At 34.8% G+C, this 461,373-nt stretch carries 448 protein-coding genes, 1 tRNA gene, 2 other RNA genes, 4 pseudogenes, 8 riboswitches and 2 other annotated features (1 of these 465 running past the window's edge); of the genes and pseudogenes, 262 read left to right on the top strand and 193 right to left on the bottom strand.

From position 1 onward, the window contains the following. The 8 genes from RBQ61_RS12440 to RBQ61_RS12405 all read left to right on the top strand — a co-directional run. Positions 1-622, top strand: partial view of an ATP-binding protein gene (locus RBQ61_RS12440; protein WP_308137632.1) — the 3' portion only. 206 nt of this gene lie to the left of the window's left edge; 622 of the gene's 828 nt are visible here — the last part of the coding sequence; the start codon falls outside the window, past its left edge; it ends in the stop codon at positions 620-622. Between the two features lie 205 nt (positions 623-827). Then, positions 828-2,531, top strand: coding sequence for a sigma 54-interacting transcriptional regulator (locus tag RBQ61_RS12435; RefSeq protein ID WP_308137631.1), 1,704 nt, complete (start codon positions 828-830; stop codon positions 2,529-2,531). Between the two features lie 279 nt (positions 2,532-2,810). Then, a complete protein-coding gene (locus RBQ61_RS12430) occupies positions 2,811-3,989 on the top strand; it encodes an acetyl-CoA C-acetyltransferase (protein ID WP_308137630.1) in 1,179 nt (392 codons plus the stop codon). An 11-nt stretch (positions 3,990-4,000) separates the two neighbouring features. Then, the gene (gene atoD / locus RBQ61_RS12425; RefSeq protein WP_308137629.1) at positions 4,001-4,663 is read left to right on the top strand and encodes an acetate CoA-transferase subunit alpha; all 663 of its coding nucleotides are present in this window, start codon (positions 4,001-4,003) and stop codon (positions 4,661-4,663) included. Then, the gene (locus tag RBQ61_RS12420; protein ID WP_308137628.1) at positions 4,663-5,313 is read left to right on the top strand and encodes a CoA transferase subunit B; all 651 of its coding nucleotides are present in this window, start codon (positions 4,663-4,665) and stop codon (positions 5,311-5,313) included. Before atoD ends, RBQ61_RS12420 begins: the two co-directional genes overlap by 1 nt. Before the next feature lie 25 nt (positions 5,314-5,338). Continuing rightward, a complete protein-coding gene (locus RBQ61_RS12415) occupies positions 5,339-6,100 on the top strand; it encodes a 3-hydroxybutyrate dehydrogenase (RefSeq protein ID WP_308137627.1) in 762 nt (253 codons plus the stop codon). Between the two features lie 71 nt (positions 6,101-6,171). Further along, a complete protein-coding gene (locus RBQ61_RS12410) occupies positions 6,172-7,458 on the top strand; it encodes a GntP family permease (protein WP_308137626.1) in 1,287 nt (428 codons plus the stop codon). 81 nt (positions 7,459-7,539) lie between these two features. Beyond that, a complete protein-coding gene (locus tag RBQ61_RS12405; RefSeq protein ID WP_308137625.1) occupies positions 7,540-8,484 on the top strand; it encodes a 3-hydroxyacyl-CoA dehydrogenase family protein in 945 nt (314 codons plus the stop codon). A 35-nt stretch (positions 8,485-8,519) separates the two neighbouring features. On the opposite strand, the gene RBQ61_RS12400 is transcribed toward RBQ61_RS12405, so the two are convergent. Then, entirely contained in the window at positions 8,520-9,011 is a 492-nt protein-coding gene (locus tag RBQ61_RS12400; RefSeq protein WP_308137624.1) for a staygreen family protein, read from the bottom strand. 210 nt (positions 9,012-9,221) lie between these two features. After that, positions 9,222-9,476 (top strand) — a binding site (T-box leader). 96 nt (positions 9,477-9,572) lie between these two features. Here RBQ61_RS12400 and RBQ61_RS12395 point away from each other — a divergent pair. Together RBQ61_RS12395 and RBQ61_RS12390 are read left to right on the top strand one after the other, a co-directional pair. After that, positions 9,573-10,772: a hypothetical protein gene (locus tag RBQ61_RS12395; protein WP_308137623.1), complete on the top strand. Its 1,200-nt coding sequence runs from the start codon at positions 9,573-9,575 to the stop codon at positions 10,770-10,772. A 34-nt stretch (positions 10,773-10,806) separates the two neighbouring features. After that, positions 10,807-11,883 carry an iron-containing alcohol dehydrogenase family protein gene (locus RBQ61_RS12390; protein WP_308137622.1) on the top strand — a complete coding sequence of 359 codons (1,077 nt, stop codon included), beginning with the start codon at positions 10,807-10,809 and terminating at the stop codon, positions 11,881-11,883. A 60-nt stretch (positions 11,884-11,943) separates the two neighbouring features. Here RBQ61_RS12390 and RBQ61_RS12385 read toward each other — a convergent pair whose 3' ends face one another. Next, positions 11,944-12,609, bottom strand: a complete 666-nt coding sequence (locus RBQ61_RS12385; RefSeq protein WP_308137621.1) for a hypothetical protein — start codon at positions 12,607-12,609, stop codon at positions 11,944-11,946. Positions 12,610-12,682: 73 nt separating this feature from the next. Next, a complete protein-coding gene (gene ychF, locus RBQ61_RS12380; protein WP_308140118.1) occupies positions 12,683-13,774 on the bottom strand; it encodes a redox-regulated ATPase YchF in 1,092 nt (363 codons plus the stop codon). Positions 13,775-13,989: 215 nt separating this feature from the next. Between ychF and RBQ61_RS12375 the strand changes: the two genes are divergently transcribed. The 11 genes from RBQ61_RS12375 (at position 13,990) to rocF (ending at position 23,023) form a co-directional block, all read left to right on the top strand. Then, the gene (locus RBQ61_RS12375) at positions 13,990-14,685 is read left to right on the top strand and encodes a single-stranded DNA-binding protein (RefSeq protein WP_308137620.1); all 696 of its coding nucleotides are present in this window, start codon (positions 13,990-13,992) and stop codon (positions 14,683-14,685) included. A gap of 161 nt (positions 14,686-14,846) precedes the next feature. Then, positions 14,847-17,021, top strand: coding sequence for a DNA topoisomerase III (locus RBQ61_RS12370; RefSeq protein WP_308137619.1), 2,175 nt, complete (start codon positions 14,847-14,849; stop codon positions 17,019-17,021). Positions 17,022-17,050: 29 nt separating this feature from the next. Beyond that, the gene (locus tag RBQ61_RS12365) at positions 17,051-17,689 is read left to right on the top strand and encodes a hypothetical protein (protein WP_308137618.1); all 639 of its coding nucleotides are present in this window, start codon (positions 17,051-17,053) and stop codon (positions 17,687-17,689) included. Positions 17,690-17,701: 12 nt separating this feature from the next. After that, positions 17,702-18,340 (top strand): hypothetical protein, encoded by a 639-nt coding sequence (locus tag RBQ61_RS12360; RefSeq protein ID WP_308137617.1) that lies wholly within the window; start codon positions 17,702-17,704, stop codon positions 18,338-18,340. A gap of 11 nt (positions 18,341-18,351) precedes the next feature. Further along, complete coding sequence (locus RBQ61_RS12355; RefSeq protein ID WP_308137616.1) at positions 18,352-19,221, top strand: DNA-3-methyladenine glycosylase; 870 nt, start codon at positions 18,352-18,354, stop codon at positions 19,219-19,221. 210 nt (positions 19,222-19,431) lie between these two features. Beyond that, a tRNA-Pro gene (locus RBQ61_RS12350) sits at positions 19,432-19,505 on the top strand. A gap of 71 nt (positions 19,506-19,576) precedes the next feature. Next, positions 19,577-20,095, top strand: coding sequence for a transcription repressor NadR (locus RBQ61_RS12345; RefSeq protein WP_308137615.1), 519 nt, complete (start codon positions 19,577-19,579; stop codon positions 20,093-20,095). Between the two features lie 90 nt (positions 20,096-20,185). Next, on the top strand, positions 20,186-20,749 hold the full coding sequence (locus RBQ61_RS12340; RefSeq protein ID WP_308137614.1) for a hypothetical protein: 564 nt from the start codon (positions 20,186-20,188) through the stop codon (positions 20,747-20,749). Between the two features lie 159 nt (positions 20,750-20,908). Further along, positions 20,909-21,166: a putative signal transducing protein gene (locus RBQ61_RS12335; RefSeq protein ID WP_308137613.1), complete on the top strand. Its 258-nt coding sequence runs from the start codon at positions 20,909-20,911 to the stop codon at positions 21,164-21,166. A 9-nt stretch (positions 21,167-21,175) separates the two neighbouring features. Continuing rightward, positions 21,176-22,015, top strand: coding sequence for a metallophosphoesterase (locus tag RBQ61_RS12330; RefSeq protein WP_308137612.1), 840 nt, complete (start codon positions 21,176-21,178; stop codon positions 22,013-22,015). 96 nt (positions 22,016-22,111) lie between these two features. Further along, complete coding sequence (gene rocF, locus RBQ61_RS12325; protein WP_308137611.1) at positions 22,112-23,023, top strand: arginase; 912 nt, start codon at positions 22,112-22,114, stop codon at positions 23,021-23,023. A gap of 59 nt (positions 23,024-23,082) precedes the next feature. Here rocF and RBQ61_RS12320 read toward each other — a convergent pair whose 3' ends face one another. Continuing rightward, positions 23,083-23,532, bottom strand: a complete 450-nt coding sequence (locus tag RBQ61_RS12320; protein WP_308137610.1) for a hypothetical protein — start codon at positions 23,530-23,532, stop codon at positions 23,083-23,085. Positions 23,533-23,632: 100 nt separating this feature from the next. After that, entirely contained in the window at positions 23,633-23,854 is a 222-nt protein-coding gene (locus RBQ61_RS12315; RefSeq protein ID WP_308137609.1) for a hypothetical protein, read from the bottom strand. A gap of 157 nt (positions 23,855-24,011) precedes the next feature. On the opposite strand from RBQ61_RS12315, the gene RBQ61_RS12310 reads away from it, so the two are divergent. From RBQ61_RS12310 to grdD, 30 genes are all read left to right on the top strand, one after another. After that, complete coding sequence (locus RBQ61_RS12310) at positions 24,012-24,236, top strand: hypothetical protein (RefSeq protein WP_213926438.1); 225 nt, start codon at positions 24,012-24,014, stop codon at positions 24,234-24,236. Between the two features lie 159 nt (positions 24,237-24,395). Further along, positions 24,396-24,941 (top strand): XRE family transcriptional regulator, encoded by a 546-nt coding sequence (locus tag RBQ61_RS12305; RefSeq protein WP_308137608.1) that lies wholly within the window; start codon positions 24,396-24,398, stop codon positions 24,939-24,941. Positions 24,942-24,969: 28 nt separating this feature from the next. Continuing rightward, entirely contained in the window at positions 24,970-25,143 is a 174-nt protein-coding gene (locus RBQ61_RS12300; RefSeq protein WP_213926436.1) for a hypothetical protein, read from the top strand. 49 nt (positions 25,144-25,192) lie between these two features. Then, positions 25,193-26,092 (top strand): restriction endonuclease, encoded by a 900-nt coding sequence (locus tag RBQ61_RS12295; protein ID WP_308137607.1) that lies wholly within the window; start codon positions 25,193-25,195, stop codon positions 26,090-26,092. Positions 26,093-26,180: 88 nt separating this feature from the next. Then, positions 26,181-26,759 carry a phosphate propanoyltransferase gene (gene pduL / locus RBQ61_RS12290; RefSeq protein ID WP_308137606.1) on the top strand — a complete coding sequence of 193 codons (579 nt, stop codon included), beginning with the start codon at positions 26,181-26,183 and terminating at the stop codon, positions 26,757-26,759. Between the two features lie 137 nt (positions 26,760-26,896). Further along, positions 26,897-28,693: a YgiQ family radical SAM protein gene (locus tag RBQ61_RS12285; RefSeq protein WP_308137605.1), complete on the top strand. Its 1,797-nt coding sequence runs from the start codon at positions 26,897-26,899 to the stop codon at positions 28,691-28,693. A 94-nt stretch (positions 28,694-28,787) separates the two neighbouring features. Further along, entirely contained in the window at positions 28,788-30,071 is a 1,284-nt protein-coding gene (locus tag RBQ61_RS12280) for a CapA family protein (protein ID WP_308137604.1), read from the top strand. A gap of 27 nt (positions 30,072-30,098) precedes the next feature. Beyond that, positions 30,099-30,926: a diadenylate cyclase CdaA gene (gene cdaA, locus RBQ61_RS12275; RefSeq protein ID WP_308137603.1), complete on the top strand. Its 828-nt coding sequence runs from the start codon at positions 30,099-30,101 to the stop codon at positions 30,924-30,926. Continuing rightward, the gene (locus RBQ61_RS12270) at positions 30,907-32,145 is read left to right on the top strand and encodes a YbbR-like domain-containing protein (protein WP_308137602.1); all 1,239 of its coding nucleotides are present in this window, start codon (positions 30,907-30,909) and stop codon (positions 32,143-32,145) included. Before cdaA ends, RBQ61_RS12270 begins: the two co-directional genes overlap by 20 nt. 11 nt (positions 32,146-32,156) lie before the next feature. Continuing rightward, on the top strand, positions 32,157-33,548 hold the full coding sequence (locus RBQ61_RS12265; RefSeq protein ID WP_308137601.1) for a sigma-54-dependent Fis family transcriptional regulator: 1,392 nt from the start codon (positions 32,157-32,159) through the stop codon (positions 33,546-33,548). Between the two features lie 195 nt (positions 33,549-33,743). Then, entirely contained in the window at positions 33,744-34,664 is a 921-nt protein-coding gene (locus RBQ61_RS12260) for a phosphate butyryltransferase (protein WP_308137600.1), read from the top strand. Position 34,665: 1 nt separating this feature from the next. Beyond that, positions 34,666-35,733: a butyrate kinase gene (gene buk / locus RBQ61_RS12255; RefSeq protein WP_308137599.1), complete on the top strand. Its 1,068-nt coding sequence runs from the start codon at positions 34,666-34,668 to the stop codon at positions 35,731-35,733. A gap of 24 nt (positions 35,734-35,757) precedes the next feature. After that, complete coding sequence (locus RBQ61_RS12250) at positions 35,758-36,432, top strand: ATP-binding protein (RefSeq protein WP_308137598.1); 675 nt, start codon at positions 35,758-35,760, stop codon at positions 36,430-36,432. A gap of 16 nt (positions 36,433-36,448) precedes the next feature. Further along, the gene (locus RBQ61_RS12245; protein ID WP_308137597.1) at positions 36,449-36,664 is read left to right on the top strand and encodes a 4Fe-4S binding protein; all 216 of its coding nucleotides are present in this window, start codon (positions 36,449-36,451) and stop codon (positions 36,662-36,664) included. A gap of 15 nt (positions 36,665-36,679) precedes the next feature. Continuing rightward, positions 36,680-37,741, top strand: a complete 1,062-nt coding sequence (locus RBQ61_RS12240) for a 3-methyl-2-oxobutanoate dehydrogenase subunit VorB (RefSeq protein ID WP_308137596.1) — start codon at positions 36,680-36,682, stop codon at positions 37,739-37,741. Continuing rightward, the gene (locus RBQ61_RS12235; RefSeq protein ID WP_308137595.1) at positions 37,741-38,487 is read left to right on the top strand and encodes a thiamine pyrophosphate-dependent enzyme; all 747 of its coding nucleotides are present in this window, start codon (positions 37,741-37,743) and stop codon (positions 38,485-38,487) included. Before RBQ61_RS12240 ends, RBQ61_RS12235 begins: the two co-directional genes overlap by 1 nt. A 1-nt stretch (position 38,488) precedes the next feature. Further along, a complete protein-coding gene (locus RBQ61_RS12230; protein WP_308137594.1) occupies positions 38,489-39,034 on the top strand; it encodes a 2-oxoacid:acceptor oxidoreductase family protein in 546 nt (181 codons plus the stop codon). A gap of 216 nt (positions 39,035-39,250) precedes the next feature. After that, entirely contained in the window at positions 39,251-40,858 is a 1,608-nt protein-coding gene (locus tag RBQ61_RS12225) for a Na/Pi cotransporter family protein (RefSeq protein ID WP_308137593.1), read from the top strand. A 122-nt stretch (positions 40,859-40,980) separates the two neighbouring features. Beyond that, positions 40,981-42,072 carry a tRNA epoxyqueuosine(34) reductase QueG gene (queG, locus tag RBQ61_RS12220; RefSeq protein ID WP_308137592.1) on the top strand — a complete coding sequence of 364 codons (1,092 nt, stop codon included), beginning with the start codon at positions 40,981-40,983 and terminating at the stop codon, positions 42,070-42,072. Continuing rightward, positions 42,069-42,350, top strand: coding sequence for a DUF503 domain-containing protein (locus tag RBQ61_RS12215; protein WP_308137591.1), 282 nt, complete (start codon positions 42,069-42,071; stop codon positions 42,348-42,350). Before queG ends, RBQ61_RS12215 begins: the two co-directional genes overlap by 4 nt. Next, positions 42,350-42,994, top strand: coding sequence for an endonuclease III (gene nth, locus RBQ61_RS12210; RefSeq protein WP_308137590.1), 645 nt, complete (start codon positions 42,350-42,352; stop codon positions 42,992-42,994). The genes RBQ61_RS12215 and nth overlap by 1 nt, the downstream gene beginning before the upstream one ends. 27 nt (positions 42,995-43,021) lie before the next feature. Continuing rightward, positions 43,022-43,492, top strand: a complete 471-nt coding sequence (trmL, locus tag RBQ61_RS12205; RefSeq protein ID WP_308137589.1) for a tRNA (uridine(34)/cytosine(34)/5-carboxymethylaminomethyluridine(34)-2'-O)-methyltransferase TrmL — start codon at positions 43,022-43,024, stop codon at positions 43,490-43,492. Positions 43,493-43,690: 198 nt separating this feature from the next. Continuing rightward, a riboswitch (glycine riboswitch) is annotated at positions 43,691-43,797 on the top strand. 183 nt (positions 43,798-43,980) lie between these two features. Beyond that, complete coding sequence (locus RBQ61_RS12200; protein WP_308137588.1) at positions 43,981-44,340, top strand: GrdX family protein; 360 nt, start codon at positions 43,981-43,983, stop codon at positions 44,338-44,340. A gap of 27 nt (positions 44,341-44,367) precedes the next feature. Then, the gene (locus RBQ61_RS12195; protein ID WP_308137587.1) at positions 44,368-45,648 is read left to right on the top strand and encodes a glycine/sarcosine/betaine reductase component B subunit; all 1,281 of its coding nucleotides are present in this window, start codon (positions 44,368-44,370) and stop codon (positions 45,646-45,648) included. Positions 45,649-45,664: 16 nt separating this feature from the next. Next, the gene (gene grdB / locus RBQ61_RS12190; RefSeq protein WP_308137586.1) at positions 45,665-46,969 is read left to right on the top strand and encodes a glycine reductase complex selenoprotein B; all 1,305 of its coding nucleotides are present in this window, start codon (positions 45,665-45,667) and stop codon (positions 46,967-46,969) included. 387 nt (positions 46,970-47,356) lie between these two features. After that, complete coding sequence (gene trxB, locus RBQ61_RS12185; RefSeq protein ID WP_308137585.1) at positions 47,357-48,292, top strand: thioredoxin-disulfide reductase; 936 nt, start codon at positions 47,357-47,359, stop codon at positions 48,290-48,292. Between the two features lie 10 nt (positions 48,293-48,302). After that, positions 48,303-48,620 carry a co-chaperone YbbN gene (locus RBQ61_RS12180; protein ID WP_308137584.1) on the top strand — a complete coding sequence of 106 codons (318 nt, stop codon included), beginning with the start codon at positions 48,303-48,305 and terminating at the stop codon, positions 48,618-48,620. Between the two features lie 27 nt (positions 48,621-48,647). Beyond that, positions 48,648-49,121 carry a glycine/sarcosine/betaine reductase complex selenoprotein A gene (gene grdA / locus RBQ61_RS12175; RefSeq protein WP_308137583.1) on the top strand — a complete coding sequence of 158 codons (474 nt, stop codon included), beginning with the start codon at positions 48,648-48,650 and terminating at the stop codon, positions 49,119-49,121. Between the two features lie 79 nt (positions 49,122-49,200). Then, the gene (gene grdC, locus RBQ61_RS12170) at positions 49,201-50,733 is read left to right on the top strand and encodes a glycine/sarcosine/betaine reductase complex component C subunit beta (RefSeq protein ID WP_308137582.1); all 1,533 of its coding nucleotides are present in this window, start codon (positions 49,201-49,203) and stop codon (positions 50,731-50,733) included. A gap of 12 nt (positions 50,734-50,745) precedes the next feature. Next, positions 50,746-51,915, top strand: coding sequence for a glycine/sarcosine/betaine reductase complex component C subunit alpha (grdD, locus tag RBQ61_RS12165; RefSeq protein ID WP_308137581.1), 1,170 nt, complete (start codon positions 50,746-50,748; stop codon positions 51,913-51,915). A 132-nt stretch (positions 51,916-52,047) separates the two neighbouring features. On the opposite strand, the gene RBQ61_RS12160 is transcribed toward grdD, so the two are convergent. Beyond that, positions 52,048-53,406 (bottom strand): PFL family protein, encoded by a 1,359-nt coding sequence (locus RBQ61_RS12160; protein WP_308137580.1) that lies wholly within the window; start codon positions 53,404-53,406, stop codon positions 52,048-52,050. A 9-nt stretch (positions 53,407-53,415) separates the two neighbouring features. Next, entirely contained in the window at positions 53,416-53,685 is a 270-nt protein-coding gene (locus tag RBQ61_RS12155; protein ID WP_308137579.1) for an ACT domain-containing protein, read from the bottom strand. A 142-nt stretch (positions 53,686-53,827) separates the two neighbouring features. Then, a riboswitch (glycine riboswitch) is annotated at positions 53,828-53,918 on the bottom strand. A 275-nt stretch (positions 53,919-54,193) separates the two neighbouring features. Between RBQ61_RS12155 and rpoN the strand changes: the two genes are divergently transcribed. From rpoN to RBQ61_RS12060, 19 genes are all read left to right on the top strand, one after another. Next, positions 54,194-55,609, top strand: coding sequence for an RNA polymerase factor sigma-54 (gene rpoN / locus RBQ61_RS12150; RefSeq protein WP_308137578.1), 1,416 nt, complete (start codon positions 54,194-54,196; stop codon positions 55,607-55,609). A gap of 269 nt (positions 55,610-55,878) precedes the next feature. Next, on the top strand, positions 55,879-56,904 hold the full coding sequence (locus RBQ61_RS12145) for a sugar-binding transcriptional regulator (protein ID WP_308137577.1): 1,026 nt from the start codon (positions 55,879-55,881) through the stop codon (positions 56,902-56,904). A 43-nt stretch (positions 56,905-56,947) separates the two neighbouring features. Further along, positions 56,948-57,955, top strand: a complete 1,008-nt coding sequence (gene gap / locus RBQ61_RS12140; RefSeq protein ID WP_308137575.1) for a type I glyceraldehyde-3-phosphate dehydrogenase — start codon at positions 56,948-56,950, stop codon at positions 57,953-57,955. Positions 57,956-58,043: 88 nt separating this feature from the next. Then, entirely contained in the window at positions 58,044-59,237 is a 1,194-nt protein-coding gene (pgk, locus tag RBQ61_RS12135) for a phosphoglycerate kinase (RefSeq protein ID WP_308137574.1), read from the top strand. A gap of 10 nt (positions 59,238-59,247) precedes the next feature. Further along, positions 59,248-60,006, top strand: coding sequence for a triose-phosphate isomerase (gene tpiA / locus RBQ61_RS12130; protein ID WP_308137573.1), 759 nt, complete (start codon positions 59,248-59,250; stop codon positions 60,004-60,006). A gap of 12 nt (positions 60,007-60,018) precedes the next feature. After that, complete coding sequence (gpmI, locus tag RBQ61_RS12125; protein WP_308137572.1) at positions 60,019-61,557, top strand: 2,3-bisphosphoglycerate-independent phosphoglycerate mutase; 1,539 nt, start codon at positions 60,019-60,021, stop codon at positions 61,555-61,557. An 18-nt stretch (positions 61,558-61,575) separates the two neighbouring features. Next, complete coding sequence (eno, locus tag RBQ61_RS12120; RefSeq protein ID WP_308137571.1) at positions 61,576-62,865, top strand: phosphopyruvate hydratase; 1,290 nt, start codon at positions 61,576-61,578, stop codon at positions 62,863-62,865. Positions 62,866-63,023: 158 nt separating this feature from the next. After that, positions 63,024-63,254, top strand: coding sequence for a preprotein translocase subunit SecG (gene secG / locus RBQ61_RS12115; protein WP_213924319.1), 231 nt, complete (start codon positions 63,024-63,026; stop codon positions 63,252-63,254). 138 nt (positions 63,255-63,392) lie between these two features. Then, on the top strand, positions 63,393-65,417 hold the full coding sequence (locus RBQ61_RS12110; protein ID WP_308137570.1) for a sodium-translocating pyrophosphatase: 2,025 nt from the start codon (positions 63,393-63,395) through the stop codon (positions 65,415-65,417). A 149-nt stretch (positions 65,418-65,566) separates the two neighbouring features. After that, entirely contained in the window at positions 65,567-66,358 is a 792-nt protein-coding gene (locus tag RBQ61_RS12105) for an alpha/beta fold hydrolase (RefSeq protein ID WP_308137569.1), read from the top strand. Positions 66,359-66,371: 13 nt separating this feature from the next. Beyond that, positions 66,372-68,015 carry a UDP-N-acetylmuramoyl-tripeptide--D-alanyl-D-alanine ligase gene (gene murF, locus RBQ61_RS12100; protein WP_308137568.1) on the top strand — a complete coding sequence of 548 codons (1,644 nt, stop codon included), beginning with the start codon at positions 66,372-66,374 and terminating at the stop codon, positions 68,013-68,015. Between the two features lie 15 nt (positions 68,016-68,030). After that, a complete protein-coding gene (locus RBQ61_RS12095) occupies positions 68,031-69,188 on the top strand; it encodes a D-alanine--D-alanine ligase family protein (RefSeq protein ID WP_308137567.1) in 1,158 nt (385 codons plus the stop codon). A 50-nt stretch (positions 69,189-69,238) separates the two neighbouring features. Continuing rightward, entirely contained in the window at positions 69,239-71,416 is a 2,178-nt protein-coding gene (gene rnr / locus RBQ61_RS12090; RefSeq protein WP_308137566.1) for a ribonuclease R, read from the top strand. 184 nt (positions 71,417-71,600) lie between these two features. Further along, positions 71,601-72,053, top strand: a complete 453-nt coding sequence (gene smpB / locus RBQ61_RS12085; protein ID WP_308137565.1) for an SsrA-binding protein SmpB — start codon at positions 71,601-71,603, stop codon at positions 72,051-72,053. A 6-nt stretch (positions 72,054-72,059) separates the two neighbouring features. Continuing rightward, positions 72,060-72,415: a transfer-messenger RNA gene (ssrA, locus tag RBQ61_RS12080) on the top strand. 184 nt (positions 72,416-72,599) lie between these two features. Next, entirely contained in the window at positions 72,600-74,249 is a 1,650-nt protein-coding gene (locus tag RBQ61_RS12075; protein WP_308137564.1) for an SIR2 family protein, read from the top strand. 376 nt (positions 74,250-74,625) lie between these two features. Beyond that, on the top strand, positions 74,626-76,035 hold the full coding sequence (locus RBQ61_RS12070) for an ISLre2 family transposase (protein ID WP_308137563.1): 1,410 nt from the start codon (positions 74,626-74,628) through the stop codon (positions 76,033-76,035). Positions 76,036-76,916: 881 nt separating this feature from the next. Next, positions 76,917-78,284, top strand: coding sequence for a dGTP triphosphohydrolase (gene dgt, locus RBQ61_RS12065; RefSeq protein WP_308137562.1), 1,368 nt, complete (start codon positions 76,917-76,919; stop codon positions 78,282-78,284). Between the two features lie 29 nt (positions 78,285-78,313). Further along, positions 78,314-79,708 carry a hypothetical protein gene (locus RBQ61_RS12060; RefSeq protein ID WP_308137561.1) on the top strand — a complete coding sequence of 465 codons (1,395 nt, stop codon included), beginning with the start codon at positions 78,314-78,316 and terminating at the stop codon, positions 79,706-79,708. Between the two features lie 335 nt (positions 79,709-80,043). On the opposite strand, the pseudogene RBQ61_RS12055 reads toward RBQ61_RS12060, so the two are convergent. After that, positions 80,044-80,293 (bottom strand): annotated as a pseudogene (locus RBQ61_RS12055) (transposase); the annotation flags it as partial. Between the two features lie 185 nt (positions 80,294-80,478). Between RBQ61_RS12055 and RBQ61_RS12050 the strand changes: the two are divergent. Continuing rightward, positions 80,479-81,150 (top strand): DUF6143 family protein, encoded by a 672-nt coding sequence (locus RBQ61_RS12050; protein WP_308137560.1) that lies wholly within the window; start codon positions 80,479-80,481, stop codon positions 81,148-81,150. 594 nt (positions 81,151-81,744) lie between these two features. On the opposite strand, the gene RBQ61_RS12045 is transcribed toward RBQ61_RS12050, so the two are convergent. Both RBQ61_RS12045 and RBQ61_RS12040 read right to left on the bottom strand, forming a co-directional pair. Continuing rightward, complete coding sequence (locus tag RBQ61_RS12045) at positions 81,745-82,389, bottom strand: DUF4397 domain-containing protein (protein WP_308137559.1); 645 nt, start codon at positions 82,387-82,389, stop codon at positions 81,745-81,747. A 468-nt stretch (positions 82,390-82,857) separates the two neighbouring features. Beyond that, a complete protein-coding gene (locus RBQ61_RS12040; protein ID WP_308137558.1) occupies positions 82,858-82,980 on the bottom strand; it encodes a hypothetical protein in 123 nt (40 codons plus the stop codon). 468 nt (positions 82,981-83,448) lie between these two features. Between RBQ61_RS12040 and RBQ61_RS12035 the strand changes: the two genes are divergently transcribed. The 4 genes from RBQ61_RS12035 to RBQ61_RS12020 all read left to right on the top strand — a co-directional run bounded on the left by RBQ61_RS12035 (position 83,449) and on the right by RBQ61_RS12020 (position 88,385). Beyond that, positions 83,449-84,462, top strand: coding sequence for a dipeptidase (locus tag RBQ61_RS12035; RefSeq protein ID WP_308137557.1), 1,014 nt, complete (start codon positions 83,449-83,451; stop codon positions 84,460-84,462). Positions 84,463-84,890: 428 nt separating this feature from the next. Next, positions 84,891-86,708 (top strand): ATP-dependent zinc metalloprotease FtsH, encoded by a 1,818-nt coding sequence (gene ftsH / locus RBQ61_RS12030; protein ID WP_308137556.1) that lies wholly within the window; start codon positions 84,891-84,893, stop codon positions 86,706-86,708. A 203-nt stretch (positions 86,709-86,911) separates the two neighbouring features. Further along, positions 86,912-87,094, top strand: a complete 183-nt coding sequence (locus RBQ61_RS12025; RefSeq protein ID WP_308137555.1) for a hypothetical protein — start codon at positions 86,912-86,914, stop codon at positions 87,092-87,094. 238 nt (positions 87,095-87,332) lie between these two features. Next, positions 87,333-88,385 carry a homoserine dehydrogenase gene (locus RBQ61_RS12020; RefSeq protein ID WP_308137554.1) on the top strand — a complete coding sequence of 351 codons (1,053 nt, stop codon included), beginning with the start codon at positions 87,333-87,335 and terminating at the stop codon, positions 88,383-88,385. A gap of 128 nt (positions 88,386-88,513) precedes the next feature. On the opposite strand, the gene RBQ61_RS12015 is transcribed toward RBQ61_RS12020, so the two are convergent. Together RBQ61_RS12015 and RBQ61_RS12010 are read right to left on the bottom strand one after the other, a co-directional pair. Continuing rightward, positions 88,514-88,948: a GNAT family N-acetyltransferase gene (locus RBQ61_RS12015; protein ID WP_308137553.1), complete on the bottom strand. Its 435-nt coding sequence runs from the start codon at positions 88,946-88,948 to the stop codon at positions 88,514-88,516. Positions 88,949-89,351: 403 nt separating this feature from the next. After that, positions 89,352-89,975, bottom strand: coding sequence for a TetR/AcrR family transcriptional regulator (locus tag RBQ61_RS12010; RefSeq protein ID WP_308137552.1), 624 nt, complete (start codon positions 89,973-89,975; stop codon positions 89,352-89,354). Positions 89,976-90,169: 194 nt separating this feature from the next. Between RBQ61_RS12010 and RBQ61_RS12005 the strand changes: the two genes are divergently transcribed. The 15 genes from RBQ61_RS12005 (at position 90,170) to RBQ61_RS11935 (ending at position 105,878) form a co-directional block, all read left to right on the top strand. Continuing rightward, entirely contained in the window at positions 90,170-90,667 is a 498-nt protein-coding gene (locus tag RBQ61_RS12005; RefSeq protein WP_308137551.1) for a flavodoxin family protein, read from the top strand. Beyond that, the gene (locus tag RBQ61_RS12000; protein WP_308137550.1) at positions 90,668-91,300 is read left to right on the top strand and encodes a hypothetical protein; all 633 of its coding nucleotides are present in this window, start codon (positions 90,668-90,670) and stop codon (positions 91,298-91,300) included. Between the two features lie 152 nt (positions 91,301-91,452). Beyond that, positions 91,453-92,907, top strand: a complete 1,455-nt coding sequence (locus tag RBQ61_RS11995) for an FAD-dependent oxidoreductase (RefSeq protein ID WP_308137549.1) — start codon at positions 91,453-91,455, stop codon at positions 92,905-92,907. After that, a complete protein-coding gene (locus RBQ61_RS11990; RefSeq protein WP_308137547.1) occupies positions 92,900-93,784 on the top strand; it encodes a tocopherol cyclase family protein in 885 nt (294 codons plus the stop codon). Before RBQ61_RS11995 ends, RBQ61_RS11990 begins: the two co-directional genes overlap by 8 nt. Positions 93,785-93,952: 168 nt before the next feature. Then, positions 93,953-95,047 (top strand): PfkB family carbohydrate kinase, encoded by a 1,095-nt coding sequence (locus tag RBQ61_RS11985; RefSeq protein WP_308137545.1) that lies wholly within the window; start codon positions 93,953-93,955, stop codon positions 95,045-95,047. After that, positions 95,041-95,958, top strand: coding sequence for a pseudouridine-5'-phosphate glycosidase (locus RBQ61_RS11980; RefSeq protein WP_308137544.1), 918 nt, complete (start codon positions 95,041-95,043; stop codon positions 95,956-95,958). The genes RBQ61_RS11985 and RBQ61_RS11980 overlap by 7 nt, the downstream gene beginning before the upstream one ends. 333 nt (positions 95,959-96,291) lie before the next feature. Next, entirely contained in the window at positions 96,292-96,855 is a 564-nt protein-coding gene (locus RBQ61_RS11975) for an RNA polymerase sigma factor (protein ID WP_308137543.1), read from the top strand. Continuing rightward, on the top strand, positions 96,842-97,330 hold the full coding sequence (locus tag RBQ61_RS11970; RefSeq protein ID WP_308137542.1) for a hypothetical protein: 489 nt from the start codon (positions 96,842-96,844) through the stop codon (positions 97,328-97,330). The genes RBQ61_RS11975 and RBQ61_RS11970 overlap by 14 nt, the downstream gene beginning before the upstream one ends. Next, positions 97,323-98,102, top strand: a complete 780-nt coding sequence (locus RBQ61_RS11965) for a hypothetical protein (protein ID WP_308137541.1) — start codon at positions 97,323-97,325, stop codon at positions 98,100-98,102. Before RBQ61_RS11970 ends, RBQ61_RS11965 begins: the two co-directional genes overlap by 8 nt. Then, the gene (locus RBQ61_RS11960; RefSeq protein ID WP_308137540.1) at positions 98,095-98,973 is read left to right on the top strand and encodes a LiaI-LiaF-like domain-containing protein; all 879 of its coding nucleotides are present in this window, start codon (positions 98,095-98,097) and stop codon (positions 98,971-98,973) included. The genes RBQ61_RS11965 and RBQ61_RS11960 overlap by 8 nt, the downstream gene beginning before the upstream one ends. A gap of 103 nt (positions 98,974-99,076) precedes the next feature. Then, on the top strand, positions 99,077-99,706 hold the full coding sequence (locus tag RBQ61_RS11955) for a DNA-3-methyladenine glycosylase (RefSeq protein WP_308137539.1): 630 nt from the start codon (positions 99,077-99,079) through the stop codon (positions 99,704-99,706). 63 nt (positions 99,707-99,769) lie between these two features. Then, positions 99,770-100,225 (top strand): methylated-DNA--[protein]-cysteine S-methyltransferase, encoded by a 456-nt coding sequence (locus RBQ61_RS11950; RefSeq protein WP_308137538.1) that lies wholly within the window; start codon positions 99,770-99,772, stop codon positions 100,223-100,225. 320 nt (positions 100,226-100,545) lie between these two features. Next, positions 100,546-100,740: a hypothetical protein gene (locus tag RBQ61_RS11945; RefSeq protein ID WP_308137537.1), complete on the top strand. Its 195-nt coding sequence runs from the start codon at positions 100,546-100,548 to the stop codon at positions 100,738-100,740. Between the two features lie 129 nt (positions 100,741-100,869). Further along, on the top strand, positions 100,870-105,222 hold the full coding sequence (gene polC, locus RBQ61_RS11940) for a DNA polymerase III subunit alpha (protein ID WP_308137536.1): 4,353 nt from the start codon (positions 100,870-100,872) through the stop codon (positions 105,220-105,222). Between the two features lie 149 nt (positions 105,223-105,371). Beyond that, positions 105,372-105,878: a hypothetical protein gene (locus RBQ61_RS11935; RefSeq protein ID WP_308137535.1), complete on the top strand. Its 507-nt coding sequence runs from the start codon at positions 105,372-105,374 to the stop codon at positions 105,876-105,878. Positions 105,879-106,017: 139 nt separating this feature from the next. On the opposite strand, the gene RBQ61_RS11930 is transcribed toward RBQ61_RS11935, so the two are convergent. Together RBQ61_RS11930 and RBQ61_RS11925 are read right to left on the bottom strand one after the other, a co-directional pair. Further along, on the bottom strand, positions 106,018-106,797 hold the full coding sequence (locus RBQ61_RS11930; RefSeq protein ID WP_308137534.1) for a LysM peptidoglycan-binding domain-containing protein: 780 nt from the start codon (positions 106,795-106,797) through the stop codon (positions 106,018-106,020). Next, positions 106,798-106,922: riboswitch (cyclic di-AMP (ydaO/yuaA leader) on the bottom strand. Between the two features lie 187 nt (positions 106,923-107,109). After that, the gene (locus RBQ61_RS11925; RefSeq protein WP_308137533.1) at positions 107,110-107,772 is read right to left on the bottom strand and encodes a DUF6143 family protein; all 663 of its coding nucleotides are present in this window, start codon (positions 107,770-107,772) and stop codon (positions 107,110-107,112) included. Positions 107,773-107,945: 173 nt separating this feature from the next. Here RBQ61_RS11925 and RBQ61_RS11920 point away from each other — a divergent pair, with 173 nt between their 5' ends. Further along, positions 107,946-108,569: an FMN-binding protein gene (locus tag RBQ61_RS11920; RefSeq protein WP_308137532.1), complete on the top strand. Its 624-nt coding sequence runs from the start codon at positions 107,946-107,948 to the stop codon at positions 108,567-108,569. A gap of 86 nt (positions 108,570-108,655) precedes the next feature. Here the strand turns inward: RBQ61_RS11920 and RBQ61_RS11915 are convergent, their stop codons facing one another. Continuing rightward, positions 108,656-110,320 carry an NAD(P)/FAD-dependent oxidoreductase gene (locus tag RBQ61_RS11915; protein ID WP_308137531.1) on the bottom strand — a complete coding sequence of 555 codons (1,665 nt, stop codon included), beginning with the start codon at positions 110,318-110,320 and terminating at the stop codon, positions 108,656-108,658. Positions 110,321-110,476: 156 nt separating this feature from the next. Between RBQ61_RS11915 and RBQ61_RS11910 the strand changes: the two genes are divergently transcribed. The 3 genes from RBQ61_RS11910 (at position 110,477) to RBQ61_RS11900 (ending at position 114,527) form a co-directional block, all read left to right on the top strand. Beyond that, entirely contained in the window at positions 110,477-111,058 is a 582-nt protein-coding gene (locus RBQ61_RS11910; RefSeq protein ID WP_308137530.1) for a DUF3841 domain-containing protein, read from the top strand. A gap of 199 nt (positions 111,059-111,257) precedes the next feature. After that, positions 111,258-112,616, top strand: coding sequence for a uracil-xanthine permease family protein (locus tag RBQ61_RS11905; protein ID WP_308137529.1), 1,359 nt, complete (start codon positions 111,258-111,260; stop codon positions 112,614-112,616). Between the two features lie 429 nt (positions 112,617-113,045). After that, positions 113,046-114,527, top strand: coding sequence for a sodium-dependent transporter (locus tag RBQ61_RS11900; RefSeq protein ID WP_308137528.1), 1,482 nt, complete (start codon positions 113,046-113,048; stop codon positions 114,525-114,527). Between the two features lie 98 nt (positions 114,528-114,625). On the opposite strand, the gene clpB is transcribed toward RBQ61_RS11900, so the two are convergent. Both clpB and RBQ61_RS11890 read right to left on the bottom strand, forming a co-directional pair. Continuing rightward, the gene (gene clpB / locus RBQ61_RS11895) at positions 114,626-117,226 is read right to left on the bottom strand and encodes an ATP-dependent chaperone ClpB (RefSeq protein ID WP_308137527.1); all 2,601 of its coding nucleotides are present in this window, start codon (positions 117,224-117,226) and stop codon (positions 114,626-114,628) included. Positions 117,227-117,270: 44 nt separating this feature from the next. After that, entirely contained in the window at positions 117,271-118,119 is an 849-nt protein-coding gene (locus tag RBQ61_RS11890) for a YitT family protein (protein ID WP_308137526.1), read from the bottom strand. 276 nt (positions 118,120-118,395) lie between these two features. Here RBQ61_RS11890 and RBQ61_RS11885 point away from each other — a divergent pair, with 276 nt between their 5' ends. The 10 genes from RBQ61_RS11885 to RBQ61_RS11840 all read left to right on the top strand — a co-directional run bounded on the left by RBQ61_RS11885 (position 118,396) and on the right by RBQ61_RS11840 (position 128,120). Further along, positions 118,396-118,713 (top strand): hypothetical protein, encoded by a 318-nt coding sequence (locus RBQ61_RS11885; RefSeq protein WP_308137525.1) that lies wholly within the window; start codon positions 118,396-118,398, stop codon positions 118,711-118,713. Position 118,714: 1 nt separating this feature from the next. Then, the gene (locus RBQ61_RS11880) at positions 118,715-119,743 is read left to right on the top strand and encodes a V-type ATPase subunit (protein ID WP_308137524.1); all 1,029 of its coding nucleotides are present in this window, start codon (positions 118,715-118,717) and stop codon (positions 119,741-119,743) included. 14 nt (positions 119,744-119,757) lie between these two features. Then, positions 119,758-120,825 (top strand): hypothetical protein, encoded by a 1,068-nt coding sequence (locus RBQ61_RS11875; RefSeq protein WP_308137523.1) that lies wholly within the window; start codon positions 119,758-119,760, stop codon positions 120,823-120,825. Between the two features lie 80 nt (positions 120,826-120,905). Next, positions 120,906-122,894: a V-type ATP synthase subunit I gene (locus tag RBQ61_RS11870; RefSeq protein ID WP_308137522.1), complete on the top strand. Its 1,989-nt coding sequence runs from the start codon at positions 120,906-120,908 to the stop codon at positions 122,892-122,894. A gap of 32 nt (positions 122,895-122,926) precedes the next feature. Beyond that, positions 122,927-123,364 carry an ATP synthase subunit C gene (locus RBQ61_RS11865; protein ID WP_308137521.1) on the top strand — a complete coding sequence of 146 codons (438 nt, stop codon included), beginning with the start codon at positions 122,927-122,929 and terminating at the stop codon, positions 123,362-123,364. Positions 123,365-123,390: 26 nt separating this feature from the next. Continuing rightward, on the top strand, positions 123,391-123,699 hold the full coding sequence (locus RBQ61_RS11860; RefSeq protein ID WP_308137520.1) for a V-type ATP synthase subunit F: 309 nt from the start codon (positions 123,391-123,393) through the stop codon (positions 123,697-123,699). 9 nt (positions 123,700-123,708) lie between these two features. Next, positions 123,709-124,344 carry a V-type ATP synthase subunit E gene (locus RBQ61_RS11855; RefSeq protein ID WP_308137519.1) on the top strand — a complete coding sequence of 212 codons (636 nt, stop codon included), beginning with the start codon at positions 123,709-123,711 and terminating at the stop codon, positions 124,342-124,344. Continuing rightward, the gene (locus tag RBQ61_RS11850) at positions 124,337-126,106 is read left to right on the top strand and encodes a V-type ATP synthase subunit A (RefSeq protein WP_308137518.1); all 1,770 of its coding nucleotides are present in this window, start codon (positions 124,337-124,339) and stop codon (positions 126,104-126,106) included. Before RBQ61_RS11855 ends, RBQ61_RS11850 begins: the two co-directional genes overlap by 8 nt. A gap of 11 nt (positions 126,107-126,117) precedes the next feature. Next, positions 126,118-127,503: a V-type ATP synthase subunit B gene (locus RBQ61_RS11845; protein ID WP_308137517.1), complete on the top strand. Its 1,386-nt coding sequence runs from the start codon at positions 126,118-126,120 to the stop codon at positions 127,501-127,503. Positions 127,504-127,505: 2 nt separating this feature from the next. Next, positions 127,506-128,120, top strand: a complete 615-nt coding sequence (locus tag RBQ61_RS11840; protein WP_308137516.1) for a V-type ATP synthase subunit D — start codon at positions 127,506-127,508, stop codon at positions 128,118-128,120. Positions 128,121-128,173: 53 nt separating this feature from the next. Here the strand turns inward: RBQ61_RS11840 and RBQ61_RS11835 are convergent, their stop codons facing one another. Both RBQ61_RS11835 and RBQ61_RS11830 read right to left on the bottom strand, forming a co-directional pair. Then, positions 128,174-129,082: a ribonuclease Z gene (locus tag RBQ61_RS11835; protein WP_308137515.1), complete on the bottom strand. Its 909-nt coding sequence runs from the start codon at positions 129,080-129,082 to the stop codon at positions 128,174-128,176. A 55-nt stretch (positions 129,083-129,137) separates the two neighbouring features. Further along, on the bottom strand, positions 129,138-130,091 hold the full coding sequence (locus RBQ61_RS11830; RefSeq protein ID WP_308137514.1) for a hypothetical protein: 954 nt from the start codon (positions 130,089-130,091) through the stop codon (positions 129,138-129,140). A 330-nt stretch (positions 130,092-130,421) separates the two neighbouring features. Here RBQ61_RS11830 and RBQ61_RS11825 point away from each other — a divergent pair, with 330 nt between their 5' ends. The 3 genes from RBQ61_RS11825 to iadA all read left to right on the top strand — a co-directional run bounded on the left by RBQ61_RS11825 (position 130,422) and on the right by iadA (position 135,196). Then, positions 130,422-132,434: a sigma 54-interacting transcriptional regulator gene (locus RBQ61_RS11825; RefSeq protein WP_308137513.1), complete on the top strand. Its 2,013-nt coding sequence runs from the start codon at positions 130,422-130,424 to the stop codon at positions 132,432-132,434. 179 nt (positions 132,435-132,613) lie between these two features. Then, positions 132,614-134,050: a Na+/H+ antiporter NhaC gene (nhaC, locus tag RBQ61_RS11820; RefSeq protein WP_308137512.1), complete on the top strand. Its 1,437-nt coding sequence runs from the start codon at positions 132,614-132,616 to the stop codon at positions 134,048-134,050. 3 nt (positions 134,051-134,053) lie between these two features. Continuing rightward, positions 134,054-135,196: a beta-aspartyl-peptidase gene (iadA, locus tag RBQ61_RS11815; RefSeq protein WP_308137511.1), complete on the top strand. Its 1,143-nt coding sequence runs from the start codon at positions 134,054-134,056 to the stop codon at positions 135,194-135,196. Between the two features lie 56 nt (positions 135,197-135,252). Here iadA and RBQ61_RS11810 read toward each other — a convergent pair whose 3' ends face one another. Further along, the gene (locus RBQ61_RS11810; RefSeq protein WP_308137510.1) at positions 135,253-136,461 is read right to left on the bottom strand and encodes a nucleotidyltransferase; all 1,209 of its coding nucleotides are present in this window, start codon (positions 136,459-136,461) and stop codon (positions 135,253-135,255) included. Positions 136,462-136,838: 377 nt separating this feature from the next. On the opposite strand from RBQ61_RS11810, the gene RBQ61_RS11805 reads away from it, so the two are divergent. The 41 genes from RBQ61_RS11805 to RBQ61_RS11605 all read left to right on the top strand — a co-directional run bounded on the left by RBQ61_RS11805 (position 136,839) and on the right by RBQ61_RS11605 (position 172,419). After that, a complete protein-coding gene (locus RBQ61_RS11805) occupies positions 136,839-137,633 on the top strand; it encodes a bifunctional 2-polyprenyl-6-hydroxyphenol methylase/3-demethylubiquinol 3-O-methyltransferase UbiG (protein ID WP_308137509.1) in 795 nt (264 codons plus the stop codon). A gap of 204 nt (positions 137,634-137,837) precedes the next feature. After that, on the top strand, positions 137,838-138,431 hold the full coding sequence (gene cobU / locus RBQ61_RS11800) for a bifunctional adenosylcobinamide kinase/adenosylcobinamide-phosphate guanylyltransferase (RefSeq protein ID WP_308137508.1): 594 nt from the start codon (positions 137,838-137,840) through the stop codon (positions 138,429-138,431). Beyond that, entirely contained in the window at positions 138,413-139,147 is a 735-nt protein-coding gene (gene cobS / locus RBQ61_RS11795) for an adenosylcobinamide-GDP ribazoletransferase (protein WP_308137507.1), read from the top strand. The genes cobU and cobS overlap by 19 nt, the downstream gene beginning before the upstream one ends. Positions 139,148-139,149: 2 nt before the next feature. Next, positions 139,150-139,722, top strand: a complete 573-nt coding sequence (locus tag RBQ61_RS11790; protein ID WP_308137506.1) for a histidine phosphatase family protein — start codon at positions 139,150-139,152, stop codon at positions 139,720-139,722. Positions 139,723-139,812: 90 nt separating this feature from the next. After that, on the top strand, positions 139,813-141,009 hold the full coding sequence (locus RBQ61_RS11785; protein ID WP_308137505.1) for an acetate/propionate family kinase: 1,197 nt from the start codon (positions 139,813-139,815) through the stop codon (positions 141,007-141,009). Positions 141,010-141,083: 74 nt separating this feature from the next. Continuing rightward, the gene (locus RBQ61_RS11780) at positions 141,084-141,590 is read left to right on the top strand and encodes a DUF177 domain-containing protein (protein WP_308137504.1); all 507 of its coding nucleotides are present in this window, start codon (positions 141,084-141,086) and stop codon (positions 141,588-141,590) included. Positions 141,591-141,603: 13 nt separating this feature from the next. Beyond that, positions 141,604-141,783 (top strand): 50S ribosomal protein L32, encoded by a 180-nt coding sequence (gene rpmF / locus RBQ61_RS11775; RefSeq protein WP_308137503.1) that lies wholly within the window; start codon positions 141,604-141,606, stop codon positions 141,781-141,783. A 189-nt stretch (positions 141,784-141,972) separates the two neighbouring features. Then, on the top strand, positions 141,973-142,971 hold the full coding sequence (gene plsX / locus RBQ61_RS11770) for a phosphate acyltransferase PlsX (protein WP_308137502.1): 999 nt from the start codon (positions 141,973-141,975) through the stop codon (positions 142,969-142,971). 5 nt (positions 142,972-142,976) lie between these two features. Continuing rightward, entirely contained in the window at positions 142,977-143,216 is a 240-nt protein-coding gene (gene acpP, locus RBQ61_RS11765; protein WP_308137501.1) for an acyl carrier protein, read from the top strand. 121 nt (positions 143,217-143,337) lie between these two features. Next, positions 143,338-144,051, top strand: coding sequence for a ribonuclease III (gene rnc, locus RBQ61_RS11760; RefSeq protein WP_308137500.1), 714 nt, complete (start codon positions 143,338-143,340; stop codon positions 144,049-144,051). Next, on the top strand, positions 144,044-145,123 hold the full coding sequence (locus RBQ61_RS11755) for an elongator complex protein 3 (RefSeq protein ID WP_308137499.1): 1,080 nt from the start codon (positions 144,044-144,046) through the stop codon (positions 145,121-145,123). Before rnc ends, RBQ61_RS11755 begins: the two co-directional genes overlap by 8 nt. A gap of 2 nt (positions 145,124-145,125) precedes the next feature. Next, a complete protein-coding gene (gene smc, locus RBQ61_RS11750) occupies positions 145,126-148,692 on the top strand; it encodes a chromosome segregation protein SMC (RefSeq protein WP_308137498.1) in 3,567 nt (1,188 codons plus the stop codon). Between the two features lie 53 nt (positions 148,693-148,745). After that, positions 148,746-149,903, top strand: a complete 1,158-nt coding sequence (gene ftsY / locus RBQ61_RS11745; protein WP_308137497.1) for a signal recognition particle-docking protein FtsY — start codon at positions 148,746-148,748, stop codon at positions 149,901-149,903. Positions 149,904-150,251: 348 nt separating this feature from the next. Beyond that, on the top strand, positions 150,252-150,599 hold the full coding sequence (ylxM, locus tag RBQ61_RS11740; protein ID WP_308137496.1) for a YlxM family DNA-binding protein: 348 nt from the start codon (positions 150,252-150,254) through the stop codon (positions 150,597-150,599). Between the two features lie 5 nt (positions 150,600-150,604). After that, positions 150,605-151,960, top strand: coding sequence for a signal recognition particle protein (gene ffh / locus RBQ61_RS11735; protein WP_308137495.1), 1,356 nt, complete (start codon positions 150,605-150,607; stop codon positions 151,958-151,960). A 55-nt stretch (positions 151,961-152,015) separates the two neighbouring features. Further along, on the top strand, positions 152,016-152,279 hold the full coding sequence (rpsP, locus tag RBQ61_RS11730; protein ID WP_213924391.1) for a 30S ribosomal protein S16: 264 nt from the start codon (positions 152,016-152,018) through the stop codon (positions 152,277-152,279). A gap of 11 nt (positions 152,280-152,290) precedes the next feature. Further along, positions 152,291-152,521 (top strand): KH domain-containing protein, encoded by a 231-nt coding sequence (locus RBQ61_RS11725; RefSeq protein WP_213924392.1) that lies wholly within the window; start codon positions 152,291-152,293, stop codon positions 152,519-152,521. A 24-nt stretch (positions 152,522-152,545) separates the two neighbouring features. Next, the gene (gene rimM, locus RBQ61_RS11720; RefSeq protein WP_308137494.1) at positions 152,546-153,046 is read left to right on the top strand and encodes a ribosome maturation factor RimM; all 501 of its coding nucleotides are present in this window, start codon (positions 152,546-152,548) and stop codon (positions 153,044-153,046) included. After that, complete coding sequence (gene trmD, locus RBQ61_RS11715; protein ID WP_213924394.1) at positions 153,043-153,759, top strand: tRNA (guanosine(37)-N1)-methyltransferase TrmD; 717 nt, start codon at positions 153,043-153,045, stop codon at positions 153,757-153,759. Before rimM ends, trmD begins: the two co-directional genes overlap by 4 nt. A 59-nt stretch (positions 153,760-153,818) precedes the next feature. Next, on the top strand, positions 153,819-154,166 hold the full coding sequence (gene rplS, locus RBQ61_RS11710; protein WP_308137493.1) for a 50S ribosomal protein L19: 348 nt from the start codon (positions 153,819-153,821) through the stop codon (positions 154,164-154,166). 51 nt (positions 154,167-154,217) lie between these two features. Next, positions 154,218-155,069 (top strand): ribosome biogenesis GTPase YlqF, encoded by an 852-nt coding sequence (ylqF, locus tag RBQ61_RS11705; RefSeq protein ID WP_308137492.1) that lies wholly within the window; start codon positions 154,218-154,220, stop codon positions 155,067-155,069. Between the two features lie 22 nt (positions 155,070-155,091). Continuing rightward, positions 155,092-155,748 carry a ribonuclease HII gene (locus RBQ61_RS11700; RefSeq protein WP_308137491.1) on the top strand — a complete coding sequence of 219 codons (657 nt, stop codon included), beginning with the start codon at positions 155,092-155,094 and terminating at the stop codon, positions 155,746-155,748. Positions 155,749-155,965: 217 nt separating this feature from the next. Further along, positions 155,966-156,631 (top strand): deoxyribose-phosphate aldolase, encoded by a 666-nt coding sequence (gene deoC, locus RBQ61_RS11695; protein WP_308137490.1) that lies wholly within the window; start codon positions 155,966-155,968, stop codon positions 156,629-156,631. Positions 156,632-156,670: 39 nt separating this feature from the next. Next, positions 156,671-157,861, top strand: a complete 1,191-nt coding sequence (locus RBQ61_RS11690) for a BMP family protein (protein ID WP_308137489.1) — start codon at positions 156,671-156,673, stop codon at positions 157,859-157,861. Between the two features lie 90 nt (positions 157,862-157,951). After that, positions 157,952-159,490 carry an ABC transporter ATP-binding protein gene (locus RBQ61_RS11685; protein WP_308137488.1) on the top strand — a complete coding sequence of 513 codons (1,539 nt, stop codon included), beginning with the start codon at positions 157,952-157,954 and terminating at the stop codon, positions 159,488-159,490. Further along, positions 159,474-160,667, top strand: a complete 1,194-nt coding sequence (locus tag RBQ61_RS11680; protein ID WP_308137487.1) for an ABC transporter permease — start codon at positions 159,474-159,476, stop codon at positions 160,665-160,667. Before RBQ61_RS11685 ends, RBQ61_RS11680 begins: the two co-directional genes overlap by 17 nt. Next, positions 160,667-161,620: an ABC transporter permease gene (locus tag RBQ61_RS11675; RefSeq protein ID WP_308137486.1), complete on the top strand. Its 954-nt coding sequence runs from the start codon at positions 160,667-160,669 to the stop codon at positions 161,618-161,620. Before RBQ61_RS11680 ends, RBQ61_RS11675 begins: the two co-directional genes overlap by 1 nt. A 142-nt stretch (positions 161,621-161,762) precedes the next feature. Then, positions 161,763-162,113: a YraN family protein gene (locus RBQ61_RS11670; RefSeq protein WP_308137485.1), complete on the top strand. Its 351-nt coding sequence runs from the start codon at positions 161,763-161,765 to the stop codon at positions 162,111-162,113. Positions 162,114-162,180: 67 nt separating this feature from the next. After that, on the top strand, positions 162,181-163,503 hold the full coding sequence (mtaB, locus tag RBQ61_RS11665; RefSeq protein WP_308137484.1) for a tRNA (N(6)-L-threonylcarbamoyladenosine(37)-C(2))-methylthiotransferase MtaB: 1,323 nt from the start codon (positions 162,181-162,183) through the stop codon (positions 163,501-163,503). 38 nt (positions 163,504-163,541) lie between these two features. Then, positions 163,542-163,883: a histidine triad nucleotide-binding protein gene (locus RBQ61_RS11660; protein ID WP_308137483.1), complete on the top strand. Its 342-nt coding sequence runs from the start codon at positions 163,542-163,544 to the stop codon at positions 163,881-163,883. A 105-nt stretch (positions 163,884-163,988) separates the two neighbouring features. Then, positions 163,989-164,174 (top strand): 30S ribosomal protein S21, encoded by a 186-nt coding sequence (gene rpsU, locus RBQ61_RS11655; RefSeq protein WP_019227108.1) that lies wholly within the window; start codon positions 163,989-163,991, stop codon positions 164,172-164,174. Between the two features lie 11 nt (positions 164,175-164,185). After that, on the top strand, positions 164,186-164,629 hold the full coding sequence (locus tag RBQ61_RS11650; RefSeq protein WP_308137482.1) for a GatB/YqeY domain-containing protein: 444 nt from the start codon (positions 164,186-164,188) through the stop codon (positions 164,627-164,629). Between the two features lie 153 nt (positions 164,630-164,782). Further along, complete coding sequence (modA, locus tag RBQ61_RS11645; RefSeq protein WP_308137481.1) at positions 164,783-165,598, top strand: molybdate ABC transporter substrate-binding protein; 816 nt, start codon at positions 164,783-164,785, stop codon at positions 165,596-165,598. A 73-nt stretch (positions 165,599-165,671) separates the two neighbouring features. After that, positions 165,672-166,397: an ABC transporter permease gene (locus tag RBQ61_RS11640; protein WP_308137480.1), complete on the top strand. Its 726-nt coding sequence runs from the start codon at positions 165,672-165,674 to the stop codon at positions 166,395-166,397. Between the two features lie 12 nt (positions 166,398-166,409). Continuing rightward, entirely contained in the window at positions 166,410-167,159 is a 750-nt protein-coding gene (locus RBQ61_RS11635) for an ABC transporter ATP-binding protein (protein ID WP_308137479.1), read from the top strand. Continuing rightward, positions 167,131-167,859, top strand: coding sequence for a Rossmann-like domain-containing protein (locus RBQ61_RS11630; protein WP_308137478.1), 729 nt, complete (start codon positions 167,131-167,133; stop codon positions 167,857-167,859). Before RBQ61_RS11635 ends, RBQ61_RS11630 begins: the two co-directional genes overlap by 29 nt. A 352-nt stretch (positions 167,860-168,211) precedes the next feature. Further along, on the top strand, positions 168,212-169,201 hold the full coding sequence (locus RBQ61_RS11625; protein WP_308137477.1) for a helix-turn-helix domain-containing protein: 990 nt from the start codon (positions 168,212-168,214) through the stop codon (positions 169,199-169,201). A 227-nt stretch (positions 169,202-169,428) separates the two neighbouring features. Beyond that, positions 169,429-170,094, top strand: a complete 666-nt coding sequence (locus RBQ61_RS11620) for a rhomboid family intramembrane serine protease (protein WP_308137476.1) — start codon at positions 169,429-169,431, stop codon at positions 170,092-170,094. A 173-nt stretch (positions 170,095-170,267) separates the two neighbouring features. Beyond that, the gene (dpsA, locus tag RBQ61_RS11615) at positions 170,268-171,146 is read left to right on the top strand and encodes a dipicolinate synthase subunit DpsA (RefSeq protein ID WP_308137475.1); all 879 of its coding nucleotides are present in this window, start codon (positions 170,268-170,270) and stop codon (positions 171,144-171,146) included. 1 nt (position 171,147) lies between these two features. Beyond that, complete coding sequence (locus RBQ61_RS11610; protein WP_308140117.1) at positions 171,148-171,735, top strand: dipicolinate synthase subunit B; 588 nt, start codon at positions 171,148-171,150, stop codon at positions 171,733-171,735. A gap of 312 nt (positions 171,736-172,047) precedes the next feature. Continuing rightward, positions 172,048-172,419 carry a hypothetical protein gene (locus tag RBQ61_RS11605; protein ID WP_308137474.1) on the top strand — a complete coding sequence of 124 codons (372 nt, stop codon included), beginning with the start codon at positions 172,048-172,050 and terminating at the stop codon, positions 172,417-172,419. Between the two features lie 92 nt (positions 172,420-172,511). Here the strand turns inward: RBQ61_RS11605 and thiC are convergent, their stop codons facing one another. Beyond that, on the bottom strand, positions 172,512-173,816 hold the full coding sequence (gene thiC, locus RBQ61_RS11600; protein ID WP_308137473.1) for a phosphomethylpyrimidine synthase ThiC: 1,305 nt from the start codon (positions 173,814-173,816) through the stop codon (positions 172,512-172,514). Positions 173,817-173,919: 103 nt separating this feature from the next. Beyond that, positions 173,920-174,018, bottom strand: a riboswitch (TPP riboswitch). A 218-nt stretch (positions 174,019-174,236) separates the two neighbouring features. Here thiC and RBQ61_RS11595 point away from each other — a divergent pair. The 19 genes from RBQ61_RS11595 (at position 174,237) to rnpB (ending at position 192,000) form a co-directional block, all read left to right on the top strand. Beyond that, complete coding sequence (locus tag RBQ61_RS11595; RefSeq protein ID WP_308137472.1) at positions 174,237-174,518, top strand: YabP/YqfC family sporulation protein; 282 nt, start codon at positions 174,237-174,239, stop codon at positions 174,516-174,518. A gap of 2 nt (positions 174,519-174,520) precedes the next feature. Beyond that, entirely contained in the window at positions 174,521-175,729 is a 1,209-nt protein-coding gene (locus tag RBQ61_RS11590) for a sporulation protein YqfD (RefSeq protein WP_308137471.1), read from the top strand. Between the two features lie 18 nt (positions 175,730-175,747). Beyond that, entirely contained in the window at positions 175,748-176,713 is a 966-nt protein-coding gene (locus RBQ61_RS11585; RefSeq protein ID WP_308137470.1) for a PhoH family protein, read from the top strand. Further along, positions 176,706-177,155 (top strand): rRNA maturation RNase YbeY, encoded by a 450-nt coding sequence (ybeY, locus tag RBQ61_RS11580; protein WP_308137469.1) that lies wholly within the window; start codon positions 176,706-176,708, stop codon positions 177,153-177,155. Before RBQ61_RS11585 ends, ybeY begins: the two co-directional genes overlap by 8 nt. 10 nt (positions 177,156-177,165) lie before the next feature. After that, complete coding sequence (locus RBQ61_RS11575; protein WP_308137468.1) at positions 177,166-178,230, top strand: DUF3048 domain-containing protein; 1,065 nt, start codon at positions 177,166-177,168, stop codon at positions 178,228-178,230. A 17-nt stretch (positions 178,231-178,247) separates the two neighbouring features. Beyond that, positions 178,248-178,640, top strand: coding sequence for a cytidine deaminase (gene cdd, locus RBQ61_RS11570; protein ID WP_308137467.1), 393 nt, complete (start codon positions 178,248-178,250; stop codon positions 178,638-178,640). Positions 178,641-178,658: 18 nt separating this feature from the next. After that, positions 178,659-179,549: a GTPase Era gene (gene era / locus RBQ61_RS11565; protein ID WP_308137466.1), complete on the top strand. Its 891-nt coding sequence runs from the start codon at positions 178,659-178,661 to the stop codon at positions 179,547-179,549. After that, positions 179,546-180,259, top strand: coding sequence for a DNA repair protein RecO (gene recO, locus RBQ61_RS11560; protein ID WP_308137465.1), 714 nt, complete (start codon positions 179,546-179,548; stop codon positions 180,257-180,259). The genes era and recO overlap by 4 nt, the downstream gene beginning before the upstream one ends. 16 nt (positions 180,260-180,275) lie before the next feature. Beyond that, positions 180,276-180,824, top strand: coding sequence for a DUF4342 domain-containing protein (locus tag RBQ61_RS11555; protein ID WP_308137464.1), 549 nt, complete (start codon positions 180,276-180,278; stop codon positions 180,822-180,824). 45 nt (positions 180,825-180,869) lie between these two features. Continuing rightward, positions 180,870-181,045 (top strand) — a binding site (T-box leader). A 102-nt stretch (positions 181,046-181,147) separates the two neighbouring features. Then, on the top strand, positions 181,148-182,542 hold the full coding sequence (locus RBQ61_RS11550) for a glycine--tRNA ligase (protein WP_308137463.1): 1,395 nt from the start codon (positions 181,148-181,150) through the stop codon (positions 182,540-182,542). 80 nt (positions 182,543-182,622) lie between these two features. Next, positions 182,623-183,246, top strand: coding sequence for a helix-turn-helix transcriptional regulator (locus tag RBQ61_RS11545; protein WP_308140116.1), 624 nt, complete (start codon positions 182,623-182,625; stop codon positions 183,244-183,246). A 9-nt stretch (positions 183,247-183,255) separates the two neighbouring features. Beyond that, positions 183,256-184,065 carry a pyruvate, water dikinase regulatory protein gene (locus RBQ61_RS11540; protein ID WP_308137462.1) on the top strand — a complete coding sequence of 270 codons (810 nt, stop codon included), beginning with the start codon at positions 183,256-183,258 and terminating at the stop codon, positions 184,063-184,065. A gap of 14 nt (positions 184,066-184,079) precedes the next feature. Next, positions 184,080-185,093: a deoxyguanosinetriphosphate triphosphohydrolase gene (locus RBQ61_RS11535; RefSeq protein WP_308137461.1), complete on the top strand. Its 1,014-nt coding sequence runs from the start codon at positions 184,080-184,082 to the stop codon at positions 185,091-185,093. 68 nt (positions 185,094-185,161) lie between these two features. Further along, positions 185,162-186,928, top strand: a complete 1,767-nt coding sequence (dnaG, locus tag RBQ61_RS11530; RefSeq protein ID WP_308137460.1) for a DNA primase — start codon at positions 185,162-185,164, stop codon at positions 186,926-186,928. A gap of 3 nt (positions 186,929-186,931) precedes the next feature. Continuing rightward, the gene (rpoD, locus tag RBQ61_RS11525; protein WP_308137459.1) at positions 186,932-188,098 is read left to right on the top strand and encodes an RNA polymerase sigma factor RpoD; all 1,167 of its coding nucleotides are present in this window, start codon (positions 186,932-186,934) and stop codon (positions 188,096-188,098) included. A 108-nt stretch (positions 188,099-188,206) separates the two neighbouring features. Beyond that, a complete protein-coding gene (locus RBQ61_RS11520) occupies positions 188,207-188,884 on the top strand; it encodes a class I SAM-dependent methyltransferase (RefSeq protein WP_308137458.1) in 678 nt (225 codons plus the stop codon). Beyond that, positions 188,880-189,659, top strand: a complete 780-nt coding sequence (locus RBQ61_RS11515) for a Nif3-like dinuclear metal center hexameric protein (RefSeq protein WP_308140115.1) — start codon at positions 188,880-188,882, stop codon at positions 189,657-189,659. Before RBQ61_RS11520 ends, RBQ61_RS11515 begins: the two co-directional genes overlap by 5 nt. Before the next feature lie 10 nt (positions 189,660-189,669). After that, positions 189,670-191,601 carry an NAD(+) synthase gene (locus RBQ61_RS11510; RefSeq protein WP_308137457.1) on the top strand — a complete coding sequence of 644 codons (1,932 nt, stop codon included), beginning with the start codon at positions 189,670-189,672 and terminating at the stop codon, positions 191,599-191,601. A gap of 64 nt (positions 191,602-191,665) precedes the next feature. Beyond that, positions 191,666-192,000: RNase P RNA component class A (gene rnpB, locus RBQ61_RS11505), an RNA gene on the top strand. Between the two features lie 78 nt (positions 192,001-192,078). Here rnpB and RBQ61_RS11500 read toward each other — a convergent pair. The 3 genes from RBQ61_RS11500 to RBQ61_RS11490 all read right to left on the bottom strand — a co-directional run bounded on the left by RBQ61_RS11500 (position 192,079) and on the right by RBQ61_RS11490 (position 194,625). Beyond that, on the bottom strand, positions 192,079-192,318 hold the full coding sequence (locus RBQ61_RS11500; protein WP_308137456.1) for a hypothetical protein: 240 nt from the start codon (positions 192,316-192,318) through the stop codon (positions 192,079-192,081). Positions 192,319-192,592: 274 nt separating this feature from the next. Next, a complete protein-coding gene (locus RBQ61_RS11495; RefSeq protein WP_308137455.1) occupies positions 192,593-193,819 on the bottom strand; it encodes an MFS transporter in 1,227 nt (408 codons plus the stop codon). A 194-nt stretch (positions 193,820-194,013) separates the two neighbouring features. Continuing rightward, entirely contained in the window at positions 194,014-194,625 is a 612-nt protein-coding gene (locus RBQ61_RS11490) for an ECF transporter S component (RefSeq protein WP_308137454.1), read from the bottom strand. Positions 194,626-194,851: 226 nt separating this feature from the next. Then, positions 194,852-194,965: riboswitch (FMN riboswitch) on the bottom strand. Between the two features lie 292 nt (positions 194,966-195,257). Here RBQ61_RS11490 and spoIIIAA point away from each other — a divergent pair. From spoIIIAA to RBQ61_RS11215, 55 genes are all read left to right on the top strand, one after another. Beyond that, positions 195,258-196,190 carry a stage III sporulation protein AA gene (spoIIIAA, locus tag RBQ61_RS11485; protein ID WP_308137453.1) on the top strand — a complete coding sequence of 311 codons (933 nt, stop codon included), beginning with the start codon at positions 195,258-195,260 and terminating at the stop codon, positions 196,188-196,190. Then, positions 196,177-196,680: a hypothetical protein gene (locus RBQ61_RS11480; protein WP_308137452.1), complete on the top strand. Its 504-nt coding sequence runs from the start codon at positions 196,177-196,179 to the stop codon at positions 196,678-196,680. The genes spoIIIAA and RBQ61_RS11480 overlap by 14 nt, the downstream gene beginning before the upstream one ends. 9 nt (positions 196,681-196,689) lie before the next feature. After that, positions 196,690-196,887 (top strand): stage III sporulation protein AC, encoded by a 198-nt coding sequence (gene spoIIIAC / locus RBQ61_RS11475; protein ID WP_308137451.1) that lies wholly within the window; start codon positions 196,690-196,692, stop codon positions 196,885-196,887. Positions 196,888-196,900: 13 nt separating this feature from the next. Then, positions 196,901-197,290: a SpoIIIAC/SpoIIIAD family protein gene (locus tag RBQ61_RS11470; RefSeq protein WP_308137450.1), complete on the top strand. Its 390-nt coding sequence runs from the start codon at positions 196,901-196,903 to the stop codon at positions 197,288-197,290. Positions 197,291-197,294: 4 nt separating this feature from the next. Next, positions 197,295-198,425, top strand: coding sequence for a hypothetical protein (locus RBQ61_RS11465; protein WP_308137449.1), 1,131 nt, complete (start codon positions 197,295-197,297; stop codon positions 198,423-198,425). A 120-nt stretch (positions 198,426-198,545) separates the two neighbouring features. Further along, complete coding sequence (locus RBQ61_RS11460) at positions 198,546-198,866, top strand: hypothetical protein (RefSeq protein ID WP_308137448.1); 321 nt, start codon at positions 198,546-198,548, stop codon at positions 198,864-198,866. Between the two features lie 75 nt (positions 198,867-198,941). Then, complete coding sequence (locus RBQ61_RS11455; RefSeq protein WP_308137447.1) at positions 198,942-199,505, top strand: hypothetical protein; 564 nt, start codon at positions 198,942-198,944, stop codon at positions 199,503-199,505. Positions 199,506-199,572: 67 nt separating this feature from the next. Beyond that, positions 199,573-200,352, top strand: a complete 780-nt coding sequence (locus RBQ61_RS11450; protein WP_308137446.1) for a SpoIIIAH-like family protein — start codon at positions 199,573-199,575, stop codon at positions 200,350-200,352. Positions 200,353-200,394: 42 nt separating this feature from the next. After that, complete coding sequence (locus tag RBQ61_RS11445; protein WP_308137445.1) at positions 200,395-200,784, top strand: Asp23/Gls24 family envelope stress response protein; 390 nt, start codon at positions 200,395-200,397, stop codon at positions 200,782-200,784. 119 nt (positions 200,785-200,903) lie between these two features. Further along, positions 200,904-201,308 (top strand): transcription antitermination factor NusB, encoded by a 405-nt coding sequence (gene nusB / locus RBQ61_RS11440; protein ID WP_213924453.1) that lies wholly within the window; start codon positions 200,904-200,906, stop codon positions 201,306-201,308. After that, on the top strand, positions 201,305-202,273 hold the full coding sequence (locus tag RBQ61_RS11435; RefSeq protein WP_308137444.1) for a hypothetical protein: 969 nt from the start codon (positions 201,305-201,307) through the stop codon (positions 202,271-202,273). The genes nusB and RBQ61_RS11435 overlap by 4 nt, the downstream gene beginning before the upstream one ends. Beyond that, complete coding sequence (gene xseA, locus RBQ61_RS11430) at positions 202,254-203,438, top strand: exodeoxyribonuclease VII large subunit (protein ID WP_308137443.1); 1,185 nt, start codon at positions 202,254-202,256, stop codon at positions 203,436-203,438. Before RBQ61_RS11435 ends, xseA begins: the two co-directional genes overlap by 20 nt. Further along, positions 203,438-203,632 carry an exodeoxyribonuclease VII small subunit gene (xseB, locus tag RBQ61_RS11425; RefSeq protein ID WP_308137442.1) on the top strand — a complete coding sequence of 65 codons (195 nt, stop codon included), beginning with the start codon at positions 203,438-203,440 and terminating at the stop codon, positions 203,630-203,632. Before xseA ends, xseB begins: the two co-directional genes overlap by 1 nt. A gap of 179 nt (positions 203,633-203,811) precedes the next feature. Continuing rightward, complete coding sequence (locus tag RBQ61_RS11420) at positions 203,812-204,636, top strand: TlyA family RNA methyltransferase (RefSeq protein ID WP_308137441.1); 825 nt, start codon at positions 203,812-203,814, stop codon at positions 204,634-204,636. A 17-nt stretch (positions 204,637-204,653) separates the two neighbouring features. Next, positions 204,654-205,106 (top strand): arginine repressor, encoded by a 453-nt coding sequence (locus RBQ61_RS11415; protein ID WP_213924458.1) that lies wholly within the window; start codon positions 204,654-204,656, stop codon positions 205,104-205,106. A 10-nt stretch (positions 205,107-205,116) separates the two neighbouring features. Continuing rightward, positions 205,117-206,784, top strand: coding sequence for a DNA repair protein RecN (recN, locus tag RBQ61_RS11410; RefSeq protein ID WP_308137440.1), 1,668 nt, complete (start codon positions 205,117-205,119; stop codon positions 206,782-206,784). Between the two features lie 121 nt (positions 206,785-206,905). Then, positions 206,906-207,997, top strand: a complete 1,092-nt coding sequence (spoIVB, locus tag RBQ61_RS11405) for a SpoIVB peptidase (protein ID WP_308137439.1) — start codon at positions 206,906-206,908, stop codon at positions 207,995-207,997. Positions 207,998-208,207: 210 nt separating this feature from the next. Beyond that, positions 208,208-209,002, top strand: coding sequence for a sporulation transcription factor Spo0A (spo0A, locus tag RBQ61_RS11400; protein WP_308137438.1), 795 nt, complete (start codon positions 208,208-208,210; stop codon positions 209,000-209,002). Between the two features lie 162 nt (positions 209,003-209,164). Next, positions 209,165-209,689, top strand: a complete 525-nt coding sequence (locus RBQ61_RS11395) for an NUDIX hydrolase (RefSeq protein ID WP_308137437.1) — start codon at positions 209,165-209,167, stop codon at positions 209,687-209,689. 75 nt (positions 209,690-209,764) lie between these two features. Then, positions 209,765-210,346 carry a hypothetical protein gene (locus RBQ61_RS11390; RefSeq protein WP_213924462.1) on the top strand — a complete coding sequence of 194 codons (582 nt, stop codon included), beginning with the start codon at positions 209,765-209,767 and terminating at the stop codon, positions 210,344-210,346. Next, a complete protein-coding gene (locus RBQ61_RS11385) occupies positions 210,346-211,221 on the top strand; it encodes a tyrosine-type recombinase/integrase (RefSeq protein ID WP_308137436.1) in 876 nt (291 codons plus the stop codon). Before RBQ61_RS11390 ends, RBQ61_RS11385 begins: the two co-directional genes overlap by 1 nt. A gap of 65 nt (positions 211,222-211,286) precedes the next feature. Beyond that, positions 211,287-212,456 carry a phosphopentomutase gene (locus tag RBQ61_RS11380; protein ID WP_308140114.1) on the top strand — a complete coding sequence of 390 codons (1,170 nt, stop codon included), beginning with the start codon at positions 211,287-211,289 and terminating at the stop codon, positions 212,454-212,456. 264 nt (positions 212,457-212,720) lie between these two features. Then, entirely contained in the window at positions 212,721-213,878 is a 1,158-nt protein-coding gene (locus RBQ61_RS11375) for a D-alanyl-D-alanine carboxypeptidase family protein (RefSeq protein ID WP_308137435.1), read from the top strand. An 11-nt stretch (positions 213,879-213,889) separates the two neighbouring features. After that, positions 213,890-214,609 carry a ScpA family protein gene (locus RBQ61_RS11370; protein WP_308137434.1) on the top strand — a complete coding sequence of 240 codons (720 nt, stop codon included), beginning with the start codon at positions 213,890-213,892 and terminating at the stop codon, positions 214,607-214,609. Positions 214,610-214,617: 8 nt separating this feature from the next. After that, positions 214,618-215,148, top strand: a complete 531-nt coding sequence (gene scpB, locus RBQ61_RS11365; protein WP_308137433.1) for an SMC-Scp complex subunit ScpB — start codon at positions 214,618-214,620, stop codon at positions 215,146-215,148. 27 nt (positions 215,149-215,175) lie between these two features. Continuing rightward, complete coding sequence (locus tag RBQ61_RS11360) at positions 215,176-215,547, top strand: hypothetical protein (RefSeq protein ID WP_308137432.1); 372 nt, start codon at positions 215,176-215,178, stop codon at positions 215,545-215,547. Between the two features lie 66 nt (positions 215,548-215,613). Further along, on the top strand, positions 215,614-215,994 hold the full coding sequence (locus tag RBQ61_RS11355) for a hypothetical protein (RefSeq protein ID WP_213924468.1): 381 nt from the start codon (positions 215,614-215,616) through the stop codon (positions 215,992-215,994). Continuing rightward, positions 215,984-217,030, top strand: a complete 1,047-nt coding sequence (locus RBQ61_RS11350) for a D-alanyl-D-alanine carboxypeptidase family protein (protein ID WP_308137431.1) — start codon at positions 215,984-215,986, stop codon at positions 217,028-217,030. Before RBQ61_RS11355 ends, RBQ61_RS11350 begins: the two co-directional genes overlap by 11 nt. 124 nt (positions 217,031-217,154) lie before the next feature. Further along, the gene (locus RBQ61_RS11345) at positions 217,155-217,877 is read left to right on the top strand and encodes a pseudouridine synthase (RefSeq protein WP_308137430.1); all 723 of its coding nucleotides are present in this window, start codon (positions 217,155-217,157) and stop codon (positions 217,875-217,877) included. Further along, positions 217,878-218,453: a class I SAM-dependent methyltransferase gene (locus RBQ61_RS11340; RefSeq protein WP_308137429.1), complete on the top strand. Its 576-nt coding sequence runs from the start codon at positions 217,878-217,880 to the stop codon at positions 218,451-218,453. 292 nt (positions 218,454-218,745) lie between these two features. Next, on the top strand, positions 218,746-218,952 hold the full coding sequence (locus RBQ61_RS11335) for a ferredoxin family protein (RefSeq protein WP_213924471.1): 207 nt from the start codon (positions 218,746-218,748) through the stop codon (positions 218,950-218,952). Then, positions 218,945-220,087, top strand: coding sequence for a 2-oxoacid:acceptor oxidoreductase subunit alpha (locus tag RBQ61_RS11330; protein WP_308137428.1), 1,143 nt, complete (start codon positions 218,945-218,947; stop codon positions 220,085-220,087). Before RBQ61_RS11335 ends, RBQ61_RS11330 begins: the two co-directional genes overlap by 8 nt. Continuing rightward, positions 220,087-220,923, top strand: coding sequence for a 2-oxoacid:ferredoxin oxidoreductase subunit beta (locus RBQ61_RS11325; protein ID WP_308137427.1), 837 nt, complete (start codon positions 220,087-220,089; stop codon positions 220,921-220,923). Before RBQ61_RS11330 ends, RBQ61_RS11325 begins: the two co-directional genes overlap by 1 nt. Further along, on the top strand, positions 220,924-221,463 hold the full coding sequence (locus RBQ61_RS11320) for a 2-oxoacid:acceptor oxidoreductase family protein (RefSeq protein WP_308137426.1): 540 nt from the start codon (positions 220,924-220,926) through the stop codon (positions 221,461-221,463). A 2-nt stretch (positions 221,464-221,465) separates the two neighbouring features. After that, entirely contained in the window at positions 221,466-222,332 is an 867-nt protein-coding gene (locus tag RBQ61_RS11315) for a MurR/RpiR family transcriptional regulator (RefSeq protein WP_308137425.1), read from the top strand. Positions 222,333-222,502: 170 nt separating this feature from the next. Then, the gene (gene cmk / locus RBQ61_RS11310; RefSeq protein WP_308137424.1) at positions 222,503-223,162 is read left to right on the top strand and encodes a (d)CMP kinase; all 660 of its coding nucleotides are present in this window, start codon (positions 222,503-222,505) and stop codon (positions 223,160-223,162) included. Next, positions 223,152-223,751 (top strand): 1-acyl-sn-glycerol-3-phosphate acyltransferase, encoded by a 600-nt coding sequence (locus RBQ61_RS11305; protein ID WP_308137423.1) that lies wholly within the window; start codon positions 223,152-223,154, stop codon positions 223,749-223,751. Before cmk ends, RBQ61_RS11305 begins: the two co-directional genes overlap by 11 nt. Continuing rightward, the gene (locus tag RBQ61_RS11300; RefSeq protein WP_308137422.1) at positions 223,741-226,050 is read left to right on the top strand and encodes a bifunctional 4-hydroxy-3-methylbut-2-enyl diphosphate reductase/30S ribosomal protein S1; all 2,310 of its coding nucleotides are present in this window, start codon (positions 223,741-223,743) and stop codon (positions 226,048-226,050) included. Before RBQ61_RS11305 ends, RBQ61_RS11300 begins: the two co-directional genes overlap by 11 nt. Before the next feature lie 143 nt (positions 226,051-226,193). Further along, positions 226,194-227,234, top strand: coding sequence for a M42 family metallopeptidase (locus RBQ61_RS11295; protein ID WP_308137421.1), 1,041 nt, complete (start codon positions 226,194-226,196; stop codon positions 227,232-227,234). Beyond that, a complete protein-coding gene (locus tag RBQ61_RS11290; protein ID WP_308137420.1) occupies positions 227,225-228,238 on the top strand; it encodes a M42 family metallopeptidase in 1,014 nt (337 codons plus the stop codon). The genes RBQ61_RS11295 and RBQ61_RS11290 overlap by 10 nt, the downstream gene beginning before the upstream one ends. A 1-nt stretch (position 228,239) precedes the next feature. Further along, positions 228,240-229,226 carry a M42 family metallopeptidase gene (locus tag RBQ61_RS11285; RefSeq protein ID WP_308137419.1) on the top strand — a complete coding sequence of 329 codons (987 nt, stop codon included), beginning with the start codon at positions 228,240-228,242 and terminating at the stop codon, positions 229,224-229,226. 176 nt (positions 229,227-229,402) lie between these two features. Then, entirely contained in the window at positions 229,403-229,822 is a 420-nt protein-coding gene (locus RBQ61_RS11280) for a GNAT family N-acetyltransferase (RefSeq protein ID WP_308137418.1), read from the top strand. Between the two features lie 50 nt (positions 229,823-229,872). Beyond that, entirely contained in the window at positions 229,873-230,727 is an 855-nt protein-coding gene (locus RBQ61_RS11275; protein ID WP_308137417.1) for a GNAT family N-acetyltransferase, read from the top strand. A gap of 18 nt (positions 230,728-230,745) precedes the next feature. Then, positions 230,746-231,498 carry a nucleoside phosphorylase gene (locus tag RBQ61_RS11270; RefSeq protein WP_308137416.1) on the top strand — a complete coding sequence of 251 codons (753 nt, stop codon included), beginning with the start codon at positions 230,746-230,748 and terminating at the stop codon, positions 231,496-231,498. Positions 231,499-231,548: 50 nt separating this feature from the next. Next, on the top strand, positions 231,549-232,088 hold the full coding sequence (locus RBQ61_RS11265; RefSeq protein ID WP_308140113.1) for a GNAT family N-acetyltransferase: 540 nt from the start codon (positions 231,549-231,551) through the stop codon (positions 232,086-232,088). A gap of 40 nt (positions 232,089-232,128) precedes the next feature. Further along, a complete protein-coding gene (locus RBQ61_RS11260; protein ID WP_308137415.1) occupies positions 232,129-232,662 on the top strand; it encodes a GNAT family N-acetyltransferase in 534 nt (177 codons plus the stop codon). A gap of 18 nt (positions 232,663-232,680) precedes the next feature. Further along, the gene (locus tag RBQ61_RS11255) at positions 232,681-233,187 is read left to right on the top strand and encodes a GNAT family N-acetyltransferase (RefSeq protein WP_308137414.1); all 507 of its coding nucleotides are present in this window, start codon (positions 232,681-232,683) and stop codon (positions 233,185-233,187) included. Positions 233,188-233,214: 27 nt separating this feature from the next. Then, positions 233,215-234,360 (top strand): MFS transporter, encoded by a 1,146-nt coding sequence (locus RBQ61_RS11250; RefSeq protein ID WP_308137413.1) that lies wholly within the window; start codon positions 233,215-233,217, stop codon positions 234,358-234,360. 24 nt (positions 234,361-234,384) lie between these two features. Next, positions 234,385-234,849: a pyridoxamine 5'-phosphate oxidase family protein gene (locus RBQ61_RS11245; protein WP_308137412.1), complete on the top strand. Its 465-nt coding sequence runs from the start codon at positions 234,385-234,387 to the stop codon at positions 234,847-234,849. A 109-nt stretch (positions 234,850-234,958) separates the two neighbouring features. Then, positions 234,959-236,941, top strand: a complete 1,983-nt coding sequence (locus tag RBQ61_RS11240) for a transporter substrate-binding domain-containing protein (RefSeq protein WP_308137411.1) — start codon at positions 234,959-234,961, stop codon at positions 236,939-236,941. A gap of 1 nt (position 236,942) precedes the next feature. After that, a complete protein-coding gene (locus RBQ61_RS11235) occupies positions 236,943-238,283 on the top strand; it encodes a sigma-54 dependent transcriptional regulator (RefSeq protein WP_308137410.1) in 1,341 nt (446 codons plus the stop codon). 212 nt (positions 238,284-238,495) lie between these two features. Further along, the gene (gene nhaC / locus RBQ61_RS11230; protein WP_308137409.1) at positions 238,496-239,923 is read left to right on the top strand and encodes a Na+/H+ antiporter NhaC; all 1,428 of its coding nucleotides are present in this window, start codon (positions 238,496-238,498) and stop codon (positions 239,921-239,923) included. 75 nt (positions 239,924-239,998) lie between these two features. After that, positions 239,999-240,919 (top strand): acyl-CoA dehydratase activase-related protein, encoded by a 921-nt coding sequence (locus RBQ61_RS11225; protein ID WP_308137408.1) that lies wholly within the window; start codon positions 239,999-240,001, stop codon positions 240,917-240,919. Then, the gene (locus RBQ61_RS11220) at positions 240,891-241,988 is read left to right on the top strand and encodes an acyl-CoA dehydratase activase-related protein (RefSeq protein WP_308137407.1); all 1,098 of its coding nucleotides are present in this window, start codon (positions 240,891-240,893) and stop codon (positions 241,986-241,988) included. Before RBQ61_RS11225 ends, RBQ61_RS11220 begins: the two co-directional genes overlap by 29 nt. After that, positions 241,969-242,946: an acyl-CoA dehydratase activase gene (locus tag RBQ61_RS11215; RefSeq protein ID WP_308137406.1), complete on the top strand. Its 978-nt coding sequence runs from the start codon at positions 241,969-241,971 to the stop codon at positions 242,944-242,946. Before RBQ61_RS11220 ends, RBQ61_RS11215 begins: the two co-directional genes overlap by 20 nt. 77 nt (positions 242,947-243,023) lie before the next feature. Here RBQ61_RS11215 and RBQ61_RS11210 read toward each other — a convergent pair whose 3' ends face one another. Together RBQ61_RS11210 and RBQ61_RS11205 are read right to left on the bottom strand one after the other, a co-directional pair. After that, positions 243,024-244,610: a peptide chain release factor 3 gene (locus RBQ61_RS11210; protein ID WP_308137405.1), complete on the bottom strand. Its 1,587-nt coding sequence runs from the start codon at positions 244,608-244,610 to the stop codon at positions 243,024-243,026. Between the two features lie 106 nt (positions 244,611-244,716). After that, positions 244,717-245,064 (bottom strand): YmaF family protein, encoded by a 348-nt coding sequence (locus tag RBQ61_RS11205; protein ID WP_308137404.1) that lies wholly within the window; start codon positions 245,062-245,064, stop codon positions 244,717-244,719. Positions 245,065-245,292: 228 nt separating this feature from the next. Between RBQ61_RS11205 and RBQ61_RS11200 the strand changes: the two genes are divergently transcribed. The 9 genes from RBQ61_RS11200 (at position 245,293) to RBQ61_RS11160 (ending at position 256,802) form a co-directional block, all read left to right on the top strand. After that, complete coding sequence (locus tag RBQ61_RS11200; protein WP_308137403.1) at positions 245,293-245,505, top strand: FeoA family protein; 213 nt, start codon at positions 245,293-245,295, stop codon at positions 245,503-245,505. Between the two features lie 10 nt (positions 245,506-245,515). Then, positions 245,516-245,737 carry a FeoA family protein gene (locus RBQ61_RS11195; protein ID WP_308137402.1) on the top strand — a complete coding sequence of 74 codons (222 nt, stop codon included), beginning with the start codon at positions 245,516-245,518 and terminating at the stop codon, positions 245,735-245,737. Between the two features lie 48 nt (positions 245,738-245,785). Then, entirely contained in the window at positions 245,786-248,017 is a 2,232-nt protein-coding gene (gene feoB / locus RBQ61_RS11190) for a ferrous iron transport protein B (protein WP_308137401.1), read from the top strand. Positions 248,018-248,229: 212 nt separating this feature from the next. Further along, a complete protein-coding gene (gene miaB, locus RBQ61_RS11185) occupies positions 248,230-249,660 on the top strand; it encodes a tRNA (N6-isopentenyl adenosine(37)-C2)-methylthiotransferase MiaB (protein WP_308137400.1) in 1,431 nt (476 codons plus the stop codon). Between the two features lie 55 nt (positions 249,661-249,715). Beyond that, the gene (gene mutS, locus RBQ61_RS11180) at positions 249,716-252,340 is read left to right on the top strand and encodes a DNA mismatch repair protein MutS (RefSeq protein WP_308137399.1); all 2,625 of its coding nucleotides are present in this window, start codon (positions 249,716-249,718) and stop codon (positions 252,338-252,340) included. A gap of 11 nt (positions 252,341-252,351) precedes the next feature. Beyond that, positions 252,352-254,295: a DNA mismatch repair endonuclease MutL gene (gene mutL / locus RBQ61_RS11175; RefSeq protein ID WP_308137398.1), complete on the top strand. Its 1,944-nt coding sequence runs from the start codon at positions 252,352-252,354 to the stop codon at positions 254,293-254,295. Positions 254,296-254,313: 18 nt separating this feature from the next. Then, entirely contained in the window at positions 254,314-255,258 is a 945-nt protein-coding gene (gene miaA, locus RBQ61_RS11170) for a tRNA (adenosine(37)-N6)-dimethylallyltransferase MiaA (RefSeq protein ID WP_308137397.1), read from the top strand. 1 nt (position 255,259) lies between these two features. Next, complete coding sequence (gene hfq, locus RBQ61_RS11165; protein WP_213924504.1) at positions 255,260-255,496, top strand: RNA chaperone Hfq; 237 nt, start codon at positions 255,260-255,262, stop codon at positions 255,494-255,496. Position 255,497: 1 nt separating this feature from the next. Then, the gene (locus RBQ61_RS11160) at positions 255,498-256,802 is read left to right on the top strand and encodes a methionine gamma-lyase family protein (RefSeq protein WP_308137396.1); all 1,305 of its coding nucleotides are present in this window, start codon (positions 255,498-255,500) and stop codon (positions 256,800-256,802) included. Positions 256,803-257,054: 252 nt separating this feature from the next. Here RBQ61_RS11160 and lexA read toward each other — a convergent pair whose 3' ends face one another. Continuing rightward, on the bottom strand, positions 257,055-257,678 hold the full coding sequence (lexA, locus tag RBQ61_RS11155) for a transcriptional repressor LexA (RefSeq protein ID WP_308137395.1): 624 nt from the start codon (positions 257,676-257,678) through the stop codon (positions 257,055-257,057). A 140-nt stretch (positions 257,679-257,818) separates the two neighbouring features. On the opposite strand from lexA, the gene RBQ61_RS11150 reads away from it, so the two are divergent. Beyond that, positions 257,819-258,124 (top strand): LysM peptidoglycan-binding domain-containing protein, encoded by a 306-nt coding sequence (locus RBQ61_RS11150; RefSeq protein WP_308137394.1) that lies wholly within the window; start codon positions 257,819-257,821, stop codon positions 258,122-258,124. A gap of 95 nt (positions 258,125-258,219) precedes the next feature. On the opposite strand, the gene RBQ61_RS11145 is transcribed toward RBQ61_RS11150, so the two are convergent. The 4 genes from RBQ61_RS11145 to RBQ61_RS11130 form a co-directional block, all read right to left on the bottom strand. Then, positions 258,220-259,188, bottom strand: a complete 969-nt coding sequence (locus tag RBQ61_RS11145) for a tyrosine recombinase XerC (RefSeq protein WP_308137393.1) — start codon at positions 259,186-259,188, stop codon at positions 258,220-258,222. Positions 259,189-259,245: 57 nt separating this feature from the next. Beyond that, a complete protein-coding gene (locus RBQ61_RS11140; RefSeq protein WP_308137392.1) occupies positions 259,246-260,799 on the bottom strand; it encodes an ASKHA domain-containing protein in 1,554 nt (517 codons plus the stop codon). A 1,154-nt stretch (positions 260,800-261,953) separates the two neighbouring features. Next, positions 261,954-262,373, bottom strand: coding sequence for an ankyrin repeat domain-containing protein (locus tag RBQ61_RS11135; protein ID WP_308137391.1), 420 nt, complete (start codon positions 262,371-262,373; stop codon positions 261,954-261,956). A gap of 358 nt (positions 262,374-262,731) precedes the next feature. Continuing rightward, positions 262,732-262,863 (bottom strand): hypothetical protein, encoded by a 132-nt coding sequence (locus RBQ61_RS11130; RefSeq protein WP_308137390.1) that lies wholly within the window; start codon positions 262,861-262,863, stop codon positions 262,732-262,734. A 237-nt stretch (positions 262,864-263,100) separates the two neighbouring features. Here RBQ61_RS11130 and RBQ61_RS11125 point away from each other — a divergent pair, with 237 nt between their 5' ends. Next, positions 263,101-264,519, top strand: coding sequence for a methyl-accepting chemotaxis protein (locus RBQ61_RS11125; RefSeq protein ID WP_308137389.1), 1,419 nt, complete (start codon positions 263,101-263,103; stop codon positions 264,517-264,519). A 115-nt stretch (positions 264,520-264,634) separates the two neighbouring features. Here RBQ61_RS11125 and RBQ61_RS11120 read toward each other — a convergent pair whose 3' ends face one another. From RBQ61_RS11120 to rimP, 37 genes are all read right to left on the bottom strand, one after another. After that, positions 264,635-265,117, bottom strand: a complete 483-nt coding sequence (locus RBQ61_RS11120) for a hypothetical protein (protein ID WP_308137388.1) — start codon at positions 265,115-265,117, stop codon at positions 264,635-264,637. A 265-nt stretch (positions 265,118-265,382) separates the two neighbouring features. Beyond that, positions 265,383-265,649 carry a DUF3343 domain-containing protein gene (locus RBQ61_RS11115; protein WP_213924515.1) on the bottom strand — a complete coding sequence of 89 codons (267 nt, stop codon included), beginning with the start codon at positions 265,647-265,649 and terminating at the stop codon, positions 265,383-265,385. Between the two features lie 11 nt (positions 265,650-265,660). After that, entirely contained in the window at positions 265,661-266,947 is a 1,287-nt protein-coding gene (locus RBQ61_RS11110) for a double-cubane-cluster-containing anaerobic reductase (protein ID WP_308137387.1), read from the bottom strand. 155 nt (positions 266,948-267,102) lie between these two features. Beyond that, positions 267,103-268,179, bottom strand: a complete 1,077-nt coding sequence (locus RBQ61_RS11105) for a 2-hydroxyacyl-CoA dehydratase family protein (protein WP_308137386.1) — start codon at positions 268,177-268,179, stop codon at positions 267,103-267,105. An 11-nt stretch (positions 268,180-268,190) separates the two neighbouring features. After that, on the bottom strand, positions 268,191-268,946 hold the full coding sequence (locus RBQ61_RS11100; RefSeq protein WP_308137385.1) for an acyl-CoA dehydratase activase: 756 nt from the start codon (positions 268,944-268,946) through the stop codon (positions 268,191-268,193). A gap of 157 nt (positions 268,947-269,103) precedes the next feature. Beyond that, positions 269,104-270,351 carry a DHHW family protein gene (locus RBQ61_RS11095; RefSeq protein ID WP_308137384.1) on the bottom strand — a complete coding sequence of 416 codons (1,248 nt, stop codon included), beginning with the start codon at positions 270,349-270,351 and terminating at the stop codon, positions 269,104-269,106. Between the two features lie 12 nt (positions 270,352-270,363). Further along, positions 270,364-271,614 carry an MBOAT family protein gene (locus tag RBQ61_RS11090; protein ID WP_308137383.1) on the bottom strand — a complete coding sequence of 417 codons (1,251 nt, stop codon included), beginning with the start codon at positions 271,612-271,614 and terminating at the stop codon, positions 270,364-270,366. A 298-nt stretch (positions 271,615-271,912) separates the two neighbouring features. After that, on the bottom strand, positions 271,913-272,851 hold the full coding sequence (locus tag RBQ61_RS11085; RefSeq protein WP_308137382.1) for a hypothetical protein: 939 nt from the start codon (positions 272,849-272,851) through the stop codon (positions 271,913-271,915). A gap of 304 nt (positions 272,852-273,155) precedes the next feature. After that, positions 273,156-274,025 (bottom strand): SDR family oxidoreductase, encoded by an 870-nt coding sequence (locus tag RBQ61_RS11080; RefSeq protein ID WP_308137381.1) that lies wholly within the window; start codon positions 274,023-274,025, stop codon positions 273,156-273,158. Positions 274,026-274,097: 72 nt separating this feature from the next. Next, entirely contained in the window at positions 274,098-275,702 is a 1,605-nt protein-coding gene (locus RBQ61_RS11075; protein WP_308137380.1) for a gamma-glutamyltransferase family protein, read from the bottom strand. 71 nt (positions 275,703-275,773) lie between these two features. After that, positions 275,774-276,475: a flavodoxin family protein gene (locus tag RBQ61_RS11070; RefSeq protein WP_308137379.1), complete on the bottom strand. Its 702-nt coding sequence runs from the start codon at positions 276,473-276,475 to the stop codon at positions 275,774-275,776. A gap of 48 nt (positions 276,476-276,523) precedes the next feature. Next, the gene (gene purB / locus RBQ61_RS11065; protein ID WP_308137378.1) at positions 276,524-277,957 is read right to left on the bottom strand and encodes an adenylosuccinate lyase; all 1,434 of its coding nucleotides are present in this window, start codon (positions 277,955-277,957) and stop codon (positions 276,524-276,526) included. A gap of 159 nt (positions 277,958-278,116) precedes the next feature. Further along, complete coding sequence (gene rny / locus RBQ61_RS11060) at positions 278,117-279,691, bottom strand: ribonuclease Y (protein WP_374049915.1); 1,575 nt, start codon at positions 279,689-279,691, stop codon at positions 278,117-278,119. A gap of 359 nt (positions 279,692-280,050) precedes the next feature. Further along, positions 280,051-281,103, bottom strand: a complete 1,053-nt coding sequence (gene recA / locus RBQ61_RS11055) for a recombinase RecA (RefSeq protein ID WP_308137376.1) — start codon at positions 281,101-281,103, stop codon at positions 280,051-280,053. 68 nt (positions 281,104-281,171) lie between these two features. Beyond that, positions 281,172-282,767: a PucR family transcriptional regulator gene (locus RBQ61_RS11050; protein ID WP_308137375.1), complete on the bottom strand. Its 1,596-nt coding sequence runs from the start codon at positions 282,765-282,767 to the stop codon at positions 281,172-281,174. Positions 282,768-282,916: 149 nt separating this feature from the next. Beyond that, on the bottom strand, positions 282,917-284,287 hold the full coding sequence (locus RBQ61_RS11045; protein ID WP_308137374.1) for an amidohydrolase: 1,371 nt from the start codon (positions 284,285-284,287) through the stop codon (positions 282,917-282,919). A 10-nt stretch (positions 284,288-284,297) separates the two neighbouring features. Next, positions 284,298-284,999 (bottom strand): hypothetical protein, encoded by a 702-nt coding sequence (locus RBQ61_RS11040; RefSeq protein WP_308137373.1) that lies wholly within the window; start codon positions 284,997-284,999, stop codon positions 284,298-284,300. A gap of 12 nt (positions 285,000-285,011) precedes the next feature. Then, positions 285,012-285,707: a DUF5058 family protein gene (locus RBQ61_RS11035; RefSeq protein ID WP_308137372.1), complete on the bottom strand. Its 696-nt coding sequence runs from the start codon at positions 285,705-285,707 to the stop codon at positions 285,012-285,014. A 216-nt stretch (positions 285,708-285,923) separates the two neighbouring features. Next, the gene (gene pgsA, locus RBQ61_RS11030) at positions 285,924-286,475 is read right to left on the bottom strand and encodes a CDP-diacylglycerol--glycerol-3-phosphate 3-phosphatidyltransferase (protein ID WP_308137371.1); all 552 of its coding nucleotides are present in this window, start codon (positions 286,473-286,475) and stop codon (positions 285,924-285,926) included. Further along, positions 286,462-287,799, bottom strand: coding sequence for a 30S ribosomal protein S12 methylthiotransferase RimO (gene rimO / locus RBQ61_RS11025; RefSeq protein ID WP_308137370.1), 1,338 nt, complete (start codon positions 287,797-287,799; stop codon positions 286,462-286,464). Before rimO ends, pgsA begins: the two co-directional genes overlap by 14 nt. After that, positions 287,799-290,183: a DNA translocase FtsK gene (locus tag RBQ61_RS11020; protein WP_308137369.1), complete on the bottom strand. Its 2,385-nt coding sequence runs from the start codon at positions 290,181-290,183 to the stop codon at positions 287,799-287,801. The genes rimO and RBQ61_RS11020 overlap by 1 nt, the downstream gene beginning before the upstream one ends. 77 nt (positions 290,184-290,260) lie before the next feature. Continuing rightward, complete coding sequence (locus RBQ61_RS11015; RefSeq protein ID WP_374049914.1) at positions 290,261-291,034, bottom strand: ClpP family protease; 774 nt, start codon at positions 291,032-291,034, stop codon at positions 290,261-290,263. Positions 291,035-291,225: 191 nt separating this feature from the next. Then, positions 291,226-291,462, bottom strand: a complete 237-nt coding sequence (locus RBQ61_RS11010) for a YlmC/YmxH family sporulation protein (protein WP_308137367.1) — start codon at positions 291,460-291,462, stop codon at positions 291,226-291,228. Between the two features lie 19 nt (positions 291,463-291,481). After that, entirely contained in the window at positions 291,482-291,913 is a 432-nt protein-coding gene (dut, locus tag RBQ61_RS11005) for a dUTP diphosphatase (protein WP_308137366.1), read from the bottom strand. Continuing rightward, positions 291,903-293,183 (bottom strand): pitrilysin family protein, encoded by a 1,281-nt coding sequence (locus RBQ61_RS11000; protein ID WP_308137365.1) that lies wholly within the window; start codon positions 293,181-293,183, stop codon positions 291,903-291,905. The genes dut and RBQ61_RS11000 overlap by 11 nt, the downstream gene beginning before the upstream one ends. Before the next feature lie 318 nt (positions 293,184-293,501). Then, complete coding sequence (locus RBQ61_RS10995) at positions 293,502-294,356, bottom strand: polysaccharide deacetylase family protein (protein ID WP_308137364.1); 855 nt, start codon at positions 294,354-294,356, stop codon at positions 293,502-293,504. Between the two features lie 276 nt (positions 294,357-294,632). Then, positions 294,633-296,726, bottom strand: a complete 2,094-nt coding sequence (locus RBQ61_RS10990) for a polyribonucleotide nucleotidyltransferase (protein WP_308137363.1) — start codon at positions 296,724-296,726, stop codon at positions 294,633-294,635. Positions 296,727-296,796: 70 nt separating this feature from the next. Then, positions 296,797-297,060, bottom strand: a complete 264-nt coding sequence (gene rpsO / locus RBQ61_RS10985) for a 30S ribosomal protein S15 (RefSeq protein WP_213924540.1) — start codon at positions 297,058-297,060, stop codon at positions 296,797-296,799. Positions 297,061-297,206: 146 nt separating this feature from the next. Then, a complete protein-coding gene (locus RBQ61_RS10980; protein ID WP_308137362.1) occupies positions 297,207-297,965 on the bottom strand; it encodes an FAD synthetase family protein in 759 nt (252 codons plus the stop codon). Positions 297,966-297,981: 16 nt separating this feature from the next. Beyond that, complete coding sequence (gene truB / locus RBQ61_RS10975; protein WP_308137361.1) at positions 297,982-298,854, bottom strand: tRNA pseudouridine(55) synthase TruB; 873 nt, start codon at positions 298,852-298,854, stop codon at positions 297,982-297,984. Continuing rightward, positions 298,851-299,855 (bottom strand): bifunctional oligoribonuclease/PAP phosphatase NrnA, encoded by a 1,005-nt coding sequence (locus RBQ61_RS10970; protein WP_308137360.1) that lies wholly within the window; start codon positions 299,853-299,855, stop codon positions 298,851-298,853. The genes truB and RBQ61_RS10970 overlap by 4 nt, the downstream gene beginning before the upstream one ends. After that, positions 299,812-300,189 (bottom strand): 30S ribosome-binding factor RbfA, encoded by a 378-nt coding sequence (gene rbfA, locus RBQ61_RS10965; protein WP_213924544.1) that lies wholly within the window; start codon positions 300,187-300,189, stop codon positions 299,812-299,814. The genes RBQ61_RS10970 and rbfA overlap by 44 nt, the downstream gene beginning before the upstream one ends. A gap of 21 nt (positions 300,190-300,210) precedes the next feature. Beyond that, positions 300,211-302,439, bottom strand: coding sequence for a translation initiation factor IF-2 (gene infB, locus RBQ61_RS10960; RefSeq protein WP_308137359.1), 2,229 nt, complete (start codon positions 302,437-302,439; stop codon positions 300,211-300,213). Between the two features lie 14 nt (positions 302,440-302,453). Then, the gene (locus tag RBQ61_RS10955; protein ID WP_308137358.1) at positions 302,454-302,747 is read right to left on the bottom strand and encodes a ribosomal L7Ae/L30e/S12e/Gadd45 family protein; all 294 of its coding nucleotides are present in this window, start codon (positions 302,745-302,747) and stop codon (positions 302,454-302,456) included. Further along, positions 302,740-303,009: an RNase P modulator RnpM gene (gene rnpM, locus RBQ61_RS10950; protein WP_308137357.1), complete on the bottom strand. Its 270-nt coding sequence runs from the start codon at positions 303,007-303,009 to the stop codon at positions 302,740-302,742. Before rnpM ends, RBQ61_RS10955 begins: the two co-directional genes overlap by 8 nt. Continuing rightward, positions 303,006-304,070 (bottom strand): transcription termination factor NusA, encoded by a 1,065-nt coding sequence (gene nusA / locus RBQ61_RS10945; protein WP_308137356.1) that lies wholly within the window; start codon positions 304,068-304,070, stop codon positions 303,006-303,008. Before nusA ends, rnpM begins: the two co-directional genes overlap by 4 nt. Before the next feature lie 8 nt (positions 304,071-304,078). Then, entirely contained in the window at positions 304,079-304,543 is a 465-nt protein-coding gene (gene rimP / locus RBQ61_RS10940) for a ribosome maturation factor RimP (RefSeq protein ID WP_308137355.1), read from the bottom strand. 583 nt (positions 304,544-305,126) lie between these two features. Here rimP and RBQ61_RS10935 point away from each other — a divergent pair. Beyond that, positions 305,127-306,233, top strand: a complete 1,107-nt coding sequence (locus tag RBQ61_RS10935) for a KamA family radical SAM protein (RefSeq protein WP_308137354.1) — start codon at positions 305,127-305,129, stop codon at positions 306,231-306,233. A 117-nt stretch (positions 306,234-306,350) separates the two neighbouring features. Further along, positions 306,351-307,028, top strand: coding sequence for an MgtC/SapB family protein (locus tag RBQ61_RS10930; RefSeq protein WP_308137353.1), 678 nt, complete (start codon positions 306,351-306,353; stop codon positions 307,026-307,028). A 67-nt stretch (positions 307,029-307,095) separates the two neighbouring features. Here RBQ61_RS10930 and RBQ61_RS10925 read toward each other — a convergent pair whose 3' ends face one another. The 11 genes from RBQ61_RS10925 to topA form a co-directional block, all read right to left on the bottom strand. Continuing rightward, positions 307,096-307,707 carry a 50S ribosomal protein L25 gene (locus tag RBQ61_RS10925; RefSeq protein ID WP_308137352.1) on the bottom strand — a complete coding sequence of 204 codons (612 nt, stop codon included), beginning with the start codon at positions 307,705-307,707 and terminating at the stop codon, positions 307,096-307,098. Between the two features lie 144 nt (positions 307,708-307,851). Continuing rightward, positions 307,852-308,913 carry a flavodoxin-dependent (E)-4-hydroxy-3-methylbut-2-enyl-diphosphate synthase gene (ispG, locus tag RBQ61_RS10920; RefSeq protein WP_308137351.1) on the bottom strand — a complete coding sequence of 354 codons (1,062 nt, stop codon included), beginning with the start codon at positions 308,911-308,913 and terminating at the stop codon, positions 307,852-307,854. A gap of 87 nt (positions 308,914-309,000) precedes the next feature. Then, positions 309,001-310,248: an RIP metalloprotease RseP gene (gene rseP / locus RBQ61_RS10915; RefSeq protein WP_308137350.1), complete on the bottom strand. Its 1,248-nt coding sequence runs from the start codon at positions 310,246-310,248 to the stop codon at positions 309,001-309,003. A 14-nt stretch (positions 310,249-310,262) separates the two neighbouring features. Then, positions 310,263-311,030, bottom strand: coding sequence for a phosphatidate cytidylyltransferase (locus tag RBQ61_RS10910; protein ID WP_308137349.1), 768 nt, complete (start codon positions 311,028-311,030; stop codon positions 310,263-310,265). Positions 311,031-311,042: 12 nt separating this feature from the next. After that, the gene (locus RBQ61_RS10905; protein WP_308137348.1) at positions 311,043-311,765 is read right to left on the bottom strand and encodes an isoprenyl transferase; all 723 of its coding nucleotides are present in this window, start codon (positions 311,763-311,765) and stop codon (positions 311,043-311,045) included. A 106-nt stretch (positions 311,766-311,871) separates the two neighbouring features. After that, entirely contained in the window at positions 311,872-312,057 is a 186-nt protein-coding gene (locus RBQ61_RS10900) for a hypothetical protein (RefSeq protein WP_213924557.1), read from the bottom strand. A gap of 1 nt (position 312,058) precedes the next feature. After that, on the bottom strand, positions 312,059-312,580 hold the full coding sequence (frr, locus tag RBQ61_RS10895) for a ribosome recycling factor (RefSeq protein ID WP_213924713.1): 522 nt from the start codon (positions 312,578-312,580) through the stop codon (positions 312,059-312,061). 37 nt (positions 312,581-312,617) lie between these two features. Next, positions 312,618-313,331 (bottom strand): UMP kinase, encoded by a 714-nt coding sequence (gene pyrH, locus RBQ61_RS10890; protein WP_308137347.1) that lies wholly within the window; start codon positions 313,329-313,331, stop codon positions 312,618-312,620. Between the two features lie 85 nt (positions 313,332-313,416). Beyond that, positions 313,417-314,331 (bottom strand): translation elongation factor Ts, encoded by a 915-nt coding sequence (gene tsf, locus RBQ61_RS10885; protein ID WP_308137346.1) that lies wholly within the window; start codon positions 314,329-314,331, stop codon positions 313,417-313,419. Between the two features lie 76 nt (positions 314,332-314,407). After that, on the bottom strand, positions 314,408-315,169 hold the full coding sequence (gene rpsB / locus RBQ61_RS10880) for a 30S ribosomal protein S2 (RefSeq protein WP_213924560.1): 762 nt from the start codon (positions 315,167-315,169) through the stop codon (positions 314,408-314,410). Between the two features lie 164 nt (positions 315,170-315,333). Further along, positions 315,334-317,517: a type I DNA topoisomerase gene (topA, locus tag RBQ61_RS10875; RefSeq protein WP_308137345.1), complete on the bottom strand. Its 2,184-nt coding sequence runs from the start codon at positions 317,515-317,517 to the stop codon at positions 315,334-315,336. 210 nt (positions 317,518-317,727) lie between these two features. Between topA and RBQ61_RS10870 the strand changes: the two genes are divergently transcribed. Then, positions 317,728-318,072 (top strand): carboxymuconolactone decarboxylase family protein, encoded by a 345-nt coding sequence (locus tag RBQ61_RS10870; RefSeq protein ID WP_308137344.1) that lies wholly within the window; start codon positions 317,728-317,730, stop codon positions 318,070-318,072. 175 nt (positions 318,073-318,247) lie between these two features. Continuing rightward, entirely contained in the window at positions 318,248-318,730 is a 483-nt protein-coding gene (locus RBQ61_RS10865) for a metal-dependent transcriptional regulator (protein WP_308137343.1), read from the top strand. A 32-nt stretch (positions 318,731-318,762) separates the two neighbouring features. Here the strand turns inward: RBQ61_RS10865 and dprA are convergent, their stop codons facing one another. The 8 genes from dprA to RBQ61_RS10825 form a co-directional block, all read right to left on the bottom strand. Further along, positions 318,763-319,866: a DNA-processing protein DprA gene (gene dprA / locus RBQ61_RS10860; protein WP_308137342.1), complete on the bottom strand. Its 1,104-nt coding sequence runs from the start codon at positions 319,864-319,866 to the stop codon at positions 318,763-318,765. Between the two features lies 1 nt (position 319,867). Next, positions 319,868-321,394 carry a YifB family Mg chelatase-like AAA ATPase gene (locus tag RBQ61_RS10855; RefSeq protein WP_308137341.1) on the bottom strand — a complete coding sequence of 509 codons (1,527 nt, stop codon included), beginning with the start codon at positions 321,392-321,394 and terminating at the stop codon, positions 319,868-319,870. A 146-nt stretch (positions 321,395-321,540) separates the two neighbouring features. Continuing rightward, positions 321,541-322,323, bottom strand: a complete 783-nt coding sequence (gene thiD, locus RBQ61_RS10850; protein ID WP_308137340.1) for a bifunctional hydroxymethylpyrimidine kinase/phosphomethylpyrimidine kinase — start codon at positions 322,321-322,323, stop codon at positions 321,541-321,543. 13 nt (positions 322,324-322,336) lie between these two features. Further along, the gene (gene thiE / locus RBQ61_RS10845; RefSeq protein ID WP_308137339.1) at positions 322,337-322,972 is read right to left on the bottom strand and encodes a thiamine phosphate synthase; all 636 of its coding nucleotides are present in this window, start codon (positions 322,970-322,972) and stop codon (positions 322,337-322,339) included. Then, complete coding sequence (gene thiM / locus RBQ61_RS10840; RefSeq protein ID WP_308137338.1) at positions 322,956-323,786, bottom strand: hydroxyethylthiazole kinase; 831 nt, start codon at positions 323,784-323,786, stop codon at positions 322,956-322,958. Before thiM (RBQ61_RS10840) ends, thiE (RBQ61_RS10845) begins: the two co-directional genes overlap by 17 nt. A 53-nt stretch (positions 323,787-323,839) precedes the next feature. Further along, a complete protein-coding gene (locus RBQ61_RS10835; RefSeq protein WP_308137337.1) occupies positions 323,840-324,481 on the bottom strand; it encodes an HAD family phosphatase in 642 nt (213 codons plus the stop codon). A 14-nt stretch (positions 324,482-324,495) separates the two neighbouring features. Beyond that, a complete protein-coding gene (cytX, locus tag RBQ61_RS10830; RefSeq protein ID WP_308137336.1) occupies positions 324,496-325,674 on the bottom strand; it encodes a putative hydroxymethylpyrimidine transporter CytX in 1,179 nt (392 codons plus the stop codon). A 53-nt stretch (positions 325,675-325,727) separates the two neighbouring features. Further along, positions 325,728-325,830, bottom strand: a riboswitch (TPP riboswitch). A gap of 52 nt (positions 325,831-325,882) precedes the next feature. Further along, on the bottom strand, positions 325,883-327,202 hold the full coding sequence (locus RBQ61_RS10825) for a M18 family aminopeptidase (RefSeq protein WP_308137335.1): 1,320 nt from the start codon (positions 327,200-327,202) through the stop codon (positions 325,883-325,885). Between the two features lie 186 nt (positions 327,203-327,388). On the opposite strand from RBQ61_RS10825, the gene RBQ61_RS10820 reads away from it, so the two are divergent. Next, positions 327,389-327,886, top strand: a complete 498-nt coding sequence (locus RBQ61_RS10820) for a ferritin family protein (protein WP_308137334.1) — start codon at positions 327,389-327,391, stop codon at positions 327,884-327,886. 41 nt (positions 327,887-327,927) lie between these two features. On the opposite strand, the gene RBQ61_RS10815 is transcribed toward RBQ61_RS10820, so the two are convergent. The 6 genes from RBQ61_RS10815 to RBQ61_RS10790 form a co-directional block, all read right to left on the bottom strand. Further along, entirely contained in the window at positions 327,928-329,361 is a 1,434-nt protein-coding gene (locus RBQ61_RS10815; protein ID WP_308137333.1) for a Na+/H+ antiporter NhaC family protein, read from the bottom strand. A gap of 157 nt (positions 329,362-329,518) precedes the next feature. Beyond that, positions 329,519-330,892, bottom strand: coding sequence for a sigma-54 dependent transcriptional regulator (locus RBQ61_RS10810; RefSeq protein ID WP_308137332.1), 1,374 nt, complete (start codon positions 330,890-330,892; stop codon positions 329,519-329,521). Next, on the bottom strand, positions 330,876-332,852 hold the full coding sequence (locus RBQ61_RS10805) for a transporter substrate-binding domain-containing protein (RefSeq protein ID WP_308137331.1): 1,977 nt from the start codon (positions 332,850-332,852) through the stop codon (positions 330,876-330,878). Before RBQ61_RS10805 ends, RBQ61_RS10810 begins: the two co-directional genes overlap by 17 nt. A 10-nt stretch (positions 332,853-332,862) precedes the next feature. Continuing rightward, positions 332,863-333,564 carry an NAD-dependent protein deacylase gene (locus RBQ61_RS10800; RefSeq protein WP_308137330.1) on the bottom strand — a complete coding sequence of 234 codons (702 nt, stop codon included), beginning with the start codon at positions 333,562-333,564 and terminating at the stop codon, positions 332,863-332,865. A gap of 42 nt (positions 333,565-333,606) precedes the next feature. Beyond that, positions 333,607-334,476: a GNAT family N-acetyltransferase gene (locus tag RBQ61_RS10795; RefSeq protein ID WP_308137329.1), complete on the bottom strand. Its 870-nt coding sequence runs from the start codon at positions 334,474-334,476 to the stop codon at positions 333,607-333,609. A gap of 136 nt (positions 334,477-334,612) precedes the next feature. After that, positions 334,613-335,710 carry a polysaccharide deacetylase family protein gene (locus RBQ61_RS10790; RefSeq protein WP_308137328.1) on the bottom strand — a complete coding sequence of 366 codons (1,098 nt, stop codon included), beginning with the start codon at positions 335,708-335,710 and terminating at the stop codon, positions 334,613-334,615. Positions 335,711-335,847: 137 nt separating this feature from the next. On the opposite strand from RBQ61_RS10790, the gene RBQ61_RS10785 reads away from it, so the two are divergent. Next, positions 335,848-336,375, top strand: a complete 528-nt coding sequence (locus RBQ61_RS10785) for a DUF4364 family protein (RefSeq protein WP_308137327.1) — start codon at positions 335,848-335,850, stop codon at positions 336,373-336,375. Here RBQ61_RS10785 and RBQ61_RS10780 read toward each other — a convergent pair. Next, positions 336,368-337,273, bottom strand: coding sequence for a YncE family protein (locus tag RBQ61_RS10780; protein WP_308137326.1), 906 nt, complete (start codon positions 337,271-337,273; stop codon positions 336,368-336,370). The two genes, RBQ61_RS10785 and RBQ61_RS10780, sit on opposite strands and share 8 nt — an antisense overlap. Positions 337,274-337,394: 121 nt before the next feature. Between RBQ61_RS10780 and RBQ61_RS10775 the strand changes: the two genes are divergently transcribed. Next, a complete protein-coding gene (locus RBQ61_RS10775; RefSeq protein WP_308137325.1) occupies positions 337,395-337,910 on the top strand; it encodes a ferritin in 516 nt (171 codons plus the stop codon). A 335-nt stretch (positions 337,911-338,245) separates the two neighbouring features. On the opposite strand, the gene RBQ61_RS10770 is transcribed toward RBQ61_RS10775, so the two are convergent. The 16 genes from RBQ61_RS10770 to RBQ61_RS10695 all read right to left on the bottom strand — a co-directional run bounded on the left by RBQ61_RS10770 (position 338,246) and on the right by RBQ61_RS10695 (position 354,720). Next, on the bottom strand, positions 338,246-338,434 hold the full coding sequence (locus tag RBQ61_RS10770; protein WP_308137324.1) for a patatin-like phospholipase family protein: 189 nt from the start codon (positions 338,432-338,434) through the stop codon (positions 338,246-338,248). A gap of 19 nt (positions 338,435-338,453) precedes the next feature. Next, the gene (locus tag RBQ61_RS10765) at positions 338,454-339,179 is read right to left on the bottom strand and encodes a LysM peptidoglycan-binding domain-containing protein (RefSeq protein ID WP_308137323.1); all 726 of its coding nucleotides are present in this window, start codon (positions 339,177-339,179) and stop codon (positions 338,454-338,456) included. Between the two features lie 77 nt (positions 339,180-339,256). After that, positions 339,257-339,700 carry a ribonuclease HI gene (gene rnhA / locus RBQ61_RS10760; protein ID WP_308137322.1) on the bottom strand — a complete coding sequence of 148 codons (444 nt, stop codon included), beginning with the start codon at positions 339,698-339,700 and terminating at the stop codon, positions 339,257-339,259. Further along, positions 339,700-340,878, bottom strand: a complete 1,179-nt coding sequence (locus RBQ61_RS10755) for a 3-phosphoglycerate dehydrogenase family protein (RefSeq protein ID WP_308137321.1) — start codon at positions 340,876-340,878, stop codon at positions 339,700-339,702. The genes rnhA and RBQ61_RS10755 overlap by 1 nt, the downstream gene beginning before the upstream one ends. Before the next feature lie 141 nt (positions 340,879-341,019). Beyond that, positions 341,020-341,169: a hypothetical protein gene (locus RBQ61_RS10750; RefSeq protein WP_308137320.1), complete on the bottom strand. Its 150-nt coding sequence runs from the start codon at positions 341,167-341,169 to the stop codon at positions 341,020-341,022. A gap of 83 nt (positions 341,170-341,252) precedes the next feature. Next, positions 341,253-342,413, bottom strand: coding sequence for a tRNA uracil 4-sulfurtransferase ThiI (thiI, locus tag RBQ61_RS10745; RefSeq protein ID WP_308137319.1), 1,161 nt, complete (start codon positions 342,411-342,413; stop codon positions 341,253-341,255). A gap of 12 nt (positions 342,414-342,425) precedes the next feature. After that, on the bottom strand, positions 342,426-343,574 hold the full coding sequence (locus RBQ61_RS10740) for a cysteine desulfurase family protein (RefSeq protein WP_308137318.1): 1,149 nt from the start codon (positions 343,572-343,574) through the stop codon (positions 342,426-342,428). 210 nt (positions 343,575-343,784) lie between these two features. Beyond that, positions 343,785-344,597, bottom strand: coding sequence for an aminotransferase class IV (locus tag RBQ61_RS10735; RefSeq protein ID WP_308137317.1), 813 nt, complete (start codon positions 344,595-344,597; stop codon positions 343,785-343,787). Then, positions 344,581-346,926, bottom strand: coding sequence for an ATP-dependent DNA helicase (locus RBQ61_RS10730; protein ID WP_308137316.1), 2,346 nt, complete (start codon positions 346,924-346,926; stop codon positions 344,581-344,583). Before RBQ61_RS10730 ends, RBQ61_RS10735 begins: the two co-directional genes overlap by 17 nt. 81 nt (positions 346,927-347,007) lie before the next feature. Beyond that, the gene (locus RBQ61_RS10725) at positions 347,008-347,397 is read right to left on the bottom strand and encodes an ATP-binding protein (RefSeq protein ID WP_308137315.1); all 390 of its coding nucleotides are present in this window, start codon (positions 347,395-347,397) and stop codon (positions 347,008-347,010) included. Between the two features lie 94 nt (positions 347,398-347,491). After that, positions 347,492-348,088 carry a ribosome biogenesis GTP-binding protein YihA/YsxC gene (yihA, locus tag RBQ61_RS10720; protein ID WP_308137314.1) on the bottom strand — a complete coding sequence of 199 codons (597 nt, stop codon included), beginning with the start codon at positions 348,086-348,088 and terminating at the stop codon, positions 347,492-347,494. Positions 348,089-348,172: 84 nt separating this feature from the next. After that, positions 348,173-350,506 (bottom strand): endopeptidase La, encoded by a 2,334-nt coding sequence (gene lon / locus RBQ61_RS10715; RefSeq protein WP_308137313.1) that lies wholly within the window; start codon positions 350,504-350,506, stop codon positions 348,173-348,175. 213 nt (positions 350,507-350,719) lie between these two features. Beyond that, a complete protein-coding gene (gene clpX / locus RBQ61_RS10710) occupies positions 350,720-351,979 on the bottom strand; it encodes an ATP-dependent Clp protease ATP-binding subunit ClpX (RefSeq protein WP_308137312.1) in 1,260 nt (419 codons plus the stop codon). 11 nt (positions 351,980-351,990) lie between these two features. Continuing rightward, positions 351,991-352,575, bottom strand: a complete 585-nt coding sequence (gene clpP / locus RBQ61_RS10705) for an ATP-dependent Clp endopeptidase proteolytic subunit ClpP (protein ID WP_213924596.1) — start codon at positions 352,573-352,575, stop codon at positions 351,991-351,993. Between the two features lie 70 nt (positions 352,576-352,645). After that, positions 352,646-354,010, bottom strand: a complete 1,365-nt coding sequence (gene tig / locus RBQ61_RS10700) for a trigger factor (RefSeq protein WP_308137311.1) — start codon at positions 354,008-354,010, stop codon at positions 352,646-352,648. Between the two features lie 137 nt (positions 354,011-354,147). Further along, on the bottom strand, positions 354,148-354,720 hold the full coding sequence (locus RBQ61_RS10695; protein ID WP_308137310.1) for a GNAT family N-acetyltransferase: 573 nt from the start codon (positions 354,718-354,720) through the stop codon (positions 354,148-354,150). A 198-nt stretch (positions 354,721-354,918) separates the two neighbouring features. On the opposite strand from RBQ61_RS10695, the gene RBQ61_RS10690 reads away from it, so the two are divergent. After that, a complete protein-coding gene (locus RBQ61_RS10690; RefSeq protein WP_308137309.1) occupies positions 354,919-355,659 on the top strand; it encodes a hydrolase in 741 nt (246 codons plus the stop codon). Between the two features lie 102 nt (positions 355,660-355,761). Here the strand turns inward: RBQ61_RS10690 and RBQ61_RS10685 are convergent, their stop codons facing one another. The 6 genes and pseudogenes from RBQ61_RS10685 to RBQ61_RS10660 all read right to left on the bottom strand — a co-directional run bounded on the left by RBQ61_RS10685 (position 355,762) and on the right by RBQ61_RS10660 (position 361,453). After that, on the bottom strand, positions 355,762-356,205 hold the full coding sequence (locus RBQ61_RS10685) for an ATPase (RefSeq protein WP_213924599.1): 444 nt from the start codon (positions 356,203-356,205) through the stop codon (positions 355,762-355,764). Between the two features lies 1 nt (position 356,206). Next, entirely contained in the window at positions 356,207-356,686 is a 480-nt protein-coding gene (coaD, locus tag RBQ61_RS10680; RefSeq protein WP_308137308.1) for a pantetheine-phosphate adenylyltransferase, read from the bottom strand. Continuing rightward, positions 356,686-357,252 (bottom strand): annotated as a pseudogene (rsmD, locus tag RBQ61_RS10675) (16S rRNA (guanine(966)-N(2))-methyltransferase RsmD); the annotation flags it as partial. The pseudogene rsmD and the gene coaD, both read right to left, overlap by 1 nt. Before the next feature lie 65 nt (positions 357,253-357,317). Continuing rightward, positions 357,318-359,372: an ATP-dependent DNA helicase RecG gene (gene recG, locus RBQ61_RS10670; RefSeq protein ID WP_308137307.1), complete on the bottom strand. Its 2,055-nt coding sequence runs from the start codon at positions 359,370-359,372 to the stop codon at positions 357,318-357,320. Positions 359,373-359,464: 92 nt separating this feature from the next. Next, the gene (locus tag RBQ61_RS10665; protein WP_308137306.1) at positions 359,465-361,084 is read right to left on the bottom strand and encodes a DAK2 domain-containing protein; all 1,620 of its coding nucleotides are present in this window, start codon (positions 361,082-361,084) and stop codon (positions 359,465-359,467) included. Between the two features lie 12 nt (positions 361,085-361,096). Next, positions 361,097-361,453: an Asp23/Gls24 family envelope stress response protein gene (locus tag RBQ61_RS10660; RefSeq protein ID WP_308137305.1), complete on the bottom strand. Its 357-nt coding sequence runs from the start codon at positions 361,451-361,453 to the stop codon at positions 361,097-361,099. Between the two features lie 253 nt (positions 361,454-361,706). Between RBQ61_RS10660 and rpmB the strand changes: the two genes are divergently transcribed. Beyond that, positions 361,707-361,898 (top strand): 50S ribosomal protein L28, encoded by a 192-nt coding sequence (rpmB, locus tag RBQ61_RS10655; RefSeq protein ID WP_308137304.1) that lies wholly within the window; start codon positions 361,707-361,709, stop codon positions 361,896-361,898. A gap of 82 nt (positions 361,899-361,980) precedes the next feature. Here rpmB and RBQ61_RS10650 read toward each other — a convergent pair whose 3' ends face one another. From RBQ61_RS10650 to RBQ61_RS10565, 18 genes are all read right to left on the bottom strand, one after another. Next, on the bottom strand, positions 361,981-362,172 hold the full coding sequence (locus RBQ61_RS10650; protein ID WP_213924605.1) for a hypothetical protein: 192 nt from the start codon (positions 362,170-362,172) through the stop codon (positions 361,981-361,983). A gap of 161 nt (positions 362,173-362,333) precedes the next feature. Then, a complete protein-coding gene (gene asnS, locus RBQ61_RS10645; protein ID WP_308137303.1) occupies positions 362,334-363,722 on the bottom strand; it encodes an asparagine--tRNA ligase in 1,389 nt (462 codons plus the stop codon). A gap of 16 nt (positions 363,723-363,738) precedes the next feature. Beyond that, positions 363,739-364,374: a thiamine diphosphokinase gene (locus RBQ61_RS10640; protein WP_308137302.1), complete on the bottom strand. Its 636-nt coding sequence runs from the start codon at positions 364,372-364,374 to the stop codon at positions 363,739-363,741. Continuing rightward, entirely contained in the window at positions 364,375-365,031 is a 657-nt protein-coding gene (gene rpe / locus RBQ61_RS10635; protein ID WP_308137301.1) for a ribulose-phosphate 3-epimerase, read from the bottom strand. A gap of 12 nt (positions 365,032-365,043) precedes the next feature. Beyond that, on the bottom strand, positions 365,044-365,922 hold the full coding sequence (gene rsgA, locus RBQ61_RS10630) for a ribosome small subunit-dependent GTPase A (RefSeq protein ID WP_308137300.1): 879 nt from the start codon (positions 365,920-365,922) through the stop codon (positions 365,044-365,046). A 12-nt stretch (positions 365,923-365,934) separates the two neighbouring features. Continuing rightward, positions 365,935-367,986 (bottom strand): Stk1 family PASTA domain-containing Ser/Thr kinase, encoded by a 2,052-nt coding sequence (gene pknB / locus RBQ61_RS10625; RefSeq protein WP_308137299.1) that lies wholly within the window; start codon positions 367,984-367,986, stop codon positions 365,935-365,937. Then, the gene (locus tag RBQ61_RS10620) at positions 367,976-368,728 is read right to left on the bottom strand and encodes a Stp1/IreP family PP2C-type Ser/Thr phosphatase (RefSeq protein WP_308137298.1); all 753 of its coding nucleotides are present in this window, start codon (positions 368,726-368,728) and stop codon (positions 367,976-367,978) included. The genes pknB and RBQ61_RS10620 overlap by 11 nt, the downstream gene beginning before the upstream one ends. Before the next feature lie 8 nt (positions 368,729-368,736). Continuing rightward, entirely contained in the window at positions 368,737-369,765 is a 1,029-nt protein-coding gene (gene rlmN, locus RBQ61_RS10615; RefSeq protein ID WP_308137297.1) for a 23S rRNA (adenine(2503)-C(2))-methyltransferase RlmN, read from the bottom strand. A 121-nt stretch (positions 369,766-369,886) separates the two neighbouring features. Further along, a complete protein-coding gene (gene rsmB / locus RBQ61_RS10610) occupies positions 369,887-371,221 on the bottom strand; it encodes a 16S rRNA (cytosine(967)-C(5))-methyltransferase RsmB (RefSeq protein ID WP_308137296.1) in 1,335 nt (444 codons plus the stop codon). A 323-nt stretch (positions 371,222-371,544) separates the two neighbouring features. Next, positions 371,545-371,814 (bottom strand): hypothetical protein, encoded by a 270-nt coding sequence (locus tag RBQ61_RS10605; RefSeq protein ID WP_308137295.1) that lies wholly within the window; start codon positions 371,812-371,814, stop codon positions 371,545-371,547. Between the two features lie 76 nt (positions 371,815-371,890). Then, positions 371,891-372,538, bottom strand: a complete 648-nt coding sequence (locus RBQ61_RS10600) for an MBL fold metallo-hydrolase (protein WP_308137294.1) — start codon at positions 372,536-372,538, stop codon at positions 371,891-371,893. A gap of 148 nt (positions 372,539-372,686) precedes the next feature. Continuing rightward, positions 372,687-373,091 carry a GFA family protein gene (locus RBQ61_RS10595; RefSeq protein WP_308137293.1) on the bottom strand — a complete coding sequence of 135 codons (405 nt, stop codon included), beginning with the start codon at positions 373,089-373,091 and terminating at the stop codon, positions 372,687-372,689. A 172-nt stretch (positions 373,092-373,263) separates the two neighbouring features. Further along, positions 373,264-375,708, bottom strand: coding sequence for a DNA ligase D (ligD, locus tag RBQ61_RS10590; RefSeq protein ID WP_308137292.1), 2,445 nt, complete (start codon positions 375,706-375,708; stop codon positions 373,264-373,266). 3 nt (positions 375,709-375,711) lie between these two features. After that, positions 375,712-376,485, bottom strand: a complete 774-nt coding sequence (locus tag RBQ61_RS10585) for a Ku protein (RefSeq protein WP_308137291.1) — start codon at positions 376,483-376,485, stop codon at positions 375,712-375,714. Positions 376,486-376,644: 159 nt separating this feature from the next. Further along, the gene (locus tag RBQ61_RS10580) at positions 376,645-377,289 is read right to left on the bottom strand and encodes a TrkA family potassium uptake protein (RefSeq protein ID WP_308137290.1); all 645 of its coding nucleotides are present in this window, start codon (positions 377,287-377,289) and stop codon (positions 376,645-376,647) included. Positions 377,290-377,298: 9 nt separating this feature from the next. After that, positions 377,299-378,687, bottom strand: coding sequence for a TrkH family potassium uptake protein (locus tag RBQ61_RS10575; RefSeq protein WP_308137289.1), 1,389 nt, complete (start codon positions 378,685-378,687; stop codon positions 377,299-377,301). A gap of 164 nt (positions 378,688-378,851) precedes the next feature. Beyond that, positions 378,852-379,433 (bottom strand): hypothetical protein, encoded by a 582-nt coding sequence (locus RBQ61_RS10570; protein WP_308137288.1) that lies wholly within the window; start codon positions 379,431-379,433, stop codon positions 378,852-378,854. Then, positions 379,384-379,788 carry a sigma-70 family RNA polymerase sigma factor gene (locus RBQ61_RS10565; RefSeq protein ID WP_308140112.1) on the bottom strand — a complete coding sequence of 135 codons (405 nt, stop codon included), beginning with the start codon at positions 379,786-379,788 and terminating at the stop codon, positions 379,384-379,386. Before RBQ61_RS10565 ends, RBQ61_RS10570 begins: the two co-directional genes overlap by 50 nt. 63 nt (positions 379,789-379,851) lie before the next feature. On the opposite strand from RBQ61_RS10565, the gene RBQ61_RS17665 reads away from it, so the two are divergent. Both RBQ61_RS17665 and RBQ61_RS10560 read left to right on the top strand, forming a co-directional pair. Then, positions 379,852-380,082 (top strand): RNA polymerase sigma factor, encoded by a 231-nt coding sequence (locus RBQ61_RS17665; RefSeq protein WP_374049913.1) that lies wholly within the window; start codon positions 379,852-379,854, stop codon positions 380,080-380,082. Between the two features lie 331 nt (positions 380,083-380,413). Further along, entirely contained in the window at positions 380,414-380,872 is a 459-nt protein-coding gene (locus RBQ61_RS10560; protein WP_308137287.1) for a hypothetical protein, read from the top strand. Positions 380,873-381,176: 304 nt separating this feature from the next. Here RBQ61_RS10560 and RBQ61_RS10555 read toward each other — a convergent pair whose 3' ends face one another. The 10 genes from RBQ61_RS10555 to RBQ61_RS10510 all read right to left on the bottom strand — a co-directional run bounded on the left by RBQ61_RS10555 (position 381,177) and on the right by RBQ61_RS10510 (position 392,441). Then, a complete protein-coding gene (locus tag RBQ61_RS10555; RefSeq protein WP_308137286.1) occupies positions 381,177-381,671 on the bottom strand; it encodes an S-layer homology domain-containing protein in 495 nt (164 codons plus the stop codon). A 38-nt stretch (positions 381,672-381,709) separates the two neighbouring features. Next, positions 381,710-382,963, bottom strand: a complete 1,254-nt coding sequence (locus RBQ61_RS10550) for a hypothetical protein (protein WP_308137285.1) — start codon at positions 382,961-382,963, stop codon at positions 381,710-381,712. Next, positions 382,960-383,430 carry an RNA polymerase sigma factor gene (locus RBQ61_RS10545; RefSeq protein ID WP_308140111.1) on the bottom strand — a complete coding sequence of 157 codons (471 nt, stop codon included), beginning with the start codon at positions 383,428-383,430 and terminating at the stop codon, positions 382,960-382,962. The genes RBQ61_RS10550 and RBQ61_RS10545 overlap by 4 nt, the downstream gene beginning before the upstream one ends. 235 nt (positions 383,431-383,665) lie before the next feature. Continuing rightward, complete coding sequence (locus RBQ61_RS10540) at positions 383,666-388,474, bottom strand: RecQ family ATP-dependent DNA helicase (protein ID WP_308137284.1); 4,809 nt, start codon at positions 388,472-388,474, stop codon at positions 383,666-383,668. Positions 388,475-388,742: 268 nt separating this feature from the next. Beyond that, the gene (locus RBQ61_RS10535) at positions 388,743-389,153 is read right to left on the bottom strand and encodes a molybdenum cofactor biosynthesis protein MoaE (protein ID WP_308137283.1); all 411 of its coding nucleotides are present in this window, start codon (positions 389,151-389,153) and stop codon (positions 388,743-388,745) included. A gap of 275 nt (positions 389,154-389,428) precedes the next feature. Continuing rightward, entirely contained in the window at positions 389,429-389,908 is a 480-nt protein-coding gene (locus RBQ61_RS10530) for an OsmC family protein (RefSeq protein ID WP_308137282.1), read from the bottom strand. A gap of 173 nt (positions 389,909-390,081) precedes the next feature. Then, a complete protein-coding gene (locus RBQ61_RS10525) occupies positions 390,082-390,426 on the bottom strand; it encodes a hypothetical protein (protein ID WP_308137281.1) in 345 nt (114 codons plus the stop codon). Between the two features lie 197 nt (positions 390,427-390,623). Further along, on the bottom strand, positions 390,624-391,157 hold the full coding sequence (locus RBQ61_RS10520) for a GNAT family N-acetyltransferase (protein WP_308137280.1): 534 nt from the start codon (positions 391,155-391,157) through the stop codon (positions 390,624-390,626). A 92-nt stretch (positions 391,158-391,249) separates the two neighbouring features. Further along, positions 391,250-391,726: an NUDIX domain-containing protein gene (locus RBQ61_RS10515; RefSeq protein WP_308137279.1), complete on the bottom strand. Its 477-nt coding sequence runs from the start codon at positions 391,724-391,726 to the stop codon at positions 391,250-391,252. 28 nt (positions 391,727-391,754) lie between these two features. Then, positions 391,755-392,441 carry a hypothetical protein gene (locus tag RBQ61_RS10510; protein WP_308137278.1) on the bottom strand — a complete coding sequence of 229 codons (687 nt, stop codon included), beginning with the start codon at positions 392,439-392,441 and terminating at the stop codon, positions 391,755-391,757. 252 nt (positions 392,442-392,693) lie between these two features. Here RBQ61_RS10510 and RBQ61_RS10505 point away from each other — a divergent pair, with 252 nt between their 5' ends. From RBQ61_RS10505 to RBQ61_RS10495, 3 genes are all read left to right on the top strand, one after another. After that, a complete protein-coding gene (locus RBQ61_RS10505) occupies positions 392,694-394,124 on the top strand; it encodes a sigma-54-dependent Fis family transcriptional regulator (protein WP_308137277.1) in 1,431 nt (476 codons plus the stop codon). A 184-nt stretch (positions 394,125-394,308) separates the two neighbouring features. Next, positions 394,309-395,478: an alanine dehydrogenase gene (locus tag RBQ61_RS10500; RefSeq protein ID WP_308137276.1), complete on the top strand. Its 1,170-nt coding sequence runs from the start codon at positions 394,309-394,311 to the stop codon at positions 395,476-395,478. Between the two features lie 7 nt (positions 395,479-395,485). After that, a complete protein-coding gene (locus RBQ61_RS10495; RefSeq protein ID WP_308137275.1) occupies positions 395,486-396,895 on the top strand; it encodes a Na+/H+ antiporter NhaC family protein in 1,410 nt (469 codons plus the stop codon). Between the two features lie 79 nt (positions 396,896-396,974). Here RBQ61_RS10495 and RBQ61_RS10490 read toward each other — a convergent pair whose 3' ends face one another. The 13 genes and pseudogenes from RBQ61_RS10490 to RBQ61_RS10430 form a co-directional block, all read right to left on the bottom strand. Beyond that, the gene (locus RBQ61_RS10490) at positions 396,975-397,919 is read right to left on the bottom strand and encodes a radical SAM protein (protein ID WP_308137274.1); all 945 of its coding nucleotides are present in this window, start codon (positions 397,917-397,919) and stop codon (positions 396,975-396,977) included. Between the two features lie 256 nt (positions 397,920-398,175). Next, a pseudogene (gene msrB / locus RBQ61_RS10485) lies at positions 398,176-398,622 on the bottom strand (peptide-methionine (R)-S-oxide reductase MsrB); the annotation flags it as partial. A gap of 45 nt (positions 398,623-398,667) precedes the next feature. Further along, positions 398,668-399,381 carry a DUF434 domain-containing protein gene (locus tag RBQ61_RS10480; RefSeq protein ID WP_308137273.1) on the bottom strand — a complete coding sequence of 238 codons (714 nt, stop codon included), beginning with the start codon at positions 399,379-399,381 and terminating at the stop codon, positions 398,668-398,670. Between the two features lie 87 nt (positions 399,382-399,468). After that, a complete protein-coding gene (locus RBQ61_RS10475) occupies positions 399,469-399,993 on the bottom strand; it encodes a DNA topology modulation protein (protein ID WP_308137272.1) in 525 nt (174 codons plus the stop codon). A gap of 148 nt (positions 399,994-400,141) precedes the next feature. Beyond that, positions 400,142-401,068, bottom strand: coding sequence for a methionyl-tRNA formyltransferase (gene fmt / locus RBQ61_RS10470; protein ID WP_308137271.1), 927 nt, complete (start codon positions 401,066-401,068; stop codon positions 400,142-400,144). Between the two features lie 12 nt (positions 401,069-401,080). Further along, positions 401,081-401,524, bottom strand: coding sequence for a peptide deformylase (gene def / locus RBQ61_RS10465; RefSeq protein ID WP_308137270.1), 444 nt, complete (start codon positions 401,522-401,524; stop codon positions 401,081-401,083). 15 nt (positions 401,525-401,539) lie between these two features. After that, positions 401,540-403,957, bottom strand: a complete 2,418-nt coding sequence (gene priA / locus RBQ61_RS10460) for a primosomal protein N' (protein ID WP_308137269.1) — start codon at positions 403,955-403,957, stop codon at positions 401,540-401,542. Between the two features lie 132 nt (positions 403,958-404,089). Then, positions 404,090-404,974, bottom strand: coding sequence for an AmmeMemoRadiSam system protein B (gene amrB, locus RBQ61_RS10455; RefSeq protein WP_308137268.1), 885 nt, complete (start codon positions 404,972-404,974; stop codon positions 404,090-404,092). A gap of 14 nt (positions 404,975-404,988) precedes the next feature. Then, positions 404,989-409,815 (bottom strand): Ig-like domain-containing alpha-2-macroglobulin family protein, encoded by a 4,827-nt coding sequence (locus RBQ61_RS10450; RefSeq protein ID WP_308137267.1) that lies wholly within the window; start codon positions 409,813-409,815, stop codon positions 404,989-404,991. 134 nt (positions 409,816-409,949) lie between these two features. Continuing rightward, a complete protein-coding gene (gene rpoZ / locus RBQ61_RS17660) occupies positions 409,950-410,282 on the bottom strand; it encodes a DNA-directed RNA polymerase subunit omega (RefSeq protein WP_374049881.1) in 333 nt (110 codons plus the stop codon). Position 410,283: 1 nt separating this feature from the next. Continuing rightward, on the bottom strand, positions 410,284-410,889 hold the full coding sequence (gene gmk / locus RBQ61_RS10440; protein ID WP_308137266.1) for a guanylate kinase: 606 nt from the start codon (positions 410,887-410,889) through the stop codon (positions 410,284-410,286). 12 nt (positions 410,890-410,901) lie between these two features. Continuing rightward, on the bottom strand, positions 410,902-411,159 hold the full coding sequence (locus tag RBQ61_RS10435) for a DUF370 domain-containing protein (protein WP_213924649.1): 258 nt from the start codon (positions 411,157-411,159) through the stop codon (positions 410,902-410,904). Positions 411,160-411,169: 10 nt separating this feature from the next. Beyond that, positions 411,170-412,057 carry a YicC/YloC family endoribonuclease gene (locus tag RBQ61_RS10430; protein WP_308137265.1) on the bottom strand — a complete coding sequence of 296 codons (888 nt, stop codon included), beginning with the start codon at positions 412,055-412,057 and terminating at the stop codon, positions 411,170-411,172. 238 nt (positions 412,058-412,295) lie between these two features. Here RBQ61_RS10430 and RBQ61_RS10425 point away from each other — a divergent pair, with 238 nt between their 5' ends. Then, on the top strand, positions 412,296-414,053 hold the full coding sequence (locus RBQ61_RS10425) for an NFACT family protein (RefSeq protein ID WP_308137264.1): 1,758 nt from the start codon (positions 412,296-412,298) through the stop codon (positions 414,051-414,053). A 158-nt stretch (positions 414,054-414,211) separates the two neighbouring features. On the opposite strand, the gene RBQ61_RS10420 is transcribed toward RBQ61_RS10425, so the two are convergent. The 3 genes from RBQ61_RS10420 to RBQ61_RS10410 are packed head-to-tail and all read right to left on the bottom strand — an operon-like array spanning position 414,212 to position 418,266. Further along, on the bottom strand, positions 414,212-415,909 hold the full coding sequence (locus RBQ61_RS10420) for a [FeFe] hydrogenase, group A (RefSeq protein WP_308137263.1): 1,698 nt from the start codon (positions 415,907-415,909) through the stop codon (positions 414,212-414,214). Positions 415,910-415,911: 2 nt separating this feature from the next. Then, positions 415,912-417,789, bottom strand: coding sequence for an NADH-quinone oxidoreductase subunit NuoF (locus tag RBQ61_RS10415; protein WP_308137262.1), 1,878 nt, complete (start codon positions 417,787-417,789; stop codon positions 415,912-415,914). Further along, on the bottom strand, positions 417,790-418,266 hold the full coding sequence (locus RBQ61_RS10410) for an NAD(P)H-dependent oxidoreductase subunit E (protein WP_308137261.1): 477 nt from the start codon (positions 418,264-418,266) through the stop codon (positions 417,790-417,792). Between the two features lie 236 nt (positions 418,267-418,502). Here RBQ61_RS10410 and RBQ61_RS10405 point away from each other — a divergent pair, with 236 nt between their 5' ends. Beyond that, positions 418,503-418,835 carry a PadR family transcriptional regulator gene (locus RBQ61_RS10405; RefSeq protein ID WP_308137260.1) on the top strand — a complete coding sequence of 111 codons (333 nt, stop codon included), beginning with the start codon at positions 418,503-418,505 and terminating at the stop codon, positions 418,833-418,835. A 53-nt stretch (positions 418,836-418,888) separates the two neighbouring features. On the opposite strand, the gene RBQ61_RS10400 is transcribed toward RBQ61_RS10405, so the two are convergent. The 5 genes from RBQ61_RS10400 to RBQ61_RS10380 all read right to left on the bottom strand — a co-directional run bounded on the left by RBQ61_RS10400 (position 418,889) and on the right by RBQ61_RS10380 (position 422,542). Then, positions 418,889-419,443 (bottom strand): phosphoribosyltransferase family protein, encoded by a 555-nt coding sequence (locus RBQ61_RS10400; RefSeq protein ID WP_374049880.1) that lies wholly within the window; start codon positions 419,441-419,443, stop codon positions 418,889-418,891. A gap of 187 nt (positions 419,444-419,630) precedes the next feature. Beyond that, positions 419,631-420,365 carry an amino acid ABC transporter ATP-binding protein gene (locus RBQ61_RS10395; protein ID WP_308137259.1) on the bottom strand — a complete coding sequence of 245 codons (735 nt, stop codon included), beginning with the start codon at positions 420,363-420,365 and terminating at the stop codon, positions 419,631-419,633. Beyond that, a complete protein-coding gene (locus RBQ61_RS10390; protein WP_308137258.1) occupies positions 420,350-421,018 on the bottom strand; it encodes an amino acid ABC transporter permease in 669 nt (222 codons plus the stop codon). The genes RBQ61_RS10395 and RBQ61_RS10390 overlap by 16 nt, the downstream gene beginning before the upstream one ends. A gap of 63 nt (positions 421,019-421,081) precedes the next feature. Further along, positions 421,082-421,900: an ABC transporter substrate-binding protein gene (locus tag RBQ61_RS10385; RefSeq protein WP_308137257.1), complete on the bottom strand. Its 819-nt coding sequence runs from the start codon at positions 421,898-421,900 to the stop codon at positions 421,082-421,084. 87 nt (positions 421,901-421,987) lie between these two features. Next, positions 421,988-422,542, bottom strand: coding sequence for a CD3072 family TudS-related putative desulfidase (locus RBQ61_RS10380; protein WP_308137256.1), 555 nt, complete (start codon positions 422,540-422,542; stop codon positions 421,988-421,990). Between the two features lie 254 nt (positions 422,543-422,796). Further along, a riboswitch (Fluoride riboswitch) is annotated at positions 422,797-422,869 on the top strand. 90 nt (positions 422,870-422,959) lie between these two features. On the opposite strand from RBQ61_RS10380, the gene RBQ61_RS10375 reads away from it, so the two are divergent. The 5 genes from RBQ61_RS10375 (at position 422,960) to RBQ61_RS10355 (ending at position 428,286) form a co-directional block, all read left to right on the top strand. Further along, complete coding sequence (locus RBQ61_RS10375) at positions 422,960-424,168, top strand: chloride channel protein (RefSeq protein ID WP_308140109.1); 1,209 nt, start codon at positions 422,960-422,962, stop codon at positions 424,166-424,168. A gap of 454 nt (positions 424,169-424,622) precedes the next feature. Beyond that, on the top strand, positions 424,623-425,135 hold the full coding sequence (locus RBQ61_RS10370) for a GNAT family N-acetyltransferase (RefSeq protein WP_308137255.1): 513 nt from the start codon (positions 424,623-424,625) through the stop codon (positions 425,133-425,135). Positions 425,136-425,342: 207 nt separating this feature from the next. Continuing rightward, the gene (gene amrA / locus RBQ61_RS10365; RefSeq protein WP_308137254.1) at positions 425,343-426,728 is read left to right on the top strand and encodes an AmmeMemoRadiSam system protein A; all 1,386 of its coding nucleotides are present in this window, start codon (positions 425,343-425,345) and stop codon (positions 426,726-426,728) included. Beyond that, a complete protein-coding gene (amrS, locus tag RBQ61_RS10360) occupies positions 426,725-427,555 on the top strand; it encodes an AmmeMemoRadiSam system radical SAM enzyme (protein WP_308137253.1) in 831 nt (276 codons plus the stop codon). Before amrA ends, amrS begins: the two co-directional genes overlap by 4 nt. 23 nt (positions 427,556-427,578) lie before the next feature. After that, a complete protein-coding gene (locus RBQ61_RS10355; RefSeq protein ID WP_308137252.1) occupies positions 427,579-428,286 on the top strand; it encodes a DUF1287 domain-containing protein in 708 nt (235 codons plus the stop codon). Between the two features lie 45 nt (positions 428,287-428,331). On the opposite strand, the gene thiE (RBQ61_RS10350) is transcribed toward RBQ61_RS10355, so the two are convergent. The 10 genes from thiE (RBQ61_RS10350) to RBQ61_RS10305 form a co-directional block, all read right to left on the bottom strand. Further along, positions 428,332-428,964, bottom strand: coding sequence for a thiamine phosphate synthase (gene thiE, locus RBQ61_RS10350; RefSeq protein WP_308137251.1), 633 nt, complete (start codon positions 428,962-428,964; stop codon positions 428,332-428,334). Continuing rightward, positions 428,961-429,779, bottom strand: a complete 819-nt coding sequence (gene thiM, locus RBQ61_RS10345; protein WP_308137250.1) for a hydroxyethylthiazole kinase — start codon at positions 429,777-429,779, stop codon at positions 428,961-428,963. Before thiM (RBQ61_RS10345) ends, thiE (RBQ61_RS10350) begins: the two co-directional genes overlap by 4 nt. Then, positions 429,742-430,293, bottom strand: coding sequence for an energy coupling factor transporter S component ThiW (thiW, locus tag RBQ61_RS10340; protein WP_308137249.1), 552 nt, complete (start codon positions 430,291-430,293; stop codon positions 429,742-429,744). The genes thiM (RBQ61_RS10345) and thiW overlap by 38 nt, the downstream gene beginning before the upstream one ends. Positions 430,294-430,579: 286 nt before the next feature. Further along, a riboswitch (TPP riboswitch) is annotated at positions 430,580-430,685 on the bottom strand. A gap of 68 nt (positions 430,686-430,753) precedes the next feature. After that, positions 430,754-431,791: an ABC transporter ATP-binding protein gene (locus RBQ61_RS10335; RefSeq protein WP_308137248.1), complete on the bottom strand. Its 1,038-nt coding sequence runs from the start codon at positions 431,789-431,791 to the stop codon at positions 430,754-430,756. Next, positions 431,781-433,385, bottom strand: a complete 1,605-nt coding sequence (locus RBQ61_RS10330) for an iron ABC transporter permease (RefSeq protein WP_308137247.1) — start codon at positions 433,383-433,385, stop codon at positions 431,781-431,783. The genes RBQ61_RS10335 and RBQ61_RS10330 overlap by 11 nt, the downstream gene beginning before the upstream one ends. 158 nt (positions 433,386-433,543) lie before the next feature. Continuing rightward, the gene (locus tag RBQ61_RS10325) at positions 433,544-434,641 is read right to left on the bottom strand and encodes an ABC transporter substrate-binding protein (protein WP_308137246.1); all 1,098 of its coding nucleotides are present in this window, start codon (positions 434,639-434,641) and stop codon (positions 433,544-433,546) included. A 57-nt stretch (positions 434,642-434,698) separates the two neighbouring features. Further along, a complete protein-coding gene (locus RBQ61_RS10320) occupies positions 434,699-435,325 on the bottom strand; it encodes a PHP domain-containing protein (protein ID WP_308137245.1) in 627 nt (208 codons plus the stop codon). Positions 435,326-435,506: 181 nt separating this feature from the next. Then, a complete protein-coding gene (locus tag RBQ61_RS10315) occupies positions 435,507-437,552 on the bottom strand; it encodes a thioredoxin domain-containing protein (RefSeq protein WP_308137244.1) in 2,046 nt (681 codons plus the stop codon). A gap of 406 nt (positions 437,553-437,958) precedes the next feature. Further along, positions 437,959-438,684, bottom strand: coding sequence for a hypothetical protein (locus tag RBQ61_RS10310; RefSeq protein ID WP_308137243.1), 726 nt, complete (start codon positions 438,682-438,684; stop codon positions 437,959-437,961). Further along, a complete protein-coding gene (locus tag RBQ61_RS10305; RefSeq protein WP_308137242.1) occupies positions 438,674-439,519 on the bottom strand; it encodes a 4Fe-4S binding protein in 846 nt (281 codons plus the stop codon). Before RBQ61_RS10305 ends, RBQ61_RS10310 begins: the two co-directional genes overlap by 11 nt. A 331-nt stretch (positions 439,520-439,850) precedes the next feature. Here RBQ61_RS10305 and RBQ61_RS10300 point away from each other — a divergent pair, with 331 nt between their 5' ends. Beyond that, on the top strand, positions 439,851-440,132 hold the full coding sequence (locus RBQ61_RS10300) for a MetQ/NlpA family ABC transporter substrate-binding protein (RefSeq protein WP_308140108.1): 282 nt from the start codon (positions 439,851-439,853) through the stop codon (positions 440,130-440,132). Between the two features lie 70 nt (positions 440,133-440,202). Here RBQ61_RS10300 and RBQ61_RS10295 read toward each other — a convergent pair whose 3' ends face one another. From RBQ61_RS10295 to RBQ61_RS10270, 6 genes and pseudogenes are all read right to left on the bottom strand, one after another. After that, a complete protein-coding gene (locus RBQ61_RS10295; protein ID WP_308137241.1) occupies positions 440,203-440,883 on the bottom strand; it encodes a hypothetical protein in 681 nt (226 codons plus the stop codon). 290 nt (positions 440,884-441,173) lie between these two features. Further along, positions 441,174-441,344 (bottom strand): annotated as a pseudogene (locus RBQ61_RS10290) (nitroreductase family protein); the annotation flags it as partial. Between the two features lie 201 nt (positions 441,345-441,545). After that, a complete protein-coding gene (locus RBQ61_RS10285) occupies positions 441,546-442,424 on the bottom strand; it encodes a hypothetical protein (protein ID WP_308137240.1) in 879 nt (292 codons plus the stop codon). 67 nt (positions 442,425-442,491) lie between these two features. Then, entirely contained in the window at positions 442,492-443,094 is a 603-nt protein-coding gene (locus tag RBQ61_RS10280; RefSeq protein ID WP_308137239.1) for a hypothetical protein, read from the bottom strand. 122 nt (positions 443,095-443,216) lie between these two features. Continuing rightward, entirely contained in the window at positions 443,217-443,951 is a 735-nt protein-coding gene (locus tag RBQ61_RS10275; RefSeq protein WP_308137238.1) for a hypothetical protein, read from the bottom strand. Positions 443,952-443,977: 26 nt separating this feature from the next. Then, positions 443,978-444,547 (bottom strand): hypothetical protein, encoded by a 570-nt coding sequence (locus RBQ61_RS10270; protein ID WP_308137237.1) that lies wholly within the window; start codon positions 444,545-444,547, stop codon positions 443,978-443,980. A 553-nt stretch (positions 444,548-445,100) separates the two neighbouring features. Between RBQ61_RS10270 and RBQ61_RS10265 the strand changes: the two genes are divergently transcribed. The 4 genes from RBQ61_RS10265 (at position 445,101) to RBQ61_RS17655 (ending at position 446,574) form a co-directional block, all read left to right on the top strand. Next, positions 445,101-445,565, top strand: a complete 465-nt coding sequence (locus RBQ61_RS10265; RefSeq protein ID WP_308137236.1) for a class I tRNA ligase family protein — start codon at positions 445,101-445,103, stop codon at positions 445,563-445,565. Between the two features lie 132 nt (positions 445,566-445,697). Beyond that, positions 445,698-445,922: a small, acid-soluble spore protein, alpha/beta type gene (locus tag RBQ61_RS10260; RefSeq protein ID WP_308137235.1), complete on the top strand. Its 225-nt coding sequence runs from the start codon at positions 445,698-445,700 to the stop codon at positions 445,920-445,922. An 82-nt stretch (positions 445,923-446,004) separates the two neighbouring features. Further along, the gene (locus RBQ61_RS10255) at positions 446,005-446,391 is read left to right on the top strand and encodes a hypothetical protein (protein ID WP_308137234.1); all 387 of its coding nucleotides are present in this window, start codon (positions 446,005-446,007) and stop codon (positions 446,389-446,391) included. A gap of 18 nt (positions 446,392-446,409) precedes the next feature. After that, positions 446,410-446,574: a BBE domain-containing protein gene (locus RBQ61_RS17655; protein ID WP_374049879.1), complete on the top strand. Its 165-nt coding sequence runs from the start codon at positions 446,410-446,412 to the stop codon at positions 446,572-446,574. On the opposite strand, the gene RBQ61_RS10250 is transcribed toward RBQ61_RS17655, so the two are convergent. After that, complete coding sequence (locus RBQ61_RS10250) at positions 446,534-446,767, bottom strand: hypothetical protein (protein WP_308137233.1); 234 nt, start codon at positions 446,765-446,767, stop codon at positions 446,534-446,536. The genes RBQ61_RS17655 and RBQ61_RS10250 overlap by 41 nt on opposite strands. A gap of 392 nt (positions 446,768-447,159) precedes the next feature. On the opposite strand from RBQ61_RS10250, the gene RBQ61_RS10245 reads away from it, so the two are divergent. Next, positions 447,160-447,996, top strand: coding sequence for a hypothetical protein (locus RBQ61_RS10245; RefSeq protein ID WP_308137232.1), 837 nt, complete (start codon positions 447,160-447,162; stop codon positions 447,994-447,996). Between the two features lie 715 nt (positions 447,997-448,711). Here the strand turns inward: RBQ61_RS10245 and RBQ61_RS10240 are convergent. The 5 genes from RBQ61_RS10240 to RBQ61_RS10220 all read right to left on the bottom strand — a co-directional run bounded on the left by RBQ61_RS10240 (position 448,712) and on the right by RBQ61_RS10220 (position 453,312). Further along, positions 448,712-449,809, bottom strand: coding sequence for a hypothetical protein (locus RBQ61_RS10240; protein WP_308137231.1), 1,098 nt, complete (start codon positions 449,807-449,809; stop codon positions 448,712-448,714). 226 nt (positions 449,810-450,035) lie between these two features. After that, complete coding sequence (locus RBQ61_RS10235; protein WP_308137230.1) at positions 450,036-450,608, bottom strand: hypothetical protein; 573 nt, start codon at positions 450,606-450,608, stop codon at positions 450,036-450,038. After that, positions 450,596-451,123 (bottom strand): hypothetical protein, encoded by a 528-nt coding sequence (locus RBQ61_RS10230; RefSeq protein WP_308137229.1) that lies wholly within the window; start codon positions 451,121-451,123, stop codon positions 450,596-450,598. The genes RBQ61_RS10235 and RBQ61_RS10230 overlap by 13 nt, the downstream gene beginning before the upstream one ends. A 932-nt stretch (positions 451,124-452,055) precedes the next feature. Further along, positions 452,056-452,364, bottom strand: a complete 309-nt coding sequence (locus RBQ61_RS10225) for a hypothetical protein (protein WP_308137228.1) — start codon at positions 452,362-452,364, stop codon at positions 452,056-452,058. Between the two features lie 411 nt (positions 452,365-452,775). Further along, positions 452,776-453,312, bottom strand: coding sequence for a hypothetical protein (locus RBQ61_RS10220; RefSeq protein WP_308137227.1), 537 nt, complete (start codon positions 453,310-453,312; stop codon positions 452,776-452,778). Positions 453,313-453,806: 494 nt separating this feature from the next. Between RBQ61_RS10220 and RBQ61_RS10215 the strand changes: the two genes are divergently transcribed. Beyond that, a complete protein-coding gene (locus RBQ61_RS10215) occupies positions 453,807-454,001 on the top strand; it encodes a hypothetical protein (protein ID WP_308137226.1) in 195 nt (64 codons plus the stop codon). Positions 454,002-454,022: 21 nt separating this feature from the next. Here RBQ61_RS10215 and RBQ61_RS10210 read toward each other — a convergent pair whose 3' ends face one another. The 4 genes from RBQ61_RS10210 to RBQ61_RS10195 form a co-directional block, all read right to left on the bottom strand. Next, positions 454,023-454,307, bottom strand: a complete 285-nt coding sequence (locus RBQ61_RS10210; RefSeq protein ID WP_308137225.1) for a hypothetical protein — start codon at positions 454,305-454,307, stop codon at positions 454,023-454,025. A gap of 475 nt (positions 454,308-454,782) precedes the next feature. Next, a complete protein-coding gene (locus RBQ61_RS10205; protein ID WP_308137224.1) occupies positions 454,783-455,280 on the bottom strand; it encodes a DUF5626 family protein in 498 nt (165 codons plus the stop codon). Between the two features lie 589 nt (positions 455,281-455,869). Continuing rightward, positions 455,870-457,162, bottom strand: coding sequence for an IS110 family transposase (locus RBQ61_RS10200; protein ID WP_308137223.1), 1,293 nt, complete (start codon positions 457,160-457,162; stop codon positions 455,870-455,872). Positions 457,163-457,362: 200 nt separating this feature from the next. Next, positions 457,363-457,773: a helix-turn-helix domain-containing protein gene (locus RBQ61_RS10195; protein ID WP_308137222.1), complete on the bottom strand. Its 411-nt coding sequence runs from the start codon at positions 457,771-457,773 to the stop codon at positions 457,363-457,365. A 592-nt stretch (positions 457,774-458,365) separates the two neighbouring features. Between RBQ61_RS10195 and RBQ61_RS10190 the strand changes: the two genes are divergently transcribed. Next, positions 458,366-458,956: an accessory gene regulator B family protein gene (locus tag RBQ61_RS10190; RefSeq protein ID WP_308137221.1), complete on the top strand. Its 591-nt coding sequence runs from the start codon at positions 458,366-458,368 to the stop codon at positions 458,954-458,956. A gap of 171 nt (positions 458,957-459,127) precedes the next feature. Here the strand turns inward: RBQ61_RS10190 and RBQ61_RS10185 are convergent, their stop codons facing one another. After that, complete coding sequence (locus RBQ61_RS10185; protein ID WP_308137220.1) at positions 459,128-460,444, bottom strand: sensor histidine kinase; 1,317 nt, start codon at positions 460,442-460,444, stop codon at positions 459,128-459,130. Next, positions 460,432-461,172, bottom strand: a complete 741-nt coding sequence (locus RBQ61_RS10180) for a LytTR family DNA-binding domain-containing protein (protein WP_308137219.1) — start codon at positions 461,170-461,172, stop codon at positions 460,432-460,434. Before RBQ61_RS10180 ends, RBQ61_RS10185 begins: the two co-directional genes overlap by 13 nt. Between the last annotated feature and the right edge of the window lie 201 nt (positions 461,173-461,373).

Here is a 461,373-nt window from a genome sequence, read left to right as displayed (position 1 = left end):
TGAATATATTGTTATGAATCCAGGCTACAATGAAATAAACAGACAGATTATAGAAGATAATGCCAGACTGTTAAACGTGCCTATTAAAGTGTTTAATACGCAAATATATGATATAGTTGCAAATATCGAAGAAACGCCTTGCTATTTGTGTGCAAGAATGAGAAGAGGGTATTTGTACAGATATGCAAGAGAACTGGGCTGCAATAAAATTTCTTTGGGACATCATTTTGACGATGTTATTGAAACTGTATTAATGAGCACTCTTTATGCTGCTGAATTCAAAACTATGATGCCTAAGCTCAAAAGTACAAATCATGAAGGAATGGAACTGATTAGACCTATGTACAAAATTAAGGAGGACGATATCATAGCATGGAAAAGATATAATGATCTACAATTTATACGATGCGCCTGCAGATTAACTGAATCCTGCGCCGCAGGAGATGAAGGCATGGGGTCTAAGCGCCAGGAAATAAAGGAACTTATAAGAAAGCTCAGAAAGACAAATCATCATATAGACGCAAATATTTTCAGAAGTATTCATAATGTTAACTTGGAAACCATAATAGGTTATAAAAAAGGCAATAAACGACACAGCTTCTTAGATGATTATGATAAATAAGAGAACGTGTTTATGAACTATTGGATGAATGAATATGTGCTTTGGCTAGTAATGAAGACAGAATAATTTATAGCCCTAAATAAAATGTTAGTTTTTGTAAAAAGCTTCTTTTTGTTATATAAAATTTTTTCGTTTTTTTTTACATAATATAGAATAAATTTATATAACATGGGTATATATTTAGTAACCTGAAGGGGGGGGTGTTATGAAGAATTTTGATGAATTCAGGAGTTTTATTGACAATCTTAGCGACGGAATATTGTTAATTGACGAAAAGAAAAATATCATAATTAACAAGAGTTTCAAGATTTTATTTAATATTAAGTATGGAGAACACTTTAAAGTAACGGAAATCTTGAATCAGTTCGGTATTACAAACATATTGACCGGTAATGAAATAACAGAAAAAGAAATAAGTATGAATCAAAAGAAAATTATTGTGGAGTCATATAATTTTAGTACATTTGATGAAAACGATTACAAAGGCTTGATATTTAAAGAAATAATAGACATTGAGGAGACTAAATCGGAAATTGAGGAACTTAAGTTAGGCTTAAGCAGTATGAAGGATATTTTGGACAATGCTTACCAAGGTATTGTGTTGATAAATGATGAAGGAAAAATAATTAAGTGGAATTATGAAAAGCTTTTTGGAATAAAGGAAGAGGATGTATTGGGAAAACCTGTCGAAGATGTAATAGAAAACACGAGACTGCATATAGTTCTTAAAACGGGCAATAAGGAGTTGTATGATATCCAAAGAATTCAGGGACATGACATGATAGCCAGCAGGACACCCATAATTAAGGACGGCAAAGTAATCGGAGCTGTGGGAACAGTATTGTTCAAGGATGTCAAGGAGGTTAAGGATCTGGCAACAAGGCTTAAAATTCTTGAAAACACAGTAAGCATTTATAAAAATGAAATAGGAAAAATGTATTGTGCAAACTATACTTTTGATGACATTATTACTAAAAATAAAAAAATGATTGCTATTAAAAGCATAGCCTTAAAAGCTGCAAGTTCATCTTCAACCATATTGATAGAGGGCGAGAGCGGTACTGGTAAGGAATTTTTTGCTCATGCGATTCATGATGCAAGCAGCAGGAGAAAAAGTCCGTTTGTAAGAATCAATTGTGCCGCAATTCCTCATGAACTTTTAGAGTCAGAACTGTTTGGATATGAATCAGGCGCATTTACAGGTGCAAAGAAGGAAGGCAAAATGGGAAAGCTTGAATTGGCAAACGGTGGTACAGTTTTATTGGATGAGATAAGCTCTTTGCCTTTCAGTATGCAGGCAAAACTTTTAAGAGTTTTAGAAGAAAGGGAATTTGAGAGGATCGGCGGAAATGAAGGAATCAAGATCGACATAAGAGTTATAGCGTGCACAAATGAAGGATTGGAGAAATTAGTTGAAAAGGGTCTTTTCAGACAGGATTTGTTCTACAGGCTTAATGTTGTTGAAATTAAGATACCACCATTAAGAGAACGCATAGACGACCTTGAGACCTTATGTGAGGATATACTGACTAAACAGCTGGAGGCAGGATTAAATCATAAGAAGGTGACGGATAAGGCCATACTTGCCATGAGGTTGTATGATTGGCCTGGCAATGTCAGAGAATTAAGAAATGTACTAGAAAGAGCATCAAATATATCCATGGGAAATTATGTTTCAATGCAGCATCTTCCGGATTTTATAAGTGACAAACTTGTTATGGAATCAAAAAAATCAGCAAATAAGCAATTAAAGGATAAAATAGCAGAAGCAGAAATAAATGCAATAATATCAGCATTAAGAGCTTCAAAAGGAAGCAGGACAGAAGCAGCTAAAAAGCTTGGGATACACAGGACGGCCCTATATAAAAAGCTTTCGGGATATGGTATAGACATCAAAAACATTGTGTAGAATAATATCTACAAATTAAAAAAGCGTAGAAATATATCTACAGTTCTAATTAATCTCATGATTATATATATAATTAAATAGTTTATTAATTAACAAAAATACAGTGTAGACAAACATCTACACTGTATTTTTATGTATATAATTTATTTTGATCTATATTCCTTTAAAAACATTGAAATTTTAGCATTATTAATTAATCTAAAAATATTTTAATCAATTGGCACAGTACTTGCTTTATATATTAACATACACACTAACTAAAAAATTTAAGGAGGAATCATGAGAGAAGTTATAATAGCAAGTGCGGTAAGAACACCAATAGGCAGTTTTGGTGGGTGTTTTAAAGATGTATCTGCAGTTAAGCTGGGTGCCGCTGCCGCAGATGCTGCTCTTAAAAAGGCAAACGTTAGTCCGGAAGCGGTAGATGAGGTTATATTTGGAAATGTTCTTCAGGCCGGTATTGGACAAAACCTGGCCAGACAAGTATCAGTAGCTATAGGCGTTCCTATTGAGGTGCCTTCGATGACAATAAACAAAGTTTGTGGTTCGGGGCTAAAGACAGTACAGCTGGCTGCTCAAGCAATAGCTCTTGGTGAAGCCGATGTTGTTCTGGCAGGAGGATCAGAAAACATGAGTATGGCTCCATATATTATTCCAAAGGGAAGATGGGGCTTCAGAATGGGTGATGCAGCTATTATAGATTCAATGGTTGCAGATGGCTTAACAGATATATTTAATAACTATCATATGGGCATCACGGCAGAAAATATTGCAGAACAATGGAATATAACCAGAAATGAGCAGGATGAATTTGCGGTAAGAAGTCAGAATAGGGCAGAAAAGGCAATAAAAGAAGGAAAATTCAAAGATGAAATTGTTCCTGTATCTATTCCTCAAAGGAAAGGTGATCCGATAGTTGTTGATACGGATGAATTTCCCAGATTCGGAGCAACCTTGGAAGGTTTGTCAAAGCTGAGACCAGCATTTAAAAAAGACGGAACTGTTACAGCTGGATCATCGTCAGGTATCAATGACGGAGCAGCAGCAGTATTGTTAATGTCAAAGGAAAAAGCCGAGGAACTGGGCGTTGAACCTTTGGCTGTTATAGTATCATATGCCTCTGCGGGCGTTGATCCTAAAATAATGGGCTACGGCCCCGTTCCTGCAACAAAAAAAGCATTATCAAAAGCGGGAATGACTATTGAAGACATTGATTTAGTAGAAGCAAATGAAGCTTTTGCAGCACAATCTATTGCAGTTGTCAGAGATTTGAACTTAGATGCTGAAAAAACAAATGTTAATGGCGGTGCTATTGCATTAGGGCATCCGGTTGGATGTTCCGGTACCAGAATTCTTGTAACTTTAATCCATGAAATGGTTAAAAGAGATGCAAAAACAGGCTTGGCAACATTATGTATAGGCGGCGGTCAGGGTACTGCATTAATCGTTAAGAGATAGGGGGATTCACTTTGAAAGATAAATTGATAACAGTTGAAGAAGCAGTGGAAATGATTCATGACGGAATGACAATAATGGTTGGAGGATTTTTAGGTTGCAAAAACCCTTATGTTATTGTTGATGCATTGGTAGAAAAAGGTGTAAAGGACTTAACTCTTATAGCCAATGACACATCTTTCCCGGAAATAGGCATAGGAAAATTAATAGTTAATAAGCAGGTAAAGAAATTAATAGCATCGCATGTTGGAACAAACAAAGAAACAGGAAGACAAATGAATTCAGGAGAAATGGATGTTGAACTTGTTCCGCAAGGGACACTTGCAGAGAGGATAAGGGCAGCTGGTGCAGGTCTGGGAGGCGTATTAACACCTACAGGAATTGGTACGATAGTTGCTGAAGGAAAAGACATCTTAACAATAGATGGAAAAGAATATCTTCTGGAGAAGCCTTTGAAAGCTGATATAGCACTAATAGTAGGTGCAAAGGTTGATAAAAAAGGCAACGTAAGGTATGCGAAAGCCACAAGGAACTTTAATACTATTATGGCAACTGCAGCTGATGTGGTAGTTGTTGAAGCTGATCAAGTTGTTGAAGTGGGAGAAATTGATCCTGACGATGTTATGACACCAGGAATATTCGTAGATTATATTGTTGATGTTGGAGGTGAAGCGTAATGAATGATAAAGAATATATTGCCAGAAGAGTCGCCAAGGAATTAAATGACGGAGATGTTGTTAATCTTGGAATAGGACTTCCTACAATGGTTGCAAATTTTCTTCCTGAAGGAATAGAAATTACATTGCAGTCAGAAAACGGATTTCTTGGAATTGGTCCTGTGCCTGAAGAGGGTAAGGAAGATCCGTATCTTGTAAATGCAGGAGGGATACCTGTTACGATAAATCCGGGAGGCTCATTTTTTGACAGTGCCGATTCATTCGCTATTATCAGAGGTGGTCATGTAGATGCTACGGTTCTCGGAGCATTGGAGGTTGATGAAAAAGGAAATCTTGCAAACTGGATGGTACCAGGAAAAATGGTTCCCGGAATGGGTGGAGCAATGGATTTGGTAACAGGAGCAAAAAGGGTTATCGTTGCCATGAGCCATACAGCAAAAGGAAACCACAAAATATTGAAGCAATGCAAGCTTCCGTTGACAGCCGTTAATGCCGTAGACTTAATAGTTACGGAAATGGGAGTTATGGAAGTTACAAATAAAGGAATTGTACTGAAAGAAATCAACCCGGAATATTCTGTTGAGGATGTTCAGGCTGCTACAGAAGCAACACTGATTGTTGATGAAAATCTTAAGCATATAGAAATATAGTAAATTAATTAAACAGGAGGATTTCATGTTAGAAAATAGAGTTTGCATAGTTACCGGAGCTGCCAGCGGAATAGGTCTGGCTATAGCAGAAGCGTTTTCAAATGAAGGTGCTAAAGTAGTAATGGCTGATATTAATGAAGATAAATTAAAAGAAGAAGCAGACAGATTGGGTGCTTCGTATATAAAGACAGATTTGAGTAAACAGGAAGACTGCAAGAGCTTAGTCGATTTTGCTCTTGAGAAACATACTAAGGTTGATGTGCTTGTCAATGTTGCAGGAATACAGACAGTATGCCCGATTGAAGATTTTCCTGAGGATAAATGGAAATTTATGATGGATTTAATGTTGACAGCGCCGTTCCTATTAACAAAATATGTCTGGCCGTCCATGAAAGCTCAAGGATGGGGAAGAATCATAAACATGGGGTCAATCCACGGATTAATTGCTTCAGAATATAAGGTTGCGTATATATCCGCTAAACATGGTCTCGGAGGATTAACAAAAACTTCCGCAGTCGAAGGCGGGAAATACGGTATTACCTGCAATATGATTTGTCCTTCATATGTAAGAACTCCATTGGTTGATAAGCAAATTGCGGATCAAGCAAAGAGTCACGGAATTCCAGAAGATAAGGTTGTTTCTGACATAATGCTTACAAAGGCATTCGTTAAAAAGTTATTGGAGCCTAAAGATGTTGCTGAAGTTACAAAATTTTTGTGCTCGGAAACAGGAGACTGCATAACAGGCAGCATGTTTACAATTGACTGCGGATGGACTGCATCTTAGCATTTTAATTGCAGCTTCGGCAATGCTGAGGCTGCACACAAATTTTAATAAAAAAGACAGGAGGAAAATATATGTTAGGTATTATTATAGGATTAGTTCTTTTAATGTTTTTAGCCTATAGAGGGTATTCAATTTTATGGGTTGCGCCTGTTTGTGCATTGGTAGTTGGTTTGTCAGGAGGTCTTAATGCTCTTGATCTGTACAGAGAAACATATATGACCGGGCTTGCAGGATATGTTAAATCGTGGTTCCCTGTATTTATGCTTGGTGCAATATTTGGCCATTTAATGGATTATACAGGCTCTGCAAAATCAATAGCTCATTGGCTGACTAAGACACTGGGAGCAAAAAGGGCAATTATCGGAGTAGTTGTAGGGTGTGGAGTTTTAACGTATGGTGGAATCTCACTGTTTGTTGTTGTTTTTGCAATGTATCCTTTGGCACTTGAATTGTTTAGAGAAGCTAACATTACAAGAAAGTTGATACCAGGAGCTATCGCACTAGGATCGTTTACATTTACCATGACTGCAATACCAGGTACACCTCAAATCCAAAATATTATTCCGACAAATTATTACGGCACTTCACCTACGGCTGCTCCTATAATGGGAACATTAGCAGCGGTGCTGATGTTTGTACTTGGAGTTTTGTGGCTTCAGAGAAGGGAAAAGAAATTTACTGCAGCCGGAGATGTTTTTACTGAACCTAAAAACAAAGAGGCAGCAGTTATTGATTACAGCAAACTTCCGAACCCGTTTCTATCATTCCTCCCGCTGGTTACTGTAATAGTTACCATGAACATTTTTGACTGGGATATTGTTATTGCATTACTATGCGGCATTATCTTAGCAATGATTTTAAATTTCAATAAATATCAAGGGTTTACAAAATCAATCAGTAACGGTGCAGTCGGTTCCATTACTGCTATACTAAATACTGCGGCTGCTGTTGGATTTGGAACGGTAGTTAAATCAGTTCCCGGCTTTGCAACTTTAACCGGAATATTGCTCAATGTTCCAGGAACTCCACTTATTTCTGAAGCAATTGCAGTTAACTTGCTGGCAGGCGCTACAGGTTCTGCATCAGGCGGCATGAGTATAGCTCTTGAGGCATTGGGTGAAAAATATCTGGCAATAGCAATGGAGACAGGAATAAGTCCTGAGGCATTCCACAGAGTGGCATCTCTGGCATCAGGAGGCCTTGATACACTTCCGCACAATGGTGCAGTATTAACGCTTTTGGCAGTTACGGGAATGACTCACAAGGATTCCTATATAGATATTTGTATGACTTCACTTGTACTACCGTTAGTTGCATCAATACCTGCAATTCTTATAGGAAGTTTAGGAATTTACTAGAAAATAGTTTAATGAAGATGCAGAAAACCGCATCTTCATTATTGTATGAATTTTGTTGATGTTTACATAAGGAGGAATGAAATGAAAGCAGAAGACATTAAAAAAATAGGAGTTGCCGGAGGAGGCACAATGGGCTCAGGTATAGCCCAAATTTTTGCACAGAACGGATATGATGTAGTTGTTGTGGATTTAGCTGAAAAGTTTTTAGAAAACACAAAAAGAATTATAAATTTAAATCAAAAAACATTAATAAATGAAGGTTTGCTAACTGAAAAAGAGGCTCAGGATGCATTAAAACACATTTCGTTTTCTACTGAAAAAAAAGCTTTCGAGGATGCAGATCTGATTATAGAAGCAATAATAGAAAAAATGGGTATTAAGCAGGATTATTGGGCTGAGGTTGAATCAATTGCTAAAAATGACTGCATATTTGCCACAAACACGTCAGGCTTGAGTATAAATGGAATATGCGAAAAAGTAATAAATAAAAAAAGATTTATAGGAATGCATTGGTGGAATCCGCCGCACATCATACCGTTAATTGAACTAATAAAATCAGACGAAACATCTGAAGAAACAGTTGAAACATTACAGCAGATAGTTGATAGAATAGGTAAAGAGTCTGTTGTTGTATTGAAGGACGTCAACGGTTTTATAGGAAACAGAATACAATTTGCAGTATATAGAGAAGCGTTAAAAATTGTAGAAGAAGGTATAGCAACTGTTGAAGATGTTGATAAAGCTATGAAGTACGGGCCTGGGTTCAGATATCCTGTGCTTGGTCCTTTCGAGACGGCAGATTTAGGCGGACTTGACACCTTCTACTATATATCATCATACTTGTTTAATGAACTTAGCGATGAAAAAAATCCAACAAAACTTCAGCAAGAGCTGATGGATAGCAGTGTGTTTGGAGTTAAATCCGGAAAGGGATGGTATGATTATTCAGACGGTAAGGGTGATGAGGCTATGGCCAGAAGAGATGAAAACTTCTACAAAATGCTGAAGCATATTCATAACAGCTGATGTAAATTTTAGAAAGATATAATAAAAATGCCCGATTATTTCGGGCTTTTTTTATTATATCGATATCTTTGGGCAAAAGTCATATTGTAATCAGAAAATGTGCCCCAATTTTCTGTTTTGTTAAAATTAGGATCAGTGGATAGAAAATATACTATTATTGGAATGTTGTCAAGCTCGGGGTGAGCGGCAAATAATTTCCTATCGCCGTATCTTATGGCTTCTAGAGCTGTAGGGAGGTTATTTCTGAATATGGCTTCGCGTACTGCCTTGACTTCTGGAGTAGTGAACCTGCCGTTTACATATAAATAAACGTAGTAGAGATAACTTTCTCCATTCTGTATCCATTCTCCCATAACTTCATCTCTTTTAGGGTTAATTCTATTATAAGCAAACTCCAAACCAATTGTTAAAAACAATTCTCCTGTTAAATCAGAATGAGTTAAAGTGTAACGTCTGGGTATGATGGGTTCTGTGGCATTAACATCTACAAATTCAATATATAGATCATCTGGATTTAAATTTACCATTTCATAATTCCTTTCCGATAATTTTGATAAAAATAAATATCATATACTATAATATTAAGCTGCAGATTTTTTGTTCAATAAATGAATCTAATTATGTAATAAAAGAATGTTAAAGGTGATTATAAAAAAAATAGCATATTTATAAATTTATATTGACAAAGAATTTGTACAGGTGTATAATCCTAAAAAATACATAAATTAATGAGCAACATAAACGCTGTGATAAGGAGTATTAAGCATTTTTAGTGAATTCAGAGAGTTGTTGGCCGGTGAAAAACAATATTCTACGAGATGCTGAACTAGCCTTGGAGCGGATCTTCCGAAAATTTAAGTAGGTAGGTACGAATAAGCCAATCGTTAAAAATGGCAGGATATCGATTAGAAATAACCCGTATCTGGAGAGTGCATTTCATATGAAATGAATAAGAGTGGTACCGCGAAAGATATATGTCTTCCGTCTCTTAGGGATTAGTATACCCTGAGAGATGGAGTTTTTTTTGCCTTTCTCATGGATAACTGACAACCAGTGTATTTAAACTAAAATCATGAGAGGTATTAAAAATGGAAAAACAAAGACAAGTAACAAGAAACATGAGTATGGCAGGAGTAATTTCAGTTGCATGTGTCCTGTTTAGTTCGCATGCCGGAGGAGGCTTTGCTACAGGAAATCAGGCAACACAGTATTATGTGCAGTATGGGTGGTTTGCACCTTTTATGGCAGTGATTGCTATGGCAATACTGACCTTGACTATTCGAGAATGCATTATTATGTACAATACCAGGGGGCTTACCAGCTCTAAGGAGCTGTTTCAGACTCTGTACCATCCGTTTGATAAAATTTCTATATTGTTTGATATTTACTTTTATACGATGGTTTTGTGTGCGGTGGGTGCTGTTATTGCAGGAGCGGCATCGTTACTTAACAAAACATATGGTATTCAATATGTGTATGCTGTTTTGACAGTAGGAGGAATTCTGCTTTTATTGACTATTTTTGGAGCAACGCTGGTTGCTAAAGCATCAACTGTAATGTCAATAGGAATATTAACTTCGTGCGCTGTAATATTCATACTGGGAATCAATGCAAGAATGCCTGAAGTATCAAATATATTTGCTGTTAAATCCGGGACTGCGAACATTGGAACAGGAATCCTAAAAGCATTTACTTATGCTGGCTTTCAATCGGTGGTTATACCTACGATGATATCTTGCGGCAGGGCATTAAAAAGTCCTAAGGCGGTATCTCGTTCCATGATGATTTCATTTATAATTAATTCAATTGCGCTGGTGTTGTCGGTAATAATGCTGTTAGGGTGGTATGCGGAGTTTACTCAGGCCGGAGAAATGACTCTGCCGGCTCTGTATATAGCTAAGCAGCTGGGTAAATCATATGTATTTTGGGCATACAATATATGCTTGTTCCTTTGCTTTATTTCCACAGGCGTGACAACAATTTATGGCTTTGTTGATAAATTTGACAAGTCTAAAATGCTTGAAGGCATAAAGAATGTTATAGGAAGAAGAATTATAGTATCAGGGTTTATTATGCTTTTATCTATGGGGATTTCAATGGTAGGATTAGATAAGATTATAAAATATGGCTACGGCTATATGGGATATCTGGGTATTGCAATTATAATAGTTCCGTTCTTGACAATAGGTGTTTACAAGAATAGAAAATTCATAAAGGAACAAAGCTGTGATAAAGCTGACATATTAACTGAACCATACAACGGATTCGCCGAAAAAACAGAATGTTAGTAAGTTTAGCAATTATAATAAAGGAGACAAAATTATGAATACACAATTATTTCCAGGTTACACAATAGGACCTGATGCTTATAAGGAAGTAGTAAAAATATGCAGCCCATTCGGAAAAAAGGCGGTTGTTATAGGGGGAGAAAGAGCTATAAATGCCGCTAAAAATAAAATTCAGGAGTCTGTAAAAGGAAGTGAGCTTGAAATCACAGGCTTTTTCCCATACGGAGGAGAAGCTTCGGTGGAAAACATCGAAAGATTGAATTCCATACCCGAAGTGATTGAGGCAAACATGATTTTCGCTGTTGGGGGAGGCAAAGCAATGGATACATGTAAGGTGCTGGCTCAAAGGACTAACAGGAAATTCTTTACGTTTCCTACTATAGCATCTACATGTGCTGCATGTACTAGCCTTGGTATATTATATCATCCAGACGGATCATTGAGAGAATATTCATTTTCAACTATTCCGGCAACTCACATATTTATCGACAGCGAAATAATAGCGCAGGCGTCTGATAAATATCTTTGGGCAGGAATAGGCGATTCCATGGCGAAATATTATGAAAGTTCTGTATCCAGCAGAGGAGATGAACTGAAACATTCACAGGCGATGGGTGTGTACGTGGCAAATATGTGCAGTAAACCCTTTGTAAAATATGGAATTAAAGCCTTGGATGATTGTAAAAATAATAGGGTATCTAGTGAATTGGAAGAAATAATACTTGGTGTTATTATATCAACAGGTTTTGTTTCAAATCTTGTTAGCATAGATATAACAACAGGCCTTGCACATGCAATATACAACGGGTTTACAATAATACCGCAAATTGAGAAATATGGACATTTGCATGGTGAAATAGTTTCATATGGTATTTTAATTTTGCTCATAGTTGATAAACAAGAAAAGGAATTTGAACGAATTTTTAATTTCAACAAAACTATAGGTTTGCCCACAAAGCTTGAAGATATACATTGCTCAATGGACGATGTGGATAGTGTAATAGAAAAGGCATTGAAAGGTATAGACGTGCGTCATTATCCGTACAAAGTTACACCGGAAATGATAAAGAATGCTTTTGAATATCTGGAGTCATATAACAAAAATATTTAGGAATTACGGAAAACCGCTTTAAGCTTAGTTAAAGCGGTTTTAGCCTATATGATATTGTTTTTATGATTTTATATTCGTATGAATGTTTAAAATATTATCGACTGCATCTTTTGTTTCGCATTTAATTTTTAATTTTACTTTTGTGTTTAAATTAAAAAAAGTCGGCAAATCAATTATAAGTTTACAATATTCATTTTTATCAAGTACTTTACTTTTGTACGGGTCACTCCATATATAATTCTTAATACCAGGCCATTTAATTATTTTACAGTTATGCATGATGCCGCTTTCGTAAATTCTATTTTTCTGAAAACCCTTATAAAGGAATAGAATTGACATACATAAGGAAAAGCTGGACCAAAATAAATAATTTGGAAAATCTTTTATAAATATCACCGTTTGATAAAAGTGCGCTACCATATTATTTTCATAGAAATATTCCTTTGCAGATCTCAAGGCTTCAAAATCAAGTAATTGAAAAATATTACGAATATAATTTCCCGCTATTAGAAAATTAACGTTTCGTATTTTATTGTTCAGCAATACAAGCCAAGATATTAGTATTATAATATAGATAAAAGCATATATAAAATTGCTAATATTATAATTTAATATGATTATTTCTTCAATTAATCTTTTCTTAATTCTTGAACTGATATTGAAAATCTCAAAAAAAGTAAAACCAAAAGTTAAAATAATCAATACTGCATATATTTTATAACCCAAAACTTCAACCCCCTAAGTTTATAAAAAAGAGTTTGGGCTAAACTGAACTCAAACTCTTTTTATAATTTTTTGTCTATACATTAAACCTAAATAGGATGATGTCTCCGTCTTGTACAGTATATTCCTTTCCTTCCAGGCGCATCAGACCTTTTTCTTTAACAACCTGCATGGTTCCATATTTTTCGGCATCCTCATATGAGGTTACTTCTGCACGGATAAATCCTCTTTCTATATCGGAATGAATTTTTCCGGCTGCCTGTGGAGCTTTGGTTCCGTCTATAATTGTCCAAGCTTTGGACTCCATGGGACCTGTTGTAAAAAAGCTAATCAATCCTAGAAGCTTATAACTTGCTCTTATTAGTTTATCGAGTCCTGATTCTTCAAGCCCCAGCTCTTGGAGAAACTCAATTTTTTCATCATCTTCCAGAACTGAAATTTCTTCTTCTATTTTTCCGCAAACAGTAATAACTTCTGAGTTATCTTGGGCAGCGTGTTTTTTTACATCTTCAACATATTTGTTTTCTGAAGGGTCTGAAAGGTAGTCTTCATCAACATTTGCAGCATAAAGTACAGGCTTAGCAGTAATCAGATTAAAGGTTTTAAGCAGTTTCAGCTCTTCATCTGTATAATCTAAGAATCTTGCTTGCTTTTCATTTTCCAGCGCACTTACTATTTTCTTTACAAGCTCAAGCTCAGGTAGAAGCGATTTGTCATTTTTAACCAGCTTGCTTAGCCTTTCAAGTCTTTTTGCCATCACTTCCAGATCTGCCAGCACAAGCTCAAGCTCAATTATTTCTATATCTCTTATTGGGTTTACTGAACTTTCCACATGTATTACATTTTCATCATCAAAGCATCTTACAACATGGACTATAGCCTCAACTTCTCTGATATGTGAAAGAAATTTGTTTCCAAGCCCCTCGCCTTTGCTGGCTCCTTTCACAAGCCCGGCTATATCAAAAAATTCTATAACTGCAGGAACCGTTTTTCCTGAATTGCTCATTTTAGTTAAAAAGTTCAATCTTTTATCTGGAACTTCCACTACACCAACATTGGGCTCAATTGTACAAAATGGATAATTTGCAGATTCAGCTCCTGCTGAAGTTATTGCATTAAACAATGTACTTTTGCCTACGTTTGGAAGCCCTACTATTCCTAATTTCATAAAACGTATTACCGTCCTTTCGTTTCTTACAAATCCAAATTTACTCAAATTATTATATAACATAAAAAACTAAACTTCAATACATTTTCTTAAACCGTATTAATGTGGTGCAAAGTAATTGTCAACAGCAATTTTTTTTATTATATAAAGCATATATTAAATTGCAATGAATAGTATGGTATATATAAGACAAATTATAGGGGGAAAAAGTAAATATGAACGATAAACAGATGCAGTCAAACTATATAAGGATTGTCGGAAAAATAAACAGTAATTTGGAATTCAGCCACGAAGTATTCGGAGAAAAGTTCTACGAATTTTCTATGGAAGTACCTAGATTAAGCGACACCAAGGATTTGCTGCCTGTTATAATATCTGAAAGGCTGATAAATGATATTGACATGAGTCCCGGAAATTTCATTGTTATTGACGGTCAATTCAGATCCTATAACAGATATGAAGAAACAAGCAATAAACTTCTTCTTAGAGTATTTGTAAGAGATATACTGCTACCCGGTGACGAATTTGAAGAACTAATAAGGCACCCAAATGAAGTTTTTCTTAATGGATATCTCTGCAAAGAAACAAAATTCAGAACTACGCCTTTCGGCAGAGAAATTACAGATATGCTGATTGCTGTTAACAGGTCATATAACAAATCAGACTATATACCATGCATAGCGTGGGGGAGAAATGCTAGGTACTGTGAAAAGTTAGAGGTTGGAGACCATATAAAAATATGGGGAAGAATTCAGAGCAGGAAATATCAGAAAAAATGTGAAAACGATACCTATGAAACGAAGACAGCATATGAAGTATCTGTTACAAAATTAGAACATATAAAGACAGAAAACAACAGAAAAAGAGATGTTGAAGATAATGAAGATAATGAAGATGATTTTGAGGAATAATATAAGATATAAAAATAAGATATAAAAGTTTTGTTGCAAAATTTGAGAAACCGTAAAAGGTTTCTTTTTGATTTTTTGTGATGAGTTATTTTTAAATATATATTTTTAAATTTACAATAATGTGTTACAATAATATTTATCAAAAACAAAGGAAAAGTAAGATGATTTTAGTATTGGCAGAAAAACCTTCTGTTGGGAAGGATATAGGAAAAGTTTTAAAATGTAACAAAAGTTCAAACGGTTATGTTGAAGGCAAGGAATACATCGTAACATGGGCACTGGGGCATCTTGTAACGCTGGCTGATCCTGAAAGCTATGATTCAAAATATGCTCGATGGGAGCTAGAGCATCTTCCTATCATTCCGCGAAGAATGCGAACAGAAGTGATTAAAAAAACCAGGAAACAGTTTGGTGTAGTAAAAAGTCTTATGCTGAGAAAAGATATAACACAAATTGTAATTGCAACTGATGCAGGAAGAGAAGGAGAACTTGTTGCAAGATGGATTATTGAAAAAGCCGAAGTGAGAAAACCTATTAAGAGGCTTTGGATTTCTTCAGTAACTGACAAAGCAATAAAGGACGGTTTCAGCGGATTAAGAGATGCTGCACAGTACGATAATTTATATAAATCAGCAGAAGCGCGTGCAGAAGCTGACTGGATTGTTGGAATTAATGCTACAAGAGCATTGACGTCGAAATATAATGCTCAGCTATCCTGTGGAAGAGTGCAAACCCCGACAATTGCCATGATCGCAGCTATGGAAGATGAAATACGAGAATTTAAACCCTCGAAATTTTACGGTATAGAACTGTCGGCTGGAGGATTTAAATTTAAATGGCACGATAAAAACAATGATACAAAAACGTTTAACGCTGAAAAATGCGATAAAATAATTAGCAAAATTTCAAATAAAAAAATTGAAATTACTGATATATCCCGAAAAAAATCTTTTAAGCAGGCTCCATTGCTGTATGACTTAACTGAGCTTCAAAGAGATGCCAACAACATGTATAATTTTTCGGCAAAGGAAACGTTAAACACAATGCAGTTACTATATGAGAGACATAAAGTGCTTACGTATCCAAGAACCGATTCGAGGTATCTAACTGAAGATGTAGTTGAAACTTTAAAAGACAGGGTGAGGGCTTGCAGCGTAGGACCTTATTCAAAAATAGGATTTAAAATAGCTTCTAACGCAATTAAAGGGAATAAAAATTTTGTAAATAACGGAAAAGTTTCTGATCACCATGCAATTATACCTACTGAGCAGCCTGTATTTTTGGCGAATTTTTCAGATAGAGAAAGAAAGATATATGATCTGGTCGTTAAAAGATTTTTTGCTGTGCTTTCGAAACCATTTGAATATGAAAAAATCTCAATAAAAGGGAAAATTGAAAATGAGGTTTTTACCTCCGAAGGCAGAATAACATTGTCAGCAGGGTGGAAGGAAGTCTATGGTAATTATGAAGATGATGAAATTCTTGAGGATTACACTCTTGAAAAATTAAACAGCCTTAAAAATGGAGTGCAGATAAGAGCTGCATCTCTGAAGAAAACAACTGGTGAAACTAAGCCTCCTGCAATGTTTACAGAAGCAACTCTGTTGTCTGCTATGGAAAATCCAATAAAATTCATGAAAAATGCTGACAGGGATCTGAAAAAAACCATTGGAATGACAGGAGGTCTCGGAACAGTTGCAACAAGAGCAGACATAATTGATAAGCTGTTCAACAGTTTTGTAATAGAAAAGAAGGATAAATATATCCATACAACTTCTAAGGGGAGGCAGCTCCTTGACCTTGCTCCGCAGGAGCTGAAATCTCCGGTTCTTACAGCTGAATGGGAGCAAAAATTGACGGATATTTCTAAAGGTCACACTGACAAAAATGATTTTATCAGAGAAATGATCGATTATACAAATAAGATAATCAAAGATATTAAAACAAGCAGCAAAACATTTGTACACGATAATGAAACAAGAGAAAAGTGTCCCGAGTGCGGAAGTTATCTGCTTGAGGTGAACGGGAAAAAAGGAACGATGCTCGTGTGCCAAAACAGAGAGTGTGGATATAGAAAAGGAATCTCTCAAATAACAAACGCAAGATGCCCAAACTGCCACAAAAAACTTGAGCTTAAGGGAGAAGGAGAAGGTAAGATTTTTGTGTGCAAGTGCGGTTACAGAGAAAAGTTGACTGCATTTAATAAAAGAAAAGAAAAAGAGAAAACATCAATTTCTAAAAAAGATGCAGCAAAATATATGTCAAAGCAAAACAAAAAACAAGACGAAGTATTGAATACCGCTCTGGCAGATGCTTTGTCTAAATTAAAACTTTGATAGATAAATATATTTAAAGGAGAAAATCCATGCAATATGCAATGGTCGTAACAGTGCTGTTGTTAGTATTTGTTTTTGTAAAAATTAAAAAGCAAATAAAAGAGGTTAACTATTTAAACGATATTTTGTATGCAAGAAAGGAACCTGAAAAATACATCGAAGAAATGAACAATATTCTTTTAAAAAAACAGACAGAAAAGAATATCGTTATAAATACAATTCAAAAAACAACAGGCCTTTTATACGCCGGAAGGTTCGATGAAGTAATCAATGAGCTGGAAAAATTCAATAATGCTCCAAAAAATTGGTTACCAATATATTATCAGAACATGGTGCTGGCGTATTACTTCAAAAAAGATAAGAATAAAGCAAACGAAAAGTTCAAGGAGGCAAAGCCTATATTTGAAGAATTCAGGAAAAATGAATATTACAAAGAATTTATAGATATAGTATATTCGGTATCTGAATTTTACAATGGGAAAGCTTCTAAAAAGTATTTTACTCACTTGGCTGAAACGGGAGCCAATGACTACAGAAAATCTTTTGGGTATTATTTTTTGGGCATGATCGAAAAAAAGGAAAAGAATTTAGAAGATTCTGATGAAAATTTTAAAAAAGCAATGGAGTACGGGAAGGGAAGTTTTATAGAAAAATTTTCCGTACAATAATGAGGAGAAGATATGTATTTAATACTGGTAGTCCTGGCAATTGTTTTTGCTTATACGATCAGGAGAAAAAGTGTTTTGGAAAAACAGGTAAATTTATTCAAGAGACTTTTATACATCGAAAAAAATCCTGAAAAATACATCGCCGAAGTTGATAAACTGCTTATGAGAATGCTGAGCGAAAAGGAAAAGAACATTAATCTTATTCAGAAAACAACCGGACTTTTTTATGCCGGAGAATTTAGCGAAGCTATAGACATTTTGACCGAGCAAGTAACTAAAATACCTCCAAACTGGCAGGTAATATATTATCATAACATGCTTTTAAGTATGTATTTTAACGGCAGTATTGAAAAGGCAAATGAAGTGCTGGATGATGTAAGAGCTACCATTGACAAATATTACAGCAGGGATTATAACAAGATAACTATTGAATTGATTTATGCGGTTTCTGACTTCTACAATGGAAATATATCCAAGTGCAGAGAATTTTTCAACAATTTGATAGAAGCAGCGGGAAATGATTATAGAATTTCAATTGGATATTATTTTAAAAGCAGAATACTTGAGATGCAAGATAAGCTGGAAGATGCGGAAGATAGCATGGAAGAAGCAAGAAATTACGGACACGGTAGCTTTATTGAAAAGCTTTAGAGGGGACCAAGATGAATATAGATTACAAAAAAAACAAATTAATACTCAGTGATGTGAGAGATTTTAATATTAAACATATTTTTGAGTGCGGACAATGCTTCAGGTGGAACAGAGAAGAGGATGGAACATATACGGGAGTGATTCAAAACAAGGTTATAAATGTTGAACAGAATGATTCGGATGTTATTATTAACAATGTTACTGAAAGCGATATTGACCTTATTGAAGAATATTTTGATCTAAAAACCGATTATGCAGAAATAAAAAAACGTGTAGACACAGATGAAATTATGTCCGAAGCGATAAAATTCGGATACGGTATAAGAATTTTGAATCAGGACGAATGGGAAACCATGGTTTCATTTATGATTTCAGCAAATAATAGAATTCCGATGATTAAAAAGGTTATAGAGAATTTGAGCGCGGCTTTTGGAAATTATATTGGAAACTACAGAGGAAGGGATTACTTCAGCTTTCCCGATGCAGAGCAGTTGTCAAAAGCTGAAGTAGAAAAAATACAGGAATGCAAGGCGGGCTTCAGATCACCGAGGATTAAGGAGGCTGCAGAAAGATTTTTGAATGAAAGAGATATTGTTTACAATATAAAAAATACATCATATGATGAGGGGCTGGCTTACCTTAAAACCTATGCAGGAATAGGGGACAAGGTTGCAAATTGTGTACTTTTATTTTCAATGAGACAATTTGATACATTTCCTGTTGATGTTTGGGTTAGAAGGGTGATGCAAACTTTGTATGTAGACAAAACTACAAAAGATGTCGATATAAGAAAATTTGCTGAAAACAAATTTGGGGAATTCTCAGGCTACGCTCAGCAGTATCTTTTTTTCTATGCCCGAGAGAACGGAATAGGAAAATAATTATATTAGTTTCAATTCATAAATTTTATATGATAAGGAAAGGTGTAATACAAAACATCATATATTTTCCGCCTTTATTACTTATATAAATGATGTTTTGCAGAGTATGCTGTATTAGCAAGAGTAAAAATTAGCTTCTAATTAATAGCCTTAAAAACAATAAAAATAAATTGACAAACAACCTTGCTTGATATATAATAGTAATGTTTTCGGGGTGTAGCGAAGCTTGGTATCGCGCATGGTTCGGGACCATGAGGCCGAAGGTTCAAATCCTTTCACTCCGATTTTTAAAATAAGAACGAAATCCTGTAAGAGTAATTTCTGACGGGATTTTATTATATATGGTGGTGAGTATATGACATCTGAAGAAAGAAGAAAAAAAATACAGGATGTGTTAAGCAAAAATTCTTCTCCGATAACAGCTACTGCTCTTGCAAAAAAATATTCGGTCAGCAGGCAGGTTATTGTGGGAGATATAGCTCTTATGCGAGCATCAGGATTAGAAATATCTGCAACCCCCAGAGGATACGTACTTGATTGTGCAAAGGAAGAAAAGGATTTTATATTTACCGTTGCATGCTGTCACAATGAGGGAAATATGCGCGATGAATTGTATGCTGTCGTAGACAATGGAGGTACAATCCTCGATGTAACAGTAGAGCACGCCGTATACGGTGAAATTTCCGGAGAGCTTAGAATTTCCACAAGATATGAAGCAGACGAATTTCTGAAAAAGATATTATGCAATGATACTCAGCCGCTCATGAGACTTACGAAAGGTGTACATCTTCACAGAATCAAGTGCAAAGACAAAGAAGCAAGGGACAGAATAATAGAATCATTAAAGAAAGACGGCATTATTTTTGAAGAATAATTTCATATTGACATTTCCAATGCAGAAGGCTATAATAATATCAATTAGTGTCAAGACACATGACAAGACAGACAACGAAAGGAAATGTATATGAACAGAAATAATAGTCTTAATTCAACTGTAACAGCAGCACTTTTATGTGCAATTGGAATATTAATACCTATAATCTCTCCAATTAAAATAACTATGGAACCGGCATCGTTTACTCTTGCCAGTCATGTTGCAATTTTTATTGCAATGTTTATTTCTCCGATAACAGCTGCGGCTGTTGCAATAGGTACTTCAGTAGGTTTTTTGCTCGCGGGTTTTCCAATAGTGGTAGTATTTCGTGCAGCGTCTCATATTGTTTTTGCATTGGCGGGGGCATTATATTTGAAAAGATTTCCGAATACCTTAAATTCTTTTAAGAATTCTCTGGTTTATTCATTTGTAATAGCAGTGATCCATGGATTCAGCGAAATTGTTGCAGTAATTCCATTTTATTTCGGCAACGGTATGAGCGCAGGATATTATGCTAAGGGTTTTGTAATGTCTGTTATCATTCTGGTAGGTGTCGGAACGGTGGTTCACAGCATGGTTGACTTTTACCTTGCACAAGCTGTTTGGAAGTCTGTTTCAAAAGCTGTTAAAATTCCTAGACAGGCAAATAATTAAAATTAGGAGGCTTGAGCTTTTAATTTTTGATAAAATTAATGTAGCTCGGCCTTTTTTTATTTGTAATAAAAGGCAGTATGCAAAGGATTTTTATGGTAATATTATATTTTATCTGATATAATTAAGTAAAGTAGTAAAGTAATTAATTAGGAGAATGCCATGATTAATGATAATGTTGATGATAATAAAGAAGAATTACTTGCTTCAAACCTCAATACGATTGAGGCAGAAATAATTGCTTCAAAACTTACGTCGTATGGTATACCTGTCCTGAAGAAATCAAAGGGTAGCGGGGAGATAATGGAGATATATACGGGAGTGAATTTATACGGTATAGACATATATGTGCCTACACATATGTCAGAATTAGCCAGAGAGCTTTTAAAACCAGTTAGGGAAGAAGATTCTTCGGAGTAAAATAGGCGTATGAAAGCATATCAAATAATTGCTGCAATAGCGGCATCTGTTTTCTTTTTTGTATGGCAGAATAATGCTTTGGAAGTAACTAGACACAGTATCATTAAAAAAAATCTGCCGAAAGAATTTGATGGATTTAAGATTCTTCATATTTCCGACCTGCACAACAAAAACTTTAGAGGAAGGCTAGACGATGCCATATTTAAAATAAAACCGGATATAATAGTAATAACCGGAGATCTGATAGACAGAAGAAGAACAGATGTTGGGGCAGGAGCAGTTTTTTTAAGGGAGATTGTGAAAACTGCTCCTGTGTACTATGTAACGGGAAATCATGAGCAGATGTCGGAACATTACAATAAATTGCAGCAAACATTAAGTGATTTGAATGTAAAAATTATGGATGGTTCATATGTCGCTATAAACAGACAAAAATCAGCAATTGGTATTATGGGGACGGCTGATCCTGCAATTAATTTTTATATGAAGGGTTATGGAGCTGAGATTAATGTGTCATATATGGAGGATAGCGTAAATAAATTATTGCAACAGTCATTGACGGATTTTAATATTCTTCTTTCCCACAGGCCAGAATATTTCAGTTTATACAAAAGGGCAGGAATAGATTTTGTATTTGCAGGTCATGCACACGGCGGACAGATAAGGTTGCCGTTTTTAGGAGGAATACTATCTCCAAACCAGGGCTTTTTTCCTAAATATTCAGAGGGAATAATTACAGATGGAATAACATCGATGTCAGTGAGCAGAGGACTTGGAAACAGCATTTTCCCGCTTCGCATATTTAATCGCCCGGAACTTGTAGTTGTAACACTGCGCGCATTTTCATAATTTTAATTTTGAATATAGTATAAAAATATTCGATTAAAATCTTTTTATAGGAACAGACTAATATGCATAGTGTAATAGATTATAAAAGGAGGAAGTATGAAATCATCAATAAATTCTAAAATTTCAATAATTGGAGTATCAATTGATTTAGGTGCGGGAACTCCGGGAGTAAGTCTCGGGCCGGCAGCAATACGTTATGCAGGAGTTACAGAAAGACTGACTGCCATAGGCTATGACGTTAAAGATGAAGGAGATATACTTGCTAATAAGCCGGTAAGTCCGTTATCTGACGGTATTAAGCTCAGATACTTGGAAGAAGTTGCAAGAGTAAACACAGAACTTTGTAACAAAGTGTCTGAGGTAATGGTCGAAGGCAGATTTCCGCTTGTGCTCGGAGGAGACCACAGCATTGCCATAGGTACTATTGCTGGAGTGCTGCAGAATAAGAAAAATCTTGGTGTGATTTGGTTTGATGCCCATGGAGACATAAATACCGAGGAAACATCTCCAACAGGAAATATACATGGTATGCCGGTTGCTGTGAGCCTTGGAATCGGGCATGAATCATTGACGTCAATAGGAGGAAATGATTCTAAACTTATGGCGGATAAGATTGTTTTTATCGGGTGCAGGGATCTGGATCAGGGAGAAAGAAAAATATTAAAAAAACTTGGTATTACAGTATTTACCATGCATGAAATTGATCGTTACGGAATGGCGGATATTATAGAAAGAGCTATTAAAATTGCAGGTAACGGTACGGACGGAATACATGTTAGTTTTGATATGGATAGTATAGACCCTACCTATGTGCATGGTACAGGAACAAGAGTTCCTGGAGGACTTACTTTAAGAGAAAGCCACTTAGCTCTTGAAATGATTGCCTTGTCGGAACAGCTCGTAAGTGCAGAATTTGTTGAAGTAAATCCTATAATTGATACTAAAAATCAAACTGCCAAGACAGCGGTTACTCTTATGGGATCGCTGCTTGGTGAATGGCTGATCTAGTTATTATGTGGCTGCATACATCGTAAATTCATCTAAATATTCTTTGATTAATCTACATTCTACATTGTTTGAGATTTCCTAGGCTGCATAATAAACTCAAAAAAGTCCTCATTATTGTACATAAATTTAAGTGACACATCGTATTTTGTTGCTACGTCCGGGAATATTTCAACATTAAAAATATAAGCGCTGTGGTGTGTTGGATGATGAATCGCTATAGAATAAAAGCTATAATTATCATCCATAAGTTCATTGACTGCAGATAACTTGACCGGAGGGATTTTTCCTGAGCTGTCTGTTATTGCCTGATGAACCAGCCGTCCTTCACCAACTTCGCCGTATTGGCCAGAAACAGATATTTTATACACTTTTACCAATGCATTAGACAATGGTTCTACTAAATCTTTGTGATAAACAGTAATGTCTAATGTACCTGTTTCGTCTGGAATGGCGTTTGATTTATTGCAGAGCCTGTTCCTGACTCGATATGGATTGCTTGAGTGTGCCATCTCTACCCCCTGATATTAATTTAATACTATTAATATTATATGTGTTTTAAATTAAAAATAACTAATAAAAAGTGAAAAGCCGGAAATTTCCGGCTTTTATTTATTTAATTTTATTTTTAAATTCTTTTATATCCTTGTTTGAGGGATTTGTATATTTGAAGTTTCCAGCTTTGTTATCAAGCGAATTTGGTTTCCTCGGGTACGAATTAAGATCATTCAATCGGTCTTCAATGCTTGACGAAACACCATTGCTTGTTCCTTTAAAATTATCAAATCCATTGCCCATTCCTTTTTTTGTATTTCTGCCGTTACCCTTGCTCATTATTTCACCTCCTTGTATTTTTTTAAAACTCATTTATATGTTTTCCTTAAGTTAGAGTATTATTCCAACACAAGGTATATGTTAAAAAGGTGAATATTAAATAATAATTAGGAAAATACTTTATAAGAGAATAAAAAATGTATTGAGGAGGCATGTAATGGAATATACAATGAATAATTTGTATTTTAAATATGATGAAAATTTGCATCGCATCAACGCATATGATTTACTTACAAATAACTTGGTATCATATATCCACATAAAAGGCAATGAAAAGGTAGATGAAAGTAATTTTAAAGATGCGTGCAGCCGATGGGCATCTTTGTCAATGTACAATAATGATGCAACTTTTCAGGGAATAGATTATAACAGCTGGTATTGATTTTTGGAGACATGCAATGAAGTTTGCCGTTAAAGTGCTTTAATAAAATCAATGATGTTGAAAAACAGATATAATTATGTTTTATCCGTTTAAAATTTTATTGACTATTTTTGCAAATTGGAGTAATATCTTCATACAAATTTTATTCGGAGTATGTAAATGGACGGTAATAAAGTAAGGAAATTAAGAAAATTTAATAGAATGACAATTGAAGAACTATCAGTAAAATCAGGTTTTACAGCAAGTTATATATCACAAGTAGAAAGAAATTTAATTGAACCATCATTAACAGCGCTGAAGAAGATTTGCGAAGTACTGAATGTTTCTCCGTACTATTTCCTTGACGACAGCAACAGCGTTGTTGTTACAAGGAAAGAAGACAGGCAAAAATTAAAAATTCCTGCAAATGACAGCGAACTTGAATATATTGTTCCTATTACAGAAGAATATAAAAGCAAGATAAAGATGAATATTTACAGATATTCTTTAAGACCCGGCATGTGGGATAATGATAATTTTTCCATAATAGATTCTGATAAATGTGTAATAATAATAAAAGGAAAATTGATTGTTAATTTCATTGATTACAATGAAATAGTTGAGGAAGGTGACAGTATTTATATTTGTTCAAATGTGCCTCATAAATTATTTAATCCGTCAGAAGAAGAAACAGAATTGCTTTGTATTATTTCACCTGCGGCTTAAAATACCATAAATGATGAAAAGGAGAAACATGGAGAAAAAATTTGAAGAACTTAAACAAGAATTTATAAATGCAAGTTTAGATGAAAAAATAAAATTATACACTCATGCACAAGGGCTTACTGTTGAACAGTTTAAAGAACTGCTTGCATATTTCCCAATTAAACACCTTGATAAGCTTGAGGAAGCAGTAAACGGAATATAGTGGTATAAAATCACCTTTTTTGGAAATAATTTCTAAGAGGTGATTTTTTATGGAAGAGAAAAATAAAATAAAAAAAGGGTACATAAGTGAAGCTATAGGAACAAGAAACTATTTCAGTTACAGGGCTGATTTGGTATTGTACAAAGTATTGCTCAGCATGATTGTTCTTTTAGTAATTTTTTTTATAACTTCAGATTTGAAGTTTTCAATTTTAATAGCAGCAGAAGTTTTTTTGATTTTTACTCTTGTCAATAAGCTGAATATAACAAGAAAGAGGCGCGAAGGTGAGGAAAAGTTAATTTATAGGCTGAAAACTGAACATTTCAGGAAAAAAATTGAGGAAATAAACAATGATGATTTTGGGATGCTTATAGGTTTTTTATTTGAAAAAAAAGGCTGCAGAAATTTTATTAAAAAAGGGAGGCATATGTTTCTTGCGGAAAAAGACGGTCTGATAAATTGCATAAAAATTTATAAACTTTACCAAGGAACAGAACTTGAGAAAACAGATGTAAGAAGTATGATTTCTTTTATGTGCAGCAGCAGCATTAAAATTGGATATCTTGTGACGACCGTTGAAATCAATGAGGAAGCCAAAAAATTATTAGAAAAATTCGAAGATAAACTTCACATAGAAATAATAGATTCGAACGCTTTGTTCAATATGATGGATGAGGCGGGTATACTTCCCGGAAAAGAATACTTTTCTAAAAAAATATATGAAGAAAAATCATTTGTAAAGAAAAAAAGCAAACTTAAAAATAATGTTTTTGATAATAAAAAGATAATTGTTTATGTATTTGCGGCGGTTTTTTTCTATATAACATCAGCAGCTATGCCTAACAATACCATCTCTATATATATTTCATACTATTTTATTTTGTTGACGGTAGTAAGCGGGCTCTATATGATATGGGTCAAGTATATTTCTAAGGAAACCGGGAATTAAGATGTGCAAAAAATAAAATTTAACCATTGATAAAACCTTCAAAATATAATATAATTTTTATTGGAAATATAAATTATGGAGGATAATAATGAATTTTAAAGTTACAGTAGGGTTGTCAAACAAACATGTTCATCTTACAAAGGAGCATATAGATATATTATTCGGAGCGGATCATGAATTAACACCTATAAAAGATTTAAGCCAGCCTGGACAATTTGCATGCGATGAGAAAGTTGATTTAGTGGGACCGAAAAGGACAATAAGCGGAGTTAGAATTCTCGGACCTGCAAGAAAAGAATCTCAGGTAGAGCTGTCTCTTTCAGATGGTTTCACTCTTGGTTTAAAAAATCTTCCTGTAAGAGATTCAGGTAAAACTGAAGGTACTCCAGGAATCAAACTAGTAGGACCAAAAGGTGAAGTTGTATTGGAAAGAGGAGTAATTGCTGCTGCAAGACATATTCATATGCATACTACAGATGCAGAAAAGTATGGCTTAAAAGATAAAGATATTGTTAAGGTAAAGGCTGGAGGTCCCAGAGGTGTAACATTTGATAATGTATTAATCAGAGTTAGTGATACATATGCACTTGATATGCACCTTGATGTTGAAGAGGGAAATGCTGCCGGACTTTCTAATGGAGATACTGTAGAAGTTATTGCTGAATAAGTTGTGCAATATAATGGATAAACAGGAGTGCTCTCCTGTTTATTTTTATGCGGAGAGTTACTGTATTTGTACTTTGTAAAAAATATATATAATGGTATAATGAGGTTAACAAACATAATAAAAGATACGGAGGGAAAATGGATTTTTTACCAATAAGCATAGAAGATATGAATAAAAGAGGGTGGGCTCAGTGCGATTTTGTCTTTGTGACAGGTGATGCATATGTAGATCATTCTTCTTTCGCTACAGGAATTATATCCAGATTATTGGAGAGATACAGCTATAAGGTAGGAATAATTGCTCAGCCTGACTGGAAAGATATTAATTCTTTTAAAAAGCTTGGCGAACCTAGACTGGGTTTTTTGGTTAATTCCGGTAACATTGATTCAATGGTGAATCATTACACCTCCTTTAAGAAAAAAAGAAGTACTGATGCATATTCGCCGGGAGGTAAGTCCGGGCTGAGACCGGATAGGGCAGTAACAGTATATTCGAATCGCATTAGAGAGGCATATAAGCATGTACCTATAATTATAGGCGGCATTGAGGCAAGTTTAAGAAGATTAAGCCATTATGACTATTGGAGCGACAGTATGAAGAGGTCTGTACTGATGGATTCTGGTGCTGATTTGCTTGTTTACGGTATGGGAGAAAAATCAATACTGCAAATTGCCGAGGCGTTAGAAGCCGGAATACCGGTAAATGAAATAACATTTATTAACGGAACGGTATATAAAACCAAGGACAAAGATAGACCATTTGATCCAATTTTCTTACCTTCTTATGAAGAGACAGCTTCTTCTAAGCAAAAATTTGGAAAAAGCTTTAAGATTCAATATGAAAATACAGATTCTAAGACAGGCAGAACGTTGGTTGAACAATATGATACAGTGTATGTTGTGCAGAATCCACCTATGGATCCGTTGACAATGCAGGAATTGGATGATATTTATGACCTGAATTATATGATGGACTGCCACCCTATTTATAAAAAATCAGGCGGAGTGCCGGCATTAAAAGAAATAAAATTCAGCATAACCAGTGTGAGAGGCTGTTTCGGTGGCTGCAGTTTTTGTGCTCTGAATTTCCATCAGGGAAGAGTTGTGCAGGGCAGAAGTCACGATTCAATATTGAAAGAAGTTGATAAGATATTGAATGATAAAGAGTTCAAAGGGTATATACATGATGTAGGCGGACCAACGGCAAATTTTAGAATCAGAGCATGTAAGAAACAGAGTAAGTACGGGGTGTGTAAAGACAGAGAGTGCCTTAGTCCTGAAAAATGCAAAAACCTTCGGGTTGATCACAGTGATTATCTAGAGCTTCTCAGAAAAATAAGAAATGTAAAAGGAATTAAAAAAGTTTTTATTCGTTCTGGTATAAGATATGATTATGCGATATATGATAATAATGACGAATTTATAAAAGAACTATGCAAATATCATGTAAGTGGTCAGCTGAGAACGGCACCTGAGCACGTTTCAGAATCTGTACTTAAACTTATGGGAAAACCATCGATAAATATTTATAATAAATTTGTAAGAAAATTTTATGCGGAGAGCAAAAAAATTAATAAAGAACAATATATCGTTCCATATTTTATATCATCACATCCGGGTTCACATCTTAAAGATGCCATTGAACTTGCGGAATATATACGAGATATGGGGTATATACCAGAACAGGTTCAGGATTTTTATCCGACACCGGGAACTCTTTCAACTTGTATGTATTATACGGGTTTTAATCCTCTCACAGGTGAAAGTATATATGTTCCTAAAGAAAGAGAAGACAAAAGAATGCAGCGTGCTCTTATGCAATACAGTAAAAGAGAGAATTACAACTTAGTTTTAAAAGCTTTGCAAAAGGAAAACAGGCATGATCTAATCGGATATGGTCCCAAGTGTCTTATAAAGCCTAGGAAGCCTGTGTAATTTAATTTTAAGTGTTTTTTAATAATTAATTTATTGCAAAATCTTTCATGGTAAGTTAATATTAAATATGGAATATAAATAAAGAGGTAATTAAATGAGCAGAAAATATAGACGTAGAAAAAAAAGAATTCGGCTGCTGTCACTGGGGCTGTTTGTAATTGTAAGTATTTTGGCAGCATCATTTGTTGTAAATGGCATGGGCAAGGACAGCAAAGGAAAAAATGATATTGGAGAAGCAGATTTCGAAGATGTTACAAATGTTTCTCAACCGGAGATACCGATTGAACCGGTAGCAAAGCCAAATGTTACAATTAACCTTAAAGCAACCGGCGATATTATGTTTCACCCATCTCAGTTGGATGGTGCATATGATTCAAAAACAGGCAAATATGATTTTAAAAATAGTTTTAAAGCCGTTAAGGGATTATTTCAGTCAGCTGATTTGGCAATTGCAAATTTTGAAGGAACAACAGCAGGAGATTCTGTGTATGCATACCAAGGGTACCCTATTTTCAATGCGCCGGATGAGGTGCTGGATGCAATAAAAGATGCAGGATTTGATGTTTTATCAACGGCTAATAATCACAGCCTTGATACAAGAAAAGCTGGTGTAATAAGAACCGTTAATGAGATAAGTGCAAGGGGTATGGATCCTATCGGGACATATACAGAAAAGCCTGAAACAAGAGTATTGATTAAAGAGATTAAGGGTATAAAACTTGCGTTTCTTTCTTACACGGAAATGGTAAACGGTCTGGAATCTGTTATGTCTTCAGCAGATCTGGATGCAATGATAAATATAATAGATGAAACAAAGATTTCAGAAGACATTGTTTATGCAAAAAGCCAAAATGCAGATGTCATAATTGCATGTATGCATTGGGGAGACGAATATTCAAGATTTCAGGCAGAAAGACAGGAAGTGCTTGCCGATAAAATGTTTGAAGAAGGCGTAGATATAATTCTTGGAAGTCATCCCCACGTAATACAGCCTGCACAAAAGCTTGAATACGGCGGAAAAACTAAATTTGTAGCATATTCAATGGGAAATTTTCTGTCAAATCAAAGAGTTGAAACGTTATTGCCATATGGTTTATCAGAAGAGGTTTCAAAATATACCGAGGATGGAGTAATTGTAGACATAAACATTGAAAAAAATGGTGAAACCGGTGAAGTAAATATTAAAGAAATTACATACATACCTCTATGGGTATATAAAGGAACTACTGATGGCGGCGGAACAGAGCATGTTGTTTATCCAATAATGGAATATATTGAAAGCTCAGAGCTTAACGAAAACACAAAAATTAGAATGAAAAGATCATTGAGTGATACTTCCAAACAGATGCAGCTGTTGGAAAGCAATACGGTGGAATAACATAAATTATATTGGGGATGTGGTGTCATGGAGTATATTAAATTAATATTTTCTAATATCGGATTTAACAGTATAGTGGATATAGGACTCGTTTACTATGTATTGTATCATGGATATATGTTGATACGTGATATGAGAGCAAAACAGCTGGTTAAGGGAATTGTACTTTTAGTTGCTCTGATTCCTATATCGGAACTATTCGATCTTTACATGGTCAAGTATATATTGGAGCATACATTTCAGGTTGGAGTAATAGCACTGGTCGTTGTGTTCCAGCCGGAGATTAGAAAGGCGTTGGAATATATAGGGAGAACATCATTTACACTTTCGGCTTTAGAAAAAAATGCTCAGACGTCAGAACAGGTTATAAAAGAAATAGTATCTGCCACATCTTCACTGGCCAGACAAAAAATAGGGGCTCTCATAATTTTTGAACAGAAGATAGGGCTTAACGACATAGTAGAAAGCGGAACAAGGCTTAATGCAACTATATCAAGCGGATTGTTAATTAATATATTTATACCTAATACTCCTCTTCATGACGGTGCTGTAATTATAAAGGATTATACTATACGAGCCGCAGGATGTTTTTTGCCGCTTACAGAAAATAATCTTCTTTCAAAAGATATAGGAACCAGGCACAGAGCTGCTATAGGAATGACGGAAAAATCTGACTCCATAGCCTTGATAGTGTCTGAGGAAACAGGTTATATTTCCTACGCTGTGGAAGGAAGACTGTATAGAAATATTCAAATTGAAGAATTAGAATACCTTTTATCAGGCATTTATGTGGACAATGATAAAGTAAATATTATTGATAAATGGAGAAACAGAAATGAAAATAAAAAACGATAAGATATTAATTCAAATAACATGTTTAGTAGTTTCTGTAATATTGTGGATGTTCATAATGGTTGAAACAAATCCTCCTTTTGAACAGTATTATAACAGTATTCCCGTTACCATCAAAAACTTAAGCGCACTTGAAAATTCAAACCTTGTTTTGATGAATTCGGACAAGGATCATTTTATGGTGAATGTAAAAGTGAAAGGTACAAGCGATCAGTTTACCAATATTGCTAACAGCGACTTTTCGGCATATATAGATTTGCTTGGATTTTCAGAAGGTATAACAAATGCAAAAATAGAAGTTTCAGGACCAAGCGGGCTTGAAATTACGAATTTTTATCCTTCGCAAATTGCGTGCAACATAGAAAGCATTATTTCAAAAGTTATGGATGTGGATGTTCAGTATGAAGGCAGTCAGGCAGATGATTACTACAGGCTGTTTCCTATATCAAAACCGTCATCAGTCAAGATTACAGGGCCGAGAAGTGTTGTAAATTCAGCTACTATGGCTGTGGCGACAGTAAATATAGAAGGAGCTGCCGACAATGTTACTAAGACTGTTCCGGTCAGAGTCTACGACGGAACGGATACGGAAATATTTATGTCTGCGCCAATAGACAATGTTGAGGTAACAGTTCCAATTTATCCTACCAAGTATGTGAAACTTGTACCAAATATAACAGGAACTCCCGAAGAAGGTTATCAGCTTACAGACGTTACTGTTAAGCCTGATAAAATAAAAATTGCGGCAAGAAAAGATATATTAGATACGATAAACGAACTTGAAGTTTCTGAGCTTGATATAACGGGAGAGTTTAACAATATTTTATCTTCAAGGGAAATACTTGATACTGAGAGCTTGATTATACTGGATTTGAATACAAATCCTGTTGTTAGCGCGGTTATTGAAAAGACTGTTGAGAAAGACTTTGTATTTGAAGCATCTGAAATTCAGTTTAATAATTTAGCTGAAGGTATTAATGTAGATATACCAGATTCTGAACATGAAATAACAGTTAATGTAGTCGGACCTGTAAGTGTCGTAAACCAATTAAAGAAAAATGATTTGACACTTGCAGCGGATTTAAGTACTGTTGTACCTGGCACGAACAATGTAAATTTGGAATGTACTACGGGAAAAACAGTTAACACTATATCTGTTTCCCAGGGGCAAATCAGTATTGAAGTTACAGAATCTCCGGCTTCAACTACAGCTGAAGAATAGCGGGAGTGAGTATGAATAATATTAACATAGAAATTAACAACATGGATTATCAAGGAATGCTTGAAGCGGTACTTCTTGCGACACAAGATGCAATAAGTGTTGTAAATGAAGAGGGGGAACACATACTTGTGAACCCTGCTTATACCAAAATTACCGGACTTGATAAAGAAGACATTATAGGTAAAGATGCATTATATGATATAGAAAAGGGAGAAAGCCTTCATATGAAGGTTCTTACCACAAAAAAGCCTGTGGAAAACACAAAGCTTAAAATTAGACCTAGCGGCAAGACTGTTGTAGCTCAGGCGGCACCGATTATAGTAAACGGTGCAATGAAAGGCAGCGTTGCAGTGCTTCATGATATTTCTGGAATTAAGGACTTGACAGACAAACTAAACAAAGCTGAAAAAAAATTAAGAGAGCTTTCAAACAAATATAAGCCTGAAGATATAATCGGTGAATCTGCGGCAATGCTTGAAGTCAAAAAAATGATAGAAAGAGCAGCAAAGGTGCCTGCAACAGTATTGCTTAGAGGCGAAAGCGGAACAGGAAAAGAACTTTTTGCAAATTCAATACATGCTCAAAGTAAAAGGTCAGAAAATAACTTTGTAAGAGTAAATTGTGCTGCGCTTTCAGACACTTTACTTGAAAGTGAGCTCTTCGGATATGAGGAAGGTTCATTTACAGGAGCTTTAAAAGGAGGTAAAAAGGGCCTTTTTGAAGAAGCCGATAAAGGAACAATATTTTTGGATGAAATATCTGAAATAAGCATGAATACTCAGGCTAAGCTCCTTAGAGTGTTGCAGGAAAAAGAAATTATGAAAGTCGGAAGCAACCATCCGATTTCGGTGGATGTCAGAATTATTGCTGCAACAAATGCTGATCTTATTAAAGCTGTAAAAGAAGGAAAATTCAGAGAAGATTTATTTTATAGATTAAATATACTTCCAATTGTGATACCCCCTTTGAGAGACCGCAAAGAAGATATACCATTACTTATTAAAAATTTTATTGTAAAATTCAACGATGAGTATGGAAGGCACATACAAGATATTGCAGATGATGCATTATATATTCTCATTCATTATAACTGGCCTGGAAATGTAAGAGAGCTTGAAAACATTGTCGGACGTTCTATAATCAATATGAATATTAACGAAAGAATTATTCAGGTTGAACATCTTCCGCATCTGCTGTACAGTAAGAAGCAAAGCTCTCAGCAGTGTGTTGTGGAAAAAGAAGCGAAGCTGACCAGATTGAGTAATGTAATTGAAAAAGCGGAATCAGATTATATACAAAGCGTATATTTCAGACTAAATAAAAATAAGACAGAAACTGCGAAGGTGCTGGGTATTTCACTCAGGTCCCTTTACTACAAAATGGAAAAGCACGGGATTTCATAATGATTGCAAAAAAATGCAAAAAAAACATAAGTTGCAAGGAATTGCACGCAAATTAATGCAAAGTTATTTTTAATGTAATTTTAGTAAAATTATTCACATAAGCCAATCATTGAAATTTCAGTGATTGGCATTTTTATTTATCAGATTATCAAAGTTGGCATGAAAATTGCTCAATATTTAATGCGAGGTGAGAAAGTGAAGAAATTTGTAGAAATAATAAGACATGCCCAAGAATATGCTGAAGCACATGGACCTTCAAAAATAGCAGTAGCTTTTGCTCAGGATGAAGATGTTTTAAAAGCGATTAAGACAGCTGTAGATGAAAAAATCTGCGAGCCTATTTTAATAGGTGATAAAGAAAAAATAATTGATATATCAAAAGAAATAAAATTTGATCTAAAAAATATTGAAATAATAGATGAAAAAGATGGACCTGAGGCTTGCAAAAAAGCAGTTGCATTGGTAAGCAGCAAAAAAGCCGACGTGGTTATGAAAGGATTAATAGACACATCAATTATTTTGAAGGCTGTTTTAAACAAAGAAATAGGACTAAGAACAGGAAATATACTTAGCCATGCCGCAGTTTTCTCAACTGATACTTATCACAAATTTTTCATTATTACTGATGCGGCTATGAGCATAGCTCCCAATGCCGACGATAAAAGACAGATAATAGAAAATTCGATAAAACTAAGTCGTGCTCTTGGAGCAGAAGTGCCTAAGGTTGCAGTAATATGTGCAAAAGAAAAGGTAAATCCTAAAATGCAGGCGACTTTGGACGCACATGAACTTGTTGAAATGCAGAAAGAAGGAAAAATTTCAGGGTGTATAGTTGAAGGCCCCTATGCATTAGATAATGCAATTTCTAAAGAGTCTGCAGAATTAAAGGGCATTAAGGGTGATGTAGTAGGAGACGCCGATATACTTCTTATGCCGAATATTGAAGCAGGAAATGTATTTTATAAGGCTTTGACATATCTGGCTAATGCCGAAAACGCAGGAATAATATTAGGAGCAAGAGCTCCTATAGTGTTAACGTCGAGAGCTGATTCAGATAAAGCGAAATTAAATTCAATCGCACTTTCTGTATTAGTTTCATCTTTTAAAGGAGAATAGTATGAAACAATTAATAATAAACCCAGGAAGCACGTCAACAAAGATTGCGGTTTATGATGATGAAAACTCTGTATTTGAGACTACGCTCAGGCATTCAAATGAGGAACTGGGCAAATACTCTAAAGTTGCTGAACAATTTGAATTCAGGAAAAATTTAATTGTTGATGCGCTTAAAAATAATAATATATTACTTAAATCACTGGATGCAGTTGTTGGAAGAGGCGGTTTGTTAAAACCAATAGAGGGAGGAACTTACGCCGTAAATGATAAACTGGTTGAAGATTTGACTTCAAACGCAATTGGAGAGCATGCATCAAATCTTGGAGGCTTGATAGCTCGTTCTATTGCAGACGAAGTAGGAATACCGTCATTCATAGTAGATCCTGTAGTTGTGGATGAACTTAATGAAACTGCAAGAATCAGCGGTCATCCTGATTTTGAAAGAATCAGCATATGGCATGCGCTTAATCAAAAAGCAGTTGCCAGAAGAGCAGCATCTGAAAGGTTTAATAAAAAATATGAAGATATGAACTTTGTTGTGGCTCACTTGGGAGGAGGAATTTCCATAGGGGCACACAAAAAAGGAAAGGTAATTGATGTTAATAACGCTTTAAATGGAGAAGGCCCATTTTCACCGGAAAGATCAGGTTCCCTTCCGGCTGAACAGCTAATTAACGCGTGCTTCAGCGGGAAATATACACAGAAAGAAATAAAAAAGATGCTTGTTGGAAAAGGCGGTCTCAGCGCATATCTTGGCACTAACAGTGCAAAGGATGTAAGTGATAAAGCACAGGCAGGAGATAAGAAGGCAGAGCTGGTATATGGATCAATGGCATACCAGGTTGCAAAGGCCATAGGAGAATATGCAGTAGTTCTTGATGGTGAGGTTGATGCAATTCTGATTACAGGAGGAATAGCCTACGATAAATACTTTGTAGATATGATTGAGAAAAAAGTTAAATTCATATCAGAAGTAATTGCTTATCCCGGTGAGGACGAGCTTTTAGCTTTAGCTCAGGGAGGGCTCAGAGTATTGAACCACGAAGAATCTGCTAAGGAATACAAATAGTGTATGACCGAAGGGAGGGATAATATGCTGGATAAGAGACTAGTTATTATAATAGGTCACTATGGAAGCGGTAAGTCTGAATTTTCTGTTAACTATGCAGTAAAAATGAAAGAGCAATATGAAAATGTGAGCATCGCCGATTTGGACATAGTAAACCCTTACTTCAGATCTAGAGAAAAAAGAGATTTTTTCGAAAAAATCGGAGTTAAGGTATTTGATTCAAGCATAAAAAATACTGCAATTGATATACCTGCGTTACCAGCAGAATTAACAGGTGTAATATTGAATCCAAATGAAAAGTCTATACTTGACGTTGGGGGGGATCCTGTAGGTGCGAGAGTTCTTGCAAGGTACTCAGATCAAATTAAGAGCACTGATTATGATATGTTTTTCGTAATAAATGGAAACAGGCCCGAGACGAGCACTGTTGAAGGTGCATTGAAATATTTACGCTTAATAGAAGCAACGTCAAAATTGAAAGTGACTGGATTAATTAACAATACGCATATGCTGAAGGAAACAACGGCAGAAGATGTTGAGTTTGGTCATGAATTAACAGAGAAAGTATCATGGGAAACAGATATTCCCATTAGATATGAAGTTGTTATCAACAAGGCAGCAGCTGATATAAAAAACAAAGAAATATTAGAAAAATTGTTCCCCATAAATCTTTATATGAGGGAAGAATGGATGAGTTGAGAATGGAGGTATTATAATGGCAAAAGGAAAAGTTACATTTAATGAGGATGCATGCAAGGGTTGCGAATTGTGTGTAACGGTATGTCCGGTAAAAATTATCGAATTGAACAAAGATAAAATTAATGGAAAAGGATATTGCCCTGCTCATGTAGTTGACCAAGAGAAATGTATTGCTTGCGGCAGCTGTGCAATTATGTGTCCTGATTCAGTAATAACAGTAGAAAGATTATAATAGTGGAGGTAGATTATGTCTAAAGTATTAATGAAAGGTAATGAGGCTGTTGGAGCTGCAGCTATAAAAGCAGGCTGCAAATATTTTTTTGGATATCCAATTACTCCTTCAAGTGAAATCCCAGAATATATGTCAAAAGCATTGCCGGAGGCCGGAGGAGTATTTTTACAGGCAGAAAGTGAAATTGCTGCTATAAATATGGTTTATGGAGCAGGAGGAGCAGGTGCGAGATGTATGACAGCTTCTTCAAGCCCGGGAATATCATTGAAGCAAGAAGGAATTACGTATGCGGCTGGTGCTGAAATACCATGCGTTATTGTAAACATGATGAGAGGCGGCCCTGGTCTTGGAAGTATTCAACCAGGTCAGGCAGACTACTTCCAGTCAACAAGAGGCGGTGGAAACGGCGATTATCGTACACTTTGCTATGCACCTGCCAGCATCCAGGAGATAGTTGATTTAATTATAATGGGTTTTGATAAAGCGGATTATTACAGAAATCCAGTTCTTATATGCGCAGACGGTATGATAGGTCAGATAATGGAGGCTGTTGAATTTAAAGAACCTAAAAAAGTTGATCTTCCTCCTAAGGAATGGGCAACTACAGGTACTAAAGAAGAAAGAAAGCCAAACATTATTAACTCACTTTACTTACAGGCAGAAGCTCTTCAAATCCACAATTCTAACCTTGAGAAAAAATATAAATTAATGGAAGAAAATGAAGTAATGTATGAAGCATACGGATTAGAAGAAGCCGAAGTTGTGCTGGTTGCATACGGAACTACTTCAAGAATAGTTAAAACAGCTATGAAGCAGGCTGAACAAAAAGGGATAAAAGTAGGAATTATAAGACCGATAACTTTGTGGCCATTCCCGTATGATGTATTCAATACTATAGGAAATAATGCTAAGGGTATATTGACAGTGGAAATGAGTGCCGGCCAGATGGTTGACGATGTTAAAATCGGTATCGCTGGAAAATTACCTGTTTATTTCAATGGAACACAGGGCGGTATGGTTCCTACACCGGCTAGTATTCTGGCGGATATTGAAAAAATAGCAGGAGGTACAAAATAATGACAATTGTATATGAAAAATCAAAAGGCTTGACAGATGTTCCGTTTCATTACTGTCCAGGTTGCACCCACGGTGTTATTCATAAATTAGTTGCGGAAACATTAGTAGAATTGGGAGTGCTGGGTGAAGCCATAGGCGTTGCTCCTGTTGGATGCTCAGTTCTTGCTTATAATTATTTTAACTGTGATATGCAGGAAGCTGCACACGGAAGAGCTCCTGCAGTAGCTACAGGAATTAAAAGAGCTCTTCCAGACAAGGTTGTATTTACGTACCAAGGAGATGGCGACCTTGCATCAATAGGGTCAGCAGAAATAGTACATGCGGCTCACAGAGCAGAAAAAATAACTACAATATTTGTAAATAACGCTATTTACGGCATGACAGGCGGCCAGATGGCACCTACGACTTTGGTAGGTCAGAAAACTACTACATCTCCTCTTGGAAGAGATGAAGATCTTTGCGGAAGACCTATAAGAATTGCAGAGATGCTGGCAACAATAAACGGAGCTAAATTTGTTGAAAGAGTTTCAGTTGATACACCTGCTAACGTAAGAAAAGCTAAAAAAGCAATAAAAAGAGCATTTGAATGTCAGATAAAAGGTGAAGGCTTTGCAATAGTTGAAGTATTGTCATCATGTCCTACTAACTGGGGACTGACTCCTGTAAAAGCGTTGGATTGGCTTAGAGATAATATGATTCCATATTATCCGTTAGGAAATTTCAGAGATTTTGAGGAGGGAAAATAATATGGAACAAAAAGTAATAATGGCTGGATTTGGCGGTCAGGGTGTTATGGCTATAGGAAAACTTTTGGCTTATGCAGGAATGATTGAAGGAAGAAATGTTACATGGATGCCTTCCTACGGACCGGAAATGAGAGGCGGTACTGCAAACTGCGCAGTTGTTGTATCAGATGATGAAGTAGGATCTCCGCTTATATCTAAAGATGGTACGGCAGCAATAGTTATGAACCTGCCTTCACTTGTTAAATTTGAACAGGAACTGGTTCCTGGCGGGAAATTAGTTATAAACAAATCATTGATAGATGTAAAACCAACAAGAACTGACATTGAAGCATACTATGTAAATGCAAATGAGTTGGCGTTGGAATTGGGAAACAGCAAGGTAGCAAATATGGTAATGCTTGGTGCATATTTGGAATTAGCAAAAACAGTTGAGTTCGATTCTGTTCTTAAGGCTTTTGTAAAAGTATTCGGTGAAAACAAAAGTCACTTAGTCCCTCTGAATAAAGATGCTTTGACAAAAGGTGCGGAATCAGTAAAATCAGTATAAAATTAAAAGAAGCCCTTCGGGGCTTTTTTTAATTTTACAAATTTATAAATTGTATTTATTTATAGATTTATGTCAATTTTAATTGTAAATAAATTGTAAGAAATAAAAAAAGTTTTGTCTTTATTATATCGACAAATAATGATATAATTGCTTGGGTTTGATTACTGGATATTTACAAATAAATTGCAAACTCTTTACAAATAGTTAGGAGGAACTATGGATATTGCCATTAATTTGATTGGAGGGCTCGGGCTGTTCCTTTTTGGAATGAGCTATATGGGGGACGGTCTTCAAAAAACTGCCGGAAGCAAAATGAAAGATATTTTAGCGGCTCTCACAAAGAACAAGTTTATGGGTGTATTAGTGGGAGCGTTAGTTACAGGGGTAATACAAAGCAGTAGCGCAACTACAGTAATGGTGGTTGGATTTGTTAATGCAGGACTTATGAATTTGAATCAGGCTGTTGGTATTATAATGGGGGCCAATATAGGTACAACCGTAACTGCTTTCTTAGTATCTTTGAACATTACAAAAGTTGCAACACTTATGGTTGGAATAGGTGTTTTTATGCTTTTAGCATCTAAGAAGAAAAAAGTAAAAAGCATAGCAGAGGTAATAATTGGGTTCAGTATTCTCTTCATAGGAATGAAAATGATGGGAAATGCCATGAAGCCTCTAGAGGAAAATCCTCAATTTACCGGACTTATAACAAAATTTAATAATCCGATTCTCGGAATAATGGTAGGAATTATAATGACTGCGATTCTCCAGAGTAGCAGTGCTACCACAGGTTTATTGATAGCAGTTGCCACAACAGGTGTTATGACTTTTGAGCAGGCATATCCGGTTATTTTCGGCCAAAATATCGGAACATGTATAACTGCTATGCTGTCCAGTATCGGAGCTAGTAAGACGGCCAAAAGAGCCGCAGTTATACATTTATTGTTTAATTTAAGCGGTACGTTATTATTTATGCTCTTATTGAAAAATCCTGTCGAATGGTTGATCCTGGATGTTGTGCCTTCCTATGTTCCGCGGCAAATAGCAGCAGGTCATATTTTGTTCAACGTTTTAAATGTAATATTAATATTTCCATTTTCAGGCTTACTTGTAAAAGCATCGGAACTTATTGTCAGAAAAGATGACAGTGAATCCGAGCATGTAACAAAATATATAGATGAAAGACTTCTTATAACGCCGTCAATAGCACTGACACAAACCGCAAAGGAAGTTCTGCACTTGGGTAATCTAGCATACGAAGAATTTTTTACTGCAGTAAATGCTTTTTTTGAAAACAATGAGGAATTGGCATATAAGGTCTTTGAACTTGAAAAAAAGGTTAACGAGCTTTGCAGAGCCACACTGGAATACTTAGTCAAGCTTGATAAGGTATCGATGACAAATTATGAAAAAGACAAAGTGGTTGTACTTATAAATGCTTTAAATGATATTGAAAGAGTTGGGGATCATGCTGACAACATTGGCGAACTTGTACTTTACAAACTAGAAAATAATGTTAATTTTTCGGACGAAGCCAGTGACGAAGTTAGAGAAATGTTTGATACTGCAATGTTTGTCTATAAGTCAACGCTGGACGCGATACAAACTATAGATAAAGAAGACTGTAACAAGGTTATTGTAAATGATAAAAAAATTGATGTAATGTATAAAAATTTAAGAAAAAATCATATAGAAAGATTAAATACTTATGTATGCGAACCAAATGCCGGAGTCATATTCCTTGATATCATAGGGAATTTAGAGAGAATAGGAGATCATGCATCAAATATAGCGGAATCAATACTTGAAGCAATTGCAAAATAAATGAGTTAAAAAGCCCTGAGGGGCTTTTTTTACATAAAAAATATGTTATAATCAATATGTAATATGTAAAATAAAACAGTTAATTTGAACAAAAGGGAAGCCGGCAGAAAAGGGATAATTATATGAAGCAAAGAATTATAGAAATTGCAAATTCTTTAGGAATAGAAGAAATAGGATTTACGTCTGTTTTAAATTACAGCTACTTATCAGATCTTTTATCGGATAGGCTTAATAAAGGATATAGTTGTGAATTTGAAGAACAAAATATAAATAAAAGAATTGACGTCAGAAATATTATGCCCAATTGCAAAAGTATAGTTGCTATTGCTGTGCCTTACGCTGAGGGCTATAAGAAGCCTGTTGTAAAAGACAAGGGCCTTTTGAGTGTTGTTTCGTATGGCGAAGATTACCATAAAAAATTAAGCAGCATATTGAAGAGTATAGCTGAAGAAATAAAAAAGGACATAAGTTTTGAGTATAAAATTTGTGTTGATACATCTCCGCTGATAGACAGAGAAATATGCAAAAATGCCGGAATTGGCAACTATGGCAAAAACATGCTTCTTATCAATGATAAACTGGGATCGTTTATAAACATAGGATACTTGTTGACAGATTTAGAGATACTGAGTGGCGGAGTAGCAGAAAATATTAATATTTGTGGTGCATGTAACATATGCATTGAAAGCTGTCCAAATAAAGCTTTGCAAAAAAATGGAGGTATTAACTCAAAAAAATGCGTTTCATATCTTACGCAGACAAAGGATTACATTCCTCTGGAATACAGAAAAAATATGAGAAATCAAATATACGGCTGTGACATGTGCCAGCTTGTATGTCCTAAAAATAGGAAGAATTCAGAAAAATCAGCAGACAATGATTATAGAAGTCTAGTAATTGACTTAGAAGAATTAATGAAAATGTCTAATAAAGAATTTTTGTCAAGGTATAAAAATATGTCAGGAAGCTGGAGAGGAAAAAACATCTGGAAGAGAAATGCATTGATAGCAATAGGCAATTTGAAACTTAAATCTATGTTTGAACTTGTCAGAGATGAGTTGAACAATGAATCTGACATGATAAAAATATATGCTGCATGGACTTTGACTGAATTAGACAGATCTAAATCAATGGATATACTGCATAATTTTATTAAATATGAAAATGATAAAGTTAGAGAGGAGTTTATTAAATTAGCTGGAGGCGGGGTATGATAGTAGGTACATGTGAAATAGAATTGATAATTTACGAAGCTAACTCTCTTAAGGAAAAAAGACATGTTATCAAGAGCATTATTGAAAGAATTAAATCAAGATTTAACGCATCCGCTGCAGAAATTGATTATAATGATTTATGGAACAGATCAGTAATCGGCGTTGCGGTCGTTTCTAATAAAAAGGCTTTATGTGAGTCCATGCTTTTAAAAATAATTGATTTTATAGATAACGATAATAGAGTAGAGATTATAAACCGTTATATGGAGGTTAACTGATGACAAAAGCAGATAAGGTTTATGAATTGTTAAAAGAAGACTACCCTTTTGCAAGCTGTGGATTGAACTATAAAACGCCGTTTCAGCTGCTTGTATCTACAATGCTTAGCGCGCAGGCAACTGACAAAAGCGTTAATGCATTGACTGAAAATTTATACAAGGAATATCCGGATTTAGATTCTTTTCTTAAGCTTAGTCAAGAAGAAATAGCCGAAAAAATAAAGAAAATCGGCCTGTACAAAAATAAATCAAAAAGTATCTATAACATGTGCCGTGAACTGAGGGACAAGCATAATAGTCAGGTGCCTCAAAATATGGAAGATTTGATGTCTTTGCCGGGTGTTGGAAGAAAGACGGCGTCGGTGGTGCTTGTTGAAGCGTTCAATATACCTGCTTTTCCAGTTGACACTCATGTATTCAGACTTACAAGGCGAATAGGACTGGCATCAGGTTCTACACCTGACAAAGTATCTGATGAGATGATGAAAAAGCTTCCAAAGTATAAGTGGCATTTAATGCACCACCTGCTAATTACCCACGGAAGGAACTTATGCATTGCTCAAAATCCGAAATGTGAGAGTTGCAGCTTGAAAGGCTTATGCAATTTTTATAAAGAAACAAAAAAACTAAATAGCAAGACGTGATAAAAATATATGTAACAGGAGAAAAAAATGGCATTAAACATTGTATTGTTTGAACCGGAAATACCACAGAACACAGGAAATATTGCAAGGACATGTGCAGCTACCGGCTCTAACCTTCATTTAATAAAACCTCTTGGTTTTTCAGTAAGCGATAAATATTTAAAGAGGGCGGGTCTTGATTATTGGGATCTTGTAAATATTACTTATTATGATAATTTTGAAGAGTTTAAAGAATCAATAGGCAATAAACCTGTTTTTATTTCAACTACAAAGGAAAGCAGATTTTATACAGACGTTGTGTACGAGGATGAATGCTACATTATGTTTGGAAAAGAAACAAAAGGCCTTCCGGATTATATACACGAGGAATATATTAATACAAGAATAAAAATACCGATGATAGATAATGTACATGCAAGATCGTTGAATTTGTCAAATTCTGTAAATATTGTAATGTACGAAGCCTTAAGGCAATTGGGATTTTATGATATGATTTGATATAAAAAATACATAGTGTTATTCTTTAGACAATGTTAAAAATTTAATAAGCTTTATGCGTTTTTCTTGTTTACTAATTTAAGTCAAACGCCTAATTTCAGAAGAATTAAAGGTTTTCATATTCTAATAAAAAAATTTATAAATAGTACTTGATTTATTAAAAATTATTATATATAATTAAAACAAATAAATATTTGAATGACGTTTGCGGGAGAGACTGTTATGTTATTAACAGCGCCGAAGGAATAAATAAAATATTAGCCATATTTTATGATGATCTCAGGCAAAAGGACCGCAAACTGACAAAACTCTGAAAAGCGTAAGCACCGAAGGAGCAACTCTTATATAGAGAAGAGGAATCTCTCAGGTTTGTAACAGAGCAGAAGGCAGAATGAATTTATTATGCTTTCTGCTTTTTTATTCGGCTTTTACAACATAATAATGACATAATTTTCAAGAATAAAAATCTTCATTTTAAGGATGAAACTATGATAATTACGAATAATGATTGGGTATACAATAAGCACAAGGATACATACAGTGTAATTTATATAGTCGGAAGCTATAGAGATGTATTGGTCAAAACAAGGGACAAGATACATGAAGGGTACGAGCTTTTAACACATCCTTTGTCGAGCAGTTTAAAACCAAATGAAACGCCTTATAAATCTGTGATAATTGCAGATAATAAGTCTGAGTTGAATTACGATTCTGTTTACATTATAGAAAATTCAATAGTGACATATGACAGATTTAATAAGAACAAGCTCATCAATCTAACTGAAAAGATTGAAAATGATTTTAAATTAATTGATTTAACAGTGCTTGAAAGCGCGTTAAATATATAACCATGAATAATTATGGAGGTGAGTGTTTTGAAATTAGAATTAGGCTATGTTTTTATTAAGGATATTCAGTTCGCTGAACATTCTAAGGTTGAAAACGGAACATTGTATGTGAACAAAGATGAAGTAAAAGCATTAATTCTAGAAGAACAAAATTTTAAGTCAGCGGAAATTGAATTGGCTAGACCTGGCGAAAGTATTAGAATTATGCCCGTTAAAGATGTTATTGAACCGAGGGTAAAAGTTGAAGGTGCCGGAGGAATTTTTCCTGGAATGCTCAATAAGGTTGAGACTGTAGGCTCAGGCAAGACAAATGTTTTAAAGGGAGCTGCTGTTGTTACTACAGGAAAAATTGTTGGATTCCAGGAAGGTATCATAGATATGGATGGATCTGGCGCTGAGTATACTCCTTTTTCTAAACTAAACAATTTAGTGGCGGTATGCGAACCTATTGATGGATTAAAACAGCATGAACATGAAAAAGCTCTTAGATTTGCAGGATACAAAGTAGCAGCATATTTAGGAGAACTTGCTAGAACTTTAACACCAGATGAAGTACATACTTTTGAGACTCCTAATTTAGTTGAAGGAATAAAACTTTATCCTGAACTTCCTAGAGTAGCTTATGTATTAATGCTTCAGAGTCAAGGATTGATGCACGATACATATGTTTACGGAGTAGATGCTAAACAATCATTGACAACAATGATTTACCCTACAGAAATTTTTGACGGTGCAATTGTGAGTGGAAACTGTGTTTCTGCATGTGATAAAAACACCACATATCATCATTTAAATAATCCTGTAATTCACGATTTGTTTGAAGAACATGGGAAAACATTGAATTTTGTTGGAGTAATAATAACAAATGAAAATGTATACCTTGCTGACAAGGAAAGATCATCAAACTGGAGTGCAAAACTTGCTGAACTTTTAGGAGTTGACGGCGTTGTAATATCTCAGGAAGGCTTCGGTAATCCGGATACAGACTTGATAATGAACTGTAAAAAGATAGAAGCTAAAGGCATTAAGACTGTAATAATTACGGATGAATATGCTGGTAGAGACGGTTCATCACAATCTCTTGCCGATGCAGATGCAAGTGCTGATGCTGTGGTAACAGGAGGTAATGCAAACGAAGTAATAGAACTCCCGGCTATGGATAAAGTAATCGGCTATGCTGATGTAGCTGATATTATTGCAGGAGGTTTTGACGGAAGTTTACATAAAGATGGAAGCATTACTGCGGAGCTTCAGGTAATAACAGGAGCTACAAATGAAATGGGCTTCAACAAATTGAGTGCGAGATAGGAAGGAGGAGAAAATAATGCTAAAAGTTGTTCATTATATAAATCAATTCTTTGCAAATATAGGCGGAGAAGAAATGGCTCACATTCCTGCTGAATTAAGAGAAGGCATCGTAGGACCTGGATTAGCTTTCCAGCAAGCATTCAAAGATGAAGCAGAAATAGTTGCAACTGTTGTATGCGGAGACTCATACTTCAATGAAAACCTTGAAGAAGCAAAGAACAATATTATTGAAATGGTAAAAAAATACAAACCAGACTTGTTTATAGCAGGGCCGGCTTTCAATGCAGGAAGATATGGAGTTGCATGCGGAACTATTGCTCAGGCTGTAAAGGATGAACTGGGAATCCCTGTACTAACGGGTATGTATATAGAAAATCCAGGTGCAGATATGTTTAAAAACAGTCTGTATATTGTTTCAACAAAGAATTCTGCTGCAGGTATGAGAGATGCTGTCAAGAAAATGGCACCATTGGCACTGAAACTTGCTAAGAAAGAAAAAATAGGTGCATCTATTGAAGAAGGTTACATGCCAAACGGTATAAGAGTTAACTTTTTCGATAAAGAAAGAGGATCCAAGAGAGCAGTTAAAATGCTTCTTAATAAGCTTAGCGGCAAGGAATATGTTACAGAGTTCCCTATGCCCGACTTTGACAGAGTAGAACCGAATCCGGCTGTTAAAGATATAACAAAATGCAAAGTTGCACTTGTTACATCAGGCGGTATTGTTCCAAAAGGAAATCCTGACCATATTGAGTCATCAAGTGCTTCAAAATTCGGTAAGTATGATATTGAGGGTGTTATGGACTTAACCGAAGAAACATTTGCTACAGCACACGGTGGATATGACCCGGTTTATGCTAATCAAGATCCAGACAGAGTGTTGCCAGTTGATATATTAAGAGAATTTGAAAAAGAAGGTAAGATAGGCAGCCTTCACAGATATTTCTATACAACAGTTGGTAACGGTACGGCAGTTAAAAACGCAAAAGCATTTGCAGCTGAGTACGCTCAAGAACTAAAAGCTGACGGAGTTGATGCAGTTATATTAACATCAACCTGAGGCACCTGTACACGTTGCGGCGCAACGATGGTAAAAGAAATAGAAAGAGCGGGAATTCCTGTAGTACATATGTGTACCGTAGTTCCTATATCACTAACAGTAGGAGCTAACAGAATAGTACCTACTATAGCAATACCTCATCCTCTTGGAAATCCGGCACTTACTCTTGAAGAAGAAAGAGCTATAAGAAGAGATTTGGTTGCAAGAGCATTGAAAGCTTTGGAAACTGAGGTTACAGAACAAACCGTATTTGAAAAATAAGAGTTGATAATCGATAAATTTTTTGAGATTATTTGCCATTGCACAAGTACTGGCAGGTTTTAATCTGCCAGATACTTATGTTGTGGCGTTTCCATAAAATTTTATTCTATAATAAATATCATTAATATTGATATTAACTTAGGATATAATAAAAATGAAAGTATTTTGAAAATTTACAATAAATATTGTTTTGTATTGCATTGCTATTTCGTGTGTGGTATAAAGTTGCTATACTAGGAAAATACTGCTTTGCATGGAACGATAAAAATTATTTGCAAAAATAGATAATATTTTAACATAATCATGATTGAAATATAATCATGATTATGTTAAAATGAGGTCATAGTATAAAAAAGTTTTATAACAACGCTAGAAAAGAGGTGTGAAATGAGCAAAGTATATGACGTTTTAATAGTCGGAGCAGGACCGGCGGGATTATCAGCAGGGCTGTATGCCGGAAGAGCAAGACTGAGCACTTTGATAATCGAAAAAGAAAAAGACGGAGGGCAAATAGCGCTCACATCAGAAGTAGAAAACTATCCAGGCTGCCTGGAAGGAGAATCAGGACCTACATTGATTGACAGGATGGCAGAACAGGCAAAACATTTTGGAGCCGAAAAAGTATACGATGAAATAGTAGAAGTAAAACTCGAAGGCAAAGAAAAAGTACTAGTAGGAAAAAAAGGCGAATACGTAGGAAAAACAGTAATAATCGCCGGAGGAGCAACATCCAAACCAATAGGATGCCCCGGAGAGAAAGTATTTACAGGAAAAGGCGTTTCATACTGTGCGACTTGCGACGGAGCATTCTTCGAAGACTTTGAAGTATTCGTTGTAGGAGGCGGAGACACAGCAGTAGAAGAAGCAATGTATCTGACAAAATTCGCAAGAAAAGTATCCATAATACACAGAAGAGACGAATTAAGAGCCGCAAAATCAATACAAGAAAAAGCCAAAGCAAATCCAAAAATTAACTTTATATGGGATTCAGTAGTAAAAGAAATAAAAGGCGACGGCATAGTAGATACAATGGTTTTAGAAAATGTAAAAACCAAAGAAACAACAGAAATAAAAGCCGACGAAGAAGACGGTACATTCGGTATATTCGTATTCATAGGATACGAGCCAAAGACCAAACTGTACGAAGGAATACTTAAATTAGAAAGAGGCTATGTAGAAACCGACGAAAACATGAAAACAAACATAGAAGGCGTATACGCAGCCGGAGATATTAGAGTAAAAAGCCTGAGACAAGTAGTTACGGCAGCCGGAGACGGAGCCATAGCAGCAGTACAGGCAGAAAAATATATAGAATCATTATAGGAGGGAAAGAATGTTAGTACTCGATAAAACCACATTTGAACCAGAAGTATTAAAAGGCGAAGGATACATATTAGTAGACTTTTTCGGAGACGGATGCGCACCATGCGAAGCATTAATGCCCCACGTAGAAGCACTGTCAGAAAAATACGACGGCAAAATAAAATTCACAAAACTAAACACAACAAAAGCAAGAAGAGTAGCAATAGGACAGAAAGTACTTGGCTTACCAGTTATTGCAATCTATAAAGACGGAGAAAAAGTAGAAGAACTCATAAAAGAAGACGCTACACCCGACAATGTAGAAGCAATGATAAAAAAATATATATAACAAAAAAACCAAATAAGGAGGAAAAAAATGAGCTTATTAAAAGGTAAAAAAGTAATAATAATAGGCGACAGAGATGGAATACCAGGACCAGCCATAGAAGAATGCGTAAAAACCGCAGGCGGCGAAACAGTATTTTCATCAACAGAATGCTTCGTCTGAACAAGCGCAGGAGCAATGGATTTGGAAAATCAAAAAAGGGTTAAAGAATTTGCAGAAAAGTACGGTGCAGAGAACCTAGTAGTAGTACTTGGAGCAGCAGAAGGAGAAGCAGCAGGATTAGCTGCAGAAACCGTAACAAACGGAGACCCAACATTTGCAGGTCCATTGACAGGAGTTCAGTTAGGACTCTCAGTATTCCACGTGTGCGAACCAGAAATAAAAGAAGAAGTAGACGAAGCCGTTTACGACGAGCAAATCAGTATGATGGAAATGGTATTGGATGTTGACGATATAATAAGCGAAATGACACCAATAAGAGAAGACTATTGTAAATATCTTTAATATTTAGTACTTTATATAGACAATCGAATTTATTTGCTTCGCAGAAATGCGAAGCAAATTTTGAATAACGGAGGTTATTATGAACAGTGTAATAAAAGGAGCCAGCTATATATTGGCATTTACTCCTGATATGGTTATCCATAACGGAACAACCCAAACAACTGAAAGAACCGTAAATCCAAACTCAGAATACCTAAAACAAATAAAAGACCACCTGAGAACCTTTGAAGAAGTAGTGAACTATCTTCCAAACCAGACATATATAGGAAACATAACACCAGAAGAACTTGCAGGATACGCACAGCCATGGAACGACAAAAAGCTCGAAAAAGCAGAAAGATGGGGAAAATTCGGAGAAATAATGCCGCAGGACGAATTTATAGTTCTGATGCAGATGTGTGACGTATTCGACCTTGTAAAAATAGAAAACAACTTCTTAGCCGAAACAAAAGCAAAGCTTGAAAAACATCCATTATTTGATGAAGCATTGCTAAGCAGAATCAAGCAGGGAGAAGAAGCAGAAACAATAAAAAAATACGTTGATGAAGAACATTCAGAACCATTATACAACGACGGCAAACTAGTAGGCTGCGTAAAAAGAGCACACGACATAGACGTTAACCTAAGCGCCCATGTAATGATGGAAAACTTAGTATCAAAAGCATCAAACGTACTTGCATTATTAAACCTCACATACAAAAACGACATAAACAAAGAAGAAATAGACTATGTAATAGACTGCTGCGAAGAAGCATGCGGAGATATGAACCAAAGAGGCGGAGGAAACTTTGCAAAAGCCTGCGCAGAAGTAGCAGGATTTGTAAATGCAACAGGATCAGACACAAGAGGATTCTGTGCAGGACCGACCCATGCGCTGATAGAAGCAGCAGCATTAGTAAAAGCAGGAGTATTCAACAACGTTGTAGTATCCGCCGGTGGATGCACAGCAAAACTTGGAATGAACGGAAAAGACCACATAAAAAAAGGACTTCCGATTTTAGAAGACGTATTAGGCGGCTTTGCCATACTCATAAGCAAAAATGACGGAGTAAGCCCCGAAATAAACCTAGACCTGGTAGGAAAACACACAGTAGGAACAGGATCATCACCACAGGCAGTTATATCATCATTAGTTTCATCCTTAGAAAAAGCAGGCATGAAAATAACAGATGTAGATAAATACTCAGTAGAAATGCAAAACCCAGACATAACAAAACCAGCAGGAGCAGGAGATGTGCCATTGGCAAACTACAAGATGATAGGAGCCCTGGCAGTAAAAATGGGTCACATGGAGAGAAAAGAATTAGCAGAGTTCACAGCTAAACATGGTATGGTTGGCTGGGCACCTACACAAGGACATATACCTTCAGGAGTTCCTTACATAGGATTCTGCAGACAAGATATCATGGACGGAAAAATAAAAAATACTATGATAGTAGGAAAAGGAAGTCTCTTCCTAGGAAGAATGACAAACCTGTTTGACGGCGTATCCTTTATTATTGAAGCAAATAAAGGAGAACAAGAACCGCAGTCAACAATTTCAGAGGAAAAAGTAAAAGGACTTATTGCAGAAGCTCTGAAGAACTTCGCTTCAAATCTATTGGCAGAATAGGAGGGCATTTATATGTCTGAAAAACAAGTAAAACAAATAATAGGCAAAGTGTTCGATCAGCTGGCAGACACACTGATTAGCGGAGAATACGGACAGAAGCCGAAGGTAGCCGTTACTGCCATGGGAAGCGAACACGGTGAAGATAATATTTATTCAGCAGCAGTAAAAGCAGCAAAAAGCGGAATAGATACTACCGTAATCGGATCAAAAGAAGCAGAAGGTGTAAAAACAGCATTTGTAAATACAGAAGACGAAGCACATACAACCATGGAATCACTACTTAATTCCAAAGAAGTAGATGCAGCGGTAACGATGCATTATCCATTCCCCATAGGAGTTTCAACAGTAGGAAGAGTAGTAACTCCCGGAAAAGGAAAAGAGATGTTCATAGCAACAACAACAGGAACATCCTCAACCGATAAAGTGGAAGGTATGGTTAAAAATGCTATTTACGGCATAATAACAGCCAAAGCATGCGGGATAAAAAATCCTACAGTAGGTATATTAAATGTTGACGGAGCAAGACAAACAGAAATAGCACTTAAGAAACTTAAAGACCAAGGTTACGACATAAACTTCGCAGCATCACAAAGAGCAGACGGCGGTGCTGTTATGAGAGGAAATGACCTTCTAACAGGTTCTGCAGACGTCATGGTAATGGATTCGCTGACAGGAAATTTAATGATAAAAATCTTTTCTTCCTATACAACAGGCGGAAGCTACGAATCATTAGGATATGGCTACGGCCCCGGAATAGGAGAAAACTTTGATAAACTGATTCTTATTATTTCAAGAGCTTCAGGTTCGCCGCTGGTTGAAGGAGCAATCAAATTTGCTGCTGAGCTGGTTAAGGGAGGATGCCTTGAAATAGCTAAAAAGGAATTTGAAAAGGCTCACAAGGCCGGCCTGACAGAAATATTAAGCGGGCTTAAATCTTCTAAAAAGCCTGCCGAAGAAGAAATAAAGGCTCCGGAAAAACAAGTGGTAACTTCTCAGATTTCAGGTGTTGAAATAATGGACTTGGAAGATGCCGTTAAGCTTTTATGGAAAAACGGAATTTACGCTGAAAGCGGAATGGGATGTACCGGACCTATAATTTTAGTAAATGATGCAAATATTGATAAGGCAATTGAAATTCTTGCCGAAAATGAGTATATTGCTAAAGAAAAATCTGATTGTTGATACCTGTGGAAGGTTGTTGAAAAAGTTCGTCCTGCGCAAGGCATCGTAATGCAGACGGACTTTTTTAACATTATGGGCAGTGCTTCTTGCACCTGCCCATATTATTTGAAGAAAAGCACTGCATAGATAATTCTAATTTTTAAAGCTGTGTATCGGAGCAGGTATTTTACCTCCTCTTTCTATGAATTTATCGCTTGAAAATTTACTTACAGGCATTATTGGTGCTCTGCCCAGCAGACCTCCAAATTCTGCCGTATCGCCTAGGCTTTTTCCGTATACCGGAATTAATCTTACGGCTGTTGTTTTCTGATTAATAACACCTATGGCACATTCATCAGCCATTATTGCAGAAATTGTGCTTGCTTTTGTATCTCCCGGTATAGCAATCATATCTAATCCCACTGAACAAACACAAGTCATTGCTTCAAGTTTTTCAATGACCAAAGAACCTCTGTTAACTGCATTTATCATTCCTTCGTCCTCACTTACAGGTATAAAAGCGCCGCTCAAGCCTCCCACGTTTGAAGAAGCCATAATTCCTCCCTTTTTAACGGCATCATTTAGCAGTGCCAGGGCTGCAGTTGTACCGTGAGCTCCGCAGCTTTCAAGCCCTATTTCTTCCAGAATTCTTGCAACACTATCACCTATATCTGCAGTAGGAGCAAGAGATAAATCCATTATGCCAAATGGTATGTCCAATATTTGTGAAATTTCCTTTGCAACAACTTCTCCGGCTCTTGTAAGCTTAAAAGCTGTTTTCTTTATTGTCTCGCATACTGATGTGAAGTCCTGACCCCTTATTTGTTCAAGTGCGTTTTTAACGACTCCGGGGCCGCTTACGCCTACATTTATTGAAGCTTCAGGTTGTCCGGGCCCATGAAATGCTCCTGCCATAAAGGGATTGTCCTCAACAGCATTTGCGAATATAACCAATTTTGCACAACCAATGCTGTTGTTATCTCTTGTAAGATAAGCGGTATCTTTAACAATTTTGCCCATTAACTTTATTGCATCCATATTTATACCTGCTTTAGTTGAAGCTACGTTAATTGAAGAACAAACTTTTTCTGTTGAAGCCAAAGCTTCAGGAATTGAATTTATTAAGATTAAATCTCCCTTAGTAAACCCTTTTTGAACTAGAGCAGAGTATCCTCCTATGAAGTCAACTCCGGCTGTATCTGCAGCTTTGTCTAGAGTCTGTGCAAATTTTACATAGTCGGTGTCATTGCATGAACCTGCAATTAATGAAACGGGAGTTACGGAAATTCTTTTGTTTATAATGGGGATACCAAATTCTTTTTCGGTTTTTTCAGCTGTTTCAACAAAATGTTCAGATAATCGCGTTATTTTATCATATATTTTATTCCTGGATTTTTGACCATCTGTATCTGCACAGTCTAAAAGTGAAATTCCCATTGTAATAGTTCTAATGTCAAATTTTAATTTATCAACCATATTAATGGTTTCAAGTATATTTTTATAATTAATCATTTTGTCTCCTTATATTTCATACATTTTGTCAAAAATATCTTCTCGTTGTATTCTAATATTCATACATAATTCATCACCTTTTTTGTTAAGGTGCTGCTGCAGGTCAGCGAATCCTATGTTCATTTTATCTAAATCAACCAACATTATCATTGTAAAGTACTCTCTCATTACTGTCTGGTTAATGTCAAGAATATTTATGCTGCAATTTGATAAAAGAGTTGAAATGCCGGCAATTATGCCAGTTTTGTCTTTCCCTATTATTGTTATTATACCTTTCATTATGTCCTCCAAATATTTAGTTGTGGATGAAAGTCAGGGCATAACCGCTTCACACAAAATATTGGCTTCCTTTCTGCCGAAAATACAAAAAAGAGACTTGGAAGTCTCTTTCTTTTAACAACAAAAATAAAAATACCTAGTATTTTATATCTCTGTTCTTTTACCTGAGAGTTTCATTACATTACGTAACTTTCCCCTTCGGTGCTCAAGTGAGTCTCTCCAGAGTTATGTCCATTGACGGTTAATTTATAATCTTCCGCCAACTTCATCCAACATGTTTTATTAGACGTCAGTATACACTCATTATTTATAAAAATCAAGTAATATTTTAAATTTAATATAAATTAGTTTAGCATAATTAATAAATTTTTGGTATAATGATATACTGGAAGCAATAATAGGAATTCAAATTATAATGATGTACAATAATTATAATTGCTTAATGATATAATAAATATTGAAATTTTAATAAAACTTGGTATAATAGATATCAACAAGGAGTGATATTATGAAAATGGGTTTTGAACTAAACTTATCACAAACTCAAAAGCTTATAATGACGCCTGAATTGAGACAAGCTATTCAAATTCTGCAATTCAACAATGTTGAGTTAATGGAGTTTATATACAAGCAATTGGAGGTAAATCCTTTTCTTGAATCAGCTGACAGCAAAAATCAGGAATCTGGTTCAACAGAAAATACGGGTGATGAATCTAATTATGATAAAAACGATAGCAAAGATGAAATCGATTGGAAGGAAGTCACAGAGAGGTATGACGATTTAAGTTATAAGGCATATGAGAGAAATACCGATTCAGATGAAAGGCAATCATTTGAAAGCTACACTTCAAAAAAAATGTCTTTAAAAGATCATCTTATGGTGCAGCTTGGGGTTTCTGTAAAGACAAGCAAGGAAAAGAGAATAGGTGAATTTATAATAGAGTCTCTTGACAATAAAGGGTACTTGGGATGCTCCCTTCAGGATATAAGCTTGCTGCTGAATGAAGACGTCATAGAAATAGAAAGAATTTTAAGGTTGATACAAACTTTTGATCCGGTTGGAGTAGCGGCAAGAAACTTGAGCGAATGCCTTATGATACAGCTCAGAGAAAAAGGAATACAGGATAAGAATGCATATATTATAGCTGAAAATTATCTGGAGGAAATTGCATTAAACAAGGTGCAAAAGATTGCGAAGGATTTAAAAATAAGTGTTACGAGAGTTCAAGGCCTGTGTGACATAATCAAAATGCTTGAACCAAAGCCGTCCAGAGGATTCATTGTAGATTCGGATAATATAAGGTATATAGTTCCTGATGTTACTATAGAAAAAATAAATGATGAATATGTAATAATCGTAAATGACAATAATCTTCCTACGATCACTATAAGCAGCTACTATAAAAGCATGATTAACAATTTGGCCGACAAGGAAGCAAATAAATTTGTAAATGATAAGCTTAATTCATCAATGTGGCTTATTAAGAGCATTGAACAAAGAAGAATGACATTGTACAAGGTTACTGAATCAATACTAAAATTTCAGAGAAGATTTTTTGAAGAAGGCAAGACGGCATTGAAGCCTTTGGTGTTGAAAGACGTGGCTGACGATATTGGTGTGCATGAATCTACAGTAAGCAGAGCAACAAACGGAAAATATGTTCAGACGCCAAGAGGACTGTTTGAATTAAAATATTTCTTTGCAAGCAGTATTAGTGAAACCGGAGGCGATGGAATTTCATCAACAAGTGTTAAGACTCAAATACAAAATTTGATTAACGGAGAAAATTCTCAAAAACCCATGAGTGACCAAAAGATTGCAGAAATGTTAAGTGCCGAAGGTATAAAAATTTCAAGAAGAACTGTAGCGAAATACAGAGATGAGATGAGAATACCTTCATCTTCAATGAGAAGAAGGTTTTGATAAAGCATAAATCAGAACGTACAATTACGTACGCTCTTTTTTATTTTTTGCTGTACATAAATTATTTAGTGTGATATAATTTTAACTGTAGAACATATTTGAGCATACAAATCGTAATAGTATAACACATTTCTTTTTAACATTTCTTTTTTTATCAAATTAAAAATTCAAAAAATTTTAAATTAGTATTGCAATATAAGAGAAATATGGTAAAATGATGCTAGGGACACAAAGTGCATATATGGGACATATTATATCCCGGAGGGTGTATGGATATAAACAAAATACTTGAAATACAAAATAGAATAGTTCCTGAAACTTTTGATTTATTAATGAAGAGATATGAAATTCTTAAAATTATAAGCACTTTTCAGCCGATTGGCAGAAGAAACTTATCAGCAAAACTTGGAATTTCTGAAAGGATTATGCGTGCAGAAATTGATAAATTAAAGGAAATGGATTTGCTTGATATTCAGGCTGCCGGAGTAAGCTTGACCGGAATGGGCTTAAGCTTGCTTTCAGATATACATAATACATTTTATTATATTAAAAATTTGTCTGAAATAGAATTAAAACTTATGGAAAAGCTAAGACTTAAAAGAGTAGCGGTGGTTTCCGGAGATGCGGATAAGGACAGCTTTACATTTATTGACCTTGGTAAAAAAGCTGCTGAAATTGTAAAGGATCTAATAAGAAATGATACAGTTTTAGGAATATCAGGCGGAACCACAATGGCGTGCGTAGTCAATCAGATGAAGAGAAAAAAAGGAATTAGAAATCTTTTAGTTCTTCCTGCCAGAGGCGGATTAAGCGAGGAACTTGAGATACAGGCAAATACCATTGCTGCTAATTTAGCCGAAAAACTGGATGCTTCATACAAGCTTTTGCACATTCCGGATAATCTGGATGAAACAGAATTAGGCATATTAAAAAATAATAAGCTTATAAACGATGTTCTTGAAGACATTCAGCGAATAGACTTGTTGGTTTTCGGACTTGGTAATGCCAGAGATATGGCAATAAGAAGAAAATCAGACAAACGTGTTTTTAATATAATTGAGTCGGAGAGATTAACTGCAGAGGCTTTTGGATATTTTTTCGACAAAGACGGCAATGTAAAAATGCACACTAACTCTGTGGGAATAACCATGGATAACTTCAGGTCAATAAAAAACGCAGTAGGTGTTGCCGGCGGAAGCTCTAAGGCGGAAGCTATTTATTCAATTTCTAAATTTAATAATAATTTTATCCTTATTACAGATGAAGCAGCTGCAAAAAGGATATTAGAATTATAGATAAGAATAACTAAATTAATTATATTTATAATTGGAGGATAATATGGTAAAAGTAGCAATTAACGGATTTGGAAGAATCGGAAGGCTTGCATTAAGGCTAATGACACAGGATAGCAATTTTAAGGTAATGGCAATAAATACAAATTCAAGTGCCGAGACATTGGCTTATCTGCTGAAATATGATACAGCTCACGGAAACTTTATGACGGACAAAATTACATACAATGAAAATGCATTGATAGTAGATGGAAATGAAATTATTACATCGAGCAATAAGGATCCTGAAAACTGCAATTGGAAAGAACTTGATATTGATCTTGTAATAGACTGCACAGGTAAATTTAATGATGCTGAAAAAGCACAGGCTCATATCAGAGCTGGAGCTAAAAAAGTATTGTTGTCAGCTCCTGGAAAAGGAGATTTGAAAACAATCGTATACAATGTTAACCATGAAATACTTGACGGAACTGAAACTGTAATATCAGCAGCTTCCTGCACAACAAACTGTCTGGCTCCTCTGGCAAAAGTATTAAATGATTCATTTGGAATTGAAAAAGGTTTAATGACAACTGTTCATGCATACACAAATGACCAGAACATCCATGATAACTCACATAAGAAGGGAATTATGGCAAGAAGAGGTCGTGCAGCAGCAGCGAACATCGTTCCTACAGCAACTGGTGCGGCAAAGACTGTTGGAAAAGTTCTGCCTGAATTAGAAGGAAAATTAGACGGCATAGCTCTTAGAGTTCCTACAGTTACAGGCTCTGTTGTAGACTTAACTGTTGAATTAAAAAGAAACACTACAGTTGAAGAAATAAATAAAGCTGTTAAGGAAGCATCTAATGAAACATTGGCTTACACAGAAGATCCAATAGTTTCAAGTGATGTTATAGGCAGCCATTATGCAAGTATATTTGATGCGTTATCAACTCAAATACTTGAACGTGACGGAAAACAAATGATTAAGCTTATAACATGGTATGACAATGAAATGTCGTTTACTGCCCAATTAGTAAGACTTGCTAAGTACTGGGGATCAATGAAATAATTAAACTATAGCTGAACGAGAGTGAATAACAGCGAAATTAATATTGCTGATGTTCTTCTGAGGTTCAGCTATTGTTATGGAGGATTGTATGAACAAAAAAACTTTAAGAGATATTGATGTTAAGAACAAGAGAGTTTTAGTAAGATGTGATTTCAATGTTCCCTTGGATGAAAACAGAAATATAACTGATGACATAAGAATAAAAAGCTCACTTCCTACTTTGAACTACCTTTTGGATAAAGGTGCTTCGCTGATTATCATGTCTCATTTGGGAAGGCCTAAAGGAGAAGCAAATCAGAAGTATTCGTTGTTGCCTGTGGCTGAGAGACTGAGAATACTGTTGGACAGAAAAGTAATATTTGAAAACTGTGATGCGGTAGTTGATGATAATGTAAAAAAAAGAGCTTCTCTGCTAAAAGCAGGTGAGGTTATACTTCTTCAAAACACTCGATACAGGAAAGAAGAAGAGAAGAATGGTGAAGAATTTTCAAAAGACTTAGCTTCAATGGCTGATTTATTTGTTAACGATGCATTTGGAACTGCTCATAGAGCACATGCATCAAATGCGGGAGTATGCAAATATCTTCCTTCTGCTGTGGGCTTTCTTGTAGAAAAGGAAATAGAGGTTATGGGAAATGCACTTGAAAATCCTAAAAAACCTCTTACAGCTATACTGGGTGGAGCTAAGGTATCAGATAAAATTGCTGTAATAGAAAACCTGCTGAATATTGCCGATAATATTTTGATAGGTGGAGGAATGGCATATACATTTTTGAAAGCAAATGGACATTCAATCGGAAATTCTTTGCTCGAAGAAGAAAAAGTAAGCCTTGCTAAGGAATTAACGGAAAAAGCAAGAAGTAAAAATGTCAAGCTGTTGTTGCCTGTGGATACAGTAGCCGCTAAGGAATTTAAAAATGACGCAGATTTTGTGACAGTTGATTCGGATAAAATACCTGATGATTATATGGGATTGGATATCGGAGAAAAAACCGTCGCAGCATTCAGTGATGTTATACGTGCGTCAGGAACTGTTATATGGAACGGTCCGCTTGGAGTGTTTGAAATGGAAAATTTTGCAAAAGGAACAAACTCAATTGCTAAATGTATTGCCGAAAACAAAGAGGTAATTTCCATTATAGGAGGAGGAGATAGTGCTGCAGCTGTTGAAAAAGCAGGCCTCGCCGATAAAATAACTCATATATCTACCGGAGGAGGAGCATCTCTGGAATTTTTAGAAGGAAAAGTGCTTCCCGGAATAGACGCGGTTGACAATAAATAGGAGGATTAGTATGAGAAAAACATTGATAGCCGGAAATTGGAAAATGAACAATGACATTGAGCAAAGTTTGATGCTTGCAGAAAATTTAAAATCATTGTCAGGAGAATTTGATAATAATGTGGATGTACTCATATGTCCGACTTTTACATCTTTATATTCAGTTAAGGAAGTTTTAAAAAACTCAAATATCAAAATAGGCGCACAAAATATGCATTTTGAGGATAAAGGAGCATATACAGGCGAAATATCACCGTTGATGTTAAAAGAAATGGGAATTGAATATGTTATTATAGGTCATTCTGAAAGAAGACAATATTTTAATGAAACAGATGAAACTGTCAATAAGAAATTGAAGTCTGCATTGGAGTATGGTATAATTCCTATACTATGTGTAGGTGAAACTCTTGAGCAAAGAGACAGCGGCATTGAAAAGGAAACAGTCAGAAATCAGATTACAAAGGCCTTTAATAATATAGAAGCTTCTGATGCGGAGAAAATAACTGTAGCGTATGAGCCTATATGGGCAATCGGGACAGGAAGAACTGCATCAAGCAAGCAGGCAAATGACATGGCTTCTTTTATAAGAAAATGCATTTCAGAGATATATAGTAAAGAGTCAGCCGACAATGTAATAATACAGTACGGTGGAAGTGTAAAGGGCAGCAACGCTAAAGAAATATTAAGCGAATCTGATATTGACGGTGCATTAGTAGGTGGAGCAAGCTTAAAAGCAGATGAGTTTCTAAAAATAATTAATTATGCTAAGTAAGGTAGGTTATATATGAACAAAGTAACAGCATTGATTATCCTTGACGGCTGGGGACTGGGAAAAGACTATGAAGGAAATGCGATTAAAAGAGCAAAAACACCTAATTTTGATGTGCTCATGCGAAAATACCCAAATACATCTTTGTCTGCAAGTGGATATGATGTAGGTCTTCCTAAGGGACAAATGGGAAATTCAGAGGTAGGACATTTAAATATTGGAGCTGGTAGAATTGTTTATCAGGATTTTACAAGAATAACAAAATCTATTGAAGAAGGCGGAATCAATTCCAATGAGGCTATTATTTCTGCTTTTGAACATGTGAAGAAGAACAATTCAACTCTTCATTTTATAGGACTGCTGTCAGATGGCGGCGTTCACAGCCATACATCTCATTTATTCAGTCTTATGGAGCTGGCAAAGAAAAACAATGTCGATGATATTGCAGTGCATTGCATAACTGATGGAAGAGATGTAAGCCCGACGAGCAGCCCTAATTACATAAAAGAACTCGAGAAAAAAATTAAGAATATAAAGGCAGGACGTATTGCTTCAATTATGGGAAGATACTATGCTATGGACAGAAATAGGCAGTGGGACAGGGTTGAATTGGCATACAACGCCCTAGTTAATGGAGAAGGAGAAAAGTTCGATGATCCGTTAGATGCAATAAGGATGTCTTACATAAACGGTGTTACGGATGAGTTTATCAAGCCTCTGATAATTAGAAATCAAAATGGTGAAACCACTGTAATAAAGGATAATGATGCCGTAATTTTTTACAATTTCAGGCCCGATAGGGCAAGACAGATTACGAGAGCATTTGTTGATAAAGATTTTGATAATTTTGACAGAAAAAAAGTTAATGTAAAATTTGTTTGCATGACTTTGTATGATAAAACTATTGAAAATGTTGATATTGCATTTAAACCTCATTTTGTAAAAAATACTCTTGGAGAATATTTAAGTACAAAAGGATACAAACAGCTTAGGGCTGCAGAAACTGAAAAATATGCCCATGTTACTTACTTCTTTAACGGAGAAATTGAAGAACCGTTTAAACATGAAGTAAGGATGTTGATTCCTTCACCTGATGTTCCAACATATGATTTAAAGCCTGAAATGAGCGCGTTTGAATTAAAAAATGTGATCATGGAAGAATTGGAAAAGGATATGTACCAAGTTATGATTATAAATTTTGCTAATCCTGATATGGTTGGACATACTGGTGATGTTGAAGCAGCAATAAAAGCTGTTGAGGCAGTTGATAAATGCCTCGGCGAAATAGTCAACTTTATAATTAGGTCAGACGGTACGGCAATAATTGCTGCTGATCACGGAAACTGCGAAGAAATGCTTGATCCGGCAAATTTATCCAAAATAACGGCTCATTCCACAAACAGGGTTCCGTTTATTGTAGTGAGAAATCGAAAATGCTTCACACTTAAAGAAGGTATACTGGCTGATATAGCTCCTACAATGCTTGAGCTTATGGGAGTAGAAAAACCGGTAGAAATGACGGGTCAGAGTTTAATAGTACATAAAACAAAATAAATGGAGGTCAACGATAAAATGACAATTATTTCAGATGTTTACGCAAGAGAGATATTGGATTCAAGAGGAAACCCTACAATCGAAGTCGAAGTTTGGACTGAGAGCGGCGGATATGGTAAGGCAGGAGTACCTTCAGGTGCATCAACGGGAGCATTTGAGGCTGTTGAGCTTCGTGACGGAGATAAAAAAAGATACTTGGGCAAGGGAGTTCAAAACGCTGTAGATAATGTAAACAATATAATAGCTCCGGAGCTAATAGGAAGAGATGCTGCAGAGCAGGTAGTTATAGATAAACTTTTAATAAGCCTTGACGGAACAGCAAACAAGGAAAAATTGGGAGCAAATGCAATACTGGGCGTTTCTGTTGCAGCAGCTAAAGCAGCAGCTGATACACTGGGATTGCCGCTATATCAATATTTGGGCGGAGTAAATGCTAAAGTTCTTCCGGTTCCTATGATGAATATTCTAAATGGCGGTCAGCATGCTGATAATAATGTTGATATTCAGGAATTTATGGTTATGCCTGTTGGAGCTTGCTGTTTTAAAGAAGCTCTTAGAATGGGAGCAGAGGTGTTCCACAGCCTGAAGAGTGTACTTAAATCAAAGGGATTAAGCACATCAGTAGGTGATGAAGGAGGATTTGCACCAAATCTTTCATCAAATGAAGAAGCTTTGGCAACAATTGTTGAAGCTATTGAAAAGGCAGGATACGTTCCCGGAAAAGATGTAATGCTTGCACTCGACGTGGCTGCTACAGAGCTATTTGATCCTGAAACAAAAATATACACATTAGAGGGTGAAGGAAGAAAATTCACGCAGTCAGAGCTTGTGGATTTCTATTCGGATCTTGTAAACAAATATCCTATTATATCTATTGAAGACGGCATGAATGAAGAGGACTGGGAAGGCTGGAAGATGCTTACGGAAAAACTGGGCTCAAAGATTCAGTTAATAGGAGACGATTTATTTGTAACAAACACTGAAAGGCTCAAAAAGGGAATTGAACTAAAAGTAACAAATTCAATTCTAATAAAATTAAATCAAATAGGAACAATAACTGAAACACTAGATGCAATAGAAATGGCTAAAAGGGCAGGTTACACTGCAGTAGTTTCTCACCGTTCGGGAGAAACAGATGACACTACAATTTCTGATTTGGTAATTGCGGTGAATGCTGGTCAAATAAAAACCGGAGCTCCATCAAGAATAGACCGTGTTGCAAAATACAATCAATTGCTCAGACTAGAAGATATTTTAGGTGAAGCTGCTCAGTACAGCGGTATGGATGCATTTTATAGCATTAAATAAATTAATCTAAAAATTTATGCAGGAATTTGGGTTTTGCCCTAGTTCCTGCTATAAAACGAACTATTTTGTAATTCTTAACTAAAAAATGTTGATTAAATAATTTATTAATGTTATAATTCAAATGTTATTCTAGAGATACAGTAACAGGAGGTGTTAGAATGGAAACAGTTGTAAGAATATTTTTGATAATTGCAAGTTTATTTCTTATTGGAAGCATTTTGCTTCAATCTGGTAAGCAGGCCGGTATGTCAGGAGAGATAGCAGGCGGTGCAGAATCAATCTGGGGAAGAAATAAAGGAAGAAGTTACGAGGGAAAACTTGAAAAAGCAACTGCAGTATCAGCGATTATTTTCTTGATTGCTTCACTATTATTGGTAGCTATTCAGTAATAATTTGTTATTATTTGGCAATAATAGTTTTGTATTATATTCTAATGTTATGTTAGGATATATTTTCATGTGGTTAAGCGTTTGGTCAAACCTTTCGCTTAATAATTAAATCTATTTAACAACGGAGGAAAGAATTAAATGGGCACTATAATAATAGCTCCTATAGTAGGAGTTTTGGCTTTGCTGTTCGCTTTTTATAAAGCATCCAGCATAAGCAAGGTAAATCCAGGCAATGAAAGAATGAAAGAAATATCTTCATATATTCATGAAGGTGCTATGGCGTTCCTTGCAAGGGAATATAAGTCAGTTGGAATTTTTGCAATTATACTTTTCATTGTATTGGGTCTGGCAATCAACTGGGGAACTGCAATAGCATATGCTATCGGTTCTGGATTTTCTGTTCTGGCAGGATACTTTGGTATGACTGTTGCTACTAAGGCAAACGTAAGAACAGCAAACGCAGCTAAGGAATCAGGAATGAATAAAGCATTAGACGTTGCTTTTTCAGGTGGTTCTGTAATGGGTATGGTTGTAGTAGGCTTGGGTCTGTTTGGATTAGGTGGATTTTGGCTTATATTTAAAGACGCAAGTGTTATAACAGGATTCAGTCTTGGAGCTTCATCAGTTGCTTTATTTGCACGTGTTGGCGGAGGTATATATACTAAAGCTGCCGATGTTGGAGCAGACCTTGTTGGTAAGGTTGAATCAGGAATCCCTGAGGACGATCCAAGGAACCCTGCAGTTATAGCAGATAACGTTGGTGATAATGTTGGTGACGTTGCTGGTATGGGTGCTGACTTATTTGAATCATATGTAGGATCTATAGTATCTGCAATTACATTGGGAGTTATCGCGTATGAAGGCGGAGAAGGAGTGTTTTTCGCATTAATGATCGCTTCTGTAGGTATTGTTGCTTCAATAATCGGTACAATGTTTGTAAAAGCAAAAGAAGGTTCAAACCCACAAAAAGCTTTAAACATGGGTACATATGTAAGTTCATTAATAGTTATGGTATCTGCATTTTTCCTTAGTCAATCTATACTAGGAAGCAGACTTCCATTCTGGGCAATAGTATTTGGCTCAGCTGTAGGATTAATCATAGCTAAGATTACTGAAATGTATACTTCAGATGAATATAAATATGTTAAAGAAATTGCTGAGCAGTCTGAAACTGGTGCTGCTACTACAATTATAAGCGGTTTATCTGTTGGTATGAGATCAACTGCATACCCTATAATAGTATTGGCAGTTGGTATCATCGGTGCTTATTTAATAGCAGGTTATACATCAAACGGTATTGATGCTGTTAAAGGTTTGTACGGTATAGCACTTGCTGCTGTAGGTATGCTTTCAACAGCAGGTATGACAGTAGCAGTAGATGCTTACGGTCCTATTTCAGACAATGCAGGTGGTATTGCTGAAATGTGTGAATTGCCTCACTCTGTAAGAGAAATTACAGATAAATTGGACTCAGTAGGAAATACAACAGCTGCTATCGGTAAAGGATTTGCTATAGGATCAGCTGCGCTTACTGCTTTGGCATTGTTTGCATCATATACACAAGCAGTTGGAATTACATCTATAAGCTTAACAGAACCTACAGTTATTGCTGGATTATTTATAGGTGGGATGCTTCCATTCCTGTTCTCTGCAATCACAATGAGTGCAGTTGGTAAAGCAGCATTCTCTATGATAGAAGAAGTAAGAAGACAGTTCAAAGAATTACCTGGAATAATGGAAGGTAAAGATAAGCCTGATTACAGAAGATGTGTTGATATTTCAACTGCAGCAGCTTTAAGAGAAATGATTATACCTGGCCTGTTAGCAGTAGTAGTTCCATTGCTTGTTGGCTTATTATTAGGTACTGAAGCTCTTGGAGGTTTACAGGCAGGTGCTTTGGTAACAGGTGTTCTGATGGCTATATTTATGTCAAACTCAGGTGGAGCATGGGATAATGCTAAGAAATACATCGAAGGTGGCACACACGGAGGAAAAGGAAGCGATGCTCATAAGGCAGCAGTTGTAGGAGATACTGTAGGTGACCCGTTCAAGGATACTTCAGGACCTTCAATCAATATTTTAATCAAGCTTATGACAGTTGTTTCTCTCGTATTTGGACCTATGCTGGCTCAGTACGGCGGAGTGCTTTTAAAATTCTTTTAAGTAAACTTATTAAGAGACTTCTCTTTGTGAGAAGTCTTTTTTTGTTGCAGATTTCTATAAACTGACATATAATAGTAGTAATAATTTTAAATAATGTAATGAAAATAATTAGGTTAAGTAGGTATCAGTATTGTGCGCTACAAAGACTTATGGGAAGGATTGATTATCGGATAATGCATGTTGATATTGACGGCATAAAAATTAACTATATAGACGAAGGAAGCGGAAAAACTGTATTGCTTCTTCACGGATGGGGCGGGAGCATTCAGACGATGAATCCTATTGCAAATTTTTTAAAGGATAAATGCAGAGTAATTGCGTTGGATCTGCCAGGCTTTGGGGAAAGTGGTATTCCTGATACTCCATGGAATTCCTACAATTATGCAGAATGTATAAAAAAATTTATTGATAAGCTTCAGCTAAGTGAAATTATTTTATTCGGACATTCTCACGGAGGAAGAATATCAATAATTCTAGCTGGAAAATATGATTTAGTTAAGAAGTTAATACTCATTGACAGCGCAGGCATAATACCGAAAAGGAAGCTAAACTATTATGTAAAAGTTTATTCATTCAAATTATTAAAGAAGTTATATATGATATTTTCTGCTGGTGATTCAAAAGAGCAAAGAGCTGAAAAGTTTTATAAAAGATTTGGATCCGAGGATTATAAATCAGCCCATGGTATTATGAGGCAGACCATGGTTAAGGTTATTAATGACAACCTTATTAATGTACTTCCTTCAATAAATGCTCCTACATTGCTTATATGGGGGGAAAATGATGAAGACACACCGATTTATATGGGAAAATTGATGGAAGACAGGATTGCTGACAGTGGATTAGTAGTTTTGGAGGGCGCAGGACATTATTCATATATTGATTGTTATGACCGTTTTAAGGCAGTAATTAACGTTTTTTTAAAAGACGAATTCAAATAATGGGAGTGAAAAAATGCAGACATTAATTTTTTTGTTTTCGGCATGCTGGCTGATGCTTTGTTTTATTAAATTGAAGTTTAATTTGCACATGCTTCAGATTGAAGGATATAAGAACCAGAAGTACATAGATTGGATGTCAGCACATAAGGATAAAATATTTACGAAAAACGATAGAATTTATTCAATAATAATGATTATTAATACGTTGTTTTTTATGCTGGCCGCAACAGGAGCAGAAGAAAGAAACCTGTCCCCTTATGCAATGGCAGCTTCACTGATTACTTCAGTATTCTTGATAATAAATACAAAGAAGAAGGATGAAGCAAAAAAACCTCTTGTCATGACAAACAGGGCAAAAAGGCTCATTTTGATTGCTGTATCCCTCACGGTGGTTGATTTTTTAATTTTAATCGGAATTATATATTTTATTTCCGGTAATATTGTGAGATATTTTCCACTTTGGTCGGGAATTTTGGCAATAGTATACTTGTTCAGCGCATATTATGTATTGGGGGCTAACTATATAGCCGTACCAATAGAGAAAAATATAAATAAAAAATTCTATAATCAAGCCTCTGATAAAATCAAAGAAATGAAAAACATTACATCCATAGGTATTACCGGGAGTTATGGAAAAACAAGCACAAAGTTTGCTGCGGCATCGATACTTAAAGAAAAGTATTCAGTTTTAAATACTCCTGAAAGCTACAATACCCCCATGGGGATAAGCAAAATAATAAACAGCAAGTTAACTGATGAATACGAGATTTTTATTGCAGAGCTAGGAGCAACGAAAATAGGTGATATTGATGAAGTTGCTGCTTTAACCAATCCTAAGATAGGAATTTTAACCTCAATAGGGCCGTGCCATCTTGAGACATTTAAATCAATAGACAACATTATGAGGACTAAGTATGAGCTCATTGAAAGGCTCCCTGATGACGGAATTGCAATATTTAACTATGATAATGATTATGTGAAAAAGCTTGCTGATAAGACATTTAAAGAAAAAATATGCTACGGAATTAAAAATATCGAAGATACAGATTTGTTTGCAACCGACATTAAGGTAGGAAGCACCGGTTCAAAATTTACTCTGTGTATAAAGGATATGGGAACAGTAGAGTGTGAAACAAAGTTGCTGGGAGAGCATAATATTTTGAATATTCTTGCGGGTGCTTCTGTTGCTAAAGTTTTAGGGCTCACTCTTGATGAAATAGCAAGAGGGATAAGCAAGATTGAAAGCGTTGAGCACAGGCTTCAGCTAATTGATCCGGGAACCGGCGCAATTGTTATTGATGATGCATTCAACTCAAATCCTGACGGAGCTAAAGCTGCATTAGAAGTTTTAGATTCATTTGCAGAAAGAAGAAAAATCATTGTTACACCAGGAATGGTTGAACTGGGAGAGGTAGAAGAACAGGAAAATGAGAAATTTGGAGAAAATATTGCAATAACCTGTGACGCCGTTATTTTAATAGGTAAAAAAAGAACGGAAGCCATACAGAGAGGGCTGAAGAAAAAAGCGTTCAATGAAGATGATTTGTATGTGGTTAATTCGTTGAGCGAAGCTACTGAAGTGCTGAAAACATTAACTAGGGCAGGCGACGTTGTTTTATTTGAAAATGATTTGCCGGACACATACAATGAGCATTAAGCAATGGAGGTATATATGAAAAAATCAGTAGGTATTATTATTGGAGGAAGGACAGTAGAACACGAGGTTTCAATAATTACAGGATTACAGGTTTTAGATAACATAGACAAAACACTTTATGAACCAAGGATAATATACATTCAAAAGGATGGAAGCTGGTATGTTGGAAACAGTCTCCATAATATAAACAATTATAAAGTAAAAAAATTTGATGATGCTTATGAAATATTGCCGGGATTTAAGAACAATAAATTAGTTCTTTATCCTCATCCTGACATAAGGCAGGGGCTTTTCGGGAAAAAATATAGTACATATGAAATTGATATTGTGTTTCCTGCTGTTCATGGAACAAATGTTGAGGACGGAGCTCTTCACGGATTATTTCAGATGAATGATGTTCCGTGTGCATTCGGTTCGGTGTTAAGTTCTGCTGTGGGAATGGATAAAGTTATTATGAAAAAAGTATTTGAAAGCAACAACCTTCCTGTAGTGGATTATACATGGTTTTACAGAAGCAGTTTTGAGGAAGATAAAGAAAATATTTTGACTGAATGCGAGAAGATTGGATATCCCATGATAGTAAAACCGGCCAACTTAGGTTCAAGCGTTGGCATAAGCAAAGCTAAGAACTATGATGAGCTGCTTTTTTCAATTCAGGTAGCCATGTCATACGACAGAAAGGTAATAGTGGAAAAATGTGTCGAAAACGTGAGAGAAATAAACTGTGCTGTCATGGGATTTGAGAATGATCTTACAGCTTCCTTGTGTGAGGAGCCTGTAGGATGGGAAGAATTCCTTACATATGAAGATAAGTATGTTAATAAAAAGAAGGATGCATCGGAGTCAAAAAGAAGGATTCCCGCAGATATTGAAAAGGAAGTTGAGGAGGATATTAAAAAATATGCTAAAGAAGCTTTCAGATCCATTGATTGCTGCGGAGATGCAAGAATAGATTTTTTATATGACGGTAACAATATATATGTGAATGAAATTAATACTATACCCGGCTCAATTGCATTTTATCTGTGGGAAGGAATAGGAATCTCATTTACAGAACTGGTTTCAAGAATACTTAAATTTGCTGAAATCCAGCATGAACAAAGAAAATCAAATATTATTTCTTACGATATTGATTTGTTGAATAAGATGGGAAGCAGCGGTAAACATAAATAGAAAAGCATAGTATGGGCGGGGTTACCCGCCCGTTTTAAGGAGAGCAGTAGATGAACTTTAAAGAAAAAATTTTGGAATTTATGAGAGAGGAAGCTTACAAGCCTTTAACATTAAGCGAGCTCATGCGTGTGTTTAAAATTGAGAGCAGCATGAAAAAAGAAGTGTTAAAGACACTTAACGAATTAGAAAGTGAAGGCAGAGTAATTTTTACCAGATCTAACAGATATGGTTTGCCGGAAAAAATGAACTTGATTATAGGAACGTTGGATGGAAATCAAAAAGGATTTGCATTCCTAAGACCTGATGACGACAAAATAAACGACATATTTATTTCCCCTGCTGACATGAACGGTGCCATGCACGGGGACAGAGTCATAGTAAGGCCTATGAAAACAACTGAAGAGGTAAAAAGTCCAGAAGGAAAAGTTATACGAATCATACAAAGGGCTAACAGCTATGTTATAGGAACGTTTCAAAAAAGCAGACACTTTGGTTTTGTGGTTGCAGATGATAAGCGAATTGCATATGATATTTTCATACCTAGAGAAGAGTTTAACGGAGCAAATACCAACGACAAGGTAAATGTAATAATAACTGAATGGCCTCACGAAAGAAAAAATCCTGAAGGTAAAATTGTTGATATAATTGGAAATATAGGGGATACGGATACACATATAGAAGCTGTACTTTTAAACAAAAAAGTAAGACAGACATTTCCAGAAGATGTTATAAAGGAAGCTGTAAGAGTATCCGCAGAAGGAATTCACCAGCAGGAATACAAAAGAAGAGCCGATTTAAGAACGCTTAACATTATTACAATTGACGGTGAAGATGCAAAAGACTTGGATGATGGTGTTTACGCAGTTAAAATTAGCGATGATGAATACAAACTTGGGGTACACATAGCGGATGTAACTCACTACGTTAAGGAAGACCGAAAGATGGATAAAGAAGCCTTAAAAAGAGGAACGAGCATTTATCTTGTAAATAGAGTTATTCCAATGCTTCCAAAAGAATTATCAAATGGAGTGTGCAGCCTTAATCCCAATGAAGATAAGCTTGCTCTTTCTGTAGATATGACTATTAACGGCAAGGGCAACGTAGTTGATTATAAAATATATGAAAGCATAATAAAAAATCATTATCGCATGACGTATACTGACGTATCGGAAATTCTGGAAAACAATGATGAAAAACTTAGCCTTAAGTATAAGGAAATAGTACCTATGCTGAAAACAATGGAAGAATTAAGCCTTATACTGAGAAAGAAAAGAGAAACAAGAGGAGCAATAGACTTTGAATTTCCGGAAACAAAAATTGTTACAGATGAAAAAGGAAAGGCTGTTGATGTAACGAAGTATGAAAGGCGTGTATCTAATAAAGTAATCGAAGAATTTATGCTGGTATGCAATGAAACTGTTGCAGAGCATTATTACTGGATGAATATGCCGTTTGTGTATAGGATACATGAGGAACCGGATGAGGTCAAAATGTTTGAATTCAACACACTTATTCATAATCTTGGCTATACTCTGAAGGGAGTGAACAACGAAATTCATCCGAAAGAGTTGCAGCAGCTTCTCGCAAAAATTAAAGGAAAAAAAGAAGAAAATCTAATAAATAATATGATGCTTAGGTCATTAAAGAAGGCTATATATTCATCGAAAAGCTCACAGCACTTTGGGTTGGCAGCACAATACTACTGCCATTTTACTTCTCCTATCAGAAGATACCCTGATTTACAGATACACCGTATTATAAAAGGGCAACTAAATGGCAAATTTACAGAACAGGATTATCAGAGACTTACTGATAGAACAGCAGCTGTTGCAGAGCAGTCATCTACCATGGAAAGAATTGCTGATGAAGTAGAAAGAGATGTAGATAAAATTAAAATAGCGGAGTATATGTCTGACAAAATAGGAAATGAGTATGAAGGAACTGTATCCGGAGTAACAAGCTTTGGATTATTTGTAGAACTTGAAAATTCAGTTGAAGGTCTTGTACATATATCAAATATGACAGATGACTTCTATATTTTTAATGACGAAAGAAGAGAATTATTCGGTCAAGCAAGCAGAAAAACATATAAAATTGGCGACGATGTAAAAATAAGAGTTGAAAATGTAAGCATTCCGAGAGCAGAAATTGACTTTGCGTTTATTGATGAATTTAGCGAAGATGATTTTGAATATGATGAAAATGAGCTTACGGGAATAGGAAACTGAATTTAATAATAATTTAAGGATTGTGAGATATAATAATAAGGGATGGTCGGAAGGCTATCCCGGCACACCTTTTACTAAAAGATGCATAAAAACATAATATATGCATAATTAATAAAAAATCTGACATTTGACAGATTAAAAATTTAATGCTATAATCATCCTACACTCTACGGTAGGTGATTAAATGGCTGTAAATACAAAAAAAATTGCAAGCAACAAAAAAGCATATCATGAATATTTTGTAGAAGATAAGTATGAAGCTGGAATTGTTCTTGTGGGAACAGAAGTTAAATCAATAAGACAGGGTAAAGTTAACTTAAAGGATAGTTATGTAAACATAAAAGATGGTGAAGCCTATGTTTATAACATGCATATAAGTCCCTATGAAAAAGGTAACATTTACAATGTGAATCCCCTTAGACCCAGAAAGCTGCTTTTAAACAAAAGAGAAATAAGAAAGCTTATAGGGCTGATAACATTGAAGGGATATTCACTTATACCGTTGAGTTTGTATCTTAAAAACGGCCTTGTTAAAATGGAAATGGCAGTTGCAAAAGGTAAGAAAAACTATGATAAACGTCAGGACATAGCCAAAAAAGATGCCGAACGCCGCATGCAAAGGCGCGACGATTATTAATATTTCGGGGGCGTAAATGGTTTCGACGGGGGTATAGAAGGAAGATAAGCGAGTCGTTGTCGCCAAACAACGCAAAAAGTGGCAACAAAATATAAACGCAAAAGAAAATAATAATTTAGCATTCGCAGCGTAAGCTGCTTGCTTGTCCCACTTAGACGACCTGCAGTCTGAGTTGGGGCATCATCTGAAGCAGGGAACTGCATCAGGGGTTCTTCGACCTGGTGTTGAACAATCGAAGATAGCCGATGTTATGGCCTGACGATAGGCAATAGCTGAGGCGAAATAAAAAGTATCGTCTGCACTCGGAGAAAGTCTTGTGGAAATATTTTCGGACGTGGGTTCGACTCCCACCGCCTCCATTTTTAAAACCACGACAAAGGACCACAATATAAATGTTGTGGTTCTTTATTGTATATGAAAATAAAAAACCACAACAAAAGGGAAATATGATATAATTAATTAAAATCGAATGTTAATAACTTAATAAGAAAAAAATTAAAGCTAAAAATATGTGTGTTATTTAAAGTGATGTAGGGGTGTGTATGTATGTTTAAAGAAATGCAAAGTAAGTTGAAAACAGTAGGAATTGCACCAATATTTTTTATAGGTTCAGGTATTTCGAGAAGATATATAAATAGTCCTAATTGGATTGGTTTATTAAAAGAAGTTGTAGAGGATAGAGATATTAATTTTACAAAACTAGTTCAAAAATATACAGACAGTAGCAATGTTGTCAATAATGAACAGTTAGCTCAAGAACTAGAGGATATATATTTTGATAAGCTTAACGATGATGAAATTGAAGATGGTGGTAATAAGCCATACTATTTTAGAAAAAAAATCTCTAATATTATTGAAAAATATTTAATTGAGAATATTGATAAATTAGACAATAATACTGAAATAATTGAATTTAAGAATACTAGGCCAGCAGCTATAATTACTACTAATTATGATAGATTATTAGAGAATATTTATGGCAATGAATATTCAGTGCTAATTGGACAAGATTCTTTACTCGGAAGTGTTTTGGACGGAGTAGGTGAGATTTATAAAATACATGGATGTGCAAGTAGTCCGAACAGTATTGTTATAACTGAAAAGGATTACAACAATTTCTTTTATAAGAATAAGTACTTAAATGCCAAGTTATTAACTCTATTTCTTGAGTACCCAATAATCTTTATGGGATATAGTATAAGTGACAGGAATATAATAAGTATATTATCAACGATTTTCGAAATGTTGTCACCTGAAAAAGTAGAAGAACTAAAAAGTAGAATTTGGTTCATTCAGCAAGGCGATCAGAATAAAAAAACTACAGTTAGAATAAATCTTAATGAAGGCCATTATATGGATATAAATTCATTTGTTTTATCTGATTATAGCAAACTTTATAGTGCTATTAGCGATATTAGCATAAAAAAATTACCAATAAAATTTTTAAAATTTTTAAAGTCAAATTTATATGAACTAATTGCTAGTCAAGAATATAACCCTAAACTTTTAGATGTAAATGTAAGAGATTTAGAGAATATAAATGATTTTGACGAAGTAAGTGAGTTTGTTGGCTTAACATTTTCAACAGAGAAACGTATTGCCTTCTGTAATAATGAAAATTTGTGTAAAGCATTTTTACAATCAGATAAATTACCCTATTATATTGAAAAGGATTTATTAAATTATAGGAGAAATAATATAGTACCTTTTTATAAGTTCTTAGCTAATTTAACTTTTGAAGAATTAATGAGTTATGTTAAGAATGATGAATCAAGATTTTATAAAAATCTCTTAGATGATAAATTTGATTATAAAATTTTTATCGGGAAAGAGCTAAAAGTTAACTTCAACAGTAAATTAACAAAAAGAAGACTAAATGAATACGCTAATAATTTTGTTGAAGAGAATGGATTACAGAGTAACCAAATGAGTTCTGTAATTAGATATGTAATATTGCAATTGTTGAATTCTAATATAGCCAATGTTATTGAACCGCATTTTTTTATAAAAGATTACAGTAAAGAAATTGTAAAAGTTATGACTCACCTTTCAGATGACTTTATTAGAAAAAATGAATTCGCAATATTTAAAATTTTGAATTCTTTAATTATTAAAGATAAGTCTGAGCATAACTTTAGATATTTACTATGTCATATAGATAGAGCAATATATAGAAATAAAATAATAAATAATTAAATAAATGTATTAGAAATCTAATATAATTATTAAAGCAAATATTTGAATTAATTATGATGTTTTTAGTGGATTTGCACTTTGCGGTACGCCTCCATTTTAAAAATCACGACAGAAATGTCGTGATTTTTTGCGTTCCAACATGGTTGGCAGCTTAGCGGTGTATGGGGCTTGGTTGTAGATACCATTAAATATGGCCAAGGGTGTACGTCATGTGGTTTAAAGTGAAGGAAGTTGTAGGCAAAGGAAAAGTTTCATTAAGAAAAGCTATTTTAGAAATTCTTAGTGTAAAATTACTGTAGGAAAAAACAAGAAAAGAATAGCCCTTTATGTTAAGATTAAGTATCACGCAAAATCTAACAGAAGGAAGGACTATTCTATGGAAACCATTATACACTATATTGCAAAAAAAATCACTGAAGAAACAATAAAAAATTTAGAAAATGTATTAACCGGAACTGATAAGATACCAGAATACATTGAAAATACAAAGCGCACACTAAATGATGTAGGAGTAAAATTAATAAAAGTTTTGTTTGATGCATGCGAAGAAAGCATACGACAAACGGGGAAGCAAAAAAGAGAGTGGTATGTTGAAAAAAGGAACATGGAAAAAACATATAGCACAATATTTGGAGATGTAAAATATAAGAGGACCTATTACAAGAATAAAAAAACAGGAGAATACAAATATCTTTCAGATGATTTCTTAGGAATAGAAGTACATGAAAGAATGGATATGATGCTTCAATCCCAGCTTATTGAAAGCGCAATAGATGTTTCATACAGTAAAAGTGGAAGGAATAGCGTTCCAGATCAAGAGTTTAGCAATCAAACCGTTATGAACAACATAAGAAAACTAGATGAAATAGAAAATAGTGCTGTAGAAAAGACGGTTTATAAAAAGAAGACAAATAAAAAATTGGAAGCGAAACTTCTGTATGTAGAAGCGGATGAAGATCATGTAGCAATGCAAGATGGAACTAACAAACAGATGAAATTGATTTATGTACATGAAGGGTTAAAAAACGAAGGTAAAAATAGAAATGCTCTAATAAATCCAAGATATTTTACAGGATTATATAACAATAATAATGAACAGCTTTGGTTAGAAGTAGCTGACTACATATACAAATATTATGATACAGATAAAATAGAAAGGGTGTATTTATCAGGAGATGGCGCTAATTGGATAAAAGAGGGCTTAAATTGGATAGACAAAAGTATCTATGTGTTAGATAGATTCCATTTATCAAAATATATAAAACAAGCTACAGCACATATACCCTATACAACACCTGTAATGTGGGGATACGTAAATAAAGGAAAGAAAGAATGGGTAAGTGATTTATTTGAAGAAATATTAGATTGTACAGAAAACGTAACGAAAAGAAATTCAGTACTTGAATCACGCAGATATATTATGAATAACTGGGAAGGAATAAGAAATCAATACAACCTAGATTATGTTGGCTGCAGTGCAGAAGGGCATGTGAGTCATATTCTATCGAATAGACTTAGTTCTAGGCCTATGGGTTGGAGTGGAGTTGGAGCTGACCAAATGGCTAGATTACGGGTTTACAAGAAGAATGGTGGCAAGGTTTATGACTTAATGAAACTTAAGAAACAATCAGAGTTTAAAGAAAGAAAAATCAAAGAGCTTGATAAGCGTGTAGTGAAAAAGAAATTAAATGTTTCAATAAATGAAACACTTGATAATTTAGAAATTATTAATATAGGCAAAAGAACGCAAATGAGTGAATTTCTTAAGTCTATTCGTGGTGCTTAATTTTACTAAGGGAATTTATTGTTTTTATTTTCCGAAAGCAACTTGACACTATCTTAGAAATTACAAGATTTGACAAATTATTCAAATAATGATATTGTTAAGTAAAGTTTCTGTATGATGGTATAGTATTATTCAAAAATACTATTGCTGAATTAACTAATGTTTATGCAACAGAGACTTATATACAAATCTATCAGAAGTATCTTTATAGGTCAATGTTTATCTTTAGGACCACATGAATGTTTTTTTAAAGGTAAAGAACTTAATTCCTATTTATCACATTAACGGAGTGATAACGATTCCTGACAATGTTGTAATAATCAGTGAAGATTATGTATCTTTATTTCGTCCAAACGATTAAAGGCAATCAAGATTACCTTTTTTGATTTATCTTCAAAATGTATTCGAAAAATTAAGTAATCGTGCACTTCCAAGAGGAGCGTTTAAAGCGCATGATATTAAATTACAAGTTCTAATAGACATTTTAGAAATTATAAACTTAAAAAAATGCCACCTTCATTTTCTTTACTATAGCCGAATCTTTAGGAAATGTAGCATACTATGTTGGCGATGAATTAGAATCTTGGTATGCTTACATAACATGGAAATTAGAAAAGACATAAATACCAAATGATATTAAAGAAGAATTAATTAAATATGCTAAGGCAAATAGAGCATGTTTTCGGTTAATAAAATTACTGAAAGATTTGTAATAGTTTAACCTATTACTTGTATTGAAACATAGGAGTTGATATAATTAGAAAAGTTATCTTCTCTAAAAACTGATTGTTTAAAGCTGTTTTTTACCATTTAACGATACATGAAAATATCAATTTTAATAGTAAAAGTACTTATAAAATATATTGTTTGAGGTGTAGAATATGACTAAAAATATTAATCATATTGTAAAAAGTGTAGAGCTAGAAGATAGAGAAAATAATTATATATCAGAGTGGGGTATAAAACATGAGTTAAATTTGCCAGTTGATGAAACAAATAGAACAGAATTTAGGAGGCAAAGAGATAGAATATTATATACTGGTGGATTTAGGAGACTTCAAGATAAAACTCAGGTGATAGCAGCTACTAAAAATGGTGACCATAGAACTAGATTAACACATACATTAGAAGTTGAACAAATTTCTATTAGTATAGCAGATGCATTAAGCTTAAATAGAGACTTGGTGTCTGCAATTGCATTAGGACATGACATAGGACATACTCCTTTTGGACATGCTGCCGAAAGATTTTTAAATGATAAATTATTTAAAAATGGTGGCTTTTCACATGCAGTACAGAGTGTAAGATATTTAAGTAGCAAAAAAATAGAGTTGTCACCATTAGTATGTGAAGGAATTTTGAAACATGATACAGATGTATATGCTGGTAATTATAATATAGAACAATACGATTGTAGCCGTTATAATCCAGAAAATCCTGGAAGCTTAGAATCTCAAGTAGTTTATTGGGCAGATAAGCTTGCATATTTAACACATGATTTTGAAGATTTCTATCATACAAACATTTATGAAAACGCCAAAAAAAGATATTCTAGTTTAGAATATGATTTGAAAAGTGTATTATCAAGTCTTATAACAGAAGGTAAAAAAAGTGAACAAATTAAGGAAAATATTAGTAATTTTAAAACAAGAGATTTAATTAGAAATGTATTATATAATTTAGTAAAAGCAAGTATTAATAACATTAATAATTTGGAAATGTGTGATTATGAATCTAATCAAGATACAATAATTAAAGAGACTAAGAAAAGAATTAAAAAGAAAGAAAATGAACTAGGTATAACTTCTGTTGAAAATAAGATTGCAGAAATTGAAAAGAAGATAAAAAATTCAATAGATGAAAAAGATATAAAGGTCTTAAACAACTTGATTAATGAAAGAAAAAAAGAAATAAAAAGAATTAAAAAAAATGCTTTTCAATTTGGACTTATTATTAATTTTGAGGAAGAATATAATAACTTTTATTCAAAGCTAAGAGATATATTAAATCAATACTATATAGGTAGCCCAGAAGTTGAAAGATCAGATGCTAAAGCAATAAAAATAGTTAAGTCATTATATGAGGAGTTTACACGTAATCCTAAAATACTTCCTTTGAATATACAAGAAAAAATAAATGACAAAAATATAAAACGAATAGTTGCAGATTATATTGCTAGCATGACTGATAGGTATGCGGAAGAAATATTTTTAAATTTGAATTCAATAGGTAGTTATTACCAATACTAGTTTATAAAATAAATTTCACAGGTGATTATATGAATAATAGAGTAATAATGAAAGATGAAAAGCTAAGTTACATTATAGAAAATAATTATGGTAACATAGCTCAATTCATTAGTTTTGGTTGTAATGAGGAAGGTATGCCAAGATTTGTATACATAAATAATTATACTTATAATAATTGTACTAATAAGGAACTTATAGAAAAATTAATTAATTCTTCAAAATCTAATTCTGTGAATATAAGAAGTTATAGCCCACATGTCATGAAGGGAAATAAATTAATTAGTAATAAAAAAATTGAGAATATAGAAGAAATATTAGATATTCTTAAAAATAATAGATTAGAAGGTAAGTGCTCTATAATAAATGAAAATATAGATATAAATGATGGCGGCATATCAGGAGTAGTTTTAGGTAATACTATTGAATTTTCACCAAAAGACACACCAAAATGTGTAGACAAAGAAGGAGTTTGTAGATTACCAAGGGAAATTGGCTACGAAATTTTAGAAAAAGTTTACGGATTTAAACCTGATGTTAATTTTGACCCAAATTATAGAATAGAATTTAGCGTTCATCCTAATAGACAAGGTGTAAATAAAGAACATACGATTATATGGGAATATGAATACTATAATGAAATAAGTAATGATAGTATAATTACCTGGCCTAACAATTTTTCTCGATTTATTGGAGATAAGGTTTTTGGACTACTCATTGCAGATATATTGGGATTACGAGTACCAAGAACAACTGTTATTTCTCGAAATATTGCTCCATTTATATTTGGAAAAGAAACCGGGTTATATGAAAAATGGATAAGAACTTGTCCTATAATTAAGGAACCAGGTAAGTATTATACAGGTGATAGTTGGATTGACCCTTTTAAACTTATGAATCTTGAAGAAGTAAAAGGCGATAATGATGTGAATATTGCTTCTATTCTTTCTCAAGAAGCAGTAAAACCTATTTTCTCAGGAGGCTCAATTATTAAGAAAAATAGAATTGATGATATAATTGAAGGGGTCATGGGCAAAGGGGACTCATTTATGGTTGGAAGTGAGAGTACTCAAAAATTACCTAAAGAAGTTATCAACGAAGTAAAAAAATTAAATAATAAAATTAGAAGCTATCATAATTATTTAGGTGAAGTTTCGATAGAATGGGTTTATGATGGAAAAGATGTATGGGTAGTACAATTAAATCAACTAAGGGTTAGTGGAAATAATCATACAATTGTCAAAGGAAATCCAGAATACTATCAAGAGTTTTATGTAAAAAACGGATTGGATGCTTTAAGAAAGGTAATAGTAAATTTAGGTGATAAAAATATTGGCATTGAATTAATTGGAGATGTGGGAATAACAAGTCACTTTGGTGATTTATTGAGACAATCCAACATTCCATCAAAAGTACGATATATGTAATTTTTTTAATCATTATGAAAAATATTAGTAATTGTTTATAATATATATAATTTAAATTATATTATTTATTAGTGAATAACTTGATAATCTAATTTAAATGGAGTAGGATTCGTGGATTTTCACTTTGCGGTCCGCCTCCATTTTTAAAACCACGACAGAATATGTCGTGGTTTTTTTGTAAAAAGCTATAACAAATAGAAATATACATGTTTCCTGGAACAATACATGTTCTGTGTGTTGTGTTGATAGAGAAGAAATAGGTAGAAATCAAAGGGTTTCACGATTTTATAATTAAATATTGCTGTGTTTTATATTCCCTTTAGGTCGGCTTTTTAAAATACAATAGGATAAATGTTATCTAATGGTCTTGATTGCCACTCCATCACTGCCGGTAGTATCTTATCTGTAATACGACTAATCAGACTTGCAGATGCTTCTACACCGTAGATATCCTTCAAATGATCTTCAATATCTCTATTGCTCATTCCTTTTGCATACATTGCAATGATCCGATTTTCTATGTCATCTGTTTTAGTTTTGTATTTACCTATTGCCTTAGGGTGAAAATTTTCCATTTCTGTCACGAATTAATTACCTCCTACTCGATTAACAGGCTAATAGTACACATATTACTGTTAGGATATTTTTTTACGAAACACCGTCTTATGCACTTATCATTATTAAAATTTAACAATTAACATACTATTTACATATAATTAGCACACTATTTACATATAATTAATAAAAAACTATTAAAAGGCAGGGTAATTATGAATAATCCTATGTATAATCAAATACCATGGCAACCAGCTAATTTTTACACATATCCCAATGAAATTAATAATCCTTTATATACTTCTTCGAATAATAGCTATGTTCCATCAACAGCATCAGTTCAGCCGCCTGTTAATGATGAAGATACATTTAAATACTTCGTTGACATACCATTAGCTACAGCCAAATCGATGGAAGGTAAGTATTTCGTCGGCACTGCCATTGATATTAAGTTTGGAGAGGCTGCAAATGGATGGGCAAGGTTATACAATCCTGATAATTCCGGGGTTAATTTATATGTTAATACGTGGAGAGTCAGCGATGTAGTTCCAACCCCATATAGAGTACAGATTTGGTTTAACAGTACGCCGCCAGGCATAATTCAAGAATCTAATTTCATTACACCTGTAAATACAGCCATTAATCCTCTGCCTCAGGCAAAAGCCAAAATGCAGTTTGGAGTATCTGCAAAAGGGTTTCCTTCTGGTGGTTTTTTTGTGTTCGGCAATTATCGTTTAGCCGGCATTACTATTGAAGAGGAAGTATATGGAAGATATATATTACCACCGGGTGGCTCTCTTACAGCATTTTTATCCAACCCAGAAAAACCGACTATTCTTGCTTCAGGCAGAGTAGTATTTGGATGGTGGGAGGAATCAATTCTATAGCCACTATGGTAAAAAATACATCCTAATGTATTGCCCTTTGTCAAGTAGACAGGTGAGGGAAATCAACTAAAATTGGAAAGAACCTGTTTGACGCTTACAAAACACCTTTTAGATATATATTATTTCTTTGAATCATATTAAAAGGGTAAATGCGTTATTAGATTATTTAGAGTTTGATACAATTTCGTAAATTTCCTTTTTACATTTGAGGTTGATATTGTTCATTAAATTTTCTACAAGTATGTTGACTAATGGATTAAACAATTTAATTAAACCTCCATTAAAATGATATAGAAACTTTGCAATATTGTTAAATTTTTCAAAGTAGATCATTAAATATCAATAAAAAAGAAATATATATTTCGTGGATTTGCACCTCGAGGCCCGCCTCCATAGAAAATTATGGAAAATATTAAAAACTCTTCAAATTTAAAGAGTTTTTTGATTGTGGGCGAATTTTTAATTTGCTTCTAATCAACTGACCCAATGTATAATACAGTTGAAAATTGGGGTAATTTTTCAGACTGTAAGATTGATTAATTACTATAAATAAAAAAAGTTGCTCGAATCTTTTTGAGCAACTTTTTTAGAAATTTATCTTGGTTCAGTAACCAATAATGCATCTAATTCTGGAGTTTCTCCTACTAATCCAACTGCATAAATAGTATAGAAAGTATTTGGGTTTAATATAACATTAGGAACAGTTAAAACAACATCATTTGTTCCAGTTGGGGTTACTCTAAACGTATATGTTCCTGATGGAACACAAGTATAATTAGCTATGCCCTTGTATGGTACATTGCTAAAAACAATCGTATTATTAGGCAATTTTATATCCACAGCAGGCGCATTTGGAGATAGATGGATAAATCTTACACATGACAAGCCAAATTTATTGGCGGACGTTGGTTCTTGTACCGGATATAAGCTAATATTAGGCAGTTCACCAATAGCAGCTATGGTATAAAAAGACTTTTCAGGTACATAGACGCTTTCATCAATTACAGGACTTGTTGTACTTCCTGTAGGATAAACTTTAATATTATAATTACCGGGTGGAACAGATATATATGATGATAATTCTTTATAAGGAAGGTTTTTTATAATAATATTATCATCAACATAAACATCTACTGCAGGTGCATTTGGAACTGCATGGAGCACTCTAATATTTGAATTCATTTGTTGCTGTAACATATAGCATTCAGCTAACATGTTGGCATATGGATTATAATACATTACTTTATCTCCTTTATACATAGTATTTATATTAATATATGAGGTTAGTATTAAAAGGTGATATATGCAGTCTTATATATTAGTTTATTTGTATCAAAATTAATTATAATTCAACGAAATAATTTTTAAGAGATATTTTATAAAAAAATTCTAAAAGTAAGTAATACATGATGGCAGAGAGTACGAAATTTAATAATCTATAAAAACTCGGAATTTCTAAACAAAAAGCATGGGAATTTGCTAATACAAGAAAAGGGTATTGGAAAATTTCCAATAGCCCTATCTTAGCAACTTCGATGACGAATACCAGACTTGAAAAAGCTGGGTTAGTGTCTTTGCTTAAAATATACACATACAAATGTTAATTCTACGCCGTATACCTAACGGTACGTACGGTGGTGTGAGAGGACGGTAATTAAATTAATTACCTCCTACTCGATTTTCTTTAAGCATCAAATTTATTAATTATTAATCTAAGTCAAATCCGCCACAACATGTGCAATAAAGTATTACCAATAACAAGAAGAAAAACAATAGACTTGAATCAATTCCACCTATTCCACCTACTCTATCTTTATTACAGAATCCCATATTTAACCTCCTAAAATAATATTTTAACTTATTATATGAATAAAAGCGTAGACTGCTACACAATATCAAATACATCAAAAATCTCCTTATATTTTAAAATGAATTATTTATCAGCTTATACTTTGCATATTAATAAAATAATATGAATCTTGAAAATTCTATATTTAATAAATTATTTACCATTTACGAAAATAATATTAATACAATGTCCTCAAGCGTGAGGACATTAATTATGTTAAAAGAATTGTTATCTTTTCATTGCTTTATGAAGAAATATTAGATATAATTTAGAAAAGCAATTAAGTGGTAAATTTTACTAGAATTAAAAAGCAAAAGGCAAGACCACGTTGCACTTTTATGGCAGAACAAGCTTTAAAATTATACATATTTTATGCTAATTTGTTTATGGTCAACATTTTGAGAGCTTAATGTTATTCAAATTTATACATAAATTAGGAGGGATTTTATATGTGTGAAAGTTGGAACATCTCAAAAGACGCTGAATTATTACATGAACAGGCTTATGTTGTAGATACTACGCTGCCAATAATGCCAGGTAGTAAATTTTCTAACTTGTTTGATGCACTTAACAGAATGAAAGCAAATGGGTTCAATTACGCTTCGATTACAGTGGCATCAGATCTACACAAAACTATGGAAACTGTAAAAAATGTTACTTTGATTAAAGCACTAGTGTTAAGCAGGTCAAAAGATATAATTTTTGTAAAAAAAGTTGATGACATTAAACGTGCTAAAAAAGAAAACAAGCTGGCGGTAGGTTTCCATTTTCAAGGAACAGTTCCAATCGGAACTAATTTATCAATGGTTAAATTTTTCTATGATAGAGGAATAAGACATATGCTTATGGCTTACAATGCGAAAAACAGGGTGGGCTATGGTTGCCATGAAGAAGACGACAAAGGATTAAGTGAATTTGGATACAAATTAATAAAAGAGATGAATAAGGTAGGAATGATTGTAGATGTAGCTCATACAGGATATCGTACTGCCATGGAAACAATTGAAGCATCTGAAGCACCGGTAGTTGTAAGCCACGGCAATGTTGCAGCGGTAACTAATCATCAAAGATGCTATAAGGATGATCAAATAAAAGCTATAGCTCGAAATGGAGGGGTATTTGGAGTAACCGGTTTTGGATTATTTTTAGGCAATGATAAAAATTTGGTTGAGCAATATGTTAAAAACATTGATCACATAGTACAGCTTGTAGGACCTAAACATGCGGGAATAGGACTTGACTATGTATATGATATGGATGCATTTGTGAGATTGGCAGATACAAACCGTGAAAAATATCCTGAAGATGGAGGATATATTAGTAACACATTACATCAGGTTGAAGTAAATCAAATTCCCCAAATTACAGAATCTCTCTTAAAACTAGGATATTCTGACGAAAATGTACGTGATATATTAGGAGACAATTGGCTGCGTATATTCTCACAAGTTTGGAAGAATTAGTTTTGATAGAAGGATTAATTACGTAGGAATGTATAATGTTACATTTTAAAAACCACAGCAGGAATGTTGTGGTTTTTTGCTATGATAGCAAATTTACCGCAATTTTATAATATTTGCTTGGTCTTATCACTAATAATGTTTTGCTTTTTATGATTTTATACTTTTCATTCCTTAAATTTTAAAAGTTTGTTGAAAAGCAAAAAATGTTAATTAAATAACTTGACAAATAATTGATGGCTGTATACAATCATCAAATGATAGTAATTTTATTAATTTAAAAAAGGAATTAAACAGCTTAAACATGCAGAAATTTTATTTCTGTATTCATAATATACATAAAGATTTCATCGAAGGAAGGGTCCTAATGTATTTTTAAGGTCCTTTTTATTTTATACAAAAAGTTAATTTAGTTGTAACAGGAGCTAATTATGAGTGAAAACAACAAGAGTAATAAATCAGAATTTATTATTTTTTATTACATTGCATCAATTTTTATTATTATGTACATAAATTGGATGCTTCTTCCGGTTTTAGCAAAGCCGGTTATTAATTTGTCCACACAGGAAGAGTTTGAAGGTTATATTGATGCTGATGAAGTAATCGTGGTGGAAATATTGAAAGATGACATTTTGTATACTGTAAAAGATTCAAATGGTAATACAAAGCATTACAAAACACAATACAGTGATGTAACTGAGCTTATAAATCGTTTAAGGGGAAAAGGCATTGATATAGGTGTGGTAGAATTGAATAAATCTGACTATTTTGTTGTTTTACTACTCATTCTTGTGGTTCCTATTATTTTGGTTACATATTATGGAATAAAACTTAATGACAAGTTAAAAGGGAATGACAAGCTTGCCGATGAAGAAAAAGATAACAATAAAACAAAAGATAAAGAAACTAGAAATAAAAAAACTTTTTGTGATGTAGCTGGACAGGAGGAAGCTAAGGAATCATTGATTGAAATCGTTGATTATCTTTCTCATCCGGAGAAATACAATGAAATCGGGGCCGTGTGCCCTAAGGGAATACTTTTGGTTGGGCCTCCTGGAACGGGAAAGACGCTGCTTGCTAAAGCAGTTGCAGGGGAGGCTAATGTTCCGTTTATCCCTGTTTCAGGTTCTGAATTTGTTGAAATGTATGTGGGCAGAGGAGCATCAAGAGTGCGAGATTTATTTAATAAGGCGTCAAAGAAGGCACCTTGCATCGTATTTATAGATGAAATTGATACTGTGGGCAAGGCTCGTGGAATCGGTGCCGGAAATAATGAAGAGCGTGAACAAACATTAAACCAGCTGCTTACGGAAATGGACGGCTTTGAAGAAAATAAAGGAGTTGTAGTTTTAGCAGCAACCAACAGACCGGAAATCCTGGATCCTGCACTTCTAAGGCCTGGACGTTTTGACAGGCATGTTCGTGTAGAACTGCCTGACATGCAGGGGCGTGTTGCAATACTAAAAGTTCATGCTAAAAAATGCAAAATGGAGCCGGATATTGATTATAATCTAATTGCTAGAGCAACAGCCGGTGCTTCAGGAGCTCAACTTGCCAATATTGTTAATGAAGGCGCACTTCGGGCAGTGAGAATGGGAAGAAATTTTGTCAGCCATTTGGACCTTGAAGAGTCTGTTGAAGTTGTATTAGCTGGAGAGCAGAAGAAAAATCAAATTTTAAGTTCCGAGGAAAAAAAGATTGTATCATATCATGAAATCGGACATGCATTGCTTGCAGCAGTACAAGCTAACAGTGCTCCTGTGCACAAGATTACTATAATACCGCGCACGTCAGGTGCTCTTGGGTATACCATGCAGATTGAAACAAGAGACAAAACTTTGATTAACAGATCAGAGACAATAAATAAAATTGCAATGTTTTGTGCTGGCAGAGCTGCAGAGGAACTTGTTTTCGGAGAATGCACCACAGGAGCTTCCAACGATATTGAACAAGCCACTAAAATAGCACGCGCAATGGTTACAAGGTATGGCATGACAGATGAATTTGATATGATGGCTATGGAAACTGGAAGAGGTAATTATTTGGGCGGCAATTCACAAGTTATATGTTCACCGGAAACAGCCAAGGAAGTAGACAGAGCGGTGCTGTTAATCATTAAGGAGGCTCATCTAAAAGCTATGAAAGTTCTTAAAGAAAATGAACAAAAGCTTCATGAACTGGCAGAATTTTTATATCAGGAAGAAACAATTACAGGTGAGCAGTTTATGAATATCTTAAATAGGAAATAATGAGTTAGTTTTTTATGTAAATTTGTAAGGCTATTGAGATTAAGTTAATTCTTCCAGGGTATATATAAAGTAAATTTCTTTAAAGGAGCTGTGCTTCGGATATGTTGATTATCGAGGATAAGGCTAGGGATTATATTCTGGAAAAAGGCGGTACTGCTACAATTGAAAAAATCAAGAGGTGCTGCACATGAGCATCTGTAGCTTTGCCAAGCGTACGGTTAGGTGAACCGAAAGAAAAAATAGGGTATGAATTATATAAAATAGATTCTATTAATGTGTATATATCTAAAAGTCTTAAACCAAACAGAGAAAATGTTCATATAAAGCTCAGCAGTCTGTTCGGTGTTTTAAAGTCTTTGAATGTATTTGGCTTTGAAATTTTGTAATATTATTTAAATCTATACTAAATAAAAAACAGAAAGTTTTTCTGTTTTTTTGTTTGTTAATAACACATGCAATTTGAGTTTATAAGCAGACGGTTTTTCAGAAATTTAAAGGGTGTGTCAGAAGCGTTGCAATACATGTAAGATATATAAGAATATTATATATTGAACAGTGTTAGTATAGATGGTAAAATAGTATGAAAACGTAACTATGCATTATATTTATAATAAGGAGATAAAAATGGGAAAATGTTATATTAGTCTGGCGATCCTTGGCTTTGGTAACGTAGGTCAGGCATTTGCAAGACTGCTTTTAGAAAAACATGAAGAAATATTCGAAAGATATGGATTTAATATAAAAGTTGCAGCCATATCTACAGGAAGCAGAGGTTCATTGCTAAATAGCAACGGTATTAATTTAAAAAGAGCTTTAAAGGATATGAGTGAACTTGGCAGATTCAATAAAGAGAATACAGATTACTCAGTAATGAATTCTATGGAAATAGCGAAAAACGCAGATTATGACGTTCTTATGGAACTTACTCCTCTTAAAATTTTTTCTGGACAACCTGCGATAGAACACATTGCATCAGCTATAGAAAGAAAAAAGCATGCAATAAGCGCAAATAAGGGACCTATTGCATGGGCATATAAAAACCTCAAAGAAAAGGCTTTAGAACATGGAGTAAAGTTTTATTATGAAACGGCAGTAATGGACGGAACACCTGTTTTCAATCTTGTGGATGAAACACTTAAACTTTGCAAGGTAACAGAGGTTAGAGGAATTTTAAATTCCACAACGAATTTTGTTTTAGAAGAATTATCTAAGGGCAAAAATTATGATGATGTTATAATGGAAGGGAAAAAGCGTGGCTTTGTAGAGGCTGATCCTTCCATGGATATTGAAGGGTGGGACGCTGCAGCAAAAACAGCAGCATTATTAAATGTTTTAATGGATGCAAATATTACCCCTTTGGATGTTGAGCGAGAAGGCATTGAAACAATTACCCTTGAAAAAATAAAAGAGGCAGAAGAAAGAGGCAATGTAATAAAGCTTGTTTGCTCAGGAAAAAGTACAGGCGGGAAAATTGCAGCTATTGTTGCTCCTCAGGAAGTGCCCAAAGGTACGTTATACGCAAGCATAAACGGTACCACGTCTGTTGTGAGCATTACAACAGATTTAATGGGAACCATATCTGTTGTTGAGCATGATCCTGAAATTGAACAGACGGCGTACGGTGTTTTCAGCGATCTCATAAGAGTTGTTTCAAACTGCCACACAGTTAGTCGGTAGTGTCAGCAATAAAATAACAATTATAAGTAATATAATTTAAAACGCCTTGCTTTGAAACTTACAGCAAGGCGTAATATACATTATTTTCTTTATCATTCTATGAATTAATAAATCATGCAACTATAATTTTAAAGTTTAGTTTTAAGCAAGAGGTTCAAGCTTACTTCTTTTGTGCTTTCCTCTATGGAAGTATCCTTAATTACAAAACCTGTTTTCTCATAAAATTTTCGTCCCTGCATGTTTTTTTCAAATACTTCAACTTCCAAGGCATCAAATTTATCTAGGAATACATTTACTAAAGCGGTTCCTATCCCTTTTCTCTGATGAGCGGGATCGATGAATAAACCTCCAATTGAATTATCAACCATTGATATGAAGCCTACTATTTTGCCATTTATTTCTGCTACTCGCGTATCAGAAACAGGTAAAAATACATTTCGTATTTCTTTTTCTTCACTTATAAAATGTTCTTCAGGTAAAAAGGAATGAGCAATTTTGCTTGATTTTTTCCAAACATCCATCATGTTGTCAACATCATTGGAAACATATTTTCTAATTATCATAACATTATCCTTTCTTTCATAAAAGATAATATTATAATATATTTTATTCAGAACAAACGCAACTATAACTTTATAGAAAATTAAAATGTAAAATTTTTGATGCTACAAAAATAAATTGTAGTGTAGATATTCGTAAAATTTGTTTATTATATAATTAATTTTATTAAAATAAATATTAAAAATTAAATGTTTCTTTTACTATTATTAAAAGATATGGCAACAATCCTCAGGGAAAGGCAACAAGAGCAGAAACTGCTGTATTTGTGGAAAGAATATATAATCTGATGCAGCAGGACTAAACAAATGATCGGCCGGATTCCCGGCCTTTTTTTACCGTAAATTCAACACTATAAAGTGTCAATTTAAATTTAATTATGCGGTTAATTAAATGATATGCAGGTTGCTATTTAAGAAATTTTTCATTAAAGATGATTTTTTCCGCTAAATCTAAAAAGTTGGCATTAAACGGGGAGTTTTCTTTATTGGCGGATAATACGGAAATTCCGTGTACCAATCCCCAACAGTACAATATAAGCTCATCCTGTCCCATATAGTTATTTGCAGAGGCGGCATAATTTTCAACAGCTCTATAAAAAACAGCAAAAGGATCTCTGTTTTTGTAATGTTCATTGCTACAATTATCCGAGCTTTCACTTTTGTCGCAAGTAAATTTAATTTTGCTAAATATGTTGCTTGAAAAAAGCAGATGCAAATATTCCGGATTCTCCGAAAAGAAACGTATGTAGGCAATTCCCATTTCTTTAAGCTGTTTGGAGTGATCATCCGGATACTTTAATGCAGCTTCATTAAGACTGTCATAGAATGAACGCATGGCTTCTTCCATAATAGCTGCAATTAATTCATCCTTATTTTTAAAATGCCGATAGGGGGCGGTCTGACTGACATTGCAGGATTTAGCCACCTTACGCAGAGAAAAGTTTTCGTATCCTTCTTTATCAAGAATCAGCAATCCCTTTCGTATAAGTTCTGACTTAAGATTTTCATGATGGTAGTTTTGATTTGCCACTATTTAGTTCATCCTTTCATAAAAGAAAATTTTACATAAATAGTGTAACACATAATGTTGACAAAGTAAACATTGCGTACTATAATATTGTTGACACTGTAAACATTGTGAAATTAAAGAGGGTTGATCTTCATATTAATTTCTCATTGAAGTAAATTATTAATTTTTGATGATTATGTAGAAAGGAAAAGAAAATGAGACTAATTATTCACGATTTGTCCCCTGAGCAAGTACAGAAAATTTTGCCTCATGGGGAGGATGTACGTATCATATCAAAGGGCGGATCTATTCATCCGTGTATAGGATGCTTTGGATGCTGGATTAAAACCCCTGCCCAATGTATTATTCGCGATCAATACGGGAATATGGGTGAATTTTTATCAAAATGTGATGAGCTGATCCTGATAAGCCGGTGCGTTTACGGAGGTTTTAGTCCTTTTATAAAAAATGTATTGGATAGAAGCATATCTTACATACATCCGTACTTTATAACCAAAAATGGAGAGATTCATCATAGAGCTAGGTATAATCACAATTTCAATCTTAGTGTTTATTTTTACGGAAATGCAATCAGCGAACGAGAAAAATGTGTTGCTCGTGATTTGGTAAAGGCTAACTCTATCAATTTGCACTGTAATATAAAGAATATATGTTTTGAGACAGAGGCTGAAGCATTGGGAGGTAGAATTTAAATGAATATTTTATTTATTAACGGCAGCCCAAAAGTAAATAAAAGTGCATCAGGCATGTTGCTGGATGAGCTGCGGGATTACATGCAGGAACATGCAATTGTTCAGTATTCACTAAATGTAAACAAAAAACCGGATTCTGTCTTGCTTCAGTCTTTGTCCGAACAAGATATCATTGTTCTGTCATTTCCTCTGTATGTAGACAGTATTCCATCTCATTTTCTGCATTATCTGACTGAGATGGAAAATTATTTGAAATATAATTCATCCAAAGCGGTTGTATATGCAATTGTAAACTGTGGATTTTATGAAGGGCATCAGAATCGCCACGCGCTTGAAATGTTGAAAATCTGGTGTACAAAAGCAAATCTTAAATGGGGCCAAGGTCTTGGCATAGGTGCAGGTGGCATGCTTGCAGGGCTTGGTAATGTTCCTAAGGGAAAGGGTCCACGCAAAAATGCATCTGCCGCATTGTTGGAGCTTGCAAGTAATGCAGCAGAAAAACGAAGCGGAAAAGATATTTATGCTTCGCCGAACTTTCCTCGTTTTCTTTATAAGGTTATGGGAAACATTGGCTGGCGGACCCAGGCTAAGCGGAATGGACTTAAAACAAAGGATATTTTTTTGCAGAGATAATCATATGTATAATGGGATATTGTAATAATATCAGCTGCTTGAGCTGTAAATAGAATAACTGTTAAATAAAACTCTCTTATTAAAAATTAAATAAACTAAGGCTTCGTTTATAATTTCTATTTTTGCATAACCTATTTGAGAGGTGAAATAAAATGGAATCAATTTGGATTAAAACGTCCAGTCAGCCGGATTGCGGTACATTGCATGGAGATTATTCAACTGAAGCAGCGGTAATAGGTGGAGGCTTGGCTGGAATATTAACAGGATATTTTTTGCAGCAGAATAACGTGAAGACTATTATAATAGAAGCCGATGAAATCGGGCATGGTCAGACGAAAAATACTACTGCAAAGATAACATCGCAGCATAACTTAATTTACAATAAGCTATTGGAGAACTTCGGAAAAAAGAAAGCAGAACAATATGCAATGGCAAACCAGCAGGCTATTGACCAGTATCGTTATATAGTTTCAAAAGAAGCCGGAGACTGCTTTTTTGAAGAGCTGCCTGCTTACTTGTATTCAACAAATCGTCAAGATATTCCAGTGCTTGAGAAGGAAGTACGGGCGGCAGAAAGGCTTGGCATCCTTTCGATGTTTACTGAAAATACCACCCTACCGTTTGAAGTAGCAGGTGCAGTGAAATTTTCTAATCAGGCGCAGTTCCATCCTTTAAGGTTTTTGGAGGCTATTTCTAAAAATCTTACGGTTTTTGAACACACAATGGCAGAGAAGGTAGAAGGCAATCGTATTTTAACTGACAAAGGAATCATTACGGCAAAACATATTATTTTTGCTACTCATTTTCCTTTTATTAATGCACCTGGTTATTATTTTGCAAGAATGCATCAGGGGCGCAGTTACGTGCTTGCTGTTGAGGGAGTCCCCAAAATTGATGGAATGTATCTTGGTGTAGAAGACACAGGATTATCCTTCAGAAGTTTTAATAACGTGCTTCTTCTAGGCGGAGGCAGTCACCGTACAGGAGAAAATTCCGCCGGAGGGAAATATAAAACTCTACGAGAAAAAGCATCAGAATTTTATCCCAAAGGCATAGAAATAGGTCATTGGTCTGCACAGGATTGCATGACTTTAGATGGCATACCATATATAGGACAGTTTTCTCATTCAACTCCCAATTGGTATGTTGCTACTGGGTTCGGTAAATGGGGTATGACTGGCAGCATGGTTTCTGCCATGATAATTTCTGATTTAATTAAGGGAAGAGAAAATTCATATAGTGAGCTGTTTTCACCTTTGCGTTTCACGCCCTCATCTTCTGTAAAAAATTTAACTTCAAATCTAGGTCAGGCTGTAAAAGGAATATCAAGGCAGGCGCTTTTTATTTCAGCTACAGATTTAGATGATTTGCCTGTCGGGCATGGAGGGATAATTAAAAAGGAAGGAGAAAACATAGGGGTGTATAAGGATGAAAATGGAAGAATCTATGCTGTTTCAACAAGATGCCCACACCTTGGATGCCAATTGGAATGGAATCCAGATGAAAAAAGCTGGGACTGTCCATGCCACGGCTCTAGATTTGATTATAAAGGCAATATTTTAGATAATCCAGCACAAATAAATTTAGAGACATCTAAATATGAATAACTCTTTAAATAAAAGGCAAAAAGGTTATTTCGAAGGATGGTATTTTAAGCAGCAGGATATGGATCATACAGTTGCATTTATTCCTGCTTTTCATACAGACAATAAAGGTTATCCTGCGGCATCACTGCAGATAATTACTGATAATTTTACATATAATTTTAATTTTCCTGCTCAGATGCTACACGTAAACAGAAAAAAATTTATTATTGAGCTTGGAGAAAATATTTTTTCTAAATATGGATGTAAAATTAATTTGGAGTCAAAAGAATGTTCGGCACATGGAAACATATGTTTCGGACCATTGTTACCACCTGCCTATGATATAATGGGCCCGTTTTGCTTTGTACCTTTTATGGAGTGTCGTCACAGCGTATTCAGCGTTTACCATAGGGTGGACGGTGAAGTTTTAATAAATGGCAGGAATTATTATTTTGAAAATGCAGCGGGGTATATTGAAGGAGACAGAGGACACTCTTTTCCAAAAGGTTATATCTGGACGCAATGCTCTTGGAACGAAAACAGTATAATGATTTCTGTAGCTGAAATTCCATTTGGTCTCTTTAAGTTTGTGGGGTCCATAGGAATTATACTTTTTAACGGAAAAGAGTATCGCATAGCTACATACTGTGGAGCTAAGGTTATAAAAATCAGCAACAACTTCATTAGTTTGAGACAGGGATCTCTTATATTGGAAATAAAGCTTTTGTATGGCAAGAGTTTTTTGCTTAATGCACCTCAGTCAGGAATTATGACAAGAAAGGTAAGAGAAAGTGCAGCATGCCGCGTAAGATATACGTGCTATTCGGACAATGAAGTACTTTTTGATTTTGTAAGCGATAGAGCAAGTTTTGAAAATAATTGGCAGGGTGCACGGTAATGGCAATAAGCTTCATGGAGACTATATGGCTCTTTTGGAGCTTTTTTATTAATTAAAAAAGAGATATATGCTAACTTCTAAAAAGTTAATTGAAAAAAATATTTATATGCGTTAATATAATGTAAGCAATAGCTTATAAATTAAGCAAATATGAGTTCGGAGGAATTAATGACTAACAGAGAACAGGAAATATTTGATTTAATAAAAAAAAATCCAATGATTTCTCAAAATGAAATAGGAGAATTACTTGGAATAACCAGATCATCTGTTGCGGTGCACATAACGAATCTTATTAAAAAGGGAAAAATACTTGGAAAGGGATACGTTGTAAAGGAAAATCCATATGTCACAGTAATCGGCGGTGTCAATATTGATATACATGGCATCCCTAAAAACAGGTTGATTCCTGCGGACTCAAATATAGGGATTGTTAAAATGTCACTTGGTGGAGTTGGCAGAAATATAGGTGAAAATCTTGTAAGACTAGGTATAGATACAAAGCTTATAAGTGTGCTGGGAGATGATATCTACGGAAGCAAAATACTTGAAGAATCAGCTGATATGGGGTTGGACATGAAAGACTGTCTCATCCTGAAGGGCGAAAGCACGTCTACCTATCTTGCAGTTCTTGATGAAACTCATGATATGTCTGTAGCCATATCCAGTATGGACATATATGAAAGAATGACAGTTGAATTTATTAAAGAAAAAAAACATGTCATTGATAATTCTGAACTTTGTGTTTTGGATACTAATGTTCCTCTGAATGTTATTGAATATCTTTTAAGCAACCATAGAAATACAGATTTTTTTCTAGATACAGTGTCTACTGCGAAGGCTAAAAAAGTTAAGAATTTATTGGGGAGTATTCATACTCTAAAGACAAACAGAATCGAAGCCGAAGCTGTGACGGGAATTGAAATTAACTGTGAAGACGGATTGAAAAGAAATTTCGAATACCTTTTAAGCAAAGGGATTAAAAGGGTTTTTATTACGTTTGGGAAAAAGGGCGTATTCTACAGTGACGGATCTGAGATGAAGCGTGTGGCTGCAAATCACATAAATCCTGTTAATACCACAGGAGCAGGTGATGCTTTTATGGCGGCATTAGTTTATTCTCATATTAATAATAAAAATATAAATGAAAGTGCAGCAATAGCTACAGCTGCATCAGTAATCGCACTTTCTCACGAGAACACCATAAACCCGAACATGTCTGTAGAAAGTATAAATTCAAAAGTGAAGGAGCTTAAATTATGTTAGAAAAATATTTGGAAATTAACCCTGAAGTGAAGGAAGCAATAGAAAAAGGAAAGCCTGTAGTAGCACTTGAATCAACGATTATATCCCATGGTATGCCTTATCCCAGAAATGTGGAAACAGCTTTGAATGTTGAAAAGATAATAAGGGACAAAAACGCAGTACCTGCAACTATTGCAATTTTAAACGGGAAACTAAAAGCAGGGCTTACAAAGGATGAAATTGAATATCTGGGTAAAGCAGAGAGTGTTATTAAAACGTCAAGGAGAGATATACCGTTTATTGTTTCAAAGAAGTTAGACGGTGCCACAACAGTTGCTTCTACTATGATTATTGCTGAGCTTGCAGGAATAAGGGTGTTTGCAACCGGAGGAATAGGTGGAGTTCACAGAGGCGCATCTGAAACATTTGACATTTCTGCAGATTTGGAAGAACTTGCTCGTACAAATGTTGCTGTTGTTTGTGCAGGTGCTAAGTCTATTCTTGATATTGGTTTGACATTGGAATACCTTGAGACACGCGGAGTGCCTGTTGCAGGGTACAGAACAACGGAAATGCCGGCTTTTTATACAAGTAAAAGCGGATTCAGTGTAGATTACAGAGTAGAAACCGCAGAGGAAATAGCACGTGCTTTAAAAGCTAAGTGGAAATTAGGCCTCAAAGGTGGAATGGTTATTGCAAATCCTATCGAAGAAGAATATCAAATGAATTATGATATAATTACCGATGCCATTGAAAATGCTCTTAAAGATGCTGAGAAGAGGGGCATAAGAGGTAAGGAATCTACACCGTTTCTCTTGGCGAAAGTAAAGGAAATAACCGGAGGAGAAAGTCTGGAGTCAAACATAAAACTAGTATACAACAATGCACGCCTGGGAGCAGATATTGCAGTTGAGCTTTCTAGGCTGTCTTAAAATAAAAAAATTTTTAAGTAAAATTCAAAGTCGCTGTGATGTGGAATAATAACAAATTTATATTTTCCTGTGATAGTAAGTCAGTACCGCAGTCAATCAAAAGCAAACATAAGAAAAGATAAATATGCTATATACAGAATTTGTTGAAGATGTTTACAGACATAAAGAGCAAGGGCGTTCCGAAATTCGGAGGCTTTGCTCTTTCTTATTTATAATCTGAAATTATTAGTTACTATTTTTTAATGTGATGTAGTTTTTATAATTTTTTTAAAAAATATGCAGTAGTTTATATTTGCATTACGTTATAATGAGTGTAGAGAAAGGAGGGGAGGTATGGAAAGTGAAAAACTGCTGATAAAAGAATCTATTCAAGGCAGCGATCAGGCTTTTGCAGAAATAGTCCATAATTACAAAAATTATGTTTTTGCTATTGTACTTAATTTTATAAAAGACTACGGAGAAGCAGAGAATGTTGCCCAGGAAGTGTTCCTGCAAATCTATACCGCTCTTCCTTCATATAGCAGCGAAAATTTTAAAGGATGGATTGGAAAAATAGCGGCAAACAAGTCAATTGACTGGATACGTAAAAAGAAATCAAAGTTTAATGAAAAGGTGATTGAGGATGCAGGAAATATAATTGACATGAAAGATATTCAATCAAAAGATAATCCGGAATCGTTTATAATTGACAATGAAAGAAAAGAACTGCTGATTAAAGCTTTGAGCAGTATACCGGAAATTTACAGAACTGCAGTGGAAAAATTTTATTTTGAGGAAAAGTCTTATGAAGAAATTGCTCTAGAAGAAAATGCACCTGTTAAAACCATAGCTTCGAGGCTGTATAGGGCAAAATTATTATTAAAAGAAAAATGGAGGGAAGAAAATGAAGCATTATGACTATATTGAATGGCTTTTGTACAAAAATAATATGCTGCCTGAAGGAAAAGCTAAAGAAATGGAACAGCATTTATACAGATGTGATACATGCATGGAAATTTTTCTGTCCCTTATTGATGAAAATGAAGAAAAACATGCTGCTGAGCTTATTCCTGATAATTTTGAAGCAGAGGTAATGAAAAGCCTGAAGAAGCCTGAGAATTTAAAACCAAAAATTAAAAATATAAAAAACCAATTTAATTATCAGTTTGTTTATTACGCTGCAGTGGCATCGGTAACGATAATATTAACTTTTACAGGTTTTTATACGAGACTTGTGGATGCAGTGCCAAAGCTTTCGGCTTCAGTGCAGACCGCAGGCGGTAAAAGCAACATTGTTGCTCAACTTTCTGACAGCATAGTCAGTACAACATCCGGCCTTATAGCCGGAATCGAAAATAATCACAGAAATAATGGAGGGATAAATAATGAATGATAAAAGCAAGCTAATAGCGTTTATATTATCGGTTATACCGGGACTGGCACATTTGTATATAGGGTTGAAGGAACGGGCAATAATATTTTTTACTTTGTTTGTTGTCGGAGTTACAGGAGGTATAGGGCTTTCAATATTGACATATGCGAATTTTTTTCTGCTGCTGACGGTTATAGGATATCTCGTTTTGTGGCTTATCTCTTTGATTGACATGTTCTCCGCATGGAAAAGTATCGAAATGAGGAAATTGTACAATGTTTCTAATAATTCTGCCGAGAGTCAATTTATTCCTAATAAAAAGCTTAATAAGAAAAGCATATCTCTTGCATTGGCTGTAATACCAGGAGCAGGCCACATGTACCTTGGGTATCAAAAAAAAGGTTTGATAATAATGGGAGCATTCTTCTTTTCCATATATTTTATGGGATGGCTGGGAATTTCTTTGTTGTTGTTTTTGCTTCCTCTCATATGGTTTTACAGTTTATTTGACACAATGCATATAGTTGATGATTCAATTGAGGAATCAGAGGATAAATTTTTGCATTTCCCTGATATAAGGCCTGAATGGAAAGGGATTACTCTCATAGCGATTGGGTTGATTATTATAGTTGAAAAAATACTTTACCCTTTAATGGATTATTATATTATCAGATATATACAGACCACAGTAGTATCTTTGATATTTATCATAGCCGGTATTTGCATGCTGGCTAAAGGCAGGAAAAATAACAGTAAAGAAGAGAACTCAAATGGGGAGAATGAAAATGATTAGAATTAAAAGAGTTGGGAATATTTCTATGGGATTGGTTCTGATAGCTTTTGGCGCGGCTTTGTTTATGTCGCAGTTCAGCAATTTTTCTGCTTTGAAGGCTGCCAGGCTAATGTGGCCTGCTATACTTATATTGCTGGGAGCGGAAATATTGTGGTGCAGGTATGCTTCCAAGGAAGAAGAATCCGTGATAAAGTATGATTTGTTCAGCATATTTATTGTTCTGATTATTTTGTTTGCAAATATGGCTTTGTATGCTGCTGAAGAAACGGGAGTGATGGACAGGATGCAACGCATGTTCCTAAGTGAATATTACAGCATGGATGTGATGCTTAACGAATATGTCACAGACGATAGTATAAACAAAATAATTATTGATGATACAAATAACATTGTTGTAAGAGCTTCCGATGATAACAAGATAAGCGGCATTTCAGATATTAGCATATATGCAGCAAGCAAGAAAGAAGCGGAAGAGCTGTCATCATCTGAGCACGTCAGTTATAGAAGAAATGGAGATACTTTATATATTTATCCTGTAAGCTGTACAGATAGCAGATATAATTATTCAAGTCATAATAATATTGAGATATTTATTCCTAAAAATATAGATGTGGAAGTTGTGAACTGTGGAAATTTGGATTTGATATATGAAAATTTCGGCAATGAATGGACGTTGGATTCAGTTAGAAATGTAAATATAAGGCTTGATAAGCCTTCAAATGTAAAGGTTAACGCGTTTGTTGAATCTACAGATGAACTACGAGGAAACGCAAGCTGGCTTCTTAAAGAATCCGGAAAATATGTAAATGGTGAAGGTTCAAATGCAATTAATATTCTGAACAGTGGAAATATAACGGTAAATGAAGTATAGTTGATATGGTTAATTTTAAATTAATATCCAAAAATTGAATATACAGAATTGAGAAGAAAATCATCTCGCATTATGATATAATTGTTGTGCTGGAGGTGATTTTTTGTATTTTGAATACGGAATCGCAGAAATAGAGCACCTGAAAAATCGTGACAAGCTTCTGGGAGAGGCAATTGATAAAATAGGACATATTGAGCGTTCGGTAGACACAGATATTTTTTCTTCGGTTGTATATCATATAATCGGGCAGCAGATTTCCACAAAGGCTCATGCCACAGTATGGCAGAGATTTGTTGACAGGATCGGTAATGTGAATGAAAATACTATGCATAGTATTGATATAAACGAGTTGCAAAAACTTGGGACAACTTTTAAAAAAGCCGGATATATAAAAGATTTTGCGGAAAAGGTAAGGAATAATGAATTTGATATAGACAAGCTGAAGGAGCTTTCGGATTCAGAGGTAATTAATAAATTGTCCAGCTTGAAGGGAATAGGGGTATGGACTGCAGAAATGATAATGATATTTAGCATGAGGCGGCCTGATATAGTGAGCTTCGGGGACCTTGCAATCCACAGGGGAATGAGAATGCTGTATCATCAGGAAAGCATAGACAGAAAAAAATTTGAGAAATATGCAAAGAGATACTCTCCGTTCGGTACTGTGGCAAGCCTTTATCTATGGGCAATAGCAGGTGGGGCCGTGCCTGAAATGAGAGATTATGCACCTTAAAATAACATGGCATTATAAGAAAAAGACAGGTGTCGCCTGCAGAATACAGAAGGGAGCAACAAAATGATAAAATATGCTTACTACGATTTTGAATTTGGTACACTTAAAATCGGTTACACAGATAATAAAATTGTTTATTTAAAAAGATGCAAACAAATTGACGGGAAAAATGAGAAATCGGCTCTTTCAGATGCGGTTTTTGAGCAGGTAATACAATATTTAGAAGGCAAACGTACAAGCTTTGATTTTGATTACGAGCTTTACGGAACAGAATTTCAAAAAAAGGTATGGGAGTCTCTTTGCAGAATACCGTATGGCGAAACACGTACATATAAACAGGTAGCTGAGGATGTAGGAAGTCCAAAAGCATGCCGTGCAGTAGGATTGGCAAATAACAGAAATCCTGTTACAATTGTTGTTCCGTGCCACAGGGTAATAGGTTCAGACGGAAGTTTGACTGGATATGCAGGTGGCATAGAAATGAAGCAAGCCTTGTTAGAAATTGAACAAAAAGTTTAAATACATAGCTTATGCTGCCAACATGACCCGCAGCTGCCTCAGGATTCTGTAATTATTAATAAATGCGCAGGCTGCGATAAAAGCTTCCGTTCTTTATATGACGGGATTAAAATCGTCTCTCTTTGGGAAGTGCTGGATGTATATAATTAAATATTAAATCGGTATATTGACTGCCATTAATGTTTTTGGAGCAGACGGTATTTTCGGTTACATATAAATGCTGTCTTGACTTTACAATATTAATTATTGATTTTGAAACCTACATAATGTAAAATAAAATTATATTAGAATTAAATGTCAACATTTATGAGGAAGGTTTTATGTACGGTAAAGTGACACTTATGCAGGCAATCAGAAGAAAATGTCTGGAATGCAGTAACGGGCAGTATAATGAAATCCGAGGTTGCTTAATTAAATCCTGTCCGCTGTATTCATTCAGAACAGGGGAAAGAAATTCAAAAAAAGAGGAAGTTACAGAGGAACAAATAACAATGGACTCGTTCATAGAAAAATAATCAAGGCCAGTTCTCGTCCGAGGACTTTTTTGATTATATCTGACGTTTTAATAGGATATGATATTTTTAAAATTATCGTATCAAATGAAAAAAGGTTAATAAGGTTTAAATTTTCAGAGAAGGATTGATATGAAAAAAATAAAGGAAGTTTTCAATGATTATAAAGCAGGTGACAATATTATTGATGCAGAAATTGAAGCTGTCATACTGAGTAAAAAAACAAAGTCATTGGAACTTAAAATAAAATCAGATAAACGCATAGATGCAAAAGAAATAAACCAACTGAATGAATTTATAAAAAGTAGATTTTGCTTGGATGATTCTTCAATAAATATAAATTATGCATGCAATATTGGCGGTAAATCCATACACGAAGAGTTGGGCAGTATAGTTAACATGCTTTCCAATGCTTATCCTGCATTGAAATCCTCACTCAAATGCTGTGATTACAAAATAGATGGTAATATCATAAGCTTTGAGTTCAATCTTGCCGTATCGGATATTCTTATTTCAAAAGGATACGACAAAACAGTAAGTGAATATATAAGAAAACACTTCGGTGAAGCATATCAAGTGAATTTTTCAGATAAGAAAAACTGTGAGGATTTCAGCAGGCAAAATGAGGATGCTCTTGCAAAAGAAATTCAGCTTATTCAGGATAAAATTCCGGAAGTACAAAAAAAGAAAATTGCTCCCGCGGGAATTTACAAGGAAGCAGCGGTCAGTAAAAAAGTTTTTTCGGAAGGTGAAAGCAAAAAAGCTAAGGATAAGTCCCTGATTCTTGGAAGAAATGCCAATATAAAAGATACTATTATTAAGATTACAGATATAACGCCCAATGAAGGTCGTGTATGCATACAGGGAGAAATTTCTAATATAGAGTCAAAAGAACTGAGAAGTGGAAAGTTTTTGATTTCTTTTGACCTCTATGACGGTACAAGCTCAATGACATGCAAATGCTTTTGTAAGCCTGGCGAAGATAAAGATGTTTTATCAAGACTTAAAGATGCAAAAGGCGTAAGGATAGCAGGAAATTCTGGATACAGTACATTTTCTGGGGAAGTTGAGCTGGTAGCAAATACAATTATCGAGACAGAAGGTACAAAGAGAGAAGAAAGAATGGACAACTCAAAATCTAAAAGAGTTGAGCTTCACATGCATACTCAGATGAGCCAGATGGATGCCATGACCGGTGCTACTGATTTAATTAAAAGGGCAATGAGTTGGGGAATGAAGTCTATTGCCATAACTGACCACGGAGTTGTTCAGTCATTTCCGGAAGCACATAAGCTTTTGGGAAGAGATAACAAGGATATGAAAGTGATATATGGTGTAGAGGCATATCTCGCACCTGATAAAAAGCCGTCGGTTACAGCTTCAAAAGGGCAGAGCATTGATTGCACATACTGCGTGCTTGATTTGGAAACGACTGGTTTTTCACCATTAACGGAAAAGATTACGGAAATAGGAATTGCTAAAATACAAGGTGGAAAGCTAATAGATGAATTTAGTTGCTTTGTAAATCCATGCAAGCCGATTCCTGCCAGGGTTACGGAAATTACCAATATAACAGATGATATGGTGAGAGATGCGGAAACAATTGATCTGGTATTTCCTAAGGTTTTGGATTTTATAGATGGATGTGTACTGGTTGCTCATAATGCAGAGTTTGATATTAATTTTTTGCGCCACAATGCTCAAGAACTGGGTCATGAATTTAATTTTACTTATATTGATACTTTATCGCTTGCAAAGGAGCTTTTTCCCAACTATAAGACATATAAGCTTGGGAGAATTGCCAAAAATCTAGGCATAAAGGTTGAAGTGGCTCACAGGGCACTTGATGATGTTTACACAACGGTCAAAATTTTTAATGTCATGGTAGATATGTTGAAACAACGTAATGTTGAAAAACTGGATGACATTGAAATATACGCTTCCGATGAGACGGCAATGAAGGAATCTTATAAGAAGCTTAACACATACCACGCCATAATACTGGCAAAGAATTATACCGGACTTAAAAATCTCTACAAACTAGTGTCCTATTCTCATTTGGATTATTTTTATAAAAAGCCAAGGATATTAAAAAGTATGTATAAAAAATATTCCGAAGGCTTGATTTTGGGCAGTGCCTGCAGCGAAGGAGAGTTGTATAAGGCAATTCTGCTTGGCAGGCCTGATTATGAAATTGAAAAAATTGCAGTAGAATATGATTATCTTGAGATACAGCCTCTTGGAAACAATGATTACCTTATCAGGCAGGAGCAGGTTCCAGATAAGGAATACCTGATGAACATAAACAGAAAAATAGTTCATCTTGGAGAAAAACTGAACAAGCCTGTTGTTGCCACCGGCGATGTTCATTTTCTTGATCCGGAGGACGAGATATACAGGCGAATCCTTGAAGCTGGACAGGGTTTCAAGGATGCTGACAGCCAGGCTCCGCTATACCTAAAAACAACGGAGGAAATGCTAAGGGAATTTAGTTATCTGGGAGAAGAAAAGGCATACGAGGTTGTAGTGACCAATACAAATAAAATTGCCAATATGTGTGATCAGATAAGCCCTATCTCTTCAGAAAAGGCTACACCGCATATTGACGGCTGTGAGCAGACTATTAAGGATATAGCATATGGTAGGGCTCATGAGTTATACGGTGATCCGCTGCCGGAAATCATTCAGAGCAGATTGGACAGAGAGCTGGAATCAATTATAAGCAACGGGTTTTCAGTAATGTATATCATTGCACAAAAGCTTGTGTGGAAATCCAACGAGGACGGTTACCTTGTAGGTTCAAGGGGATCGGTAGGTTCATCACTTGTTGCGTACATGACGGGTATTACGGAGGTTAACGCCCTTCCGCCACACTACAGATGCCCAAGCTGCAAGCATTCGGATTTTAATGATTATGGATGCCTCAACGGCTTTGACCTTCCTGACAAAGATTGCCCAGTGTGCGGAACAAAGCTAGAAAAGGATGGCATGGATATACCGTTTGAAACATTCTTGGGATTTAACGGAGATAAGGAACCTGATATAGACCTTAATTTTTCTGGTGAATATCAAGCGAAAGCACACAAGTATACCGAGGTTATTTTTGGAAAAGGTACAACCTTCAAAGCAGGTACCATAGGTACAATTGCTGAAAAAACAGCTTTCGGTTATGTTAAGAAATATTTTGAGGAAAAAGATGTTCATGTTAACAAGGCTGAAATAGCAAGAATTTCAAAAGGATGCACAGGCATAAAAAGAACCACCGGCCAGCATCCGGGAGGAATAATAGTTGTTCCTAAAGGAAGAGAAATTTTTGAGTTCTGCCCCGTTCAGCACCCTGCCGATGATTCAGATTCTGATATTATAACGACACACTTTGATTATCACTCCATAGATCAGAACCTGTTAAAGCTCGACATACTTGGCCATGATGATCCTACCGTAATAAGGATGCTTCAGGACATAACTGGAATAGATCCGAGAAAAATTCCAATGGATGACAAGGAAACCATGTCGCTGTTTTCCTCCACTGAGGCTTTGGGAGTGACTCCAAAGCAGATAAGATCGGAGGTTGGTACTTTCGGAGTTCCGGAATTCGGTACAAGGTTTGTAAGAGGAATGCTCTTAGATACAAAACCTAAAGCTTTTTATGATTTGCTTTGTATATCAGGTTTGTCCCATGGAACTGACGTTTGGGTTGGAAATGCTAAGGATTTGATAGATCAGGGAACCGTTAAGTCTATAGGCGAAGCTGTTTGTACAAGGGATGATATTATGGTATATCTTATAAAGAAGGGGCTTCCTCCAAATATATCTTTTAAAATAATGGAAACTGTCCGAAAGGGAAAATCTTTAAAAGATCCAAAATGGAATGAATATGAGGAGCTTATGCGAGAGCACGAAGTGCCTGAATGGTATATTGAATCATGCAAAAAGATAAAATACATGTTTCCTAAGGCTCATGCCGCTGCATATGTAATGATGGCATTTAGAATTGCATGGTTTAAAGTTCATATACCTGAGGCATACTATGCAGCTTATTTTACGATAAGGGCTAAGGCTTTTGACGCGGAATTCATGATTAACGGCAAAGAAATGCTAAAGGAAAAAATGAAAAGCATTGAAGAGCAGGGGAACGAAGCGGCCAACAGAGATAAAGATATGTATGATGATATGGAGCTGGTTCTTGAAATGTATGAGAGAGGATTGAGGTTTCTTCCAATAGATTTATACAAATCGCATTCAACTAAATTTTTGGTTGAAGAGGAAGGAATACGACCGCCGTTCAACAGCATATCAGGAATGGGCACTGTTGCTGCGGAAGGTATATACGGTGCTGTGCACAATGATGAACCGTTAAAATCAATAGATGATTTAAGAAAACGTGCAAAAATAGGAAAATCTGCCATTGATTTGTTAAGGAAATTTAATTGTCTCACAGGACTGCCTGAAAGCGATCAGCTTAGTTTTTTTGATTTAATATAATATGATTAGGAGCCGCCGGTATAACAACCGGCGGTTTTTTAAAACTATGACTATCAAATAAATAATTGTCACTATATGCAGTTCCTCAAACCGTGAAATATGCATAATATATACTATAATATTTTCTGCGAGGTAAAGGAGCGGATATAGTGAGGAACTACAATAACAAGAACTATATGTTTTATAAATATAAAAAGCCGATATTTAGCTATAGCTATCCATGTGTGGAATATAATATACAGAATGTAAATGAAGTATTTGTCAACACAGAAATCGGGTTTCTTGAATTAAGTATTTTCACGAATAATTGGAACACACCGGTTAAAAATGCGCAAATTACTTTCTATGTAAAGAATGGGGAAGCAGCAGTTCCAATTAAATCCATTATATATGAGTCAGAGCCGATTTTAGTGGAACTTCCGGTTGCTCATATATCGGGAGAATTGATACAAGGCCCGGAATATTTTTTTACACCATATGACATGATGATAGAAAAAGAAGATTATAATAGTATAAATGTATTAAATATACGTATTTTTCCAGGTATAAGAACTCAATTCAATTATAATCTCAACCCTGTTAAGCCAGAAGAACCGTATAAACAGGAAACAATCGCAATTCCTCCTCATCCGAGGGATTTAATTTTGGATAGATAATATCATAAATTATAAAAAGCAGATTTTGCGAGAGACTGAATGATACTGCATCTTTGATTGTGCGGATACATTGAAAGCGCACAGCAATAGGAAAAAATAAAAATGTTCACACTTCAGCAGTGCGAACATTTTATTAAAATTAGTATGCAAAAACCATGTCACCGTAGGTTACTGAAACAGGTTTTGATAAAATCCATTGGTTTGTTGTTGAAGTATCGTAATAAAACAGCGCACCATTGGTGTTGTCAACTCCGCTTAAAGCTTCTTTTGCTGCCTTAAAGCACTCTTCATTTGCAGCTCTGCTGATCCATCCGTTTGCAACCGGAGAAAACTGGTAGTAACCGTTTATTTTTTGATTAATAACTTCACTTATGGTGGGAGCAAATAACCCGCTGTTAATTCTGTTCATTACAACTGCACCGACTGCAACTTTCGCTTCATAGGGCTGACTTTCAGTTTCAGCCATTATCAATCTTGCAAGCAAGTCCAATTCTTCGGCAGTGTAAGAATCTTCATTTTCTGAAGCAGTTTCGTACTGTGTCTGTTCAGCCTGTTGTAATGGTATCTCTAATACTTGTCCCGAATATATGTAATTTGAGTAAATGTTATTTGCTTTTCGTAAGTCAATTAACGAGATATCATATTTTTGAGATATGCTGTAAAGAGTATCTCCTTTTTGTACTGTATGTTTTGCATTTAAAATATCAAGATGCTGGCCTATGTAGAGTTCATATCCTGCAAGATTGTTTGAAACCATTAAATTTGCAACCGTGGTTCCAAATAATTTACTTATTTTGTACAATGAGTCTCCGCTTGCAACGCTGTATGTTTCAGCATGAGCTTCCGCGGGCATACTTACTGACAGACTGATTGCAATACCGGTTGTTAATAGAAATGTTCGAATACTTTTTTTATTCATTTTTATCCTCCTTATGTCTTCCGGGTTAGTTGACGGATTAGGGCTGAGGTACCCTGCCCTGTAAGAGCTTCACCCCGATAAGTAGTCCCCGGTACTCTTCTTTAGAGATTCGACTATGTAAAGTGTAATGAATATTTAACAAAGAATCAATGGAAAGTCCTTGAAGTGTAGGGGATATCAAACAACCAAAGAAATTACTTCATAAAAATATTAAATTAAAAAAGATGAAAAGCATTCAAATAAAAGCACCGGCGTGGTGTTTCACTTCTGACCGGTGTTTTTTAATAAGTATTAATTTTTTCTTAACAGCATTTAGTTTGAAATGGGCTCTTCCCACCATCCGAATGCAACTTTTCCGATTGCAGGAATTGTAGGAGTTGCTGGGTTGGAAAGAAACACCAAAAATGATCCGCCCGGAGGAAAAATAAATTTGCCTTCTTCTTCTGAATTTATGGTTGTTCCTGCTTCTGCCACTCTTCCGTAAGCCCGTATCCCTCCTGAAGGAAAGCCTCTCACACCAACCGCATATTCAACTTTAACGTGTGGTTCCGGCGGCGGCTGTATGGTCATATTCGTAGGAGTTACAGAAGATGATTCTTGAATTATTCCCGGAGGATCGCTGTTGAAATAAATCTGAACCCTGTATCGTGATGACGTTATATCACTTGCCGTCCATACATTTACAAATAAATTTACGCCGGAGTTCGGAGGATTATACAGCCTTGCCCACGCGTTTGTTGCATTACCGAATTCCAAATCTTCTGTCATGCCTGTAAAATACTTTCCTTCAATAGACTTTGCAAGACTGACGGGTATAGAAATGGAATAGTTTAGAGGCAAAGTAATTGCAGATGACTGGAATTCACTTGATGATACCGTGCCACCGGCATTGATCTCAGAAAGATTCGGGAAGGTACTATTATCATAGAAATATGCAGGGCGCCAAGGTTTTTGCATATTAAAAATATTATCCATACTATTTTACCTACCTTTATTGTTTTTATATTATATGTAGCTTATTAATGTATTGTTAATTTGTACGCTTTGAGCCACCCTCATTTCTTTACAATGGGAAAGATTAGATTGTTTACATTTTTTTAAAAAACTGATATAATGAAATTTGTTTGATAATGAATTAGGAGGAAGAAATGAAAAAAGGGTTAATTTTTGCAGTAGTGCTAGTATTATTGTCATGCGCAATATTATTTGTTGGAAATGGAATGACAGGGAACACAGAGACTGCTGCCGGAGGTGAAGCTATACTGACAGGAACAGCAGAGGGATTTGGCGGTGAAGTCAGCGTAACTTTAACAATGAACGGAGATAAAATTGTGGATGTGGCGATAGCAGGAGACAGCGAAACTCAGGGTATAGGTTCAAACGCAATTGAACAGCTTCCGGAAAAAATAGTTGAAGCAAACTCAGCGGAAGTTGAAGCAGTTTCTGGAGCTACGGTTACAAGCAATGCAATAATAGAGGCTGTAAACAATGCTTTAGCAAGTAACACTTCAGCTGGTGGAGCAACATTGACAGGAACAGCAGAAGGATTTGGCGGTGAAGTCAGCGTAACTTTAACAATGGATGGAGATAAAATTGTGGATGTTGCGATAACAGGAGACAGCGAAACTCAGGGTATAGGTTCAAACGCAATTGAACAGCTTCCGGAAAAAATAGTTGAAGCAAACTCAGCAGAAGTTGAAGCTGTTTCAGGAGCCACAGTTACAAGCAATGCAATAATAGAAGCAGTAAACAATGCTTTAGCGTCTAAATAATATAATAAATATTTAGAATAAACTATAATAATTATAATAATAAAAAATGAGAACAACTTAAAATAAGCTGTTCTTTTTTATTATTATTATTTTGCATGCATAGCTACCTGGTTTGCAGCCCATTTACCTGTTTGAAGCGCGCCTTGCATCCAGCCTGACTTTGTTGAGATTTGATCACCTGCGAAAAACAGTTTTCCGTTATATTCCGGAAGCAGCATGTTGTAGGCGAAATTAACCTTTTGACCGGGATATCCGGCTGCAAATGCGCCTCTGAACCACTGTTCATTATTCCAATGAACAGTCTTGCTGCTGTCTATCAGTGTATTGATGTACCCTGGCGGTGTGCCGTGCACCTTTTCTACATCTCCTACAATTAATTCAAAGCGCCTGTGAGGATTTTGATTACTAAGTCTGGTAGAATCAAGTTCAATGTTGTAGGAAGCAGTTAAAACACCGGGATCATGAATGCTGCAGTGTATATTTGTGCAGTCCACGTGATCTGTGGGATACACTATGGATTGAATTACTAAATCTGTAGAGGAAATACCTCCGTTAACCCTGCCATAAGGCGTGTCTTCTTCCCAGAAGCGTTTGTTAAAAAGGCAAATGGTTTTTTGTGCATCAATGTAATTAAGTTCTCGTATTGCCTGCATCTTTTGATTACTGAAATAAGGATTTAATTCCAGTTCCCTCAATATTGGATAGGGGAGAGTGCATATAACAAAGTCAAAAGATTTTGATAATTGTCTACCCATAGGGTCTATGTAGTGAATATTTACGTAATCGTCGGAGGATTGAGAAATACCTTCTACAATATATCCCGGTTTAATGGTAACATTGCCGAGCATGTCGGGATTTAAATCCGCTTCTTTTGGATTAACACTTAAAAGAGATTTTATAAATGATAGAGGCAGATTAACCATGCCGTCACTTATTCTGTAAACGTTGATAAAATCCTGTGAATATGTACCGCTCATGCTCTTGTTGTGACTTATGTTGAGAGTAGCACCTTCGAATGGGTTCACTGCTGTCAAAAGATTTACGAATCCTTCACTGAGTTTAAGCCTTTTAAAAACCTGCCTGTTGCTTAATTTGGTTATTTCAGCATATTTTTCGGAGTAAGAAGGCTGAATTTTTAATATTTCTGATCTTTCATGTGGTGTAAGGCTGTAAAGCATTGTATCTGTTGCATAGCTGTGTAATTCGTTCCATGGAGTGCATCTTTCTTCAGGGTTAAGATCGTATTTGTGATATAAAAACTCCTCTATATTTCTGCCGCTTCTGTCACGTCTCATTCGAATATGATCTGCATAAATAAAATTGTTTGGCAGCAGAGATGTAAGTGATTGGGTATTTAAATTGAATAAGTTTATATAGTGCCAGGTTGTTGCGTGAGAAACAGGGATTCTCATAGGGCCGAGTTCTCCGTAATAATGCTTTGAGTTGTCGAAATAATATGTGTAAACTCTGCCTCCTATTCTTGAAGCTTCAGCATCAAATATGGTAATGCCCGCACCAAGTTTTCTTAGTTCATATGCTGCTGACAGTCCGGACAGGCCTCCTCCTATAATACCTATGCTTATATTGTTCATAGATTTTGGCTCGGCAAATTCAAGTATATCCGGAGGAGGACTGAGTAATTCGACTATATTTTTAAAATCGTCAGTTCTTCCATATCTTTCAAGCGATTTATAAAGTATTTCATTGCGCTGTTCATCAGTAGGATTGTTAAGTATATTATTTACAGACATAAAGATCCCCCTTAATGAATGAAATATACATTCATATATTTACAATACTAAATATATTAAGTTAGCTGAAACTTTATGACATGCTTTACTATAAGTTTCATTTTGATTTATCAAAAAATTACAGTATAATATTTATAGAACATATTAGGAGGGGTTATGGAAAACAATTCTGATAAGGTTACGCTATGGAGCAGACAGCATATTAAAAGTTTGAAAGAATTAGAAAACAATGGAGTAATAAGAATTACGCACAGCCATCTGGAGGAGAAATTCGATGAAATTGCGGGTTATATTATTAATTTGTATAAATGGTTTGTGAGTGCTGCGGAGGAAAGGGTTACCAAACCAGATGACGTTGAGTTTCCAATATGGTGCTCGATAAGCGAGGAAAACATGCTTCGTCCCGTAAAGGACCAGATTGTTTATGTGCTTGAGGTCGACAGGTCTGATATAATATATTTTGACGGACTTAAATGGGACTATGTTTTGAATCACCATTACATACCAAAGGACCAAAAAGATGCCGAGGAATATGCTAAAGAAATGGAACTTAAAGGTTTTGAAAATTCATATTCATTTATAAATGATAGAACGGCGCACTTTTATCCGGCGGAAAAGAAAAGGGTAATGGACAGCTGGTACAGGATTTTTGAAATAGAGAATTGGGACATATTCAGGGTTCAGGCAAACATATGGGAAATAAGGCCTGAAATGATAAAGGAAATTCTGTATAAATAAACAATTATGTGATATTGTTGACTGAAACTGTAAAATTATGTCATTGACTTTTAAGGTATGTCTATGCTATATTATAAAAAAATAATCTTTAACTCGGTACCGTGATGCCGTCAAGATGTAAATATCCCTGTTTTTAATGTGTATAATATAATCCTGGCGGTCGGTGCAGGATTTTTTTATTAAATTTATGGAGGTATTTATGTCTACAAAAAATGAAGTTTTTGGTTACTTGCCGGACGAGCGTCCACCGATTATAGGACTTATATTCTTTGCATTGCAGCAGATAGTTGTAATGTTCCCTGCGACAGTACTGGTTGCACTTATTACAGGATTTCATGTATCAACCACAATATTTGCCAGCGGATTGGCAACATTGGGATTCATATTAGTAACGGGAAAGCAGATTCCGCTTTATTACGGTTCAAGTTTTTCATACATTGCTGCCATTGCTTCAATAATGAGCGCCGAAGCATTCACAGGGTATTCTCTCAATGATAAAATTTCAATAGCTCAATTCGGTATAATAATGTCAGGCTTTGTTTCGATAATAGCTGGATTTATCATAAAACGTTCAGGGAAGGAAACCATAGATAAGGTTCTTCCTGCTACAGTAACAGGAAGTATAGCGATTATAATAGGATTATCTCTCGCAGCTAATGCAATGACTAATGCAGCAGCAATTCCTGCAGGTACTGCAGAGACTCAAATGCTGACGGCAGGCGGACTATCTTGGATTATTGCAATAATAACATTAATGTCTACAATTTTGTTCTCGGTATACTTAAAAGGCAGTTTGAGCCAGCTTCCAATCCTTTTCGGATTACTTACGGGATACATTGCTGCCTTGATAATCGGAGGAGTTACAGGAATTCCTTTTGTATCATTCAATACTATAGAATCTGCAAGCATACTTAACTTGCCGATTTTTACATTTCCAAAGCCTTCTTTGACGGCAGTTGTGGCAATAATGCCAATAGCGATCGCAACAATTCCCGAATCAACGGCTCACGTGTATCAGCTGGATATCTATGTAAATGATCTGGCGAGAAAAAAAGGTGTAAATAAAAAATATGACATAGAAAATAAACTGGGGCTTAATTTGATAGGTGATGGACTTGGAGATATTATATCCGGATTTATAGGAGGTCCTGCCGGAACAAATTACGGTGAAAACATAAGTGCAATGGCGATTTCAAAGAATTTTTCGGTTTATGTTCTCATGCTTGCATCGGTATTTACCATGATAATTTCGTGTTTTACACCTCTTATTAATATTATCTACTCAATACCAACCTGCGTTATAGGAGGACTATCGATTTATCTGTTCGGTGTTATAGCAGCACAGGGAATTACAATTATGATGGATAAGAAGGTTGACATGTTCAGTGCCAGAAATCTTGCTGTAATAGCGGTAATACTGATTGTTGGGCTTGGTGGCAGCTTTGGATTCAACGGAGGAATGATTCCGATGTTTTCAATTGAAATTCCGGCTATTGCAACAGCGGCAATTGTGGGTATACTGCTGAATCTTGTTCTCTCTATAGGTAAGAATGAATAAAATTGTTCTGCAAATCATTGGAAACCAGAGACCTTAATTAGAAAGGTCTCTTTTTTTATTGAAACAAACTCATAAAAAGGACTTATAAATAATATTCTATAATAAAACAAGGAGGGCATATATTTTAATATATTATAACGCATATGTTTCGCTACAATACATAAATTATTTAAAAATTTTATGACACGAAACTAAATTTTTCTAGACAACTGTTTAGTTTTGATATATAATTTATGAGTGTAACGTTTTCCATATTTTGTGTGCGAAGGCGATACAACAAATGAATCAGGCTATAATATTTATAATCAGAGCAAGACCAAAATCAAGAGAGGAGGTGTTTCCAAAAATATTATTATAATTTACAGCTAGATTGGTTATTGGAATTTTGGAGTTGTAGAGGAATCAAGAAAGGGAAAGGAAGGTATAATTATGGAAAAACAAACAAACAACAGAGGCCAGTGGGCAAGTAATATAGGATTTTTAATGGCAGCTGTCGGTTCAGCAGTAGGCCTGGGGAACATATGGGGATTCCCGTACAAAATGGGAGCAAATGGAGGTTTTGCTTTCTTAATTGTTTATATGGTGCTTGTAGCATTTGCTGGTGTTGCAATTATGCTTGGTGAGCTTGCATTAGGTAGAAAAACTGGCTTAGGTGTTATCGGAGCATATCAGGCTCTGTATAAAAAGTTTGCGTGGGTAGGTTGGCTTGGATTTTTATCAGGATTTTTAATTTTATCATTTTACAGTGTTCTAGGCGGCTACACACTTCGTTACGCATTTGGATTTATTATGGAAATTTTCAGCGAAGGTGCAGGCTTTGGCGGCATGGGAAGCGGTGAATTTTTTGGAGCTTTTACTTCTAGCGGTGGGATCAGCATGCTGTTCCACGGTATTTTCATGGCCATTACCGTATCAATAGTTATGGGTGGAATTGAAAGTGGAATTGAAAAATTTACTAAGATAGCAATGCCGGCTTTGCTTGTTATGCTTGTAATAGTAATAATAAGAAGCCTTACACTTGAAGGTGCTTCCACAGGCGTTGCATTTATGTTCGCACCGAACTGGTCAGCTTTTTCTGAGATAGGTTTCATGAGGGTTCTTAAAACAGCGGCTGGTCAGATGTTCTTCTCGTTATCGCTTGGTATGGGTTGTATGATTACTTACGGATCTTATCTAAGCAAGCAGGAAAACCTGGAGAAAAACGCCATTATCGTTCCTGTTGCAGATTCAATCTTCGCTTTGATGGCAGGTCTTGCGGTTATGCCTGCTGTTGGTGCATTTATGTCACAAGGTGTTGAAGGTATCTCATTCGGAGCAGGCCCTGGACTTCTGTTCGTTACTCTTCATCAGGTATTTAGCGTAGGAATGGGAGGATTAATAGGAAATCTGTTTGGATTTGTATTCTATTTCCTTGTATTTATTGCAGCTGTTACGTCAGCTATTTCACTTCTGGAAGTTTGTACTGCGTATTTTGTTGACAAACAAGTTTCTCAGGGAAAAGGCTCAGGACGTAAAAAATTAACAGTAATAGTTGGCGCTATGATATTTGTTGTTGGTATCCCTGTATGTCTTGACGGTCTTGGTGCAGGTGTAGCAGGAGGAGCAATGATTGACATCCCTGCTGTTATGTTTGGTATGGATGAGGTTCGAATGGCATTTGACTGCTGGCTTGACTTCTATGATATGATTGCAGAAGGCGTATTCATGCCTCTTGGAGCTATTATGATGTCTGTAATGATAGGATGGGTACTGGGTACAGATGTTATTAAGGAAGAAGTTGAAGCAACTCCTAATCTTCTTATGAAATCTTATAAATTCTGGGATATTTGCTTTAAGTTCATCGTTCCTATAGCAATTACATTCGTATTAATAGGACAAATAGATGACTTCTTTGGAATTGGAATTTTCTAATTAAAATGTGAAACTACAATGGCGGTTAAGCTTAAAAGCTTAGCCGCCATTTTTATTTGCATCCAGTGTTTTGAAAGTGCAGAATGCTGTTTAACATTTTAATTTGCGATTTTAAATCCAGTATTGTCGTAATCAATTTTTACTGTGCTGTCATACTCTGCTTTGCCTGCAATAATCATCCTTGCAATTAATGTTTCAATATTTTTCTGAATAAAACGCTTTAATGGACGAGCTCCGTAAATCGGGTTATAACCTTGATCTACTATTGCTAATTTTGCCTGTTCGGTTAAAACCACTGTTATGTGCTTATCTTTTAATCGGCTTTGAAGATCTTTAATCATCAAATCAACGATGGAAGAAATCTCATCTTTTTTAAGAGGCTTATAAAATACAATTTCATCAAGCCTATTTAAAAATTCTGGCCTAAAGTGGTGTTTAAGGAGATCATGTACTTTTTTCTTTGCCTCTTCAGATATTTCTCCTACATCGGTAAATCCGTCCAAAATATATTCAGAACCAAGGTTGGAAGTCATTATTATGATTGTGTTTTTAAAGTCAACGGTTCTTCCTTGTGAATCTGTAATGCGCCCGTCGTCAAGTACTTGAAGTAAAATATTGAATACATCGGAGTGCGCTTTTTCAACTTCATCAAACAATATTACCGAATATGGCTTTCTTCTTACAGCTTCTGTTAACTGTCCACCTTCTTCATATCCAACATATCCTGGAGGAGCTCCTATTAATCTGGATACTGAGAATTTTTCCATATATTCGCTCATATCAATTCTGATTATATTGTGTTCGTCATCAAATAAAGCTTCTGCCAGCGCTTTTGCAAGTTCAGTTTTCCCAACTCCCGTTGGTCCAAGGAACATAAATGAGCCTATTGGTCTGTCAGGGTCCTGTATTCCGGCTCTGGATCTTAAAATTGCTTCAGACACTTTTTCTACGGCCTCATTTTGACCGATTACTCTCTCGTGAAGTATATCCTCAAGCTTCAAAAGCTTTTCTCTTTCACCTTCCATTAACTTAGAAACAGGTATACCTGTCCATCTGGCAACTATTCTTGCTATTTCTTCTTCGGTGACCTTAACTCTGAGCAGCGTGTTAGGTCCCTGACTTTTCTCTGCAATATGCTCTTCTTTTTCCAAGGCTTTTTTAAGTTCGGGAAGTTTTCCGTATTTTAATTCTGCTGCTTTATTTAAGTCATAGTTCCTTTCAGCTCTTTCAATTTCAGCATTAAGGCTTTCCAGCTGTTCTCTAAGTGATTGTACTTTAGAAATGGAGCTTTTTTCATTTTCCCATTTGGCTTTCATTTCCTTAAATTCGGACCTCATGTCGGCCAGTTCCTTCTGGATTTCTTTAAGATGTTCTGAGGATAACTGATCATCTTCCTTTTTAAGAGCAGCTTCTTCAATTTCATGCTGCATTATTTTTCGGGATATTTCATCCAGCTCAGTAGGCATAGAATCTATTTCCGTACGTATTAATGCGCAGGCTTCATCGATTAAATCAATTGCCTTATCGGGGAGGAATCTATCAGATATATAACGGTTGGAAAGAACAGCAGACGCTATAAGTGCCTGATCCTGTATTTTAACACCGTGGAAAACCTCATATCTCTCTTTTAAACCTCTTAAAATTGATATGGTATCCTCAACTGTAGGTTCATCTACCATAACTGGTTGGAATCTTCTTTCAAGGGCAGCATCTTTTTCTATATATTGACGGTATTCGTTTAATGTGGTAGCTCCTATGCAGTGTAGTTCCCCTCTGGCAAGCATTGGTTTTAGCATATTTCCTGCATCCATTGCACCATCTGTCTTTCCGGCTCCTACAATTGTATGAAGCTCATCAATAAACAGTATGATTTTTCCTTCGCTTTTCTTAACCTCTTCGAGAACAGCCTTAAGCCTTTCTTCAAATTCACCTCTAAATTTAGCACCTGCAACAAGAGAACTCATATCGAGAGAGAATATTTTTCGCTCTTTTAAATTATTAGGTACATCACCGCGAACTATACGTATAGCAAGACCTTCTGCAATAGCCGTCTTTCCGACGCCAGGTTCACCTATGAGAACAGGGTTGTTCTTTGTTTTTCTGGAAAGTATTCTTATAACATTTCTTATTTCTGAATCTCTTCCTATAACCGGATCCAGTTTATTATTTTTTGCCAGTTCAACCAAGTCTGAGCCATACTTAGTCAGAACGTCATAGGTTGACTCAGGGCTATCACTTGTAACTCGAGTGTTGCCTCTTATTGTTGACAGTGCGTTAAGAAACTTATCGGCAGTTATGCCGAATTCGTCGTAAACTCTTTTTAAACTTGCTTTTGGAAAATTAAGAAGTGAAAGCATTATATGCTCAACAGAAACATATTCATCTTTCATACGTTCTGCCTGCTTTTCTGATTCTACAAGTATTCTGTCCACGTCCTGTGAAACGTAGATTTTATCGCTTTCGCGTCCGGGGCCTGAAACTCCCGGCATGTTTTCAATCAGTGTTTTAATTTTTGATTTTATAGAAGCGGGGTCAACATTCATTCTAGTCAATAGCTGAACTATTAAGCCTCCCTCTTGATCAATAAGAGCAAACAATAAATGCTCCTGTTCAATTTGCACGTTCATGTGCTCAATAGCGATATTCTGGGAAACTTGAATTGCTTCCAGTGATTTTTGAGTAAATCTTTGTGCATTCATTGAAATACCTCCTTTGTTGTGTAAAATATATTTAAATGCGGATATCAGAATTTAGAAAATCCAAACCCGTATACCTCCTGAACGGCTCTGACGGTTACAAATGATTCGGGATCAATTTTTTTCAGCTCATTTTTCAGTGTGAAGTATTCTTTCCTTTCCAATATAGTAACTATTATATCCCTTTCTTCATTTGTATACCCGCCTTCTGCCTTGTAAACAGTCACACCTCTGTCAAGCTTTTGGAAGATATAGTCCTTTACAACTTTGGTGTGTTTTGTAATTATGACCACCTCGTTTTTGACAGTGAATCCATCAATAAAGTAGTTAACGATAATTCCGTTCAGGAACCACCCAAATGCACCGACAATTCCGGTTTGTATGCCGTATGTAAAAAAAGAAAGAATAACTACTACAATGTCTGCTGCCATTAATCCTTTACCCATATCTAAATGAAAATACTTATTAAACACTTTTGCCAATATGTCTGTTCCGCCTGTTGATGCGTTTTGGTTGAAAACAATCGACAGTCCCATTGCGGAAATAATTATGCCGCAAATTAAATTTAAAAGTACTTCATCAGTTACAGGCTTTGAAGCAGGATGAAAAAATTCCATTAGTGACATAAAAAACGAAAGAAAAACAACGGAGAGAATAGTTCTTCCTCCAAAATCTTTTCCGATAAAGATAAAGCCTACAATTAAAAGAAGAATATTCAATACAAAGTTTGTTAATGATATGGGTATGGGCAAATAATTATTCAAAACTATTGCGAGCCCCGATATTCCGCCTGTAGCCAGGTTTTCAGGAACCAAAAAGTAATATACACCCATTGCTACTATAAAGGAACCGACGGCAATAAGTAATACCTGCTTAACTAAGTTTTTATCAATCATATAGGCCTCCTAGTTTTGTTTATTTAATTTTATCTCAAAAATATTTACTAATCAATACCATTAGATAACTTTTATAAAAATAATTTTTAAATATATATTTATAAGTAAACTAGAGAAAACTAGAGTAAAAAAAAGTAATTATGTATAAAAATCGTTATCTTGCTTGTTTACATAAAAATATTATTTAAATAAGAGATATAATGATTTGAATTGCTCTATAAAGAATGCTATAATGTGGAGTAATGTAAAAAAAAAGACAAAGGAGTGAGTTGCTATTTGAAAGAGATAATTGATCAAATCATAGAAATTGATGCTCTGGCTTATAATAATAAGACTAAAAATGAGCAGATATTATCTAATAAAAAGCAAGAGTATGAGAGCATGATATCAGCTTATCGGGAAGAAAAAATCTCTGCCGCAAAAGTTAAGGCCAAAGAAATTTCTGAACAAACCGATGCTTATATTATGGAGATTGAAAAATCTCAAAAAGAACAAATTAAAAAAAATTCTGCTGAAATTGATGATATTTATTTAAAAGCAGAAAAAAATTTAACCCAAAAAATATTTAACAAGTTATTTGTACTGGAGGGGTAATATGAACCCTAACATGGCATATTATGCTTTGGAAACAAAAATTGCAACAAAAAAAGGGCGTATTTTACAGAAAGCTGAATGGAATAAGTTTTTAGACTGTTCTGATGTTGGACAGTTTGCCGAACTGCTAAAAAACAATGTAGAATTCGCTAAGGCATTTGACGGAATGCTTTATGAAAAGCTCAAAAGGGAAGATTTAGAAACAGCATTGCTAAAATTTAAAACACTTCAGATAGAGAACCTTCTGCATTATCTTTCCGGACCATATAAGGAATTTATAAAAACAATCTTGATGGAGTCAGATATTCGAGATTTAAATCTTATACTGCGAAAAATCACAAAAAATGAAAGCCTGGATGGAATAGAAGAAAGGTTTGTTCATTCTAAAAATTACACAAATTTAGCTTATGGCGACTTGCTGTCAGCAGGCAGTGTGGAACAGTTAATAGAAAAATTAAAGGGTACTCCTTATTATAACGGTCTTAGCAATCTTTCGAAGGAAGATGCAATGAAGCGTGAATTTCATATTGAAATGAAAATGTATGTGGCATTATATAAGAGTATTTTTGAAAAGGCCGAAAAACTAAGCAAGGAAGATCAAAAGGCTGTTAAAGAATTAGTAGGCTTTAGGATTGACCTTTTAAATATTCAATGGATATACAGAGCTAAAAAGTATTATGAAATATCACCTGAAGAAATGTTTATTTATAGCCTTGAAGGAGGTTTGTCTATGGGATATAACAGGATTAAAAAGCTTTGCTATGCAACCATGGACGAATTTATTAATCTTTCAAAACAATACTTGAAAAATGATTTTTTCAAAGACGCAAATAATACAGATATTAACATCGTAATTGATTCCTATATGTTAAATTACATGAAAAAAAATACTTTCAATAATATTGGAACCGTAGTGTCATTTATTTATTTTTTAGATATCATTATCGATGATTTAATGTCTATAACAGAAGGAATCGAATATAAGGTTCCTAGGGAAAAAATACAAGAGTATTTAGTACAGAAGATATAGAAGGGAGGCTCTATATGACTAAAGAAAAAATAGTGCTTTTAAAAATAGTCGGATCTTTGGAAAATATGCATGATATTATAAGGGAACTGATATTATGTAGAATTGACAACATAAACATTGAAAAAGATAGCATGTATTATAGTAATTTAATGATTCATAAATTTGAATCTGAAGTAGTTGGGATGCAGACAAAGTTTCCGAGCCATGACAACATTTATAACAGATGCGTTAAGTATTTAAGCATTGTTGAAGAGCTGTCCCGCGACCTTAATGTTAACTTGAATGCTGATGCGGAATTTACATTTGAAAATGGTTATGATTTCGAAAATGCTTGCTTGGATTTAGAAAAAATAAAGGAATTATTGAGCAGTAGAATAAGTGAAATAGACAGCACGAAAAAGCAGCTCGAAAAAATTACGGAGTTAGGCGCTAAAATTGAGAGCATTACTGATAAAAGCATTAAGTTTAGTGAGTTAGCAGATCTAAATTATTTTGACTATGAAATCGGAACTTTTACAAATGATAACAAATTAAAAGCTAAAAGAAGCTATGGAAGCTTAAGTGCAATAATGCTTAAGATAGGAATCGTAAAATCATCTGGGGAAGAAATATACATGATTATTTATCCTAAGCAGTTTAAAGATGAAACCGACAGAATGTTGAAGTCTTTAAATTGGGCTGAGATGATTATTCCTGATCAATATTGCGGTTCAGTTGCTGATATGATTAAGCAAATCAATGCTGAAATAATCCATATGCAAAACAAAGTAAAAGAATTGTCTGAGTCATTCAAATCGGAAAAAGATGATATAAAAAATCAAATTGTGAGAATTTATGACGTATTCAGATTAGAAAATAAAATTACTGAATCCGCTTTAAGAGCAGATATTATCAGTAATTCATTTGCATTAAGCATCAGGTTAAATGAAATATATAAAGAAGCTGTTGAACAAGCAGTGAGGTCTGTAACGGAGCATTATCTTATAAATGAAAAATCGGCTGACGAATCGGATGCTCATTCAAGCCGCTTCGTAAAGCTACTAAAAAACAATCTGTTTTCAAAACCGCTTGGACTAATTTAAATATACGATGTAATTAGGATTTATAACGGATTGTGGAAGAAAAGTTAAAATATATGATTAATGAAGGGAGGAGGCTTTAGATGGCTATAGAAAAAATGGTTCTTTTGAAAATTGTCGGTTCTTTGGAAAACATGCATGACATGCTTAGAGAACTGGTATTTTGCGAAAATGCCCATTTAAACTTAAATGTTGAAAACAGTAGCGCATATAACAACTATTTAGTTATACATCAATATGAATCTGAGATATTTGGACAACCGATTTACCATGGGGTTGATCCTGGGAACATTCATAACAGCTGCAGTGATTGCTTAAGTACTGTTGAAACCTTGGCTCACGGACTGGATGTTGAACTGGTTATAGATAAAAAATTTCTGTTGGAGAAAAATTATAGCTTTGAGGACGCTCGTTCGGATTTAGGAAAAATTAATTCTTTATGGGGCAGTAAAATAAGTGAAATCAACAAAAAGAAAAAGCAGATCGAAAAGCTTGCGGAATTAAGAACAAAAATTGACAGTGTTACGGATAAAAGTATTCAGCTTAATGAGGTTGCTGATTTAAATTATTTTGATTATGAAATCGGAACCTTTTCGGCAGAAAACAAATCCAGATTAAAAAGAAATTATGAGAATCTAAGTGCGATAGTTCTAAGAATAGGGGTTATTAAATCTTCTGCGGAGGATTTATATATGATAATTTATCCTAAGCAATTTAAGGATGAAACTTATAATCTTCTTAAATCATTGAATTGGAATAAGCTTGTTATTCCTAAAAGATATTGCTGCACAATTGCTGATATGATTAAGCAGATTGATGCCGAAATAGTTCAGATGCAAAATGAAATAAAGGATATGTCTGCATCTATCGAACGAGAATGGGATGACATTAAAAACCAGGTTTTAAAAATTTACAATGTATTTAAATTAGAGGATAAGCTGGCTGAGCTGGAAGCAAGAGCAGATTTCAGCAATAATTCCTTTGTTTTAGACATATGGGTAAATGAAAGAGATAAGTCAGAGGTTGAAAAAGCAATTGCTTCAGTATCAGAAAAATATTTAATAGATGAAAAATCAGCTAAGGATTTTGGAAATCAGGTGGTACCTCCAACAAAGCTGAAAAACAACTGGTTCTCGTGGCCGTTTGAAATGATTGTTAAAATGTACGGCCTGCCTGCTTATCACGAAATTGACCCTACACCTTTCTTGGCTATAACTTATTGCCTGGCATGGGGTATAATGTTCGGTGATATAGGTCAGGGTCTTGTGTATTTACTTGCAGGAGTGTTTTTAATGAAAAAAATGCCCGCACCTGGACACATATTAATGAGGCTTGGTGGTTTTTCTATTGTGTTTGGATTTGTATATGGGAGCTTTTTCGGTTTAGAGAAAAAAGAGCTGCCATGGCTTCCAGGTTTGCTTGAAGGAGGGCCGTTAGACCCTAAAAATATTCCGTCTATACTTGCTGTAGGAGTTTTGTTCGGTGTAATAGTTCTTACGGTGTCATTTGTAATAGGAATTATAAATGCTTTGAAGAAACATGATATAGAAGAAGGAATATTCGGGAAAAATGGCGTTGCAGGATATTTGTTTTTTATAAGTCTTGTATTTACTTTAGTGTCACTAACAGGAATAATCAATATTTCAACTGCTTTATGTATAGCAGTTCTGTTGATAAGCTTGGTAGTAATGATATTGAAAGAGCCTATTACTAACCTGGTGTTAAAAAAATCACCGTTAATTCACGGCGAGGCAGGGTCATATTTTACTGAAGCTATATTTGAAGGCATTGAAACAATATTGAATGCATTAAGTAATGCAATATCATTTGTCCGTGTTGGAGCATTCGCTTTAAACCACGCAGGATTGTTCTTGGCCTTTTTGGTAATGTCAGAGGTAGTGACTAATCCGATAGCAAAAATATTTATCCTGTTTTTAGGAAATGTATTGATCCTTACACTTGAAGGATTGATAGTATTTATTCAGGGACTTCGTCTACAATACTACGAAATGTTCAGTAAGTATTTTGAAGGTGGCGGAATAGAGTTTAAGCCTATAAAATTAAATAATTAAAATTGAATAATAAAACATAAGGAGTTAAAAAAATGCAAATGATATCTATTTTATTAGCAGCTGTTATATCCGTTGGAACAATCGGATATGGCTATAAAACAATGAAAAGCGGTAAAAAAGGAAATATAAAGAAAGCAATATTAACAACAGTTTCAGCATTTTCACTTGTAATGATAGGTGCTGTTATAGCAACTATAACAGGCGGAAATGTATTTGCGGAGACAGTAAATGAAGTTGCTCAGGCAACAGGAATATCAATGGGTGAAGGATTTAAATATTTAGCTGCAGCATTGTCAACAGGACTTGCAACTATAGGTACAGGTGTGGCTGTTGGATCAGTTGGTTCATCAGCAGTAGGTGCCGTTTCAGAGGATTCTTCAATTCTTGGTAAAACATTGATTTTCGTTGGTATGGCTGAAGGTATTGCTATTTATGGTATGATTATTTCTATATTGATTCTGTTCGTTTAATAGAATAAAATGAAAAGAGAGTAAATATGAAATCTTTTTTAATTAGTGATAACAGAGATACTTGGGTAGGCATGAGACTCGTCGGTATTGATGGAGTCATTGTCGATACAAAAGAAAATGCGTTGAAAGAATTAAAAACAGCTGTTAAGAATCAAGATCTGGGCATCTTGATTCTTACTGAAAAAGTAGTTGATATGGTTAGAGATGAATACATGGAATATAAAATAAAGTCCAAGACTCCTTTAATCATTGAAATTCCTGATAGACACGGTACTATCAGAGAATACAATGCCATAAAGAATTATATAAGAGATTCTGTCGGCATTCATATATAGAGGTGATTTATGGTTACGATAGAAGAAAAAATCAAACTTTTTTATAAGCTCCTTAATCAGTCTATGGATCAGTCCTTTACCGATGAGTTAAAGGATTTAAAGGAAAAATATGAATCCAAAAATCAAAGAGCTAAGAACGAAATAGACAAGGAAGCGAAGGAGATAGAAGAAAGAGCGGCGAAAAGAGCAGATACAAAGCGTGCTGAAAGTGTAAGTAAATCAAAGGTAATCATAAAAAAAGATATTATGGTATTGAAAGAAAAATATTATTATATTTTTATGAAAAGATTTAATAAAAAATTAGATGAGTTTATAAAATCAGATGAATATAAATTATATTTATCAAAAATAATATCCAATTTGGTTGCTGAAATTAAAGATTACGGAAAATGTAATGTAACAATTTATTTAACAAAAAATGACCAAGGTAAATACAGTGATTTCATTAAAGATGAAATTACGAAAAAGCTTGACTGCAATGTAAGCTTTAGCATAGAGCATGATATAAAGGGCGGATTTATATGCATAATAGAAGATAGAGGCATGAAAATTGATTTATCAATTGATTCTGTTCTTGACGAAAACAAAGACTATATCATGCAGACAATATTTGAGACTTTAGAGGCAGGTGATTATAATGGCTAATATCCAAGGTGTTGTCAGCTCAATAAATGGTCCTGTTGTTAAGGGTCTCCATATGGGTTCGTTTAAGGTACACGAAATGGTTACCGTAGGAAAGCAGAAGCTTATAGGCGAGGTAGTATCCATTGAAGGTGATGTTGCAACAGTACAGGTTTATGAAGAGACAGAGGGATTAAAAGCCGGCGAGAGCATTTATTCAACAGGAATGCCATTATCTGTTACTTTAGGCCCCGGAATTATAGGAAATATTTTTGACGGTATTCAAAGACCGTTGGAAAGAATTCAAGATATGAATAAAGACTTTATACCTGAAGGTATCGGTCTTTTGACGATTGATACAGAAAAAAAATGGGATGTTACAGTAACAGCTAAAGCAGGAGATACCTTAAAACCAGGCGATGTTTACGCTACAGTTCAGGAAACATACAGAATTCTTCATAAAATAATGGTTCCTTACAATGTTAAAGGTACTGTTAAATCAGTGAAACCAAGCGGAAAATACTCCTTAAATGATACTATAGTGGTATTGGAAAAAGATAACACAGAAACTGTTAATTTAACACTTTGCACAAAATGGCCGGTAAGAAATCCTCGACCTATTAAAGAAAGGATTCCTATTTATAAACCGTTTATTACAGGACAAAGGGTTATAGATACATTTTATCCTATAGCTAAGGGAGGTACTATAGGGCTTCCCGGAGGATTTGGAACCGGAAAAACAGTTACACAGCATCAGCTGGCAAAATGGGGTGATGCTGATATTATTGTGTACATCGGCTGCGGAGAACGTGGAAATGAAATGACAGATGTTTTGGAAGAATTTCCGAAGCTTATTGACCCAAGAATTAACAGACCGTTGATGGAAAGAACCGTTCTTATTGCAAATACTTCAAACATGCCTGTTGCTGCACGTGAGGCAAGTATTTACACAGGTATTACCATGGCTGAGTATTACAGAGATATGGGATATGATGTTGCCATAATGGCTGATTCCACGTCCAGATGGGCTGAGGCATTAAGAGAAATTTCAGGACGTTTGGAAGAAATGCCTGCAGAAGAAGGCTATCCTGCATATCTTCCGTCGAGACTGGCTGAATTCTATGAAAGAGCCGGATGTGTTAATACTCTGAACGGACAGAAAGCGTCAATAACAATAATCGGTGCAGTTTCACCTCCTGGAGGAGATTTCTCTGAGCCAGTAACTGAAACAACAAAAAGGTTCGTTTCAGGATTTTTGGCTCTGGACAAAAAGCTTGCTTATGCAAGGCATTATCCGGCAATTAACTATTTAACAAGTTATTCCGGATATGTTGAAATGCTTTCCGATTGGTATGAAGATAATGTTGCTGGCGACATGTTTGATTTAAGGAAAAAAATGATTGTTCTTTTACAGGAAGATGAAAAATTAAATGAGATTGTACAGCTTGTTGGAGAGGATGTTTTACCTAATGATCAGGCTCTTATTCTTGAAACCGCAAGAATAATAAAGAAAGGATTCCTGCAGCAGAATGCTTTACACGCGGAAGATGCTTATGTTACTTTGGAAAAACAATATAAGATGCTGAAAGCAATAGATACATTCTATGAAGAAGCTTTAAAATGTACAAAAATAGGCATTCCTATATCTGTAATAAGAAAAGAATCTATTATACAGGATATTTTGAAGATAAAATATGACATTCCGAATGATAAAATAGAGTTGTTGGATGTTTTAAAAGATAAAATTGTTGAAACATTTGCTGACTTGAGACAAAAGTATGAGTAGGGAGTGTTGAGATGAAAAAAGAATATTTAAAATTAGAAAAAATTGAAGGACCTTTGATAGTTCTTTCCGGTATTGAGGATGCTGCTTATGGTGAGGTTATAAACATCAAAGTAGGCAGTGAAAACACCAGGACAGGAAAGATAATAAAAATTGAAGGCGATAAAGTTATAGCTCAGGTTTTTGAAGGAACTGCAGGCATATCTACAGTTAATTCCTCCGTTAAATTTACCGGAGAACCATTGACAATACCACTTTCAAAGGATATTCTTGGAAGAACCTTTAACGGAGTAGGTGAGCCTATTGATGGTGCTTACCAGATTATATCAGCAGAAAAAGAAAATATAAACGGTAGACCTATCAATCCCGTAGCAAGAAGATATCCAAAGAACTTTATTCAGACAGGTTTTTCTGCAATAGATGCGCTTATGACTCTTATAAGAGGTCAGAAGCTTCCTATTTTCTCCGGAAACGGTATGGCTCACAACGATCTTGCTGCTCAGATAGTAAAGCAGGCAAAGATAAAAGGCGCCACAAGTGATAACTTTGCTGTTGTGTTCGGAGCTATGGGTGTAAGACATGACGATGCAGACTTCTTTAGAAAAAGCTTTGAAGCTGCAGGTGTTTTGGATCACGTTGCAATGTATATTAACACAGCAGACGACCCGATAATTGAAAGAATATCAGCACCTAGATGTGCTTTGACAGCTGCGGAGTATTTAGCATTTAAAAATAACATGCACGTTGTTGTAGTATTGACAGATATGACCAGTTATGCTGAGGCTCTTCGTGAAATATCTTCAGCAAGAGAAGAAGTGCCATCACGTAAAGGATATCCGGGATACTTGTATTCAGACCTTTCAACTATATATGAAAGAGCTGGTATGTTAAAGAGCTGCGAGGGTTCTATAACTCTTATTCCAATATTGTCAATGCCTAATGATGACATAACACATCCTATCCCTGACCTTACAGGCTTCATTACTGAAGGACAGATAGTTTTAAACAGGGAGCTTAACCTAAAAGGCGTATACCCACCAATTGATATTCTGCCTTCACTATCACGTCTTATGAAGGATGGTATAGGTGCAGAATTTACAAGAGAAGACCACGCTGATCTTCAAAGTCAGATTTATGCGTCATATTCAAAGGTTCAGGACATAAGAAGTTTGTCACAGATTATAGGCGAAGATGATTTAAGTGATATTGATAAGTTATATCTAGAATATGGTCGTGAGCTTGAAGGAAAATTCATTGCACAGGGCAAAAATGAGAACAGAAGCATTACAGAAACATTAGATTTAGGATGGCATATTTTATCTATTCTTCCTGTTGAAGAGCTTGATCGTGTTAAGACAGAATTAATAGAAAAATATTATGATTACGACAGGGAGAGATAGTTATGGCAGTATTGGTTGCACCAACTAAATCGAACCTGATTAAAGCAAAGTCATCTTTGGCTCTCTCCATAAAAGGATATGAGCTTTTAGATAAAAAAAGAAATGTTCTCATTAAGGAAATGATGGTTTTTGTAAATAAAGCAAGAACCATGCACAATGAAATTTATGTTGTTCTTAAGGAAGCATATGAATTCTTGCAAAAGGCTAATGTAACTTTGGGCGTTAAAAATGTTGAAGATATGTCATACAGCATTCCTGACGAGGCATCTTTTGACATATTGCTTAGAAGTGTTATGGGTATTGATATCCCTACAATTAAGCGTAATCAAAATGAATATTCCGGTCCTGCATATGGTTTTTATAGTTCAAATGAATCTCTTGACGAGGCAAGACATAAATTTCAAATTGTTAAGGAAAAAATATACGAAGTTGCGGAAATTGAAAATTCAATTTTTAAGCTTGCCAAGGAAATAGAAAAAACTAAGAAAAGAACAAATGCATTAAGATATGTGCAGATACCAAAATACAAGGAACAGGTAAAATATATTACCGAGGTTCTTGAAGAAAAAGAAAGAGAAGATTTTTTCAGATTGAAAAGATTGAAAGGCAAAATATAAATATAATGGCTGCCGCACTAATATTAGTGTGACAGCCTTATATTTTTATTATTTCATTCCGGCTTAAGTGTAACAGTCATAAGATCTTTGCCGATTTTCGTGTTAGGAAATATATTTGATGCATATCTTATGTATTCGCTGGGCTTTGTCATAGAGGGGCTGAAATGTGTAAGCCACATTTCTTTTACATTTGCTTTTTTGGCAATGGTTGCGGCTTCTGAGAATAACATATGCATTTTTTCAGTTGCATTTTTATACTGCTCATCATCGCCGTACATTCCTTCACATATAAATAAATCCGAGTTTTTTACAATATCTGCAATATGCTTAACCGGTCTGGTGTCCGTAGCATATGAAATTTTTAATGGAGTTCTTTTTTCACCCAGTACCATTTCAGGAGTAAAGGTGTCATTATCTATTTTTACGCTGCTCCCGTTATGAAGCATTTTCCAGAATTTAACCGGTATATTGAGTTTTTTTGCGGCTTCAGGTTGAAACCTGGGCTTTAATTTTAGCTCAAGGCTGTACCCCAGACAATTAATATGGTGCTTTAAGGGTATAGAAGTAATGTTAAAGCCTATCTGTTCAAATTCTTGAGGCCTTGTGTCATGCAGTTCGGCTATTCTTATTTCGTATGGAAGGTATCCGCAGACCACAAGAAGAGAATTAAGAAATTTTGCGCTGCCTCTCGGAGCGATAATTGTAAGCGGCTCCGTTCTACCTTGGTTTCCGATTGTAAGCAAAAGTCCAGGAAGACCTGCAATATGGTCAGCGTGACAGTGTGTAATTAGTATGGTTTCAATTTTATTCATACTCAGTCTGCCCTTGTGCAGGGAAATTTGTGTGCCCTCACCGCAGTCTATAAGAATTGATTTACCGTTGTATTCTATTAAGCAAGAGGACAGAAATCTGTCAGGAAGAGGAATCATTCCGCCTGTTCCGATTAGAGTAATATCTATCATTTCATCACCTGTGTTTTTTATATTATTATACCTATTATTTCGGTCAATATCAACATTAATATATGACAGCATACATTATGATAGAAAGAACGGCAGAAATAAGGCCGTGAATAAACCTGTAGAAAATGTAATTTTTAATTTCCAGATTAAATTCATTTGTTACCGCAACAGTTTGAAAAACCACTGACATGCCTGAAAAGCTGATTAGGAAGTTGATTATAAGCAGTTTAATTTCCAAAGGAACATAGCCGGACGAAGCTATTATGCTGCATCCATTGGTCACTTCCAATATACCCACAAGCACAGAGTGTATGATATCCTTTGCACCGATGCTGAGCGATATCATTTCAGCTGCTGAAGAAAGGTTTTTGTTTAAAAAACTTGAAAGCACAGAAAAAATAACTATTACGCCTCCTACAGATAGTATACCTGTTATGGCTTTAACCATTGCGGAACTGAATGCAGCATGAAAGGGAACCGTAGATACTACAACTTTTTTGGAGTGATCGGAAGAAGGATTATTTTTGATCAGCAGGCTGAGTATTATTGCTCCTAAAATATGGGGAACAGCTATGTATTTATATAAGTATAAATGTCCAAGCATGGAGAATGAAACCGCGCCTGCTATAAACTGAAAGCTGCAGTTATTTGTGAATACAGCCAAGTAATTGGCCTGCTTTTCATTTATCCTCTTGAAACCGGCCATAGAATTAACTGTCATGGCTCCTGAAGGATATCCTGATACAAAGCTTATAAAAAAAGGGATAAGTGCGTACTTGTTTTTCAGCAGCTTATTTGAAATGAAATCCATTTTTCCGAACAGGCTGTACAGGAAGTTGTATTGAAGAAGTATGTTTGACAATACCATCATGGGAAAAAGGTACGGAATAATATTGTTAACCCAAATTTTTAATCCGGTAAATACCCCATCAGAAACAGTAGCAGGTTCAACTATAAAAAAGCATATCATCAATAGAACCAGTATTGGAATAAAATTTCTCTTAAACATAATACAACCCCCATAACATATTTTATTTACACGTATGGGTCATTATGATATATATTTCAGACAAGATTTAATTATAATATATTATCTGCCTTGTTATATTTTTATTTCTTTGTTAAGGGTAAGGGTGAACAAAAAAATAGTATATAAGATATAGTAAAAAAGCACTGGAGATAGGAAAGGAATAAAAGATCCTGTGGTATTTCTCGTGTATTTATTTTATATTGTATAAATTAAGAATTTGTTATAATATTTACTTAAGACGAGGTAAGATTAGGATATATTAAAAAAAGATTGATTATATCATATACAGAAATAAAGGCGGTAAATGAGATGAAGAAAATTCTGATTATTAGCGAAGGCATAAATACAGGAACAATAATATCAAATCAGCTGAAAAACCTATTTGGCAAACGTGTAAATATAGAAAGTGTAATTGTATCAGAATTGAAATCGAAGAGACCTGAGGTTGATTTAGTTCTGTATACCAGCGCCCATTTCAAAAATAAGGCTTCAAGATATATAGATTCAAATATACCTTCACTGATTGCAAGAAGAATTATTAATCATAAGAACATAAAAGAAATAATAACCATTGACGAAAATAAAGACGTACTGTTTGTTAATGACAGCTACGAATCAACAAAAGAAGCTATCGAACAGCTTATTGAGCTTGGACTTGATCATGTAAGGTATAATCCGTATTATCCGGGATGTGCCGTATGCCCTGATTTGCAGATAACGATTGTCGCAGGAGAAAGTCAATTAGTTCCCTATAAACCAGAAAAACTGATTGACATAGGTTCAAGAATATTAGATATTCAATCGGTGCATGAAATAGCATCTGTTTTAAAAATTGAAAAACAAATAAATGATAGCCAAATAAAAGACTATATAAGAGATATAATTGATATTTCGAAAGAAATTGATGAAAGCAGAAAAGCTTATTGTGAATCTGAACAGAAGCTGCAGCTTATTGTAAACAATCTGGACTATGGAGTGTCATTCATTAACAGCGAAGGAACAATAATGAGTGCAAATTCCAAATTCGGATATATATTTGGACTTAAAACAAAAGATCTGCTTGCAAAAAATATATGTGACATGATAAATTTGGACTTATTTAGTATCAATGATTATGGAAAATTCGTATGCAGAATAGAAAATAGAGAAGTATCAGTTGAAATAAGGCAAGTTAATTTTTTAAAAAAATACGGCTATATAGTTTCAGCTAAGATTAATAAGGATTTATCGGCATCAGATGTAAAATACAATCAAAGAATTAATACATATGTTCAGAGGAATCTCCATAATTTTAATGATTATATTACAATCAATACAAATGTAATTGAGATGATCAGCAGGGCTCAGAAATTTTCTAGAAGTGACGGGACCGTACTGATAACGGGAGAAAACGGCACCGGCAAGGAAATACTAGCTCAGGCCATACATATGAATTCATACAGGAGCAGCAAAGCATTTGTTCCTATTAATATTGCAACTTTGACATCAAGCCTTGTTGAAGCGGAATTGTTTGGATATGAAGAAGGTACATTTACCGGCGCGATAAAGGGAGGGAGAATGGGAATATTTGAGATAGCAAATGGCGGTACTATATTTATTGATGAAATAGGAGATATTCCCATTGATATACAAACTAAACTGTTAAGAGTTTTGGAGGAAAAACGCATACGAAAAATCGGAGCTGCGGATGAATTGTCAGTAGATGTGAGAATTATTGCCGCAACAAATAAAAATATAATTGAACTGATAAAAGAAAATAAGTTTAGACAGGATTTATTTTACAGATTAAATATACTTCCTTTAGAAACAATCCCTTTACGCAGAAGAAGAGATGACGTGCAGCATCTTCTAAAGCATTTTATAAATATTAAATTATCAGATAAACAAATAACGTCTCTTAATGAATTTTTTGAAGAGGAGACCATAAGGTTTTTATTAGATTATCAATGGCCGGGCAATGTCAGAGAAATGTTAAATCTTATTGAATATCTGGCATTAATATATGAGGGCGAGAAAGCAGGAATGTCATTGCTGCACAGCTATATGCGCAATACTTTTAAAACAAACGACGTGTTTTTAGATTCATATTCCATATGGGTACTTAATTTGTTTGCCAAAAATGAAAATATGGCATTAGGAAGAATAAAAATTGCTGAAATGGCATCAGAACTAGATGAAAAAATAGGTGAAGGAAAAATTCGGAAAATATTGAAAGAATTAAAAGACAAACAGCTAATTGTTGAATATAAGAAACAGGGTTCAAGAATTACTGAAAAAGGTAAAAGAGTAATGGAAAAATATTCAGACCATAGTTGGTTATAATTAACCATGCTATGGTTTTTATCAGCCATCAAATTATACTGGGATAACAAAAACAGTCGGGCTAAAATGAAAAAATATCTGCAAACTAATGAAAATTAGTGATATGTATATATATATATTGCTTTGGCATAATAATTGCTAAATAATTTATAAATAAATATATAGGGAGATGAATATAAATGGATAAAAAAGAGAGGGTAAAGAAAAAACCAACATTTGTTCAAGCAGTTATGCCAATAGTTTTCATGATGGTTACATTAGTTATAGGGGTTGGCTATATGAAACTTAAAGCTGAGCCTATACTAATTTTAATTGCATTTTTAGCAGGCGGAATAGCTATTAGTCTGGGATATTCTTGGGATGAAATGCAAAAAGGAATAATTGAAAAAATATCAATGGCAATGCCTGCTATTCTAATTTTATGGAGTGTCGGTGCACTTATTGGTTCATGGATGTTTTCAGGTGTTATTCCAATGATTATTTACTACGGAGTAGAAATTATAAATCCTAAGTTTTTGCTGGTTACAGCATTTTTAATAACGGCAGTATTTTCTACTATAACTGGAACATCATGGGGTTCGGCAGGGACTATAGGAGTTGCTATTATGGGAATAGCAGGGGGCTTGGGAGTTTCTCTTCCAGCAACTGCAGGTGCGGTAGTAGCCGGATCATATTTTGGTGATAAATTATCACCGTTATCAGATACGACAAATTTAGCTCCTCTTGCAGCAGGAGCAACATTGTACGATCATATAAAACATATGCTTTATACAACTGTTCCAGCCACTATAGTGTCATTAACAGTATATTTTATTGCAGGATTAGGTACAAGTGGTGCAGGTAGTACCGCAGAAGCAGTAAGCTCGCTGCAGAACATTCTTAGCTCTATGTTTAATTGGAATATTATTTTGTTGATACCCGTGATTTTGATATTAGTGGGTTCATTCGTTAAATGGCCTACAATACCAACAATGCTGTGCAGTGCGTTGATTGCAGTACTAATAGGTATCATTATGCAGGGTTTTACTTTAAAGAATGGATTTATATCGCTTATTAGCGGGTTTAATGTTACAATGACAGGATATGAGGGAGAAGTAACAAAGGATGTGTTAACATTAATAAACAGAGGCGGTTCAGTATCCATGGCAGGAACCACAATATTGGTTTTTTGTGCTATGGGTTTTGCAGGAATTATGAGTGTAACAGGTATGTTGGATGTAGTTCTTGAAACAATCACAAAAAAGGTGAAGTCTACATCTGGAATTATAGTTTCAACAATTGCTTCTTGTTTTACCGTTGCATTTGTTACAGGTAATTCCTATTTATCTATTTTGCTTCCGGGGCAGTTATTTAGCTCAGTGTATGAAAAGTATAACCTGCAGGCAAAGAATTTATCAAGAACTTTGGAAGATTCAGGTACAGTATTGGTTCCTCTTGTTCCGTGGTCGGCAGCAGGTGCGTATATGACTGCCACATTGGGTGTTGACACTCTTGAATATCTGCCTTGGGCGGTAATGTGCTATATGGGAATTGTATTTGCCATAATTTTGGCATTCACGGGAATCGGTATTGCATATATAGACCCATCAAAGAAAAAAATTACTAAGGACGAATAAATTATGATATTAATAAAAAATATTGATATGTATACACCAAAAAGCATTGGGGTAAAAGACGTTTTAATTATCAATGATAAAATTGTACTGATAGAAGACAGCATACCTAAATTTAATGAAAAGTTAAAGGTAATTGATGGTACAGGGAATAAACTCATACCTGGATTTGTAGATAACCATGTTCATATAACAGGTGGCGGCGGAGAAGGAAGTTTTAAAACACGTGTTCCGGAAATCACATTGTCAAAGCTGATAGAATGTGGTACCACTACAGTAGTAGGTCTTCTAGGTACTGATTCTATAACTCGAAACGTTGAAAATTTAGTAGCAAAGGCTAAATCATTAAAGGAAGAGGGAATATCAGTTTATGCATTAACAGGTTCATACGGATATCCTTCTACTACGATTACAAGTTCAATAAAAAAGGACATTGCTTTCATTGATGAAATTATAGGTGTGAAAATAGCTTTATCCGATCACCGTTCACCAAGCATTTCATGTGATGAATTGGCAAGGCTGGCTTCAGATGCAAGAGTTGCCGGAATGATATCAGGAAAAGCAGGAATTGTTACTGCTCATATGGGTAATGGTGATGCTGGACTGAGATTAGTAAATGAAGTGCTTGAAAAAACTGAAATACCTGTTAAAGTAATAAGGCCAACCCATGTAAACAGGAAAAGAGAACTGCTTCTTGAATCCTTTGATTATGCCAAAAAAGGTGGAATAATAGATTTAACATGCGGAATGTCAGATGAAATGTCTCCTTCAAATGTAATTATACAAGCTGAGAAAATGGGTGTGCCACTTGAAAATATAACCGTGAGTTCTGATGGATACGGAAGCTGGTCAAATTATGACTCGGCAGGAAACATATTAGAAATAGGTGTTTCGTCCGTAAGCAGTCTTTACAATGAATTTAAAAATATGGTTAGTAATTTAAATTTCAGCATTGAAGACGCATTGCCTTTCTTTACCACAAATGTATCTAAGGCGCTAGAAATATATCCTAAAAAAGGGGTAGTTTGTGAAAACTCAGATGCAGATGTGCTGATTGTAAATAAAGAAATGGATATAGTATCAGTAATAGCAAAAGGAAGATTAATGCTTGACAATGGAAAAATCATGGTTAAAGGAACCTATGAATAAAATGTAGAAAATGCCTGCACTGCTAAGATGAAGCCTTAGCGGTACAGGCATATTTTTTATATTTTCACGTATATGGAATTTTTCGTATATTCAAAATTGGCTTTTCTGTTTTTCAAAGGAATGTTGTAAATATCTGTTGCTCTTGATGTAAGGCGGAAGAGACGCATTTCGTCATCAGATAAATTATGTTTTTTATAGTCAGAATACCTGTTGATAATAATGGTTCCGCTTTTTTTTGCTTCTTTGATAATCATTCTACCGGTGTCGTTAAATGCAAGCACTTTTATATAGTTTGTATTTGAATACATAAAATGTTTTATGTCTACATAGGTAATCCCCAGCAATATATTCAAAAGCATTCTTCTTAATCTGGAATATGTGTATCTCTTTGACTTCAGAGACATGATTAAATCATCTATGTTTTCATGCAAGAAAACATTTGAATATATTTTGTTGTTAAGCCCCTCAGAAACTTCATAAATTTTATTCAGCCCTTCAGGCCCCAGTTGAATAATTCTGTAATATAGAATCTCCAGATAATTGTCGAGACTGTTTAGTTTTTCATGATTATTATAAAACATGTCAATCATTTCTCTGCTTTTCGGAGTTACCGATACATTAGCACCCTGTGATTTTAAAATTGCTTTTCTTATGGCGGTGGCACTGTCGTAGCTGCCTGTTGATCTAAAATCATTATGACCCTTACCAATGCGTTCTATGGGAATGTATTTCCAGCCTGTATTCTGTTTAATTGAACTTTTAATGTATTCTATGCCTAGAACATTATTTGGACTGGATGCATGAATAGAAGCCTGCTCTCCCAAAAATGAGCATATTGTATTTGACAGTGCCTTTGGATAGGACATCCCTTTTTTTATTTCGCACTTAAGCTCATTGTTAAACTCAGCATCCAGTTGAACTGAAGCTGTTTTTTCTAACAATTTAATATCCGTGCATTCACAGCCGAAGCTAAGGTTGCTGACAGGTAACTTTTTCAATTCTCTGACTGCAGCCATGGCAAACATTTCTGCATTTTGAAAGGAAAAAGGCATGGGGAGTTCTATAACCAAATCAGCTCCTCCATGTACTGCTGCCTCGGCTCGCTTGAATTTATCTATAATGGCAGGCTCACCGCGCTGGACGTAGTTTCCGCTCATAACAACAGCAGTCCCGTCACAGGATGATAATTCCCTGGCTTTTTTTAACTGATATTCGTGACCTGTGTGAAATGGATTATATTCTGCAACAATACCTGTAATTTTCATAACTTCACCACATATTTTTATATTTTATATAATAATAACTATACTTCCGTATATTGTCAAATATTATTGATATTATTGGATTGTTAGTTTATAATTTAATAAAAGTTAATTAACTTATAAAGAAAAAGGTATGATAGGGAATTGAAATTTTATTAGTTGTATTAAATAGCGTTACAGTCTTGTGTTTATCCTTTATGTAAAACAGCAAGATTCGGAAGAACTTTATCTTATATTTGAGCCAATGCTAGAAAAGCAAAAATGCGTATTGAAGGGTAATTAATAAAAAGGTATTTTATTTATATATGAAACACCTAAAAATCAATATATTAGGTAAAGTTCCGGTAAAGGAGCAAATTTTTTATAATATGGAGGTTATTATGTCTAATGAAACGAACAAGATGACACAAGAAAAATTAGCAAAATCTTTAACTGCAGAAAGTATTGAATTATTACCATTTTTGCCATATCTTTTACAGGACATATGGGAGTTGGGAAGCAGTCCGGACGATATGATTTATCTTATCAAAAAACATATGATTTTAAATGAAAATACAAAATTTTTGGATTTGGCATGCGGTAAAGGTGCTGTTAGTATTAAAATTGCAAAAGAATTTAATGTAAAAATAAAGGGTATTGACATTGTTCCTGAATTTATTAATTATGCTCATAAAAAAGCCACGGATATGGGAGTTGCTTCTTTATGTCAATTTTCGATCGGAAACATATATCAGGCTATTACAGGGGAAAGAGATAATGATTGTGTTATTTATGGGGCAGTCGGTGATGTACTCGGCACACCTGAAGATGTAATTTTAAAATTAAAGGATACGCTTAAAACCAATGGTTTTATAATATATGATGATGCTTATTTAAAAGATGCAGAAACTAAAAATATAAAATTTGAACATGATTACTTAACTTATCAGCAATGGATGTCAGTTTTCGATAAAACCGGTGTAAAGCTTGTCGATAGAATTGTCTCCGGCTTGGATGAAGAGAATGTAAATGATGAAAATACCAGGCTTATTTCTATTCGAGCTGATGAATTGAGCGTTGAATATCCTGAAAAAAGAAAGCTGTTTGATAGTTATGTGCAAAGTCAAATAAATGAATGTGACGATCTGGAGAATAGCATTGTTGGAATAACTTGGTTGTTAGAAGTTAAGAAGTAGTATATGTATATTGTGTTGTCTTAATGAACTAAGTGATTTTAAATACAGCATCTGAGCTTATTAAAATTACCAAAATAGTGCTATCATCCTTATACGGATTAACCGTAAGCTGTATTTGATATATGAAGATTTTTCTTTGATTTTTTATCAATAGGTGATATAATATTTAAGGCTTATTCAAAAATAGTAGGAATTGGTGATAAAATGAGCGTAACTTTTGTAATAGGCGGTGCCAGAAGCGGAAAAAGCACATTTGCAGAACAAAAGGCAAAAGAATACAGCGATAAGGTTGTTTATCTGGCTACGTCGGTTATAACGGATCAGGCTATGGAAGACAGAGTGAGAAAGCATAGGGAGCAGAGGCCGAAGTCATGGAGCACTATCGAAATGTATTCAAACTTCGGCGAACTTATAAAATTCAAGAAATTTGAAGAGTGTGAAGTGATTTTAATTGACTGCATTACTACTTTGATCGGTAATTTTATGTTTGACAGTAAAATTGATTTTGACAGCTGCAAGGCATCCCAGGTAAATGATCTTGAAAAAAGAATAACACTGGAGGTCTTGAATTTAATAAAGGTGTGCAATGATCATAACAAAAAACTGATAATAGTGTCCAATGAAACAGGAATGGGAGTAGTGCCTTCCTACTATATGGGTAATTATTTCAGAGATATGAGCGGCAGAATCAATAGAGAAATTGCAGAAAAATCCGATTTCATGTATTTTATTTTTTCAGGCATACCTATTAAACTTAAATCAAGGGGTGAAGCTGTAAAATGGGAACCGGATTTTTAACTTTAATATCTTTTTTTACAAGGATACCAGTAGGAAAGAGAATTGAATATAAAGAGGAAAATTTTAAAAAGGCGCTGAGCCTTTATACTTTGATTGGGGCAGTTATAGGGCTGTTCTTAGGAATGATACATGTGATTTTAGGCTATACATATATTTTATTGCTTAAAGGTCTGGTGCTTACCGTTGCGTATATAACAGTGACAGGAGGCATACATTTGGATGGAGCTGCAGATACATCCGATGGAATATTTTCCGGTAGAACAGGCGGAAAAATCTTTGAAATAATGAGTGATTCACATATAGGTGCCTTTGGTGTCATAAGTCTTATAATAATTATTTTTTCCCAGATTTTATTATTCTCCTATACGGATATCTATACATGTTTTATGATGCCTGTGGTTGGAAGAGCTTCAGTAATAACAGCATCATGGAATAAAAAATACGCAAAAAAAACAAAGGGAATGGGTACTTTGTTCATAGAGTCTATAAGCACGAAAGTTCTTGTTATAAATCTAACGATATTGATATTTCTGGGCATTCTTTTGCCGGGCAGGATGATTATTCTTACAGCTTGTTTTGCTTCTATCGTGGCATCCTATTTTATATCATGCCGAATTGAGGACAAAATAGGAGGCATGACCGGAGATACATGCGGCTTTATAGCAGAGGTTAGTCAAGTAATATTTATGATATTGGTACTTTTTTTACAGGGATAATTATGATATACTTAGTGCGCCACGGAGAATCAGAGGCAAATATAAATAAAAAATTCTGCGGAATTACGGATGTTAAGCTGTCCTTACGCGGAAAAGAACAAGCTGCTCTTGCAGGCAGAAGATTAAAACATGAAAATATATCAAATATTTATGCAAGTCCGCTAATAAGGGCTAGTATTACCGCAAAAATTATCGGCAGTGAAATTGGTTTTGAGGAAAGTAAAATAAAAACGGAGAGATGCCTTGCAGAGGTCAATTTCGGCTTGTTCGAGAATATGACATGGGAGGAAATAACAGCATCCTATGTTAAAGAAGCCGAAGACTGGATGGCAGTGCAGCATAAATTTAAATTTCCTCAAGGTGAAAGTTACACAGATATTATTGCAAGAATTTCGGAATTTATTGATAATGTTCCTGATAATTCACTTATAGTAACGCATTTCGGAGTGATACAAGCTGTGCTTTTATACCTTGGAATCGCAGATGATACAAATTTGTGGGACTTTATAATATCGAACTGTGACATTTTGGTATTAAACAACAGAAAATTTGTAAGAATAGTAAAGTGCAGTTAAAATTAATGGACAGCGTGCGCGCTGACCGCAACAGAGTTTTAAAATCTAAGAGATTTTATATAACAATATAATTAACTATGGAGGACAAACATGAATGTATTAGTAATTAACTGTGGCAGCTCATCATTAAAATATCAGTTGATAAACATGAATGATGAAAGTGTATTAGCTAAAGGCCTGGTTGAAAGAATAGGAATTGAAGGTAGTGTTTTAAAACATGAAAAAACAGGTCTGGACAAGGTTGTTATCAAGGAAGTATTAAAAAACCATAAAGATGCTATCAACCTTGTGCTGAAAGCTCTTGTAGATCCTGAGCATGGCGCAGTTAAATCATTGGATGAGGTAGATGCTGTAGGACACAGAGTTGTTCACGGCGGAGAAAAGTTTGCCGACTCAGTATTAATTAATGACGAAGTTATTAAAGCTATGAAGGAATGCATTCCTCTCGCGCCTTTACATAATCCGCCAAACATAATCGGTATAGAAGCATGCAAGGAATTACTGCCGACAGTACCTATGGTAGGAGTATTCGATACTGCTTTCCATCAGACAATGCCGGCTGAAGCATATATATATCCACTTCCATACGAGCTTTATGAAGATCTTGCTATAAGAAGATATGGATTCCACGGAACTTCACACAAATATGTAACAGAAAGAGTTGCTGCATTGACTGGAAAAAGCTTGGAAGGCACTAAAGTAATTACATGCCACTTAGGAAACGGAGCAAGTTTAACTGCTGTTAAAGACGGTAAATCAGTTGACACAAGCATGGGAATGACTCCTCTTGAAGGCTTGGTAATGGGAACAAGATGCGGAGATATAGACCCTGCTATAGTTACATTCTTAATGAACAACAAGAACATGACTGCAGAGCAGGTTGATAATTTAATGAATAAAAAATCAGGAGTTCTTGGAATTTCTGGAGTAAGCAGTGATTTCCGAGATATAGAATCAGCTGCATCAGAAGGAAATAAAAGAGCACAGCTTGCATTAGAAAAATTCGATTACACTGTTAGAAAGTATATAGGCTCATATGCTGCTGCTATGGGTGGAGTAGATGTGTTAGTTTTCACAGCAGGATTAGGTGAAAATTCAGCTTCTAACAGACAAGAAATTTGTAAAGGTCTTGAATTCCTCGGAATTGAAATTGATGAAGAAAAGAACAACATAAGAGGAAAAGAAGTTGAAATATCAAAAGACGGAGCAAAAGTAAAGGTATTTGTTATACCTACAAATGAAGAGTTAATGATAGCAAGAGATACAAAAGCACTTGCAGAAAAATAAACTGTAAAATTAATTGCTTGACAAAATATTTTTTTTCTCATATAATTAACTCTGCGAATAAAAAGGGTGGTATTATGTTAATTCGAATAAATAAGTTTTTATCGTCTAATCAGATTTCATTTAAAGTAAATGAAAACTTTGTAATAGATGACGAAGATTTTTTGTCAAAAACACATCTTCATAAGGATATAAACTTCATCGGTGATATTTTCAAAGTTGATGAGAATGTCGTTTTAAATGGGACAATAAAGTATACATTTGATGATGAATGCGCAAGATGTCTTGTTCCTTTTGACAATACAGTTGAAACAAAGTTTGAAGCAGTATTAACGAATCAGGTTGATGAAGATGATAGCGAATCTGATGAGATTATGTTGCACGTAACTGATGGATGTGTTGACCTAGAAGAAACCATAAAACAAATGATTTATTTATCTATGCCTATGAAATCTTTGTGTAAAAATGATTGCAAAGGCATATGCCCGAATTGCGGAGTTAATTTAAATATTGAAAAATGTAAATGTGAAGACAACATAACAGATCCGCGGTTTGATAAATTAAAAGACCTGTTAAAGGATTAAGGAGGTGTTATAAATGGCAGTACCTAAGAGAAAAACTTCCAAAGCTAGAAGAGATAGAAGAAGAACAGCAAAATCAAGATTAACAGCCCCAAATTTAATTGAGTGTCCGCAGTGTCATGAAACAAAGCTTCCTCACAGAGTGTGTGCAGCTTGCGGATATTATGACGGTAAAGAAGTTATAAGCGTTGAATAATTGAAATGATACTTATATAGCTTTATATTGGAAAAAGAGATAAAAAGTAGTGCTGAGGCACTATTTTTTTATTGCAAATTACAATGCTCTAAGTTATACTAGTCTATGTAAAAATAAGAAGCGCCGAATTTTACATTTATTTCCGCGCCGGGTTATTTTTTAGAGCAAATTCGAAAAAGAGGTGTTGTAATGAGGATTGCTGTAGATGCAATGGGAGGCGATAATGCTCCTGAAGCCATAGTGAGGGGAGCTGTAAATGCCAGAGATGAATACAATGTCAGTATTATTTTTTCAGGCAAAGAAACTGAAATAAAAAGAGAGCTTGAAAAAAATACTTCTGATTTTGATAATATAGAAATAATTAATGCTGAAGAAGTAATCAGCAATGATGATAAACCTGTAATGGCCCTGAGACGCAAAAAAGATTCTTCACTTGTGAAGGCCTTAAATGCTGTCAAGAGCAAAGAAGCAGATGCAATAGTATCGGCGGGCAGCACAGGAGCATTGTTAGCCGGAGCAACATTGATCGCAGGAAGAATCAAAGGAATTGAAAGACCTGCAATAGGTTCCTTAATTCCCAATATGAACGGTGGATTTGCACTGTTAATAGACTCGGGGGCCAATGTGGATTCTAAGCCCGAATTTCTTTATGATTTTGCAATTATGGGAGATATATATTTAAAGAAGGTATTTGACCTTAAATCTCCGAGAATAGCTCTTGCCAATATAGGAACTGAAAAAACGAAAGGCGATAAGCTTACGCTGGAAACTTACAGCCTTTTGGAGAATACAGCACTGCCGTTAAATTTTACAGGCAACATAGAGGCTAGAGAAATACTTCACGGAAAAGCGGATATAATAGTTTGTGACGGATTTGTTGGAAATATGATTTTAAAGACCCTTGAAGGAACCGTATTGGAGCTTATGAAGGGTATAAAAAACGAACTCATGTCCTCGACAAGAACTAAAATAGGTGCAGCTCTTATTAAGCCAGCATTACTTAAATTTAAAAGCAAATTGGATTATTCCGAGCACGGCGGAGCCCCCATACTGGGAGTGAAGGAAACAGTTGTCAAAGCTCATGGCAGCTCAGATGACAAGGCATTTAAGAATGCCATACGCCAGGCAAAAATTTGTTTTGAAAATAATGTAAATGAATTAATAGAAGAAAGCATAATGAGGAGGTGATTAACATGTTTGAAAAAATCAGGAATATTGTGGCAGAAAAAGTAGGTGTTGATCCGGAAGAAATAGCGATGGACACATCTTTTGCCGACGATTTAGAAGCAGATTCAATAACACTGTTTGAACTGGTGATGGCATTGGAAGATGAATTTGACATTGAAATTGATGATGAAAGCATAGAAAAAATAACTACAGTAGGAGATATAGTTAATTACTTAGAAGAAAACATTGATATGCAAGAGCATTAATAAATAATCCAGGGACGCAGAGATGCGTCCTGTATATTAAAATTACAATACTATAGTTACTTATTATATTTATGAAAGCGTTCATAGGCATAATAAGGAATTACAGTATGCAGGAGGAACCGTGATAATAGATATTAAAGAATTGAAAGAATTCGAGAACATAATCAACTATAAGTTTGATAACATAGATATTTTGGAAAAATCCCTTACCCACAGTTCATATTCCAATGAGGATAAATCTTACAACAAAGTAAATAATGAAAGACTGGAATTTTTAGGAGATGCTGTTTTAAGCATTACTGTAAGTCGCTTCATATTTGACAAATTTCCGGATTATCCCGAGGGAGAACTAACAAAGCTGAGATCTCAGGTTGTGTGTGAGGACACGCTGAGCTTAGTTGCAGCCGAATTAAATGTGGGCAAGTATCTTTTGCTGGGCAGAGGAGAAGAATCTTCGGGAGGAAGAGAGAGAAAGTCCATTCTAGCAGATGCAGTTGAAGCAATAATAGCGGCAATCTATATAGATGGAGGCTACAGAAAAGCAGAAACCTTTGTACTTGCGAATCTTACTAAGTATATACAGCTTGCAGTTAAGGGAAAAATTGTAACGGATTTTAAGTCTTACCTTCAAGAGTATTACCAAAGCCACACGCAAAGCTGCAAAATACGCTATGTGGTAACTAAGGAAGAAGGCCCGGATCACGAAAAGATGTTCCATGTAAACGTGCTTGTAAACAAAACCGTTGTTGGAAAGGGAGCAGGGAAAAGCAAGAAGCTGGCTGAGCAGGATGCCGCAAAAAATGCGCTTAAGGCAGATGGTCAGTTAGATGAGTAATAAGATGAAAATCATACCTGTGTTTGTTCCTCACATAGGCTGCCCAAACGATTGTGTGTTCTGCAACCAGAAAAGAATTACCGGGATGGGAACTGTTTCGGCAAACGCGGAGTATGTAAGAAGCATAGTAGAAGAGTACAGAAAAACAATAGATGAACATACTTATACGGAACTTGCTTTTTTTGGCGGTTCATTTACGGCAATAGACCTCCGTGTGCAGGAGGAACTGTTGAAGGTGGGAAAGCATTACAAGGACTTAGGTGTTGTTAAAAGCATAAGATGCTCCACAAGGCCGGATGCAATTACTCCTGACATATTAGAACTTCAAAAAAAATACGGCATGGATATAATAGAGCTTGGAATACAAAGCCTAGATGATGAAGTGCTCAAATTATCAAACAGAGGGCATACGTCTGAAGATTCGGTTAAGGCCAGTGCTCTGATAAAAGAATACGGATTTGTTCTGGGGCATCAGATTATGCCTGGACTTCCGGGAAGCAGCAGTGATAAGGATAAAAGGACAGGCGTTGATTCAATAGCGATGAAACCTGATATGGTGAGAATTTACCCCACACTGACAATAAAAGATACTGCACTTCTGGATATGTACAGGGAAGGAATCTACAAGCCGCTCACTGTTAAAGAAGCTGTAGAAATCTCAGCATATTTGTACAGCAATTATTCAGTAAATAATATAGATGTTATACGTATAGGTCTGCAGAATACGGATTCCATAAATGAGGGTGAAGATGTTGTGGCAGGTCCGTTTCATCCTGCCTTCAGGCAGCTGGTAGAGGAACAGCTGTACCTGTCTTCTATAATTCCAATTTTAGAAGGATGCAATCTTAATGGTAAAGATATTACCGTTGCAGCGAACAAAAAGCTGGTAAGCAGCATTGCAGGACAGAAAAAAGCAAACATAAGAATTTTGAAAGAAAGATACGGAATAAGCTCAGTAAGGTTTAAAAATTCAGAGGATGACAATTTGATAGAAATATATGCAGATAAACGTAAGCTGGGAAGCTTTGAGAAAAAAGACATATTTAAAAACTATCTTGCGCACCGGGGGTAAAAATGTATTTAAAAAAGGTTTATATAAACGGGTTTAAATCCTTTGCAGAAAAAACTGAAATAATTGTTGAAAAAGGTATTACAGCTGTGGTAGGCCCAAATGGAAGCGGAAAAAGCAATATATCGGATGCTGTTAAATGGGTTTTGGGAGAACAAAGCGCAAAATCGCTGCGAGGCGGCAAAATGGACGATATAATTTTTGCCGGAACCGAAAAAAGGCTGCCCTTAGGATACGCTGAGGTTAACCTTATTTTTGACAACGAATCAGGTGACATTCCCCTTGAATACAAGGAAGTAAGCATAAAAAGGAAGCTTTACAAAACTGGTGAGAGCGAATACTACATAAATAAACAGCAGTGCAGGCTAAAAGACGTGAAAGAACTGTTCATGGATACGGGAATAGGAAGCGAAGGATATTCATTCATAGGGCAGGGCCGCGTGGAAGATATACTGAGCCCTAACTCGGACACAAGGAGAAAGGTATTTGAGGAAGCTTCGGGAATAGTTAAGTACAAGACCAGAAAAGAAGAATCAGAAAGAAAGCTTGCAAAAACTTCGGACAACCTTGATAGGGTCGAGGACATAGTCCATGAGCTGGAGGAACGCATTCTTCCGCTTTCGGAGCAAAGCATTAAGGCAAGGAAATACATAGAGCTGAAAGAAAGCTTAAAGCAATTTGAGCTGAATTATCTTGCGCATGAATTTGAAAAGCACAGCGAACAGCTTAAAGGATTGCAAAACCAGAGAAGCATTGCTATTGAGCAGAAAATAAATATGCAGAAAAAGCGGGATGCTCTTCAGGAGCAAATCGCTAAACAAAAAGAATTAATTACGGAAATGCAGAGTGAAATAAAGGCTTTAGAATCGAGCAAAGATTCAAAAAGTAAGGAGTATGATGACTGCCAGAGCCTTTGCCGTGTTCATAAGGAGAAAAAGCTCTTATATGAAAGCAACATTGACAATGTAAAGACAGAAATATCTGAGATAGAAAAAAGAAGTTCAGAACTTTCAGAAAATTCTGCCAAGCTGGCAGAAGAGAAAAAACTTCTTGAAGATAGTTTGCATAACGACATGGAAAAATTTAATTCCATGAATGAAGAAATACAGTCATACAAAAATGAGATAGATAAAATAATTCAAAGCATAGAAAAGCAGAAAACAGAGCTGTTTGAGCTGCATAAGGAAATTAACGGCTTAAACAGCCGCAGAAGCACAATAGAGTCCTTCATTTTAAATGACAATGAACGAATAGAAAATTTCCTTTCAGAAATATCATCAGAAGAAGATGAAAAACAAGGCATGCTTGAAACAATCAGGTTAACTGAATCTGAACAGTCGAAAATTTCTGAAGAAATATCAGAAAAAAAGCTAATGCTTGAAAATGCTGAAAAAAATCTTGGCGAATCTGAAACTGATAAAGAAAAGCTTGCGTCGGATATAAGTAAAATAAATGAAAATATAAGCAGCTACAAGTCCAAGATGAACGTTCTGTCAAATATGGAATCCTACTATGACGGATATTATAAGAGCATTAAGACCGTTATGAACAATAAGAAGAAAGTACCCGTGCTAAGCTCTGTGCTTGGAACGGTGGCAGACATAATTAAGACTGAAAAGCGGTTTGAAACTGCGGTTGAAGTGGCATTGGGCTCATCCATTCAGAATATAATTGTAAACACAGGTAAAGAAGCTGAAGATATAATTGAATACCTAAAAAAGAACAAAATAGGAAGAGTGACATTCCTGCCTATAAACAACCTCCAGCAAAGAAGTCTGAATAAATCAGAAAGGGAAATTTTAGAGGACGATCATGTTATTAACACCGGCGACATGCTTGTAAAAACAGAAGCTAAATTCCAGCCGGTAATCAAACATCTCCTTGGAAGAATTCTGATAGTCGATAACTTAAATAACGGATTTAAGATTTCTAAACGCATGGGAAACTCCATAAAAATAGTTACACTTCAGGGTGATGTTATAAATGCAGGAGGATCTGTTACCGGAGGGCACATAAGCAATAATCAAAACTTCCTTGGAAGAAAAAGAGAGATAGAAGAATGCAGACAGATGATTGTAAAAGAATCCTCACTGTTAAAGGAAAATATCAGTGAGCACGACAGACTGCTGGCAGATATAAAGAGGTTAAATGTATCGATTTCTGAAATTAAAGGCGATATAAGCGACAAAAACAACAGTTTGAGAATGAATATTTCAAAAATTGAAATGCTAAGAGAGCAGGCAGGGAAGACAACTGCAGCAATAAAGAGATATTCAGAAGAAATGAAGTATATAGAAGAAGAAAAAGAAAAATATGAGAATGACCTGCGAGATATAACCCGGCAGACAGAGAGCTTGAAGGTTCTTGTAAAGGAAAAGGAAAGCAGCATTGAACAGACTGTAACATTAAATGATGCAAATAAAACCAAGTATGAGGAATACAACGATATTATACTTAAGCAGAGAGATTCCGTGACCGGAATAACTCAGGAAATCAAGCTTAAAGAAGAAAAAATCAATAATATTGAAGCAGAAATTATAAGAAACAAGGAATCAAGATTTACAAAAGAGGAAAACCTGAAAAATATTTTAAATGAGATAAATTCAGCGGAATCAGCCGTGCAAGAATATAGCCAAAAAGCTGATGGGCTGTCAAAAGAAATAAGTGTATTATCAGAAAACTTCACAAAGAAAAAAGAAAGCTTGGAAAGACTGCAGAACGAAATTTATGAGTACCAGAATAAAATAAATGATGCAAACAAGGCGATCACTGATATACTTGATGATGAGAATAAAATGAATGTCAGAATAGAAAGAGAGACATCAAAGACCGAGGAAATTACTGCAAAACTATGGGAAGACTATGAGCTGAACTATGCAATGGCGTTGAAATACAAGGATGACAGCATAAGTCAAACCAAGATTTACAGCGAGGTAAATTCTTTGAAAAGGTCAATCAAGAATCTTGGAAATGTGAACCTTGATTCTATAGAAGAATATGAGGAAGTCAAGGAAAGATACGATTTTCTGAAAAGCCAGCAAAAAGATTTGTCAGATGCAAAAGAGCAGCTTAACCAGGTTATAAAAGAGCTGGAAAATCAGATGAGAGATAGATTTGCAGAAGAATTTGCAAATATAAGAATTAAGTTTAATGATGTGTTCAAAAAACTCTTTAACGGTGGAAATGGAGACGTGTATCTGGAGGATGAAGCAGATGCTCTGAACAGCAACATTGAAATAGCAGTGCAGCCTCCGGGCAAAAAATTGAGCAAAATTTCACTTCTTTCCGGAGGAGAAAAGTCCCTGACAGCCATAGCACTTTTGTTTGCCATTTTAAAGACGAAGCCGACGCCGTTCTGTGTTCTTGACGAAATAGAAGCGGCTTTGGACGATGCTAATATAAACAGATTTGCACAGTATCTCAAGGAGTTTTCGGAAGGAACACAGTTTATAGTAATAACTCACAGAAAAGGAACTATGGAGTGTGCAGATACACTTTACGGTGCCACAATGGAAGAAAAGGGAGTTACAAAGCTTGTATCCATGAAACTGTCGGACGCGGTTTATGAGTAAACTGCTTAATGTCTCAAACGTTTCATGTGATTAATAAAACAATTGGAGGATTTATGTTTGATTTTTTTAAAAAGAAGAAAAACAAGAAAGATATAGAATATCTTGATGAAACTAACAAAACTGAGGATGAAGATAATGCTTCTGACCAAGCAGAAGATAATGAAGAAGTTGTAAATGAAGCTGCTATCAGCAACGAAGAAAAACTGATGGATGAAGAAGCGTGCGATGACACACCCGCCGATTTAGAGTCCGATGTATCAGATGAGACGGTTGAATTACAGGAAAATGATGAGAAAAAGAGCTTAAGTTTTTTTGATAAATTAAAGGCCGGACTGTCGAAAACAAAGAAAAATCTTACAGGTCAGATTGAAGGAATAGTGTTCAGGCACAAAAAAATAGACGATGAATTTCTTGAAGAACTGGAGGAAATATTAATTACTTCCGACATGGGCATGGAAACCACCATGGACATAATTGACTACATCAAGGCAGAAACAAGAAAGAGAAAGCTGGAAGACACTTCGAAAATAAAAGATGTAATTAAAGAATACCTTGTAAATATGCTTGAAGAGCATGAGGAAAAGGAAGAACTGAAGGACAGGCAGAGAGTAATACTTATAGTCGGCGTAAACGGCGTTGGAAAAACAACATCCATAGGTAAAATTTCCTACAGACTGAAAGAGCAGGGAAACAGTGTAATAGTGGCCGCAGCTGATACATTCAGGGCTGCAGCAGTTGAACAGCTCAAGGAATGGTGCACAAGAGCTGGAGTAGATATAATTGCATCTGAGCATGGCTCAGATCCGGGAGCTGTGGTATTCGATGCAATACAGGCGGCAAAAGCCAGAAAGACAGACATACTCATATGCGACACAGCTGGAAGACTGCACAACAAGAAAAATCTAATGAACGAATTAAGCAAAATTTTTAAAATAGTAGACAGGGAATATTCAGGAGCTAAAATAGATGTGTATCTTGTAATTGACGCTACAACGGGTCAGAATGGAATCATACAAGCTAAGCTGTTTTCAGAAACAGCAAATATCAGCGGCCTGATACTTACGAAGCTTGATGGTACAGCAAAGGGCGGAATTGCGTTCCCCATTGTTAATGAATTAAAGATTCCAATAAAATATATAGGAGTCGGAGAGAAAATAGATGATTTACAAGATTTTAACGCAACAGATTTTGTAAATGCAATATTTGAATAGAAAATGAGGGGCTATGCTCCTCATTTATTTTTGTGTTTATTTATATACAATTTAGTGCATATAGATTTATCCAGTAATCTAAAAATACAAATGCCTTAATTTCAACAAAAACATGTATTTGAATTTTTGTAAGTCTTTTAATTTTGTTTGAAGTGTATGTTAAGTAATAGTTTTTGAACGTTGAATCTTTTGACGCGATGAATAAATATGCTTTATTTTTAGACAAACCTATATGCTATATGTAGTATATGCATATAATTAAAAAATGACACAAAAAATATATTGACAAAACAAAAAAAATAAGGTAAAATTCACTGTCAAGTTAAATACTTTACAGTAGGTGATTATATGTCGGAAAAGAATTTTATCTTTAGTATTTTATATGATTATTACGGAGATTTGCTCAGCAATAATCAGGCAAATATAATTGACCTGTATTACAATCAAGATTTCAGCCTGTCTGAAATCGCAGAAGACATGAATATAAGCAGGCAGGGAGTCTATGACGCCTTAAAAAGGGCGGAGAAAAGCTTGACGGATTACGAGAAAAAAATTAAACTTCACGAAAAATACCAAAAATATCTGAAGGCAGCAGAAAACATAGTAAGACTTGTCTCAGGCATAGATGATCAAAAATATACGGATGCAGTTAAGCAAATTAAAATCGAAGCCGGAAAAATAATTAATGAAGGGTAGCTAAAATGTTTGAAAATTTATCTGATAAACTTCAAAATGCATTACAAAAGCTGAAGGGCAAGGGAAAGCTTACGGAAAAAGACATTGATACAGCCATGAGAGAGGTTAAGCTGTCACTTCTGGAGGCAGATGTTAATTACAAGGTTGTAAAAGCATTCATAAACAATGTCAAGGATAGAGCTCTCGGGGCAGAAGTAATGGAAAGCCTGACACCAGGACAACAAGTTGTTAAAGTAGTTCACGAAGAACTTGTTAAAATTATGGGGCAGGGAAGCGAAAGCAGACTTAAAATAAACTCTAACGATATAACTTACTACATGATGAGCGGGCTCCAGGGCGCCGGTAAAACAACAGCAACAGGAAAGCTGGCCAACAAACTCAAGAAGGATGGCAAGCGACCTCTTCTTGTGGCATGTGATATATACAGACCTGCCGCAATCAAGCAGTTACAGGTTGTAGGCGAAAGCGTAGGCGTTCCTGTATTTGAAATGGGAGACAAAACTAATCCCGTTACAATCGTCAAAGAAGCCATTAAACATGCTATGAAGTACGGGCATGATTATGTGATAATAGATACAGCAGGTCGTCTTCACATTGATGAAGACCTCATGGAAGAACTGGTTAAAATAAAGGATACCGTAAATCCTGATGAAATACTTCTTGTTTTGGATGCCATGACCGGACAGGACGCGGTAAAAGTTGCTGAAACATTCAATCAGTACTTGGACATAACCGGAGTAATTTTGACGAAAGTGGATGGAGACGCCAGAGGCGGTGCCGCACTTTCCATAAGAAATGTTGTTAATAAGCCTATTAAATTATTATCTGTAGGCGAAAAAATGGATCAGTTGGAGGTATTCTATCCGGACAGGATGGCGTCGAGAATCCTTGGAATGGGAGATGTTCTTTCCATTATTGAAAAGGCTCAGAGTGCATTTGATGAAAAACAAGCACTGGAGCTCCAAAAAAAATTAAAAACACAGGATTTCAACCTTGAAGATTTTCTTTCCCAGCTTCAGCAAATGAAAAACATGGGCCCGTTGGAAGACCTCATAGGAATGATACCGGGAATTGCAGGAAACAAAAAACTTAAAGGGCTCAAAGTTGACGAAAAAGAGCTGGTTTATACGGAAGCAATAATTCAATCAATGACTAAAAAAGAAAGATTGAATCCTTCCATAATAAACGGAAGCAGAAGAAAAAGAATAGCTGTGGGAAGCGGAACATCAGTACAGAAAGTTAACCAGCTTTTGAAGCAGTATGATGAAATGAAAAAAATGATGAAAAAATTCCAGTCAATGGGAACGGGCAAGAAAAAAGGCGGATTCCCGGGAATGGGCGGATTCAAAATGCCATTTTAGTCAGAAATAAGGATTTTCCTTTTTCATATATAAAAGTTTTTAAGGAGGTGACAATATGTCAGTTAAAATCAGATTAAAAAGAATGGGATCAAAAAAGAAACCTTTCTACAGAATAGTTGTAGCAGATTCTCGTTCACCTAGAGATGGACGTTTTATCGAAGAAATCGGATACTACAACCCGGTAGTTGAACCGAAAGAAATAAAAATCAATGATGAAAGTGCTGTAAAGTGGCTTAACAACGGAGCAAAACCCACTGATACAGTTAGCGCACTGTTTAAAGCTAACGGTATTTACGAAAAAAGAGATGAAAATAAATAAGAGGTGATATCATGGGTGAATTAGTAGAATATATAGCAAAATCACTGGTAGATAATCCTGATTTGGTTGAAGTCAATGAAATTGAAGGAAGTCAATCACTGATAATAGAGTTAAGAGTTGCTCCTGATGATATGGGTAAGGTTATCGGCAAGCAGGGCAGAATTGCAAAAGCTATAAGAACTGTAGTTAAAGCTGCTGCTACGAAAGAAAACAAAAGAGTCATAGTTGAAATTCTTCAATAGCCGAACAGCTGTACAGAGGTAAACATGAAAGAATATATTAAGGTTGGAAAAATAGTAAATACTCATGGCGTGAAAGGTTGTCTGAAATGCGTACCGCTTACTGATTATGCGGAAAGATTTGATGAGCTTGAATATGTCTTTACTGAAAAGGATAATGTTAAGCGAAAAATCAAGGATGTGTGGTACAGAAAAGGAATGTCGTACATTATACTTGAAAATATTAATGATATGGACACTGCGGAAACATTCAGGGACACTTTCATTTCAATATTTGAAGATCAGCTCAGAGAGCTTCCTGAGGATTCATACTATATATTTGATTTAGAAGGAATGGAAGTTTATTCAGCTGAAGGAGAATATTTGGGAAAAATAGATACTGTCCACCAGACAGGTGCAAATGATGTATATGAAATAACCAACAATGATAAATCTTTTTTAATACCTGCTGTTAAAGAAGTTGTCAAGGAAGTTGATATAAAATCAAAAAGAATGGTTATAAATGTAATTGAGGGTCTGCTGGAATGAGGTTTGATATTGTAACATTATTTCCGGAACTTATCGATATTTATACCAGAAGCGGCATAATCGGAAGAGCTGTTGAAAACGGCATGTTTGAAATTGGAATAAACTATCTTAGAGATTATTCTGAGGATAAGCATAAAAAAGTTGATGATTATCCGTATGGCGGCGGTCCGGGAATGCTTTTAAAGCCTGAACCCATGTTCAAAGCTTTAGATTCTATAAAAAAACACAATTCATATATTATTTATTTATCACCAAAGGGAAATTTGTTTAGTCAGAAAAAAGCCAAAGAGCTTTCTGAGAAAGAGCATATTGTGCTTATTGCGGGGCATTATGAAGGTATAGATCAAAGAATCATCGACAAGTACGTAGATGAAGAAATATCTATGGGAGACTATGTATTAACAAGCGGAGAGCTTCCTGCTCTTATGATTGTTGATGCGGTTGGAAGACTTCTTCCTGGGGTTTTAGGATCGGATGAATCATCCGTTGAGGAGTCCCACAGCAATAATCTTCTCGAATACCCTCAATACACAAGACCCGAAAGTTATTTGGGAATGGATGTTCCGGATATTTTGCTGTCCGGTCATCATAAGAAAATAGAAGAATGGCGCCGGTTCAAGCAGATAGAAATTACATTGGAAAGACGTCCGGACATGATAAAAGACAAAAATATTATTGAAGAATACAACAAGTTATCAAGAAATTATAAATAAATGTTGTAATATGCCGTACAAAGTATGGCTTCAGCGCTCAGGCGAAGGGAGGTATAGAAATGGATTTAATAAAATCATTTGAAAATGAACAGCTTAAAAGTGACTTAACACCTTTTAACGTTGGAGATACAGTAAAAGTACATGTTAGGGTAAAAGAAGGAAACAGAGAAAGAATTCAGGTATTTGAAGGTATTGTATTGAAAAAACAAGGTGAAAGCAACAGAGCAACATTCACTGTAAGAAAAATTTCTTACGGAGTAGGTGTTGAAAGAACTTTCCCAGTACATTCACCTAAGATTGAAAAAATCGATGTAACAAGAAGAGGAAAAGTAAGACGTGCAAGACTGTTCTATTTGAGAGAAAGAACAGGTAAGGCTACAAAAGTTAAAGAATTAAAGAATTATTAATATTAATTGAGGGCGTGCGTCCTCAATTTTATTTAATATAAGAGGTGCATCATGAATATAAATTGGTATCCGGGACATATGAAAAAAACGAAAGACCTGCTTCAGGAAAATTTAAAGCTGGTCAATATTGTTATAGAAGTAATTGACGCACGAATTCCCATAGCTAGTAAAAATCCAGATTTTGATAAACTGTTCAGAGACAAAAAAAGACTGATAGTTCTTAATAAATATGATTTGGCAGATCCTAATCTAAATAAGGCGTGGGAAGAATACTATAAATCCAAGGGATGGTCTTGTGTTCTGTACAATTCTACAAACCGCAAGGAACTGAGAAAGCTTGACGGTGCCATAGCCGAGGCATCTAAAGAAATAGTTGAAAGATATAAAAGAAGAGGGCTCGTCAACAAAACTATAAAGGCAATGATAGTGGGCATACCAAATGTAGGTAAATCCACACTCATTAACTCACTGGCAAAAAAGAAAAGCGCAAAGACCGGCAATATGCCCGGCGTTACCAAAGGAAAGCAATGGATTCATCTTGCAGGCAACATTGATCTTTTGGATACACCAGGTATTTTGTGGCCTAAATTCGAAGATGAAAGAAGTGCTCTTAACCTTGCTCTCACAGGAGCAATAAAGGATGAAGTGCTTGTTCTGGAAGAAATAGCATTAAATTTGGCAGAAAAGATGATAGATTTAAACAGGGTTGACGCAATACTTGAAAAGTACAATATAGAGCAGGGAGAAAAGGCTCTCGATATTTTAGACAACATTGCATTTAAGAAGGGGTTCCTTATAAATAAAACAGAAATAGACTATTTAAGAGTTGCAAACTTATTGCTGAATGATTTCAGAAGCGGAAAATTAGGGAAAATAACTTTGGAAAAGCCGGGAGAGAGATAAATTATATCTGCGAGGCAGTAATATGAAAAAAACAGAGAAAGACGACATGCTTAAAATTGAACACGAACTTTGGGACAAGGGTTATGAATATATCGCTTGCATTGACGAAGTGGGAAGAGGATGTCTTGCCGGAAGTGTTGTCACTTGTGCCATAGTCATGCCCAAAGATGTCTTTATAGAGGGAGTCAATGACTCGAAGAAGCTTACGCCAAAAAAAAGAGATAAAATGTTTGATATTATAAAAGAGAAGGCAATTGCCATAGGCATAGGTGAAATGGACAGCAGTATAGTGGATAAAGTAAACATAAAAAATGCCACTAAGATGGCTATGCTTCAGGGCATTGCAAATTTAAGAGACAAAGACGGAAATCATATTGTGCCGGATTATCTTTTAATAGATGCTGAGAAGCTAGATGTGGACATACCTCAGATGAATATTATAAAGGGAGATGCCACATGCCAAGGGATTGCTGCTGCGTCAATAATAGCTAAGGTCACAAGAGACAGACAGATGGAAGAGCTGGATAAAATATATCCAAATTATAAATTTGCAAAAAATAAAGGCTACGGAACGAAAGAGCACGTTAAGGCGCTCCTTGAGTACGGGCCTGTTGATATACACAGACAGACATTTTTGAAAAAAATAATGAATACTCAGGAACAAATCAGCTTTATATAGCATTTGTTCTTTTTTTATTTAGAGATTATTCAGCTATATTATGGAAAAAATAATGAGTAGATTTTACAAAAAATAACTATACACAATTGTTTGAAAATAAGTAGGCATGTTGGATTAATAATGTTTTTTCATCAGTTGTGTCAGATAGTTATAATTGACTATTGTGCCATTTTATGATAAAATTAATAATATTAATGATTAGTAAAAGGAGTTAAATATGAATATGTCTGAGCTTTTAAAGTTTGTTGATCACACGCAACTGAAAGCGCTTGCTGAATGGAAGGACATACAGTCCCTTTGTGATGAGGCAATAGAATACAGAACGGCGTCAGTATGCGTGCCACCGTGTTATATAAAAAGAATTCACGATACATATGGAGATAAAATTAACATTTGCACGGTTGTGGGATTTCCGCTGGGATACTCTGTAACCGAAGCGAAAATAGCCGAATGTCAGCAAGCGATTAAAGACGGTGCAAATGAAATTGACATGGTTATAAACATATCCGATGTTAAAAATAAGAAGTATAAAAAAGTTCAAGAGGAAATAGCTGTGCTAAAAAAGACAGTAGGAAGCAGAATACTGAAGGTCATAATAGAAACGTGCTATCTCACTGATGATGAAAAAATAGAAATGTGCCGCGCTGTAACTAATGCCGGTGCAGATTACATAAAAACTTCCACAGGATTCGGAACCGGTGGTGCTACCATGGAGGATATAAGGCTGTTCAAAAAACATATAGGACCTGGTGTTAAAATTAAGGCTTCGGGCGGAATAAGGTCGGTTGAAGATATGGAAGCCTTCATAAAAGAAGGGTGCTCCAGATTGGGAACCAGCTCTGCTGTAAAATTGATAAAGGACGCTGAACGGCGTAATTTATAAATTGATTTTTTATTAAAAAATTTGGAGGAAGAAAGCATTATGAAATTATGGAGAAAATTAGCGATTGCGGTACTTGTGCTTGCTATGGTATTTGCATTTTCAGCATGTGCAAGCCAGGAAACACCTGCGGAAGCTCCTGCCGAAACTCCGGAGGAAACTCCTGCTGAAGAGCCGGCAGAAAAGCCAAGTGAAAGTAATACCTTTGAGCTTGCGCTTATCACAGATGTAGGAACAATTGATGACAAATCTTTTAATCAGGGTGCATGGGAAGGCGTTGAAGCCTATGCAGAGGAAAACGGAATTTCATATAAGTACTATAAACCAACCGAAAAATCAGATGCAGCTTATATTAATTCCATTGATCTTGCAGTTAAAGCAGGTGCAAAAGTTATAGTGTGTCCGGGATTTTTATTTGAAGTTCCTGTGCATACAGTACAAACCACCTATCCAGAGGTTAACTTCGTAATTCTTGACGGCGCACCTCACGCAGGAGACTATAATATTGAAATAGCACCTAACACATACTCTATATTCTATGCTGAAGAAGAAGCAGGCTTTTTAGCGGGCTACAGCATAGTAAAAGAAGGATACACAAAATTGGGATTTATGGGCGGTATGGCAGTTCCTGCTGTTGTGCGTTTCGGCTACGGATTTGTACAAGGTGCTGATTATGCAGCTAATGAGCTGGGATTATCAGATGACATTCAACTTAAATATACATATGTTGGAAACTTTGATGCTTCTCCGGAGAATCAGGCAAAAGCTTCTTCATGGTACAATGAAGGAACAGAAGTTATATTTGCTTGCGGAGGCGCTGTAGGTAACTCAGTTATGAAGGCGGCAGAAGCAGCCGGAACAAAAGTTATAGGCGTTGACGTTGATCAGTATGCAGAATCCGATACAGTAATTACTTCTTCTATGAAGAACCTTACAAAATCTGTATATGATGCACTGGCAAGCTATTATGCCGGAAACTTCCCTGGAGGAACTACTGTAACATTGGATGCCACTGTTGAAGGCGTTCAATTGCCGATGGATAACTCAAGATTTGAAAAATTTACTCAGGATGACTATGATGCTGTTTATGCAAAAATTGTAGCAGGAGAAACAGAAATACTTAATGATACTGCAGTTGCGGAAAAAGCATTTGAAGATTCAGAAAAACCTGCCGAGGAAGTTACGGCAGCAGACATACCTGTAGAAAAGGTTGCAGTTGAAGTAATTAAATAAAATATTAGATAATCAGAGATATGAGGTTGCTTGTTAGGCTTTAGCCTTTAAGCAACCTTATTTTTAAAAATAAGGTTAGGTGGTGCCTTTATGGAATACGTAATAGAAATGAACCATATTACCAAACAATTTGGTAGTTTTAAAGCGCTGGATGATGTTACTTTCAAGGTCAAGAAAGGCGAGGTTCATGCTCTTCTCGGAGAAAACGGAGCTGGCAAGTCTACACTGATGAGTGTTTTGTTCGGATTGTACCAGGCTGAAAAAGGTGAACTTTTTATAAATGGGAATTCCGTTCAAATAAACAATCCAAATGATGCGAACAATCTGAATATAGGTATGGTTCATCAGCATTTCAAATTAGTTCATAATTTCACTGTGCTTGAAAGCATCATTTTGGGAAGAGAAACTGTAAAAATGGGTGTTTTAAAAAAACATGATGCAAGAAAAAAAGTAGTTGAGCTCAGCGAACGCTACAAATTAAGAATAGATCCAGATGCGTATATTTCCGATATTACGGTGGGTATGCAGCAAAGGGTAGAAATACTAAAGATGTTGTATCTAGACAGCGATATACTCATATTTGATGAGCCTACGGCGGTGCTGACGCCCCAGGAAATCGAAGAATTAATGAAAATTATGAAGGAGCTTATTAGTGAAGGAAAATCCATCGTATTTATTTCACATAAATTAAATGAGATAAAAGCTGTAGCTGATAGCTGTACAATTTTAAGAAAAGGTAAATGTATAGGAACCGTTGATGTGAGCACCACAACAAAAGAGCAGATGTCAGAAATGATGGTTGGGCGAAAAATTAACTTTAGCATAGAAAAAAAAGATAAAGAAACCGGAGATTCTGTGCTTGAAGTAGAGAATCTTACTATAAAATCAAAAAATTCTAAAAAAAATGTAGTAAATAATGTTTCCTTTGATGTGAAAAAAGGCGAAATAGTTTGTATTGCAGGGATTGACGGCAACGGGCAATCGGAGCTGGTGTATGGAATAACAGGACTTATACCTATTAATGAGGGAAAAATTATATTAAACAGCGAAGATATAACAAGAAAATCCATAAGGAAAAAATGCATAGACGGAATGGCACATATACCTGAAGATCGTCATAAACACGGTCTTATTCTTGATTTCGATCTTCAGCAGAATGCAGTGCTGCAAACATATTACGAAGAAAGGTTCCAGAAATATGGAATGATAAAATTCAATGCAGTAAGAAAATATGCCGGACGCCTTATAAAACAATATGACATCAGGAGCCCAAAAGATGAGGATTCTGTTGTAAGAAATATGTCTGGCGGGAACCAGCAAAAGCTTATAATTGCACGGGAGCTTGACAGGGATCCTGAAATTGTTCTTGCTGTTCAGCCCACAAGAGGTTTGGATGTTGGAGCTACGGAATATATTCATAAACAGCTGGTGGCGCAAAGAGATGAGGGCAAAGCTGTGCTTTTAATTTCACTGGAGTTGGACGAGGTAATGAATGTAAGCGACAGAATACTGGTTATGTACGAAGGCGAAATTGTAGGGGATTTGAATCCTAAAAAAATTACAGTAAATGATTTAGGCCTCTACATGGCCGGCTCAAAGAGAGGTGAAAAGTATGAAAAAAGGTCATAATATGCTTAAATTGAACAGCCTGACCAGCTTTGCCGCATCGTTGATGGCTATAGCTGCCGGTCTTATTTTCGGACTTATAATACTTCTTTTAAGCAACGCACAGGATGCTATTCCAGCTTTTTTAACTATTTTAACAGGGGGGCTTTCAGAAGGAGCAAGAGGCATAGGACAGGTTATTTATTACGCCACTCCTATTATAATGACTGGATTGTCAGTTGGGTTTGCATTTAAAACAGGGCTTTTTAACATAGGTGCATCAGGCCAGTTTACCTGTGGGGCGTTTGCTGCTATTTATATAGGAATTAAATGGACGTTTATACCGCCGGAACTACACTGGATTGTTGCACTGCTTGGTGCTTTGGTGGCAGGAGCAGTATGGGGCGCTGGCCCGGGATTATTAAAAGCATTCTTCAATGTTAATGAAGTTATAACTTCAATAATGATGAATTACATAGGCATGTACCTTGTTAACATGACCATAGTAAAAACAGTGTACGATTCTCTTAAGAATCAGACTAAGATGGTAGCAAAAAGCGCAGTGCTTCCTAAAGCGGGACTTGATAAAATTTTTAATACTAACAACCTTAATATAGGTATAATAATAGCCGTGCTGGCTGTTATAATCATATATATTATTTTACAGAAAACTACGTTCGGTTACGAACTTAAGGCCTGTGGAATCAATAAAAGCGCAAGCAGATATGCAGGCATAAACGAAAAGAAAAGCATAATTCTTTCAATGGTTATTGCAGGTGCATTGGCAGGACTGGGAGGGGGACTTCTTTATCTTTCAGGCTCCGGAAAATACTTGCAGGTTCTTGACGTTTTAGCACCGGAAGGATTCAGCGGCATATCTGTGGCCCTTCTCGGTATGTCTCACCCCATAGGTATACTCTTTGCAGGACTATTTATAGCACATTTGACAGTTGGAGGATTCAATATTCAGCTGTACAACTTTGTTCCTGAAGTAATTGATATGATTATATCCGTTATTATTTACTGCGGTGCATTTGCTTTATTGTTTAAACAGATTATAAATAAAGCTTTCACAAGAACAGCTGATGAAAGAGAATCAGAAGTAGATTCTGTGATCACCCAACCTGAAACTGATGACTTAGAAGGCCAAAATAACGATGGCGAATTAATCGAGAAAACTGATAATGAGGAGGCATTATAATGGATACAGTTTATTTTGTAGCACAGCAAACCATGTATTTTGCGATTCCTCTGCTTATTGTTGCTCTTGGAGGAATGTTCTCTGAGCGAAGCGGTACAATAAATATTGCGTTGGAAGGAATTATGGTGGTAGGAGCATTTGCAGGCATATCATTTATAAATTTCTTTCAGTCATCTATGAGTGGTCAGGGGCTTCTTATACTGGCAATACTGACGGCCGGAGTATCAGGGGGAATATTTTCTCTGTTCCATGCCTTTGCGTCTATAAAACTTAAAGCAGACCAGACAATAAGCGGTACGGCACTAAATATGTTTGCACCGGCTTTTGCAATATTTGTTGCAAGAATGGTTCAGGGAGTTCAGCAGGTTCAGTTTAAGGATACATTTTACATAAGAAGTGTCCCGGTACTTGGAAACATACCGGTTATCGGGCCCATACTTTTTCAGAATAGCTATATTACAACGTATATTTGCCTGGGTATCGCTTTGCTGTCATGGGCGGTAATAAATCATACGCGTTTTGGACTGAGGCTGAGAGCGTGCGGAGAGCATCCTCAGGCTGCAGATTCGGTAGGTATAAACGTGTATCGCATACGGTACGCCGGAGTATTAATATCAGGTGTGCTTGCAGGAATAGGAGGACTTACATTTGTAGTACCTACAAGCACAAATTTTAATGCAACAGTTGCAGGCTATGGATTCTTGGCTTTGGCCGTTCTTATTTTCGGTCAATGGAGGACAAAAAAGATTTTTTTCGCAGCTTTTTTCTTTGGAATTATGAAGACATTTGCATCTGCATATTCAGGCATACCAATGCTTAAAGCGCTGCCTATATCAAATGAAATCTACAAAATGATTCCTTATATTGCAACTCTTGTAGTGCTGACATTTTCATCGAAAAACTCTCAGGCACCCAAGGCAGAAGGAATACCATACGATAAAGGAAGCAGATAAATTTTACTTCTTAAACCATGCGGATTGATGATATTTTTATCATCAATCCGATTGCTGAAAATCATATAAGCATCTAGTTATTAATCATAAGTCATTTTGTGTAAAATAATACTTAAGTCTTATATCTAATGAGAGGCTGCCAATGTATAAAAAAAATAAAGGGTATGTGTACGAAAAAGTAGCAGAAAATTATTTATCCAGCAATGGCTATAAAATAATTAAAGAAAATTTTGTCTGCCGATTAGGTGAAATAGATATTATTGCATCAAAAAACGGAAGATTACATTTCATAGAGGTGAAGGGTCGTATTAATACAAAATACGGATACCCCAGGGAAGCTGTAACCCTATCCAAACAAAAAAAAATTATCGGTGCCGCAAAATATTATTTTATGCTTTCAGGCAGAGAAGATCTTCCATGTCAATTTGATGTTATTGAAATAATAGCTGACAGACGAGAAATTAATTATATAGAAAATGCATTTCAAACTTAGATGCTTGAAAAATATAAGTTTATGTGATATTATTTCATTAACAATCAAGTAAAAACTAGGAGAATTAATGAACAAACAGGCATCAAATATAAAAGAAAAATACACTGTGTCATTTACCACTCTCGGATGCAAAGTAAATCAATTTGAAACTGAAGCAATGACTGAGCTTTTGGAACAGGAAGGTTTTGTTGTTGTTCCTCAGGGAGAGCTAAGTGATATTTATATAATAAATACGTGCGCCGTAACAAAAGAAAGCGAAAGAAAATCCAGGCAGTTTATTAATAAGGCCAAGCGTATGAATCCTGAAGCCGTTGTTGTTGCAGTAGGCTGCAGCGTACAGCTTAACGGAGAAAAGTTGAGCAGAGAAACAGATGTTGACATAATTATTGGGACAAAACATAAAAGTAATATAGGGAAACTTATAAAAGAAAGGCTCAAGGACATTAAGTATGAATCTCAAGTGGAAGAATTTTACGGAAGAGAAGATTATGAGGAGCTAAAAATAAGCACTGTCCATGATAAAACCCGTGCTAACATAAAAATTCAAGATGGGTGCAGTCAGTTTTGTTCGTACTGTATAATACCCTATGTGCGAGGGCCTATACGAAGCAGAAGCCATGATTATATAGTGGAGGAAGTAAGTAAAGTAGCATCTAACGGATACAAGGAAATTGTCTTAAACGGCATACACATTTCTTCCTATGGTAAAGATTTTCACGAGCAGGATGCGCTCATTAAATTGATTGAAGACATTAATGAGATCAAAGGAATCGAAAGAATACGCCTCGGGTCTTTGGAGCCGAAATTAATTACTGAGGACTTTGTAAAGAGATACTCGACACTGGATAAAACTTGTGACCATTTTCACCTTTCGCTGCAAAGCGGAAGCGACTACGTTCTTAAGCGAATGAACAGGAAGTATACTGCAGGCGAATACCAAAATAATGTCGAGCTCATAAGAAAGTATATGCCTGAAGCCGGAATAACTACAGACATAATTGTGGGATTTCCGGGAGAAACTGATGAGGAGTTTAATGAAACGGTTGAATTTGTAAAGGCAATAAAGTTTTCCAGAATTCATGTTTTTAAGTATTCTGTGAGAGAAGGAACAAAGGCGGCAGAAATGAAAAGCCAGGTGAATGAGGCACTAAAATCACAGAGAAGCAGAACATTAATAGATTTAGCCGATTCTTTTTCAAGGGATTTCATGAAAAAATTTGAAGGAAAGACCATTCCTGTGCTGGTCGAAACAGAAAAAAAAGAAAATATATTTGAAGGTTACACAACAAACTACTTGAAAGTTTTGCTGAAAAGTGATATTAATATTAAAAACAAGATAGTAAACGCCCATATTAAATGCGTTAAGAACGATTATTTATGGAGCGAATAATATACTATAGTTAAATTTATAGGGGAGAGGTGAAATAAATGAGCTGTATTTTTTGTGAAATTGCAAATAAAACAATTCCGACTAATTACGTGTATGAAACAGAAAGTTTGGTTGCCTTTAGAGATTTAAACCCTCAGGCGCCTGTACATATTTTGATTGTTCCTAAAATGCATATTACGTCAATGAATGACATAAATTCGAAAAATTCAAATATTATCGCAGAAATATTCGAAGCTGTGAATAAAATCGCAAAACAGGAAAATATAAATGAATCCGGGTATAGAGTTATCAGCAATTGCGGAGAAGACGGGTGCCAATCCGTACAACATCTGCATTTTCACTTAATTGGTGGAAAAAAATTGTCAGAAACTTTATCATAAAAACCTTGCATTTACTTATTTTATAGTATATAATAACTAAGTGCTATTTCAAACTCGCTGGTGTCTGGGACATACAGTAGTAGAAGACGAGGGGAGGGTAGCAAAATGACAGAGGTAAAGGTTAGAGAAAACGAGTCAATCGATAACGCTCTAAGAAGATTTAAAAGACAATGTGCGCTTACAGGAGTTATGTCTGAAGTAAGAAAAAGAGAGCATTACGAAAAACCTAGCGTAAAGCGTAAAAAGAAAGCTGAAGCGGCTCGCAGAAAGAAAAACAAAAAAGCAAGATAAGAGGTGAAAGTATGCCTTTAAAAGAGAAACTCATGGGAGACCTTAAAGAGGCCATGAAATCTAAAAACAAAGTCAAAAAAGATGTTGTTACAATGGTAAGAGCAGCTATTAAACAAAAAGAAGTTGATGAAAGAGTTGAACTTTGCGATGCTGATGTAATAGATATAGTATCTAAGCAAATAAAACAGAAAAAAGACTCAATTTCCGACTTTGAAAAAGGCAATCGACAGGATCTTATAGATCTTACCAATGAAGAAATCAAAATACTATTAGAATATTTACCGCCTCAACTGTCAGATGAAGAACTTGATTCTATTGTTCAAAAAGCAGTAGAGCAAACAGGCGCTCAGACCAAGAAGGACATGGGAAAGCTTATGGCTCTCATAATGCCTCAGGTCAAGGGCAAAGCAGATGGCAAGCATGTAAATCAAATTGTGGCGAAATATATTAAATAGTTTAAAAACCCTGATATCAGGGTTTTTTTTGTATGTAAATTTTTAAAACATTATTTGATTGCGTTAATATCTTGACAATAGCTAGCGATATATGTATACTGTATTTACGTTATATTTTAAAAAATATAACGACAATATTGTTGGAGGAACAAAATGAAAACATTTAAAACAGGTGTATTTATTCTTGCATTATTGATGCTTATTGCTACTGTTACCGCGTGCAGCAATGAAAATGACACAATTAAGGACGGCGGCGCAAAGGATGAACAAGAGACAGTTGACAACGAAAGTGCTTCTCTTCTTGTTTATTGTGGTGCAGGATTGAAAAAGCCTATGACAGAAATATCACAAATATACCAGCAGGAAAATAACCTAAAAATTGAATATGTATTTGCAGGTTCAACACAGCTGCTGGGTCAGGTTGAACTTTCAGGCAAAGGTGATGTGTTTATAGTAGGATCAAAGAAGGCGTATGCCTCTGCGGTAGAAAAGGGTTTGGCTGAAGAATGCATGGAGGTGGCATACCATAATCCCGCTATAGGAGTTCAAAAAGGAAATCCGCTGAATATAAAGTCATTGGAGGATCTTGCTAAACCGGGAGTAAAGGTAGTTCTTGGAGATGAAGAAGCAAATGCAATAGGTGAAACAAGTCAAAGAATAATAGAAAAAACAGGACTGGATGGGATAAATGACAATGTTGTTTCAAAAACTTCAACGGTTAATGAGCTTATAGTGCATTTAACATCAAAAGACGCTGATGCAGCAATAATTACGGAAGATTCAGCTTTTCAAAATGAAGGAATTGAACTTATTAAAATTCCTGAAGATATAAATATAGCGCAGATTATTCCTGTGGGGACTTTAAAATCTACACAGCAGGAAGACGAAGCCAAACGATTTGTTGACTTTGTATGTTCAAACAAGGGAAAAGAAATATTTGAAAAATATGGATTCCCTCCTGTAAAATAGACAGAAAATTATTATGAAAGACAAGCTTTTTACAGTTATTACATATTGTTTTTTAGCAGCAGCATTGCTTTTTTTGTTGATACCACTTGTTTTATTAGTGTCCAGAGGTATCAACAGCGTCATGACATGTATTAAGTCGGAAGAGATAATATTTTCAATCAGATTAAGTCTTATAACATCAAGTATTTCAACATTATTGTGTCTGATCATTTCATTGCCTTCTGCATATTGTCTGGCAAGGCTGAATAAAGGCTATGAGAAAATAGCTTCAGTATTGATTTTTCTGCCCATGTCTTTACCTCATTTAGTATCCGGTATAGCACTGCTTCTTTTTTTAGGAAATTCGGGAGCAGGCAGAATATTATCAAAGCTTGGAATAGATTTTGTTTTCACAAAAAAAGGTATTGTTGCGGCTCAGGTTTTTGTAAATATGCCATTTATGATTAAAATACTGAAAACAGCTGTTGAAGATTCAGGAAGTAAAATGGAATTTATTTCACGAACATTGGGATGCAGCAGATTTCAGTCATTCATATATGTTGTAATTCCACAGATAAAAAGCAGTATTCTATCTTCGGCAGTAATTGTATGGTCCAGGGCTCTGGGTGAATTTGGAGCAGTAATCATGCTGGCGGGAACAACAAGAATGAAAACAGAAGTGCTTCCCACGGCAATATTTTTAAATATGTCTACAGGAGATTTGGATATAGCTATAGGAACTGCAACAATTTTAATAAGTATTTCCTTATTATCTATGCTCTTATTTGAAATTATAGAGAGAAAACACTCTAATTATTAAAAAGGATATCGTATGCTGGAAATTAAAAATATAAAATTAAAACTTGGCAAGTTTTGCTTAAGAAATGTTAATATTAATATAAAGGCAGGAGAATATTTTGTCATACTTGGGCCCAGCGGTGCTGGAAAAACTGTCCTTCTTGAAACAATAGCAGGGCTTTACCTACCTGATAAAGGAAGTATATATTATAATAAAAGAAATCTTCTCAAGCTTTCTCCCGAAAAAAGGAATGTGGGGTTTGTGTATCAAAACTATGAACTTTTTCCTCACATGACAGTAAAAGATAACATTACATTTGGACCTAAAATAAGGAAGGTAAGCAAAAGTGTTATCGAGGAGAAATTATGCATACTAGTTTCAATGCTCAAAATAGACCATTTATTGGACAGATATCCTGCAAGGCTTAGCGGGGGAGAAAAACAGAGGGTTGCTTTAGCTAGAGCACTTATCATATCTCCAGAAATATTACTTTTGGATGAACCAATGAGTGCTCTTGATATGAACATAAAGCTGAAGCTTCAACAGGAAATGAAAAATATACATAAAAGGCTCAAAACTACCGTTATTCATGTTACCCATGATGTGGACGAGGCTGTTTACTTATCAGACAGAATAGGCGTAATGAATGAAGGAAGATTATTATCAACATGTGACAGCAGAGATATATACAATGAAGGGGATGCGTTATTTTTAAAAGAAACTATAGAAATTCAAGAAGAAAGGCGGAAGGAAAATGGACTTATATACGGATTTACAAAATAGATTTAAAAAAATAGTTTCAGACAGTAATTTAGATAAAGAAGGTATTTTTGTTACCACTTCTGCGTTGACACCGGAGGAAGCAATTGGAATTACCTCTAGAAAAGATTATCCGCTGTTAAACGGCAAAGAGGTTTTAATAAATGCTGAATTTAAGGGAGCTATCGGCCAGGCATTTACTGATGCTCCAACTGTATTCAGAGGAAATATACAAGACATTATAAATATGGATTTATCGGATAACAGGAACAAGGCACTTTTCATTGCCTCATTAAATGCTGTTCTAAAATACCTTGGTCTAATAAGCAATACTGTTCATTGTAAGAATCAGGAACCAGAACTCTGTGGAAGTGAATTTGTCAAGAACTTGAAGGAAAAATTCGGAAATGTCAATATAGGATTAGTAGGTTTTCAGCCAGCAATTTTAGATAATATCAGGAAGCATTTTTCTGTAAGGGTTTTAGACCTTGATGACAATAATATCGGCAAAATAAAGTATGATACTATGGTGGAAGACAGCAGAGAAAAAGCCCATGATGTTATGAATTGGGCAGATTTACTTCTGGTTACCGGCAGCACTGTAACTAACGGCACTATTACACAGTTTCTATCTTTGGATAAGCCTGTGTTTTTTTTCGGTACAACTATAGCAGGTGCGGCATATTTAAAAGATCTTGAAAGGCTGTGCTTCTATTCTGCATAAAAAGCCGGGTATATTTAGTGTTTTCTTCTTTAGAGAAGCATTAGACATTTTTTTACTTAGCTAAAAATCTTTAAAAAATTCCCAAGTATGCATATTGCGATTCGGGAATTTTTTTGTATATTTTTACTCATACAATATTTATAAATACCATATTGTATGGATTATAAAAGAGCTGCAAACGGGCATCTGCAGCAATTATGCCCTGATTGACGTAAAGCTCAATACTCAGATGTATCCTGATCCGGCAGTATATTAACTAAATAAAAATCATTTCCATGATTTGCATGTTATAATTGGTGGTATATTACATTATGGTATATAAACTATTAAACTCTATAGTAAGGAGACACAAATGAACCATATAGGAAATATAATACATAAATTAAGATTAAATCAGGGAATGAGTCGAAAAAAATTGTGCGAAAATATTTGTTCTGACAAATATCTCTACATGGTTGAAAAAGGGTTGCGCAGCCCTTCAACGGAGATAGTCAGGCTGCTCAGCATCAGACTTGGGGATAACTTGTTTGAATATTATGAATTTCTTGACTGTGATGAACCGATTCAGGTTAAGAAATTGGTTAATAAATTTACTATGTACAGAGCAATTGCTGATTTTAATAAATTAGAGGAAGCTAACGACAGAGCTGCCAAGTTGCCGGACTTTAAAAAAGCTCCGTGGAAGTATGAGATAAAGGTTAATAACATAGCTCATTCTGTATTTGTAGATCATAAATACGAGGTTGCAATAGAAAAAATCAATAAACTTATTGATAAAATAGAACCCAGGTATAGGGAAGAAGGGTTTACGGCAAATTTGTATATTATGCTGTCTACGTGTTATCAATTTTACCACAACATCGAAAAGTCAAAAGAAGCAATATTGAAGGCAAATGAAATACTGAACAATAAAACTATGCTTCTGAGATACTCACATATTATAATATCCGTCAAGTTGAACATAATGACACTTGCTCATATCAGCGGGGAGAATGATTTAGCCATAGAGCATGGACTATGGATAAACCACTACCAACTGGAAACAAATACATATGAGCGGGCTAATTTCACATACTACTATCTTGCTTATGCTTATTATAAAAAGGAAATGAAGACAGAAGCTGTTGAATGGTTTGAAAAATGTCTTTATGAATTGCTCATACAGTACAGTCCTGTACCTGCATACTATATATCAACGTACGGACCTTTCTATGAATTATTCAGCAGAGATTATATAAGCGAAGAACTAATTAATAAAATAAAAAAACAATATAGTTTTATCGATAATGACACGAAACAGAACTTATTAAAAGCTTCGGAGGTAAAGGCATTAGATTTGTAGATATCTCTCGAGGGAGAGAGGTAGCTTAATATAAAACAAAGGTAAGGAATAACAATATATTATCTTGATTTTTGAGGTTAAATATATTATGCTCATAAAAAGGCGACTAATAAAGTATAGTATAATATTTATTAGTCGTCGGATATATTTATTGAATAATATCCGTAGAAATACAATACCTTTAGCTTTTGAAGAGCGGATGAATTTAAATACGAAAGGGAAATAATATGAAATGGTTAAATAAACTTGAAAGAAAATTTGGTCGTTATGCTATACCGAATTTAATGCATTACATAATTGGAATAACTATGGCAGTATATATTGCACAATATATTCTAAACATATCACTTTACAACTATTTAGTTTTTATTCCGGACTTAATTATTAAAGGGCAGATTTGGAGAATAATAACCTTTATTTTCATACCGCCGGCTACATCAATTATTTTCATTGTATTTGTTATGTATTTTTATTACATGATGGGAACAACTCTTGAAAATGAATGGGGATCATTTAAATTTAACATGTACTATCTCTTTGGTATGGCAGGTACAATTATTGCTGCATTTTTAACAGGGGCAGGAACCAGTGCCTACTTGAACTTATCGTTGTTTCTTGCATTTGCATACCTGTTCCCTAATTTAGAAATATTGCTGTTTTTTGTTATTCCAGTTAAAGTTAAGTGGATTGCATATCTGGACTGGGCATTCTTCATCATCAGCTTGATTTTTGGAACTATAAGTACCAAAGTTGCTGTTATTGCATCGTTGATTAATTTCTTTATCTTCTTTGGAGGAGATTTTATTGATTATATAAAATATCAGAGAAAATACGGTGCAACAAGAAGAAATTTTAAAAGAGAGATGAAAAAATATAAAGACGGATGGCAATAAACATTGAACTCAATAATTATATAAAATTACTATTACCTAAGTATAAATAATATAGAAAGTAGAGAAATATAAGGTGAATTTAATATAATAATTATCAGGTTGCTTTTTATGAAGTAACCTTTGATTCATCTTTGCATAAAATATAAGCATCTTGTAAAATTCGGGGAGAATTAATGATTTATAAATATGATGCTTCTATAATCGGCGGCGATTCACGCCAGACTTATCTCGCTTCATTTCTGAACAAATCAGGCTTTAAAATAATTACCTTCGGATTATCCGGAAACATATCGGCAAAAACAGCAGACAAAGCTGATTCTCTGCACCATGCTATGGAATTGAGCAATACCTTGATTACGCCGATACCATTTTCAAGAGATAAGGTAAATATAAACAGCACATACAGAGATTCAGGAAGCCTTTCAATCGAAGAATTTACAGCTTGTCTAAATCAACAGCATTATTTAATAGGAGGAAATCTTCCGGAAAAAGTTACGGAGGACTGTAAAGCAAAGAATATTTCATATTATGATCTGATGAAAAATGAAAGCCTTGTACTCTTTAATGCCATTTCTACCGCTGAAGGTGCAATAGCGGAAGCGATACTAAAGAGTAATATTAACCTGCACAGAAACAATGTACTGGTATTAGGTTACGGAAAATGCGGCAGGGTATTAGCATCAAAATTAAATGCGCTTGGTGCTAATGTTACAGTTGCAGCAAGAAAAGAAAGTGCTCTGACGGAAGCCTATATCAATAGTCTATCTTATATTCAGATTAATGAAAATAACCTAGATGTACGTGATTTTAATTTCATATTTAATACAATTCCTTCACCTGTACTCAATGAAAAAATATTGTCGTCAGTTTCTTCGGATACTACTATTATAGACATTGCATCATCCCCTGGGGGAGTTGACTATGAATGTGCCGAGAGACTTAATCTAAACGCACATCTATGTCTTGGCATTCCTGGAAGGACAGCTCCTAAATCCTCGGCAGAATTTCTTGCCAAAGCAATTATTCCAATTTTGAAAGAAAGAAGTGATTAATTTGACCTTATCAGGAAAGAAAGTGGGAATTGGCATAACCGGTTCCTTTTGTACTTTTGAAAAAATAGTACCTCAAATAGTAAAAATAGCCGAGCAGTGTGATAATTTATATTCTGTTTTTTCATTTAACGCGCAATCTATAGACAGCCGCTTCGGGAATGCAGAGGACTACATTCAAATTTTATCTGAAATAACAGGGAAACCGCCGATTACAACAATTGAAGGAGCTGAGCCTGTGGGGCCTAAAAACATGTTCGATGTATTTTTAATTGCCCCCTGCACAGGCAATACGGCAGCAAAGCTTGCCAACGCAATTACAGACACACCCGTCCTGATGGCGGCAAAAGCGCACCTCAGAGGAAATAAACCTGTAGTTATTTCTATTTCAACAAATGACGCACTTGGAATGAATTTTGAAAACATAGCAAGGCTGTATAATACAAAAAATATTTACTTCGTACCTTTTGGACAGGATAACTATAATGGTAAACCGAATTCCATGACTGCACACATTGACAATATAATTCCGGCAATTGAAATGGCTTTGGAAGGAAAGCAGCTTCAGCCAGTAATTTGCGGACCTAAATAAAAATTCAGGGATATTTTTCCCTGAATTTTTTTAGGGAATTACCTTATTTTGCATTAATAAAGTTTTTTAAAATAAAAGTAAATAAATAACATTTATAAAAAAATATGAAAAAATTTGAAACTTTTTTTACTGCCTTTCGTCATATATTATATGAGGGGAATTATTTGTTAAAATTTAATATTCTTACGATAATCTACAGGGGAGGCAGCGAAGAAAAATTTTCATGTCTGTCCTGGGACTTACATTATTAACAGTCAGCTACATTCTATGAAGATACATTTAAATGTAATTGAAAAACAAGGGGGACAGAGGATGAGCAAAGAAAATAAAAAAAGCTTTGTAATTTTAATATGTTCAATAATCATTTTTATTTTATCTGTCAATATTTTTACATTTACTGTAAACTCAGCATACAAAGTCTTAATAGATAATCTTTCATCTGCTTCAACAGATTATTTAGGGGCGAGCTCAATATCACCGGATAAATTAAAAAATATTGATATTGCTTTAAGCAACCTAGAGGTAATAAGGTCGGAAACAAGTTCTGCTTTGCTGAGTAAGTTGTTGAATACTAAAATTACACCGGAAAACATAAATGATGCCAATAGTACATATGTATATATCACTTATAACCATGATGAAATAAAGCCAGTGAATATACAAAGCCGGAGACTATATAATTGAAAACAGAGGGCAAATCGGAGTTAAAAAAAGCGTGTAAGCTACAGGAGGTTTTTTAGAAATTTCTTTCTAAAAAACCTCCTGTTATTTTCAAATTATTTACAGAGTTCTACCTTTTTTCCCTCTAATATGTGGTTTGTTGTACGCATTGCACACATTTTTCCGCACATTGAGCAGCTGTTCTTGTCCGAAGGAGGTGTGCTTTCAAAATATTTTCTCGCTTTTTCTCCGTCTAAGGCAAGCGAAAACATTTCTTCCCAATCTATCCTTCTGCGTGCATCACTCATTCGATTGTCCATATCTCTTGACCCTGGGATTCCCTTTGCGATGTCAGCAGCATGAGCAGCAATTTTGCTGGCAGCTATTCCTTCTCTAACATCGTCAAGATCCGGCAGACGCAGGTGTTCAGCCGGAGTAACGTAGCAAAGAAAATCAGCTCCGTTTGCCGCAGCAATTGCACCGCCAATGGCTGAAGTTATATGATCATATCCTGGAGCAATGTCTGTTACAATAGGTCCAAGCACATAAAACGGAGCATTGTGGCAAATACGCTTTTGAAGAGTCATATTGGCGGCAATTTCATTCATGGCCATATGTCCCGGACCTTCAACCATCACCTGAACATCTTGTTCCCACGCACGTTTTGTTAAATTGCCTATTTCAATCAGCTCACTGATTTGAGCAGCATCGGTACTATCTGCAATAGATCCTGGTCTCAGGGCATCACCAAGGCTTATGGTAACATCATATTCTCTGAGTATACCTAGCAAATCATCATAATATTCAAAAAACGGATTTTCGTTTCCTGTCATTTCCATCCAAGCAAACAATAGAGAGCCGCCTCTTGACACTATATTTGTAAGACGTTTTTCTCGCTTTAGGGATTCTATGGCACGTCGGTTTATGCCGGCATGTATCGTCATAAAATCAACGCCTTCCTTTGCATGAGCTTCAACGACACTAAAAAAGTCCTGAGCGGATATTTCAGACAACTCTTTTTCAAGATAGCCCACCGCATCATACATAGGTACTGTTCCTATCATAGCACCGGACATTGCAATTAACTCTTTGCGAAAGGAATTTGTTTTTCCGTAGTTACTCAAATCCATTATTGATTCGCATCCGAATTTCAGCGATAATTTGGCTTTTTCAATTTCTAGGCTGTAATCCTTGCAATCTCCTGAAATACCCAAATTTACATTAATTTTGGTTTTAAGTCCGGTCCCTATTCCCTCAGGTGACAGAGAAGTGTGATAAATATTTGCCGGAATTGCTACCTGGCCGCACGCTACCAACTGACAAAGCTTATCAGCCTGCATGCCTTCTTTCTCTGCAACGACTTTCATTTCCTTAGTAATAAATCCTTTTTTTGCTGCTTCCATCTGTGTTTTGTACTTCATGAATACCTCCGTTATTTTGGTTTCAGCCTATATTTTTAGGCTGGCAGAGCCTGGGAATATTGGGGGCAAATAAAAAACGCCCACCTGAAAGGCAAGCGTTATAAATAATAGCAATATCGCTCCCTACCACGGTGTTAACCGTCAGGTTCAAAGGGTTAGGTTTTAACCTTCTCAACTGAATCCAGTTCCCCTGCTGTTTATATTTTACTATCATATTAAATGTGTGTCAACATTTAACAAATATCTGCCAATAAAATTATCACCAAAATCAGAAATAATTAATAATTTTATACAATTGCTGCTTTGATTATATATTTAAAAAGATGCCCACAGGTGTTATCATAGTACAAGTTACCTATGCATAATTTATTATAAGACAACTCTCATGTTTAAGCATGATCAAGCCATAAGGAGGTATGTATGGGAAAATTTAACAACCTTAGGAGCAAGCTGGCGGATGATTTAGAAATCCCCAATGATGCATTGTCGGACAATTTTGATTTAAAAATGCATGGAAATAAAAAAGTCATAATTGAAAACCATTTGGGTATGACTGTATACGAAAATGATGAGGTTGGGATAAAGACTGCAGAAAACACCATTTTGATAAAGGGATCGAAATTTAAGATAGAAGAGATAAATAACTATAATGTAATTATAAGAGGAAATATCAATCAAATTATATTTGGCAAGAAGGAGTAAGTATGCTTATATTTAAGTTGATGTATTTATTGAGAGGCTATGTTGTAGTGCGGCTTAAGGCATCTAACTGCGAAAAAATAATAAATTTACTCCGAAGAAAAGGCATTCGAATGTGGGATGTAGAAAAAAACGAGGAATCCGTTAGGTTTAAAATTTCATATGAAGATTACAGAAAGTATGAAGAAATATTGCGAGAAACAAAGACAGAGGCAGTCAGCAAAAAAGGTTTTGCATTAAAACTCAGAAAATTAAGAGTTCGCAAAGGCTTTATTGTTGGGCTTTTTATTCTTTTTATATGCCTTTACATAATATCATCTCTGGTATGGAGCGTGCAGATTGTAGGTACAACAAATCTTACAGCTAAAGAAATAATGAGGACTTTGGACGAAAACAGCATAAAAATTCCTATTGCTCACACAGAAATAAAAGCTAAAAAAATAGAGACTCTTCTTTACAGCAAGTTTGAAAATTTTAAATTTGTTGAGGTGTATATAGAAGGATCAAATTTAATAATATTTGTGAAAGAAAAAACTCCTGAAAAGGCAGAAATAAAAACCAACGAGCCATCAAGCATTATTTCAGTTAAAAATGCCATAATAAATAAAGTGATAGCAAAGAGCGGCCAACCTGTAGTCAAGGAAGGGGACGTAGTTTATGAAGGGCAGACTTTGGTTATGGGAATGGTCAAAAATAAAAATTCCGATGAATTTATGATGGTCCCTTCTGAAGGAACTATCTACGGCAAGACATATTACAATTTTGAAATGAAGGAGGAAAAGCTCAGGGAAATTGAAACAGCTACAAACAAAAGTAAAAATGTTTATTACTTGCAAATAAATGGCAATGGTATTAAAATAATAGGTGACAAAGATCCCTATGAAAATTATAATTATAGGGAGAAAATAATTAACATACCGATAATTTCAAATTTATCTGATATTGCGCTTGTAAAAGGAACATACTATGAACAGGAGCTCAAACCGTTTGAAATAGATGAAGCTACAGCAAAAAACACTATGACTGTTAATATGTACGATGATCTATTGAAAAAATGCGGCGCTGATGCTAAAATACTGAAATCATCCATAAATTTTTTAGAGGATGAAAAATATTACTATCTCAGGGCGCAAATTGAAATTATCGAAGACATAGGCGAAAAGGTAAGATTGTATCCAATGATGCCCGCCGACAACGAAGATGGAACAACATAGATTATTCTAGGAGGATTAATGGAGCTGTACGAAGAAAATGTTTTAATGGCAAATGAAGATAACCTTATAAAGCTTTTAGGAATTCATGACAAAAATATTAAAATAATAAAAAGCTATTTTGACGTCAATATACTTATAAGAAGCGGTGTCATCAAGGTTACAGGAGATAAGAAGAAAACAGAAGCAGTCGTTAAGATATTAAAAGACATGATTAATGTAATTGACACGGAAGGAGAGATAAGCGACCAGAAGGTAGTTTATTTAATTGAAGCAAACAATTCAAATTCCGGTATAGACTATAGTGAAGTATTAAAAGACGTAATTGTCACCACCGCATCGGGTAGAATTATTAAACCTAAAACAGTGGGGCAGAAGAGATACATGGATATTATAAACAGGAAGGATATAACATTTGGAATTGGCCCTGCCGGTACAGGAAAAACTTATCTGGCAGTTGCCGCAGCAGTAAATTCTTTCAGAAAAAAAGAAGTTGACAGGATAATTCTCACAAGGCCTGCGGTGGAAGCAGGAGAAAAACTGGGATTTCTGCCAGGTGATCTGCAAGACAAGGTTGATCCATATCTTAGACCCCTTTATGACGCTCTGTTTGACATAATGGGACCTGAAAATTACCTAAAAAACGTAGAAAAGCAGCTTATTGAAGTTGCTCCACTCGCATATATGAGAGGTCGTACTCTAGATTCGTCCTTCATCATTCTTGATGAGGCTCAAAACACAACAAATGAGCAGATGAAGATGTTTTTGACGCGTATAGGCTACGGATCGAAAGCAGTCATAACGGGGGACATTACCCAGATAGACCTTCCTGCTGGAAAGAAGTCCGGACTTAAGACCGTTGCAAGGATTTTAAAAGATATTGAAGATATAGGATTCATGTATTTTAACACTACAGACGTTGTAAGACATAAGCTAGTTCAAGACATAATTAAAGCATACGAAAGATACGAGGGAAAAAATGATTAATGTATTATTTGATAACAGACAGGATGTAATGGAAATTACAGACGAAAATATGAAGGCTATTGAAAAGGCTGTAGATGCTGTGCTTGAAGAAGAAGGGTGTGAGGGAGACTACGAGGTGAGTGTTTCCTTCGTTACCAACGATGAAATAAAGGAACTTAACAGAGATTACAGGAATGTTGACTCAGAAACAGATGTATTGTCATTTCCAATGGATGATGACGAATTTAACGGAGTTATTATACTTGGTGACATTGTGCTTTCAACTCAGAAAATAATTGAACAAGCCAATGATTTCGGCCACAGTCTGGAAAGAGAAATGCTGTACCTGTCAGTGCACAGCATGCTTCATCTGTTAGGATATGACCATATGAATGCATCCGAAAAGGAAGAAATGCGCTCAAAAGAAAAAGATATTATGAAAAGGCTTAAAATATATAAATAAGGAATTGTTTATGAAAAAAATACTGTCTTATATAATGGTTTTAGTCATGGTCTTTGCTGTATCCTGCAGCAGCAGAACGTCTGTACCGCAGGATGCCGAGAAGTCGGAAGCACCGGCAGAAGAGGAAAAAATACTAAAAACAGAAGAAACAGAAAAGCAGGAGGATGACCCAAACAAGATTGCTTCCCCTCTTGACGGCTTGAAATATTACCCTGAAGAATTGTCTAAAAGACCTGTAGCCCTGTCATTGGACAATCATCCTGATGCTAGGTGGCAGTCGGGATTGAAGGACGCGGAAATAGTCTATGAGTTTGAGGTAGAGTATCCATATACAAGATACCTTGCTGTGTATCTGGCAAAGGAACCTGAGCTTGTAGGGCCGGTAAGAAGTGCAAGGCCTTATATAATTTATTACGCAATGGAAAATGATGCTGTGTTTGTGCATGTTGGCGGAAGTGAGGAGGCTTTTTCAGAAATAAGAAGACTGGGCACTGCAGAAGTAGACGGACTGTATTCAGGCGCTATGTGGCGCTACAACGATACGGGAAAGTTTGCTCCCCACAATATGTACACAACTTTGCAATCCATCCGAGACGAATCGGAAAGACTGGGTTTCAGATCTGATGCATCATTTGAAAAATATGATTTCAATGATAAGTCTGTTTCGCTTTCTAAAAAATATGACAGTGTAAACGCTAAAAAAATCAATATTGCATATAATAAAGAAAATACTACCGAATATGTGTATGACGATGAATCAGGGCTTTATTTGCGTTTTAAAGACAACGAAAAACATTTGGATGAATTAGACAAAGAGCAGCTTGAAACTAAGAATATAATAGTTTTAGAGGCTCCTAAGAGCGTACTGGACAGTGAAGGCAGGCTTAAACTGAAAACAATAGGTACGGGAGAAGGAATGTATTTTACGAATGGAGAATTTGTAAATATTACTTGGAAAAAGGATTCCGAAAAGGAAAGAACAAGATTTTACATAGATGGGGAACAGCTTAAATTTAACCCCGGAAATACATGGATTCAAATAGTGGACAGCGTTAGCTGCGTTGCAGCTGAATAAATAAAAAGGATGATAGTATGGAAGATAAATTATTGATAAAAATAGCTATAGAAGCGAGAGAAAAATCTTACAGCCCTTATTCTAAATTCAAGGTAGGAGCAGCTGTGTTTACTAAAAGCGGCAAAGTTTTTACCGGCTGCAATATAGAATCGGCTTCCTACTCTCCTACAATTTGTGCTGAAAGAGTAGCCGTTTCCAAGTGCATATCCGAAGGTTACCGAGATATTGAAAAAATTGCCGTTATCGGAAGCGAAACAAAGACTTCATTTCCTTGCGGAGTTTGCAGGCAGTTTTTAGTTGAATTTGGAAGAAATATAAAGGTTATATGTGCCAAAAGCATAGATTCATACAAAGTATATACATTAGATGAGCTCCTGCCTAATAGTTTTGGGCCGGAGGATTTAGAATAAAAACGAAAGAGGAAAAGAATGTTTAAATCAGGATTCGTTACAATAATAGGAAGACCAAACGTAGGAAAATCTACGCTTATGAACTCAATGATAGGTGAAAAGATTTCCATAATGTCGAATAAACCGCAGACTACAAGAAACAAAATAAGAACAGTCTACACCGATGATGAGGCTCAGATTGTTTTCATAGATACTCCGGGTATTCACAAGCCTAAAAATCAGCTGGGAGAGTTCATGAATTATGAGGTAGATACGGCATTAGAAGAAATGGACGTATTGATAATGCTTACGGATGAATTTAATAAAATAGGGCCTGGAGATGAATTTATAATTGAAAAAATTAAGGGGCTAAAAGCTAAAAAAATACTTGTTATAAACAAAGTAGATAAATTTGACAAAGAAGATGTAGTAAGAATGGCAAAGGAGTTTGATAAGTATAAGCTGTTCGATGACATACTTCCGATGTCTGCTCTAAAAAACGTAGGCGTGGACTCATTAATAAAGCTTATAATAAAATATTTAAAACCTGGCCCCATGTACTTTCCTTCGGATTATATAACAGACAGACCTGAAAGATTCGTGGTTGCTGAAATAATAAGAGAAAAAGCTTTAATGTACCTTCAGGAAGAGGTTCCTCACGGCATAGCTATTGAAGTTGAGGAAATGAAGGAGAGAAAGAACAGGAACCTTGTGGACATACGTGCAAATATACTTTGCGAAAGAAAGTCTCATAAAAGTATTATCATAGGCAAGGACGGAAGAAAAATCAAAGGTATAGGAAAGAGCGCAAGAGAGGATATAGAAGGACTTTTGGGCAGTCAGGTAAACCTTCAGCTTTTTGTAAAAATATCTGAAAATTGGAGAGATAACAACTACCTGCTGAGAACGCTGGGATACGATAAAAAATGATAACTGATGAAATTCTTGTGGTAAAGGAAGTAAGCTATAAGGAAAATGATAAAATTCTTCATGCGCTGTCAAGGACAAGAGGAAAGATACAAATTATGTCAAAAGGTTCAAAAAAAAGCATTTCTCGCTTAATAAATGCTTCACAGCTTTTTGCGCACTCCAAATGTTCCATGACAATATCCAGAGATATGTATATTATGACATCTGCTGAGCTTATAGACAATTTTTACAATCTAAAAAATAATATAGACGCTTTTTTTTACGGTAATTATATTTTAGAACTTATTAGCTATGTGGCTCAGGAAAATGAATATGATATGCGCATTTTTGATATGACTGTAGCTGTGCTTCATCACCTGTCGGTGTTTACAAAGGATTTTGATAAATTGACTGCGGCATATGAACTTAAACTTGTATCCATGCTGGGATACATGCCCGGCTTAAAGTATTGCCTGTCTTGTGGAAAGGAAATTGAAAATCAGTCATTGTTTTCCATTAAGGATGGCGGCTTGTTTTGCAATGAGTGCGTAAATTATGGAAATGGAATAAATGTAACTTATAGTGAAATACTAACTATGGAAAAAATTTTAAGAACAAGGTTTGAAAATATTGGCTCTGTTGAAATAAACCAAAAGCTCTTACAATTAATTAGGAATTTCCTGTTTTATTATATCGGTAAAAACAGCTTTGCCACATTAAAGTTACTATGAAAAGAAAGGATAACATATGGAAAACGACAAACTACAAAAAATCGATGATATTCTTAAACGAACAAATACTGACTATTCAACAGCTAAACAGGCTCTTGAGGATGCAAACGGAGACGTTCTTGAAGCAATTATTCTGATAGAAAACCAAGGCAAACATCAGAGCAATTCTCAAAACGGACCAAACAAAGGTGAACAGATACTAAATCAGCTGAAAGATATTTTAGCAAAAGGTAATGCAACTAAATTGACAATAAAGAAAAATAACGAAACTATAATCAATGTACCTGTAACAGCAGGATTGATAGGTGCTTTTATTGCTCCTTTTTTATCGGCTGCAGGTATTACCGCAGCGCTTCTGACTCAGTGCTCGGTTGAAATTACACAGACTGACGGCAAAGTGGTTGATCTTGGTCAAAAAGTTGACCAGGGAATGGATGCAGTCAAGGATGTAATGCAAGATATGAAACACGGAGCCGAAAACTTTAGAGATGACATTAAACAGGGAGCCACCGACTTTAAAGAGGATATATCCGACTCAATCAATAAAAATAAAGATGAACTCTAAATTGTTCTTGACATAAAAACGTAATTTTGTTACATTATAGTTAATGTTGAGACTGTGATAAAGAAGAGTAATCTATGCAGAAATTCTTAGAGAGTCAGATTAGGTGAAAGCTGATATTAACGCATAGGTGAAGGGAGCTTTTGAGTCCTTTGTTTAAAGAGGACAAAGCGATTGCTTTGTCAAATAGGGTGGAACCGCGGAATTAATCTTTCGTCCCTATATGGGATGAAAGATTTTTTGTGTTTACATAATTAGATCGTTAAATTGGCTTGTCACCGAAAATTTTTTATCCTTAGAAAATATCACATTAAATGGAGGCTGTCATGGCAAAAAAAGAAAAGAACAAATTAGAAAAACTTGTTTCACTATCTAAATCAAGGGGTATTATATTCCCGGGATCAGAAATTTACGGGGGATTGGCAAATACATGGGATTATGGCCCTTTGGGCGTTGAAATAAAAAACAATGTTAAAAAAGCATGGTGGAAGAAATTTATCCAGGAAAGTCCGCACAATGTAGGACTGGATGCAGCAATACTGATGAACCCTACAACTTGGGTAGCTTCAGGGCACGTTGGAGGATTCAGCGATCCTCTTATGGACTGCAAAGACTGTAAATCCAGATTTAGAGCTGATAAATTGATTGAAGACTATATGCATGAAAAAAATGAATTTCAAGTGGTTGACGGATGGACAAATAATCAAATGGAAGAATACATTGCAGAAAATAATATTAAATGTCCGGAATGCAAGTCAACAAACTTTACTGCTATAAGAAAATTCAATCTTATGTTTAAAACGTTTCAGGGTGTAACTGAAGATTCTCAGTCGGAGATATATTTGAGACCTGAAACAGCACAGGGCATATTTGTAAATTTCAAAAATGTTGCACGTTCTACAAGAAAAAAAATACCTTTCGGTATAGGTCAAATAGGAAAATCATTTAGAAATGAAATTACTCCCGGCAATTTTACATTTAGAACCAGAGAATTTGAACAGATGGAACTTGAATTTTTCTGCAAGCCCGGAGAAGACCTAGAGTGGTTCTATTATTGGAAAGAATTCTGCATGAACTGGTTGCTCAGTCTTGGAATGACGAAAGAAAATGTTCGATTCAGAGATCATGAGCAGGCTGAATTATCTCACTACAGCAATGCAACATCTGATATTGAATATCTGTATCCGTTTGGTTGGGGAGAGCTTTGGGGAGTTGCGGACAGAACAGATTTTGACTTAAAGGCTCACATGAGTACTTCAGGAGAAGATTTATCTTATCAGGATCCTGTTACCAATGAAAAATACGTACCATACTGTATTGAACCATCATTGGGTGCTGACAGAGTAATGCTTGCATTATTACTGGATGCGTACAAGGAAGAAACTTTAGAAGACGGAACAGAAAGGTCAATGCTGAAACTTCACCCTGCATTAGCTCCGTATAAGGCAGCAATATTCCCTCTGACAAAGAAGCTTAGCGAGCCTGCAACTGAGCTGTACCATACGCTTCAAAAACATTTTAATGTGGATTATGATGATGCGGGAAGCATCGGTAAAAGATACAGAAGACACGATGAAATCGGCACTCCTTATTGCATAACGTATGACTTCGAATCCATGGAGCAGGGATCTGTAACAGTAAGAGATCGAGATACTATGGAACAGGTAAGGGTAAAAATAACTGATTTAGTACAGTTTATAAATGAAAAAATAGCTTTTTAGATAAATGATAACATAGTGTGCATCTGTCGAAGGATAGAAAATAAGTTTTCTGTTATTCGACAGATGTCGCGAAAGGGGAGATTCCTATTAAATTATCAGATAGACAAAACAAAATTGTTGAAATAATTGAAAAGCATCAGCCAATAACCGGAGAGTCTATTGCTGAAAAGATTGGCCTTACAAGAGCGACCCTCAGACCGGACTTGGCAGTTCTCTCAATGTGCGGCTTGATTGATGCAAAGCCTAAAGTAGGATACTATATATCTAATAAAAAAAATAACAAAGATATAATAGAAAAACTATCTGCAATTAAAGTATCGGAAATAAAATCACTTCCCATAAACGTATCTGAGAACACAAGTGTTTATGATGCGATTGTTACTTTGTTTCTTGAGAATGTCGGCACGCTTTTTGTTGTAGAAGATGATGCTCTCAAGGGAGTAATATCAAGGAAAGACTTGCTGAAATCAGCAATGGGAGGGAAAGATTTAACCAGTATACCGGTTGGCGTAATCATGACGAGGATGCCTAAAATTGTATATTGCACAGAGGACGATTCGATAATAGATGCGGCAGAAAAAATAATTGAAAATGAGGTAGACTGTGTTCCGATAATTACAAATATGCCAAACGGTAAAATCAAAGCCTTTGGTCGTATATCAAAGACAAATATAACAAAAGTTCTTTTGGAAATATCCAAGTAAGAGGTAGCTATGGAAAAAATAAATATTTATGCAGTTTCAGACTCACTGGGAGAAACTGCCGAACAAGTTTCTAAAGCTGTTATAAGGCAGTTTGATATAGCAGATTTTGATATAAAAAGAGTTTCATATATCAATGACAAGGAAGCAATTGATAATTTAATCGATAAAGCATCCAAAGAAAATTCGTTTATTGTTTTTACGCTTGTAGTTGAAGATCTTAGAGATTATTTGATGCAAAGGGCGTTCGAGCATAATATAGGTGCGGTGGATATTATGACACCTGTTCTTTTGCCGCTCGTTAAACAGCTGGGAGTTTCTCCGAAGCAGGAACCCGGTCTTTTGAGAAAACTGGACGAAAAATATTTTAAAAAGGTTGAAGCGGTTGAGTTTGCCGTTAAATATGATGACGGAAAAGATACGCGAGGAATTCTTCTGGCAGACATTGTTCTTGTGGGAGTATCTAGAACCTCAAAAACACCTCTATCAATGTACCTTGCACATAAAAACCTGAAAGTCGCAAACATACCCCTTGTTCCGGAGGTAAGCCTTCCTGATGAACTTAAGCTTATATCGCCAAAAAAAATAATCGGATTAACGTTAAATATAGAAAATCTCAATAAAATAAGACGAGAGCGACTTAAGGCAATGGGACTTAAAGATACAGCAAACTATGCTAACATGGAGAGAATTTTCGAAGAACTTGAATATGCCGTAAGAGTAATGAAAAGTCTGAAGTGCAAGGTTATTGACACTACAGACAAAGCTGTGGAGGAAACGGCATCGATTATACTTGATTATATTTCTGAAAACAACAAGTAAGGAAAGTGGTGCGGATGAATATAAGAGAAAAATGCGAACAGTTTGAAATTGAACATTTATCTCCGTTAGCTGCCAAAAGCAGATATTCCCGCGGCAGAAAAGATGAGGAGCCGAAATGTGATATAAGGACTGAATACCAGAGGGACAGAGACAGAATTTTGCATTCTAAGGCTTTTAGAAGACTTAAGCATAAAACTCAGGTTTTTTTGTCGCCGGAAGGAGACCATTACAGAACACGGCTTACTCACACACTTGAAGTATCACAGATTTCCAGGACAATTGCAAGAAGTCTGGGCCTGAATGAGGATCTTACAGAAGCAATAGCTCTGGGGCACGATCTGGGGCATACTCCATTCGGTCACACAGGTGAAAGAATATTAAACAAGTTGTGCGAGACAGGATTCAGGCATAATGAACAAAGCCTGAGGGTTGTCGAACTTTTGGAGTTAAGAAACGAAAATTATGGACTTAATCTTACATATGAAGTGAAGGATGGAATTCTCAATCATCCCCTCGGTGGCAGCCCTGAAACATTAGAAGGGCAAATTGTAAGAATCTCTGATAAAATAGCTTATATTAACCACGATATAGATGATGCGGTAAGAGCCGGGATTATAAAGCACAGTGACATACCGGAAATATATCTCAGCGTCCTGGGTTTTACCCACGGTCAAAGAATCAATACCATGATTACAGACATAATCAGTAACAGCATGGATAAAAATATTATATCCATGAGCGATGAAATAAATAATTACACTCTTAAGCTCAGAGATTTTCTGTTTAAAAACGTCTATTACAATAAGATAGCTAAAAGTGAAGAAGATAAGTCTATTTTTATAATAAGTAAAATATTTGAATATTACGCGAAGCATTTTGAAGCTCTCCCGGATTTTTATATAAAAATATATAACAATAATAATTTCAGCAAAAGTGAGATAATTAAAGATTATATTGCGGGAATGACAGACCGCTATGCAATGAAGATATTTGAAGAATTGTATATACCAAAGCCTTGGCGACAATAAAAAAATTGTTGACAAGCTTATTTTGTTGTAATATAATTTAGTTTCAACGTGAACATAATGGTGATAGTATGCCCTATAAATTGGATTCTGATGTAATAAAAAGAATTCTGGATGAAAACAATATAGTAGATGTAATAGAAGAATTTTTGCCGCTAAAAAAGGCAGGCAGTAATTACAACACTAATTGCCCCTTTCACAAGGAAAAAACTCCTTCATTTATTGTTTCTCCGGAGAAACAAATGTTTCACTGCTTCGGCTGCGGTGAAAGTGGTGACAGTATAAGCTTCCTTACAAAGTATAAAAACTTTACATTTGTAGAAGCAGCCGAGTACTTGGCGCGAAAAGCCGGAATAGTTTTGGAGGAAACAAACTCGTATTCAAAGAATAATGAAAGCCGCCAACTTGCAGAGAGGCTTTATAAGATTAACCGTGATGCTGCACTGTATTTTTTTGAAAACATGAAAAGCAGCCCACAGGTTATAAAGTACTTAAAATCCAGAAAAATTGACGTTCCTGTAATAAAAAAATTTGGAATTGGATATGCTATAAACCAATGGGATAATTTGCTAAAATATTTGACACATAAAGGTTATATAGAAGAAGAAATTTTAAAGACAGGACTTATAATAAAGAGCAAGAACTACAATTCTTATTATGACCGGTTCAGAAACAGAGTAATGTTCCCAATTTTTGATTTGAAAGACAGAATAATAGGTTTTGGAGGTAGAGTTCTGGATGATTCACTTCCAAAATATTTAAATTCTCCCGAAACACAGATTTTTAATAAGGGCTACAATTTATACGGATTAAATTTGGCTCGCGGTAATGTAAGAGATAAACATTTCATTTTGGTTGAAGGATACATGGATGTAATCAAAATGCATTCATACGGATACAATAACACCGTAGCAGCTTTGGGAACATCATTAACGAACAACCAAATTAAATTGATGAAAAGATATTCTAAAAATTTTTATGTTACTTTTGATTCCGATAGTGCCGGTCAAAAGGCAGCACTGAAGGCTATGAATATGTTCAAGCAAAACAATCTTGATGCCAAGGTTGTAATAATGCAGGATGCCAAAGACCCTGACGAGTATCTAAACAAATTTGGAAAAATAAAATTTGACAAATTACTGGAAAATTCTCTTGATTATTATAGCTTTTTAGAATTACATTATAAAGAAGTTTTTGAAAATTCTAACAAAGTTGAATATATAAACAAATTTTTTGACAATATAGTATATGTGAACAGTGAAATTGAAAAAGAATTAATATTTGAAAAATTATCTAGAAAAGTGGGTGTTTCCAAAGAGTCTATAATAAAAGAATTTAATAAAAAAAATAACAGAAAAGAAACTTTTGTTAAAGCTGCACAGCCTGCAAGGCACTTGCCTCAGGTAAATAAAATTACAACATCCCATGAAGAGAAGCTTATCAAACTTATACTCTTAAACAATGACTTTGCATTGCAGTTAAAAGAGATAGTCAATGAAGCCACATTTACGGACTTGGAATACTATAATATTTTTAGAGAAATGTATGAATACAGAATCAATGATATGAGTATAGATGAGGAAAGCTTGAATAATATTATAAAAAATAAGGAAGATGTTAAAGTTTTATTGCAGTATGACGATGTTGATTATGATAATTTAGAGGCTTTATTCAAAGATTGTATTAAAAGATTAAAAATTAAATATTATGAAAATAAGAAAACTTTGCTTACGGAAGCTTTGTCACAATCTGAGAATACATCAAAAAGTGGTGAAATTATGAATGAAATTTTTAGCCTCGCTAAAAAAATTAAATCAACTAAGGAGGAGGTTAATTAGCCCATGGGTGAAACTAAAAATGTGAATTCCAAAGATGAGTCTGAAAAAAACGCTGAAATGCTTCAAAAAATAGATTCCATTAAAAATAAATTAATAGAAAAAGGCAAAAAAAACGGATTCATAACATATAAAGAAGTGTTGAGATCATTTGAAAAATTGGATATTAATCCTGAATTTATTGATGATTTTTACAAGCAAGCAGAAGATAATGACCTTGAAATACTAGGGTTCCAAGATGATATGATTCCTGAAAAAGTTGATGACGGTGATGGCGCTGAAACAAAGGAAGAAGATGCAGATTTTTTTGTAAGCCAAACGGATGATGATATACTAAAGGGTGTAAATATTGATGACCCTGTGAGAATGTACCTAAAGGAAATCGGAAAAGTGCCGCTTTTAACCGCAAGTGAAGAAATAGATCTGGCAAAAAGAATGCAGGATGGCGATGAGGAAGCCAAAAAAAGACTGGCTGAAGCTAACTTAAGACTCGTTGTAAGCATAGCAAAGCGATATGTAGGGAGAGGAATGCTGTTTCTTGACCTTATTCAGGAGGGAAATCTTGGACTTATCAAGGCTGTTGAAAAATTTGATTACACAAAAGGTTTCAAGTTCAGCACATACGCTACATGGTGGATAAGACAGGCAATTACCAGAGCTATTGCAGACCAAGCAAGAACAATAAGAATACCGGTTCATATGGTAGAGACAATTAATAAGCTCATAAGAATAAAAAGACAGCTGCTTCAGGAATTGGGAAGAGATGCTACCCCTGAGGAAATAGCTCTCGAAATGGAAATGGAACCGGATAAGGTAAGAGAGATATTAAAAATTGCTCAGGAGCCTGTTTCACTTGAAACTCCTATAGGTGAAGAAGAAGACAGCCATTTGGGAGACTTCATTCCTGATGATGAGGTGCAAGCACCTTCTGATGTTGCAACATTCACTCTTCTTAAGGAACAACTTTCATCGGTACTTCATACTTTGACCGACAGAGAACAGAAAGTTCTTAGATTGAGATTCGGACTTGATGACGGAAGAGCAAGAACGTTGGAAGAGGTAGGAAAAGAGTTTGATGTAACAAGAGAAAGAATAAGACAGATTGAAGCAAAGGCTCTGAGAAAGCTCAGACACCCAAGCAGAAGCAAAAAATTGAAAGATTATCTGGAATAAAATTGACAATCATAAATACACGGTCGGCAAAAGCCGTTCCGTTGCTGGGAGGGAATAATGCCCTCCCGTTTTTATTTAATCAATAAATTTTTAAATATAGGTGGGAAAATGAACCGTTTAGAATGCATAAAATCAATGGTATCAAAATGCAGTGTGGCGGCAGATATAGGAACCGACCACGGTTATGTTGCAGAAATGCTTTTAAAGGACAGCATATGCCAGAAAGTAATTGCAACAGATTTGAATGAAGGACCTTTAAGCAGAGCTGTTGAGCACTTAACATCTATTAATCTTGCAGATAAGTGTAATTTTAGGCTTGGCAGCGGATTGACCGTACTCAATGAAGGAGAGGCGGATGCTGTTATAATTGCAGGCATGGGAGGAGAACTTATATCTGATATTATTGAAACTTCAAAAAATATAGCAATACATACAAAAGAGCTTATCTTGCAGCCTATGACAACAGCAGACAAATTGAGGCATTATTTGTTTAAAAATAATTTTAAAATTTTAGATGAAAATATTGTTAAAGAGCTCCACCATTACTATTTCGTTATTAAAGCTGTGCCAGGCACGGTGGAAGAAGATGATGAATTTTATTATGAATTCAGCAGAATACTTATTGATAAAAAAGAAACGTTAATGCATGAGTACATGAACAAAGCACTGAACATAAATGAAAATATAATCAGAAACCTTGAAAAGAACAGTAATAATGATTATAATAAAAAAATAGAAGCTTTGATATATAAAAACAAAAGAATAAGGGAGCTGATGAAAAATTAATATTGATAAAATTATAAAACTATTGGAAGACGAGCTAAAAATAAAAGCTCAGGAACCATGGGACAACAGCGGGCTGCAAATTGGTAGTATGGAAAAAGACATAAATAATATTATGTTAACCTTAGATGCCGATTTAGAAGCTGTTAACTACGCGGCAGACAATAATATTGAGTTAATTATAACACACCATCCTTTTTTCTTTTCGCCGATTAAATCAATTGATTTAGCAAGTTATGAAGGTAAAATTATTCAAAAGCTCATTAAAAATAATATTAATCTCTACAGTCTTCATACAAGCTTTGACATGGCTGATGTTGGAGTTAACAAGAAGCTTTCTGAATTGTTAAGCATAAAGGATTATGATGTGCTCCATGTTTCAGGCAGTGACTTAAGCGGATATGGAGGCGTTGGAAATATTGCTCCTGTCAATATAATTGAATATGCCGACCAAGTAAAAAACAAACTCGGTGCAGATCATGTAAAACTTTACTGTAACAGTAGTGAAAGAGTAATTGAAAGAGTTGCCTTTTGCGGAGGAAGCGGAAGCGACTTTATTGATAATGCAATTGAAAAAGAAGCTGATGTGTACATAACTGGCGATATAAAGTACCATCAGGCTCAAAGTGCATTGCGAAATAATCTGTGCATTATTGATGCAGGCCATTATTACACAGAATATTTATCAATGGAAAATATAAAAAAAGCATTACTTAAGGAAGAACAATTAAAGGTAAAGATGTTAACAAAAAATACTGTAAAGGAACAGATAATTTAGAGGGCTGATTATGGATAATTTTGAATACGTAAGAGTTGCTTCTGCCGTTCCCATAATAAAGGTAGCAGATCCAATGTTTAATGCAGATGAAATATCTTCAATGATTCTAACTGCATCAGAAACAAAAAATGCAAAAGTAATATTGTTTCCTGAGCTGTGTATAACCGGCTACACATGCGCAGACTTATTTAATCAAAAAGCACTTATAAGAGGAGCAGAAGAAGCTCTTGGCATGATTCTGAAAAAAACAGAAAGCTTAAACATTCTCGTATCTGTAGGAATGCCTATAAGAGCAGACAATCAGCTGTTCAATTGCGCAGTGGTTTTCAAAGAAGGAAAAATACTTGGAGCAGTTCCGAAAACATATGTTCCAAACTACAATGAATTTTATGAAAAGCGATGGTTTGCTTCATCAACCGCAAGGATTAGCGATAAGATTAAGTTATGCGGACAGGAAGTTTCGTTCAGCGAAAGATTGCTGTTCAGTGATTCTCTTTCATCCCTATGCATAGGAATTGATGTATGCGAAGACTTGTGGGTTAACATTCCTCCAAGCTCTTACCACACGTTGTACGGTGCAAATTTAATTTTAAATTTGTCTGCAAGCAATGAAACAATAGGAAAACCTGAATACAGAAGAGAAATAGTAAAAGTTCAGTCTGCCAAATGTATAACAGCATATGTCTACTCATCTGCAGGTCAAACAGAAAGCACGACGGATGTAGTATTTCCAGGACATTCTATGATTGCAGAAAATGGAATTATACTCAACGAAAACAGATTTTCTCCAGAATCTAATATTATATACAGCGATATAGATTTAGAGAAAATTTCTAACGACAGAGCTAAATTTAACACTTATATGAACAAATCTGAAAAATTAGCATATCAATACGTGGATTTTGAACTTGGGCTATCGGAGATAGGTGAACTGGAAAGAGAAGTTAACCCCATGCCGTTTGTTCCTTCAAATATTGATGAAAGAAACAAACGATGCCAGGAAATTATAAACATTCAAGCCACTGGACTTTATCAAAGATTAAATAAAATAGGTTTGAAAAAGGCTGTAGTAGGAATATCCGGTGGGCTTGACAGCACATTGGCACTGCTGGTGACCGTAGAAGCGTTTAAAAAACTTAAGTTGCCTATGAATAATATAGTTGCTATAACTATGCCAGGATTCGGAACAACATCAAGAACGTACAACAATGCGCTTATTCTTATGAAAGAATTAGGCGTTACAATGATGGAAATTTCCATAAAAGAGGCATGTATTCAGCATTTTAAAGATATCGACCATGATATGAATGTGCACAACATTACATATGAAAACTCTCAAGCCAGAGAGCGAACACAGATACTTATGGATATTTCAAATAAAGAAAACGCCATTGTTGTAGGAACAGGAGACCTTTCCGAACTGGCTTTGGGATGGGCTACCTATAACGGAGACCATATGTCTATGTACGGCGTTAACGCAAGTATTCCAAAGACACTTGTGAAATATCTCGTAAAATGGTATGCAGAGGAAGCAACATGCGGAGAAATCCAAAAAGCATTGCTTGATGTTGTAGATACACCGGTAAGTCCGGAGCTGCTTCCACCTGATAAGGAAGGAAATATAGCTCAGTTTACGGAAAAAGCTGTGGGTTCGTATGATTTAAATGATTTCTTCCTTTACAACATGCTTCGAAACTGTTATGAGCCTGCAAAAATATATTTTCTTGCAAAAATAGCCTTTAAGGGTAAATTTACAGATGAAACTATACTTGAAACTCTCAAAAAATTTTACAGAAGGTTTTTTACCCAGCAATTTAAAAGATCATGCCTACCTGACGGGGTAAAGGTTGGTTCTGTTTCTTTATCTCCAAGAGGGGACTGGAGAATGCCAAGTGATGCATCATACTCGCTGTGGATGAAACAGCTGGAAGACTTACAGTAAAAATGCTTTAAAAATGGATAATACTTCATTTGACTTTCTGTGTTAATTCATGTAATATAGAACAAGAGTAAATTGTACAGTCGCATGCTTAGGCATGAGGAAAGTCCGAGCTCCGAAGAGCAGGGTGCCGGGTAATACCCGGTGAGGGTGACCTCAAGGATAGTGCAACAGAAATAAACCGCCGAGCAATCGGCAAGGATGGAAAGGTGAGGTAAGAGCTCACCAGCAATCAGGCGACTGGTTGGCTATGTAAACCCCACCCGGAGCAAGACCAAGAACGGACCGCAGAGTGGCTGCTCGTCACAGTCCAAATGGTAGGTTGCTAGAGCCTGCTGGTAACAGCCGGCGTAGATAGATGACTGTTTAATACAAAACTCGGCTTATATATTTACTCGCTACATAAATTTAATAACTTTTAAATTTAAATATAAAAATAACTGCCAATAAGACAGTTATTTTTTATATTATTATTACTCTTTATTTCATGTTGTTTTTAAAATTATTTTCCTTGTCATATTCATTTTTTATATCTTTTTTCATGCTTTTAAGAGACTGTTCTCTTCGCATGTTTTTAATCTGAAGCTCTGTTTTAAAAGCCTCGTCATCAATTGTACTCATCATTTTTTCAGTTTGTCTGTAATTGAATTCTGCATTTTCAATATCGTTTTTCTTTTTGTTTATCTTTTCTCTTTTCTCATTATAATTTTTAGCTCCCATACTTTATTCTCCTTATATTTCAGGTGCATTTATTATGCCACAATTTAATTTTAACATTCAATAAACAGAGAATTTACGGTAATATTAAAAAAACCTGTGTTTCTTAAAATATGTCAACATTAGCTAAAACATGAATAGTATAAGACAAGCTGTTATAAGGGGTGATTTTATGTGCTGGCTGCCATGGTTTATTCTTGGAATAGGATATGGAAAATGTTCGCGCCGTAGAAGAAGGTGCTAAAAAAAGACGCTTTATGCGTCTTTTTTTTATGTTCTAGTTTTTCGGTGCATATAAAGCCGGTTTTATAAGTAATTTTTTTGCTATTATTGCAACTGCCAGCAATACAACCGATGCGGCTAAAATCCATATACTTGGAATACTTATATAACGTATCAGTATACTGTACATGAAAGAACCGGACAGACCTCCTATTTGGATGGCTAATGAATTTACAGACAATACCGAGGCTCGTATCTCTTTTGGAATCTCGCTGTTTAAAATAACTCCTTCCGGCACGGTTGCAATTCCAAATAGCAGATAAATAGAAGAATACAAAACAATAAAAACAGGAACACTTGATTGAAGAGCAGTTAAAATTAAAGATACAGCCATCAGTATTCTGAATATTATGTACATTCTGTTTGGATTAAATTTATATTTCTTAATCAATTTGTTTGATGAAATGCTCCCTAGAGTAGCAGCGGCAAAATATAAAAACGCCATAACTCCCAAAAGTTCTGTAGAATCATTTCTTGAGAGAAGAGTCATAAAGTGTGGCTGCCAGTAGGTTTCAAGGCTACTGAGTAAAAAGCCTGTTGAAAATACAGAAATAAAAATGCATATTATTGTATTGTTTTTGGAAATAATTGCTGAACTGTTTTTGATGTGTTGCTTTATACTTATGCGTTCTTTATTTTCCGCGCTTCCAGTATCCTGTATAAATGTAACAGATAGTATAGTAACTACAATTGCAAGAGCTATCCTCATTATAACATTTAAATCATAATTTCCTATTGATAAAAAGTATGTGCTAGAAATTTTGGGAAACACACCTCCGGATAAGGCGCCTGCAGATAATCCCAGCGCTTCAAGAACTGCAAGCCTTGAAGTAATGTTGTGAAGCTTGTCCTTGCCGAAGTTATCAATGTAATAATCAATAAAAATTGCGTCAAATGAACCTGAAGCCAAAGCTCTGCTGAATCCGTAAATTATCATTCCAAAACATAAAAAAATAAAACCTTTTCCGACTAAAATCACAAAAAAACTCAGCGCTGACATAATTAAAGAAAAGCAAAATGTTTTTTTTCTGCCGAAAACATCTGCAATAATTCCGGTTGGAACCTCCAACACCACAACTGTTAACGCATAGATTCCTAGTAAAATAGAAAGATTGAAGATGGTTGCTCCTTTATCAAGGAGAAGCAAACTTAGTACCGGAGTAATAAGTCCAGTAAGGTAATAATTGAGAAAAAGGATTAAAGAATAAATTTTGAGTTTCATTTATAATTCCTTTCTAAAATTGGTATAATTTTCTTGTTAACGTTATTCATTATAATACACAATGTATTTTTCAGTCAAGAGAAACAAAATAAAAGGCACATACTCAAACCCTGGACTTAAAATATCATGTTGTTTCAATGACATGATCATAGTCTAAAGTAGAGTACGAGCCTTAAACTCAGCAATATATAAAATTATTTATGAAGAATAGGTGACACTTTTTTGTAAATCAGCAATGTAATTGATGAAATGACTACACCCTTAAATATATTGAACGGTACAACTGCGTACAACACAAGAGTTTTTAAATCCGTAATGGCAGGATTCAATAAATTTCCCATATTTACGAAAGCCTGTATAGGTGCTCCATATATTTTTGCATATACGGGAAGAAGTACATAATAGTTTATTAATGAACCGACAGCAGCCAGAGTTAATGTTCCGGCAAGCATTGCTATAATAGCTGTCCCAAAGGACTTTTTATGTTTGTATATACAGCCGGCAGGAATTATAAAGGAGCATCCTACTATAAAGTTTGCTAATTCGCCTATTCCTCCTGTATCTGTTCCGTTTAATACAAAATTTATTAATATTTTTACAAATTCAATTGCTACTCCCGCTACAGGGCCTAGAGCAAACGTGCCCAAAAGTACAGGAACCTCGCTGAAATCCAGCTGGTAAAAGTTCGGCGCAAACCACAGCGGAAATTCAAACAGCATCAGAACTGTCGCTACCGCTGACAACACACCTACTTTTGATACTACCTTTGCATTGTTTCTTTGATTCGCTGAAATCATACTTTTCATATTTCCCTCCTAGAATTATAAAGATATCAGAGGACTAAGACCATTTAAAAATATCACAGTCTCATTCAACAAATTTTTTGCTCGCTATCGCTCACACAATTTGAGAATTCGTTGCGGTTGACCTACCAACCATTTTTTTATAAAAAATGGGGTTAGGGCATACAAAAAACCTCTGAGATCTTCAGAGGCTTATTTCGATAGAAATTTCTGCTCACTTTTAGGCAAGTAATCTCTTCTACCATCCAGACTCTACTGTCGGTATTGGAATTTCACCAATTCAACCTTTCGGTTCGCGGACTTTACCGCCGGTCGGGAATTACACCCTGCCCTGAAGATATTTACACTGTAATTATACCATCTTTTTTATATTTGTAAATACCATTTTAAAAATAATTTGATAATTTTTTATCTATCTATTTGAAAAATTAAATTCTGTCTCTTTAAATTTAAAAGGCACAGTTAGATTTCAGTTTAAAACTTCGACGATTCCATTTAAAGAGTTTACATTCCTGCTGTTATTTACGTGTCATCTGCGATTTATCTATATAAAATTATATATACAAATTATCATAATTTTATATATTCATAATATTATAGATTAAGGGGACAAGATTTAGTACTTAGGAGGAAAAATGAATGATATCTTAAAATTCTTAAGCAGCGGTGTAAGGAATGTTATGTCCAAGCAGTCAGATCTGATTGGCAGAGATACTGTTGAAGTAAGACTCAGGATTAATTTTCCCATAATGATAAAAAGAATAAAATTAGACGATTTCTTGAATTTTAACTACATAATCAGCAAAAAAGATATAGATGATACCATCTCAAATCTTACAAGAAATTCAATTCATGCATTTGAAAAGGAAATAAGAAACGGATACATAACCGTCGAAGGTGGTCACAGGGTAGGACTTGGAGGTGATTGCATATATGAAGGTGAGCACTTTAAAGGTTTTAAAAATATCACTTCATTAAATATAAGAATAGCGAGGGAATATCCCGGATGTGCAGAAAAATATATAAAATATTTTATAAGCTCCAGCAAAAATATCTACAATACTTTAATAATTGGCCCCCCTCTGTCTGGTAAAACGACATTTATCAGGGATGTATGTGCAAACCTCAGCGATGGAACGTCAAAACCGTATTATAAAGGCTGCGATATTACTCTTATAGATGAAAGGGGAGAAATATCGGCGGTATACAATGGTACACCTCAAATGCATGTGGGGAGACGTACGGATGTTCTTTCATATTGCATGAAAAAAGAAGGATTTATAATGGGAATACGTGCACTCTCTCCAAAAATAATAATATCTGATGAATTGGGTTCAAAGGAAGATTTCGAAATTATTCAATATGCAATTAAAAGTGGTGTAAATATAATAGCAACTGCCCACGGCTTCGGCCTGGAAGACTTGAAAAAAAACATATATATGAAGCCGATAATTGATAATAAGCTTTTTGACAGAGCAATAATTTTAAAAAATAACAAAAAACCCTGCATTGTCAAAGAGGTTTACGATTTTGAAAAGAATAGGGTGATATTTAATGATTTGGATTAAATCGATGTTGTTCGTCCTGACTATAGTAACCGTAAAACTAATTTTTAAATTCATAAATGATTACGGAGACAAATGTATAGCAAGCATGGAAGAACTTTTGAATTTCACGGACTATTTAAGAACATATTCATGTGATATGAAGCTGTCATATGAAGAAATATACCTGAAATACAATTACAAAAATGATGAAACCAAAAAAATCTGCAATAAACTTCAAGAACACCTGATACATAAAAAAAATAAATATGAGCTGGAAAATTTCATGAAGGAGCTAATACACACACCGGATGACTTTAACAAATATTTTTCAGATATTGTTGATTATTACGGAAGTGCCTATTCAGATGTGCTGAATAAAAAACTTCTTTTTACAATCAGGGAAATGGAGAATTCAATGAAAGGCTTTGTGAGGTCACACACTGAGAAAAAAAATCTTAACAACAGAATTTCTATATTGGTGGGGTGCTTAGCAGCGGTTATTTTGATTTAGGAGGAAATTATGGATATTGATTTAATTTTTAAGGTTGGTGCTATAGGAATAGTTGTGGCTGTATTTAATCAGATTTTATCTAAAACAGGAAGAGACGAGCAGGCTATGTTTGTTACTCTTACCGGAGTTATAGTTGTTATGGCTCTCATTGTGGGAATGATGAATGATTTATTTATGGAGGTAAAATCAGTATTTAACTTGTATTGATGAAAGGAATGATATGTTGCTGGCAAAAATAATATTTATTGCTTTAATCACTGTTATTCTCGGAATTACAATTTCAAACTTCAATAAAGAATTCAAAGTCCATATTACGGTTATTTTCGGCATACTGATTATGCTCATACTTTTCAGAGAGCTTAAGGGATATATACAGGAATTCGTAAATCTGTTTGTAAGGTATAACATAAAATCGGAGTATTTTTCTACTATACTTAAAATCGTTGGAATAGCGTATATTTGTGATTTTATTTCTCTCCTTTGTAAAGATTTAAATTATGAATCAATAGGCAAGAAGGTTGAAATAGCAGGTAAGCTTATTATACTTATTTATTCAATTGATGTAATAAAGATATTTCTTGATCAAATAATGCTGCTGGTTAACGGGTGATAAAATGAAAAAAATAATAATAATGTTTTTTATAATATTATCAATATCTACAAATGCGTTTGCAGCTGTAACAGATGAGGCAATTGACCAGATACCCATTGGAAATCTAGAGGAATATATAAATAGTAACAACTCTTATTTTAGTGACAACAATATAAATATAAGAGAAATTATAGGAAATGCGTTTAAGGGCAGGCTGGATATCAGCATAAAGGATTATTTTCTGTATGAGATCGAAAACGAGAAAAATTTTATAAAAGAGATTGTAAGTACCGGCACCTATATATTGATAATCTGCATGATTTTAACAATAATTAAGTATTTTTCTGATGAATTTTCCAGTCACAGCGTTTCCGATATAGTTGTTCTGTTTTCGGTTATGATAATATTTACAATAGTTTTAAAGGATGTCTTGAGCATAAAAAACATAATGAAGGCAGACTTTGCTAAGTTTAAAATAATAACAGAAGAAATAAACGCTGTATTCATGGCTGCAATGCTTACATTCGGCAAATTAAGCATACTTCAGTTTTTTTATACGTCATTGAATTATGTTATAGGTATAACTACAAGTTTTATTTATTCCTTTACCGACGTTATGACTGTTGTTCTCATTACGGTTATATTGATAAACAATATGAGCAAGCTGATAAATGCCAAATTAATGTATAAGTTTCTGAAAAAGGCAACATTATTATTTTTGTCAGGTTACATGATTATTGTAGTCATAAATTTTTCTGTACAAGGATATATATTATACAAGACAGATAATATTTTTATTAATTCCATAAAAGCATTATCTCCTTCTGCCGTACCCATAATCGGAAATGCGGTGAGTAAATTTTTCGGAGTATTTTTAAAAAGTATTCTAATGATAAAGGATGTTCTGGGAATTGTGATAATAATATTTATGTTTTCGGCATTCGGAGGATCTCTTATTAAAATATCACTTGCTCTGGTGCTGTACAAGACAGTGGGAGTGTTGACGGAGCCGCTCAATGAAAATATATCCAAGCTTATTTATGAGATGGCCGATATGTTTTACGTATATTTAATATGTCTTATGACTCCTATTATAATCGTGACTGTTTACTATTCAATTTTACTGAATTATATAAATAATATTTTTGGGTAGCTTATGAAAAATACAATAATTAACATACTAATTTTAATTCTTATGTTTAACATTATAATGATAATTTTTCCGGAAGGAAAAACGCAAAAATTCTCCAGAATAACTATTAAAATATTTATCATGATTTATATTCTGGATAATATATTTTTAAATGGAAGAATAGATTTAAATATATTAAATAATATCAAACCTGAAGATTATGCTTATGAAAGAGAAGTAAGTATACAAAACTTTGATCAGAATTTTATTGACTCAATAAATGAAAAAATATTTGAAGGAGATGATGTAGTAAGGGATATAACGATGAATTTTAACGATGACATGGATATAAAAGCAGTAGTTACATTAAACAAATTGCTCAGTATGGATGAAGTAAACAGATTAAAAACTGATATGGCTGAAATCTTGCAAACAAGTTCAGATAACATATATATACAATAGACTTCGTTTCACTGTTACGTTTAAATGAAGTGTCAGAAACTTTTGCATTAAATGAATAAAATAATGGGGGCACATATGAATAATTTTTTTAATATGTTCAAGGACAATAAAAACCTAAAGTACGCAGTAAATATATTTATATTGCTGGTTATTATTTCATTGATACTCAAGCTTGATACCTCCAGTATAATAGGTACCAAAACTTCTGATGTTACCTTGAGCAACGATGAAAGCCCGGATTTGACAACAGAAAATTATGTATATTCATTGGAAAAAAGATTAGAACAAATACTGGAAAAAATTGAAAGCGTAAATAGTGCGGATGTTATGATTTATACTAAAAACACTCCGGAAATGAAACCTGTTTATGATGAAAATACAAGCAATGAAACAAATGTTGAAGTGGGCGGTGACGGTACTAAAAGAGAGGTAAAAAGAGAGACAAAGCAAAATCAGATGGTTCTTGGAAACAATAACCAAGTTGTACCAAAATACTACGAATATCCTGAAATCTCAGGTGTACTTGTAGTAGTTAAATACAGCGGCAATAAAGATATTTACCCGGTTCTCATGAACTGTGTAAAAACTTTATTAGATATTAACTTAAACGATATTGAAATAGTAGTTTCCAACAGATAATTTTTGTTTAACTTTATCGGTTTGGATATCTACGAAGCAGTTTTTGAATTTAACTCAGGGGGTAATTATGATTATGAGAAAGGAAACATTGGTATTTTTAACTTCTTTGGCAATAATATTTATCATTGGTTATATAAATATGACCATGACGCCGGAGAACATATTTAGTGAAGAAGATTATGCACAATTGCAGGACGAAATTAGTTCTGAAGATTCAAGCAGTGATTTGTCTCAGATTTTGGAAAACAGTAGTGAGGAAATAAGTGGGGCTGAGCTTGTAGAAGTAATGGAACAGACAGATACAACAGATATAGCTGTTAATTCTGGTGAAACTGAAGAACCGGAAGTACCTTCCGAATCAGACACAGAAGCATCTATTGCTGAGATACTTGAGGAAGAATCAGATTATGTAATACTTGGTGATATAACAGATATATTGTTGGATGATGATGCAGTGACGGCTTCGTCTGAAGGTATCTTTGATATGCTTAATTCAAGCTTTGCTAATTTTAAATTAAACAAGGATAAGAAAAATATGGATGTAATTGACCATCTCGAAGAAAGCATAAGCAATGAATCCATCTCTGCCGAAACAAAAAGTCAATTCGAGGCTCTTTTGCTAAACAAAAATGACTTTGTAGAAAAAGAAAACAACATTGAGCTCATGCTTCAATCTAAAGGATACAACGAAACTGCTGTAATAGTTGATTCCGATACTGTTAAGGTAGTGACAAATGATAAGATCGAGCAAGCGGATGCAACAAAAATATTGGATGTAATTGTATCAGAAACAAGCTATGAACCTGAGCAAATAAAAATAGTTAAATTTGATAATATTGATTTGTAAAAATTTACAACTTCTGATATAATCATTTGAGGAGGTGCTAAGATGGATAACGAAAATTTAGAATTCGGCCAGGTGAAAATATCTGATGATGTAGTTATTATAATAGCTGGCATAGCAACCAGCGGTGTAAAAGGCGTAAGCACAACACGAACAGGCATGGCTGAGGGAATTTCAAACCTATTCTCGAAAAATAATTATTCTAAAGGAATAAAGGTTGAAATAAATGAAAACACGGTTGTTTTAGACATTTTTATTAATGTTGAATATGGCTATAAAATAAGCGAAGTAGCAAAAGAAGTTCAGGCCGCTGTCAAAAAAGAAATAGAAACGATGACAGACATGATTGTAGCTGCCGTTAACGTTCATGTACTTAACATAATCCAAGAAAAAGATAAAGATAAAGATGTTATTGAAACGGAGATAGTTGAATAATCGAATAAAATATAAAAAGCTATTATAGATTGACATTTTCCTGTTGTCAATCTATAATTATTTTCACAAGCGGGATAAAGAAAACAGCCGATAGTTGTATACCTGCAAACGGAGGAAGCATGAAACGAAAAGAAACAAGAGAAGAAGCAGTTAAAATCGCATATTGCATGGATGTAAACAAAGAATTTGATAAATCTCTTCCTTGCAAGTACATTAACCACTTTGAAATAGAGGGTGTTGATATCGAATATCTGAACAAGACACTGGATGATATGATTGATAATATTGACAAAATTGACAAGTGTATTACAGAAAACTCAAAAGACTGGAAAATAAACAGAATTGCAAAGGTTGATCTGGCTGTGCTCAGGATTGCTCTGTCAGAAATCTTATATAATGATTCAATACCGGCATCTGTTTCAATAAACGAAGCTGTTGAGATAAGCAAAAAATATTCGAACGAAGATTCACATAAATTCATTAACGGAATATTGGGAACAGTCGTAAGGCGTGTTGAACAATGACAGAGTATGTACTCGGCATAGATACAAGCGCATATACAACTTCAATTGCACTGGCCGATTTAAGAACCGGAGAAATAAAATTCAATAATAGAATTATTCTGAATGTTCCTATAGGACAGAAAGGATTGAGGCAGCAGGATGCTGTTTTTCAACATCTAAAAAATTTTAATACTTTGTACGGTCAGCTAACAGAAGATTTAAAAAACATAAAAATAGTAAGCGTCAGTTCAAAGCCGAGAAATGTGGAAGGATCATATATGCCGGTTTTTACGGTAGGACAAAATTATGGTAAAGCAATCGCAAAAACTTTGAACTGTGATTATACTGAATATTCTCACCAGGAGAACCATATAGCGGCTTCATTGATAGAACAATACCAAGAACATACATCTAATATATTAGCAATACATATTTCAGGCGGCACAACGGAATTTTTAGACGTAAGAAAAGTTAAAAAAGGTTATAAAGCCCTCGTTAAAGGCGGAAGCAAAGATATAACCTTCGGACAGCTTATTGACAGGTTAGGAACTTTTATGGGTTTTCCGTTTCCATGCGGAATGCATATGGAAAATTGTATGGTAAAAATTAATGAATTTGCAAAGATCAAGCTCCCTGCAATCAGCGGAGATTCTTATATAAATATTTCAGGTATGGAGAACTATTATAAAAATCTAATTCTTGCCGATAAATATAGCAGAGAATCAATAATTAACTCCATATTTGGATATGTTGCTGACTGTATTGTGCATATTATTAATTATATCAAAGAAAACAATTATTTTGATACTATAATAATTGCAGGAGGAGTAGCTTCAAACGTTATAATAAGAAATGCAGTTTTTGATAAGTTAAAAAATGATTTTAATATAATCTTTCCGACAAAAGAAAATTCATCTGATAATGCCGTGGGAGTTTCGTTGATGCCCATAATGGACAGGTGGTATAATGAAGATAAAACCAATTAAGGTATCAGTTTTAAATCAATATATAAAAAAATATTTAATGAGCAACTCAATTTTAAACAACCTCAGAGTAGAAGGAGAAATTTCAAATATCCGGTTAAGTAAGACCGGTTACACATACTTTTCCTTGTGCGACGGAGCGTCATGTATTAATTGCGTTGCTTTTTTTGCTGACAACATTTCAAAAAACGGAGATAGAATTATCGCTGACGGAGAAATTTCCTTATATGAGGTAAAAGGAGTCTACCAGCTAACAGTAAGAAACATAGAAAGAATAGGGTTAGGTAAAATATTATCCGATCTTGAATCACTAAAGGAAAAGCTAAAGTCTCAGGGAATGTTTGACAGACATATGGAGCTGCCGGAATACCCTTCCAAAATAGGAATAGTAACTTCAAAGTCCGGTGCAGCAATTAAAGATATATTAAAGACATTTGAAAGCGTAAGGGCAGATTTTGAGGTAATAATTTACAACACTTTAGTACAGGGAGAAAAATCAATAGACAGCATAATCAGCGGGGTCAATTTTTTTAATGAAAACAATGCAGATGTTATACTTATTTCCAGAGGAGGTGGAAGTTTTGAGGATTTGAATGTTTTTAATGACTTAAAAGTTGCCGAGGAAGTATATAAATCAAGTATTCCCGTAGTAACCGGAATAGGTCATGAAACAGATCGAACCCTGACTGATTACGTAGCAGATATATATTGTCATACACCTACAGCAGCGGCAGAAAGAATTATCAGAGGATATAAAGATGTTGAAGAAAAGCTGGAACGATATGTATATGCACTTAAACATATGACACATAATATAATTACAATTAAGCAGGCAGAAATCAAATCATCAAAGTATATTTTGAAAAGCTATCTTCCTATTGATGATATATATAGGCTTAAAAGTCAAGTTGAAAACTGCAAGAATGCTATAACAAGCCATGTAACCGCAGAAATCAATGGTCGGTCCAACTGTCTGGAAATCCTTAACGAAAAGCTTAACAGCTACAATTATAAAAAGCTTTTGGAAAAAGGATTTGCTCTTGTAACAGATAATAGAGGGAAGATTATAAAAAAACCCAGCCAAGTTGAGGAGAATGATTTAATTAACATAACATATAAAGATTTTAAAATTACGGCAGAGGCAATTAAAATTGAAGAGGTGGAATAATGGAATATAACAGCTTTGAAAGTGCATTAGAAAACTTAAAAAAAATAGTCCAGGATTTTGAAACAAGTGACAGCTTGTCTTTAGACCAGCTGCTGGAAAATTATGAAGAAGGAATGAAAGCATATTCTTATTGTGCTAAAAAACTTGAAGACACACAAAGAAAAATCAAGGTAATTGACGAAACGTTTAAATAGTTGTAATGTGTGCAGTATGCGTACACGCTCCATATTGAATAAACAAAATATTTATTCATTTTAAGTATTTAATTTCTAATAAAATAAAAAAATACAATTGATATTTATAAATTTTTATGCTATAATTCTATTGAATTGTTCAAATGTTTTCATCCTGAACAGAATAATTATGTAAAGTTATGAAAGGGTATTTAATGCAAGAATATAGGCTCGATGTATATCTTCAAACAAAAGGTTTGACTGAGAGCAGAGCGAAAGCCAAACAATTAATTATCGGAGGCAGCGTATATGTTAATGACAGATTACAGACTAAGCCATCTGGTAGAGTAACTGATTTGGATGAAATAAAAATAACAAATAATTTTGAATATGTTGGACGCGGTGCATCAAAACTAGAAAAAGCCGTTAAACATTTTAATATAGATATAAAAAATAAAACAGCGGTGGATATAGGTGCTTCTACCGGAGGTTTTACAGATTATCTTGTTAAAAACCAGGCAAAGATGGTATATGCTGTGGATGTTGGACATGGCCAGCTTCACGAATCTTTAAAAAAAAATGCACTCGTAATAAATATTGAAGGAACAAACTTCAGATATATAGACACCGCTGTTTTTAAAGAGGATATCAATATCATTACTGCAGATGTGTCATTTATTTCTCTGAAACTAATTTTTCCAAAGATCTACGATATAAGCAATGAATCAACAGATATAATCGTACTTATTAAACCTCAGTTTGAAGCTGGAAGACATAGTGTAGGGAAAAACGGTATCATCAAAGACAAAAAAACTCATCTGGATGTTTTGAATAATATTCAGATTTATTGTGCTGAGAGCGGACTTTGTTTAAAGGAAGCGACATTTTCTCCGGTAAAGGGCGGCGACGGCAACATTGAATACCTTGGATACATCAGAAAAGAATCCGGTCAAATCTCGGTTATTTCTGAATCAAATTTCAAGGGCTTAATAAATACAGCCTTTGATTATTATAAAAAAAATTGAATTTTATGAGGTGACTAATGAAAAAGTATACAAGACAAACAAAAATTCTTGAGCTTATTTCAAAAAAAGAAGTAGAAACTCAGGAAGAGCTTGCTGATGGCTTGAAAGCTATGGGAATCGACGTTACTCAGGCTACCATTTCAAGAGACATTAAAGAGCTTAGGCTTGTAAAGGTTATGGCTAAAAGTGGGAAATACAAATATGCTACAATAGGGCAAAGTCAGGAAGGAATCACAGACAGGTTGTATAAAATATTTGAAAATTCCGTTGTTTCCATTGACAATGCTCTTAACATTATTGTTCTTAAGACGATACCAGGAGCAGCTCAGATATGTGCATCAGCGATTGACTTCATGGGAGTAGATGATATAGTAGGAACTCTTGCAGGAGATGATACCGTGTTTGTAGCAATAAGATCTATGGATAATGTAGAATATGTTTTAGAAGAATTTAAAAAGAATATTAGATAGTGGTGATAGCATGCTGCTTAACTTAAGTATACGCAATTTTGCTGTATTTGAAGAAGAATCTATTAAATTTAATAAAGGATTTAATGTTTTTACCGGAGAAACAGGGTCCGGTAAGTCAATATTGATTGAAGCGTTGTCACTGATTCTTGGTGAAAGAGCTTCAAAAGATTTAATAAGAAAAGGTAAGAATAGTGCATTTCTTGAAGCTGTTTTTGATATTGAAGACTTTAAAGCAGTTCAAAACATACTGAATGAAATAAATATTGAAATCGATTCAGAAGATTATCTTATAATATCAAGAGAAATCCTGGACAGCGGAAAAAGTATAAGCAAAATAAACGGCAGAACTATACCATTAAGCTCACTAAAAGAAGTAAGCAGCTATTTAATTGATATTTACGGGCAATTCGGACACGAGAGCCTGTTTAAAAAAGAAAGGCATATTGCTTTGTTGGACAGCCTTATCCAAAAAGATATGGATAAAGACTTATCAGAGTATTCTAAAATATATGCAGAATACAGCAGCAAGTTAAGTGAAATAGACTTTCTTAAGAAAAAACTCATTGACAAAAATACTAAAATAGAACAACTTCAATATGAAATTGATGAAATTGACGAAGCTGACTTAAAAGAATCTGAAGAAGAGGAACTGCTTAAAGAAATTAAAAAGCTTTCAAATATCAAAGAGATTCAAAGTTCATTGTATGAAGCCAATAATTTACTGAGTCTGGACAGTAGTCTGAATAACGTTTACACAATTCTGAATAGAATAAAAACGTATGACGAAAATTTGGAAGCTTTTATAAAAAGGCTTGATATATTGCTTGAAGAAATACAATACTTAAACTATGATTTAAGAGATTATTCCGAAAAAACGGAGTTTAATGAAAATGAACTAGATAAAATAGAATGCAGAATGTCTCTCATCAACAGGTTAAAGAGAAAATACGGATTTACAATTGAGAAAATAAGTGACTATAGAAATGCTTCAGAAAATGAATTAAATTTATTAAAAGAAGCAGAATATAAAATGAATAAACTGACAGAAGAAAAAAATAAAATATTCAGCAAGCTGGTAAGTTATTCTGAAAGAATATCAAGCAAAAGAAAAAGTGCTGCAAAAATGCTTGAAACAAAGCTGCTTAAAGAACTAAACGATCTTAATATGAAAAACATCAGTTTCAAGGTGAACATTAAAAGAAAAAGCAATTATTCGCCGGACGGTATTGATGATGTGGAATTTCTTATAGCAACCAATGCCGGAAGTGATTTGAATTCTGTGCAAAAAGTGGTATCGGGAGGAGAAGCCTCCCGAATTATGCTTGCATTTAAAAAAATTAGTTCAGACATTGAAAGTTCCCAGACAACCATGGTATTTGATGAAATTGATTCAGGTATAAGCGGGAAGACAGCTCAAATGGCAGGAATAAAAATGAACTATATTTCAGATAAACACCAGGTGATTTGTGTAACACATTCCCCTCAAATTGCATCAATTTCTAAAAATCATTTTTTAATTGAAAAAAAAGTTGTTAATGGAAATACTTACAGCACTGTAAAAAAACTTGATAAAGAAAGCAAAATTTACGAAGTTGCAAGATTACTGAGCGGCATGAAAATTACCGAAAAATCTTTAAATAACGCAAAAGATTTAATTGAATCAAGTATTACTGCATAAATCTGTAAATTCAGTAACATAAGTTCTAGATTTTCGAAAAAAAGGCTGCTAAGTAAGCAGGACACACGAATAATAAAGTGCCTAGTGGAGAAATTAAAGATAAAACTTGAAGGAGAGCATAATGAAAAATTTCGCTAAAAGAGTTTTATTCTTTATTTTTTTTATTGCAATTTTACTGGCGGCGGTTTATTTTGGCTATGATCTTAAAACAAATCCCTATGTCTTAACACAATTAGATAATGAGGTAATGGAATCCGAAGGTAAGTACATAATACCCGGAGGGCAGACCATAGGCGTGGAATTGAAAACTGCAGGAATATTGGTAGTAGGATTGGCTGATATAATAGGTACCGATAAATTATCACTATCTCCTGCTAAAGCAGCAGGAATGCAAATTGGAGATAAAATACTTAAAATTGATGAAATTGTTATTGAAACAACTGATGATATTTTGAAGTACACAGAAGAACATGGAATTAAGAACTATAACTTCACCATAGAAAGACATGGAAGCATTATTGATTTAAATTTTACGCCTGTTAAAATTTATGAAAGTGATGAAATAAAGTTTGGCTTCTGGGCCAGAGAAAATATTGCGGGAATAGGAACAGTGACTTTTATTGATCCTGATACAGGTAAATTCAGTGCCATCGGGCATGGCATTTCAGATTCGGAAACAGGCTCCCTAATAGATATTGAAGCAGGAACCATATCAAAAGCAAACATTACAAGCATAAAATCGGGAAAAAAGGGTGAACCTGGTGAAATTATAGGATATATTATAAGGGATGAAAACAGTCTGGGTACAGTTGAGAATAACACTAACTTCGGTATTTATGGAAATATAAATAAGGCTAGTCTGGGTTATTTCAGCAGTAATTTAATTGAAGTTGGTAAAAAGGAAGAAATGCGCATAGGTCCGGCACAAATTTTTTCTTGTGTTAACAATGAAATACAGGTTTATGATGTAGAAATAACAAAAATGTTTTATCAAAACAAACCGGGTGAAAAAAGTTTTGTAATCAAAATTGTTGACAATGATTTACTTAATCTTACAAACGGTATAATACAAGGCATGAGCGGTTGCCCTGTAATTCAAAACAATAAAATTGTAGGTGCCGTTACACATGTGTTCATGAACGATCCCACAAAGGGATACGGAATATATATTGAATGGATTTTTGATCAAATTTACAGTAATTCCAACAGTTAGGGACGGCAAAATGCCGCTCCTATTCATATTTTTTATAGATTACTGAAAATTTTAGTATAATATTGTAAAATCATAATATATATAGAATTAAGCAGAAGAAAAAAAAAATATTTTAAAAAAATAAAAAATATTTTTAGGAAAAAAAAGGTTTTTTTGAAAATTCTGCGTATATATCTTATAGATAAAAATATTAACAATGGGGGAATCAAAATGAAAAAAAAGGTTAAAGTAGTTATTGCTGATGACAACAAGGAATTTCGGCTTATTCTTAAGGATTTTTTGCTAAGTAAGAACATATTTGACGTTGTGGATGTCGCCGATGATGGGATAAAGGCGCTGGAAGCAGTCGAGAAGCATGAGCCTGACATATTAATATTGGATATAATCATGCCGCATCTGGATGGCTTAGGGGTAATGGAAAAACTACACAAAAAGGAACTTAAAAAATTTCCTAAAGTTATTATTTTATCAGCTGTCGGCCATGATAAAGTCACTCAAAGAGCAATTAATATGGGTGTGGATTACTACATAGTTAAACCATTTAATTTTGAATCGTTTGCGGACAGACTAATTCAATTGTCGGATATTGAAACTTCAAGAGCTCAAAATAAGAGCAGAGAAATTGTATATAACGAAAAAGTAAATGCAGAATTAAGTCTTGAAGTTAAAATAACTGAAATTCTTCATGAAGTCGGAGTACCGGCACACATAAAAGGGTATCAATACTTAAGAACTTCAATAATAGATGTGGTAAATAATATTGAACTTCTTGGAGCTATTACTAAGGAATTGTATCCAATGATAGCTTCAAAATACAGTACCACTCCAAGCAGAGTTGAAAGAGCAATCCGGCATGCAATTGAAGTTGCATGGACCAGAGGAAAAATAGAAACTATTAACAATATATTCGGTTATACTATACATAATAATAAAGGTAAGCCGACTAATTCAGAATTTATTGCAATGATAGCTGATAAGCTTAGGCTAGAACAAAAGGTATCATAATTATTTATTTAATGCAATATACTGATAGTATCGGTATATTGCATTTTTGTAACAATCTAGTGATATTAATAATAAGCTTGACAAAAACATTTATTATTATTACAATAAAGCGGATATACAAAATACAATGAATATAAAAATTGCAATAATGAGGAGGCAATTTTGAATACTGAAATAACCGTTAAAAGTGAAAAAATTTTTGAAGGTAAAATAATAAATTTAAGAGTAGATACAGTTGAGCTTGAAGACAAAAAATATACTAAAAGAGAAATAGTAGAACATAAAGATGCTTCTGCCATCTTGGCAGTAAACGAAAAAAATGAAATGCTGCTTGTAAAACAATATAGAAAGGCTGTAGAGGATTTTCTGTATGAGGTTCCAGCAGGAATAATAAATATAGCTGAAGAACCTATTGAATGTGCTTTGCGAGAGTTAAAGGAAGAAACAGGTTTTGAAGCTAAAAAAATTAAAAAATTATTCGAATTCTATACTTCACCAGGGTTTTCAAACGAAAAATTATTTTTATTTAAAGCTGAAGAGCTGACATTTACTTCCACAAATTTTGATGAAGATGAATTCATAGAAAGCATTTCAGTCAGCAAAGAAGAAGTAAAGAAAATGCTGGAAACAGGAAAGATTTTAGACAGTAAGACATTGATAGCAATCATACACTGGCTGAATTCTTAATTTTGATAAATCATAAATAGAATTAAACCTTCTGATCAAGCATATATTGTATAAAGCTTTTCAGGAGGTTTTTTTATGAACAATGTACTAAAGAAATTGATACAGTCAGAAAATAAAAGATTTTTATTTTTATTAGCTGTATTTATATTCTCTCTAATGCTGTCAGCGCTTATTTACATTGGTGCCGGAGAGACAAGCCTGACAAACATCAATTATGAAAGCATAAGCACTATGAAAGTCTCAGAGATATTTGCAGCAACACTAAAAAGAAATTTAATATATTTTGCAGCTGTCATTGTGCTGACAATATTAGGGTACGGAAACATAATAACTGCTCTGTTTGTGTTTGTATCGGTTTATTATGGCCTTTCAGTCATTTTTTTAATAAGAACGCTCGGAATGGACAGCCAATACTTTTTCATGACGTTCACCGATTATTTTGTATTTTTTCCTTTATTGTTCTATTTTACTTTTATATCAGGAACTATTTCAAAATATACCAAAAAAACAAAAAACATAGAGACTATTTCGCATAAATTTGATATAATTATATCGAGCTACATAAAGCTGTCTCTGGTATATTTGTTAATTGTGGCAGGCTACAGCTTTTTATACAGCTATTATATACTAATATTAAGCAGATTGTTGGTGAGATAATGGATAAAAATATAGTTAACTATAAGTTGTATCTTATTTCAAAAAAATTAAGCGATAATACCATAAGTTCGTATATTTATGACGTAAACAGCTTTAAAGAATATCTTTACAATAATTATGAGCTTGGATTAGTTAAAACCAAAAAAGCTCACATACTTACGTATCTTGTGAACCTTCAAAAACAGGGTAAAAGTTCTTCAACTATATCAAGAACTATCTCAGCACTTAAGAATTTTTTTGAATTTCTAAAAAAAGACAAGCTTGTAGATAACAATCCTGCAATAAGCATACACAGCCCTAAACAAATTAAAAAATCTCCTGCGGTACTTTCCGAGAATGAAGTAACCCTTTTGATGAAACAGCCGGATACAGACACATTCAAAGGAAGCAGAGATTCAGCAATACTGGAATTATTGTATTCTTCCGGAATTAAAGTGACTGAGCTGATAAACATCAAAAAAAGTGACATTAATCTTAATACCGGCATAATTAACATATCAGGACAGAAAGAACGAATAGTTCCATTAAGTAAACATGCAAACAATTCAATCTACAATTACATGAATAACTTCAGGGATAAGAAATGTAAAGAAGACAATGAATTCCTATTTATCAATATTACCGGCGAATCAATTTCAAGGCAGGGGATTTGGAAAATATTAAAGTTTTACGAGAAAAAAATGAAATTAGGCAAGGAATTGTCGCCCCAGATATTAAGAAATTCATTTGCGGTTCATTTGCTTTCTAACGGAGCAGATCTCGGAACCGTTCAGGAGTTGATGGGACTTAGCAGCCTTGCTGCAGCTCAGAACTATTTATGTAGCGTTGAATTTAAATCATTGGAAGTGTTTAAAAAGACATTTCCAAGAGTATAATATATGTATACTAACTTACTTGCACTAGTGTAAGTTTATGATATAAGAATTAGGGAGGCATTATGATAAACAGAGCAGTTTTAATAGTATTGGACAGCGTGGGAGTTGGTGAACTTCCAGATGCTGCAGATTACGGAGATATCGGTAGCAATACAGTAAAAAATATATATAAAAATATAGATGATTTTTCACTGCCTAATTTAGAAAAATTAGGTCTTTTAAATATTGATGGATTTGAGGATATAAAAAAATCCGACAGTTATACCGGTACTGTTGCCAAGTGTACTGAAAAATCAAAAGGTAAGGATACCACAACCGGCCATTGGGAAATAAGCGGCCTGGTGCTTGAAAAGCCATTTCCAACGTACCCAAAAGGGTTCCCAAAAGATTTCATAGATGAATTTGAAAAAAAAGTAGGGAGAAAAACAATTGGAAACTATCCTGCTTCAGGAACAGAGATTATCAAAGAATTAGGCAATGAGCACATTGAAACAGGAAATCTTATCGTATATACATCTGCAGATTCTGTATTTCAAATAGCAGCTCATGAAGAGGTTGTACAGCTAAATGAACTTTACAAAATCTGTGCAACTGCCAGAGAAATGCTTAAGGGAGAGCACGGTGTAGGCAGGGTTATAGCAAGGCCGTTTATCGGCAAAGATGGAAATTACACAAGAACAGAAAACAGAAGAGACTTTTCATTGCTTCCTCCTGAAGACACTATGTTAGACTATATTAAAAATAACGGTATGGAAGTATTCGCCATAGGAAAAATTGAAGATATATTTGCTAATAAGGGAATGACGAAATCTAACCATACCCACAACAACAAAGAAGGCATTGAAGCAACATTGAATGCAATGAAAGAAGATTTTAAAGGCTTAATTTTTACTAATCTTGTTGACTTTGACATGGTATATGGTCACAGAAACAACGTGCAGGGTTATGCCGATGCTTTGAAATACTTTGATGACAAGCTTCCGGAAATAATTGATAACCTTAAGGAAGATGATGTACTCATAATTACTGCAGATCATGGGTGCGATCCTACAACTGAAAGTACCGATCATTCAAGAGAGTATATTCCTTTAATTTTATACGGAAAAAACATTCAAGGAAATAACAATTTAGGCATCCTAGATACCTATGCATCCATAGGCAAGACAATTCTTAACATGTTTAATATAGAAAACCACATCGAAGGAACAAGCGTGCTGGGAAATATACTTAAATAATTTTTCAGGAAATAGACCAAATATTGAATAATTCGACATAAAAACATATGAAATAATACATAAATCAGAGTATATCTTGAAAAAACTCTGATTTATGTATTTTATAGATAAAACTTTGCGTGAAATCATCCGTTAAGCATAATACGATTATATTCATACCTCAACGGTTTTTGTACATTTCATGAAAAAACTCACGAAATGTAAGACAACTGTATATATCAACAAAATATGGTTATTCTAATTCATAAAAAGGAGGTAATTTTTATGAAGAAATACATAGCCATGTTTTTTTTGATGTTACTAATCGCAAATTTGACTGCCATTCCCGCATTTGGAATTGAGCCTGATGCTTTAGTGTCAAACGCAGTAATACTGATAAACGGTGATGACGGTCAGGTACTTTTTGAAAAAAACAGCAATGATAAAATGCCGCCGGCAAGTATAACAAAAATTATGCTTTTATTGCTGATTTCAGAAAAGATGGATAGAGGGGAAATAAAACTCGATCAGGAGATGACAATTTCAGAGTATGCCGCCGGAATGGGCGGAAGTCAAATATATCTCGAAGCTAATGAAACTCAAAATGTTGAAAGTATGCTGAAGGCCATATCAATGCGTTCCGCAAATGATGCTTCAGTTGCAATGGCTGAATTTATGTACGGCTCAGAAGAAGGCTGCGTTAAGGCAATGAATGACCGGGCAAAAGAACTGGGCATGAACAATACTAATTTTGTAAATGTTACAGGACTTCCGGAACCTGAACACTTAACAACAGCTAACGACATTGCAATAATGACAAAAGAGTTACTTAAATATAATTATGTTAACGAATATATGCTTACTTGGATGGATTCTGTGTGGGTTGGCAAAGAGAAAGACTCTGAGCAGGTACTTGTAAATACAAACAGATTGATAAACAACTACGAAGGACTTTTGGGAGGCAAGACCGGATATACAACAGATGCAAAGTATTGCCTGTCAGCTGCGGCCAAAAGGAATGATACTACATTAATAGCAGTTGTGCTGGGATGCGACACTACAAAAATTCGTTTTAATGAAATTACAAAACTGCTAAACGAAGGCTTTGCTAATTATAAAAATCTTGTATTTCATAAAAAAGGCGAAGCAATTTCCTCTTCACCTGTGTACTGCGGAAAGGAAGAAAACTTCAATGTTGTAAGTAAAGAAAATATTTTTTATTTTACAGAAAGTAATTGTAAAATTGAAGATTTTAATTTAGAATATTTAATAGATGAAAATTTAAAAGCACCTTTAAGCAAAGATGTTGCAATAGGAAAGGCTATTCTTTCAAGGAACGGTCAAGTCCTTGGAGAGTACGATCTTTATCCTGAAAAGGATATTGATAAGGAAGGACTTTTTAAATTTTATCTTAATAATATACTGAATACTATAATGAAATAAGAGGATGAACAATGGATTATTCCGTGAGTTTAAGCATATTTCAGGGACCATTTGATTTGCTGTACCACCTGATTGAAAAAAAAGAAATAGATATTTATGATATTCCTATTGCAGAAATAACAGACCAATATCTTGAATATATTAATCAAATGATGCAGTTTAACATGAATGTTGCCAGCGAATTTATTTTAATGGCTTCAACACTCATTGAAATAAAATCACAAATGCTGCTGCCCCAGAAGGAAAAAGAAGAAGATCCAAGACAAGAATTGGTCAGCAAACTTCTGGAATATAAATTGTTTAAGGAAATATCTGAAACACTGAAAAAATATGAGGATGAAAACAGCTATTACTTTTCAAAACCCAAGGAAGAAATAGCAGTTACTTCCGATTCAAAAACTGAACAGCTTTCGCTTAACGAAATAAATATATACGAGTTATACAATGTGTTTATTTCATTGCTGAAAAATCATAATTTGAAAATAGCAGGCGAAGAAAAGCTAAAGGTATACAGAGAAAATTACAGCGTCAAGGATTGTACGGAAGAACTTTTAAAAAAAATAAAAATATCAGGTCGTGTTTCATTGTTTGAAACGTTCAGAGAGAAGGACAAAATAACAAAAGAGTATGTAATTACTGCATTTCTTGCTGTTCTAGAAGTATCAAACAAACAGGATATAAAAATTTATCAAACTGATACATACAGCGATATAATTATAATTGCTGCATAGGAGTGTATATGAATTTAAAAAGTGTACTTGAAAGCTTACTTTTTGCTTGGGGAGAACCTCTAAATGTAAATGAAATATCAAAATTATTGAATATGCCTGCTCACAAAGTTACTTCTGCCTTGGATGAAATGGCAGATCAATTTTCTATGGATACTGACAGAGGTCTTATTCTCCAGAAGTTTGGCAGTTCTTATCAATTAACAACAAAAAAAGCAAATTTTGAATTTATTCAAAATCTGCTGCAAACAACTGTAAATAGAAGCTTGTCTACCGCTTCAATGGAGACATTATCTATAATAGCATACAAACAGCCTGTTACAAAAGTTGAAATAGAACTAATAAGAGGAGTTAAGTGCTCAAACGTAGTTAAAGGTCTTGTAGAAAAGGGACTTATTAAAGAGGTTGGTAAGCTGGATAAACCGGGAAGACCATCTCTATATGCAACAACTGATGGATTTTTAAAGCACTTCGGTCTTAATTCCATCGATGAACTTCCTGCATTGAAAATAGAATTTGAGGAGGGAAAAAAAGCAACGTAGGAACAAGCGTTGCTTTTATTTTACAATATGGTGATTTGGATTGTATTTGTATTAGTCGGGGGACTGCTGTTCGTGTATTTTAATTTTAAGATATGGCTTAAATGCAATATATCTATATCATTTATTAAAATTAAAATCAGCTACAGGATATTAAAAAAAGAATACGTACAGAACAAAAAAATTTATTATGTAGATTTCTTCAGGAAAACAGCAAAACGATATAGCAGCATAAAATCGAAAAAAATTTATCCTTATTTAAAACATCTAAAAAAAGCTGCAAGGCTTTTTATAGTAAAAAATATATATTTTTATCCTGAATGTATTGATGACGTTTCATCATTTGCATTTGAATTTATGATTGTAAATAATGTTATAAAAAGACCGATTCTAAGAAAATAAGAATCGGTTATATTTCTCCTTTTTCAGGGCATACTGTATTTAAAATACATTTTGAAAGGGGATATTATGAGTAATGATATACAAAGTATTATTAAAACAACCTTGGAAAATATAAATAATCTGACTGAAAATGAAAAACTTATAAGCAGCAAAATTTCCTATGATAACACAAATTATCTTGCGATTTCCAAATTGAACATGAATTTTGTCATTGGAGGAAGCGATATAGATAAAAAAATCAGAAGTGTTGACCTTAAGCCGTTTGCAGGAGCTGCTTATGTTAATTTACAGCTTAATCCTCAAATACTTATTTATGAAACCATCAACAAAGATGTAAGGACTATTAACATTAATAACGAAACAACTGCCGGCGACCTGACATCATCTATTCTAAACATAATGTCATTCATAAAAGAAGTGAGGGAGAAAAAGGATTGTGAGTATTAAAAATATAAAAATTTTATTTTTCACGGCTCTTATGTTAATCTGTAGCCTAAATTACAATATTGCCAAAGCTATACCCGAAGTATCTGCTCAAGCTTATATAGTAGTGGATTCTGATTCAGGAAGAATACTATGTTCAAGGAATCCAAATGAAAAATTACCCATAGCAAGTACTACAAAGATTATAACAACAATTTTAGCTATTGAGAACATAGATGACATAGATAAAAAAATTGAAGTTCCGGCATCATGCACAGGCATTGAAGGCTCCAGCATATATTTGAGGCCTAAACAAAAAGTTTCTATAAAGGACTTGCTGTATGGGACTATGCTCCGCTCAGGCAATGATGCTGCAAGCGCACTAGCTCTTTATGCAGGAAGAACATCAGAGGACAAATTTGTGGAAATGATGAACGAAAAAGCGTATGAACTTGGGGCTTTCAACACTAATTTTGAAAATCCTCACGGTCTTCATAATGATAACCACTATTCCACAGCATATGACCTGGCTCTAATCAGCCGTCATGCCATGAAAAATGATACATTTAAGACTATATCTTCTGCTGAAAAGTATAAAGCAGAAAGTGTTAATACTATATTTTATAATAAAAACAAGGTTGTTCATGATTATGAGTACGGCAACGGTATAAAAATTGGTTACACGAAAGCCGCAGGCAGATGCTTAGTTGCATCAGCTGAAAAAGACGGAACTGAGATTATAGTGGTAGTTTTAAACGACAGCAACTGGTTTTCTGACAGCTACAATTTGTTTGACTGGGCTTTCGAAAATTATAAAAGTTATCAGATTGTTGAAGAAGGGCAGTTTGCGGGCAGAATGTCAAGCGGAAATCCTGTTTTCATATCGGACAGTTTCAGTTACCTGCTGTCAGAAGATGAAACAGAAAATATACGTTATGAATTAAATATTACGGCTCCCCATATTTTGAACAAAGACAACAAAGCGATTTGCGGAGAATACAATATATACCTGAATAATGAATTGATTCACACAGGGAGTCTTGTAACTGAAAATAAATAATGTAAAATCGGGCAGCTAATTATAAAAAGCTGCCTTTTTTGCGGTATATTTTAAAGTTGTTACATTGCCGTTATAATGATATAATAGAGATAAAATAATGTTTAATCAAAAAAGGCGGAAACACATGAAGTCAGAAAGATTGCAAAAATACATTGCCCGCAGCGGTGTTACATCAAGACGTAAAGCAGAAGAACTTATACTTTCCGGCAAAGTTAAGGTTAACGAAAAAACTGTAACTGAACTTGGAACAAAAGTAGATCCTGAAAGTGACATCGTATTGGTCAATAACCAAAAAATATTTGAGGTGAAAAACCACGTATACATAAAATTATATAAACCTGAAGGATACGTAACAACTGTAAAGGATCAATTCAACAGAAAGACAGTCATGGATTTGATTAACGCGAAAGAGAGGGTATACCCCGTAGGAAGGCTCGACTACAACACATCCGGTCTGCTGCTGCTTACAAATGACGGAGACTTGGCAAACAAGCTCATGCATCCGAAATATAATATTTATAAGACCTACATAGCTGAAGCTAAAGGAAGAATAACTGAAGACTCCATGAATATACTTAGAACAGGTGTGGTAATTGAAAACTACAAGACAGCACCTGCAAGAGTTAAGCTTATAAAATATAAACAATACAGCTCTATTGTACAGATTAGTATTCATGAAGGGAAAAACAGGCAAGTCAGAAAAATGTTTGAAGCTGTTGGACATAATGTTACGGAACTAAAAAGAACGTCCTTAGGCAAAATCAATTTGGGAGATTTAAATCCCGGCTGCTGGAAATATTTGAATAACGAAGAAATACAATTTTTGAAAAACAATCAGGAGGGCTAAATGGAAGACAGTAAGTACGGAAAGCTTGTGAACTTTGTGCATTCTCTCATTAAACAAAGTTACTGCGAAACAGAAAATCTAAGGTTTATTGATGCAACATGCGGAAACGGATTTGATACACTTTTCTTATGCAAGGTTGCCGGACAGAATGGTCATGTAACTTCATTTGATATACAGGAGCAGGCCATAGCAAGAACAAAAGATCTTTTAAATTCCAACATGGAATACGTTAATTATGAGCTTATTCATGATTCTCACGAGTATATTTGCAAGTATATCAACCACAGCATCGATGCGGCTGTTTTTAATCTTGGGTATCTTCCTTATTCGGACAAAACAGTTACCACCAATGGTGAGACAACCATACGAGCTGTGCAAAATATGCTTCCGCTGCTAAAAAAGAACGGCAGAATTTTTATAACAACTTACATAACTCATGATACAGGAGAAGAAATGAAAGATATCTTATTTTATCTACGCTCTCTTGACAAAACAGAATACAATGTGCTTCACATCAACCTCATAAACAAGGAAAATACTCCGCCGGAACTGTTTATTATAGAAAAAAATGCATGATAGGCAAAAAAGCCTTCATGCATTTTTTATATTTTATGCATAAGCGTATAATAAACTTTTTTTATCAAAAGCGGCTATTCTCAATATATACAGGTTCATAAAAGAATATAATATGTTATTTTACTTATAGCATAAATAATTTTTTATGGATTTGTTTCTACTTAAAACATTGATTTTGCATTTAATGAATCTTTACTTGCAAATCTGCATATTTTTGAAATTTTTCTTGCAAATTTATATATTTGTGCTATCATAGACTTAAGGATAGGAAATAGGAGGATGTTATAAAAAAATGGCTGATAATAAAAAGCTTCTGCAAAACATAGACTGGTGCAAAGGATGCGGCATATGTGTAGGGTTTTGTCCGAAGCAAATTCTAAAAATTGAAAATGAAAAATGTGTAATAGCTTATCCTGAAAAATGTATTTTCTGTGGTCAATGTGAGCTTAGGTGCCCAGATAATGCTATTTATATTGTAGGAGGTAGTAAAAATGAGTAGCAAAGACGGATATAAGTTAGTTCAAGGCAATGAAGCATGCGTTGAGGGAGCTCTGGCTGCCGGCATGAGGTTTTATGCCGGATATCCAATCACACCTTCTACTGAAATAGCAGAAATCTCTGCTCAAAAATTACCTCAGGTAGGTGGAAAATTCATACAGATGGAAGATGAGTTAGCAAGTATGGCAGCAATCATAGGCGGTTCTCTGACAGGCCTTAAATCAATGACTGCAACAAGTGGCCCCGGATTTTCATTAATGCAGGAAAATATCGGATATGCAGCAATTGCTGAAATTCCTTGTGTAGTTGTCAATGTTCAAAGAGGAGGCCCAAGTACCGGAATGCCGACATCACCGTCGCAGGGAGATGTAATGCAGGCAAAATGGGGAACACACGGTGACCACCCGGCAGTTGCACTGACTCCTAACTCAGTACAGGAAACTTATGAATATACTATAAAAGCATTTGATATAGCCGAAAAATACAGAACACCTGTTGTCCTTTTGATGGATGAAACAGTTGGTCACATGAGAGAAAAGTTGAAAGTAAAAAGCTCTTCAGAAATAGAAGCAGTAAACAGGAAGAAACCAACATGCAAACCTGAAGAATATAAGGCTTACAGACCGGATGAAGATATGATACCTCCTTTTGCCCCGTTTGGTAATGGTTATAGATATCACGTAACCGGCCTGACTCATGATGAAACCGGATTTCCTACTAACAGCAACATAATTTCAGGAGAACTGGTTCAAAGACTGGTTGATAAGATAGAAAAAAATATAGATGACATAACATATTATGAAGAATACAAAATGGATGATGCCGATATAGTTATAATTGCCTTTGGAGGAGTTTCCAGAGCAACAAAAAGTGCTATTGATCATATGCGCGAAAATAATATAAAGGTAGGCATGTTCAGACCAATAACAATCTGGCCTTTTTTGGATAAACAAATAAACCAGATTGCTGATAAGGCAAAGGAAATATATGTTGCAGAAATGAACTTAGGACAATATTTTCTGGAAGTTGATAGAGTAGCTGGAAAAAAATGTCCTGTCAAAAAAATAAATAAAATATCAGGTGAGTTAATTACTCCTGAGGAAATTACATACGCAGTAACAGGAGGTCGCTTATAATGGGTTGCACAAATTGCAGTGATATAACAAAAAAATATTATAGAATCGAAAGATTGCCTCATATATGGTGCCCAGGCTGCGGTCACGGAACTTTGATGAACACTGTTGTCAGGGCAATAGACAAGCTGGGGTTAAACAAAGATGAGGTAGTAGTTGTTTCAGGTATAGGATGCTCATCACGAGCACCTGGGTACTTAGATTTTAACACTCTCCATACAACACACGGACGTGCGCTTGCATTTGCCACAGGTATCAAACTCGCAAACCCAAAGCTTCATGTTATCGTAATAATGGGAGATGGAGATAGTTCGGCAATAGGCGGTAACCACTTAATTCACGCGGCAAGACGAAATATAGATATTACTACAATAGTATTTAACAATAATATATATGGTATGACTGGAGGCCAATTTTCTCCTACTACACCTCACGGAGATTTTGCGACAACTGCTCCTTTCGGTAACATAGATAAACCGTTTGACCTATGTAACCTGGCACAGGGAGCCGGAGCAACGTTTGTAGGAAGAGGAACTGCATACCATGCCTTGCTTATGCAGAAACTCATCGAAAAAGGACTGCAGAATAAAGGCTTTTCATTTATTGAAGGATTAAGTTTATGTCCTACATATTACGGTCGAAAAAATAAAAAGGGAAATGCATTGAAAATGCATGAATTCTTGAAAGACAACTGCGTAGACAAAAGGGTTGTCGACAAAGATCCTGAAAAAGGCAAGAATAAAATTCTTATAGGAGAATTTTATAATAATCCGAAGATAGAATATACAGAAGGTTATCAGGTTATTATTGATAAATTTCAGAAGTTGGGGGAAATGTAAATGTTTCAAAAAATAGAATTAAGACTCAGTGGTTCAGGGGGTCAGGGAGTAATTCTAGCAGCAATAATTTTAGCAGATGCTGCAATTGAAGAGGGGAAAAATGCAATTCAAACTCAGTCCTATGGACCGGAGGCAAGAGGCGGTGCCAGCAAAGCTGAAGTTATTATAAGCATCGATGAAATAAAATTTCCTAAAGTTACAGAATGTAACATTTTATTGGCCTTAACGCAAAATTCATATGATAAATATGTTGCATCTTTGAGTAAAGATGGTATACTAGTAGTCGACGAAAGTGTTAATGTTGATATGAACGCACCCTTTAAAATATTTAAGCTGCCAATATTGGACACAGCTCAAAATAAACTGGGTACTCACTTGGTAGCAAATATTATTTCTGTAGGAGCACTCTACGGTTTGATTGGCGAAGAAGTGATCAGTAGGGATGTTATGGTTCGCTCAATATCTAACAGGGTTCCGCCTGTTACGGTTGAAAAAAACTTATGCGCTTTTGAAGAAGGTATTAAACTTATCAGAGGTTGATTATGAGCAATAACAATGATTTACTACACAATATAAAAAGTAATTACTATAAATTCAGCAAAGGTCAGAAACAAATAGCACAGTTTATTATTGACCACTATGACAAAGCTGCGTTTATGACTGCGGCAAAAATAGGAGAAACTGTAGATGTAAGTGAATCTACAGTAGTTCGTTTTGCCAGTTCCATAGGTTACTCAGGTTTTCCGGAGTTACAGAAAGCATTGCAGGTATTGATAAAAAATAAACTGACTACGGTACAAAGAATAGGGCTGGATGATGACATTATAAACGATATAGATAAACTTCACAAAAAGATCATTAAAAATGAAATGAACAGTATGAGAAGTTTGTACGAAAATATTGATACTAAGGCTTTAGACAAAGCAACTGAACTTATAATGAATGCAGATAAAGTCTACATACTTGGGCTGAGAACATCATCAACACTGTCTAATTACCTTGGGTTCTACCTTGACGTTATACTAGACAATGTAAAAATACTTAACAACAGCGGAGTTAATTCATTATACGAAGAAATTATAAGAATTAAAGAATCCGATGTACTTATAGTAATCAGCTATCCAAGGTATTCAAAAATAACAGTGGACGCTACGAAATTTGTGAAAGAAAGAAAGGCAAAGATAGTTGCCGTCACAGATACAGAAGCTTCACCTGTGTACAATATGTCAGATGTATCGCTGCTGGCAAAAAGCAACATTGTATCTTTTATAGATTCGTTGGTGGTTCCTCTTTGTATGATAAATAATCTAATTACAAATATCAGCTTAAAGGAAAAAGACGATATTGTAGAGTATTACGATAAATTAGAACAACTTTGGGACAATCACAGCATTTACCAAAACGAATAGCATTAGTGGACACCCTATGGGGACGGTTCTTTTAAGGCTGAAATCAGTCTCCGAAAGAACCGTCCCCAAAAATTTGCCATTGTTTTTTAACTAAAAAATTTGTTGTTATATTTTTAAAATTGTAATATAATAGTTAAGTATTTATTAAATTATCATGAAAGGAATACCATATGATAATCGCCATAGACGGTCCTTCAGGAGCAGGTAAAAGCACTGTTGCAAAATTGTTGAGCCAAAAATTAGGCTTTGAGTATGTAGATACTGGAGCAATGTATAGAGCTCTTGCGCTAAAAGCTTGTGAGTGCAATTATGAAATCAATAAATCCAACGAAAATTTAATTGACAAAATGCTTGAAAACACAACAATTGACTACAACAATAACAGTATATATCTAGACAATAAAAATGTAGAAAATTTAATAAGAGATGAAAATATATCAATTGGCGCATCTAAAATTTCCACACTGAAAAATGTACGCATTAAAATGGTAGAACTTCAAAGAAAAATAGCTGGCCATAAGAACGTAGTTATGGATGGAAGAGATATAGGAACTAAAGTTTTTCCCAATGCAGACTTTAAGTTTTTTATTACCGCATCTGAAACCACACGAGCCAAAAGGAGATACAATCAAATTGTTGAAGGTGGAAATAATGTTAATTTCGAAAATGTACTTAGAGATCTTAAAAAACGCGATATAAATGACAGAACAAGATCGATTTCTCCCTTGGTAAAAGCAGATGATGCAATTTTAATAGATACAACAAATATGAATTTGGATGATGTAGTAAAAGCTATTGTCGACATCATTGGAGGAAGCAATGTTTTATAGGATTATTGTTACAATATTAAAGTTCTTGGTATTTATTGCTTTTGATTTGGAAATACATAATAAAGACAGAATAGATAACACAAACGGAGCATTAATTGCGTGCGGCAATCATATTTCAATGATAGATCCTGTTATTCTAGCAGTATCATCTAAAAGACAGATTCATTTTATGGGGAAAAAGGAATTGTTCGATAATAAAATTCTTGGATTTTTGTTTAAGAAACTTGGAGCATTTCCAGTTGATAGAGGAGGAGTTTCAATGTCTGCTATTAAAAGTTCCTTATCTGTCTTAAAAAGCAATGAAGTTCTAGGAATATTTCCTGAAGGTACAAGAGTAAAAAATTATGACGAGAACAATGCTAAACCAGGAATTGGGCTAATAGCCAATAAAGCCAAATCTAATATTATTCCTTTTTATATAAAGGGATCGTATAAATTCAGAGGGAAAATTGAAATATTTTTTGGAGAAGAAAAAAATTATTTTGAAAATATTGAAGGTAAAATAAATTCTGAAACTTATTCGAAAATAGGCAAAAAAATATTGCAGGATATATACGGTCTGAGCGGCAGGTACAATTATGAAAATTGAGATATCAAAGTTTAACGGATTTTGCTCTGGAGTTAAAATAGCTGTTGACAAAGCCGACAAAATACTTGACAATGAAAAAAAGCTTTACAGCTACGGAGAAATAATACATAATAAATACGTCGTAGACAAATTGAAAAGCAAAGGCTTAGTAGTAGTTGATGATATTCCACCAAGTACTGATGCAAAACTATTAATACGAGCACATGGTGTAGGAAAAGATATTTTCGATAAAATGGAAGAAAATAGCTTAGAAGTCATTGACGCAACTTGTGTAAAAGTTAAAAAAATACATAAAATAGTTGAAGAATACAAAAATAACGGTTATGATATAATTATAACCGGAGATAAAAACCATCCTGAGGTTCTGGGTATTCTAGGATGGTGTAAAAATGAAGCTTACGTCATAGATAAACCCGAACAGCTTTTAAATATAAATATTTCTCCGGATAAAAAATACTGTCTTGTATCACAGACAACATTTAACACAGATACATTCAGAAAAATATCAGATAAAATAATCGAAAATAATTTTTCAAATATTGAAATTCATAACACAATTTGCAATGCTACTTCTAAACGACAGGAAGCATGTGTTGAACTTGCTTCTAGATGTAATGTAATGTTAATAATAGGCGGAAAAAATAGTTCAAATACAAAAAAATTATATGAACTTAGCAAGGAAGTCTGCCATAAAACATTCTTAATTGAAAATTATAAGGATATACCTTATAACTATATTGATAAAAATACTATTGTGGGAGTGTCCGCAGGAGCATCAGCACCTGACTGGATAATTGAGGAGGTTATTAATATGTTGGAAAACCTAAATAACAACATGAATGAACAGGTTGAAAAGAAAGAACAGGCAGAACAAACAGAACAAGGTACAATGCATGATTTGCTTGAAAATTATGGTGGATTATCTTATATCAGAACAGGTGAAATAGTTAAAGGTACTGTTATATATGTAAGCCCTGATTCCATTTCATTAAACATCAAATATAAATCAGACGGAATAATTACAAAAGATGAATTTTCCCTTGCAGAAGTACAAGATTTAACTCAGGTTGTAAAAGAGGGAGATGAAATAGAAGCTCAAGTATTAAAAATTTCTGACCAGGATGGAAATGTTGTTTTAACTAGAAGACCTCTTGAAGAACGAAAGATTTGGGAAGAGCTAGAAGAAATGAGATCCGAGGGAACAGAAATAGAGACTACTATTATTGAAGCTTCTCAATACGGAATTTACGGAAAGGTAAAAGGAATTAAAGGTTTTATTCCAAGAAACCAAATTTCCGTTACAAGGAATGTAGATACTTCCGGATACGTGGGAAAAGTTCTTAAGGTTCAGATATTAGAGACTAAGAATAAAAAAGGAAGAAGACAGCTGGTCTTAACATCAAGAGCAGTTGAAAAAAGAGAAAAAGATGCAAGAGAAGCTGAAGCTTGGGAAACTATCAAAGAAGGCGAAATATACGAAGGAACAGTTAAAAATTTACAGGACTACGGCGCATTTGTTGAAATAAATGGAATTGACGGACTCCTTCACATTAATGAAATTGCTTGGACAAGGATAAAACATCCTTCTGATGTATTAAAAACAGGCGATAAGATAAGTGTAAAAGTTAAAAATGTAGATAAAGAAAACAAAAGAATGTCCTTAAGCTACAAAGCAACAATAAAAAGTCCTTGGGCGATTTTCCTTGATAAACACCAAAAAGGAGATGTAGTAACAGGTAAAGTTACAAGAATTGTTGATTTTGGTGCTTTTGTTGAAGTAGATGGAATTGAATGCCTGCTTCATATTAAAGACCTTGACTGGGCAAGAACTGAAAAAGTTACAGATGTACTGCAAGAAGGTCAGGAAGTTACAGCTAAGATATTAAATATAACTAGAAAAGACAGAAAAGTTGGCCTCGGACTTAAGCAACTTGTTGAACATCCTTTTGATAAATATGCTAAAGACCTTAAAAAAGATGATATAATTCCTGTAGAAGTTACTCGTATACTCCTTGACGGAATCCATGTCAGCGCTAACGGAAACATAGACTGCTTTATACCTATTGCGAAAGTTTCAAACGAAAAACTAAGAACTCCCGCTCAAGTAGTCAAAGTTGGTGAAGTAAAAGACGCAAAAGTGCTTGGCGTAGATATGAAAGGTAAAAACCTTAATCTAACATTAATACTAGAAAATAAAAGCGATGATTTTGCAACTGAAGATGCTTCATACAAGCAGGAAGAAGCAAACTTTACAATAGGTGAATCTATAGGGTCTGCACTTGAAGATTTATTAAAATAATAAAATGCAATAACGATTGATAAACAATTGAATGGCAATTGATTAAGCGATTGGTTAAACAATCGCTACTCAATTGCTATTTTTTACATTTATTAGTAATAATGACAGCTAGCTTTTATTAATTTAGTTACAAAGGAGGTAACATGTTAAAACAATTTTTAATTGAAGCATGCTCTAATCAATTTGTTTCCGGATTTGAGCATTCAAGCACCGAAATGCTGAAAGAATATTTCGAACCATATACAGACTCCTGCGAAAATGATAAAATGGGCAGTTGTATATTTAAACAAGATGGTATGAAGGAAACAAGAATAATGCTAGCAGCACACATTGATGAAATTGGGCTGATGGTAACAAAAATACTTGACAACGGTTTTTTAAGCTTCACATCAATAGGGGGTATCAATCCAGCATCTCTGGTTGCCCAGGAGATAACAGTATACGGAAAGGAAACTGTCTTTGGAGTGATAGGGATCAAACCTCCTCACGTCACTTCTGCAGAGGAAAGAAAAAAGCCGCTGGAATTGAAGGATTTATACATAGATACCGGATATTCAAATGATAAACTTAAGAAATTGGTAAGTATAGGAGATATAGCTGTTGTTAAAAGAGAACCGGTATCACTTCAGGGAAGCATAGTCTCAGCAAAAGCGCTGGATGACCGAGCATGTGTAGCGGTAATGCTTGAAACAGCAAAAGAATTAAGAAAACTTTCACATAAAAGCAACATATATTATGCTGCAACGGCACAGGAAGAAACTGGTTACAGGGGATCAACAACAGCCAGCTATAAAATAAACCCTGACATAGGGATTGTTCTTGACGTTGATTTTGGAATGGCTCCAGGCATGCCCCCAGAAACATGTAAGTTAGGCAAAGGGCCCATAGTTGCTTTTGGAGGAAGATTGAATCCGAAATTGACAAAAAAATTTATTGATGTCTGCAAAACATACAATTATCCTATGCAATATGAGGCATCTCCTGGAAAAACAGGAACTGACACCGAGGCAGTTCAAATAAACAGAGAGGGTGTCCCATGCATACTATTATCCATTCCTCTGCGATACATGCATACATCTGTGGAAACAATAGATATAAAAGATGTTGAGACAACTGGCAAGGCAATAGCTCGTTTCATAAATGAGCTGGATAATTCTGATTTGGAGGAAATATTATGTTTTTAAAAGAATTAACTGAACTTTCCGGCGTATCAGGTTGTGAATATGAAGTGAGAAATTATATAAAAAATAAGTTAAATGATATTGGCTGCGAACACTACGTTGATAAGCTGGGAAATATTATTGCACATAACAAAGGTAAAAAAAATAAGACCATTATGATTGCCGCACATATGGACGAAGTAGGGTTAATTGTTTCTCATATAGATTCTGACGGTTTCATTAAGTTTCAGGCTGTGGGAGGAATAGACCAGAGAATTCTAAACTCAAAGATAGTATTGGTAGGAGATAATAAAATTCCCGGAGTAATAGGATCAAAAGCTGTTCATTTGATGAGTTCCGAGGAAAGAGGGACATCACTGCCAATAGATAAGCTTTATATAGACATTGGAACATATTCAAAATCAGAAACAGAAAAGCTTGTAAGCATAGGAGATTATATTGTTTTCAAAAGCGATTATGTAGAATTTGGCGATGGACTCATAAAAGCAAAAGCATTGGACGACCGGGCAGGCTGCAGCGCTTTACTTGAAGTTTTAAGTATGAAACTTGATGCTGACTTTTATGGTGTATTTACTGTAATGGAAGAAGTGGGGTGCAGAGGAGCACAGACTGCAGCTTTTGCTCTGGAGCCGGATTATGGCATAGTTCTTGAAGGGACTGTATGTGCCGACATGCCTGAGATAAAAGACTATTCCAAAGTAACTCGTATAGGCATGGGAGCTGCTTTATCATTAATGGACAATTCAACGCTTTATGATATCGAAGAAGTGCGAAGAGTAGAAAATATTGCTTTGAAAAACAATATTTCATACCAGTTCAGAACATCATCTGCCGGAGGAAATGACGCCGGACCAATACATAAAACAAAAGAAGGAGCAAAAGCAGTTGCAGTTTCAATACCGTGCAGGTACATTCATTCGCCTGCAAGTGTTGCCAGTATAAATGATTATAACAGTGTTGTAAGCCTTACAAAGGCACTAATCTTAGAGAATCAGAAAGGGGAATAAAATGAATTTTAACAGCGAGTTAATGAAAAAACTATCAGATTGTTTTTCACCTTCGGGGCGAGAAAAAAACGTTCGAGAATTTATTTTAAATGAAATAAAAGATTATGCAGACGAAATAAAGGTTGATGTGCTTGGAAATGTAATTGCAAGAAAAAAAGGAAACGGCAAAAAAGTATTATTTTCCGCACATATGGATCAAATAGGTTTGATTATTACACACGTTGATGAAAAAGGATTTCTTAGATTCTCTAATGTCGGAGGAATTCATGCAAAAGATATAATAGGCCTCAGAATGATCTTTGACAACGGTATGGAAGGTGTAGTGTGTTCGGAAAAAGTAAAAGAAAAAGAGCAAGTTGAGATGAGCAATCTATTTCTGGACGTTGCTTCAACTTCAAAGGATTTCGTAAAATCCAACTTCAAGATAGGAGACATGTGCGTTTTCCAATCCCATTATTATGAGACTGAAGATTGTGTAATATGCAAGGCGGCAGATGACAGAATAGGATGTTACATATTGATAGAAGCATTGAAAAACCATTCTAAAACAGATAATGACGTATACTATGTATTTTCAGTTCAAGAGGAGGTTGGATGCAGAGGAGCAAAGACTGCAGGATACAGCATAAATCCAGATTTAGCTATAGCTCTTGATGTTACCGCAACAGGCGACTCAAAAAATGGAATAAAAATGGATGTTAAACTTGGAGAAGGTGCTGCCATTAAACTAATGGATAAATCAATGATAACTCATCCGGAAGTAAAAACTCTCCTTACAGGTCTTGCAGAGGAACACAGTATAAAATATCAGTATGAAGTTCTTGAATTTGGAGGAACAGATGCAGGTCCAATACACACAACAAGAGAAGGAATCCCAAGCGGTGTTATTTCAATTCCAACCAGAAATCTGCATTCTTCCGGAGAGATTTTCAATAAATCAGACGTACTTGAATGTATTAAACTAGTTAGTGCCACAGCATCAAAATAGTAATCAAAGTATAGCTGGAACGGCACTTACTGTGCCGTTCAGAGTGATTAAAACTAGAAGCTTTAAAAGACTATTTTCAAAAATATTGTTATTCAATAAGAAAATTTGATATAGATTTAATGATATTGGATACACATTGCATCAAACCGCATTATATCAGTAAATATGATATAAAAATGACAGGAAATATTTTGAAAGATCAGGAATTTAATCTTGCAATTGAGCAAGATAACGGTAAAACATACGGTATTATTCTTCTGAACAAACAGATTTCTGCCGGAAATAAAATGTTTTTTGCATATAATGTACTAGGAAAACCTGTAAGCATGGCACTGGCTGAAAAATATCATAATACTGTTTACATATCCAACGTTTATACTACACCTTCGGAAAGACGCAAAGGTTACGGCATGGCTGTAATAAATAAGATTATTTTACATTATAGTGATTGCTTTATCTATTTATACACTAATAACCCGGAAGCTGCAAACATTTACAGAAAATTAGGATTTTCGGATAACCACTTAAAGTCATGGTGGGCAATAAAAGGCTCACTTCCGGATTGGTGCAGCACAAACAATAAGAAAGAACAGTAAACTGTGATTTAAAGTAAGCATAAAAATTATATTGAAAGGAAACTGGAAAAATGATTGATTATAATTTATTAAAAAATGTTGAAATTAAAACCTTACATAATGCATTTGTAAATGCATTCTCCGACTATCAGGTTAAAATTGATTTACCTTTGGTTAAATTTCAGAATATGCTTACAAGAAGGGGATACAACCCTAAAATTTCAATGGGTGCATTTGATAATAACGAATTGGTTGGATTTGTTCTAAACGGGTTGCGAAACTATAACGGAAAGCTTACAGCCTATGATGTAGGAACCGGCGTAGCAGGCAGTTATAGAAAACAGGGAATAACAAGCAATTTAATCAAACAAATTAAGGCACTTTTAATAGAATCCGAAGTTTCTCAATATCAGCTGGAAGTTATTAAAACAAATACTTCGGCATTCGAATTATATAAAAAGTCAAAATTTGAAATAGTGCGTGAACTTGAATGCTTTAAATTGGACAAGAGCAGTTTTACCGCTTCTCAAATATACGATGTTAAGCATATCGATGAAATACGCCAAAGCGATTGGAAAGAATTTTGTGAATTTTGGGATTTTAATCCCTCTTGGCAAAATTCTGCAGATTCAATCAATGCAGTTCATGACTTATTCTGCTATTCCGTCGTATATATAGACAATACATTAGCCGGTTACGGAATTATAGAAAGAAAAACAGGAGATATAGCTCAGATAGCGGTAAATAAAAATTTCAGGCGCAAAGGAATTGCAGCCAGTATTATCGCAGATTTATTAAACAATACTGAATCAGATAAAATTGCCATACTAAACGTAGATTCAGAATGCAGTTCGCTGATTAGTTTTTTATATGAGATGGGCTTCGAACACCACATCGGACAATATGAAATGATGTTAACTTTATAAATAATATAAGGGGGATTTATGAGCATAGTTAGTTCATTTGATATAAATTCAGAGGAAGTGTTAAAGGCAACTGACGTAGTAAAAAAATCAGACAGATTTCCGAAAACTGTTGTAGTGACATTTAAAGATAAGGTGCTTGAACTTGTAAAAGAAATGAACGGTTCAAAGTGCATAGGTGAAATGAACATGGGCTATACGATTCCTATATATGAAGTCACCTATAAAGGTAAAAGCATAGCCGTATACAACACTCTGCTGGGAGGTGCCGGATCGGCTGCATGCATGGAAGAAGTAATTGCAAGAGGCGGAGAAAAATTTATTTTTTTTGGTTCCTGCGGTACTCTTGATAAAAATATTGCTCCAGGTCATTTTATAATTCCTTCAGATGCTTACAGAGATGAGGGAACCAGCTACCATTATGCTCCTGAAGGGGATTATATAAATGTTAAAACTGCCAGCAAAATTTCAGAAATTTTTGAGGAATTGAAACTTCCCAATATTATAACAAAAACATGGACTACGGATGCTCTGTACCGAGAAACAAGAGGTAACATGGAAAAAAGGAAATCAGAAGGATGTCTTGCCGTTGATATGGAATGTGCATCTGTTATGGCAGTCGGACAATTCAGAAACGTCGATGTCTTCCAGTTTCTTTACGCGGAAGATACCTTGGACGGCATATGCTGGGACTCAAGAACAATGGGAAAAGTGCCTTCGGACACATATGATGCATATCTTCGTACAGCTCTCAATATAGCCGCAATGCTATAATAGCAGCTGAAATTCATAATTTTTAGATTTAAAATTATACTGGGAGTACAATATTGAATATAACTATTAGAGAATTAAATATAAATGAAATAACTACTCATTTATTCGCAAATTTTAACAGATATCAAGATGTAAAAAAATGCTGGCGCAAAGAAAACGGCAAATGGCAGTTAAAGGATATTGCTTTTGTTGAGCAGTGGACTTCTGAGGAATATGAGTATCTAGTCAAATGTCTTCAGAATACAATAGCTACAGGAGGCAGAGTTATCGGTGCATTTTGCAATAATTTGCTTGCAGGATTTGCATCTGTTGAAAATAATTTGTTCGGTGGGCAAAATGAATACTTGCAGCTTTCAAGCATTCACGTATCATTTGATAAAAGGGGGATAGGAATCGGTAAAAAATTATTTTCCTTGTCCTGTAAAAACGCAAAGGAGATGGGGGCAAAAAAGCTTTATATATCTGCACATTCTTCACAAGAAACGCAAACATTTTACAAATCACTTGGATGCAGGGAAGCTGAGGAATATAACAAAAAAATGGTTGAAAATGAACCATTTGACTGCCAACTGGAATTTAGATTAACCTAAATTATAGAATGTTGTAATTATAATAAGGAGGTTACACATAATGAAAGAGTTAAACATTAATAACGAAAAAGTAGTAATCAGAAAGACTGACAAATCAGATGCAAAAGCGTTGGTAGAATACATGAACTACATAGGCAGTGAGTCTGACTTTTTATCGTTTGGTGCAGGACAGTTCGGCATGAGTGCAGAGCAGGAAGAAGAATATATTGAAACAGTATTAAAAAAAAATAATGCCCTGTCCATTATTGCGGAAGTAAACGGAAAAGTTGTAGGAAACTTGACTTTCAATGCAGGGAACAGACAAAGAACAGAGCATACAGGAGAATTTGGCATAAGCGTTTCAAAAGCTTACTGGGGATACGGTATAGGTGAAGAGTTTATTAAATATATGATAAACTGGAGCAAGGGCTCGGGAATAATCAGAAAAATTAATTTAAGAACCAGAAGCGACAATGAACGCGCAATAAAATTATATAAAAAACTTGGTTTTACCGAGGAAGGAATTATAAAGAGGGATATATGTATTAGCGGAAAATTTTATGATTCCTTGCTTATGGGCATGCTTATAGATTAAAAACAAAGGTAGGATGCTATGACAAATGTAGAAATACGGGAAAGAACTGTTGAAGATACGCAAGAATTTTGCCGCTTTCTTAATACTCTTGATAATGAAGCCAGATATATGCTGTATGAGAAAGGGGAACGAATACTAGATCTGGATCTTGTAAGAAATAATATCCAAAGTATTATAAACAATAAGGATGCATGTTATGTTGCTTTAATTAACGGAAGCATAATAGGGTTTATTATTGCTGTAAGAGAAAAATTTATCAGGACTAAGCATTCTGCCGTCATAGTTGTAGGAATTCTTGAGAAATATTGCGGAAGGGGAATAGGCAGTGAATTATTTCATCAAGTATTTCTGTGGGCATCAGAAAACGATGTAAAAAGGCTTGAACTTACGGTTGTAAGCCACAATAAGAGAGCCCTTTCATTGTACAATAAGTTAGGTTTTAAACTTGAAGGTACAAAAGAAATGTCTATATTAATAGACAAAAAATACTGCAACGAATATTTAATGGGAAAACTATTATTTTAATTATAATTTAAGGTTTCGGGGGTATTTATGAACAACACTAATGGATCGATAGACAGACTGGCAATTCCATTAATTTTAGTGTCATTACCTTTGACATTCATGGATTTGCTTCTTCCAATGTATACAATGAGTCTTGGATATACACCAGTACAAATTACAGGGCTCTTTTCCATTTTTTCATTTTTTTTAGTTTTAATGAGGCTTTATGTAGGAAGAATATCAGATAGGTATGGAAGGAAGACCGTACTTATAGCAGGGCTGCTGCTATATGCATTATCATATTTGCTATATTCCTATTCCAAAGATATAGGTCATCTTTACACAGCACGCGTTTTTCAATCTATAGCAGGTGTATGCCTCAGTATATCATGCTTCAGTATGGTGGCTGACCTGAACAACAACCTGGGACATAATTATGGAAAAATCGGCGGATATGAAGAAAAAGGAGGCCTTGTAGGTGTGGCCCTTTGCTTCATTATATTTAATTACTCTGATTTCATGGATGGTTGGTCTTATATCTTTAAAATTTGTTCGGCAGCCGCACTCATTTCAACAATATATTCAATTATTTTTATTAAAAATGTAAAATATGATTATACTAATACGAAATTTAATTTTAATTTTTTAAAGCAAAATATATTAATATTAAATTTAATAATTAAGATTTTTACAAGTATTGTTTCATCAATATTTGTTTTGTACATAGCCAATAAATTTAATTCGGATTTGCTGGAAACAGGAATTGCTTTTTTAATTCCGGCAGTTGTAATTGCATTTGCTTATGAAAAGCTCGGAAAAATCAGTGATACAATCGGTAGGTATAGAGCAGTTAAAACATCACTTATTATGCTTGTTTTATGTTTAATTGTTCTTACAGCTATTAAGAATATCTACACATTTGGCATTTTCTGGACAGTTTATTGCATAGCCGTAGTCTTGCTTGATATTTCATTAAAAGGAATGTTTTCATCTGATATTATGGAATCACGAGGTACAGCAATCGGTAAATACACAATGGCGGGAAACATAGGAACAATTATCGGACCTGTTGCAGCAGGACTACTTTTTCAAAATAATATAGCTCTTCCTTTTATAGTTAGCTCTGCAGCTTTTGCGGTTATGTTGCTTACAATGAATAAATGGTTTAATGTTTTGTCAGTAAAAAAAAGTTAAATTATATTTTTGGAGGAAAACGATATGTTTCATAAAATGAGAAGAAAAGACAAGCAAATGTCTGCTGAAGAAAGTATAGAAATATTAAAAAGGGGCGAAGTAGGAATACTATCTACAATATGTGAAAATGGATATCCATATGGAGTACCTTTAAACTACGTTTATTTAAACAACAGCATTTATTTTCACTGTGCAAAGGACGGACAAAAGCTTAGTAACATAAAAAATAGCAGCAAAGTTTCATTTTGCGTATATCATGATGTTGAATTACTGCCTGAAAAATTTGATACTAATTACAAAAGTGTAATTTTGTTCGGAAAAGCCTCTGAAGCCTGCGAAGAAGAAAAATATAATGCGCTTGTGGAATTAATTAAAAAATATTCTGGTGACTATCTTGATAAGGGACTGGAGTACATAGATAAAGCAAAAAACTCAGCAAAAGTTTATAAAATAAGCATAGATCATGTTACAGGAAAAACGCAGAAATAATAAGAATATATTAATCTTGAATATACTGTTGCGGCTCTCACATATGTGGTATAATTTTTAATAATGGTAATAATAAGTAAATAATAATTTTTTAGTTTCCGAGGATATCATGCATAATTCAAAAAAACAATGGATTTTTTTAATGATATTGATTTCTTCTTCTGTAATTACTTTTGCAGTTAATCAATTTATTAAAACTGTCTATGACTTAAATATTTATGAATATATAAAATACTCGCAGGACTTTTCAACAGAGGAAACTGAGTATCTGGATGAAAAAGGTGTATTATATTATTGTACTGATAATAATGCACCTCCGTTTTCGTTCCAAGATAAATATACCGGCAGGTATAAAGGATTCATACTGGACTATGTGTCAGCATTGTCCATCGAGTTAAATACTCAGATCGAATTTGTTCCGAAAATTTGGGAAGAAGCAGTGCAAAGTGTTGTGTCCGGCGAATCCGATATGATAGAATTATTTAAAAGTAAAGAAAGGGAAGAATATCTGTCATTTACAAAAAGTATATACAAGCTCAGAGCAATAGTTATAACCAGAAGTGATAACAATGAAATCACAAATATATCAGATATAAACGGACACAAAATCGCAATAGAAGCCGGTGATTATGCCGCCAGTTATACGGCAAATAACATGCCGGATGCTGAAATCATCACTACCGTTGATTATCTTGAAGCCATTAATAAACTCCTTAGAGGAGAAGTTGATGCAATAATCGGTGATGAACCCATAATTATATATTTTATGGGTGATTTAAGCATAGAAGATAAAATTAATATATTGAGCGAACCACTGTATGAATTGGATATATGCATAGGGGTAACCAAGTCAAAGCCCGAACTGGTGAACATTCTTAATAAAGCCATACTTGATTTAAAAAAGAGTGATTTCGCGCCTAAAATTCAGCAAAAATGGTTTGGCCTTTCAACACCGGTGCATAAAGACAGATTAAATGCTCAGGTTATGTTTCTACTGATAATAGTATTGTTATTTCTTGCAGCTATAGCGGGATGGATTTCTATATGGACCTATTTTTTAAAAAAGCAGGTAAAAAAAAGAACCATTGAGCTTACGAAAAGCAAGAACGACCTTCAACTAACTTTCGATGCATTGTCTGATTTTTTAATTGTTTTGGATAAATACGGACGCATTGAATACATAAATAAATCATTTACTGATATGCTTCATAAAAACAAATATGATCTTATAGGATGCAGCTACAATAATATTCCGCTTCTTGATACAATTGATATAAAACTGATTAATAAGGTAAGTGAAACAGTGTTTAACGGCAGGCACTATAATTACTATATTACTGTTCTTGAATCCGAAAAAAACAGACTTCTTATATCGATAGAAGATAATACAAACGAAATAATAAGCAGAACACAATTGCTGCAGCAAAATAAAATGATAGCTGTCGGCCAGCTGGCATCAGGTTTAGCTCATGAAATTAGAAATCCTTTAGGAATAATTAGAAACTATTCATATGTACTTAAAAGCAGGATGCCTTATAGAGATGAATTGATGGATAAGGCTTTAACAAGCATTGAATCCGCAGTTCTTCGCGCAAGTAAGATGGTTGAAAACCTCCTTAATTTTTCAAGAAAAAATGATGATATTAAGTGTATACCACTAAAGAAAACAATTAATGACATTATTGCATTGGAAAAAGAATCCATAACAGCTAAAAATGTTAACGTCACTGTTATATGTGATGACAGTATAGAATTTTACACAAGGCTGGAATCTCTTACGCATATAATATTAAACCTTTTGTCAAATGGAATTGATGCCGTATCATATGGAGGAACTATAACAATCAGCTGCAGTACATGCAGAAATTATTTATATATAATTTTTAAAGATGACGGACAAGGAATTGAAAAACATAATTTAGAACACATATTTAACCCGTTTTTTACCACAAAGAATGTCGGTAATGGAACAGGATTGGGTTTGTTCATAGTCTACAATGAGCTTTCAAAAATAAACGGAGAAATAAGTGTTGAAAGCAGAGCAGGCGAAGGAACAGAGTTTAAATTAAAATTTAAATTAGAGGAAAAATAAAATGGTTGATTTTAGAATATTGGTTGTCGATGACGAAGAAGACTTCAGAGATGTTTATAAAATTATATTTGAAGATAAAGGATACGAAACATATGTAGCAATATCTGCTGAAGAGTGCTTATCAATAGTTAAGGAGCAAAGCTTTGATCTGATTATTACCGATTTGAAAATGCCCGGTATGGATGGAATTGAGCTTTTAAAATATTTAAAAGAAAGCAATATACCATCAGAAGTAATAATAGTAACAGGCTTTGGTACGATTGATTCTGCCGTAAACGCCATGAAACTTGGAGCATTCAGCTATTTCATAAAAGGAAGTGACCCCGAAGTAATACTCAAAGAAATAGAGAAGCTCGTAAAAATTAAAACTCTGGAAAACAGCAATAGGGCAATACGCGCGAAACTTAATAATTTTGATTATCTAATTGATTCCAATAATGCTAAATTTAAGAACATGCTTAAAATAGCAGAGAAAGCTGCTGCAAGCAATTCCAACATTCTTATACTTGGAGAGTCCGGAACGGGAAAAGAAGTTATTGCTAAGTATATACATCAGACGAGCGGAAGAAAGAATGAAAATTTTATTGCTGTAAACTGTCAAGTTTTTTCAGAAGGTGTTTTGGAATCAGAATTATTTGGACATGAAAAAGGCGCCTTCACAGGAGCAATAGAAAAACGTGTGGGAAGATTTGAGGAAGCCGATAACGGTACTCTTTTCCTGGATGAAATAGGAGAACTTTCGCTGAATACACAAGTAAAGCTTTTAAGAGTCTTGGAAAGCAGGACATTTGAACGAATAGGAAGCAACAAAAGTATTTATGCAGATATTCGCCTCGTAAGTGCGACAAATAAAAAGCTGTCCGAAGAAATCAAGGACGGTAAATTTCGTGAAGATTTATTTTACCGTATAAATACTATTACCATAGAGGTGCCTCCTCTTAGAGAAAGAAAAGAGGATATACCTGAATTAATTCGTTTTTTTCTTAATCAAGCACAAAAAGAAATGAAAAAGAAAATAAGTAGAATAGAAGATGGTTTAATAGAATCATTAATTATTTACGATTTTCCCGGAAACATAAGAGAATTGAAAAACATTATTGAAAGACTTGTTGTATTAAGCGAAAACGGTACTATCAGAAAAGCTGACCTTCCTGATTTAAGAATTTTTCGAGATGAAAACCTCGAAGTAAAGACACTGAAAGATGTAAGACAAATTGCAGAAACTAAGTATATTAAGTACATTCTTGAAAAGTGCAACGGTAATATAACTAAGGCAGCAGAAATGATGGACATAAGCAGAAGACAACTTTTTAATAAAATTGCAGAATACGGCCTAAAATAATAAAGTAGGCAAAAAATTTCACTCGCATGGAAAAAAATTGCCCAAATTAATAACTTGAAATATTTTTTTAAATATTTCAAGTTATTTTAATTTTATGAAAGCGTTGCTACAAGTCGGGTATACGTTAACTTAGCGAATTTTGTCTAAAACTGGCATGGTAATTGCTGAATGTTATATGTGAAATAATTTATTAAATACTTGGAGGTATATTAATGAAACAAGAAAAGGTTGTAAGAAAACCTTACTTATGGGAAGCTTTGCTTTCTTTTGGATTTTTAATTATTGTAATGGGAATAGGCATAGCTAAATACGAAGCTAATCCCCACATCCCAATGTTGATAGGAACTTTGTTTTCTGTATTAATAGCATTCAGATTGGGCTATTCATGGAATGAAATTGAAAAGTCAATGTTTGACGGTATTTATAAAGCTCTGCAAGCCATAATTATACTGGCCATCATAGGCGTTCTTATAGGTACATGGTTGTTAGCAGGTGTTGTTCCAAGCATGATTTATTACGGGCTTGCCATTTTAAAACCGAGCATTTTCCTGGTTGCCACTGTTATTATATGTTCAATTACATCACTGGCAACAGGTACAAGCTGGGGTACAGCAGGCACTATAGGAATAGCACTGATGGGAATATCAAAGGGATTGGGAATACCTGCTCCCGTAGCTGCCGGAGCAATAATTTCCGGAGCATATTTCGGCGACAAAATGTCACCACTGTCAGATACTACAAACCTTGCTCCTGCAGTTTCAGGAACTGACGTATTTACTCACGTAAAGGCAATGCTTCCCACAACTGTAACAGCATATGTAATTGCTCTTGTAACATTTTTGATTTTAGGATTTCAATATTCTGGTACATCTTCAGATGTTACGTCCATAACAGCAATACGTGACGGTTTATCATCAAGCTTTAACATTTCACCGCTGCTTTTACTTCCTCCTCTTGCGGTTATCCTTGCAATGGCATTTAAATTGCCGGCAATTCCGGGTATAGTAATCGGTATTATTATAGGGGGAATTGAAGGAGTTATATTCCAAGGAGCAGACTTTGGTGCAATTTTAACTGCAGCTTACGATGGGTTTACTTCAGAAACAGGTGTTGAAATAATTGATGAACTTCTTACTGCCGGAGGATTAAGCGGAATGATGTATTCTATTTCTCTTACCATAATAGCTATGATGTTCGGCGGAATAATGGAAAAAACCAACCAGTTGGAAGTTATCGTTAATAAAATATTAGAAAAGGTTAAATCAACAGGCGGACTAATTGCAACAACAGTATTAACCTGCATAGGTTCCAATGCAACTATGCCTGAGCAATATATTTCAGTAGTTTTACCGGGCAGAATGTACCATCAGGCTTATATGAAAAAAGGACTTCATCCTAAAATGCTTTCAAGTACACTGGAAGGCGGCGGAACTGTCACTTCATCACTTATACCATGGAATACATGCGCTGCATTCCTGTATAGTGTATTAGGGGTTTCTGCAGTAGAATATGCTCCTTATGCAGTATTTAATTATATGATGCCAATCGTAGTTATTATATTTGGATTCTTAGGCGTGTTTGTATACAAATTAGCAGATGATCCAGACACAGTTATAGGCGAAGTAAGCGTAGAAGAATAACATATTAATAATAAGAATAATATCACAAATTATGGAAATACTGTAATTTGTGATATTTTTTTATTTGGAGGTAATATGATAGTAGGAATTCCCAAGGGGTTGTTATATTACAAATATAATCCTTTTTTATTTACATTCTTCACTGAGCTTGGAGCAAATGTAGTCGTTTCAGAAGACACCAACAAGAACATTTTAGATCTAGGAGTAAAACACTGCGTAGATGAGGCTTGTCTTCCCATTAAAATATTTCATGGCCATGTAGCATCTATTAAAAACAAATGTGAATTAATGGTTATACCAAGAGTTATGCAACTTGAAAAAAACGAATATATCTGTCCAAAATTCTGCGGCCTTCCGGAAATGGTGCTCAATAGCATTGCTGGTATGCCTCCGGCAATAACAGAGCCGATTTATGCTTATTCAAAAAATTCTTTGTATAAATGGGCTAAAACTGCCGGCAAGTATGTAACTTCAGATATTTTCAAAATAAGGCGTGCTTTTAAATGCGCGTATGAAGTTCAAAGTCAACACAGAACGGGAATAAACAGTAATCAACATGATATTAAAATAGCACTTGTAGGCCACCCTTACAATGTTTATGATAATTTCAGCAATATGAATTTGGCAGCTAAACTTGACAAGCTTGGAATTTCCGTAGAAACCATGGAATTTACTAATGATTTTTTGATAAATATGGAAATCAATAATTTATATAAAAGACCTTTTTGGACCTACGCAAGGGAAAACTATGGCTTTGCCATAAATGCAGTCAAAGAAAAAAGGTTTGACGGGATAATATATATATCGTCTTTTAATTGTGGAATAGATTCTATAATTATAGAACTCATAAAGGATAAAATAGGGAACTTTCCTCTGCTGATATTAAAGCTTGACGAGCACACAGGGGAAGCAGGCATTGATACAAGAATAGAAGCATTCAGCGATATGCTCGAAAGGAGAACCAAACATGAAAGCAACATTCCCACAAATGGGTAATATATATATTGCAGCCAAGGCTCTGTTTGAAGGTTTAGGGATAGAATATGTTATTCCTCCAAAATGCAGCAAAACAGACTTGGATATAGGTTCACTTCATTCACCCGAAGAAATATGCCTGCCTTTTAAGCTAATGATAGGTAATTATATCCATGCTATTGAAAAGGGAGCTGATACCATAATTTTGGCAGGAAGCTGCGGGCCATGCAGGTTCGGAGAATATTGTGAGCTCCAAATGAATTTATTGAAAAGTATGGGCTATAATATGAATTTTATTGTTATTGATTATCCAAAAGATATAGGAATGATGGAACTCTATAGAAGAATCCATAAAATATCATCTGAAAGCAAAAAAAATACTATTCAAAAAATAAATGCCTTATTAAATGCATTAAAGGTATTAAATTTAATGGATGAAATTGAGGAAACAGCCCATATGTATGCTGGATTTGAAAGAAACAAAGGAGAATGCAAAAACCTTCTTATTGAATGCAAAAAAGATACATTGGAATGTGATAATGCTTACAGTATGATAAAAATTATGAATCAATATAATCAAAAATTAAATCACTTATCCGTCGATATAAATAAAAATCCTTTAAAAATAGCAATTATCGGAGAAATTTACACCATAATTGAACCTTATTCAAATTTTTATATAGAAGAAAAACTTATGGATTACGGGGTTTCCTCGAGCAGAAAGCTTACTCCAAGCTGGTGGGTTAAAAATGCTGCTCTTAGTCCTTTAAAAATAAACTCGTTAAAAATACGTAAAAATGCCAAGAAATATATACCTATAGGCATCGGCGGACATGCAGTTGAATGTATAGGTGAAGCCGTAACCGCCAGCAAAAATGGATTTGATGGGGCAATACAAATTTTACCCATGGGCTGCATGCCGGAAATTGTCAGCAAAGCAGTTCTTCCAACAATTTCAAAAGATTTGGATTTTCCTGTAATGTCCTTGATCGTAGATGACATGGACGGAGAAGCAGGTTATATAACAAGAATGGAGGCTTTTATAGATTTACTTGAAAGGAGAAGAAAAAATGCACTATCTGGGTGTTGATGTCGGATCAGTAAGTACCGATCTCGTTATGATGGATGAGAACCTTAACGTAACAGAAAAAATATATCTTAGAACAAAAGGCAACCCTATTAAAGCAATTCAGGATGGATTTAAAATATTAAAAAATAAATATCATAAAGGAGATATAGCCGCAGCAGGAACAACAGGCAGCGGCAGAGCAATTGCAGCTTCCATAATAGGAGCCGATGCAGCTAAAAATGAAATTACAGCTCATGCAACTGCCGCCTTGGAAACTCATAAAAATGTTAGAACTATAATTGAAATAGGTGGACAGGATTCAAAAATAATACTTCTCAATAACGGTATTATTTCTGATTTTGCTATGAACACGGTATGCGCAGCAGGAACAGGATCGTTCCTTGACCGGCAAGCCGAAAGGCTGGATATAAATATAGAAGAATTCGGAGAATATGCTTTAAGAGCAACTTCCTCTGTGAGGATAGCGGGGAGATGCGCTGTATTTGCAGAGTCAGATATGATACATAAACAGCAGCTAGGTTACAATCAGCCGGAGATAATAAGAGGATTGTGCGATGCTCTTGTGAGAAATTATTTGAATAACATAGCAAAAGGAAAAGCAATATTTCCAAAAGTTCTGTTTCAAGGAGGGGTAGCCGCTAACAGAGGAATGAAGGCATCCTTCGAAAATGCTTTAGGATTTGAGATTTTTGTTCCCGAGCATTACAACATGATGGGAGCTATCGGTGCCGCCATCATGGCAAAGTTCGCCGTAGAAAAATCAGGCAAAACAAATTTCAGAGGATTTGAGCTTGCAGATAAAAATATTTTTTCAAGAAGCATGGAATGTGAAGGATGTTCAAACAGTTGTGAAGTAGTGAAAATATTTGAAAACAATAACATAATAGGGTATTTTGGTGATAGATGCGGCAAATGGTGCAACAAACTTCAGCATACTTCAAAAGATCTTCTTGCATAGAACAAAATATAAAACCAGAGATCGATCTCTGGTTTTATATTGCACAAATTGTCTGTTATTTTATATCTAATCTTCTATTACTGATTACCTATTTCATCAATTATATCAAGAGCTTCAATTAACTCAACATCTTCATTTCTATCTTGAAAACTTCTCAAAGCATATTGATTTGTAAATAGGAGAACAGGTCTGTCATAGTGATCAAATACAAGCATGCATCTTGTATTCTGATATTTTTTTAGGGTGTCCGAATTATCTGTCTTAACCCATCTTGCAACAGAAAATTCTATATTTTCCATACGAATTTCAGTATTGTACTCGTTAGTCAGCCTGTATTGAAAAACATCGAACTGAAGGACTCCAACAGCACCTATTATTACTTCGTTATATTCATTTCTGTAAACTTGGATTGCGCCTTCCTGAGCCAATTGGTCTACTCCCTTCTGAAAATTCTTTCCCTTAAGAGAATTTTTGGCGCTTACTCTGCAGAAAAATTCTGGAGGAAATGTAGGAAGCGGCTCAAATAATATTTTTTCCTTTCCATTTGTTAAGGTATCTCCAATTTGGAAATTGCCCGAATCATATATTCCTATAACGTCTCCGGCATAAGCAGTGTCAACTGTTTCTCTCTCATTAGCCATTAAATGGGTAGACTGACTAAGTTTCATTTGCTTTCCTGTCCTTGTAAGAGTTATATTCATTCCTCTCACAAATGTTCCAGAGCATATTCTGAGAAAGGCGAGACGATCGCGATGATTTGGGTCCATATTTGCTTGAATTTTAAATACAAATCCTGTAAAAACCTCATCGGTAGGCTTAATAATACCGTTTGTTGTTTTTCTTGACGACGGTGGAGGCGACATTTGAAGAAAGTGCTCCAAAAACTCTGTTACTCCAAAATCTGCAAGAGCAGAACCAAAAAATACGGGAGAAAGTTTTCCGCTCTGAACTTGTTCAATATTAAATTCATTACCAGCTCCGTCAAGAAGCTCTATTGCATATCTCAGATTTTCAAGATTAGAAGGACTTATATACCCTTCAAGCTTACTTGAATTGACTCCATCTTCATCTAGATGGATTATTTCTTTCTTTCTGAAAAGATAGACAGAATTTCTTAATCTGTCATATACTCCTTCAAATTCCTTTCCACAACCTATGGGCCATGTAACTGCCACTGAAAGAAGCCCTAAAACGTCTTCAAGCTCCTGCATCAGTTCTAAAGGGTCTTTAGATTCTCGATCAAGCTTATTAATAAACGTAAAAATAGGAATTCCTCTCATGCTACAAACCTGGAACAGTTTTTTTGTCTGAGTCTCTATACCTTTAGCAGCATCTATAACCATAACTGCGCTGTCAACTGAAGTCAATATTCGGTAAGTGTCTTCTCCAAAATCATTATGCCCCGGAGTGTCCATTATTGAAATAACTTTATCATTATATTCAAACTGCATTACAGAAGATGTAACAGAGATACCTCTCTGTTTTTCAATCTCCATCCAATCAGATTTTGCAAATTTAGAATTTTTTCTCGCTCTAACAGTGCCCGCCTCACGAATAGCGCCTCCGTGAAGCAGCAATTTTTCCGTCAATGTTGTTTTACCTGCATCAGGGTGAGAAATGATTCCAAAAATTCTTCTTTTATTAATTAAATCTATATTATTCATTCATGTTCCTTCCTAATTTCTAATCTTCTAGTTATTTTACATCATTTAGGCAAAAATATAAAGTTTTTTTTATATATAAAGCGGAAAGCAACGCTTTCCGCTCGTTTTAACACTCTATATTTTCTTCAATGCATGTTGCAACCTCAACTCCATGTCTGTGACAGTCGTTAGTTGTCGTGCACCCCTCTATAAGATGTATGTGGTTGCCACATCCTGTTTGAATCGCAGGCCCGGTTTTTCCGCAAATTTTATGACAATGGCATTCTACTATATCCGTAACAAAGTAAACTTCATGCACATGGCTGTTCCCGCAGGGAATTGCTAGTCCTGTTGAAGCATTAAAACAATGTTTGTGGCAGCATCCTCTTTGCCCTGCCAAATTCGTATATCCTTGCGCATCGTGTACGTGCTGAATAATTTCTTCTCCACATCTGCAATTTCTATTAAAAAGCATATAAATCAAACTCCCTTATAATTTTAGTTTGTTTATCCTTTGATTTTTAAGGAGGAATTTATTCCTATTACTATAATATGACAATATATTTTTATTGTTCTTTATATGTTATATAAAAAAACAAAATAATTGATAATGATTATCAATTATACTATTGACAACAGTACGAGGTTAGATTATACTAACTGAGAGATTGATAATCATTATCATTTACTTTAGGAGGTAGTTATGTCGTTAGCCATGGTTGCATTAGGGGACACCATAGAAGTGCTCGGTTACAGAGGAAAAGATGATATGAAACGACGCCTGCAGGATATGGGGCTTGTTAAAGGCGAAAGGATTCAAGTGATTGGAGAAAATCAAGGCGGGCTGATCTTATTAGTAAAGGGAGTAAAGGTTGCTCTCAACAAGGGTTTAGCTTCATTAATTATGGTTAAATAAGGAGGGAAAAATGACATTAAGAGATTTAAAGCCAGGCCAAATTGGTACTGTCAAAAGTATAGGTGAGAAAGGACCTATGAGAAAAAGGCTAATGGATATGGGAGTGACTCCCGGCACGTCAATAAAAGTAATTAAGGTTGCACCTTTGGGAGATCCAATAGAAATAAATATACGGGGATACGAGTTAAGCTTAAGAAAGAACGAAGCGCAAAATATACTTGTTGAAATTTAACAGGAGTATTTTGCAAATAAATGTTACTTAATAAACAAGGAGGACGTTATGAATTATACAATAGCGCTTGCCGGTAACCCAAACAGCGGAAAGACCACTCTTTTTAATGAGCTCACCGGTTCAAAGCAGCATGTGGGAAACTGGCCGGGTGTAACAGTTGACAAAAAAGAAGGTACATACAAAAAAAGAAAGGAAATAAATATTCTTGATTTGCCGGGTACCTATTCTTTATCGCCCTATTCGGCTGAAGAAATTATAGCCCGAGACTACATTGTTAAAAATAAACCTGATGCAGTAATTAACATAGTGGATGGCACAAATATCGAGAGAAATCTCTACCTTACAATGCAGATAATCGAAACCAAAATACCAATGGTTATTGCAATGAATATGATGGATGAAGTTGATGCAATCGGAATGAAGATAGATTGTAAAAAGCTTTCAGAAATCTTTGGAGTACCTGTAATTCCTATAGTTGCAAAAAAAGGAAAAGGTATAGATGCTTTGATGAAAGCAGCAATTTCAGTGGCGAAAGACAATATTTCTGCAAATGATTTAAAATTATTCGATGATAATATAAATTCGGCAATAGATGCTGTTTATGAAATACTTTACGATTCTGAAGGGATTGAAAAACCAGCTGATGCTATAGAAAAAAACACTCAAACATATTGGAAAGCCATAAAAATTGTTGAAAATGATGAAATTGTAACAGATGAGCTTACAGAAGTTCAAAAACCTGCAGTAGAGGTAATTTTAAAAGAAGCAGAACAATATGCGGATGGAGATACGGAAGCAAAAATAGCAGACTTAAGATATAAGTATATTACCAAAGTTGTAAAAGAAACTGTTATAAAATCAAAGTCTTACCATGTGGAAACAAAATCAGACAAACTAGATAAGATATTAACAAACCGATTCCTGGCGCTCCCAATATTTGCGGTTGTTATGTACTTAATGTTCGCAACAACATTCAGTGAAAGCTTTTTATTTGTTGAGGGATTGCCAAGCCCCGGAATTTGGCTGGCAGGAGTTGCGGAAACATTATGGGGATATGTTGCAGCGGGTATGGATGTGCTGGTATCAAATGCCTCACCTTGGGTTTATTCTCTCGTAATGGATGGTATAGTAGAAGGGCTTGGTGCCATCGTAGGTTTTATTCCTTTGGTACTGGTGCTTTATATATTGATTTCCTTTCTTGAAGACTGCGGATACATGGCCAGAATTGCATTCGTAATGGATAGAATTTTTCGTAAATTCGGGCTCTCAGGAAGATCTTTCATCCCCCTTTTGATGGGATTTGGATGTGGTGTTCCCGCAATTATGGCAACAAGAACGCTGGACACTGAAAAGGACAGAAAAATCACAACTATTATTACGGGATTTATGCCTTGCGGAGCAAAACTTCCGATTTTTGCAATGTTTGTTTCTACTTTCTTTGTAGGAGGAAATAAAACCCTAATAACTTACTCTCTTTACATGCTCAGTATAGTGGTTGCTATTATTGTATCTCTTATAATAAATAAACTTGTTTATAAATCTTCTGCTTCAAATTTTGTTATGGAGCTGCCAAAGTACAGATTTCCAACCCTAAAAAGTATTGCAATCCATGGATGGGAAAAAGTTAAAGGATTTGCAATAAAGGCAGGAACCGTTATTTTCATATCAACCATATTCATATGGGCATTAAGCAACTTTAACGCAAATTCATTTAACGGTGTTAATGCTGAAAACAATAGAGATCAAAGTGTTATGGCAGAAATGGATGAAAGCTTTCTTGCATCTGCCGGTGGCGCCATTGCCCCAATTTTCAAACCACTGGGATTCGGCGAATGGCGACCGACGGTTGGCGTTGTAACTGGTTGGATTGCAAAAGAAATGGTTGTCGTTACATTTGCACAGTTGTATGATGATGATGTAACTCCTGAATACTTGGAAGAATATTTCTCGCATTACAGCAGTGATGAATTGGAAGAATTGGGTTTTGAAGGCGGAGAATACGATCCAGAAGCAGCTTTTGACATTTACTCTGAAGTAATATTATTTGAAGGAGCAGATGAAAATGCTCTTGTATCTATGAAGAATGATATTAAAACGGATGCTGCAGCATATGCGTACATGGTATTTAACCTCCTGTGCATGCCATGTTTTGCAGCGGTAGGAGCTATGAAAAGAGAACTGAAAACTTGGAAAGCAACAGGAGCGGCTGTTGGTATACAAATGCTTACAGCATATGTTGCAGCGTTCTTAATATACAATTTGGGGATGCTTATTGCATAATATGATAAATAATCAATTTAACTAATTATAACCAACCTTAAAGCAGCTTATAAAATTACCTTTATTTGCTGCTTTTATTTTCTTTACATATACTTTATTTGCTCAATTTTTCGAACAAATATTTGCAGTACCATTTTTTTTATTGAACAAAAAGCAGTAAAATGATATAATACTCAAGATATAACAATGTTAAAACAGAAAGTTGGAGGAACATGAGGAAAAATAATATAGATGCAGTAAATACCGAAGATACAAAGCTTTCAAGCGATAGAATAATTGAACTGAGAAATAACAATGAGCAGTTCTTTATTATGAACGGAAAGAAAAAAACATATAATATTTTAACCTATGGATGCCAGATGAATGAGCATGATTCAGAAAAAATAGCAGGTATGCTAACTTCAATCGGATATGAAGAAACGTCTGATGAGAAAAATGCTGATCTGGTTATATTAAATACATGTCTTATAAGAGAAAACGCTGAACTGAAAGTTTTTGGCAAGCTGGGAGAAATAAAGGGATTAAAAAGGAATAGAGAAAACATGCTTGTTGCAGTATGCGGCTGCATGATGCAAAAAGAAGAGATACGACAGAAACTCCTAAAACAATTTTCATTTGTTGATATTATATTTGGCACTAATACGATTCAGGAGCTTCCTATATTGATTTATGACGCTGAGATAAATAAGAAAAAAAGTGTTGACATTATAGAAAATTCTGATTTAATATATGAAAACATGCCAAAAACAAGAAAATTTAAGTACAAGGCTCTGGTTAACATAACTTATGGCTGCAATAATTTTTGTACCTACTGCGTAGTGCCGTATGTTCGAGGCAGGGAAAAAAGCCGGGAACCTGGAGAAATTATTAATGAAGTTAAGACCTTAGCAGCAGATGGCTGTAAGGAAATTACACTTCTCGGTCAAAATGTTAATTCTTACGGGCTTACCCTTGATAATCCTTTTACATTTGCAGAACTTCTATATGAATTAAACAATATTGACGGCATAGAAAGAATTCGATTTATGACCTCTCATCCAAAGGATTTGACAGATGATTTAATAAAAGTCATAAAGGAATGCAAGAAAATTTGTAACCATGTACATCTACCAATACAATCCGGAAGCAACGTAGTTTTGAAAAGGATGAACCGCAAATATACTAAAGAACATTATTTAAACCTTGTAGAAAAGCTAAAAACGGAAATTCCTGACGTTGCAATTACTACCGATATAATTGTAGGCTTCCCCGGAGAAACTGAACAGGATTTTGAAGAAACTGTTGATGTTGTTAGGAAAGTACAGTATGATTCGGCATTTACATTCCTATATTCTGTAAGAGAAGGGACTAAGGCTGCCGAAATGAATGACCAGATACCTGACAGCATAAAACACCAACGCTTTAACAAGCTGCTGGATACACTTTATCCTATTGTGCTTGAAAAAAATTCTCAATGCATAGGAAAAATTTATCCCGTTTTAGTTGAATCTGTCAGCAAAAACAGTGAAAATTTTCTTACCGGCAGAACCGAGCATTTTAGATTGGTTCATTTTAAAGGCAATAATAATTTGATTGGTCAAATAGTTAACGTAAAAATTACAAACGTAAAGACCTTCCATATGGAAGGCGAAATATCGGATTAAAGCTTGCGGGATTTGTGCTATAGCACAAATCCTGTATAAATAAGGGAGCAGTATTATGGCAAAATATACACCAATGATGGAACAGTATTTGAGCATTAAGGAGCAATATCCTGATTGCATACTTTTGTACAGGCTCGGTGATTTTTATGAGATGTTCTTTGATGATGCATTGACTGCATCCAAGGTTTTGGAGATTGCACTCACAGGGCGTGAATGCGGACAGAAGGAGCGAGCTCCAATGTGCGGAGTGCCTCACCATGCAGTAGACAGCTACATTCCAAAGCTGATTGAAAGCGGATACAAAGTTGCTATATGTGAACAGATGGAAGATCCCTCCCAAGCAAAAGGAATTGTAAAAAGAGATGTTGTCAGAATAATTACTCCTGGAACAATAATAGATCAGAACATGCTTGATGAAAAAAGCAATAATTATCTTTGTTGCACATACATAGATAAGGGCTTCGGTATGTGCTATGCAGATATTTCTACCGGCGATTTATATGTAACTGAAAACATAAGCTTGAATGATTTTGATATAGACAGCAATAAAAGATACAATTTACTAAAAGAAGAAATACTTAAGATTAACCCTTCAGAAATAGTCTCAAATAAATTTACAGGCATTGATTCAATAGATTCGATGTTGAGTTGCACAGAAATGTTGAGCTACAACGAATATAAGTCAGTCATATTAAATCATTTTAATGTAATATCTTTGGACTCTTTCGGCCTTTCTGACAATGATTATGCAGTTATGGCTCTTGGAATGCTTATCAGCTATTTGTACAAAACACAAAAAACTTCTCTGGAGCAATTGAATAAGCTTCATTTTTATAGTGTAGGAGAATATTTGTACCTTGATTCAAGCACTCGAAAAAATCTTGAGCTTACTGAAACAGTTAGAGGGAAAAAAGGGCCAGGTACTCTTTATAATGTGCTTGACTATACAAGTACTGCAATGGGCGGACGACAGCTGAAAAAATGGATTGAAGAGCCTCTTAAGAATATTAATATAATAAATAACAGACTAGATGCTGTGGAAGAGCTCTATAACAATGTAATGGTATCCAATAACATTAAAGAATATTTGAAAACAATTTATGATATCGAAAGGCTCATAAGCAGAATAGTGTATGGAAACTGCAACGGCAGAGATTTAAACGCTCTGAAACAATCTATTTCAAACCTTCCGGATCTTAAACAAGAAATATCAGTTCTAAAATCAAAAATGTTTAAAGATATTCATGAAGGTTTCGACACCTTGGAGGAACTATACCAGTTAATTGACAAATCAATAGTTGATGACCCACCTCTGTCAGTAAAGGAAGGCAGTATTATTAAAACAGGATATAATGCTGAGCTTGATGAAATACGCGAAGTAACTGTAAACGGCAAGAACTGGATTTCTGAACTACAAAACAGAGAAAGAGAAGACACTGGTATCAAAAATTTAAAGATAGGTTATACAAAGGTATTCGGCTACTACCTGGAGGTAACAAAATCATATTTGAACCTTGTTCCAGACAATTATATAAGAAAGCAGACACTGTCTAACTGTGAAAGATACGTTACACCGGAACTTAAAGAAATGGAAGCTAAGGTTCTGAATGCTGACGAACAGATGATGAAGCTTGAATATGAGCTGTTTTTACAAATAAGGCAGCACGTAAAGGAACATGTAGTCAGAATACAGCAGACTGCTTACAGCATTGCCGTTATTGATACTTTAAATTCCCTATCTATATCAGCAGTTAAAAATAACTACATCAGGCCGGAGATGAATAGTAAAGGCTACATAAAAATAACTGACGGAAGACATCCTGTAATTGAAAAAATTATGAAAAATGAGATGTTTGTTCCTAATGATACTTATATTGATGGAAGCGAGCACAGAATGTCCATCATTACAGGGCCTAACATGGCAGGAAAATCAACTTATATGAGACAGGTAGCACTGATTGCACTTCTATCCCACATAGGAAGCTTTGTTCCTGCTAAAAAAGCGGAAATATGCATACTAGACAAGATATTTACCCGCGTGGGCGCATCGGATGATTTATCACAGGGACAAAGTACGTTTATGGTAGAAATGAGCGAAGTTTCTAACATACTGAACAATGCATCGGAAAACAGCCTCCTTATTTTAGACGAAATAGGAAGAGGCACAAGCACCTATGACGGATTGAGCATCGCATGGAGCGTTGTGGAATACATAACGAAAAAAATCAAGGCAAAAACATTGTTTGCCACACATTATCATGAACTTTCTGAACTGGAAAGCAAATTAAAAAGTGTTAAGAATTATAGAATTCTCATAAAGGAAGCTGATGACAAAATAATATTTTTGAGAAAAATAGCAGAAGGAAGCGTAGATCGAAGCTATGGTATACAGGTTGCAAATCTTGCGGGACTTCCGGATGAAGTTGTTGTAAGAGCAAAAGAAATATTAGCACAGCTTGACGACAGTGATATTAATAAACCATTTACAAAAAAGAAAAAAAACCGTATTACAGATAATTTTCAGGTTTCCATGTTTCAGGCCGATCCTATTGAAAAAAGCCTAAATAAAGAATACAAGGATTTGACGGAAACTATCAAGAATATTGATATTAACAACATAACTCCTGTAAAGGCTTTTACTCTTTTAAACGAGCTGATTGAAAAAGCCAAACACATTTAAGGAGGTGCCATATGTCTGAAATTCATTTATTGGATAATGAAACAATAAATAAAATAGCTGCTGGTGAAGTTATTGAAAGTCCTAGATCAATAGTTAAAGAATTAGTTGAAAATTCCATAGATGCCGGAGCTGACGAAGTAATAGTTGAAGTAAAAAACGGCGGTAAAAGTCTGATACGAGTAACAGATAACGGAAAAGGAATAGAAAATAAGCAAGTTGAAGTTGCTTTTAAAAGGCATTGTACAAGTAAAATTATCTCTTCAGATGATTTAAACACCCTTAACACATTAGGATTCCGCGGCGAAGCTTTAGCAAGCATTGCGGCTGTATCGATTGTTGAGATGATTACCCGAACGGCTGATGACTTGCTTGGAACAAAAATAACAATTGATGGTGGAAATATTATATCAAAAGAGGATATAGGATGCCCGGTTGGCACAACAATTACAGTAAAAGAACTTTTTTATAATATTCCCGCAAGGAAAAAGTTTTTAAAGAGCGACGCGGCAGAAAGCTCAAAAATAAATGAAATAGTCGTGTCTCTTGCATTAAGCAAAAAAAATATTTCTTTTAAGTACATTAACAATAATAATGTTGCCTTTAGGACACCAAAAACCGATAATTTTTTAAATACAATATCGAGCCTGTATGAAAGAGATTTATACACTTCTCTTCTTAAGGTAGAATATGAGAGCAGCACACTTAAAATTACAGGTTTTACAACAAATCTGAATTATTACAGAGGCAACAGAAAACTACAGATAGTATTTGTGAACGGAAGATATATAAAGCATAAAAGAATGAGTTATTTTATAGAAGCTGCCTACAACACGCTTCTTCCAAAAAATAAATATCCTGCATGTTTTTTAAACATAGAAATAGACCCTGAAATGGTTGACGTTAATGTTCATCCGGCAAAGACAGAAATTAGATTTCGTAATGAAGATTTTACACTAAATGAGCTAAAAAGAGCAATATTCGGAACCCTTCATTCAAATAATATAATTAAAGAAGTTAAAATGGAAACAATAGTGCGTGATTATACGTCAAACAATGACTATAAATCTCATTCTTCAATATTTGAAAATAAGAATGATTATTCTGCTAACCATAATAAGAGTGATTTTCCTGAAAAAATAAGTTCCGAGGATTACAGTAATATAAAACTTACTGAAATAAACCTTAATGAAGGCAATTCTTCAAACATATTTGAAGAGGCAATAGAAATTGAAACATCAGAGGAAAAAAAGAAAATTCCTAACAGTTTAGGAGAAACCCTTGACGATAAAGAAACTTCCACAGATAATAACGAAGAAACCCAGGAACCTGTACAGCAAAGCTTCATTGAAATAAAAAAAGACGGGCGCAAATTTCCAGAGCTGACAATCGTAGGTATTTTAATGAATACATACATAATATGTGAAAATTACGAAAAAACAGAAATGTATATGATAGACCAGCATGCAGCTCATGAAAGAATCAATTACGAAAAATTTTTAAATCAATTTAATTCACAAAAAATTTTAAAACAGGAAATGCTGATACCTGAAGTAATTAATTTGTCATATGAAGACTATCATATTGCGGCAAATAATAACGAAACATTTAAAAAACTTGGTTTTTCCGTAGAAAATTTTGGCGCTAATTCTGTAATTATAAATAACATACCGATTATATTTAAGGATACAAATATAAGAGAAATTTTCTATACAATACTGGATTCACTAAAAAATGTTAACCATACAAAAGTGGATCTTGAACTGGATAAAATCATAAAAAATGCATGTGTTAAATCGGTGAAAGCAGGTGATAAACTTCATATTCAAGAAGTAAATGCTCTTATGAATGAACTGAATAAGACCGAAAATCCTTACACATGCCCTCACGGGCGTCCCGTAATAATAAAAATGACCAAGTATGAAATAGAAAAATTATTTGAAAGAATACAAAATTAATAAAGGAAAGCTAAATAAATGGATAATAAAATAATAGTTATTGTAGGACCTACTGCTGTAGGGAAAACATATGTATCTATTGAACTGGCAAAAAGATTAGATGCTGAAATAGTATCCGCCGATTCAATGCAGATTTACAAAGGAATGGACATAGGTACAGCTAAAATCAATGTGAGTGAGATGCAGGGAATAAAACATCACATGATTGACATTGTGACACCTGATGTAAACTATTCAGTATCTGATTTTAAAACGGATTCAGAAAAAATAATCGATGAGATGCATTTAAACAGCAAGATGCCTATCATAGTAGGCGGAAGCGGATTGTATGTTAATTCTCTTATATATGACTTGGATTTCGGAAATGCAAAATCTAATAAGAAATTGAGAGATTACTATAACTATTATCACATGGAGCATGGACAGGAAGCCCTATATGAAAAGCTTCAGAAAATTGATCCGGAGGCAGCAGCAAAAATACATAAAAATAATGTAAAAAGGGTTATAAGAGCTCTAGAAGTCTATGATTTAACTGGTACTAAATTCTCAGAACTTAATACTGATATAAGAAAACCCAGCAGCAAGTATGAATGTATTCTTGTTGGACTGAGTATGGATAGAAAAATTCTGTATGATAGAATAAATCATCGTGTAGATAAAATGATTGCACAAGGATTAATTGATGAGGTTATAGATTTGCTGAGCAAGGGATACCATAAAAACCTAGTATCCATGCGGGGAATAGGATATAAGGAAATAATAGACTATCTTGACGGAAATTCAAATTTAGATGAAGCGTTAAATATACTTAAACGAAACACCAGAAGGTTTGCTAAAAGGCAATACACCTGGTTTTTAAGAGACAGCAATGTAAAATGGTTTGACATTGCCGATGCTGATGAAATAGACATGACTATAAATGATATTTTTGAACATATAAAACCTTTAATATTAGGAGGATAAAATGAACACTATTAATTTACAGGATTCGTTTTTAAACAATGTGAGAAAAGAAAAAATAACCATTACAATTTTTTTAAACAACGGATATAAACTTATCGGAACAGTTATAGGCTTTGACAATTATGTTGTATTTGTTGAGACTGAAAAAGGACAGCAGCTTGTTTATAAGCATTCAATAACATCTATACTGCCTTTTAAAAAGGTTAGATTATTTAGTAATGAGACAATAGAGGAGTAAAATGTTGACAGAAAATATATTATGTAAACAATTTGGCGTAAGCAAACCTGTTTTTGACTATGTTGAGAAAATTGAACAAGTAGTTAAAAAACAATATTTTGAAAAAATTGAACAAACAAGAGAATACAACCAGTACAAAGTAATCAGCGCAATGCAGGAGCATAAGCTTGACTACACTAACTTCTATTGGAATACAGGCTATGGTTATGATGACCCGGGCAGGGAAAAGGCAGAAAAAATATTTGCATCTGTTTTTAACACAGAAGATGCGCTGGTAAGGCCGTCAATTGCATCCGGAACCCATGCTTTGTATCTGACACTTTCGTCATTGCTGGGCTTTGGAGACGAAGTAATAGCAATATCAGGGCGCCCATATGACACAATGCTTACAGTGCTTGGAGAAGAAGGAAACGAGCCTTGTAATTTGAAGGAGGCAGGTGTTATCTATAAAGAAGTTCCTCTCTATAACAATGATATAGATTGGGAAGGTACACTAAAAGAAATAAGCCTGAAAACAAAACTTTTAATGATTCAAAGATCAACAGGATACAGTTTTAGACCGGCTCTTTCACTGGAAAAGATTAAAAATGCCATAGAACAAATAAGAAATGTTTATCCAGATATTTTAATTATGGTAGATAACTGCTATGGTGAATTTATTGACAAAATTGAACCGTCAGATATTGGTGCAGACGTAGTAGTAGGTTCGCTGATTAAAAATCCGGGAGGAGGCATTGCTTTGTCCGGTGGGTATGTAGTCGGCAAAAAGACTGTAATCGATAGGATTGCAAATCGTTTGACAGCGCCGGGAGTCGGTAGGGAAATAGGTCTTACATATGGAACAACCAGAAATACTCTACAGGGGCTTTTTTTCGCACCGCACATAGTATCAGAAGCCTTGAAAGGTGCTGTGCTTTTTGGCGAATTATTCAGCTCATTGGGGTTTGAAGTTACACCATCCCGAGATGATAGCAGAAGCGATATAATTCAAGCAATTAAGTTTAATAATGAAGACATGGTAGTAAAAATTTGCGAAGCGATACAAGCTGCATCTCCTGTTGATTCTCACGTATCACCGGTTCCATGGGATATGCCCGGATATACGAACAAGGTTATAATGGCATCCGGTGCTTTTGTGTCAGGCTCATCAATTGAATTGAGCGCAGACGCGCCCATAAGGCCGCCATATATTGTTTATATTCAGGGAGGCCTGTTTTATGACCACGCAAAGCTTGGAGCAATGATATGTCTCCAAAAACTTATGGAATATGAAGATATTAAGGAAAAAATAACTGCAAATTTATAAAAACTTAAAATAAAATTTCTAAAATCTATTGACAAATATAATTTTATGCATTATTATATGAAAATATAAAATAGCAAAGGCGCTATAAGTTTAATACTTATGCGCCTTTGCTATTTTATATACAAATTTTAAACTAAAATTACTTAAAGGCAGGTGAATTTATGTCAATTTAAAATGAATGAAATTATGAAAAGATTGTTTATGTTATTTTAAAAAAAGATAAGCTTTTTTGCAGCTTATCTTCTTTATTTATTAGTATTTTCTTACTACTGCCTTAACAACCCCAAGAATATGAGCTTCTTTAACTAATATTGGATCCATCAGACTGTTTTGTGGCTGAAGTCTTATATGATCCTTTTCTTTATAAAATGTTTTTACAGTTGCCTCATCATCAATGAGAGCAACAACAATCTCTCCGTTATTTGCAACATTTTGAGAATTAACTACAACAAAATCGCCGTTTAATATTCCAGCTTCAATCATACTTTCACCCTTCACCTTTAATACAAAAGATTCTTTGTTGCCAACAAAATCAATCGAAATAGGTAGGGAGTCATCAACATTTTCAACGGCAAGTATAGGTTGTCCTGCTGTTACGGTTCCTATTATAGGAACATTTATTACTTCTTTTTTAGGCATGTTGGAGCATATATCATCAACGTCTATCAGCTCTAAAGCTCTTCGCTTATTATTTCCTTTTTTTATATATCCTTTTTCTTCTAATGTATTAAGATGTGCGTGCACGGAAGAAGTGGAACTCAAACCTACAGCTTTACATATTTCACGTATGGATGGAGGATAGCCCCTCAGGTTCAGTTCATTTTTTATGTATTTTAATATTTTAATTTGCTTATCACTTAAGCCTTCAAAATTCATAGCTTCACCTCTTTGTTTTTATACATTTTAACATACAATACCAAATAAATCAAACATTTGTTTGAGAATGGCAAAATATATGTTGACATCGAACTTATGTTCTGCTAAAATGTAAATAGAAAATATGTTCGAGGTGAACTATGATAATATTAAATAAATACAAGGTAACCGATATAAAAAAATTCAAAAGATTTATGTTCATATCAATATTATTTATAAGCATCTTAGTTTTTGCATCATGCGCTACGTTAAATGCATATTCAAAAGATATACCTCAATATGATTACATAGAGATTACAAATGGAGATACACTTTGGTCCATAGCATCTAATTACGCCGATAATAAAGAAATAAGGCAGGTTATTTATGAAATATCAAAAGTTAATAATATTGAAAATGCCTCCATATATCCCGGCGACATAATAAAAATCCCTCTAAGCAGGTAATGCTGGCAAAATGCCAGTTACTCCAATCTTAGTGTTTTTATCATAATAAATGCACCTTAATGGTGCATTTATTATTTAATGTTATGATAAATTAACTATGTAGTTTCATCATTCAAAGGATTAATTTTAACGGCATCGCGAAGTTGTTTTTTATCAATATGAGTATAAATCTGAGTTGTGGAGACACTTTCGTGTCCAAGGAGTTCTTGAAGAGTACGAATGTCAACATGACCATATTGGTACATTAGTGTTGCTGCAGTATGGCGCAACTTATGCGGAGAATAATGCATACCTGACAACCCTGACTCTGCTAAATATTTTTCAACCATATGTTGCACGCCTCTTTGAGTGAACCTAGTTCTGCGGTTGCTTATAAATAAAGCATTTTCGTGCCCAGGCTTTGCGTCAGGACGGACAGCAAGATAATCTTCAATTGCTTTTATACAAATGTCATTCAAATATATTGTTCGTTCCTTGTTTCCTTTTCCAACCACAGTCAGCGTATCTCCCTTAATTTTATCAATATTTATGCCGATAAGCTCTGAAAGACGCAATCCACAGTTTAAAAATAAAATTATTATCGCATAATCTCGTTTTTCATTTGATCCCTTAATAGATGATAGCATGCTTTTTGATTCGTCCAATGTAAGAGCTACAGGAAGCCTGCTATTTTTTTTAGGAGTCTCCAAATCTACTGCAGGATTCGAAGGAATAAGTTTAACTATGGAATATAAATATTTAAAAAAAGATCTGAGGCACGCTATTTTCCTTGCCTTTGTCCTATTTGAATTGTTTCTCTCTCTGTCTATGAAACCCACAAAAGCGTGCAAATCCATGATGCTTATTTTTTTCAAAACATCAAGTGTTATAACATTAATATCTATATCATTAAACTCATCGCTTTCAGAGCATAATTTGTACCGTAACGCCATGAAGCGATAAAAAGTTCTGAGATCCAGAAAATATTCACTTACCGTCTTTTCAGATCTTCCTTTAATAGACAGCATGTACTCTAAAAAATCGCTCATGGGAGCAGGGCACAGCCTGCTGTAATCTATATACATATTTCCTCCAATTAAAATAGTATTTATGTGAATTTAATTTTTATAAAAATACGTAAGTTACCACTGATGAAAATTCATATGATTTATATATTTATTCATAAAAGCTTCATTTGACGACAACTCAATATGACTGCACATGTTTTTAATAAAGTTGATTTTCTCAATGCTGCTTTTGTCCAGAATTATGCGTGCAGCCCCTGCTAAGGCCCCATTTCCCAATAACATAGCTCTGTCAATAACACGTTTTGGCAAAAGCCCTATTTTTACAGAAGAATTTAAGTCTAAATATGTTCCGAATCCTCCACAAATGAAAAATCTTTTAACATCATTTTCTTTAACATTATTCTCAAAAAGTAAAGTTTCAATGCCCGCCGCTATGGCACCTTTTGCCAGCTGCATCTGCCTTACGTCATTCTGAGTTATATAAACATCAGCATCATCAAATTTAAAACAAATCTCATCATTATTATAAATAATATTTTTTGTAAATCTGTGGCCGTCAGCTAAAATTCTTCCGGTATAGTCAATTATATTTAAATCTAAAAAAACAGCCAACGCATCTACTATGCCTGAACCGCAGATTCCTTCTGCCTGAACATTATTAATTGTTTCAAACTGTATTGAATCATAACGCCGTTCATAATATACCTTAAATATAGCACCATCTGAAGCTGTCATACCGAATTTAATATTTGCACCTTCAAAAGCAGGACCGGCGGCAGTTGAGCAGCAACTGATTGTCCCATCTCTATAAAGCGCCATTTCACCGTTTGTCCCTATATCTACAATAAAGTAAGTATCCATATGGTCAATAACATTGCTTGAAAGAATACAACACATTAAATCCGCGCCAATATACGCACTAATGCAGTACGGTATATAAATTTTACATTCATTCGGCAAATTAAGTCCGAAATCATTATCTATGTAATCTCCAAATAAACTTTCAGGGGTAAAAGGATAATAAGCAATACCCTTAGGGTTCATGCCTGTAAAAAAATGCATCATAGCAGTATTCCCCGTTATTGTAACGTACTTTATATCCTTAGTTCCAATGCTATTTTCTTTTGTTAATGTTTCAATCATTTTATTGATTTGCGATACTATAGTTTGAGTTACTTCTAAATTAGAATGGTTGATTAAATATGTTATCCTGGAAATAACGTCTGCACCATAGATACTCTGCATATTTAATTCACTTTTTACAGAAAGAAATTCATTTTTACTTCCTTTTAACAAGCAGGCAACTACAGTGGTTGTTCCTATATCTATTGCTAGACCATATTCTGAATTTGAAAGAAAAGAATCAGCTATAAAGTTATCCGCAATTCCATAATCTAAAATCTTAAAGGATTTCAAATCATCAATATCAACTTCAATATCAGAATAGGCAGTTGTCATACAGGCTAATCTTATTCCGGTTTCAACTTCTTCTTTAGTTAAAAGTTTTCTTTCAGAATCAGAAATAGAGGAGAGCTCACCATTAACCTTAATCTTACATTTACCGCAGGTATGATTACCGCCGCAGGGTAGAGGAAAGTTAATATTATTCTGCTGTAATAATTTAGAGATTAATATTTTTTTAGTTTTATTTTTAATATTATAAATCATTCAAATCTCTCTTTCTTTATTAAATATATTAAGCACTAGATAGAGGAGTATACACAAATATATAAAATGTCGCAAAACTATTATATAGTTAAATAGAGAAAAATACAAGAGCCATTATTGCACATTATGGCAACCTGCAATAGTCACTATTAAAATAACCTACAATAGACACAATTCCATATTTTAATTTATCATTTGAAATTTAACAGCAAGCAATAATATTGACAGTAGTTCATATAAAATAAGTAGTCCATATAAATAAAAAAATGAGATTTCATAATATTAAAATAAATGCAAAAATTCGCAGGTATAAATAGTCAATAATAAAAATAACTTTCGTTAAAACGCAATTTAAAGCCTTGTTTTTGGAGGTGAAATTTATCGATAAAAGAATATGCCGCAAAATTTCTATCGATGTTGTAAATTGCAATAATAATCAATAATAATCAATTTAATACCAAAACTTATAAAATAATCTACCGCCAAACTTATTTATGCCAATATGAAAATTAAATTAGTATCAAAATTAAAATGTGCATAGCTAAAAAAGTTATAATGAAAAATAAATTAAAAAATTGAATTCATAATCAAAATCAGTGTTTTTAAGGCCTCCCCTCTGTTCAAAAAATACTTTATGTCGCAAAATAGATATTTTGCGACATAAAATTCCACTATCTTTCTATAATAATTTAGCTTATGCACGGATTTTTGCAAAATAATCTACAATTATAGCATATTCTATTACTCATTAATTATTATAGTCTATTTTGATTTCTACTTTTTAATATACGCAATTACATTTTAATAAAAACATGCTAAAACCAAATAAATAATTTAAAAAAATAATCAAATTCATTTACAAGGCATAATTTGCATTTTAACACATTTAAGCATCTTTTAGAATAAGTTGTTCAAAAAGATTTTTTTCTTTTGATTATATGCTTTTAAATGGACAGTTTCAATCCACCTTTGGAAATCTTTAAATTAATTTTTCTTTAACTATATTGATTCATTGCTATCTTCTACTCTCGTAATACTCTTTAAATTTGCTGCTTATTAGTATCGTCAATGTTAGATTTAAATATTCCACCGCTGTTATCTTCATAATTGTATCCATTATAATACTTACGATTTCCTTAACTTCTCACAATAGGCTATTTATATTTTTCAAATATTGCCTTTAATGTCTTATTGCCCTTATTCACTGCTATGTCATATACCGTTTCACCGTTTGATGTAACAACTTGCGGGTTTGCACCTGCATCTAATAGCTTTTCAGCCATTTCACAGTTATTCATAACAAACACTATTTCTATTGGATATTTACCATCAGAATTTTTTTGATTAATATCAACAGTTTTGCTTTGAATAATCTTACTGACTTTTTCCGTATCATTTGATAATATTGCATTTGATAATTCATCAACAGTATATTTAGCACTATCATTTTCTGTTGTTGCAACTTTTTGCAGTTCATCAGGTTGTGCATTATCATTTTTTCCCTTTGTAGAGCAACCAAACAAAACTACAAATATTAAGAGTGACGATACGATTATTAAACTTTTCTTAAACACGATTACCACCTCCCCTCCCTTTTTATTATTAGTACTTTAGAAACTCTTAAAGTGTTTATTTAACTGCAATAGATAAAGGTTGGTTTTTGGGACTCAACCCCCAAATATTGCAGGTGTTAATTTACAATTATAAATTTTTAAAACTTTTATGCAATTTTTCAACCCGACTGTTTTGAAACACTATTATGCATGCATAAGCTTTATGACGTCGTGCCCATCCTGCATTAGGACCTACTTTAGGATTCTGTGCATATTCAAACAAATCTTTTATAGTTTGTCTAGTATTACTATTATATACTGAAATATAATATTTTCCCATAATAAAATCAAAAGATTTTACTCTCTACCATGTAATAACCTAATAATTATCCGATTTATCTGTGTGTCTTACCATATGACTTATTGATACCGAAGAATCTTGGTAAACTATGTCAACACCCTTATTATACTTTTCGCAAATAATGCATTTTTTATTATCCAATTTAATCATTCTCCTTTATCGAAATACTTAATTTCTTAATTTGTATTATATTATATTACTAACAGAATTACTACTATAATCTTCCATTACTTATACCAACAATATTCTAATATTAATTTAACCGAAAAATCAAAAATAAATTTTTTGTCAAAAATTGTTGTAACTTTCATGCAGCAATGATATATTAGTAATGGCCATATAGTGCTAGACTTGCTATTTTATTACATACATAAAGGAGATGAATTAATGTCATTTTTTAAAGGAATATTAAAGGATAATACAATTAATTCAGGAAAATCGAACCTGAAAAATAAGCAGGATAAATCAACCAAAGGCTCAACTGAGCTAAGCTCAAATAAAAAGGCCGCCTATGTGTTTAAAGGAGTTTTTAATATTGCAACTATGATAAGTGATTTTGATCTTCGGCTTTCTTTTTTTGGCAATAAGATTAAAAATTCATCTGACAAATTAAGCGAAATGTTCTCAAAAGTTGCTTCTTCTTCTGAAGAAATTTCAACTTCCACAGCTCAAATTATAGATGCAAATACGGAGCTGTCTCAAACTATAGGCCAGATTTCAGAAGATATAGTGTCTCTGAATCAAACAACTATAAAAAGCAATGAAATTCTTGACAGTATAAAAGCAGAAAATGTTGAAATGATGGCTTTCTCCAAAGATATGGAACAAAGTGTACATGACCTTTTAAATGTTATAAGTAAAATTAACGAATCTGTGAGAAGTATAAACGATATATCAGATCATACAAATCTTTTATCACTGAATGCGTCGATAGAAGCTGCAAGAGCAGGAGAAGCAGGTAAAGGATTTGCTGTTGTAGCAGAAGAAATCAGAATGCTTTCTGAGACAACAAGAAAACTTACATCAAACATAGATGAATTGCTTGTGGAAGTAAATAACGCTTCAAACAGAAGCAACGACAGTGTTTCAAAAACTCTTAATTCTATCGGCAAAGTAAGCGGAAGCATAGATACAGTCTCCGCATCCATGGATGAAAGCACACGTTCTACAGGGCAAATCGCAAATCGAATTTCTGATATAGCCCAAACCAGTAATAATATTAATTCTTCTCTCCAGGAGTCATCTTCAGCTTTAGAGTCTATAAACAATGATATACAAAACCTTTCTGAATCTGCAGAAGAACTTAATATTATAAGCAATTCCATAAACGAAGTCTCGGCTTCCATGCTAAAAATTGAAAATACTGTTAGCGAGCTTGCATTAACTTCCGGCGAGATGGTTAACAGTAAAATTTGCGGCCTTTCAAATGAAGACTTTATTGAAACAGTAAGAAATGCAATAAATGCTCATAAAGCTTGGATAGTTAATGTTAAAAAGATGGCAGACAAAATGCAAATTATTCCAATTCAAACAGATGAGCACAAATGTGGTTTTGGACATTTTTATTATTCTGTCAAGCCTTCATCAGAAAAGCTGTCAGAATTATGGGAAAGAATTGAGCTTCTACATCATGACCTTCATAAGACAGGCGACTCTGTTATCAGCTATATTAATAATAATGATCAAACCGGAGCTGATTCCTCCGTTCTAAAAGCGGAAGAACTTTCAGATAAAATTATTGAAATACTTGAGCAAATGATTAATGTTACAAAAGAAATGAATTCTTCAAATGAATCAGTTTTTTAATAATTTAATAAATATGAAAAAACTTTATTTTTCATTACTAAATCTCAAAATTTTTCTTCTTAATAAATGCCGGCACCTTGATGACAAAACTCATCAAAGGTGTCATTTTTTTGTGTTATGGTACTATATCCCTGGGATGTGCAGGTATTACTGTTATCTCTTCACGATTGGGTTCACCTGCCACAATTTCATTCAGGTTATAAAAAAAAGTAGATTTTATATTCGGAAACAGGCGGATATTTTGTGTTATAACTCTATAATACCCTTCGCTTTCTATTGTTAAATTATATGGAGTGAACAAATATTCTGGCCCCTCAACTAGCGCTCCAGATGGGTGTGCAATCGGAAGTTTAATTAATGTTGGGTTTTGTGTAGGTGACAAAACAGTTACCGGAATCTTATCTCCATTATTAGTTACATAAATTGTTAATTCCGAATCAGTAGCAGCTTCTGTACCAAGATTCTTAGTTATATAAATTTCAATGTATCCAAATTCACGGTTAACAGGAACTTCATTTTTGTGCGCATCTTTATGCGTATCGAAATTTCTGTGTGTTCTATTTTTATTATAATATTTTTTAATTTTATATGAACTCAATTAATACTCCTCCCACACAAATCTTTGATATTGCTTTCATTATGCATTATATGCAATTATAGGGATGAATGCAATTATATATGAAAGGTTTTTTGTTATTATATAGAAGTTGCTCATATATATTTTCTCAATTAAATAATTTTAATTTCATTTTGTTACATTTTTCAATTTTACTTTGTACAATAAAATAAGCAGCTGCTCTTATTCCTGTTCTAAGCACAGCTGCTGCAAAATTAATATTAAGGTTCTAAACAATCACTATTGCCTAGCAAAATTTATTTCTCATGGGATCTCTTCTATTGACTGTTTCAAAAATTTTTAAAATTTCTACATTATTATCCTCTATTATTTTTTTCACAGTCGGTATATCATTTTTATTCTTGATAAGCAGAGAAATACCGCAACACTTGGTAGCTTCTCTAGGTGTCGGAGCTATTGTGACAGAAATTTTTTCAGCCTTCAACAGTTCGTTAAGCTTAAGCCCGTTATCAACATTTGGAAAAATCACATAATATTCAATTTCTGCCGTCATTGTTCCTCCTTTTATGCATTCTGCCTGCTTCCCAGCATTTCTATGAAAGCACCTATTCTTGTTTTTAACTGTTCTGCATCCTGATCTGTATAATCTGTTTCTATTCCGAGAACAGGAATTCCTGCTTCTTTTATTGCTCTTTCTACCTTGTACCCTTCTGTGTCATACAGACTGCAGAATTTCAGATTAACATCTATTATTCCGTCAACATCATATTCCTCAGCAAGTCGAAGTATATCTTTTACTCTTCCTTCATTTGGAGTGAAGCATGCGCAGTTAATTCCCATGTATCTGTCAGCTAATGCTGATATTTGTTCATCAAGCGTAGATTTTGTTTCGTCTACAAGGTTTTCAAAGTATCTAGTGCCTGTACACATTTCTTCAACTACAACAGAAGCTCCGCTTGTTTCTACTATGTGGTGCAGTTTCCAGTTAGGAATTGCCAACGGTGTTCCGGTAAGCATTATTCTCTTTGTTCCTGCCGGAAATACACTAACGTTTTCGGCAACCCTTTTATCCAATTCATCGCAAAGCTTGTTTGTCATTGTTGTGAAACGTGTTGGATCATCATAGAATGCTATTTGCGATATTAAAAGAACATCCTTGCCGCTTATAGGTAGATTTTCATTTTTTCTGCAAGCATACAATCTCTCCAATGCTCGTCTCTTATCATTGATAAGTTTTATTGCCGCAGCCAGTTTTTCAGGAGTTACTTTGTTGCCTGTAATTTCTTCAACCTTATCTAAAAATACTTTTATTTCATCCGCCCAAGCAGCTATATCTTTTGGACGTTTCATTTGAGGCAGATCCATCACATGAATAGGAACATCTTCTGCAAGTATTTCCCATGCTTTTTTCTTTCCGTCACAGGTTGTTTCCCCTACATACATATCTGCTATTCTAAAGAATGGACATGTTTTATCAAGGCGTGCACCTACCGATGCTTTTATCAAAGGACATGTGCTTGTAGGCAATACTTTCTCTCCTCCAGGAACCCAAAACTGAGATCCTCCGCATAATCCTGTAGCTATGGCGTCTGCAGCAAAAACGATTTCATCCGGAACGTATACACAGAATGTTCCTAGGACTTTTCCACCCTTTTTCTGGTGTTCAATAAGCTCTGCAGGACGGATTCCATGAATTTCGGACACTACTAAGTTATAATAATCCATAGATTCCGGTCGGTTTTCCTGAGTTAAGTAAACATCTCCAAATGCAACCGGTAACACTTCACACAACTGATCATGCAATTCCAGGTTCATATCCAGGTTCTTCCACATTTCTTTATAATCTGCCATTATAAAACCTCCATATAGTATAATTATTTTTTTAACAATCCAATTAAATTATAGTTCAAGTTTCTTGTAATTACAAGAAACACAAACTTATACAAATACGCTTACCTATAAAAAAGTTTTATTGTTTTTTAAAAATCATTCAATGCAGTTATAATTCAGTCAATATTGTTATGATCTGATATAAATTCCTTAAGTCTTATAATATTGTCTTCTTCAGTTTTGTCATAATCAACGGTAATTTTCAGGCAAGGGAGACCCGAAGCCTCACAGCATTCATTATGAACGTAGCATCCCCTTGCAGCGGCTTCTACCAATACAGCTATATTGTATTTTTCAATGATTTTTTTCGTGTATTCCAAGCTGTTTTCAAATAAATATTTCTTGGCAAGAGTATAATAAATATTTTTGTCATAATCAGCAATGCAGTAGTTCTCACCTTCGCATTGTGAAAATACAACTATGGCATTTTTAAGAGCTCTCATTGGTTCAAATATTTCTTCATTTAACGGAGCCATTGGTGCTCCTGTTATTAATACTTTAGATGCATTTACCGTTTCCTGTTCAACTGCAAATTCAATGAGGCTTTTCTTTAAATTGTAGAGCTTATTTAAGCGCTCGTCCAAATTAAAAATAAACTGACTTCCGTAGACTATGCTTATTAAATCACCTGCTGACAATATGTTCGGGTGTGTCATATAAATATTTGTAATCTCAATAATAAGTTTACTTATTTCATTAGTTTTATTTATTACATATAGGAACTTGTCTTTATTAATCGCAGTGTTAAATTTTTGCTGCAAATAATTTCCGAATTTTTTATATTCAAGAGCTAAATCACCTACATCTTTTTTCTCTTTTATTATGTACACAGGTTTAATATCTTCAAGCATGTGCAGCATGGATTCTTTATCAGGACAATAATTAGTGCCTACTACAATATCAGCAAAATGAGAAAATGGACACTTATCAGTAATTACATATCCATAGCTTGATTTTATAACAGAACATAAGTTCTTATCAAGAACTTTTTCTGCCGCTTTAATATTTGACCCGTCAATTCCAAAAATGTTTATAGGAATAATATCCATTGCCCATAGCAGTTCTCTCGGCACATTAACACCATAAATTCCTGCAATGTTTTTTCCTGCATTTTTAAGCTCAAGGGCAGCTATAAAAGCATTATGCCTCATATCTTTGAATTCTTCCAATTGAAAGCGCAAATTATCACTCATTACAATGCCACCTATTTTGAAAGTGCTGCGCCTACAGCTCCGGCATAACGCGCCATATTGTTAGAACTAACAACTTTTTTAAGTTTTTTCCCTAGCTGATCGCACATATAACCGCTCTCACAGAAACCTCCTGTCAAAAAGAAGCTGTCATTATCTGAATTCAATTTTGTGCTTAAAGTATATACCTTATTTACAATTGAATTAACTACGCCCCAAGCTATATCCTCTTTAGGCCTTCCATTTCCTATAAGGCTTATAACCTCTGACTCTGCAAATACCGTACACATTGAGCTTATAGAAACTTCGCTGCCCTTCTCTGCCAGATCAAAAATTTCCGTAAGTGTAACCCCAAGTGTATTAGCCATTATTTCCAAGAACCTGCCTGTACCTGCAGAACATTTATCGTTCATAATAAAATTCGTCACCATTCCGTCTTTAACAGCAATTATCTTTGTATCCTGTCCGCCTATATCTATCACAGTACAGTCCTTTCCGTTTAAATAATAGGCTCCTCTGCCGTGGCAGGTTATTTCAGTTACTACCTTATTGGCAAATGGCACCGATACCCTTCCGTATCCTGTAGCTGTTATATGAGAATTATCTGATGTTACGTTTCTTTCCTCAAGCCAGTTTTTAATGTTTAATGCAGTTTCCTTGCTGCTCCACCCTGTAGGCATGAGCAAATTATACAGTATTCCGCTTCCATTTTCAGGCATTACAATCACTTTTGCAGCAGCAGAACCTATATCTATTCCAACACGATACATAGTATGCTCCTTATGTTTTATTTTCTCTCATTTAAACTCAATTTCTATTTTAGCATTCACAGAAGATAAATGCAACAAAGTCTACTTCGTAAATTATGCATATAAAAAGCGGCCTATACTGAGCAGCCGCAATTAGTTGAATATAAAATCGTAAAACTTATTCTGTTAAGTTTAAAACGCTGTCTATGAAATTTTCAAAATTAGTCGTTAATACATAATTTAAAAACAGAACCTCTCCAATGTTGTTTTCTTCAACCAAATCAACTATGCTTTCCTTGTAATGTCTCGGATCAATTACATAAATTTCACTGTAATGAGGTGTAAGAAAAGGGATAAATGCATTTCCATATGAGTCTTTAATAACCATGATTTTTTTATCCGACTTAGCACTGGTTTTTATGACCCCAAGGGGAAAATCTCCTCCTATAAATACACCATACTTCTGGTCTAATTTCGCATATGACTTATTTATAACCTTGCCTTTGTAGGACTTTTTTTCACCTGTATCTTTATCATAGTAATACACAGTCATATCAGTATCAACAGGTGGTTCGTAATAAACCACGTCATCCGGGTTGCTGTTTACAGTTTCAGAAGGGTTGACAGTTGATATATGTCCCAGGTAGCCCGAAGCTTCTCCAACCTGATAGTCTTTTAGTGATACTGCTTCTAATCCTGCTGCTTTTGCAAATCCTGTATATCCATAGTATGCACCAAGGGCTGTCCAATGATGATCAGTACGGAAATATACATATTCGTCAATGTGCTCCTTTATTGGATGATATGCGTCCACAGGAATAATTCCATCCTGTAAATTGCTATTTACAAATTCGATTGCATCTATCTGAGAATCGGATAAATTTTTATATTTTTCATTTTTTAAAAACTCAACCTGTATGGGAGCCAGCAGAGAATAAACCTTCACATCTTTGCCCAGTTTGTTGCTAACTGTTGCAATCATATCTGCATAAGATTTGCTTTTATCTTCATTAAATTTATATAACTCCATAACAGTATCATTAAGTATCAGAAGATTTCCCTTAGTAGACGCTTCAACATTATTATTGTCCGAAGTTTCATTGCCACCTACATTTTGACCGTCAAAAGCTACTATTGAAGCCTCTTCATTTCTTTTAATTCCCTTTAAATATGATAAATCATTATTTATCTGTACCAATTGCTCCCTGTGATAAAAATGATCAGCAAAATATTTTTCAAAATCGCTAAAATATTTTCCAGAGAAAAGATCCGTGGTGTTAAAATCTGGTCTTTGAGCCAAAGTCCTATTTTCTGTCTGAGAAACAGCAGCATCCTTCGGAGATGTAATGTTTAATATGGAAATCACATAAATTAAGGATATAAAAATAATTATATTTATATATGACATATTATTATTTCTGTTCATAATTACCTCTTTTTAAAACCTGAAATATAAAAACGGATTATATGTTTGTCCAATAAGTAATATGGTGCTTACGATCAAAATTAGTGCATTAAATGCAACAACCATTAATTTTGAAGGGTTGTAATTATTTATTGCGAGCATATCACAAATCCTTTTAAATAATTTGCTAAATGCAGGTGTGCTTAATATTATCGCAAATATTAAAAATACTATGTTATTGAAAAATTCCATTTCAAATTTAACATCGTACAACGGATTATTGCCGTAACCAAATAGAACCCCAATAAACTGTATTGCTCTTGTTATATCTATAAAATAGAAGAATACCCATCCTATAATGACAATGAGCATCAAATAAATATGTGATAGAAATGTAGGAATTTTATTCAAAACTTTATACAAGAATTTTCTTTCCAATAATAAGAAAAATCCATAATATATTCCCCACATAATAAAATTCCAGCTAGCTCCGTGCCAAAATCCTGTAAGCATCCAGACAATAATTACGTTCCGGATGAAGTATTTTCTGTTTCCTCCAAGAGGTATATAAACATAATCCCTGAAAAATGAGCTTAATGATATATGCCATCTTCTCCAGAAATCTTGTACGCTTTTTGCTATATATGGATAATTGAAATTCTCCTTGTAGGTAAATCCAAACATTCTTCCAAGGCCTATTGCCATATCGGAATATCCAGAAAAATCAAAGTAAATTTGAATAGTATACATAATTATTCCAAACCATGCACCCATAATAGATACTTCGTTTATATTTCCATCGAGAAACATAGTCGCTACTTCGCCTGCAGAATTAGCAATTATTATCTTTTTTAATAATCCTATAATAAATCTATTAATTCCATAACTGAAGTTAGTCGGTGTTATTATACGATTGTCTATTTCATTTGCTATATCCTTATACCTGACTATTGGACCCGCAATCAATTGATGATACATAGACATATATAAAAGAAGCTTGTAAAATTTATTCTGAGCTGGTACTTCCTGCCTGTAAACATCAACTACGTATGAAATAATTTGAAACGTATAAAATGAAATCCCTATAGGCAGCCCTATGGAGCTAAAACCTATACTGGTTTTTAGTAAAAAGTTTATATTGCTGACAAAGAAATTATAATATTTAAATACGCCTATCATAGATAAATCAATAATAACCGCCAGATACAATGCAACCTTGCTTTTATATGTCCCCTTGTTTTTATCAATCATTAGTGCAAAAAAATAATTAACTACAGCGCTCATAAGCAAAGCAAATAAAAAAACCGGCTCGCCCCATGCATAGAAAAACAAAGAAAATCCGAGTAATACTATATTTCTGTAGACATTATTTTTGCTTATAAAATAAAACAATAAATTTAGCGGAAAAAACAAATATAAAAAAACCAAACTAGAAAATAACATTTACAAATTCATCCTCCTGATGTCACGCTATTGTTAGACACAGTTAATAATATACCACTTATTCTAAAATAGCACAATATATTATTTCCTCTATACCTTTATGCTAATTTTCGACATATAATTATTATTAGCAATCTTCTTATGGTTTCATAATCAGATTTTCTAATTCAACATTTAGACTATTAATCAACTCTTTTTCCGACAATTCTATTTTTTTAAGCTTAATAACAATATCCTCAGCATGATTTTTTACTGCTGATACACTTTCATAGGAATTCCTTATTTTTGACTGCATAAACCAATCTGAAATCAAGCCGTCAAAAAAGAAATCCGCAAATTTAGCAAAACCATCTGTATCTATATGAATATCTGAATTTATTTTTACATCTGTAAGCTCAGTTTTAAATTTTCTAAGCTGTACTTGAGCTTCCTCAACTTCTCTTTTAGTATCATCCAGTTTTGAATGCTTTGCTAAATCCGCAATCAACCCTCCGCCTAATAAATCCCATGTTCCCCATCCCTCTGCACTTCGCAAGCTGCTAAGCGCCTTATCGAGACATCTTATAGCATTATTTCCGGCGTCTACAGCTTCCTTAAGCTCTGCAAGCCTGTTCCTTGAATCATTCAGGCGGCTAGATATATCAAGTATACTTTTAGCTGTGTTCTCGTCAGATCTTAATAACATCTCTTTTTTCTGTTCATACAGAGAGTTATACTGGCTTTTACAATCCATGTACTCCGTTCTTTCCTGAGAAAGCTTGGAAATTTCATACTCAACATTTTCTAAATCCGTCAATGCCTGATTATGTTTTAATTTCGCTGCAATCGCTTCTCTTTGCTCTTCTTCAAGTTTATCATCCAATTTACCTACCACGGAATAGAAAATAGAAGCAAGTCCTTTTTTATTTAATTTTTCTACATCATCATTTTCTTTTACTAATATGCTTTTTAATTCGGTTTCCTTTTTTTTAAGTTGGTTACGTTCATCTTTTAACTCTTTTAACATTGAATCTATTTTTTTTAGCCTGTTCATACCTTTTTGGGCCTTTTCCATTTTTTCATTTAATTCGCTATACATATTTCCCTCCTAAATATGATTAATCCTTTTTCTTAAATTCAATATTTGGTATTAACGCGTATATTAGCATGATAACAAATAAGAGCCGCAACTATTACATCCACAGATGAAATTATACTAACGTTTTTTTATACTTATTAGACGAAAAATTTATAAAATTTGTTTCATATTTCAAAAAAATTGTTACATACAGTAATGACTGCATCTATAAGAAAAAAAGAAAAGATTTGCGCATTTTGTCAAATCTCCTCTATTTCCTAAGTAATTATATTTATTTCCGCTATTATCAGAAGCGCTTTGATATTTAACTGTTTACTATGTCCCCGCCGTTTATGTGCATTGTCTGTCCGGTCATATACGAAGAGCAGTCTGTCGCTAGATATACATATGCTTCAGCCAGCTCCGCCGGCTGTCCCGGCCTTTTCATCGGAGTGTCCTTGCCAAAAACACCAACCTTTGACTTATCAAATGTAGAAGGTATCAGCGGTGTCCATATAGGCCCCGGAGCCACTTGGTTAACTCGTATATTCCTGCCTGCTAGATTTTGTGATAAAGATCTTGTAAATGATGTTACCGCACCCTTAGCCGCTGAATAATCAATTAGATCCTTGCTGCCCCTGAACGCAACTACTGAACTTGTATTTATGATGCTGCTTCCTTCTTTCAAATACTTTAAGGCTGATCTTGTAAGATAAAACATTGAGTATATGTTTGTTCTGAAGGTGTCATCCAGCTGTTCGTCTGTTATATCCTCAAAGTTAGTCTGCGGATGCTGTATTGCTGCATTGTTTACTAAAATATCCAAGCTTCCGAATTGACTTATAGTTTTCTCTACTGCTTCATTACAGAAATTTGAATCTCTCAAGTTTCCTTTGATTAAATATGCCGTGCCTCCATAGCTCTCAACAGCCATCTTTGTTTCGTTTGCATCGTCGTCAGCAATATTGTATACTATGGCAACATTGCACCCTTCTTTTGCATAAGCAACGGCAACAGCTCTGCCTATTCCGCTGTCCCCTCCGGTGATAATTGCAACCTTTCCTTTTAATCTGCCATATCCTCTGCAATTCACATCATCGTATATGGGTCTGGGATTCATTTCACTTTCTTTCCCCGGTTCCGTCTGTGTCTGTCCTTTAATATCCTGCGTTGTATACATTAAATCAGTTTTCATAATAACCTCCGAATTTATATATACTTAGTTATTACCAAAACTAATTTACATCATACAGCTAAAATTAATTACTTACCAAACTGCAATTTGTCCGTCTGTCCTTGGCTCAGTTCCACCGCAGAGCGTCCCTTCATCTGTACGCAAAATTATCTGACCTCTGCCAAAAGAAGATGCATTGGGCTGAATTTTAACATCATGTCCTCGTCGCATCAAATCTTTCACAATATGCAGCGGAACCCCTGGTTCAACTTCTATTTTTTTATCTTTTATCCATTGCCACCTGGGTGCATCCAGCGCCTCTTGTGGATTCATGTGAAAATCTATGAGGTTTGCGATTACCTGGACATGACCCTGCGGTTGCATAAATGCTCCCATAACTCCGAACGGACCTACTGCCTTTCCGTTCTTCATCAAAAATCCGGGAATTATTGTATGATATGTTTTTTTATGCGGCATTAGACAATTATTATGTTGGTTGTCATAACTAAAATTATGTAATCTATTATGAAGGGCTATCCCTGTTTCAGGAATAACAATTCCCGATCCGAACCCCATATAGTTGCTTTGTATGTATGAAACCATATTTCCTTCTGAATCAGCAGTACAAAGATATACTGTCCCTCTGCTGTTAGGATCTCCCTCTGTAGGAAACAATGCTGTATCAGTAATTAAATTTCTCCTTGCTTCAGCATATTCTTCCGACAACAGCCTGCTTACATCAGCCTTCATATGTTCCGGGTCTGTTATATATTTTTGACCATCTGCAAATGCAAGTTTCATTGCCTCAATCTGCTTATGGTATGTCTCACTGCTATCTTTCTCTGTAAAACTAAATCCATTTAATATTTGTAGAGCCATCAGCGCAACAAGGCCCTGACCGTTTGGAGGTATTTCGCACACATCATAGCCTCTGTAATCAGTTCTGATAGGCTCAACCCACTCAGGTTTATAACCCCTTAAATCTTCCTTTGTTAAATACCCTTTATATTTTTTAAAAAAAGAATCAATTTTATCTGCTATATCACCTTTGTAATAATCCTCCGCATAGGTTCTTCCTATTTTCTCAAGAGTATCTCCATGGTGTGGGAGTTTCCATATTTCACCGAATTTAGGTGTTCTGCCGTTTTTAGTAAACGTAGAAAACCATCCGTTAAACTCCTCTTTTTGTTCACTTCTATATATATGGCATGCAGCATCCCATGCGCTTTTAACATTTACTGAAACAGCAAATCCGTTTCTTGCGTAATCAATTGCCGGTTTTAGGACATCTAAAAGTGGTAGTTTTCCAAACTTGTTTGATAGTTCTGCCCAAGCAGCAGGCGCACCGGGTACCATAACAGGTATAACACCGTATTTTGGTATTTCGCTGTAACCCCTGTCTTTCAGTTTTTCTATGGAAATACTGTATGGTGAATATCCGCTGGCATTTAACCCATGTAATTTATTATTTATCCATACCAACGCAAAGGCATCACTTCCCAGACCGTTTGACGTCGGTTCAACAACGGTTAGACATGCGGCTGTTGCTATAGCCGCATCTACCGCATTTCCGCCTGCCTTTAAAATTTCAAGACCTGCCTGCGACGCCAAAGGCTGAGATGTGGCAACCATTCCTTTATGGCCGTACACCACATTTCTTTTGGACGGATATTTGTATTCTTCCGGATTAAAGTTCATTCTTCCTCCCAATATTCATCATTATATTTCTTAATTAATGTTCTTATAAATATAACAATTACATTTTCGCTCTACTGCCATGGTCTCTTATTATGGAGCCACCCATGCTCCTTCCAATAATCATGGTCAGCTTTATTGAAGCCTCCTTTTTTTTGAACCAGCCTCATTACATTAAAAATTGCCTTAACTTTGAAACTGGGCTTAACATTTCCCTGTGTCGCTATAATTTTAGATGATATTCTGTCAACGTCCTTGTATATAGAAAGCTTTTTCTTGTCACTTACACCGTTCCAGTTTATTGCAGCGACTCCTTTTCCGTACTTAAAAATCCTTGCAACTCCCCAAAATGTTAAGCTGTCAGCAATATCCTTAATTGTTGACTTCATTCCGCCTCCTGCTGCTGTTGAGATTATAAGAGCCATCTTATTGAACATTAATTTATTTGGGCGGTGAACAATCCACTGATACCCGAAATGATCAAGAAGCGTCTTCATTTGTCCCGTTGTGTGATATACATAGACCGGGCTGGTAAAAATCAGTAAATCAGCCTTTTCTATATCTTTCTTTATTCTGTTAACTTTCTCATAATCCGGGCAGTGCTCTTCTCCTTTTTCAAAGCATTGTGCACACCCCCTGCAATAATTAGGGACATCTCTAGGCAAAAAGACTTCTCTTATTTCAGAATTTTCGTTCCTTAATTTTTTTAAAAATAGCTGAGCGATGCTATAAGTACTGCCTTTATGCTCAGTTCCATAAATCACTGTTATATTCATATTAAATCCCCACTTAGCTTGCAGCTATTTATATAAAATTCAAGTGCGCTACACTCTTAATTCCACGTTAACACCAAGAAGTTCCTTGTTTTCCTCAAGGATATCCTTAACTGTATCATTGTAGAACTCTTCAACCTGCTGCGGAGCCCTGCCCACATAGTTTACAGGATTTACAGTTTCTAGGATTTCTTCTTTTGACATATTTATTACTTTGCTTTCAGACATTCTTTCAATCAAGTCATTCCTGTTCCCGAATTTCTTGACCTGCTCTGCTGCCTGCATAGACAACACCCTAATCTCTTCATGCAATTCCTGTCTGTTACCGCCTCTCTTAACTGCTTCCATTATAATATTCTCTGTTGCCATAAACGGAAGCTCTTCACCTATATGCTTTTCTATAACCTTTTCGTTTACCACCAACCCTGTAAATACATTTATTGCAATTCCAAGTACAGCATCTGCAGCTAAGAACCCTTGAGGAATGGCAAGCCTCTTAATTGCAGAATCGTCCAGTGTCCTTTCAAGCCACTGCGTCGCCTGGGTATTTGCCATGTTGGCTTCGTTTGACATTATAAATCTCGATAATGATGCAATTCTCTCACTTCTCATTGGATTTCTCTTGTATGCCATTGCAGATGATCCAATTTGATTCTTTTCAAAAGGTTCTTCAATTTCTTTTTGGCTTTGCAGTATTCTTATATCATTCGTCGCCTTGTGCAATGTCTGTGCAATGCCGCTTAAGGCAGAAAGCACATAGTAGTCAACCTTTCTCGTATATGTCTGGCCTGTCAGTTTAAACGAGTCATGAAATCCCATTTTTTCAACTACCAGTTTTTCAAGCTTTTTCACTTTTTCGCTATCATTTTCAAACAAATTCATAAAACTTGCCTGCGTACCTGTTGTACCTTTTACGCCTCTTAGTTTAACCAATGAAAGCGCATGATTTATTTCCTCGTAATCAAGCACAAGGTCCTGAAGCCAAAGAGCAGCTCTCTTCCCTACGGTTGTAAGCTGAGCCGGCTGATAATGGGTATATCCCAATGTAGGCATATCCTTATACTTCATGCAGAATTCTGACAATGAGCTTATTGCATTTACAAGTTTCTTTTTTACTAGTAAAAGTGCCTGTTTCATCAATATGGCGTCCGTATTATCCACTACATACATACTTGTGGCACCAAGATGAATTATAGGCATTGCTTTAGGGCATGCAGCACCAAACGTGTGAACGTGAGCCATAACATCGTGCCTGAACTCTTTCTCCTTCAGTGCAGCCATTTTATAGTCTATATTATAAATGTTAGCTCTCATTTCAGATATCTGCTCGTCATCAATGTTTAATCCTAATTCCTTTTCTGCTTCAGCTAATGCAACCCAAAGTTTTCTCCATGTGGAAAATTTGCTTTCATCAGAAAAAATATAGCTCATTTCCTTGCTTGCGTATCTTGATATTAACGGGTTTTCATAAGTATCTCTAGACATTTCATACCTCTTTCTAAATTTATTAATACATTGACAAGTTAAACAGCAATTTATCTGTCAATTATTTCTTCTTATATGTATATTCTTATTTTTATTCTATCTTGAAATTAAAAAGAAGTAAACAATAAATTTGTTTACTTCCATATATTTCTTATTTAATTACTTTGCATATTCTGTTGCTCGTGTTTCTCTGATTACATTTACTTTTATCTGTCCCGGATATTCCATTTCTTCTTCTATCTTTTTGACAATATCCTTTGCAATCAATATAATACTTGAATCGCTCGTAACTTCAGGTTTAACAATGATGCGTATTTCTCTTCCTGCCTGTATAGCAAAAGATTTTTCTACGCCTTCAAATGAATTTGAAATTTCTTCTAGTTTCTCTAATCTCTTAATATAAGTTTCAAGTGTTTCCCTTCTAGCTCCCGGTCTTGCTGCTGATATTGCATCAGCTGCCTGAACCAGTACCGCCTCTACGGTCTGAGGTTCAATATCACCGTGATGGGCTGCTATTGCATGAACAATTGCTTTGCTCTCTTTATATTTTCTAGCGAGATCTTCACCGATAGTTACATGCGGCCCCTCTACTTCGTGGTCTACTGCTTTTCCTATATCATGCAATAATCCGGCTCTTTTTGCTATTTTAACATCCGCACCCAGCTCTGCCGCCATAATTCCAGCAAGGTATGAAACCTCTATAGAATGCTTCAGTACGTTTTGGCCATAGCTTGTTCTGAACTTCAGTCTGCCCAATAGCCTTACCAGCTCCGGATGAAGTCCATGTATACCGGTATCAAGTGTTGCCTGTTCACCTTCATCTTTAATCTGTTGCTCAACTTCTTTCTTAGCCTTTTCAACCATTTCCTCTATTCTTGCCGGATGAATTCTTCCGTCTGAAATTAATTTTTCAAGGGCTAATCTTGCAACTTCTCTTCTAATAGGATCAAATCCGGAAATAACTACTGCTTCCGGTGTATCATCTATTATAATATCTATACCTGTTAATTGTTCAAGAGCTCTGATGTTTCTTCCTTCTCTTCCAATAATCCTGCCCTTCATTTCATCATTAGGCAAGTCTACAACAGATACAGTTGTTTCCGCTACATGATCTGCAGAACATTTTTGAATTGCATATGTAATAATTTCACGTGCCTTTCTTTCCGCAGTATCCTTTGCTTCTCTCTCAATTTCTTTAACAGCAATTGAAGCCTCTTGCTCAGCTTCTCTTTTTATGTTGTCAATCAACATATTTTTTGCTTCGTCAGTTGAAAGCCCAGAAATTCTTTCGAGTTCTTGAATTTGCCTGTCATGAATTGCTTCCAGTTTATTTTGCCTATTCTCAATATCTTTAAGCTTCCTTTGGAGCATCTCTTCTTTCTTTTCAACCTGCATACTCTTTGAGTCAAGCATTTCTTCTTTTTTGATTAGTCTTTTTTCGGATCTTTGTAATTCGTTTCTTCTTTCCTTGTTTTCTCTTTCATATTCATTTCTCATTTTGTGAGCTTCATCTTTTGCTTCAACAAGAATTTCTTTTTTACTTGTTTCGGCTTCTTTAACAGCATCACCAATAATCCTTTTAGCTTCTTCTTCAGCACTACCTATTTTGCTCTCAGATATATTTTTACGAATTATAATTCCCACTATTATACCTATTAATGCGCAGATAATACCTACTATTATTTCATTGAACAATTCAGCACCTCCCGTTATTAAATTTTCAAGCTGCGAAATATCTACATTTATTTACATTACGCTATATGCTAAATATAAAAAATGCTAATTTTCTATCATATATTTGAAATATCAAATTTATTTCTAAATACTTGAATATATAATATTTTATAATTTTTTGCGCTTTATGTCAAGACAATATGTTCAATATTCGGAAACTTCAAGCGTATTTCGTTTAATATTTACATAATTATTTTTCTGTCAAATTTATTTTTTGCCTTGAAAAATCTTTAGGGAGGTATTACAAGGAGCCTTGCTGTTGATAAACACACTCTTGGGATGGCAATTAGAAATAGATCAAAAATAGATAATAAAGAGGCTGTTGCTTCGTATAAAAACTATATGCAACAGCCTCTTTATTATTTATCTGAATCCGCCGATTTAGCTGACTTAGCAGATTTATCTGAATCATCATAGCTTTCCTTCACATCTCCAAGATCGTATTTTTCTCTTACTTTCTTTTCAATTTCAGCCATAAGCTCAGGGTTTGAAAGCAAATATTCCTTTGAATTTTCTCTTCCCTGTCCGATTCTACCGGTTTCATATGAATACCATGCTCCGGCTTTATTAACAACACCGGCCTCAACTGCCATATCAAGTATGCAGCCTTCCTTTGATATTCCTTTACCGTATATAATATCAAATTCTGCCTGTTTAAACGGAGGTGCAACCTTGTTTTTAACAACCTTGACTCTTGTTCTATTTCCATAGACATTGTCCCCTTTTTTAAGGGATTCTATCCTTCTGACATCAAACCTCATTGATGCATAGAACTTAAGAGCTCGTCCGCCTGTGGTAGTTTCAGGGTTTCCAAACATAACACCAACTTTTTCACGAAGCTGGTTGATGAAAATAGCCACTGTATTGGATTTATTAATTGCTCCTGCCAACTTTCGCAAAGCTTGAGACATAAGTCTGGCCTGAAGTCCTACATGAGAATCACCCATCTCTCCATCAATTTCTGCCTTAGGAACAAGTGCGGCAACAGAATCTATTACCACTATATCAACGGCTCCGCTCCTGACCAATGCTTCCGCTATTTCTAAGGCCTGTTCGCCTGTATCTGGCTGAGAAATAATAAGGTCTTCATTTGATACTCCAAGTTTTTTAGCATATGCAGGATCAAGTGCATGCTCAGCATCTATGAAAGCAGCAATACCTCCTCTTTTTTGTGCTTCTGCAACTATATGTAATGCAACGGTAGTCTTTCCTGATGATTCAGGTCCAAAAATCTCTATTATTCTTCCTTTTGGAACTCCGCCTATACCGGTAGCAATATCAAGCGGCAGGGCACCGGTCGGTATCGATTCTATATTAAGCTTCGCATTTTCTCCAAGCTTCATTATAGATCCCTTGCCGAATTGTTTTTCTATTTGAGCAATAGCAAGCTCAAGCGCCTTATCTTTCTCCATTATACACTCCTTTTTAGAACATTTGTTCTTTTAATTATATCTGTTATTCAGTTATTTGTCAACGTTAATTATATTATTTTAAGAAGAAGTTCAAGCTTGATGCGATTCATTTCATCATTGAGATCTATGCTTATCATGTCGCTTATCTTTTCAATTCGTTTTCTCACAGTATTAATATGCACGAACAATTTCTCAGCTGTAAGGCTAAAATTCATTTTGTTTTCAAGATAAACCTTTAATGTTTCCAAAAGCTCACTATTTGCTTCGTCTGTATATAAAACTTCAATTCCTTTTTTCATTACATCGATCTCGTCCTCTTTTATATCTACCCATGCAAACACTCCCAGCCGGGAATATTCTATTATATCTAGGCCGGGATAAATATGTGAACCCATGCATATTGACTTTAGGCATCTATCATAATTTCTACCTGCGTTAAAAATATAATCAGACACATCGGAAATCCCAATTATAAATTCTGAACCTTCTATATCTAATTCCAGACGTTTTTTTAAATTGCAGACTTTATTGAGCATCGCTTCATATTCTTTATCTGTTTTTTCCCTTTCAGTAAAATTATACATAAAAAGGCATCTGTTATCTCCCATTAATGCCATTTGACATGTATTTAAACCAAAAACCTGCCTTTTATCACTATTGATAATATCGCTGTATCCTGAAATAAGAATACCTTTATTTTTTTGTTCAATTACAAACATGCAACTTTTTCTGTCTACATCAAGATCGTATTCAAGGGCTTTTTCAATAATTTCTTTTTTATCATATCTTTTATTAATAATATTCTTAACTACAGATGCAAACCCTCTATCGCCAGAGCTTTGTGCTACAAGTATTTGCTCAAACATCGCTTGAATTTGCACAAAGCCTATTCGAAGAGCAAATTGATCGAAATAGTCTAAAAGTTCTGTTGCCTCCATGACAACAAAGTACGCCCTAACTTTGTTTTTTACGCTTATGGGAACAGTTATCCAACTGTATGGCTTGTCATACTTGTCGTCATAAAATCTGTATCTTATCATTTTTAAATTGTCGCACATAACTTCCACGCTATGGCTAAAGGATGGATTCCAAAAGTCATATTTGCTGAAACCAACTGACAGCTCTTTAAACTTGTTTGAACTATAATATGCCTTATCGTCAATTAAATCGTAAAGCATTGCCGGAAATTCCATCTCATATTCAAGGCTATTCAATATTTTTTTAATTTTCATTTCCTGGTATGTAAGATCCGTAAAGCTTTTGGGATTTATTCTGCCTATATTGAACTGCCGAATATTTTTATTCATAACAATTACATTAACTGCATTAAATATTCCCATAAAAGGATCTTTATCAGGTATATCTATCAGCGGAACGTTGCATTTATTACAGGCCTCAATTAGATTTTCAGGAGTACGCTTTAGATATCTGACAAATTTTATTCCCAATGCAGCATTTTTCCTTAGTTCATCCGAACATATATATTCGTTCAGATAATTAAAATCTCTTGAAAATATATATCCCGAAGTTATTACAAACTCCTTGCCCATCGTCCATTTGAAGCCGTCAGGGGCATCCAATACAGTCACACCTTGGATTTGGTTATCTAATCCGCCATGTCCCGCTATTACCTTATAGTCTTTAAAAAATTCTGCTTTCATCATTTCTCTAACTGTTATCCCAAAATATCACCGCCTCTAAAATATATATAAATTATATATTTTTTTTATAATAAAATCAAATATAAAAAGATGTTTCAATATTGAATGCTGCAAACAGACCGCATCGCATAATGAAACATCTTTTCATAAAATTATTTTAAAGGCAGAACATATTTATTATTTTTAGTTTTGTCAGAAAATTCTTTTTTCGCACTTTCCACAAGACTGCTATCATTTAACAGATCGTATGCAATTGACACAAAGACTTTTGAAGCGTACAACATTCCTTTCTGCGCAACCTCTGATCCCGCCATTGATGTTGCCTGCCACGTATGAGGATTTATTCCCAAAGGCCAGCATGCTGTCAGAAAGCAATTCATAGGTAGTATCCAGCTTACATCCCCTGAGTCTGAAGAACCTGTTAAATACGTCTCCTGTGCTACCTCTTTAGAAACAACATGCTTATGCATCGAATATTTTTTAAATATTTTGTAGTTGTTTAGATCATCCTCAACCTGGTGCTCACTTACAGTTTTTTGAATTTCATCAGCAAACTGCAGTTCTTCTAAAGTAAAATCCGGTCCCGAAATCTCTTGCATGTTTTTATACGTAAGATCGAACAAAACCTTGTTTGGCATCATTTCATAACATCCTGCAACATATTTATGGCTTACCTCTGTTTCAGTCATAAGAGCAGCTCCTTCAGAAATTTTTATAAGCCTATCGGTGATTTCAGTAACATCCTTTCTATGTGGGGCTCTGATGAAATACCATGATTCTGCTTCCTTCGGAACTATATTAGGAGGTCCTCCGGCATCAGTAATGGTGTAATGTATTCTTGCCTTATCAATTACATGTTCCCTCATATAATTTGCACCCGTATTCATAAGCTCAACAGCATCCAGAGCACTTCTTCCAAGATGAGGAACCGCTGCTGCATGTGCCGATATTCCATTGAATTTAAATTTTATAGAGTTATTAGCAAGATATGAATTATAAATTGGAGTATTTACATTCATAGGATGCCAGCTTAATGCCACATCACATCCGTCAAATGCGTTCTCTCGTATCATTTCCACTTTTCCATTCAATGTTTCTTCAGCAGGACAGCCATAGAATCTTATTGTACCTTTAACATTATCTTGCTTTATATAATTTTTTAGCGCTAGTGCAGCTCCCATAGCAGCGCTTCCCAAAAGATTATGGCCGCACCCATGTCCGTTGCCTCCTTCAATTACAGGATTATGCTTAATATCTTTTTTCTGAGACATACCAGGCAATGCATCATACTCTCCCATAATTGCTATTACGGGGCTTCCTTGGCCATACTCGGCATAAAAAGCATACTCTACGTTGTTTATATCATAAATTTTAAATTCATTATTTTTTAATATATTTTTTATAAGTTCAGATGAAAACTTTTCTTCTCCGGATATTTCAGGATTATTCCAAATGCTTATACTTGCGTCTGTAATAACATCCTTTAACTTTTCTACCTCTGCAATTAATTCTTGTTTATTCATTATAGACTCCTTATATTAATTTCTTTTTGTATAGCAGCGATGCAATTATTATTGTTCCGAAAACCGAGCCAAGAGTAACAAGATATGTGGGTTTTCCTCCCGGGATAAAACTAAACACCCCGGCATTAACCGACAAAGTAAGCCCAAGTCCTAATGCCATAGCGATAGGAGCAAGTTTAATTTTTTTAATTGCAAACTGCACAAATATCGCTCCAAATAAAGACGGCAGAAGATAGTTCAAAGCATTTATTATCGACTCGGGGAGAACAGTCATTATTGCGCTTCCGGCAAACACACCAACAGCTAGAATAACAATGTTAACAATTATAGATACACTCATCCCAAGCGTTGCAACAATTGCTCCTTCATTTGTACCCGGTTCTACATTTGCAATTTTTTGAGCTATAGCGGCGCATGGGATTCTAAGATTTGAAATATTTCCTGACATAAATGCCATGTATGTCCCCGCCACACCTATTATTGGAAAATAGGAAACGGGCTCAACAAACCAAAGTACACCTACAGCACCTGCTATTGATATAAATCCCGTCATGATAGCACTCGAAGGCGGCATTATATCAAATATAACTGCTAATACAAACGCCGGCCCGAACGAAAATAATATTCCCAGGCAATTTGTTATTTTACCCCACTTGTTTATATATGCTATATAACTTCCTTCATATACATTGCTTTTATTTGTCTCTTCCATTTCATACCTCCTTTAAATAACTGCGGCCACAATCATTCCGCCAAATAACGCTATTGCCAAAGTCCATTCTTTAAGCCATTTTATATTCTTCTTATCACCAAGCGGCCCTATTATTGCCATTATGAGCCCTCCGGCTATGCACGCAATGGTATTTTTGTTCATGGCCACAAGATGACTTGAGCTCAACGATGCAAAAGCTCCAAGCATTGCCGCTGTAGATGCAATCGTAATAAGGCCTTTGTCGCCCTTTGAAAATTTCTGCTGTACTTTGTCCATTTTATTTGCAGTAAACGTTGAAAAAACAATCCATCCTATTGAACCTAAAATCATTGTCCAAACAGCGTTTGCAAAAGCAACATCAGTCATTGCATCTACACCCATTTCAACTCCTGCAGCTTGTGTTCCGAAACCTGCTGCCATTAGCTCAAACATTACCGAGCCTATGAAAGACAGTCTCATCCATGCCATCGGGCCTCCAACTGTTACCAGTAAAGATAACAACCCCGTGAGAATTACCATAGACGGTCCTATTGAAGTGATGAAGCTGCTTTTCATAGCATCCTTCATTGCACTTTCCGAAATTCCTATTTCTTTTCCGGTTGCAAAAGATTTAGTAGCAAATATTATCGATTGTATTAATACCAAAAGCACAGCAATGCCGGCAGCAATCCACATCGGAAGGCTATTGGCCATTTTTAAGTAATCCATATCGTAGCTCCTTTTCTTTTAATTGATATTATTTTAACTTGCTGATAGAAATAAGACAATTCAGATAAATTTATTTAATTTGAAAATAAGTGTACATATGAAAATAATTTATAAAATAACAAAATTAAATGAAAATTTTTTTATTTAAAGCGTTACTCAGCATAATAAAAAACCTGCCTTCAATTTCTGAAAACAGGTTTTATTTTAATACTTCAATTATTTTAATGCTTCAATATTCTCATAAATATATGTTGCTCCTGATACTACGGTCAAAAGAACTACTATGACCACAAGAGGTGTTATCCATGGTGATGTAAACCCTGCATATCCCGTATAATTCAGCAATATTACTACGATAAGTACCATTTGGAATACCGTTTTAATTTTACCCCATGGATTTGCCGCAATTGTTATTCCTTTTGAAGCCGCCAAAGTTCGAAATCCGGATATTAAAAATTCTCTCGAAATAATTATAACAACAACCCATGCGCTTAAATAATCAATTTGAACAAAAGCTATAAATGCAGAAGCAGTGAGAAGCTTATCGGCAAGAGGGTCCATAAATTTACCAAAATCTGTAACCAGATTATCCCTCCTTGCTATATACCCGTCAACAGCATCTGTTATTGCCGCAGCAACAAAAATTAAAAGCGGCAAAAACCTGAATATTCCTTTGCTTATATATAAAAATATTAAAAACAATGGAATTGCCAATACTCTTATAACAGTAAGCTTATTCGGAAGGTTCATTTGTCTAAACCAATTCATATACAACATCTCCCATCATATCATATTCTAACACATCATTTATTTTTACTTTATAAATACTTCCCACTTCCAAATCCTTATCAGATGTCACGTAGACACAGCCGTCTATATCTATTGAATCCATGTATGTCCTTCCGACCCATATGTTTTCAGCATCCTTCTCTTCTATAAGAACATCATAAACGCCGCCTATTTTCTCCAGGTTGTTTTCATAAGAAATTCCTTGCTGTAATTCCATTAACTCATTATATCTTTGTTCTTTGACTTCCTCATCGATCTGATCTGGCAACTTGTATGACGGAGTGTCTTCTTCTCTAGAATACTTAAATATTCCCACACGATCAAGCTTGTATTCATTCAGGAATTTCATCAATTTTTCATGCTCTTGCTGTGTCTCACCGGGGAATCCTGTTATTAGCGATGTCCTTATTACAGCTCCTGGAACTTCTCTTCTGATTTTTTTAATCAAATCTGTTATTTGCTTTTCATTTGTGTTTCGGTTCATTCTCTTTAATATTCTATCATCTATGTGTTGCAGTGGTATGTCAAAATATTTTAGCAGCTTGTCATTGTGTTTAAATTCATTTATAAGCTCATCATATATATCTTCAGGGTACAGATAATGTATTCTTACCCATTCCACACCTTCCAATTCCGAAACTTTTTGCACTACCTCATGAAGCTTTCTTTCTCCGTAAAGATCAATTCCATACTTGCTGGTATCCTGAGCAATTATTATTATTTCTTTTGCTCCGTTCTTTGCCAATTGGCTTGCATCCTCGACAATTTTTTCTATCTTCCTGCTCTTATATGGTCCTCTTAATTTTGGAATAATACAATATGTGCAATGGTTGCTGCAACCCTCTGCAATTTTCAGGTATGCATACCAACTCTCTGTCAAAGTATTCCTAGGGAGATTTTCATCGTCAACCTGGCGCATTTCAGTATCAACCACAGTTCTATTGCTGCTTTCATATTTTTCAATATAATCATTTATCTTTTCAAAACCTGATGTCCCGATAATAATATCGACTTCCGGCATTTCATCTGCAAGCTCGCTTCCAAATCTTTGAGCCAGACATCCTGTTACTATAATCTTTGGTTTTTTATTACAACTGTTTTTAATTTCCGCAGCTGAAAGAATAGCATCCACCGATTCCTGCTGAGCGTCCTCTATAAACGAACATGTATTTATTATGATGTAATCGGCTTTGTCAGCATAATCTGTTGTCTCAAACCCTTTATTTTTTAATATTCCTATCATGTGTTCCGAATCAACAAGATTTTTGGAACATCCAAGGGAATGCATGTATATTTTTTTCATTAATTTCCTCTCATTTCTTCTAGTTCTTCTACTGTTACAAGCACTTTTCTTGGCTTGCTGCCTTCATGAGGTCCAACTATACCTCTTTGTTCAAGCTGATCAATTATTCTTGCAGCTCTGGCATAGCCTACTTTGAATTTTCTTTGTATATATGAAGCTGAAGCCTGGCCATCATTTACGACCAACTCCACTGCCTGCTCTAAAAGTTCATCTACGTCCTCATCCTGTTCCGGTGTTTTTTCTATTTCATTTATTATCTCATTTTGTTTTCCTGTTTTAATTTGAATCTGCTGAGCCTTGATATCATCTACCACTCTTTTTATTTCGTCATCAGAAATAAAAGTTCCTTGGATTCGTATAGGTTTTGGAAGGCCTATAGGATGATAAAGCATATCTCCTTTTCCTAAAAGTTTCTCAGCACCTCCGGTATCCAATATTGTTCTTGAATCTATATGCGAAGAAACGGCAAATGCTATCCTTGAAGGAATATTTGCTTTTATTACACCTGTGATAACATCCACAGACGGTCTCTGAGTTGCAATTACCAAGTGCATGCCGCATGCTCTTGCAAGCTGAGCAATACGTGTAATATATTCTTCAACCTCAGATGAAGCAACTGTCATAAGATCTGCAAGTTCGTCGATAATAATTACTATTTGAGGCATTTTTTCATTATCTTCCTTGACCATCTTTTCATTATATGACTCGAGATCTCTCACACTGTTTTGTGCAAAAATCTTGTATCTATTTGTCATTTCTGATACAGCCCAGTTCAGCGCGTTTGCAGCTTTTCTCGGATCGGTAACAACCGGAATAAGAAGATGCGGCAAACCGTTGTAAATGCTCAGCTCCACAACCTTCGGGTCAACAAGTATAAGTTTGACTTCATCAGGTTTTGCCCTGAAAAGTATACTCATAATGAGAGAATTGATGCATACACTTTTTCCTGAACCTGTAGCTCCTGCAATCAAAAGGTGAGGCATTTTATCAATGGACGCAATTATATTCTTGCCTGCAATATCCTTTCCCAATGCGAACGGAATATTTGTACCAATAGATTTATATTCTTTGGATTCTATTAAGCTTCTCAAATACACACTTGTCTTGCTTTTATTGGGCACTTCTATTCCTATTGCAGATTTACCTGGTATTGGAGCTTCCATACGAATATCAGACGTGGCAAGAGCCAGTGCTATGTCATTTGACAGCCCCGTTATGCGGCTTACTTTAATACCTGGAGCCGGCTGAATTTCATACCTTGTAATGGTAGGCCCTTTATTGATTTGAAGAATGTTGCACGGAATATTAAAGTTGCTCAATGTTTCAATAAGTTTTTCTCCGTCTTTTTTCAAGTCATCTTTGTACCCTCTTGAATGCTGAGGGACAGAATCTAAAAGCGTTGTTGACGGTTGTTTATAATTGTCAGCCTTTATACCTGCAATATTAATTATATCATCTGTAATTTCTTTAGATTCAAATTTAGAATTATTCTTTCCTCTTTTTACTTCTTTATCTTTAGCATCATCATGCTCAATTTTTTCTTTTTCTTTTACATTCTCCTTAGCTGGCATTTCAGCTTTTTTGACATCGTCTATCTTCAGTTGTGTAATTTCAGCTTTTTTATTGTTTTCATGAGGATTCATATAATCGAATATTTTTATATTTTCTTCCGATCCATCATGAGGCTCCGGAATTCTGGCCTTGGATTTAGGGTCGTCTTGCGGCTCAGTAATAAATATAAAATTATGTATAGCCTTAAAAAACCTTTTAAAATAATCTGTAATTATTTTGCATATCCCAATAACGCTCTGATTAGTAAGAAGAATAAAATTAGAGAACACTAAAGCTCCTAGCACTATGTATGTCCCGTTTCTTCCAACAAGTTTTAAAAATATGTATGTAAGAATATTTCCTATAATTCCACCGCCTTGTTTCAAAAGGCCTGTTTCAGAAGATACTTTTATTAAGCTTCTTATAGAATCACTTTCTTTTAATGTTTCTATATCCTGCAAAGCCGAATACATAATTAAGCATATAAAAAACCCGATTATAGCCGCTACTTGGTTGCTGTTTCCGAATACGATTATATTCAAAAGTCTCATCATACCGATTACCAATATAAAATACGGCAATACGTCAGCTCCTTTTCCAAAAGCTGAATGAATGAAGGTATTAATTGATTTTCCTATTATCCCTGTCTGATTTTCTTTTATGGTAACCACTATTAAAAACACAGCAAATGCAACTGTAAAAATTGCTGTTATTTCTTTTTTTAACAGCTCATTGCTGTTGTTACTGCTTTTTTTTGATTTTGTATTTGAGCTTGTACTCTTTTTCCTTGGAGTTGCTTTTTTTGTTTTATTTTCACTTTGTATCTTTGCCATTTTAATACAGCGTCCCCCTGTTTTTTCTAAATTTTATTATATCATAATATATTGTTTAACTGCAATCTTTTATTTAATTATGAACAATCCTGGTCGTTATTATTCATATTTCCTATCAAGTCTCTCAGCTTATTCATAGAGGAACTGAATCCTCCTATCTCGTCTATCAACCCTATCTGACAAACCTCTTCAGCATTGAGAACTGTACCTACATCATTAGCAATTTCGTCGGTATCATACATACAATCCAAAAGTGCCTTTCTGTCTACATTTGAATTATTAACTATAAAGTTTGTAATCCTTTCCTGCATTTTTTGAAAATATCTAAATGTCTGTGGAACGCCTATCACAAATCCATTTGTTCTTATAGGATGTATTGTCATAGTTCCTGTAGGAGCAATAAATGAATAATTAGTTGATACAGCAAGTGCCGTACCTATTGAATGGCCGCCTCCAAGGACGAGTGATACTGTCGGTTTTGTTATGCTTGATACCAGTTCTGAAATAGCCAAGCCTGCCTCAACATCTCCTCCCATCGTATTAATCAGCATCAGCACCCCTTTAATTTGAGGATCCATTTCCGCTCCTATAATCATAGGAATTATATGTTCATACTTAGTAGTCTTGCTTTGAGGCGGAAGAGATGTATGCCCCTCAATCTCTCCGATTATGCTTATGAAGCAAATGTCCTTAACTGGGCTGATATCTGTTATGCTGCCAACTTGCTTTACGTTTTCTATGGGCTGATCAGAATTATCTTCATTTTTATTATTTTCATTTCCGCTAAAAAGAAACGGATTAATCGGTTCAGAATCGCTGCTAAAGTTCTGTTTCTCATTATTCCCATTCATACGAATCTCTGGCATATTATTGTTTTGACTGTTTTTATTAACTCTTTTTGTGTCTATGTTATTAAATGACTGCTGAAGCATATTATTAATATTCTGATTGTTATTTTCCATTTGAGCCTCCACATAAAAATAATCAGGTTATATTCCTGATTATTCTTTGGAGTTTTGCTTTTTTTATACATAATAAGCAATTAATCATTTTCAATTATTATCATATCGCTGCCTATTTTTTTAATATTCTTCCACAATACTTCTTTTTTCTTCGGTTCTTTAAAAATATTAAAATGTGAGTTATTACCGGAAATAAAGCTTATAATTTCTCCGGTTTTTTCTTCAATAACCAAATCACAGTCACCAAATATTCCCAAGTTTTCGCCTGTATCAATATTGATTATTTCTTTGCTGTACAATTCGCTTAATTTCATCATACAATCCCCCTTTTATAATTTAAATTCCCGTATGCCCGAAGCCTCCTTCGCCTCTTTCCGTATTACCCAGCTCTTCAACCAGTTCAAAATCAGCCTGCTCATGCTTAATAAAAACCATCTGTGCAATTCTGTCGCCATTATTGATTACAAACTCTTTGTCGCCTAAATTAATCAGTATTACTTTTACTTCACCGCGATAATCTGAATCAATGGTTCCGATTCCGTTTACCAAACTTATACCGTGCTTAATTGCCAGTCCGCTTCTTGCTCTTACCTGGGCTTCGTATCCCATAGGAATCTCTATATGTATTCCGGTTGGAACCAATGCCCTTTCCATAGGTTTTAATGTTATCGTTGCATCCACATATGCTTTTAAATCTACTCCTGCTGAGCCCTTTGTTTCATAAGTAGGGAGCTCAAAAGGATTTTTCTTTACTATTTTAACTTTCATATTCTTCTCCAAGTACTTTATTTATAATCTTTTCAATGTCTTTATGCTTATTAAAATTACCTGTAAAAGTGATACTTAGCTTATCTATATCAAACAGTTCCTGAGATACTTTCAATACATCTTCCAATTTAACGTCATTGATGCGATCTATAATCTCATTTGGATTTTGGATTTCATTGTACAACAACTCTCTTCTTCCGATTGCCGACATACGGCTGGATGTACTTTCAAGTCCAAGTATAAAATTCCCCTTTATCTGCTGTTTTGCTCTGTTAAATTCTTTTTCTGTTATATCTCCGTTTTTCATGCCGGACATTACTTTTAATACTGTCCTTAGCGCTTCTTCCGTCTGTTCATATGACATTCCTGCATATATACTGAATATTCCAGTGCACTTATAATTAGATACGAATGAATAAATCGAATAAACCAGGCCCTTCTTTTCTCTTACTTCCTGAAAAATTCTAGAACTCATAGTTCCACCAAATATGTTGTTTAAAACCAGCAATGGATAGTATTTTTTGTCATGTCTCCCGATTGTCTTATTTCCTATACACATATGGAGCTGCTCCAGGTCCTTATTTATTCCTACAACTCTGCGCTTATATTCTCCAGGTTTATCAATGTGTTCAACACAACCATTCTGCCAGTGGCTGAATTTATTCTTGATCATGTTAACAAATTTATCCTCATCAAAGCTTCCAGCAATTGCTATCACAGTATTGTGAGGAGAATATTTTTCTTTCATGTATTTCAATACACTCTGTGTCGTAAATGTCTTTAAATTTTTTTCCGTACCAAGTATATTATATGCCATAGGGCTGTCATTAAAAACTATTTCCGTAAGTTTATCGTGAACAATGTCCTCCGGAGAGTCCTCATACATCTTTATTTCTTCTATAACAACAGAAATTTCCTTATCAATTTCCTCCTGCAAAAACAATGAGTTAAAAAACATATCTGAAAGTATATCAGTGGCTTCCTCAATGTTTTCATCCAGAACCTTAACATAGAAACAGGTGCATTCCTTGCTTGTAAATGCATTCATCTGGCCGCCCAAATTATCCATATCCTCAGCTATTTCATTTGCTTTTCTGTTAGATGTTCCTTTAAAAAGCATGTGTTCAATAAAATGAGACATTCCGTTTGTTTCTTCTGTCTCGTTGCTGGAGCCAACATTGACCCAAATTCCTATTGATGCCGATTTTACATAGTCTATTTTTTCCATTACCACTCTTATACCGTTATCTAAAGTATGCTTTTTTATCATTTCTCCTCCATATATGCTAATCTTGCAGGCAAACTTACATTACCATAACATTATGTATCTCCCGGTACTGCATCTGCCTGTTATAAGCAGTATAATAATAACCAAAGTCAAAATTATTATTATGAGTTTTCTTATAAATTCTAAGTTATTGCAAAAAAATTTCATAAAAATCCCCCTCATAATTAAATGTATTATTTAAAGGGTCTATTTATGATTTTATTAAAAAATTATTATGAATTAATATTATCAGAATTTTACATAAATTACAATACTTTAATTATAAAGGGCATAATTGATTAGAATTACGCCCTTTTATACCTAATTTATATACATATTGTAGAACTGCTCTCCTTCAGTCAATGAAATACCTCTGTACTCAGACATTTCGCTTACCGTAACAAGTTGATATCCTCTTTCCACAAGTTCCGGAATAACTATCTTTGCTGCTTCGGCAGTGCTTTCATATAAATCATGCATAAGAACTATGTCTCCGTCCTGTACATTTTCCAAAATTTCATTTACAATCATTTCTGTATTTCTATTCTCCCAGTCACGTGTATCAACAGACCATTTAATAACTGGTTTTAAGATTTTTTTGTTCAATTCATCATCACTTGCACCATAAGGTGGTCTCATTATTGCCGGAGTGTACCCCGTAGCACTATAAATCAAATCATCCGTACCTTTAACCTGCTTGTATAACTCTTCATTCGTAACAGTGGTTAAGTCTTTATGGTTATAGGTATGATTTCCTATCTCATTTCCTTCGTTTATTATTTGATTTAATGTATCCTTATAATTATCAACGCTTGACCCCACCACGAAAAATGTCGCTTTAGAATTATTTTCCCGCAATACTTCAAGTATTTCAGGAGTATATTTGGATGGACCGTCATCAAATGTCAAAGCAACTACTGGCTTGTCATAATCCAATTCACTTGTATCCTGCTGCTCCGGATTAATAAGCGCCTGTTCTTCATCAGCAAGTGCCTGTTCTTCGACAGGTTCTGACGCATACACTGATAAATCCAGTGCTTTTTCTACAGAATATTGTGCATGTCCTAAATTCGGTAAGTTGTATTGTTGTATACCGACTTCGTCAGCATTCGCTCCAATATTGACAGACAAAATCATCAATGTTATCAATGATAAAATCAATACTTTTTTCATCATATCCCCCCTTAATATATGTTTAATATATATAAATTATATATCTTTTTAATATAAGCATCAACACTCACTAACAGGATATAAAGGTATAAATATCATAGTAATAACATCAATTTCAAAAATCACCATATTTTTATGCTATATCCTTTCATAACTTTCCATATGAGTAAATTGTAATAACTCTTGTTTCAAAAATCAGAAAATAAAAAATAACAAAATCTCGGTCTTACCTTGATATTGTTATCTTATTATCTTAAAGCATTTATTATTACCGATATATTATTTATTTTCGGTTTCTTTTATAGCTTCTTTTCTTGAAAGTTTTATTTTTCCTTGATTGTCGATTTCTATTACTTTAACAAGTATTTCATCGCCTACGCTTAAAACGTCCTCTACTTTTGCAACTCTTTTGTCGGATATCTGAGATATATGCAAAAGTCCGTCTTTGTTATTTGTAAGTTCAACAAACGCTCCAAATGTAACAATTCTTACAACCTTGCCGAGCATTATTTCTCCTACTTCTATTTCCTTAATAATGCCTTCAATTATTTCTTTAGCTTTATAAGCACTCTCAACATTTTCGGCAGCTATGAGTACTGAACCGTCATCTTCAATGTCAATTTTTACTCCTGTTTCTTCGATTATCTTATTGATAACCTTACCGCCTGCTCCTATAACATCTCTTATCTTATCAGGATTAATTGTCATGCTTATTATCTTAGGTGCGTACTTACTTATTTCATCTCTTGGTTTATCAATGCATGCAAGCATTTTATCCAATATAAACAGTCTTCCAACGCGAGCCTTTTCTAATGCATTTGTTAAAACATTTCTGTCGATTCCATGAACTTTTATATCCATCTGGATTGCAGTTATACCGTCTTTTGTTCCGGCTACCTTGAAGTCCATATCTCCCAAAAAGTCTTCCATTCCCTGTATGTCAGTAAGCACTACAACATTGTCATCTTGTTTCATTAATCCCATTGCCACTCCTGCTACAGGTGATTTAATAGGAACTCCGGCATCCATTAAAGACAATGTACTGCCGCATACAGAAGCCTGTGAAGTTGAACCGTTTGAACTAAGAACTTCAGAAACAAGTCTTATTGTGTAAGGGAATACATCCACCGATGGAATAACAGGCTCCAATGCACGTTCTGCTAATGCTCCGTGTCCGATTTCTCTTCTGCCAGGTCCTCTTGAAGGTCTGGTTTCTCCTACTGAATAAGATGGGAAGTTGTAATGATGCATATATCTTTTAGATGTTTCCTCAGATATACCGTCCAGTGTCTGTTCATCACTTGAAACGCCCAAAGTCGTTACTGTAAGAACCTGAGTCTGGCCTCTAGTAAATATTGCAGATCCATGAGTTCTAGGAAGCATTCCAACTTCGCATGAAATTTTTCTTATTTCATCAATTTGTCTGTTGTCAGGTCTTATACCTCTTACAAGAATATTTTCCCTTACCTTTTCCTTAATTATAGTATAAAGAGCATCATCAATATCAGCTTCATTTTCAGGATACTTTTCCAAGAATACTTCCTTTGTCTGCGCTTTGAAACTATCGATTCTGTCTTGTCTCTCAAGCTTATCTTTAACTATTATAGCCTCATTTATTATAGGTGCGGCATATTCTCTGATTTCTTGTTCAATCGATTCATCACATACAAATTTTAGATAGTCTGATTTTTCTTTTCCTACTTCTGCTTTTATCTCACTAATAAAGTCACATATTTTCTTAATTTCTTCGTGAGCAAACAATATTGCTTCAAGCATTTTAGCTTCGCTTATTTCATCTGCACCAGCTTCAACCATCATTATGGCTTCTTTTGTACCAGAAACAGTTAAGTTCAAAGCCGTAGCTTCTCTTTCCTTGCTGCTTGGGTTTACAATAAATTCATCATTAATAAGACCTATGTTTACAGAACCTGTCGGCCCGTCAAAGGGAATATCTGATATGGTCAATGCAATTGAAGAACCTATCATCCCAGCTATTTCAGGCGAACAATCCTGATCCACTGACAATACAGTAACAGTTACCGAAACATCATTTCTGTATCCTTTCGGAAACAGCGGTCTCAACGGTCTGTCTATTAGTCTTGACGTTAGTATTGCCTTTTCTCCCGGTTTGCCTTCTCTTTTAATAAATCCTCCGGGAATTTTTCCCACAGAATAAAGCTTCTCCTCAAAATCAACGCTCAACGGAAAAAAGTCTATACCCTGTCTTGGCTCTTTTGATGCCGCAACATTAGCCATTATTACCGTATCTCCGTATTGTACGATGCAAGAGCCGTTTGTAAGCTCTGCTATTTTGCCGGTAGTAACTTTTAATTCTCTTCCTGCGAGCGTATATTTAAAAACTTTTTCTTCCATTTGTACCTCCTTCTAATAGTTTGAAATCTTTTGAATGATAAATAAGAGCGGGATTTTCCCCGCTCCTTAATTATCTTCTTAATCCTAATTTTGCAACAATACTTCTGTATCTTTCGATGTCATTTTCTTTTAAGTAGTTAAGAAATCCTCTTCTTTGACCAACCATTTGCAAAAGACCTCTTCTTGAGTGATGATCTTTTTTGTTGTCTTTCAAGTGTTCAGTTAAATTGTTGATTCTGTGAGTCAGCAACGCTATCTGAACTTCCGGAGATCCCGTATCCTTTTCATTGATTCTGTACTGTTCAATAATTTGTGTTTTTTGTTCCTTAGTCATATTGTCCTCCAATAATAATTTTTATTTCACCAATAATCCAAGCAATACGTTGAGGATTCGAAAAACTTAGATTATGGAAATACAATAAATTTTACCATACTACTTGTTTTTTGTAAACCTAAATTTAATTTTTTAATGCAAAATTATCAGCTTTCAACTTTGTCTAAAAATATTATATCATTGCCATTTTCAATCTTTTCACCAAAAGTCAAGACAGAACCATACCTGTTAGATACAATCTTAAGTATCATTTCCCTATTTCCCATCTTTATCTTATATCTGCCGTCGGGAGGCACTATGATACTGCTTTTATTATTCACAAAAGCAGCATTTTTATTAGTATCTATATTAATTTCCTCGTTAAATATAGTATAATTATCTATTAAAAGATTATTTGCTTCGCGAATTTTGCCTTCATTTAACAAATTTCGCACCAGAGTGCTGCTTACAACTATTCCGTTATATTTTACCGGATGTATTTCTTCTACGCTGTAACCGTACTTATCATGAAACTTTTTCAGCGTATTTATATTTCCTTCGGCTTTGTACCCAAATGTAAAATTGTACCCTACTACGATATTTTTTGCATTGTGCCTATCTATGAGAATTTCACGAATAAACTGTTCCGGAGAATATTTTGAAACAACCTCGTCAAGCAGTATTTCCTCTACCTCTGTCACACTATAGGATTTTAAAAGCTCCAGCTTTATGTTTCCTGAATTTATGTACTTGATGTTACAATTTGATTTTCTTAAATCTTTTTTTATAAACTTGAAAGTAATTATTATGCTGTCCTGATTTTTTTCATGACTTAATTCAATCATACGTCTTATAAGCACGTCATGACCTGTATGAATACCATCAAAATTACCGATGGCAACACACGATCCGTTTATGTTTTTCATTAGTACCACCTATAGCTCATATAAGCATTTTTTCTATTTTAACTGAATTATTTCCGATTTTTTTCCCTATTCCTACAAGTTTGTTTCTGCAGTAAACGTAAAATTCACTGCCGTTACAAACATCAGCCTCGGCAAAAACCTCGTTGCCTGCAGCCAGTCTGTCATAATACCGTTCATCAACGATAATTTTTTCTAAAGGATACATCTCATCAATGGAAATAAGGCATTCATTTAATTTATTGAAAGCAAATAAATATTCCAGCTCATCTAAAGTTACAGAATTTTCAATATGTAAACCTTTTGCCTCTGTTCTTACAAGTATGCCCATATGTCCAAATGTTCCAAGTTTTTCTCCTATATCATTGCACAATGTTCTCATATATGTTCCCTTAGAACATTTAACTCTCATGAGAACTCTGTTGTTTTCAAATTTTATAAACTCTATTTTTTTTATATCTATTAATTTTCCGGGTTTATTAACTTCAATGTTCTGTCTGGCATATTCATATAATTTTTTTCCATTTAATTTAACTGCTGAGTACATAGGCGGAACTTGAAGCTGTTCTCCCTCAAAATCCTTCAAAATATCATGAATTTCTTCAACACTGACACTGAAATTGTATTTTTCATCAACTATCTTGCCATAACTGTCTTGAGTATCTGTTTTTTGACCAAGTATAAGTTCACAAATATATTCTTTATCACCGCTCATAAGATAATCGCTTATTTTTGTTCCCTTGCCTACACATATTGCCATAACTCCAGCTACATTTGGATCAAGCGTTCCTGCATGGCCAACTTTTTTCATATTTAAAATTTTTCTGACTCTACTTACAACATCATGAGATGTCATTCCAGTGGGCTTCAAAATATTTAATATTCCGTTCATTTTTCTCCAAAATATTCTTTAAATGTTTCCACCAATAAACTCTTAGAGTTTTTAACCGTATCGTTTATTTCAAATCCTGCAGCTTTAGCGTGACCTCCGCCACCAAATTTTTCCGATATTTTGGAAACATCTATATTATTTTTTGATCTCAAACTTACCTTTGTATTACAATCTTCATATTCCTTAAGTACACAAGACACTTCAACTTCTTTTATTCCTCTTATAAACTCTACTACTCCATCAATATCATTCATATCAGTATTGTTTTTCTCTAAAATATCTCTAGTAATGGAAGTTATACCAAATTTATTTTTATAGTACAACTCTATTCCGCTGATACAATCAATATAAGCCTTCACAACATTTGCAGGCTTAGAATTATAAACTATGTTGTCCACATGAGATGCATCTACTCCCAGATCCATAAGATCCGCCGTTTTTCTGTGAGTATCTCCTGTTGTGCTGGAATAGCTAAACTTTCCTGTATCAGTCAATATAGCTACATAAATGAATGTTGCAACCTGCTGAGAAATTTCATAGCCTGATATCTTTAATATGTCATACAGAAGCTCACCTGTAGAGCTCATAGATGGATCTATTACATTAATGTCTGCATAGCCTTCATTGGTTTTATGGTGGTCTATACATATTGTCTTGCTTGAATGAGAGAATACATCCGTAAATTTACCTAACCTTCCTAAATCACTGCAATCAAGAACCACCAGTAAATCAAACTCTTCTCCGTCATACTCCGTTGAAATTACACTTTCATCAACTAATGGTTTATAATTAAAAGGAATGCTGCCATCAATATACACTGCTAAGTTTTTTTTATTAATAGATTTCAAGAACTCGTACAGGGCCATAACTGACCCTATACAGTCTCCATCAGGGGCTTTATGTCCTGCGATGCAGATTTTTTTAGAATTATTTATTAGATTAAATATTTCCTTTACATCATTCATCAATGGATTCATCTTCAGCCTTCCTGCTTTCTTCATCTTTAATAACCTTATTTATAAGGCTCGACATATATATTCCTTTTTCTATTGAATCATCCTTTTCAAATATCAATTCAGGCGTTATGCGCATTTTAACTCTTTTCCCTACTTCCCGCCTGATAAAACCTCCTGCACTCTTTAGTGCTTTCAAAGTTTGTTCAATGTCCCCGTATACGGAAATATATACTTTTGCATATTTTAAATCTTCCGTGACATGAACATCCGTAACACTCGTTAGGTCTGATATTCTTGGGTCTTTTACTTCGTTTCTGATTACTTCAGATATAACTTTTTTCATTTCGCCCGACAATCTGTTATTTCTTCTATTTGCCATGTTATACCCCTTTTCTGTTAACTATCTTTTAATTTCTTCCATTATATAGGCTTCCATTGAGTCGCCTTCTTTAATGTTGTTATATTTTTCAATACCAATACCGCCTTCATACCCGGTATTTAATTCTGATACATCATCCTTAAATCTCTTTAATGATGATATTTCTCCTTCATGGATTACTATATCATTTCTAAGCAGTCTAATTTTTGACTTTCTTGTTATTTTGCCGCTTGTTACATATACACCGGCAACAATTCCAACATTTGGAACTTTGAATGTCTGTCTAACTTCGGCCCTTCCCTGCACAACTTCCTTGTAAACTGGTGCAAGCATACCCTTTACTGCCTGTTGAATATCTTCTATGGCATTGTAAATTATATTGTAGGTACGAACATCTACATTCTCTTTCTTTGCAAGCTCCATTGCAGCTATAGAAGGCCTTACATTAAATCCTATTACAATGGCATTAGATGCTGAAGCAAGCATTACATCATTTTCGTTAATTCCGCCGACGCCTCCGTGTATAGGATTAACCTTAACTTCATCCATACTCTGTTTAAGCAGTGACTGCTTAACTGCTTCTATTGAACCGCTTACATCTGCTTTAATTATGATATTTAAATCCTTAACTTCACCCTTTTGTATTCTGTCAAACAAATCATCCAGCGACACTTTTGATGTAGCATTCATTGTTTCCTGATGTCTTTTGTCCTTGCGCTTTTCAGCTATATTTTTAGCATCTTTTTCATTTTCCATTACTACCAGAATATCTCCAGCCTGCGGAGTCTCTGAAAGTCCAAGAATTTCTACAGGTACAGACGGTCCAGCCTGGTTTATTTTTTTGCCCTTATAATTAAACATTGCTCTGACCTTGCCGTATGCACTGCCAACCAACACAATGTCTCCCTTGCTCAATGTTCCTTTTTCTATAAGTACGGTTGCAACAGGACCTCTGCCTTTATCCAATTTAGCTTCTACTATTGTTCCCTTTGCAGCTCTGTTAGGGTTAGCCTTTAATTCTTGTACTTCTGCTACCAACAATATCATTTCAAGCAAATCTTCTATTCCCATGCGTTTTTTTGCTGAAACTGGCACAAATATAGTATCTCCGCCCCAGTCTTCAGATATTATTCCTTGCTCTGACAGTTCTTGCTTTACTCTATCCATGTTTGCTGTAGGTTTATCAATTTTATTTACAGCAACAATAATAGGTACTCCGGCAGCTTTGGAATGGTTGATTGCTTCTATTGTCTGAGGCATCACTCCGTCATCTGCAGCAACAACTATAATTGCTATATCTGTAACTTTAGCACCCCTTGCTCTCATTGAAGTAAAGGCTTCATGTCCCGGTGTATCCAGGAAGGTAATCTTCTTTCCGTTTATTTCAACCTGTGAAGCTCCTATGTGCTGAGTTATTCCTCCAGCTTCATGTTCAGTCACTGCCGTGTTTCTTATTGCGTCAAGAAGTGATGTCTTTCCGTGGTCAACGTGACCCATTACAGTAACTATAGGCGGTCTTGGAAGCATATCTTTTTCATCATCTGTATCTTCTTGAGCAAGTGAGTCCTCTAAATTTTGAAGCTCATCTACAACTTCAATTTTAGTAATCTTAGCTCCCAGTTCTTCACCGATTAGCTGGGCTGTAGCAAAATCAATTTCCTGATTCATGTTAGCCATTATACCAAGCAAAATCAGCTTCGAAATAACAAGATTAACCGGAACGCCCAGCTTATCTGCAAATTCTCTTACTACTATAGATTCTTCAATTTCTATATTTTTTATTTTAGGGTTTTCCTTTCTTTCATGTTCAGCAGGTTTTTGCTGCTGAGGCTGTTGAGGCTTATTCTTTGACTTTTTTTGATTTTTTTTGTTAAAATTATTTTTACCTTTTGCAGATCCCTTTGAAGATCCTTTTTCTCCGCCTTCTGTCCTTGGTTTTTGCTGTACCTGCTGTTTCTTCACAGGAGATATTAGTTTCTTGTCGACCTTCTTTAATTTAGCCTGATTTAAGTCTATTTTTTCATCAACTAAAGGCTCATCGTCGTCAATAACTGCATTTTTTGCTCCCTTTGCAGCCTTTGCCTTTTTATTGCTGTTAATAATATTTAGTGCTTTTTTAAGCCGAATAACCTCTAAGTCCGTAATAGAACTCATATGATTTTTTATAGTAATACCTAATTCCTGTTCTGCCAAAGCAACAAGGTCTTTACTATTCATTTTTAATTCTTTTGCAAGTTCGTATATTCTCATTAAGCCACCTCCGGTTATAAATTATTTAATAAATATGATGCTATGTTTATATCATTAATTGACAAAACACTCACCACCTTTCTCCCGAGACTTTTTCCCAGGATTTCTTTTTCCCCATATTCAACATATTTAACTTTATATTTTTCACACATGAATTGTATGTTTTTCTTTGTCTTATCTGATGCATTTGTAGCAATTAAAACCAGCACGCTTTTATTACCTTTAATATCAATGCATGCCGCATCATAGCCTATGGACAGTTTACCTCCCTTTTTGGCAATACCGAGCATTGAATATATTTTATTCATTCTTAGCAATCTCCGCTTTGATAGCTTCATATACCTCATTCGGTATTTCAGCTTCCAGTGATTTAGACAGTCTTTTTGACTTTACAGCTTTATCAAAGCATTCGGTTTTTTTACAGATATATGTTCCCCTACCGTTCATTTTTCCGGTAGAATCAAAGTTTATTTCATTATCTTTGTTTTTTACAATTCTGCATAATTCCTTCTTTGGAAAACTCTCCATACATCCTATACATTTCCTCATTGGAATTTTACGAGTCTTCATAGTACCTCCCCGGAGCTATTCTCCTTTTCTTGAGATTCACTTATTATATCAATTTTCCATCCGGTAAGTTTTGCTGCCAGCCTTACATTTTGTCCTTCCTTGCCTATTGCAAGAGATAATTGATTATCAGGCACAACAGCAACAGCACTCTTCTCATTTTCACTGGCAGTAACCTTCACTATTTTTGCAGGTCCGAGGCTGTTTGCAATAAATTTTTCGGGATCTTTATCATATATTATAATATCAATTTTTTCTTGGCATATTTCATCAATTATATTTTTTACCCTAGTTCCTTTATTTCCTACACATGAACCTATAGGTTCTACATTCGAGTCATTTGAAAAAACAGCAATCTTTGTTCTTGAACCTGCTTCTCTCGCTATTGAAAAAATTTCTATTATACCGTCATGTATCTCAGGAACTTCAAGTTCAAAAAGTCTTTTAACCAGATTCGGGTGGCTTCTTGAAAGCATTATGCTTGCACCTTTACCTGAATTTTTCACTTCTACTATTACTGTTTTAATTCTTTCTCCAGGATTGTAAACTTCTCCAGGTATCTGCTCACTGGTGGTTATAATTCCTTCGATTTTTCCTAAATCTACATAAATGTTACCTTTGCTCTCTCGTTGAACCACACCTGTTAGTATATCGGATTCTCTGCCATAAAATTCGCTGAAAATTGATTCTCTTTCAGCTTCACGTATTTTTTGGAGTATAACCTGTCTTGCCGTTTGAGCAGCAATGCGTCCAAAATCCTTTTTTGGCTTAATTTCAATCTTGACTATATCTCCCAACTCATACTTTGCATCGATTGTTCTTGCATCTTCTAATGTAATTTCATGATTTTTATTTTCAACTGCCTCAACAACTGTCTTATCCTGAAACAATTTATATTCACCATTCTCTTCGTCAATATCAATGCTGAAATTAGTAGCCTTACTGAAATTCTTTTTATAGCCCGTTTCTAAAGCGGCCTTTATAGCTTCAAGCACAACATCTTTGCGAATCCCCTTTTCTTTTTCAAGCTCGCTTAACGCATTTAATATTTCCTTGTTCATCATACCCTCCGTTAAAAGTCCTCTAACAATTTATTTATTTTAGAAATATCTTTAAGATTAATAGTTATATTTTCATCGTTGCTTGAAATAACTACACTGTCATCATTCTTCTCAACTAAAATACCCTCTATGGATTTTTTGCCATCAATCGCCTTAAAAAACTTTGCTTCAACTTTCTCGCCTATGCTTTTTTTATAATCCCCATCTGATTTAAAAGCTCTTTCAATTCCCGGAGAAGACACCTCTAGAAAGTATTGTTCTTTTATTAAATCAGCTTCATCAAGCTTTTTATTAAGTGCCCTGCTAACATCTGCAGTATCATCAACCGTTATTCCTCCAGGCTTATCTAGATATACTCTCAAATATTTGAATGGTCCTTCCTTTACATATTCAATATCAACCATTTCCAATTCTGTATTTTTGACAACACTGTCAACCATTTTCTTCACTGATTCTTCTATGTATTTTTTGTTCATATTATCTCCTTTACCCTTTTTAGCCATCATTACGAATACTTTTATACATACAATCAGAAAGAGTGGGCTGTAACCCCACTCTTTTGTCAAAATTTCTATCTTCTGTATATTATATCACAATAATTTTTATTAATCAAATAAAATTTATTATATACTCAAATATTGCAAACCGTTATCTTTTGACGCAACTATTATTTAGATTTTCCTGCATACAATATCTTATTTTAAGCAGACAGAATAAAGAGCTGATATGTATTTGACGTTTCGTTTGCTAACCAATCGTTAAAATTTCGTAAAATTTATTGTTAACGCTTTACTGTTACCAAAAATTATGCTAATATATAAATAAGCTTAACATATAAAGATATCATACAGATTTTTCATGGAAAATATAGTAGCGTCATATCTCATTCCACTTTTATTTTACTGTTAAATAATTTCGCAAAAATCACTAATAATAAAATTATGATTTAACTAATCATACCGGGTTAATAAAAACTCTTTATTAAACTCAATTTTTTTAGTATTTAATTTTAAATTGGAGTTGAATATGTTATAAAATTAAATGAATGGAGTTGAATTTATGGAATGGAAATTACAATTGAAAAACAATGTTACAACAGCAGATGAGGTCAGCAAAGCACTGAACTGGAAACTTGGAGATAATGATAAAGAAAAACTTGAAAGCATCATTGAAAGATATCCTATGTCAATACCTGAATATTACTTATCTTTAATCAACAAGGATGATCCGAATGATCCAATAAGGAAGCTCTCCGTACCTTCAATACTTGAAACTGATATGAGCGGAAGTCTTGATACAAGCGGCGAAGCAAGCAATACTGTAGTAAACGGCCTTCAGCACAAATATAAACAGACAGCAATGTATTTATCAACAAACAGATGCGCAATGTACTGCAGGCACTGCTTCAGAAAAAGATTAGTAGGAGTAAGTGACGATGAAATAAATAAACACTTTGATGAAGTTGTTAATTATATAAAAGAACATAAAGAAATAACAAATGTGCTGGTATCAGGCGGAGATTCCTTCATGAACAGCAACGAAAAAATAGAAAGAATACTTAACGAATTTTCAAGCATTGAACATCTAAGCTTTATTCGCTTCGGAACAAGGACACCTGTAGTCTTTCCCCAGAGGATAACAGAGGACAAGGAACTCCTTGATATTCTGGAACGCTACAGCAAAATAAAGCAGATTTACATTATAACTCATTTTAATCACCCTAATGAAATTACTCCTGAATCTACTAAGGCAATCGAAATGCTTAGAAACATCGGTTTAGCCGTACGGAATCAGACAGTACTGCTAAAAGACATAAACGATGATTCCGACACATTGGCATCTCTCATGAGAGGGCTTACTGAAATAGGAATACTTCCTTACTACATATTCCAATGCAGGCCGGTTTCCGGAGTAAAAAACCAATTTCAGGTTCCAATAAAAACTGCAATAAAAATAATGGATGAAACAAGAACAAAGTTAAATGGAATAAGCAAGGCCTTTAAATATGCAATGAGTCACCCCACAGGGAAAATTGAAATAATAGGACAGATCGGAGAGGATGAAGTGTTGTTTAAATACCATCAGGCAAAACATCCGAAAGATAACGGCAAAATATTAACCGTTAAGGTAACCGATGAACAAGCTTGGCTCCCTGATAAAATATAAAGAATTAAGTAGCGAAGTTCTTTAAAAGAATTTCGCTTTTTTATAATATATATGAAACTTTTGTAGTCCTTTTAGATATAATATTAGTATTATATAATTTTCAAGGTGGTGATTATTATGGAAATATTATACAACCTGAACGCGTATTCAATAACTCTTAGGATTCTGCTGTCACTTATATTCGGAGGTCTCATAGGTCTTGAACGCAGCAGGAAAAACCGGCCGGCTGGCTTCAGAACATATATGATTGTCTGCTTAAGCTCTTCCTTAATAATGATGACTAATCAGTTTATATATAATAATTTTCAAGGCAGTGATCCTGCCAGACTTGGAGCTCAGGTCATCAGCGGTATAGGCTTTCTTGGCGCAGGAACCATAATTGTAACTAGCAGAAGCCAAGTAAGAGGTCTTACATCGGCAGCAGGTCTCTGGGCTTCAGCTTGTCTCGGTCTAGCTATAGGAATAGGTTTTTATTTCGGTGCCATTATCGTAGCTTTAGCCGTTTTTCTGATAATTACATTGTTAAAAAAATTTGATATATGGCTTACTTCAACTAACAAGTCTATAGCCGTGTATACATCCTTTTCTACGCTTGAACATTTTGACAGATTTATTACCTACTGCTACGAAAATAACTTTAAAGTCCATGATATTGAAATTACAAAAGACCCAACACTGAAGGATGTTACTGTAATTGCAATTATACAGTTGGAGGCGCATGAACGTATGAACCATATAGATATAATTCAAAATTTCAGTTCATTTGAAGGCTTGATTCATATTGAAGAACTTTGATCTTTCTTCCACACAAAAAATTGCAATCAACTCAATGATTGCAATTTTACTATAATATATAATGCTATTAAGCATCAATACTCTCTGTATCTTCATCAGGCTCAGGTTCAACACTTGCCTGTCTTTTTGCTTCAACAATAGAAATAACACATTGTTCAAGGTTAATTTCAGGTACAATGCCTTTAGGAAAATCCACATCTGCAACGTTAATATTTTCGATACCGTTAATGTTTGAAACATCAATAGTAATTTCATCGGGAATATCCTGCGGCAGACCCTTTACACGAATAACATCAAGCTGCGAAAGTGCCATGAGTTTCCTTAACTCCAGCTTCTCTACACCTTTGAGTCTAACTGGCAAATCAGCTTTAATTTCTTCACTCATAGATACTTCCTGTAAATCAACATTCAAAAGTTCTCCCTTAATTGGCGAATAATGAATATCCTTTACCATTCCTGTTATCGTATCTTCGTTTTCAATAGAAAGTTTAAAAAGCGCATATCTCCCGTATTTATTAACACTCTTCTTTAATTCGTCCGTCCTTAAATAAACCGATACGGAATCTTTTCCTTTACAGGATATACTAGCAGGTACAAAGCCATTCTTACGCAACTTCTTACTTTCTCTGCTATTGGTATTTTCTCTTTTCTTAATTTTTATTACACCTAATTCTGACATTGTAAATCCTCCTTATTAATATGTTAAAGTAAATAACACCCCACATTATTTTAAAATGTTATAAAAATAAGTTGAACTCTTCACGAAATCCAACTTTATTAATATATTCTCATTATACTATATTTTACAAAAATGTCAATCTTATTACATTTTTTCAATTTCAAGAAGTAATGTATCTATGATATCTTCTTCCTTAAGCTTTTTTATTATTTCACCCTTCTTGAATAACAGAGCTTCTCCTACACCGCCTGCAATGCCTATATCACACTGTCTTGCTTCACCAGGCCCATTTACGGCGCATCCCATGATCGCGACACTAATCGGCTTATCTACGTTCTTCAAGCCTTCCTGAATTTTTTGTGCAAGATCTATCAATTTTATTTTTGTTCTGCCACACGTAGGGCATGTAATATAGTTAATTCCAAAATTCCTTAAATTAAGGCTTTTTAAAATTTCCCTGGCAACCTTAACTTCTTCCCTTGGGTCATCAGTCAATGAAATTCTTAAAGTGTCGCCGATTCCGTCTGCCAGCAAGCTACCTACTCCAATTGCAGAACGAATACTTCCTTCAAACAAAGTTCCTGCGTGGGTTATGCCCAAATGGAGCGGATATTCAACCTTTGCAGCCATCGATCTGTATGCATCTATTGTCATCTTAATATCTGTTCCTTTCATTGAAATAACAATATTTTTATAGTCCAAATCTTCTAATATTTTAACATGCTCAAGGGCAGATTCAACCATTCCCTCTGAAGTCGGTTTATTGCCATACTTCTTTAATATTTCCTTATGTATGCTGCCTGCATTAACACCTATCCTAATCGGAATATTTCTGGGCTTTGCCATTTCTACAATTTTTCTTACCCTGTCCGTGCTTCCTATATTACCAGGATTTATTCTTAATTTATCTATTCCGTTTTCTATGGACTTCAACGCAAGCCTGTAATCAAAATGAATATCTGCAACTATTGGAATATTTATTTGCTTTTTTATCTCTTTTATTGCTTCCGCATCCTCACTATCCGCAACAGCAACTCTGATTATTTCACATCCTGCTTTTTCAAGCTGCAAAATTTGATTCACAGTAGACTTCACATCTTTAGTAAATGTGTTTGTCATGGACTGAACAGGAATTTTCGCCCCGCCTCCTATCTGCACATTTCCTACCATAATACTTCTTGATTTCCTTCTGATTATCTGTCCCATACATCCTCCTACATAGTATTGCAACAAAATATGTTAACAAAGCAATAGATGAGCTTAAATATCTTTTGCTCATCTATCTCTTATAAATTAAATCCTCAATAATCTCAAAATATCTTTATATGTTATAAAAACCATGAATGCAATAAGCGCCATAAATCCAATAAAATGTATATACCCTTCCTTTTCAATAGGTATAGCCTTTCCTCTTATTGCTTCGATTATTAAAAACACAAGCTTGCTTCCATCAAGAGCCGGAATTGGCAAAAGGTTCATAAATCCAAGATTTATACTTATAAAAGCCGCTAAACTCAAAAGTGAAAGCAATCCGCTTTCGGCAGCTTCGCCAACCATCGATATTACCATAACAGGGCCACCCAATGCATCACTCCCCAGTTTTCCGGTTACAAGCTGGCTGATTGTTTTAAACATAAGCTCTATATAATATACCGTCTTGTAAGCCGATGAAGAAATTGCAGTAATAAATGATTTCTCAAGTTGAGTATTAAACTTAACGGCAATTTGTGTCTGAGGTGTTATGCTGAAATCAAGAGTATTTCCGTTTCGCTCAACAGTTACATTTACCGGCTGTCCGTCCGGTGTATTTTCAACCTGATTTGTCAACTCCTCCCAAGTATCAATAGGGATTCCGTTTATTTTTGTTACTTTATCCCCGTCATGAATCCCCGCTTCATATGCAGGAGAAGTTACATCTGTAGGAGAAACTGTCGTTGTAGCCTTTCCGTCAACTACATCTGTGCTGATACCTACTATTTTTCTGTAGTTATTTTCAATCCTGGCCTGGCTTACCTCTCCGTTTCTTTCATATTCCACCGTATAGTAAGCACGATCCGGATTTGCTATTTCATAGAAGATATCCTCCCAGATATATGCCTTATCTCCGTTTATAGATACAATTTTATCACCGGTTCTTAAACCAGCACTGTATTCATTTGAATCTTTATCAATATAATCTATGCGATTTCCGTATACTCCAAATGATAGAGCAATAATAATGAATAATGCAAGAGCGAAAACAAAGTTCATCAAAGGTCCTGCTGCTATAACCTTAAATCTTTGCCAGATTGTCTTTGTGCTGAAACTTGTTGAAGTTCTCACATCTTCCTCTTCGCCTTCCATTTGTACAAATCCACCTATAGGAATTGCTCTTATTGAATATATTGTTCCGTTTTTTTCTTTTTTGTAAAGAGTCGGTCCCATTCCTATTGCAAATTCATATACTTTTATGCCCACGCTTCTGGCAGCTTTGTAATGGCCAAATTCGTGAACAAGTACTATAGCCGAAAATACAAGAATAGCTGAAACTAATGTCAACAATATTATACCTCCATCTAGAGGAAATGGCGAATAAAGTAATAAATTATAGGAGCAACAAAAAGAACGCTGTCAAATCTGTCTAATATTCCTCCGTGTCCGGGCAGCATATTGCCAAAATCCTTTACTCCGCTTTCCCTTTTAATTTTTGAAGCTGCAAGATCACCTGTCATTGAAAAGACAGATGCACTCACACTAAATATTATAATGTAAATATATTTATTTATTCTTAAATAATTAAAATAAATCAACGACAGTATTACACATCCTATTATTCCACCGATTGCACCCTCTATAGTTTTATTTGGGCTTACCTCCGGATAGAGTTTATGCCTTCCGAAGATTTTACCTGAAAAATAGGCAAATGTATCAGAGCCGAATGCTATTATGTAAACGAGCCATACATATGGAGAGCCGTTCATAAGCATCATATGGTACATAAAGAATACTACATAAACTCCAATAAAGATTATCTCGGAAATTTTCTTAACATCAATCTTTTTATTGAATACAAATATAAGAAAATTTAATGATATGTATAAAAACAGAAAAAAGTCGAAATAATGATTATACTCTGTTATCTTTTCAATAAATAATGCAATTGCAAACAAATAATTTACAATAGCCTCGTAACCAAAACCGTTATTAAAAAAAACTTTTGAAAGTTCATAGATAGCTATGCAGGTTATGCCGAAATAAACGAAATCATATACAGGCCCTCCCATATATGTTACAGCAGCAATAAATGCTCCTCCTGCTACCCCAGTAATAACTCTTTGTCTCATAAAAACACCGCCCTAGTTTCCGTATCTCCTCTTCCTGTTTTGGAAGCTGTCAATAGCCGTCAATAATTGTTCTTTTTTGAAATCCGGCCACAACACATCAGTAAAATATAACTCAGTATAGGCAAGTTGATACAATAAAAAATTACTTAGTCTTATTTCACCGCTTGTTCTTATAAGCAGGTCCGGATCAGGCATATCATGGGTAAATAAATATTTTTTGAAACTATCTTCATTTATATCATCAATATCAATTTTGTTGTTTTCGCAATCGTTAATCGTTTTTTTAACCGCATTGATTATTTCATTTCTGGCTCCGTAACTCAATGCGATGTTTAAATGGAGCTTAGTATTATTTTTTGTCATTTCGATTGAACGTTTAACTTCTCTTTTCGTTTTTCCGGGCAAATCGTCAATATTGCCCATAAGAGTTATTTTAACGTTGTTCTTATGTAAATAATCCAATTCCTTAGTAACAAATTCAACCAGCAGATTCATAAGATAATCTACTTCTTTTTTATCTCTTCTCCAGTTTTCAGTGGAAAAAGCGTAAACAGAAAGGTATTTAATACCAAGATCCGCAGAGTTTCTCACAAGATCTGTAACCCTCAAGGCACCTTCTTTATGCCCGTCTCTAGTCGGGAGGTTTCTTATTTTAGCCCATCTTCTGTTACCGTCCATAATAACCGCGAGATGCTCCGGAATAATATCGTTACGCACCTTTTCTTCTAGTTTCATATCGGCCTCTCTACACACAGTCTCGCTAACCAATTTACTTGCTCCTTCCCCGGCAGCATACAAAAACGTAACTCAGGCCTATGATACCATAAGCCTTCATTACAAACTAATAATACGAAATATACAGCGTGACATAATTATCATAGTCATGTCTTCTGATTACATACGGTTTTTCTAAATTATTGAACTTTTTGTTAGTTCCCGTTATCTTCTTAATACTAATAATTTTATTGGCATCCTTTTCAATAATTTCAATGGCATCCTTAAGAGGATAGCCTATTAAATTATTCATATTAAACCTCTAATATTTCTTTTTCCTTGTCTCTGTAAATATCATCTATTAACTTAACATATTTATCCGTTAATTTCTGCATCTCTTCTTCGGCTTTTTTGTGATCATCTTTAGTTATTTCACTTGATTTTTCTAACTTTTTAAACTCTTCATTTGCATCTCTTCTTATGTTTCTAACAGCAATTTTAGAATTTTCAGCCTCTTTTTTAACCTTCTTAATTAAATCTTTTCTTCTTTCTTCTGTCAGTGGCGGAATAACCAGTCTGATAAGCTTTCCGTCGCTTGAAGGATTGATTCCAAGATCAGATGCAAGGATAGCTTTCTCTACTTCCTTCACCAAGCTTGAATCCCATGGCTGAATAATTATTAATCTTGGCTCTGGTACAGATATATTTGCCACTTGATTTATTGGAGTCATAACCCCATAGTAGCTCACTTGAATTTTATCAACTAATTTTGGGTTCGCTTTTCCTGCTCTTATTGTCGCAAGTTCATCCTTCAGAAAATTGATTGATTTTTTCATTGATTCTTCTGATTTTGTGATTAAATCTTTATACACCTTATACCTCCTTTATTATAGTTCCTATATCGTCTCCCATTACAATTTTTTCAATATTTTCAGGATAATCGATTCCAAAGACCAATATAGGAATTTTATTGTCCATACATAATGATGTTGCAGTCGAATCCATAATCTTAAGGCCCTTATTAAGAACATCTATGTATTTCAATTCATGGTACTTTATTGAATCCGGGTTTTTCTTCGGATCATCGCTATATACACCGTCAACACCGTTCTTTGCAAGAAGGATTATTTCAGCATTTATTTCAGCCGCTCTCAGCGCTGCTGTTGTATCTGTTGAAAAATACGGGTTGCCTGAACCTCCCGAAAAAATAACCACTCTTTTCTTTTCCAAGTGTCTTACTGCTCTTCTTCTTATATACGGTTCAGCTATCTGCCTCATTTCAATGGCAGTTTGAAGCCTTGTTTCAACACCTATTTTTTCAAGAGCATCCTGTAAAGCTAATCCGTTAATTATTGTACCCAGCATACCCATATAATCAGATGTGGTTCTATCCATTTCCTTTGCGCTGGCGCCTCTCCAGAAATTTCCTCCTCCCACAACAACAGCAACCTCAACTCCCATTTCATTGAGTTTTTTTATGACCATAGAAATTTTTGTAACTATTTCATTATTTATTCCGTGTCCAATATTTCCTGATAGTGCTTCACCGCTTATTTTTAATACTATTCTTTTATATTTGCAGTTCATCTCTTCCTCCTGAAGACTTAACTTAATTTGTGACTAATGGAGAACTAAGTAGTTCTCCATTATATTTTGTACTATTTCCTCAGGACTATTTACCCATTTGCTTTGCAACTTCTTCAGCAAAGTTTTCTGATTTCTTTTCAAGACCTTCTCCAACTTCAAATCTCTGTATAGCTGCTACTTTTATAGCTTTGCCTATAGTCTTTGAAGTGTTTTCGATATATTTTTTAACAGTTATATCTCCGTCTTTAACAAAAGGCTGTTCTAACAAGCATACTTCTTTAAGTTCTTTATGAAGTCTTCCTTCAACCATTTTTTCAACTATATTTTGAGGTTTTCCTTCGTTTAATGCCTGTGCTATTAATATTTCTTTTTCATGAGCTATAAATTCCGCATCAACATCATCTGTAGATATGTATTTTGGATTCATTGCTGCTACCTGCATTGCCAGGTCTTTTCCTAAAACTTCAAGAGCTTCCGTATCGCCTTCAGATTCAAGCGCTACTATTACAGATATTTTTCCGCCAGCATGAATATAAGAAACAACTCTGCCTTCATTAACTTTTTCAATAACAAATCTTCTGATTGACATATTTTCGCCTATTTTTGCTATTTTGTCAGTCAATGTTTCCTTAAGAGTTTTTCCTCCGTCAACTTTTACCGCATTTAAAGCTTCAATATCAGCAGGTTCAGTATCCAGAGCGGTCTTAGCCACCATCTGTACAAAACTCTTAAATTCTTCGTTTTTAGCAACGAAATCAGTTTCTGAGTTAACTTCTACCAGGACACCTTTTTTGCCGTATTCTGAAACTAATGCTGTAGTTAAGCCTTCAGCAGCAATTCTGTCAGCTTTTTTAGAAGCCTTAGAAAGCCCTTTTTCTCTTAAATAATCTATTGCCTTGTCTATGTCCCCGCCTGTTTCTTGTAATGCTTTTTTGCAGTCCATCATGCCTGCATTGGATTTTTCTCTTAGTTCTTTTACCATTGAAGCTGTTATTTCCATTTTTCCCTCCAAAATTTAAAAAGCAAGGCGTAAGGAAAAAATTCCTAACCCCTTACTTTATTATTATAAATTATTTTTATTCTTCTACAGATTTTTCTTCAACTTTTTCCAATTCTTCTTCTGTTACTTCGACTTCAGGTTCTTCTTCCATCTGAACTCCTTGTTTCCCTTCAAGTACAGCATCAGCCATAGTAGCAGTCAATAATTTTACTGCTCTTATAGCATCATCATTGCCTGGTATTACATAATCAATCTCATCAGGGTCACAGTTTGTATCAACTATGGCTACAACCGGAATGCCTAATTTCTTTGCTTCTTCTACAGCAATTTTTTCCTTTCTAGGATCTACGACAAACAATGCTCCCGGAAGTTTATCCATATTTTTAATTCCGCCTAAGAATTTTTCAAGTTTTTCAGTTTCATTTTTGATCTTAATTACTTCTTTTTTTGTTAATAGATCAAATGTTCCATCTGCTTCCATTGCTCTTAATGAATTTAACTTATCAATTCTTTTCCTGATTGTCTGGTAGTTTGTAAGCATACCTCCAAGCCATCTCTGACTTACAAAATGCATACCGCATCTAGCTGCTTCCAATTTTGTTGACTCTTGAGCTTGTTTCTTAGTTCCTACGAATAATAGTTCCTCTCCGTTTGAAACCATCTCTTTAACGAAGTTGTAAGCTTCATCCACTTTATCACTCGTTTTCTGTAAATCAATAATGTAGATTCCATTTCTTTCTGTAAAAATGTACTCTGCCATTTTAGGGTTCCATCTTCTTGTTTGATGACCAAAGTGAACACCTGCTTCAAGCAATTTTTTCATGCTTATAATAGACATATTTTTTTCCTCCTTTTGTTTTACCTCCAGAATTATCATTTCATGCAAAAGACCATTAGGCACAACTCTTGCATAATCTAAATCTGTGCGTAATTATGTTAAGTATAACACAGCCCTTTTTATTTGGCAACATTATTTTTGCGTATTTTATTCAGTTTTACATATTATATGCAGTTTTTATTTATGCATGTAGGCTTACTGTCCTTAATAACCATCATCTCTCCACATTTCGGGCATTTTTCGTTTGTAGGTTCAAGCCATGACATATACTTGCAGTCAGGATAATTTGAACATCCAAAGAACCTTCTGCCTGCTTTTGAAAACTTAATTGCAATTTTACCGCCGCAAAGAGGACAATTTACATCAATTGTCTTTATAATAGGCTTAGTGTTTTTACACTTGGGATAATTTGAGCACGCAAGGAACTCTCCGTACCTCCCTTTTCTTTTAAGCATCATCGATCCGCATACTTCACATACTTCATCAGTCTCTTCAGCAGCTTCTTTTTCTTTCAATGGCTTAGTATTCTTACATTCAGGATAGTTTGGGCACGCTAGAAATTTTCCATACCTACCCTTTTTAACAACCATGTATTCTCCGCATTTTTCACATTTTACGTCGCTTACCTCTTCCTTGATTTCTATTTCTTCCATTTCCTTTTCAGCAATATCAAGTTCCTTTTTAAATCCGCCGTAAAATTCGCTTATTACATCATGCCATTCCTTTTTACCTGATGCAATTTCATCTAAATTATTTTCCAACTCAGCCGTAAATTTTTCATTTACAATATTCGAAAAATATTTTTCCATCATTTCAGTAACCAAAAATCCCATGTCGGTAGGAAGAAGTGACCCTTTTTCCTTTACTACATAGTCTCTTCCGGTTATTGTTGTAATAATAGGAGCATATGTGCTGGGTCTTCCGATTCCTCTCTCCTCCAGATCCTTTATCAGGCTTGCTTCGCTGTAACGTGCCGGAGGCTGAGTAAAATGCTGCTCGGGATTAATTTTCAAAATATCTAATATTTCATTTATCTCCATTTCAGGCAGCAGCTTACTTTCTGATCCATCATTGTATTTATAAACTGATTTATAACCGTCAAAAACAAGCGTCTTGCCGCTGGCCTCAAACATGTTTTCATTATTATTTAACAAAATCTTTGTAACATCATACTGTGCATCAACCATTTGAGATGAAACAAATCTTTTCCAAATAAGGCTGTACAATTTATATTGGTCTGTAGAAAGGCTGTCCTTTATGTTATCAGGATTTCTGAAAACTGATGTCGGGCGTATTGCCTCGTGAGCATCCTGTACCTTGTTTCCGTTTTTCTTTGGTTTTGTATAAACTCTGTGTTGATAATACTTCTCTCCGTAATTTTTTGTTATATATTCTTTAGAACTGTTTACCGCCTCATCGGACAATCTGAAAGAGTCGGTTCTTATATACGTAACCAAACCGATGCTGCCCTCACCTTTTATATTGATGCCTTCATATAACTGCTGAGCTACCATCATTGTTTTTTTTGCAGTGAAATTTATTCTTCTGTTTGCCTCTTGCTGAAGGCTACTGGTTGTAAATGGAGCGCTTGGTCTGGAATAGCTCTTTGTTTTATCTATTTTAAATACATTTATTTTTTCCTTATTAATACTGTTAAGAATTTCATCCATTTCGTCCTGATTTTTAACTTTTACTTTGCTGACTTTGTTGTTTTTTAAAGCACCTACATATTTTGCGCCAAATTTCTTACGCTGCTTTTTAACTTCCAGCTCAAGAGTCCAATATTCTTCAGGAACGAATTCCATTATTTCTCTTTCTCTATCTATAATAAGCTTTAAGGTAACAGACTGCACCCTTCCGGCGCTTAAACCTTTTTCGATTTTTTTCCATAAAAGAGGACTTATATTATATCCCACAAGTCTGTCAAGAACTCGTCTTGCCTGCTGAGCATCCACCAGATCCAAATTTATTTTTCTCGGATTTTTGCTTGCCTTTTTGATTGCATCCTTTGTAATTTCATTAAATTCAATTCTTATGTCCCCGTCTTCATCCAAATTCAAAATTTTAGCCAGATGCCACGAAATAGCTTCTCCCTCTCGGTCAGGGTCAGTTGCCAAATAGATTTTGTCAGCTTTCTTTGCTTCCTTCCTTAATTCCTTTAATACATCTCCCTTGCCTCTTATTGTAATATAATTCGGCTCAAAATTTTGTTCTATGTCTATTCCAAGCTTACTTTTAGGCAAATCTCTTATATGTCCCACAGAAGCTTTTACAGTATAATTTTTACCTAAAAACTTTCCTATTGTTTTTGCCTTTGCAGGCGATTCTACTATTAACAAATTATTCATTAATTTCCTCCAATACCGCTAGCACATTGATTCTAAGCAAGTCTCTACTACTTATACCATAATACCATATAATACATTTTTTTATTTGTCAATAGATAATGAACATCTGGAAATTGTCTATTATTAATCAGTAGATATTTAATTAACAGTTTATTATACAGTGATTTTGGTAATAATATTTGCAATATTAATAAAGGATGGTTATGAAAAATGAATGACTATTTTGATAATTACGATGTAATAGAAAAGAACCTCAAATATTTAACAGATAATCATCGCGAAATTTATGAGGCTTATGAAAAATTCGGAAAACTGATTCATGAAAAAGGGGGTCCTTTAGAAGAAAAAACGAGGTGGCTTATAAAAGTATCATTATCAGCTGAATGTCAAAACGAATATTCTCTCAGAACTCATATTTTAAAAGCTCTCAATAGTGGATGCAGAGAGAATGAAATAGAACATGCAATACTGCTGGTTGCACCCACATGCGGTTTTCCAAAAATGATGAGAGCAATGCTTACTTTCAGGCAAGTTATGGATAGCCAGGGAAAATAAACTGTAATATTCTTGATTTTATACCTTGGCTTCACAGTATAATTCAGCTTGATGACAAAGTCATCAAGCTTATATTTTGTATGAATCCATTTTAAAATTATTGCTATTCAGTAATTTTTTAGCATCGTGGGAATATACTTTAATAATTGCTATAACCCCAAAGAAGGTGAAATTTATGGGAAATAAAGATTATCATACATTCAGTAAATATATGAAAAAAAATGGAAACCATCTTACAGCTTCCATGGAAGATTATCTGGAAATGATTTATAGACTTAGCTCCAAATCCGGATTTACAAGAATAAATGAATTATCTGATGCTCTAAACGTTCACCCGCCTTCAGCCACACGAATGGTACAAAGGTTAGGAAAAGAAAATTTATTGAAATATGAGAAATACGGAGTAATAATATTGAAAGAAGAAGGAAAAACCTTGGGAGAACTTTTGCTGAAAAGACATAATACAATAGAAAATTTTTTAAGAGCAATAGGCATACCTGACGAAATTCTTTTAAAAGAAACAGAAAAAATAGAGCATACTATAAGTGAGTATACCGAAAAATGCTTTGAGACTTTTATTTCATTTATAAAAGATAACTCGGAATTTAAGAAAAAATATGACGAATACAAAATCCAGAACAGAAACGTTGAAGAATAATAATTATGAAATACAACGTTAAATAATTTCTGTTAGTTGATAATAAATTTATTTCCTGAAACTCGTCTAACAGCACCTTTCATTTCCAGTAAGGTAATTAGACCCAAAAGTTCTCCGGTACCTATCTGGGTTTCTTCGCTTAGGGCATCTAATGTCTTGCCTCCTAATTTCAGGCTGTTTATAATTGTGATCTCATTACTTGTAAAACTAAGACAATTATCGCAGCTTTGTTTTTTATTTATTCTCTCTCTCAATTCCGGTATTTCTTCAATTATATCATCAATTGAAGTTGTTATTTTGGCTCCATCCTTAATAAGAGCATTTGTTCCTTTGCTGTAAAGGCTGTCTATTCCTCCGGGTACTGCAAAAATTTCCCGCCCTTGGTTTGCGGCGTGACCTGCTGTTATAAGAGTCCCGCTTTTTTCTCGCGCTTCAATAACAAGCACACCGTCTGAAAGTCCGCTGATAATCCTGTTTCTTGCATGAAAATTATTAGGAAGAGGCTGCATACCCAATGGATACTCTGTCAGTACAGCTCCCCCTTTTTCTGCGATTTCCAAATATAAACGCTCATTTATTCTTGGATAAACTACATCTATGCCGCACCCTATAACCCCAAATGTATTAGCGTTGGATTTCAAAGATGTTCTATGTGCTATTGAATCTATGCCTATTGCAAGTCCGCTGATAATATTTATTCCAAGTTCCGATAATTCACCGGTCAGCTTCTCAGTAACCCACTTCCCGTAAGCTGTTGCTTTGCGAGATCCAACAACGGCTATTGACAAATCATTAATTCTATCCAACCTTCCCTTGTAGTATAATATATATGGTGAGCCGTCCATATGTCGCAGTTTTTCAGGATAATATTTATCATACACGGTAACTATTCCTATGTTTTGTTCTTTAAGTTTTATGAGCAACATTTCTTCAAAATGCGCCTTAATCTTACACAATGAATTTATAGCTTCATACTTTATAAATGAAAGATTATTCTTTTCATTTTCAAAATTATCCCATAAATCATTTGGACTGTTATTAAAATATTCAAGAATCTTCTCTATAGACCTGTTGGATATACCCTTTGCCGAATTAAGCCACGCGATGGTTTTTTGATTGATATCAAGCCTTTCCATTTTACCTCCAGTATTTGCGATCCAGACTTCTGTATTGTATAGCTTCCGCAATGTGCTTTGTCTCTATATTATGGGATTTATCCAAATCTGCAATTGTTCTTGCAACTTTTAGAATTTTATTGTATGCCCTTGCACTTAGTCCAAGTTTCTCAAAAGCATCCTTGAGCAGCATCTCTGATTCCCTGCCAATCTTGCAGTACTTTGATACATATTTGCCGCTGAGTTCTGAATTTGTAATAATTCCCAACTCAGCATATCTTTTTTGCTGAATCTCTCTTGCCCTAACTATTCGCTTCTTTATTTCGCTTGATGATTCTTCCGTGCTTTCATCTTTTAAGTCCTCATATTTTACCGGTGATACCTCCACTTGGATGTCTATTCTGTTCAAAAGCGGCCCTGAAATCTTACTGAGATATTTGTCTATCTGTCCTTGACTGCATGAGCATTCATGGGTAGGATCACCCAGATATCCGCAGGGACATGGATTCATCGATGCTGCCATCATAAATTTTGCAGGAAAAGTAAATGATCCATTTGCTCTCGAAATTGAAATATCACCATCCTCCATCGGTTGCCTCAATACCTCAATGACGTTTTTAGGAAATTCAGGAATTTCATCAAGAAAAAGCACCCCGTAGTGAGCCAGGGAAACTTCGCCGGGGCTTGGTTTTGAACCGCCTCCTGCCATAGAGACCCGCGACGAAGTGTGGTGAGGAGAGCGAAACGGCCTGTTCCTTATAAGCCTTTTGCTGCTAAGTAATCCTGATATGCTGTAAATTTTGGTAACCTCCAGCGCCTCTTCAAATGTAAGGTCGGGAAGTATTGTGGGAATTCGCCTTGCAATCATTGTCTTGCCAGAACCCGGAGAACCCAGAAGCAATATGTTATGCATCCCGGCAGCAGCAACTTCTACTGCCCTTTTCATCGCAGCCTGCCCTTTAATTTCCGAGAAATCTTCTTTAGTGGTTTCAGGTTCTCTGCAGTTTTCATATATAACTTTGTATGGTTCAATTTCAATATGCCCATTAAGATAACGAACCAAATCTGAAATGTGCTCGACCGGAATAACATCAATCCCGTCAATTGCTCCACATTCATCCTTATTTTCAGCCGGTACGACAACGCGCTTAAAATTATTATTCCTCATTGAAATCACCATGGGCAAAGCACCTTCGACAGCAGTAATCCTTCCGTCAAGAGAAAGCTCTCCAATAATGCATGTGGATTCACCTATTGCCTTTTCTATCACTTTGCTTGCTGATAATATGCCTAAGGCTATAGGTAAATCTATCTGGCTTCCCTCTTTTTTTAAATTTGCCGGCGCAAGATTAACTGTAATACGGCTTACAGGAAAAGCAAATCCGCTGTTCTTTAATGCAGCTCTGACTCTTTCTCTCGATTCTTTAATAGATACGTCAGGCAGACCTACAATACTGAAATTAGGCAGTCCTCCGGACAGGTCTGTTTCTACATCTATGATATATCCTTCAAGACCATACAGAACACAGGTTTTTATTCTGGAAAGCATAAAACCTCCACACTTTTTTCTGTATTATACCATAATTTTCTAGAATTTTATACAAATTTTTCCTATATTTTTATACAATTTTATTATTCATTACATATCTCTGCAAAGCAATAGGCGCCCTGATTTATTTATCATGGCGCCTATTGTTATTTTTTGTTCCAAAAGTGGTTTAACGGACCGCTGCCTTTTCCCAAGTTCAAGTTTGCTTTCAAAGCTCCGGTAATATATTCCTTTGCATTTAGAATACTTTTCTCAACGTTGAATCCTTCTGCCAAATTGCATGCAATTGCTGATGATAGAGTGCATCCTGTTCCGTGAGTGTTAGGGTTGTCAATTTTTGACTGCTCATACCATGTAAACACACCATCAGCGTACAGTAAATCATCGCTGCAATCTGCTAAATGTCCTCCCTTTATCAAAATACAGCCAGAATATGTTTCAGATATTTTAAGAGCTGCATTTTTCATATCTTCTTTGCTTTCGACTTCAAATCCGCAAAGCACTTCGGCTTCATGAATATTAGGTGTTATAACCTTTGCAAGCGGCATTAGCTTATTTATCAGCATATCGATTGAATCGTCCATAAACAGCCTGCTGCCGCTGGTTGAAACCATGACTGGATCAAGGACAATATTTTGAGCATTGTACTCTATAAGTTTTCGAGAAATTGCTGAAATTATCTCTTTGTTTGAAACCATCCCTATTTTTACGGCATCCGGTATTATGTCGGTAAAAACTGCATCCATCTGCAATTCTACAAATTCAGGAGAAGAATCTAAAACTCCAAGCACGCCTGTTGTATTTTGAGCAGTTAGTGCGGTTATTACGCTCATTCCATATATTTTATGGCTGGACATTGTTTTCAGATCTGCTTGAATCCCTGCTCCTCCACTTGAATCTGAACCGGCAATTGTTAATACTTTTTTCATATTTATCTCCTTACTAAACTATTTGTTGTGATAACAAAAATAATTCCCTGGCTGCATTTTTGATGTCATTTTTGGCAAATATAGCAGATATTACTGATATTCCTTCTATACCTGTACCTTTAAGTTCCAGTGAATTATCGGTTGATATTCCTCCAATTGCAACGACCGGTATTTTTACTGTATCACATATTTTTTTCAGTTCTTCTTTAGAAACCGTCCTTTCGTCTGATTTTGTAAGCGTATTGAAAATTGTTCCCACTCCCAAATAATCAGCTCCTGCTTTCTCTGCGATAACAGCCTCTTCAACCGTACATGCAGACAATCCTATTATTTTATCTTTGCCTAGCTTTTCTCTGGCCGACTTAATCCCCTCGTCGCTCTGACCTATATGTACGCCATCTGCTCCCGATTCTGCAGCAATATCAACATTGTCATTTATTACAAACGGAATCTTATACTTATCTGTAACCACTTTCACTTCAATTGCGGCTCTCAAAAAATCCTGATAGCTTAAGTTTTTTTCTCTTAGTTGTATAAATGAAGCTCCACCCAATATTGCCTCTTCTACAACCTGAGGCAGAGTTTTTTCTCCCAACCAAGATCTGTCAGTTATTGCATAAAGAAGTAGATCTCTACTTTCTAATTTCAAATCTAGCGCCTCCCTCCAAAATTTCAGAATTAATTTTTCCTATATAATCAATTAGATGCATTCTCAGAGACGATGTGCCGCCGTCATTTTCCTTCGTTTTTCTATAAGCCATTTCCCCGCTCAATCCCATTCCACACACCGCTGCTGCAGATGCTTCAAGCATATTATCCCTGTTAGCTCCGCAATAAGCTCCGATTATCGAAGTAAGCATACAACCTGTTCCTGTTATTTTACTCATAGAAGGATGTCCATTTTTAATTACAAAAGCCTTATGCGAATCAGCAACTATATCTATGGCACCTGTAACGGCTATAATCGACGATAAACTCTCGGATAAGCATTTAATGAAATTAACCGCTTCATCTAAGTTTTTTTCTGTTACAGTATCTGCAACATTTGCATCCACCCCTCTTGCGCCGTTTGATTCTGAGCTTCCGACAACCTTGATTTCGGACATGTTGCCTCGTATTACAGAAATTTTAACTTCTCTTAACAGCCTGAATGTAGTCTCAGTTCTTAACTTTGATGCTCCGGCTCCAACAGGGTCAAGTATAACAGGTATATTTATTTCATTTGCTTTTTTACCTGCCTTAATCATAGCTTCTATTGTCCTTGAATTAAGCGTCCCTATATTTATTACCAGAGCATTGCAAATTGAAGTGATTTCTTCAACCTCATCAACATCATCAGCCATTATTGGCGACCCTCCGCAAGCCAGCAGAATATTAGCACAGTCATTTACTGTAACATAATTTGTAATGTTATGTACCAGAGGCACATTATTTTTTACATTGTCTATAATTTCAGAAAACATATTATCTCCTTCCGAATTTAAATTAAGTCATGTATTTTTTCAGAGTTTTTACCCTATATAACCTCTTTAAATGATTCAATATATGAATGACTTATTAATTCAATGTCCTTTCTTTTATGGCTAAAGCAATCATCATATACCCCTACTGTATAAAATCCTGCTTCTCTTGCTGTTATTAATGCAAAATCAGCATCCTCATAGACCGCTATTTCCTGCGGATCTGCATTTAACCTGCTTGCCGCCAGGTAATATATATCCGGTTTGTTTTTCCCAACCCCCACCTCATCGCAGCTGACAATAAAGGAAAAACACTTTAAAACACCATTTCGCTCAAGCGCTGCAGCTGCTAATTTCAAAGGCGAAGCAGTTGCAACACACATGAACACGCCTTCTTTTTTTAATTTTTCTAGATATTCTTTGACATAGGGTTTTAACTTCAGCTCATATCTATACTTATCTTCTATCAGGCTTTTTACTCCCGATATTATTTCCTCAACACTTAAGTTCATTTTAAACCTTTCTATGAAATACTCTGCTGATTCTTCCAAAGACATAGGTGCAATAATTTCGTTCAGGTTTTTCGGAGGCGTAATCTTAAGAAAAGACAAATACTCCTTTCCTATGTTATGCCAAGCAGGCATTGAATCAAGCAATGTGCCATCCATATCAAAAATTGAGTATTTAAACTTCTTCACATAATCCTCCCATCTTATTTTTTAAGATTAAATTTGTCTGCAGCTACACACATTATAACCGAAAGAATCATTACCGGCAACGTACTTCCTATAATTGTATCAGTATTTAAAAATAAACGATACAATATAAATCCTATCCCCCATATAATGAAATTAGTAACATCAACTGATTTTTTCAAGTTGTCCTTTTTTAATATAAAATAATCAGCTATCAAAATAGAAATCATAGGAGCGAAAACCGATCCTATTAAATATAAGAAGTTTTCATATTGTTCAACCGGCGTAAAAACTGCCAGCAAGGTTCCGGATACACATGCCGCAATGGCCATTGTTTTTTCAGGAAGCTTGCTGTTGATAGCATTAAAGCTGACTCCTGCTGAATATACATCCAGAAACGTTGTTGTAACTGTTGAAAATAAAATAATCAGCACTCCCATTAACCCGAATCCTACTTTTAGCATCATCGCAGCAATATCACTTTCGCCAGTATATAACGCTGCTCCAAGGCCTATTGAGTACATAAATACACTTCCTATAAAATACGTAATTACACTTGCACGTGCAGCCACTTTAGGATGCTTGGCATTTTTAGTATAGTCAGAAATTAAAGGAAGCCATGACAATGGCATAGCTATTGAAAGTTCAATTGCCATACCGAAACTCATGCTGCCTGCCACTTCTGCCTGTTCTGTACCACTGAATACAGTAAAGCCTAAAAGTACAGTAAGAATAAACAATCCACCTATTGTAAAGATGTTTATCTTCTCCAAATTTTTATACCCAATCACAACCCATAATAAAATTATTGCTCCGATTATAAAGCTCCAGATTATATCGGATTGGGCTCCTGCACCAGAGTTAAGCATTATTCCCATTGCCTTAGACCCCTGCATTATCATTACAGCTGTCCAACCGACCAACTGTAACACATTGAGCAACGCAAAAAACTTTCTTCCCTGAACGCCGAATGAAAATCCTACGGATTCCATAGAAGATTTTTTGCTTTCCGCCCCTATAATCCCTGAATAATACAATAGTATACATCCGATTATATGACCTATTACTATTGCAATAAAACCTTTTTCAAACCCCAGTGGTACAAATAGTGTTCCTGTGTAAATTTCCGCAATGGATATTGCTGCACCAAACCAAAGTAATCCATTGCTTAATGTTGATGTTTTGTAACTTTCCATAATATAATTCCTTTCATTAAAAATGGGATATGCCGACATGCGGTATATCCCATTTACTTACATAAACAGTTCCCTACGTTGGCATTATCCAAATCAGGTACGGTCGAAACTTTCAGTTTCCTCTCAGCCTATTATTAAGCTCCCGCTTTGTGATTATTAATTTTACTATATTATAATACTAATACTCTCTAATTGCAAAATATTTTTATCATTTAACAATATTCAATTTCCCTATATCAGTTTGCTCTATGTGTGAATTGAAAAATTCTTTCATTACACAAACCATGCTGTACGTATCCATAATACCGGCAGTTTCATAGGATGAATGCATTGCCAGCTGAGCAAGTCCAACATCAACCGTGTTGATGCTTACATTCAGCGAAGCTATATTGCCAAGTGTACTACCACCAGGCATATCAGAGCGGTTTGAATAATGCTGGTACTTCACTCCTGCATTCTCACACAACAATTGGAATACTGCACAGCTTACAGAATCCGTTGTATATTTCTGATTGGCATTATGCTTAATTACTACACCTTCATTCATATATACGCCATTTGAAGGATCGCTTTTTTCCGGATGGTTCGGGTGAACAGCATGTGCATTATCAGCAGATACCATAAATGAAGAAGCAAGGGCACACAAATATTCTTCATCAGCCTTTCCCAAGCTGGAATTAATTCTTTTCAAAACATCCGGCAGAAATGTGGATGCTGCTCCCTGCTTTGTTCCACTTCCTACTTCCTCATTATCGAAACAGCAGTAAACGCTTACGGATTTTGAATTATATCCCTGCATGAAACCTTTCAGTGTAGCATATGCACATTGAAGATTATCAAGCCTCGGTGATGACAAAAATTCATAACCGCCTCCCCATATGCTGGGTTCCATTCGGTTATACAGATACAAATCCGAACTGATTATATTGTCCTTTTGTACATCCGAAAATTCCGCAACCATATCCATTAAATCGCATTCTCCAGCGCATGAAGACCCATACAAAGGCATAAGATCAACCTGTTCGTTGTATTTCATGGCAGAATTTATTTCTCTGTTAATATGTATGGCCACATTAGGAATAATAACCAAGTCTCTATCTATATTAACAAGCCTTGATTCAATACTATTTCCTTTTTTTATTACAATCCTTCCGGCAGCTGACAGAGGTCTGTCAAACCAAGACGAGTAAATCATTCCTCCATATTTTTCAGTATTAAGCTGTATGTATTTATTTTTTGTCTCAATCTTATAGTTGTCCTTAATTTTAAAGTTAGGTGAATCACCGTGAGAAGCCACAATATTAAAGCTGTACTCTTCCAAATCCTCACCTGTCTTAAAAGCTATTATCGAGGATAAATTCCTTGTAACAAAATATTTTTTTTCCTTTTCAATATCCCATTTTTTTCCCTCGCTCAATTCAGTAAATCCATTAGAAATAAGTTCATTCTTTATTTCTTCAACAGCATGAAATGCACTAGGGCTTTTTTTAATGAAATTCATCATTTCTCTCGATATATCCTTATACAATTTTCCACCTCTGAATTATTAAAATTATCATTTATTTTATGATATCACAAAACTTGTTATAATTAAAGCTTCTTCAAAAATTTATAATTTATATTATATAAATAAATTGGGTATATTTTAAATTAATGTTTAAGATATATATAAATATGGTATATCATAAATATCTTAAGTATTTAGGAGGAAAAAATGTATAAGGAAGAATTATCAATCATATCGCAGGCCGTTCTTAACGAAGTAGAAGGCTATGAATTTTATAAGCTGGCCGCAAATCAAGCAACATCACCAGGAACAAAGGAAGCATTTTTAGAGCTGGCAAATGAAGAGCTAAAACATGCCGATTATCTCAAAACCCTATGGAGTAAGCTATCAAATGGCGATAATTTTACAATTGATGACATACTGGAATCCGGCATTGCAGTTCCGTCACCAGAAATATACAAATGGGAAAAGGTAGACAAAAGTAATGCATCAGTAGCTATGTCAGTTTTTGGGATTGGAATTCAGATGGAAAAAAGCTCAATAGAGTTTTATGAAAATGCTAAGTCAAAGGTTTCATCAAAAGAAAGTAAAGACTTGTTTGATATACTGATTGGCTGGGAAAAAGTACATCTTAATCAATTCACAGAGCAATACGATATATTGAAGGAAGATTGGTGGGCTGAACAAGGCTTCGCACCTTTTTAGTTAAAAAAACATGACCACCGGATGAACCGGTGGTCATGTTTTTATGCAGTTTCCCTATTCTTCTTAATTTTTCCCATGTTATCATTTTGACCTATTCCAAGGAATATTGAAGCAATCATTACTACAAGCATAGCATATCCGTAAAATACATATGGCGCAATATCTACAGCTGCCAAAGGTGCACTGCTGTCAGCTGCAAATCCAAGGGTATAAATTACGGCTGGCGTCCATGGAAGACTGTAAACAAAAGTATTGGACTGAGCATCCAAAAGATTTGCAACTCTGTAAGGACTTATGCCGTGCTTTTCACCTAAAGGCTTAGCAAATGAAGAACCTACAGCCAATACTGCCGGCGCGTTTAATCCCATTAATGCCGAAAGTGAAATTACCATGGCTGATATAGTTAATTCCGCACCTTTTCTTGTATCAGTTACTCTATTTAAAGCGTTTAACAGCTTAACATCTCCATGTCCGTTTCTCATAATAGAAATTGAACCGAAAAGCAACAAAGCTAATACTATAACCTGAATCATACTGCTTAACCCTGTCTGTATAACTCCTCCGATTGTACGATCAAGCCCTGTTCCGGATACGGTAAATATAGCAGGTCTAACTGCATCAACTACATCTATTTGAACAAAATCAAACAAACCTGCCGCCACTCCTGTTATAACTCCTACAACAGATCCAACAACAGTAGCTATTATTATATCTCCTGTCTTTATAGCTACCATAATTGTTACAATTACAGGGATGAACATATACAAAGTATTTGGATTATAAGTAACCGTTCCGGCTGCCGCCCCTGCTGTTGCTTTACTTGCCCCGAAAACTATAAGACAGATAATTGTTATAGCACCTGCAGTAAAGGCATATTTTAATCGAGAACGAACTACACCCGGCACATCAACGCCCTGCGATGTAGCAGAACAAATTGTAGTATCAGAAACCGGAGCAAGATTATCACCAAATGCTCCTCCTGAAATAATGGCACCTGCCACAATAGGAGGATACGCTCCTAACGCCACAGCAGCCGGATATAGTACACCCATCCCTGTTGCTATGGTACCGAATCCGGTCCCTGTTGCAGAAGCAAAAACAGCAGATGCAATAAATGTTATAATTACAAATGCAGTGCTACCTACACCCATATTTGCCGCTACTCCTGCTATTCCCAAAGCCAAACCTGAATCTCTTAAAATTCTAGAAAATACACCGGCAAACAACCAGCATACAACAGGAATTATAGCTTCCTTGCTGGCCATACCTTCAATGATTGCATTAGAATATTCCTTTTTATTTTTTGCAAAAAAGAAACCCACAACAATTGCCATAAAAGCAGGTATCCATAACGCACCATCAGATATTGATCCGAAATGGAACGTAGTAGTAATAATTAATGCCAGAAAAACCATAAACGGAACGAAAGAAATCCATTCGCCTCCGTAAAATTCCAACTTCTTTTTTGATTCCATAATAACCTCCATTTTATAATATATTGAACATAGATATCTTAAAGCAATAACCATGCCAATAGTTTTAATAGAGAAATAGTTTAGTTTTATACCAAAAACAGAAAAAAAGCTAGGAACTAATTTGCACATGGCAATTTTCTTCCTAGCAGTATTTTTCCTATCTTGGATAATCTGATACTTCCTTTAAATCATATTCACTTATTTTGTTAAACAACTGTCTTCTGCTTAAATTCATTTTTTTAGCTGCGTGAGTAATATTATTATCACATTGCTTCAGCACTTTAGTTATATATCCTATTTCAAAGTTTCTCTTTGCTTCCTTATACGTCTGAATTTTTTCACTATCATCATATCCATCAGTTATCTCTAACTTTTTGTTGTCATAAATATCTCCTTTTAGAATACTTCCTGATGACAATACAACTAATCTTTCTATAATATTTTTTAGTTCACGGATATTTCCGGGATAACGGTAGTTCAGCAGCTGTTTCTTTGTATCCTCATCTATATCTTTAATGCCTTTTCCCATCTCTCTATTATACCTATTTATAAAAAAATATATTAAGTCAGGTATGTCTTCTTTACGTTCTCTGAGCGGTGGAATTCTTATTTCAATTGTATTTACTCTAAAAAATAAATCTTCACGAAACCTTTCTTCTTCAACTGCCTTTTCCAAATTTTTATTTGTGGCCGATACTAACCTGAAGTCAACATTTATGGGACAGTTTGAACCGATTCTTTCAATCTGTTTCGTTTCTAATACTCTTAGGAGCTTAACCTGAGTTCCCTCTTCAATGTCACCAATTTCATCAAGAAATATTGTACCTCCGTCGGCCTCCTCTAGATGACCGATTCTCTTTGCAGCCGCACCAGTAAAAGCACCTTTTTCATGTCCGAACAGCTCTGATTCTATTAATCCTGAAGAGTAGTACTGACAATTAATCGGGATAAACGGCATGTTTGACCTATTGCTCATGTCATGAATCATATGTGCTATTATTTCCTTGCCTACACCCGATTCTCCGGTAATTAAAACATTTGAATTACTTTTTGCAACTCTTTCCACTAGTTTATATACGTTCTGCATTTCCTTATTGCTGCTTGTGTAGACATACTTGCTCTTGTTATTTGATTTATTAATTTCGTTTATATTTTGCAACTTAAATATTTTGTGGACTTTTTCAATTTCAAGTATTAATTCTTCTGGATTGTGGCTCTTGATAAAATACCCAAACGCACCAATTTTCATTGATTGAACAGCTGTTTCCACACTTCCGTACCCTGTCACCATAATTACTTCAATATTATCATACTTTTTTTTCAATTCACTTAAAAATTCCACACCATTTGTTCCGGGCATCATTATGTCACTTATAATAAGTGGAAAATATTCTTTTTCAATAAGGCTGTACGCTTCGTCAGCAGTTGATACAGCCTCTATGCTGTAACCCTTCTTTGTAAGAAGCATTTTGTAAGTTTCTCTGTAAGCCTCATCATCATCAACAATTAGTATTTTAAACAAACCTGCCATTATCAGACTTCCTTTCTAACGGTATGTTTATTGTAAATACGGTTCCTTCCCCTAATTTACTTTCCACTTCAATTTTACCGTTTAATTTTTCCACCTCAGAATAAACAATAAATAATCCAAGACCTGTACCTTTCCCAAGCTCTTTTGTTGTAAAAAACGGATTATAAATGTTATTCAAGTCACTTTCAGCTATTCCGCTCCCATTATCCTTACAAGTAAAAATAAATATATTATTTTCAACAATTGTGCTTATACTTATTTGACCTCCATTCTCTATTGAATCAATAGAATTAGAAAGGAGATTTAAAATAATGTGCTCAAAGCTTTCTAAATTTAAAGTCAATTCTTTCTCAATGTTGCTTTGAACACTAACTTTTATATTTTTTTTAACCATTGCATCGTTATGCATTTCAACTAACCTTTGAACCATTTGGTTAATGTCGACAGATTTTATTTCCTTGCTTGAAAGCCTTGAAAAGCTTAATATATTTTCAATTATCTTTCCCGATCTGCTCACAGCGGAATCTATAAAGTCCAAAGATTTTCTAATTGAGCCGTCTACCTTATCATTTAGCCTTATTAAATAACTTTGAGTTCTTATAATTCCCAAAGGATTTCTAATTTCATGAGCCATACCGGCAGCAAGTTGTCCAACCGCAATCATTTTGTTAGTTTGAAGCACTTTGTTGCGGTTTATTTTATCCATTGTAATATTTGTAATAGTAATAAGGACTGTTTTGTTTTCATCTTTTAACGGCTGACCGCATATTTCATAAATTTCATTTAAAACCATACCTTCTTTAATTATTTCTCTATTATGGGCATATACTTCATCAATTATACAATTGCTGCAATCGTTGCAAAATTTTCCTATATAACTATTGCAGCCAGAACCGGGTTTACCATCCACTGAAATTTTATAATAATCAGAAAAACTTTTATTAATTTTTAAAACTTTCTTTTCCTTATCTACCACCAGCATAAAATAAAGAATCCCGTCAAATATAGTCTGAAGCTCGTTTTTACTGTTTTCCAATTCCTTTGTTCTTTTTTTTACCTGTTTTTGCAGCGATACGTTGCTTATTATTATGATGATAAATATACCACCTGCTAATACAGATACAATTGCAATTTTCCTTATTATTTCAGCCGTATTTTCCTCACTCATCAGAGGTGTGGATATACCGAACCATTTCTGCTGAATTTTTTCCAACTGGCCTTTATTTTTAACCTGAGCTATTGCTTTATTAAGTATAGCAACCAGCTCAGGCTTATTTTTCGTAACACCCAAAACAGTCTCCTGCTGATACAATATAATATTTGAATATTCAGCATTAAGGTTCTTTTTCCTCTCAGCAAGCAAGTATGCTATAACTGGTTCATCGCCTATTACAGCATCTACATGCCCTTCCAAAAAAAGTTCCACACCTTCTTCAACATTGTTTGTATATACAAGTTCCGCATCCGGATAATTTTCAGATAAATAGCTGTTAGCGTAGTCTCCTGATTCAGTTGCTATTCTCATTTTGTTAATTTGCCTTAACTCAAAACTTTCTGCATACCTAGTCAGCAACACAGTTCTTAAATCATAAATTGAATCAGTAAAAAGATAGTAACCGCTTCTTTCCTCGTTTATAAACATATCACATATTTGTGTTTTGCCTTCCTTTAACGAAGTAAGTGCTTCATCCCATCGCATTGGGACTGTTTGTATGTCAATACCGAGCTCCAAAGATAACTGGTTGACAAAATCAACCACTACACCCTTGTACTGATTGTCTATTTCATCTACGAATCGAAGCGGCGGTGCGCTTTCATTAGCTGCATAAATAATCGCATCTTGACTTTTAAGCCATTTAATTTCTTCGTCAGTAAGATATTTTTTATTGCTCCTGTTTATGACAATATAGACCATAACAAGAAAAATAAAGCATGCCGCAATTATAACTTTCTTTTTCATCTATTTTTAACTATTCAAATACCTTTCCTATACTTTCGCTGAGCAGTAAATTTGCCCTTCTATCCATTGATGTGGGCGATTTGTTTATTAAAACCAGTTTGTTTCCTCTATAATAATTTATAAGTCCGGCAGCCGGGTATACAACAAGCGACGTTCCCGCAATTATTAAAACATCTGCATCTTCTATGTATTCCACTGATTTTTCCAGAACATCCTGATTCAAGCTTTCTTCATACAATACCACGTCTGGCTTAATAATCCCTCCACAGCTGCATCTTGGTATCCCTGCGCTTTCAGCAATCGCATGTACGTCATAAAATTTACCACAATCCATGCAATAGTTCCTGTGAACAGATCCGTGAAGTTCAAGCACGTTTTTACTTCCTGCCGCCTGATGAAGTCCGTCAATATTTTGAGTTATTACCGCTTTTAATTTACCTTGCTTTTCAAGCTCTGCAAGTCTTATATGAGCCATGTTTGGTTTCGCGCCTAAAAATAGCATTTTATTCTTATAAAAATCATAAAACTCTTCTGTATTGCTTCTAAAGAAGCTGTGAGATATCATAGTTTCCGGAGGGTACTTATACTTTTGGTTGTACAGCCCGTCCACACTTCTGAAATCAGGTATTCCACTTTCAGTAGATACTCCCGCTCCTCCAAAAAATACTATATTATCGCTTTTCTTAATTATTTCATATAATTCTTTGTTCATGTTTACCTCCTGCTAAAAATCTTTCTCTAAAATGCACAAACATTATACTATTTTCATTCTATAATACAACATTATACAACTTTCTTCAAATCCGCAATTTTTATAGAGATTCAATGCTTTTTTATTTTTTGTTTCAACTTGAAGGACTATTTCATGTGCACCGGCAGCCTTAAGTTTGTCAATAGACAGCAAAAGAATTTCTCTTCCAAGGCCCTTCCTTCTGAATTCAGGCAGTACTCCTAAACCGTAAATTCCGCCTATTCCTTCATCCAATTCAAGGCGCACCTTTCCTACAATATTATTTCTCGAAAACGCCATAAATGTGCTGCCTATTTGATTTGCATTTTCGTAAAAGTCAAAATTCTTCTCAGCTCCAAAAAAAATAGAATCCATTTCAGCTATTTTTTTTATATCTTTGTTTTCTGCTTTTCCTAAGCTTAAAGATTGCACTATTTTTCCTTTAGGAACATTCCTGCTCAAAAACATATCATATTCTGAATGGTCATAATCAGCTTCCAATCCCCCAATAAATCCCATTCCGGAGATAGATTTATTGTCGCACAGCAACAACATTTCATTATTTTTCCTATTCCTGCATTCGTGGCACACTAAAGAAAAAAGTTTTGAAAATATTCCTTTTTTCCTGAAATCAGGATGAACCATACCGCTAATTTCTAATGCATCTCCTCCGAAATCACATATTCCAGCATACCCCACCAAATTATCATAATCATAAAATAGAAATTCGTTTATATCGGTATTTTCACTGTCTTCTGTTCCGGAATTATTCAATTTATATTCCAATTCAAGCTTGAATGAAATATTATCTCTTGCGGAGCAAAGTTTTTCTAGGCCTTTTATTTCTTGATAAATTTTTTCATTTATATTCTTTCTCAAAATTATATTTGTCATGTTTTCTCCACTATTCTATTTTTTATTGTTTTACTCAATTATAAAATAGTTTCACAAGTAATTCCATTATTATTTTACAAAAATAAAAGCAGCCTGAATCGTTAATTATTCCAGACTGCTCGAGTTTTATCTCTTTTCAATTCTCTTCATAAATATTAACTGTTTTTTCTCCTACCATTTCCATGTTCAGATACTCTTCATGCCTTTTCGGTATTGTAACCACATCAGGATTTCCATCTGAAATAAATCTTTCTCTATTACCATTTTCGTATGATTTAAAGTAGTCGTACATCCCGCAATTATCCACATTTATTTCACTTGCAGTAACTCTGTAGAGGCTTGTAAAATCAGTCAATGTGTCAAATGGAGAGTAAGCCGGTCTCCAACCAACATCCAATATAGCTATAGTCTTATACTTGCTTCCTTCATATTCGCCCTCCATCACACTTCCTGCATACGCATCTTTTGGATTGCTTCCGTGGGGAAGCGCCAATGTTTCAACAGCATAATCCGGCAAATAAGATTTTATAATATTGTTTACTGAACCTATTTCCGCCTGAATGTCCTCTTCACTATCCAATGTCTCCATTTCTAAATGGCTATACGTGTGGTTTCCTACATCATACCCGTTATCAACAAGCCATTTCAATTTTTGCTCTGTATATTCAGACTGTCCGAACGGATTCGTATTCAAAAAAAAGCTTGCAGTTACGTCAAAGTCCGGATATTTATTTTTAAATTCTTCTAGAATTCCAACGGCACAGTCAGAATCAATCACCACATCGCCATCTTTCTCTATATAATTAAAATTATTCTGCCTGCCGTCATCAAATGTCAAAATAATAGGCGTATATCCTGCCTTCGTTTTAATTTCCCCCTTTGCATAGTCATTCAAACTTATCATTTGATATTTGTTGTCATACATGTACTGCAGATCTTTGCGAAAATTGTCCGGTGTTCTCTGCCAGTCCATTTCCTCCTCGCCTATTCCGTGATACATAAGTATCATAATTTCTCCAAGCTCATTTGGCTGTATCGATAAATCAATTTCTTCAATTGGGTCTTCTTCTGATTTTTCAGGCTTCTCTTCAGGATCTTCCGCTTCTTTCGGCTCAACCGACACCTGATTATCCGGTTCGTTTTGTTCCGGCGACTTATCGTCTTGGGCGAAAAAACAGCCAGACAAAATAAAGGCAATTGTAATTGCCATAATTGATAAATATTTTTTCTTCATTTCTATCCCCTTAAAGTTTCTTATGTTTATTTTATAATATATTGAACGAAAAGTCCATATGAAGTATTTTACAAAATTGTGTTGTTATTAATTATTAATTTGATATAATATATATATCTATATATACGGAGGCCATAATGAGCGGTAATAAAATTGCACAGGATAAATTAAAACTGCTGTATATTTTGAATTACATTAATATACCCTTAACCAACATTGAAATAACTAATTTTATACTGGACAATGATATATTGGATTATTTTACTTTGCAGCAGCTTTTAACTGATTTATGCGACTCAAAATTTATTGACTTAGCTTCTAAGAAAGGCAATGAATATTATTCAATATCTGAAGCAGGGAAAACAGCCCTGGATATGTTTGGTGACAAGCTTCCGGAATATTTTTTTAAGCAGGTAGAAAAAAACTTTTCCAGCTTAAAAATGGAAATAAAAAAGCACAGAGACCTTCTAGGCCATTATTACAAAAGAGCAGATGATGAATTTATCGTTTCGCTGCAAGTCATGGAAAATGATTCGACTATTTTCAGTCTCAGCATAAACGTGCCTGATGAAAGTCTCGCCAAAAATATATGCAAAAAATGGGATTCCAACCCTGAGGGTATCTTTTCGAACATATTAAAAACACTTACATCTGATATTAATTGATGATTTTAATACAGCTTGGAGAAAATCCAAGATCTACATATCTTGAAACAACCATTTTATCAATGTCAATAGCACAAATCCGATTCTTTTTTGAATTAGTCACATATACATATTTTTCTCCAACAGCCAGGCTTTCAGGATATCCTCCCAAAAAAACAGTCTTAGCTGTTTTCCTTTTTTCAATATCTATAATATAAAGACTTTTATCAACTATATTTATTAAATAGAGCATTTTATTAATATTATTTATATCAAAATCAGATGATAATCCATCCAGAACTATTACATCTTCAATATTTCCAGATTCCAGATTTATAAAATTAATTTTTGTATGAACATTTCCGTTTACATAGTAGGTCATAATAATTAAACTGTCTTCCCATATAAGCATATGCATTGGCTTCCCATCAGAAGTGAACTGCCTATTCTTTTCTCTGCTATCCAAATATTCAATAATCTCATTTTCTTCATAGCAGCATGTGTACAAACGGCTGTTATTCTTATTAAATAATACATCATGAGGTTTGATGCCTGCCGGAATTGATTCAATCATAGTAAATGCTGACATGTCAATAACCGAAACATTATCAGATTCAAAATTCGCAACATACATACACATATTTTCCTCATCAATGCACATATGGCGAGGATCTCTTCCTACAGTTGCTTCCGATAATTCATTTAAATCAAAATCGTATTTATATATTTTATTATTATATGAATCCGCCAAATACACCGAACTTTCGTAATTTATAATGCTGTGAATTGCACCTTTGTCTCCCTTGCCCAAATTTATGGCTTTTTTGCAAATATAATCTTCCCCCGTTAACTCCATAACAAAAAGCATTTCTCTGCCTTTATATGTACCCGTCACTGATAGTTTAACATCATATTCCATGCAATCACCTCCATACAGTTTATGAAAAAGTTTTAAAGAAGTGAGAAAATTTATAAAATTTGTTTTAATTAGAGAATTATGGGTATTAATATATTAAAGAATATAAATATAAGGAGATTATATGTTAAAAGAAAAAATTGCTAATTTGTTAAACCAACAAATAAACAAAGAATTATTTTCAGCTTATTTATACTTAGATATGGCTAATTATTATATTGATAACGGTCTGGATGGATTCGGAAACTGGTTCAATGTGCAGTCCCAAGAAGAACTTTCCCATGCTATGCTGTTTATCCAGTATCTTCAGAATAACGGTGAAAAAGTAAACATGTCTGAAATAAAAGCTCCAAATATTGGCTTTTCAGATTTTGGTGTTCCTCTGGAAGAATCATTAAAGCATGAGCAGTTTATTACAGCTTCTATTTACAACATATATGATGAAGCATTCCAAAACAAGGATTACAGAACAATGCAATTTTTGGATTGGTTTATAAAAGAACAGGGCGAAGAAGAAAAAAATGCAGAAGATTTAATAACAAAATATAAAGTATTCGGCTCTGATTCTAAGGGTCTGTACATGATAAATTCTGAACTTGCATCAAGAGTTTATTCTCCACCTTCTCTGGTTCTTGACTAGCAGATATAACCTAATTAATATAAACTCTTTAACTAAATGTTAAACACGGCAGTATTAATATATTGCCGTGTTTAATTTATAATAAAAAGCACCCAACTAAATTGGGTGCACTGAATTTGTTAGTATTCTAATAGCGTCTTCATATCCTTTTTCAATCACCCAGACAATTTTGTCATGGCTGGTTTCCAATGTACCGCATAAAAATTTATCAGATGCTATGTCTATTATTGTTTTATCATATTTTCTGCAATAATATTTTCCGTGACAGAGACGCGCTGTATTATAACATCACAACTTTTCGAACTGCTGTTATCAACAGAAAATTTTATTTTTCTTTACAGTTTCGAACTACTTTCATAATCCCCCTTTACGAATGAAGCTGCATTCAGTGCACCTATGGATGTGCTCACTAAACAATCATAGTTTATTTCAAGTTCTCTTAAAGCTCTCAGTACTCCTGACTGATACGCTCTATTGTCTCCGTCTCCTTCCAAAACGGTTCCTTTTTTTAATCCTTTGTTCATATTATCTCCTACTATGAATTTATCTGCTTGTGTTGTTGGCAGTACTGGGTATGCAAATTTTCGTTCCTACTATTAGAAAGTTAGCAGGCCTTAGACTCGGATTAGCAATTAGCAACTGAGAAGGCGTCATATTATTTGCTGTTGCAATAGTAGCCAGACTGTCACCAGCTTTAATTATATATTCTGTAGTATTCGGGCCGCAGGCAGCAAAGGTTTCAATAGGTATGCATATATCTGATCCTGGGACTATAACATTGGGATTAAAATCAGGATTATTTTCCTTAAGTTCATTCAAACTTAAATTGTATCCTATCAAAATATCACTTAGCCTTGTTCCCTGTGCAATTGTAACAACTGTACCAAAGGGACACCCCTCCGGGACATTAGGTATGCATATTTCCTGCCCAACCTTTAAATCATAAGGATTAGCCTCAGGGTTAGCTTCCAGCAAAAGATTAAGCGGTAGATTATATCTTTGTGCAATATTGTAGAAACTTTCTCCCTCCCTGATTATATAATAAGCTCCGTTAATGCAGGGAGGTCTTTCCGGTACCCTTGGAACGCACAATGACATTCCTTCTGTCAATGTTCTCAGCCTCAATGTTGGGTTCAATTCAAGCAGGCCCACTAAATTCGTTCCGAATCTGGCTGCAATTGAATTCAACGTATCGCCCGGTTGTACAACATAAGGCATAGTACTTGCATTGGGGCATTCAACATGGTTTTGGTTTTGTCTATTTATCATTATAGAATCACCTCATAAAATATAATTTGTTATTTTATAATATTCATGAGGTGATGAAAGTTTCTTAAATTTTATGCTTAGCTGAAAGAATTCTTATCTCTTTGACTTACGGCAAGCTTGTCACATCGCTCATTATAAACATGTCCGTTATGTCCCAGAACATGGACAAATTTAACCCTGTGCACCTGAGTTGCAGCTAGCAACCTCTGCCACAGTTCTTTATTAAGGACTATTTTTCCGTCAGCTTTCTTCCAATTTTTTTTCTGCCAGGAATCAATCCATCCTTTATTGAAAGCATCGGTAACATACTTTGAATCCGTAGTAATAGTTACATCACATGGTTCTTTTAATGCCTCAAGTCCCACAATAACGCCCATAAGCTCCATTCTGTTGTTTGTTGTATTCTTTTCTCCCCCGCTCAATTCCATTTCTTTGCCATTATACTCCAGTATGACACCGTATCCTCCCGGGCCTGGATTTCCGCTGCATGCACCATCTGAGTATATATTGACTTTCTTCATTATTTTTCCGCCTTTTGTTTTATTAGCATAACTCTCAGTATGCCGTAATGATCTTCCATCTCCTTTAATATATCTTCTGTTAATTCTCCCACAATATCTATAATATTACAAGCATAATCTCCCTTGCTCTTGTTTACCATTCCTATGATATTTATATTTCTGCTGGCCAAAGCTGTTGTCATTTTACCAATCATATTTGGTATATTTTTATTAAGCACTACCATTCTGTCTGTCCCAGGATATCTCTCCATTGAGCAGTCGGGAAAGTTTACCGAGTTTGTAATATTACCTTTTTCAAGATACTCTTTAAGCTGGGTAACAGCCATTTCAGCGCAATTTTCTTCAGCCTCATATGTTGAACCGCCTAAATGAGGTATGCAGACTACATTTTTAGTTTTTAGAAGCTTTTCGTTAGGCAAATCTGATACGTGGTATCCAACTTTTCCACTTTCAAGCGCCTCAGCTAAATCATCCTCATTAACAACCCCATGTCGCGCAAAATTCAAAATCTTTACTCCGTCTTTCATGAACTTTATATTTTCTTTATTAATATAATTTTTAGTTTCTTCGTTATAAGGAGTGTGAATTGTAATATAATCACTTTTTTTGTATAAATCATTTATATCACTTGTATACTGCACGTCCCAAGAGAGCCCGAGCGCGTTTTTTACTGAAATATAAGGGTCATATCCTATTACTTCCATACCTAATTTTATGCCTAGGTTTGCGACTCTGTGTCCAACATTTCCCAGTCCTATTACACCGAGAGTTTTCCCCTTTATTTCGGGACCGACAAATTGTGATTTACCTTTCTCAACAGTATCAACCACATCACAATCCAGACTTTTAGTCCAATTAATGCTGTCTACAACTTTTCTTGAAGACACTAAAAGCCCCAGAAATGTCAATTCACATACTGCATTTGCATTAGCTCCCGGGGCGTTAAATACAACAATTCCTTCATCTGCGCACCTTTCTACCGGAATATTGTTTACACCTGCACCTGACCTTGCTATTGCCTTAAGCTTTCTTGAAAACTGCATGTCATGTATGTCCATACTTCGCATAACTATTCCGTCTGCATCACTGGTTTCTTCGCGGACTATATTATATTTGTCTTCAGAAAACAAATTCATGACATCACTTGGTATTTTGCTAAATAACGCTATTTTATACATAATTGCAACCTCCCATAATCTAAATTATGAGTCTTAGTATACAACTACACCACGTTAAAATCAAGAATAAAAATACAAAGTCATATGTTTTTTAAAAAAATTCGGGTCAAATACATTGTATTTGACCCCAGTAAGTACAGTCTATCTACAGCAGCCTCTTCCAAAAAAACCATCACCGCATAGTAGAAAATAAATTACAGCTATTATTATTATCCATTCAAGCCAATTGTTGTCGCATCCTACACCACCGCCGCAGCATCCAAAGTTTGTTGCTTTTATTTCATCTGACATATATATTTCACCTCTCTTAGATTATAGTTCAATATATGTCAGCGTCGTATTTTTGTGAATGTCATCATCAAATGATTTTTATTTTATAATATTTCTAATGTCGAATAAACTGTATCTACCAATTCTTCTATGTTTAAACTGCTTTCTGATCTTAATATTGAGTCAAGTTTAGGGTTTATCAAAGGATGTGATGGTGCAAAAACAGAGCAGCAGTCATCGAATGGTAAAATAGATGTTTCATAAGTTCCTATTTCCCGGGCTCTTTCCATTATTTCTGTCTTGTCCATTCCTACTAAAGGTTTTAATATAGGCATTTCAATTGCATTTTCAATTACCGTCATTGACTTCATGGTTTGACTTGCTACCTGTCCCAGACTTTCTCCTGTTATAAGCATTTCCATTTTGTTTTCTTTTGCTATTCTTTCTGCAATTCTCATCATGAATCTGCGCGCAAGTATAGTTGTTTCTTCTTCTCTGCAGAATTCTTTGATTGCTTTGTGTATTTCCAGCATGTTTATGCTGAACAGCTTAATCTTACCGCAGTATTCTTCCAATAATTCTTTTAATTTTTTCACCTTTTCGTTAGCTCTTTCGGAAGTAAAAGGATATGTATGAAAGTAAAGCGCATGTATTTCTACGCCTCTTTTGGCTATCATATACCCTGCTACAGGACTGTCAATCCCTCCTGACAAAAGTAAAAGCGCCCGCCCGCACGATCCTATTGGCATTCCTCCTACAGTTTTAATCTTCTCTGATGAGATGTAACAGTTTTTCTTTATGTCTATATATATCTCAATATCAGGATTATGCACATCAACCGTTACATCATTAAACGCCTCCAATATCCTGCCACCTACTTCGGCACTGAATTCCATGGATTTTATAGGAAATTCCTTATCACTTCTTTTTGTCTTTATTTTAAATGTTTTTATATTCTGTTTTTCTTTGAGATAGGCAAAAAGTTCTATTGATTTTTTTATTATTGTTTCAGGATCCTTTTCTGTTCTTATAGACGGCATAATGCTGACGATTCCAAAAATCTTTTTTGTTTTTTCTATAATTCCATCCATATCCTCTTCATTGCTTGTTTCAATAAAAACTTTGCCTAAATCCTTATATATGGACAATTTGTTGAAATCCTTCAATGCAAATCTAACCTGTTCAATTAACTGATGTTCAAATTTCCCTCTGTTCTTTCCTTTTAAAAATATTTCTCCAAAACTTGCCGCTACAATATTATACATACATTATCCTTCCTATTTCATAATTTTTCTTATATCTTCAACCGATTGCTTAATGCTGTGCACTGCATATTCCACTTCATCTTCGGTATTTAAAAGTCCCAAGCTGATGCGTATGGTTCCGTGTAAATAGTCACGGTCTAATTTTATTGATTCCAATATCCTGTTTGTTTTCGCCTTTGAAGAACAGGCTGACCCTGTTGAAACAAATATACCTTGCTGCTCGAGATAATGAACAAGCACTTCTGCTTTTACATTTTTAAATGAAATACTGAGTATGTGAGGAGCACCATCATTTTTCATAGAGCTGTTAATTTTAATATCTTTTATCTCTTCTGACAACCTTTTTGCATAAAGATACTTTAAGTTTTGCAGTTTTTCAGTTTCTTCCCTGAAATTTTCGCAAATAAGCCTGCATGCTTCCCCAAATCCTACAATTCCCGGAGTATTTTCTGTTCCTGGTCTGATTGACTTTTCCTGTCCTCCCCCAAATGTTATGCAGTTAATACCAGATCCTGAACGCACAAAAAGCCCTCCCACTCCTTTAGGTCCATGAATTTTGTGACTGCTGAATGCAATGGTGTCAACAGGAAGCTTGTTTGTGTCAATTTTAATTTTTCCGAAAGACTGCACAGCATCAATATGAATTTTTGCATCCTTGTTTTTATCTTTGATAATCTTTGTTATGCTGTTTAAGTCCTGTACTATTCCTACTTCATTGTTTACATGCATGATTGAAACAAGAATTGTGTTGTGATCAACCAATTCATTTAGATTATCTTGATCAACTTTTCCCATTTTGTCCACTTCAACATATCGTATCTCCATCTTGTCTTTAAAATGGTTGATAGTATTATATACAGATGAATGTTCAATTTTGGTAGTAACTATATTATGCCTTTTTTCACAATTTGACAAGGAGCTTATAATCGCAATATTATTGCTTTCAGTCCCTCCACCGGTAAAATAAATTTCGCTTGCTTTTGAATTAATAATCTTTGATACATTCTTCCTTGATTCTTCTATTTTCTTTTCTATCTGCAGACCCATTCTGTGAAGAGATGACGGATTTCCGTAATAGTTTTCGTTCACATCTATGATTTGCTCCAATACTTTCTTTCTTACCTTGGTTGTAGCACTATTGTCTAAATAAACTGTTTTCATGATTACCTCTTTCTAGAAATACTAATTTATAATAACTTAAAAATTTTGTAAAAAAAACTTGCAAATCAGCATTATCTCTGTTATAATAGTCCATGGTTATCCCCCCCGATAACCAAATATATTCCCAATACCCCTTTTATGCATATTAATGCTTCACAACAATGGCCACAAGGCCATTTTTGTGTTATTGGGCTTTTCACCCTAACATTCTCACTTACCCAGCTCCTTATTTACTTCATTCATATATAGACTTCCCAACTTCTTAACAGTTTCGTTTTCTGAAGATTCAAACATTAAATCGTTAATTGAGCGAATGGGTAAAACATCATTAGATGTTCCTGTTATAAAAGCTCCGTCAAACGAATTTAGTTCTTCGGTCGAAACGAACTTTTTCTCCACTGTTATTCCATTGTTTTCACATATTTCAATAACCTTGTTTCTTGTTACGCCCAATAGAACTGACGAGTCGGGAGATGTTATTACAGTGTTATTCTTAACAAAAAAAACATTCGACCTGCTTCCTTCACTTACAGTTCCGTCATCATTTACAAGAATAACTTCATAAGCATGATTCTCATCTGCTATTTGCTTAACCCTTGCTTTATATTCCTTTTGAAATGCCTTAACATTAGGGTTGCTCCTCTGCACCCTTGCCGTTACAGTATGTATTCCGATACGGAATTCCTCTTCTGATGGATAGTAGCTTTCAATGAAGTAAAACAAAGTTATTTCTTTATTATTAAAATAATATGACACTCTTACATTGCAGTTGTCGAATCTATTTTCGCTTATCAATAGCTCCATGGATTTTTTAAACTCATCATAGTTCAAATTTCCTCTTACATTACTTAAATGAATGCTTTCTTTCATTCGTTCATAATGCTCTTTAAGAAATATAGGTTTTCGCTTTATAACTCTTATGACTTCATATATTTTGGCATTATCCTCATTAAGAAGTTCCTCCAGACGCATCTTAGTTATTATTTTACCGTTGCTTACATTATTTTCAGATACTATATTCATTTTCTGCTCCTTTCCAGAATGATCTGATTTCATTTTTTGCTTCCTCTGTGCTTTTAATTTTAACACAATGATTCCAATGCCCTGGAAAGAGATTTAGATATCCTCTTTCACACAGCCTTGAATCTATGAGCAATACTACTCCAGTATCATTTTCTGTTCTGATGACTCTGCCTGCAGACTGCAGTATCTTGTTAAATCCAGGATATTTATACGCAAAATCATAGCCAGAATTAAATTTTATATCAAAGAAATTTCTGATAATATTTCTTTCATAGGATATCTGTGGTATTCCTGTACCTATTATAACTGCTCCTATTAATTTTTCAAGCGGCAAATCTATCCCTTCGGAAAAAATTCCTCCTACAACTGTAAAAAGGACTACATCTGTTTCATTTCTAAACCTATCTGTAATTTTAACCTGTTCATCCTCATTAATTCCCTGTTTTTGAAATATAATATTAGAACAATCAAATATCTGACTATAGGTATCATAAACTTTCTCCATAAAGCTGTATGATGGGAAAAACACCATGTAATTTCCTTTTTTATTGGATATTATTTCATAAATATACTTGCATGCCGTATCTATGTTTGAATCGCGAACAGCATACTTCATAGATATGTTTTCAGTGACCATAAGCTTTAATTTTTCAATCTCAAATGGAGAGTCTATCCTCATAATATAATCGCTGTCGTCTCCACCAAGAATGTACCTGAAATATTTCAGCGGTGTAAGAGTTGCGGAAAAAAACACCGATGACCATGCCTTTTTTAGTATCTGCCTTAAAACATCCGAAGGATCAATTAAAAATAGCTTTACCTTTGTTTGCTTTGAAGTAAAATCAGCAAAATAGCAGAAATTTTTATCAGCTATTTCAGAAATTTTCATAAAAAACATTCCCTTGAAGTATATGTCAACAAGCTCTTCAGGAACATTGTCATTTTTCTTATCATTAATGAAGTCATCAGCAAGCGCAGTAAATTTTCTGACATGATTAATCAGGTCTGATGGATCTTCATCAAATATATACGGCTCATCTGATTTCTTTTTAATTTCAATAAATTTTTTATTTATATTAGACAGACATCTACTGATTTTTTTATCTGTTTTTTTCATTATTTTATATAATGCATAGAATTCCTCTTTAACAAGCTCAGGTGAATACATGCTTCTTGTTCTGTCCTCAAGATTGTGAGCTTCGTCAATGAGAAGTATGTCATTGCTGTTTTTAAAAACATCATCTCTCTGAAGCGCAACCCTCGGATCAAAATAATAGTTGTAGTCACATATTACCGCATCTGACATATATGCAAGATCAAGACTAAATTCAAACGGACAGATTTCATATTTTCTGCTAATTTTTTCTATAAAATCTCTATCATACAAACAAATATTTTTTATAGAATTTTTCAAAGGAGTATTTAACTTATCATAGTACCCCCTTGCATATGGACAATACTCCGGTTCGCAGTCTGTTTCATCCATAAAACATATTTTTTCTTTGGCCGTAATTACTGTTGTCCTTAATTTAAGTCCTTTTTCAATCATTAATTTTACAGTATCAAATGCTATTGATTTTGTTGAGGATTTTGCTGTAAGATAATAAATTTTAGAATTACTTTTATAATTAAGCGATTTTATAGCAGGAAACAGAACAGATATAGTCTTTCCCACTCCGGTAGGCGCTTGAGCAAAGAGCTTTCTGCCTTCTTTGATTGTTCTAAAAACTGCAACAGAAAAATTCCTTTGTCCTTTTCTGTAATCATTAAAAGGAAATTTTAATTCCTCAATTGATTCTTCGCGTTCCTTTCTAAGGCTGATAATTGTCTCTGCCCATTCTACGTACATATTTAGGACTTCATAAAAAAATAGCTCTAGTTCGTCCATGGTATATGTATAAAGCAATGTTTTTGTCTTTCCTGTTTCTAAGTTATAATATCTTAACTGAACGCATAATTCATCGATTCTTTTTTCATTTCCGTAAATATATGCATAGCATTTAGCCTGAGCAAGATGTGCGGCATTATAACCTTTATCTATGCGTTCTAAATCTGTGTACGTTGATTTTATTTCATCTACAGTAATGCGGCCTTTTTCTGTTATTATGCCATCCGCTCTTCCCTCAATAACAAATGTTATATTTTTAAGCGCAAACTCTTCTTTCAGATAGAACTCCTTCTGGTAGCTTTCACCCATTTGGGATTGTAGAATTTTATGAGCTTTAATTCCTTCCAGTGCTCTATCAGCGCTCATGGCCTTTATATTTATATCTCCGCTTTTGTATACAAATTCAACCAGTTCTCTAACTGATAGCTTTATGGTATCCATATATTCTCCTCGTGCAGTCAAGACAAAAAAATAAACACTTAACAGTGTCTATTATAACAAAAAACATATGGAATATAAAGCTCATTTTAGATATTGTACGCAGATGACCCTGTTCCCGTCAATTGCAAATTTATCGGACAATCCTTCCACAAGCATAAGCCCCCGTCCTGATTCGCAAAAATCATAATCTCCAAATGCCTTATGCTTATAAGATATTCCGGCTCCCTCATCTTTAACATCAATAATAATGCATGAATTATCAATATTAAGATTTATACTGATTTTCTTGTTAAAATCAAGTTTATTTCCGTGTAATACGCCGTTAATTATAAGTTCATTTAAAATTATTTTAGTATTGAAAAAGATATCTTCGTTTAATCTGTCCTTGATATTAATAAGAATTTCTTCTACAACGCCCTTTACGCTGCCTATATCACTGTGGACTTTTGTTTCAAATTCATAAATCATCATTATTCCTCCAGTATTAATTAATATACCCCTATTTAATTTCTTTAAACTATATGTATATTAATTAGCAAGGAAAATTTATCAAATTTTCTAGATTTTATTCATTTTCTAAGCCCACTAATTGTGCGAACAGGTTCCATGTATCTTCAACTCCGGCTTTAGATACGGCTGAGAACGGAATCACCATACTGCTGTCCTTAATATTAAGTACTTTTCTAATCGCAGCCAAGCTTTTTATTTGTTGTGATCTTGACAGCTTATCTGCTTTTGCAGCTATAACATATCCTTCAAATCCGCACCTTTTTATCCATTCATACATCTGTATATCATTCTTCCCAGGTTCATGCCTAATATCAACTAGTAAAATAACCTGCCTGAGCTGCGGTCTGTTGTGCAGGTATGTATCTATCATCTTTCCCCACTTACCAATCTCTGTTTTAGAAACCTTCGCATACCCATACCCCGGTAAATCCACAAAATTCATCGTATCGTTAATATTATAGAAATTTATGGTCTGAGTCTTTCCGGGCTGAGAACTTGTTCTTGCGAGACTTCTTCTATTTAAAAGGGCATTAATCATCGAAGATTTACCTACATTTGACTTGCCTGCAAATGCAATTTCGGGAACAACAGTTTCAGGATATTGTTCTTTCTTAGCAGCTGTTATAAGAAGTTCTGCTTTTCTTATTATCATATTTACCTTCCTTTATGTAGGTGAACAATTATCTTACGTCTATACGTTATAATTGTTCACCTCTTGTTGTTGAGCAATAAGGCTCTATTCCGTTCTTAGGGCATGCCTTATTACATCTTCTATTCTATCGACATATACTATTTCCAGCGAACGAGTAATTTTCGTATCTATTTTTGAAACATCGGGTTTATTTCTTGTGCTTAGTACAATTTTTTTAATTCCTGCTCTTTTTGCTGCAAGAAGTTTTTCCTTTAAACCTCCTATTGGAAGCACCCTTCCAGTTATTGTTATTTCTCCCGTCATTGCTACATCTTTCCTGACAGTCCTCTTAGTTAAGGCTGAAATAACAGCTGTTGCCATCGTAATGCCGGCTGAAGGTCCATCTTTTGGAATTGCGCCTTCCGGAACATGAATATGAATGTCGGTTTCCTTAAAAACAGTATAATCTATGCCGAATTTATCTGCATTTGCCTTAATATAACTTAAAGCAGCCATGGCAGATTCCTTCATTACATCTCCAAGTTTGCCTGTAAGCTGAAGTTTTCCTTCACCTTTCATGGTATTTACCTCAATGAAAAGCGTCTCCCCACCAACTCTGGTCCATGCAAGGCCTGTAACAACTCCTACCTGATCTTCTTCATAAGCCATTTCATAATCATATTTTGGAATTCCAAGATAATTCTTAAGAGTTCTGGAATCTATAACCACAGATTTTTTCTTTTTTTCAACTATTTGAACGGCAGCTTTTCTCACCAGAGCTCCTATATTTCTCTCAAGATTTCTTACTCCTGACTCCCTGGTATATCTCTCTATTATTTCTTTAACAGCATTCTCCGAAATTTTAACTTGCTTTTCTTTCAAGCCATGTTCAGAAATCTGCTTCTTGATTAAATATTTTTCAGCAATATTTCTTTTTTCCACATCTGTATACCCAGAAATTTCAATAACCTCCATTCTGTCAAGCAGAGGTTCCGGAATCGTTGATGTTGTATTTGCAGTTGTTATAAACATTACATTCTCAAGGCTAAAAGGAGCTTCAATGTAATGATCGGTAAATGTTTTATTTTGTTCGGGATCCAGCGCCTCTAACAGTGCAGAAGCCGGATCTCCCTTGTAATCTCCAGACAGCTTATCTATCTCATCAAGAAGGAATACAGGATTATTAACTTTAGCCTTTGCAATAGATGATATTATTCTTCCCGGAATTGCTCCGATATATGTCCTCCTGTGGCCTCTTATTTCAGCCTCATCTCTTACACCACCCAATGATATGCGCACATATTTTCTGTTCATGGCTCTTGCAATAGATTTAGCTATTGAAGTTTTTCCTACCCCCGGAGGCCCAACAAAGCACAGTATTGGCCCCTTCATATTTTTATTAATATTTTTAACAGCAAGATATTCAAGTATCCTTTCTTTCACATCCTCCAAACCATAATGATCTTCAGAAAGTATTGCCCTTGCCTTTTTCAAATCTGTATTATCTTTAGTTTTTTTATTCCATGGTAAATCAATGAGCCAATCCGCATAAGTTCTTATAACTCCGGCATCAGGTGAAGATGATGAAATTTTAAGAAGCTTCTTTACTTCTTTTTCCGCTTTTTCTTTGACTTCCTTAGGCATGCCGGATTTTGAAATCTTGTTCATGTATTCTTCAACTTCAAATTCAGCTCCTTCGTCTTCACCAAGTTCTTTTTGGATTGCCCTTAGTTGTTCCTTTAAATAATAATCTTTTTGAAACTCACCGACTTGCTTCTTTACCATTTCACTAATTTCGTTTTCTATTTCTAAAACCTTAATCTCTTTTGAGATTAAAGCATTAATCGCTTCAAGTCTCTCATAAGGATCAAAAGTTTCAAGCAGTACCTGTTTTTGTTCCTGCTTCAGATATATATATGAAGCAACCACATCAGCCAGCTTATCGGGATTTTTAATGTCTTTAAGAGAAGCTAATGCATCTGGTGCTATCTTAGTATAAATCAGAGAATATTCTTCAAAATTTTCCAAAGTCAATCTAACCATCGCTTCAAGGTCATCGGTCAGCGGCAAGGAATAGTTATATATGTATTCCTCTAAAATAACCTGAAAGTACGGATCTTGCTGAGTTATAGACGAAATCCTTGCTCTGTTTATTCCTTCAACCAGGACTCTTATGTTATCACCCGGCATCTTTATCATTTGCTTAATTTTGCAAATAACACCGACTTCATAAAAATCTTGTTCGTTAGGTGAATCTATATCAGCTTCTTTCTGAACTGTAAGAAAAATATCAGAATCTTCAAGCATTGCTTCTTCTAATGCATTAACGGATTTTTCTCTTCCTATATCAAAATGTATAACCGTATCCGGAAATATTCCGATTCCTCTAATAGGGATTAGAGGAAGGGTTTTATTTTCTACACTGTAATTTTCTATCATATGATCTCCTTAGTAAAACTGCCTGCTAAAAGCAGGCAGGCAGATTGATGACGAGGTCATCAAGATAACAGGTTACCAAAAAAACTATCTTGAAAAGCACCGAAAGACAGACAACCGTAACGTATTTATATACGTGGTGATTGACTGCCTGGCCGGTAACTTAACTATAGATTTTTTCAGCAGCCTGCTTACCTGCATAAAGCAGGCAATCGGTTATGAAGCATTTTCTTTTTTATCAGACACAGGCTTTTTTGTCAAAACTAATTTAGGTTCACTTTTATTTAGTATGGTATCTTTTGTAATTACACATTTTTTAATGTCATTTCTTGACGGTATCTCGTACATTACGTCAATCATCGTACTTTCAAGAATACCTCTTAAGCCTCTTGCACCTGTATTTATTTCCAAGGCTTTATCAGCAATTGCTTCCAAAGCTTCTTTTTCTATTTCCAATTCCACATTGTCCATTTTAAATAATTCTTTATATTGTTTAACCAATGCATTTTTTGGTTCTGTCAAAATTGAAATTAGGGCCTTTTTATCTAATTTTTCCAAAGAAACAACCACCGGCATTCTTCCTACAAATTCAGGAATCAATCCAAATTTTAAAAGATCTTGTGATTGAACCTGTCCAAGCAGCTTATCCATATCCATGGAACTGTTGCCTGACAAATCTGCGCCAAATCCGATACTCTTTTTACCGATTCTTTTTTGTATTATTTTTTCTATTCCATCAAATGCACCGCCTAAAATAAACAATACATTAGTAGTGTCTATTTGAATGAATTCCTGATGAGGGTGCTTCCTCCCTCCCTGAGGCGGAACATTCGCAACAGTTCCTTCAAGGATTTTAAGAAGTGCCTGCTGAACACCTTCACCACTTACATCTCTCGTAATTGAAGGGTTTTCTGAACGTCTTGATATTTTATCAATTTCATCCACATATATGATTCCCTTCTCTGCTCTCTCAACATCAAAATCCGCGGCCTGTAAGAGCTTCAACAATATGTTCTCAACATCTTCTCCCACATAACCTGCTTCTGTCAGAGATGTGGCATCTGCTATTGCAAAAGGAACATTAAGCAGTTTAGCCAGTGTTTGGGCAAGATACGTCTTACCGCTGCCTGTTGGGCCAAGTAAAAGTATATTGCTCTTCTGGATATCTGCGCCTTCATCCTTGGATTTATAGTTTATTCTTTTATAGTGATTGTAAACGGCTACTGCCAGAGCTTTTTTTGCATGTTCCTGTTGAATAACATATTCATCAAGCCTAGCCTTAATTTCTTTTGGTTTCGGCAGTTCCGTAAAATCATACTCTTCAAATATATCTATATCGTCATCTACAATGTTATGACATAATTCAATGCACTCATCGCAGATATATACATCAGGTCCGGCAATCAGCCTTCTTACCTGATCTTGAGATTTACCGCAGAACGAGCATTTGATTTGTTTGTCATTGACTTTGCTCATTGAAACACTCCTTATTTTCTTTTGGCAATAATTTCGTCTATTATTCCGTAGGCTTTCGCTTCTTCCGCTGTCATAAAGTTATCTCTGTCAGTATCATGTTCAACTTTCTCTAGAGGCTGTGATGTTTTTTCACTTATGATATTATTTAGGGTCTCTCTTATTTTTATAATTCTATCTGCATGTATTTTAATATCAGAAGCCTGCCCCTTCATTCCTCCAAGCGGCTGATGAATCATAATCTCCGAATTAGGAAGAGCAAATCTTTTGCCTTTCGAACCTGACAACAGTAAAAATGCTCCCATGCTAGCTGCCATACCTACGCAAATAGTTGAAACATCCGGCTTTATATACTGCATGGTGTCATAAATTGCCATACCTGCAGTTATAGATCCTCCTGGTGAATTTATATATAATTGTATATCTTTATCTGGATCTTCTGATTCCAGGAACAGCAACTGTGCAACTATTAAGCTTGCTGTTGCATCATTAACTTCATCACTCAAAATAATTATCCTATCTTTTAAAAGTCTCGAATAAATATCATAAGATCTTTCGCCTCTACCGGTTTGCTCAATTACATATGGTACCAATGCCATATTCTTTTCCTCCTATTATTATATTTTACTATATATATATTGTACTTATTTTTCTTAATTTTATCTTAATTTATTTTTCTTCGCTCTTTAAATCCTCGTCTGAATCCTTAGCTGCGGGTTCTTCAGTTTTTTCTTTTGGCTCAACAAATACTGCATTTTCAGCAAGCATTTCAAATACTTTTCTTTTTTGTAAAGTTTCTTTTATATAGCTTCCGCTTGTCTGGAGAAGATTTTCTTTGAATGCTTCTAATCTATCTTCCTCAACATGGTATTGTTTAGCAACCTCATCAACCTCTTTTTTAAGTTCATCTTCAGCTACTTCTATATTTTCTTTTTTAATGATTGCTTCAAGAACAAGTTCAGCCTTAACATTAAATTCAGCCTGGCCTTTTGAGCTTTCTTTGTATTGATCTACAAAGTTTTTAATTACGTCATCATATTCCTTGCCTGTAAATCCCTGCTGACGGAATTGCTGCTCATAATTTCTTGCAAGGTGTTCCATTTCTCTTTGCACTAACACTTCAGGAATTTCAACTTTAGCATCGTTTACTACTTTAGTTATTACGTTGTTGTCATTTGTTACTTTTGTCTGATCAACAGCTTTTGCCTCTAAAGTTTTTTTCGTGTCAGCCTTAAATTCTTCCAACGTATCAAACTCACTTACATCTTTTGCAAATTCATCGTCAATAGCCGGAAGTTCTTTTGTCTTTATTTCATGGATAGTAACATTGAAAACAGCGTCCTTACCCTTTAATTCTTCAGAATGATATTCTTCTGGGAATGTAACATTTACTTTTACCTCATCCCCTTTATTTTTACCTATTAATTGCTCTTCGAAGCCGGGGATAAATGTGTTTGAACCTATCTCAAGTGATTGGTTTTCTGCAGTACCGCCTTCAAACTGTTCTTCTCCCACAAATCCAGCATAATCAATAGTCAAAAAGTCTCCGTTTTGAACCGGTCTATCTTCGACTTCAACTATTCTGGCATTCTTTTCTTGAATATTTTTAAGTTCCTTTTCAACATCTTCATCTGTTACTTTAAATTCTGTTTTTTCTACTTCAACACCTTTGTATTCAGAAAGTTCAACTTCGGGCATAACTTCAACATCTGCATTTAAAACTATTTCTTCTCCCTCGTTAAAAGTAACAATATCTATCTTTGGACTGTTTATTATATCAAGACCAAGATCTTTTACAGCTTTAGGGTATTCTTCCTGCACAGCAAAATCTAGTGCATCATCATAAAAAATGCTCTTGCCATATTTTTTTTCAATTATATGTTTTGGAGCTTTACCTTTTCTGAATCCTTGAACATTAATGTTATTCTTAACTTTTAAATATGCTTTATTCACAGCTTCTTCAAATTGTTCGGGTGCAATCGTAAATTCAATTGAAACCACGTTTTTTTCTTTTTTTAATATTTTTGAACTCATTTGTTCCTCCTAGATATTTTATATTGTATGTAAAACAGTCAATATTGTTTCAAATTAATGAATCCCCCAATTTAACCATTCTATTATACCATACTACTTTCTAAAATCAATAATTTATTACATTATATTGTATAATTTTAGTGTTTTCTGTAATCATAAATGCTGCAGTTCATTATTAGGTTGTGTCCGCCTATAAAAATCTGCATCTGATTTTTGACAAAAATCATGCCAGCTTTCTCCATTACTCTTCCGGATGCTTTGTTTCTGACATCATGCATTGCACGTATTGTTGCAAAACCTGCATCATTTGTTAGAAATTCTAAAACACACATTAAAACCTCGGTTGCTATTCCTTCATTCCATCTTTTTCTTGCAACCGTATACCCTATTTCACAATATTTCTTTCTGTCTTTTATATTTGAAACAGAGATCGAACCAACCACTTCACCGCTGTTCTTATCCTCTATGGCCCAATGATAATAATTTAATCTCTTATAGTTATTTATCCAATCACTCATGTAACCTCTGGTTACATTTTCACTTTCATGCACGCTCCATGCATTATACTTTGCTGATTCAGCATCACTTGACCAATTAACAAACACATCATGGACATCATTTATTTGGAACTGTCTTAAAATAAATCTGTCTGTTTCCAACAATAGGGTTCCTTTATGCTTTAATTTACTGTTGCTTAAACATAACTGCATTGTCAACCTTCTCCATTATATATTTCGTTATTCAATACTTGTAATGTAATAACCCAACTATATAAATACATATCATTATATAATTTTTGTTATATTTTGCATAGGTTTTTTTAAGTTCATTTTACATTTATTTGATTGTGTTTTATTCGCGTAAATTGTATAATTAAGATAAAAATGAACATAAATGCGGGAGGTTATATGGACAAGTTTATCGACAATATCATTCAAGACAATTACAGCCATGCTGTTAAAAACCGTACAGAAAAAAAAGATAAAAAATTTATACCTACTATTGAATCCGTACTTAAGAAAAAGCCTATACAAATGCCGGCAGAAATCTACGAGGCAAGCGGCATTAATATATTCGGCAAGCGTATAAAATCACTTATATTTACAACCGACCTTGCAATTATAAAAAATCACAACGCCGACGGAGTAATAGCAGTATATCCTTTTACCCCCCAAATTGCAATAAATCAGGCGATAATAGAAGTTTCATCCGCACCTGTATTTGTAGGCGTCGGAGGCGGCATAACAACAGGTCAACGATCCATTGACATCGCTATAAATGCAGAACTAAACGGTGCTTACGGCGTTGTAATGAATGCTCCAACACCGAATGAATTAATTTCTGAAATGAAGCAACGGCTAGATATTCCTATAATAATAACAATTGTATCTGAAAAAGAGGACTTTGAGTCCAGAATAAAAGCAGGAGCTTCTATATTTAATGTTTCCGGAGGCACCAGAACTGCATCTATAGCCAGAAAAATTCGTGAGAAGCATCCGTATTTTCCAATTATAGCAACCGGAGGACCAAACCCAGAAAATATTATGAATACCATTCAAGCCGGAGCAAATACAATAACTTTTACACCTCCCACAACAGGAGATCTTTTCTCCGAAATAATGGATACCTACAGAGAAAAATTGTCTTAACATAAACTCCCCTGTTGAGGGGAGTTTTCTTATATAAGTGTTTTTTATTAAGAGCTGCTTTGAACATTTCATTCAAAACAGCTCTTAATTAGCATTTAATTTTTACATATTTTTTAGTGTATCTCTGTTTTGTTCTATTATACCGTTGATTTCTCTGATTTTTTCTTGAAGCTTGGACAAAATTTCGTCACTGTAATTATATGCTCCTATTTTCATATCATTTGCCTTCACTTCGGCATCCTTAATCAACTGTTCGGCATATTTTTTCGACTGCTTAGTTATTTCATTTTCCTCAACCAAGTATCTTTGTTGCTCCTTAACCTTTTCAATAAGCTCATCCGCTTCAGACTGAGCTTCATTTAATATTCTTTGGCGTTCCTTAGCGACCCAAGATGCCCTGTTAATTTCATCCGGCATTTTCAATCTTATTTCATTTATTACTTCCAACACCTCTTCTTTGTCTATCATAACCTTGTTAGATAAAGGGAATTTAGAAGCTTCTTCGATAATATCCTCGATTCTCTCCAACAAATTCAAAATATCCATACTACTTCCTCCCAAGTTTTTTATGAATTTCCTTACCTACATATTCAGGAACTAAATCTTCGAAAACTCCTCCATGCTCAGCTACATCTTTTACCATGCTTGAGCTTAAGAAAGAGTATTCCGAGGATGCAACCAGAAAAATTGTTTCTAATTTTTTATTTAAATGCTTATTTATACTCGATATAGCCAATTCATATTCATAATCAGAAACAGCCCTTAACCCTCTGACTATTATGTTTATATTGTTTCTTTCGCAATAGTCAACTACAAGCCCCTCAGTAAAATCGACAGTAACATTGTCTAAATGAAGAGTGGCTTGTCTAACCATTTCGCATCTTTCTTCTATAGAAAACCAATATTTTTTTTCAATATTATTAAAAACAGTTATAACAACTTCATCAAATTTGTTTGATATTCTATTAATTATGTCAATATGGCCCATTGTAATCGGGTCAAAACTTCCGGTATATAAAACTTTCATTATTCCTCCGTGTATGTCATTATGCTTATCCTTGTTCTGCCATAAATTTTCTCTTTGTATTTTATCATGTCAGTACTGATGTTATCAATTATTTTTTCAAATTTATCTGTTTCAATTATAAGCTTTCCGTCTTTCTTTAGCAAGTTATTTTCGAATACTTTGTCAGATATCTTAAAACCGCAGTTCAAATTATACGGAGGATCGGCAAATATGTAATCGAATTTTACACCCTCTTTTGATAAATTCAAAATAGCTTTCTCGTAGTCACTCATTATGATTTTTGCCCTGTTTTTAAATCTGCAAAGCTCAAGATTCTTTTTTACATAACTTAAACTCTTATGAGATGAGTCCACAAAGTAGCATAGCTCTGCGCCTCTCGCCAGAAATTCTATGCCTACGCTTCCGGAGCCTGAAAATAAATCCATTACAACTGCCCCTTCATCTATGTGCCCTATTATGTTAAATAAAGCTTCCTTAATCTTATCACTGGTAGGTCTGACTGACGTTCCTTCAGGAGCATACAGCTTCATACCTTTATTAGTTCCGGATATTATCCTCATAAATTTTACCTCCGATTGTTTGAGCTTCTACGGCTTGGTCACCGGCATATTAGCAGGAAAACAAAATATCCTCAATTAAATACGATGTTTTCATCCGTAAATAACATTAATATTGCCTTTTTTAAATTCTTATATTCGTCACCGGTCAGTCTCGGATTATCCGCCATTATTTTTTTTGAAACAATCTGAACATTTCGTACTGTTTCTGTATCATTTACTATATTTTGAATATCATGTCTGGAAAGACCGTGCTGCTGAGTTCCAAAAAAATCCCCAGGTCCTCTAATCTTTAAATCTTCTTCCGCAATTACAAATCCATTATTTGTACTTCTTAATATATTCATTCTTTCTGACGCTTTTTTAGTTCTGCTTTCATTTACCAAAAGGCAGTATGACTGAAACCTACCTCTTCCCACTCTTCCTCTAAGCTGATGAAGTTGAGCAAGACCAAATCTTTCTGCATTTAATACAAGCATTACCGAAGCATTAGGGACGTTTACTCCAACCTCAATTACCGTTGTTGAAACAAGTATATTTATTTTACCGTCATAAAATTTCCCTATTACATCTTCTTTTTCAGAATTGCTCATTTTGCCGTACAAAAGCCCCAGCCTGTAATTTGAAAAATAAGTGTTATTAAGTTCTTCAAATATTTGCTTCGCAGAATCCAGTTCCAATCCTTCCGATTCGTCAACCAGCGGAGCAACTACGTATGCCTGTCTCCCTCCGTCAACTTGCTCTCTAATAAAACCATATGCCTTTTCTTTTTGTTTTCCATTAAAAATTTCGGTAATGACTTTACGCCTGCCGGGGGGCATTTCATCAATAACAGAAATATCAAGATCTCCGTAAAACATCAATGCCAACGTCCTGGGAATAGGCGTCGCCGTCATTACAAGTATATCAGGATTGCTTCCTTTGTTGGAAAGCTTTCCTCTTTGCCTTACTCCGAAGCGATGCTGTTCATCCGTAACTACAAGGCCTATATTTTTAAATTCTATATTATCTTCAATAAGTGCATGTGTACCAATAATTATATTTATTTCTCCGTCTTTCAATCTCTTAATTATTTCATTTTTATCCTTTGCCTTTGTAGAGCCCGAAAGAAACGCAACACTAATATCAATGTCAGCCATTGATAGATATTCTGTTATAGTTTGATAATGCTGCATAGCAAGTATCTCCGTAGGAGCCATCATTGATGCCTGATAACCTGAACTGACAGCCGCAAGCAAGGCATATACGGCAACGACTGTCTTTCCCGAACCTACATCGCCCTGAACCAAACGATTCATTGGTTTAACCATACTCATATCATTTTTTATCTCTTCGATAACTCTGAGCTGTGCATCCGTCAGTTTGTATGGTATGGCATCCACAAGTTTTTCCGATAGATTTAAGCGAGTAATTACATTACCTGGAGAATTACTTTTTAGGCTACTTTTAATTGCTGTTAATCCCATCTGCATTATTAGCAGTTTTTCAAAAGCAATTGTTTTTTTACTTTCTGAATAAGCCCTCCCATTTAGAGGAAAATGAAGATTTTTAATTGCTTTTTTTCTGGGAAGCAGCTTATATTCATCAATAAGGTCATCTGAAAGTATATTTTCTATTCTTTCATAGTATGCTTCCAGCGCCATCTTCATAATTTTTGTCAGCTCATTATTAGATAATCCGTAAGTCAGACTGTAAATGGGAGTTATTTTTTTAGATTTCCAGTCATTTTTGCATAACTCTATATCAGGATTTATCATTTCAAATTTACCGTAAGAAGCTTTAGCTGTGCCAAAAATATAATAACTTTCACCCTCAGTTAATTTTTCCGCTATAAAACTCTGATTAAAAAAAGTAATGGTTATAAATCCTGTATCATCTTTACCTATAGCTTTTACAACAGTCATTCTTTTTTTAATTCTTGTTTTTTTAGGACCTTCAAAAAGCTTCACTCTAAGCAGGCACTTTAAATTATCTGTGAGCTCATTAATATTTCTCACGGCTCTCCTGTCTTCATACTTAACCGGAAAATAGTTTATTAGATCTTCTACGGTAAATATATTCAATTTATTAAGCTTCGCAGCTCTTCCCGGACCGACTCCCTTTAAATACTGAACATCCATTTCAAGCATAGATTACTCCCTGCACCCTTAATACGAATGAGAAGGATCTCATCACGTTCATGAGATCCTTGGCTGTATTCGATATGACAACATCATCTTGTTTATTCCACTGAAATTATATAGTAATAAAGCGGCTGGCCGCCGTAGATTACTTCCACATCACATTCTTCGGCAATTTCTTCTATTTTTTCTTTTAATCCTTCAGCATCCTTTCTGTCAACATCTTCTCCGTAGAACAATGTTATAAGGAAGCTGTCTTCGTCCACCATATTTTTGATAAGCTCAATTGTTTGGTTTTCAGGATTTTCTCCATGCGTAACTATGCTGCCATCACTTATTGCAATAATTTCGTCTTTTTTAATTTCCATATCGTTAATTACGGTATCTCTTACAGCATAGGTAACCTGACCGGTTTTCACTTCAGAAACCGCCTCTGTCATTGCACTTACATTTTCCTCAGGGCTGCTTTCCGCATTGAATGCAAGCATTGCCGTAATTCCCTGCGGTATGCTCTTGCTGGGAATAATGTGAAGATTCTTATCAGATATTTCCTTTGCCTGGGTGGCAGCCAAAATTATATTTCCGTTGTTCGGAAGAATAATTATGTGATCAGCATTGATGCTTCCAGCTGCATCCAAAATATCCTCGGTACTTGGATTCATAGTCTGTCCGCCTGACAGGAACATATCCACATTTAAGTCAGAAAACACCTTCTGTATACCTTCACCCATACCTATGGAAACAAATCCATATTTTTTTCTTTCTTGATTCTTTTTATTTGAATTTTTTATTCTTTCTCTGAACTGTTCCTTCATATTGTCAATTTTGATTTTAATAAGTTCCCCGTATTTAACCGCAATTGCAAGTATATGGCCCGGGTTGTTTGTATGTATATGTGTTTTTATTAGTTTTTCATCTCCTACACAAACAATCGAATCACCTTTATCATAAATTTTGGTCAAAAATTCTTCTGCGCTTTTTGTAGGATTTTTAATAAAAAACTCTGTACAATATGCAAATATTATCTCATTTTCGCTGGAAAATCCGGCAATTTCTTTTTCTGTTTCAACAACTTGATGTTCTACTCTTTCCTGCTTAATTTCAACACCTTTCAATGCAGCCAGCGCGCCTTCTAACAAGAAAACAAGTCCTTTTCCGCCTGCATCTACCACATCTGCCTGCTTTAATACCTTAAGCATCTCGGGTGTTCTGTCAAGTGTGCTTTTAGCCTGTTCAATAAGACTTTCCAAAAATAAAGAAGCATCTTCAAATTCGGTGTATGTTTCCATAGCCTTTTCTGCAGTTTCTCTTGCAACTGTCAATATTGTACCTTCCACAGGTCTCATAACTGCCTTGTACGCCGTATCAGAAGCAAACTTAAAGGAATCAGCAATCACCTTGCAGTCAATCTTTCCTGAACCTTTCAGCCCTTTTGCCATACCTCTGAACAGCTGAGATAATATTACACCGGAATTTCCTCTCGCTCCCATTAGAGAACCATTTGCAGCGGCATCAGCCATGTGTGAAATTGTGCTTTCTTGGAGGGTATTTATTTCCCTCATTGCAGACTGCACAGTAAGATTCATGTTTGTGCCCGTATCTCCGTCGGGAACAGGAAATACATTTAGAGAGTCCACTATTGCCTTATTGTTTTCTAAATTGGCAGCGGCTCCTAAAAGCATTTTCTTAAATGCAACATTATCTATAAACTTAACTATCATTTTAGCCTCCTCTTATTTTTGTACTCTGACACCTTGTACAAAAATATTAACATTTTCCACAGAAACTCCCGAAAAAGTCTCTACGCTGTATTTTATTCTGGAAATAATATTATCTGCAACAACAGATATTTTAACGCCATATTGCAATACTATATATAAATCTATGTTTATTTTTTCGTCAACTGTTGTAACCTTTATGCCTTTTGTAAGCTGTTCTCTCTTTAACAGCTCAAATATTCCCTGAGTTGCGTTTCTTGAAGCCATGCCAACAACACCATAGCATTCCATCGCAGCTAGTCCGGCTAAAGTTGCAAAAACCTGGTCATCTATGATTATATTCCCATTTTCATTTAACACGTTAACTGACATATACTACCTCCCACATTTCGATTTTTATATGTTATTTGATAAGTAAATTTATTATAACCTTTTTGATAAAAATTTACAAACAAAATTACCGACTGTAAAGTCGTGCTAATATTTTTTATTATACTAATTAAAATTTGATATTGCAATATTTAAATTTTAATGGTATCATTATTAAGTTAAATTTGTTAAGCAGAATACTGTTTATCAACTAGAATAAAAAACGGATGTTTTTAAATAAATGGGAGGTGTAAGTATGGCAAAATTTTGTGAAGTATGTGGAAAAGGAACTGTATCAGGAAACAGCATAACACACGCTGATAGAAAAATAAAAAGAACATGGAAACCTAATGTTAGAAGAGTTTCAGTTTTAGAAAATGGTTCTAAAACAAAAAAATACGTTTGTACAAGATGTTTAAGATCAAACAAAGTGCAGCGTGCTATATAAGCTAAAAATAGTGGCCTAAAAGCCATTATTTTTTTGCACAAAAATATTTTGACTTGTTTTTAAGCCAATTCATTATTTATTATCAAAATAATCTAAAAAGGGTACATCCAAGTACAACCAGAAGGCTTCCGAGAATAAAAAGCCACATTTTCAGAGGTAATATCTGAACAATGATAATTGCACCTATAACAGCTAACATGATGCCTGCAATTTCGGTAAATTTTATTTTAGGGCCACACGGGCTGCATTTTTTTCTATGTTTAAAATAATTCATAATAACCCCCTTAGCATTTAATAATAGATACAAATATGTCTGAGCAATTTCCGTCATTCGCTGTTTAAGGACTTCTCAATCTTTATACATACTATTCAAAGAGAACAAAAAAGATACATTGAAATTTTAATTCAATGTATCTTTGATATTTTTATACACAACTAGAATTCTGCATTTTTCGGTGTTCTTGGGAACGGAATGACGTCTCTTATGTTTCCTATACCTGTAAGGTACATTATAAGTCTCTCAAATCCCAGTCCATATCCGGCATGCTTAACTCCTCCATACTTTCTTAGTTCAAGGTACCACCACATTTCTTCTTTGTCAACTCCCATTTCATCCATACGCTTTACAAGCATTTCAAGCCTTTCTTCCCTCTGGCTTCCGCCTATAAGCTCACCTATGCCCGGAACAAGAAGGTCCATAGCGGCAACAGTTTTGTTGTCATTATTCATACGCATGTAGAATGCCTTGATATCTTTTGGATAATTTATTACAAAAACAGGCTTGCCAAATATTTTTTCAGACAGATATCTCTCATGTTCTGTTTGAATATCCGTACCCCAATCTACTGGGTAATCAAAATTTTTATTGTTTTTCTTAAGTATTTCAATGGCATCTGTATAGTCAATTCTTCCAAATTCTGAATTTATAACATTGTTTAATTTATCTGTCAGGCCTTTTTCAACAAATGAATTGAAGAATTCAATTTCTTCTTTTGCATTTTCCATTACATAGCTTACCACATATTTAACCATATCTTCAGCCAGCTGCATATTATCATTTATATCGGCAAATGCAATTTCCGGCTCAATCATCCAAAACTCTGCAGCATGTCTTGATGTATTTGAATTTTCAGCTCTGAAAGTCGGCCCAAATGTATATACATTTTTAAATGCAAGTGCAAAGATTTCAGCTTCCAGCTGACCACTTACAGTAAGGTTTGCAGATTTCCCAAAAAAGTCCTTTGAATAATCTGTCTTTCCGTCAACCTTTTCTATATTATCCAAGTCAAGTGCCGTAACTCTGAACATTTCGCCTGCACCTTCTGCATCGCTGGCAGTTATTATCGGTGGATGTGCATAAACAAATCCCCTGTCATTAAAAAATTTATGTATTGCATATGCTGCAACTGATCTTACTCTGAACACAGCTGAGAACATATTTGTTCTTGGTCTTAAATGAGCTATTGTTCTGAGATATTCAAGTGAATGTCTTTTTTTCTGAAGAGGATAGCTTAGATCTGATTCAGCTTCCATCGTCACCTCTTCTGCTTTTACTTCAAATGGCTGCTTTGCTTCTGGAGTAAGCAGTAATTTTCCCTTGACCCTTATGGCACTTCCCGTGGAATATTTTTTTACTTCATCAAAATTTTCAAGATTATTTTCAAATACTATCTGAACATTTTTCATAAATGTTCCGTCATTTAGTTCTATAAATCCAAAATTTTTTGAATCTCTGATTGTTCTTATCCAACCTTCGACAACCACTTCGCTGCCACCGTATTTTTCCGGAGATTTAAATAAATCTCTTAAATCTATTGCTTTCATGAATCCTCCTAATATGTTAATCTTTTGAAACAAAGACTAATGCAGTACCCTTATTCAGTATAATCCTGCCCTCGTCTTTTATTATCTCGTTGCTTACTAAAAAAGCTGTGCCTCTTTCCACAATGACATTATCCAGCGGATATTTAAACCCCCGTAGTGTCAAGCCCTCGATTCTTTCAGTTACAGGAACTAATGACACATAACAATCCTTTTCATACTTAATTTTAATGTCGGCACTGCCTGTAATAATTTTTATATGATTATTATTATCAATAATTTCTATATCAACACCTCGGTTGTGATATCTTTCAAGAAGTTGTATGTTAGCCAGAGTGTGATCCAGTCTTGTTCCCGTTACCCCGGCCATAACAACATGATTGAACCCTTTTTTTACTGCATTTTCAATAGAAAGTTCCATATCGGTGTAGTCTTTTTCAGATGGAAATGTAACTGTTTCTATTTTCATCTGCCTGTACTTTTCTAAAACAGCTGCATCGACAGAGTCGAAATCTCCTAAAATAATATCAGGAACAATACCTAACTTTTCCGCTTTTTCAAGTCCTCCGTCAGCACATATTACAAAATTTATATCGAATTTTTCCAAACGATTTTTTTCAACATCATTGCCATTACCTATGATTAAAACAGACATTTATTTCTCCATAATTTTTTTGAACTTTTTTGTTTCCGCCACAACATCCTCAGCCTTGTAAATCGCTGAACCCGCAACTATTACATTTGCTCCCCAGCTCAACACTTCCTCAAGATTATCAGACGTTACACCCCCGTCAATTTCAACATCAATGTTCAAATTAAATTCTTTAATTATCTGATTTAATTCTTCAAATTTGTATTTTACATTTTTAATCAAACTTTGGCCGCCGAATCCGGGATTCACACTCATGATCAAAACCATGTCCACATCTCTTATAATATCCCTGATAAATGAAACAGGTGTCGCCGGATTAATCGAAACACCGGCCTTAAGCCCCAATGACTTTATTTTCTGTATCGTTCTGTGAAGATGACGGCAAGCTTCCTGGTGCACTGTAATTATATCTGCGCCGGCTTTATAAAATGCTTCTATATAGTCATCAGCATTTTCTATCATAAGATGCACATCAAACGTAAGCTCTGTTACCTTTCTCAGAGATTTGACCACATCAGGTCCAATTGTAATGTTGGGCACATAATGTCCGTCCATTACATCAATATGTATATAATCTGCTCCGCCTCTCTCAACAAGCTTTATATCTTCCCCAAGCTTAGAAAAATCGGCAGAAAGAATAGAAGGTGATAATTTGTTCATTTTTTTCCTCCGCTAGTATGGCTTTATACTTTGTATTTCATCTAAAAGCCTAATATAATTGCTGTATCTTGTCTTACTTATCAAACCGTTATTTAAAGCATCCTTTACTACACAGTTTGGCTCCTTGTTATGCAGGCAATCTGCAAATCTGCAGCCCGTATCAAATTTTTTAATTTCAGGATAATATTCTTTCAAATCATATTCGCCTACTCCATTCAGGTTAAATGAGCTGAATCCGGGAGTATCTATAACGTATCCGCCTATGTCAAGTTTATAAATCTCGGCATGCCTTGTGGTGTGTCTCCCTCTTTTTAGCTTATCGCTTATCTCACCTGTTCTCAATTCAAAGTCAGGCTGAACAGCATTCATTATCGAAGATTTGCCAACACCTGACGGTCCGGAAAACACCGTCAGCTTATTACGCAAAATAGTCTTTAGTTTTTCAATTGAATTGTCATCATACTTGCTTGTGAAAATCACACTGTAGCCTGTGTTTACAAAAATATTTTCAAACTGACTTTTAATATTTTCATCAGTTAGGTCGGATTTATTAAAACATATTATCGGTTTCAAATTATTTATCTCCGCCGAAATTAAAAGCTTATCAAGAAGCAGAAAGCTCGGCTCAGGATTTGTAACAGAAAAAAATATAATCATTTGGTCTGCATTTGCAACAGGAGGCCTTATCATTTCATTTGTTCTTTCCTTTATCTCCTCGATATAGCCTTGGCTCTCATCCTCTTCAGTAAGCCTGATTAAGACTCTGTCACCTACAAGAGGCTTTATATTCTTCAGTCTGAATAAGCCCCTTGCCCTGCATTCAACTATATTATCTTCAGTATCTACGTAGTAGTTTCCTCCCACGCCCCGCATAATGATTCCTTCAATCATATAAGCTCCTAATTAAAATTTTATTTCAACTCTGTCATAAAGTTCGTTATCAATATATATTTCATACACTTCCGTTCCGCTTCCTTCAACATTAATAATTATGCTTTGTTGGGAAGTTTCAACTTCTTGAGAATAAACTATTTCTCTTCCTCCGTCAGTAACCTTTTGAACAACAACTGATACATTGTCTTTATCCTTCGGCAAAGCAATGGTGAGTGGATACGAACCAGAAGACGGTTCTTCGCTAGGTTGTTCAGTGCCATCTCCCTCGCTTGGCTCTTCAGAAGGGGTTTCTTCAGCAGGCTCACCTGAGCTAACAGTCATCCAGATGGACGTTCCTTCAGCTACCTCCTGTCCGGCAGCAACACTCTGCCTAATAACAAGTCCTTTTTCCACATCAGCGCTGGGCTCCTCAGTTGCTTCACCCACTGTCAATCCGTATTGTTTGATAACAAGCTTAGCAGTTTCAAGTTGCAGCCCTTCTATTTTTGGCATATTAACATATCTGATTTTTGGTCCTATGCTGACAACATAGTCAACTGCATCATTTTCATTTGCAGAAGTATTAGCTGCAGGATCCTGGTCTATTATCTGACCAGCAGGCACCGAATCAGAATTTTGTTCAGAAACATCACCTTCTTCAAGCCCTTCCTCTTTCAGAATTATGCCTGCCTCTATGGAGTATTTCCCTATTAAATCAGGAACTATTATTTCTTTCTGCCCCTTGCTTATTAACACCTCAACAGGGTACTCTTCCTTCAGCTTAATTCCTTCGTCAACACTTTGCTCTATTACTTTACCTTCTTCAAACTCATTATTGAATTCTCTTCCCTTAACCTCAAAGCTTAATCCAAGGTCTTCAATTATCTTTCTTGCTTCTTCTTCATCTCTGCCAATTAAGTAAGGAACCTCAACTTCTGGAACATATAAGAAAGCCTTAAATGCCAGTACACCGCCGATAACTGCAACAAGCAAAGCGCTGAGCACGGCAATGATTGTTATATTTCTGTTCTTTTTTCTTTCTTCATCACTTAATTTCTTCTTGCTAGTATTAGTACCCTCATTTATTTTTTCCTTGTCAGTATTTTCACCAAAAAATGTTTTAAATGCATTATCGGAATTATCATCAATTATATCAATGTCAATAGTATTCTGTTCATCATTTACATCTACATCATTAATAGGAGGAAGTACGATGGTAGGGGAATCAATTAATTCTTCTTCCTTTTTTTCGGAACTGCTAAAACCATTCATGGAATCCAGTTTTTTAATCAGTTCTTCAACACTTTGAAATCTGAAGCTCTGGTGCTTTTCAAGACATTTCATTATAATTTCTTCAAAACCGGCTGATATCTTTAGATTTTTTATCTTTTTTGAGGGAGGGACAGGTTTTTCTTGAATCTGTTTCATGGCAACAGAAATGTGATTATCCGCGTCAAAAGGAACAACACCAGTTATCATCTCGTACATAACGATTCCCAATGAATATATGTCTGATTTTTCATCAACGTACCCGCCTCTTGCCTGTTCCGGAGAAAAATAATGAACCGATCCTATTACATTTGAGGTGTTGTTGATAGTTGAGCTTGTAGCTGCCCTTGCAATTCCAAAATCAGTTACCTTAGCAATGCCGTCTTCGGTTATAAGTATGTTATGCGGCTTAATATCCCGGTGCACTATATTGTTGGTATGGGCATGCTTTAGAGCTTCTGCAACCTGTCTGGAAATATTAATTGTCTCTTGCTCGCTCAGTCTTCCTTTTCTGTTTATATATTTTTTAAGAGTTTCACCCTTCACATATTCCATTACAATGTAATAAATATCTCCTTCAATTCCCGTATCATATATATTTACAATGTTAGGATGCGCCAGGCTCGCCGCAGATAATGATTCCTGCTTGAATTTCGAAACAAAATCGGGGTCGGATGTCAATTCGTCTCTCAATATTTTAATTGCTACGTAACGATTCAAAACCCTGCATTTTGCCTTGTAAACCAGAGACATGCCGCCTCCGCCGATTTTTTCTATTATTTCATATCTATTTCCTAATACTTTACCTATCATATCCTTCACCTCTAGTGATATTATCAACAATAATGACGGTAATATTATCAGTTCCTCCATTATCATTGGCAAATTTTATTAATCTTTGTACACTCTCTGAACACCCGAATTCTTTAATAGTGCTTAAGATTTTGTCATCTGTCAAATGTGTTGTCAAGCCGTCGGTGCACAGCAAAATTATGTCATCACTAAAGAGCTCTATTTCAAATATATCTGCATGTACATATTCTTCGCTCCCTACAGCCCTTGTAATAACATTTCTTTTAGGATGATGTTTTGCTTCGTCAAATGATATCTTTCCATCCTTAAACAGCTCATGAACATACGTATGATCCTCAGTAACTTGAATAATTTCATTATTTCTAATTAAATATGCTCTGCTGTCGCCCACATTTCCTACGTAAGCAATATTTAATGACAGGTCTACAATCACCATGGTAATAGTTGTACCCATCCCGGAACATTCTTCCTTTGATTGGGATTCCTGCCTTATTTTTTCATTAGCCTTATCAATACTTTGAATAATAAATGAGGGAGCTTTAAAATCTTCCCTTTTGTTGTTTTTCTTAAATATTTCCCTTATAGTATCAATAGCAATGGAACTTGCAACTTCACCAGCTTTATGTCCACCCATTCCGTCAGCAACAGCATAAAGGTTAAACCTGTCAGATTCTTCAACTATTAAATTGTCTTCATTATTTTCGCGCATTAAACCTTTATTTGTTTCGCAGTATACCCTCATAAGGCACCTCACATTTTTAGATAATTATTTCTAAGTTGGCCGCAAGCAGCATTAATGTCACTTCCAAGCTCTCTCCTTACAGTTGCGTTAATACCTCTGTCGGACAGAATTTTTTTGAATCTTTCTATATCCTCATTTTTAGACGGCATAATATCTGCTTCCTTAACATAATTGCAGGGAATTAAGTTCACATTTGCTAGCCTTCCCTTTAACATTCCTGAAAGAAGTTCTGCATCCTCCGTCCCGTCATTGAATCCTCTTATCATAATATATTCGAACGTAAGCCTTCTCCCTGTTTTCTCCACGTAATAATCACAGGCTTTCATCAGCTGGGATAAATTATATTTTTTTGCAATAGGAAGTATTTTTTCCCTTTTTTCCTGTGTTGGAGCATGAAGAGAAATAGCAAGAGTTACCGGTATTCCTTCATCTGCAAGGTTATAAATTTTAGGAACTATACCACATGTAGAAAGAGTAATTTTTCGCATGGAAATATTTTGTCCTCTTTCATCGTTAATAATCCTCATAAATTTAAGAACATTATCATAATTGTCAAGAGGTTCACCTGAACCCATTATAACAACATTTGTAATTTTTTCATTTGTATCTTTTTGAATTAAATATATTTGCTTCAGCATTTCAGCTGTTGTCAGACTTCTTACAAAACCATTTTTTGTTGATGCACAAAAAAGACAGCCCATCTTACATCCCACCTCAGATGAAATGCATGCTGTATTACCAAATTTATATTTTAAAAATACACTTTCCGCAACATTGCCGTCCTCAAACTTAATAACATATTTTTTAGTTTCATCAAGCTTTGATTCAAGCTTTAACTCTATTGCTGCCCCTGTAAATTCTAATATACTTCTTAATTTTTCTCTTGTTTTTTTTGACACATTCAGCAGGCCTTCAAAATCATCCGTCAATTTATTATGTATCCAGTCAAAAATTTGTTTTGCTTTAAATTTCGGCTCGCCTAATTCAACAAGAGCACTTTCCAGCTCATCAAAGCTCATATTATCAATTTTTTTCATAATTTACCTTCTGAATTTATTTAGTAATGAACAATTAAGATTGTTCCAAGATCCTGTTTTTTAAACAATATAATTCTTTATTTTAAAACGGTATAAATCTAAATTATCACGAAAAATTATATCATACTCTTTCTATTTTCGCAATAAAAAAGCCGTCCATACTGTGTATATGCGGATATATTTCTATATATCCATTCTTGGCAGTAGTAAAATATTCATCAATACTGCCGGAAATATCCACCAACTTAAACTCTTTGTTATTATTTAAGAATTTGTTTACCAATTCTATATTTTCTTTTATTTCTGTAGTACATGTTGAGTAAACCATACACCCGTTAGTTTTCAAATATTTTGAGGCATTTTCCAGTATTTTATACTGAATTTTGCTAATATTTTTGACATCCTCTTTTATGTTCTTATATTTAATTTCAGGCTTTCGTCTTATTATCCCCAGGCCGGAGCACGGCACATCTGCTATTACAAAGTCAGCCATGCCGATTAATGAGCTATCCAGCTTCATGGCATCAAACTCCTGGGTTTCAATTATACTGATACCAAGCCTTTCAGTTTCCCTGTCTATAAGAGGTAACTTACCTCCGTATATATCTCTGCTTAATATCTTCCCTTTGTTGTTCATCATTTCTGCAACGTTTAATGATTTCCCTCCCGGGGCAGAACACAAGTCTACAACAAAGCTGTTTTCATCAGGATTTAAAATTTGCCCTGCTAGCATAGAACTTTCGCTTTGTACAGAAAACAATCCGCACCTGTATTCCTCTGTTTTATCCATCTCAAAAGGATTTTCAACAACTATACCCTTGTTAGCATACCTGCATTTGTGTGCTTTAATTCCCTTTTTTTCAAATATTTCAATAAGCTTATCTCTTGAAATCTTTAACGTATTAACCCTTATTTCCAAAGGTGCTTCAGCATTGTTAGCAACTAATACCTTCTCAAGATTATCCTTACCAAACTGTAATTTCCACCTTTTCACTAGCTCCATAGGATATGAATATTTGACGCTTAAATATTCATCCTGAGAAAGCTCTTCCATTTTACAAATAAGCTTCTCCCTGCTTCGCAATATATTCCTTAAGACTGCATTTACAAATTTTGAAGCTCTTATGTTTCCCTTATCCTTTATGTATTGTACACTTTCATTTACCACTGCATTTTCATGAGATTTGTCCATAAAAAATATTTGATAAACAGCAATTCTTAGAACTGTCAATACATCCAGCTCCATCTTCTTAGTCCTTACAGTTGAAACCTCATTGATTATCCAGTCAATAAATATTAGATTTTCAACAACCCCAAGAACCGTTCTTCTGTACAGCGACAAATATCTGACGTCTATATTTTTCACATCATTGTTAATTACTATGTTTGAATAGGATTTATTCTTAAATATTTTCTTTAAAGTCTCAACGACCTGTGATCTATAGTTGTTATCCATAATTTCCTCTTTGATTATTTTACACGCGCTTATTTTATATTATACAGCAAAATATTTTTTATTATATCATTATTGTAAATAAATACAAAGTAATTTTGCAATTAAATTAATATTTCTATTTTATTAATTTTTTAATAAGAAAAATTTAAGCTTAGTAATTTCTATAATGCAAGAATTTACTAAGCTACGTAGCTATAATTATTTTATTTTGCGTAATTTCTGTCTATGACTTAACTACCTTAGCAGTTGTATCTGTTGCGCTGAAATATAATAAGTTTAATCTTTTATTCATTATATGCCTCTCATGCATTATTTAGACAGAATCATTCTAAATCCTGAATATTCATTTTATCTATTTCCGATAATTTATTTTTCTTTTCCTTTTCTAAATACTTCACAACAAAATATATTACAAACATAATAATTCCGGTTAGTGCAACAATAGGCATTATGACAGAAAAGCATAATACAACAACCGGCAATATTACAGCTAATTTACTTTGAGCTTTTGCCAGGCGGTACTCCACATAAAACAAAGTGAATGGAATAATTAATAAAACAATTAGCGCAAACAGCATTTTAGTAATTTCCATTGCTAATCCTCCCTCTTTACTTTCTTATATCCTGAAATTAAAATTTTAAAGCATCTGCCTCCTACATTTTTATTAATTAATCAAGCTTTGACATAATTTTTTTCGTAACACTGCTGCCAAGAATAACGTTATGACCCGAAATACAAACATCAAAATCAATGGAATCATATTTCTTCAGCGTTTTTATATATATTTCCCTTTCACAATCCAAATTAGGAACTATATCATCAACCGTATCTCCTATATTGTCTCCGGCATTTAAAACCCTGTCTTCTTCATCAATAACGCTTATTGAATCTATAGTATGCCCGGGAGTATATATAATTCTGACTTTATCCTCCGGAAAATTCAATTCATTTTCAAATGTAATGTTGGGCAATAGCTTCTTCACCTCGCCTCTCACTAAGTCCTTGTATCTTTGCATTGTTTTTTCCCAGCTTGAATCTATCATTTCCCTGCACAGGCTGTGAGATATTATAACCGAATCCGGGAAACTGTTGTTGCCCCATACGTGGTCCCAGTGATAATGTGTGTTTATTACAATAACCGGCTTATTATCTCCTCTAATATGCTCTAATATTGGTTTAACACTTAATGACCCAAGACCGGTATCAATAACGTAGTTATTTTTACTGCCCTTTATCAAATGTAAGTTCAGATCCCAACCATCCGGAACGCTGTATGTAAATACAAAATTTCTGTTTTTAACCTTTTCAACTTTCATAATTTCTCCATAATTATATTGTAATTTGTTATTTAGGCCTGTTTCATCTATCTATATTGCGTCTTCCACTTAATACATCTAAGCATTTATATATACACTTTATCTAAATAAAACCCAACTTTGCCGTTCTTCATTTCTTTATTTTCTTTTATAAATTTGGCAGTTCTTCATACTTTGGGACTTTCTCTAAGTCATTATCCCAGCTTGCTTTGTTCGCGCAGTAAATGTGGCCTTGCGGTTTCATTTGTATGACACTGTCAATAGACCCTGCAGGAACAACTAGTAATTTTCCATCAAACTGAATATTCGGAAGTGCTGACCCACAATTAGGGCAAAAGCTTTTTATATGCCCTTCCGACTTATAGTTAAAAGTCTTAGCCTTATTTTGCCCTGACAGCCATCTTAACTTGGCTGTAGTAGAAAACAAATTAGACGCATGAGCTGAGCCTGTATCCTTACGGCATCGTTCACAATGACAAAGAAAAAAATTTTCAAAGTCACCTTCTATTTCAAAAGTAATTTCACCGCAAAGACATGATCCCTTATATATCATAATCAAATCTCCTTTCAAATAATCTAATACCAAAATAGGTATTTTTTGCTATTTTTAATATTATACCAAGTGTTCATTAAATCGTAAAGTATTACAGCAAATACATTTTTCTATCAAAAAAGAACGTGAAAGTTTTACTCTCATGTTCTTAAGATGTTTGCACATTGAACTATTATTTAAGCCTCTGGTTATTCTGAAAAAAATCCTTCCACGGATCATTTCCTTGAATTCTTAAAAGCACGTCAGACATATTTATGCCATCGGGATCGACCGTGTCAAGTTCATCCCATGAAATTGGCATGGATACCTTGGCTCCACTTCTGGCCCTCAGTGAATACGGAGCAACACTCGTTGCGCCTCTTCCGTTTCTAATCCAATCAATAAATATTTTGCCCTTGCGCTTAGCTTTTCTCACATTGCTTGTGTAGCGGTCCGGCCACTTTTGCTCCATGACCTCAGCAACCTTCTTTGAAAAATCATAAAAAACTTCCCATGTAACAGATGGTTTTAGAGGAACAACCACATGGTACCCCTTACCTCCGCTGGTCTTGAGATATGAATTCAAAGACAGTTCGGCAAGAATGCTTTTAACATCTCTCACACCCTGACGCACTTTGCTCAACTCCATTCCCTCATCCGGATCCAGGTCAAATACCATTATATCCGGCTTTTCAAGCTCGTCAACACAGCTTCCCCATGTATGAAATTCCAATGTGCCCATCTGTGCCTCGTATATAAGACCTTGTATATTCTCAATACAAAAATAATTTTCCTCTTCTCCGCTGTCGTTTGAAACCGGCACTGTAATTATTCCTTTGCTGTTCTGCTCCGGATGCTTTTTATAAAAGCAGGACTTTGAAACTCCTTTAGGACAGCGCACTACACTGAGCACCCGTCGGCTTACATACGGCAGCATGTACTTTGATACATTTAAATAGTATCTAACTACATCCTCCTTTGTAATATCTGGTTCTTCAAATATAACCTTGTTGAGGTTGGTAATTTTTATCCCTTCAACAACAATGCTGTTTGAATTTACTTCCATAAATTTCTCCGTATCTGCTTCATCAAGAAGATTAAACTGTATTTCCTCATCCGTTTTCTCCATTTTTATGCTCTTAGGTTCTTTGTCAGTCCTAATACCTTTAAAGCTTGCCTGCCTTAAAATATTGTCTTTTGTCCACTCGGCAAACTTTATTTCAGCTGCAAGCTCAGGCTCAAGCCATGTTACCTTTTCATTCGCCCTGGCTTTAGGAGCATTTATAAAAGGCGAATCACTCCTTTTCAACCCTTCAAATTTTTCCTCGAGCATTATCATATCAGATTCACTTATTCCTGAACCGGCACGACCGGTGTATAGTAATTTATCTCCTTTGTAAATGCCAAGAAGAAGTGAACTTACTCCGCTTATCCTTTTATCAGAGAGAGAGTACCCTCCTATCACAAATTCCTGTCTTTTGTCGCATTTTAATTTAATCCAGTCACCATTTCTTGTGCCGCTGTATACCGAATCGATTTTCTTTCCGATTACCCCTTCCATACCTGTTTCGCAGGCAACATTAAAGCTTTCAACTCCGCTTCCTGTCACATAACGGCTATAGTACAGATTTTGTGGAGCATCCTTCATTAAGTCTTCAAGTATTTTTTTTCTTTCGATTAAGTGCCGCTCTCGAAGATCTTCCCCATCCAATGCCAAAATGTCAAATACAATATATATCAAATTTTGAAATTTTGGATTTTTCATATAGTTTTGAAGAGCATTAAAATCAGTTCTGCCCGATTCGTCAGTAACAGTCATTTCGCCGTCAAGCACCATGGATCTTCCGTCAGACCAATTAATAATAGAATGTGCCACATTTTGAAATCTCTTTGCATAATCATTACCATTTCTGGTTATTAAGCGCACACCATTTCCTTCTACAAAAGCAACTATCCTAAAACCGTCATATTTCAATTCATATAGCCAGTTCTCGCCTTCAGGTACATTACCAACTAGCTTAGCAAGCTGGACCTGAACAGAGTCAAATGGATTTTTTGTAATTTTTTCATCTTCTCCGCTCTCAATCTCCTCCATTGTGCGACCCGTTCTCACGCTGGTTATATACTTCGATATGCCTTCACCTGTATTAGCATAAGGGTCCTTTTCTTTCAATAAAAGCCAATTATCTTTATCCTCGCCGGATTTAGCTTTCCAGCGAACCAAGGCCCACCTTCCTTTAAGTCTCCTGCCTTTCAGAATAAATTTCAAATCACCTTTAAGCAAACCTTCAGCTGCATCTCCGTAAGGTTCCCAAAACCCTTCATCCCAAAGCATAACCACACCGCCGCCGTATTCACCCTTTGGAATGTTTCCCTCAAAATTTCTGTATTCAAGCGGGTGGTCCTCTACATGTACAGCTAACCTTTTGTCACGAGTATCATAGGACGGTCCCTTTGGAACCGCCCAGCTTAGGAGAACCCCTTCCCATTCAAGGCGCAAATCGTAGTGATCTCTTCGCGCCATATGATGTTGGACAACAAATCTCAGCCCTTCTCCTGAATCTTCAGTTTTTCCCTCCGGCTCAATAGTCCTTTCAAAATTCCTTTTTTGATTGTAATTTCCTAATTTTTCAGACATAAATTACGCGGATTCCTTATTTTTTTTAGCATTTTCAACACTAGCCTTTAGAGCATCCATAAGATCTATAACCTTGCCTGTATTTTCTGCCTCAGCGGCAACAACCTCTTTTCCTGAAATTTTCGTCTCAATAAGCCCCCGAAGCCTTGCCTGGTATTCATCCTTATATTTAGCAGGATCAAATGGCGTATCCATGGAATTAATGAGTATTTTCGCCATATTCAACTCCTGCTCAGATACTTCAAGCTTAGTATAAGGCTTTTGAAGCTCTTTAATATCGTCAGCATAAAACATAGTGGAAATAAGTATGCCATCCTCCCGAGGAATAATCGCCATAAGCGTGTCCTTCGTGCCCATTACTGTCTTACCAATAGCTATCTTCTGTTCATCCATAAGTGCAGTGCGCAGCAGTTCAAAGGCTTTCTCCCCTCCAGTTTCCGGCGCAGCCTGGTAGGTTCTGTCATAATACACCGGAGAAATTTGGTTTAATTGAGCAAAGTGCAGAATCTGGATGGATTTTTCTTTTTCTGTTTTTATTTTTTCAATTTCTTCATCTGTTATGACAACGTACTTGTCCTTGTCATATTCAAATCCCTTTACAATGTCTTTTGCAGTAATCTCCTTACCGCAGTGTGCACAAGTTTTCTTGTAGCGAACGCGGCTGTTATCTTCCTTATGAAGCTGGTTAAAATGTATGTCATTGTCACGGGTGGTTGTGTACATTGCAATAGGAATGGCCACCATCCCGAAAGTTATTACCGATTTACGTGATACCATAGTTGTCACCTCCACCATTATTGTTTCCCAACTTAATTATAAGTATTCTATTTGGTTAAATATTGTAACGTAAGGTGAGAAATCCATGAGGTGGCTATTATATATAAAATGTCCCGAAGCTCATATTATTATGAGCTTCGGGACACTGTCACAACCCTATTATTTATTTTTCTCTTCTAAAGCTATTAAAATATCTTCTTTATTTATTATTCTATCCGGAGATACAGGCAGTATTAATTCTTCTCCTTGCCGTACAGCCAAAATTGTTATGTTGTGCTTCTGTCGTATATTGGCTTGTCGCAAAGATTTGTCAAGCCATTCATCAAGAGGCTTTATTTCTGTAATGGTATAGTATTCAGAGTCCTCAAGAATATCCATTATGTTGGATGCAACCATTTTTCGCGCTAACTTCGAACCCATTTCATGTTCAGGCAAAACAACCGAATCCGCACCAATGCTTTCTAATATCTTCTTCTGGCGCAGGTTTCTTGCTTTAACAATAACATGCTTCGCGCCACTTTCCTTTGCAATCATTGTAGCAATTTGAGAGGCTTCAAATTCTTCGCCCATGGCTAATATAATTACATCAAAGTTTTGCAATCCAAGATTTTTAAGGGCATTTTCATCCGAAGCATCTGCCCTCACAACGTGTGTGGCATATTCTTCAGCAAGCTTCAATTTAGCTTTGTCATTGTCACAAGCCATAATATTTACATCATATTCAGACAGGGTTTGAATAATGCTCATTCCAAAACGCCCTAATCCTAAAACAGCAAAGCTTTTATTTTTATATTTTTTTATCATTTCATCCTCCTATCCAATAATAATTCGTTCTTCCGGAAAGTTTATGCCATTTGCGCCCTCATGTAATTTTACATTAAGGGCAACAACAACGGTGACCGGACTCAAACGTCCCAGGTACATACACAAAATGAGGACGCCTTTCCCAACCGTAGAAATATTCGAAGTTACTCCAGTAGTTAATCCCACTGTACCTGTAGCTGAGCACACCTCAAACAGCAGGTCTAAAAACGAATGCTGAAATGAATTGGATGATTCAGCAAAATACAGGAGTATTGTAGACACAAGTACTACAATCAACATTGTTGTAGCAACAGTTAACGCCTTCTGCAGCAAATCAAACGGCAATGTGCGACCATAAACCTCAATCTTATTTCGTCCCTTCAGAACAGAAACCATGGAAATTATAATTATACCAATTGTTACTGTTTTCATCCCACCCGCTGTACTGGCAGAAGAGCCTCCTATCAACATAAATATACAAGATATAAACTTTGAAATTTCTCTGAGAGCTCCTTGAGAAACAGTATTAAAACCGGCTGTACGAAGTGTTACAGATTGGAATAATGCAGCCTGAACCTTTTCTAAAGCGTGTAATTTACCAAAAGTATCAGGATTTGACCATTCAAACAGCAAAAATAGCAGCATTCCTCCTATAATCAGAATGCCTGTAACAGAAAACACTATTTTGCTGTGAAGGCTCATATGTATAATTCTTAACCGGAGAGACCTTTTCTCTTTATTTCGCAGCAACTCAATAATCTCCAGCCATACTGTAAATCCAAGCCCGCCGGCTATAATAATCGTCATAACAATAAAATTTATCGGTACACTGGACTGAAAAGGAATGAAGCTGTCATTACCGATATTATCAAATCCTGCATTGCAAAAAGCAGATATTGAATGAAAAATTCCTTGAAAAGCCGCTTCTGATAATTTCATTTGCGTTTCTTTGTAAAAGGCAATCATAAGAAGCACTGCTCCTATCACTTCAATGGTAAATGTAACGGCAACCACCTTTTTTACGAGCTTTACCATTCCGCCGATGTTATCCTGATTAAAGGAAGCCTGAATTGCTTGCCTGCTTCTTAAAGATATTTGTTGCTTCATTAAAATCATTGCAACTGTCATCACTGACATAAATCCAAGAGCACCAAACTGAATCAATATTAATATTACAACTTTGCCAAATAATGTCCAGTGCTCCATAGTATTCACCACTACTAATCCGGTAACACAGTTTGCGGAAGTGGCCGTAAATAAAGCATTAATAAATCCTATACTGTTCCCTGATTTGCTTGCAATCGGTAAATTCAACAAAAATGCTCCTATAAGTATCATAAGAGCAAATCCAGCCATAATTGTCTGAGACGGTGATAAATGTTTTATTTTCTTTTTCATTTGATACCCCGATTAGTTGTCTAAAATAATATATGTTTAAAAAGCTATTACTCTTCCAATTTATGATAGCATTCATACATACCGGTGTCAACATTTCCTTTTATTGTCATTATTTTGAATATACAAATATCGCCTGTTTTCTGTCATTCCAAACTCCTTTACGATTAATCCAGTTCTATATTCCAATCTCCCAAAAGCACCGATGTTGGTGATTCAAAGTATATTGAAAATCTTTTGCCTGCATCATCTGCATCTATTGAAAGTTCAATATAGCCTGTATCCTTGTTTGGGCTTATGCTGTAGGCTGAAATTCCTCTCACACGCACACTATCCAATAATTCGTCCTCCGGTGTGCTGCATTTTAAATTGATTATCATTTCATCACCCGCACGCCTTATGTCAACTACATTTATCTCAAATTCTCCCATGGTTAATGCCTTATCTATACTTTGCTTCTCTCCGTCCTGAGGCGTAGTGATTCTTACCTTTTTTGTTTTTAAGTCTGGGTATTTTACCTTTACGTATGGCAATACGAGCTTCAATCCTTCCTTATCCGCTGTATCAAAATAGAAATCTGACATTAAGCCACCATATGATGACGGCAGAGTTGGATATGTTTTGTTCCCCATGCTGTCAATAAGGTACATGCTTCCCTCTATATCAGGTTCTGAAAACCATGCGCTTTCCAACAAGCCTTTACCAAAAGGATATCCTTCCACTGTTTTTTTCTCTGATTGATTCAACATAAACCTTGAAAACAATGACATTCTTTTCATCCATGGATAATGCTTTTAGATTCTCCATGAAAATATTTACGCTTTCTTTATTCTCGGCTTGCATTGTGTTCACATTTGATAAGTCTTCTAATGAAATTAATTTGTTTTTCCTCAGCAAATCCTTTGATTTATTTACCGTAATATTTAATATCCATGACTTGAATTTGTTCTTGTCTCTGATTTTATCCTTTGATATGTACGCCTGATATGCACTCTCCTGCACTATAACTAAAGCATCGGCCTCGTTATTGACATAGGTATAAGCTATCCTGTAAATATCTTTTTTATATTGTTTAAATAACGTTTCAAACTCTTTTTCATTTATTTTAATTTTGGTGCATCTCCTACCTAAGAAGACCTTCTTCTATATAAGACAAAATAAAATTATATCAATAAAGAAAAAACAAATATTGACTTAGAAAGCATTTCGGAGTACAGTTTATACAACCCAGAAAATGATTTCACTGAAAAATTTGGAGTTTCAGAAATAGAAGAAACCTTAAATTATATGCCAGAACCATATAAATCTATCTTGATTTACAGATATGTATATGATGAAGTCACTTACGAAGAAATAGCAATAGCTTTAAATATAAACGCTAAAAACATTCGTGTATAAAAGCTGGGATACCATAGCAACCTAGACAAAAGAAGGTTTAGGGAGAAGCTCAGATACTCAATATAGAGCAGTTTCAAGAGGAACACACAGGATTTATATGCTGGCAAAGTTTACAATAGTTCAGGAACTCTTATAGAAACCCAAGCTGCTTATTCCGTCATAAAAACTTACTAAAGTTAAAAATATTGCGTAGTATGACCTACACATTATTTTTAAAACATTTTATTAAATTATAATATATTTTTAGTAAAATATTATTTGAGGGTAAATTATGAAAAATAAGACGTTTTTCTCAATAGCTATACTTATAGTAATCATTTTACTATACTTTATGTACCGACCAATAGAAATAGAAAGGGTATATGAAGGGTTATATATTGATAAGGATATTCCCGAGGTATCAGAGAAAGTTTCAGTAAGCATTGATTGTATTGTAACGAAAAATATGCTACTTAAACCAAAAACGTTTATTGGTGATATTTCTATAAATTCTAGTCTTTTTAGAATCGAACAACCTATTCAATTTGATAAAGTGACGCGAACGTTCAGGCTGACTTTAGATGCGCATTCTGTAAATAGTGTATGGAAGTTCTATGACAGTGAAGGTATGTTTGAGCATCTTGGAGATACAGTTTATTGGTCAATTTATGTTGATGGTAAAATATCAAAGATTACTTTTATCCCTCTTTTAGAAAATAGTAGTTCTTCTGAGCGAGTTGTTGCTCCGTGCAATAATCGAGAAGAAGCAATAAATCTATCTCAGTTTTTAAATAGTGGAGGTTTTAAGTAGAGCCTGTAAGTATTTAAAAAATCTTTTTAAAAGATAATCGGGAGTGTAACAAATTGGACGTGTTGACAAATACAGTTTTAGGTGAGTGAAAATTTTATATAGCAACCCTTTTTTCTAAAAACTACTGGGAATGTGCTTAAAAACAGAAAAGCAACCGTATTTTGCAGGTCTCTCCATTGCCTTGTATTGCGGCGTTTCATATCTTTGGCGATTTTGGAAAAATGCCGGATAGAAAGCACTTGCATTGATTCTTGATTCACCATGTGAAAAACTACATTCGGTGAAGAATGGACATGTTGGACAACTACTTAGTTGAGCTTTCGGCTGCCTCTGCTCGGGTAATATTATTTTCAGGTCTGAAGGTTTCATCCTCATAGCCCTTTATATATGCTATATGATTTTCTAGCGCTTTCGTACTTTTATCTGATTCATCTTTTTCATTATAAGTTTTATATGATAATGCATATTGACTAAATCTATCTGTCTCAAATACCAGATAATTACCTTCCAATACAGTATCTAATATTTCGATAACACCTTTGTGCAATCGAATTATTTTGTAATCTCTTCCTCTACGCATATTGCTTGGAATTTCAATTTTAATTTTCACAGGATTTTGTGTGTTTACAAGTAAAGTTTCCGTATTGTTAGTAATATTCTTTAATTTAAGTTCAATATCAAGATACATTGCTATGCTTTGATCTTCTAAAAAATTTTCAATTCCAAGCCTTTGGCTTCCGTTTATAGTATTTCCGTTATCTGTTATATTAAGCTCCAGTTCCATCGTCAATGGCTTCATTATCTTGGTACTTAATTATCTTATACTTTGTTCAAATATTAATCTAATTCTATATTCCAATCTCCCAGAAGCACCGATGTTGGTGATTCAAAGTATATTGAAAATCTTTTGCCTGCATCATCTGCATCTATTGAAAGTTCAATATAGCCTGTATCCTTGTTTTGACTCATACCGTAACCTGAACTCCCTCTCACACGCACACTGTCCAATAATTCATCCTCTGGTGAGGTGCTTTTTAAATTGATTAATAGTTCATTTCCATCACGTCTTACGTCAACTACATTTATCTCAAATTCTCCCATGGCTAATGCCTTATCTATACTTTGTTTCTCTCCATCCTGAGGCGTAGTGATTCTTACCTTTTTTGTTTTTAAGCCTGGGTATTTTACCTTTACATATGGCAATACAAGCTTCAATCCTTCCTTATCTGCTGTATCAAAATAGAAATCTGACATTAAGCCACCATAGGATGACGGCAGAGTTGGATATGTTTTGTTCCCCATGCTGTCAATAAGGTACATGCTTCCCTCTATATTGGGTTCTGAAAGCCATACGCTTTCCAACAAGCTTTTATCAAAAGAATATTCTTCAACTGTTTTTTCCTCTGATTGATTCAACAAGCTAATCATCAGCTTATCTTCCATTGGTTTTTTGACAGCCACTATGTCGATTCCCTTATCACTTGCATGGTTGCCAAGCTGTAAAAAGTCTTCAACCTCAGTTGTTTTTTCCAAGGTAAAAGGGATTTCCAAGTCTCCAATTAGAAGAGAATATTTTTCCTCCTCACCATCCACCTCGAAATAATAATCTCCCTGCCAAAGCTCTGACCCTCTGCCTATGCTCCAATTTCCCGTGTGTATAATATTACCCTTTTTATCCTTTAACAGCACTTCATATCCTTTATTAAATATATAATTACCCCTAACCGAAATATTGAAATGCTTACCTACTTTGGAAGCTGCCGTTATTTCTACAAAATCATCGCCTTTCTCATACAATACCGGCTCCTGAAGTGCCAGCACACTTCCTTTTTCCTTGTCTATCAAGACATTGTATCCGGGAACGTATTGCAATGCCCGTTTGATTGCTGCTTCAACCTTATCTGGTCCCACTATAATTACTGAGCTTATAATTATAGCCAAAGAGGCTGCAACTGCTGTAAATAATTTTAAGCGTCTGATCTTTTTTGAGCTTTGCTGAATTTTAGCCTTTTTAAATCCTAATTCTATGCTTTCATCCAATCCGTCAGGGATGGGAATGCTGTTCAACATACCATCAAGCTTATCTGTCATACTAACCCCTCCTCTATCTTTAGCTTTTCCAATGCCCTGTAGTATTTACTTTTAACCGTACTTATGGGAATTTTCAACTCATCGGAAATCATTTCAAATGTGTATTCAAAATAAACCTTGAGAACAATGACATTCTTTTCATCCATTGATAATACTTTTAGATTCTCCATGAAAATATTTACGCTTTCTTTATCCTCGGCTTGCATTGTGTTCACATTTGATAAGTCTTCTAATGAAATTAATTTATTTTTCCTGAGCAAATCCTTTGATTTATTTACCGCAATTTTTAATATCCATGACTTGAATTTGTTCTTGTCTCTGATTTTATCCTTTGATATGTACGCCTGATATGCACTCTCCTGCACTATATCTAAAGCATCGGCCTCGTTATTGACATAGGTATAAGCTATCCTGTAAATATCATTTTTATATTGCTTAAATAACGTTTCAAACTCTTTTTCATTTATTTTAATTTTGGTGCACCTCCTACCTAAGAAGACCTTCTATACATAAGACGAAATAAAATCAAAAACAGTCTCAATTAAATTTAATTTATTCTGCCAATTTTAAATTAAAACCGGGTTTGCGCACAACTGAATGCAAACTCGGTTCTAATAATCTTTGATATAATCGTATAAGCAAAAACAATCATTTTCTACCTATATAAATATGCCCTTACATCTATATCGCCTATCTATGTTTCTAATAAGAACCTTGCCCTCCATTCAAATTATCCTTAACAAACTCAAGTTGAGGAAGTACTATCAGTGTTTCGTCCTCGCGGTCTTCCTGCTTCCAGTATAATATGTGGTTTACTTTTGCGGACAAGGGTTTATATCCCCTGTCTGTGAATTTTCTCATTTCCTCTCTGAATTTTCCGGAGAAAATGATAACCCTGTTTCCTCTTTCATCCATGCACCCATTTTCATCAAACTTCATAACATCTCCGCTGTTTAATGCTTCAACATATCTTCTTGTTTTATAAAAATGAGATAGGAACACATCCTTGTATTTAAGCTGAAGCACTATAAGCTCAGAGGGCGGATACTCATTGTTATCGTGCTCATATGTAAATCCTCTCCTAATCATGTCTAAAAATCCTGTTTTCCTTTCAAGGTAGCTTCCGTTATAATGAATGGATAGAGTCTTTCTTGCTCTTGTCATACCTACGTAAAGTTGTCTCTTTACCTCCTCGGAATCAGGAATCATATCCTTCAGCATCATGATTACATGGTCGAATTCCCTGCCCTTGGATTTATGGATTGTTGAAACGGTTATTCTTTCCTCATTTCTGTAAAAATCTTCTTCAGAAGACTCCTTAATGAAAAGCAGAAAATCTGTCTTGTATTTGATTTTGCCAGCGGTGTATTCAAAATCCTCAATTATTTGCTTTAAGAGCTCAAGATTTTCACTTATTTTAAACCTTTCAAACGTCTTTCTTTTGGCATACTCCCATACCTCATCCCTTATTACGTGTGTTTCACCTGTTAATTTTAATTCATCCATAAAACTTCGTACTTCAATGAGATTTCTTAGCTCATATTTTTCTCCGCGCTGAATCATCCCCGCTTTTATACCGTTTCTATCAAGCAAAGAAAATATCTGAAGTGCTTCTTCATTCGTTTTTGCAAGAATGCAGGTTGATCCGTATATTCCTTTACTCACAAGCCTGCTTACCAAGGGCACAATTAAATTGCCATCCTTATATTGCACTATCCCAACACTTCCCTTTTCCTTTGAAGCGGCTGAAATAGGTGTTTTTTTGAGACGGTTATCCATAGTCCTTACAAAATCATTACTGAAATCAACAATGCTTCTGCTGCTCCTGTAATTTTCCACAAGCTCATACAGCCTTGAATTTTCCATATTTAAAATATTGCTCATATATTTTGAATCGGAACCCCTGAAGGAATATATATTCTGATCATCATCTCCGACTGCTATTAATCTCATGTCATCATTTTTTGCTATAAGTGCATTTACAAGCCTGTACTCATTCTTGTCCATGTCCTGAGCCTCGTCTATTACAAACACAAGCTTGGTTATTTTTGAAGGTTCAACCTCTCCGCTCTCTATGGCTGTGGCTGCCCGACTTATTATGTCAGCGGACTTTTCCACATTTCCTACCTGCCCAAGCAGGTCGAAGCAATAGGAATGAAATGTTTTTATTTCAACGTAATTTGCTGCGCTTCCTATAAGCTCCGTCAATCTTTTTTTGAATTCCGTAGCTGCGGCTCTTGAGAATGTAATCATCAGAAGCTGCTCATGCTTCACATCCTCCATGAGCAAAAGTGAAGCAAGCTTGTGAACAAGTATTCTTGTTTTTCCACTTCCCGGTCCTGCAGCTACCACTATGTATTTTGACTCCTTGTCGTTTATGATACTCAGCTGTGCAGGTGAAAGCTGTCCGAACAGCTGCCTGAATTTTTCGGGTGATATGTTTTGCTGTATTTCATCGCCCTTGGGCCCTTTGAAATATTTTTTCAGAAATGAACTGTATTCTAGACGGAAATAGTCATCCACAAAACGCAAGGCAGCCTTGTAGTCTTCCAGCATCTTTCTTGCATACTCACCGACTATGTGTATCATTTCCGTTTTTTGCTTGTAGTAATTCTTGAGATTTTTATAATCCTCTGTTTTGTACCTTATTTTGTTATCTTTCACAAGCCTTTCGATGCTGAAGGCGTTGTATGTTACAAGGAATCCTCCATCCAGCTTTAATGCGCCTATTTTGGAAAGATAGTATATAGAATCCTCGATTTGATGCGGAGTTGCACTTTTATTCATAAGCTGCATGTGAAAGTTGTATTCCTCCATAAGCTCAAGTACCGAAAATTCCACTGTTGATTCTTTTTTCGCATTAATTTCGTCAAGGTACTTCAATATGAATTCAGCAATACGCCATCTATCTTCTAATTCCTCTAAAGCCTTTGAATTTTCTTTAGTAAGCATAATTTTAATAAAGTTTTTGTTACGAGGTGATGTATTCCTTTTTATGAGCCCTTTCACATTCCAGAAATTCAATATCGTCTTAATTTTATCAGTATTAGGCTTCTTCACACCTTTTTCTACTGCAAGTTCATTCAACTCCTTTATGTTTTTAACAGATTGTGTCTGGGAAATCTGAGAAAGGATGAATCGCTCCAGCTCCATATATCCTAAAAGAATACCCGCAGGCTTGTTTCCGAAGCCGCTTTCCTCCGCATATGCCGTAAGGTCCTTTGCATCGGATAAAATTCCGGCTTGACGCATAAGCTGTATTATGTGAAGCACCTGGGCCTTTTCTATTCCAAGACGGTCGGAAATATAATCAACCCGAGCCTCAGCCTCCTGCTCGTTACCCCTGCTGCGGCTTCTTGCAGAAATAAGCTTATTTATTATCCTTATGGCCTGCTCTTCCTCTTTCTCATTAAAAAGTCCCGAGTTTCTTATTTTTACCGCAGCCTCTGCAGAATTTCTCGCCATTATGCTGTCCGCATACACCCTTGGCATATTCTGTCCGCGCTTAATATATCCTGCATTTTCCAGCGCAGCAATTGCTGTTTTCACTCTTGTTTCAATATCATTTACACCGTCGTCCCAGCCTGCGTCCCTAGCTATTTCAAGCGCCGAATTTGACATGCGCGCCCTTGTTCTTGTGGCACCCTTTATGGCCTTCCACACCTGCTGAATTTCCTGTATACTTATTTTTGTCTGGTTTAAAAGCAGAAAATGCTTGTTTAAATCCTCGTCATTGAACAACACAAAGCACTGGGCATTTATATTCTGATCTCTGCCTGCCCTGCCTGCTTCCTGGACATAGTTTTCAAGTGAATCTGAGATGTCGTAGTGGATTACCATTCCCACATCCTTTTTATCCACACCCATTCCAAAAGCCGAGGTAGCAACCATTATATCCACCTCGCCTCTTGTAAAGTCATCCTGGTTTTTGCTTTTTTCTGTTTTATCCATACGTCCGTTGTATGCTCTTGCCGAATACCCGTCCTGAGTCAGTCTCTGGGCAAGGTCCAGGGATTTCTTTGTTCTGGAAACATATATTATCGTAGGGCAGTTATTATATTCAAGCAGGCTTCTCACAGCCTCATATTTTTCCGACTCTTCCTTTTTTATTACCTTGTATGTGAGGTTTTTCCTTTCGGAGCTCGCGGTAAAAAGCTTAAGCTCCAAATTGAGATTTTTCTTGAAATACTCTCGTATGTCGTCTATTACATTCTGCTTTGCTGTCGCGGTAAAACAGGAAACCGGTATCATATATCCCAGGTTTTTCTTTTCGCAGATTTTCTTTATAAACTCCGCTATATAAAGGTAATCTACCCTGAAATCCTGTCCCCATGCCGAAAAACAATGTGCCTCATCTATTACGAAGCGTGCAATTTTACGGTCCTGCAAGAGCTTTTCTATGGATTTTGATCTCAGTGATTCCGGCGAAATATACAGTATGTGGGCTTCTCCGATTTCAACCCTCCTGATCGCCTCCATTCTTTCTATAGGGTCAAGAAGCCCGTTGATTGTCACAGCATCGGTGATATTGTTCTTTTCCAGGTTATCAACCTGATCCTTCATAAGAGACTGCAGAGGAGATATTACCACTGTAAGAGACTTGGTATTCTTTCCTGCCATGAGGGCCGGGACCTGAAATGTAATTGATTTCCCTCCGCCGGTAGGAAAAACCGCAAGCAATGAATCTCCACCCACAGCAGTTTTCACAGCCTGCTCCTGCAAAGGAACACCGTCAAATTTTCTGTAAGCATCATAGCCGAAGAATCTCTTGAGCCCTCTGACAGCATCCATCATTTCATCGCAGAACACACAGCCTTCCGCACATATTGTACCTCTCAATTTGTTCATTACAGAATCAACAAAAGGATACCTCATGAGTATCCACGGAGGGGTTATGGAATATTCGTCATCTGCATATATGAGAGATAAGCAGTAGGCAAGCTCAGTACCATGTGCTCGCATAAGCTGCTCAATATCGGCATGCTCGCATATCTTCCCGTGAAAACACTCTCTTATTTCAACCTCTCCCAATGATTTATCGCACTTATATCCGATATATGAGAAGAAATCCCGGAACTCCTGCTTATCATCCAGCAATATGAAGTATATACGCTTAATTTCATCCGGAAGCGACCTGAATTCCTCAACCTCATCATAAAACAAGTCTCTTGCCTTTTTTGAATCGTTCAGAGGATTATTAAGCTCATCTGTCTGAAGCTTGTCATCCTTTACGAGCGCATGATATGGTTTTTGAGGAAATAAAAGGGCAGAGAGATGCAGGGTATCAATAACACCCATGCAGCTGAACTGCCCGATATATTTATTTAAATATTTCATATCATGATATATAATATTATGTCCGCACAAAAAATCAGATTCCCTGAGAAATCTTCTGACAGCATCCAAAGAAGCATCATGCATGCTCTCACCACTTGACCTTATAGCTCCGAAATCAGCTATTTTCCCTGTTTCCGGCACAACTTCCGCATCTATAAATGTAATCGCTCTCATAATTATGACCCGCTTCAAACATATTATCTGACATTTTAATCCATTATATACCATGAAGTGCGTATTTTCAATAGGTAAAGAGTATTTATACGCATCTTCCTTATACTATATATCAAATATTTCAGCAAGAAATGCATTACCGCATACCATAGTTGTATATATGAATCATAATATAGTCTTTTTTGCTTAAATACCTTAGTTAATCCCAACTTAATTATTTCTCATCAAATATCTTATAATATAATCAACATCTTCAGAGTTAAATGCCCTAATATTTTTGTTCGATTTCAGTAACACATTCGCTTTTAATTTTTCCTACCAAAAATTGCAGGGCATCAATAACATGCGTCCTGATGTCGCCGCCTATCAGCACATACATTATATCATCACCCAGCTCAAGATGTCCTTCATTAAGCCAGACCCTGATATGAAAGATACCTTCCATCTTATAGGTTTCGGCAATTGCTGCATCAACCTTTGCCGCATCGTATGCAAATTCCATTCCTTTTACTAATGACCCGTCGTCAACACCCTGTCGCACCTTGAGTTTGGGCGTTTGACGCACAACGCCGTTATGGACCAGAAACATCCCTTCCTGTAAAGCCGCCAAATCATTTTTTGCTTCTTTGAGCCATTCGTCAACAGACGGTGATTGTTTTTTCAAGTTTTCATTAATCATATACTAATACTCTCCCTATAAATTAATTGCAAATCAGATAAATCAAAAACAATATATCCGCTTCATATATTGTGTAATTATATCTCTATCAGATCATACCGGACAGAAATCCTATCACTAAGGCTTTGCCCGTTCTGACATAGAGCCACGTGTAATATTTACAAGTAATATTTACAGTATATACTCATTCGCCTGCATTTTCTATATAATTTTATTGTTATTACAATTCTTTATTCCATCACATTTCAGCAAAACGTCCCCCCGGCTTTCTTTTCTTAAACTCTGGTAAGATTTTTAGCTCCGTTAATTACAACATTTAATTCAGGCGTTCTTTCAATTGTATCTTTCATCGGACAGCGGCTTTCTACAAAATCAACAAATTTTTCAATCTCTTCTTTTGTATTATTTGCATCAATAAACCACTTTGTAGTTATTTTCCTGAATCCGACTCTTAAATCCACATTTGCATTATTGCCTTGAATCATGTTCTGCAGCGCATCAGTGTCAATTTCACCTTCCATTTCTATTTGTATGTCACCCAGATGAATATTGCATCTTTCATAGGTCATTTTGGCAACCATATATTTACAGCCGGCCAAAGCATTCAGCAACGCTTCTCCTGGATTCATCCCTCCGTTTGATCCCCCCATTTCTTCAGGTTCATCCAAGATAAATGATTTGTTTCTTGCCGTACATTCAACCTTGTATGTTCCGCCGGCAGATCTTATTTCAGTTTTTAGTGTTTTAATTCCCATTAAATTACCTCCAATTAATTTATATAGCTTAGTATAATAAAAAGGTAAATTAATTATTCAAGTCACTTTTATTTCCCCGGACGATACACTCAATCTTATAAACTATTCTGATTTACCCATTCCAAACATCATTGAGTTTTGATAGTGTCAAGTTACTTTCTGAAAATAAAAGCTTAAATCCCCTTAGTAAAATTAAGCACTTGCTTTCCACGAATCTCTCCCAATGATTTATCGCACTTATATTCAACATATGAGAAGAAATCTCGGAACTCCTGCTTATCTCCCAGCAATATGAAGTATATATGCTTTATTTCATCTGGAAGCGATCTGAATTCTTCAACCTCATCATAGAAAAGATCTCTTGCCTTCTTGGAATCATTCAGATGGTTATTGAGCTCATCTATCTGAAGCTTATCGTCCTTTACCAGTGCATGGTACGGTCTAAGGGCAGACAGAGGCAAGGTGTCAATAACACCTGCACAACTGAACTGCCCTATATTTTTATTCAAATATTTCATATCCTAATCTATAATAATAGCTCCGAAATCAGCTATTTTACCTGTTTCATGTACTACTTCTGTATAATACCCCGCTGCCCACAACTATTATCAAAACCATTTCATTCTAAAAGTTGTATTATTTTTACATATTAATTATATATATCCAGTGCTGAACAATCAAACAATATTAATATATAGTGTTATAATCAGAATTTTTATTTGCAATACTCTTTCTTCAATATATCCATATAAACATCATCATAAAATTTGCCTTTCAAATAATATGACTCTCTTCTTCGCCCAATTTCTTTAAACCCTACTTTCTTATAGCAACTTATTGCTCTTTCGTTAAATGAAAACACCTTCAGCATTATATTGTTTAAATTTAAGTAGTCAAATCCGTAACTTACCAATAAATCAAGCGCATCCTGTCCGTATCCTTTGCTGCGATTTTCTTCATCTCCTATGAACAGTCCTACTTCTGCACATTGCCTAAGCTGCATGATTCCATGAAACCCACAGTTTCCTATTAGCTTATCATCTTCAAGCCTTATTATTGCAAACTGATATCCGCTTGTGTTTTTTGATAACCATTCCTTCTCACTTTCAAGGGAAACAGTGGCACTTGATGTTCCTATTCCGTCCGTTACATTGAAATCATTAAGCCACTTAACATAAATTTCCGCATCATCGATGTTTATAGGTGATAAATAAACTTTACTTCCTTCCAACTTTTTAAAATACTTCATTCTCTACCTCCGCATAATTACAAATAAATATTACCATGCTCTTCACTCCTATCTACTCTGCTGTCACAGTTTTAATGTTTTTTGCTTTATCACTATAACGGATTTTCACTAACAGATATTATATTATTATCAACTTTGCTTAGCAGCTCTTCCTCTACTTTTTTAATTAATAGAGTCTGAATGTTCGGATATGTTAATTTTGATGGAAGTTTATCAAACATACACACCTTTTCCATTTCTGATTCTGGAATACTTTCTAATGATTTTACATCTGCATAGCACAGCATCCCGAAGGCTTCTTCACCGCTGTCATTCAACATATTTTTACCTGTCATAGAATATACGCACACTGGTATTAAATCAAATTCACTTGCTCCTGTTTCTTCAAGCAGCTCTCTTTTAGCGGTATCCATAATTCCCTCATTTTCTTCTCTGTATCCGCCAGCAACTTCATATGTGTCCTTGCCCTTGTGCTTACAAAAAATCCATTTACCTTTGTACCTTGCAACAATCACAGCAAACTTTAATAATTCATCATCAATATCTTCGTAAAATTTAATTTCTACCATAAGAACACCTACTTAATTATTTATATATTTACTTGCTTATAAATCTAATAGTATCTTCAATAATTTTACTGGTTTTTTCTCCTTCGTTAAATGCATCAAACCCGTGCTCCCCTTCCGGGTGCATGTTGAATTCTACTTCACAACCTAAATTTTTCGCTTCTTTAATGAAATAATCATTACAGTTAGGACTATATATATCATCCAAATAACCCATTACAATTAAAAATTTAGGTAATCTTTCAGGATCCATAATTTTAATAATGCTCTCATCTATTTTGCCATAATAAACTACTATTTTATTTATAAATCCTGTATTTATTTCAATAACGTTTTTAACACCGATTTCTACTCCTGAAGAAAACGCAAGAAAATTTATATTGTTGATATTAAGCATCAAATCATTGTAATTATTACTGATAAAATTTACAAAATCTTTTATATCCTGCGGGTTATCTTCTGGTCTCCAATTAAAAACAACAGCATTAAATCCTGATGCCGCTAACACCTTACCCCATGATTGAAAAAGTTGAACATCCTTAATGCTTTTAATTGAAGAGCTCCCATGAATTAAAGCAACAGTTGGAATATCAGAAATCTTAGAATTATTTGAATAATAGATATCAAATTTTAAAACTGCTCCGTCACTGCCCTTATAAACAATATCCTTCCTTGTCTTTACCTCATCCATACCAGGACGCGTGTATAATAAATCCACAATTTTACCCCCTCATAAGTAATAATTACTATGAATATTCAATTATAAATTGTTTAATTATAACACTAATGTTAAGCTGGCACAATATGGAATATTTATTTATATCAAAAAAATTATTCCATATAATGTTAATTTAAAAATTAGACAGACAAAAAGGTAAAAATAAGGTAAAATGAAACTGTTGAAAATAAAAAGCCCGATAGAGCATTTTTTTGTATTCATATAAATATAAATGTGTATAGAGGTAGTACTATGGAACTTATGAAAAATATATTTAATAATAGGAGATATATTGACGGAATAACAATAATTGACCTAAATGGGGAGATTCTTTTTACTGCAAAATTTAATAATAAGCTCAACTCTGATGCAGATGAAAATTATGAAGTTGTAGGGAAGAAATTTCTTGATATTTATGAAGGCCTTGATGAAAGCAACAGTTCTACATATCAGTCAATGATTCATGGCGTTCCTTTTTATGTAGAAAACCAACAGCTTAAAGCTAAGGGAATGCCTTCAATACAGATTACTTCACTATCTATTCCAATAAAGTCAAGTAACAAGATTGTAGGTGCGATAGACCTGTCTGTAAGCGAATTTGAAGATAAACACGGGGACAATATTGAAATCGATTCGAATATGTATGAGAAGCATCAAAAATCAATGATGGATGCCGCTACATTTGGAAATAACACTGTTGACAAGCTGGAAGTCCATGTCAACAGAGCATACCACTTCACAGAAGATATAATATCTAACAATCAAAAAATGAAAGAGTTAAAAAGATATATTAAAGTAGCTGCCGGATGCAATTTGCCTACTTTAATATATGGTGAAACTGGAACTGGAAAAGAACTTTTTGCCCATGCTATTCACAATGAAAGTGACCGTAAAAATAATCCTTTTATTGTTCAGAATTGCGCGGCCATACCTGATAATCTTTTGGAAAGCATATTGTTCGGAACCGCAAAAGGGGCGTTTACGGGAGCAGTTGATAATACCGGACTTTTGGAACTTGCCGATGGAGGTACTATTTTTTTGGACGAAATAAACTCTATGCCTCAGCACCTTCAGTCCAAACTGCTGCGAGTACTGCAGGACAAAACATTCCGCAGAATAGGCTCTAAAGAAGAAAAAACTGTGAATATAAAAATTATAGCAGCTATTAACAAGGACCCCGCAAAGGCTATTGAGGATGGCTCCCTCAGAAAGGATATTTATTACAGACTAAGTGCCATAAGCTTCAATATTCCGCCTCTAAAAGACAGAAAAGATGATATACCTCTGCTGACAAATTATATTATTTCAAAATATAACAGTGTCTTCAAAAAAAAGATTAAGTATGTAACAAACAATTTGTACAAGAAACTTGAAGAATATGAGTGGCCGGGAAATGTTAGAGAACTGGAGAATATCGTTATATATGGCCTCAGCATGGTAGACTCTTCGGAAGAAACATTGAGATTTGCCGATATAGAACCTAAATATAATCAGCTTATGAATTTGCATATAAATGAACATACAAAAATAGAACCACTAACAGATATGGTTAATCAATATGAAAAGTCAATAATTGAAAATGTTTTGGAAAGCACAAGCTTTAATATTACAAAAGCTGCAGGCATTTTAAATGTCCCGAGGCAGACATTGCAAAGAAAAATAAAAAAATACGGCATTATATAGCGCCCAAAAATGATGTGCACAACGCTCATTTATGGGCGTTTTTTATTGCGATTATTTTTATCTAAAATCCCCAAAAGCTTCTTACGTTGAAATTTAACAGTTTATAAAAAAATTAAATAATTATATTGTTGGCATGCTTATTGCTGAACTAATAATTAAAATACTTTTTAAGGAGGCAAAAATTTTGATTTTTGGCGTATTGAAAGACATAAAACAGGGAGAATGCAGAGTAATAGCCACGCCATCAGAGGTTGCGACTATAGTTGAAGACGGACATAAAGTGCTTGTGCAGAGAAACGCAGGTACAGGAGCAGGTTTTTGTGATGAGGAATATGAAGATGTAGGAGCTGAAATGGTTGATACCATGGAGGAAATATACCAAAAATCCGATTTGGTTGCAAAGGTTAAAGAAATAGAACCGATGGAATATGGACTTTTGAAAGAAAATCAAGTAATATTTACTTGCATACATCCTGCAGCCCACAAAGAAGAGGTTCAGGCATTGCTTGATAAAAAAGTTATCTCGTTTACGGCAGAGGATTCTCACAGATATGGCTCTCCTAATTGCGAAGCCGCCGGAAAACAAGGAGCGCTTATGGGACTCGAATCGCTTTTATCTATTAACGGAGGTAAAGGTAAATTTGTAAGCGGACTTGCCGGAGCTCCTGGTATAAAGGTACTGATACTTGGAGGCGGTATAGTAGGAAAAAATTCGCTTCAGGTTCTTCAATCTCTGGGAGCATGGGTAACAGTTATGGATGTAAATATTGCAACCCTTCGTGAAATAGGTAAAATGTACAGCGAAAAGGTAAATACTCAGATATCAACAAAGTACAATATTAAAAAGCTCCTGCCTGATATGGACCTTGTTATTAACTGCGTTAAATGGCCAAAAGGCAGCAAGGAATTTTTAATTGACAGAGAAATGGTAAAATCTATGCAGAAAGGTTCGGTTATTGTAGATATAAGTAATGACTATGGAGTGATAGAAACCTTTAGAGAAACGACTCACGAAAATCCAAGATATATCGAAGAGGGAGTAGTACATTATTGTGTAAGTAATATTCCGGGAGCCATTGCAAACTCTACCTCAGTTGCTTATGCTGCTTCAGTGCTTCCCCATATCAGAAGCATACTGAATAATGGAATAGAAAAGGCCTGTATCAAGGATGGATTTCTTAGAAGAAGCATGACTACTTATAAAGGATACCTTACTCATGAGGAAACCAGCGCTCTGCAAAACAGACCGTGGATATCTCCGGAGGAAGTACTTAACATTTCAAATGAAAAACTTGATCCGGCACCGCCGGCTACAATTACAAGATCAAATAATAAATTGAGTATAGGAGGTTAATGTAAATATGGAAGAAGTAGTAAACATGGGAATAATATCAATTGTACCCTCGCTTTTGGCAATAGTATTGTCATTCGCAACAAGAAACACAGTCGTTTCATTGGCATTTGCATGTATTGTAGGAGTATTGCTTGCAGGCCAGGGGCTTATGGGTTTTCCAACTCTGCTCAAAACAAGTTTAGGAACAACCAGTTTTTCGTGGGTTATGCTCTTAAATACATTTATAGCCATATTGGTTGCATTTTTCCGAAAAACAGGTGCTATTCAAGGATTTTCACAGTATATTCAGAATAAAAATTTAAGCAGAAAATCCATTCAACTTGTTGCGTGGATATTAGGTGTCTTCGTATATTTCAGCGATTCTTTCAGTCCTTTATTTGTAGGTACTACCATGAGAAACATTTCCGACAAGGCAAAAATATCCAGAGAAAAGCTGTCTTATATTGCCGATTCCGGAGCAGCTCCCGTAAGTGTACTTGTTCCTATAACCGGATGGGCTGCCTACTTGAGCGGGCTGGCAATCGGTATTGGAGCAATTGCTACTCAGGAGGATGCCATGGAACTGTTCATCGGTGCCATGCCGTTTAACTTTTATGCACTGATAACAATAGCATTTGTAGGACTAATTTCCTCAGGTATAATTAAAGATTTCGGTCCTATGAAAAAGGCTGAAGAAAGGGCAATTAATGAAGGAAAAGTCTTAAGAGACGGCGCCAATCCGCTAATTGGAAGAGAACTTACAGAAATGGAACCCTATGAAGGTATAAAGGAAAGAGTATTTCTGAATTTTATACTTCCTGTTGTAATGATTATGGCAATTGCCATAGGTACCTATATAAAATTGAAATCTGCCAAAACAATGGAAGCATTTCTGTTTGTAATGATATTTATGGGAATAAGCATGTTTATTCAGGGTGTTCCGTTCAATGTCATCATGGGAACTGTTACAGATGGAATAAAGGGTGCTGTCCCAGCCATAATTATACTGGCTTTAGCATATTCCATCAATGCTCTCAGCAAGACAATGGGAACCGCAAACTATATAATTTCTGTCAGTGAAGGATTCTTAAGTCCTCAGCTTCTTCCCTGCATCATATTTTTAATTGCGTCTATTATGGCATTTGCAACGGGAAGTTCCTGGGGAACATTTGCCATATGTATGCCTATCGCCCTTCCTCTTGCATTTAATTTCACGGGAGGAGAAGTAACAGTATTAGTCATGTCATGCTTTGCTGCCGTAGCAGGAGGAGGAGTTTTCGGCGATCACTGTTCGCCTCTTTCCGATACTACCATACTCGCATCTACAGGAGCTGCTGCAGATCATATCGACCATGTTAAAACACAGTTGCCATATGCCCTTATATGCGGCAGTATTGCCATAATCGCCTACTTAATAATAGGATTCACAAGCATATAATGTCAGGTTTTTTCATAAAACAAATATTAACAAAACCCGGAAGCACCACTTCCGGGTTTTGTATGTAACTAGTTATATTTTAATTTTTCCCTGTAGCACCTGATATAGCCCTGCATACTTCGCAAGGTGAATAATAATCTGAAACATCAATGGCAACACCGTTATTTTTTGCGACCCTAATCATACCGGATATGCCGCGTTCCAGCAATGCCTTTGTATACATATTTTTATATGGATTGTATTCACTAATTATCTCTAGGATACTGCTGTCCATAATATTACCGATAGGAAAACTGCAGGCAAAGACATCTCCGTTGTAATCAACCGACAATTCACTTACCATATCGAGACGTGTTGTATACAGCTCGTCTCCGCATTTAAAATTCATATTCAGCGGCTTCTTATCAAAATATTCCGAAAGATACTTTACAGCATTCCCTGACGGAAACATGCTGTCTCCATCATTTCTTTCAATATGAAGCTCATCAAAAAATGCAAGGCATTCCTTTGTCCTAGTATTATAAATATTATCATCTGACTTATCTTTTACCCATGTCGGCTGCAATCTTAATCTTCCACCATAATTTTCACACAATGCCCGCGCAAAACAGTACACCAGTTTTAGCGGAAGAAATTCAGCGTGGAAGCAGTCTACAGACAATAAAATATCATTGACACCGGAATCATTTAATTTTTTTGCAACTTCAACAATACGTTCTTCATTTTTTGAAAAACATCCGTTTGTAATGAGCTGTCGGTTAGGTATATTATATTCACTAGCTTTTTTATGAATAGCGCATACAATTTCAGGATACAATAACGCCTCTCCTCCAAATGTCATTATTGACTTAACATTATAACAAGACGCAATATCCTTCAATGCTTCTACTGCTTTATCTTCATCAATTTTTTTGTTCCCAGGCAAATCTCCCTGCGAACAATGTCTGCATTTTCCAGTGCAGGTGTTTGTAATTGTAAATTCAAGTCTTTCAATCGTTTTTATATATTTATTATAACAATGCATACTGTGCTCCTTTTAATTAATTTGACGGTGTAATCAATCTTTAAAATCAAACTAACTCAGTACAGCTGCAACTGCCAACATGTTTTATAGCTTAATTAACCTCAATACAATCTGCCGGCAGACTATTTCAACTGTACTGAGTATTTATCTCGTTTATCGCTCAAAAACTTCACCCCTTTAAAAAAATTAATATGTACTTCATAAGCTTATATTATATATTTTCAATGCTTTATGTTACGTCATAATTATCAATATTTCACTTAATTAATTTAATAAATTCCCCATAGCCCTCCTTTTCCATTTGGGACAATAGTATAAATTTCAGCGCGGCACTGTTAACACAATATCTTAATCCTCCGTCTTCAATAGGTCCGTCATTAAATACATGACCCAGGTGCGAGTCACTGTTCCTACTTCTAACCTCAGTCCTCTCCATTCCAAAACTCCTGTCTCTTTTATAGACGATCAGTTCCTTGTCTATTGGCTTTGTAAAGCTGGGCCAGCCGCACCCTGACTCAAATTTGTCTGCGGATATAAAAAGAGGTATTCCCGTCACAACATCTACATAAATCCCCTTGTCCATATTGTTCCAATATTCGTTGTCAAATGGAGGCTCAGTGTAGTTTTTTTGCGTTACATTATACTGGTCATCTGTCAGTTTTTGCCTTATTTCCTCATTAGAAGGCTTCTTATATTTCCCCAATTCAATTTTCTTGTCCATGCTTCTCCCTTCGTATTGTGCATATTATTATTCCAGGTTGACAATCCACGCATCTCTTATGTAATCGTCCACAATTTTTTTTGATAAGTTAAACCAACTTTTACACTCATCCAATAAAATTGAATCCCCAGTCACTATTCTTCCCATTTTTGATAAAACTGCGTCAACATTTGGTATAAGCTCTATATCAACAGGCATATTCCACGATTCAGAACACTCCGCAATCCTGCTTTTAAGCCTCCCTGAATTTGACACAGGCGAATCCAGATAAAATTTAACCTCAGGCACCTCAAGTTCATTTAACTCCCGGCCTATGAGCTCTAAAGCCTTCTCCGTCTTGTCGATTACCTTGTATGTTCCTCTCAATCCTGCCAAATCTCTGAGCACTCCGTCTCTGCCGAGAAGTACAACGCTTCCAGACAGTGCAACCTCTAATGTTATAATTAGGTTAAACCCGTCAATAAATAAGCAGCCATCCCTTGCTTGACGCCAAGGAAGCATTGAGGACTTTCTCATTTCATACTGAGCTCTTGTTGAAGTAGTTCTTTGAAGAGCTGTTCTCGCCCTTGCTGTAAGGAGATAGTGATTTCCTATCAACCCTATAACCGGCTTTATTTTATAACCTCTTTCCAAAAGCCACTGAACTTCTTCCTGAGCAGTTCTAAGCTTTTCAACATTTTCTTCCGAAAAGCTCTTAACATCCTCAGGATCAAATCCTCTTCTTTTTATTTTAGAAGTCAATATAATCCCCTGCTTTCTTTATTATAGATATATCTCGCCATCATATATTAAACTATTATACCCAATAATATTTGCCATATATGCATGCTAAGCTGCGGGTAATTTTTTAAATCTATTACAAAAAATTTCTGTCTCTCTTCTGTTTTTTAATATAACAACCTTTTGTCTGTATTTGTTAATAGTATCGGCATATTGCTTTTTCTTTGCTTTTGACCTACCATCACGCAAAATCCATTTCAAAAACTCAAAGTCGAGCTTTTCGTCACATCCTTCCGCCATGCTTTCTCTTACTTTTCCCTTGTATCTCATGTATCTGATAAATGCCTGAAGCAAGCATGTGATTCTTGAGAAGTTCATGTAAACAATCATATCTGCCTCTTCCATTCTCCGCTCTCTTAATAACTTCGTATAATTTCCGTCAACAATCCAGCTATTATTGCTATCCAAAAAATCCTTAACCAATTTAACGGCAGCTTCTTCATCTCGTTCTTTCCATCCCGCCTCAAATTGAATAGTGTCCATGTACAGCACAGGACTTCTGTAAACTTTTCCCAAAAATCCTGCTAAAGTTGATTTGCCAGATCCGCTGTATCCGATAATCGCAATTTTCATATTTGCTCCCTCAAAACAAATTTCTTTGCTATATTGTATCATATTTTTATGCAATATCCCATCAATTTGTCAAGAATACCCAGCATAAGACTCATTATAAAAACAGAGAATAAATGAATACATCTACTCTCTGTTTGCATTACAATATTCAATTCAGAACAACATGCTCTGGAAATTTGTTTCCTCTCAAGTATGCGTCGGTTTTCATTTTCTTCTTTCCGGGCATCTGTATTTCTTTCAATATTACAACCCCGTCGGCAGTAGCTACATATATGCCTTCACTTTCAGACTTTATTACATATCCCGGTTCATGATTTGATTTTTCTTGGGTATATTTTGTTTCATATACCTTTACCTTCTTTTCTTCCATCGTAAAATATGCGGCAGGCCATGGGGACAGTCCTCTTACAAGATCGTGAATATTCTTTGCGCCTGAATTCCAGTTTATCCTGCGGTTTTCGTTGTTAAACATAGGCGCGTAATCAGAAAGTGAATCGTCCTGCTTTTCAGGAATTATATCATTTTTTTCCAGCTTATCTATTGTTTCAATTAAAAGATCTGCTCCCTTATGCATTAAAATATCATGAAGAACACCCACATTCATATCTTCATCTACGTGAGTTTCCGCTTTTAACAGCATATCTCCTGTATCAAGCCCAATATCCATTTTCATGGTGGTTACACCTGTCTTTGTTTCTCCGTTGATTATAGCCCAATTTAGGGGAGCAGCACCTCTTAGTTTCGGCAGCAGAGAAGCATGAACGTTGATGCATCCGTACTTAGGAAGCTCCAATATCTCCCTGCTTAGTATCTGTCCGTACGCAACAACTACAATTGCATCCGGATTATGTGATTTAAGTATTTCAATATTTTCTTTATCTTTGATTTTATTGGGCTGAAAAACAGCTAAGCCTAACTTTTCAGCTTCTTCCTTAACTTCGGATTTTTTTAGTTTTTTCCCTCTGCCATATGGTTTATCAGGCTGAGTTACAACCAAAGCTACCTCATGCTTTTCATAAAGCAGTTTTAGCGTCGGAACTGCAAATTCCGGAGTTCCCATAAAAATTATTTTCATCTTACCACCTATTTATTTTTTTACTCTGTCTATAAACAATATTCCATCCAAGTGATCGACCTCATGGCATATTGCCCTTGCCAGAATACCCTCTGCTTTCAATGTGACCGGTTTTCCGCTATCATCTGTATATTCAACTGTTACATTCATAGGTCTGTTCACATTGCCCTTCTTTTCAGGCACACTGAGACAACCTTCCTGCCCCAGCTGCTCTCCAGATTTCTTTATTATCTTTGGATTAATCATTTTGTATACATTGCCGTCATCTACATCTATTACAACAGCTCGCTTCAAAATTCCAACCTGAGGCGCTGCAAGTCCCACTCCGTCATTTTCATACATTGTTTCCAGCATGTCATCAAGAAGTGTCTTTATTCTGTCATCAACTGCACCTATCTCCTTGCTTTTCTTTCTTAATATTTCATCGCCTTCATATCTTAAATTTCTTAATGCCATAAATCCTCCTACTATCTAAATTGTATCTGTATTTACATTTATACTTACTCTGATATTTTCAATATCCTTTTCCATGTAAACTCTGCGAAGTATCTTCCTCAGCTCGTGAAGCGCATTATTGGAAGCTTTCATAAACAGGTTTATTCTATACTCATTGTTTACCTTGTAAATCGAATGCGGTACTGGTCTGTATAAAAGCAGGCTTCTTCCTTCAACCATATGCTTAACAGACTCTTTAATTTCTTCATATTTCTCAAAGGCGGTTTTATTAACCAACTCTTCATTTTTTGATATCAAGCATATATTTATTATATTAATAAATGGCGGAAATGCAAATTCTTTTCTTAATTTAAGCTCTTGATTTATAAAAAAATCATAGTTATTGTCCTTTGCCGCATTTATTATGTAATTTTCAGGCTCATATGTCTGCACAAATACTTTTCCTTTTTTGCTTCCTCTTCCAGCTCTTCCGCTGACCTGGGTTATGAGCTGGAACGTCTTCTCGCTGGAATTATAAAAAGGTAGGTTCAAAATTGCATCGGCAGACAAAACTCCAACCGTTGTAACCTCCGGAAAATCAAAACCTTTTGCAAGCATTTGCGTTCCGATTAAAATATCTATCTTTCCTTTTTTAAATTCTCTGTAAATATTTTCGTAGGAATCTTTGCCTGTCATTGAATCAAAGTCCATACGTTCAGTTACAGCCTTAGGGAACAGCTGTTTGATCAGCTTCTCTACATGCTGGGTTCCTGCGCTGAACTGCTCAATTTTTTCACTGCCGCATTTTGGGCATTTAAATAACATCTTTTTTGTTCTTCCGCAGTAATGGCATTTCAGCATATTGCCTCTTACATGGTAGGTCATGGAAACATCACAGCGGTCGCATCTTGCAACATAGCCGCACTTCTTGCATGACACAAACCCGGAGTATCCACGCTTGTTTAAAAACAATATTACCTGTTCGTGATTTTTGAGGGATTCTTTAATACTTATATACAGTTCCTCGCTTATTATGGTATTGTTACCCTTGTCAAGTTCACTGCTCATATCTATAATTTTAATATCAGGCATTTGATTATTTACACGTTTTTTCAAATCAATTTTTTTAATCTGCCCTTTTCTCGCCATATAGTACGTATTTATAGAGGGGGTTGCCGAACCGAGGATTACTTTTCCTCCCAGTTCGTGGGACATTTTTATTGCAACCTCTTTTGTATCATATTTTGGTGATGTAGATGAAATATAGCTGTCTTCATGCTCTTCGTCGATTACTATTACACCCAGATTTTTAATGGGTGCAAAAATCGCCGAACGTGCCCCTATAACAACATCAACCTCGTGGTTATATACCTTATACCACTGTATGAATTTTTCCTTCTTAGTCAGCTTAGAATGAAATACTGCTATTTTGTTTCCAAATCTTTTTTCAAATCTATCAATAGTCTGAGCTGTAAGTGATATTTCCGGGACCAGCATAATAGACTGCTTATTTTCATTTATGTAATGCTCTATTATATTCATATATACTTCTGTTTTACCGCTGCCGGTTACACCGTGAAGCAAAAACACCTTATCTTCTGACGAAATAATTTCGTCACAGGCATTTTGCTGCTCTTCATTGAGACATAAGCCTTTGTAGGCCTTTCTGTCATTATCCTGATTATACAGTATGAATTCTTCATTCAATATGTTTTTCTTAATCAAATTCGTAATTACAGCTGATGATACGCCAAGTTCCGATGATAGCCTCTTAAAACTGACTTTATCATTTTTTTTAAGATATTCTATTACCTTAATCTGATTTTCCGTCTTATTTATGTTATATTCTTCTAGCTCCTTATCCTCAGCAAGAAACACATACTTTTCATATGCACTTTTTGCACCTATTCTCTCGCTGCTTACTTCCTTAACTGCATTTTTTTGCTTCAGGCTATCAATCACGCTATAGACGTCATATCCCCCATACGCCTTTTTTAATTTGTCCAATTCGGAAACACCTGACTTTATTATTTTAAGCAGTTCGTTCTCTTTTTCACTTAATTCTGACTGATCAGGGCATGAGTCCATAATCTTGAGCCTGATATTATGCTTATATTGTATCATTGACGGAATCATAAGCCTTATACTGTCAGAGTACTTACATATATATCTTTCTCTCATCCAAAATGACAATTTAATCATTTCATCGCTAACGACTGCTTCATCGTCCAATACGTCCATTATTTCTTTAAGCTTTTCCTCAGGTAAATCGCATGAATTTTCCACTGATACTACCAGCGCATCAATCATGTGCTTGTTTCTTCCGAAACTTACCTTTACCCTCTTTCCTGTTTGAACTATATTTTCATATTTCTCCGGAACAGCATAGGTAAAAAGTCTGTCGGTGCTTTTTGAATTGTTGTTTAAAATAACCTGAACAAAGTAGTTATACATAAATACTCCAAGATGTTATTAGTTAACGATGTCGTTTAAAGTAGCCTGCCGATCATTGTTTTTGCATTTTATTATATCATATATATTAACTTTTAAAACCTTTAATTTGTTTTTATTGCACAAATAGAATGCTCAATAAAATAGGTATGTCAGGTAACTGGTTGTCTCTTCCATCCTTTTTTTAACAACCAATTCCGTATTGCTGTGATTAAGCATGCAAGTATTTTCTGCTCCTAAACTGTTCATGATTTTCAAAATCACAGCTATGCTTGGCGGTGAATCCAGGTTATCATTTGAAAATGTCATAATTTTATTAATGTCTCGCCTTTCTATGGCCTCCATAGTTATTGAATCCATTCTGTTTGCACTATCCAAATCAAGATAATGGGAAAAGTCCACGGATGCAATAAAAATCGTCTTGTCTATATCAACATTTTCGCAAATATACTGAACCATACGTTCTATATCTTTTTTCTTTATCTGCTTCGTTACGGCAAGTGATACCACTTGAGCATCTCCTAAGTAATATTTCACAAATGGAATTATACCGGAAATAGAATGCTCAGAAGTTAATTTATAATCATTTTCTTCTATAAAATCATTTTTCAAAAGTTCTACTGTAATTTTTTTATCTGTTTTAAGAACTCCAAATGGGGTCTGCCAGTTTTTTAGTGTTGTAAAAGTCTTGCCCGCATCAGCACTTTCGTGGTCTGGTCCGATTAAAACCACAGTTTCGTATTTGTTATTTACAATATTTTGAAACACTTCATGAATTAAATCCTTGGCAGTCAAATGGTGCGGCAGTATACATCCCCGTATACTGCCAGCATTGACCTTTGTTTCAAAATTCTTTATATTTATGAAGTACTTTTCGTCATAATATATGCACTTCAGATTTTCAGCTCTTCGATAATAAATATTATCATTGTTTCCTTCGATGTTGATTTTTCCCGTAATCAATATTATTAAAGCAACAATTAATACTATTGAAACAGCGAAACATTTCTTTACACGCATTTTATACCTGCCTCTTAATTAATGGCCAATGATGATTTTTCGATATAATTCAGCCTGTTTTCGAGATATTCCTTGATTACGGCATAATCAACAGTATACTTTCCCTTTTGTACCGCCTGAATATAGAACACTATATCTCTGTCATGATATTTTTTGCTGTAATAATATTGAAACGTAAGCTTCTGACCGTTTTGATTTCCGTAGGATGAGTCCTTGTAGCCCTCCATATATCTGAATCCGGCAGGAACGATGTATGTAATTTCATAATATCCTCTTTCAATATCAGCGCTCATTATCGGTGCAATAGTTACTTTTACTATATCAGATTGATTAAAATCTGTCTGCTTTTCATATGTTTTCGCATTAGTATAATCAACTGAAATAGAAAAATCATCGGTTTTATTCTTTTCCAGATCATCCATATTCCCCAAAGCATCTACTTTGCACGCTATACTTCCTCTTATATTGCTGAACCTGACATCGCCTATATCATCCTTTTTTACGGCAAAGCTTTCTCTGTCAAACAGTTTCAGTTTGTATTTTTTATTTTCACCGTTTGAAGAGACAGTCACCTCTCCAAATAAATCCTTCACTTCGTCAAGCTGTGCAATATCCCTGTCCATTATATATATCAGCTGCTCCATATTGCTAAGGGTATAGATTGACGGTTCATTATATATGTATTTAAACAGTCTGTCTGATGTATCGTAATCGTGAACCTTGCATCCCAATACTGCCAGAAGTGCGGTAATTTCGTAATTATCCAGGTCACTTTCACCGTTTCCGTAATACAAGTAGTCTCCGGATTCTTCTAAATTTAATGTTATCTCTCTGTAATATTTTTTTGCCGTCTCATTATCTCCAAGCTCTGCCAGCGCCAGATACAGATAAATTTTATCTCTGATTCCAAGCTCTTCTGATTCCAGAAGACTACGCACTGCAAGAAGCACGGGTTCCTTGTACTTACTCAGTCCCCACAAAGCTGCAGCTGTATCTGAGCTGTACTCTTCTTCCTTTAATATATTATTAAAATACAGCTTCATTTTACTTTCTTTATAGTCACTATTCAAAGTGTGAACCAGCTTTGCTGTAAGTTGAGCATCAGAAGATGAATATGGAAACAGTTTGATACCTCCTGATTCCGTCTCATACTTGCTTATTTCATTAAGCATTTTTTCCTCGTCGAAGTACAAATCCATATCAAAATATCTGTTTATATATTCAGTTGCCAGCATTGAGCACACTGTTTGATCTATTCTATTTCCATCTGAAAATGATATATCTCTCAAGCTATTATAGAAATCTGATGTACTTTCATTGAACAGAGTAATTACAGCGTGCGAATATACATTATCAAGCACTGTGCTGTCACTGAGGCGGTAATAGTTGGTATTGTTAAAGTAAACAGCAGAATCAACTACGCTGAATTCCTCGCGTATTCCATCCTGGTTTCCGCCACATTTAGCTTTGGCATATATATCATACTGTCCCTCGTCAAGCTTGCCAAGCTCAATGCTGGTGTAATCACCGGCATATCCTGCTGCCGCATAAGCAGTTTCTTTCTTTGTATCCTTGTCTATAACGGTAATTTCATATTCAACCTCATCACCGTCCTTGATATCTGTACCGAACACTCTAAAAGCCGAGCTGATTTTATCATCCAAAAGATATTCGCTTCCCATTATCATATCAACATAGAATGGAAGGCTGACAGTTATGTTCTTTGTACCACTTCCGGCATAAAGCTTATCGGAAATTCCCTGATATGTAATTCGCCATGAAGTCAGATTGTCGGCAAGTTTGAATTTAACCTCCGCATTACCCTTACTGTCCGTAGTTACTGTCTTAAAAAAGTTGGTATCTTCAAATTCATCCCGGAAGATACCGTCTTCTCCTCCGCCTCCGCCCTTTTCGGCTTGTGGTTTTTCTTCGCTCAAATCTATATTTGAAACATAGCTTCTAATTAGACCGTCGCTCCAAGAATACGAGTACAACGCATTAAGAGTATAGACGTCCTTAGGAAACATGGCGAAGTATGCTTCATCAACCACGCTTATGTTCACATCTGCTCTGCATGGCCTGCCATATTCATCCGAAGCATTTATTTTCAATGTAACCTCCTCGCCGGGTTCATATCTTTCCTTATCTGTTTTTATATCTAACTTTAATTCTCTCTCCGTGTTATCGTAATACAGCACGTCATAATCTGCAATGGGATACATATATCCATTTTTTACATAAATACCGTTAATATATACGTTAGGAATAAAATCCTCATCAAATTTAACTTTCATATCTGTATTCTCTGATACAGAATAATCAACAAGTCCGTTTCTCATGAATACTGCAAACAAATTATCTTTTTCAATGTTCTCAACATTTTCATTACCATATGTCAGTTGAATATTTGCAGTATCATTAAGTCGAAATTTATCTCCTATATCTCCGCTCAATTCATAATAATCATAATAATGATATCCTTGACTTCTTAAATAAACTTCCTCCTCGATCCCACCATTTACATCATCATAGTAGGCTGTTACAGTATAATTCCTATCTTCCTTGAATTCAGGAATTCTAAAATTTGCCTTTCCGGAATGAACATCCACATAATCGGAATACACAACATTTTCTACGAAATTATAATCATATTCTATTTTATTGACCTTGTTAATATAATCATACTGCTCTCCTACTTTTACTTTTTGATAATATCTTTCGGTTACTGTTACATTAACACTGCCATCCAAAGGCATTCCACGTAAGCTTTTATAATCGTAGTTGTCTTGGCTGTAACCTTCAATATTCATCTTATGAAGCAATATATCTACTGAATGAGGATCATTTATATCTTGTTCAACCTCTAGCATCTCATGCTTCGGAAATATTTCAACAGTATCTCTCAAATACACTGGTGAGTCCTCAGCTTCATTATTGTAGCTCTCCAAATATATTGTAGCCGGTCTCCAGTTTTTGCTTCTTACATCCGTATTTACATCAAATGAACATTCCCCATTTTCATTAAGCTTCAGAATCTGTTCCATTCCTTCGTATTCAGTCTTATATCCATAATATCTAAATGCATTGAAATTAAGCTCTATGTTCGGTACTGGCGGACCGTTGAAAAATTCTGCATTTACTTTATAGTTTATCTTTTCTCCGCTAAATGCATATTCCCTGTCAACCATTCCTTTTAATCTGTACAAAGGTTTCGTATATTTTTGAACTGAAATATATTCTCTGGAAATCAGTTGATTATTGTCATATGCTTCTATTACTAAATATTCAGAAGTAACATTATTTAAGTCAAATTTAGCTTCGTAAGTTCCTATATTTGTCAGATTTACATACTTGGTATCCAAAACCAATTTAGTTCTTTCATCCACCAATTCAAGCTTTACTTTATTTAACGACTTGTTATTTCTCAGTTTTGCAAATCCCCATACATTCACGGTATCATCAGGCATGTACACACTTCTGTCCGTGTCCATATACATAAAATACTTGTTCTGGTTATACATGCTTCTATAATAATAATTGCCAATGAAAAGACTTTCAGCATAAATAAAGTCATTCAAGCCCTTCGATGCTACTCGGAGCTTCATTGATTTAAGCTTTGTAGCATCTGTTTCAAAAACAAGCACCCCTTTTTCATCAGTCATGCCTATAGATTTCCCATTTAATATAACATTTGCATTCTCGATTTCTTTACTTGAATTTCCGTCGCAGGCAAATACCATAAATTGATTATTAAATATGGCATTATAAATAAGCATGTCGTTTATTTGCATGAAAAGATACTGCTTACTGTCTGCTTCTACCGAGCTAAACTCAAGCAGGTAGTAACCCTTTTCCAAGTCGTCAGGCAGTTCGAAAAATGCATTTCTGTAATAATACACCGAATCCACCATATAAGGACTCTGTTTTACTGATTGCATCAGTGACATCTTTTTTTCGGATTTGTCCTTAGGATAATTTCCCGTTTCTGCAAAGCTATAAACATCTTCTGCAAATTCATCTGCGCCTTTATATTGATATATGTTTATATTAAATTCTTTTTCTTTGTCTTCATCACCCACATATGCATCAATTATTTTAGGGTTGTCTTTGTAAATATTTATAATAGGTCTTTCAAAGCAAAAACGAGGTTCTCCGTCAGACTGTGTTTTAAATGAAAAAACATAGTCCTCACCCAAAGACTCGCTTCCGTCTGCAAGTCCAAATCCTTTTTTAACAGTTACCGTGTAAATTGTGCTTTTTTCCATCTGTTCAGGTACGAATATAATAGAGCTGTCATTCTTTATGAAACTTCCTTCAACCTTTGGGCTCATTTCAAAAAAATCTTCTATATCTGTGAAATTATTCATTGAGAAATACAGCTCTATCCCTGAGTTTAAAGGAACATAAGTACTTTTATCCTCGGGAAGGGTGCTTTCAATCTCAAATTTTTTCTTCGTCTGAAACGCCCACGAATAATCGTAGCCGATATCGCTGATTTTAACCTGGTACACCTTGTTATTTTCAAGCTTGGACAACGGCAGAATGTTGTATACTGTTGAAGATATCTTATCAACTTTGTAATTTTCTTCAGGCAATATATTAAGGTTTTCTTTTATATATTTTTCATTTATGTCCTTTTTTGACGTCAGTTGAAACCCCGATTCTGTATCGATACCCTGATCGTCAGATTTAAGTGCAGTCAGTTCGTACATATCTTCAGTTGACTCAACAGGTGTTTCACCATTTTCTACTGCAGGTTCATTTACAGGTTTGTTTTTCCCGGAGCATGCTGTTATCAACAGACACATGCACAGAATTAAAGAAATAATACGTTTATACATAAAGGCCTCCCTATTGTTATTAATACAAATTCCATATATTAATTATATACGAATAAATTGGAAATAGCCATAGGATTTTGATGCTTCATGGCTCCGCGCATAAAAAAAAGGACAGCTTGTGCTGTCCGCCTATATTATTGTTCTTCCCTATTCTCTTCAGTTTCTTGAACATCTTCAGCTTCCTGCTCTCCATCATCCTCACCAGACTGCCCTTCAGATTCTTCTGAAGATTCTTCATTGGCTTTTGATTCCTGAAGATTTTTCATGTATTGATCATAATTGTAAATCGGATCGTACTTATGCTCATAGAATTCTTCTATTGCAACAGCCAACGGCTTTATAGAGTTCGTTTCTACCAGTGCTTCCGAACCATCTATAATCTGCCTTGCTCTTTTTGAAACTATTGTAACAAGAGAATATCTGCTATCCACCATATCTATCAGTTCATCAATTGATATTTTTCTCATACTATACCTCTCTGATTTTGTTTATAATCGATTTTTTCCTTATAGCTCGATTTTTTTCTGCATTAATGATGCATTTAATTTTGTCAACTGCCGATTCAACCTCATCATTTAAAACGACATAATCATATTCAAAAGCATAATTTAATTCATCACATGCACACTGCATTCTTTTAAATATTACTTCCTTTGAATCCGTACCTCTTCCTTCAATTCTGTGCTTAAGTTCTTTTAGTGAGGGAGGCAGTATAAATACGAAAACTCCTCTAGGGTAATTTTTTTTGACCTGTAGAGCCCCTTGTATATCTATCTCTAGTATAATATCATTTCCTTCTTCGAGCTGTTTAAACACCTCTTTTTTCGGTGTACCATAATAATTTCCGTAAACCCTTGCATATTCAAGGAACTCATCATTATTAATTTTTTTTACAAACTCATCCTCTTTCAAAAAAAAATAACTTACACCTTCTTTTTCACCTTCTCTTGGCTTTCTTGTAGTGGCCGACACCGAGACTTTTAAATCCTTCATCGCTTCTTTAAGCTTTTTGCATATGGTGCCCTTGCCTGCCCCTGAAGGACCTGAAATTACCACTAATAATCCGCTGTCCATTCATGCACCTCTTTACTTAATATTGTGGTTGTTATGTTCAAATCTCTGTGCCATCGTATCAGGCTGAATAGCCGATAATATTACGTATTCACAGTCGGTTATTATAACTGCTCTTGTCTTTCTGCCATATGTAGCATCAATAAGCTTTCCCTTTTCTCTTGTTTCTTGTATGACACGTTTTATGGGCGCTGATTCGGGACTTACAATTGCTATAATTCTATTAGATAATGCTATATTCCCAAACCCAATGTTTATAGTGTTACCTGCCATATAACTTCTCCTATTCTATATTTTGTACTTGCTCTCTGATTTTTTCCAGTAGGTTTTTTATCTCTACGACAATTTGAATTATTTCAAGTCTTCCTATTTTAGATCCGATCGTGTTAATTTCTCTGTTTGACTCCTGAATAATGAAATCCAATTTCCTTCCTATTGTTCCGCCGGTCTCCAGCACATCGCCCAGCTGACACATATGAGACTTAAATCTAACAATTTCTTCATTGATATCACTTTTGTCAGCATAAATTACGATTTCATTATAAAGCCTGTTTTCATCAAGCTCATGGCTATTTCCGAGAAGCTCTTTTATCCTTGCTTCAAATTTAACTTTGTAGTCCTCAACCACTGTCAGAGAATTTTTCGAAATTTCTTCCATTAGCAAAAGTATTTTCTCCATGCTTGATCTGATATCGGCTTCAAGCTGCTTGCCTTCGGCAGCTCTCATTGCAATAAGATTTTTCACTGCATTGTTCATCGCCGCTTCAACACATGTTTTAAGCTCCTCTTCATCATCCGTATCTTCTTTTGCCATAAGAACATCCTGAAACCTTATAATGGTGTCCAGTGAAACATTGCTGCTGATATTCAGTTCATTCTTTATTTCGTCGATAGCATCTTTGTATTGCTTGGCAAGACAAAGGTTAGGAACTATTACAGTATCAGATTCACTTAAATAGTCTATGCTTATATATACATCTATTCTACCCCTTTGAATGCTGTTTTTCAAGATTTTTCTTATATTATCCTCGAAAAAGCGTAAATGTCTAGGTGTTTTGACGCTGATATCGCAATATCTGTTGTTTATGGTTTTTATTTCCGCCGTTATAACTCGTTTCCCATCATTGTGCTCGCCTTTGCCATAACCGGTCATGCTTAATATATTCGCCATTTTTTTCTCCCAAAATTTTTTTCTTAATGTGCTGTTTTATTAAATAACTTTATCAATATGATGCAAAATCAAAAGATTTATTATCTTTTATTAAAACATACGCCGCAGTTTTTCAAATAACTGGAATATATGATATTTATTATAACATTAAAAATCAAATAGTAAACAAAAAATAAAATATTTCAATGACATAAAAAGTTTTTTAAGGTACAATATACAATAGAACGGAGGTTTTTAAATGTCACTGGACGGAATTTTTTTAAACAGCATAAAAAATGATTTATATAAAAAACTAATAGGAGGGCGTGTAGATAAAATCTACCAGCCTGATAAAAATGAAATAGTTATACACATAAGAAACAACGGTGAAAATTACAAGCTTCTGATGACATCGGCAAGCAGCAACCCTCGCCTGCATATTACTAATATAACGAGGAAAAATCCTGACCAGCCTCCAATGTTTTGCATGCTATTGAGAAAGCATCTCATTGGAGCCCGCATAACCAATGTGCATCAGATAAATTTTGACCGAATACTTGAACTTACCTTTGAATGCAAGGATGAACTTGATACAACAGTACATAAATCCTTAATAATTGAAATAATGGGCAAGCACAGCAATATTATTTTTATAAATTCTGATACTTCCCTAATAATCGATTCAATAAAAAGAGTTGCAGAAAATGTAAGCTCGGTACGCCAGATATATCCGGGAATAAAGTACGTTATACCGCCCGAACAGGATAAAAAACCTACCCTGGAAATTTCAGAAGATACTTTTGCTGATGCGCTGAACGAATCAAATTCAGGTTTGTTAATCTATAATTTTTTCTATAAAACATTTATAGGACTCAGTCCGTTCATTAGCAGAGAAGTTTGTCATTTGGCAAATTTAAATGAAAGTACTTACATTGGCGAACTTACTTCAGATCAGAAAAGAAATCTGTGGAATGCTTTTAATTTTATCATAAACAAAGTTAAGTCGAACAACTTCTCATTTAACATTTATTTAGATAAGTCTTTAAACCAAACTTATTTTTATTGCTTGGATGTTGAGTATTTAAAATCTTGCGATAAAAAGCATTACGATAATCCCGGAAACCTTTTGGACGACTATTTCTATGAGAAGGACAACAAGAACAAAATTAACCAGCGAGTTTCAAGCTTGATTAAAAGCATGAATACAAAAATAGACAGAATCAAAAAAAAGGTTGAAAAACAAAGAAATGAATTATTAAATGCTGAAGATCGTGAAAAATATAAAATATACGGAGAGCTGATACTGGCAAATCTGCACAGAAAACCCGAAAAAAACAAGCTTACCGTTATAAATTATTACGACCCGGAACAAAGAGAAATTACTATCCCATTGGACCCAAAACTTAATTTATCTATGAACAGCCAAAAGTTTTTCAAGCGTTACAATAAGCTTAAACATGCTGTAGAAGAGCTTCAAAAGCTGATAGAATCATCCTTAAACGAAATTCGATACCTTGAAAATATTCTTTATTCCATAGAATCGTGCGAAACAACCGATGATTTGGATGAGATATATAATGAATTAATTGCTGAAGGAATAATGAAAAAGAAATCAAAAGTAAAAAAGCAAAAAGAATATAAACCTGAATTTACTGCGTATATATCGTCAGGCGGACATGAAATTTTGGTTGGAAAAAACAACATTCAAAATGACACCCTTACTTTCAAAGTAGGTAAAAAAGATGATTACTGGTTCCATGCCAAAAACATGCCCGGTTCTCATGTAATAATAAAAACAAATGGAGACGAGCTTACTGACAACGAATATGTTGAAGCTGCCCAAATTGCTGCCTATTATAGCAAAGGAAGAAACTCCGGAGCCGTGGAGATTGACTACACAAAGAAATCAAATGTAAAAAAACCGCCAAATGCAAAACCGGGTTTTGTAATTTATGATACAAACTACTCGATGCTTGTTAAGCCTGACATAACAGAAATCAAGTCAAATAATAACTAAATAAAATCTTAAAACATAGAGTAAAATAAAAACGTTGCGGACATCTAGCAATCCGCAGCGTTTTTTATTTTCTTGAAGAACTAATCCATATCAGCATCTACTTCCGAATGCGCTTTTTATAAAACCTTGTTGCAAAATCAGCCTATTGCAGGAATACTTTAATTGTGATTATTTACGTGAAGCATATGTCTTTTATCCTTCATAACAGTATCAAAAATATTTTTAGCAATATAATTGTCCTCAGAATTTTTAATAAGATTAGTTTTATCAATGCTATAGAGACCTTTAGCTCTCAAAATCCTTGTTTCTCTGGTTATAAGTTTTGGAGTAGGTTGACCTCCTCCTGCAATGCAGCCTCCGTTGCAAGCCATTATCTCAATCAAATCATACTGTTTTTCACCGCTTTTAATCTGCTTGATTAGATTGTCGGCATTTTTCAATCCATGTACCACGGCTATACTAAACTCGTTTCCATCAACAGTTACATTTGCCTCCTTAACAGATTCAAGCCCACGCACACTGCCATAAATAATTTCACAATCTTCTTTGCCGAATTTATTTTTCAGCACTTTGCGCAACACTGCTTCGGTTACACCCCCTGTAGTTCCAAAAATAACTCCTGCACCAGAGCCTGTTCCAAAAGGCATATCCATTGCCTCTTCCTCTATTTCATCAAACTTAATGCCGATTTCTTTTATCATTATTGCAAGCTCTTGAGTTGTTATGACAAGATCAACCTCCCTAACACCGTCGTGGGAAAACTCAGGCCTTGCAGCTTCTGCTTTTTTTGCTGTACACGGCATAATGGATACAATAAACGTATCTCTACCATCCTCTGCATCTTTAGATTTGTAATATTCCCTAAGAACAGTTCCAAACATTTGCTGAGGCGATTTACAGCTGGAAATATTATTTTTAAGCTCTGGATACCTGTTTTCCGCAAATTTTACCCACCCGGGACAGCAGGAAGTAAATAGAGGCAGATTTTCCCCTTTTGAATATCTCTCGAGAAATTCGTTGCTTTCTTCAATAACCGTTAAATCCGCTGACAATGTGGTGTCAAAAACCTCTTCTGCTCCGAGCTTTTTAAGAAGTGCTACAATTTTGCCTGTAGATACATGCCCTGGTTTCTGACCAAATTCTTCACTTAATGCAACTCTTACAGCCGGCGCAATCTGCACTATGACTCTTTTACATTTATCATACAGAGCATCCCATAATTTTTCTGTTTCATTTTTTATTGTAATAGCTCCCGTAGGACAAACGATACGGCATTGTCCGCAGTTTACACAGTTAGTCTCCGCAAGTTTTTTATTAAATGCAGGCTGTATAATTACATCCGAACCTCTATTTACAAAGCCAAGCGCACCTATCCCCTGAATTTCCTCGCATACCATCACGCAATCGCCGCATTTAATGCATTTGTTAGGATTTCTTACAATGCTTGGGCTGGAATTATCTATATGATTATTTTGTGACAGTTGCTTGAATCTGTTTCGATTCATCCCATACCTTTTGGACAATTTTTGAAGCTGGCATTTACCTGTACGCTCACAGGTTGTACAGTCCTTATCATGATTGGAAAGCAAAAGCTCTAAAATCATTTTTCTGTACCTGCGTATTCTAGGAGAATTCGTATATATTTCCATACCGTCCTTCGGAGGCTCTGAGCAAGATGCTATTATTTCACCCTTGGACGTTTCAACAGAGCACATCCTGCAGGCACCGTATATACTCAGTTCCGAATGATAGCAAAAGGTAGGCAAATCAATTCCTGAATCTCTTATTACACTCAAAATATTTTTTTGATTAGTATACGTCACTTTTCTTCCGTCGATAATCATTATTCCGCCCATAGCTATACCTCCTTGATTGCTTTAAATGCACACGACTCTATGCAGGCCCCGCACTTAATACATTTTTTAGCATCTATTGTAAATGTTTCTTTGATTTTTCCGCTTATTGCATTAACCGGACAGTTTCTGGCACATTTTGAACATCCCCTGCATAAATTCGAATCTATTTCAATAGTCATTAATTTCTTGCACTGCTTAGAAGGGCATATCTTGTCCACTACGTGCGACCGATATTCATCATAAAAATACTCCAGTGTACTGAGCACAGGGTTTGCAGCTGTTTTTCCAAGGCCGCACAGCGCAGTATGCTTAACTGTGTCTGCAATTTCCTTTAATAATTCTAAATCTTCCAATGTTCCTCTTCCTGAAATTATTTTTTCAAGTATTTCCAGCATTCTTTTAGTTCCTTCCCTGCAGGGTATACATTTACCGCAGGATTCACGCTGTGTAAAACTCATAAAAAATCTTGCAACCTCAACCATACAAGTATCCTCATTCATAACAACCAAACCGCCGGAACCTATCATTGCTCCCGCTTTTTTCAACGAGTCAAAGCTTAAAGACATATCGAGATGACTTTCATCAAAGGTTAGGCATCCTCCTGAAGGTCCGCCGATTTGTACAGCCTTAAACCTTTTGCCATCAGGAATACCTCCTCCTATATCAAATACTACCTCTCTAAGCGTTGTTCCCATTGGGACCTCTATAAGTCCCGTGTTGACAACATTACCTGTAAGTGCAAACGCCTTTGTTCCGGGACTGTTCTTGGTTCCGTATTTTCTGTACTCATCAACACCCTTGCTAATAATGAAGGGGACATTTGCAAATGTTTCAACGTTATTCAATACAGTTGGACATGAAAACAGACCGTGCTCAACAGTCCTAGGAGGCTTAACTCTCGGCATCCCACGCTCTCCTTCTATAGATGCTGTAAGAGCACTTCCTTCTCCGCACACAAATGCTCCGGCACCCTTATTAATATGAAGATCAAAATCAAATCCTGAACTTAAAATGTTTTTACCTAGCAATCCGTATTTCTCAGCTTGCTCAATAGCAGTTTTAAGCCTTTCAACTGCAAGAGGATATTCGGCTCTCACATAAATATATCCTGTATGCGCTCCTGCAGCATATCCGGCAATTATCATCCCCTCAATAATTTTGTGAGGATCACCCTCCATTATGCTTCGATCCATGAAAGCCCCTGGGTCACCTTCATCACCGTTGCAGACTACATACTTAACGGGATTTGCCTGTGATAAAACCTGGCTCCACTTTTTACCAACTGGATAGCCTCCGCCTCCTCGTCCTCTGAGCCCGGAATCCTGAATCGTTTTGCATACGTCCTTGGGCTGCATTGAGCTGAAAATTTGTATCAATGACTTATATCCGCCTCTTCCTATGCACTCCTGAATATTCTCAGCATCCATATGACCGCAATTTTCCAATACAAGTCTTGTCTGTTTATGATAAAAAGGTATGTCCTCCTGCGTTTTATACAGTCTCCCATTTTCATGATGCATCAATCTTTCAACAGGCTTTCCCTTAACGATAGTCTCATCAAATATATCTTTACAATCCTCCGTTTTTACTCTCAAATACAGATAATTATACGGCTCAATTCTTACAAGAGGCCCCGCTTCACAAAATCCATGGCATCCGCTTTTTTTAACACTTATGCCTTCGTCCTCTTTTACAAGATCTACGCTTGCCAAATTACCATTTTCATTTACTAGTCTTGTCAGTTCATTATAAATATCTATGGATCCGCCGGCTACACAGCCTGTTCCTCCGCATACCAGTACTTTTATTCTTTGCTTCGATAAAGATTTTTTAAAAATTTCTTCATATGCTTCCAAATCTGCGTACGTCTTGATAAACATTTACAAACTCCCCTTTCTAATGTTTCTGATCAGTTCTACCGCTGATTCCGGCGTCATTTTTGGATGTACGTTACCATTAACTGTCATTACCGGTGCAAGGCCGCAGGCTCCAAGACAGGATACAGTTTCAACCGTAAACATCATATCATCCGTCGTTTTCTTTTTTTCAGATAATCCCAATTCTTTGTTCACCGCATTCAAGATAGGAACAGATTTTCTGACATGGCATGCCGTTCCGTCACAAATTTTAATAATGTTTTTACCCTTTGCATCAAGAGAGAAATTTTCATAAAATGTAGCAACACCATAGACTTTAGATTGGCTTACATCTAGATTTTTCGCTATATAAACCAGCACATCCTCAGGCAAATAATTATATTCATTTTGAACCTCTTGAATAATGTTGATGATTTCTTTTTTATCACAGCAATACTTTGTTAAAACACCATCAATGAATTCTCTTGTTTTTTCATTCATATGATTCTCCCCTTTAAAATAGCTAAATATGTTTGATAAAAATATATCAAAATAACGTTTGGAATTCAAGCAAAATAATGGTAACGATTAAAATCAAACTAATCATAGTGATTATTGTAAGTTAATAAAGTTAGAATACGTTTTCTACAGAAACAAAGTATATTTAGTCTATTGACATACATATGTAAACTATGTATTATGTAAGCATAGATTACATATGTATTGGAGGATACTTTATGAAAATAGACAACAGCCTCATAAGAGGCAATACCAGAATGCTCGTTCTGGCAATTATAGAATCTGGAAGCAGATATGGATATGAAATTATCAGAGAACTTGAAGCTAAATCCTACGGTACGTTTGTTCTGAAGGAAGGAACCCTATATCCTATTTTGCATGCCATGGAAAATGAGGAACTAATAAAATCCTCAATCTATGCCATGGAAAACAAACGAATAAGAAGATACTATAAAATAACGAAGAAAGGCAGAATTTATTTGTACAATAAAAAAAAGGAATGGGAAGAATTTTCTGCAAAAGTAAATCTTATTATCGGAAAAACTAGCTAAATATCAGCCGGCCTCTCGTGCTTATTTCCCATCGAAAGGCTGGTCAATATTAATCATCTATTAAAAACAGGCAACGCCTCCAAAAAAACAATATCATCTCGCTTTGAGGCATCTCCTTCCGCAAGTATGGCCGCTTTCGCCGTTACAATACCACCTACGGAATTAACTAGCCTTTCAATTGCTGCTATTGATTCCCCAGTACTGATAACATCATCTATTATTGCAACCCTTTTGCCTTTTATTTCAGCAGCGTCTTTTTCATCTAATACCAGCTCCTGCTTTTTCTGGGTTGTTATAGAAACTACTTCGTCAATAATGGGCTCGTTCATATAAGGCTTTACGCTCTTACGCACTACGATGTATTTTTTCATATTTAATAATCTTGATATTTCAAACGTTAAAGGAATCCCTTTAGCTTCGGCTGTCACAAGATAATCAACCGGAGGCAGCTTTTTTACTATATCCTTAGCTGCGGCGCACACTACTTCTGTATCGCCCAAAATAACAAAACTGGCTATACTTAATTTATCATTTATTTGAACTATGTTAAGTTCCCTTTTTACTCCCGAAACTTCAATGTTGTAAGTATTCACGATATTCTCCTCCATATATATTAATAACGGTATTTTCCAACCATATTTACGTCCTGTATGAACTACTGAACTTACTCTGAAAATAATATCATGTTTATGCTAAAAATAGTACTTTATTTTTTTAACTTTACTTAATAAAAATTTGCTGCAGGAATAAACCGGTTTAGCCTCAAAAGGTTAAAACCGGTTTTTCATTTTAATACTATATATCCTCAAAAGAAACCTGCTTAAGAAAATGCTTTAAATCATAGTTTTCTGATTGGTTGAAAATATAGTCCGGCGTTCCCTCCACTTCAATTTTACCCTTACTCAAAAACACTATTCTTGTTGCAAAACGTCTGACTGCATTAATTTGATGCGTTACAATAAGCATTGTCTGCCCTTCCTTTGCTAAATCGCTTATTGTCTCAAAAACTTCATGCGAAAGTTCCGGATCCAATGACGAAGTAGGTTCATCGAAAATCATGACTTCTGGTCCTAATGCTAATGCCCTGGCAATTGCAACTCTTTGCTGCTGACCCCCTGATAAATTATTGGGATACTGCTTAAGCTTATCTAACATGTGTACTCTGTCAAGCATCATTCTGCTTTTTTCTTCCGCTTCCGCATTACTGTACTTTAAAACAGTTTTAAGAGGCATACTCACATTTTCACCAACCCTGTAGTGAGGAAACAGATTAAAATTCTGAAAGACCATTCCTACTTTACCGTTGGTGCTTTTTGTTCCGCTTATTCTTTGCCCTCCAAGCAGGATTTCCCCTCCGTCAATCTTTTCCAATCCTGCGATACAACGCACTAATGTACTTTTACCGCTGCCGCTTGACCCTATTATTGCCACAACCTCACCTGTTTCAATCTGCATGTTCAATGATTTAAGAACCTGCGTATCTCCGTAACTCTTAGATAAATTACCAACTTCTATTATTTTTTTACCCATACTGACAACCTCCTTTCCAGCCATTTAGCAAAAAAGGTTACAAAATAAGTCATAGCAAAATAAATAACTGCCATAGTAATATATATTTCAAAAGGATGGTATGTTTTTGCATAGATTTGATTCCCCAGCTTTGTAAGCTCAACAATAGGCAGCACTGACGTAATTGAAGTTTCCTTTATTATTGATGAAAAACCGTTCATAAATGATGGTACTGCTATTCTAAGTGCCTGCGGCAGAATAATGTGAACCGTAGTTTGAATATTGCTGTACCCAAGCATTGCTGCCGCTTCGTACTGTCCTTTGTCGATTGACAGAATTGATGCCCTGACCACCTCGGATAAGTATGCGCCGCTGTTTAGCCCCATGGTGAGAATCGAAGCAGGAATAGTTCCTATTTTTATTCCAAAAGACGGCAGACCGTAATATACAACAAAAAGCTGTATAAGTAATGGAGTTCCCCTAAAAAATTCAACGTATGCCGCCAGCAGAAAGCGAATAGGCTTGTACAACTTTCTAGTTCGCATGCTTCCCACAACTATGGCTATTATCAATGTCAAAAAAAATGCACCTATGCCAACCTTCAATGTAATGGCAACAGCAGAAGGTAACAGATGCACAAAAGGTTTTATCACCGTAAAATCTAAATTTCGCATATAAACTCCTTAAAAACTATAAGCCAACTGCTTAAGCAGTTAGCTTATAAAATTCACGTTATATTACTCAACAGCAAGCCACTCTACAGCTATATTGTCATATGTTCCGTTTTCTTTTAATTTACTTATAACTTCTTCTATCTTTTCAATCAATGCCTCTGATCCATCTTTAGCCACAACTGCTATACCAATCTCCTGAATCGGATCATTCACGACCTTGAACTCCGGATTATTTTTAGCCTGCTCATTAGCATAAGTTACGCCGACTACAATTGCGTCTATTCTACCGTTTACAAGCTCTGCATAGGCATCTGCATTTCTGTTGTAATGCTTAATTTCAGCCACTTCAATACCCATTTCAGGTAATTTTTCAGCTGCCTGCGCCGCAGATGACGCGTCTTGAATTCCAATTATTTTACCTGCCAGATCTTCCTTACTATTAATTTCATCATTTTCGGACTTAACTACTATTACATCAGCCAGTGTATAGTAATTATCACTAAGTTCAACCGCATCCGTTGCAGAGGTTGCTTCTTCCGGTGACATGGCTGACATTATAATGTCAAAATCTCCATTGTTTACTCCTGCAATTAATCCTTCCCATGGAGTATTAACAAATTCAGCCTTAACCCCTATTTCATCCGCAATTGCAGCTGCAAGGCTCGGATCAAAACCTACAATTTCATTATTTTCGTTTATGCTTTCAAAGGGTGGATATTCCGGACACATTCCGACACGCAAAACCTTGCTGTCGATTATCGACTGCAGTGAAGTATCAGCCGCCTCATTATTTTCCAAATCATTGTTTACTTCATTGTTTACTTCATTTTTTGCATCTGTGCCACAAGCTGTCAGCGCAAATAAAGACAACACAATTACCATAACTGTTAAAAAAGTTTAAATGTTTTTTTCACTTTATGCCTCTCCTAGTGTTATTTTATAATAATTAAAACCTCTGAGGTTTTAAAATTATTCTATTAATTCAGAAATAAGATTCTGTAAAGATGCTTCAGGGTTGCTTTCGTCTACTGACAGAAATTTTGTAACTATTCCGGCGTCATCTAACATTTCAGCCAGCACTTCCATCATGACACCATATTCCGGCAGCTTATCCAAAGAACGAATTTTGGATTGCAAACCATATCCATCTCCTATTTCACCGCCCCAATTACCAGTACAGGTATAGTTAACGCCACATGCAGGACTTCCATCCAAGCCAATTACTGCGGCTATGTTATATCCGTTATTATAAAAATCTGATACCTGCTCAATAACAGGATTCAGCAGTTCATAACATTTTGACCTAAATCCCGGAAAATTCATCTGTTCCTTTACCTGTCCCCAACGTCTAATTCCAAAACAGCTTTGCTCAACGCAAGGTAGCTGTATAATTCCATACCCTTTATTCAAAAGCTCGGAAACTATTTTACTGCATCCGGCAGATTCCGTAGCAATACCATAAACCTTAGCATTAACATTTAATATACAGTGTGACACAAGCACTATTTTCTTGTCCCTTTTCAATAGCACACCAGCTTTCATTTGTTTTCTGTAAACCTTTACATATTATACACATTGACACACTCCCTTGTCCAATAACCTTTAATTTTAATTAACTTATTTAATATAAAATAAAATTATACTTAATAATAGATTTAATACCAATTTGTATTTCTACAATAATCTAAAAGCTTATTCGTCTTTTTATATCCATATATTTACAGTTGAAAGATAATTTATAGGAATGTATAATAAATTTTATGAAATTCTATTACTATGTTTATGCTGGGAATGATGTTCTCCCAAGGTTTTAACCTGAACCGCTTTTAAGCTGATGACTTCTGTAATTTTACAGATGCATCAGTTTTTGTTTTTAATTTATTTAAAATAATTGGAACACATCTGTACAATAAAACATAATTGGAGGACATTAAATTGAGAATTTCACCAAAAAGTTATAATGATTATAGTGATATAGTATTGCTTACGCTATTTGCTATACCTGTGGGAATTGCTGTAGGCTTGGTTGATGCTTTATTTGGGCGTATACTCATATGGATTACGAATGTTAGGATGGAACACCCCTATCAACTAATTCCGTTTCTAGGAATAATCGGTATTTTAATTGTTTGGTGCTACAAAGAATTCGGCAAAAACAGCGCAAAGGGCATGAGCTTAATATTTGAGGCAGGTCATGGCACAAGTGACAATATACCTCTTAGGCTAATCCCCTTTTCCATCGTAGGAACCTGGCTTACACATTTGTTCGGAGGAAGTGCAGGAAGAGAAGGCGTTGCCATACAGGTTGGTGGAGCACTATCTTACGAAGCAGGCAGACGAATTTTAACCAATGTTGATAGAAAATTACTATTGATTGTAGGTATGTCCGCAGGTTTCGGAGGCCTGTTTAGGACACCAATTGCAGCAGCTTTCTTTGCTGTGGAGGTGCTTACGGCAGGTGTCTTGGAAAATAAAGCAATGCTTCCTGCGCTAGCAGCTTCTTTTACTGCAAGCTTTACTGCAAATATATGCGGCTTGGAAAAGTTTTATTTTATGCTATCGGATAATGTTACTTTTTCACTATTGTTAGCGCTGAAGCTTATTGCGCTTGGAATTTCTTTTGGAATTACTGGTAGGCTATTTACAATGTACTTACATAAACTTAAAGAGATTTTTGCCGATCGCATGAAAAATCCGCTTATACGAATTTTCGTTATTGGAGTTGCAGTGAGCTGTTTTTCACTGTTATTATGGAACGGTAGATATTCTGGACTTGGAACAAACTTGATTTCCATGAGCTTCGATAATGGCATATATGCTTGGGACTTTGCATTGAAGCTAGTATTTACAGTAGTTACTTTAGCTGCAGGTTTTCAGGGCGGCGAGGTTACTCCACTGTTTTCCATAGGAGCACCTCTTGGCGTAGTCTTAGCTTCTATACTTAATGTGCCAGTGTATTTCGCTGCAGCATTAGGATATTCCGCAGTATTTGCCGGCGCTACTAACACACTGATTGCTCCAATGATAATTGGTGCAGAAGTCTTTGGCTATGAATATCTGCCTTACTTTGTTATAGTGTGCACTGTAGCTTATGCCTGCAACGGAAATTTATCGATTTATTCACTTCAAAAAATATATGAAATAAAATAAAATTTAAGCTTTTGGCACATAAACATAATGGGACTTTATTTTTGCAGTGGAAAGTCCCAAATGTGCTGCCTGTATTGACAATTGATAAAATTTATATTAATATATAGATATAGTTGTCAGATGAGAGGTGCGATTTTAGCGTGCCAAAAGCTTTCAGCTTAATAAATATTATTTCATATCCGGTTTTTTCTAAAAATACCGATTTAAAAATTGTATTTATAATCTTTATGCAGTTCTTGCTAATGATAATCCGAACTACACTTTGTAAATCTTTAATACAATCCATAAAAATTATAATTAGTTACATTTTCATTTCAAATGTAATTGCATACACATATCCTTTTATATAACAAATATTTAAAATCAATTCTTTCAATACAGCATAATAAGCAATGCTTTTAACAACCTCCTCATCTGAATGACAATTAGTTAAATGAGAAAGAGGTGAGAAAGTATGGAAATAGTAAAACCTAAAGAATTCTACGATGTATACCGATTAATGCAGGAATCCTTTCCATCTGAGGAATATCGTAGCTTTGACGGTGAACTTGACTTGTTTAACAAACAAAATTATAAGGTCATGGCTCTTCGCTCAGACAATGAAGTACAGGCATTTATTGCAGAATGGATTTTTAAGTATGTTCATTACATTGAGCATTTTTGTGTAACCCCTGATTTAAGGGGAAGTGGAATGGGAACTAAAATAATGCACAACTATTTAAAATCTGTAAAAGGCCCGGTTGTTATAGAAGTTGAAGCTAATAATACTCCTATTGCAAAGCGCAGGATAGAATTTTACAAACGCTTGGGATTTACGTTAAGCAATATTGAATATGTACAACCGCCGCTGAGGAAAACAGATATCAAACCGGCACTGAGGCTAATGCATTATCCGCAGAATTTATCAGATAAAGAACTTCACAAAATAAAGCATGTATTATTCAGCGATGTGTATAAAATAAGCTGATAATTTATTTCTAGTTGTAAAAAATCTTAAAATATTTTAGTAACAGCTCTTTCTTTGGTGACACTATTTTAGAAAGAGCTGTTATGTTTTTTTGCATCATCATTTACTACATGCCTGTTTATACTTCTGTATCTTACTTTTTAGAGTCTAATTTATCAAATATATGTTATAATATGATAAAGATAAGTAATTCAAAGGAGTGATAAAATGTCAATTGTAAATGCATATATTGTCCCACATCCACCGTTAATTATCCCAAAGGTTGGAAACGGGCAAGAAATAAAGATTGCCAAAACTGTCAAGGCATATAACAAAATAGCTGAAGAAATCGGCAAAATAAAACCCGAAACCATTGTAATTACTACACCTCACTCAATAATGTATTCTGACTATATTCATGTCTCCCCTGGGAATAAAGCTAAGGGTGACTTTAGAGAATTCGGAAGATCCGATATAAGCTTTGAAGCTGAATATGACCAAGATTTTATAAAGAATTTATCTTTATCGGCAGAAATTGAAGGAATCCCTGCCGGAACGTTAGGAGAAAAAAGAAAGTCCTTAGATCATGGAACTATGATTCCTTTATATTTTATCAATAAGTACTATACTGATTACAAAATCGTTCGCATATCAATATCAGGCTTATCTCCTGTAGAACACTATAACTTTGGAAAATGTATAGCAAAAACAGCAGAAGAAACCGGCAAGAAAACAGTAATAATAGCAAGCGGCGATTTATCCCATATGCTTAAGGATGAGGGGCCATATGGATATGCGGAAGAAGGCCCAATGTTTGATAAAGATGTTACATCAGCTGTATCTAAAGGTGATTTTCTCCGTCTTTTAACCTTTGATGAAGAATTTTGCGAAAATGCAGGTGAATGCGGGCTCCGTTCCTTTATTATTATGGCAGGTGCATTAGACAAAAAGGCTGTATCCTCAGAACTTCTTTCCTATGAGGGACCCTTTGGAGTCGGATATGCTGTTGCATCATTTGAAATAAAAGGCGAGGACGAGAACAGAGGATTTGCGGATATGTTTAATAAAAAAGAAGAAGAACGTTTAAAGCATATTATGTCAAATGAAGATGAATATGTGCGTTTAGCAAGAAGCTCTCTTGAGAACTATGTATTGAACCAAAAAAAAATTAACATTCCTGAAGATTTGCCTGTAGAAATGTCTCAAAAACAAGCTGGTGTATTTGTTTCATTAAAGTTAAACGGGCAGCTCAGAGGCTGTATAGGTACAATTATACCCACAACAGATAGTATAGCCAACGAAATTATCCAGAATGCAATAAGTTCAGGGTTAGAAGACCCAAGGTTCAGCCCTGTAACAAAAAAGGAATTAAATAAAATTGAATATTCTGTTGACATACTTGGTGAAAAAGAAGCTATTAGTTCAATGAATGAATTAGATCCTAAAAAATATGGAGTCATTGTATCCAAAGGCAGGAAAAGTGGATTGTTGCTGCCCAATTTAGAAGGAATTGATGTACCGGAGCAACAAGTAAGCATTGCTCTAAAAAAAGCAGGAATTGATTCTAATGAGAACTATAGAATGGAAAGATTTGAGGTGGTTAGACATAAATGAACAAAGTAGAATGTAATATATGTCCACATCATTGCAAGCTGGATGAAAATCAAGTAGGAGCATGCAAGGCCAGAAGCAATATTAACGGTGAAGTTGTCCCAATAAATTACGGAATGGTTTCCGCTATTGCTTTAGATCCTATAGAAAAGAAACCACTCAGGAATTTCTTTCCCGGCAGCAGCATTTTATCTGTGGGCAGCTTCGGCTGCAACCTGAAGTGTTCATTCTGTCAGAATTATGAAATATCTATGTCAGGAAAGAACGACATAAAATATCAATTTATAAAGCCTGAAGACTTAGTCAGAGCAGCTGTAGATTTAAAACCTGAAGGAAATATAGGCATTGCCTACACTTACAATGAACCTCTCGTAGGCTACGAATATGTAAGAGATTGTGCCATTTTAGCAAAAGAAAACAATTTAAAAAATGTATTGGTAACTAACGGATGCTTCTTCGGAGAACCAATAAATGAACTTCTTCCGCTTATGGATGCATTAAATATTGATTTGAAGGGTTTCACTGAAGATTTCTATAATAAAATAGGAGGAAACTTCGAAATTGTCAAAAACTTTATTAAATTGGCCGCAAGCACCAGCCATATAGAAATAACAACTTTGATAATTCCAGGAGAAAACGATAATGAGGACGAAATGAGAAATTTATCTAAATTTATTGCTTCTATAGATAAAAACATACCTTTACACATATCACGTTTTTTCCCTTGTTATAAAATGAAAGATGCACCTGCTACAAAAATATCCTCTGTATACAAGCTTGCTGATATTGCGCGAGAAGCTTTAAGTTATGTTTATGAAGGAAATTGTTAAATTTAAACAGAAAGGAAAGCCTTATGAAATTCAAAAATAAGACTTTATTTATTATCATATTTTCATTGATCATTTCATCCGTACTATTTGCAGCCTATTATTGGAACTTGATTCCGCAAAAATCTTACACAGCGGAGGACTTCGGCATAGAGACAGTTATCAGCTCTATTGACTTCAATGAAAACGGTTTAGATGACTATGAGGACCTTCTCCTTGGAGCCAGAGCAGATGCCGAAAATCACCCTAAGTATGACGGAAGCTACCATGCAGGCGGATATCCTCCCGATAACATCGGAGTGTGCACAGATGTTGTATGGAGGGCATTTAAAAATGCAGGATACTCCCTGAAAGACATGGTTGATGCAGATATACAAAAAAGGACGGAAGCGTACACCAATATTACTCGAATAGACAGCAATATCGATTTTCGCCGCGTAGGAAATCTTCGCGTATTTTTTGATGAATATGCCGTCCCACTAACAACAGATATTAACAATATTGAAGAATGGCAGCCAGGAGATATAGTAATCTTCGGAAACAATAAACACATTGGCATTGTTTCCGACAAGCGCAATAAAAATGGACACGCTTATATTATACATAACTCCGGGCAGCCTAAACGTGAAGAAAATTACCTGAATAGGACAACAATGGATGTAACAGCTCATTATCGCTTTGACGCAAGCTTAATTGATAATGCCGTGTTGATAAAATGGATGTCCAATTTTTAAATATTTCTATATTAAATTAACGCCACAAAACAAAATATGTAAGTACTATTTATCCAACATATCAGCAACTTTTTTCTTTAAATCCATAGCAGATTTTTCCGGATCTATGGACTTCATAACAGCTGAAACTACAGAAATTCCCTTTATGGGACTTTCTTTTAGGATATCAATATTATTTATATTCAAACCGCCAATTGCAACAACAGGAATAGGTACTGCTCTGCAAATATCGTTCAATGTGCTAACATCTGTTATACGTGTAGCAACCTTAGTTGTAGTCGGATATATTGCTCCAACTCCCAGATAGTCTGCTCCCTGTTCATATGCCACAAGTGCCTGTTCTACGGTTTTGGCCGTGGCACCTATAATTTTATTTTTTCCCATTAGCTTTCTTGCATAGCTCACGGGAATATCATTTTGTCCCACATGGACTCCCGAAGCATCTGATGCCATTGCTACATCAATTCTGTCATCTATGATAAGAGGTATATTGTATTTGTCTGTAATAATCTTAACATTCAATGCAAGTTTCAAATAATCTCTTCCAGTTAAGTTTTTTTCTCTCAGCTGTATAAGGGTTACCCCACCTTTGCAGGCTTTTTCAACAACATTCAAAAATTCATTCTCTGTTTTTCCTGTGCTGTCCGTAACAAAATACAATGTAGTATCAAATTTCATATGGTTACTTCCTCCAATTTAATAGATTCTTTAATAGATTCATCCGTCAAAGTATAAAGATTATCCAACAATGCTGTTTTAAAACTTCCGGTACCTTTTACGTCTCTGGACAATTCGCCGCTAATTCCCAAAGCTGCCGTACCTAATATTACACCCTCTAATATCCTACCGGATGAAATATAGCTTGCAATTAAAACATTGAGCATACATCCTGTACCGGTTATATGAGACATAATTTCAATACCGTTTTTAATTGAATATGTTTTTCTTCCGTCACTTATTATATCAATTTTTCCGGTAGCAACGACTACCGCCCCTGTGGCCAATGACAGCTCTCTGACAATTTCAGAATTTCTTACTAAAGTATTCGCATTTATTACGTCATCATTTCCGGCATCTATTCCCACAGAATGCGAATCCATATTGCAAAGTGATTTTATTTCTGACATGTTTCCCTTTATTGCAGATGGTTTGTTCTTACATATATATTCCTTGGCATAATTAAGCCTCAAGCTGCTGCACCCTACTCCCACAACATCGATTATTGAAGGAATTTTACTTATAGCTGCCACTTTCCCCGAAAGCATCATAGACTTTATCCTTACATCTGTTATGTTGCCTAAGTTTACAGCTAACGCCTGTGATAACGCCGTTATTTCCTCAACCTCATCAGGATGTTCTGCCATTATGGGCTTGGATCCGGCAGCTAAGACAATATTTGCACAGTCATTGATTGATATGGGATTTGTTATACAATGTATCAGAGGACTGTCTACTTTAATCTGTAACTTTATTTTTAAAAGTTGGTTTATCATAAACATTAACTCCTAAGCTTTTTTGAAATTTCAGTAACATTCCGTTCCTACTTAAAGCCTTCAACAATATGTATGCTGCCATACCTCCCATTATTGTAGCTGTTATAAATGAAGGAACGTAAAACATCCATGTAAGGCCTGTTCTGCCCCATATCAATGCCATTACAGGATATGAGACAATTGCCCCAATAACACCTGTACCAAATATTTCACCTATAACGGCAAATATTATTTTACCATTTGAAATTCGATAAAAAATTCCGGAAAGAAACGCACCGAATACTGCGCCTGTAAGAGCAAGCGGAGGGATTCCCATAAATATCATACGTATTATTCCTATCATAACAGCGCAAAGAAGTGAATACCACGGCCCCAGCAATACTGAGCAAACAATATTTATTAGGTGAGCAGTAGGACACAGCCCTTCAACTCTGAGAATCGGTGAAATTACTACTCCGATTGCAACAAGCATGGAAAGGACTACAGTTTTGAACAGTGAAGATTTTCTTGTCATTTTTTAAACCTCTCTTAAGATAAAATTCTCTGAAACATATGAAAGGTTCTAGGCATGACAAAACAGCGACTTAAAACCTGTGCAAATTATTTCAGGCCGGTCGAAGCTCAATTGCTCCCTCTCAGTCCGTACACGGACTCCCATCGCTGTTTATTTTTAAACTCTAAAGACTCAGGCCCAGGGCGCTCCCCCTTTGCCTGATGATAACAAATCTGTCTCAAAGCTATAATAAAGAATTTATAAAAAATAAAAAATGCGAAATACCAACACGATATTTCACATTAATCTAAGCTCAATGCATTATCCCTACGTTGGCATTATCCAAATCAGGTTATTAGGGTCGAAGTATAAATACTTCCTCTCAGCCTGTTACGGCTCCCCTTATTTCTTATATAAATTTTAGCATATATAAATAGCTTTGTCAAAAAATTTATAGCTAAACAATGCTTGTAGAAAAGATTTACTGCTCTTTTAGTATAACCACATCATTTTCTCCGAAGGATACAAATATCTTTTCTCCAACACCTAAAGTATGATGTTCCGACGCATTAAGCTCATCAAGAGAAATATTCATATCTCCAATTTTTATCTGGCAACGGGTTATAAGTCCCAATTCTTCTTTAAAATCAATCACACCTTCAATACCGTCTTTGTCTATGTGAAGATGTTCCGGACGAATCATCGCAGTAACTGTTTCACCAATTATATCATTTTCAATATTTATTTTTTTGTTAAGAACATTTATATATTTCTTATCGCTATCACTTTGTACTTGACAGTTAAATAAATTTGCCTGACCAACAAAACTTGCTACAAAGGAATTTTTAGGATTTCTGTAAATTTCATTTGGTGATGCGCACTGCTGTATTTCTCCTTTGTTCATAACCGTAATGCGGTCTGCAATGGACATAGCCTCTTCCTGGTCATGGGTTACATAGATACTTGTAATACCCAGCTCTCGCTGCAGCTTTTTGATGCTTTGCCTCATAGACACTCTTAATTTTTCATCAAGATTTGATAGAGGTTCATCAAATAATAGTATGTCAGGCTTTATTACCAAAGCGCGAGCCAATGCCACCCTTTGTCTTTGACCTCCTGATAGTTCCTGTATCTTTCTTTTTTCTAAACCTTCCAGCTCCACACTTTTTATTATTTTTGCTACCATTTCATTAATTTTAGAAGTGGGAAGTTTTCTAACTTTCAATCCAAAAGATATATTCTCTTCAACATTTAAATGAGGAAATAATGCATAGTTTTGAAAAACCATTGCCGTATTTCTTTTTTGCGGTGGAAAACTACTTACATCAACATCATTAAAAAGTATTCTTCCTTGGGTTCTTGAAATAAGACCTGCAATCATTCGTAACAAAGTTGTTTTTCCGCAGCCCGACGGTCCTAGTAGTACCATTATTTCTCCGTCTTCAATTTCCATAGAAACATCTTTAACAACCTGAGTGCTTTCATAAGTCTTACATATGTTCTCCAATTTAATTTTCATGCTGAATCACCCCCTTAAACTTATCTGTAATACTTTTTCTGTTAAGAATAACATAAAACACTCCCATTAAAGCCAATGTAACAAAGGACAGCAACAGTGCCAATGTAGCAGGAACTCCTATTGCAGAATGAGTTATTGATTGAAATATAACCTGTACTGCAACTTTGTTCTTTGGAAGTATTAAAAATATTATGGCACCTAAAGTTGTCATTGTACTTGAAAATATTTTTAAATATGATGCAGCGACAGCTTCCGTAAGAAGAGGCATAAGCACAAGCCTGAATGTTTTTATTTTACCCGCTCCCAGATTATACGAAGCATCTTCTAGGTCAGGGTCAATGTGTTCCAACAAAGCATATCCTGATTTCATTGCCACATTTAATGATCTTGCTATACATATAAGATATATAATAACACTTGTACCAAGTATAATCCACGGTGACAAGTTTGGTAATATATATTTTCCTATTCCGAATATGGGATACTTGAATGTCACAAGATAGCCTATGCCAAACAAAATACCTGGAACCGCAGCTGGAAAAACGCCTATAAAATCTACAAATACAGGCACTATTATTTTTTTTCTGTTAATTATGTAGGATAATACAACCCCCATAAATGATGCTGTCAAAGCAGTAACAAAGGATAATTTAACACTGTTAACAAATGGCCGAAGGTTCATAGAAAGCGCTTCTCTCACATGGTCTAAGGTCAATGTGTAATCATATCCCCAATTTTTTGTTAATGCTCCAATAACTATGAAGCCAAATTTAATTATAAAAAATGACACAAAGCACAAGGTGCAGAAAATAAGCGCCATTTTTATAGGTTTACTCACATTTTCGTATACTATATCCCTTTCATTAGATGCATCTGAAAAATAGCTTTTTCTAGTGCTGAAATGCCTTTGAGCAAAAAATGCCGCAGCACATGGTATTAACAAAATTATTCCTGAAACTGCTGCACTTTTCATGTTGTACACTCCTGTTATCTGCACATACAAATCTGATGCAAGGGTGGAAAATTTACCCCCTATCATAAGAGGAGTTGTAAAATCAGCCATAGAAGATAAAAAAACAAGCAACGCTGCAGATGTAATTTCAGGAATCATCATTGGGAGAGTTATTTTAAATAGTATGGTACTTTCAGATGCTCCAAGATTTCTGGCTGCCTGCTCAATTGTTGTATCTACATTTTTAATTGAACTAGAAATAAGAATATAGGCATATGTTACCAAAGACAGAACTTGCAAAATAACAATGCCCTGCCATCCGTATGGACTTACGCTTAAATGAAGTATTTTATAAGTTATTAGCCCCCTGCTTCCGAAAAGCATAATAAATGCAATTGCTCCCACAAAAGCAGGATTCACCAAAGGTAACAGCATAAGAACTCTCAATATGCCTATTCCCTTAAATTGCATTCTTCTTAAACAAAATGTTATAATAATTCCAAAAAAAACCGAAATGGCCGTTACAACAGAAGAAACAAACAAACTGTTTCCTAAAAGTTTTATTACTCTGTCTATTAACTTCTGATCAAAAAAAGACAAATCACCTGATATCCCATATATAATTACACTTATAATAGGCAAAAAACAAAAGTAAGTTAAAAAAACAATTAAGAGCATCTGTATTAATTTAATGTAATTAAAATGTCTTATCAAAATATCACTGCTCCTTTAATAATAAACAAGCTGTGAAAAAGAATCTTAAATTCTATGCACAGCTTGTTTATTATATTAATCTAGTTCTATTTGTTAACTCTTTCGTTCCACTTTGAAAGAATCTCATCACGTTCAGATGCGTTGGCTTTGAAATCTGTAGGGAACAGTTCAATTTCTTTAAGGCTTAAAATTCCTTCTGGAGCAGATACATCATCACGTACCAGCAAAGCATTCTGGGCCTTACCTACTTCTTCAAGTCCCTTTGTTGACAACAGCCAATCTATGAACACTTTTGCAGCTTCCGGATTTTTACATCCTGATAGTATTGCAACAGGCTGTGGCCACCATCCTGTACCGTCTTCTGGATAAATTACTTTAACCTGAGGGTTATTTTCTTCCAAACTCTTATCGCCAGTGCCTGCATTTATTCCTACAGCTGCTTCACCTGCAATAACATTTTTACCAGGATCGCTTCCTCTTGCTGTAAAAAATGGTACCTGAGCTATTAATTTGTCAAGATAGTTCCAGCCTTCCTCTTCTCCTCTTGTTTGAAGAATTGCACTAACAGTGTTGTAAGCTGTTCCCGAAGATGCAGGATCAGACATTGAAACCAATCCATTCAGCTCTGGATGAAGCAGGTCGTCCCACTTTGAAGGAATCTCTAATCCAAGCTCTTCTATTATTTCTGTGTTAACAACCCAGTTAACAACTGTAAGAGATGTACCGTACCAATATCCGTCAGCATCTTTCATTCCATCAGCAATATTTTTAGATTCTTCTGATACATATGATTCAAGAAGACCATTTTCTGCTGCACTAATAAATGCATCAGCTCCTCCAGTAAACCAGATATCAGCAACAACTACTCCTGAATCTTTTTCGTTTTGAATTCTTTGCAGAATTTCGCCGTTTTTCATTGTAAGATTTTCAACCTTTATTCCTGTGTCAGCAGTAAATGCATCAAGAACAGGAATAATAGCGTCAGTTACTCCGTACAAATTTAGTGTTATATCTTTCATTGATTCATCGTAATGTGCTTTCCACGTTTCTTCGTCAGCTGAAACAGCTTCGCTCTCATTATTTTCTGCTGGTTTTTCAATTTCTTCATTGTTATCTGTTGAAGAACATCCTATTAAAGAAAAAATCATCAATACAGAAAGTAAAATAGACAATATTTTTTTCATTTTTTTCCTCCATAAATTGTTATGTTAAATTATAATAATACAACTCCTAAGTTAACACTAAAATTGCTCTAAAATTCTATAGCCGCTGTGTTCAAGAACTGCCGGCTTACATTGCCCTAGCTTTAAAACATCAATGAATTCCCCCAGATTATTTGCCCATTTAGGCAGCTTGGTTGCATATTTACCAAGTGTTTTTTCACTGTGGGAATCACTTGCACCTATTGCTTGCAACCCTAAAATTTTACAATACTCCAATGCCTTTTTATTAGCCTGCAAATCTGTATTGCCATTTAGCACCTCAATGCCGTCCAAACCATTAACAGACAATAAATTTTCCTCTAAACCTCTGTTGTTGTTTCTGAAAGGATGAGCACTGAAGCAAACACCGTTGAGTTCTTTTACATAATCAATGAACTGCTGTGCATCAAGCTTTTTGTCAGGAATTCTGTCAATTCCAAATGCTAAAATATCTCCTTGGTTTGTAAGAACTTCAACACCTACAAAAATAGGAAAATTAACTTCCTTAGAATATTTTTCAGCTGTTTCCTTAAGCCCCATACTGTCGTGATCAGTTATACAGACGCCATCTAAGCCTTTTCTTTTGGCACTTTCAACAATTTCTTCTAAGCTGTTTTTACTGTCTTTGGAAAATGTGCATTCATGAACATGCAAATCAACAAGCATATGCTACTATTCCTTTCATATGGAAATGTCATTATTTCTTTAAATACCATTAGAAAAGTTTATCATAGCAATAATAATATGTAAAATTAAATAATTTCATCATTGACTCGTTATGTATGAATAAAAGTTATATTTCTTTTTATATTTCCATAATAAAACTCCCTGGTGGGAGTTTTAGATGTTATTTGGTTTTAAGCTCTTTTTTTACTTCATCAAAATCCGTAATTGGAAGAGAACAATTCTTGTTCTTGCATATGTAAAATGTTGTTTTGTTATTTTTCATTGAATAGTTTTTTATATAGCCAATATGCTTTGATACATTCTCTGACTCCTGGGAAGCAAATGCAACCACAGTAGTATTCACCATAGATAGACCGCTTAATTTTTTAATGGTATTTTGTAAATCTTCCACATCTTTTGCTATACATACAACCTCAACCGAAGGATATAGTTCATACATTGCAGCCATTAGTGCAAATGTATAGCCTGCAGGATACTTAACAATGCTTCCTGATAAAAAATCAATTTGCTTTTTTGTCAACTCCTCTATATTTTTATCTCCTGTTATTCTGGATAACCTTACCAAATTGTATGCCGCAACTGAATTCCCAGAAGGAACAGCACCGTCATAAGTGTCCTTTGGATTATAAATAAGCTTTTCACCATACTTGCTTCCAAGAAAAAAGCCTCCATTTTCTTCATCCCAAAACAACTCAGTCATTTTTTTATTTATGTCCAACGCCTTTTTCAAATATACTATTTCAAAAGATGATTCATAGAGTTCAATTAAAGCCCACTGAATCATTGCATAATCTTCAAGAGTTGCATTTTCAAGAACGGAGCCGTCTTTATATCGTGCACACAAATATCCCTTATTATTTGTTAATTCTTCATCAACAAACTTCATTGCCTTTTTAGCTGCATCAATATAGTCTTCATCTCCAAACACTCTGTGAGCAACAGCAAATGCAGCAATCATCATACCATTCCATGAAGCAAGAATTTTATCGTCCTTGTGAAGAACAGTTCTAGTCTTTCTGTATTCATAAACCTTTTTATTAAGTTCTTCAATTTTTTCATCAACATCATAAAAGTCTTCTCTTTGAAGCAAATTAGGTATGTTTTTTCCTTCAAAATTCCCATTATGGGTAATCCCATAATACTCATTAAAATACGTTCCATCCTCTCTGCCGAGAACATTTATTATTTCATCCGGAGTAAAAACATAATACTTACCTTCCTCTCCTTCGCTATCAGCATCCTGCGCGGAATAAAAACCTCCCTTTTCATGAGTCATTTCTTTAAGCACATATTTTAAAACCTTATCTGTTATGCTCTTGTAAAGTTTTATACCTGTTGCAGCATAGCCGTATGAATATGCAGTAACAAGAAGCGCATTGTCGTAAAGCATTTTTTCAAAGTGAGGAACAAGCCACCTGTTATCTGTTGAGTATCTTGAAAATCCGTTTCCAACATGATCGAACATTCCTCCCACAAACATGCTTTCAAGAGTTTTCTCAACCATAAACAGCACATCATTATCACCTTCAAGTGCATAATAACTTAAAAGGAATAATAAATAGCTCGGTTGAGGAAATTTAGGGCTTTTCGAAAACCCTCCGTACTCCTCATCAAAATTTCTCTCAAGTATGTTTGCAGCATCACTGATATTTTTCTTTGACAGAACAAATTCGGAAGTACTTTCATTTTCAATTTTTTTTATCTCTTGGGTTATTACATTGCTTGACTCCACCAGCCTATCTTTTTGATGTTGCCATCTGTCAGCAACGATTTCAAGCAATTCAATAAGTCCTGTCATTCCATACTTGCTTTTTTTCGGAATATATGTACCGGCAAAAAAAGGTTTCTGCTGCGGTGTCATTATTATTGTAAGAGGCCATCCTCCGCTTCCGGTAATTCTATGAGCCACATTCATATAAACAGAATCAATATCCGGACGCTCCTCCCTGTCTACTTTTATAGGAACAAAATGTTTGTTTATAATTTCAGCTACTTCCTCATCCTCAAAAGATTCACCCTCCATTACATGGCACCAATGACAAGTCGAATAACCGATGGAAAGAAAAACGGGCTTATCTTCTGACTTTGCCTTTTCAAAAGCTTCATCACCCCATGGATACCAATCAACGGGGTTGTGGGCATGCTGAAGCAGATAAGGGCTTTTTTCATCTATCAAATGATTTGCTGTTTTTTTTAATTCAGTCATATTTAGCTCTCCCTCATAAATTTATTACTAATTATTATACCCAAAAACATAAAGGATACTACTCTTCAATTAAATAGTATCCTTTATTAATCATTAAAACCAATGTTTGCATATTTTTAAAATCTGTTGGTGTAAGATTTTTACAAACCATCCTCAGTGTTTTAATATATAATTATTTATTTATTTTCTCCATATACTCTTGGATATTTGCAAGTTCTTCTTCTTTTAAATAATCCAAAAGCTCATTTTCACCTGCTATTGTAGCCATGTCTATTATTTCCACCTGCATTGCTGCAACATATCCGTGTTCTTCTTTGTATATCTTTCATATTCAATCATACAATAAAAAACACCTGTACATGTGTTTTTTATTGTATAATATTATTATAAATTTTATTTTAATGTATTATGGAACAAGATCATTTATTTTTTCCTTAATTTCTGAAAATGACAATCCTTTTTCAAGACAATAATCTCTGATATTTGTGTTTGATGGTGGAATATCAGTTCCAAGAATTTCTTTTATCTTTTCATCTGTTATTCCTGCATCCTGAATGTCTTTAATAGTAGTTTTGCCAGATACAAGAATTTCTTCTTCCTGTTCTTCATCTTCTTGGCTCTCCAAAGTTACATCTAAGTCATCCTCATTTAAAACTGGTATTTTAGCAGAGTGTTCACGCAGATATTCTTTAACTTCTTCTGTTAGATTTTCATTGTGTTCAAGTATAATATTAATAGCCGCCTCTGGCAAATAGGTATCTTCAAAACTAATTGGGAGATTTTTGTAAAGAGCAACAAATAGCTGTACTGAACCGTTTCCTATTTCATTTTCCATATTAATGTACAATGACTCAAGGTCTTTTGATTTAATATTACGGTCACTTAAATTTTCAAGGCCGAATGCTTTATAGAGAACATCTCTGTCAATTTCAAACAGTTCAGCTACCTCATCAAAATAATATGAACCTCTTATGTCCTCTGGATTGTACTGTCCCTGAAAATCCCCTTCTTTGTAAACCGCAGGAACTTTTTCAGACTCTGAAGACCATACACCTGCAAAAATAGTAGCTGCAATTCCTCCAAATATTACAACAATTATTATAAGCGCTATTTTATTCATACTAATTTTCACTGTTGGCCTCCTTTTCTGCTGTTGATGCATTTGTCATAAGATTCACTGTATTGCTTACTGGGCAGCTTCTTTCTGAAGTGCATTCATAGCAGCTTATACACTGCAAATCATCTACAACTTCCTTGTCAGAAATTTTCAAATTCATAGGACATGCACTGTCACATTTCTTACATGAAATGCAGGTTGTTTTGTTTCTTCTTATCTTAAAAATTCTAAACTTATTGAATATTCCAAGCAAAGCTCCATATGGGCAGGCATACTTGCACCAAGGTCTTTCCACAAACAAGGACATAACAAGCGTTACAACAAGCACCAAAATTGCAGTTACTGCTGTTTCTTCTGACCAAAATGTAAATAGCGCATGGTATGGATCTACACTGTCAAATATTAAGTAACCTGATATTGATGTAATGTAAACAACCCATGCTAAAACACCGTATCTAAAATATCTAAGTATTTTATGAATTTCCTGGGGAACAAAAGTATTGTATCTTTTCTTAAATATTTTTCTACCAATGTTACCAATCCATTCTTGTACAGAACCTAGAGGGCAAACCCATCCGCAGAACACTGGTCCAAAAAGTATTGCTAAAACAAAAATTATTCCCATAAGTATTACAGATGACATATGAATTTTCTTTATAAGCGCCCCCAATGTAAACAAATTATAAAGTGTTACTACTCCCCCAAATGGACAAAGAGAATGAAGGGAGGCTTCTGACAAAAATGGAATGCTTGCCATTCCCGACTCTGCCAAAGTTTTGTTAATAGCAATCAAGCCAATAAGTGCAAAGAAAAAAATTTGCAATAATCTTCTTATATTCTTTTTCTTCATTAAATTTATTCTCCTCATTAAGATTTGTATTCAAATATACTTATAATTTGTGGCAAAACTGTGTCCTATTTTTGATAAAATTCAATCATTTGCAAATCAGCACTAATTTCTGCACAAGAAAATTTATAGCAACAGTTGCATGTTACTAATAATTTTGCTATCCAAACATACATTAAATACATAATTATATGTGTATCAAGGAGGGATAATATGGAGAGAGCGCATCAAGTTGACTACAGAATTTTCGGAGATGACATTCAGTTTGTGGAAATAGGTCTTGATTACTAAGAAACAATTGTTGCTGAACCTGGAGCAATGATGTAACTTCAACATTGTAGAATTTGCGGCAACAAACATACCCGCTTCTTTGGAAGAAGTTCCACTGGCAGCAATTAATTCCGGGGTGGCCACCGATGCAGGATTTATTCCTTCACAGGATGCTATAGTTCTGGAAGAATCCAAACCGGGAGAAAACCTATATATAAATGTAATTGCTGTTAGCACAAAGGACAAGGATAATGAAACTCACAAACGTATTGTAGAAATATATCAAACTGACGAAACAAAAAAAGTTATTGAAGAAGATTCAAAAGGCTCTTCAATACCGGTTTAATAAAATTTGAAAGCACTTAAAAAATAGCGTCAGGAACCGTAAAACACAGTTCCTGACGTATGCTTCTGCTCTATCCCAAAATAAATTTTTTTACCTTTTTCGGATCAGCTTTCGGATTCAGCTCATATATTTTCTTTTCGATTTTTTCGTAGGCTTCTTCATAGCTTATTCCATCAGCAGCGCTTATGACTTCTTCGTCAAAAAAATCCTCCGCAAGACAAAATACAGTTGATGACCATCCAAATTCTTCTCCCGACTTAGATTTTTTTCTTGCTCTTCCGCACATGGAAATATAGAATTTCATCTGCAGTTCTATGACATTATTATCGAACTTTGTCTTATCTTCCTTGGAAAATCCTCCGTATCTTTTAATCAGATGAATAGGCAGCTCTTTGTACTCACACAGCAATTCATAGATTTTTTTCGCATGATGGCTTATTTTGCCTTCTTCATACTCTTCCTGCAATTCATTGCTTCCGCGCCTTACGGCGTAAAAATAAGGATACCATTCCTGCGTTATATATCCGCTCTTCTTGAAAAACAGCTTACCATAGGCAATGTCGTTCCTTTCATTCAGAACTCTCATTCTCCATTCCCACGGATCGGTGTCTGGTTCTCCGGTATGCCAAAGCACATTGTCTTTAAAATAATCACATAGGGCAAATATTCCTTCGCTGTTCTCACCGCCTAGGCTCATGCCTGCACAATATAAATTTTCCAGGAAATCTTCAAAGTTTTGTATGGCTTTCATTATTAGACGACCTGCCTCCTTAGATTTTGTTTTTTATTATACCATATTCATCCATATAAGTCATCAAACACATTTAAATTCAGATACTTATAATATGCGAAAAACTCTCTCACAACGGAATAAACATCTCTTATGTCCAGATATTCAGCGTGTGCCGAATATCTATTACTAATGCCCACCTTATCAAATGCCAGTGTTTTTTATATTTTTCTTTTTCAATTTCATCTGTCCTTCAATACTATAATTTGTTAAAGATATATATCTTTAATTTTAAAAGAGCTTTCTTAGCATTACACAACGCCGACAGGTGCTGCATATATTACAAACTCATCTTTTCCGTCAAGCTTGAGAAAATCATCAGCAGCTTTCTGATCAAATGCAGCTATTGCACAGGTTCCGCAGCCTACGGCTCCGCAGCTTAGATATAGATTCTGCATTACATGCCCTGAATCAATTAACAAATCAAATTATCAATTACAGATTTATTTTTTAAATTACTCAAGAAACTTACCGTTTCTTTTAAGAATTAATCTTATTGCTCAAAAATCTTTCCGCTCTTATATATGAAATATCTGAATATCATTTTATTATTTTCATAGTAATTTCCGGTAACAATATACAATGTATCGTTTTTATTTCTAAACCTGAATACAAACTTTTCGTCACCTTTGATATTCCGCCATTTCAAAATGCTTTCCGTTCCATCTGTATATATTCACATATCCGGGGACAATACCTGCTGACACACCTATTAGCTCATCTGTGCCATCATGATCTAAGTCAATGTATTCGGGAGTCCCCATGGTCAGAAGATTTACTAACTCCTTTGTTTCTTCATTATACCCGATTAATTTCATTTCAATATAGGTGGCTCCCAGTTCTCCTACTATTTCAATTTCATTTTTACCGTCAAAGGTTCTGTCAACAGCCTCCACCTTTAAGTCTTCCAATCCATAATTACTTACAGTACCTAATTCATACACTTTATTATTATATTGTAAAAAAGCATATACTGTATTAGGTTCAACTGATTCTTCCTGTGATTTTTCAAAATACAAATCAATTACAACTTCTTCTTGGTCAAATAAATTCTCCAATGATATGCTTTTTTCATATATCAGATTTTCATTTGGAAGTCCTTCTTTGAGAGCCTCAACCATGATGGCAGAAAACTTCAGACTTATAATATTAAGCTCAGAGTACTCCCATATTTGATAGAACCTGGTATACAGTTTGGATGTCAGAATCACACTTTTTTCTGAACCTTCAAATGTATGCCCGGAACCCATCTGTTCTTTAAACACAACATTATACTCTTTTTCAATATAATTAAACAATTCTTCACTATTACCTGTTTTTGTTACATAAGTTATCGGATTGTCTTTTATCCTTACAAATGTACTTGTACCATTAAGCTGAATTATGCCTTTTAATACCGATATGGGATTACCCTCCTGAAAAATCACATCTTTATTAAATAAAAATAATGATAGTAGTATAAAGACTATAATTAATAATAAATATAATTTTTTTGTTTTCATGGCAACCTGCTACTATTTATTTGATAAAAATTGCTCTTCTGTTTTATTTTATTTAAAGGTGCGTCCCTTAATTGCTATTTAAATCCTTATCAAAAAAAGTTATTTTAATTTGATATGCAGTACTATAATATCCTCTGTATTTTTTGGGATTATTTAAAAACCTATCTACCTCCGAAAAAGAATCCGCATATAGTATTGCAATCAAGGGTATTGCCTCTTCTTTCCTAATAACTGATTCATTGTTGAAAGACATTGCATATGAATCATTCTTATCATAGACATACAGAACACTTGAATTTTTATCTTTTCTTTTTTTTGAATTAATTTCAATATTCAACTCATTTTCATCAGGATAATAAATTATATAAATTCTTCCTTTTGTTGATTCTTTATACAATTTATAAGCATAACTGTTAACAACTATTGGATTATATGTATCTGTATAATCTATTACTTCAATCATCATAGCTTTGATACTTTCATCTACAGAATATTCATATATTTTGGGCAGGAAACCAACAATCGGGGTTTTGATTCTTTCATCTTCGGATAAAGCAACTGATTTAATAAACATATTTTCCTTAGCATCAGTTTCCATTAAAGGAGCACTACAGCCAGTTAAGATGGATGTAACTACTATCACTAATAATATACCACCTATTTTTTTCATACCATTCCTCCGTTTCAACTTTATTTCAGACCTGCAAGATCGATCAAACCATTATTCACAATATAATTCTTTCTTAGTATTTATTTTATTCAATCTGAGCAGTTAATTGAAAATTATTCTGTCTAAATAGGCAGCACTGTTATTATGTATCCACCCAAAATCAGACTTGCAAAATTTGCGACTGAAACATACAGTATCTTTCTTAAACGTCCATGTTCCCGGCAGAATAGCGAAAATGCAAAAAGTTCGGCAATAAACACAAAAAACTCGCCAAATATCAGAGTGAAAATAACATAGCTTGTAATTGGCGTAAAGCTGTTTATCCAGATATTCAACGCTCCTTGCGTTACAAAATTTATGATTAAAAAAACTTTCCATGATTTTTTATCCCTGAATCCAAAACTCCAAAATACAGCTGCTTCAATGACAAGTGTCAAGACTATCCGCATCGAAACAAGCATGACAGATCTGGACAACAGTTTCCCTTCTGTCAAAGTGTGAGATTTCAAATCCAGTGTATAAACATTGTTATAGTTTTTAATTGGCTTATCCAATTCGACTTCAAAACTGTCCTCTCCCGTACTGACAATAAAGCTATAAACATTTGTATTTTTAAACATAGCACTTGAATAAAAAGCATAATATTTTTCTATAACCTTATCCGTTACTCTTGCTTCATGTTCGCCATCCTCTAAATTCAATTTTATACTCATCTCATCGGTTGCATTCGGAACTATAATTAATATCGACGGCGGTTCTGCAGAATTTCCATAGCCTATGAACTCAAATGAAAAAGCAAACAGCAGCGTAAATATTGCAAATACTATAGTACCGATAAATTTTTTATATTTCTGCATACAGTCCTCCTCTCACCCTCATGCCATTATTCTTTTGTTATTGCTTCAGGCAATTTGATATCTCTATATCCTGAAACTTTCCATTCTTCATTTTCTTTTGTAAGTTGAATTATTCCTTCCGCAACATCTTCCTCTTCTGCTCCATCCTTAGATGATACAATATTTAATTTGACTTCAAAATTATATCCTTTTTCATTATTGTTTTCATTAGTTGATCTCTCGGAAAGAATCGTTTCTTTAATTTCTATGTAACAGTTATTTTCAGAGCAGAATTCAGCAAACCTAACCCCTGTCCTGTTTGCAGTGAACTTCTCATACGCTTCGTCTGACATCAAAATCCTAATATCCTTGTATATGTCTTCAATAGCCTCTTTTAAAGCATCCTCCGCATTTGCTTTTAATAAATTGTTATAACTTTCAATTTCTTTTTTGTTTACAGTATACAATTCTGATACAAATTTTTCTGCAAGTTCATGAGAATTTGCTTCTTCGTTCACAGCACAACCGCTTGATGCAAGCGCAAGCAAGACAGCGCATAGAGTAAATATTTTTTTCATGCTAAATTTCAATCTATTACCTTCTCCTTTTTGAATCATACAATTCCTCCTTGAATTTAATTGTTTGTAGGATTTATAAATTGCAATAGCCAATTTGTTTTCAATAACTTAACATATTAAAAATAAAAATTGAAGTAAACAAAATTATCTCTTTCTTAATATCGCTACTATCGCTTTCTGTTTATTTAGCATGAGACGTTCACTCTGTATTTATATAGACGATTTAAATCATAAAAAAGTTCAATTTTATGGAGCCTTTGGAAAGTTTTATAAGGAAAGCTTGGACAACATTACTTAAATACAACAGTATATGTATTTTGAAATTGTCCAAATCTTAGTAGACTTCAACGGAAATTTCCACCGTTAAAAGGAAAACAGTATCGGATAGCGCATTTTATCCCGTACTGGCAGAGTGCAGATTCACATCTGAATTTAGGTGGTACCACGGACGCATACAATCCGCCCTAAGCAAATGTAAAAGCTTAGGGCGGAGTTTTATGTGAGCGACAGCGAGCAAATAATTTGGTGAACAAAGCTGTGATTTTGTGTTCTTAAAATTTTTAGGAGGTAGGTATTACCATGCAGAAAAACTATGATTTTCTGCATGGATTTATATGACTATTATCTTGAAATTGTTAAAGAACGTTTATACCAGCCTGAATTACATGGATATAAAGAACGGCATTCAGCACAATATGCCCTGTATTATTGCATGCTCAATACATTAAAACTGTATGCCGTTTATGTTCCTCACATAACCGAATATATTTATCAGGAATTTTTCAGACAAAATGAGAACAGTATTTCTATACACAACTTGTATTGGGAAACTGAAGAATCTCTTGATAATGATATTATCCTTTTCGGAGAAAAACTTAAGGAGATTATTGCAAATACAAGAAAGTATAAGTCTGAAAATGCTCTGTCAATGAAATCAGAAATAAAAGAAATTGTAATTAATACAGATGAGAAATTTATGGAATTGTTTAAACAAACCATAAATGATATTAAAGCATGCTGCAAAGCAAAGGAAATAATCTTCCGGGCTCAATGGTGACACAGGGATTTATTGATATAAGGATATGCTGCTGCCATCTAAAAGTAATCTTCTAATATTCATATTTTTCGATTAATTTTGCTTAATCAGACAATAATAAAATAAATATTTTAATTAAGAAAGGAAAATAAAATGTCTGATAATTTAAAAAGCAAAACAACGGCATCCCCCGAAGCAAAAAAATCCTTGAATCAAATGAAGGCAGAGATTGCCAGGGAGCTTTCTATCGTAAGATCCGGTGCGGAAAACATAGGAAGCTTAACATCCAGGCAAAGCGAATTTGTTGACAACAATATGGATTTGGAAACAGCTAAAAAACGTTTCAATATAAAGGATAAAGGAACCAATATCACATAGAACAGCATGTATATTGATGAAAATTCAAACTGTTTGCATGTTGAAAGCGGTGTAACCAACAATCAGGTATATAATTTCGGGCATGCCGGAAGAGGCACTGGAGATCATCGACGATTTTCTTCGCCTGAACAAAGCAAAATTCAATATAGAATATGTTACGTTTCTTGAGGCTGTTACTATCATCGGCAGCTCATATCCTCCATATGAAAAATTTCAATCTGCAAGCCGATTTGTTTTAAGGGACTTAACATGGGATAACTTTACAAAGCTTGCAGGATTAATCGCAAAGCGCCCGCCTGGTTCTGTATTTACAGGAATATCAATGTATGCACTGGGAGGCAGAGTATCGGAAGTCGAAACAGATGCTACGGCATTTTTTTATCGTAATGCCCAATATATCATATGGCTGGAAACAACATGGGAAGAGCAGCAATATGCCGAAGTCAACAGAGACTGGATAAAAAATTAATTCCCTCAGCTTGAATGCATGACTGATGGCTCTTATGTGAATTTCCCCTATAAATGCCTGGACTGTTATAAGGAGGAATATTATGGAAAGCATACAGATATATTAAAGAAAATAAAGGATAAGCATGACCCTTTGGATGTATTTACATTTCCTCAAGGCATAGGTATATCATACATTCAGTAAAAAACTCATTCCGAGGTCCGTCTCCGGAATGAGTTTTGACCTTTACAATAACTCCATTACCAAAATCAAATTCTTCAGATTTTAATTGTTTGTCCATGTCATGAAAAGATATTTTATTTATCTTATTTCTATTTATAAATTGGAGGAATCTCTCTTCCTCACATTTATTTAACTCTAAATAATTTTTAATCATTACCTACACCTTTTTAGTTCATGAAATCTTACTAATAATATAAACCAAATCTGCTAAAAATGCCAGAAATATATGTAATAAAAGCATTGTCTACACTTTCCTTTATATTTGTATCCATAATTTTATGTGTTACAATGTTATTAACATCAAGTGTTTAATGAACACAGCAAAAACCCACTCCAAGGTCCGTCCCCACAGTGTGTCTTTTTCTTCAAATTGAGCAATATCATTTTGCCAGAATGTTAGACTTTTCTATATACCGTCTGCTTTGGTCTGCTTTTCTTGCATTTACCTTTCATGTGAATTTAACGTCCAGAAGCAATCTGGGAAATATTCTTGATTCTTTTGTGGTTATTATTGTGATGCTGATTTTGGAACCGCTTTAGCTGCATTTGTTTGGAACTACGCCGGGAAAGGCACTCCTAGGGCTACGGATAGAAAATCCTGATGGCAGTCTTCTTTCCTATAAAGAAGGGTTGGATCGAACATGGGGACTTATAGGCGCCGGAATGGGATACTATATTCCAATCTACAATCTTGTCCGTCTCTGGAACAGCTACAAGCTGTGCAGTGAGAAAGAAGTTCAGCCATGGGATGAATCCATATCTTATACCATCAAGGATACAAAGTGGTATCGGAGTATATTTTATATCGGAGCCCATGCAGCTATGCTGGCTGTTTTTGTCACGATAGTCTTCGCAAAGCAGCTGCCTCCCAACCGAGGTGATCTGACAATAGCGGAATTTGCCGAGAACTATAATTATTATATGAAATATTTTGATATTGATTATAGCAATGAATACTTGGACGAAAACGGAAAATGGGCGAAAAATTACTCTGACGGTATTGTATACGTTGAAATCGGTCATGCAGAAAAGCCCGAATATCATTTTACAACAGAAAACGGATATGTTACGGGGGTTTCATTTTCGATTGAAATTAAAAACAGCGAAGGGGTGCTAAGTCCTTATGATACGCAAATGCTTCTCGCTTCCCTTGCTTTTGTCGGAGCACAGGACGAAATGAAGCTGTATTCAAAAATTCCAAATAAAATAGAAGAGCAAATTAAAAGCAGGACTTTTAAAGATTTTCATTTTAAAGAGGCCGGCATTACCTTTACATGTGATACAGAATATTATGGCTACAAAGACAGGTCATCTCAATTTCTATTTTCCGAAGAGAATGCGCCGGAGACTTATTTCAGCTTAAATTTTATTATGAGTAAGTAAAAATTCGTTGATCCGTCCTTGAAGTTATAAGCTCTGACATAATACTTTCCTTACTGCGGACATTTGACGCTTTTTCAAATTCTCGGATATGGGATACAGCCGCCAGATTACAGTAAGTATAAACGGGCAAGCTTAATAAATCATATAAATATATATATAAATCAAAAATAATCTGAGCGCACAAGTAAGAAGCCGTATCATATAGCTTCTTACTTGTGCTTGTATAACCTATACTTTGCTTTGATGTCAACAACCCCGTCCCCGCGTCATTCCTATAATGGTACAATATGTTTCATTAACAGAAATATGTGCGGAAAAGATAATAATGTATAAATTTATATAATTTTATACATTTTCTCAAAAATTATTTCTTGAAAAAACCCGAAGTTCAGTTTAACATATTGACAAAGCTTTCAAAAAACTTTTTTCAATAATTAAAATTTCATTGGAATTACCCCATTTATTAAAATCATAAATCTTCGGTAATAATTATGCAGTATTTATGTATAAATACATACATTCCATTCTTCTGTCAGAAAGGAAAGGATAACACAAACATATAAAAAACAAATCACAATTTATCTGTAAACCAAATCTGAAGATTAGCAGGGGTAAACAGAGGAGTAATTCAAAAGGCGTAGTGTCAACAACCCTGTCCCCTTGACATCCCTTCCCCTGCCTTCCTTGCCTTTGCCTATTATTGGAATCCTTGTCTTTATTTATTATTTAAATATCCTTGACTATACATATCCCCAACACCTCTTGAATGAGAAAAGTAAAAGTGAAGGTATCTGTTTTCAGCAATCTGATATATCCTGTAATTATATATTTGTGGATATTCATCTTCTCCATAAACACGGCGCTCATTTAAGGTATATGGTACATATTCATTTTCTGAAATATATTCCTCGAAATCTACCTTCGGAAAATCAGTTAATGTAATTAGATCATCAAAAATATTGTCTGTAGAATCTGTAATAGTCATTTTAAATTCATCCCAGGAATCTAAAGGATATCTGGGACAATAGATTGCAATATAGTTTTTTGGATAATAACCTGTTAACCCACTATATATAGCATAATATAAAGAATTACGATCTAAATCCACTCTCCATAAATAACTGTCTCCTGAAATGGAAGCTAAATAACTGTTACACATAACATCCAAATCTTCGGAAGTAGGAATGGTAGTAAAACTCAATACCAAGACGGCACAAAAACCCAAATCAGCATCAGGATAAATTTCCTCTTCTAAAAATAAATATTCCGTATCAGATATTTTGTATACAATATTCCCATTACTTCGTATAATATTTTCCGCATCATAGGTACCGAGCTTCCCTGCTTTCAATGCTAATTCTACAAAGGAAGATGGGGGCAGCTCGGGAAAATTATAGGAATCACCCCAAGGAATAATTGAAAACGAAGTATCTATATTAAACTCTAAATATTCAGGAATAGAAATAAAATAGGCATTTGCATGGTATATTTCGTCATTGGACGATAATTTCAAAGTGGGCCACAAACTATAAAAAGTATAAGAATTGCCTGCCAATTTTCTCACTGAATCCTCAACTACACTGTAGGTTGGGGGAATATCCGTGTTAATTACAATAGGCTCAAATGGACCTTCCGAATTTTCGTCAGAATCATCATTATCTGTAATAACCTCTTTGTTTGTATTGTCATCTTCTGCAACATTATTATCAGCAATATTATTGTCAGTATCTTTAATTTTATTGTTAATACTGCAAGCTGTCAAAGCCGATATAAGTAATATAATCAATGCATAAATAATTTTAGATCGTTTCATGGCATCCTCCTTACAAATTATAAGGTAATTTTAGCACTATATTTAGAAATATGAAATATTAATTTACAAATAATTATTATCTGTAAAAACACATATCTCCTAAAAAAATTATTAAAATTACAAAAAACTATACCTTTAAAATTATAGTCATAGCTTTTTGTAATTTTATTATTTTCAACCGCTATTTAATCCTTGATGTGATGTATAAAATAGATATTTATTTTACTTAGTTGTTCCTTATATTGATTGTCCATGCACTTTGTATTGCATAAGTGGAACCGCTTCCTAAATTTATCCTCATTGATTCGGATAAATCCAAATCCGTTGCCCCATCTTGATACTTAGCAGTACCATATTCTACATTTTTATTAAGATTTACTGAATCTACGACCAAAATATCTGATTTGCTTGCACAGTTATTTTTGTAGCCATAGGCTGCTACCCAATGTGTTTCACCGCTTAATGAACAGCATATTAATATAGGTTTACCTGCTTCTAATGTTGATTTTATGTCGGATAAAGCTGTTGTCGATACTTTGACAAATTCAAAACATTTATATGCATTTTTAGTTATTTGTCCTATTGGTGTTTTAATGTCCAGATTATATGATCCATTAGATTCAATTGGAAACCAATATGGACTTATTAGCTTTTGAGTATAATAAGAGTAAATAGCCGCACAGGCGAATGCTTTACATGCTGTTCCAAACTTTGAGTTCAAGTTTTTAATATTTGTAGAGTATTGATTAAACGGTACGCTAATATTTAAATTAACTGGTAACATCTTTACTTTTCCCATTTAATATCATTCATCCAATTGTCTTGGCTTAACTTATTGGCAATAGTTATTGCTTCCTCTATAGATGTAGCTGGTGCACAAATAAATGCAGTGTATCTAGAATTATATATTGAGTTTTCATCATAAAGCAAAATAAGAAGCGAATTAAAATCTTTTGTACATATACGACCCAAGTATTGCCCAGTTATTTCCCCATTACTAAAAGTCAAGTACTCAAGAAGCCCAATATTATTATTAAAAAGAATATCTACATAACCACCGCTACTAAGTGATGCATCTGCATTGTTGATTTGAATGTTACCTGAGAAAGAACTCTGACCAAATATATAGCTTTTAAACTCTCCCGATAAAATTATATCAATATTATTATCTTCAAAAGAATCATAAAAACTTACTATTTTGCCAGTGAGTTGTGTGTCTATATTCTTTGTTATAGGGATAAAGAACAGGGCTATAGTAATTACTATGACAAAGCAAAGCAAACCTAAGCATATTATTAATACCTTCTTCTTCATTATTTGTATCTATCTTCCTTTCATATATTTGTGGCGGATATGTAAGTAAATAGCATTATTTTTGAAAATAAAATTTCTTATTTTTATAAACACCTGCAAAAATAAGCATAATCGATATAATGATGATTAACAAGTACTTCTGGAAAAAAGAGTCAACTGCCATAATTTCGCCTTTTTGAAATATACTTAAATATTACAATTTCCGAATTTATAAAAAGCATAAACAGCTCATAATTGTTGATCTAAGTACATAAATCAACATATACGAAAATGACGTAAAGAAAAAGCTTTGAATAACTATCTTGATGTATTCAAGAAATACGTTATCCCAAAACATACTATATCCGAGGAAAAGAATACTGACATGAAATATATACAAGACACATGAAACGTCCCCATGTCTTTCCCATGTCTTTTAAGGTTCGTATTTTCAGTCTTTTGATTATATAAACAAAATACAATTTAATATATGCAGTTGTTAAGAGGTTGACAAGCATTAAGGATAAGTCAAGTACTTAGCTCAATTAACCCACCCTATAATTTACCTCCTAATTATTTAATAGTCTCTCGGAATACTCCGAGTTAGTCGGTGCAAGGTTTTACCTTGCTACCATTTTTTTACTTCCTCCTATTTCACAATAGGATTTTTTATTTTAATGAAGGTTTATTTTTTATTCCTGCAATTAATCAATTGTAAAACTTAAACTTTGTTACTATTCACGGCCAATGTCATTTAGTTAAGACTTTTATATAATTCAAAGTGAGATTTTTAATTTGTGATTTCTCACTTTTTTTGTAGGTGTCAAAGGGACGTAGGTGTCAAAGGGGTGTCAAAGGGACAGGGTTACTGACAACTTTCACATAGGAACTTGCCATAATTCTGGGGACGGACCTTAAAATAAGGTCCGTCCCCAGAATTTACCTTTTGTTCATCAATCAATTTCTCCATTCCATGCACAAGTTCCATCAGTGTAGTAATTTCCAGCTAAATATACCGTTGCACTGGCATATCCGTCTTCCTTAAGACCAAAACTCTGGTATTTGAATACAACACCTCTGGTATCATTATCAGTAAGAGTTTCCTTTCCTCCAAGAGACCCATAATAAGTATAATCGGAATTATATAATCTTGTTGTTGTTGAAGCCAAATATGTTATTTTGCCATCAGATACATTCCAGTCAACCTTGCACCTTAACCCGAACTGCACATTCCCCAAAAGATCTTTTTTGGTCTTTTCCATAGTATGTGTATAAGACTTTACGGCATTTGTGGATATATCTTCCGTATTGCCTTTTATATTACCCAATTTATGAAAAAAGTCAAAAAGGTTCAATTTTATGGGATTTTAGAAAAGTTTTATAAAGAAAGCTTGGACAACATTACTTAAATAAAACAGTATATGTATTTGGAAAATTGTCCAGAAAGAACCGTACCTATTGGACTGAAAGAACCGTCCCTATTGGACTTCTATTGGACTTCTAAAGAACCGGCACTATTGGGCACAGCTCCAACTATATACATTTGTTTACCCTCTATTTTATAACTCTTTTTTATTGCCAATAATGCAGCTACTAGCTAGTGTCAACATCCTGGTCTTACTTTGAGTAGCCTGCTTTGATATATATATTTGTTTTCCATGTAAAAGCCTACTTTAAAAGGAAAATGACAAATCATGATAAAAATAATAATGTTCATAAGATTTTTTGTTTATGAATTCTACAATCCCAGAAGTATATACATTGTCGTAATAACCGTTGATATTATTACCATCTTTATCACAACCCCAGCTTACTAATTTAAATTCATACTTATTAAGCAGATTTTGTTCGGCAACTGCAGTGGCATACATATCCACTATAAGTTTATTTCCATAATCCACCTTTAATATGCCAAGCCATGTTGCTTTCACTTCTTCATTTTCTTCATGGTTCTTCTCCGATTCCATCTTTATATAATTGAATTGCACATTCTCATTTTCAAATAAATAGTTATACATCTTCTTTTCAAGCTTATCTTCAATAATTACTTCTTCAACAGGTCTGTATGATAATATGCTAATTTGATTCATCGCTTCTTTGTAAGTTATTTCAGAATTCTGCTGAGAGGCATATGATGCTATAACTATGCTAGGAAAGCTTATTGTTAATATTAGATTTAAGATAACAGTTATTATTATTGCTTTAATCATAAGCACCTCTTATTTAATAATTTCGGTAAAGCTCATTATTTCATTTTCATCAACATCAGTATTAGAAATATTTACCTTTCTAAGCACGCGCAAAATTTCAGACTTAATAAGAAATTAAAATGGGAAAATTCAACTATTTGATATGGGGTAAATTAATAATTTCAGCATACTTCTGTTGGTAATTTAAAAATTGATATTTTAATTTAAGAATTAAAACAATCTGCAAAGGAAGATTTAATTTACCTTTCGGAGCTGTCAAGCATTATTAATTATTGTAAAAAATATCCTCTAATGATATAATCGTTTATATATAGGGATAGGCAGGCATTGCTACCCCCTTTGGTCGTTCTCTGCGGAGAACGAGACCCCTTTGCTCATATTAGGACCGGGGGCGTATCAGGATGAGCAGCAAGCTCCGTCCCCAGAAGAACCGATGAAAAAACCTTTTATTGAAAAGCTATTTTATAAAAAACAAAGAAAGGACGAATGAAAAAATGAGTAAAAAAGCAACAATAATTATGGGAGTTATGCTTGCGATTATTCTATGTATGCAGGTGGTTTTAATTTCTAAAATTGATAAGGTTCATAAAGATATGATTTCAAGTGACAACTTTGCTTCTCAGCGAATAGATGTAATTACTTCTCACATACATGAGTTACGAAATATGCTTGGAGATATAATTGAATAAAAATAAAAAAGAGAAGACATATCACATGTCATATGTCTTCTCTTTTTCGCTTAAGTTGTTTATATTAGCTTCCTGAATAAACAGTTCTTCTGTAATGGTAGTGTCTATTGTGATATTAGGGTTATTTTTTTCGATTTGTTTAATTAAATATAGACCATTTCCTCTGAATGTACCGTTGGATGATTCTCCTTCTCTGTATATTGCGGACTCCTCAACTATTTTTGAATATGAATTGGCTACAATTAGGACGAGGGGGGACGTTTCGCTCGTCTTTTTTAGAACATTTTCAACAATTACATTTATCATTCCAAAAAATCTTGCTTAATTGACTAATACCGATATTCTCCTATAATTATTACAGAATCAATCTGTAATTTCCATAAAAGCCCAAGACACCTGGAACGTCCCCATGTCTGCCCATGTCTGTTCTTGTCCAGTGGTGACGGTTCTTTTTGGACACCTCTGGAGCTTCTCTAATATGCTCTTTTTTTAGACGGTTTAATTATAAAAAAAATTCATTTTTGGGAATTTTAGGAAAGCTTTATAAGAAAAGTTCAAACATTATTGCTTAAATAAAACAGTATATGTATTTGGAAAATTGTCCGGAAAGAACCGTCCCTATTGCTAAATTGCATAAAAAAGAACAGGGTATGCATTCTTAACATACTCTGTTCTTAATCTTTCATTTTAATTGACATTGCCCTGTTGGACTCATTATTTTGTTTAGTTGTATTTAACGTTTACTTATATTATACGCGTTAACATGCTATTATTTTAAAGTTTACATCTGAAAAGATACGTCTATTTCATTATTGGAACCAGTAACTGTCCCTTTTAACCAACAAGTAGTTTGAAAAATACCAGCTGTGGTTACATCAAATTCCAGTTTTCCGTAACTTGAACCTCTGCTTAGAGCAGCATTATCATATGTACCACCTATAACCATAATCCATTTATCATATACAGAAGTACACTTATTGTCAGTTACAGTCATATAAAAATAACAGTTTATTATTACACCCGTAAACGATACCTTCCAACTGTTTGCTGATGCACGATTTAGAGTGTCTACTTTTTCAATTGTAACGGTATATTCATCGCCATTTTTATCTATACCTATATATGTTTGATTTGGATTATTTTCTAAATCTTTGAAATTTACAGTTCCTATTACATCCATTTTTAAAGCGTCATTGTTTGTCTCAGCAGCATATGCTGGCACAAAAGAGCAAATTAAGATAGTTACAGCCATAAAAAAACCTAAAATACGTTTGTTCATTGTTTTTCCTCCTCATATAGTCAAGCTTTTTTCCTTGAAAAATCAAGGTTTTTTGTTTCTTTATCTCAGATAAATGGCCATAGTCATGGATATTTCTTGTATCGAGTACTAAAATAGTGGTATTAGGGTACACGAAGTAAAACGTCTTTGTTTTTCGCTTTACATGGCCTTGTGTATACCCATCCCTCTATGGCAGCTAACCTCCTGTATCCACCAGGATCTCCATCCGTTTCCGCATGCGTCCTAACTACCTTCGTCCTGCCTATCCATAACCAGGGTGTCAGCTTAGCTCCTTAACAGGGTCTATGCCCTATGGAAAATATTCCTGCCGACTACTGGCTCATTCTTTGTTTTGATTACTGATTTTGCTCCTACAACAGCGTTGTTTCCAACGGACGTTTTCCTGTTGCTTTCTGTTTATTGTATAGCCACATTTGTGGCAGTTTCCAGCTTAACCTCTTGTTTACTATTTATCGTGGCTGGATTTAATTGTCAAGGGCTTGCCGCTTTAGCGGTACTAACGTACCCTTGATAATTAAATTCAACCGCGATATCTTTCAACAGAGGTTTAAGCTTATTGCTTTACTTTTTATGCTGCCTGTGCTGATATCGGTGGTCTCTTGATGTCTCCAAGCATTTTTACAGGATCATAGCTGACTCCTGTTGTTAGAATCTTGTAAATCACCCTAAGCAACTTACAGGCAACTGCAATCAGCGACTGCATCTTCTTCAATGGATTATTCTGTCTGGTCGTATAATAATGGTGCAGTTCCCTGAACTCTTTATTTTTTCCAACTAATGACATTGCAACCTCAAACAGCAGATATCTCAGTCTCTTGCGACCACGTCTGCTTATCGTTGTCTCGCCCTTATGTTTTCCAGAACTGTTCTCCACCAGTGCATATCCTGCTAGCTTCTGTATCTGTTTTGGGTTATCAAAACGTCTTATGTCACCCACTTCAGCTATAAATCCAGATACGGTCTTACTTCCAATACCTTTAATTTCCAGCAACTTATCTGTGTATGAAATTCCACTCATCAAGTCTTCTATTAGAGCCATTAGTTCATTGACTCTTTTACTATAAACCTCATAATCACTGAGCAGATTTTTTATTTCCATACGTGCTGCTGTCAAACCTTCCTGACTGCCAATGCTATGCTCTGCAGCTGCTACCAAGGTCTTTGCCCTCTTTCGTCCAGCGCCTCTCAGCTTTGCGTCCCGCCAGATTTTGTTCACTCCTTCCACACCTAACGCTGCAATGTCTGCTGGCAATGGTGCCTGTGCTAAAATCATCAATCCGCTTTTTGCATCTTTCTTCCCATAAACGTCTTTATACTCTGGAAAGTAAATGCTGAACCATCTTGCAATCCTATTAAGAACTCTTGTAAGTTCCTCCTGCGCCTGAAATCTCAGGTTTGAAGCCGTCCTAAGCTCTGCATAGACACCTTCCGGAAGGTAAGGGTAAGAGAATCGCCCCTCATTGATTAGTCCTGCGATTACTTTCGGATCCTTGCGATCAGTCTTTGTTGGATTGTTATCATCTAGTTCTTTGGATTTCTTTACGTGATGAGGATTGACAAGCACCGGTCTCATGCCGTTGTCCTGTAGGAACTTTCCTAGTGCAAACCAGTAGTGTCCTGTTGGCTCCATCCCTGGAAGTACAGCCTGTTTCTCATGCTTTTCTCCCAGTTCATGCATCCATGCCAAAAAACTGTTAAATCCAGCTTCTGTATTACTGAATGAGAAGGCCTTCTTTGAGTACTCATAACCTCTCCAGTCAAAAGCTCTGGCATAGTGTAGTTCACTTCCGACATCAATACCAACCACTAAAGTTTTTTCTGTAATAGTTCCTAATTTTGCGTTCTGTGTGTTATAATTCATTTCTAGATACCTCTCTGTTTAATAAGATTTTTTACTAACCGGCAAAGTCAGTAATCTTATTGTACACTGAGGTATTTTTTTCTCAACCTTCTTTCTTGGAATTCCTTATATTTGAATTATACAGGAAGCTCCTTAGACTATAATTTTATTTAATTTGAGTAAATATTTTATTAATCAATGGAATCGCCCCCTTACTTTTATCACTTTTTTAAAAAATTTATGAGCAATACAATTACAACAAGTATACCAAAGCATATTATTCCTAATATTACTGTAGCTTGCAAATTCAATAAATTTCCTATAATAATAGCTAATATAATTGAGATAACAAGTAATATACTTCCAAAATTATAATATTTCTTTTTTAGCTTTTTTGTAGTTTCTTTAACAATTGGGATTTCCTCAACAATATTTATTTCATCATCTAATAAATAATCAATGGAAATCCCAAATATTTTACTAAGTTGTATTATGTTATCTACATCAGGCATAGTTTCGTCTAATTCCCATTTTGATACGGCTTGTCGAGATACAGTAATTTTTGAAGCAAGTTCTTCTTGTGACATTCTCTGATTCTTTCTAAGTTTTTGCAATTTTTTCCCAAAGGTCATTCATTTCACTCCTCAATTTTCTTTATTATTAATAATTATATTCCTTTCAGTAGTTGCATTCTACCGTTTTAAGATGGAATTTATGCAACTACAGGTTGCAACTAGTAGTTACACTGTAAGCAAAGCTTTTATAATCCAGCATATTAATGTTACAGAAAATAGCTATCAATTACTCATAACCCCAGTTACCAAAATAATGTGTCTGAATTTTTGAAAATTGATTAATTCATTTTCTAGCTGTTCTTTTATTTCTCTTGTTTTAATATTGTTTGTATCTCAATTGCTTTTGATATTTTAACTAAAATATGCATACGTTTTACTTACGTCTGTACCGAAAAGATTTACACACTGGTTTTACGCAGATACATTCGGTTATTACTTTTACAAATATCTTCATTCTTTATTACTAATTACATTATACTAAACAAACTTTTGCCTGTCACAAATACTGCATGAAACCCCCCTAAAATTCTACATGAAAGGGTTTCATGCAAAAAAATAGGGGGGTTCATGACAATTTTGCTATGGTTATTTTAAAATATGGTATCATTTAATAAAGCATTAAGCACAAGACTAATCGGAGGGGTATTTAATGGAGTTATATTTAGAAAACAAAATTGTGGGCTATATAAAGAAATATAAATGCACAATTACCGGTGATGACGAAGAAATATTGAGATATGGAATTCAAATATATTACTTTAATATTTCCAAGCTTTTAATATTACTTGTAGTTTCTATTGTTCTTGATATTTTTGCAGAAACTTGTATGGCTTTTTTGCTAATAGCAATATTAAAAAGATTTGCATACGGATTTCATGCGGATACGTTCTGGTCTTGCCTGGTTATTACTTTTATAAATATTTTCGGTATAGTTTATTTGTCTGAATTGTCCTTTAATCCCTTGATAAAAATTTTACTGGCTGTGATTTCTTTAATCCTGTTTGCATTATTTGCTCCTGCTGATACGGAAGAAAGACCGCTGGTAGACAGTAAGAAAAGATTAAAATTGAAAATTAAAACAATGTCTGCAGCAGTTTTGTACTTTGTATTATCATTTTTTACTAATGAAGCTTTATCCAATATGCTTGTATTATCATTGACATTTATAGGGCTTAACACTTGCCCTGTATTGTATATATTATTTAAAAAGGAGTATAAAAACTATGAGAAATTTATTTAAAAACAACCAAATTTCAAACAAATTATTTTCCTTATTTACTAATACGGCAGTTAATTCTTCATCAAAATGCAATGAATTTATATGGCAGCAGGCTAAGGTTCCGAAGTGCCTTTTGACAAGAGAAATTAGAAATTCTAATAACCAACGCTAATTTAAAAAAGAGAAGACATATCATATGTCATATGTCTTCTCTTTTTCGCTTAAGTTATTTATATTAACTTCCTGAATAAACAGTTCTTCTGCAATGGTGGTGTCTATTGTGATATTAGGGTTATTTTTTTCGATTTGTTTAATTAAATAGAGACCGTTTCCTCTGAATGTACCGTTGGATGATTCTCCTTCTCTGTACATTGCGGATTCCTCAACTATTTTTGAATATGAATTGGCTACAATTATATTGATTTCATCCTCTTCCCCATCTATCAATATATCTATTTCCTTGTCTTTTGATATGGTTGCCGCCTCTATGGCGTTATCCAAAATAATACTTACAATGTCATTTAATACTATACCCTGGATATTAATTGTAGGGATTTCTTTTCTCACATCTGCATTTATTTTTATTCCTGCGTTTAATGCTTTACTGGTTTTTTCTATAAGTATCTTTTTCAAGATTGCATCATATATTTTATTGTAATTTACAGAGGCTGAATCTTTGTTTGTATCTTGATCAGCCACTATGCTATTGACGAATTCCAGTGCTTTATCGTATTGATTATTTTCAATTAGCGCCTGCATTCCCATCAGTCGGTTTCTATATTCATGCTCCTGTTTTGACAACTGCTTGGCGAATTTTTCAACCTGGTTAGTATAATCATACATGTTATCATAATCATATTTTGCTTTAGTGGATATTTTAATTTGGCTGAAATACGTTATATTAATTGCTATAAATAAGATTAGCAAGGCAGCTGACATAATGTGCTGAATACTGAGATACGGCTGCACGGATATTATATAACCGAGGAGGCTTGTAGATGCAACAAAAAATAAAACATATTGAACTACAGAGAACAAATTTTTTCTTAATACAAAATCCTCAATTTCGTTGAAATATTTACTGGGTCTGATTATTAATGAAGCTGCAAAGGATATAATAAAAAATGAAGCGTGCATAATATAAATCATATGCAAATTACTGCGTATATATGTAATATCCATGTTAAAAACAGCCAAATACAAGAAAGAGTTTATTACATCGCAAACAAGGCCGACAGAATACGCAAATATGCAGACAATAAACGATGCTATGCTTCCTTTTTGGTAAATCAATTTTATAATTATAGTATAAATAATTATAACCCCTGCTATTTTATATGCCATATCAAGGCTCCCAAAAATTCTAAGAAAAGGAATTGCCAAAAGTAGTATAATATAATTTTTAAACTTAAAATATTCTTGTTTATTTAACAGTTTACCAGCAATCAAGATTGTGCATATGTAGCATGAAATAAAACTTCCTACAACATCTGCTGCTACTTTATACATTCTAACAGCTCCTTTATTCTCTCTTCGCTTCCTTCCAACACATAACCATAACTCAATCCAACTTTTTTGTCATATGGATCAGCAAATGTCAAATAATCCTTGTTTATTATTCTGGTTCTTGAAATTCTGAAAAAACGGCTGTCAAGTTTTTTCATTATTGATTTTACAGATGAAACAACGTATAACTCCGTCTTTATATAGTCGGGCTTCAGCTTTATCATAACGCTTCTTGAATCCTCCAAAAGCTCAGTGTATAAAATATCCTTATACTTAAGCTTGTACATGGCTTTGTTTTCATACACAACCATCATTCCTGTATCTGTTTCTTCTTCTTTTGCATCAATTTGCGCCTTGCTTTTTTTGATTGCAATCAGTAAATCATTTATACAATAGTCAGATTTTATTATAAAATCTACAGGTTGTATTTTATGCTTTATAATTTTGGGCGAAAGCTTTGTGTAATTTGTAAGAAAAATAATTTCATCATCATAATTTCTCAGTTTTCGAATCTTTTTCGCGATGCTGTATCCGTCTGCTTCTTTACTTTTCAAATCAATATCCAATATAAAAATAGTATGATCCTTATTTTCCTCTATATATTTAATAAGGTTCTCATCATATTTATTATATATATGTATTTTTTTGTCAACATTAATTTTTTCTTTTAATTTCCCCGCAATTTTGTTGCAAAATTCAATATTGTCATCGCATAATACAATGTTTAACACAATATCCCCCCTATATTTGCTCTACACATACATTATATATTATATTTCGTCAGTTTTCTATGATTCTTTATTATAAAAAAGTATAATCATTGATATGTTTGTATCAATTTTTCTTTTTATTTTCATTGTGTTTACAAATTATTTAATCAAAATTTAATATAATATTATGCTTTATTTAAGCATTTCGTGGTATATTAATAG

The organism is Sedimentibacter sp. MB35-C1 (assembly GCF_030913635.1).
In the GTDB taxonomy this organism is placed as follows: domain Bacteria; phylum Bacillota; class Clostridia; order Tissierellales; family Sedimentibacteraceae; genus Sedimentibacter.
This window is presented reverse-complemented; position numbering and strand designations above follow the sequence as displayed.

Excerpts from the sequence above, each read along its gene's own strand:
- RBQ61_RS12250 (WP_308137598.1), top strand. The coding sequence starts at position 35,758 with ATGCTGGATAAGAGACTAGTTATTATAATAGGTCACTATGGAAGCGGT.
- RBQ61_RS11510 (WP_308137457.1), top strand. The coding sequence starts at position 189,670 with ATGGATAATTTTGAATACGTAAGAGTTGCTTCTGCCGTTCCCATAATA.
- RBQ61_RS11700 (WP_308137491.1), top strand. The coding sequence starts at position 155,092 with ATGAAAAAAACAGAGAAAGACGACATGCTTAAAATTGAACACGAACTT.
- rpoN (WP_308137578.1), top strand. The coding sequence starts at position 54,194 with ATGAAAATGGGTTTTGAACTAAACTTATCACAAACTCAAAAGCTTATA.
- RBQ61_RS10430 (WP_308137265.1), bottom strand. The coding sequence starts at position 412,057 with ATGGCGAATATATTAAGCATGACCGGTTATGGCAAAGGCGAGCACAAT.
- RBQ61_RS10575 (WP_308137289.1), bottom strand. The coding sequence starts at position 378,687 with ATGAAAAAGAAAATAAAACATTTATCACCGTCTCAGACAATTATGGCT.
- RBQ61_RS10770 (WP_308137324.1), bottom strand. The coding sequence starts at position 338,434 with ATGAACAAAGGATTAAAAAAAGGAACCGTTTTGGAAGGAGACGGAGAC.
- RBQ61_RS11930 (WP_308137534.1), bottom strand. The coding sequence starts at position 106,797 with ATGAATAAAAAAAGTATTCGAACATTTCTATTAACAACCGGTATTGCA.
- RBQ61_RS12045 (WP_308137559.1), bottom strand. The coding sequence starts at position 82,389 with ATGTATTATAATCCATATGCCAACATGTTAGCTGAATGCTATATGTTA.
- RBQ61_RS11195 (WP_308137402.1), top strand. The coding sequence starts at position 245,516 with ATGACATTAAGAGATTTAAAGCCAGGCCAAATTGGTACTGTCAAAAGT.
- RBQ61_RS10210 (WP_308137225.1), bottom strand. The coding sequence starts at position 454,307 with ATGATAAATGTAATTGTTGAAAATGTTCTAAAAAAGACGAGCGAAACG.
- RBQ61_RS10935 (WP_308137354.1), top strand. The coding sequence starts at position 305,127 with ATGGAATGGAAATTACAATTGAAAAACAATGTTACAACAGCAGATGAG.
- RBQ61_RS12110 (WP_308137570.1), top strand. The coding sequence starts at position 63,393 with ATGGGCACTATAATAATAGCTCCTATAGTAGGAGTTTTGGCTTTGCTG.
- tpiA (WP_308137573.1), top strand. The coding sequence starts at position 59,248 with ATGAGAAAAACATTGATAGCCGGAAATTGGAAAATGAACAATGACATT.
- RBQ61_RS10730 (WP_308137316.1), bottom strand. The coding sequence starts at position 346,926 with ATGGATACCATAAAGCTATCAGTTAGAGAACTGGTTGAATTTGTATAC.
- RBQ61_RS11050 (WP_308137375.1), bottom strand. The coding sequence starts at position 282,767 with ATGATGAAAGCAGAATTTTTTAAAGACTATAAGGTAATAGCGGGACAT.
- RBQ61_RS10270 (WP_308137237.1), bottom strand. The coding sequence starts at position 444,547 with ATGATTCAAAAAGGAGAAGGTAATAGATTGAAATTTAGCATGAAAAAA.
- RBQ61_RS10385 (WP_308137257.1), bottom strand. The coding sequence starts at position 421,900 with ATGGTAATTGTGTTGTCTTTATTTGCGCTGACAGCTTGTGGCACAGAT.
- RBQ61_RS10750 (WP_308137320.1), bottom strand. The coding sequence starts at position 341,169 with ATGTCAGATGAAATAAAAGCAACAAACTTTGGATGCTGCGGCGGTGGT.
- RBQ61_RS10695 (WP_308137310.1), bottom strand. The coding sequence starts at position 354,720 with ATGCAGTTATGTTTAAGCAACAGTAAATTAAAGCATAAAGGAACCCTA.
- RBQ61_RS11605 (WP_308137474.1), top strand. The coding sequence starts at position 172,048 with ATGAGCAAAGAAAATAAAAAAAGCTTTGTAATTTTAATATGTTCAATA.
- cobU (WP_308137508.1), top strand. The coding sequence starts at position 137,838 with ATGAGCGTAACTTTTGTAATAGGCGGTGCCAGAAGCGGAAAAAGCACA.
- cmk (WP_308137424.1), top strand. The coding sequence starts at position 222,503 with ATGATAATCGCCATAGACGGTCCTTCAGGAGCAGGTAAAAGCACTGTT.
- lon (WP_308137313.1), bottom strand. The coding sequence starts at position 350,506 with ATGATAGAAAATTACAGTGTAGAAAATAAAACCCTTCCTCTAATCCCT.
- RBQ61_RS12420 (WP_308137628.1), top strand. The coding sequence starts at position 4,663 with ATGAATGATAAAGAATATATTGCCAGAAGAGTCGCCAAGGAATTAAAT.
- RBQ61_RS12400 (WP_308137624.1), bottom strand. The coding sequence starts at position 9,011 with ATGGTAAATTTAAATCCAGATGATCTATATATTGAATTTGTAGATGTT.
- RBQ61_RS11595 (WP_308137472.1), top strand. The coding sequence starts at position 174,237 with ATGGGAAAATTTAACAACCTTAGGAGCAAGCTGGCGGATGATTTAGAA.
- RBQ61_RS11500 (WP_308137456.1), bottom strand. The coding sequence starts at position 192,318 with ATGGGAGCTAAAAATTATAATGAGAAAAGAGAAAAGATAAACAAAAAG.
- RBQ61_RS12145 (WP_308137577.1), top strand. The coding sequence starts at position 55,879 with ATGGATATAAACAAAATACTTGAAATACAAAATAGAATAGTTCCTGAA.
- RBQ61_RS11220 (WP_308137407.1), top strand. The coding sequence starts at position 240,891 with ATGAAAGCAACATTCCCACAAATGGGTAATATATATATTGCAGCCAAG.
- RBQ61_RS12300 (WP_213926436.1), top strand. The coding sequence starts at position 24,970 with ATGGAGAAAAAATTTGAAGAACTTAAACAAGAATTTATAAATGCAAGT.
- RBQ61_RS12375 (WP_308137620.1), top strand. The coding sequence starts at position 13,990 with ATGAACGATAAACAGATGCAGTCAAACTATATAAGGATTGTCGGAAAA.
- RBQ61_RS10660 (WP_308137305.1), bottom strand. The coding sequence starts at position 361,453 with ATGTCAGTTAACGTGTTAAATGAAAATGGGAATATAATCATAGATGAC.
- rnpM (WP_308137357.1), bottom strand. The coding sequence starts at position 303,009 with ATGAAGACTCGTAAAATTCCAATGAGGAAATGTATAGGATGTATGGAG.
- frr (WP_213924713.1), bottom strand. The coding sequence starts at position 312,580 with ATGAAAAAATCAATCAATTTTCTGAAGGATGAACTTGCGACAATAAGA.
- RBQ61_RS10740 (WP_308137318.1), bottom strand. The coding sequence starts at position 343,574 with ATGAAAACAGTTTATTTAGACAATAGTGCTACAACCAAGGTAAGAAAG.
- rbfA (WP_213924544.1), bottom strand. The coding sequence starts at position 300,189 with ATGGCAAATAGAAGAAATAACAGATTGTCGGGCGAAATGAAAAAAGTT.
- RBQ61_RS12430 (WP_308137630.1), top strand. The coding sequence starts at position 2,811 with ATGAGAGAAGTTATAATAGCAAGTGCGGTAAGAACACCAATAGGCAGT.
- RBQ61_RS11555 (WP_308137464.1), top strand. The coding sequence starts at position 180,276 with ATGGAAAACGACAAACTACAAAAAATCGATGATATTCTTAAACGAACA.
- RBQ61_RS10390 (WP_308137258.1), bottom strand. The coding sequence starts at position 421,018 with ATGCGAAATTTAGATTTTACGGTGATAAAACCTTTTGTGCATCTGTTA.
- RBQ61_RS10650 (WP_213924605.1), bottom strand. The coding sequence starts at position 362,172 with ATGAATTATTTTAAACATAGAAAAAAATGCAGCCCGTGTGGCCCTAAA.
- RBQ61_RS11635 (WP_308137479.1), top strand. The coding sequence starts at position 166,410 with ATGCTGGAAATTAAAAATATAAAATTAAAACTTGGCAAGTTTTGCTTA.
- thiM (WP_308137338.1), bottom strand. The coding sequence starts at position 323,786 with ATGTTTTCTGAAATTATAGACAATGTAAAAAATAATGTGCCTCTGGTA.
- rlmN (WP_308137297.1), bottom strand. The coding sequence starts at position 369,765 with ATGAAAAAAATTGATAATATGAGCTTTGATGAGCTGGAAAGTGCTCTT.
- RBQ61_RS11250 (WP_308137413.1), top strand. The coding sequence starts at position 233,215 with ATGAACAACACTAATGGATCGATAGACAGACTGGCAATTCCATTAATT.
- RBQ61_RS12070 (WP_308137563.1), top strand. The coding sequence starts at position 74,626 with ATGGAAACCATTATACACTATATTGCAAAAAAAATCACTGAAGAAACA.
- asnS (WP_308137303.1), bottom strand. The coding sequence starts at position 363,722 with ATGAAAGCAATAGATTTAAGAGATTTATTTAAATCTCCGGAAAAATAC.
- dut (WP_308137366.1), bottom strand. The coding sequence starts at position 291,913 with ATGAAAGTTAAAATAGTAAAGAAAAATCCTTTTGAGCTCCCTACTTAT.
- cytX (WP_308137336.1), bottom strand. The coding sequence starts at position 325,674 with ATGGAAAGTTACAAAACATCAACATTAAGCAATGGATTACTTTGGTTT.
- nusB (WP_213924453.1), top strand. The coding sequence starts at position 200,904 with ATGAAACGAAAAGAAACAAGAGAAGAAGCAGTTAAAATCGCATATTGC.
- RBQ61_RS10335 (WP_308137248.1), bottom strand. The coding sequence starts at position 431,791 with ATGAAAATTAAATTGGAGAACATATGTAAGACTTATGAAAGCACTCAG.
- RBQ61_RS10765 (WP_308137323.1), bottom strand. The coding sequence starts at position 339,179 with ATGATAAATAGACAAAACCAAAACCATGTTGAATGCCCCAATGCAAGT.
- RBQ61_RS10690 (WP_308137309.1), top strand. The coding sequence starts at position 354,919 with ATGGACAAGTTTATCGACAATATCATTCAAGACAATTACAGCCATGCT.
- xseA (WP_308137443.1), top strand. The coding sequence starts at position 202,254 with ATGAAGATAAAACCAATTAAGGTATCAGTTTTAAATCAATATATAAAA.
- RBQ61_RS12330 (WP_308137612.1), top strand. The coding sequence starts at position 21,176 with ATGAAAGCATATCAAATAATTGCTGCAATAGCGGCATCTGTTTTCTTT.
- RBQ61_RS10955 (WP_308137358.1), bottom strand. The coding sequence starts at position 302,747 with ATGAATAAAATATATTCAATGCTCGGTATTGCCAAAAAGGGAGGTAAA.
- RBQ61_RS10555 (WP_308137286.1), bottom strand. The coding sequence starts at position 381,671 with ATGAAGCCATTGACGATGGAACTGGAGCTTAATATAACAGATAACGGA.
- RBQ61_RS12095 (WP_308137567.1), top strand. The coding sequence starts at position 68,031 with ATGAAAAAATCAGTAGGTATTATTATTGGAGGAAGGACAGTAGAACAC.
- RBQ61_RS12345 (WP_308137615.1), top strand. The coding sequence starts at position 19,577 with ATGACATCTGAAGAAAGAAGAAAAAAAATACAGGATGTGTTAAGCAAA.
- RBQ61_RS10900 (WP_213924557.1), bottom strand. The coding sequence starts at position 312,057 with ATGAATAATTTAATAGGCTATCCTCTTAAGGATGCCATTGAAATTATT.
- RBQ61_RS11810 (WP_308137510.1), bottom strand. The coding sequence starts at position 136,461 with ATGAAAATTACAGGTATTGTTGCAGAATATAATCCATTTCACACAGGT.
- RBQ61_RS11535 (WP_308137461.1), top strand. The coding sequence starts at position 184,080 with ATGAATATAAGAGAAAAATGCGAACAGTTTGAAATTGAACATTTATCT.
- ispG (WP_308137351.1), bottom strand. The coding sequence starts at position 308,913 with ATGGGACAGATAATCAGAAGGAAATCAAGAAGTATTATGGTAGGAAAT.
- RBQ61_RS10980 (WP_308137362.1), bottom strand. The coding sequence starts at position 297,965 with ATGAAAAACATAAACGGATCGTGTGTTGCCATCGGTAATTTTGATGGT.
- RBQ61_RS12390 (WP_308137622.1), top strand. The coding sequence starts at position 10,807 with ATGAATACACAATTATTTCCAGGTTACACAATAGGACCTGATGCTTAT.
- RBQ61_RS11840 (WP_308137516.1), top strand. The coding sequence starts at position 127,506 with ATGGCAGTATTGGTTGCACCAACTAAATCGAACCTGATTAAAGCAAAG.
- RBQ61_RS12405 (WP_308137625.1), top strand. The coding sequence starts at position 7,540 with ATGAAAGCAGAAGACATTAAAAAAATAGGAGTTGCCGGAGGAGGCACA.
- eno (WP_308137571.1), top strand. The coding sequence starts at position 61,576 with ATGACAATTATTTCAGATGTTTACGCAAGAGAGATATTGGATTCAAGA.
- RBQ61_RS11980 (WP_308137544.1), top strand. The coding sequence starts at position 95,041 with ATGTTAGAAAAATATTTGGAAATTAACCCTGAAGTGAAGGAAGCAATA.
- lexA (WP_308137395.1), bottom strand. The coding sequence starts at position 257,678 with ATGAATTTTGAAGGCTTAAGTGATAAGCAAATTAAAATATTAAAATAC.
- RBQ61_RS11280 (WP_308137418.1), top strand. The coding sequence starts at position 229,403 with ATGACAGGAAATATTTTGAAAGATCAGGAATTTAATCTTGCAATTGAG.
- RBQ61_RS11990 (WP_308137547.1), top strand. The coding sequence starts at position 92,900 with ATGAATAACTCTTTAAATAAAAGGCAAAAAGGTTATTTCGAAGGATGG.
- RBQ61_RS10280 (WP_308137239.1), bottom strand. The coding sequence starts at position 443,094 with ATGAAAAAAATAGGTGGTATATTATTAGTGATAGTAGTTACATCCATC.
- RBQ61_RS11085 (WP_308137382.1), bottom strand. The coding sequence starts at position 272,851 with ATGTATAGCGAATTAAATGAAAAAATGGAAAAGGCCCAAAAAGGTATG.
- RBQ61_RS11080 (WP_308137381.1), bottom strand. The coding sequence starts at position 274,025 with ATGAAAACTGATTTAATGTATACAACGCAGGATATTAAAGGACAGACA.
- iadA (WP_308137511.1), top strand. The coding sequence starts at position 134,054 with ATGATATTAATAAAAAATATTGATATGTATACACCAAAAAGCATTGGG.
- xseB (WP_308137442.1), top strand. The coding sequence starts at position 203,438 with ATGGAATATAACAGCTTTGAAAGTGCATTAGAAAACTTAAAAAAAATA.
- fmt (WP_308137271.1), bottom strand. The coding sequence starts at position 401,068 with ATGAAAATAATTTTTATGGGAACTCCGGAATTTGCAGTTCCGACGCTA.
- thiD (WP_308137340.1), bottom strand. The coding sequence starts at position 322,323 with ATGAAAAAAGTATTAACAATTGCCGGTTCAGATTCAAGTGGAGGAGCA.
- RBQ61_RS12285 (WP_308137605.1), top strand. The coding sequence starts at position 26,897 with ATGGATTTTTTACCAATAAGCATAGAAGATATGAATAAAAGAGGGTGG.
- polC (WP_308137536.1), top strand. The coding sequence starts at position 100,870 with ATGAAAAAAATAAAGGAAGTTTTCAATGATTATAAAGCAGGTGACAAT.
- RBQ61_RS12075 (WP_308137564.1), top strand. The coding sequence starts at position 72,600 with ATGTTTAAAGAAATGCAAAGTAAGTTGAAAACAGTAGGAATTGCACCA.
- RBQ61_RS12005 (WP_308137551.1), top strand. The coding sequence starts at position 90,170 with ATGAGACTAATTATTCACGATTTGTCCCCTGAGCAAGTACAGAAAATT.
- RBQ61_RS11160 (WP_308137396.1), top strand. The coding sequence starts at position 255,498 with ATGTTGACAGAAAATATATTATGTAAACAATTTGGCGTAAGCAAACCT.
- purB (WP_308137378.1), bottom strand. The coding sequence starts at position 277,957 with ATGTCTAGAGATACTTATGAAAACCCGTTAATATCAAGATACGCAAGC.
- RBQ61_RS11975 (WP_308137543.1), top strand. The coding sequence starts at position 96,292 with ATGGAAAGTGAAAAACTGCTGATAAAAGAATCTATTCAAGGCAGCGAT.
- RBQ61_RS11075 (WP_308137380.1), bottom strand. The coding sequence starts at position 275,702 with ATGAACTTTAATCCGGAAGAATACAAATATCCGTCCAAAAGAAATGTG.
- gpmI (WP_308137572.1), top strand. The coding sequence starts at position 60,019 with ATGAACAAAGTAACAGCATTGATTATCCTTGACGGCTGGGGACTGGGA.
- RBQ61_RS10795 (WP_308137329.1), bottom strand. The coding sequence starts at position 334,476 with ATGACAAATATAATTTTGAGAAAGAATATAAATGAAAAAATTTATCAA.
- recA (WP_308137376.1), bottom strand. The coding sequence starts at position 281,103 with ATGGAGAAAGATAAGGCGCTTGAGCTTGCTATTGCTCAAATAGAAAAA.
- RBQ61_RS10185 (WP_308137220.1), bottom strand. The coding sequence starts at position 460,444 with ATGTATAAAGTAGCAGCAGATGTTGTAGGAAGTTTTATTTCATGCTAC.
- RBQ61_RS11100 (WP_308137385.1), bottom strand. The coding sequence starts at position 268,946 with ATGTATCGTGTTGGAATAGATATAGGTTCTGCTGCTGCAAAAGTGATT.
- cdaA (WP_308137603.1), top strand. The coding sequence starts at position 30,099 with ATGGAGTATATTAAATTAATATTTTCTAATATCGGATTTAACAGTATA.
- RBQ61_RS12295 (WP_308137607.1), top strand. The coding sequence starts at position 25,193 with ATGGAAGAGAAAAATAAAATAAAAAAAGGGTACATAAGTGAAGCTATA.
- RBQ61_RS10195 (WP_308137222.1), bottom strand. The coding sequence starts at position 457,773 with ATGACCTTTGGGAAAAAATTGCAAAAACTTAGAAAGAATCAGAGAATG.
- rsmB (WP_308137296.1), bottom strand. The coding sequence starts at position 371,221 with ATGGATAACAACTATAGATCACAGGTCGTTGAGACTTTAAAGAAAATA.
- RBQ61_RS12395 (WP_308137623.1), top strand. The coding sequence starts at position 9,573 with ATGGAAAAACAAAGACAAGTAACAAGAAACATGAGTATGGCAGGAGTA.
- RBQ61_RS12240 (WP_308137596.1), top strand. The coding sequence starts at position 36,680 with ATGTCTAAAGTATTAATGAAAGGTAATGAGGCTGTTGGAGCTGCAGCT.
- RBQ61_RS11685 (WP_308137488.1), top strand. The coding sequence starts at position 157,952 with ATGGAATACGTAATAGAAATGAACCATATTACCAAACAATTTGGTAGT.
- dnaG (WP_308137460.1), top strand. The coding sequence starts at position 185,162 with ATGCCCTATAAATTGGATTCTGATGTAATAAAAAGAATTCTGGATGAA.
- RBQ61_RS11690 (WP_308137489.1), top strand. The coding sequence starts at position 156,671 with ATGAAATTATGGAGAAAATTAGCGATTGCGGTACTTGTGCTTGCTATG.
- RBQ61_RS11480 (WP_308137452.1), top strand. The coding sequence starts at position 196,177 with ATGATTTGGATTAAATCGATGTTGTTCGTCCTGACTATAGTAACCGTA.
- RBQ61_RS11460 (WP_308137448.1), top strand. The coding sequence starts at position 198,546 with ATGATTTATATTCTGGATAATATATTTTTAAATGGAAGAATAGATTTA.
- RBQ61_RS10355 (WP_308137252.1), top strand. The coding sequence starts at position 427,579 with ATGAAATTCAAAAATAAGACTTTATTTATTATCATATTTTCATTGATC.
- RBQ61_RS10265 (WP_308137236.1), top strand. The coding sequence starts at position 445,101 with ATGATTTTCTGCATGGATTTATATGACTATTATCTTGAAATTGTTAAA.
- RBQ61_RS11340 (WP_308137429.1), top strand. The coding sequence starts at position 217,878 with ATGGAAGACAGTAAGTACGGAAAGCTTGTGAACTTTGTGCATTCTCTC.
- RBQ61_RS10605 (WP_308137295.1), bottom strand. The coding sequence starts at position 371,814 with ATGGAAATTACTAAAATGCTGTTTGCGCTAATTGTTTTATTAATTATT.
- RBQ61_RS12310 (WP_213926438.1), top strand. The coding sequence starts at position 24,012 with ATGGAATATACAATGAATAATTTGTATTTTAAATATGATGAAAATTTG.
- RBQ61_RS11855 (WP_308137519.1), top strand. The coding sequence starts at position 123,709 with ATGGTTACGATAGAAGAAAAAATCAAACTTTTTTATAAGCTCCTTAAT.
- rnr (WP_308137566.1), top strand. The coding sequence starts at position 69,239 with ATGAACTTTAAAGAAAAAATTTTGGAATTTATGAGAGAGGAAGCTTAC.
- RBQ61_RS11790 (WP_308137506.1), top strand. The coding sequence starts at position 139,150 with ATGATATACTTAGTGCGCCACGGAGAATCAGAGGCAAATATAAATAAA.
- RBQ61_RS11330 (WP_308137428.1), top strand. The coding sequence starts at position 218,945 with ATGAGTAGCAAAGACGGATATAAGTTAGTTCAAGGCAATGAAGCATGC.
- RBQ61_RS12180 (WP_308137584.1), top strand. The coding sequence starts at position 48,303 with ATGTTAGTACTCGATAAAACCACATTTGAACCAGAAGTATTAAAAGGC.
- RBQ61_RS11305 (WP_308137423.1), top strand. The coding sequence starts at position 223,152 with ATGTTTTATAGGATTATTGTTACAATATTAAAGTTCTTGGTATTTATT.
- RBQ61_RS11105 (WP_308137386.1), bottom strand. The coding sequence starts at position 268,179 with ATGAGTGATAATTTGCGCTTTCAATTGGAAGAATTCAAAGATATGAGG.
- grdD (WP_308137581.1), top strand. The coding sequence starts at position 50,746 with ATGTCTGAAAAACAAGTAAAACAAATAATAGGCAAAGTGTTCGATCAG.
- RBQ61_RS11670 (WP_308137485.1), top strand. The coding sequence starts at position 161,763 with ATGTATAAAAAAAATAAAGGGTATGTGTACGAAAAAGTAGCAGAAAAT.
- RBQ61_RS11965 (WP_308137541.1), top strand. The coding sequence starts at position 97,323 with ATGAATGATAAAAGCAAGCTAATAGCGTTTATATTATCGGTTATACCG.
- RBQ61_RS11360 (WP_308137432.1), top strand. The coding sequence starts at position 215,176 with ATGGTGATTTGGATTGTATTTGTATTAGTCGGGGGACTGCTGTTCGTG.
- RBQ61_RS10755 (WP_308137321.1), bottom strand. The coding sequence starts at position 340,878 with ATGTATAAAATAGCGTTATTTAGCAAAATACCAAGTGATGTCATGAAT.
- RBQ61_RS11875 (WP_308137523.1), top strand. The coding sequence starts at position 119,758 with ATGACTAAAGAAAAAATAGTGCTTTTAAAAATAGTCGGATCTTTGGAA.
- modA (WP_308137481.1), top strand. The coding sequence starts at position 164,783 with ATGAAAACATTTAAAACAGGTGTATTTATTCTTGCATTATTGATGCTT.
- RBQ61_RS11455 (WP_308137447.1), top strand. The coding sequence starts at position 198,942 with ATGAATAATTTTTTTAATATGTTCAAGGACAATAAAAACCTAAAGTAC.
- RBQ61_RS12315 (WP_308137609.1), bottom strand. The coding sequence starts at position 23,854 with ATGAGCAAGGGTAACGGCAGAAATACAAAAAAAGGAATGGGCAATGGA.
- RBQ61_RS10325 (WP_308137246.1), bottom strand. The coding sequence starts at position 434,641 with ATGAAAAAAATATTGTCTATTTTACTTTCTGTATTGATGATTTTTTCT.
- clpX (WP_308137312.1), bottom strand. The coding sequence starts at position 351,979 with ATGAGCAAAGTCAATGACAAACAAATCAAATGCTCGTTCTGCGGTAAA.
- RBQ61_RS11335 (WP_213924471.1), top strand. The coding sequence starts at position 218,746 with ATGGCTGATAATAAAAAGCTTCTGCAAAACATAGACTGGTGCAAAGGA.
- priA (WP_308137269.1), bottom strand. The coding sequence starts at position 403,957 with ATGTATAACTACTTTGTTCAGGTTATTTTAAACAACAATTCAAAAAGC.
- RBQ61_RS11095 (WP_308137384.1), bottom strand. The coding sequence starts at position 270,351 with ATGAACAGAAATAATAATATGTCATATATAAATATAATTATTTTTATA.
- mutS (WP_308137399.1), top strand. The coding sequence starts at position 249,716 with ATGGCAAAATATACACCAATGATGGAACAGTATTTGAGCATTAAGGAG.
- RBQ61_RS12270 (WP_308137602.1), top strand. The coding sequence starts at position 30,907 with ATGAAAATAAAAAACGATAAGATATTAATTCAAATAACATGTTTAGTA.
- RBQ61_RS12040 (WP_308137558.1), bottom strand. The coding sequence starts at position 82,980 with ATGGGATTCTGTAATAAAGATAGAGTAGGTGGAATAGGTGGAATTGAT.
- RBQ61_RS10585 (WP_308137291.1), bottom strand. The coding sequence starts at position 376,485 with ATGGTATCACGTAAATCGGTAATAACTTTCGGGATGGTGGCCATTCCT.
- pduL (WP_308137606.1), top strand. The coding sequence starts at position 26,181 with ATGAATTTTAAAGTTACAGTAGGGTTGTCAAACAAACATGTTCATCTT.
- RBQ61_RS10620 (WP_308137298.1), bottom strand. The coding sequence starts at position 368,728 with ATGAGGGTATACTGCGAAACAAATAAAGGTTTAATGCGCGAAAATAAT.
- RBQ61_RS11415 (WP_213924458.1), top strand. The coding sequence starts at position 204,654 with ATGAAAAAGTATACAAGACAAACAAAAATTCTTGAGCTTATTTCAAAA.
- RBQ61_RS10905 (WP_308137348.1), bottom strand. The coding sequence starts at position 311,765 with ATGAAACTAGAAGAAAAGGTGCGTAACGATATTATTCCGGAGCATCTC.
- RBQ61_RS11880 (WP_308137524.1), top strand. The coding sequence starts at position 118,715 with ATGAACCCTAACATGGCATATTATGCTTTGGAAACAAAAATTGCAACA.
- RBQ61_RS12410 (WP_308137626.1), top strand. The coding sequence starts at position 6,172 with ATGTTAGGTATTATTATAGGATTAGTTCTTTTAATGTTTTTAGCCTAT.
- RBQ61_RS11015 (WP_374049914.1), bottom strand. The coding sequence starts at position 291,034 with ATGAATGGGAATAATGAGAAACAGAACTTTAGCAGCGATTCTGAACCG.
- RBQ61_RS11680 (WP_308137487.1), top strand. The coding sequence starts at position 159,474 with ATGAAAAAAGGTCATAATATGCTTAAATTGAACAGCCTGACCAGCTTT.
- rpe (WP_308137301.1), bottom strand. The coding sequence starts at position 365,031 with ATGAACAAATTATCACCTTCTATTCTTTCTGCCGATTTTTCTAAGCTT.
- gap (WP_308137575.1), top strand. The coding sequence starts at position 56,948 with ATGGTAAAAGTAGCAATTAACGGATTTGGAAGAATCGGAAGGCTTGCA.
- rpsO (WP_213924540.1), bottom strand. The coding sequence starts at position 297,060 with ATGACTAAGGAACAAAAAACACAAATTATTGAACAGTACAGAATCAAT.
- RBQ61_RS11355 (WP_213924468.1), top strand. The coding sequence starts at position 215,614 with ATGAGTAATGATATACAAAGTATTATTAAAACAACCTTGGAAAATATA.
- RBQ61_RS10810 (WP_308137332.1), bottom strand. The coding sequence starts at position 330,892 with ATGGCAGGTTTGTTTAAAATACTAATTGTTGATGATGATGAGGCTTAC.
- RBQ61_RS10405 (WP_308137260.1), top strand. The coding sequence starts at position 418,503 with ATGAAAATAGACAACAGCCTCATAAGAGGCAATACCAGAATGCTCGTT.
- miaB (WP_308137400.1), top strand. The coding sequence starts at position 248,230 with ATGAGGAAAAATAATATAGATGCAGTAAATACCGAAGATACAAAGCTT.
- rpsP (WP_213924391.1), top strand. The coding sequence starts at position 152,016 with ATGTCAGTTAAAATCAGATTAAAAAGAATGGGATCAAAAAAGAAACCT.
- RBQ61_RS11000 (WP_308137365.1), bottom strand. The coding sequence starts at position 293,183 with ATGATAAAAAAGCATACTTTAGATAACGGTATAAGAGTGGTAATGGAA.
- RBQ61_RS11275 (WP_308137417.1), top strand. The coding sequence starts at position 229,873 with ATGATTGATTATAATTTATTAAAAAATGTTGAAATTAAAACCTTACAT.
- RBQ61_RS10990 (WP_308137363.1), bottom strand. The coding sequence starts at position 296,726 with ATGGAAGAAAAAGTTTTTAAATATACGCTCGCAGGAAGAGAATTAAAA.
- RBQ61_RS10205 (WP_308137224.1), bottom strand. The coding sequence starts at position 455,280 with ATGAACAAACGTATTTTAGGTTTTTTTATGGCTGTAACTATCTTAATT.
- RBQ61_RS10595 (WP_308137293.1), bottom strand. The coding sequence starts at position 373,091 with ATGATATATAAGGGATCATGTCTTTGCGGTGAAATTACTTTTGAAATA.
- amrS (WP_308137253.1), top strand. The coding sequence starts at position 426,725 with ATGAACAAAGTAGAATGTAATATATGTCCACATCATTGCAAGCTGGAT.
- infB (WP_308137359.1), bottom strand. The coding sequence starts at position 302,439 with ATGAGAATATACGAACTTGCAAAAGAATTAAAAATGAATAGTAAAGAC.
- RBQ61_RS10450 (WP_308137267.1), bottom strand. The coding sequence starts at position 409,815 with ATGTATAAACGTATTATTTCTTTAATTCTGTGCATGTGTCTGTTGATA.
- thiW (WP_308137249.1), bottom strand. The coding sequence starts at position 430,293 with ATGACAAGAAAATCTTCACTGTTCAAAACTGTAGTCCTTTCCATGCTT.
- recG (WP_308137307.1), bottom strand. The coding sequence starts at position 359,372 with ATGCTTGAAATGGATGTTCAGTATTTAAAGGGAGTCGGTCCGGGAAGA.
- RBQ61_RS11150 (WP_308137394.1), top strand. The coding sequence starts at position 257,819 with ATGATAATATTAAATAAATACAAGGTAACCGATATAAAAAAATTCAAA.
- RBQ61_RS11300 (WP_308137422.1), top strand. The coding sequence starts at position 223,741 with ATGAAAATTGAGATATCAAAGTTTAACGGATTTTGCTCTGGAGTTAAA.
- RBQ61_RS10870 (WP_308137344.1), top strand. The coding sequence starts at position 317,728 with ATGAATGACTATTTTGATAATTACGATGTAATAGAAAAGAACCTCAAA.
- RBQ61_RS10580 (WP_308137290.1), bottom strand. The coding sequence starts at position 377,289 with ATGATAAAAAAATATAAAAATAAAAGCTTTGCTGTTTTAGGATTAGGG.
- RBQ61_RS10275 (WP_308137238.1), bottom strand. The coding sequence starts at position 443,951 with ATGCAGAAATATAAAAAATTTATCGGTACTATAGTATTTGCAATATTT.
- buk (WP_308137599.1), top strand. The coding sequence starts at position 34,666 with ATGAAACAATTAATAATAAACCCAGGAAGCACGTCAACAAAGATTGCG.
- RBQ61_RS11470 (WP_308137450.1), top strand. The coding sequence starts at position 196,901 with ATGTTGCTGGCAAAAATAATATTTATTGCTTTAATCACTGTTATTCTC.
- RBQ61_RS12365 (WP_308137618.1), top strand. The coding sequence starts at position 17,051 with ATGCAATATGCAATGGTCGTAACAGTGCTGTTGTTAGTATTTGTTTTT.
- RBQ61_RS11490 (WP_308137454.1), bottom strand. The coding sequence starts at position 194,625 with ATGAAAAGTATGATTTCAGCGAATCAAAGAAACAATGCAAAGGTAGTA.
- RBQ61_RS11950 (WP_308137538.1), top strand. The coding sequence starts at position 99,770 with ATGATAAAATATGCTTACTACGATTTTGAATTTGGTACACTTAAAATC.
- RBQ61_RS10505 (WP_308137277.1), top strand. The coding sequence starts at position 392,694 with ATGGAACTTATGAAAAATATATTTAATAATAGGAGATATATTGACGGA.
- RBQ61_RS11255 (WP_308137414.1), top strand. The coding sequence starts at position 232,681 with ATGACAAATGTAGAAATACGGGAAAGAACTGTTGAAGATACGCAAGAA.
- trmL (WP_308137589.1), top strand. The coding sequence starts at position 43,022 with ATGGCATTAAACATTGTATTGTTTGAACCGGAAATACCACAGAACACA.
- RBQ61_RS10815 (WP_308137333.1), bottom strand. The coding sequence starts at position 329,361 with ATGGAATCAAAAAAGAAGTTGGAATTTTACGGAGGCGAATGGATTTCT.
- RBQ61_RS11145 (WP_308137393.1), bottom strand. The coding sequence starts at position 259,188 with ATGTATATAGATTACAGCAGGCTGTGCCCTGCTCCCATGAGCGATTTT.
- rpmF (WP_308137503.1), top strand. The coding sequence starts at position 141,604 with ATGGCAGTACCTAAGAGAAAAACTTCCAAAGCTAGAAGAGATAGAAGA.
- def (WP_308137270.1), bottom strand. The coding sequence starts at position 401,524 with ATGGCATTAAGAAATTTAAGATATGAAGGCGATGAAATATTAAGAAAG.
- RBQ61_RS11945 (WP_308137537.1), top strand. The coding sequence starts at position 100,546 with ATGTACGGTAAAGTGACACTTATGCAGGCAATCAGAAGAAAATGTCTG.
- RBQ61_RS11420 (WP_308137441.1), top strand. The coding sequence starts at position 203,812 with ATGAAAGGGTATTTAATGCAAGAATATAGGCTCGATGTATATCTTCAA.
- scpB (WP_308137433.1), top strand. The coding sequence starts at position 214,618 with ATGAATTTAAAAAGTGTACTTGAAAGCTTACTTTTTGCTTGGGGAGAA.
- RBQ61_RS10415 (WP_308137262.1), bottom strand. The coding sequence starts at position 417,789 with ATGTTTATCAAGACGTACGCAGATTTGGAAGCATATGAAGAAATTTTT.
- pgk (WP_308137574.1), top strand. The coding sequence starts at position 58,044 with ATGAACAAAAAAACTTTAAGAGATATTGATGTTAAGAACAAGAGAGTT.
- plsX (WP_308137502.1), top strand. The coding sequence starts at position 141,973 with ATGAGGATTGCTGTAGATGCAATGGGAGGCGATAATGCTCCTGAAGCC.
- coaD (WP_308137308.1), bottom strand. The coding sequence starts at position 356,686 with ATGAAAGTTTTATATACCGGAAGTTTTGACCCGATTACAATGGGCCAT.
- RBQ61_RS10315 (WP_308137244.1), bottom strand. The coding sequence starts at position 437,552 with ATGACTGAATTAAAAAAAACAGCAAATCATTTGATAGATGAAAAAAGC.
- RBQ61_RS11390 (WP_213924462.1), top strand. The coding sequence starts at position 209,765 with ATGAACAATGTACTAAAGAAATTGATACAGTCAGAAAATAAAAGATTT.
- nth (WP_308137590.1), top strand. The coding sequence starts at position 42,350 with ATGACAAAAGCAGATAAGGTTTATGAATTGTTAAAAGAAGACTACCCT.
- RBQ61_RS11520 (WP_308137458.1), top strand. The coding sequence starts at position 188,207 with ATGAACCGTTTAGAATGCATAAAATCAATGGTATCAAAATGCAGTGTG.
- RBQ61_RS10515 (WP_308137279.1), bottom strand. The coding sequence starts at position 391,726 with ATGGTAGAAATTAAATTTTACGAAGATATTGATGATGAATTATTAAAG.
- RBQ61_RS12000 (WP_308137550.1), top strand. The coding sequence starts at position 90,668 with ATGAATATTTTATTTATTAACGGCAGCCCAAAAGTAAATAAAAGTGCA.
- smpB (WP_308137565.1), top strand. The coding sequence starts at position 71,601 with ATGGCTGTAAATACAAAAAAAATTGCAAGCAACAAAAAAGCATATCAT.
- RBQ61_RS11270 (WP_308137416.1), top strand. The coding sequence starts at position 230,746 with ATGAGCATAGTTAGTTCATTTGATATAAATTCAGAGGAAGTGTTAAAG.
- RBQ61_RS11140 (WP_308137392.1), bottom strand. The coding sequence starts at position 260,799 with ATGATTTATAATATTAAAAATAAAACTAAAAAAATATTAATCTCTAAA.
- RBQ61_RS10910 (WP_308137349.1), bottom strand. The coding sequence starts at position 311,030 with ATGAGACAAAGAGTTATTACTGGGGTAGCAGGAGGAGCATTTATTGCT.
- RBQ61_RS11210 (WP_308137405.1), bottom strand. The coding sequence starts at position 244,610 with ATGAATAATATAGATTTAATTAATAAAAGAAGAATTTTTGGAATCATT.
- rpsU (WP_019227108.1), top strand. The coding sequence starts at position 163,989 with ATGACAGAGGTAAAGGTTAGAGAAAACGAGTCAATCGATAACGCTCTA.
- RBQ61_RS11590 (WP_308137471.1), top strand. The coding sequence starts at position 174,521 with ATGCTTATATTTAAGTTGATGTATTTATTGAGAGGCTATGTTGTAGTG.
- RBQ61_RS12050 (WP_308137560.1), top strand. The coding sequence starts at position 80,479 with ATGAATAATCCTATGTATAATCAAATACCATGGCAACCAGCTAATTTT.
- RBQ61_RS11385 (WP_308137436.1), top strand. The coding sequence starts at position 210,346 with ATGGATAAAAATATAGTTAACTATAAGTTGTATCTTATTTCAAAAAAA.
- nhaC (WP_308137409.1), top strand. The coding sequence starts at position 238,496 with ATGAAACAAGAAAAGGTTGTAAGAAAACCTTACTTATGGGAAGCTTTG.
- RBQ61_RS12215 (WP_308137591.1), top strand. The coding sequence starts at position 42,069 with ATGATAGTAGGTACATGTGAAATAGAATTGATAATTTACGAAGCTAAC.
- RBQ61_RS11090 (WP_308137383.1), bottom strand. The coding sequence starts at position 271,614 with ATGAGCGCTGTAGTTAATTATTTTTTTGCACTAATGATTGATAAAAAC.
- RBQ61_RS11675 (WP_308137486.1), top strand. The coding sequence starts at position 160,667 with ATGGATACAGTTTATTTTGTAGCACAGCAAACCATGTATTTTGCGATT.
- RBQ61_RS11910 (WP_308137530.1), top strand. The coding sequence starts at position 110,477 with ATGGAAAACAATTCTGATAAGGTTACGCTATGGAGCAGACAGCATATT.
- RBQ61_RS11295 (WP_308137421.1), top strand. The coding sequence starts at position 226,194 with ATGTTAAAACAATTTTTAATTGAAGCATGCTCTAATCAATTTGTTTCC.
- rimM (WP_308137494.1), top strand. The coding sequence starts at position 152,546 with ATGAAAGAATATATTAAGGTTGGAAAAATAGTAAATACTCATGGCGTG.
- RBQ61_RS11290 (WP_308137420.1), top strand. The coding sequence starts at position 227,225 with ATGTTTTTAAAAGAATTAACTGAACTTTCCGGCGTATCAGGTTGTGAA.
- RBQ61_RS10995 (WP_308137364.1), bottom strand. The coding sequence starts at position 294,356 with ATGATGAAAAAAGTATTGATTTTATCATTGATAACATTGATGATTTTG.
- spoIVB (WP_308137439.1), top strand. The coding sequence starts at position 206,906 with ATGAAAAATTTCGCTAAAAGAGTTTTATTCTTTATTTTTTTTATTGCA.
- RBQ61_RS10525 (WP_308137281.1), bottom strand. The coding sequence starts at position 390,426 with ATGAAATATTTGAATAAAAATATAGGGCAGTTCAGTTGTGCAGGTGTT.
- RBQ61_RS11780 (WP_308137504.1), top strand. The coding sequence starts at position 141,084 with ATGTTAATTCGAATAAATAAGTTTTTATCGTCTAATCAGATTTCATTT.
- RBQ61_RS10855 (WP_308137341.1), bottom strand. The coding sequence starts at position 321,394 with ATGCTTTCCAGAATAAAAACCTGTGTTCTGTATGGTCTTGAAGGATAT.
- ylqF (WP_308137492.1), top strand. The coding sequence starts at position 154,218 with ATGAATATAAATTGGTATCCGGGACATATGAAAAAAACGAAAGACCTG.
- RBQ61_RS10930 (WP_308137353.1), top strand. The coding sequence starts at position 306,351 with ATGGAAATATTATACAACCTGAACGCGTATTCAATAACTCTTAGGATT.
- RBQ61_RS10370 (WP_308137255.1), top strand. The coding sequence starts at position 424,623 with ATGGAAATAGTAAAACCTAAAGAATTCTACGATGTATACCGATTAATG.
- RBQ61_RS10780 (WP_308137326.1), bottom strand. The coding sequence starts at position 337,273 with ATGGAATATGATGTTAAACTATCAGTGACGGGTACATATAAAGGCAGA.
- trxB (WP_308137585.1), top strand. The coding sequence starts at position 47,357 with ATGAGCAAAGTATATGACGTTTTAATAGTCGGAGCAGGACCGGCGGGA.
- RBQ61_RS12265 (WP_308137601.1), top strand. The coding sequence starts at position 32,157 with ATGAATAATATTAACATAGAAATTAACAACATGGATTATCAAGGAATG.
- RBQ61_RS10260 (WP_308137235.1), top strand. The coding sequence starts at position 445,698 with ATGTCTGATAATTTAAAAAGCAAAACAACGGCATCCCCCGAAGCAAAA.
- RBQ61_RS11465 (WP_308137449.1), top strand. The coding sequence starts at position 197,295 with ATGAAAAAAATAATAATAATGTTTTTTATAATATTATCAATATCTACA.
- thiE (WP_308137251.1), bottom strand. The coding sequence starts at position 428,964 with ATGAAATTTGATACTACATTGTATTTTGTTACGGACAGCACAGGAAAA.
- RBQ61_RS10785 (WP_308137327.1), top strand. The coding sequence starts at position 335,848 with ATGAGCGGTAATAAAATTGCACAGGATAAATTAAAACTGCTGTATATT.
- RBQ61_RS12280 (WP_308137604.1), top strand. The coding sequence starts at position 28,788 with ATGAGCAGAAAATATAGACGTAGAAAAAAAAGAATTCGGCTGCTGTCA.
- RBQ61_RS10475 (WP_308137272.1), bottom strand. The coding sequence starts at position 399,993 with ATGAAAATTGCGATTATCGGATACAGCGGATCTGGCAAATCAACTTTA.
- RBQ61_RS12305 (WP_308137608.1), top strand. The coding sequence starts at position 24,396 with ATGGACGGTAATAAAGTAAGGAAATTAAGAAAATTTAATAGAATGACA.
- RBQ61_RS12035 (WP_308137557.1), top strand. The coding sequence starts at position 83,449 with ATGTGTGAAAGTTGGAACATCTCAAAAGACGCTGAATTATTACATGAA.
- RBQ61_RS11040 (WP_308137373.1), bottom strand. The coding sequence starts at position 284,999 with ATGGAAGAGACAAATAAAAGCAATGTATATGAAGGAAGTTATATAGCA.
- RBQ61_RS11985 (WP_308137545.1), top strand. The coding sequence starts at position 93,953 with ATGACTAACAGAGAACAGGAAATATTTGATTTAATAAAAAAAAATCCA.
- RBQ61_RS10250 (WP_308137233.1), bottom strand. The coding sequence starts at position 446,767 with ATGATTAAAAATTATTTAGAGTTAAATAAATGTGAGGAAGAGAGATTC.
- clpP (WP_213924596.1), bottom strand. The coding sequence starts at position 352,575 with ATGGCATTGGTACCATATGTAATTGAGCAAACCGGTAGAGGCGAAAGA.
- RBQ61_RS11540 (WP_308137462.1), top strand. The coding sequence starts at position 183,256 with ATGGAAAAAATAAATATTTATGCAGTTTCAGACTCACTGGGAGAAACT.
- truB (WP_308137361.1), bottom strand. The coding sequence starts at position 298,854 with ATGAACGGAATATTAAATATTTTGAAGCCCACTGGAATGACATCTCAT.
- RBQ61_RS10520 (WP_308137280.1), bottom strand. The coding sequence starts at position 391,157 with ATGAAGTATTTTAAAAAGTTGGAAGGAAGTAAAGTTTATTTATCACCT.
- grdC (WP_308137582.1), top strand. The coding sequence starts at position 49,201 with ATGAACAGTGTAATAAAAGGAGCCAGCTATATATTGGCATTTACTCCT.
- RBQ61_RS10530 (WP_308137282.1), bottom strand. The coding sequence starts at position 389,908 with ATGGGAATTAAAACACTAAAAACTGAAATAAGATCTGCCGGCGGAACA.
- RBQ61_RS10425 (WP_308137264.1), top strand. The coding sequence starts at position 412,296 with ATGTCACTGGACGGAATTTTTTTAAACAGCATAAAAAATGATTTATAT.
- RBQ61_RS11660 (WP_308137483.1), top strand. The coding sequence starts at position 163,542 with ATGAGCTGTATTTTTTGTGAAATTGCAAATAAAACAATTCCGACTAAT.
- RBQ61_RS11785 (WP_308137505.1), top strand. The coding sequence starts at position 139,813 with ATGAATGTATTAGTAATTAACTGTGGCAGCTCATCATTAAAATATCAG.
- RBQ61_RS10820 (WP_308137334.1), top strand. The coding sequence starts at position 327,389 with ATGTATAAGGAAGAATTATCAATCATATCGCAGGCCGTTCTTAACGAA.
- RBQ61_RS10240 (WP_308137231.1), bottom strand. The coding sequence starts at position 449,809 with ATGAAACGATCTAAAATTATTTATGCATTGATTATATTACTTATATCG.
- pgsA (WP_308137371.1), bottom strand. The coding sequence starts at position 286,475 with ATGAATTGGTTTAGACAAATGAACCTTCCGAATAAGCTTACTGTTATA.
- RBQ61_RS12230 (WP_308137594.1), top strand. The coding sequence starts at position 38,489 with ATGGAACAAAAAGTAATAATGGCTGGATTTGGCGGTCAGGGTGTTATG.
- RBQ61_RS11215 (WP_308137406.1), top strand. The coding sequence starts at position 241,969 with ATGCACTATCTGGGTGTTGATGTCGGATCAGTAAGTACCGATCTCGTT.
- RBQ61_RS10550 (WP_308137285.1), bottom strand. The coding sequence starts at position 382,963 with ATGACAGATAAGCTTGATGGTATGTTGAACAGCATTCCCATCCCTGAC.
- RBQ61_RS12370 (WP_308137619.1), top strand. The coding sequence starts at position 14,847 with ATGATTTTAGTATTGGCAGAAAAACCTTCTGTTGGGAAGGATATAGGA.
- recN (WP_308137440.1), top strand. The coding sequence starts at position 205,117 with ATGCTGCTTAACTTAAGTATACGCAATTTTGCTGTATTTGAAGAAGAA.
- rimO (WP_308137370.1), bottom strand. The coding sequence starts at position 287,799 with ATGAAAAAAATATACATGCATTCCCTTGGATGTTCCAAAAATCTTGTT.
- RBQ61_RS10775 (WP_308137325.1), top strand. The coding sequence starts at position 337,395 with ATGTTAAAAGAAAAAATTGCTAATTTGTTAAACCAACAAATAAACAAA.
- RBQ61_RS10220 (WP_308137227.1), bottom strand. The coding sequence starts at position 453,312 with ATGATTAAAGCAATAATAATAACTGTTATCTTAAATCTAATATTAACA.
- RBQ61_RS11345 (WP_308137430.1), top strand. The coding sequence starts at position 217,155 with ATGAAGTCAGAAAGATTGCAAAAATACATTGCCCGCAGCGGTGTTACA.
- rpoZ (WP_374049881.1), bottom strand. The coding sequence starts at position 410,282 with ATGAGAAAAATATCAATTGATGAACTGATAGATATGGTGGATAGCAGA.
- cdd (WP_308137467.1), top strand. The coding sequence starts at position 178,248 with ATGGAAGATAAATTATTGATAAAAATAGCTATAGAAGCGAGAGAAAAA.
- ychF (WP_308140118.1), bottom strand. The coding sequence starts at position 13,774 with ATGAAATTAGGAATAGTAGGGCTTCCAAACGTAGGCAAAAGTACATTG.
- RBQ61_RS11240 (WP_308137411.1), top strand. The coding sequence starts at position 234,959 with ATGCATAATTCAAAAAAACAATGGATTTTTTTAATGATATTGATTTCT.
- RBQ61_RS12020 (WP_308137554.1), top strand. The coding sequence starts at position 87,333 with ATGGGAAAATGTTATATTAGTCTGGCGATCCTTGGCTTTGGTAACGTA.
- RBQ61_RS10200 (WP_308137223.1), bottom strand. The coding sequence starts at position 457,162 with ATGAATTATAACACACAGAACGCAAAATTAGGAACTATTACAGAAAAA.
- rnhA (WP_308137322.1), bottom strand. The coding sequence starts at position 339,700 with ATGAAGAAAGTCAATATATACTCAGATGGTGCATGCAGCGGAAATCCA.
- RBQ61_RS10410 (WP_308137261.1), bottom strand. The coding sequence starts at position 418,266 with ATGAATGAAAAAACAAGAGAATTCATTGATGGTGTTTTAACAAAGTAT.
- trmD (WP_213924394.1), top strand. The coding sequence starts at position 153,043 with ATGAGGTTTGATATTGTAACATTATTTCCGGAACTTATCGATATTTAT.
- RBQ61_RS10305 (WP_308137242.1), bottom strand. The coding sequence starts at position 439,519 with ATGAAGAAAAAGAATATAAGAAGATTATTGCAAATTTTTTTCTTTGCA.
- RBQ61_RS11585 (WP_308137470.1), top strand. The coding sequence starts at position 175,748 with ATGGAGCTGTACGAAGAAAATGTTTTAATGGCAAATGAAGATAACCTT.
- RBQ61_RS12415 (WP_308137627.1), top strand. The coding sequence starts at position 5,339 with ATGTTAGAAAATAGAGTTTGCATAGTTACCGGAGCTGCCAGCGGAATA.
- RBQ61_RS10560 (WP_308137287.1), top strand. The coding sequence starts at position 380,414 with ATGTACCGACCAATAGAAATAGAAAGGGTATATGAAGGGTTATATATT.
- pknB (WP_308137299.1), bottom strand. The coding sequence starts at position 367,986 with ATGATAGGTAAAGTATTAGGAAATAGATATGAAATAATAGAAAAAATC.
- RBQ61_RS11125 (WP_308137389.1), top strand. The coding sequence starts at position 263,101 with ATGTCATTTTTTAAAGGAATATTAAAGGATAATACAATTAATTCAGGA.
- RBQ61_RS10535 (WP_308137283.1), bottom strand. The coding sequence starts at position 389,153 with ATGATTAATGAAAACTTGAAAAAACAATCACCGTCTGTTGACGAATGG.
- tig (WP_308137311.1), bottom strand. The coding sequence starts at position 354,010 with ATGAGTTCAAAAATATTAAAAAAAGAAAAAAACGTGGTTTCAATTGAA.
- RBQ61_RS10295 (WP_308137241.1), bottom strand. The coding sequence starts at position 440,883 with ATGAAAGCCATACAAAACTTTGAAGATTTCCTGGAAAATTTATATTGT.
- thiI (WP_308137319.1), bottom strand. The coding sequence starts at position 342,413 with ATGTATAATATTGTAGCGGCAAGTTTTGGAGAAATATTTTTAAAAGGA.
- RBQ61_RS12015 (WP_308137553.1), bottom strand. The coding sequence starts at position 88,948 with ATGATAATTAGAAAATATGTTTCCAATGATGTTGACAACATGATGGAT.
- spoIIIAC (WP_308137451.1), top strand. The coding sequence starts at position 196,690 with ATGGATATTGATTTAATTTTTAAGGTTGGTGCTATAGGAATAGTTGTG.
- era (WP_308137466.1), top strand. The coding sequence starts at position 178,659 with ATGTTTAAATCAGGATTCGTTACAATAATAGGAAGACCAAACGTAGGA.
- dpsA (WP_308137475.1), top strand. The coding sequence starts at position 170,268 with ATGATTTATAAATATGATGCTTCTATAATCGGCGGCGATTCACGCCAG.
- ftsH (WP_308137556.1), top strand. The coding sequence starts at position 84,891 with ATGAGTGAAAACAACAAGAGTAATAAATCAGAATTTATTATTTTTTAT.
- dgt (WP_308137562.1), top strand. The coding sequence starts at position 76,917 with ATGACTAAAAATATTAATCATATTGTAAAAAGTGTAGAGCTAGAAGAT.
- RBQ61_RS12340 (WP_308137614.1), top strand. The coding sequence starts at position 20,186 with ATGAACAGAAATAATAGTCTTAATTCAACTGTAACAGCAGCACTTTTA.
- thiM (WP_308137250.1), bottom strand. The coding sequence starts at position 429,779 with ATGATAAACCAACTTTTAAAAATAAAGTTACAGATTAAAGTAGACAGT.
- RBQ61_RS10865 (WP_308137343.1), top strand. The coding sequence starts at position 318,248 with ATGGGAAATAAAGATTATCATACATTCAGTAAATATATGAAAAAAAAT.
- deoC (WP_308137490.1), top strand. The coding sequence starts at position 155,966 with ATGAATATGTCTGAGCTTTTAAAGTTTGTTGATCACACGCAACTGAAA.
- queG (WP_308137592.1), top strand. The coding sequence starts at position 40,981 with ATGAAGCAAAGAATTATAGAAATTGCAAATTCTTTAGGAATAGAAGAA.
- RBQ61_RS10215 (WP_308137226.1), top strand. The coding sequence starts at position 453,807 with ATGAGTAAAAAAGCAACAATAATTATGGGAGTTATGCTTGCGATTATT.
- ylxM (WP_308137496.1), top strand. The coding sequence starts at position 150,252 with ATGTCGGAAAAGAATTTTATCTTTAGTATTTTATATGATTATTACGGA.
- acpP (WP_308137501.1), top strand. The coding sequence starts at position 142,977 with ATGTTTGAAAAAATCAGGAATATTGTGGCAGAAAAAGTAGGTGTTGAT.
- RBQ61_RS11755 (WP_308137499.1), top strand. The coding sequence starts at position 144,044 with ATGAGTAATAAGATGAAAATCATACCTGTGTTTGTTCCTCACATAGGC.
- RBQ61_RS11890 (WP_308137526.1), bottom strand. The coding sequence starts at position 118,119 with ATGATTGATAAAAACTTAGTTAAGCAGGTATTACTTATTGCCGTCGGT.
- rpsB (WP_213924560.1), bottom strand. The coding sequence starts at position 315,169 with ATGTCTATTATAAGCATGAAAAAATTGCTTGAAGCAGGTGTTCACTTT.
- spo0A (WP_308137438.1), top strand. The coding sequence starts at position 208,208 with ATGAAAAAAAAGGTTAAAGTAGTTATTGCTGATGACAACAAGGAATTT.
- RBQ61_RS11845 (WP_308137517.1), top strand. The coding sequence starts at position 126,118 with ATGAAAAAAGAATATTTAAAATTAGAAAAAATTGAAGGACCTTTGATA.
- RBQ61_RS12360 (WP_308137617.1), top strand. The coding sequence starts at position 17,702 with ATGTATTTAATACTGGTAGTCCTGGCAATTGTTTTTGCTTATACGATC.
- RBQ61_RS11870 (WP_308137522.1), top strand. The coding sequence starts at position 120,906 with ATGGCTATAGAAAAAATGGTTCTTTTGAAAATTGTCGGTTCTTTGGAA.
- ftsY (WP_308137497.1), top strand. The coding sequence starts at position 148,746 with ATGTTTGATTTTTTTAAAAAGAAGAAAAACAAGAAAGATATAGAATAT.
- RBQ61_RS11245 (WP_308137412.1), top strand. The coding sequence starts at position 234,385 with ATGTTTCATAAAATGAGAAGAAAAGACAAGCAAATGTCTGCTGAAGAA.
- rpoD (WP_308137459.1), top strand. The coding sequence starts at position 186,932 with ATGGGTGAAACTAAAAATGTGAATTCCAAAGATGAGTCTGAAAAAAAC.
- feoB (WP_308137401.1), top strand. The coding sequence starts at position 245,786 with ATGAATTATACAATAGCGCTTGCCGGTAACCCAAACAGCGGAAAGACC.
- RBQ61_RS11650 (WP_308137482.1), top strand. The coding sequence starts at position 164,186 with ATGCCTTTAAAAGAGAAACTCATGGGAGACCTTAAAGAGGCCATGAAA.
- RBQ61_RS11235 (WP_308137410.1), top strand. The coding sequence starts at position 236,943 with ATGGTTGATTTTAGAATATTGGTTGTCGATGACGAAGAAGACTTCAGA.
- RBQ61_RS11725 (WP_213924392.1), top strand. The coding sequence starts at position 152,291 with ATGGGTGAATTAGTAGAATATATAGCAAAATCACTGGTAGATAATCCT.
- RBQ61_RS10400 (WP_374049880.1), bottom strand. The coding sequence starts at position 419,443 with ATGGAGGAGAATATCGTGAATACTTACAACATTGAAGTTTCGGGAGTA.
- rsgA (WP_308137300.1), bottom strand. The coding sequence starts at position 365,922 with ATGATTGAAGGAATCATTATGCGGGGCGTGGGAGGAAACTACTACGTA.
- spoIIIAA (WP_308137453.1), top strand. The coding sequence starts at position 195,258 with ATGAATGATATCTTAAAATTCTTAAGCAGCGGTGTAAGGAATGTTATG.
- RBQ61_RS11805 (WP_308137509.1), top strand. The coding sequence starts at position 136,839 with ATGTCTAATGAAACGAACAAGATGACACAAGAAAAATTAGCAAAATCT.
- RBQ61_RS11035 (WP_308137372.1), bottom strand. The coding sequence starts at position 285,707 with ATGGATTACTTAAAAATGGCCAATAGCCTTCCGATGTGGATTGCTGCC.
- RBQ61_RS11630 (WP_308137478.1), top strand. The coding sequence starts at position 167,131 with ATGGACTTATATACGGATTTACAAAATAGATTTAAAAAAATAGTTTCA.
- RBQ61_RS11550 (WP_308137463.1), top strand. The coding sequence starts at position 181,148 with ATGGCAAAAAAAGAAAAGAACAAATTAGAAAAACTTGTTTCACTATCT.
- nhaC (WP_308137512.1), top strand. The coding sequence starts at position 132,614 with ATGGATAAAAAAGAGAGGGTAAAGAAAAAACCAACATTTGTTCAAGCA.
- RBQ61_RS10230 (WP_308137229.1), bottom strand. The coding sequence starts at position 451,123 with ATGAAGAAGAAGGTATTAATAATATGCTTAGGTTTGCTTTGCTTTGTC.
- RBQ61_RS11020 (WP_308137369.1), bottom strand. The coding sequence starts at position 290,183 with ATGGCAAAGATACAAAGTGAAAATAAAACAAAAAAAGCAACTCCAAGG.
- RBQ61_RS11260 (WP_308137415.1), top strand. The coding sequence starts at position 232,129 with ATGAAAGAGTTAAACATTAATAACGAAAAAGTAGTAATCAGAAAGACT.
- smc (WP_308137498.1), top strand. The coding sequence starts at position 145,126 with ATGTATTTAAAAAAGGTTTATATAAACGGGTTTAAATCCTTTGCAGAA.
- RBQ61_RS12320 (WP_308137610.1), bottom strand. The coding sequence starts at position 23,532 with ATGGCACACTCAAGCAATCCATATCGAGTCAGGAACAGGCTCTGCAAT.
- pyrH (WP_308137347.1), bottom strand. The coding sequence starts at position 313,331 with ATGAACTGCAAATATAAAAGAATAGTATTAAAAATAAGCGGTGAAGCA.
- RBQ61_RS11010 (WP_308137367.1), bottom strand. The coding sequence starts at position 291,462 with ATGATGAAATTAAGCGAATTGTACAGCAAAGAAATAATCAATATTGAT.
- rplS (WP_308137493.1), top strand. The coding sequence starts at position 153,819 with ATGGATTTAATAAAATCATTTGAAAATGAACAGCTTAAAAGTGACTTA.
- RBQ61_RS11115 (WP_213924515.1), bottom strand. The coding sequence starts at position 265,649 with ATGACGGCAGAAATTGAATATTATGTGATTTTTCCAAATGTTGATAAC.
- RBQ61_RS11915 (WP_308137531.1), bottom strand. The coding sequence starts at position 110,320 with ATGTCTGTAAATAATATACTTAACAATCCTACTGATGAACAGCGCAAT.
- RBQ61_RS11625 (WP_308137477.1), top strand. The coding sequence starts at position 168,212 with ATGAACCATATAGGAAATATAATACATAAATTAAGATTAAATCAGGGA.
- gmk (WP_308137266.1), bottom strand. The coding sequence starts at position 410,889 with ATGGACAGCGGATTATTAGTGGTAATTTCAGGTCCTTCAGGGGCAGGC.
- RBQ61_RS10235 (WP_308137230.1), bottom strand. The coding sequence starts at position 450,608 with ATGGGAAAAGTAAAGATGTTACCAGTTAATTTAAATATTAGCGTACCG.
- RBQ61_RS11285 (WP_308137419.1), top strand. The coding sequence starts at position 228,240 with ATGAATTTTAACAGCGAGTTAATGAAAAAACTATCAGATTGTTTTTCA.
- RBQ61_RS11905 (WP_308137529.1), top strand. The coding sequence starts at position 111,258 with ATGTCTACAAAAAATGAAGTTTTTGGTTACTTGCCGGACGAGCGTCCA.
- rocF (WP_308137611.1), top strand. The coding sequence starts at position 22,112 with ATGAAATCATCAATAAATTCTAAAATTTCAATAATTGGAGTATCAATT.
- RBQ61_RS11860 (WP_308137520.1), top strand. The coding sequence starts at position 123,391 with ATGAAATCTTTTTTAATTAGTGATAACAGAGATACTTGGGTAGGCATG.
- RBQ61_RS11325 (WP_308137427.1), top strand. The coding sequence starts at position 220,087 with ATGGGTTGCACAAATTGCAGTGATATAACAAAAAAATATTATAGAATC.
- yihA (WP_308137314.1), bottom strand. The coding sequence starts at position 348,088 with ATGATAATAAGAAAAGCAGAACTTCTTATAACAGCTGCTAAGAAAGAA.
- mtaB (WP_308137484.1), top strand. The coding sequence starts at position 162,181 with ATGAACAAACAGGCATCAAATATAAAAGAAAAATACACTGTGTCATTT.
- hfq (WP_213924504.1), top strand. The coding sequence starts at position 255,260 with ATGAACACTATTAATTTACAGGATTCGTTTTTAAACAATGTGAGAAAA.
- tsf (WP_308137346.1), bottom strand. The coding sequence starts at position 314,331 with ATGGAAATAACAGCTTCAATGGTAAAAGAACTAAGAGAAAAATCCAAT.
- RBQ61_RS11620 (WP_308137476.1), top strand. The coding sequence starts at position 169,429 with ATGAAATGGTTAAATAAACTTGAAAGAAAATTTGGTCGTTATGCTATA.
- RBQ61_RS11205 (WP_308137404.1), bottom strand. The coding sequence starts at position 245,064 with ATGCTTTTTAATAGAAATTGCAGATGTGGAGAAGAAATTATTCAGCAC.
- RBQ61_RS11835 (WP_308137515.1), bottom strand. The coding sequence starts at position 129,082 with ATGATAGATATTACTCTAATCGGAACAGGCGGAATGATTCCTCTTCCT.
- RBQ61_RS11320 (WP_308137426.1), top strand. The coding sequence starts at position 220,924 with ATGTTTCAAAAAATAGAATTAAGACTCAGTGGTTCAGGGGGTCAGGGA.
- RBQ61_RS12160 (WP_308137580.1), bottom strand. The coding sequence starts at position 53,406 with ATGATTAATTATAAAAATATACTTGAAACCATTAATATGGTTGATAAA.
- RBQ61_RS10665 (WP_308137306.1), bottom strand. The coding sequence starts at position 361,084 with ATGATAGTTAAGTTTATAGATAATGTTGCATTTAAGAAAATGCTTTTA.
- RBQ61_RS11110 (WP_308137387.1), bottom strand. The coding sequence starts at position 266,947 with ATGGCAGATTATAAAGAAATGTGGAAGAACCTGGATATGAACCTGGAA.
- RBQ61_RS10725 (WP_308137315.1), bottom strand. The coding sequence starts at position 347,397 with ATGATGATTTATGAATTTGAAACAAAAGTCCACAGTGATATAGGCAGC.
- RBQ61_RS11825 (WP_308137513.1), top strand. The coding sequence starts at position 130,422 with ATGAAGAAAATTCTGATTATTAGCGAAGGCATAAATACAGGAACAATA.
- RBQ61_RS11130 (WP_308137390.1), bottom strand. The coding sequence starts at position 262,863 with ATGATTAAATTGGATAATAAAAAATGCATTATTTGCGAAAAGTATAAT.
- RBQ61_RS11450 (WP_308137446.1), top strand. The coding sequence starts at position 199,573 with ATGATTATGAGAAAGGAAACATTGGTATTTTTAACTTCTTTGGCAATA.
- ligD (WP_308137292.1), bottom strand. The coding sequence starts at position 375,708 with ATGTCTGAAAAATTAGGAAATTACAATCAAAAAAGGAATTTTGAAAGG.
- RBQ61_RS12155 (WP_308137579.1), bottom strand. The coding sequence starts at position 53,685 with ATGAAAGGTATAATAACAATAATAGGGAAAGACAAAACTGGCATAATT.
- RBQ61_RS12235 (WP_308137595.1), top strand. The coding sequence starts at position 37,741 with ATGACAATTGTATATGAAAAATCAAAAGGCTTGACAGATGTTCCGTTT.
- rpmB (WP_308137304.1), top strand. The coding sequence starts at position 361,707 with ATGGCAAAATTTTGTGAAGTATGTGGAAAAGGAACTGTATCAGGAAAC.
- clpB (WP_308137527.1), bottom strand. The coding sequence starts at position 117,226 with ATGAATGCACAAAGATTTACTCAAAAATCACTGGAAGCAATTCAAGTT.
- RBQ61_RS11070 (WP_308137379.1), bottom strand. The coding sequence starts at position 276,475 with ATGAATATAACAGTGATTTATGGAACTGAGCATAAAGGCAGTACTTAT.
- RBQ61_RS10320 (WP_308137245.1), bottom strand. The coding sequence starts at position 435,325 with ATGCTTGTTGATTTGCATGTTCATGAATGCACATTTTCCAAAGACAGT.
- RBQ61_RS12200 (WP_308137588.1), top strand. The coding sequence starts at position 43,981 with ATGATAATTACGAATAATGATTGGGTATACAATAAGCACAAGGATACA.
- RBQ61_RS10495 (WP_308137275.1), top strand. The coding sequence starts at position 395,486 with ATGGAAGAAGTAGTAAACATGGGAATAATATCAATTGTACCCTCGCTT.
- RBQ61_RS10600 (WP_308137294.1), bottom strand. The coding sequence starts at position 372,538 with ATGAAAGTTGAAAAGGTTAAAAACAGAAATTTTGTATTTACATACAGC.
- RBQ61_RS10540 (WP_308137284.1), bottom strand. The coding sequence starts at position 388,474 with ATGAGAGCGATTACATTTATAGATGCGGAAGTTGTGCCGGAAACAGGG.
- RBQ61_RS10435 (WP_213924649.1), bottom strand. The coding sequence starts at position 411,159 with ATGGCAGGTAACACTATAAACATTGGGTTTGGGAATATAGCATTATCT.
- miaA (WP_308137397.1), top strand. The coding sequence starts at position 254,314 with ATGGATAATAAAATAATAGTTATTGTAGGACCTACTGCTGTAGGGAAA.
- RBQ61_RS11970 (WP_308137542.1), top strand. The coding sequence starts at position 96,842 with ATGAAGCATTATGACTATATTGAATGGCTTTTGTACAAAAATAATATG.
- RBQ61_RS11920 (WP_308137532.1), top strand. The coding sequence starts at position 107,946 with ATGAAAAAAGGGTTAATTTTTGCAGTAGTGCTAGTATTATTGTCATGC.
- RBQ61_RS10190 (WP_308137221.1), top strand. The coding sequence starts at position 458,366 with ATGGAGTTATATTTAGAAAACAAAATTGTGGGCTATATAAAGAAATAT.
- RBQ61_RS10490 (WP_308137274.1), bottom strand. The coding sequence starts at position 397,919 with ATGCATTGTTATAATAAATATATAAAAACGATTGAAAGACTTGAATTT.
- nusA (WP_308137356.1), bottom strand. The coding sequence starts at position 304,070 with ATGATGAACAAGGAAATATTAAATGCGTTAAGCGAGCTTGAAAAAGAA.
- RBQ61_RS12335 (WP_308137613.1), top strand. The coding sequence starts at position 20,909 with ATGATTAATGATAATGTTGATGATAATAAAGAAGAATTACTTGCTTCA.
- RBQ61_RS11830 (WP_308137514.1), bottom strand. The coding sequence starts at position 130,091 with ATGTTTAAGAGAAATTTTATTCCAATACTGGTTCTATTGATGATATGC.
- RBQ61_RS11200 (WP_308137403.1), top strand. The coding sequence starts at position 245,293 with ATGTCGTTAGCCATGGTTGCATTAGGGGACACCATAGAAGTGCTCGGT.
- RBQ61_RS10800 (WP_308137330.1), bottom strand. The coding sequence starts at position 333,564 with ATGAACAAAGAATTATATGAAATAATTAAGAAAAGCGATAATATAGTA.
- RBQ61_RS12355 (WP_308137616.1), top strand. The coding sequence starts at position 18,352 with ATGAATATAGATTACAAAAAAAACAAATTAATACTCAGTGATGTGAGA.
- RBQ61_RS12060 (WP_308137561.1), top strand. The coding sequence starts at position 78,314 with ATGAATAATAGAGTAATAATGAAAGATGAAAAGCTAAGTTACATTATA.
- ffh (WP_308137495.1), top strand. The coding sequence starts at position 150,605 with ATGTTTGAAAATTTATCTGATAAACTTCAAAATGCATTACAAAAGCTG.
- RBQ61_RS10395 (WP_308137259.1), bottom strand. The coding sequence starts at position 420,365 with ATGGGTAAAAAAATAATAGAAGTTGGTAATTTATCTAAGAGTTACGGA.
- recO (WP_308137465.1), top strand. The coding sequence starts at position 179,546 with ATGATAACTGATGAAATTCTTGTGGTAAAGGAAGTAAGCTATAAGGAA.
- RBQ61_RS10640 (WP_308137302.1), bottom strand. The coding sequence starts at position 364,374 with ATGTCTGTTTTAATCATAGGTAATGGCAATGATGTTGAAAAAAATCGT.
- RBQ61_RS11445 (WP_308137445.1), top strand. The coding sequence starts at position 200,395 with ATGGATAACGAAAATTTAGAATTCGGCCAGGTGAAAATATCTGATGAT.
- dprA (WP_308137342.1), bottom strand. The coding sequence starts at position 319,866 with ATGGAAAGGCTTGATATCAATCAAAAAACCATCGCGTGGCTTAATTCG.
- RBQ61_RS10420 (WP_308137263.1), bottom strand. The coding sequence starts at position 415,909 with ATGGGCGGAATAATGATTATCGACGGAAGAAAAGTGACGTATACTAAT.
- RBQ61_RS11375 (WP_308137435.1), top strand. The coding sequence starts at position 212,721 with ATGAAGAAATACATAGCCATGTTTTTTTTGATGTTACTAATCGCAAAT.
- RBQ61_RS12245 (WP_308137597.1), top strand. The coding sequence starts at position 36,449 with ATGGCAAAAGGAAAAGTTACATTTAATGAGGATGCATGCAAGGGTTGC.
- RBQ61_RS10925 (WP_308137352.1), bottom strand. The coding sequence starts at position 307,707 with ATGTCAGAATTAGGTGTAATAAAAATTAAGAAAAGAGAAAATACCAAT.
- RBQ61_RS10255 (WP_308137234.1), top strand. The coding sequence starts at position 446,005 with ATGCCGGAAGAGGCACTGGAGATCATCGACGATTTTCTTCGCCTGAAC.
- RBQ61_RS11435 (WP_308137444.1), top strand. The coding sequence starts at position 201,305 with ATGACAGAGTATGTACTCGGCATAGATACAAGCGCATATACAACTTCA.
- cobS (WP_308137507.1), top strand. The coding sequence starts at position 138,413 with ATGGGAACCGGATTTTTAACTTTAATATCTTTTTTTACAAGGATACCA.
- thiC (WP_308137473.1), bottom strand. The coding sequence starts at position 173,816 with ATGAAGTACAAAACACAGATGGAAGCAGCAAAAAAAGGATTTATTACT.
- RBQ61_RS11900 (WP_308137528.1), top strand. The coding sequence starts at position 113,046 with ATGGAAAAACAAACAAACAACAGAGGCCAGTGGGCAAGTAATATAGGA.
- rimP (WP_308137355.1), bottom strand. The coding sequence starts at position 304,543 with ATGAACAAAAAATACATAGAAGAATCAGTGAAGAAAATGGTTGACAGT.
- RBQ61_RS11865 (WP_308137521.1), top strand. The coding sequence starts at position 122,927 with ATGCAAATGATATCTATTTTATTAGCAGCTGTTATATCCGTTGGAACA.
- RBQ61_RS11575 (WP_308137468.1), top strand. The coding sequence starts at position 177,166 with ATGAAAAAAATACTGTCTTATATAATGGTTTTAGTCATGGTCTTTGCT.
- RBQ61_RS10685 (WP_213924599.1), bottom strand. The coding sequence starts at position 356,205 with ATGGATATTTTGAATTTGTTGGAGAGAATCGAGGATATTATCGAAGAA.
- RBQ61_RS10570 (WP_308137288.1), bottom strand. The coding sequence starts at position 379,433 with ATGTTGAATCAATCAGAGAAAAAAACAGTGGAAGGATATCCTTTTGGT.
- RBQ61_RS11370 (WP_308137434.1), top strand. The coding sequence starts at position 213,890 with ATGGATTATTCCGTGAGTTTAAGCATATTTCAGGGACCATTTGATTTG.
- RBQ61_RS12225 (WP_308137593.1), top strand. The coding sequence starts at position 39,251 with ATGGATATTGCCATTAATTTGATTGGAGGGCTCGGGCTGTTCCTTTTT.
- ybeY (WP_308137469.1), top strand. The coding sequence starts at position 176,706 with ATGATTAATGTATTATTTGATAACAGACAGGATGTAATGGAAATTACA.
- amrA (WP_308137254.1), top strand. The coding sequence starts at position 425,343 with ATGTCAATTGTAAATGCATATATTGTCCCACATCCACCGTTAATTATC.
- RBQ61_RS10735 (WP_308137317.1), bottom strand. The coding sequence starts at position 344,597 with ATGAATATAGTATCTGAAAATAATGTAAGCAACGGTAAAATAATAACT.
- RBQ61_RS11850 (WP_308137518.1), top strand. The coding sequence starts at position 124,337 with ATGGCTAATATCCAAGGTGTTGTCAGCTCAATAAATGGTCCTGTTGTT.
- RBQ61_RS10225 (WP_308137228.1), bottom strand. The coding sequence starts at position 452,364 with ATGGAAAAGACCAAAAAAGATCTTTTGGGGAATGTGCAGTTCGGGTTA.
- RBQ61_RS11045 (WP_308137374.1), bottom strand. The coding sequence starts at position 284,287 with ATGAATAAACAAGAATTAATTGCAGAGGTAGAAAAGTTAAAGGATGTT.
- murF (WP_308137568.1), top strand. The coding sequence starts at position 66,372 with ATGCAGACATTAATTTTTTTGTTTTCGGCATGCTGGCTGATGCTTTGT.
- mutL (WP_308137398.1), top strand. The coding sequence starts at position 252,352 with ATGTCTGAAATTCATTTATTGGATAATGAAACAATAAATAAAATAGCT.
- RBQ61_RS17655 (WP_374049879.1), top strand. The coding sequence starts at position 446,410 with ATGACTGATGGCTCTTATGTGAATTTCCCCTATAAATGCCTGGACTGT.
- RBQ61_RS11995 (WP_308137549.1), top strand. The coding sequence starts at position 91,453 with ATGGAATCAATTTGGATTAAAACGTCCAGTCAGCCGGATTGCGGTACA.
- RBQ61_RS12435 (WP_308137631.1), top strand. The coding sequence starts at position 828 with ATGAAGAATTTTGATGAATTCAGGAGTTTTATTGACAATCTTAGCGAC.
- RBQ61_RS11225 (WP_308137408.1), top strand. The coding sequence starts at position 239,999 with ATGATAGTAGGAATTCCCAAGGGGTTGTTATATTACAAATATAATCCT.
- RBQ61_RS11495 (WP_308137455.1), bottom strand. The coding sequence starts at position 193,819 with ATGAAACTCAAAATTTATTCTTTAATCCTTTTTCTCAATTATTACCTT.
- topA (WP_308137345.1), bottom strand. The coding sequence starts at position 317,517 with ATGAATAATTTGTTAATAGTAGAATCGCCTGCAAAGGCAAAAACAATA.
- amrB (WP_308137268.1), bottom strand. The coding sequence starts at position 404,974 with ATGCGTGTAAAGAAATGTTTCGCTGTTTCAATAGTATTAATTGTTGCT.
- RBQ61_RS10285 (WP_308137240.1), bottom strand. The coding sequence starts at position 442,424 with ATGAAAACAAAAAAATTATATTTATTATTAATTATAGTCTTTATACTA.
- RBQ61_RS11315 (WP_308137425.1), top strand. The coding sequence starts at position 221,466 with ATGAGCAATAACAATGATTTACTACACAATATAAAAAGTAATTACTAT.
- RBQ61_RS10790 (WP_308137328.1), bottom strand. The coding sequence starts at position 335,710 with ATGAAGAAAAAATATTTATCAATTATGGCAATTACAATTGCCTTTATT.
- RBQ61_RS10970 (WP_308137360.1), bottom strand. The coding sequence starts at position 299,855 with ATGAAGAAAGCAGGAAGGCTGAAGATGAATCCATTGATGAATGATGTA.
- secG (WP_213924319.1), top strand. The coding sequence starts at position 63,024 with ATGGAAACAGTTGTAAGAATATTTTTGATAATTGCAAGTTTATTTCTT.
- RBQ61_RS10805 (WP_308137331.1), bottom strand. The coding sequence starts at position 332,852 with ATGAAAAAGAAAGTTATAATTGCGGCATGCTTTATTTTTCTTGTTATG.
- RBQ61_RS11960 (WP_308137540.1), top strand. The coding sequence starts at position 98,095 with ATGATTAGAATTAAAAGAGTTGGGAATATTTCTATGGGATTGGTTCTG.
- RBQ61_RS11925 (WP_308137533.1), bottom strand. The coding sequence starts at position 107,772 with ATGGATAATATTTTTAATATGCAAAAACCTTGGCGCCCTGCATATTTC.
- RBQ61_RS12105 (WP_308137569.1), top strand. The coding sequence starts at position 65,567 with ATGGGAAGGATTGATTATCGGATAATGCATGTTGATATTGACGGCATA.